The sequence below is a fragment of the Mesorhizobium onobrychidis genome (assembly GCF_024707545.1).
In the GTDB taxonomy this organism is placed as follows: Bacteria; Pseudomonadota; Alphaproteobacteria; order Rhizobiales; family Rhizobiaceae; genus Mesorhizobium; species Mesorhizobium onobrychidis.
The window spans coordinates 57672-509818 of the sequence record NZ_CP062229.1; the positions used below are offsets into that span (position 1 = coordinate 57672).

Annotated in this window: 422 protein-coding genes, 4 tRNA genes, 1 other RNA gene, 6 pseudogenes and 1 riboswitch (1 of these 434 only partly in view); of the genes and pseudogenes, 219 read left to right on the forward strand and 214 right to left on the reverse strand. The window is 63.0% G+C overall.

What is annotated here, in order from left to right; genetic code table 11:
• The 3 genes from IHQ72_RS00270 to ffs form a co-directional block, all read right to left on the reverse strand.
• Nucleotides 1-191 carry the 5' portion of a YbaB/EbfC family nucleoid-associated protein gene (locus IHQ72_RS00270; protein ID WP_023802083.1) on the reverse strand. The gene continues 133 nt to the left of window position 1, outside the view, so 191 of the gene's 324 nt are visible here — the first part of the coding sequence; it begins with the start codon at nucleotides 189-191; its stop codon lies beyond the left edge, outside the window.
• Nucleotides 192-214: 23 nt separating this feature from the next.
• Nucleotides 215-2059 (reverse strand): DNA polymerase III subunit gamma/tau, encoded by a 1845-nt coding sequence (locus IHQ72_RS00275; protein ID WP_258120630.1) that lies wholly within the window; start codon nucleotides 2057-2059, stop codon nucleotides 215-217.
• Between the two features lie 105 nt (nucleotides 2060-2164).
• An RNA gene (ffs, locus tag IHQ72_RS00280) (signal recognition particle sRNA small type) lies at nucleotides 2165-2261 on the reverse strand.
• 249 nt (nucleotides 2262-2510) lie between these two features.
• On the opposite strand from ffs, the gene IHQ72_RS00285 reads away from it, so the two are divergent.
• The 3 genes from IHQ72_RS00285 to IHQ72_RS00295 are packed head-to-tail and all read left to right on the forward strand — an operon-like array spanning nucleotide 2511 to nucleotide 4218.
• The gene (locus tag IHQ72_RS00285) at nucleotides 2511-2930 is read left to right on the forward strand and encodes an HIT family protein (protein WP_258120631.1); all 420 of its coding nucleotides are present in this window, start codon (nucleotides 2511-2513) and stop codon (nucleotides 2928-2930) included.
• Nucleotides 2931-2964: 34 nt separating this feature from the next.
• The gene (nudC, locus tag IHQ72_RS00290; RefSeq protein ID WP_258120632.1) at nucleotides 2965-3906 is read left to right on the forward strand and encodes an NAD(+) diphosphatase; all 942 of its coding nucleotides are present in this window, start codon (nucleotides 2965-2967) and stop codon (nucleotides 3904-3906) included.
• Nucleotides 3907-3924: 18 nt separating this feature from the next.
• Nucleotides 3925-4218 carry a Dabb family protein gene (locus IHQ72_RS00295; RefSeq protein WP_065005914.1) on the forward strand — a complete coding sequence of 98 codons (294 nt, stop codon included), beginning with the start codon at nucleotides 3925-3927 and terminating at the stop codon, nucleotides 4216-4218.
• 40 nt (nucleotides 4219-4258) lie between these two features.
• On the opposite strand, the gene IHQ72_RS00300 is transcribed toward IHQ72_RS00295, so the two are convergent.
• From IHQ72_RS00300 to IHQ72_RS00315, 4 genes are all read right to left on the reverse strand, one after another.
• On the reverse strand, nucleotides 4259-4912 hold the full coding sequence (locus tag IHQ72_RS00300; RefSeq protein WP_258123680.1) for a glutathione S-transferase family protein: 654 nt from the start codon (nucleotides 4910-4912) through the stop codon (nucleotides 4259-4261).
• Between the two features lie 146 nt (nucleotides 4913-5058).
• The gene (locus IHQ72_RS00305; RefSeq protein ID WP_258120633.1) at nucleotides 5059-5862 is read right to left on the reverse strand and encodes an alpha/beta hydrolase; all 804 of its coding nucleotides are present in this window, start codon (nucleotides 5860-5862) and stop codon (nucleotides 5059-5061) included.
• Between the two features lie 44 nt (nucleotides 5863-5906).
• The gene (locus IHQ72_RS00310) at nucleotides 5907-6770 is read right to left on the reverse strand and encodes a prephenate dehydratase (protein WP_258120634.1); all 864 of its coding nucleotides are present in this window, start codon (nucleotides 6768-6770) and stop codon (nucleotides 5907-5909) included.
• 27 nt (nucleotides 6771-6797) lie between these two features.
• Nucleotides 6798-7526, reverse strand: a complete 729-nt coding sequence (locus tag IHQ72_RS00315; RefSeq protein ID WP_258120635.1) for a 3-deoxy-manno-octulosonate cytidylyltransferase — start codon at nucleotides 7524-7526, stop codon at nucleotides 6798-6800.
• A gap of 193 nt (nucleotides 7527-7719) precedes the next feature.
• Here IHQ72_RS00315 and IHQ72_RS00320 point away from each other — a divergent pair, with 193 nt between their 5' ends.
• The 7 genes from IHQ72_RS00320 (at nucleotide 7720) to IHQ72_RS00350 (ending at nucleotide 17161) form a co-directional block, all read left to right on the forward strand.
• On the forward strand, nucleotides 7720-8373 hold the full coding sequence (locus IHQ72_RS00320) for a c-type cytochrome (RefSeq protein ID WP_258120636.1): 654 nt from the start codon (nucleotides 7720-7722) through the stop codon (nucleotides 8371-8373).
• 159 nt (nucleotides 8374-8532) lie between these two features.
• Nucleotides 8533-10413 carry an extracellular solute-binding protein gene (locus tag IHQ72_RS00325; protein WP_258120637.1) on the forward strand — a complete coding sequence of 627 codons (1881 nt, stop codon included), beginning with the start codon at nucleotides 8533-8535 and terminating at the stop codon, nucleotides 10411-10413.
• Nucleotides 10413-12299, forward strand: coding sequence for an extracellular solute-binding protein (locus IHQ72_RS00330; RefSeq protein WP_258120638.1), 1887 nt, complete (start codon nucleotides 10413-10415; stop codon nucleotides 12297-12299). The genes IHQ72_RS00325 and IHQ72_RS00330 overlap by 1 nt, the downstream gene beginning before the upstream one ends.
• 30 nt (nucleotides 12300-12329) lie before the next feature.
• The gene (locus tag IHQ72_RS00335; protein ID WP_258120639.1) at nucleotides 12330-13424 is read left to right on the forward strand and encodes a microcin C ABC transporter permease YejB; all 1095 of its coding nucleotides are present in this window, start codon (nucleotides 12330-12332) and stop codon (nucleotides 13422-13424) included.
• Nucleotides 13424-14563, forward strand: coding sequence for an ABC transporter permease (locus tag IHQ72_RS00340; protein ID WP_258120640.1), 1140 nt, complete (start codon nucleotides 13424-13426; stop codon nucleotides 14561-14563). Before IHQ72_RS00335 ends, IHQ72_RS00340 begins: the two co-directional genes overlap by 1 nt.
• A complete protein-coding gene (locus IHQ72_RS00345) occupies nucleotides 14560-16191 on the forward strand; it encodes an ABC transporter ATP-binding protein (protein ID WP_258120641.1) in 1632 nt (543 codons plus the stop codon). The genes IHQ72_RS00340 and IHQ72_RS00345 overlap by 4 nt, the downstream gene beginning before the upstream one ends.
• 28 nt (nucleotides 16192-16219) lie before the next feature.
• Nucleotides 16220-17161 carry a 2-hydroxyacid dehydrogenase gene (locus tag IHQ72_RS00350; RefSeq protein WP_258120642.1) on the forward strand — a complete coding sequence of 314 codons (942 nt, stop codon included), beginning with the start codon at nucleotides 16220-16222 and terminating at the stop codon, nucleotides 17159-17161.
• Between the two features lie 101 nt (nucleotides 17162-17262).
• Here IHQ72_RS00350 and IHQ72_RS00355 read toward each other — a convergent pair whose 3' ends face one another.
• Entirely contained in the window at nucleotides 17263-17622 is a 360-nt protein-coding gene (locus tag IHQ72_RS00355; protein ID WP_258120643.1) for a hypothetical protein, read from the reverse strand.
• A 216-nt stretch (nucleotides 17623-17838) separates the two neighbouring features.
• Between IHQ72_RS00355 and IHQ72_RS00360 the strand changes: the two genes are divergently transcribed.
• Together IHQ72_RS00360 and IHQ72_RS00365 are read left to right on the forward strand one after the other, a co-directional pair.
• Complete coding sequence (locus IHQ72_RS00360) at nucleotides 17839-18849, forward strand: ligase-associated DNA damage response exonuclease (RefSeq protein ID WP_258120644.1); 1011 nt, start codon at nucleotides 17839-17841, stop codon at nucleotides 18847-18849.
• A gap of 234 nt (nucleotides 18850-19083) precedes the next feature.
• Nucleotides 19084-20685, forward strand: a complete 1602-nt coding sequence (locus IHQ72_RS00365) for a cisplatin damage response ATP-dependent DNA ligase (protein ID WP_258123681.1) — start codon at nucleotides 19084-19086, stop codon at nucleotides 20683-20685.
• Between the two features lie 88 nt (nucleotides 20686-20773).
• On the opposite strand, the gene IHQ72_RS00370 is transcribed toward IHQ72_RS00365, so the two are convergent.
• Nucleotides 20774-21982, reverse strand: coding sequence for a hypothetical protein (locus tag IHQ72_RS00370; RefSeq protein WP_258120645.1), 1209 nt, complete (start codon nucleotides 21980-21982; stop codon nucleotides 20774-20776).
• A 339-nt stretch (nucleotides 21983-22321) separates the two neighbouring features.
• Here IHQ72_RS00370 and IHQ72_RS00375 point away from each other — a divergent pair.
• Together IHQ72_RS00375 and IHQ72_RS00380 are read left to right on the forward strand one after the other, a co-directional pair.
• Nucleotides 22322-22397, forward strand: a tRNA-Thr gene (locus IHQ72_RS00375).
• A gap of 218 nt (nucleotides 22398-22615) precedes the next feature.
• Nucleotides 22616-23137 (forward strand): hypothetical protein, encoded by a 522-nt coding sequence (locus tag IHQ72_RS00380; protein WP_258120646.1) that lies wholly within the window; start codon nucleotides 22616-22618, stop codon nucleotides 23135-23137.
• An 84-nt stretch (nucleotides 23138-23221) separates the two neighbouring features.
• Here IHQ72_RS00380 and IHQ72_RS00385 read toward each other — a convergent pair whose 3' ends face one another.
• Nucleotides 23222-24343 carry a PQQ-dependent sugar dehydrogenase gene (locus IHQ72_RS00385; protein WP_258120647.1) on the reverse strand — a complete coding sequence of 374 codons (1122 nt, stop codon included), beginning with the start codon at nucleotides 24341-24343 and terminating at the stop codon, nucleotides 23222-23224.
• Nucleotides 24344-24816: 473 nt separating this feature from the next.
• On the opposite strand from IHQ72_RS00385, the gene IHQ72_RS00390 reads away from it, so the two are divergent.
• The 3 genes from IHQ72_RS00390 to IHQ72_RS00400 all read left to right on the forward strand — a co-directional run bounded on the left by IHQ72_RS00390 (nucleotide 24817) and on the right by IHQ72_RS00400 (nucleotide 26291).
• On the forward strand, nucleotides 24817-25242 hold the full coding sequence (locus IHQ72_RS00390) for a globin family protein (RefSeq protein ID WP_258120648.1): 426 nt from the start codon (nucleotides 24817-24819) through the stop codon (nucleotides 25240-25242).
• Between the two features lie 62 nt (nucleotides 25243-25304).
• Nucleotides 25305-25631 carry a hypothetical protein gene (locus IHQ72_RS00395; RefSeq protein WP_258120649.1) on the forward strand — a complete coding sequence of 109 codons (327 nt, stop codon included), beginning with the start codon at nucleotides 25305-25307 and terminating at the stop codon, nucleotides 25629-25631.
• Between the two features lie 126 nt (nucleotides 25632-25757).
• Nucleotides 25758-26291, forward strand: a complete 534-nt coding sequence (locus IHQ72_RS00400; RefSeq protein ID WP_258120650.1) for a DUF2380 domain-containing protein — start codon at nucleotides 25758-25760, stop codon at nucleotides 26289-26291.
• A 127-nt stretch (nucleotides 26292-26418) separates the two neighbouring features.
• Here IHQ72_RS00400 and IHQ72_RS00405 read toward each other — a convergent pair.
• The 6 genes and pseudogenes from IHQ72_RS00405 to IHQ72_RS00430 form a co-directional block, all read right to left on the reverse strand.
• Nucleotides 26419-26640 (reverse strand): annotated as a pseudogene (locus IHQ72_RS00405) (indolepyruvate oxidoreductase subunit beta family protein); the annotation flags it as partial.
• 42 nt (nucleotides 26641-26682) lie between these two features.
• Nucleotides 26683-27513 (reverse strand): dipeptide ABC transporter ATP-binding protein, encoded by an 831-nt coding sequence (locus IHQ72_RS00410; RefSeq protein WP_258120651.1) that lies wholly within the window; start codon nucleotides 27511-27513, stop codon nucleotides 26683-26685.
• The gene (locus IHQ72_RS00415) at nucleotides 27510-28385 is read right to left on the reverse strand and encodes an ABC transporter ATP-binding protein (protein WP_258123682.1); all 876 of its coding nucleotides are present in this window, start codon (nucleotides 28383-28385) and stop codon (nucleotides 27510-27512) included. The genes IHQ72_RS00410 and IHQ72_RS00415 overlap by 4 nt, the downstream gene beginning before the upstream one ends.
• Nucleotides 28386-28387: 2 nt before the next feature.
• On the reverse strand, nucleotides 28388-29305 hold the full coding sequence (locus IHQ72_RS00420; protein WP_258120652.1) for an ABC transporter permease subunit: 918 nt from the start codon (nucleotides 29303-29305) through the stop codon (nucleotides 28388-28390).
• Nucleotide 29306: 1 nt separating this feature from the next.
• On the reverse strand, nucleotides 29307-30314 hold the full coding sequence (locus IHQ72_RS00425; RefSeq protein WP_258120653.1) for an ABC transporter permease subunit: 1008 nt from the start codon (nucleotides 30312-30314) through the stop codon (nucleotides 29307-29309).
• A gap of 58 nt (nucleotides 30315-30372) precedes the next feature.
• Complete coding sequence (locus IHQ72_RS00430) at nucleotides 30373-31965, reverse strand: ABC transporter substrate-binding protein (protein WP_258120654.1); 1593 nt, start codon at nucleotides 31963-31965, stop codon at nucleotides 30373-30375.
• Between the two features lie 149 nt (nucleotides 31966-32114).
• On the opposite strand from IHQ72_RS00430, the gene IHQ72_RS00435 reads away from it, so the two are divergent.
• From IHQ72_RS00435 to IHQ72_RS00445, 3 genes are all read left to right on the forward strand, one after another.
• Nucleotides 32115-32285, forward strand: coding sequence for a hypothetical protein (locus IHQ72_RS00435; RefSeq protein ID WP_167391431.1), 171 nt, complete (start codon nucleotides 32115-32117; stop codon nucleotides 32283-32285).
• Nucleotides 32286-32395: 110 nt separating this feature from the next.
• Nucleotides 32396-34258 carry a long-chain fatty acid--CoA ligase gene (locus IHQ72_RS00440; RefSeq protein ID WP_258120655.1) on the forward strand — a complete coding sequence of 621 codons (1863 nt, stop codon included), beginning with the start codon at nucleotides 32396-32398 and terminating at the stop codon, nucleotides 34256-34258.
• Between the two features lie 8 nt (nucleotides 34259-34266).
• Entirely contained in the window at nucleotides 34267-35010 is a 744-nt protein-coding gene (locus tag IHQ72_RS00445; protein ID WP_374120322.1) for a class I SAM-dependent methyltransferase, read from the forward strand.
• A gap of 4 nt (nucleotides 35011-35014) precedes the next feature.
• Here IHQ72_RS00445 and IHQ72_RS00450 read toward each other — a convergent pair whose 3' ends face one another.
• Both IHQ72_RS00450 and pgi read right to left on the reverse strand, forming a co-directional pair.
• Entirely contained in the window at nucleotides 35015-35737 is a 723-nt protein-coding gene (locus tag IHQ72_RS00450; protein ID WP_258120656.1) for an HAD family hydrolase, read from the reverse strand.
• A 5-nt stretch (nucleotides 35738-35742) separates the two neighbouring features.
• On the reverse strand, nucleotides 35743-37386 hold the full coding sequence (pgi, locus tag IHQ72_RS00455; protein ID WP_258120657.1) for a glucose-6-phosphate isomerase: 1644 nt from the start codon (nucleotides 37384-37386) through the stop codon (nucleotides 35743-35745).
• 275 nt (nucleotides 37387-37661) lie between these two features.
• On the opposite strand from pgi, the gene pdxR reads away from it, so the two are divergent.
• Entirely contained in the window at nucleotides 37662-39155 is a 1494-nt protein-coding gene (gene pdxR, locus IHQ72_RS00460) for a MocR-like pyridoxine biosynthesis transcription factor PdxR (RefSeq protein ID WP_258120658.1), read from the forward strand.
• A gap of 286 nt (nucleotides 39156-39441) precedes the next feature.
• Nucleotides 39442-41031, forward strand: coding sequence for a trimethylamine methyltransferase family protein (locus IHQ72_RS00465; RefSeq protein ID WP_258120659.1), 1590 nt, complete (start codon nucleotides 39442-39444; stop codon nucleotides 41029-41031).
• Between the two features lie 21 nt (nucleotides 41032-41052).
• Here IHQ72_RS00465 and IHQ72_RS00470 read toward each other — a convergent pair whose 3' ends face one another.
• The 3 genes from IHQ72_RS00470 to IHQ72_RS00480 are packed head-to-tail and all read right to left on the reverse strand — an operon-like array spanning nucleotide 41053 to nucleotide 43682.
• A complete protein-coding gene (locus IHQ72_RS00470) occupies nucleotides 41053-41451 on the reverse strand; it encodes a hypothetical protein (RefSeq protein ID WP_258123684.1) in 399 nt (132 codons plus the stop codon).
• A 51-nt stretch (nucleotides 41452-41502) separates the two neighbouring features.
• Entirely contained in the window at nucleotides 41503-42867 is a 1365-nt protein-coding gene (chrA, locus tag IHQ72_RS00475; protein ID WP_258120660.1) for a chromate efflux transporter, read from the reverse strand.
• A complete protein-coding gene (locus tag IHQ72_RS00480; protein ID WP_258120661.1) occupies nucleotides 42864-43682 on the reverse strand; it encodes a chromate resistance protein ChrB domain-containing protein in 819 nt (272 codons plus the stop codon). Before IHQ72_RS00480 ends, chrA begins: the two co-directional genes overlap by 4 nt.
• Before the next feature lie 190 nt (nucleotides 43683-43872).
• Between IHQ72_RS00480 and IHQ72_RS00485 the strand changes: the two genes are divergently transcribed.
• Complete coding sequence (locus IHQ72_RS00485) at nucleotides 43873-44292, forward strand: GFA family protein (RefSeq protein ID WP_258120662.1); 420 nt, start codon at nucleotides 43873-43875, stop codon at nucleotides 44290-44292.
• 219 nt (nucleotides 44293-44511) lie between these two features.
• Here the strand turns inward: IHQ72_RS00485 and IHQ72_RS00490 are convergent, their stop codons facing one another.
• Entirely contained in the window at nucleotides 44512-46317 is a 1806-nt protein-coding gene (locus IHQ72_RS00490; RefSeq protein WP_258120663.1) for an IlvD/Edd family dehydratase, read from the reverse strand.
• A gap of 157 nt (nucleotides 46318-46474) precedes the next feature.
• Between IHQ72_RS00490 and IHQ72_RS00495 the strand changes: the two genes are divergently transcribed.
• Complete coding sequence (locus tag IHQ72_RS00495; protein ID WP_258120664.1) at nucleotides 46475-46936, forward strand: SRPBCC family protein; 462 nt, start codon at nucleotides 46475-46477, stop codon at nucleotides 46934-46936.
• A 10-nt stretch (nucleotides 46937-46946) separates the two neighbouring features.
• Here IHQ72_RS00495 and IHQ72_RS00500 read toward each other — a convergent pair whose 3' ends face one another.
• A complete protein-coding gene (locus tag IHQ72_RS00500; protein WP_258120665.1) occupies nucleotides 46947-48140 on the reverse strand; it encodes an Mrp/NBP35 family ATP-binding protein in 1194 nt (397 codons plus the stop codon).
• A 249-nt stretch (nucleotides 48141-48389) separates the two neighbouring features.
• On the opposite strand from IHQ72_RS00500, the gene IHQ72_RS00505 reads away from it, so the two are divergent.
• From IHQ72_RS00505 to IHQ72_RS00555, 11 genes are all read left to right on the forward strand, one after another.
• Nucleotides 48390-48767: a VOC family protein gene (locus IHQ72_RS00505; protein WP_258120666.1), complete on the forward strand. Its 378-nt coding sequence runs from the start codon at nucleotides 48390-48392 to the stop codon at nucleotides 48765-48767.
• A 96-nt stretch (nucleotides 48768-48863) separates the two neighbouring features.
• Nucleotides 48864-49763: a LysR family transcriptional regulator gene (locus tag IHQ72_RS00510; RefSeq protein ID WP_258120667.1), complete on the forward strand. Its 900-nt coding sequence runs from the start codon at nucleotides 48864-48866 to the stop codon at nucleotides 49761-49763.
• A gap of 134 nt (nucleotides 49764-49897) precedes the next feature.
• A complete protein-coding gene (locus IHQ72_RS00515; RefSeq protein ID WP_258120668.1) occupies nucleotides 49898-50377 on the forward strand; it encodes a formate dehydrogenase subunit gamma in 480 nt (159 codons plus the stop codon).
• Entirely contained in the window at nucleotides 50374-51933 is a 1560-nt protein-coding gene (locus IHQ72_RS00520) for a formate dehydrogenase beta subunit (RefSeq protein WP_258120669.1), read from the forward strand. The genes IHQ72_RS00515 and IHQ72_RS00520 overlap by 4 nt, the downstream gene beginning before the upstream one ends.
• Nucleotides 51934-51943: 10 nt before the next feature.
• Complete coding sequence (gene fdhF / locus IHQ72_RS00525) at nucleotides 51944-54820, forward strand: formate dehydrogenase subunit alpha (RefSeq protein WP_258120670.1); 2877 nt, start codon at nucleotides 51944-51946, stop codon at nucleotides 54818-54820.
• Nucleotides 54821-54823: 3 nt separating this feature from the next.
• A complete protein-coding gene (gene fdhD / locus IHQ72_RS00530; protein WP_258120671.1) occupies nucleotides 54824-55654 on the forward strand; it encodes a formate dehydrogenase accessory sulfurtransferase FdhD in 831 nt (276 codons plus the stop codon).
• Entirely contained in the window at nucleotides 55644-55991 is a 348-nt protein-coding gene (locus IHQ72_RS00535; protein ID WP_095493685.1) for a formate dehydrogenase subunit delta, read from the forward strand. The genes fdhD and IHQ72_RS00535 overlap by 11 nt, the downstream gene beginning before the upstream one ends.
• 126 nt (nucleotides 55992-56117) lie before the next feature.
• On the forward strand, nucleotides 56118-57671 hold the full coding sequence (locus IHQ72_RS00540) for an alpha/beta fold hydrolase (protein ID WP_258120672.1): 1554 nt from the start codon (nucleotides 56118-56120) through the stop codon (nucleotides 57669-57671).
• Nucleotides 57672-57810: 139 nt separating this feature from the next.
• The gene (locus IHQ72_RS00545; RefSeq protein WP_374120323.1) at nucleotides 57811-58254 is read left to right on the forward strand and encodes a carboxymuconolactone decarboxylase family protein; all 444 of its coding nucleotides are present in this window, start codon (nucleotides 57811-57813) and stop codon (nucleotides 58252-58254) included.
• Nucleotides 58255-58437: 183 nt separating this feature from the next.
• Nucleotides 58438-58758, forward strand: coding sequence for a nuclear transport factor 2 family protein (locus IHQ72_RS00550; RefSeq protein WP_258120674.1), 321 nt, complete (start codon nucleotides 58438-58440; stop codon nucleotides 58756-58758).
• Between the two features lie 10 nt (nucleotides 58759-58768).
• Nucleotides 58769-59083 carry a hypothetical protein gene (locus tag IHQ72_RS00555; protein WP_258120675.1) on the forward strand — a complete coding sequence of 105 codons (315 nt, stop codon included), beginning with the start codon at nucleotides 58769-58771 and terminating at the stop codon, nucleotides 59081-59083.
• 180 nt (nucleotides 59084-59263) lie between these two features.
• Here the strand turns inward: IHQ72_RS00555 and IHQ72_RS00560 are convergent, their stop codons facing one another.
• The 7 genes from IHQ72_RS00560 to IHQ72_RS00590 all read right to left on the reverse strand — a co-directional run bounded on the left by IHQ72_RS00560 (nucleotide 59264) and on the right by IHQ72_RS00590 (nucleotide 66988).
• Complete coding sequence (locus tag IHQ72_RS00560) at nucleotides 59264-60691, reverse strand: gamma-aminobutyraldehyde dehydrogenase (RefSeq protein WP_258120676.1); 1428 nt, start codon at nucleotides 60689-60691, stop codon at nucleotides 59264-59266.
• A gap of 29 nt (nucleotides 60692-60720) precedes the next feature.
• Entirely contained in the window at nucleotides 60721-61536 is an 816-nt protein-coding gene (locus IHQ72_RS00565) for an ABC transporter permease (RefSeq protein WP_258120677.1), read from the reverse strand.
• Nucleotides 61526-62491 (reverse strand): ABC transporter permease, encoded by a 966-nt coding sequence (locus tag IHQ72_RS00570; RefSeq protein WP_258120678.1) that lies wholly within the window; start codon nucleotides 62489-62491, stop codon nucleotides 61526-61528. Before IHQ72_RS00570 ends, IHQ72_RS00565 begins: the two co-directional genes overlap by 11 nt.
• Before the next feature lie 235 nt (nucleotides 62492-62726).
• Nucleotides 62727-63725, reverse strand: a complete 999-nt coding sequence (locus IHQ72_RS00575) for an ABC transporter ATP-binding protein (RefSeq protein WP_258120679.1) — start codon at nucleotides 63723-63725, stop codon at nucleotides 62727-62729.
• 206 nt (nucleotides 63726-63931) lie between these two features.
• Nucleotides 63932-65083 carry an ABC transporter substrate-binding protein gene (locus IHQ72_RS00580; RefSeq protein ID WP_258120680.1) on the reverse strand — a complete coding sequence of 384 codons (1152 nt, stop codon included), beginning with the start codon at nucleotides 65081-65083 and terminating at the stop codon, nucleotides 63932-63934.
• A gap of 125 nt (nucleotides 65084-65208) precedes the next feature.
• The gene (locus IHQ72_RS00585) at nucleotides 65209-66135 is read right to left on the reverse strand and encodes a LysR family transcriptional regulator (RefSeq protein WP_258120681.1); all 927 of its coding nucleotides are present in this window, start codon (nucleotides 66133-66135) and stop codon (nucleotides 65209-65211) included.
• A gap of 76 nt (nucleotides 66136-66211) precedes the next feature.
• Nucleotides 66212-66988: a DeoR/GlpR family DNA-binding transcription regulator gene (locus IHQ72_RS00590; RefSeq protein ID WP_258120682.1), complete on the reverse strand. Its 777-nt coding sequence runs from the start codon at nucleotides 66986-66988 to the stop codon at nucleotides 66212-66214.
• A 429-nt stretch (nucleotides 66989-67417) separates the two neighbouring features.
• Here IHQ72_RS00590 and IHQ72_RS00595 point away from each other — a divergent pair, with 429 nt between their 5' ends.
• Both IHQ72_RS00595 and IHQ72_RS00600 read left to right on the forward strand, forming a co-directional pair.
• Nucleotides 67418-68302, forward strand: a complete 885-nt coding sequence (locus IHQ72_RS00595) for a phosphotransferase family protein (protein ID WP_258120683.1) — start codon at nucleotides 67418-67420, stop codon at nucleotides 68300-68302.
• Nucleotides 68299-70752 (forward strand): GcvT family protein, encoded by a 2454-nt coding sequence (locus tag IHQ72_RS00600; protein ID WP_258120684.1) that lies wholly within the window; start codon nucleotides 68299-68301, stop codon nucleotides 70750-70752. Before IHQ72_RS00595 ends, IHQ72_RS00600 begins: the two co-directional genes overlap by 4 nt.
• Before the next feature lie 34 nt (nucleotides 70753-70786).
• Here the strand turns inward: IHQ72_RS00600 and IHQ72_RS00605 are convergent, their stop codons facing one another.
• On the reverse strand, nucleotides 70787-71419 hold the full coding sequence (locus IHQ72_RS00605) for a class I SAM-dependent DNA methyltransferase (RefSeq protein ID WP_258120685.1): 633 nt from the start codon (nucleotides 71417-71419) through the stop codon (nucleotides 70787-70789).
• Between the two features lie 160 nt (nucleotides 71420-71579).
• Here IHQ72_RS00605 and IHQ72_RS00610 point away from each other — a divergent pair, with 160 nt between their 5' ends.
• On the forward strand, nucleotides 71580-72482 hold the full coding sequence (locus IHQ72_RS00610) for a phosphotransferase family protein (RefSeq protein ID WP_258120686.1): 903 nt from the start codon (nucleotides 71580-71582) through the stop codon (nucleotides 72480-72482).
• Nucleotides 72483-72499: 17 nt separating this feature from the next.
• On the opposite strand, the gene IHQ72_RS00615 is transcribed toward IHQ72_RS00610, so the two are convergent.
• The 4 genes from IHQ72_RS00615 to ilvD all read right to left on the reverse strand — a co-directional run bounded on the left by IHQ72_RS00615 (nucleotide 72500) and on the right by ilvD (nucleotide 77094).
• Nucleotides 72500-73420: a DMT family transporter gene (locus IHQ72_RS00615; protein WP_258120687.1), complete on the reverse strand. Its 921-nt coding sequence runs from the start codon at nucleotides 73418-73420 to the stop codon at nucleotides 72500-72502.
• Nucleotides 73421-73557: 137 nt separating this feature from the next.
• A complete protein-coding gene (locus tag IHQ72_RS00620) occupies nucleotides 73558-73812 on the reverse strand; it encodes a hypothetical protein (RefSeq protein ID WP_258120688.1) in 255 nt (84 codons plus the stop codon).
• 125 nt (nucleotides 73813-73937) lie between these two features.
• The gene (locus tag IHQ72_RS00625) at nucleotides 73938-75221 is read right to left on the reverse strand and encodes an amidohydrolase family protein (protein ID WP_258120689.1); all 1284 of its coding nucleotides are present in this window, start codon (nucleotides 75219-75221) and stop codon (nucleotides 73938-73940) included.
• A gap of 28 nt (nucleotides 75222-75249) precedes the next feature.
• On the reverse strand, nucleotides 75250-77094 hold the full coding sequence (gene ilvD, locus IHQ72_RS00630; protein WP_258120690.1) for a dihydroxy-acid dehydratase: 1845 nt from the start codon (nucleotides 77092-77094) through the stop codon (nucleotides 75250-75252).
• 278 nt (nucleotides 77095-77372) lie between these two features.
• On the opposite strand from ilvD, the gene IHQ72_RS00635 reads away from it, so the two are divergent.
• Nucleotides 77373-77846 carry a VOC family protein gene (locus tag IHQ72_RS00635; protein WP_258120691.1) on the forward strand — a complete coding sequence of 158 codons (474 nt, stop codon included), beginning with the start codon at nucleotides 77373-77375 and terminating at the stop codon, nucleotides 77844-77846.
• Nucleotides 77847-78018: 172 nt separating this feature from the next.
• Here IHQ72_RS00635 and IHQ72_RS00640 read toward each other — a convergent pair whose 3' ends face one another.
• Nucleotides 78019-79611 (reverse strand): peptide chain release factor 3, encoded by a 1593-nt coding sequence (locus tag IHQ72_RS00640; protein ID WP_258120692.1) that lies wholly within the window; start codon nucleotides 79609-79611, stop codon nucleotides 78019-78021.
• Between the two features lie 143 nt (nucleotides 79612-79754).
• Between IHQ72_RS00640 and IHQ72_RS00645 the strand changes: the two genes are divergently transcribed.
• On the forward strand, nucleotides 79755-80831 hold the full coding sequence (locus IHQ72_RS00645; protein ID WP_258120693.1) for an NAD(P)/FAD-dependent oxidoreductase: 1077 nt from the start codon (nucleotides 79755-79757) through the stop codon (nucleotides 80829-80831).
• On the opposite strand, the gene IHQ72_RS00650 is transcribed toward IHQ72_RS00645, so the two are convergent.
• From IHQ72_RS00650 to IHQ72_RS00660, 3 genes are all read right to left on the reverse strand, one after another.
• Entirely contained in the window at nucleotides 80825-82198 is a 1374-nt protein-coding gene (locus IHQ72_RS00650) for an amidase (protein ID WP_258120694.1), read from the reverse strand. The two genes, IHQ72_RS00645 and IHQ72_RS00650, sit on opposite strands and share 7 nt — an antisense overlap.
• A 168-nt stretch (nucleotides 82199-82366) precedes the next feature.
• Nucleotides 82367-83167, reverse strand: a complete 801-nt coding sequence (locus IHQ72_RS00655; RefSeq protein WP_258120695.1) for a class II glutamine amidotransferase — start codon at nucleotides 83165-83167, stop codon at nucleotides 82367-82369.
• 14 nt (nucleotides 83168-83181) lie between these two features.
• Nucleotides 83182-83436 (reverse strand): DUF6356 family protein, encoded by a 255-nt coding sequence (locus tag IHQ72_RS00660; protein WP_258120696.1) that lies wholly within the window; start codon nucleotides 83434-83436, stop codon nucleotides 83182-83184.
• Nucleotides 83437-83550: 114 nt separating this feature from the next.
• Between IHQ72_RS00660 and IHQ72_RS00665 the strand changes: the two genes are divergently transcribed.
• The 6 genes from IHQ72_RS00665 to IHQ72_RS00690 all read left to right on the forward strand — a co-directional run bounded on the left by IHQ72_RS00665 (nucleotide 83551) and on the right by IHQ72_RS00690 (nucleotide 88052).
• Complete coding sequence (locus IHQ72_RS00665) at nucleotides 83551-84021, forward strand: Lrp/AsnC family transcriptional regulator (RefSeq protein ID WP_258120697.1); 471 nt, start codon at nucleotides 83551-83553, stop codon at nucleotides 84019-84021.
• 83 nt (nucleotides 84022-84104) lie between these two features.
• Nucleotides 84105-84590 carry a dUTP diphosphatase gene (dut, locus tag IHQ72_RS00670; protein WP_258120698.1) on the forward strand — a complete coding sequence of 162 codons (486 nt, stop codon included), beginning with the start codon at nucleotides 84105-84107 and terminating at the stop codon, nucleotides 84588-84590.
• Complete coding sequence (locus IHQ72_RS00675; protein ID WP_258120699.1) at nucleotides 84590-85246, forward strand: HAD family hydrolase; 657 nt, start codon at nucleotides 84590-84592, stop codon at nucleotides 85244-85246. Before dut ends, IHQ72_RS00675 begins: the two co-directional genes overlap by 1 nt.
• Before the next feature lie 86 nt (nucleotides 85247-85332).
• Nucleotides 85333-86187 carry a hypothetical protein gene (locus IHQ72_RS00680; protein ID WP_258120700.1) on the forward strand — a complete coding sequence of 285 codons (855 nt, stop codon included), beginning with the start codon at nucleotides 85333-85335 and terminating at the stop codon, nucleotides 86185-86187.
• 69 nt (nucleotides 86188-86256) lie between these two features.
• Nucleotides 86257-87060, forward strand: coding sequence for an isocitrate lyase/PEP mutase family protein (locus IHQ72_RS00685; RefSeq protein ID WP_258120701.1), 804 nt, complete (start codon nucleotides 86257-86259; stop codon nucleotides 87058-87060).
• Nucleotides 87057-88052: a proline racemase family protein gene (locus tag IHQ72_RS00690; protein WP_258120702.1), complete on the forward strand. Its 996-nt coding sequence runs from the start codon at nucleotides 87057-87059 to the stop codon at nucleotides 88050-88052. The genes IHQ72_RS00685 and IHQ72_RS00690 overlap by 4 nt, the downstream gene beginning before the upstream one ends.
• 249 nt (nucleotides 88053-88301) lie before the next feature.
• Here the strand turns inward: IHQ72_RS00690 and IHQ72_RS00695 are convergent, their stop codons facing one another.
• On the reverse strand, nucleotides 88302-88997 hold the full coding sequence (locus tag IHQ72_RS00695) for a sulfate transporter family protein (protein ID WP_258120703.1): 696 nt from the start codon (nucleotides 88995-88997) through the stop codon (nucleotides 88302-88304).
• A 196-nt stretch (nucleotides 88998-89193) separates the two neighbouring features.
• Between IHQ72_RS00695 and IHQ72_RS00700 the strand changes: the two genes are divergently transcribed.
• Nucleotides 89194-90186 (forward strand): adenosine kinase, encoded by a 993-nt coding sequence (locus IHQ72_RS00700; protein WP_258120704.1) that lies wholly within the window; start codon nucleotides 89194-89196, stop codon nucleotides 90184-90186.
• Between the two features lie 181 nt (nucleotides 90187-90367).
• On the opposite strand, the gene IHQ72_RS00705 is transcribed toward IHQ72_RS00700, so the two are convergent.
• Nucleotides 90368-92647 carry an NADP-dependent malic enzyme gene (locus IHQ72_RS00705; RefSeq protein ID WP_258120705.1) on the reverse strand — a complete coding sequence of 760 codons (2280 nt, stop codon included), beginning with the start codon at nucleotides 92645-92647 and terminating at the stop codon, nucleotides 90368-90370.
• A 141-nt stretch (nucleotides 92648-92788) separates the two neighbouring features.
• Between IHQ72_RS00705 and mutS the strand changes: the two genes are divergently transcribed.
• Entirely contained in the window at nucleotides 92789-95539 is a 2751-nt protein-coding gene (gene mutS / locus IHQ72_RS00710) for a DNA mismatch repair protein MutS (protein WP_258120706.1), read from the forward strand.
• Between the two features lie 54 nt (nucleotides 95540-95593).
• On the opposite strand, the gene IHQ72_RS00715 is transcribed toward mutS, so the two are convergent.
• The 3 genes from IHQ72_RS00715 to IHQ72_RS00725 form a co-directional block, all read right to left on the reverse strand.
• The gene (locus IHQ72_RS00715) at nucleotides 95594-96439 is read right to left on the reverse strand and encodes an aldo/keto reductase (RefSeq protein WP_258120707.1); all 846 of its coding nucleotides are present in this window, start codon (nucleotides 96437-96439) and stop codon (nucleotides 95594-95596) included.
• Between the two features lie 79 nt (nucleotides 96440-96518).
• Nucleotides 96519-96905, reverse strand: coding sequence for a CopM family metallochaperone (gene copM, locus IHQ72_RS00720; RefSeq protein ID WP_258120708.1), 387 nt, complete (start codon nucleotides 96903-96905; stop codon nucleotides 96519-96521).
• A 42-nt stretch (nucleotides 96906-96947) separates the two neighbouring features.
• Nucleotides 96948-99452, reverse strand: a complete 2505-nt coding sequence (locus tag IHQ72_RS00725; protein WP_258120709.1) for a heavy metal translocating P-type ATPase — start codon at nucleotides 99450-99452, stop codon at nucleotides 96948-96950.
• A 438-nt stretch (nucleotides 99453-99890) separates the two neighbouring features.
• Here IHQ72_RS00725 and IHQ72_RS00735 point away from each other — a divergent pair, with 438 nt between their 5' ends.
• Together IHQ72_RS00735 and murJ are read left to right on the forward strand one after the other, a co-directional pair.
• The gene (locus IHQ72_RS00735) at nucleotides 99891-102692 is read left to right on the forward strand and encodes a [protein-PII] uridylyltransferase (protein ID WP_258120710.1); all 2802 of its coding nucleotides are present in this window, start codon (nucleotides 99891-99893) and stop codon (nucleotides 102690-102692) included.
• Nucleotides 102693-102738: 46 nt separating this feature from the next.
• Complete coding sequence (gene murJ / locus IHQ72_RS00740; RefSeq protein ID WP_258120711.1) at nucleotides 102739-104322, forward strand: murein biosynthesis integral membrane protein MurJ; 1584 nt, start codon at nucleotides 102739-102741, stop codon at nucleotides 104320-104322.
• On the opposite strand, the gene IHQ72_RS00745 is transcribed toward murJ, so the two are convergent.
• Together IHQ72_RS00745 and IHQ72_RS00750 are read right to left on the reverse strand one after the other, a co-directional pair.
• Nucleotides 104312-104716, reverse strand: a complete 405-nt coding sequence (locus tag IHQ72_RS00745; RefSeq protein WP_258120712.1) for a type II toxin-antitoxin system VapC family toxin — start codon at nucleotides 104714-104716, stop codon at nucleotides 104312-104314. The two genes, murJ and IHQ72_RS00745, sit on opposite strands and share 11 nt — an antisense overlap.
• Nucleotides 104716-104961 (reverse strand): type II toxin-antitoxin system VapB family antitoxin, encoded by a 246-nt coding sequence (locus tag IHQ72_RS00750; RefSeq protein WP_123146413.1) that lies wholly within the window; start codon nucleotides 104959-104961, stop codon nucleotides 104716-104718. The genes IHQ72_RS00745 and IHQ72_RS00750 overlap by 1 nt, the downstream gene beginning before the upstream one ends.
• A gap of 356 nt (nucleotides 104962-105317) precedes the next feature.
• On the opposite strand from IHQ72_RS00750, the gene trpS reads away from it, so the two are divergent.
• The 3 genes from trpS to IHQ72_RS00765 all read left to right on the forward strand — a co-directional run bounded on the left by trpS (nucleotide 105318) and on the right by IHQ72_RS00765 (nucleotide 107964).
• Nucleotides 105318-106430 carry a tryptophan--tRNA ligase gene (gene trpS / locus IHQ72_RS00755; protein WP_258120713.1) on the forward strand — a complete coding sequence of 371 codons (1113 nt, stop codon included), beginning with the start codon at nucleotides 105318-105320 and terminating at the stop codon, nucleotides 106428-106430.
• 133 nt (nucleotides 106431-106563) lie between these two features.
• The gene (locus IHQ72_RS00760; protein ID WP_095493836.1) at nucleotides 106564-107055 is read left to right on the forward strand and encodes a universal stress protein; all 492 of its coding nucleotides are present in this window, start codon (nucleotides 106564-106566) and stop codon (nucleotides 107053-107055) included.
• A gap of 339 nt (nucleotides 107056-107394) precedes the next feature.
• Entirely contained in the window at nucleotides 107395-107964 is a 570-nt protein-coding gene (locus IHQ72_RS00765; protein WP_095493837.1) for a NifU family protein, read from the forward strand.
• Between the two features lie 113 nt (nucleotides 107965-108077).
• Here the strand turns inward: IHQ72_RS00765 and IHQ72_RS00770 are convergent, their stop codons facing one another.
• Nucleotides 108078-108695: a L,D-transpeptidase gene (locus IHQ72_RS00770; protein WP_258123685.1), complete on the reverse strand. Its 618-nt coding sequence runs from the start codon at nucleotides 108693-108695 to the stop codon at nucleotides 108078-108080.
• A 225-nt stretch (nucleotides 108696-108920) separates the two neighbouring features.
• Here IHQ72_RS00770 and cueR point away from each other — a divergent pair, with 225 nt between their 5' ends.
• Nucleotides 108921-109343: a Cu(I)-responsive transcriptional regulator gene (cueR, locus tag IHQ72_RS00775; protein ID WP_258120715.1), complete on the forward strand. Its 423-nt coding sequence runs from the start codon at nucleotides 108921-108923 to the stop codon at nucleotides 109341-109343.
• Between the two features lie 146 nt (nucleotides 109344-109489).
• Here cueR and IHQ72_RS00780 read toward each other — a convergent pair whose 3' ends face one another.
• Nucleotides 109490-110278 (reverse strand): sulfite exporter TauE/SafE family protein, encoded by a 789-nt coding sequence (locus tag IHQ72_RS00780; protein ID WP_258123686.1) that lies wholly within the window; start codon nucleotides 110276-110278, stop codon nucleotides 109490-109492.
• A gap of 111 nt (nucleotides 110279-110389) precedes the next feature.
• The gene (locus tag IHQ72_RS00785) at nucleotides 110390-110623 is read right to left on the reverse strand and encodes a hypothetical protein (RefSeq protein ID WP_258123687.1); all 234 of its coding nucleotides are present in this window, start codon (nucleotides 110621-110623) and stop codon (nucleotides 110390-110392) included.
• Between the two features lie 181 nt (nucleotides 110624-110804).
• Here IHQ72_RS00785 and IHQ72_RS00790 point away from each other — a divergent pair, with 181 nt between their 5' ends.
• Nucleotides 110805-111305: an MmcB family DNA repair protein gene (locus IHQ72_RS00790; RefSeq protein ID WP_258123688.1), complete on the forward strand. Its 501-nt coding sequence runs from the start codon at nucleotides 110805-110807 to the stop codon at nucleotides 111303-111305.
• A 117-nt stretch (nucleotides 111306-111422) separates the two neighbouring features.
• Here the strand turns inward: IHQ72_RS00790 and IHQ72_RS00795 are convergent, their stop codons facing one another.
• From IHQ72_RS00795 to hrpB, 5 genes are all read right to left on the reverse strand, one after another.
• On the reverse strand, nucleotides 111423-112709 hold the full coding sequence (locus tag IHQ72_RS00795) for an IS4 family transposase (protein ID WP_258120716.1): 1287 nt from the start codon (nucleotides 112707-112709) through the stop codon (nucleotides 111423-111425).
• 442 nt (nucleotides 112710-113151) lie between these two features.
• Complete coding sequence (nhaA, locus tag IHQ72_RS00800) at nucleotides 113152-114348, reverse strand: Na+/H+ antiporter NhaA (RefSeq protein WP_258120717.1); 1197 nt, start codon at nucleotides 114346-114348, stop codon at nucleotides 113152-113154.
• Nucleotides 114349-114557: 209 nt separating this feature from the next.
• The gene (locus IHQ72_RS00805; protein ID WP_082982096.1) at nucleotides 114558-115121 is read right to left on the reverse strand and encodes an ActR/PrrA/RegA family redox response regulator transcription factor; all 564 of its coding nucleotides are present in this window, start codon (nucleotides 115119-115121) and stop codon (nucleotides 114558-114560) included.
• 64 nt (nucleotides 115122-115185) lie between these two features.
• The gene (locus IHQ72_RS00810; RefSeq protein ID WP_065006021.1) at nucleotides 115186-116511 is read right to left on the reverse strand and encodes an ActS/PrrB/RegB family redox-sensitive histidine kinase; all 1326 of its coding nucleotides are present in this window, start codon (nucleotides 116509-116511) and stop codon (nucleotides 115186-115188) included.
• 33 nt (nucleotides 116512-116544) lie between these two features.
• Nucleotides 116545-119160, reverse strand: coding sequence for an ATP-dependent helicase HrpB (gene hrpB, locus IHQ72_RS00815; RefSeq protein WP_258120718.1), 2616 nt, complete (start codon nucleotides 119158-119160; stop codon nucleotides 116545-116547).
• A gap of 416 nt (nucleotides 119161-119576) precedes the next feature.
• On the opposite strand from hrpB, the gene IHQ72_RS00820 reads away from it, so the two are divergent.
• From IHQ72_RS00820 to dhaK, 13 genes are all read left to right on the forward strand, one after another.
• On the forward strand, nucleotides 119577-120266 hold the full coding sequence (locus IHQ72_RS00820; protein ID WP_258120719.1) for a PIG-L deacetylase family protein: 690 nt from the start codon (nucleotides 119577-119579) through the stop codon (nucleotides 120264-120266).
• 233 nt (nucleotides 120267-120499) lie between these two features.
• On the forward strand, nucleotides 120500-121831 hold the full coding sequence (locus IHQ72_RS00825; protein WP_258120720.1) for an ABC transporter substrate-binding protein: 1332 nt from the start codon (nucleotides 120500-120502) through the stop codon (nucleotides 121829-121831).
• 128 nt (nucleotides 121832-121959) lie between these two features.
• Nucleotides 121960-122907: a carbohydrate ABC transporter permease gene (locus tag IHQ72_RS00830; protein WP_077377482.1), complete on the forward strand. Its 948-nt coding sequence runs from the start codon at nucleotides 121960-121962 to the stop codon at nucleotides 122905-122907.
• Nucleotides 122904-123854, forward strand: a complete 951-nt coding sequence (locus IHQ72_RS00835; protein ID WP_258120721.1) for a carbohydrate ABC transporter permease — start codon at nucleotides 122904-122906, stop codon at nucleotides 123852-123854. The genes IHQ72_RS00830 and IHQ72_RS00835 overlap by 4 nt, the downstream gene beginning before the upstream one ends.
• A complete protein-coding gene (locus IHQ72_RS00840) occupies nucleotides 123851-124057 on the forward strand; it encodes a hypothetical protein (protein ID WP_254017500.1) in 207 nt (68 codons plus the stop codon). Before IHQ72_RS00835 ends, IHQ72_RS00840 begins: the two co-directional genes overlap by 4 nt.
• 3 nt (nucleotides 124058-124060) lie before the next feature.
• Complete coding sequence (locus tag IHQ72_RS00845; RefSeq protein WP_258120722.1) at nucleotides 124061-125173, forward strand: ABC transporter ATP-binding protein; 1113 nt, start codon at nucleotides 124061-124063, stop codon at nucleotides 125171-125173.
• Nucleotides 125166-126185 (forward strand): ABC transporter ATP-binding protein, encoded by a 1020-nt coding sequence (locus IHQ72_RS00850; RefSeq protein WP_258120723.1) that lies wholly within the window; start codon nucleotides 125166-125168, stop codon nucleotides 126183-126185. The genes IHQ72_RS00845 and IHQ72_RS00850 overlap by 8 nt, the downstream gene beginning before the upstream one ends.
• Nucleotides 126186-126214: 29 nt before the next feature.
• Nucleotides 126215-126817, forward strand: coding sequence for a dihydroxyacetone kinase subunit DhaL (gene dhaL / locus IHQ72_RS00855; protein WP_258123689.1), 603 nt, complete (start codon nucleotides 126215-126217; stop codon nucleotides 126815-126817).
• The gene (dhaM, locus tag IHQ72_RS00860; RefSeq protein WP_258120724.1) at nucleotides 126814-127203 is read left to right on the forward strand and encodes a dihydroxyacetone kinase phosphoryl donor subunit DhaM; all 390 of its coding nucleotides are present in this window, start codon (nucleotides 126814-126816) and stop codon (nucleotides 127201-127203) included. The genes dhaL and dhaM overlap by 4 nt, the downstream gene beginning before the upstream one ends.
• A gap of 21 nt (nucleotides 127204-127224) precedes the next feature.
• Nucleotides 127225-127527: an HPr family phosphocarrier protein gene (locus tag IHQ72_RS00865; protein ID WP_095494124.1), complete on the forward strand. Its 303-nt coding sequence runs from the start codon at nucleotides 127225-127227 to the stop codon at nucleotides 127525-127527.
• Nucleotides 127511-129112 (forward strand): phosphoenolpyruvate--protein phosphotransferase, encoded by a 1602-nt coding sequence (ptsP, locus tag IHQ72_RS00870; RefSeq protein ID WP_258120725.1) that lies wholly within the window; start codon nucleotides 127511-127513, stop codon nucleotides 129110-129112. Before IHQ72_RS00865 ends, ptsP begins: the two co-directional genes overlap by 17 nt.
• A gap of 8 nt (nucleotides 129113-129120) precedes the next feature.
• Nucleotides 129121-129546: a hypothetical protein gene (locus tag IHQ72_RS00875; RefSeq protein WP_095493850.1), complete on the forward strand. Its 426-nt coding sequence runs from the start codon at nucleotides 129121-129123 to the stop codon at nucleotides 129544-129546.
• Nucleotides 129547-129582: 36 nt separating this feature from the next.
• The gene (gene dhaK, locus IHQ72_RS00880; RefSeq protein WP_258120726.1) at nucleotides 129583-130569 is read left to right on the forward strand and encodes a dihydroxyacetone kinase subunit DhaK; all 987 of its coding nucleotides are present in this window, start codon (nucleotides 129583-129585) and stop codon (nucleotides 130567-130569) included.
• Between the two features lie 395 nt (nucleotides 130570-130964).
• Here dhaK and IHQ72_RS00885 read toward each other — a convergent pair whose 3' ends face one another.
• Nucleotides 130965-131744: a DUF2259 domain-containing protein gene (locus IHQ72_RS00885; RefSeq protein ID WP_258120727.1), complete on the reverse strand. Its 780-nt coding sequence runs from the start codon at nucleotides 131742-131744 to the stop codon at nucleotides 130965-130967.
• 164 nt (nucleotides 131745-131908) lie between these two features.
• Between IHQ72_RS00885 and IHQ72_RS00890 the strand changes: the two genes are divergently transcribed.
• The gene (locus tag IHQ72_RS00890; protein WP_258120728.1) at nucleotides 131909-133816 is read left to right on the forward strand and encodes a propionyl-CoA synthetase; all 1908 of its coding nucleotides are present in this window, start codon (nucleotides 131909-131911) and stop codon (nucleotides 133814-133816) included.
• A gap of 133 nt (nucleotides 133817-133949) precedes the next feature.
• Nucleotides 133950-135032 carry an acyltransferase family protein gene (locus tag IHQ72_RS00895; protein WP_258120729.1) on the forward strand — a complete coding sequence of 361 codons (1083 nt, stop codon included), beginning with the start codon at nucleotides 133950-133952 and terminating at the stop codon, nucleotides 135030-135032.
• A 377-nt stretch (nucleotides 135033-135409) separates the two neighbouring features.
• On the opposite strand, the gene IHQ72_RS00900 is transcribed toward IHQ72_RS00895, so the two are convergent.
• The 6 genes from IHQ72_RS00900 to IHQ72_RS00925 form a co-directional block, all read right to left on the reverse strand.
• Entirely contained in the window at nucleotides 135410-137791 is a 2382-nt protein-coding gene (locus IHQ72_RS00900; RefSeq protein WP_258120730.1) for a polysaccharide biosynthesis tyrosine autokinase, read from the reverse strand.
• 267 nt (nucleotides 137792-138058) lie between these two features.
• Nucleotides 138059-138955, reverse strand: coding sequence for a UTP--glucose-1-phosphate uridylyltransferase (locus IHQ72_RS00905; protein ID WP_254024270.1), 897 nt, complete (start codon nucleotides 138953-138955; stop codon nucleotides 138059-138061).
• A gap of 56 nt (nucleotides 138956-139011) precedes the next feature.
• Complete coding sequence (locus tag IHQ72_RS00910; RefSeq protein WP_258120731.1) at nucleotides 139012-139980, reverse strand: glycosyltransferase family 2 protein; 969 nt, start codon at nucleotides 139978-139980, stop codon at nucleotides 139012-139014.
• Nucleotides 139970-140920, reverse strand: coding sequence for a glycosyltransferase family 2 protein (locus IHQ72_RS00915; protein WP_258120732.1), 951 nt, complete (start codon nucleotides 140918-140920; stop codon nucleotides 139970-139972). Before IHQ72_RS00915 ends, IHQ72_RS00910 begins: the two co-directional genes overlap by 11 nt.
• Nucleotides 140920-141915, reverse strand: coding sequence for a glycosyltransferase family 2 protein (locus IHQ72_RS00920; protein ID WP_258120733.1), 996 nt, complete (start codon nucleotides 141913-141915; stop codon nucleotides 140920-140922). The genes IHQ72_RS00915 and IHQ72_RS00920 overlap by 1 nt, the downstream gene beginning before the upstream one ends.
• A gap of 25 nt (nucleotides 141916-141940) precedes the next feature.
• On the reverse strand, nucleotides 141941-143113 hold the full coding sequence (locus tag IHQ72_RS00925) for a glycosyltransferase family protein (protein WP_258120734.1): 1173 nt from the start codon (nucleotides 143111-143113) through the stop codon (nucleotides 141941-141943).
• A gap of 189 nt (nucleotides 143114-143302) precedes the next feature.
• On the opposite strand from IHQ72_RS00925, the gene IHQ72_RS00930 reads away from it, so the two are divergent.
• Both IHQ72_RS00930 and IHQ72_RS00935 read left to right on the forward strand, forming a co-directional pair.
• Complete coding sequence (locus tag IHQ72_RS00930; RefSeq protein ID WP_258120735.1) at nucleotides 143303-144799, forward strand: lipopolysaccharide biosynthesis protein; 1497 nt, start codon at nucleotides 143303-143305, stop codon at nucleotides 144797-144799.
• A 38-nt stretch (nucleotides 144800-144837) separates the two neighbouring features.
• Nucleotides 144838-145860, forward strand: coding sequence for a phosphoribosyltransferase family protein (locus tag IHQ72_RS00935; RefSeq protein ID WP_309508735.1), 1023 nt, complete (start codon nucleotides 144838-144840; stop codon nucleotides 145858-145860).
• Nucleotides 145861-145959: 99 nt separating this feature from the next.
• Here the strand turns inward: IHQ72_RS00935 and IHQ72_RS00940 are convergent, their stop codons facing one another.
• From IHQ72_RS00940 to IHQ72_RS00975, 8 genes are all read right to left on the reverse strand, one after another.
• Nucleotides 145960-147039 carry a glycosyltransferase gene (locus IHQ72_RS00940; protein ID WP_258120737.1) on the reverse strand — a complete coding sequence of 360 codons (1080 nt, stop codon included), beginning with the start codon at nucleotides 147037-147039 and terminating at the stop codon, nucleotides 145960-145962.
• A gap of 79 nt (nucleotides 147040-147118) precedes the next feature.
• Nucleotides 147119-147568: a hypothetical protein gene (locus IHQ72_RS00945; protein ID WP_258120738.1), complete on the reverse strand. Its 450-nt coding sequence runs from the start codon at nucleotides 147566-147568 to the stop codon at nucleotides 147119-147121.
• Nucleotides 147565-149025, reverse strand: a complete 1461-nt coding sequence (locus IHQ72_RS00950) for a GMC oxidoreductase (RefSeq protein WP_258120739.1) — start codon at nucleotides 149023-149025, stop codon at nucleotides 147565-147567. Before IHQ72_RS00950 ends, IHQ72_RS00945 begins: the two co-directional genes overlap by 4 nt.
• 98 nt (nucleotides 149026-149123) lie before the next feature.
• The gene (locus tag IHQ72_RS00955; protein WP_258120740.1) at nucleotides 149124-150455 is read right to left on the reverse strand and encodes a UDP-glucose dehydrogenase family protein; all 1332 of its coding nucleotides are present in this window, start codon (nucleotides 150453-150455) and stop codon (nucleotides 149124-149126) included.
• Nucleotides 150456-150516: 61 nt separating this feature from the next.
• Nucleotides 150517-151386 (reverse strand): endo-1,3-1,4-beta-glycanase ExoK, encoded by an 870-nt coding sequence (gene exoK, locus IHQ72_RS00960; protein WP_258123690.1) that lies wholly within the window; start codon nucleotides 151384-151386, stop codon nucleotides 150517-150519.
• A 181-nt stretch (nucleotides 151387-151567) separates the two neighbouring features.
• Nucleotides 151568-151966, reverse strand: coding sequence for a single stranded DNA-binding domain-containing protein (locus tag IHQ72_RS00965; RefSeq protein ID WP_258120741.1), 399 nt, complete (start codon nucleotides 151964-151966; stop codon nucleotides 151568-151570).
• 285 nt (nucleotides 151967-152251) lie between these two features.
• Nucleotides 152252-153265 (reverse strand): glycosyltransferase family 2 protein, encoded by a 1014-nt coding sequence (locus IHQ72_RS00970; protein ID WP_258120742.1) that lies wholly within the window; start codon nucleotides 153263-153265, stop codon nucleotides 152252-152254.
• 439 nt (nucleotides 153266-153704) lie between these two features.
• Nucleotides 153705-154046 (reverse strand): exopolysaccharide production repressor protein, encoded by a 342-nt coding sequence (locus tag IHQ72_RS00975; protein ID WP_258120743.1) that lies wholly within the window; start codon nucleotides 154044-154046, stop codon nucleotides 153705-153707.
• 529 nt (nucleotides 154047-154575) lie between these two features.
• On the opposite strand from IHQ72_RS00975, the gene IHQ72_RS00980 reads away from it, so the two are divergent.
• The 4 genes and pseudogenes from IHQ72_RS00980 to IHQ72_RS37000 form a co-directional block, all read left to right on the forward strand.
• Nucleotides 154576-155250, forward strand: a complete 675-nt coding sequence (locus IHQ72_RS00980) for a sugar transferase (protein ID WP_095493866.1) — start codon at nucleotides 154576-154578, stop codon at nucleotides 155248-155250.
• A 153-nt stretch (nucleotides 155251-155403) separates the two neighbouring features.
• Complete coding sequence (locus IHQ72_RS00985) at nucleotides 155404-156630, forward strand: polysaccharide biosynthesis/export family protein (RefSeq protein WP_374120377.1); 1227 nt, start codon at nucleotides 155404-155406, stop codon at nucleotides 156628-156630.
• A 178-nt stretch (nucleotides 156631-156808) separates the two neighbouring features.
• Nucleotides 156809-157597, forward strand: a complete 789-nt coding sequence (locus IHQ72_RS00990) for a class I SAM-dependent methyltransferase (RefSeq protein WP_258120744.1) — start codon at nucleotides 156809-156811, stop codon at nucleotides 157595-157597.
• A gap of 135 nt (nucleotides 157598-157732) precedes the next feature.
• Nucleotides 157733-157822 (forward strand): annotated as a pseudogene (locus IHQ72_RS37000) (acyltransferase); the annotation flags it as partial.
• An 80-nt stretch (nucleotides 157823-157902) separates the two neighbouring features.
• On the opposite strand, the gene IHQ72_RS00995 reads toward IHQ72_RS37000, so the two are convergent.
• Nucleotides 157903-159165 (reverse strand): O-antigen ligase family protein, encoded by a 1263-nt coding sequence (locus IHQ72_RS00995; RefSeq protein WP_258120745.1) that lies wholly within the window; start codon nucleotides 159163-159165, stop codon nucleotides 157903-157905.
• 458 nt (nucleotides 159166-159623) lie between these two features.
• Between IHQ72_RS00995 and IHQ72_RS01000 the strand changes: the two genes are divergently transcribed.
• The 3 genes from IHQ72_RS01000 to IHQ72_RS01010 all read left to right on the forward strand — a co-directional run bounded on the left by IHQ72_RS01000 (nucleotide 159624) and on the right by IHQ72_RS01010 (nucleotide 162891).
• On the forward strand, nucleotides 159624-160553 hold the full coding sequence (locus IHQ72_RS01000; protein WP_258120746.1) for a TIR domain-containing protein: 930 nt from the start codon (nucleotides 159624-159626) through the stop codon (nucleotides 160551-160553).
• Between the two features lie 203 nt (nucleotides 160554-160756).
• Complete coding sequence (locus IHQ72_RS01005) at nucleotides 160757-161509, forward strand: SDR family NAD(P)-dependent oxidoreductase (protein ID WP_258120747.1); 753 nt, start codon at nucleotides 160757-160759, stop codon at nucleotides 161507-161509.
• Between the two features lie 38 nt (nucleotides 161510-161547).
• Nucleotides 161548-162891 carry a glucoamylase family protein gene (locus IHQ72_RS01010; protein WP_258120748.1) on the forward strand — a complete coding sequence of 448 codons (1344 nt, stop codon included), beginning with the start codon at nucleotides 161548-161550 and terminating at the stop codon, nucleotides 162889-162891.
• Nucleotides 162892-163022: 131 nt separating this feature from the next.
• On the opposite strand, the gene IHQ72_RS01015 is transcribed toward IHQ72_RS01010, so the two are convergent.
• Complete coding sequence (locus tag IHQ72_RS01015) at nucleotides 163023-164459, reverse strand: aldehyde dehydrogenase family protein (RefSeq protein ID WP_258123692.1); 1437 nt, start codon at nucleotides 164457-164459, stop codon at nucleotides 163023-163025.
• A 268-nt stretch (nucleotides 164460-164727) separates the two neighbouring features.
• Between IHQ72_RS01015 and IHQ72_RS01020 the strand changes: the two genes are divergently transcribed.
• Nucleotides 164728-165759, forward strand: a complete 1032-nt coding sequence (locus IHQ72_RS01020) for a hydroxyacid dehydrogenase (protein ID WP_258120749.1) — start codon at nucleotides 164728-164730, stop codon at nucleotides 165757-165759.
• A gap of 30 nt (nucleotides 165760-165789) precedes the next feature.
• Here the strand turns inward: IHQ72_RS01020 and IHQ72_RS01025 are convergent, their stop codons facing one another.
• The 11 genes from IHQ72_RS01025 to IHQ72_RS01075 form a co-directional block, all read right to left on the reverse strand.
• Nucleotides 165790-166275, reverse strand: coding sequence for a hypothetical protein (locus IHQ72_RS01025; protein ID WP_258120750.1), 486 nt, complete (start codon nucleotides 166273-166275; stop codon nucleotides 165790-165792).
• 172 nt (nucleotides 166276-166447) lie between these two features.
• The gene (locus IHQ72_RS01030) at nucleotides 166448-169306 is read right to left on the reverse strand and encodes a nitrate reductase (protein ID WP_258120751.1); all 2859 of its coding nucleotides are present in this window, start codon (nucleotides 169304-169306) and stop codon (nucleotides 166448-166450) included.
• A 2-nt stretch (nucleotides 169307-169308) separates the two neighbouring features.
• Nucleotides 169309-169638, reverse strand: coding sequence for a nitrite reductase small subunit NirD (nirD, locus tag IHQ72_RS01035; protein ID WP_258120752.1), 330 nt, complete (start codon nucleotides 169636-169638; stop codon nucleotides 169309-169311).
• A 5-nt stretch (nucleotides 169639-169643) separates the two neighbouring features.
• Entirely contained in the window at nucleotides 169644-172094 is a 2451-nt protein-coding gene (nirB, locus tag IHQ72_RS01040) for a nitrite reductase large subunit NirB (protein ID WP_258120753.1), read from the reverse strand.
• A gap of 4 nt (nucleotides 172095-172098) precedes the next feature.
• Nucleotides 172099-172896, reverse strand: a complete 798-nt coding sequence (locus tag IHQ72_RS01045; RefSeq protein WP_258120754.1) for an ABC transporter ATP-binding protein — start codon at nucleotides 172894-172896, stop codon at nucleotides 172099-172101.
• Between the two features lie 10 nt (nucleotides 172897-172906).
• Nucleotides 172907-173803, reverse strand: coding sequence for a nitrate ABC transporter permease (ntrB, locus tag IHQ72_RS01050; RefSeq protein ID WP_202364869.1), 897 nt, complete (start codon nucleotides 173801-173803; stop codon nucleotides 172907-172909).
• Between the two features lie 65 nt (nucleotides 173804-173868).
• Nucleotides 173869-175185, reverse strand: a complete 1317-nt coding sequence (locus IHQ72_RS01055) for a CmpA/NrtA family ABC transporter substrate-binding protein (protein WP_123147362.1) — start codon at nucleotides 175183-175185, stop codon at nucleotides 173869-173871.
• A gap of 353 nt (nucleotides 175186-175538) precedes the next feature.
• On the reverse strand, nucleotides 175539-176777 hold the full coding sequence (locus IHQ72_RS01060) for a CmpA/NrtA family ABC transporter substrate-binding protein (protein ID WP_258120755.1): 1239 nt from the start codon (nucleotides 176775-176777) through the stop codon (nucleotides 175539-175541).
• A 2-nt stretch (nucleotides 176778-176779) separates the two neighbouring features.
• Nucleotides 176780-177379 (reverse strand): ANTAR domain-containing response regulator, encoded by a 600-nt coding sequence (locus IHQ72_RS01065; RefSeq protein ID WP_023796771.1) that lies wholly within the window; start codon nucleotides 177377-177379, stop codon nucleotides 176780-176782.
• Between the two features lie 673 nt (nucleotides 177380-178052).
• A tRNA-Ala gene (locus tag IHQ72_RS01070) sits at nucleotides 178053-178128 on the reverse strand.
• A gap of 171 nt (nucleotides 178129-178299) precedes the next feature.
• Nucleotides 178300-178689: a TIGR02300 family protein gene (locus IHQ72_RS01075; RefSeq protein WP_258120756.1), complete on the reverse strand. Its 390-nt coding sequence runs from the start codon at nucleotides 178687-178689 to the stop codon at nucleotides 178300-178302.
• A 195-nt stretch (nucleotides 178690-178884) separates the two neighbouring features.
• On the opposite strand from IHQ72_RS01075, the gene aroA reads away from it, so the two are divergent.
• The 4 genes from aroA to rpsA all read left to right on the forward strand — a co-directional run bounded on the left by aroA (nucleotide 178885) and on the right by rpsA (nucleotide 183491).
• Entirely contained in the window at nucleotides 178885-180243 is a 1359-nt protein-coding gene (gene aroA / locus IHQ72_RS01080; protein ID WP_258120757.1) for a 3-phosphoshikimate 1-carboxyvinyltransferase, read from the forward strand.
• Between the two features lie 107 nt (nucleotides 180244-180350).
• Nucleotides 180351-180947: a hypothetical protein gene (locus IHQ72_RS01085; protein WP_258120758.1), complete on the forward strand. Its 597-nt coding sequence runs from the start codon at nucleotides 180351-180353 to the stop codon at nucleotides 180945-180947.
• Nucleotides 180944-181588: a (d)CMP kinase gene (gene cmk, locus IHQ72_RS01090; protein WP_123146360.1), complete on the forward strand. Its 645-nt coding sequence runs from the start codon at nucleotides 180944-180946 to the stop codon at nucleotides 181586-181588. Before IHQ72_RS01085 ends, cmk begins: the two co-directional genes overlap by 4 nt.
• 205 nt (nucleotides 181589-181793) lie before the next feature.
• Nucleotides 181794-183491: a 30S ribosomal protein S1 gene (gene rpsA, locus IHQ72_RS01095; RefSeq protein WP_258120759.1), complete on the forward strand. Its 1698-nt coding sequence runs from the start codon at nucleotides 181794-181796 to the stop codon at nucleotides 183489-183491.
• Between the two features lie 144 nt (nucleotides 183492-183635).
• Here rpsA and IHQ72_RS01100 read toward each other — a convergent pair whose 3' ends face one another.
• The 3 genes from IHQ72_RS01100 to IHQ72_RS01110 all read right to left on the reverse strand — a co-directional run bounded on the left by IHQ72_RS01100 (nucleotide 183636) and on the right by IHQ72_RS01110 (nucleotide 186932).
• A complete protein-coding gene (locus tag IHQ72_RS01100; protein WP_258120760.1) occupies nucleotides 183636-184343 on the reverse strand; it encodes an SDR family NAD(P)-dependent oxidoreductase in 708 nt (235 codons plus the stop codon).
• Between the two features lie 163 nt (nucleotides 184344-184506).
• On the reverse strand, nucleotides 184507-186087 hold the full coding sequence (locus tag IHQ72_RS01105; protein WP_258120761.1) for a 5-guanidino-2-oxopentanoate decarboxylase: 1581 nt from the start codon (nucleotides 186085-186087) through the stop codon (nucleotides 184507-184509).
• Nucleotides 186084-186932, reverse strand: a complete 849-nt coding sequence (locus IHQ72_RS01110; protein ID WP_258123693.1) for a dimethylarginine dimethylaminohydrolase family protein — start codon at nucleotides 186930-186932, stop codon at nucleotides 186084-186086. The genes IHQ72_RS01105 and IHQ72_RS01110 overlap by 4 nt, the downstream gene beginning before the upstream one ends.
• Before the next feature lie 215 nt (nucleotides 186933-187147).
• Here IHQ72_RS01110 and IHQ72_RS01115 point away from each other — a divergent pair, with 215 nt between their 5' ends.
• The 7 genes from IHQ72_RS01115 to IHQ72_RS01145 all read left to right on the forward strand — a co-directional run bounded on the left by IHQ72_RS01115 (nucleotide 187148) and on the right by IHQ72_RS01145 (nucleotide 193496).
• Nucleotides 187148-187963 carry an ABC transporter ATP-binding protein gene (locus tag IHQ72_RS01115; protein ID WP_309508737.1) on the forward strand — a complete coding sequence of 272 codons (816 nt, stop codon included), beginning with the start codon at nucleotides 187148-187150 and terminating at the stop codon, nucleotides 187961-187963.
• Nucleotides 187964-188013: 50 nt separating this feature from the next.
• Nucleotides 188014-188808 (forward strand): transporter substrate-binding domain-containing protein, encoded by a 795-nt coding sequence (locus tag IHQ72_RS01120; protein WP_258120762.1) that lies wholly within the window; start codon nucleotides 188014-188016, stop codon nucleotides 188806-188808.
• Nucleotides 188809-188966: 158 nt separating this feature from the next.
• On the forward strand, nucleotides 188967-189689 hold the full coding sequence (locus tag IHQ72_RS01125) for an ABC transporter permease (RefSeq protein WP_258120763.1): 723 nt from the start codon (nucleotides 188967-188969) through the stop codon (nucleotides 189687-189689).
• A complete protein-coding gene (locus tag IHQ72_RS01130; protein ID WP_258120764.1) occupies nucleotides 189689-190498 on the forward strand; it encodes an ABC transporter permease in 810 nt (269 codons plus the stop codon). The genes IHQ72_RS01125 and IHQ72_RS01130 overlap by 1 nt, the downstream gene beginning before the upstream one ends.
• A gap of 101 nt (nucleotides 190499-190599) precedes the next feature.
• Nucleotides 190600-191601, forward strand: coding sequence for an Ldh family oxidoreductase (locus tag IHQ72_RS01135; protein ID WP_258120765.1), 1002 nt, complete (start codon nucleotides 190600-190602; stop codon nucleotides 191599-191601).
• A 334-nt stretch (nucleotides 191602-191935) separates the two neighbouring features.
• Nucleotides 191936-192388, forward strand: a complete 453-nt coding sequence (locus IHQ72_RS01140) for a DoxX family protein (RefSeq protein ID WP_258120766.1) — start codon at nucleotides 191936-191938, stop codon at nucleotides 192386-192388.
• A 133-nt stretch (nucleotides 192389-192521) separates the two neighbouring features.
• Nucleotides 192522-193496, forward strand: a complete 975-nt coding sequence (locus tag IHQ72_RS01145) for a complex I NDUFA9 subunit family protein (RefSeq protein WP_258120767.1) — start codon at nucleotides 192522-192524, stop codon at nucleotides 193494-193496.
• 118 nt (nucleotides 193497-193614) lie between these two features.
• Here the strand turns inward: IHQ72_RS01145 and IHQ72_RS01150 are convergent, their stop codons facing one another.
• Entirely contained in the window at nucleotides 193615-194985 is a 1371-nt protein-coding gene (locus IHQ72_RS01150; protein ID WP_258120768.1) for a cytochrome P450, read from the reverse strand.
• Nucleotides 194986-195330: 345 nt separating this feature from the next.
• On the opposite strand from IHQ72_RS01150, the gene gyrB reads away from it, so the two are divergent.
• A complete protein-coding gene (gene gyrB, locus IHQ72_RS01155) occupies nucleotides 195331-197802 on the forward strand; it encodes a DNA topoisomerase (ATP-hydrolyzing) subunit B (protein WP_258120769.1) in 2472 nt (823 codons plus the stop codon).
• Between the two features lie 55 nt (nucleotides 197803-197857).
• On the opposite strand, the gene IHQ72_RS01160 is transcribed toward gyrB, so the two are convergent.
• From IHQ72_RS01160 to IHQ72_RS01210, 11 genes are all read right to left on the reverse strand, one after another.
• Nucleotides 197858-199357 carry a hypothetical protein gene (locus IHQ72_RS01160; RefSeq protein ID WP_258120770.1) on the reverse strand — a complete coding sequence of 500 codons (1500 nt, stop codon included), beginning with the start codon at nucleotides 199355-199357 and terminating at the stop codon, nucleotides 197858-197860.
• Between the two features lie 177 nt (nucleotides 199358-199534).
• Nucleotides 199535-200932: an NAD(P)(+) transhydrogenase (Re/Si-specific) subunit beta gene (locus IHQ72_RS01165; protein ID WP_258120771.1), complete on the reverse strand. Its 1398-nt coding sequence runs from the start codon at nucleotides 200930-200932 to the stop codon at nucleotides 199535-199537.
• A gap of 6 nt (nucleotides 200933-200938) precedes the next feature.
• Nucleotides 200939-201364, reverse strand: a complete 426-nt coding sequence (locus tag IHQ72_RS01170) for an NAD(P) transhydrogenase subunit alpha part 2 (protein WP_126037167.1) — start codon at nucleotides 201362-201364, stop codon at nucleotides 200939-200941.
• The gene (locus IHQ72_RS01175) at nucleotides 201364-202635 is read right to left on the reverse strand and encodes a Re/Si-specific NAD(P)(+) transhydrogenase subunit alpha (protein ID WP_258120772.1); all 1272 of its coding nucleotides are present in this window, start codon (nucleotides 202633-202635) and stop codon (nucleotides 201364-201366) included. Before IHQ72_RS01175 ends, IHQ72_RS01170 begins: the two co-directional genes overlap by 1 nt.
• Before the next feature lie 85 nt (nucleotides 202636-202720).
• The gene (locus IHQ72_RS01180) at nucleotides 202721-202945 is read right to left on the reverse strand and encodes an aa3-type cytochrome c oxidase subunit IV (protein ID WP_123146345.1); all 225 of its coding nucleotides are present in this window, start codon (nucleotides 202943-202945) and stop codon (nucleotides 202721-202723) included.
• A gap of 187 nt (nucleotides 202946-203132) precedes the next feature.
• Nucleotides 203133-203282: a DUF3096 domain-containing protein gene (locus IHQ72_RS01185; RefSeq protein WP_013528205.1), complete on the reverse strand. Its 150-nt coding sequence runs from the start codon at nucleotides 203280-203282 to the stop codon at nucleotides 203133-203135.
• Nucleotides 203283-203410: 128 nt separating this feature from the next.
• Nucleotides 203411-204202 (reverse strand): N-acyl amino acid synthase FeeM domain-containing protein, encoded by a 792-nt coding sequence (locus tag IHQ72_RS01190; RefSeq protein ID WP_258123695.1) that lies wholly within the window; start codon nucleotides 204200-204202, stop codon nucleotides 203411-203413.
• Between the two features lie 135 nt (nucleotides 204203-204337).
• The gene (locus IHQ72_RS01195) at nucleotides 204338-206647 is read right to left on the reverse strand and encodes a putative bifunctional diguanylate cyclase/phosphodiesterase (RefSeq protein WP_258120773.1); all 2310 of its coding nucleotides are present in this window, start codon (nucleotides 206645-206647) and stop codon (nucleotides 204338-204340) included.
• 117 nt (nucleotides 206648-206764) lie between these two features.
• Nucleotides 206765-210244 (reverse strand): indolepyruvate ferredoxin oxidoreductase family protein, encoded by a 3480-nt coding sequence (locus tag IHQ72_RS01200; RefSeq protein WP_258120774.1) that lies wholly within the window; start codon nucleotides 210242-210244, stop codon nucleotides 206765-206767.
• Nucleotides 210245-210465: 221 nt separating this feature from the next.
• Nucleotides 210466-210996, reverse strand: a complete 531-nt coding sequence (locus IHQ72_RS01205; protein ID WP_258120775.1) for a hypothetical protein — start codon at nucleotides 210994-210996, stop codon at nucleotides 210466-210468.
• Nucleotides 210989-211597, reverse strand: a complete 609-nt coding sequence (locus tag IHQ72_RS01210) for a CGNR zinc finger domain-containing protein (protein WP_258120776.1) — start codon at nucleotides 211595-211597, stop codon at nucleotides 210989-210991. Before IHQ72_RS01210 ends, IHQ72_RS01205 begins: the two co-directional genes overlap by 8 nt.
• 150 nt (nucleotides 211598-211747) lie before the next feature.
• Between IHQ72_RS01210 and IHQ72_RS01215 the strand changes: the two genes are divergently transcribed.
• From IHQ72_RS01215 to IHQ72_RS01230, 4 genes are all read left to right on the forward strand, one after another.
• Nucleotides 211748-212653: a branched-chain amino acid ABC transporter permease gene (locus tag IHQ72_RS01215; protein ID WP_258120777.1), complete on the forward strand. Its 906-nt coding sequence runs from the start codon at nucleotides 211748-211750 to the stop codon at nucleotides 212651-212653.
• 377 nt (nucleotides 212654-213030) lie between these two features.
• On the forward strand, nucleotides 213031-213615 hold the full coding sequence (locus IHQ72_RS01220) for a TRAP transporter small permease subunit (RefSeq protein WP_258120778.1): 585 nt from the start codon (nucleotides 213031-213033) through the stop codon (nucleotides 213613-213615).
• Complete coding sequence (locus IHQ72_RS01225) at nucleotides 213612-215384, forward strand: TRAP transporter large permease (protein WP_258120779.1); 1773 nt, start codon at nucleotides 213612-213614, stop codon at nucleotides 215382-215384. The genes IHQ72_RS01220 and IHQ72_RS01225 overlap by 4 nt, the downstream gene beginning before the upstream one ends.
• Nucleotides 215385-215403: 19 nt before the next feature.
• Nucleotides 215404-216426 (forward strand): zinc-dependent alcohol dehydrogenase family protein, encoded by a 1023-nt coding sequence (locus IHQ72_RS01230; protein WP_258120780.1) that lies wholly within the window; start codon nucleotides 215404-215406, stop codon nucleotides 216424-216426.
• Nucleotides 216427-216488: 62 nt separating this feature from the next.
• On the opposite strand, the gene IHQ72_RS01235 is transcribed toward IHQ72_RS01230, so the two are convergent.
• A complete protein-coding gene (locus IHQ72_RS01235) occupies nucleotides 216489-217598 on the reverse strand; it encodes a TRAP transporter substrate-binding protein (protein WP_127318478.1) in 1110 nt (369 codons plus the stop codon).
• Between the two features lie 288 nt (nucleotides 217599-217886).
• On the opposite strand from IHQ72_RS01235, the gene IHQ72_RS01240 reads away from it, so the two are divergent.
• Entirely contained in the window at nucleotides 217887-218660 is a 774-nt protein-coding gene (locus IHQ72_RS01240; RefSeq protein ID WP_258120781.1) for a gamma-glutamyl-gamma-aminobutyrate hydrolase family protein, read from the forward strand.
• Nucleotides 218661-218681: 21 nt separating this feature from the next.
• Here IHQ72_RS01240 and IHQ72_RS01245 read toward each other — a convergent pair whose 3' ends face one another.
• From IHQ72_RS01245 to IHQ72_RS01265, 5 genes and pseudogenes are all read right to left on the reverse strand, one after another.
• On the reverse strand, nucleotides 218682-219077 hold the full coding sequence (locus IHQ72_RS01245; RefSeq protein ID WP_258120782.1) for a hypothetical protein: 396 nt from the start codon (nucleotides 219075-219077) through the stop codon (nucleotides 218682-218684).
• An 84-nt stretch (nucleotides 219078-219161) separates the two neighbouring features.
• On the reverse strand, nucleotides 219162-220145 hold the full coding sequence (locus IHQ72_RS01250; RefSeq protein ID WP_258120783.1) for a 2-hydroxyacid dehydrogenase: 984 nt from the start codon (nucleotides 220143-220145) through the stop codon (nucleotides 219162-219164).
• Nucleotides 220142-221164 (reverse strand): LacI family DNA-binding transcriptional regulator, encoded by a 1023-nt coding sequence (locus IHQ72_RS01255; protein ID WP_258123697.1) that lies wholly within the window; start codon nucleotides 221162-221164, stop codon nucleotides 220142-220144. The genes IHQ72_RS01250 and IHQ72_RS01255 overlap by 4 nt, the downstream gene beginning before the upstream one ends.
• Nucleotides 221165-221288: 124 nt before the next feature.
• Nucleotides 221289-221553: pseudogene (locus IHQ72_RS01260) on the reverse strand (EamA/RhaT family transporter); the annotation flags it as partial.
• 12 nt (nucleotides 221554-221565) lie between these two features.
• A complete protein-coding gene (locus tag IHQ72_RS01265; RefSeq protein WP_258120784.1) occupies nucleotides 221566-221973 on the reverse strand; it encodes a DUF2000 family protein in 408 nt (135 codons plus the stop codon).
• 33 nt (nucleotides 221974-222006) lie between these two features.
• Here IHQ72_RS01265 and IHQ72_RS01270 point away from each other — a divergent pair, with 33 nt between their 5' ends.
• Nucleotides 222007-222885: an AraC family transcriptional regulator gene (locus tag IHQ72_RS01270; RefSeq protein WP_258120785.1), complete on the forward strand. Its 879-nt coding sequence runs from the start codon at nucleotides 222007-222009 to the stop codon at nucleotides 222883-222885.
• 16 nt (nucleotides 222886-222901) lie between these two features.
• On the opposite strand, the gene IHQ72_RS01275 is transcribed toward IHQ72_RS01270, so the two are convergent.
• The gene (locus tag IHQ72_RS01275) at nucleotides 222902-223372 is read right to left on the reverse strand and encodes a MarR family winged helix-turn-helix transcriptional regulator (RefSeq protein ID WP_258120786.1); all 471 of its coding nucleotides are present in this window, start codon (nucleotides 223370-223372) and stop codon (nucleotides 222902-222904) included.
• Between the two features lie 220 nt (nucleotides 223373-223592).
• The gene (locus IHQ72_RS01280; RefSeq protein ID WP_258120787.1) at nucleotides 223593-224324 is read right to left on the reverse strand and encodes an intradiol ring-cleavage dioxygenase; all 732 of its coding nucleotides are present in this window, start codon (nucleotides 224322-224324) and stop codon (nucleotides 223593-223595) included.
• A 196-nt stretch (nucleotides 224325-224520) separates the two neighbouring features.
• On the opposite strand from IHQ72_RS01280, the gene IHQ72_RS01285 reads away from it, so the two are divergent.
• On the forward strand, nucleotides 224521-225585 hold the full coding sequence (locus IHQ72_RS01285) for a CobW family GTP-binding protein (RefSeq protein ID WP_258120788.1): 1065 nt from the start codon (nucleotides 224521-224523) through the stop codon (nucleotides 225583-225585).
• A 269-nt stretch (nucleotides 225586-225854) separates the two neighbouring features.
• Nucleotides 225855-226829, forward strand: coding sequence for a WD40 repeat domain-containing protein (locus IHQ72_RS01290; RefSeq protein WP_258120789.1), 975 nt, complete (start codon nucleotides 225855-225857; stop codon nucleotides 226827-226829).
• An 11-nt stretch (nucleotides 226830-226840) separates the two neighbouring features.
• On the opposite strand, the gene IHQ72_RS01295 is transcribed toward IHQ72_RS01290, so the two are convergent.
• On the reverse strand, nucleotides 226841-227293 hold the full coding sequence (locus IHQ72_RS01295; RefSeq protein WP_258120790.1) for a hypothetical protein: 453 nt from the start codon (nucleotides 227291-227293) through the stop codon (nucleotides 226841-226843).
• A 164-nt stretch (nucleotides 227294-227457) separates the two neighbouring features.
• Between IHQ72_RS01295 and IHQ72_RS01300 the strand changes: the two genes are divergently transcribed.
• The 3 genes from IHQ72_RS01300 to IHQ72_RS37005 all read left to right on the forward strand — a co-directional run bounded on the left by IHQ72_RS01300 (nucleotide 227458) and on the right by IHQ72_RS37005 (nucleotide 230961).
• Nucleotides 227458-228840, forward strand: coding sequence for an aspartate aminotransferase family protein (locus IHQ72_RS01300; protein ID WP_258120791.1), 1383 nt, complete (start codon nucleotides 227458-227460; stop codon nucleotides 228838-228840).
• 13 nt (nucleotides 228841-228853) lie between these two features.
• Complete coding sequence (locus tag IHQ72_RS01305) at nucleotides 228854-230275, forward strand: glutamine synthetase family protein (RefSeq protein ID WP_258120792.1); 1422 nt, start codon at nucleotides 228854-228856, stop codon at nucleotides 230273-230275.
• A gap of 296 nt (nucleotides 230276-230571) precedes the next feature.
• Complete coding sequence (locus tag IHQ72_RS37005) at nucleotides 230572-230961, forward strand: UdgX family uracil-DNA binding protein (RefSeq protein WP_374120324.1); 390 nt, start codon at nucleotides 230572-230574, stop codon at nucleotides 230959-230961.
• A 94-nt stretch (nucleotides 230962-231055) separates the two neighbouring features.
• On the opposite strand, the gene IHQ72_RS01315 is transcribed toward IHQ72_RS37005, so the two are convergent.
• The 4 genes from IHQ72_RS01315 to IHQ72_RS01330 all read right to left on the reverse strand — a co-directional run bounded on the left by IHQ72_RS01315 (nucleotide 231056) and on the right by IHQ72_RS01330 (nucleotide 235429).
• Complete coding sequence (locus tag IHQ72_RS01315; protein ID WP_258120793.1) at nucleotides 231056-232321, reverse strand: glycerate kinase type-2 family protein; 1266 nt, start codon at nucleotides 232319-232321, stop codon at nucleotides 231056-231058.
• The gene (locus tag IHQ72_RS01320; RefSeq protein WP_258120794.1) at nucleotides 232318-232821 is read right to left on the reverse strand and encodes a heme-degrading domain-containing protein; all 504 of its coding nucleotides are present in this window, start codon (nucleotides 232819-232821) and stop codon (nucleotides 232318-232320) included. Before IHQ72_RS01320 ends, IHQ72_RS01315 begins: the two co-directional genes overlap by 4 nt.
• 74 nt (nucleotides 232822-232895) lie before the next feature.
• Nucleotides 232896-234209: a guanine deaminase gene (gene guaD, locus IHQ72_RS01325; protein WP_258120795.1), complete on the reverse strand. Its 1314-nt coding sequence runs from the start codon at nucleotides 234207-234209 to the stop codon at nucleotides 232896-232898.
• Nucleotides 234210-234211: 2 nt separating this feature from the next.
• Entirely contained in the window at nucleotides 234212-235429 is a 1218-nt protein-coding gene (locus IHQ72_RS01330) for a urate hydroxylase PuuD (protein WP_258120796.1), read from the reverse strand.
• 138 nt (nucleotides 235430-235567) lie between these two features.
• Between IHQ72_RS01330 and IHQ72_RS01335 the strand changes: the two genes are divergently transcribed.
• From IHQ72_RS01335 to IHQ72_RS01345, 3 genes are read left to right on the forward strand one after another with little or no spacing between them, the layout of a single operon-like run.
• Nucleotides 235568-236488 (forward strand): LysR family transcriptional regulator, encoded by a 921-nt coding sequence (locus IHQ72_RS01335; protein WP_258120797.1) that lies wholly within the window; start codon nucleotides 235568-235570, stop codon nucleotides 236486-236488.
• 35 nt (nucleotides 236489-236523) lie between these two features.
• Nucleotides 236524-237525: an LLM class flavin-dependent oxidoreductase gene (locus IHQ72_RS01340; protein WP_374120378.1), complete on the forward strand. Its 1002-nt coding sequence runs from the start codon at nucleotides 236524-236526 to the stop codon at nucleotides 237523-237525.
• Complete coding sequence (locus tag IHQ72_RS01345; RefSeq protein WP_258120799.1) at nucleotides 237522-238793, forward strand: LLM class flavin-dependent oxidoreductase; 1272 nt, start codon at nucleotides 237522-237524, stop codon at nucleotides 238791-238793. Before IHQ72_RS01340 ends, IHQ72_RS01345 begins: the two co-directional genes overlap by 4 nt.
• 6 nt (nucleotides 238794-238799) lie before the next feature.
• Here IHQ72_RS01345 and IHQ72_RS01350 read toward each other — a convergent pair whose 3' ends face one another.
• The 5 genes from IHQ72_RS01350 to uraH form a co-directional block, all read right to left on the reverse strand.
• On the reverse strand, nucleotides 238800-239636 hold the full coding sequence (locus IHQ72_RS01350) for a PhzF family phenazine biosynthesis protein (RefSeq protein WP_258120800.1): 837 nt from the start codon (nucleotides 239634-239636) through the stop codon (nucleotides 238800-238802).
• 115 nt (nucleotides 239637-239751) lie between these two features.
• Nucleotides 239752-240750 (reverse strand): xanthine dehydrogenase accessory protein XdhC, encoded by a 999-nt coding sequence (gene xdhC, locus IHQ72_RS01355; RefSeq protein ID WP_258123698.1) that lies wholly within the window; start codon nucleotides 240748-240750, stop codon nucleotides 239752-239754.
• A 65-nt stretch (nucleotides 240751-240815) separates the two neighbouring features.
• Nucleotides 240816-243164, reverse strand: coding sequence for a xanthine dehydrogenase molybdopterin binding subunit (gene xdhB, locus IHQ72_RS01360; protein ID WP_258120801.1), 2349 nt, complete (start codon nucleotides 243162-243164; stop codon nucleotides 240816-240818).
• Nucleotides 243164-244645, reverse strand: a complete 1482-nt coding sequence (xdhA, locus tag IHQ72_RS01365) for a xanthine dehydrogenase small subunit (RefSeq protein ID WP_258120802.1) — start codon at nucleotides 244643-244645, stop codon at nucleotides 243164-243166. Before xdhA ends, xdhB begins: the two co-directional genes overlap by 1 nt.
• 3 nt (nucleotides 244646-244648) lie before the next feature.
• Nucleotides 244649-245023, reverse strand: a complete 375-nt coding sequence (gene uraH, locus IHQ72_RS01370) for a hydroxyisourate hydrolase (protein ID WP_258120803.1) — start codon at nucleotides 245021-245023, stop codon at nucleotides 244649-244651.
• A 168-nt stretch (nucleotides 245024-245191) separates the two neighbouring features.
• Between uraH and puuE the strand changes: the two genes are divergently transcribed.
• The 16 genes and pseudogenes from puuE to IHQ72_RS01450 all read left to right on the forward strand — a co-directional run bounded on the left by puuE (nucleotide 245192) and on the right by IHQ72_RS01450 (nucleotide 261121).
• Nucleotides 245192-246625, forward strand: a complete 1434-nt coding sequence (gene puuE / locus IHQ72_RS01375; RefSeq protein ID WP_258120804.1) for an allantoinase PuuE — start codon at nucleotides 245192-245194, stop codon at nucleotides 246623-246625.
• A gap of 45 nt (nucleotides 246626-246670) precedes the next feature.
• Nucleotides 246671-247519, forward strand: a complete 849-nt coding sequence (locus tag IHQ72_RS01380; protein WP_374120325.1) for a bifunctional allantoicase/(S)-ureidoglycine aminohydrolase — start codon at nucleotides 246671-246673, stop codon at nucleotides 247517-247519.
• Entirely contained in the window at nucleotides 247516-248019 is a 504-nt protein-coding gene (locus tag IHQ72_RS01385; protein ID WP_258120806.1) for an ureidoglycolate lyase, read from the forward strand. Before IHQ72_RS01380 ends, IHQ72_RS01385 begins: the two co-directional genes overlap by 4 nt.
• Nucleotides 248019-248612 carry a nucleoside deaminase gene (locus IHQ72_RS01390; protein WP_258123699.1) on the forward strand — a complete coding sequence of 198 codons (594 nt, stop codon included), beginning with the start codon at nucleotides 248019-248021 and terminating at the stop codon, nucleotides 248610-248612. Before IHQ72_RS01385 ends, IHQ72_RS01390 begins: the two co-directional genes overlap by 1 nt.
• 212 nt (nucleotides 248613-248824) lie before the next feature.
• The gene (locus IHQ72_RS01395; protein ID WP_258120807.1) at nucleotides 248825-249073 is read left to right on the forward strand and encodes a type II toxin-antitoxin system MqsR family toxin; all 249 of its coding nucleotides are present in this window, start codon (nucleotides 248825-248827) and stop codon (nucleotides 249071-249073) included.
• Between the two features lie 2 nt (nucleotides 249074-249075).
• The gene (locus IHQ72_RS01400) at nucleotides 249076-249495 is read left to right on the forward strand and encodes a type II toxin-antitoxin system MqsA family antitoxin (protein WP_258120808.1); all 420 of its coding nucleotides are present in this window, start codon (nucleotides 249076-249078) and stop codon (nucleotides 249493-249495) included.
• Between the two features lie 87 nt (nucleotides 249496-249582).
• Nucleotides 249583-251568, forward strand: a complete 1986-nt coding sequence (locus tag IHQ72_RS01405; RefSeq protein WP_258120809.1) for a CocE/NonD family hydrolase — start codon at nucleotides 249583-249585, stop codon at nucleotides 251566-251568.
• Nucleotides 251569-251723: 155 nt separating this feature from the next.
• A complete protein-coding gene (locus tag IHQ72_RS01410; protein WP_258120810.1) occupies nucleotides 251724-253310 on the forward strand; it encodes an ABC transporter substrate-binding protein in 1587 nt (528 codons plus the stop codon).
• A 16-nt stretch (nucleotides 253311-253326) separates the two neighbouring features.
• Nucleotides 253327-254286, forward strand: a complete 960-nt coding sequence (locus IHQ72_RS01415; protein WP_258120811.1) for an ABC transporter permease — start codon at nucleotides 253327-253329, stop codon at nucleotides 254284-254286.
• An 11-nt stretch (nucleotides 254287-254297) separates the two neighbouring features.
• The gene (locus IHQ72_RS01420) at nucleotides 254298-255122 is read left to right on the forward strand and encodes an ABC transporter permease (protein ID WP_258120812.1); all 825 of its coding nucleotides are present in this window, start codon (nucleotides 254298-254300) and stop codon (nucleotides 255120-255122) included.
• On the forward strand, nucleotides 255122-256774 hold the full coding sequence (locus tag IHQ72_RS01425) for an ABC transporter ATP-binding protein (RefSeq protein WP_258120813.1): 1653 nt from the start codon (nucleotides 255122-255124) through the stop codon (nucleotides 256772-256774). Before IHQ72_RS01420 ends, IHQ72_RS01425 begins: the two co-directional genes overlap by 1 nt.
• Before the next feature lie 8 nt (nucleotides 256775-256782).
• Nucleotides 256783-257620 (forward strand): annotated as a pseudogene (locus IHQ72_RS01430) (alkaline phosphatase family protein).
• A gap of 263 nt (nucleotides 257621-257883) precedes the next feature.
• Complete coding sequence (locus tag IHQ72_RS01435; RefSeq protein WP_192355652.1) at nucleotides 257884-258450, forward strand: sigma-70 family RNA polymerase sigma factor; 567 nt, start codon at nucleotides 257884-257886, stop codon at nucleotides 258448-258450.
• Complete coding sequence (locus IHQ72_RS01440; RefSeq protein ID WP_258120814.1) at nucleotides 258447-259115, forward strand: anti-sigma factor; 669 nt, start codon at nucleotides 258447-258449, stop codon at nucleotides 259113-259115. Before IHQ72_RS01435 ends, IHQ72_RS01440 begins: the two co-directional genes overlap by 4 nt.
• Nucleotides 259105-260583: a S8 family serine peptidase gene (locus tag IHQ72_RS01445; protein WP_258120815.1), complete on the forward strand. Its 1479-nt coding sequence runs from the start codon at nucleotides 259105-259107 to the stop codon at nucleotides 260581-260583. The genes IHQ72_RS01440 and IHQ72_RS01445 overlap by 11 nt, the downstream gene beginning before the upstream one ends.
• Nucleotides 260584-260725: 142 nt before the next feature.
• A complete protein-coding gene (locus IHQ72_RS01450; RefSeq protein WP_123146300.1) occupies nucleotides 260726-261121 on the forward strand; it encodes a DUF2314 domain-containing protein in 396 nt (131 codons plus the stop codon).
• Between the two features lie 61 nt (nucleotides 261122-261182).
• On the opposite strand, the gene IHQ72_RS01455 is transcribed toward IHQ72_RS01450, so the two are convergent.
• Nucleotides 261183-262205: a substrate-binding domain-containing protein gene (locus tag IHQ72_RS01455; protein WP_258120816.1), complete on the reverse strand. Its 1023-nt coding sequence runs from the start codon at nucleotides 262203-262205 to the stop codon at nucleotides 261183-261185.
• 362 nt (nucleotides 262206-262567) lie between these two features.
• Here IHQ72_RS01455 and IHQ72_RS01460 point away from each other — a divergent pair, with 362 nt between their 5' ends.
• From IHQ72_RS01460 to IHQ72_RS01480, 5 genes are all read left to right on the forward strand, one after another.
• Complete coding sequence (locus IHQ72_RS01460; RefSeq protein WP_258120817.1) at nucleotides 262568-263923, forward strand: ABC transporter substrate-binding protein; 1356 nt, start codon at nucleotides 262568-262570, stop codon at nucleotides 263921-263923.
• A 238-nt stretch (nucleotides 263924-264161) separates the two neighbouring features.
• The gene (locus tag IHQ72_RS01465; RefSeq protein WP_258120818.1) at nucleotides 264162-265175 is read left to right on the forward strand and encodes a carbohydrate ABC transporter permease; all 1014 of its coding nucleotides are present in this window, start codon (nucleotides 264162-264164) and stop codon (nucleotides 265173-265175) included.
• Nucleotide 265176: 1 nt separating this feature from the next.
• Entirely contained in the window at nucleotides 265177-266331 is a 1155-nt protein-coding gene (locus IHQ72_RS01470; protein WP_258120819.1) for a carbohydrate ABC transporter permease, read from the forward strand.
• Nucleotides 266332-266335: 4 nt separating this feature from the next.
• On the forward strand, nucleotides 266336-268000 hold the full coding sequence (gene bglA / locus IHQ72_RS01475; RefSeq protein WP_258120820.1) for a beta-galactosidase BglA: 1665 nt from the start codon (nucleotides 266336-266338) through the stop codon (nucleotides 267998-268000).
• 24 nt (nucleotides 268001-268024) lie between these two features.
• On the forward strand, nucleotides 268025-269137 hold the full coding sequence (locus tag IHQ72_RS01480; RefSeq protein ID WP_258120821.1) for an ABC transporter ATP-binding protein: 1113 nt from the start codon (nucleotides 268025-268027) through the stop codon (nucleotides 269135-269137).
• A 95-nt stretch (nucleotides 269138-269232) separates the two neighbouring features.
• Here the strand turns inward: IHQ72_RS01480 and IHQ72_RS01485 are convergent, their stop codons facing one another.
• The 3 genes from IHQ72_RS01485 to IHQ72_RS01495 all read right to left on the reverse strand — a co-directional run bounded on the left by IHQ72_RS01485 (nucleotide 269233) and on the right by IHQ72_RS01495 (nucleotide 270060).
• Nucleotides 269233-269469 carry a DUF680 domain-containing protein gene (locus IHQ72_RS01485; RefSeq protein WP_258120822.1) on the reverse strand — a complete coding sequence of 79 codons (237 nt, stop codon included), beginning with the start codon at nucleotides 269467-269469 and terminating at the stop codon, nucleotides 269233-269235.
• Nucleotides 269470-269557: 88 nt separating this feature from the next.
• Complete coding sequence (locus IHQ72_RS01490) at nucleotides 269558-269782, reverse strand: DUF680 domain-containing protein (RefSeq protein ID WP_192361296.1); 225 nt, start codon at nucleotides 269780-269782, stop codon at nucleotides 269558-269560.
• Between the two features lie 71 nt (nucleotides 269783-269853).
• A complete protein-coding gene (locus IHQ72_RS01495; protein ID WP_258120823.1) occupies nucleotides 269854-270060 on the reverse strand; it encodes a DUF680 domain-containing protein in 207 nt (68 codons plus the stop codon).
• 521 nt (nucleotides 270061-270581) lie between these two features.
• A riboswitch (cobalamin riboswitch) is annotated at nucleotides 270582-270783 on the forward strand.
• A 115-nt stretch (nucleotides 270784-270898) separates the two neighbouring features.
• On the opposite strand from IHQ72_RS01495, the gene IHQ72_RS01500 reads away from it, so the two are divergent.
• Nucleotides 270899-272146: an aromatic ring-hydroxylating oxygenase subunit alpha gene (locus IHQ72_RS01500; protein ID WP_258120824.1), complete on the forward strand. Its 1248-nt coding sequence runs from the start codon at nucleotides 270899-270901 to the stop codon at nucleotides 272144-272146.
• Between the two features lie 23 nt (nucleotides 272147-272169).
• Nucleotides 272170-273285: an FAD-binding oxidoreductase gene (locus IHQ72_RS01505; protein WP_258120825.1), complete on the forward strand. Its 1116-nt coding sequence runs from the start codon at nucleotides 272170-272172 to the stop codon at nucleotides 273283-273285.
• Nucleotides 273286-273394: 109 nt separating this feature from the next.
• On the opposite strand, the gene IHQ72_RS01510 is transcribed toward IHQ72_RS01505, so the two are convergent.
• From IHQ72_RS01510 to IHQ72_RS01535, 6 genes are all read right to left on the reverse strand, one after another.
• Nucleotides 273395-274138 carry an FAD-binding oxidoreductase gene (locus IHQ72_RS01510; RefSeq protein WP_258120826.1) on the reverse strand — a complete coding sequence of 248 codons (744 nt, stop codon included), beginning with the start codon at nucleotides 274136-274138 and terminating at the stop codon, nucleotides 273395-273397.
• Nucleotides 274135-274746 (reverse strand): molybdopterin-dependent oxidoreductase, encoded by a 612-nt coding sequence (locus tag IHQ72_RS01515; protein ID WP_258120827.1) that lies wholly within the window; start codon nucleotides 274744-274746, stop codon nucleotides 274135-274137. The genes IHQ72_RS01510 and IHQ72_RS01515 overlap by 4 nt, the downstream gene beginning before the upstream one ends.
• 109 nt (nucleotides 274747-274855) lie before the next feature.
• Entirely contained in the window at nucleotides 274856-276394 is a 1539-nt protein-coding gene (locus IHQ72_RS01520; RefSeq protein WP_258120828.1) for a DegQ family serine endoprotease, read from the reverse strand.
• A 410-nt stretch (nucleotides 276395-276804) separates the two neighbouring features.
• A complete protein-coding gene (locus IHQ72_RS01525) occupies nucleotides 276805-277530 on the reverse strand; it encodes an MBL fold metallo-hydrolase (protein ID WP_258120829.1) in 726 nt (241 codons plus the stop codon).
• 32 nt (nucleotides 277531-277562) lie between these two features.
• Nucleotides 277563-278729: a diphosphate--fructose-6-phosphate 1-phosphotransferase gene (locus IHQ72_RS01530; protein ID WP_258120830.1), complete on the reverse strand. Its 1167-nt coding sequence runs from the start codon at nucleotides 278727-278729 to the stop codon at nucleotides 277563-277565.
• A gap of 118 nt (nucleotides 278730-278847) precedes the next feature.
• Nucleotides 278848-279615: a L,D-transpeptidase gene (locus IHQ72_RS01535; protein WP_258120831.1), complete on the reverse strand. Its 768-nt coding sequence runs from the start codon at nucleotides 279613-279615 to the stop codon at nucleotides 278848-278850.
• A gap of 188 nt (nucleotides 279616-279803) precedes the next feature.
• On the opposite strand from IHQ72_RS01535, the gene IHQ72_RS01540 reads away from it, so the two are divergent.
• Entirely contained in the window at nucleotides 279804-280427 is a 624-nt protein-coding gene (locus IHQ72_RS01540; RefSeq protein WP_258120832.1) for a LysE family translocator, read from the forward strand.
• A 373-nt stretch (nucleotides 280428-280800) separates the two neighbouring features.
• Here IHQ72_RS01540 and IHQ72_RS01545 read toward each other — a convergent pair whose 3' ends face one another.
• Nucleotides 280801-281280: a hypothetical protein gene (locus IHQ72_RS01545; RefSeq protein ID WP_258120833.1), complete on the reverse strand. Its 480-nt coding sequence runs from the start codon at nucleotides 281278-281280 to the stop codon at nucleotides 280801-280803.
• Nucleotides 281281-281470: 190 nt separating this feature from the next.
• Here IHQ72_RS01545 and IHQ72_RS01550 point away from each other — a divergent pair.
• Together IHQ72_RS01550 and xylB are read left to right on the forward strand one after the other, a co-directional pair.
• Nucleotides 281471-282786, forward strand: a pseudogene (locus IHQ72_RS01550) (tetratricopeptide repeat protein).
• A gap of 81 nt (nucleotides 282787-282867) precedes the next feature.
• Nucleotides 282868-284322 (forward strand): xylulokinase, encoded by a 1455-nt coding sequence (xylB, locus tag IHQ72_RS01555; RefSeq protein ID WP_258120835.1) that lies wholly within the window; start codon nucleotides 282868-282870, stop codon nucleotides 284320-284322.
• 35 nt (nucleotides 284323-284357) lie between these two features.
• Here xylB and IHQ72_RS01560 read toward each other — a convergent pair whose 3' ends face one another.
• A complete protein-coding gene (locus IHQ72_RS01560; RefSeq protein ID WP_258120836.1) occupies nucleotides 284358-284720 on the reverse strand; it encodes a nuclear transport factor 2 family protein in 363 nt (120 codons plus the stop codon).
• Between the two features lie 113 nt (nucleotides 284721-284833).
• Between IHQ72_RS01560 and xylA the strand changes: the two genes are divergently transcribed.
• Both xylA and IHQ72_RS01570 read left to right on the forward strand, forming a co-directional pair.
• Nucleotides 284834-286159 (forward strand): xylose isomerase, encoded by a 1326-nt coding sequence (xylA, locus tag IHQ72_RS01565; RefSeq protein ID WP_258120837.1) that lies wholly within the window; start codon nucleotides 284834-284836, stop codon nucleotides 286157-286159.
• Nucleotides 286160-286344: 185 nt separating this feature from the next.
• Nucleotides 286345-286554 (forward strand): hypothetical protein, encoded by a 210-nt coding sequence (locus IHQ72_RS01570; protein WP_192356109.1) that lies wholly within the window; start codon nucleotides 286345-286347, stop codon nucleotides 286552-286554.
• Between the two features lie 6 nt (nucleotides 286555-286560).
• Here IHQ72_RS01570 and IHQ72_RS01575 read toward each other — a convergent pair whose 3' ends face one another.
• Entirely contained in the window at nucleotides 286561-287541 is a 981-nt protein-coding gene (locus IHQ72_RS01575) for a GlxA family transcriptional regulator (protein WP_258120838.1), read from the reverse strand.
• Nucleotides 287542-287665: 124 nt separating this feature from the next.
• On the opposite strand from IHQ72_RS01575, the gene bcoG reads away from it, so the two are divergent.
• The 7 genes from bcoG (at nucleotide 287666) to IHQ72_RS01610 (ending at nucleotide 295692) form a co-directional block, all read left to right on the forward strand.
• Nucleotides 287666-288577: a 3-dehydrocarnitine:acetyl-CoA trimethylamine transferase BcoG gene (gene bcoG / locus IHQ72_RS01580; RefSeq protein WP_258120839.1), complete on the forward strand. Its 912-nt coding sequence runs from the start codon at nucleotides 287666-287668 to the stop codon at nucleotides 288575-288577.
• Nucleotides 288578-288605: 28 nt separating this feature from the next.
• The gene (locus IHQ72_RS01585; protein ID WP_258120840.1) at nucleotides 288606-289235 is read left to right on the forward strand and encodes an HD domain-containing protein; all 630 of its coding nucleotides are present in this window, start codon (nucleotides 288606-288608) and stop codon (nucleotides 289233-289235) included.
• A complete protein-coding gene (locus IHQ72_RS01590; RefSeq protein ID WP_258120841.1) occupies nucleotides 289232-290305 on the forward strand; it encodes a 3-hydroxyacyl-CoA dehydrogenase NAD-binding domain-containing protein in 1074 nt (357 codons plus the stop codon). Before IHQ72_RS01585 ends, IHQ72_RS01590 begins: the two co-directional genes overlap by 4 nt.
• A 4-nt stretch (nucleotides 290306-290309) precedes the next feature.
• Complete coding sequence (locus IHQ72_RS01595; protein WP_258120842.1) at nucleotides 290310-291473, forward strand: acyl-CoA dehydrogenase family protein; 1164 nt, start codon at nucleotides 290310-290312, stop codon at nucleotides 291471-291473.
• A gap of 201 nt (nucleotides 291474-291674) precedes the next feature.
• The gene (locus IHQ72_RS01600) at nucleotides 291675-293753 is read left to right on the forward strand and encodes an acetate--CoA ligase family protein (RefSeq protein ID WP_258120843.1); all 2079 of its coding nucleotides are present in this window, start codon (nucleotides 291675-291677) and stop codon (nucleotides 293751-293753) included.
• On the forward strand, nucleotides 293746-294528 hold the full coding sequence (locus IHQ72_RS01605) for a carnitinyl-CoA dehydratase (RefSeq protein WP_258120844.1): 783 nt from the start codon (nucleotides 293746-293748) through the stop codon (nucleotides 294526-294528). The genes IHQ72_RS01600 and IHQ72_RS01605 overlap by 8 nt, the downstream gene beginning before the upstream one ends.
• Nucleotides 294529-294750: 222 nt before the next feature.
• Entirely contained in the window at nucleotides 294751-295692 is a 942-nt protein-coding gene (locus tag IHQ72_RS01610) for an alpha/beta hydrolase (protein ID WP_258120845.1), read from the forward strand.
• A gap of 304 nt (nucleotides 295693-295996) precedes the next feature.
• Here IHQ72_RS01610 and IHQ72_RS01615 read toward each other — a convergent pair.
• From IHQ72_RS01615 to IHQ72_RS01635, 5 genes and pseudogenes are all read right to left on the reverse strand, one after another.
• A pseudogene (locus tag IHQ72_RS01615) lies at nucleotides 295997-297646 on the reverse strand (FAD-binding dehydrogenase).
• A 59-nt stretch (nucleotides 297647-297705) separates the two neighbouring features.
• Nucleotides 297706-298692 carry a Gfo/Idh/MocA family protein gene (locus IHQ72_RS01620; protein WP_258120846.1) on the reverse strand — a complete coding sequence of 329 codons (987 nt, stop codon included), beginning with the start codon at nucleotides 298690-298692 and terminating at the stop codon, nucleotides 297706-297708.
• A 125-nt stretch (nucleotides 298693-298817) separates the two neighbouring features.
• On the reverse strand, nucleotides 298818-299393 hold the full coding sequence (locus tag IHQ72_RS01625; RefSeq protein WP_258120847.1) for a YceI family protein: 576 nt from the start codon (nucleotides 299391-299393) through the stop codon (nucleotides 298818-298820).
• 67 nt (nucleotides 299394-299460) lie between these two features.
• Nucleotides 299461-300039, reverse strand: coding sequence for a cytochrome b (locus IHQ72_RS01630; protein ID WP_258120848.1), 579 nt, complete (start codon nucleotides 300037-300039; stop codon nucleotides 299461-299463).
• A gap of 188 nt (nucleotides 300040-300227) precedes the next feature.
• Entirely contained in the window at nucleotides 300228-301118 is an 891-nt protein-coding gene (locus tag IHQ72_RS01635; RefSeq protein ID WP_258120849.1) for a LysR family transcriptional regulator, read from the reverse strand.
• Nucleotides 301119-301214: 96 nt separating this feature from the next.
• Here IHQ72_RS01635 and IHQ72_RS01640 point away from each other — a divergent pair, with 96 nt between their 5' ends.
• Entirely contained in the window at nucleotides 301215-302210 is a 996-nt protein-coding gene (locus tag IHQ72_RS01640) for an aldo/keto reductase (protein ID WP_258120850.1), read from the forward strand.
• Between the two features lie 266 nt (nucleotides 302211-302476).
• Here the strand turns inward: IHQ72_RS01640 and pheT are convergent, their stop codons facing one another.
• The 8 genes from pheT to infC all read right to left on the reverse strand — a co-directional run bounded on the left by pheT (nucleotide 302477) and on the right by infC (nucleotide 309494).
• The gene (gene pheT, locus IHQ72_RS01645) at nucleotides 302477-304885 is read right to left on the reverse strand and encodes a phenylalanine--tRNA ligase subunit beta (RefSeq protein WP_258120851.1); all 2409 of its coding nucleotides are present in this window, start codon (nucleotides 304883-304885) and stop codon (nucleotides 302477-302479) included.
• Complete coding sequence (locus IHQ72_RS01650) at nucleotides 304882-305307, reverse strand: GFA family protein (RefSeq protein WP_258120852.1); 426 nt, start codon at nucleotides 305305-305307, stop codon at nucleotides 304882-304884. The genes pheT and IHQ72_RS01650 overlap by 4 nt, the downstream gene beginning before the upstream one ends.
• The gene (gene pheS, locus IHQ72_RS01655) at nucleotides 305304-306389 is read right to left on the reverse strand and encodes a phenylalanine--tRNA ligase subunit alpha (RefSeq protein WP_258120853.1); all 1086 of its coding nucleotides are present in this window, start codon (nucleotides 306387-306389) and stop codon (nucleotides 305304-305306) included. Before pheS ends, IHQ72_RS01650 begins: the two co-directional genes overlap by 4 nt.
• 96 nt (nucleotides 306390-306485) lie before the next feature.
• Entirely contained in the window at nucleotides 306486-306887 is a 402-nt protein-coding gene (gene rplT, locus IHQ72_RS01660) for a 50S ribosomal protein L20 (RefSeq protein WP_006201247.1), read from the reverse strand.
• A 38-nt stretch (nucleotides 306888-306925) separates the two neighbouring features.
• Nucleotides 306926-307129: a 50S ribosomal protein L35 gene (gene rpmI, locus IHQ72_RS01665; protein WP_006201248.1), complete on the reverse strand. Its 204-nt coding sequence runs from the start codon at nucleotides 307127-307129 to the stop codon at nucleotides 306926-306928.
• 160 nt (nucleotides 307130-307289) lie between these two features.
• The gene (locus tag IHQ72_RS01670) at nucleotides 307290-307946 is read right to left on the reverse strand and encodes a methyltransferase family protein (RefSeq protein ID WP_258120854.1); all 657 of its coding nucleotides are present in this window, start codon (nucleotides 307944-307946) and stop codon (nucleotides 307290-307292) included.
• Between the two features lie 239 nt (nucleotides 307947-308185).
• Complete coding sequence (locus tag IHQ72_RS01675) at nucleotides 308186-308830, reverse strand: methyltransferase family protein (RefSeq protein WP_123146263.1); 645 nt, start codon at nucleotides 308828-308830, stop codon at nucleotides 308186-308188.
• Between the two features lie 127 nt (nucleotides 308831-308957).
• Nucleotides 308958-309494, reverse strand: a complete 537-nt coding sequence (gene infC, locus IHQ72_RS01680; RefSeq protein WP_077374810.1) for a translation initiation factor IF-3 — start codon at nucleotides 309492-309494, stop codon at nucleotides 308958-308960.
• 210 nt (nucleotides 309495-309704) lie between these two features.
• Between infC and IHQ72_RS01685 the strand changes: the two genes are divergently transcribed.
• Nucleotides 309705-310469, forward strand: coding sequence for an alpha/beta hydrolase (locus tag IHQ72_RS01685; RefSeq protein WP_258120855.1), 765 nt, complete (start codon nucleotides 309705-309707; stop codon nucleotides 310467-310469).
• 2 nt (nucleotides 310470-310471) lie between these two features.
• On the opposite strand, the gene IHQ72_RS01690 is transcribed toward IHQ72_RS01685, so the two are convergent.
• Entirely contained in the window at nucleotides 310472-311485 is a 1014-nt protein-coding gene (locus IHQ72_RS01690; protein WP_258120856.1) for a 1-aminocyclopropane-1-carboxylate deaminase, read from the reverse strand.
• A gap of 173 nt (nucleotides 311486-311658) precedes the next feature.
• Between IHQ72_RS01690 and IHQ72_RS01695 the strand changes: the two genes are divergently transcribed.
• From IHQ72_RS01695 to IHQ72_RS01705, 3 genes are all read left to right on the forward strand, one after another.
• Nucleotides 311659-312123 carry an Lrp/AsnC family transcriptional regulator gene (locus IHQ72_RS01695; RefSeq protein ID WP_258120857.1) on the forward strand — a complete coding sequence of 155 codons (465 nt, stop codon included), beginning with the start codon at nucleotides 311659-311661 and terminating at the stop codon, nucleotides 312121-312123.
• Between the two features lie 206 nt (nucleotides 312124-312329).
• On the forward strand, nucleotides 312330-312818 hold the full coding sequence (locus IHQ72_RS01700) for a DUF2852 domain-containing protein (protein ID WP_258120858.1): 489 nt from the start codon (nucleotides 312330-312332) through the stop codon (nucleotides 312816-312818).
• A 98-nt stretch (nucleotides 312819-312916) separates the two neighbouring features.
• Nucleotides 312917-313675: a M48 family metallopeptidase gene (locus tag IHQ72_RS01705; protein ID WP_258120859.1), complete on the forward strand. Its 759-nt coding sequence runs from the start codon at nucleotides 312917-312919 to the stop codon at nucleotides 313673-313675.
• Between the two features lie 9 nt (nucleotides 313676-313684).
• Here the strand turns inward: IHQ72_RS01705 and IHQ72_RS01710 are convergent, their stop codons facing one another.
• Nucleotides 313685-313903 carry a hypothetical protein gene (locus tag IHQ72_RS01710; RefSeq protein ID WP_258120860.1) on the reverse strand — a complete coding sequence of 73 codons (219 nt, stop codon included), beginning with the start codon at nucleotides 313901-313903 and terminating at the stop codon, nucleotides 313685-313687.
• A 108-nt stretch (nucleotides 313904-314011) separates the two neighbouring features.
• Here IHQ72_RS01710 and IHQ72_RS01715 point away from each other — a divergent pair, with 108 nt between their 5' ends.
• The 6 genes from IHQ72_RS01715 to IHQ72_RS01740 all read left to right on the forward strand — a co-directional run bounded on the left by IHQ72_RS01715 (nucleotide 314012) and on the right by IHQ72_RS01740 (nucleotide 319802).
• A complete protein-coding gene (locus tag IHQ72_RS01715) occupies nucleotides 314012-314671 on the forward strand; it encodes a phosphoribosylanthranilate isomerase (RefSeq protein ID WP_258120861.1) in 660 nt (219 codons plus the stop codon).
• Nucleotides 314672-314757: 86 nt separating this feature from the next.
• Nucleotides 314758-316008, forward strand: coding sequence for a tryptophan synthase subunit beta (gene trpB, locus IHQ72_RS01720; protein WP_258120862.1), 1251 nt, complete (start codon nucleotides 314758-314760; stop codon nucleotides 316006-316008).
• 2 nt (nucleotides 316009-316010) lie between these two features.
• Nucleotides 316011-316850 carry a tryptophan synthase subunit alpha gene (trpA, locus tag IHQ72_RS01725; RefSeq protein WP_258120863.1) on the forward strand — a complete coding sequence of 280 codons (840 nt, stop codon included), beginning with the start codon at nucleotides 316011-316013 and terminating at the stop codon, nucleotides 316848-316850.
• Nucleotides 316851-316944: 94 nt separating this feature from the next.
• On the forward strand, nucleotides 316945-317871 hold the full coding sequence (gene accD / locus IHQ72_RS01730) for an acetyl-CoA carboxylase, carboxyltransferase subunit beta (RefSeq protein ID WP_258120864.1): 927 nt from the start codon (nucleotides 316945-316947) through the stop codon (nucleotides 317869-317871).
• Nucleotides 317872-317995: 124 nt separating this feature from the next.
• Nucleotides 317996-319321 carry a bifunctional folylpolyglutamate synthase/dihydrofolate synthase gene (locus tag IHQ72_RS01735; RefSeq protein ID WP_258120865.1) on the forward strand — a complete coding sequence of 442 codons (1326 nt, stop codon included), beginning with the start codon at nucleotides 317996-317998 and terminating at the stop codon, nucleotides 319319-319321.
• Nucleotides 319322-319382: 61 nt separating this feature from the next.
• Nucleotides 319383-319802: a VOC family protein gene (locus IHQ72_RS01740; protein ID WP_258120866.1), complete on the forward strand. Its 420-nt coding sequence runs from the start codon at nucleotides 319383-319385 to the stop codon at nucleotides 319800-319802.
• A gap of 42 nt (nucleotides 319803-319844) precedes the next feature.
• Here the strand turns inward: IHQ72_RS01740 and IHQ72_RS01745 are convergent, their stop codons facing one another.
• From IHQ72_RS01745 to IHQ72_RS01805, 13 genes are all read right to left on the reverse strand, one after another.
• Nucleotides 319845-320126: a cupin domain-containing protein gene (locus tag IHQ72_RS01745; protein WP_065011517.1), complete on the reverse strand. Its 282-nt coding sequence runs from the start codon at nucleotides 320124-320126 to the stop codon at nucleotides 319845-319847.
• Between the two features lie 220 nt (nucleotides 320127-320346).
• The gene (trxA, locus tag IHQ72_RS01750; protein WP_027152031.1) at nucleotides 320347-320670 is read right to left on the reverse strand and encodes a thioredoxin; all 324 of its coding nucleotides are present in this window, start codon (nucleotides 320668-320670) and stop codon (nucleotides 320347-320349) included.
• Between the two features lie 74 nt (nucleotides 320671-320744).
• A complete protein-coding gene (gene addA / locus IHQ72_RS01755; protein WP_258120867.1) occupies nucleotides 320745-324257 on the reverse strand; it encodes a double-strand break repair helicase AddA in 3513 nt (1170 codons plus the stop codon).
• On the reverse strand, nucleotides 324254-327376 hold the full coding sequence (gene addB, locus IHQ72_RS01760; RefSeq protein ID WP_258120868.1) for a double-strand break repair protein AddB: 3123 nt from the start codon (nucleotides 327374-327376) through the stop codon (nucleotides 324254-324256). Before addB ends, addA begins: the two co-directional genes overlap by 4 nt.
• Nucleotides 327373-328119 carry a nucleotidyltransferase family protein gene (locus IHQ72_RS01765; RefSeq protein WP_258123700.1) on the reverse strand — a complete coding sequence of 249 codons (747 nt, stop codon included), beginning with the start codon at nucleotides 328117-328119 and terminating at the stop codon, nucleotides 327373-327375. The genes addB and IHQ72_RS01765 overlap by 4 nt, the downstream gene beginning before the upstream one ends.
• Nucleotides 328120-328139: 20 nt before the next feature.
• Complete coding sequence (gene tsaE, locus IHQ72_RS01770; protein ID WP_258120869.1) at nucleotides 328140-329651, reverse strand: tRNA (adenosine(37)-N6)-threonylcarbamoyltransferase complex ATPase subunit type 1 TsaE; 1512 nt, start codon at nucleotides 329649-329651, stop codon at nucleotides 328140-328142.
• 8 nt (nucleotides 329652-329659) lie between these two features.
• Nucleotides 329660-332224 (reverse strand): sensor histidine kinase, encoded by a 2565-nt coding sequence (locus IHQ72_RS01775; protein ID WP_258120870.1) that lies wholly within the window; start codon nucleotides 332222-332224, stop codon nucleotides 329660-329662.
• A gap of 188 nt (nucleotides 332225-332412) precedes the next feature.
• The gene (ahcY, locus tag IHQ72_RS01780; protein ID WP_258120871.1) at nucleotides 332413-333813 is read right to left on the reverse strand and encodes an adenosylhomocysteinase; all 1401 of its coding nucleotides are present in this window, start codon (nucleotides 333811-333813) and stop codon (nucleotides 332413-332415) included.
• A 255-nt stretch (nucleotides 333814-334068) separates the two neighbouring features.
• On the reverse strand, nucleotides 334069-334365 hold the full coding sequence (locus IHQ72_RS01785; RefSeq protein WP_258120872.1) for an HPr family phosphocarrier protein: 297 nt from the start codon (nucleotides 334363-334365) through the stop codon (nucleotides 334069-334071).
• Nucleotides 334362-334763, reverse strand: a complete 402-nt coding sequence (locus IHQ72_RS01790) for a PTS sugar transporter subunit IIA (RefSeq protein WP_023796905.1) — start codon at nucleotides 334761-334763, stop codon at nucleotides 334362-334364. Before IHQ72_RS01790 ends, IHQ72_RS01785 begins: the two co-directional genes overlap by 4 nt.
• A gap of 164 nt (nucleotides 334764-334927) precedes the next feature.
• Nucleotides 334928-335374, reverse strand: a complete 447-nt coding sequence (locus tag IHQ72_RS01795; protein WP_123146243.1) for an HPr kinase/phosphorylase — start codon at nucleotides 335372-335374, stop codon at nucleotides 334928-334930.
• 3 nt (nucleotides 335375-335377) lie between these two features.
• Nucleotides 335378-337159 carry a sensor histidine kinase gene (locus IHQ72_RS01800; RefSeq protein WP_309508747.1) on the reverse strand — a complete coding sequence of 594 codons (1782 nt, stop codon included), beginning with the start codon at nucleotides 337157-337159 and terminating at the stop codon, nucleotides 335378-335380.
• A gap of 84 nt (nucleotides 337160-337243) precedes the next feature.
• A complete protein-coding gene (locus tag IHQ72_RS01805; protein WP_023796909.1) occupies nucleotides 337244-337945 on the reverse strand; it encodes a response regulator transcription factor in 702 nt (233 codons plus the stop codon).
• 342 nt (nucleotides 337946-338287) lie between these two features.
• Between IHQ72_RS01805 and IHQ72_RS01810 the strand changes: the two genes are divergently transcribed.
• The 4 genes from IHQ72_RS01810 (at nucleotide 338288) to IHQ72_RS01825 (ending at nucleotide 341828) form a co-directional block, all read left to right on the forward strand.
• A complete protein-coding gene (locus IHQ72_RS01810) occupies nucleotides 338288-339898 on the forward strand; it encodes a phosphoenolpyruvate carboxykinase (protein ID WP_258120873.1) in 1611 nt (536 codons plus the stop codon).
• Nucleotides 339899-340002: 104 nt separating this feature from the next.
• Nucleotides 340003-340440: an alternative ribosome rescue aminoacyl-tRNA hydrolase ArfB gene (gene arfB, locus IHQ72_RS01815; RefSeq protein ID WP_258120874.1), complete on the forward strand. Its 438-nt coding sequence runs from the start codon at nucleotides 340003-340005 to the stop codon at nucleotides 340438-340440.
• A 191-nt stretch (nucleotides 340441-340631) separates the two neighbouring features.
• Entirely contained in the window at nucleotides 340632-341111 is a 480-nt protein-coding gene (lysM, locus tag IHQ72_RS01820; protein ID WP_258120875.1) for a peptidoglycan-binding protein LysM, read from the forward strand.
• A gap of 99 nt (nucleotides 341112-341210) precedes the next feature.
• On the forward strand, nucleotides 341211-341828 hold the full coding sequence (locus IHQ72_RS01825) for an alpha-ketoglutarate-dependent dioxygenase AlkB (protein WP_258120876.1): 618 nt from the start codon (nucleotides 341211-341213) through the stop codon (nucleotides 341826-341828).
• An 88-nt stretch (nucleotides 341829-341916) separates the two neighbouring features.
• Here IHQ72_RS01825 and IHQ72_RS01830 read toward each other — a convergent pair whose 3' ends face one another.
• The 10 genes from IHQ72_RS01830 to hisB form a co-directional block, all read right to left on the reverse strand.
• Nucleotides 341917-342360, reverse strand: a complete 444-nt coding sequence (locus IHQ72_RS01830; protein ID WP_258123702.1) for a GtrA family protein — start codon at nucleotides 342358-342360, stop codon at nucleotides 341917-341919.
• 87 nt (nucleotides 342361-342447) lie between these two features.
• Nucleotides 342448-343407: a type I pantothenate kinase gene (gene coaA, locus IHQ72_RS01835; RefSeq protein ID WP_258120878.1), complete on the reverse strand. Its 960-nt coding sequence runs from the start codon at nucleotides 343405-343407 to the stop codon at nucleotides 342448-342450.
• Between the two features lie 24 nt (nucleotides 343408-343431).
• Entirely contained in the window at nucleotides 343432-343758 is a 327-nt protein-coding gene (locus IHQ72_RS01840) for a phosphoribosyl-ATP diphosphatase (RefSeq protein ID WP_258120879.1), read from the reverse strand.
• Between the two features lie 69 nt (nucleotides 343759-343827).
• On the reverse strand, nucleotides 343828-344619 hold the full coding sequence (gene hisF / locus IHQ72_RS01845) for an imidazole glycerol phosphate synthase subunit HisF (RefSeq protein ID WP_258120880.1): 792 nt from the start codon (nucleotides 344617-344619) through the stop codon (nucleotides 343828-343830).
• On the reverse strand, nucleotides 344619-345455 hold the full coding sequence (locus tag IHQ72_RS01850) for an arginase family protein (RefSeq protein WP_258120881.1): 837 nt from the start codon (nucleotides 345453-345455) through the stop codon (nucleotides 344619-344621). Before IHQ72_RS01850 ends, hisF begins: the two co-directional genes overlap by 1 nt.
• On the reverse strand, nucleotides 345452-346201 hold the full coding sequence (gene hisA / locus IHQ72_RS01855) for a 1-(5-phosphoribosyl)-5-[(5-phosphoribosylamino)methylideneamino]imidazole-4-carboxamide isomerase (RefSeq protein ID WP_258120882.1): 750 nt from the start codon (nucleotides 346199-346201) through the stop codon (nucleotides 345452-345454). The genes IHQ72_RS01850 and hisA overlap by 4 nt, the downstream gene beginning before the upstream one ends.
• 3 nt (nucleotides 346202-346204) lie before the next feature.
• Nucleotides 346205-346495, reverse strand: a complete 291-nt coding sequence (locus IHQ72_RS01860) for a DUF1330 domain-containing protein (protein WP_258120883.1) — start codon at nucleotides 346493-346495, stop codon at nucleotides 346205-346207.
• 4 nt (nucleotides 346496-346499) lie between these two features.
• The gene (gene hisH, locus IHQ72_RS01865) at nucleotides 346500-347150 is read right to left on the reverse strand and encodes an imidazole glycerol phosphate synthase subunit HisH (protein ID WP_258120884.1); all 651 of its coding nucleotides are present in this window, start codon (nucleotides 347148-347150) and stop codon (nucleotides 346500-346502) included.
• A gap of 1 nt (nucleotide 347151) precedes the next feature.
• Nucleotides 347152-347628 (reverse strand): DUF2628 domain-containing protein, encoded by a 477-nt coding sequence (locus IHQ72_RS01870; RefSeq protein ID WP_258120885.1) that lies wholly within the window; start codon nucleotides 347626-347628, stop codon nucleotides 347152-347154.
• Between the two features lie 3 nt (nucleotides 347629-347631).
• Nucleotides 347632-348231 carry an imidazoleglycerol-phosphate dehydratase HisB gene (hisB, locus tag IHQ72_RS01875; RefSeq protein WP_258120886.1) on the reverse strand — a complete coding sequence of 200 codons (600 nt, stop codon included), beginning with the start codon at nucleotides 348229-348231 and terminating at the stop codon, nucleotides 347632-347634.
• Between the two features lie 222 nt (nucleotides 348232-348453).
• On the opposite strand from hisB, the gene hslV reads away from it, so the two are divergent.
• The 5 genes from hslV (at nucleotide 348454) to IHQ72_RS01900 (ending at nucleotide 352736) form a co-directional block, all read left to right on the forward strand.
• Nucleotides 348454-349005 carry an ATP-dependent protease subunit HslV gene (gene hslV / locus IHQ72_RS01880; protein WP_192357920.1) on the forward strand — a complete coding sequence of 184 codons (552 nt, stop codon included), beginning with the start codon at nucleotides 348454-348456 and terminating at the stop codon, nucleotides 349003-349005.
• Between the two features lie 53 nt (nucleotides 349006-349058).
• Nucleotides 349059-349574: a GNAT family N-acetyltransferase gene (locus IHQ72_RS01885; RefSeq protein ID WP_258120887.1), complete on the forward strand. Its 516-nt coding sequence runs from the start codon at nucleotides 349059-349061 to the stop codon at nucleotides 349572-349574.
• Between the two features lie 28 nt (nucleotides 349575-349602).
• Entirely contained in the window at nucleotides 349603-350202 is a 600-nt protein-coding gene (locus IHQ72_RS01890; protein ID WP_258120888.1) for a DUF2585 domain-containing protein, read from the forward strand.
• A gap of 4 nt (nucleotides 350203-350206) precedes the next feature.
• The gene (hslU, locus tag IHQ72_RS01895; protein ID WP_258120889.1) at nucleotides 350207-351520 is read left to right on the forward strand and encodes an ATP-dependent protease ATPase subunit HslU; all 1314 of its coding nucleotides are present in this window, start codon (nucleotides 350207-350209) and stop codon (nucleotides 351518-351520) included.
• A 256-nt stretch (nucleotides 351521-351776) separates the two neighbouring features.
• Nucleotides 351777-352736, forward strand: coding sequence for a DUF1402 family protein (locus tag IHQ72_RS01900; RefSeq protein WP_258120890.1), 960 nt, complete (start codon nucleotides 351777-351779; stop codon nucleotides 352734-352736).
• Nucleotides 352737-352800: 64 nt separating this feature from the next.
• On the opposite strand, the gene IHQ72_RS01905 is transcribed toward IHQ72_RS01900, so the two are convergent.
• From IHQ72_RS01905 to IHQ72_RS01915, 3 genes are read right to left on the reverse strand one after another with little or no spacing between them, the layout of a single operon-like run.
• A complete protein-coding gene (locus IHQ72_RS01905; RefSeq protein ID WP_258120891.1) occupies nucleotides 352801-354030 on the reverse strand; it encodes an NAD(P)/FAD-dependent oxidoreductase in 1230 nt (409 codons plus the stop codon).
• Nucleotides 354031-354035: 5 nt separating this feature from the next.
• A complete protein-coding gene (locus tag IHQ72_RS01910; protein ID WP_258120892.1) occupies nucleotides 354036-354350 on the reverse strand; it encodes a Rieske (2Fe-2S) protein in 315 nt (104 codons plus the stop codon).
• 52 nt (nucleotides 354351-354402) lie between these two features.
• Entirely contained in the window at nucleotides 354403-355512 is a 1110-nt protein-coding gene (locus tag IHQ72_RS01915) for a fatty acid desaturase family protein (protein WP_258120893.1), read from the reverse strand.
• Between the two features lie 181 nt (nucleotides 355513-355693).
• On the opposite strand from IHQ72_RS01915, the gene IHQ72_RS01920 reads away from it, so the two are divergent.
• From IHQ72_RS01920 to IHQ72_RS01950, 7 genes are all read left to right on the forward strand, one after another.
• Nucleotides 355694-356725, forward strand: coding sequence for a LacI family DNA-binding transcriptional regulator (locus tag IHQ72_RS01920; protein ID WP_258120894.1), 1032 nt, complete (start codon nucleotides 355694-355696; stop codon nucleotides 356723-356725).
• Nucleotides 356726-357103: 378 nt separating this feature from the next.
• The gene (locus IHQ72_RS01925) at nucleotides 357104-358045 is read left to right on the forward strand and encodes a sugar ABC transporter substrate-binding protein (protein WP_258120895.1); all 942 of its coding nucleotides are present in this window, start codon (nucleotides 357104-357106) and stop codon (nucleotides 358043-358045) included.
• A 152-nt stretch (nucleotides 358046-358197) separates the two neighbouring features.
• The gene (locus tag IHQ72_RS01930) at nucleotides 358198-359274 is read left to right on the forward strand and encodes an ABC transporter permease (RefSeq protein ID WP_095484496.1); all 1077 of its coding nucleotides are present in this window, start codon (nucleotides 358198-358200) and stop codon (nucleotides 359272-359274) included.
• A 2-nt stretch (nucleotides 359275-359276) separates the two neighbouring features.
• Nucleotides 359277-360044, forward strand: a complete 768-nt coding sequence (locus tag IHQ72_RS01935) for an ATP-binding cassette domain-containing protein (RefSeq protein WP_123147345.1) — start codon at nucleotides 359277-359279, stop codon at nucleotides 360042-360044.
• A 129-nt stretch (nucleotides 360045-360173) separates the two neighbouring features.
• Entirely contained in the window at nucleotides 360174-361175 is a 1002-nt protein-coding gene (gene iolG, locus IHQ72_RS01940) for an inositol 2-dehydrogenase (RefSeq protein WP_258120896.1), read from the forward strand.
• Between the two features lie 23 nt (nucleotides 361176-361198).
• On the forward strand, nucleotides 361199-361993 hold the full coding sequence (locus tag IHQ72_RS01945) for an SDR family oxidoreductase (RefSeq protein ID WP_258120897.1): 795 nt from the start codon (nucleotides 361199-361201) through the stop codon (nucleotides 361991-361993).
• A gap of 427 nt (nucleotides 361994-362420) precedes the next feature.
• Nucleotides 362421-363512, forward strand: a complete 1092-nt coding sequence (locus IHQ72_RS01950; protein WP_309508750.1) for a 3-deoxy-7-phosphoheptulonate synthase — start codon at nucleotides 362421-362423, stop codon at nucleotides 363510-363512.
• Between the two features lie 210 nt (nucleotides 363513-363722).
• Here IHQ72_RS01950 and IHQ72_RS01955 read toward each other — a convergent pair whose 3' ends face one another.
• Nucleotides 363723-364832: a Gfo/Idh/MocA family protein gene (locus IHQ72_RS01955; RefSeq protein WP_258120898.1), complete on the reverse strand. Its 1110-nt coding sequence runs from the start codon at nucleotides 364830-364832 to the stop codon at nucleotides 363723-363725.
• Nucleotides 364833-364985: 153 nt separating this feature from the next.
• Between IHQ72_RS01955 and IHQ72_RS01960 the strand changes: the two genes are divergently transcribed.
• The 9 genes from IHQ72_RS01960 (at nucleotide 364986) to phnN (ending at nucleotide 374633) form a co-directional block, all read left to right on the forward strand.
• Nucleotides 364986-365831: a MurR/RpiR family transcriptional regulator gene (locus IHQ72_RS01960; RefSeq protein WP_258120899.1), complete on the forward strand. Its 846-nt coding sequence runs from the start codon at nucleotides 364986-364988 to the stop codon at nucleotides 365829-365831.
• Between the two features lie 231 nt (nucleotides 365832-366062).
• The gene (locus IHQ72_RS01965; RefSeq protein WP_258120900.1) at nucleotides 366063-367997 is read left to right on the forward strand and encodes a bifunctional 5-dehydro-2-deoxygluconokinase/5-dehydro-2-deoxyphosphogluconate aldolase; all 1935 of its coding nucleotides are present in this window, start codon (nucleotides 366063-366065) and stop codon (nucleotides 367995-367997) included.
• A gap of 35 nt (nucleotides 367998-368032) precedes the next feature.
• Nucleotides 368033-369877 (forward strand): 3D-(3,5/4)-trihydroxycyclohexane-1,2-dione acylhydrolase (decyclizing), encoded by a 1845-nt coding sequence (gene iolD / locus IHQ72_RS01970; RefSeq protein ID WP_258120901.1) that lies wholly within the window; start codon nucleotides 368033-368035, stop codon nucleotides 369875-369877.
• A 42-nt stretch (nucleotides 369878-369919) separates the two neighbouring features.
• Nucleotides 369920-370837, forward strand: a complete 918-nt coding sequence (iolE, locus tag IHQ72_RS01975) for a myo-inosose-2 dehydratase (RefSeq protein ID WP_258120902.1) — start codon at nucleotides 369920-369922, stop codon at nucleotides 370835-370837.
• 47 nt (nucleotides 370838-370884) lie between these two features.
• Nucleotides 370885-371103, forward strand: coding sequence for a DUF3329 domain-containing protein (locus tag IHQ72_RS01980; protein ID WP_095494037.1), 219 nt, complete (start codon nucleotides 370885-370887; stop codon nucleotides 371101-371103).
• Nucleotides 371104-371109: 6 nt separating this feature from the next.
• The gene (gene iolB / locus IHQ72_RS01985) at nucleotides 371110-371922 is read left to right on the forward strand and encodes a 5-deoxy-glucuronate isomerase (RefSeq protein ID WP_258120903.1); all 813 of its coding nucleotides are present in this window, start codon (nucleotides 371110-371112) and stop codon (nucleotides 371920-371922) included.
• A gap of 153 nt (nucleotides 371923-372075) precedes the next feature.
• A complete protein-coding gene (locus tag IHQ72_RS01990; protein ID WP_258120904.1) occupies nucleotides 372076-372783 on the forward strand; it encodes a DUF1045 domain-containing protein in 708 nt (235 codons plus the stop codon).
• Nucleotides 372784-372876: 93 nt separating this feature from the next.
• Nucleotides 372877-374016: an alpha-D-ribose 1-methylphosphonate 5-triphosphate diphosphatase gene (locus IHQ72_RS01995; RefSeq protein ID WP_258120905.1), complete on the forward strand. Its 1140-nt coding sequence runs from the start codon at nucleotides 372877-372879 to the stop codon at nucleotides 374014-374016.
• Nucleotides 374013-374633: a phosphonate metabolism protein/1,5-bisphosphokinase (PRPP-forming) PhnN gene (gene phnN, locus IHQ72_RS02000; RefSeq protein ID WP_258120906.1), complete on the forward strand. Its 621-nt coding sequence runs from the start codon at nucleotides 374013-374015 to the stop codon at nucleotides 374631-374633. Before IHQ72_RS01995 ends, phnN begins: the two co-directional genes overlap by 4 nt.
• 238 nt (nucleotides 374634-374871) lie before the next feature.
• Here the strand turns inward: phnN and IHQ72_RS02005 are convergent, their stop codons facing one another.
• From IHQ72_RS02005 to IHQ72_RS02015, 3 genes are all read right to left on the reverse strand, one after another.
• Entirely contained in the window at nucleotides 374872-375867 is a 996-nt protein-coding gene (locus IHQ72_RS02005; protein ID WP_077374661.1) for an ABC transporter permease, read from the reverse strand.
• 24 nt (nucleotides 375868-375891) lie between these two features.
• Nucleotides 375892-377436, reverse strand: coding sequence for a sugar ABC transporter ATP-binding protein (locus IHQ72_RS02010; protein WP_258120907.1), 1545 nt, complete (start codon nucleotides 377434-377436; stop codon nucleotides 375892-375894).
• Nucleotides 377437-377668: 232 nt separating this feature from the next.
• Nucleotides 377669-378631 carry a sugar-binding protein gene (locus IHQ72_RS02015; protein ID WP_123146202.1) on the reverse strand — a complete coding sequence of 321 codons (963 nt, stop codon included), beginning with the start codon at nucleotides 378629-378631 and terminating at the stop codon, nucleotides 377669-377671.
• 608 nt (nucleotides 378632-379239) lie between these two features.
• On the opposite strand from IHQ72_RS02015, the gene IHQ72_RS02020 reads away from it, so the two are divergent.
• Nucleotides 379240-380379, forward strand: a complete 1140-nt coding sequence (locus tag IHQ72_RS02020; protein WP_258120908.1) for a LacI family DNA-binding transcriptional regulator — start codon at nucleotides 379240-379242, stop codon at nucleotides 380377-380379.
• A gap of 281 nt (nucleotides 380380-380660) precedes the next feature.
• The gene (locus tag IHQ72_RS02025) at nucleotides 380661-381593 is read left to right on the forward strand and encodes a polysaccharide deacetylase family protein (RefSeq protein ID WP_258120909.1); all 933 of its coding nucleotides are present in this window, start codon (nucleotides 380661-380663) and stop codon (nucleotides 381591-381593) included.
• A gap of 33 nt (nucleotides 381594-381626) precedes the next feature.
• Here the strand turns inward: IHQ72_RS02025 and IHQ72_RS02030 are convergent, their stop codons facing one another.
• Nucleotides 381627-381950 carry a winged helix-turn-helix transcriptional regulator gene (locus IHQ72_RS02030; protein WP_258120910.1) on the reverse strand — a complete coding sequence of 108 codons (324 nt, stop codon included), beginning with the start codon at nucleotides 381948-381950 and terminating at the stop codon, nucleotides 381627-381629.
• Nucleotides 381951-382044: 94 nt separating this feature from the next.
• Here IHQ72_RS02030 and IHQ72_RS02035 point away from each other — a divergent pair, with 94 nt between their 5' ends.
• From IHQ72_RS02035 to IHQ72_RS02045, 3 genes are all read left to right on the forward strand, one after another.
• Entirely contained in the window at nucleotides 382045-382974 is a 930-nt protein-coding gene (locus IHQ72_RS02035) for an NAD(P)-dependent oxidoreductase (protein ID WP_258120911.1), read from the forward strand.
• A 183-nt stretch (nucleotides 382975-383157) separates the two neighbouring features.
• A complete protein-coding gene (locus IHQ72_RS02040; protein WP_258120912.1) occupies nucleotides 383158-383532 on the forward strand; it encodes a hypothetical protein in 375 nt (124 codons plus the stop codon).
• 276 nt (nucleotides 383533-383808) lie between these two features.
• Nucleotides 383809-384456 (forward strand): VOC family protein, encoded by a 648-nt coding sequence (locus tag IHQ72_RS02045; protein WP_258120913.1) that lies wholly within the window; start codon nucleotides 383809-383811, stop codon nucleotides 384454-384456.
• 99 nt (nucleotides 384457-384555) lie between these two features.
• Here IHQ72_RS02045 and IHQ72_RS02050 read toward each other — a convergent pair whose 3' ends face one another.
• On the reverse strand, nucleotides 384556-385632 hold the full coding sequence (locus IHQ72_RS02050; RefSeq protein ID WP_258120914.1) for a D-alanine--D-alanine ligase family protein: 1077 nt from the start codon (nucleotides 385630-385632) through the stop codon (nucleotides 384556-384558).
• Between the two features lie 260 nt (nucleotides 385633-385892).
• Between IHQ72_RS02050 and IHQ72_RS02055 the strand changes: the two genes are divergently transcribed.
• From IHQ72_RS02055 to secDF, 4 genes are all read left to right on the forward strand, one after another.
• Complete coding sequence (locus tag IHQ72_RS02055; protein WP_258120915.1) at nucleotides 385893-386210, forward strand: ArsR/SmtB family transcription factor; 318 nt, start codon at nucleotides 385893-385895, stop codon at nucleotides 386208-386210.
• Nucleotides 386207-386683 (forward strand): SRPBCC family protein, encoded by a 477-nt coding sequence (locus IHQ72_RS02060; protein ID WP_258120916.1) that lies wholly within the window; start codon nucleotides 386207-386209, stop codon nucleotides 386681-386683. The genes IHQ72_RS02055 and IHQ72_RS02060 overlap by 4 nt, the downstream gene beginning before the upstream one ends.
• Nucleotides 386684-386934: 251 nt before the next feature.
• Complete coding sequence (locus tag IHQ72_RS02065; protein ID WP_258120917.1) at nucleotides 386935-387267, forward strand: hypothetical protein; 333 nt, start codon at nucleotides 386935-386937, stop codon at nucleotides 387265-387267.
• A gap of 145 nt (nucleotides 387268-387412) precedes the next feature.
• Nucleotides 387413-389968, forward strand: a complete 2556-nt coding sequence (gene secDF / locus IHQ72_RS02070) for a protein translocase subunit SecDF (protein WP_258120918.1) — start codon at nucleotides 387413-387415, stop codon at nucleotides 389966-389968.
• Here the strand turns inward: secDF and IHQ72_RS02075 are convergent.
• The 4 genes from IHQ72_RS02075 to IHQ72_RS02090 all read right to left on the reverse strand — a co-directional run bounded on the left by IHQ72_RS02075 (nucleotide 389963) and on the right by IHQ72_RS02090 (nucleotide 393862).
• The gene (locus tag IHQ72_RS02075; protein WP_258120919.1) at nucleotides 389963-391105 is read right to left on the reverse strand and encodes a cysteine desulfurase family protein; all 1143 of its coding nucleotides are present in this window, start codon (nucleotides 391103-391105) and stop codon (nucleotides 389963-389965) included. The genes secDF and IHQ72_RS02075 overlap by 6 nt on opposite strands.
• Before the next feature lie 49 nt (nucleotides 391106-391154).
• Nucleotides 391155-391658, reverse strand: coding sequence for an EF-hand domain-containing protein (locus IHQ72_RS02080; protein WP_258123705.1), 504 nt, complete (start codon nucleotides 391656-391658; stop codon nucleotides 391155-391157).
• 185 nt (nucleotides 391659-391843) lie between these two features.
• A complete protein-coding gene (locus tag IHQ72_RS02085; RefSeq protein ID WP_258120920.1) occupies nucleotides 391844-393121 on the reverse strand; it encodes an MFS transporter in 1278 nt (425 codons plus the stop codon).
• Nucleotides 393122-393124: 3 nt separating this feature from the next.
• Entirely contained in the window at nucleotides 393125-393862 is a 738-nt protein-coding gene (locus IHQ72_RS02090; protein WP_258120921.1) for an MBL fold metallo-hydrolase, read from the reverse strand.
• A gap of 72 nt (nucleotides 393863-393934) precedes the next feature.
• Between IHQ72_RS02090 and IHQ72_RS02095 the strand changes: the two genes are divergently transcribed.
• On the forward strand, nucleotides 393935-394603 hold the full coding sequence (locus tag IHQ72_RS02095; RefSeq protein WP_258120922.1) for an ArsR/SmtB family transcription factor: 669 nt from the start codon (nucleotides 393935-393937) through the stop codon (nucleotides 394601-394603).
• 43 nt (nucleotides 394604-394646) lie between these two features.
• Here IHQ72_RS02095 and IHQ72_RS02100 read toward each other — a convergent pair whose 3' ends face one another.
• Both IHQ72_RS02100 and IHQ72_RS02105 read right to left on the reverse strand, forming a co-directional pair.
• Complete coding sequence (locus tag IHQ72_RS02100; RefSeq protein ID WP_258120923.1) at nucleotides 394647-395396, reverse strand: SRPBCC family protein; 750 nt, start codon at nucleotides 395394-395396, stop codon at nucleotides 394647-394649.
• Between the two features lie 38 nt (nucleotides 395397-395434).
• Nucleotides 395435-396043 carry an ArsR/SmtB family transcription factor gene (locus tag IHQ72_RS02105; protein ID WP_258120924.1) on the reverse strand — a complete coding sequence of 203 codons (609 nt, stop codon included), beginning with the start codon at nucleotides 396041-396043 and terminating at the stop codon, nucleotides 395435-395437.
• 215 nt (nucleotides 396044-396258) lie between these two features.
• On the opposite strand from IHQ72_RS02105, the gene IHQ72_RS02110 reads away from it, so the two are divergent.
• Nucleotides 396259-396651 carry a GFA family protein gene (locus IHQ72_RS02110; RefSeq protein ID WP_258120926.1) on the forward strand — a complete coding sequence of 131 codons (393 nt, stop codon included), beginning with the start codon at nucleotides 396259-396261 and terminating at the stop codon, nucleotides 396649-396651.
• Between the two features lie 101 nt (nucleotides 396652-396752).
• On the opposite strand, the gene IHQ72_RS02115 is transcribed toward IHQ72_RS02110, so the two are convergent.
• Nucleotides 396753-398261 carry a winged helix-turn-helix domain-containing tetratricopeptide repeat protein gene (locus tag IHQ72_RS02115; RefSeq protein ID WP_258120927.1) on the reverse strand — a complete coding sequence of 503 codons (1509 nt, stop codon included), beginning with the start codon at nucleotides 398259-398261 and terminating at the stop codon, nucleotides 396753-396755.
• Nucleotides 398262-398466: 205 nt separating this feature from the next.
• Between IHQ72_RS02115 and IHQ72_RS02120 the strand changes: the two genes are divergently transcribed.
• The 3 genes from IHQ72_RS02120 to IHQ72_RS02130 all read left to right on the forward strand — a co-directional run bounded on the left by IHQ72_RS02120 (nucleotide 398467) and on the right by IHQ72_RS02130 (nucleotide 399686).
• Nucleotides 398467-398649 (forward strand): DUF1127 domain-containing protein, encoded by a 183-nt coding sequence (locus IHQ72_RS02120; protein ID WP_258123706.1) that lies wholly within the window; start codon nucleotides 398467-398469, stop codon nucleotides 398647-398649.
• A 322-nt stretch (nucleotides 398650-398971) separates the two neighbouring features.
• Nucleotides 398972-399454, forward strand: coding sequence for an alpha/beta fold hydrolase (locus IHQ72_RS02125; protein ID WP_258120929.1), 483 nt, complete (start codon nucleotides 398972-398974; stop codon nucleotides 399452-399454).
• Between the two features lie 85 nt (nucleotides 399455-399539).
• Nucleotides 399540-399686 carry a hypothetical protein gene (locus IHQ72_RS02130; RefSeq protein WP_258120930.1) on the forward strand — a complete coding sequence of 49 codons (147 nt, stop codon included), beginning with the start codon at nucleotides 399540-399542 and terminating at the stop codon, nucleotides 399684-399686.
• Nucleotides 399687-399896: 210 nt separating this feature from the next.
• On the opposite strand, the gene IHQ72_RS02135 is transcribed toward IHQ72_RS02130, so the two are convergent.
• Together IHQ72_RS02135 and IHQ72_RS02140 are read right to left on the reverse strand one after the other, a co-directional pair.
• Complete coding sequence (locus tag IHQ72_RS02135) at nucleotides 399897-400427, reverse strand: dihydrofolate reductase family protein (protein ID WP_258120931.1); 531 nt, start codon at nucleotides 400425-400427, stop codon at nucleotides 399897-399899.
• Nucleotides 400428-400586: 159 nt separating this feature from the next.
• Entirely contained in the window at nucleotides 400587-401489 is a 903-nt protein-coding gene (locus tag IHQ72_RS02140; RefSeq protein WP_258120932.1) for a LysR family transcriptional regulator, read from the reverse strand.
• A gap of 98 nt (nucleotides 401490-401587) precedes the next feature.
• Here IHQ72_RS02140 and IHQ72_RS02145 point away from each other — a divergent pair, with 98 nt between their 5' ends.
• Nucleotides 401588-402436, forward strand: a complete 849-nt coding sequence (locus IHQ72_RS02145; RefSeq protein WP_258120933.1) for an SDR family oxidoreductase — start codon at nucleotides 401588-401590, stop codon at nucleotides 402434-402436.
• Nucleotides 402437-402566: 130 nt separating this feature from the next.
• On the forward strand, nucleotides 402567-402989 hold the full coding sequence (locus tag IHQ72_RS02150; protein WP_258120934.1) for a RidA family protein: 423 nt from the start codon (nucleotides 402567-402569) through the stop codon (nucleotides 402987-402989).
• Between the two features lie 349 nt (nucleotides 402990-403338).
• Here IHQ72_RS02150 and IHQ72_RS02155 read toward each other — a convergent pair whose 3' ends face one another.
• Nucleotides 403339-405210: an adenylate/guanylate cyclase domain-containing protein gene (locus tag IHQ72_RS02155; protein ID WP_258120935.1), complete on the reverse strand. Its 1872-nt coding sequence runs from the start codon at nucleotides 405208-405210 to the stop codon at nucleotides 403339-403341.
• Between the two features lie 351 nt (nucleotides 405211-405561).
• Between IHQ72_RS02155 and IHQ72_RS02160 the strand changes: the two genes are divergently transcribed.
• From IHQ72_RS02160 to IHQ72_RS02175, 4 genes are all read left to right on the forward strand, one after another.
• Nucleotides 405562-405933, forward strand: coding sequence for a nuclear transport factor 2 family protein (locus IHQ72_RS02160; RefSeq protein ID WP_258120936.1), 372 nt, complete (start codon nucleotides 405562-405564; stop codon nucleotides 405931-405933).
• Between the two features lie 98 nt (nucleotides 405934-406031).
• Complete coding sequence (locus tag IHQ72_RS02165; RefSeq protein ID WP_258120937.1) at nucleotides 406032-406211, forward strand: hypothetical protein; 180 nt, start codon at nucleotides 406032-406034, stop codon at nucleotides 406209-406211.
• A complete protein-coding gene (locus IHQ72_RS02170) occupies nucleotides 406208-407137 on the forward strand; it encodes an NAD(P)-dependent alcohol dehydrogenase (protein WP_258120938.1) in 930 nt (309 codons plus the stop codon). The genes IHQ72_RS02165 and IHQ72_RS02170 overlap by 4 nt, the downstream gene beginning before the upstream one ends.
• A gap of 44 nt (nucleotides 407138-407181) precedes the next feature.
• Nucleotides 407182-407883, forward strand: a complete 702-nt coding sequence (locus IHQ72_RS02175) for a helix-turn-helix transcriptional regulator (protein WP_258120939.1) — start codon at nucleotides 407182-407184, stop codon at nucleotides 407881-407883.
• 99 nt (nucleotides 407884-407982) lie between these two features.
• Here the strand turns inward: IHQ72_RS02175 and IHQ72_RS02180 are convergent.
• Nucleotides 407983-408059: transfer RNA gene (locus IHQ72_RS02180), tRNA-Arg, on the reverse strand.
• 95 nt (nucleotides 408060-408154) lie between these two features.
• On the opposite strand from IHQ72_RS02180, the gene IHQ72_RS02185 reads away from it, so the two are divergent.
• Nucleotides 408155-408400: a DUF1127 domain-containing protein gene (locus IHQ72_RS02185; RefSeq protein ID WP_258120940.1), complete on the forward strand. Its 246-nt coding sequence runs from the start codon at nucleotides 408155-408157 to the stop codon at nucleotides 408398-408400.
• 138 nt (nucleotides 408401-408538) lie between these two features.
• Here the strand turns inward: IHQ72_RS02185 and IHQ72_RS02190 are convergent, their stop codons facing one another.
• The 3 genes from IHQ72_RS02190 to IHQ72_RS02200 form a co-directional block, all read right to left on the reverse strand.
• The gene (locus IHQ72_RS02190; RefSeq protein WP_258120941.1) at nucleotides 408539-408811 is read right to left on the reverse strand and encodes a hypothetical protein; all 273 of its coding nucleotides are present in this window, start codon (nucleotides 408809-408811) and stop codon (nucleotides 408539-408541) included.
• Between the two features lie 227 nt (nucleotides 408812-409038).
• A complete protein-coding gene (locus IHQ72_RS02195) occupies nucleotides 409039-410169 on the reverse strand; it encodes an S-adenosylmethionine:tRNA ribosyltransferase-isomerase (RefSeq protein ID WP_258120942.1) in 1131 nt (376 codons plus the stop codon).
• The gene (locus IHQ72_RS02200; protein WP_258120944.1) at nucleotides 410166-410888 is read right to left on the reverse strand and encodes an SDR family NAD(P)-dependent oxidoreductase; all 723 of its coding nucleotides are present in this window, start codon (nucleotides 410886-410888) and stop codon (nucleotides 410166-410168) included. Before IHQ72_RS02200 ends, IHQ72_RS02195 begins: the two co-directional genes overlap by 4 nt.
• A gap of 85 nt (nucleotides 410889-410973) precedes the next feature.
• Here IHQ72_RS02200 and soxR point away from each other — a divergent pair, with 85 nt between their 5' ends.
• Complete coding sequence (gene soxR, locus IHQ72_RS02205; protein ID WP_258123707.1) at nucleotides 410974-411408, forward strand: redox-sensitive transcriptional activator SoxR; 435 nt, start codon at nucleotides 410974-410976, stop codon at nucleotides 411406-411408.
• A gap of 60 nt (nucleotides 411409-411468) precedes the next feature.
• Here the strand turns inward: soxR and IHQ72_RS02210 are convergent, their stop codons facing one another.
• A complete protein-coding gene (locus IHQ72_RS02210) occupies nucleotides 411469-411792 on the reverse strand; it encodes a winged helix-turn-helix transcriptional regulator (RefSeq protein ID WP_258120946.1) in 324 nt (107 codons plus the stop codon).
• A 149-nt stretch (nucleotides 411793-411941) separates the two neighbouring features.
• Nucleotides 411942-412892 carry an IS481 family transposase gene (locus tag IHQ72_RS02215; RefSeq protein ID WP_258120947.1) on the reverse strand — a complete coding sequence of 317 codons (951 nt, stop codon included), beginning with the start codon at nucleotides 412890-412892 and terminating at the stop codon, nucleotides 411942-411944.
• 72 nt (nucleotides 412893-412964) lie between these two features.
• Here IHQ72_RS02215 and IHQ72_RS37010 point away from each other — a divergent pair, with 72 nt between their 5' ends.
• Together IHQ72_RS37010 and IHQ72_RS02220 are read left to right on the forward strand one after the other, a co-directional pair.
• Entirely contained in the window at nucleotides 412965-413180 is a 216-nt protein-coding gene (locus IHQ72_RS37010; RefSeq protein ID WP_374120326.1) for a hypothetical protein, read from the forward strand.
• Between the two features lie 26 nt (nucleotides 413181-413206).
• Nucleotides 413207-414178, forward strand: a complete 972-nt coding sequence (locus IHQ72_RS02220; RefSeq protein ID WP_258120948.1) for a quinone oxidoreductase family protein — start codon at nucleotides 413207-413209, stop codon at nucleotides 414176-414178.
• Nucleotides 414179-414618: 440 nt separating this feature from the next.
• Here IHQ72_RS02220 and IHQ72_RS02225 read toward each other — a convergent pair whose 3' ends face one another.
• The 4 genes from IHQ72_RS02225 to IHQ72_RS02240 form a co-directional block, all read right to left on the reverse strand.
• Nucleotides 414619-414993 carry a c-type cytochrome gene (locus IHQ72_RS02225; RefSeq protein ID WP_258120949.1) on the reverse strand — a complete coding sequence of 125 codons (375 nt, stop codon included), beginning with the start codon at nucleotides 414991-414993 and terminating at the stop codon, nucleotides 414619-414621.
• On the reverse strand, nucleotides 414990-417227 hold the full coding sequence (locus IHQ72_RS02230) for a xanthine dehydrogenase family protein molybdopterin-binding subunit (protein ID WP_258120950.1): 2238 nt from the start codon (nucleotides 417225-417227) through the stop codon (nucleotides 414990-414992). The genes IHQ72_RS02225 and IHQ72_RS02230 overlap by 4 nt, the downstream gene beginning before the upstream one ends.
• A 10-nt stretch (nucleotides 417228-417237) precedes the next feature.
• Nucleotides 417238-417684, reverse strand: a complete 447-nt coding sequence (locus IHQ72_RS02235; RefSeq protein ID WP_145721569.1) for a (2Fe-2S)-binding protein — start codon at nucleotides 417682-417684, stop codon at nucleotides 417238-417240.
• A 350-nt stretch (nucleotides 417685-418034) separates the two neighbouring features.
• Entirely contained in the window at nucleotides 418035-419153 is a 1119-nt protein-coding gene (locus tag IHQ72_RS02240) for an alpha/beta hydrolase (protein WP_145721570.1), read from the reverse strand.
• A gap of 269 nt (nucleotides 419154-419422) precedes the next feature.
• Between IHQ72_RS02240 and IHQ72_RS02245 the strand changes: the two genes are divergently transcribed.
• A complete protein-coding gene (locus tag IHQ72_RS02245; protein WP_145721571.1) occupies nucleotides 419423-420319 on the forward strand; it encodes a LysR family transcriptional regulator in 897 nt (298 codons plus the stop codon).
• Nucleotides 420320-420358: 39 nt separating this feature from the next.
• Here the strand turns inward: IHQ72_RS02245 and IHQ72_RS02250 are convergent, their stop codons facing one another.
• The 5 genes from IHQ72_RS02250 to IHQ72_RS02270 all read right to left on the reverse strand — a co-directional run bounded on the left by IHQ72_RS02250 (nucleotide 420359) and on the right by IHQ72_RS02270 (nucleotide 425245).
• Complete coding sequence (locus IHQ72_RS02250; RefSeq protein WP_258120952.1) at nucleotides 420359-421375, reverse strand: zinc-dependent alcohol dehydrogenase family protein; 1017 nt, start codon at nucleotides 421373-421375, stop codon at nucleotides 420359-420361.
• Nucleotides 421376-421400: 25 nt separating this feature from the next.
• Nucleotides 421401-421877: a cyclophilin-like fold protein gene (locus IHQ72_RS02255; protein ID WP_145721572.1), complete on the reverse strand. Its 477-nt coding sequence runs from the start codon at nucleotides 421875-421877 to the stop codon at nucleotides 421401-421403.
• The gene (locus tag IHQ72_RS02260) at nucleotides 421874-423064 is read right to left on the reverse strand and encodes an MFS transporter (RefSeq protein WP_258120953.1); all 1191 of its coding nucleotides are present in this window, start codon (nucleotides 423062-423064) and stop codon (nucleotides 421874-421876) included. Before IHQ72_RS02260 ends, IHQ72_RS02255 begins: the two co-directional genes overlap by 4 nt.
• Nucleotides 423065-423530: 466 nt before the next feature.
• A tRNA-Arg gene (locus IHQ72_RS02265) sits at nucleotides 423531-423607 on the reverse strand.
• Nucleotides 423608-423757: 150 nt separating this feature from the next.
• Nucleotides 423758-425245 (reverse strand): sensor histidine kinase, encoded by a 1488-nt coding sequence (locus tag IHQ72_RS02270; RefSeq protein WP_258120954.1) that lies wholly within the window; start codon nucleotides 425243-425245, stop codon nucleotides 423758-423760.
• 316 nt (nucleotides 425246-425561) lie between these two features.
• On the opposite strand from IHQ72_RS02270, the gene rpmH reads away from it, so the two are divergent.
• The 5 genes from rpmH (at nucleotide 425562) to yihA (ending at nucleotide 429440) form a co-directional block, all read left to right on the forward strand.
• Entirely contained in the window at nucleotides 425562-425696 is a 135-nt protein-coding gene (gene rpmH / locus IHQ72_RS02275; RefSeq protein WP_008833937.1) for a 50S ribosomal protein L34, read from the forward strand.
• Between the two features lie 16 nt (nucleotides 425697-425712).
• Nucleotides 425713-426066 carry a ribonuclease P protein component gene (gene rnpA / locus IHQ72_RS02280; RefSeq protein WP_258120955.1) on the forward strand — a complete coding sequence of 118 codons (354 nt, stop codon included), beginning with the start codon at nucleotides 425713-425715 and terminating at the stop codon, nucleotides 426064-426066.
• Nucleotides 426067-426079: 13 nt separating this feature from the next.
• On the forward strand, nucleotides 426080-427903 hold the full coding sequence (gene yidC, locus IHQ72_RS02285) for a membrane protein insertase YidC (protein WP_258120956.1): 1824 nt from the start codon (nucleotides 426080-426082) through the stop codon (nucleotides 427901-427903).
• Nucleotides 427904-428145: 242 nt separating this feature from the next.
• Complete coding sequence (locus IHQ72_RS02290) at nucleotides 428146-428784, forward strand: CatB-related O-acetyltransferase (protein WP_258120957.1); 639 nt, start codon at nucleotides 428146-428148, stop codon at nucleotides 428782-428784.
• A complete protein-coding gene (gene yihA, locus IHQ72_RS02295) occupies nucleotides 428781-429440 on the forward strand; it encodes a ribosome biogenesis GTP-binding protein YihA/YsxC (protein WP_258120958.1) in 660 nt (219 codons plus the stop codon). The genes IHQ72_RS02290 and yihA overlap by 4 nt, the downstream gene beginning before the upstream one ends.
• A 112-nt stretch (nucleotides 429441-429552) precedes the next feature.
• On the opposite strand, the gene IHQ72_RS02300 is transcribed toward yihA, so the two are convergent.
• Nucleotides 429553-430272 carry a TetR/AcrR family transcriptional regulator gene (locus IHQ72_RS02300; RefSeq protein ID WP_258120959.1) on the reverse strand — a complete coding sequence of 240 codons (720 nt, stop codon included), beginning with the start codon at nucleotides 430270-430272 and terminating at the stop codon, nucleotides 429553-429555.
• Between the two features lie 162 nt (nucleotides 430273-430434).
• Between IHQ72_RS02300 and IHQ72_RS02305 the strand changes: the two genes are divergently transcribed.
• Nucleotides 430435-431616 (forward strand): HlyD family secretion protein, encoded by a 1182-nt coding sequence (locus IHQ72_RS02305; protein ID WP_258120960.1) that lies wholly within the window; start codon nucleotides 430435-430437, stop codon nucleotides 431614-431616.
• Between the two features lie 19 nt (nucleotides 431617-431635).
• On the forward strand, nucleotides 431636-433222 hold the full coding sequence (locus IHQ72_RS02310) for a DHA2 family efflux MFS transporter permease subunit (RefSeq protein WP_258120961.1): 1587 nt from the start codon (nucleotides 431636-431638) through the stop codon (nucleotides 433220-433222).
• Between the two features lie 145 nt (nucleotides 433223-433367).
• On the opposite strand, the gene msrB is transcribed toward IHQ72_RS02310, so the two are convergent.
• From msrB to IHQ72_RS02330, 4 genes are all read right to left on the reverse strand, one after another.
• The gene (gene msrB / locus IHQ72_RS02315) at nucleotides 433368-433868 is read right to left on the reverse strand and encodes a peptide-methionine (R)-S-oxide reductase MsrB (protein WP_258120962.1); all 501 of its coding nucleotides are present in this window, start codon (nucleotides 433866-433868) and stop codon (nucleotides 433368-433370) included.
• Nucleotides 433869-434084: 216 nt separating this feature from the next.
• Nucleotides 434085-434642: a fasciclin domain-containing protein gene (locus IHQ72_RS02320; RefSeq protein ID WP_258120963.1), complete on the reverse strand. Its 558-nt coding sequence runs from the start codon at nucleotides 434640-434642 to the stop codon at nucleotides 434085-434087.
• Between the two features lie 218 nt (nucleotides 434643-434860).
• Nucleotides 434861-435559 (reverse strand): anti-sigma factor, encoded by a 699-nt coding sequence (locus IHQ72_RS02325; RefSeq protein WP_258120964.1) that lies wholly within the window; start codon nucleotides 435557-435559, stop codon nucleotides 434861-434863.
• Entirely contained in the window at nucleotides 435556-436095 is a 540-nt protein-coding gene (locus IHQ72_RS02330) for a sigma-70 family RNA polymerase sigma factor (protein WP_258120965.1), read from the reverse strand. The genes IHQ72_RS02325 and IHQ72_RS02330 overlap by 4 nt, the downstream gene beginning before the upstream one ends.
• A 183-nt stretch (nucleotides 436096-436278) precedes the next feature.
• On the opposite strand from IHQ72_RS02330, the gene IHQ72_RS02335 reads away from it, so the two are divergent.
• Both IHQ72_RS02335 and argB read left to right on the forward strand, forming a co-directional pair.
• Entirely contained in the window at nucleotides 436279-437775 is a 1497-nt protein-coding gene (locus IHQ72_RS02335; RefSeq protein WP_258120966.1) for an amidase, read from the forward strand.
• Nucleotides 437776-437874: 99 nt separating this feature from the next.
• A complete protein-coding gene (gene argB / locus IHQ72_RS02340; protein WP_095494100.1) occupies nucleotides 437875-438768 on the forward strand; it encodes an acetylglutamate kinase in 894 nt (297 codons plus the stop codon).
• Between the two features lie 58 nt (nucleotides 438769-438826).
• On the opposite strand, the gene IHQ72_RS02345 is transcribed toward argB, so the two are convergent.
• Complete coding sequence (locus tag IHQ72_RS02345; RefSeq protein WP_029347288.1) at nucleotides 438827-439303, reverse strand: Lrp/AsnC family transcriptional regulator; 477 nt, start codon at nucleotides 439301-439303, stop codon at nucleotides 438827-438829.
• Between the two features lie 135 nt (nucleotides 439304-439438).
• Between IHQ72_RS02345 and phhA the strand changes: the two genes are divergently transcribed.
• On the forward strand, nucleotides 439439-440275 hold the full coding sequence (phhA, locus tag IHQ72_RS02350; protein ID WP_258120968.1) for a phenylalanine 4-monooxygenase: 837 nt from the start codon (nucleotides 439439-439441) through the stop codon (nucleotides 440273-440275).
• Nucleotides 440276-440517: 242 nt separating this feature from the next.
• Here the strand turns inward: phhA and IHQ72_RS02355 are convergent, their stop codons facing one another.
• Nucleotides 440518-441279 carry a GGDEF domain-containing protein gene (locus tag IHQ72_RS02355; protein WP_258120969.1) on the reverse strand — a complete coding sequence of 254 codons (762 nt, stop codon included), beginning with the start codon at nucleotides 441277-441279 and terminating at the stop codon, nucleotides 440518-440520.
• Nucleotides 441280-441440: 161 nt separating this feature from the next.
• Between IHQ72_RS02355 and IHQ72_RS02360 the strand changes: the two genes are divergently transcribed.
• Entirely contained in the window at nucleotides 441441-442148 is a 708-nt protein-coding gene (locus tag IHQ72_RS02360) for a pyrimidine 5'-nucleotidase (RefSeq protein ID WP_095494106.1), read from the forward strand.
• Between the two features lie 40 nt (nucleotides 442149-442188).
• Here the strand turns inward: IHQ72_RS02360 and IHQ72_RS02365 are convergent, their stop codons facing one another.
• Complete coding sequence (locus IHQ72_RS02365; RefSeq protein WP_082982714.1) at nucleotides 442189-443028, reverse strand: LOG family protein; 840 nt, start codon at nucleotides 443026-443028, stop codon at nucleotides 442189-442191.
• 143 nt (nucleotides 443029-443171) lie between these two features.
• On the opposite strand from IHQ72_RS02365, the gene dapD reads away from it, so the two are divergent.
• The 6 genes from dapD (at nucleotide 443172) to IHQ72_RS02395 (ending at nucleotide 448497) form a co-directional block, all read left to right on the forward strand.
• Nucleotides 443172-444026, forward strand: coding sequence for a 2,3,4,5-tetrahydropyridine-2,6-dicarboxylate N-succinyltransferase (gene dapD, locus IHQ72_RS02370; RefSeq protein ID WP_258120972.1), 855 nt, complete (start codon nucleotides 443172-443174; stop codon nucleotides 444024-444026).
• Nucleotides 444027-444104: 78 nt separating this feature from the next.
• A complete protein-coding gene (locus IHQ72_RS02375; RefSeq protein WP_258120973.1) occupies nucleotides 444105-444425 on the forward strand; it encodes a DUF805 domain-containing protein in 321 nt (106 codons plus the stop codon).
• A 21-nt stretch (nucleotides 444426-444446) separates the two neighbouring features.
• A complete protein-coding gene (locus tag IHQ72_RS02380; protein WP_258120974.1) occupies nucleotides 444447-445169 on the forward strand; it encodes a hypothetical protein in 723 nt (240 codons plus the stop codon).
• A 153-nt stretch (nucleotides 445170-445322) separates the two neighbouring features.
• Complete coding sequence (locus IHQ72_RS02385) at nucleotides 445323-446423, forward strand: GGDEF domain-containing protein (protein ID WP_258120975.1); 1101 nt, start codon at nucleotides 445323-445325, stop codon at nucleotides 446421-446423.
• Nucleotides 446424-446701: 278 nt separating this feature from the next.
• Nucleotides 446702-447901: a succinyl-diaminopimelate desuccinylase gene (gene dapE / locus IHQ72_RS02390; protein WP_258120976.1), complete on the forward strand. Its 1200-nt coding sequence runs from the start codon at nucleotides 446702-446704 to the stop codon at nucleotides 447899-447901.
• A gap of 2 nt (nucleotides 447902-447903) precedes the next feature.
• Nucleotides 447904-448497: a transporter gene (locus tag IHQ72_RS02395; RefSeq protein ID WP_258120977.1), complete on the forward strand. Its 594-nt coding sequence runs from the start codon at nucleotides 447904-447906 to the stop codon at nucleotides 448495-448497.
• Here IHQ72_RS02395 and truA read toward each other — a convergent pair.
• The 6 genes from truA to def all read right to left on the reverse strand — a co-directional run bounded on the left by truA (nucleotide 448494) and on the right by def (nucleotide 452086).
• Complete coding sequence (gene truA, locus IHQ72_RS02400; protein WP_258120979.1) at nucleotides 448494-449249, reverse strand: tRNA pseudouridine(38-40) synthase TruA; 756 nt, start codon at nucleotides 449247-449249, stop codon at nucleotides 448494-448496. The two genes, IHQ72_RS02395 and truA, sit on opposite strands and share 4 nt — an antisense overlap.
• Before the next feature lie 17 nt (nucleotides 449250-449266).
• Nucleotides 449267-449776 (reverse strand): GNAT family N-acetyltransferase, encoded by a 510-nt coding sequence (locus IHQ72_RS02405; RefSeq protein ID WP_258120980.1) that lies wholly within the window; start codon nucleotides 449774-449776, stop codon nucleotides 449267-449269.
• A complete protein-coding gene (gene fmt / locus IHQ72_RS02410) occupies nucleotides 449773-450708 on the reverse strand; it encodes a methionyl-tRNA formyltransferase (RefSeq protein WP_258120981.1) in 936 nt (311 codons plus the stop codon). Before fmt ends, IHQ72_RS02405 begins: the two co-directional genes overlap by 4 nt.
• A 30-nt stretch (nucleotides 450709-450738) precedes the next feature.
• Nucleotides 450739-451164, reverse strand: coding sequence for a type II toxin-antitoxin system VapC family toxin (locus tag IHQ72_RS02415; RefSeq protein WP_258120982.1), 426 nt, complete (start codon nucleotides 451162-451164; stop codon nucleotides 450739-450741).
• Nucleotides 451161-451448, reverse strand: coding sequence for a plasmid stabilization protein (locus tag IHQ72_RS02420; protein ID WP_126036711.1), 288 nt, complete (start codon nucleotides 451446-451448; stop codon nucleotides 451161-451163). The genes IHQ72_RS02415 and IHQ72_RS02420 overlap by 4 nt, the downstream gene beginning before the upstream one ends.
• A gap of 92 nt (nucleotides 451449-451540) precedes the next feature.
• Nucleotides 451541-452086, reverse strand: a complete 546-nt coding sequence (gene def, locus IHQ72_RS02425) for a peptide deformylase (protein ID WP_258120983.1) — start codon at nucleotides 452084-452086, stop codon at nucleotides 451541-451543.
• Between the last annotated feature and the right edge of the window lie 61 nt (nucleotides 452087-452147).

Here is a 452147-nt window from a genome sequence, read left to right on the forward strand (position 1 = left end):
ACCTCGTCCTCCTTGAACAGCGACGGGTCGATTTTCAGGGACTTCATCTCGAATTTGCCGGTCAGCGTCACGCTGACCAGGCCGCCGCCGGCCTGTCCGGTGGCTTCCAACGTGGCGATCTCGTCCTGCATGGCCTGGAACTTGGCCTGCATTTCTTTCGCCTTGCCCATCAGGCCGAGAAGATCTTTCATCGCGTGGTCCTCTACGATTGATATCAGGTTTCGTCTTCGTCTGTGGCCGGCTCGATCGGAACCTCGGCCTCCACCGCATCGGTTTCCGGTGCGTCGGGAATGCGCACGTCGATGATCTTGGCGCCGGGAAAACGCGCCAGGATGGCGGCGACGGTCGGGTCGCTCTTGGCATCGAGGAGCGCGTTTTCGCGTTTGGTTGATTCCATCTCGGCCAGCGTCTGGCCGCCTTCTTCCTTTGACAGCGAGACCAGCCAGCTGCGGCCGGTCCAGGCGCGCAATTTGGCGGTCAGATCGTTGAGCAGCATCTTCGGCGCGTCATCGGTCAGGCTGACGTCGATACGGCCCGGCTCGATGCGCACCAGGCGCACGCAGCGCTTCACCAGCACCTTGAAGGCCATGTCGCGCTGGGCATCGGCAAGGGCGACGATGTCGGCCAGCGACTTCACCGGCACCGGCGCCGGCACCGGCACCGGCGCATCCGCGACCGGCTCCGGCGCCGGACCGAAGGCTGCAGGCATCGGCTCGGGTTCGACAAGCCGCATGGTCTGCGCGCCGCCATTGGCCGTCGGCATCCGCGTCTGCGCCACAGCGCTGGCGCCGCCATTTCCGGGATTTGCTGGGCCGGGATTTGCGACGACAGAGCTTGCGGGCGCACCATTCGAACGTGGCGCGCCATTGGGCACCGATGCTCCGCTCTCCAGCGATTTCAATGCCTCGTCCAGCGTCGGCAGGTCGGCGGCGTGCGCCAGCCTGATCAGCACCATTTCGGCGGCACTGACCGGCCGGTTGGAAGACTGCACCTCGGGAATGCCTTTCAACAGCATCTGCCAGGTCCGCGACAACACCCTGACCGACAGCGTCTTGGCGAAATCGGCGCCGCGCCGGCGCTCGTCCTCCGACAGCGAGGCGTCATCGAGGGCCGTCGGTACGAAGCGCAGCCGGGTGACGAGGTGGTTGAACTCGGCAAGGTCGGTCAGCACCGCGGCCGGATCGGCGCCGGTATCGTACTGGTTACGGAACTCGGCCAAAGCGGCCGCCACATTGCCCTTCATCACATGTTCGAACAGGTCGACGATACGGGCGCGGTCGGCCAGCCCGAGCATGGCGCGCACCGCTTCGGCGCTGACCGCGCCGCTGCCATGGGCGATCGCCTGGTCGAGAATGGACAGCGAATCGCGCGCCGAGCCTTCGGCCGCCCGGGCGATCATCGCCAGCGCGTCGTCGTCGACGGCAATGCCTTCTTTGCCGGCGATCGAGGAGAGATGCGCGACCAGCGCGCCGGCATCGATCCGCCTGAGATCGAAGCGCTGGCAGCGCGACAAGACGGTGATCGGAACTTTTCGGATTTCGGTGGTGGCGAAGATGAATTTGACGTGCGGCGGTGGCTCTTCCAGCGTCTTCAGCAGGCCGTTGAAGGCCTGGGTCGAGAGCATGTGCACTTCGTCGATGATGTAGACCTTGTAGCGCGCCGAGACCGGCGCGTAACGCACGCGCTCGATGATGTCTCTGATGTCGTCGATGCCAGTGTGCGAGGCGGCGTCCATCTCAATGACATCGACATGGCGGCCTTCCATGATCGCCTGGCAATGCTCGCCCAGCACGGCAAGATCGACCGAAGGCTGGTCGACAGTCGCGGTCTTGTAATTGAGCGCCCGCGCCAGGATGCGCGCCGTCGTCGTCTTGCCGACACCGCGCACGCCAGTCAGCATCCAGGCTTGGGCTATCCGGCCGGTGGCGAAAGCATTGGTGAGGGTGCGGACCATCGGCTCCTGGCCGATCAGTTCGGAGAAATTCGCAGGACGGTATTTGCGCGCCAGAACGCGATAGGCGGCGGCCTTTTCCGTTCCCGAATTTCCGGCTTCGCTCATTCGCCCGTAAAGCTCCAAGGGCCGCGCCTGCAGGCGGCCGATTCCTGCGCATAGTTTCGCCCGCAGGGCTTGGCGCCGTCAATGTCGCGGGAGAAAGGCGAAGAGGTGGGAGGCTGGAACAATGACCCGTTCCGGGCTCGTTAGGGCTGCTTCCTTCCGGACCTGACCCGGTTGGCGAGTGGACCGTCCACCACCAACCTCCCGCTTTCCATATCGGCAATTCGGCGATGAAATGCAAGGGCGCAGGATCAATCAGCCGGGAGTGGCGCCGAAAGCTGAAACAAAAAACCCGCCTCGGGGCGGGTCATTGGCGCAAATCAGCACCATAGCCAAACCGTTAGCATAACTGCCGTCACAAAGCAATGATTCGCTTGCCGCCTCTTGCGGGCCACCGGCAGCCGCTCTAGCGTTCAAAAGTCTAAAAAACACTACAAAAGTGAAGGAAACGCCGATGCTGCCGGGCCTCGAGGCCGGATTCACGCTGGATGCTCGTCTGGAGGCGGACAGCGAGCAGTTGATGTGGCTCGGCCTGTGCGAGTTGCGGGTGATGAACGACCGCCGCTGGCCGTGGCTGCTTCTGGTGCCGCAGCGGCCGGGCGCGGAGGAAATCCACGATTTGACGCCGCTCGACCAGGCGATGCTGACGTTCGAGACCAACATGGTGGCGCAGGCGCTGAAGACGGTGACCGGTTGCACCAAGATCAACACCGGCGCACTCGGCAACATCGTGCGTCAGTTGCATGTCCATGTCATCGCGCGCTCGGAAGGCGATCCCGGCTGGCCGGGCCCGGTGTGGGGGCACGGCATGCGCGAGCCCTACCAGCGGTCGGACCTCCGCCGGTTTGCGCAGAAGATAAAGGCGGCGCTATAAGCCTGTCCCGTGTCCATCCTGAAGTTGAGTCCCCATGAGCTTCCGCCTGTTTGACGCGCCCTTGCGTGAGCCGAGCCAGTTCGTCGGCTTCGCCGGCAACATGATCGACCGGCAATCGGAAAACCGCGCCGACGATTCCGTCGAAAAGGCACTCGCCGATCCCTCAGCCAGGCTTTTGCTGATGCATGGCGGGCGGCTCTATCTCAAGCTCAAAGATGGCGGCTTCGACCCCTGGTTCGGCGCCGAGGAAAGCCAGCCGCTCGAGCTGTCGCTCGACCATGGCGTCCTGCTCGGTTTTTCCGACAGCGGCCCGGTGCTCGCGGTGCCGGCCGGCATCGACCCCGAACACCTGCCCGAAACCATCAAGGCCATCGACTATCGCTCGGTCTATATGCAGGGGCTGATCGACGAGGCGGCGGCCGGCGCGATGGCGCAAGGAGCAGCGCTGCTCGCCTGGCATGCCAGCCACCGCTTCTGCAGCAAATGCGGCGCTGAAGCCGAAATGCGGGCCGGCGGCTACAAGCGGCTTTGCCCGGCCTGCGCCACCGAGCATTTTCCGCGCACAGACCCGGTGGCGATCATGCTGACGGCGACGCGCGAAAAATGCCTGCTCGGCCGCGGCCGGCATTTCGCGCCCGGCATGTATTCGGCGCTTGCCGGCTTCATCGAACCCGGCGAGACGATCGAGGCGGCGGTGCGCCGTGAAACGCTGGAGGAAGCCGGCATCCGGCTTGGCCGCGTTGTCTACCATGCCAGCCAGCCCTGGCCGTTTCCCTATTCGTTGATGATCGGCTGCTTCGGCGAACCGCTCAACGACGACATCCAGGCCGACCTCAACGAACTGGAGGACTGCCGCTGGTTCTTTCGCAACGAGGTGCTCTTAATGCTGGCCCGCGAGCATCCGGGCGGCCTGATCACGCCGCCGAAGGGGGCGATCGCCTATAATCTCATCCGCGCCTGGGCAGACAGCGCGTAAAACTCATAGGGGGACAAAATGATCCGTCACACAGTGGTGTTCAGGCTGAAGCACAAAGACAGCTCGGCCGAGGAGGCAAAATTCCTCGTCGACGCGAAAATACTGGCGGCGATACCGGGCGTCGAAAAGTTCGAGCAGCTGCGTCAGGTCAGCCCGAAGAACGATTTTCGTTTCGGCTTCTCGATGGAGTTCGCCGACCAGGCCGCCTATTCCCGCTACAACGACCATCCCGACCACGTCGCCTTCGTCCGCGACCGCTGGATCCCAGAGATCGAGGCGTTTTTGGAGATCGACTACGCGCCGCTGAGCTAGCATCAATCATTCGAGCAAGTTCGACCGAGAGCAGCCCTCATCAGCCGGTCGGTGACTTGCCAGTGAAAACCGCCAGTTGAGCGGCGAAAGCACGCTTGTAGGCCGGCCGGGCTTGGCCGCGGGCGACATAGGCGGAGAGGTTCGGATATTCGTCCAGTATACCCGACCCGCTCAACCTTAGCAGCACGTGCACCATCATCAGGTCCCCCGCGCTGAACGCACCATCGAGCCAGTCGGCATCGCCCAGGCGACCGGAAAGTTCGCCCAGCCGGTCACGGATGCGATCCTCGACCATAGGCAGGCGCTGTTCGTGCCAGGTCTCGTCGCGCTCCAGGAGCACGGCGGTTTGGCGCTCAAGGATCGGCGGCTCCACCGTGTTGAGCGCGGCAAACATCCATGAGATCGCGCGCGCCCGCGCATTCCCATCGTCTGGCAGCAGGCCACCATGGCGCTCGGCGATATAGAACACGATTGCCCCCGACTCGAACAGGGCGAGATCGCCTTCCTCATAGGTCGGAATCTGCCCGAAAGGATGGAGTGCTCGATGCGCGGGTTCGTTCATCGCTTTGAACGAAACAAGACGAACCTTGTAGGGCTGGCCGACTTCTTCGAGCGCCCAGCGAACGCGCATGTCACGCGCCAGTCCCCTTCCGCGATCGGGCGACCGTTCAAAGGCGGTGATGGTGGGGGTCATTGGAAGGCTCCGGATGATTGCATGACGCCATCGTGCGTGACGTCGTCGGTTGAGATCAGTTTCCTCATCTCGTCGTCTCCCTTCTTCGATTGTGGCAACCAAAGGACGAATGTCGAGCCGGAATTCCGACATCTGGGAACTGCTCGTCAATCGCGCGTGACCGCTGCAACGGAGGCGCGTAGCGCTCCGGCGAAATCGGGATGACCATAGAGGTCGTTGTGGCCAGCCGCTATGGCGATGTGGCTGCGCAGATCACGGGCAGCCTCGCGCAGAGGTGCCGAACGTGCGGCAGGAACGATGGTGTCGTTTTCGGCGGTGATTACGGCCGTGGGCACATCGAGGTCACGCAGAGATCCGGCCGCCTCCATGCGGTGCCGCAGCAAGAGGCGAACCGGCAGCCAGGGATAGTGGTGAGCGGCGAGTTCTCTCAGCGAATCGAAGGGCGTAACCATGACGATGCCGCGCAACGGCCGGGCCGTCGCCAGATCGACCGCAACCGCAGCGCCGACGCTAAGGCCGATGGCGACGATGCCGGCTTTGGCATCGGTGGCCAGGTGGTCATGGGCGCGTTGGGCGTCCTCGAACAGGGCGGTGGCCGACGGGCTTCCGCTGCTCGGCGCATAGCCGCGATAATGCAGCGCAGCGACCTCATTTTCGGGGAATAGCTGGTGCAGCATGAGGGCAAGCGCGTCGGCGTTCCAGGCATTGCCGGCGAATCCCAGCAGGAGCGGGCGCGGCGCGGCCGGCGTCTGCCTTGCCGGCAGGCGCACCAGAACGACGCGCTCGCCGTCCTCCGTCGCCAGTTCGACATGGCGGGCCCCGGCCGGCAGATCGGGTCCGAAAGCCGCAAGACCGGCCGGAAAGATCAGCCAGGACTGAAGCACATACACGACGGCGACAATCACCGCATACAATCCAGCGACTGCGAGCATCAGTTTCAGGAGCCACATCGCAGCAATGTCGCCCGGCGCCCGTCACCTGGCAAGGCGCTGAGCTAATCCGCCACCTTCCATTGCTCGCGCGACTGGCTGGCCGGATAGACGCCAAGGATCCGCATTTCGCGCGAGAAGAAGGCAAGCTCGTCAAGCGCCAGTTTTACCAGCGGATCGTCGGGATGGCCCTCGATATCGGCGTAAAACAGGGTCGCCGTGAATGCGCCGAGCTGGTAGCTCTCGAGCTTGGTCATGTTGATGCCGTTGGTGGCAAAGCCGCCCATCGCCTTGTAGAGCGCGGCCGGCACGTTGCGGACGCGGAAGATGAACGTCGTCATCATCCTGGTGTCGGCCGAGGGACGTTCCGCCCACTGCCTGTTCCTGGTCAGCACGACGAAGCGGGTGACGTTGCTGTCGGTGTCCTCGACATTCTGCTCGATGATGTCGAGCCCGTAGAGCGTCGCGGCCAAGGCCGGCGCCAGCGCCGCCATGGTGCGGTCCTTCAGCTCGGAGACCAGCTTGGCGGCGCCCGCCGTGTCGCCGGCGACCACCGGCTTCCAGCCGTTCTTGCGGATATATTTGCGGCACTGGCCGAGCGCATGGATGTGGCTGTGCACGGTCCTGATCTCGTCGCGCCTGACTCCGGGCAGAACCATCAGCTGGAAATGGATCGACAGGAAATATTCGCCAACGATGTGCAGCTTCGATTCCGGCAGGAGGTGGTGGATGTCGGCGACGCGCCCGGCAATCGTGTTCTCGATCGGGATCATGGCGAGGTCGGCTTTGCCGGTCTCGACCGCATTGAAAGCATCCTCGAAGGTCGGGCACGGCAACGGCTCCATATCAGGGAACATGTTGCGGCAGGCAGTGTCGGAATTGGCGCCCGGCTCGCCCTGGAAGGCTATTCTGTTGGTTTTTTCAGGCATGCCAAATGTCTCAGGTGTCCAAATATCTCAGGTTGAAAGGACGGTTCTGGCGCGTTCGAGATCGTCCGGCGTGTCGACGCCGAACGGCGCCGACTTTACGATCTCGGCATCGATGCGCATACCGGCCTCCAGCGCCCGCAACTGCTCGAGCTTCTCGCGCCGTTCCAGCGGCGACGGCTTCAGCGCGACGAAGCGTTCGAGCGCTGAGCGGCGATAGGCATAAAGGCCGATGTGGTGATAGAGCGGCCCCTCGCCCCAGGGTGCCGTGGCGCGGGTGAAGTAGAGCGCCCGCAGCCGTGTCTCCGACAGCGGCGAGCCGACGATCTTGACGACATTCGGATTGGTCTTTTCCTCGTCGCGCACGATCTCGATGCCGAGCGTGGCGATGTCCACCGTCGCATCCTCGAAAGGCCTCAGCGCAGCATTGATGATGTCGGGATCGATGGTCGGCAGGTCGCCTTGCACGTTGACGATCGTTTCGACCTTGCGCCCGGGATCCAGCGTGGCCAGCGCCTCGAAGATGCGGTCGGAACCCGATTCGTGGCCGACGCGCGTCATCACCGCCTCGAAACCGTGCGTGCGCACCGCCTCCGCCACGCTTTCAGTATCGGTGGCGACCACCACCCGGCCGAGCCCGGCCGCGGCGGCGCGGCGGGCGACATGGACGATCATCGGGACGCCGGCGATGTCGGCCAGCGGCTTGCCCGGCAGGCGGGTCGATGCCATGCGGGCCGGGATGAGAATGAGCGTGGACATCGGGTGATGAAGCGTCCGAAAAAGAGGAAGGGAAAAGTGGCAAAAGGTCTCACTGGAAGCGCCCTTATAGGTGTTGCAACGCCAGAGCAAAAGACCTAGTTTCCGCCCGATTTGACCGCCTCGCGGGGTGGTTCACGATTACCGACGGACGGAGTGGACGGATCGGTCCGCCGGAAAAGGGAGCCTGGGGCGTATGGACTCTTTCGAAATCAACAAGCTGATCGGCGGCCTGCTCGGAACCGTGTTCGTCGTCTTCTCGGTCGGCATCATATCCGACGCGCTGTTCGCCTCCCCCGCACCGGAAAAACCCGGCTTCGCCATCGAGGCGACCGAGGAGCCTGCCGAGGGCGGCCCGGCAGCCCCCGCTGCCGAAGCCAAGCCGATCGCCGAGCTTCTGGCCAACGCCAATGTCGAGGCCGGCGCCGCCGTGTTCAAGAAGTGCCAGGCCTGCCACACCGGCGAGAAGGGCGGGCCGAACAAGGTCGGCCCTGATCTGTGGGACCTCATCGACCGTCCCGTCGCCGAGCATGCGGGCTTCGCCTATTCGGCCGGCATGAAGGAGTTTTCCAAGGGCGGCGCCGAGAAGTGGACCTACGACAACCTCAACCATTTCCTCCTCTCGCCGAAGAAGCTCGTGAAGGGCACGGCGATGGGCTTTGCCGGCCTGCCGAAGGACGAGGACCGCGCCAACGTCATCGCCTATCTGCGCACGCTGTCGGACAGTCCGAAGCCGCTGCCGACACCTGGCGCTTCGGCGGCTGCGCCCGCAGAGGGTGCAGCGCCCGCCAAGCCGGCAGAGGGTGAAGCACCGGCCGCCCCTGCGGCGCCTGCTGCTCCCGCGCAATAACGCAATTGTAATCGATTCATTCCTTGAAAAAGCCGGGTTCAGCCCGGCTTTTTTAATGGGAAAAGCCCATGTGCGGCGACATGGCCGGCCTGTCGCGGTTTTCATAGGCGTTAAATGATCTAGATTGTCCGCTGACAGCTATCGCAAAGAGGAGAAGGCATGACGGTTGGCCGAACGTTTCTCAGATCGATGCTGGTTGTGGCGGCTTTTGCCGGCGGCCTGCAGGCAGCCTTCGCGAACGAATGGCGCACCACATCGTCGCTGATCGGCGAATCCAAATATGGCAACAACTTCCAGCACTACGACTACGTCAATCCGGACGCGCCGAAGGGCGGCACGCTGAATTCGGTGGTGCTCGGCACGTTCGACAGCTTCAATCCGTATATCGTGCAGGGTTCCTTCGCCGCCGGCTTTGTCCCGTTCGGTGGCGGCTTGCTCTACGACACGCTGATGGAGCAGGCGACCGACGAAGGCAGCGTCAGCCATCCGCTGATCGCCGACGCCTACAAACATCCGGACGACTATTCCTCGGCGACCTACCGTCTCGATCCGCGGGCCAAATGGCATGACGGCAAGCCGATCACCACCGACGATGTAATCTGGTCGTTTCAGGTGCTGAAGACCAACAGCCCGATGTACAGCCGCTATTTCGAGAATGTCACCGATGCGGTCGCGGTTTCCGACCGCGAAGTCGAGTTCCATTTCGACCAGAAGGGCAACCGGGAGTTGCCGAAAATCCTCGGCGATGTCGTTGTGCTGCCGAAGCACTGGTGGGAAGGTACCGACGCCACCGGCAAGAAGCGCGACATCACCAGGCCGACACAGGAGCCGCCGCTCGGCTCGGCCGCCTACAAGATCGCCAGCTTCAAGCCGGGCTCCGAAATCGTCTGGCAGCGCGTGCCGGACTACTGGGGTGCCAAACTGCCGGTAAAGATCGGCCGCGAGAATTTCGACAGGCAGCGTTTCAGCTACTTTCTCGACGACAATGCCTCCTGGCAGGCCTTCACCAAGGGCGGCTTTGAGGATTTTCGCGTTGAGTCACGTGCCCAGCGATGGGCGGTCGAGTACACCTTTCCCGCCATCAAAGCGGGGGACGTCATAAAAGCGGAATATCCCACAACCTCGCCGGAACCCATGCAGGCCTACGTGATGAACACGCGCCGGCCACTCTTTCAGGACGTGCGCGTGCGCCAGGCCCTGACCTACGCCTATGATTTCGAGAGCATGAACCGCACCATCTTCTTCGGCGCCTATACGCGCACGGACAGTTATTTCGAAGGTGGTGATTTGGCCTCAAGCGGCCTGCCGCAGGGCAAGGAACTGGAAATCCTCGAGCCATATCGAGACAAGCTGCCGCCCGAACTGTTCACCCAGGAGTTCAAGCTGCCGGTCTACAGCACGCCGCAATCTGGGCGTGAAAATCTTCGGAAGGCCTATGACCTCTTCAAGCAAGCGGGTTGGGTCAATCGCGGCGGCAGGCTCGTCAACGAAAAGACCGGCGAACCGTTCAGGATCGAATTTCTCGGCAACGACCCCGTAGACGAACGCGTCGCCGGGCCCTTGATTGACAATCTGAGGCGCCTCGGTATCGACGCCACGCTGCGCATCGTTGACGACAGCCAGTACACGAATAGGACCCGTGCTTTCGATTTCGACATGCTGGCGGTTGCAGGCTTCCAGCAATCCAACTCGCCGGGTAACGAACAGCGCGATTTTTTCAGCTCCACTGCAGCCGATACACCCGGGGCACGCAATTTGGCAGGGATCAAGAACCCGGTGGTCGACGCGCTTATCGACCGGGTGATCTTCGCCACCGATCGGGACGATCTCGTAGCGGCCACCCACGCACTGGACCGGGTGCTGCTCTGGAATTACTACATGATCCCACAGTGGCACCTGGGAAAAATTCGTATCGCCTATTGGAACAAGTTCGGCATCCCGGAAAAGCAACCGACGTATAGCGGCGTCGATCAGAATTCCTGGTGGATCGATGCGGACAAGGAAAAGGCGCTGGCGGCAAAATACAAGAGTGGCAATTGATGGCGGCGCTCCCCCGCCGCGTCTCGCTGGCCCGCCGTGACTTTCTGGCCCTGGGCGCTGCTGCCACGGCGGCAGCGCTGCTGCCAGGCCGGGCCTTCGCCGCCATCCCGACAGGCGTAAAGCTGCACGGCCTGTCGGCCTTCGGCGACCTCAAATACTCCCCAGGTTTCAGGCATTTCGACTATGTCAATCCGGACGCGCCCAAGGGCGGCCAGATGAATTTCGCACCGCCGAACTCCACCTTCAACCAGAGCTTCCTGACGTTCAACACCCTGAATTCTCTGGTGTTGAGGGGGGAATCGCCGCCGCGCACCGAACTCTGTTTCGATTCGCTGATGGCAAGCGCACTTGATGAGCCGGATGCGGTCTATGGCCGGCTTGCCGCGTCCGTTACCCTGTCGCCGGACCGCAATGGCTTCCGCTTCAGCCTGCGACCGCAGGCGCGCTTCCACGACGGCTCGCCACTGACAGCGGAGGACGTCGCCTTCGCATTGAAGCTTTACAAGGACAAGGGCCATCCGAACCTTTCCCAAGCATTGCGTCATATGACGGAAGCGGTCGCGGTCGATCCAATTACAGTCGACCTCACCTTCAACGGCAAACAATCCGCGCAGAATATTCTTGCGGTCGTCGCAATGCCGATCGTGTCCAAAGCCTTTTATACGGTCAATGATTTCGATGCCTCGACGATGAAACCGCCGCTCGGCTCCGGACCTTACAAAATGGGGCGCGTGGCCGCGGGACAGACCGTCGAATATGAGCGCGTCGCCGACTATTGGGGCCGCGATTTGGCCGTGAACCGCGGCCTCTACAATTTCGACCGCATCCGCATCGACTTTTACATCAATCGTCAGGCAGCGTTTGAAGCCCTGAAAAAGGGGGACACGCATTTTCGAGAGGAATTTACCTCGCGGGTATGGGCGACCGGTTACAACTTTCCGGCGCTGCAGGACGGCAGGGTCGTCAAACGCGAATTTCCCGGCGAGAAAACGCCATCCATGCAGGCTGTCGCGCTGAACCAGCGTCGTCCACAATTCCGCGATGTGCGCGTCAGGCGGGCTATCGCCAGTTGCTTCGATTTCGAATGGACCAAGCGGGTTCTATTTTACGGCGCCTACGAGCGCTCGCAATCGAACTTCGAACGGTCGGATTACAAGGCCGAGGGCCTGCCCTCGCCCGAGGAATTGGCCCTGCTCGAGCCGTTCCGAGCCGAATTGCCGCCGGAAACCTTCGGCGAAGCGGTGATGCAACCTGTCTCCGACGGTTCGGGCCACGACCGTAAGCTGCTGCGCGCAGCTTCGAGACTGCTTGCCGAAGCCGGCTGGAAGCGAGCCGGCAATTTCGTCGTCAATGAAAAGGACGAGCGACTGCGGGTGGAAATGCTGGCCGAGGACGACGGCATAGTTCGGCTTTTCTCCCCGTGGGCCGAGAATATGAAGGCGATCGGGATCGACGCTTCGATCCGGCAGGTCGATTCGACGCAATATGAACAGCGGCAGAGCAATTTCGACTTCGATTTCAACCTGCTCGCGTGGTCGATCGGGGCGACGCCGACTGCCGACGGCCTGGAAATCCTCTATGATTCCCGGATGGCGAAAACGCCGGGGATGCGCAACTATCCCGGTACGGAAAGCAAAGCCATCGACGCGCTGATCGAGGCGGCCGGCAAGGCGCAGAGCCGGATAGAACTGGTCACGGCGCTCAAAGCGCTCGATCGGGTCTTGCGCGCGCGGCTAGACTGGATTCCAACGTATTATCTCGCGAATCACCGAGTCGCCTATTGGGACATGTTCGGCTTTCCCGAGCAGAAGCCCGATTTCGGCTTTCCGGTCGAGGCGCTGTGGTGGTTCGACAAGGACAAGGCGGCAAAGATTGGCAAAGCCTGAGATTTTCGCTCAAGCAAGGCAGAGAGCCTGATGGGCGCCTATATCCTGCGCCGCATCCTGCTGATGATCCCGACCCTGTTCGGCATCATGGCGGTGTCCTTCGCCGTCATCCAGTTCGCGCCGGGCGGGCCGGTCGAGCAGGTCATCGCCAGGCTGACCAACCAGGGCGGCAGCGATCGGCTTGGCGGCGGCGGTGGCGACGCCGGCGGCAGCAATGTCGACGTGGCCGGCGACGTCGGTTCGAAATATCGCGGTGCGCAAGGGCTCGACCCCGAATTCATCGCCAAGCTGGAAAAGCAGTTCGGCTTCGACAAGCCACCGCTCGAGCGCTTCGGCATGATGCTGTGGAATTATATCCGGTTCGATTTCGGCGACAGCTATTTCCGTGACATCTCGGTGATCGAGCTGATCCTGGAGAAGATGCCGGTGTCGATCTCGATCGGGCTGTGGATCACGCTGCTGTCCTACCTGATCTCGATCCCGCTCGGCATCCGTAAGGCAGTCAAGGACGGCTCGGCATTCGACGTATGGACCAGCGGCGTCGTCATTGTCGGCTACGCCATTCCTGGCTTCCTGTTCGGCATCTTGCTGATGGTGCTGTTTGCCGGCGGATCGTTCTACGACTGGTTCCCGCTGCGCGGCATCACCTCCGACAATTGGGACCAGCTGTCCTGGCCGGCGCGGATCGTCGACTATCTCTGGCACATGACCTTGCCGCTGACGGCGCTGGTGCTGTCGGCCTTCGCCACCACGACGCTGCTGACCAAGAATTCGTTCCTCGAGGAAATCCGCAAACAGTATGTGGTGACCGCGCGCGCCAAGGGCCTGTCGGAACGGCAGGTTCTCTACGGGCACGTCTTCCGCAACGCCATGCTGATCGTCGTCGCCGGCTTTCCGGGGGCCTTCATCTCGGCCTTCTTCACCGGCTCGCTGCTGATCGAGAACATCTTTTCGCTCGATGGCCTGGGCCTTCTGGGTTTCAGGTCGGTGGTCGAGCGCGACTACCCGGTGGTGTTCGCCAATCTCTACATCTTCTCGCTGCTTGGCCTGATTGTCGGGCTCCTGTCCGACCTGATTTATACCTGGGTCGACCCGCGCATCGACTTCGAGCGGAGAGACGTCTGATGGCCGGGGCCGCAGCCGACACGGCGCCGGGCCGGATTGCCCGACCCTGGCTGTCGCCGCTCAACCAGCGGCGCCTGCAGAACTTCAGGGCCAACCGGCGCGGCTATTGGTCGTTGTGGATCTTCCTCGTGCTTTTCGTGCTGTCGCTGTTTTCCGAATGGATCGCCAACGACAAACCGGTCCTCGTTTCCTACAAGGGCGAGATCCTGTTTCCGGTCCTGGTCGCTTATCCCGAGGAGAAGTTCGGCGGCTTTTATGCGGTCACCGACTATCGCGACCCGGTCATCCAGGACGAGATCAATGCCCATGGCTGGATGATCTGGCCGCCGGTCCGCTACTCCTACCGGACCGTCAACAACGCCATCCCCGAGGCGGCGCCCACCAAGCCGTCCTGGCTCTATGACGCCAAGACACGCTGCAACCAGTATCCGCAAGGCGCCGCCGACCCCAATTGCGTCGTCGGCAACTGGAACTGGCTGGGCACCGACGACCAGGCCCGCGACGTGCTGGCGCGCGTCATCTACGGCTTCAGGGTCTCGGTGCTGTTCGGCCTGATCCTCACCGCCGGCTCGGCGCTGATCGGCGTGACGGCCGGTGCATTGCAGGGCTATTTCGGCGGCTGGACCGACCTTCTGTTCCAGCGCTTCATAGAAATCTGGTCGGCGATCCCGGTGCTTTATCTGCTCCTCATCGTCGCCGCCATCCTGCCGCCCGGCTTCTTCATCCTGCTCGGACTGATGCTGCTGTTCTCCTGGGTGGCGCTGGTCGGCGTTGTGCGGGCCGAGTTCCTGCGCTCCCGCAACTTCGAATATGTCAACGCCGCCCGCGCGCTCGGTGTCCCCAACGGCACCATCATGTTCCGGCATTTGTTGCCCAACGCCATGGTGGCGACGCTGACCTTCCTGCCCTTCCTGCTCAGCGGCTCGATCTCGACGCTGACCTCGCTCGACTACCTTGGCTTCGGCCTGCCGCCCGGCTCGGCCTCGCTGGGAGAGTTGCTCAAGCAGGCGCAGCGCAACCTCAACGCGCCATGGCTGGGCATTTCCGGCTTCGTCGTCATCTCGCTGATGCTGTCGCTGCTGGTCTTCGTCGGCGAGGCGACCCGCGACGCCTTCGATCCGCGCAAGACGTTCAGATGAGCGAAGCCCCTCTCCTCTCCGTGCGCGATCTCAGTGTCGCCTTCGCGCAAGAAGGCCGCCAGTCGATGGCAGTCGACCACATCTCCTTCGACATCGCCAAGGGCGAGACGGTGGCGCTGGTCGGCGAATCCGGCTCCGGCAAGTCGGTCTCGGCGCTCTCGGTGCTGAAGCTGCTGCCCTATCCGGCCGCCAGCCATCCGTCGGGAAAGATCCTGTTCCAGGGCGCCGACCTGCTCGCCACCGACGAGAAGGCATTGCGCCGTGTGCGCGGCAACAAGATCACCATGATCTTCCAGGAGCCGATGACCTCACTCAATCCGCTGCACACCATCGAGCAGCAGATCGTCGAGGTGCTGACGCTGCACCAGGGGCTGGGCGACCGCCAAGCCAAGGCGCGCACCCTGGAACTGCTCAACGAGGTCGGCATCCGCGAGCCGGAGAAGCGGCTCGACGCCTATCCGCACCAGCTTTCCGGCGGCCAGCGCCAGCGCGTCATGATCGCCATGGCGCTGGCCAACGAGCCGGAACTGCTGATCGCCGACGAACCGACGACCGCGCTCGACGTCACCGTGCAGGCGCAGATCCTCGAACTGCTTGCGGAGCTGAAGAGCCGCAAAGGCATGTCGATGCTGTTCATCACCCACGATCTCGGCATCGTCAGAAAGATCGCCGACCGGGTCTGCGTGATGACCAAAGGCAAGATCGTCGAGACCGGGCCGACGAAAGATATCTTCGCCAACCCGCAGCACACCTATACGCGGCATCTGCTTGCCGCCGAACCGAAGGGCAAGCCGCCCGCCGCCAACGCTGCCGCCAAGCCGGTCATGACCGGCCAGGACATAAAAGTCTGGTTTCCGATCAAGAAAGGCTTTTTCCGGCGCACCGTCGACAATGTGAAGGCGGTCGACGGCATCGACGTCACCGTGCGCGCCGGCCAGACGCTCGGCGTCGTCGGCGAATCCGGCTCTGGCAAGACGACGCTCGGCCTGGCGCTGGCCAGGATGATCTCGTCGACCGGGACCATTCAGTTCAACGGGCGCGACATTAATGAACTGACGTTCAGTGCCATGCGGCCGCTGCGGCGCGAGCTGCAGATCGTCTTCCAGGACCCGTTCGGGTCCTTGAGCCCGCGCATGTCGGTCTCCGAGATCATCGAGGAAGGATTGAAGATCCACGAGCCGAAGCTGTCGCCCGATGAGCGCGACAAGCGCATCGTCGATGTGCTCGGGGAAGTCGGGCTCGATCCCGCCACGCGCAATCGCTATCCGCACGAGTTTTCCGGCGGCCAGCGCCAGCGTATCGCCATCGCCCGCGCCATGGTGCTCAACCCACGCTTCGTCATGCTGGACGAACCGACCTCGGCGCTCGACATGAGCGTGCAGGCGCAGGTGGTCGACCTTCTGCGCAGCCTGCAGGCGAAGCACGACCTCGCCTATCTGTTCATCAGCCACGATCTGAAGGTCATCCGCGCGCTTGCCAACGACGTCATCGTCATGCGCAATGGCAGGATCGTCGAGGCCGGCCCATCCGAACAGATTTTCGAACGGCCGCAGACCGACTATACCAAGGCGCTGATCTCGGCCGCGTTCAGGATCGAGACGGCGCCGGTCGGCATCGTCAGCGAGTAGCCTGTACAAAGGGAAGAAAACTCCGGAAATGGAAAAAGGCCGTATTCTGCTTGCCCTCACCGGTATCCATCCACGCCGTTGGCGCGAACTCTTGTCGGCGGAACGCGAGGTGGTGCTCGAGCCGGACGGCGCCAGCGATCCTTCGATCACCTATGCGGTGGTTTGGAAGCAACGGCCGAACCTTCTGTCGTCGCTGCCCAATCTGCGCGCCGTCTTTTCGATCGGCGCCGGCGTCGACCACATCTTCGCCGATCCCACTTTGCCCGACGTGCCGATCGTAAAGGTCGTGGCCGACAACCTCACCCAATACATGACCGAATATGTCGTCTGGCGGGTGCTCGATCACCATCGCCAGGGCATGCTCTACCGGTCGCAGCAGCAAAAGAAGATCTGGCACGAGCCGCCGCAGCGGCCGGCCGGCGACATCTCCGTCGGCATCATGGGGCTCGGCACGCTTGGCCGCGCGGCGGCGTCGGTGCTTTTGTCGCTCGGCTTTGCGGTCAATGGCTGGTCGCGCAGCGAGCGGCCGATGAAAGGTGTTTCGACCTATGCGGGCGAGGCCGGGTTGATCCCCTTCCTCAACGCCACCGACATTCTGGTGGTGCTTTTGCCACTCACGCCTCAGACGCAAGGCATCATCAATTACGGCGTGCTGAAGGAGCTGAGGAAACGCAACGGCCTCGGCGGTTCGGTGCTGATCAATGCCGGGCGCGGCCGCCTGCAGAAGGATGCCGACATTCTGCGCGCGCTGGAGGACGGCACGCTGAAGGAAGCGAGCCTCGACGTGTTCGAGGTTGAGCCGCTGCCGAAGACCAGCCGGCTGTGGAGCCACCCGAAAGTGTTCGTCACGCCGCATGCGGCGGCGACCTCCGATCCCGTGCATCTGGTGCCGATCATGCTGCGCCAGATGGACGCCTTCGAGCGCGGCGAAAAGCTTGAGAACCTAGTGGATCGCGACGCAGGGTATTAGAGCGCCGCCCGTCCAATTGGACGCGCAAAGAACGCCCTAACACTTTGTGAATCGGCGCATGATCCTTTCCGGAAATCGATTCCGATTTCCGGGGTCATGCGCTAACCCGGCAGGCCAAGCTTGTTCTGCTTGGCCGGCTTGCCACATTCGCGGCGGGCGATCGACCGGTTCATGGCGTCGATCCGGCCGCTTGCCTGTTCGACGTCACGCTGGGTCTTGGAACGGACGTCCGGCGTGAACGGGCCGAGGCCCACCCCCGGATCGGAGAAGGACGGCTTGGCATCCTGCGGAAGGCGATATTGCTGCGCCAGCCGGTTGCGTTGCGCCAGCAATTGATCGCAAGGCACGCTATCATATTGCAGCGAGGACTGGACATTCGCGTCCTGTCGTTCGGCCATCGAGCCGCCGGCGCAGCCGGCCATTGCCAGGCAAGATGCCAGGACCACCAAGTTCCAGCGCATGGAACGTCCTCCGTGTCGGTATCCCGCCCTTTCGGGCATGCGAATCGGGCCTTTTCGCAGCCGTCGCCATGCCTGGCGCAGCTGAACGAAAAAGGTCGCCGGACGAGGCCTGATGCGGTTTCGTGACGGAGGTCCCGCCGGCAATTGCCTGTATGCCGAGTCAGCAGTCACTTGCAACAGGCTTCCCGCGCCGGAATTAGCAACTATCTTGGAGCCATGCGCGCCAGCGACCTGCTTCATCCCCGGCCCGAGGGCCTCTATTGCCCACCCGGCGATTTCTTCATCGATCCGGTGCGGCCGGTCAACCGGGCGCTGATCACGCACGGCCATTCCGACCATGCCCGTTCCGGCCACCGCTCGGTGCTGGCCACCCAACAGACGCTGGACATCATGGGGCTGCGCTACGGCGAGGGCTTTGCCGGGACGACGCAAGCAGCCGCACTTGGCGAGACGGTTGCGCTGAACGGCGTCACCGTAACCTTCCATCCGGCCGGCCATGTGCTCGGCTCGGCGCAGATCGAGGTCGTGCATCAGGGCACGTGCATCGTCGCGTCGGGCGACTACAAGCGCCAGAGGGACGCGACTTGCGAGCCGTTTGAACCGGTCAAATGCGACGTGTTCATCACCGAGGCGACCTTCGGCCTGCCGGTATTCCGCCATCCGCCCGATACCGAAGAGATCGCCCGCCTGCTGAAATCGACGGCGCAGTTTCCCGAACGCGCGCATCTGGTCGGCGCCTATGCGCTCGGCAAGGCGCAGCGCGTCATGCGGTTGCTGCGCGATGCCGGCTACGACAAGCCGATCTACATCCATGGTGCGCTGGCCAAGCTCAGCGACTACTATCAGAGCCAGGGCATCGACCTCGGGACGCTGGAGCCGGCGACAGTCGAAAGCGGCGGCAAGGACGATTTCACTGGGGCCATCGTAGTCGGCCCGCCCTCGGCCTTCGCCGATCGCTGGGCACGACGCTTTCCCGATCCGATCTCGTGCTTCGCGTCCGGCTGGATGCGCATCCGCCAGCGCGCCAAGCAGGGCGGCGTCGAGCTGCCGCTGATCATTTCCGACCATGCCGACTGGGACGAGCTGACCGCCACGATCAGGGAGACCGGCGCCTGGGAAATCTGGGTGACGCATGGCCGCGAGGAGGCGCTGGTGCGCTGGTGCGAACTCGAAGGCATCGCCGCCAGGCCGCTGCATCTCGTCGGCTATGAGGACGAGGGCGATTGAGTTGATGGCAGGAACGATCGTCGACGCAGCGCTCTACGGCGCCCCCCTCTGGCCTGCCGGCCATCTCCCCCACTTGGGGGGAGATCGGATGTCGCGCCGGCTTTCGCCAATCACTGACGTTGCAGGACGGGCGGCAAGAACGAAACTGCCAATCTCCCCCCTCGTGGGGGAGATGTCCGGCAGGACAGAGGGGGGCGCGACAGAACGCGACGCTCGCCCATGGTTCTCACAGTCATGAACCGCTTCGCCGAACTCCTCGATCGCCTCGTCCTGACGCCGTCGCGCAACGGCAAGCTGACGCTGCTGACCGATTATTTCCGCAGCGTCGAGGATCCGGATCGCGGCCTGGCGCTGGCCGCCATCACCGGCGACCTGACCATCGCGGCGGTCAAGCCGGCGATGCTGCGCATGCTGGTCATGGAACGCATGGACCCGGTGCTGTTCGGCTATTCCTACGACTATGTCGGCGATCTGGCGGAGACCGTGTCGCTGGTCTGGCCGCAATCGCCTGCGGATATCGCCAACCATGAGCCGACGCTCGCCGATGTCGTCACAAAGCTGCAGGCGGCGAGCCGTTCCGACGGGCCGACGGTGCTGGCCAGACTGCTCGACAGCGCCAGCATCTCAGCGCGCTTCGCCATCATAAAGCTGGTCACCGGCGGCCTGCGCATCGGCGTCTCGGCGCGGCTGGCCAAGCAGGCGCTGGCCGATCTCGGCAAGGTCGACGTCGCCGAGATCGAAGAACTCTGGCATGGGCTGACGCCGCCCTATGCCGAGCTCTTCGCCTGGCTGGAAGGCAAGGCAGAAAAACCCAAAAAGACAGCGCTGGCGCTGTTCCGGCCGGTGATGCTATCGAACCCGATCGGTGACGGCGACCTCGAAAAGCTCGACCCGGCCGACTATGCCGCCGAGTGGAAATGGGACGGCATCCGCGTCCAGGCCGTATCGGAAGGCGGCATTCGCCGGCTCTATTCGCGCACCGGCGACGACGTCTCCGGGGCTTTTCCGGACCTCGCAGAGGCGATGAATTTTTCCGCCACCCTCGACGGCGAGCTTCTGGTCGGCGATCCCTTGCAGGCGACCGGCACGTTCTCGGACCTGCAGCAGCGGCTGAATCGCAAGAGCGTGACACCGAAGATCCAGCAGCAATACCCGGCCTTCATGCGCTGCTACGACGTGCTTCAGATCGGCGACGAGGACTTGCGCGCGCGCTCTTTCCGCGAGCGGCGCGGCCGCCTCGAAGCCTTCGTGCAGACGTTCGATCCGAGCCGCTTCGATCTGTCTCCCCTGGTCGAATTCACCGACTGGCAGGCGCTGGAGGAATTGCGCCGCAAGCCGCTGCATCCGGTCGTTGAAGGCGTAATGCTGAAGCGCTGGGATTCGCCGTATCTCACCGGCCGGCCCAAAGGGCCATGGTTCAAATGGAAGCGCGATCCGCACACTGTCGACGCTGTGCTGATGTATGCCCAGCGGGGCCACGGCAAGCGTTCGAGTTTCTATTCCGATTACACGTTCGGCGTCTGGTCCGGCCCGGAAGGATCGGAGGAACTGGTGCCGGTGGGGAAAGCCTATTTCGGCTTCACCGACGAGGAACTGAGGCAGATCGACAAATATGTCCGCGACAATACGATCGAGCGCTTTGGCCCGGTCCGCTCGGTACGGACCGACCGCAAGAACGGTCTCGTGCTGGAGGTGGCGTTCGAAGGGCTCAACCGCTCGACACGGCACAAATCCGGCGTCGCCATGCGCTTTCCGCGCATTTCACGGCTGCGCTGGGACAAGCCGGCGGCCGAAGCCGATCGCATCGAGACGCTGCAGGCGCTGCTCGACAGTTAGATTTTGTTTTGAGCATCGGATTTTCCCAAAACCGGTTTTCACCCTCGGGTTGGGTTAAGCCCGTGGGCATGCTTTTGAGTCCGATGCTCTACGGAACAATCGAGACGCGGATCTCGTAGATGTCGACCGACTTGCCCTGTTTGTCAAAGTCGGAATTGATGGCGATGGTGCCGGCAGCACCCGGACGCTTGTCGGGAAACGGCACGTCGAACAGATATTCGTTGCGCTCGTGGCCGACCGCGTAGCGCTTGCGGCCGCAGTCGCCGAGTTCGCCGAAGTTGCAGTCGACGGAGATCTGCGTCTCCTTGCCCTCCTCGGAGCGGGCGATGATGTCGAATGTGGCGTGCTTGCCGGCGAGTTTTTCCAGCACGCCTTGCCCGACGTCGAAGCTGATCGCCGAACCGGAGGCGCCCGACCGGATGCGCAGGAAGGAACCGCTGTCGTCCTGCATGACTTCGGCCTTGGCATCCGAAGGTGCACTGACAAGCGTCGGGTCGCTCGGTGAAAACACATTGATCCAGTCGCGCTCCGCATCGCCGGGGTCCAGCGGCGAGGCGGTGTCGCTTGGCGGTGTGAAATCATCGTCTTCCACCGTCGGTACCGTTTGCGGCGGGGCCGTGTCGAGTTCGGCCGCCGACTTGAAGACGCCGGTCTGCGCAGCGAAATAGAGGCCGATGCCGACAGCTGCGAGCAGCGTCACGCCGAGGAAGATCGCGGTGAGAGGCAGGCGGCGGCCCCTCACCCGCCTGTCGTCGCGGTCGGGCATCACCTCTGCGTCGTCGTCTCCGGTCGATGGGGGGGGCGACAAGTCGATCTCCGGCGCACCGGGAAAACCCGCTTCGGGCATGATATCGGGAACGACCGGCAAGACGCGCGAGCGCGGCGCGTCGGAAGCAGGGGGCGCGCCGGATGCAGGAGGCTTCACCGGACCGTCGACAACGACGTCAGGTGGGGAGGCGGGTTCGGCGTCGGCTCCGGCATCCGGTTCGACTTCGACATCGGCTTCGGCTTCGACGGCGCTGTCAGCCGGCTGCTCCACCGCCGGTGCTGCAGCGTCATCATCGGTCTGTGGGCCGACGCCGGGAACCGCCGGCAGGAATTCGGATTCGATTTCGGTTATCTTGGCCTGCACCGCCTTGCGGCGCTTGATGGCGACTTCCACCGTCACGCCCGGGTTGGCCTGCAGGGCACGGTCGAGTGCGGCGAAGGCCGATCGATAGACCCGCTCGCGAAACGCGCGGTCTTCGGCATTGCCTTTCTCGAAGGCATTCCGGATCGCTTTTTCGATCGCGTCCAAACGGGACCCCTCTGCACGTACGGTCACATTGTCATGATCGTTAGCCGTAGGCGATCAATCAATCAACGGGCCAGCGGCCGCATTCTTCCTTCGCGACGCATCCAAAGCTCATTTCGGCGGTTTTCGGTAAAGAAATCAACATTTTTCGCCGATTTCCCGATGCAGCGCCAACGCGATGTCGCGCAACCTGCCGGCGAGTCATCGCGCCACCGCATGGCGGACCGGCGGCTGCCGCTTATAGGCCCGGCACGGGCCCCACACGAAATGCCAAGTCCCATCTTGAATTTGTGGCGGGTTGCGTCTATCACCCAGCGCATCTTGGAAGCCCTGGCTTCCCGGGCCGCTTTAGCTCAGTTGGTAGAGCACATCATTCGTAATGATGGGGTCAGGTGTTCGAGTCACCTAAGCGGCACCAAAAAAATCCCTTCAGATAGATCAAGACATTACCTAACCATCGCCAAGCGAGACGGCTCCAGTCTTTTGGAAAAGGTAGCAAATAGGTACCAGTCCTAGGGTGCGGTAGCACGGCATGGGCCGCGCCGCTGTCATTCTGATAGGTCGCGACGCCGATTCCGTTGGCAGCGTTAATGGCAGCGTCGAGATATTCTGGTGCAGACGTAGGAGAATCCTTCGGTGATGTCTTTTTTGTCGGTTTTGCAGCGTAATATTGTGGCCTCCACCGGAGTGGGGCGCTGTGCGCCTAATTTTTCCTGGAAACTGGATTCCACGCATATGCGGCCAAAGAGAGTAGGTTTCTATGCATGGCTTCTTCTTTTTGGCGTATGTCTCTCGATCCAAGCCTGTGGCAGCGGACGTAGCGGGCAGTCTGTCTCCAGTCAGGATTCGGCTTGCACTGGCGAAGAAGTAGTTGGCGCGATACAGGGTAATGGCGGTAAATTCATATTTAGCATTTCCGAGCTAAAGGCATTCCTTTCAAAGTATAAAGTTTGCGAATTTCGTAAAAATTTGGATGTGCCTATTTTTACTAGAAAAAATATTGAATTTACATTGCCTTACGATGTAAAAATAAAAACTAAATCTGAGGGAGGCAATCTTTCTGGTTGTGTAGAACGTAGATTAGATGCATTTCCACCAGACAGGTATATCGTTTGTTTCGGGCAAGGTCATGATGGCTGGAGAAAAGTAGAAGGATAAGAGCTATTCGATCAGCGTTGGTACGTTCTCCCTACCAGGGAACTGGTCATTTGACATTGGGGTTGAGAGCAGAACAGCATGCTATCACTGCGACGCTGCCGGCGACAGTCGCAATATTCTTCCCGCTGGCTCGTCGGTCAACGCCATTACCGCGCCGTCGGGGGCCTGCACCACGTCTCGGATACGACTGCCGAGAGCGAGGACTTCCTCGCCGGCGACCTGCTTTCCGTCAATCCTGACACGAACGATGCCTTCCGCCGACAGTCCGCCAATCAGCAGGTCGCCTCGCCAATCGGCAAACATGTCGCCGTTGTAGAAGGTCATGCCGGAAGGCGAGATGACGGGCGTCCAGCTATGGATGGAGCCGGCAAACTCCGGCCTCGTCGACGGATCGGGGATGCGTTCGCCCGAATAGTGGCGGCCCCAGCTGACCACGGGCCAGCCGTAATTCTTGCCCGCTTCCGGAATGTTCAGCTCGTCGCCGCCGAGCGGCCCCATCTCCGCCGTCCAGAGCACTCCGGTTTCGGGATGGAGCGCAGCACTTTGCACATTACGATGGCCGTAGGACCAAATCTCGTCGGCGCCGTCCTTGCCGACGAAAGGATTGTCGTCAGGCACCGAACCATCGGGATTGATGCGGACGATTGTCCCGAGATGATTGTTCGGGTCCTGCGCCTGCCGCATCTTGAAGCGCTCGCCGAGCGTGACGAAGAGCTTGCCGTCCGGCGCGAATACCAGGCGGGAGCCGTAGTGGTTCCGGCCGGAGACGGCCGGTTCCTGCCGGAAGATCACATCGAAGTTCGAGAGCGCGCTGCCGTTCTCGTCTAGGCGTCCACGGCCGACGGACGTGGCCGCGCCGCCGCCGCGTTCCTCCGAGTAGGAGAGATAAACCGTCCGGTTGTTGGCAAAGTCCGGGTCGAGCGCCACATCCAGCAGGCCGCCTTGTCCGCCGGCGAGGACGTCCGGCACACCGTCGATCGGATCGGAAACGGCACCGTCGGTCGAGACGAGCCGCAGGCGCCCCGGACGCTCGGTGACCAGCAACGCGCCGTCGGGCAGGTAGGTCGCGCCCCAGGGATGTTCGAGCCCTTCGGCAAAGGTCTCGACCGCAATGCGGCCTGTTTCGCTCTCGACGCTGCTGTCCTGCGCGAGCGAGGGCGCACCGAAGGCAAGAAGAAAAGACGAAGCAATGAGTATCCGCAGCATGATTTCTCCATCCGAAGGGAGGTATAGGGAGGAGCCGCCGGCTCCCCGATATAATGACCGACTGCCGATGCGGTTCCAAGCCGGCGCGCGCGCCTGGATTTTCAGCTGTGACTTATCACGAGACGAGCCCGGCGCATGTGACCATCCCTCAGGGACGCCAGAGGCCATGGTAGAGTTGCCCTCCCATCGCCAACCGGACGGCGTCATCGGCCCCGGATGACGCAGCGGGCCGCGGTGCCGACGGCGCAATTCGCAGATGAAGCACAGGGTGGCGACGCCGGCGAAACCGTCGGTGCGGATACAGCGGCCATGGTTGATGCGGCTCCGCAAAAACTAATCTGAAAACAATTGAGCGCGAATGAAAACCAATTGAGACACAACTGAAACACATCCACGCGCAGGCGACATCTGCGCGAAACGCTTTGGGGGGATTGTCGAGCCTCACCCAAGACAGGAACGCAGGAGAGTCGCCGATGACACCCGACCAGATCAGACTTGTCCAGGACAGTTTTCACGAGGTCGTCGCGATCCGCGTGGCCGCCGCCGCGCTGTTTTACGAACGCCTGTTCGCGATCGATGCGGATCTTCGCGCGCTGTTTCCGGTGAGAGACATGACCAAGCAAGGCGCCAAGCTGATGGCGAGCCTGGGCTTCGTCGTGCACGGATTGGACCGAGCCGACACCATCCTTCCGACGGTGCGCGTGCTCGCCAGGCGTCACGTGACCTACGGCGTTGAGGAGCGTCATTACCCGATCGTCGGGCAAGCGCTCATCGAGACGCTGGCGGCCGGCCTCGGCACGGCATTTACGCCGGCCGTCCGCGAAGCTTGGGAGGCGGCCTACGGATTGCTCGCCAGTGTGATGATCGCGGCTGCCCGTGAGGATCAGCTCGCAGCGTGATTTTTGGGATGCAGCCAGGCGACCATCCACCCGAACGACAATTCCAAATGGAGAGAAACACCATGTTCAGATACACAGCTCTTGCAGCGCTTTGCCTCGTGGCAAGTTCCGCTTCCGCCGGCGAACTCACGGCCCGTCAGGGTGGGACCGTCGATCTCGGCAACTTTCACGGCGTCGTCTACTACACGGAGGCGGACGACGGCTACCGGGTGGTCACCACAATGGCGGCAGGCGAAGAAAGTTTGCCGGTACGCTTCGTTGCGACGCTCACCGAGGGCCAGGCGATGGTGATCTCGGTCCCGGGCGCGTTGGCAGGACCCGGCCAGGCACTCGAAATCTCGCGCGCCAAAGGCAAGCTCGTTGTTGCGACGGTGGAGTCCACCCAGTAAACGGGTTGAAAGTTGACGTTGCGACGCAACCGGATAGTCTGCGCCTGCTTCCGCGCCTTCCACAGCGCGAAGAGACAATCGGCACCGCCATTGGGATGGCTATCGTCCTAACCTCGGAGAAACGAGATGCTCAAGGTGCAAAGTGCGGACGTTCGATTTCGACTTTTTGAGTGTGGACAGTTTTTCTTGATCCTGATGGGCGCTGGTCTACTTGCGCCGGCCGCTTTTGCCGATGTCGTCGAGACGACGACCCTCGCCGTCGCGGATTTCGAGTTCAGGGATACGTCAGGCGAAGTCAGGGACCAGACCGCCGAGCACGAAGCGCGACTGAAGGCATTTGGGGTAGCGTTGCAGGATGGCCTTTCGGAGAAGATCAAGCTCGTCGCGTTACCCTGTCAGGCAGAACAGTGCACCATCAAGGACCCCGGCCTTGTCGATCTTTCGAAACAGGCAAGAACAGCCAGCGCGAAATATCTCCTGATCGGTCAGATGCACAAGATGAGCACGCTGGTCGGCTGGGTGAAGTTTGCAGTGCTGGATTTGAGCAACAACAAACCTGTCTGCGATCGATACCTGACTTACCGGGGAGATACCGACGAAGCATGGCGACGAGCAGCAGAGTTCACGGCGCGTGACGTCGAGAAGCACTGCATTCCGTAGGTATCGCGGAAAGTCCGGCGACCGAAATGGGTCGCCGACAGCAACGCAATGCAATAGCTTCGGTGATCAGACCGGCAGGAATGCGATGCCGTCGCGTGTTCGAGTCACGCAAGCGGCACCAATATTTTCAGCGATCGGCTGGAGTAGCCGGGCCATCGCCCAGCGACGCCACGGTCTTCAGCGCGCCTTCGAGCATGTCGCCCTTCTCGTCCTTCAACGCGGCTTCGCGCAGGCGCCGGATCCAGTCGGCGGCGTCATCGCGGTCCTTGAGCAAATCGAGCGCCGACAGCACGCGATCTAACTTCGGCTGGGCGCGGGCGTGGGTGTCGCTGTAGCCCTTGATCAGCCGGCCCCTGAACCTCAGCATGGCCTGGGAGCCGCGGTTGCGGCGTCAGGCGGCCTTCTTCTTCGCCAGCCTCGCCTTGATGCTGGCGACGTCGGCGCGCGGCGTCGCGGCGAACAGTGTCTTGGTGTAGCTGTGCTTGGGGTCGGCAAAGACCTCGTCGCGTGAGCCGTATTCGACGGCCTCGCCGTAATACATGACCATCACGTCGTCGGCGATGTAGCGCACCACCGAAAGGTCGTGGCTGATGAAGACATAGGTCAGCTCGAACTCGTCCTGCAGGTCGGCAAGCAGGTTGAGCACCTGCGCCTGCACCGACAGATCGAGCGCCGAGACCGGCTCGTCGAGCACCAAAAGGCTCGGATTGAGCATCAGCGCGCGGGCAATGGCGATGCGCTGGCGCTGGCCGCCCGAGAACATGTGCGGGTAACGGTTGTAATGCTCGGGTCCGAGGCCGACCTTTTTCAGCATCTTCATGGCGAGATCGCGCCGCTCGTCGGCCGGCCTGTCGGTGTTGATGAGCAGCGGCTCGCCCAGCACGTCGCCGATCTTCTGGCGCGGATTGAGCGAACCATATGGGTTCTGGAAGACGATCTGCACCTTGCGGCGCATCTCCTTCGACAGCCCATCCTTGGCGATGTCGACCTTGTTACCGTCGATGAAGAGCTCGCCTGCTGTCGCGGGATCAATCAGGGTGATGATGCGGGCGAGCGTTGACTTGCCGCAGCCGCTTTCGCCGACGATGGCGAGCGTCTTGCCCTTGTCGACACTGAAGGAAACGCCCTTGACCGCGTGCACCGTGCGCGAGGGACGAAACAGGCCGCCACCGACATGATAGTCGCGCACGATGTTCTTGCCTTCGAGAACCGTCACACTCATGACGCGGCTCCCGTTGCAGGCCCGCTTCCCGCAGCAGAGGGGGCCGGTTCGAACAGCATGTCGGAAATGGTCGGCAGCCGGTCGCCGACGGCGTTTTCCGGCAGCGCCGACAGCAGCGCGCGCGTGTAGTTGCTCTTCGGCTGCTCGAACAGCGACAGCACGTCGGCCTCCTCCATCTTGCGGCCCTTGTACTGGACGATGACGCGGTCGGCGGTCTCGGCCACGACGCCCATATTGTGGGTGATCATGATCAGCCCCATGCCGTATTTGGCCTGCAGGCCAACCAAAAGGTCAAGGATCTGCTTCTGGATGGTGACGTCGAGCGCGGTGGTCGGCTCGTCGGCGATCAGCAGCTTCGGATTGCAGGCAATGGCGATGGCGATCATGACGCGCTGGCACTGGCCGCCCGACATCTGGTGCGGGAACGAGTTCAGCCGCTCTTCCGGATCGGCGATGCCGACCAGCTTCATCAGCTCGATGGCGCGGGCCCGGCGCTGGGCGCGGTCCATGCCCATATGGAAGCGCAGCACCTCCTCGATCTGGAAGCCGGCGGTGAAGCATGGATTGAGACTGGCGATCGGCTCCTGGAAGATCATCGAGATTTCCTTGCCGACGATCTTGCGGCGCTCGGACGGACTGAGCTCAAGCAGGTCGACACCGTCGAAGGCCATGCGGTCGGCCTTCACTGTCGCCGTGTTCGGCAAAAGCCCCATCACCGCCAGCATCGCCACCGATTTGCCGGAGCCGGATTCGCCGACGATCGCCAGCACCTCGCGCGGCTCGATCGACAGGTCGATGCCTTGCACGGCCATGAACGGTCCGGCGGCGGTATCGAAGGACACGGTGAGGTTCTTGATCTCGAGAAGAGGCATGGTCACGACCTCTTCAGCTTGGGGTCGAAGGCATCGCGCAGGCCATCGCCGATCAGGTTGATGGCAAGCACCGTGATCAGGATGGCAAGGCCGGGGAAGGTCACCACCCATGGCGCGCGCAGGATGAACTCGCGTGCCGTGGCCAGCATCGTGCCCCATTCCGGCGTCGGCGGCTGCGCACCGACGCCAAGGAAGCCGAGAGCCGCGGCCTCGAGAATGGCGTTGGAGAAGGACAGCGTCGCCTGCACGATCAGCGGTGCCATGCAGTTTGGCAAGATCGTCTTCACCATCAGCCTAAGATGACTGGCACCGGCCACCTTGGCGGAGATCACATATTCGCGGTTCTTTTCGGCCATCACCGCGGCACGGGTGAGCCGCGCGAAATGCGGCTGCAGCACCAGTGCAATCGCTAGCATGGCGTTGAACAGGCCGGGTCCGAGGATCGCCACCAGAACCAAGGCAAGGAGCAGCGACGGGAAGGCCAGGATGACGTCCATGATGCGCATGATCAGCGTATCGACCCAGCCTCGGAAATAGCCGGCGAGCACGCCGAGGATGATGCCGCTGGTCAGCGAGAAAACGACGACGACCAGACCGATGAACAGCGAGAACCGCGCCCCGAAAATCAGCCGCGAAAGCATGTCGCGGCCAACGGCGTCGGTGCCGAGCAGGAACATCGACCTGCCGCCCTCCTGCCAGGCCGGGGGCGTCAGCAGCGCATCGCGAAACTGTTCGTCAGGCGAATGCGGCGCGACCAGCGGCGCGAAAATCGCCACCAGCACCAGGGCCGTGAACACGACCAGGCCGATGACGGCGCCTGTGTTCATCGAGTAGTAATGCCAGAACTCGGTGAAGGCGCGTTGCCGGCCGCCAGTCGGAATGGCGGCGGCGGTGGCTTCTGCCGTGGTTTGGTCGGTCATCTCACTGCACCCGGATACGTGGGTTGATGACGGCGTAGAGCACGTCGACGATCAGGTTCACCGCCATGACGATCAGCGCGATGATCAGCAAGCCGCTCTGGACGACAACATAGTCGCGCTTGGCGATCGCGTCGATCATCCACTTGCCGATACCGGGCCAGGAAAAGATCGTTTCGGTCAGGATGGCGCCCGCCATCAGCGTGCCGACCTGGAGGCCGATGGTGGTAACGACGGGGATCAGCGCATTGCGAAAAGCGTGAAGCCCGATGACACGGCGCGGCGCCAGGCCCTTGGCGCGGGCGGTGCGGACGTAGTCCTCGCCCAGCACCTCCAGCATCGCCGACCGCGTCTGGCGCGCTATGACGGCAAGCGGAATCGTCGCCAGCACGATCGCGGGCAGGACCAGATGACTGGCGGCGGACCTGAAAGCGCCGCTCTTGCCGGAGATCAGGCTGTCGATCAGCATGAACCCCGTCGTCGGCTTGAAGAAATACTGAAGGCCGATGCGGCCGGAAACCGGCGTCCAGCCGAGATAGCCGGAGAAGAAGATGATGAGCAGCAGCCCCCACCAGAAGATCGGCATCGAATAGCCGGTCAGCGCCACACCCATCGTCGCCTGGTCAAACCATGATCCACGCTTGACCGCGGCGAAGATGCCGGCGGGAATGCCGATGAGTACGGCGATGATCAGCGCGATCGTTGCCAGTTCCAGCGTGGCCGGAAACAGCGCCTGGAATTCACCGAGCACAGGCCGCTTGGTAGCGATCGATATGCCGAAGTCGCCGGTCAGGACCCTGCCGATATACTCGAGATACTGGACGACATAAGGCCGGTTGTAGCCAAACCGCTCGACAAGTTCGGCGTAGCGTTCGGGGCTGACGCCGCGCTCGCCGGCCAGGGCCATGATCGGGTCGCCCGGCAGAAGCCGGACGAAAGCGAACGCCGCCAGCGATATGCCGAACACGGTCGGGATGATCAAGGCGAGCTTGTGGAGGAGATAGCGGAGCATCTTACTTCATAGAACGGCGGCGCCGGAAGTCCAGCGCCGCCGTCCAATTTCTCAGGAGTTATTCGGTGACGTCGACGCCGTCAAACCGATGAATGCCGAGCGGATCCATGACGAAGCCCGAAACCTTCTTGTTCATCGGCATGAAGACCTTGGAATGGGCGATGGTCAGCCACGGGGCCTCACGCTTGAACACGACCTGAGCTTCCTCGTAGATCTTGGTGCGCTCGGCGACGTCGGTGGTCGCCTTGCCCTTCTGCAGCAGAGCTTCGAACTCCTGGTTGCACCAGATCGCATAGTTGGACTGGCCGATGGCATCGCAGCCAAGCAGGAACAGGAAGTTGTCCGGATCGCCATTGTCGCCGGTCCAGCCGAGCTGGAAGGCGCCGTCACGATCCTTCTGCTTGCCGCGTTCGCGGTACTCGGTCCATTCGTAGCTGACGATCTCGGCCTTCACGCCGATCTTGGCATAGTCGGCCTGGATCAGTTCCGCGACCCTTTTGGCGTTCGGATTGTACGGGCGGCTGACCGGCATTGCCCAGATCTTCATCGACAGGTCCGTGACGCCGGCGTCGGCCAGCATCTTTTTGGCCGCGTCCGGATCGTACGGATCGTCCTTGATGTCCTTGTTGTAGGACCACATCGTCGGTGGGATCGGGTTTATGGCCGCCTGGCCAGCGCCCTGATAGACCGCATCGAGAATGGCCTGCTTGTTGACGGCCATGTTGAGGGCCTTGCGGACCTCGACCTTATCGAAGGGCGCCTGCGTCGTGTTGTAGGCCATGTAGCCGATGTTCAGGCCTTCCTGCTCGTCGACCTTGAGGTTTGGGTCAGCCTGCAGGCCGGCGATGTCGGCCGGCGCCGGGTACGACATGATATCGCACTCGCCTGCCTTCAGCTTCTGCGCGCGCACGGCCGGATCGGTCGTGATGGCGAAGATCAGATCGTCGATCTTCTGGCGGCCGCCATAGTAGCCGTCCCATGCCGCATAGCGGATGACCGCATCGACCTGGTAGTCGACGAACTGGAACGGACCGGTGCCGATCGGCTTCTGGGTGAATTGCTGCCTGGTGCCGGCCTTGTCGAGCTGATCGGCATATTCCTTGGAGACGATCGAAGCGAAATCCATGCCGAGGTCCGGCAGGAAAGCGACTTCAGGCTTGTTCAGCACGAATTTCACCGTCAGGTCGTCGACCTTGACGATTTCCTTGAGAAGATCCGGGAAGCCCATGCCGGCAAAATATTCCCAGCCGGTGCCTGCCAGATAGTCGAACCACGGGTTTTCCTTCTTCCACTGGCGTTCGAAGGAGAAGATCACGTCGTCGGCGTTGAGATCGCGCGTCGGCGTGAAGTAGTCCGTGGTCTGGAACTTCACACCCGGCCGAAGCTTGAACGTGTATTCGAGACCGTCGTCGGAAACCGTCCAGCTCTCGGCGAGGCCAGGCGTGATGGTGGTCTTGCCGTGTTCGAACTCGACCAGGCGCGAATAGATGGTGCGCGACGACGCGTCGAAGTCGTTGCCACCGCTCCACGGCGATGGGTCGAAGCCGGCCGGCGACGCCTCCGAGCAGTAGACCAGCTGTTTCGCATTGGCCATGCCGCCGAGGACGCTTGCGGCCAGCAACGCGGCCGCAAAAGTCAGTTTCTTTTTCATGGAGTACTCCCTGATGTTCTTCCAAGCCCCTCTATCAGGCTCGCGAAGCGCGCATATAAGCACCGTTTTTCCGGCTTTGGAACACCCCGTTTGCCTACCCCATGGGAACCAGAATTTATTTCTGCGCACTCGCCAAAAAGGAGAAGGAAATGTCAATTACTGCCTATCACGGTATTGTTAACGACTGCATTTTTTTATTGATCTTCAACCCGGCGTTGGTGAGGAACTGCGACCTTCGGCTGGTCGTTGGCGCGGAAGATTTTCTTCCCGTCTTGCCGCAGGGGCAGACTTGCACGGCTGCCGATAGTCGCAATACATAGTTGGCATGCTGGTTTTCCTGGGTGCCCGGCAGCAGCGGAGGACGTCTCTGGCATTCGGAGGCAACGCGGCGGGCAAGCAGAGACAATAAGAACAACCGAGGGAGGGACAGGTGGCAAAAACACCAAGGACAACGGCCCCAGCGAAAGCGAAGGCCAAAACTGCCGCAAAACCGGCCAGCTCCGACAAGCCAAAGGCGCCGACGGCCAACGCCGTTGCCAAGCCGAAAGCGGCCCCGACAACGGCTTCATCGGCGTCGAAGCCGGGCCCGGCCAGGAGATTGCCGAAAGCGGTTGGCGCCGGATCGCTGGAAAAGCCTTGGCTCAAGAGCTACCCGAAGGTCGTTCCTGCCGAGATCGGCGCTCTGCCCTTCGGCTCCATCGGCGATCTGCTCGCCGACGCCTGCAAGCAGTATGCCAGCCGGCCTGCCTTCACCTGCATGGGCAAGACCATCACCTATGCGGAAGTCGAGCGGCAATCGGCCGCCTTCGGCGCCTATCTGCAATCGATGGGACTGCAGAAAGGCGCGCGCGTGGCGCTGATGATGCCGAACGTGCTTCAATATCCGGTGGCGATGATGGCAGTGCTGCGCGCCGGCTATGTCGTGGTCAACGTCAACCCGCTCTACACGCCGCGCGAGCTGGAACATCAGCTCAGGGATTCCGGTGCGCAAGCCATCGTCATTCTCGAGAATTTCGCCAACACCTTGCAGGCGGTGATCGCCAAAACGGCAGTCAAGCATGTCGTGGTCGCGACGATGGGCGACATGCTTGGCGGCCTAAAGGGGACGATCGTCAATCTCGTCGTGCGCCGCGTGAAGAAGATGGTGCCGGCCTGGTCGCTGCCGGGCCATGTCAAGTTCAACGCCGCGTTGAAAGCAGGCACCGGCATGAATTTCAAGCCGGTGAAGGTCGCTGCCGACGATGTCGCCTTCCTGCAATATACCGGCGGCACCACCGGCATCTCGAAGGGCGCGGTACTGCTGCACAGCAACGTGCTGGCCAACGTCGCGCAGAACGCGCTGTGGATCGAGGACGCCTTCACGGTCAAGCCGAAGCCGGCGCATCTCAACTTCATCTGCGCGCTGCCGCTCTATCATATCTTCGCCCTGACGGTGAACGCACTGATGGGCATGCAACTGGGTGGCCAGAACATACTCATTCCCAATCCGCGCGACATTCCCGGCTTCGTCAAGCAACTCGGCAAAAGCCCGATCCACATCTTTCCAGGCCTCAACACGCTGTTCAACGCGCTGCTCAACAATGAGGATTTCCGCAAGCTCGACTTCAAGCCGCTGATCCTGACGCTGGGTGGCGGCATGGCGGTGCAGAGGGGTGTCGCCGAACGCTGGAAGGCGTTGACCGGCTGCCCAGTCACCGAGGGCTACGGGCTTTCGGAAACCTCGCCGGTGGCCACCGCCAACACATTCAGCAATGGCAACTTCACCGGGACGATCGGCCTGCCGCTGCCCTCGACCGAGATCGCCATCCGCGACGACGACGGCAATGATTTGGCGCCCGGCGAAGTCGGCGAGATCTGCATCCGCGGACCGCAGGTGATGGCCGGTTACTGGAACCGGCCGGACGAGACTGCCAAGGTGATGACCAAGGATGGTTTCTTCAAGTCGGGCGACATGGGCTTCATGGACGAACGCGGCTACACCAAGATCGTCGACCGCAAGAAGGACATGATCCTTGTGTCCGGCTTCAACGTCTATCCGAACGAACTCGAGGAAGTGGTGGCCCTGCATCCGGGCGTGCTCGAAGTGGCGGCGATCGGCGTGCCGGACGAGCATTCAGGCGAAGTACCGAAGCTGTTCGTCGTCAAGAAGGACCCGTTGCTGACCGCTGAGGTGCTGACCGTCTATTGCCGCGAGAACCTGACCGGCTACAAGCGGCCAAAATACATCGAGTTTCGGACCGAACTGCCGAAGACGCCGGTGGGCAAGATCCTGCGGCGGGCGTTACGGGGATAGGGATAATTTTGCGCGATTGCCTTACTGCCGACGACGCGGCGGACGCGCTTTCCCGTCCCGATCCGCTGACATTCATCAAGGCGAACATGCGTATCGCCCCTGTTCCCGAGCTTCCCGAAATCCGGCTTTATGCAGCCCATCCAGCGAGCGGTTTGTGGCGGCTCACGCATCAAGAAGGACAAGCAGCCGAGCCGGAAGAAGAAGGAACCGAAGCCGACGAGTACGGACCCGAGCCGCAGCCACCTTACTGGGCCTATGCCTGGGCCGGCGGCGCGGTGCTTGCCCGCTACATTCTCGATCGGCCGGAGACCGTGGCCGGGCTTCGCGTGCTCGACCTCGGCGCCGGGTCGGGCCTCGTCGGCATCGCCGCGGCAAAGGCCGGAGCCAGCCAAGTGATCGCGTCCGAGATCGACCGTAACGGCGTCGCCGCGCTCGCTCTCAATGCGGCGGCAAACGGTGTTACGATCACGGTGGTCGGCGAGGACATCACCGCTGCTCCGCCGCCGCCGGTGGATGTCGTGGTGGCCGGCGACTTGTTTTACAGGCAAGATCTCGCCGACCGGGTCATCCCCTTCCTCGATCGCTGCCTGGCCGCCGGCATCAATGTGCTGATCGGCGATCCGGGCCGGGCCTACCTGCCCCGCTCGCGGCTTCGCCTGCTGGCCGAATACCAGGTGCCGGATGTCGGCGAGGCAAAAGATGCGGCAACGAAGCTGAGCGGCGTCTTCTCGTTCGAGCGGGAGCAGCCCTGAGAGTTCAGGTCATCTCCTTGACTCTTGCCGAAAGAAAGTCGGGCAGGTCGGCAACCGAATCCAGAATGACGTCGGCGATCTGCGACAGCGATTCCCGCGTGCCGGTGCCGGAGAGCACGCCGATCGCCAGACCGCAGCCGCCGGCCCGCGCCATCTCCAGATCGTGGCGATTGTCGCCGACCATGGCGATCGCGGCCGGCCTCAGCCCGGTCAGGTCCGAGAAGGCGAGGATCGTATCGGGCGCCGGTTTCGGATTGGCCACCGCGTCGTAACCATAGGCGGCGTCGAACAGCTGCGCGACACCCAGCGTCAGCAATGTCTTTTCCGCGCCAGTGGTCGAATCGTTGGTGGCGACGCCGAGCCGGTAGGATTTCCTGTGAAGAACGCCAAGCGTCTCGACGATGCCCGGCAGCGCCACCGCCATCGACGAGCCCTGCACCGACGTGATCTCGTTGAAGCGAGCGACGGCAAGCATCTGGTCTTCGTCGGACAGTCGCGGAAACCAAAGCTCGACGACATCCATGTTGGTGCCGGAGGCAAAGATGGAATCGGGCTTGAAGCGTTTGGTGGCGAAATCGTAGCCCGCCGCGGCAAGCAGCCTGTCGGCCTTCCAGCGGTCGCCCTCCGACGCATCCATCGCCATGAAATCGGCAACGCCGAGCCATGTCGCATTGAAGTCGACAAGCGTGCCGTCCTTGTCGAACAATATTCCCTTGATCTCGGCCAAGCCGCTTACTCCGATCCGCGCAATCGGTGGATGTGTCCCACCAGTCCGGCGGTCGAAGCGTCCCGCTTTGCGGCATTCTCCTTGCCCTCCACGACAGGCAGCAGGCCGGTCGCCAGTTCCTTGCCGAGCTCGACGCCCCACTGGTCGAAGGAATTGATGTTGAAGAGCGTGCCTTCGACGAAGACGCGGTGCTCATAGAGCGCGATCAGCCGTCCGAACGTATGCGGATCGAGTTGTCTGTAGAGGATCGTCACTGAGGGCCGGTTGCCGGAGAAGACGCGGTGCGGGGCGATCCTGTCGACTTCGGCGGGCGCCATGCCCTTTGCCAGCATCTGCGCGCGCGCTTCCTCCAGCGTGCGGCCCTTCATGAAGGCCTCCGACTGCGCCAGGCAGTTGGCGAGCAGCAGATCGTGGTGATGCTTGAGATCCGGCTCATGGCCGATGGCCGCGGCGAGGAATTCGACTGGAATGAAATCGGTGCCCTGGTGGAGCAGCTGGAAGAAGGCGTGCTGGCCATTGGTGCCGGGCTCGCCCCAGACCAGCGGGCCGGTCGGCGTGGTCACAGTGCCGCCGTCTAGGGTTACGCTCTTCCCGTTCGATTCCATGTCGAGCTGCTGCAGATAGGCCGGCAGCCTGGACAGGCGCTGATCATAGGGAATGACGGCGCGGGCGGGGTATTGGCAGATCACCCGATGCCACCAGCCGATCAGTCCCATCAGCGCCGGCAGGTTCCTGGCCAGCGGCGCCGTCTGGAAATGTTCGTCCATCGCGTGCGCACCATCGAGAAAGGCGCGAAAATTCTTCGGGCCGACGGCGATCATCACCGGCAGGCCGATCGCGCCCCACACCGAATAGCGTCCGCCAACCCAGTCCCAGAAGCCGAAGACGCGATCGGACGCGATGCCGAATTTGGCCACCAGGTCCAGCGCCGTCGAGACGGCGGCGAAATGCTTGCCGACCGCTTCCTTGCCCAGCGCCTTCTGCACCCATTCGCGCGCCGTCTCGGCATTGGTCATCGTCTCGATGGTGGTGAAGGTCTTCGAGGCGACGATGAACAGCGTGGTTTCGGCGGAAAGGCCCTTCAGCGTGTCGTGGATATGGGCGCCGTCGATGTTGGACACGTAATGCGTGCGCGGCCCGTCGTGATAGGGCGCCAGCGCCAGCGTCGCCATGGCCGGGCCAAGGTCGGACCCGCCGATGCCGATGTTGACGATGTCGGTGATCTTCTTGCCGGTGGCGCCGGCGGCCTTGCCGGAGCGCACCGCATCAGCGAAGGCGCCCATCGCATCGAGGACGGCGACAACCTCCGCCTTCACGTCCTGGCCGTCGAGCACGATGCCCTTGCCGTTCAGGTTGCGCAGGGCGGTGTGCAGCACGGCGCGGCCTTCGGTGACGTTGATCCTCCTGCCCGAGAACATCGCGGCGCGCCGGCCTTCGAGATCGGCGGCTCCCGCCAGTTGCTCCAGCAGATCCATCGTCTGCGCATCGACCGCGCATTTCGACCAGTCGAGCAGCAGGTCGCCGTCGGTGGCGGAGAATTTTTCGAAGCGCTGCGGATCAGCAGCGAAAGCCTCGCGCATGCTGCCCGATTTTGCCGCACGGTGATCGCGCAGGGCGTCGAGTTGTTTTTGAAAGGACGATTGATCCACTGCCTCACTCCGAGCCTTGAGATGCCAACATAACAGACCGGATGTTTCCGGCGCGTGTCGTCGCGTCCAAACTATCTAGCCGAAATCCACTGGTTTCAATGCGCAGCGATGACGCACTGCGTCAGGCAGGCGATGACGCGTTGCGTCACGCTGGGGAAGGATCACTGGCGTAAATCCCAGCGATCAGAAAAATTGATTGGCGCAACGCCTTGTGCCACCGGTACATTCGACTGGTCCAGCCAAGTGAAAAGGGCGGGCCATCGAGGAACATTCCCATGCCACAGCGAAACGACACGGCCATATGGTCCGGCCTGTTCCGGATTTCGGCGGAATCCGGCCAGACCCTGCAGGCGCAGATCCGTCAAGCGATCGTCGCCGCTATCCTCGACCGGCAAATCGCCGCCTCGATGCCGCTTCCGTCCTGCCGCATTCTGGCCGAGAAACTCGGTGTGGCGCGCGGCACCGTGGTGCTGGCCTTCCAGCAGCTGGTCGACCAGGGTTTCCTGGTGGCGCGCGAACGGCGCGGCCATTTCGTCAATCCGGACGTGCTGGCGACGCCGGCCAAACCGCATCAGAAGGCGCCCGACCAAGCCAATGAGATCGACTGGAAGGCGCGCCGGCAGATCGCGGCCAGCGACATGCCGCCGCCGGCCAAGCACGACAACTGGATCAAGTCGTCCTACCCCTTCGTCTATGGCCAGTTCGATCCGGCACTGTTCCCGACCGCCGAGTGGCGCGAGTGCAATCGCATGGCGCTCGCCGTGCTCGAGATCCGCAACTGGGCGTCCGACATGGTCGACCGCGACGATCCGCTCTTGATCGAGCAGATCCAGGCGCGACTGTTGCCGCGGCGCGGCATCTTCGCCAATCCCGATGAGATCATCGTCACGCTCGGCGCGCAGAACGCGCTCTACATGCTGGCGACGCTGCTGATGACCAAGGGCTCCAAGGTGGCCATGGAGGACCCCGGCTATCCCGACGCACGCTCGATCTTCCGGCTGGCGGGCGCCGACGTCACACCGGTCCCGGTCGACCATTCCGGCATCGTAACCGCTTCTATTCCCAATGATTCCGGCTTCGTCTTCGTGACGCCCAGCCACCATTGCCCGACCATGGTGCCGCTGTCGGCGGAGCGCCGGCAGGATTTGCTGGCGCGCGCGAATCGCCACAACCAGATCATCATCGAGGACGGCTATGACAGCCAGCTTCTGGACGAGGCGCCGCAGCAGGCGCTGAAGAGCCTCGACCGTTCCGGCCGCGTCATCTATGTCGGCTCGATGTCGAAGACGCTGGCTCCGGGTCTGCGGCTCGGCTACATCGTCGCCTCGGCCGGGCTGATCTCCGAGCTTCGGGCGCTGCGCCGCTTCATGCTGCGTCATCCGCCGGCCAACAACCAGCGCGCGGTCGCGCTGTTCCTGTCGCTTGGCCATCACGAGGCGCTGGTGCGGCGGCTGTCGAGCGCCTTCGACGAACGGCGCAAGCGTCTGATCCATGCGATTTCCGCCTTCCTGCCTGAGTGGCGCTCGACCGATTCCGCCGGCGGCGCGTCGCTCTGGCTCGAAGGGCCGCGCGGCATCGATTCGCGCGGGCTAGCCGAGGCCGCCGCCTCGCGCAGCGTCATCATCGAGCCCGGCGACCGCTTCTTCGACCGCACCGAAAAGCCGTCACGCTTCATGCGGCTGGGCATCTCCTCGATCGCGCTGCAGCACATCGAGCCCGGCATCCGAGAACTGGCGACGGCGGCCGGGCGCAGACCGGCGGCGGCTTGATGCCTCGTCCGGGCCGAGACCGGCCACCGTTCTTTAGCGCTCTGGCATATGCGACGGGACCGTCTGGCTCATAGGCTGTGCCAATGCCGACGGCATAGTTCGCAGCATAGCGCATGACCCCGGAAACCAGTCTTCGGTTTCCGGAAAGGATCATGCGCAAGCAAGAAAGTCTTAGAGCGTCCTTTGCGCGTCCAAGTGGACGCGCGGCGCTCTAACGGGGACGAAGCGGGCCGATGGTGGACCAACCACCGCCGCCCGCTTCGCAGCTAAAGGTGGAGTACCTCCCATGTCAGTGGCTGTTGAGAAGCCGGATACGCCCTCGGACCAACGTTCGCGGCGTTCCGGCGGGCGCGAAGCGCGTCGCGCCATGCGGGCGGCGCCACTTGCCGACGATATCAAGCCGGTGCGCGCCGGCCTCGAAGGCGGAAGCTACGGGCCGCTCAGCGAAAACGACCGCGAGCGCATTCACGAAGCGGTGCTGACGCTGCTTGAAACGGTCGGCTTCGCCAATGCCATCCCATCCTGCATCGAGGTGCTGACCGAGGCCGGCGCCACCCTCAGCGAGGACGGCCGCATCCGTTTTCCGCGCGCGCTCGTCCTCGGCACCATCAAGAAGGCCGCACGCCACTTCACCCTGCATGGCCAGGATCCCAAGCACGACATGCTGATCCAGGGTAAGCGCGTGCATTACGGCACGGCGGGCGCCGCGGTGCATCTGGTCGACGTCGAGAAGCGCGAGTATCGCGAGTCGCTGCTGCAGGACATCTATGACGCGGCCCGCATCGTCGAAGGGCTCGACAACATCCATTTCTTCCAGCGGCCGATGGTGCCGCGCGACATTCCCGATCCGCTCGATATGGATTTCAACACGCTTTACGCCTGCGTGATGGGCACGTCGAAGCATGTCGGCACTTCCTTCACGGTACGCGAGAACGTCAAGCCGGCGCTCGACATGCTCTATGCGATTGCCGGCGGCGAAGAGAATTTTCGCGCGCGGCCTTTCGTCTCCAATTCGAACTGTTTTGTCGTACCGCCGATGAAATTCGCCGAGGATGCCTGCGGCGTGCTCGAGGCCTGCGTCGAAGGCGGCATTCCGATCCTATTGCTGTCGGCCGGCCAGGCAGGCGCCACGGCGCCGGCGGCGATTGCCGGTGCGGTGGTGCAAGCAGTGGCCGAGGTGCTCGCCGGCCTCGTCTATGTCAACGCCATCAAACCCGGCCATCCGGCGATCTTCGGCACCTGGCCGTTCGTCTCGGACCTCAGGACCGGCGCCATGTCCGGCGGCTCGGCCGAGCAAGCGGTGCTGACCGCTGCCTGCGCCCAGATGGCGCAATTCTACGACTTGCCGGGCGGTTCGGCCGCCGGCATGACGGATTCGAAACTGCCTGATATTCAGTCCGGTTACGAAAAGGGTATCACTGACGTGATGGCGGGCCTTGCCGGCCTCAACCTCGTCTACGAATCGGCCGGCATGCACGCCTCGCTGCTCGGCTTCTGCCTGGAAAGCCTGATCATCGACAATGACATGCTCGGCCATTGCCTGCGCTGCGTGCGCGGCATCGAGGTTACCGATGAGTCGCTGTCGATAGACACCATCGCCGACGTCTGCCTGAAGGGGCCGGGTCACTATCTCGGCAACGAGCAGACGCTGCGGCTGATGCAGACGGAATATTTCTATCCGGCGGTCGGCGACCGCTTTTCGCCGAAGGAGTGGAACGAGAAAGGCAGGCCCGACATCTTGCAGCGGGCGATCATCGAGAAGAAACGCATCCTCGCCGAGCGCTTCCCGCGCCATGTCCCGAAGCTGGTCGACGACAAGTTGCGCGCCCGCTTCGGCAATCTTATCCATCTGCCGCGCAGCGGCATGGGCGGCTGAGAACGCTTCTCGTTAAAACGGTCAGTCGGCCCTCAACCCGTAGCGCTCGACGACCTCGCCACTGATCAGCTTGGCATGCAGCGTCATCAGTATGATTTGCGCATCGAAGCTGTCTTCGGCCTCAAGTGCCGCCTCGATCCGGCGCTCCGCATTCAGCCTATGTTGAAGGCCGTTGAATTGCTCGAATGCTTCCGGTCCGGCAATACAATAGCCAAGCAGCTGCGCCACCGGTGGATAGGCTTGTGGTGGCGGCTCGTCAGACCAGTGGTCCTTCATCAGATTGACGATGGTGAGCTTTGCTCCCTCCGGCACAAGGGCGGGATGAAGGTCGACGCCGCGTAACGCGGCGTCGAGTTGCCTGAGGTCGCCTGAGCGACCGAACATTCCGAGGAAGCCTAAGGAAGAGCGTCGCGCCATGATCTTCCTATCCGAATGCCCGACCTACAATGAATCGACGGCCGCACGCAGCCGCTATCCGGTCGCTGCCAGCAACACAACCCCAGCGAGGGCAGATCCCGCAAGCGTCGGCAGCATGCCGATCTTCAGCTTCAGAATGGCGATCATGGCAGCACAGGACAGCAGCGCCGCACCCCAATCGATCGATGAAAACACCGGCACGTCCATGCCAAGACCGATGTTGCGCACTTCGCCGAAGATGACGTGCAAGCCGAACCACAGAGCGAGATTCATGATGACGCCGACGACGGCGGCAGTGATCGCGGTCAGCGCCGCCGACAGCGCCTTGTTGCCGCGAAGGGATTCGATATAGGGCGCGCCGAGGAATATCCAGAAGAAGCAAGGGGTGAACGTGGCCCACAGCGTGAGCATCGCGCCAAGCGATCCGGCGAGCAGCGGGCTCAACGATCCGGATTGGCGGAACGCGGCAAGAAAGCCGACGAACTGCAGGACGAGAATGAGCGGACCCGGCGTGGTTTCAGCAAGCCCGAGGCCATCGACCATTTCACCGGGTGCGAGCCAGCCGAAGGACTCGACCGCTGCCTGCGCGACATAGGCAAGGACCGCGTAAGCGCCGCCGAAGGTGACGACCGCCATCACGCTGAAGAACCCACCAATCTCAGTCCACACACTGGCGGATCCGGTGAACGCCCAGATCAGAAGCACGGGGCCGAGCCAGATCGGCAGCCAGATCGCAATGATGCGCGGCGCATGCCATCGCGTCGGCCTGGTGTGGGCCAGTTCGCCGCGCTCGAACATCAGGTCGACCGCGCCCTTGATGTCGGGAACCGCGTCTTTGCCGTGTGCCGCACCGGAAAAAAGGGCCGGCGCAACACGGTTTCCAATCCAGCCCGTCACGCCGGCAAGCAGGATGATGAGCGGAAACGGCACGTTCAATGCGTAGATGGCGATGAAGGCGGCGAGCGCGATCGAAACCATGACCCGATTCTTCAAGGCACGTCGTCCGATCCGGATCATCGCCTCGATCACGATGGCGAGCACGGCCGCTTTCACCCCGAAAAACAGCGCCTCGACGAGGGGAGCGTCGCCATACAGCGCATAGAGGATGCTCAAGGTGAGCATCACAAGCGCGCCCGGCGCGACGAACAGGATACCGGCGACCAGGCCACCGATCGTCCGGTGCAGCAGCCAGCCGATATAGATGGCGAGTTGCTGGGCTTCGGGGCCCGGCAGCAGCATGCAGTAGTTCAACGCATGCAGGAAACGTTGCTCGCCGATCCAACGCCGTTCCTCGACCAATTCCTTGTGCATGAGCGCGATCTGCCCGGCCGGCCCGCCGAAGCTGAGCAGGCCGATTTTCGCCCAGAGCTTTACGCCTTCGCGGAAGGTTGGCGCAGCCGGCGCTTCCGGGGCGCTCATGATGGCTTGCTCGCGCTTGGCCAGTTGTGCGTCTCCTCGGTGGCGTCGCGGCACCATCGGAAAAACGCATCGTAGAGCAGCATGCCTGCCTCCAGCTGTTCCAGATCGTCGCGAAACATCCGCGACAGGCCAAGCGAGGCGGCCAGGAAGCCGGCTGCCTGGGGAACCAGATCGAGGCTTGCGGTGTCGGCTGCGCGCACGATCACGGCGAGGCGGTCGAGCGCCTCGGATTCGAGCCCGAACTCTTCGATCATCGTGTCGAAGGTGCAGCGTTCGCCCCGGTGAGTCCAGAACACATTGTCGATGTCGAAAGGCACGGCCTGAAAGCGATCCGCAGTGGCCGACACTTCGGCCGCCTCGACAAAGAGGAAGACCGCGCTCGGATCGATGAAGCGCCTGATCAGCCAGGGGCAGGCGATGCGATCGACCTTCGGGCGGGTCCGCGTCACCCACACGGTGCGGCCTTTTTCATCGCGGGGCGGTATCTTGCCGGCGTGAACCAGAAGCCCCTTGGCATCGCGCCAGGCTTCGAACCCGCCTTCGAGGGATTCGGCACTGATGCCCTCGTGCCGCAGCCATGCGGCCACACCTTGCGAGAGCTTTTGTCCTCTTTGGCAAACGACCGCCACTCGGCTGCCGGCGAATTCGGATGCCCAGGTCGAGACGGTTTTGAAATCACGCCGGCTTGAGGCCGGCAGCAGGCGCGGATCGGCGTTGTAGTCCTCTTCGATGCGAACATCGATGATCGCGGGCGCACCCGGCAGACCAATCAGACGGGAAAGTTGCGATACGGTGATAGCGGTTGTCGACGGCATGGCGTCCACCTCCTTGAGAGAGAAGCTTGGACGCGAACGTTGGGCTGACGCCTCACGGGGTCGTCGCGATGCACCCCTTGCCATGATCGTGGATTTGTCGCGCCCGCTTGTCAAGCGTCATGCCTGGAGCAAAGGATGCTCTGGCTCCGGCGGCCGGCTTGGCGGAGCCAGAACACGTCTGGGAGGAACCATGAAAAAGACCTATCACGGCAGCTGCCATTGCGGTGCGGTGCGTTTCGAAGCCGAAATCGACCTCGCCGAAGGCATCCGCAAATGCAATTGCAGCTTCTGCTGGAAACTCGGCTACCGGAAATCCTTCGCAGCCTATGAAGCCGTGCGGGTGACGGACGGCCGCGACCGGATGCGGGAATACCAGGCGACGCCGTCGAACTGGCCGGAAGGCGACATCAACCACTATATGTGCCCGAACTGCGGCGCGAATTTTCTCTCGCGCGGCTATCTCGACTTCATGGGCGGGAATTTCTGGGCGGTGAACGTCGCCTGCCTCGACGACGTCACCGAAGAGGAACTCGGCGCAGCACCGATCGTCTACGAGGACGGCAAGCGCGACAGGCAGGATCAGGCGCCTGATATCACCGGATATCTATAGGCGCTGCTTGGACGCGGCTCTTTCCTTCTCCCCTTCGTGGGAGAAGGTGGCCGAGCCCACGGGTCTTGCCTCCGGCAAGCCCGAGGACAGGCTCCGCTCGGTCGGATGAGGGGTGTTCCAGCTTGGCACCGACCGCACTCCGTCCAACACCCCTCTTCCGTCTCGGCGCTGCGCGCCAATCCACCTTCTCCCACAAGGGGAGAAGGAAAGAAGAGGCGTTCAGTGATTGTCCCGCGGCACGCCCCTGGTGTGCGCCACATCCTGGTATTTCACCGCCGGTTTCAGCACCATTCCTTCGGAAAACTGGTCAACCATGCCGCGCTGGATCTCCTGCCATGGCGTCTGGTGCTTGGGGTAGTGATAGCCGCCACTGTTCTGCAGCTCGGCGCGCCGGCGCGTGATCTCGTCGTCGGTGACGAGAATGTCGGCGGTGCCCTTGCGCAGGTCGATGCGGACGCGGTCACCGGTCTTCAACAGCGCCAGCCCGCCGCCTATGGCGGCTTCGGGCGAGGCGTTGAGGATCGACGGCGAGCCCGACGTGCCCGACTGGCGGCCGTCGCCGATGCAGGCCAGCGCATGAATGCCCTTCTTGATGAGATGGGCCGGCGGCTGCATGTTGACGACTTCGGCGCCGCCCGGATAACCGATCGGACCGGCGCCGCGCATGAACAGGATCGTGTGCTCGTCGATGCCTTGCGCCGGATCGTCGATGCGGGCATGGTAGTCTTCAGGCCCGTCGAAGACCATGGCGTTGCCTTCGAAGGCCTCGGGGTCGTTCGGGTTCGACAGATAGCGTTCGCGGAATTCGGGCGAGATGCCGCTGGTCTTCATGATCGCTGAATCGAACAGATTACCCCTAAGATTGATGAAGCCGGCATTGGCTTTCAGCGGCTCGGCGACGGTGCGGATGACGTCGAGATTCTCGTTGACGGCCCCACTGCAATTGTCGCCCATCGTCTTGCCGTTGACGGTCATGGCGTCGGGATGGGGCAACAGCCCGGCCCTCATCAGTTCGGCCACCACCGCCGGCACGCCACCGGCATGATGATAATCCTCGCCGAGATATTCGCCAGACGGCTGTAGGTTGACGATAAGCGGTATCTTGAGGCCGACCTTCTGCCAGTCGTCATTGTCGAGCGGCACGCCGAGATGGCGGGCGATGGCATTGAGATGGATCGGCGCGTTGGTCGAGCCGCCGATGGCCGAATTGACGACGATGGCGTTCTCGAAGGCCTGGCGGGTCATGATGTCGGAGGGCTTCAGATCCTCATGAACCATGTCGACGATGCGTTTTCCCGTCTCATAGGCGATCTGGCCACGCTCGCGATAGGGAGCGGGGATCGCGGCCGAGCCCGGCAGCTGCATGCCGAGCGCCTCGGCCAAGGAATTCATGGTGGTGGCGGTGCCCATGGTGTTGCAATAGCCGGTGGACGGCGCCGAGGAGGCGACGATGTCCATGAACTCGTCATAGCCGATTTCGCCCGCCGACAGGCGCTGGCGCGATTCCCAGACGATGGTGCCGGAGCCGGTGCGCTTGCCCTTGTGCCAGCCGTTGAGCATCGGGCCGACCGACAGCGCGATAGCCGGAATGTTGACGGTGGCGGCGGCCATCAGCAGGGCCGGCGTCGTCTTGTCGCAGCCGATGGTGAGCACGACGCCGTCGAGCGGGTAGCCATAGAGCACCTCGACCAGGCCGAGATAGGCAAGGTTGCGGTCGAGCGCCGCGGTAGGACGTTTGCCCGTCTCCTGGATCGGATGGCACGGGAACTCGAAAGGGATGCCGCCCATCGAGACGATGCCCTCGCGCACGCGCTTGGCCAGTTCGAGATGATGGCGGTTGCAGGGCGACAGATCCGAGCCGGTCTGGGCGATGCCGATCAGCGGCTTGCCCGACATCAGTTCGGCACGCGTCAGCCCGTAATTCAGGTAGCGCTCAAGGTAAAGCGCCGTCATTCCCGGATTGTCCGGATTGTCGAACCACTCCTGCGAGCGAAATTTCTTTTTTTGCGTGGGGGCGCCGGCCATCATGGTCTCCGTATTTGTATGACAAATCGATATGACAACGCGCGAGAGCAGGCAAGAGGCACGCGCCATCCGATTCCGGACTTTGGTGCGATAGACATGCGTCTACCCCCACGCTAGACCGGATCGGGGTGTGTCAGTTTGTATCCGGGAGATTTTGATGGCTTTGGTGATCGAAGGCGAGGAACGCATCGCCGCATCCCTGCAAAAGGTCTGGGAAGCGCTGAACGACCCGGACGTTCTAAGGCAGACCATTCCCGGCTGCCAGAGCCTCGAAAAGAAGTCGGACACCGAGATGGCAGCGACCGTGGTGGTCAAGATCGGCCCGATCAAGGCGACGTTCAACGGCGAGGTTATGCTCAAGAATCTCAACCCGCCGCATTCCTACACCATCCAGGGCGAGGGCAAGGGTGGCATCGCCGGCTTTGCGAAAGGCGGCGCCGATGTGACGCTAACCGCCGACGGGCCGGAGGCGACGATCCTCAGATATGCGGCCAAGGCCGATGTCGGCGGCAAGATCGCCCAGCTCGGCAGCCGGCTGATCGAATCGACGTCGAAGAAACTGGCCGGGCAGTTTTTTTCGAGTTTTGGCGAGAAGGTGGGCGGCTCCCCTCCCCCTTGAGGGGAGGGGATCACTCGAACACGATGCTCGGCACGGCGGCTGCGGCCGCGCCGCGTTCTTCATTGACCCTGCCCCAGACGTTCGAGGCGATGTCGCGGTAGATCTTCGCCTCGGCGCTATCGGGCTTCGAGACCACCACCGGCGTGCCGGCATCGGAGCTTTCGCGTATGCCCATTTCGAGCGGCACTTCGCCGAGGAAGGTGACGCCGAGACGCTCGGCCTCGCGGCGCGCGCCGCCATGGCCGAAGATGTCGTAGCGCTTGCCGGTGTCGGGGGCGAGGAAATAGCTCATATTCTCGACGATGCCCAACACCGGCACGTCGACCTTCCTGAACATGTTGAGGCCTTTTCGGGCATCGATCAGGGCCAGATCTTGCGGCGTCGAGACGATGACGGCGCCGGCCAGCGGCACCTGCTGGGCCATGGTCAGCTGCGCGTCGCCAGTGCCAGGCGGCATATCGACGACGAGCACATCGAGCGGCCCCCACTCGACCTCGCGCAGCATTTGCGTCAATGCCGACATCACCATCGGCCCGCGCCAGATCATCGGCGTCTCCTCATCGACGAGGAAGCCGATCGACATGACCTTCAGGCCGTAATTCTCCATCGGCTTCAGCACTTTGCCATCGACGGTCTGCGGCCGGCCATGGATGTTGAGCAGCCGCGGCATCGACGGGCCGTAGATGTCGGCGTCGAGCACACCTACCCTCAAGCCGTTGGCGGCGAGGCCTAGCGCGATGTTGACGGCGGTGGTCGACTTGCCGACGCCGCCCTTGCCCGAAGCGACAGCGATGATCGCCTCGATGCCGGGCACGCCGCGCTTGCCCTGGCTGTGCGAGGCTGGCGCATGCGGGGCCGGACGTGGCGCAGCAGCGGGTGCGGCCGGCGGCGCGGGCCTGGGGGCGGGCCTTTGCGGAACCGGGGCCTCCATGCCGCCGCCTTTCCTTTCCGCCGTCAGCGCAACCACGGCGCCGGCGACACCGGGGATCGCCTTGACGACCCGCTCGGCGGCGGCACGCAATGGCTCCATCTCTTGAGCCCGGGCGGCAGGGACGGTAATCGAGAAGAAGACCTTGCCATCGGCAATGAAAATCTCGGAAACCATGCCGAGGTCGACGATGTTGCCGGTGAAATCCGGTCCATTGACCGTCTTCAGGCGCTCAATGACGATTTCCTTGGTGACGTTTTCCTGGACGGCGGGCATCAGCTTTTTCCTCTTTTTCCTCTGCTTTTGCGCATGAGATAATGCAGTTCCCGGGCAGAACCAAGCGGCGGAACGACACGTGCTGCGGCATGCGCCCAGAAACCTGCGTTGGCTTGTAGGGTTTTGCGGGGGGCAAACGTTCTTCAAGGAGACACGCCGATCGGCAAGCTGCGGTCGCCAGAAGACGAAGCGGCCCTATCTTATTGCACAGCTCTCGGACGTGATCACCGGTAAGGAAAGGAGATCGTCATGCTCGCAAACAGCAATGCAACGGCCAATCTCGCGGTGAAAGATCTGGCCAAGGCCAGGTCCTTCTACGAGGGAACGCTCGGCCTGACTGAGGTCCACAACGAGGGTGGCGAATTGATCGTCTACAGAAGCGGCGACACCAGCATCAATGTGTACCACTCGAAGTTCGCCGGAACCAACAAGGCAACTGCGGTGACCTGGATGGTCGGCGACGAGATCGACACCGTCGTCAAGGCGCTGAAATCGAAGGGCGTCGTCTTCGAGCACTACGAAATGCCGGGCCTGACGCTGGAAGGCGACATCCATGTCGGCTACGGCATGAAGGTCGCATGGTTCAAGGATCCTGACGGCAACATTCTGAACCTTGTCGACAGGTAGGCATCGCCGATAGCGACGCCTGGCCGCGCGCGGATTTCGCCAGGCAACAACAGCGTGCATCTGGCGCAGCTTCAATTGGCCGGGTAGCTTCCGCCCATGATCGACAAGCTGGAATTCTTCATCACGCTGGCCAGGGAAGAGCATTTCGGCCGGGCGGCGGAGGTGTGCGGCGTCACCCAGCCGACGCTTTCGGCCGGGATCAAGCAGCTGGAGGGCCAGCTCGGCGTGATGCTGGTTCTGCGCGGCTCGCGCTTTCAGGGGCTGACGCCGGAGGGAGAACAGGTACTGGTGTGGGCGCGCCGCATCGTCGGCGATACCCGCACCATGCGCGAGGAGATGCGGGCGGCGCGCCACGGCCTTTCCGGGCGCATCCGCATCGCCGCCATCCCGACGGCGCTGGCCATGGTGGCGCGGCTGACGACACCCTTTCGGGCAAAACATCCCGGCGTCACCTTCTCGGTGCTGTCGCGCACCTCGATCGAGGTGCTGTCGCTGCTCGGCAATTTCGACATCGACGCCGGCATCACCTATCTCGACAACGAGCCGCTGGGGCGGGTGATCAGCGTGCCGCTCTATGACGAGCGCTATCAGCTGATCACCGCGGTCGGAAACCCGTATTCCGACCGCGACAAAGTGACATGGGCGGAGCTCAGCCAGCTGCCGCTCTGCCTGCTGACGCCGGACATGCAGAACCGTCGCATCATCGACCAGCATTTGGCCGAAGCCGGCACAGAGGTGCGGCCGACACTCGAATCCAATTCGATGATCGTGCTGTTCTCCCATATCCGTACCGGCAAATGGTCGTCGATCATGCCGCTCAACCTCTCGGAAACATTCGGCTTTTCCGAGCCGATCCGGGCCATTCCGATTGTCGATCCGGACGCCAGCCACACCGTCGGGCTGGTGGCGACGCCGCGCGAGCCGCACACCCCGCTGGTCTCGGCGCTGCTGGACGAGGCGATGGCGCTGGCAGACGATTTCCGCGCCCGCCACTGAGCTAGAGATTGCAGGCTGGACGGTGTCGATAGAAGATTTCTATCGAGCAACGGATCAGCTTTATTGATTTGGTGGGTTTCCTCTGATTTCCTAAGCACTTAGCGGAAGATTACTACGACCAGGGAGGGCGCTGCATGATCATGCAGCCTGCAAGTACCGAGATCGCGTCGCGCACAGCGGCGATCATCCAGGAGCTGAAGGGCCTCGAAGGCCCGCTGTTGCCGATCCTCCACGGCATCCAGGAAGAGTTCGGCCATGTGCCGCAGGACGCGCTGCCGGTGATCGCCGAGGCGTTGAACATCTCCAAGGCGGAGGTGCACGGCGTCGTCACCTTCTATCATGACTACCGCAGCCACCCGGCCGGGCGGCATGTGCTGAAGCTCTGCCAGGCGGAAGCTTGCCAGTCGATGGGCTCGGACGCCATTGCCGCCAAGCTCAAGCAATTGCTGGGTATCGGCTTCCACGAGACCGCCCGCGACGAATCGGTGACACTGGAGCCGGTCTATTGCCTCGGCCTTTGCGCCTGCGCGCCATCGGCAATGCTGGACGGCGAGGTGATCGGCCGGCTCGATGACGAAAAGCTCGACGAGATCGCTGCCCAGGTGCGCTCATGACCCCGCGCATCTATATTCCAGGCGATTCCGGCGCGCTGGCGCTCGGTGCGGAAAAGGTCGCCAAGGCGATTGAGAAGGAATTGGCCGATCGTGGCATCGACGCCAAGATCGTGCGCAACGGTTCGCGTGGCGCCTATTTCCTCGAGCCGATGGTCGAAGTGGCAACAACAGACAAGGGCCGTGTCGCCTATGGGCCGGTAAAGCCGTCCGACGTCAAAAGCCTGTTCGACAGTGGCTTTCTCACCGGCGGCCATCACAAGCGCTGGCTGGGCGTGCCCGACAAGATCCCGTTCCTGGCCAGGCAGACGCGGCTAACCTTTGCGCGCTGCGGCGTCATCAATCCGCTGTCGCTCGATCATTACAAGGCGCATGGCGGGCTGAAGGGCCTGCAGAACGCCGTGGCGATGGCACCGACCGAAATCGTCAAGCAGGTCACCGAGTCGGGCCTGCGTGGCCGCGGCGGCGCCGGCTTTCCGACCGGCATCAAATGGAAAACGGTGCTCGATACGACGGCCGACAAAAAGTACATCGTCTGCAATGCCGACGAGGGCGACAGCGCCACCTTTGCCGACCGCATGATCATGGAGGGCGACCCCTTCGTGCTGATCGAAGGCATGGCGATCGCCGGCATCGCGACCGGCGCGACCAAGGGCTTTGTCTATATCCGTTCGGAATATCCGCATGCGGTGGCGATGATGCAAAAGGCGGTCGAGGTCGCCCGCAAAGCCGGCCTGCTCGGCGTCAACGTGCTGGGCTCGCCCAACGCCTTCGACATGGAAATCCGCGTCGGCGCCGGCGCCTATGTCTGCGGCGAGGAAACCTCGCTGCTCAACAGCCTCGAAGGCAAGCGCGGCGTCGTTCGCGCCAAGCCGCCGCTGCCGGCCATCCAGGGCCTGTTCGGCAAGCCGACGGTGATCAACAATGTCATCTCACTGGCCTCGGTGCCTGTGATCATGGACAAGGGTGCTGCCTTCTACAAGGATTTCGGCATGGGCCGCTCGCGCGGCACCATCCCAATCCAGATCGCCGGCAATGTCAGATATGGCGGCTTGTTCGAGGCGGCGTTCGGCATGACGCTGGGCGAGATCGTCGACGACATCGGCGGCGGCACGGCGACCGGACGGCCGGTCAAGGCGGTGCAGGTCGGCGGGCCGCTCGGCGCCTATTTTCCGCGCAGTCTGTTCGACACGCCGTTCGACTACGAAGCTTTCGCCGCCAAGGACGGGCTGATCGGCCATGCCGGCATCACCGTGTTCGACGACACCGCCGACATGCTGAAGCAGGCGCGCTTCGCCATGGAGTTCTGCGCCATCGAAAGCTGCGGCAAGTGCACGCCGTGCCGCATCGGCTCGACGCGCGGCGTCGAGACGATCGACAAGATCGCCAGCGGGATCGAGCCGGAAAAGCAGATCGAGCTGGTGACAGACCTCTGCAACACGATGAAGTTCGGTTCGCTCTGTGCGCTGGGTGGCTTCACGCCCTATCCGGTGATGAGCGCAATCAACCACTTCCGCGATGATTTCAAGCCGGCGCCGGTCGCCGAAGCAGCAGAATAGGAGCCTCGCCATGGGTCTCGTTCAGGAAATCGACTACGGCACACCGGCCTCGACCTCCGAGAAGCAGGTGACGCTGACGGTCGACGGCTTTTCGGTCACCGTGCCGGAAGGCACCTCGATCATGCGCGCCTCGATGGAGGCCGGCATTGCCATCCCGAAGCTTTGCGCCACCGACATGGTCGATGCCTTCGGCTCCTGCCGGCTCTGCCTGGTCGAGATCGACGGCCGCAACGGCACGCCTTCTTCGTGCACGACGCCGGTGGCGCCGGGTATGGTCGTGCATACCCAGACCGGAAGGCTGAAGGACATTCGCCGCGGCGTGATGGAGCTCTACATCTCCGATCATCCGCTCGACTGCCTGACCTGTGCGGCCAATGGCGACTGCGAATTGCAGACGCAGGCCGGCGTCGTCGGCCTGCGCGACGTGCGCTACGGCTATGAGGGCGACAACCACGTCTTCAAGAAGAACGACGGCGCAGAAAACTTCAAATGGATGGCGAAGGACGAGTCCAACCCGTACTTCACCTATGATCCGTCGAAGTGCATCGTCTGCTCGCGCTGCGTGCGCGCCTGTGAAGAGGTGCAGGGCACCTTCGCGCTAACCATCGAGGGCCGCGGCTTTGACAGCCGCGTGTCGCCAGGCATGCATCAGCTCTTCATCGACAGCGAATGCGTGTCCTGCGGCGCCTGCGTGCAGGCCTGTCCGACAGCGACGCTCTCCGAGAAGTCGGTGATCAAGATCGGCCAGCCGGAGCATTCGGTCGTCACCACCTGCGCCTATTGCGGCGTCGGCTGCTCGTTCAAGGCCGAAATGCGCGGCGACGAGTTGGTGCGCATGGTGCCCTACAAGGACGGCAAGGCCAATCGCGGCCATAGCTGCGTCAAGGGCCGTTTTGCCTACGGCTATTCGACCCACAAGGAGCGCATTCTCAATCCGATGATCCGCGAAAAGGTCACCGATCCATGGCGCGAAGTGTCGTGGGAAGAAGCGCTGACCCACACGGCCAACGAGTTCCGCCGCATCCAGTACCAGTATGGCCGCACCTCGATCGGCGGCATCACCTCGTCGCGCTGCACGAACGAGGAAACCTATCTGGTGCAAAAGCTGATCCGCCAGGGTTTCCGCAACAACAATGTCGATACCTGCGCCCGGGTCTGCCATTCGCCGACCGGCTATGGCCTTGGCCAGACCTTCGGCACTTCGGCAGGCACGCAGGATTTCGATTCGATCGAGAAAACCGACGTGGTGATGATCATCGGTGCCAATCCGACCGACGCGCATCCGGTATTTGCGTCGCGCATGAAGAAGCGGTTGCGCAAGGGCGCCAAGCTGATCGTGCTCGACCCGCGCCGCACCGACATCGTGCGCTCGGCCCATATCGAGGCGCAGCATCATCTGCCGCTGAAGCCCGGCACCAATGTCGCCGTGGTCACCGCGCTTGCCCATGTGATTGTCACCGAAGGCCTGTTCGACGAAGCTTTCATCCGCGAGCGCTGCGACTGGGACGAGTTCCAGGACTGGGCGTCGTTCGTGGCGCTCCCGGAAAACAGCCCGGAAGTGGTCGGCCAGCTTGCTAATGTCGATCCCGAAGAGATCCGCGGCGCCGCACGGCTGTTTGCCACCGGCGGCAATGGCGCGATCTATTACGGCCTCGGCGTGACCGAGCACAGCCAGGGTTCGACCACCGTCATCGCCATCGCCAACCTTGCCATGGCGACCGGCAATATCGGCCGGCCGGGCGTCGGCGTGAACCCGCTGCGCGGCCAGAACAATGTCCAGGGCTCCTGCGACATGGGCTCGTTCCCGCACGAGCTGCCCGGCTATCGTCACGTCTCCGGCGATGCGGTGCGCGATATCTATGAGAGCCTTTGGGGCGTCAAGCTCGACGACGAACCCGGCCTGCGCATTCCCAACATGCTGGACGCCGCCGTCGACGGCTCATTCAAGGGCCTCTATGTGCAAGGCGAGGACATCCTGCAGTCCGACCCCGACACCAAGCATGTCGCCGCGGGCCTCGCCGCGATGGAATGTGTTGTCGTCCACGACCTCTTCCTCAACGAGACCGCCAACTACGCGCATGTCTTCCTGCCGGGCTCGACTTTCCTCGAGAAGGACGGCACTTTCACCAATGCCGAGCGCCGCATCAATCGCGTGCGCAAGGTGATGGCGCCGAAGAACGGGCTGGCCGACTGGGAAGTGACGCAGAAGCTCGCACAGACGATGGGGCTTGATTGGAACTACCAGCATCCGTCGGAAATCATGGATGAGATTGCCAAGACGACTCCGAGCTTCGCCAAGGTTTCCTTTGACTATCTGGACAAGATGGGCTCGGTGCAGTGGCCGTGCAACGAGCAGGCGCCGGAAGGCACGCCGATCATGCATATCAGCGGCTTCGTGCGCGGCAAGGGCAAGTTCATCCGCACCGAATATGTGGCGACCGACGAGAGGACGGGACCGCGCTTCCCGCTGCTGCTGACCACCGGCCGCATCCTGTCGCAGTACAATGTCGGCGCGCAGACCAGGCGTACCGACAATGTCATGTGGCACAGCGAGGACCGGCTCGAGATCCACCCGCATGACGCCGAAAACCGCGGCCTGCGCGACGGTGACTGGGTCCGCCTGACCAGCCGCTCCGGCGAGACGACGCTGCGCGCGCTGATCACCGACAAGGTGTCGCCGGGCGTGGTCTATACGACGTTCCACCACCCCGACACGCAGGCCAACGTCATCACCACCGACTTCTCCGACTGGGCGACCAACTGTCCGGAATACAAGGTGACGGCGGTGCAGGTCGGCGCGTCCAACGGGCCATCGGAATGGCAGCTCGACTATGACGAGCAGGCTCGCAACAGCCGTCGCATCGCGACCTTGGAAGCAGCGGAGTAATCCTTGAGCGCGCGCCGCAAAGCCACGACGCAGATCTCGCGGCTGGCACACCGCGCCGGCGGCACTGCGGCCGCCAACCGGATGGTGCCGGAAGAGACGCCGGTGGCGTTCTCCTTTGCCGGCACCACCCATGCGGTGATGATGGCAAGTCCAGCCGATTTCGAGGATTTCGCGCTCGGCTTCTCGCTGACCGAAGGCATAATCGCCGACCGGCAAGAAATCGAGGCGATCGAGGTCGAGGATCACGGCGCCGGCATCGACATCCAGATCAGGCTAAAGGACCAGGCTAACACGCGCTTCGAGGCGCGGCGCCGGCGGCTGGCCGGACCGGTCGGCTGCGGGCTGTGCGGCATCGAGTCGATCGAGGAGGCGATGCGCTCGGTCGAGACGGTCAGTTCGTCAAAACTTACGCTTGCGGCGGACGACATCGTCCGTTCGGTCAAGCTTTTGTCGAAAGTGCAGCCGCTGCATGCCGAGACCGGCGCGGTCCACGCCGCCGGTTTTTATATCTCCGGCAAGGGCATCGTCATGGCGCGCGAGGATGTCGGCCGTCATAACGCGCTCGACAAGCTGGCCGGCGCGCTAGCCAAAGCCGGCATCGATGGCACCTTGGGTGCCGTCGTGGTGACATCGCGCGTTTCGGTCGAGATGGTGCAGAAGACGGCGGCGATCGGCGCTGCGTTCATCATCGCCGTTTCGGCGCCGACGGCACTTGCCATCCGCACCGCCGAGGACGCCGGCATGACGCTGGTGGCTTTGGTGCGCGGCAATGATTTCGATATCTTCACCCACCCCGAACGGGTGGTTTCCGGAGTTGCCAAGCATGTCGCATGACGAAGGCCACATCATGAGCACCAGCGAGAAGCTGGTCCGCATGGCCAATCAGATCGCCGCCTTTTTTCACTCCAAGCCGCGCGAGGAAGGCATTGCCGGCGTCGCCGAGCATATCAACAAGTTCTGGGAACCGAGGATGCGGCGGCAGTTGTTCGAAATGCTGGACGGCGGTGGCGAAGGCTTCAACGAGCTTGTCGTGGCCGCCTCGGCAAGGATCAAGCGGCCGGCTGCACCGGAAGCAGTGGGCTTCCGCGCCGATGCCGGGGGCGTCGTTCCAGGCGGCAAAGGCCCGGGGGCCGGTGAGTCGAATGCCGGGATCGCCGCTTCGCAGAAGTAGTCAGCAAACGTGCCTCTCATGGCCCATACGCTTGCATTCCCATCTTCTAACGTTTGATCTGCCGTAAGCGTCGCGCCTCTGCTATGCTGAGCGACCAGAAATCGTCGGGCCGGGCGGACAAGTCTCGTGAGGCCGATCGAAACTCGATACGCCCGAAATGGCGACGTGCGGATCGCCTATCAGGTGGTCGGCCAGGGATCGTTCGATCTCGTTTTCGTGCCGGGCTTCATTTCCAATCTCGACCTGCACTGGGAAGACGAAGGCTACAGCCGGCTGCTGAAGCGGCTTTCAGCCTTCTCGCGGCTGATCCTGTTCGACAAGCGCGGCACGGGCCTGTCGGACCGTATCGATACCCATCACCTACCTAGCCTTGAAACCCGCATGGACGACGTGCGTGCGGTGATGGATGCCGCCGGCAGCGGCCGAGCGGCATTGCTGGGTGCTTCGGAAGGCGCGCCGATGGCGATGCTGTTCGCTGCCACCTATCCGGAGCGGACGCGGGCGCTGGTGCTCTATGGCGGCTATGCGCATTTCCACAAATGGGTGATGCCGCCGGAACGCCTCGACGCCTTCATCGAGATGACCGAGACGGCATGGGGCACCGGCGCCAGCTTGCTGCATTTCGCACCTGGCCGGGTCGACGATCCCCGTTTTGCCACATGGTGGGGGCGCTTCGAGCGGCCGTCGGCGAGCCCGACGGCGGCAGTGGCGCTGGCGCGCATGAATGCGGCAGTCGATGTGCGCGGCGTGCTGGCGGCGATCGGCGCACCAACGCTGCTGATCCATCGCCGCAACGATGCGCGGGTCGACCCCGACGCCAGCCGTTTCCTGGCCAGAAAGATCGCGAATGCGCGACTGGTCGAGGTGCCAGGGCGCGACCACCCGATCTGGACCGGCGACGTGGACCGCGTGGCGGACCTGATCGAGGAATTCCTGACCGGCAAGCACGTCGTGGCCGAGGTGGAGCGTGTGCTGGCTGCGCTTTTGGTGACGCGCATCTACGATACGGCACGGCTCGGTGACCGCATGTGGAGCGAGCGGAGCCAGCGTTTCCTGGAGATTTGGCGGCTACTGGTCGGGCGCCACGGCGGCCGCACTGCAGGGACGCATGGCGAGATGATGATCTCGCGCTTCGACGGACCGGCGCGCGCCATACGCTGCGCGGCGGCGCTGCGTGATGCGGCACAGGGGATCTGCGTAGCCAGCGCGCAGGGCGTGCATGTCGGCGAGATTGAATCCCGCGGGCCGCCAACGGGGCTGACGGCGCGCGTGACGATGCAGCTCGCCGCCCATGCCGCCCGCGGCGACATTCTGGCTTCCCGGCTGGTGGCCGACCTGGCAACCGGTTCGGGACTTCATTTCGCCGATGCCGGCCGCATCACGCTCGACGAGCTGGGCGAGCCGCTGGCAACGGTCCTGGCGACGTCCGAGCAGCATCTGGAGCCGGCCTGCCACTCCAGGATCAAGGCGACTGAGCCGGCTGCGCTGACGGCGCGCGAAAGCGAGGTGGTGAGCCTGATCGCCGACGGCAAGAGCAATGCCGCCATCGCCACCGAGCTCAGGCTGAGCGAGCATACGGTCAAGCGCCACGTCGCCAACATACTGCTCAAGCTGGACTTGCCGTCGCGGGCCGCGGCGGCGGCTTTCTCGGCCAGGCACACTGGCCCGGACGGGCCATGAGAGCCATGGCGCTTTCGGGCGAAGCGTCCATAGCAGCATAAGCGCTATCAATTCTTCTCATGCAAGCTAGGCGGACGTCGCCCGGAAAGGCGCTGCGAAGGGAGGATGAAATGCTGAATGGAAGATCCAATCATTGGTGATGGCGGCGGGCGTTGGCGCATTGCTGACCATTGCCCCGGCCAATGCCGAGGATGCTTCGGCGACGGCTGCCTACAAGGACATCCAGGCGACGCTCGGCACGGTGCCGGACATGTTCAAGACACTGCCGGACGTCGCGGTCGCCGGCGCCTGGGCCGAGATCAAGTCGGTGCAGCTCAACCCAAACACTGCGCTCGACAGCAAGACCAAGGAGTTGATGGGCCTCGCTGTCGCGGCGCAGATCCCCTGTCAGTACTGCGTTTATTTCCACACGCAGGCAGCCAAGCTCAACGGCGCCACCGACGAGGAGATCAAGGAGGCCTTGGCGATGGCGGAGATCGTACGCCACTGGTCGACGATGCTCAACGGCAGCCAGATCGACCTCGCAACCTTCAAGCAGCAGGCTGATGAGGTGTTCGCCGCCGTCAAGGCGAAGTCGAATTGAGGCAGTGCTCAAAGTCTTGGAGCGTCCTTTGTGCGTCCAAGCGGACGCACGGCGCTCCAACCGCTCCCCGTCGATGACCGCCGGGCAGCGCTTCTGATCATCAACCGCCCGATCGTGAAGACGGGCACATGGAGGACAAAATGCCGACCAAGACACAGCCAGTGAATGGCGCGGCGATCAAGAATGCGATCGAAGGCCGTGACCGGAAAAATGCTCGCGAGCTTCTATGCCGCTGACGCGCTGGTGCGGGTGATCGACCGCAACAATCCGCCGAGCAAGCCGCGCGAAATTCGCGGACGCGCGGCGATCAGCACATTCTGGGACGACATCTGCAGCCGGGCGATGACCCACAAGGTCGACACCACCATCGCCGACGGCAACAATCTCGCCTTCACGCAGGCCTGCAGCTACCCGGACGGCACGAAAGTGTTCTGCGCGGCGATGCTGGAACTGAAGGACGGCCAGATTGCGCGGCAGACCGTCGTGCAGGCATGGGACGAGTGAGGAGGCGGCCATGTTCAGCGCCAGATGGCAGATCGACGCCAAGTTCGGGCACAAGCAGACAGTGCTCGACTTGTTGAAAAAAATGGGAGCGCGAGATCGGCTCGCAGGTTGGCATCGCCGAGCTGGAGTTCCAGATCATGACCGGCTCGATCGGCGCACGGGAAGCGACGGTCGAGTCACATCACCAAGTCAAAGCCTAGCCCAACTGGAAGAGTTCTGCGCCAAGATCGGCAAGATCGACGCGCACGCCGAATGGGGCAAGGAGATGGAGCCCTATGTCGTGTCGGGCACGAGCCTGTGGAACATTTATCGCATCGTCGAGTAGTGGCCACATCCGATCTTCCTTCTCCCCTTGTGGGAGAAGGTGGATCGGCGCGCAGCGGCGAGACGGATGAGGGGTGTTCCAGCTTGGCGCTTGCTTACCCCTCACCCGGATTGCCAACCGATTTGTAAAGGACAAATCGGGGCAATCCGACCTCTCCCACAGGGGGAGAGGTTAGAGGCGCTACCCGTGCGCCACCATCACATGCCGCACGGCGGTATAATCCTCCAGTGCATAAAGCGACATGTCCTTGCCGTAGCCGGACTGTTTCAGCCCGCCATGCGGCATCTCATTGGTCAGCATGAAGTGGGTGTTGATCCAGGTGCAGCCATACTGAAGCCGGGCTGCCGTCGCCATGGCGCGCGAAACGTCTTTGGTCCATACCGACGACGCCAAGCCGTAGTCGCTGTCATTGGCCCAGTTCACCGCCTCGTCGATTTCGGAAAAGCGGGTAACGGAGACAACCGGCCCGAACACTTCGCGGCGCACGATCTCGTCTTCCTGCAGCGCCCCGGCGACGACGGTCGGCTGGTAGAAGAAGCCGGAGCCCGCGCCCGGCTTGCCTCCGGTGGTGATCTCGATGTGCTTCAGCTCCGAGGCGCGCTCGACGAAGCTCGAGACGCGGTCGCGCTGGCGGCGTGAGATCAACGGCCCGATCTCGTTCTCGGTGTCGTCGGGGCGATTGTATTTGATGGTCGAGACGGCGGAGGAAAGGTCGGCAACGAGCTTGTCGTAGATCTTCTTGCCGGCATAGATGCGGCAGGCGGCGGTGCAGTCCTGGCCGGCATTGTAGTAGCCGAACGCGCGCAGGCCATTGACCACCGCGTCGAGATCGGCGTCGTCGAAGACGATGACCGGCGCCTTGCCGCCGAGTTCCAGATGCGTGCGCTTGACCGATTTGGCGGCGGCCTGCAGCACCTTCTTGCCGGTAGCGACGTCGCCGGTGATCGAGATCATGTTGATTCTCGGGTGGTTGATCAGCGTGTTGCCGACACTGTCGCCTCTGCCGAGCACGACGTTGACGACGCCTTCCGGCAGGATGTCGGCGAGGATCTTGGCCAGCTTCAATGCGGTCAGCGGCGTCTGCTCGGACGGCTTGAAGACGACCGTGTTGCCGCCGGCAATCGCCGGCGCCAGCTTCCAGGCCATCATCATCAGCGGATAGTTCCATGGCGCGATCGAGGCGACGACACCGATGGCATCGCGGCGGACCATCGAGGTGTGACCGGGGATGTATTCGCCGGCGACCTGGCCGGGCATCGAGCGGACGGCGCCGGCAAAGAAGCGGTAGCAGTCGACGATCGCCGGGATTTCGTCGTTGAGCACGGCATTGATCGGCTTGCCGCAATTGAGCGCCTCGAGGGCGGCGAAATCTTGTGCCGCGGCCTCGATGCGATCGGCGATCTTTAGCAGATAGCCGGAGCGCTGCGCCGGTGTGGTGCGCGACCAGGTGACGAAGGCCTTTTCGGCCTCCAGCACCGCCGCCTCGATCTGCGCCTGGCTGGCTTCAGGCAGGTTGAGGATAGCCGCCCCGGTCTTCGGATTGAGGATTGGCTCCTCGGTTTCGGTGCCCTTCTCGAATTTCGGCCCGATCAGCATCTTTATGTCCATGGAAGTCTCTCCCTTATGGATTCTTGACGTCATTTGCCCGAACCGGCGATCTGGTCGCCGTCGCGGGTCAGGTAGTAGGCAAGGAGAATAGGCAGCAGCGTCACCAGCACGACCACCATGGCCACGACATTGGTGACTGGGCGCTGGCGCGGACGGATCAGTTCCTCCAGCATCCAGATCGGCAGCGTCTGCTGCTGGCCGGCGGTAAAGGTGGTGACGATGACCTCATCGAACGACAGCGCGAAAGCGAGCATGCCGCCGGCGAGCAGCGCGGTGGCGATGTTGGGCAGCACGACATGGCGAAAGGTCTGGAAGCCGTCGGCGCCGAGATCCATCGATGCCTCGATCATCGAGCCGGAAGTGCGGCGGAAGCGGGCGACGGCGTTGTTGTAGACAACGACGACGCAGAAGGTGGCGTGGCCAAGCACGATCGTCCAGAACGAGAACGGAATCTCGGCCAGCGAAAAGGCCGAACGCAGCGCGATGCCGGTGATGATGCCGGGCAGCGCGATCGGCAGGATGACCAGCAGCGAGATGGTTTCGCGGCCAAAGAACTGTGTTCGCGAAACGGCGGCCGCGCAGAGCGTGCCGAGGACCAGGGCGACGAGGGTCGAGATGGCGGCGACCCTGATCGACAGCGATAGCGCTTGCCACACGTCCGGGCGGTTCCAGGTGACGGCGAACCATTGCGTCGTCAGCCCCGGCGGCGGCCAGACAAAGCTCTTTTCCTCGGTCGTGAAGGCATAGATAAAGATCAGGAAGATCGGCAGATGCAGGAACAGCAAACCGCAGGCAGCGGCGATCTTCAGGCCGAGAGGAGCGGATGGTGAGCCATCAGAGCGCATCGAAAGCCCCCATGCGCTTGGCGCCCCAGAGGTAGAAACCCATGATGACGATGGGCACTACGGTGAAGGCGGCGGCGAGCGGGATGTTGCCGGCGGTGCCCTGCTGCGAGTAGACGGCCTGGCCGATGAACAGCCGCGAGGTGCCGATAATCTGGGGGATGATGTAGTCGCCCAGCGTCAGCGAGAAGGTGAAGATCGATCCGGCGACGATGCCAGGCAGAGCCAGCGGGAACAGCACGTTGCGGAAGGTCTGGCCGGGCGAGGCGCCGAGATCGGACGAGGCCTCGACCAGATTGCCGGGCACGCGCTCTAGCGCCGCCTGCACCGGCAGGATCATGAAGGGCAGCCAGACATAGACGAAGACGATGAAGGTGCCGGTTGATGACACCGACAGAGAATTGCCGCCGACGATCGGCAGCGACAGCCAGCCATCGAGCAGCCACAGAAGATGCAGCTTGGCGAGCAGCCAGGTCAGGATGCCTTCCTTGGCGAGGATGAGCTTCCAGGCGTAGATCTTGACCAGATAGCTCGACCACAGCGGCAGCATGACACCGAGATAGAACAGCGCCTTCCAGCGGCCGCGCGCATAGCGGGCCGCGTAATAGGCGATAGGGAAGGCGATGATCGCCGAGGCGAGCGTAACCAGAGCCGCCATCGTCACCGTGCGCAGGATGATGTCGAGATTGGCGGCCTGCAACAGGTCGCCGTAGGTCTTCAGCGTGAATTCGCGGTTGATGAGGCCGGAGAACTCGTCGATCGAGAAAAAACTCTGCAAGAGCAGCGCGAACAGCGAGCCGATATAGACGATGCCGAGCCACAGCACCGGCGGCAGCAGCATCAACAGCAGCAGCAGCTTCGGCCTGCGCCAGAACAGGTCCGATAGCGCGCCGCGCAGGCCGCCGGCGCGGGGAAGGAGGGCTGGGGCAGGTTTTGCCTGGGTCGCGGCCAGAGTCATGGTTTCTTCGACCGGCCGCGTTCCTTCGCGCCCCCCTCTGTCCTGCCGGACATCTCCCCCACGAGGGGGGAGATTGGCTGTCGCGACTGCTTTCGCCAATCACGAACGTTGCAGAAGAGGCGCCACTGGCGAAGCTGCCGATCTCCCCCCAAGTGGGGGAGATGTCCGGCAGGACAGAGGGGGGCGCCGTGAAGCGCCGCACTTGGCCTGTCAGCCAAGACTTTCCTCACCGCCATCATGCCGGCTCGTCCATCAAATGCAGGTGCTCGCGGTTGAAGGTGAGCACGACCACCTCGCCTTCCCTGGGCAATTTCGCACCGGCCGGCACGATCGCATGCAATCTCAACCCGTCGGCATCGAGCGCCAGTCTTGTCGTGGCGCCGAGATAATTGGTCGAGACGAGACGAGCGGCAACGCCGTCGCCCTTGGCCGCCCGGCCGATGCGAATGGATTCAGGCCGCAGGCTGCCCCAGCGATGCTGGCCGGAATAACGCTGAACGAAGTCCGGCGGCAACACATTGGACGAGCCTACGAAATCGGCGACGAAGCGCGTCTTCGGGCGCTGGTAGATGTCCTCCGGCGTGCCGATCTGCATGATCTTGCCGTCGTTGAAGACGGCGACGCGATCGGCCATCGAAAGGGCCTCGCCCTGGTCGTGGGTGACGAAGACGAAGGTGATGCCGAGCGCCTTCTGCAGCGACTTCAGCTCCTCCTGCATGTTCTCGCGCAGCTTGAGGTCGAGCGCGCCAAGCGGCTCGTCGAGCAAAAGCACCTTGGGCTGGTTGACCAGGGCGCGGGCGAGCGCGACGCGCTGGCGCTGGCCGCCGGAAAGCTGGCCGGGACGGCGGGCGCCGTAGCCCGGAAGCCGCACCAGCGACAATGCCTCCTCGGCCGCCTTCTGCCGCTCGAGCTTGCCGACGCCCTTGACCATCAGCCCGTAGGCGACATTGTCGAGCACGTTCAGATGCGGAAACAGCGCGTAGTCCTGAAAGACGGTGTTGACGTTACGGCGATAGGGCGGAACGCCTTCGGCGCGTTCGCCGAAAATGGAGATCGAGCCCGATGTCGGCTGCTCGAAGCCGGCGATCAGGCGCAGGCAGGTCGTCTTGCCGGAGCCTGAAGGCCCGAGCATGGCAAAGAACTCGCCCGGCACGATGTCGAGATCGACCATATCGACGGCGCGCACGCTGCCGAAATGGCGCGAGACTCTGGCGAACGAAACGGCTGATGTCATGGGCTGTCAGTCTGTTACCGGTTTGATGTGTTGACATCGCCGGCGCCGCCACGGATAGCGGGCGGGACCAGCGAACTGCGCGGCACCCTACCTCCCCCTTGTGGGGAGGTCGCGGCGAAGCCGCGGGTGGGGGCAGGAACTGCCGAGCGAACCCCCACCCCGACGCTGCGCGTCGACCCTCCCCACAAGGGGGAGGGTAAGGGAACTCACCGCCCGCCGATGACTCCGATATAGTCCGACACCCAGCGATAGTAAGGCACGCACTGGTCCTGGGTGGCGCACTTCGACACCGGCGTCTTCCAGAACTTTATCTTTTCGAAATTGTCGTAGCCGTTGGTCTTGCAGCCTTCGTCGCCGAGCAGTTCGTTGCCCTTGCAGGCAGCAGGCACCACCGGAAGCGAACCGAACCAGGCGGAGACATCGCCCTGCACTTTCGGCGATAGCGAGTGCTCCATCCACATATAGGCGCAGTTCGGGTGGGCTGCGTCGGCCGCCAGCATGGTCGTGTCGGCCCAGCCGGTGACGCCTTCCTGGGGAATGGTCGAAGCGACCGGCTTCTTGGCAGCAACCAGCGTGTTGACCTGGTAGGGCCATGAACCGGAGGCAACGACGCCTTCGTTCTGGAAGTCATCGACCTGGATGGCAGCGTCATGCCAGTAGCGTCCGACCAACGTGCGCTGGACGCGCAGCAGATCGAGGGCGGCCTTGTACTGGTCTTCGGTCAGTTCGTAGGGATCCTTGATGCCGAGCTCCGGCTTGTGAAGCATCAGATAGTTGGCGGCATCGGCGATGTGGATCGGCCCGTCATAAGCCTGGACGCGGCCTTTGTTCGACTTGCCGTCAGGCAAGGTCATCTCCTCGAAGACCACGTTCCAGCTCTTCGGCGCTTCCTTGAACACCTCGGTGTTGTACATCAGCACATTCGGCCCCCACTGGTAGGGAGCGCCGTAGTGGACGCCGCCAACCGTGAACCACGGCGCATCCTTCAGCCGGTCGTCGACCGTGTTCCAACTCGGGACGAGATCGGTGTTGATCGGCTGGACCCGCTTGCCGGCGACGAGGCGCAGCGAAGCGTCGCCCGAGGCGGTAACGAGGTCGAAGCCGCCCTCGTTCATCAGCGCGACCATCTCGTCGGAGGTGTTGGCGGTCTTGATGTTGACTTTGCAGCCTGTGTTCTTCTCGAAAGACGTGACCCAATCGTAGTTCTTGTCGGTTTCGCCGCGTTCGATGTAACCGGGCCAGGCGACAATGTTGACCTGGCCTTCGCCCTTGCCGAGTTCCTTAACCTGGGCGATCGCCTGGCCGGAGAAGGCCAGCGCGACCGTTAATGCAGTGCACGACTTCAGGAATGAGTTCATCGTCGATCTCCCATCTGAGGGGCCGCACTCTCGCGGCGGCTTGGTCCCTGATTGTCAAAGTGCTGTGAAATTTCCGGTTTCGCAAATTCATTTATCAGAAAGGCGATATCGGTTTTTCCGATAGACTAACGACCGATCTTCTCCGGCCGCTGGCGGACCATGCGCTGCGACTGGGCAAGCCCGATGAAGTCGCGCGCGGCCTGCGGCAGGCCGGAGCCGCGCCGCCAGACCGTGCCGACCTGGACAACCGGCAATGAGCCCGAAATATCGCGCGATTCGATGCGGTCGCCTTCCAGCGACCATGGCCGGTAGACGAGGTCGGGCAGCAGCGCCACGCCGGCGCCGGTAGCGACGAGGCTGCGCACCGCTTCGACCGAGCGGGTGCGGAAGGCGACATGCGGCTTGGCGGCGATCGCCGCCAGCAGTTTTCCGGTATTCTCTTCGATCTCGTCGACGGTCAGCATGATCAGCGGCTCCGAGGCGATATCGCCAATGCCGATGATGTCGGCGCCGGACAGCGGATGGCCAAGCGGTAGCCATAGCCGGTAGGGCGAGACTTCGAGAATTTCCGATTGCAGGGCGGTGCGGTCGCGCAGGTTCGAGGTGACCATGACGGCGATGTCGAGCTTGCCGCCGATCAGCAGATGTTCGAGGTAATCGCCATTGTCCTCGATGGCCGAGATCTCGACGCCCGGATAGGCGCGGCGATAGCGGGCGAGGAGGTCGGACAGCACATAGCCGGCGACCAGCGATGTGACGCCGAGTTGCAGCCGGCCGCCAGCCGCCGTTTGCTCGCCGGAGAAGGCGCGGCGCGCATCGGAAACGTCGGCAAGGATCTTTGTCGCGTGGCGCAGGAACTGGTGGCCCTTGTGGGTGATGTTGAGGCCGCGCGGATGGCGCTCGAACAGTTCGACGCCGAGATCGCCTTCGAGTTCCTTGATCGCTTCGGTGACCGACGATTGCGAGATGGACAGGTTTTGGGCGGCGCCAGACACCGTGCCTTGCTCGGCGACGGCGATGAAGAACTGCAATTGGCGAATGGTGAAGGCCATCGCCGGACTAAACACCGGGACGGCAAGGAAGAAAAGCCGCCGATCTCAGGCTCACCGCTTTACTGCTCTGGCCAGGTCAGGTCGCGCTTTCGCTGCCGGCAATGCTGAGCCGCGCGCCCGCTTCCCCAAGGGCTGCGGCGATGGCGCGCGGCGGCGGCCGATCGGTGACGAGTTCGGAAAAACCGTCGAGGCCGCAGACCTGGACCAGGCCCTGGCGACCGAACTTGGTGTGGTCGGTGACGACGAGCGAGCGCTGGCCGCGCGACAGCACCATGCGGGCGAATTCCGCCTCTTCCAGATCATAGTCCATCACGCCCGTGACGGCATCGACCGCGCCGGTGGAGATCACCGCATGGTTGACGGAAAAGCGGCTGACGAATTCGATCGCCGAGACGCCAAAGGCGGCGCCCGAGTCGCTGCGCAATTCGCCACCGGCCATGTAGACCTTGTTGCCGTTGACGGTGGCCAGCGTGCGGGCGATGTCGGAGGAGTTGGTAACCACCGTCAACCGCCGGTGGCCGAGCAGTTCGCGGGCCAGGAAAGAGGTGGTGGTGCCGGTGTCGAGCATGATCGATTCGCCGTCGCGGATGGTCGCGGCAACCATGCGGGCGATGGTGCGCTTGGCATCGGCATTCTCGCGCATGCGCCGCTCGAACGGCGCCTCGCCGGCCATTGACGGCAGGCCGACGGCGCCATGCATCTTCAGGATCGAACCGTCACTGGTCAGCGGCTTGACGTCGCGGCGCACGGTCTCCAGGGAGACGCCCAGCCGGTCGGCCAGACTGGCGATGGTGACAGTGCCCTCTTCCTGCAGGAGACGCAGGATTTCGCCATGCCGCTTCGAGTGGATCATCGGGATTCGGCCCCAATCGGATTGTTGCGCTGCTGACCGCTTCTAAGGCAAATCGGCCACAGCTTACAAGAAATCCTTGTGGTTTCGGGCAAAAAGCCACAAGTTTTCGTTGACAAGCCAGATCACATGGCGTGACACTGGCTTGGTGACAGGCTCGGAACTGCCACGGGAGAACGACGGCAGAGCCGCACCAAGATTCGCCTGCCCGAACGGCTGGAAAGTCGTCTGGCGCAAGGGAAAAGGATTTTTTCGAATCCGCGGGGGCGGATGCCGGAGTCGAAGAACCCGGCACAGGGGCTCGTCGGTGCGGTGCGGGATACCGATCCCGGGATCCCGCACCGACGAGAACTTCGCATTTGTCCCTCCTGCCGGCCGCCAGATTTTTGTCGCCCGTGGCGCCTTGAACCCCGCCCAACGAGGGATGGACCTGTGACCGCCGAGGACCGCATCCGCGCCCTGCCCTGCTGGACCGGCAACATCGAGATCGCGCCGCTGCCGGGCGGCTTGAGCAACGCCAACTATCTGGTCGAGGACGCCGCCGGGCGGCATGTCGTGCGCTTTGGCCAGGATTTTCCGTTCCATCACGTCTTTCGCGAGCGCGAGGTGATGACCGCGCGCGCGGCGCACGCCGCCGGCTTCGCGCCAGCGGTCCATTATTCCGAGCCCGGCATTTTGGTGACGGAATTTCTCGGCGCCAAGACCTATGTCGCGGAAGACGTACGCGCTAATATCGGCCGCGTCGCCGCCCTGATGCGCGGCTTCCATCGGGAGATGCCCAATCATGTCTCCGGCGCCGGCTTCATGTTCTGGGTGTTCCATGTCATCCGCGACTATGCGCGCACGCTGGAGGAAGCCGGCAGCCGCATGCGAAGCGAGTTGCCGCGGCTGCTGACGCTTGCGGACGAACTCGAACGGGCGCAAAAACTGCTGCCGATCGTCTTCGGTCACAATGACCTTTTGCCGGCTAATATCCTCGACGACGGCCATAGGCTGTGGCTGATCGATTTTGAGTATGCCGGCTTCAACACGGCGATGTTCGACCTTGCCGGCGTCGCCTCGAACGCCAGCATGAACGACGAGGAGTCATTCGCCTTCCTGACCGCCTATTTCATGAAGGAGCCGGATGAGGCGATCCGCCGCTCACATGCGGCCATGCAATGCGCATCGCTGCTGCGCGAGGCGATGTGGAGCATGGTTTCCGAACTTTATCTCGACGCGCCCGGCATCGACTACGTCGCCTATACCGACGAAAACCTGACGCGGCTCGATGCCGCGCTGGAAAACTACAGAACGAAATACGGACAAAGATCATGACATTGCCCGCCCACGCCGAGATCGTCGTCATCGGCGGCGGCATCATCGGCTGTTCGACGGCCTATCATCTGGCGCGTGACCACAAGGCCGATGTCGTACTTTTGGAACAGGGCAAGCTGACTTCGGGCTCCACCTGGCATGCGGCGGGGCTGGTCGGGCAGTTGCGCTCGTCGGCCTCTATCACCCGCGTGCTCAAATATTCGGTCGATCTCTACAAGGGGCTGGAAGCCGAAACCGGGCTGGCCACCGGCTGGAAGATGACCGGGTGCCTCAGGCTCGCCACCAATGCCGACCGCTGGATCGAGTACAAGAGGCTGGCGACGACGGCGAAAAGCTTCGGCATGGATATGCAGTTGCTGTCACCGGCCGAGGTCAAGGCAATGTGGCCGCTGCTGGAAACCGGCGATCTCGTCGGCGCCAGCTGGCTGCCGACCGACGGCCAGGCAAGCCCTTCCGACATCACGCAGTCGCTGGCCAAAGGCGCGCGCATGCATGGCGCCAGACTGTTCGAGGATGTCCGCGTCACCGGCTTCGACATGAAGGATGGCCGCATCACCGCGGTGAAGACCAACAGGGGCGATATCGCCTGCGACAAGGTGGTGAACTGTGCCGGGCAATGGGCGCGGCAGGTCGGCGCCCTTGCCGGCATCAACGTGCCGCTGCAGCCGGTGAAGCACCAGTACATCGTCACCGAAAGAATAGACGGGTTGGCGACCGATGCGCCGACGATCCGCGACCCCGACCGCCGCATCTATTTCAAGGAGGAGGTCGGCGGGCTGGTGATGGGCGGCTATGAGCCGAACCCGCAAGCCTGGACGACCGACCTTCCCGGCGGCGATGTCCCTGATGACTGGGAGTTCCGGCTGTTCGACGACGATTACGATCATTTCGAGCAGCATATGAACCAGGCGATCACGCGGGTTCCGGCGCTCGAAACCGTGGGCGTCAAGCAGATGATCAACGGGCCGGAGAGCTTCACGCCGGACGGCAATTTCATTCTTGGCGTTGCGCCCGAATGCGCCAACATGTTCGTCGGCGCCGGCTTCAACGCCTTCGGCATCGCGGCGGGCGGCGGCGCCGGCTGGGTGCTGGCGCAATGGGTGGTCGATGGCGAGGCGCCACTCGACTTGTGGGTGGTCGATGTCAGGCGCTTTTCCGACCTGCACCGCGACCGGCAATGGGTCCGCGACCGCACGCTGGAAGCCTATGGCAAGCACTACACGATCGGCTTCCCGCATGAGGAGTATGTCACGGGTCGGCCACGGATCGTGTCGCCGCTCTACGAACGGCTGCAAAAGCATCGCGCCGTGTTCGGCTCCAAACTCGGTTGGGAGCGGCCGAACTGGTTCGCGCCCGAAGGCGTCGAGCCGAAGGACATCTATTCGATGGGCCGGCAGAACTGGTTTTTGCCGGTCGGCGACGAGCACCGGCATGTGCGCGAGAACGTCGGCATCTTCGACCAGTCGTCCTTCGCCAAATACGAAATGACCGGTGCGGATGCGCTGAAGGCGCTCGACTGGATCTGCGCCAACGACATCGCCAAGCCGGTCGGCCGGCTGACCTACACCCAGCTTCTCAATACGCGCGGGGGTATCGAGGCCGACCTGACCGTGGCTCGGCTCGGCGAAGAACGATTCTACGTCGTTACCGGCACCGGCTTTAGGACGCATGATTTCTCGTGGATCGGCGACCATGTCGGCAACGAACTCGACGTGACGCTCACCGATGTCACCGAGGATTTCGGCACGCTTTCGCTGATGGGGCCGCGCGCCCGCGACGTGCTCGCCGCGGTAACCAATGCGGACGTGTCGAACACCGCGTTCCCGTTCGGACATGTGCGGGAAATCTCTATCGCCGGCCACACAGTTCGAGCGCTGCGCGTCACCTATGTCGGCGAACTCGGCTGGGAGCTGCATGTGCCGATCGCGGCAACGGGCGAAATCTTCGACGCGCTGATGACCGCGGGCGAGAAACACAACATCCGCCCGGTCGGCTACCGGGCGCTGGAATCGCTGCGGTTGGAAAAAGGCTACCGCGCCTGGGGCTCCGACATCACGCCCAACGACACGCCGCAGGAGGCCGGCCTCGGCTGGGCGGTGAAGCTCCGCAAGAATACCGATTTCCTCGGGCGGCGGGCGCTGGAAGAGATCAGTGGCGCGGCGCTGAAAAAACGCTTCGCCGGGTTCACCGTCGACGATCGCGACATCGTGCTGCTCGGGCGCGAGACGATCTTGCGCAACAGCGAGCCGGTCGGCTACCTGACCACCGGCGGCTATGGCTACACGGTCGGCAAGAACATCGGCTACGGCTATGTGCGCAACGCCGACGGCGTCAGCGACGATTTCCTCGCCTGCGGCGATTACGAGCTGGTGGTGGCGATGGAGCGGACGCCGGCAAAAATCCATCTCGAGCCGCTTTACGACCCGGCCGGAGAAAAGATCAGAGCCTAGCAGGCTGTAGAAGAAGTCTGCTAGAGCGGGATGATCAGTTCACGCGCAGAACGAGGCCGCGGCTCGGCACGGTGTCGGCCTCGCCCGGCATGGAGACATAGGGCGACGTTTCCTCGGCACGTGTGACGACGCCCTTCGCCTCGAGGTCCGCGATCCGCGCGGCAAAACCGGCGTCCCACAGTGTGTTCTTGACCGTCAGCACGATTATCCCGCCCGGCCGGCAGATGCGGATCAGTTCGTCCAGCCCCTCTGCGCCGACATGGCCCGAGGTGAAGACGCCGGCCGATATGATGCCGGCATAGGCGTCATCCGCGAAGGGCAGCGGTCCGCCGAGCGCCAGGCAGTGAAGCGCCGAATAGACGCCCTTGCGCGCCGCCTGGGCCAGCATGCCCGCCGAGATGTCGAGCGCCTCGACCTGCGGATAGCCCGCGATTTTCAGCCATTCGCCGATGAGCCCGGTGCCGGCCCCGGCATCGAGGAGCGGTGCCGCGCCGCGCGGCAGATGGCGGGCTAGCAAGGCGAGGCAGATAGTCGGATGGCGATAACCGGCCGCCGACATGTCGGCGTCGTAGGTGTCGGACCATCGGTCGTAAAGCGCCGCAACTTCCTCAGGCCGCTTCGCCGCATAGGCCGCGGCGAGCGCGCCCTCATTTTTCCTGTCCGCCATCGCAGTCCCGTCGGCAAAATCAAAGTGCTGCAACGTCCTTTGCGCGTCCAACAGGAACGCACGGCGCTGGAGTGAATCGCATGCCGGCAATGATAGCCAAACGGCGAAATTTGTGGAACCGTCGTCGCCACAAATAAAGACGCGAAAGAGGGCGGAAGCGATGGTGGACGAGGAAGCACGCGCGGCGCTTGCAGCCATTCCGGCGCTGGCCGGCTACGAGGGACCGCTGGAGCGGCTCGGCGGCCTCACCAACCGCGTCTTCAGGGCTGGAGATGTCTGCCTGCGGATTCCCGGCAAGGGGACAGAGGAATATATCAACCGCGCCAACGAGGCGGTGGCGGCACGGGAAGCCGCCAAGGCCGGCGTCAGCCCCGAGGTGCTGCATGTCGACGGCGAGACAGGCGTGATGGCGACTCGTTTCGTCGCCGGCGCCGAGACGATGTCGCCGGAAAAATTCAAAGCCCGGCCGGGCAGTCCGGCGCGGGCCGGCAAAGCCTTCCGCAGATTGCATACATCCGGCGCTGTGTTTCCCTTCCGCTTCGAGCTTTTTGCCATGATCGACGACTATCTGCAGCTGCTGTCGACCAAGGAAGTCGCCCTGCCCGCCGGTTACCACAACGTCGTACGCGAGGCGGAAACCGTTCGGTCGGCGCTTGCCGCGCATCCCCAGCCTCTTGTCGCCTGCCACTGCGATCCGTTGTGCGAAAACTTTCTCGATACCGGCGACAGGATGTGGATCGTCGACTGGGAATATTCCGGCATGAACGATCCGCTCTGGGATCTCGGCGACCTCAGTGTCGAAGGGCAGTTTGATACCGCGCAGGAGGAAGAGATGATGCGCACCTATTTCGGCGGCGAGCCAACGCCGGCGGAGCGCGGCCGCGTTGTCGTCTATAAGGCGATGTGCGATCTCCTGTGGACGCTGTGGGGGCTGATCCAGCTCGCTAACAGCAATCCGGTCGACGATTTCCGCGCTTATGCCGACGGCCGCTTCGCGCGCTGCAAGGCGCTGATGGAGACAGCCGACTTCTCAAGGCATCTGGCGGCAGTTCGCGCGGGTTAGTACCAAAAATCTGAACATTAGTTGACGCCTTTCGGTACGTTCTCCGGCGGCACCGTGTCGACCACTTTCTGGCGATGGAAGATGAACAGGCCGGCCAGCACGATGATGCCCGAGCCGATCAGGATGCGCGGGCCGGGCATGTCGCCGAAGAACGCCAGCCCGAAGATGACGGCCCACAGCAGCAGGCTGTAATGCAGCGGCGCCAGCGTCGACGCCGGCGCCAGCTTCAGCGCCCTGGTGATCATCAGATGCGCGCCGCAGGAGACGATGCCGAGAAGCAGCATGGCGCCGAAATCGAGCGAGGACGGCGTCTGCCAGTTGCCGATGGTGAGAAACCCGCCGACCAGCAGCGTGCCGATGGTTTGCCAGGTAACGAGCGAGGTGTCGCTGGTGCCGCGCAACCGCCGGTTGAGGATGATGGCGAAGGCGAATGAAATGCTTCCGGCCAGCGCGAAGGCCGACGACAGCGAAAACGCGGCCGAGGACGGTTTGAGCATGATCAGCACGCCGCAGAAGCCGACCAGGATCGCCATCCAGCGGCGCCAGCCGACCTTTTCACCGAGCAACAAATGGGACAGCGCCGCCACGTAGATCGGCCCCGCCATGTAGAAGCTCATGACGTCGGCAAGCGGCAGATAGACGACGGCGGCGTAGAACAGCGCCGTGTCGAGCGTCGTCATGACGACGCGCAAGACCTGCAGTTCCAGGCGTTCCATGCGGAACAGCCTGGCCGTACCTTGACGAGCGATCATCGGGCCGAGCACGAAAAAGGCGCCGATGGAACGGATCAGCACGACCTGGCCGACGGAAAAGCTGGCGACCAGCCATTTGCCCATCGCATCGTTCAACGCAAACAGGAAATCGCCGGCCAGCATCAGCAGAATGCCCGCCAAAAGCACGTTCCTGATCGTCGAATTCTGGGCTGTTGGCTGTGCCATGCCGATGTCGCTTCCTCCCGCATGAAAGCTCGGTGAGCAGCGTCGTAGACGCAAGCAGCCGCTTTGACGAGTGGAATTCGGGAACCCGGCCAGACCAGAGCCGGAAATCGGCTGGGCCTGGATAGCCGCTTGAACGCCTACTTTGGCCGTGGCCGAATGATGATCGGACGATAAATCACCGGCCGGTCCCAGGGATCGAAAGCCGACGCACTTCTCAGGTCCGCGCGGCGCGCGAGATCGATGCGCTGCAGACATTCGGCGAAGGCATCGTTCTTCCTGACGAAGCCGTAGGACCGGCATTTCGCCTCGTCTGCGGCACGACGGTCTTCGGCCGTCATGCAGCCTGCACAGGTCGCCGCCAACGCGACCACCATCGCCGTCTTGCGCCACATGGTGCCCCTCCTCGACATAAAACTGGAGATTGATTGTAAACTTAAGATCAGGACCTATCAATCGGATCGGCACGCGCGGCTTGCTGCAGATCCAACGTCCTATTGGGCCTGCCAATTATTGGTCATCAAGTGGACGGGCGATGCCTGCGGTTCACCGTTGCCGGTCGTCCCGCGATCGAAAGCCGCGTTTCCTGCCTGGCCCGCTCGGCCACCACTTTGCCCCTGGCAATGACACAGAGGCGCTCGGGACGCAGACGCAAGGCCTCGACCGGATCGCCGGCATCGAGGACGACGAGGCTGGCGCGCTTGCCGACCGCCAGGCCGAGATGGTCGAGGCCCATGATGGCGGCGTTGACGTTGGTGACCATGTCGAAACAGCGCGCCATGTCGGCCGGGCTCGACATCTGGGCGACGTGAAGGCCCATGAAGGCGACGTCGAGCATGTCGGCGGTGCCCAGCGAATACCAGGGGTCGAGCACGCAATCCTGGCCCCAGCCGACGCGGATGCCGTGGGCAAGCATTTCCTTGACCCGCGTCAGGCCGCGGCGTTTGGGGAATGTGTCGTGGCGGCCCTGCAGCATGATGTTGATCAGCGGATTGGGAATCGCCGAGACACCTGCCTCGGCGATCAGCGGCAACAGCTTCGAGACATAGTAATTGTCCATCGAGTGCATCGAAGTGAGATGCGAGCCGGCGACCCTGCCCTGCAGGCCGAGGCGCTGCGTCTCATAGACCAGTTGCTCGATATGGCGCGACAGCGGATCGTCGGTCTCGTCGCAATGCAGGTCGACCATGAGGCCGCGTTCTGCCGCGATTTCGCACAGTTCCGTCACCGAACGCGTGCCATCGGCCATGGTGCGCTCAAAGTGCGGAATGCCGCCGACGATATCGACCCCCAAGTCGAGCGCTCGAACGGTGTTATCGCGCGCCGTCGGCGAGCGATAAAACCCATCCTGCGGGAAGGCGACCAGTTGCAGGTCGATATAGGGCGCGACCGTCTTCTTCACATCGAGCAGGGCTTCGACCGCCAGCAGCCTCGTATCGCAGACATCGACATGGGTGCGGATGGCGAGCAGGCCCATGGACACCGCCCAGTCGCAATAGGCGAGCGCGCGCTCGCGCACCGCTTCGTGCGTCAACAGCGGCTTCAGCTCGCCCCACAGCGAAATGCCTTCCAGCAGCGTGCCCGACGCGTTGATGCGCGGTATGCCCAGGGAGAGCGTGGCGTCCATGTGAAAATGCGGATCGACGAAAGGCGGCGAGATCAGATTGCCATGGGCGTCGATCGCCGTGCTCGCGGTAACGCTCAGCTCGGGCTCGATGGCCGCGATCGTCTCGCCGATGATGCCGATATCGGCGATCGTGCCGTCGGGCAGCATGCCGCCGCGGACGATAAGGTCAAAATCCATCTACCGTCATCCCTTTGAAGAAGCAGACCTACTCCGGCACATACCTTACCGCACCCTTTGCAGCACTGGTCGCCATCGAGGCGTAGGCGCGCAAGGCCATCGTCACTTTGCGCTTGCGCTTTTCATCGGGCTTCCAGGCGGCGGTTCCCTTTGCCTCCATCGCCGCGCGGCGGGCGGCCAGTTCGGCATCGTCGACGGCAAGCCGGATGGTGCGGTTCGGGATATCGATCTCGATCGTGTCGCCCTCATGCACCAGCCCGATCAGCCCGCCTTCCGCCGCCTCGGGAGAAGCATGGCCGATCGACAGGCCGGAGGTACCGCCGGAAAAGCGGCCGTCGGTGACCAGCGCGCAGGCTTTGCCGAGGCCCTTCGATTTCAAATAGCTGGTCGGGTAGAGCATTTCCTGCATGCCGGGGCCGCCGCGCGGCCCTTCGTAGCGGATGACGACGACATCGCCAGCCTTGATCTCGTTGGACAGGATCGCCTTGACGCTGGCGTCCTGGCTTTCGAACACCCTGGCCGGGCCGGTGAATTTCAGGATCGATTCATCGACGCCCGCCGTCTTGACGATGCAGCCGTCGAGCGCCAGGTTGCCCCTAAGCACGGCTAGGCCACCGTCCCTGGAAAAGGGGTGCTCGGCCGAGCGGATAACGCCGGTTTCGCGATTTGTGTCGAGCTCGTCCCAGCGCCGATCCTGGCTGAAGGCGACCTGCGTCGGCACGCCGCCCGGGGCCGCTAGGAAGAAATCGCGAACGTTCTGGCTTGTGGTGCGCGAAATGTCCCAATGGTCGAGCGCTTCGCCGAGACTTGCGGTGTGCACCGTCGGCAGGTCGCGGTTGATCAGCCCGGCGCTATCGAGCTGGCCGAGGATCGCCATGATGCCGCCGGCGCGGTGGACGTCCTCCATATGGACGTCGGACTTGGCCGGCGCGACCTTGCACAGCACCGGAACCCGCCGCGACAGCCGGTCGATGTCCTCCATGGTGAAATCGACCTCGCCCTCATGCGCGGCAGCCAGGATGTGCAGCACGGTGTTGGTCGAGCCGCCCATGGCGATGTCGAGCGTCATGGCGTTCTCGAAGGCGCCCTTCGAGGCGATGCTGCGCGGCAGCGCGGTGTCGTCGTCCTGCTCGTAGTAGCGCTGGGCGAGATCGACGATCAGATGGCCGGCCTCGACGAACAGCCGCTTGCGGTCGGCATGGGTGGCCAGCGTCGAACCGTTGCCGGGCAGCGACAGGCCGAGTGCCTCGGTCAGGCAGTTCATCGAATTGGCGGTGAACATGCCGGAGCAGGAGCCGCAGGTCGGGCAGGCCGAGCGCTCGATGGTCTTGACGTCCTCGTCTGAGATCTTGTCGTCGGCGGCAGCGACCATGGCATCGACCAGATCGAGCGCCTGCGTCTTGCCGGCGAGCACCACCTTGCCGGCTTCCATCGGACCGCCGGAGACGAAGACGGTCGGGATGTTGAGGCGAAGCGAAGCCATCAGCATGCCCGGCGTGATCTTGTCGCAATTGGAGATGCAGACCATGGCGTCGGCGCAGTGGGCATTGACCATGTATTCGACCGAGTCGGCGATCAGCTCGCGCGACGGCAGCGAATAGAGCATGCCGTCATGGCCCATGGCGATGCCATCGTCGACAGCTATGGTGTTGAACTCCTTGGCGACGCCGCCGGCCTTTTCGATCTCGCGGGCGACCAGCTGGCCGAGATCCTTGAGGTGGACGTGACCCGGCACGAACTGGGTGAAGGAATTGACCACCGCGATGATCGGCTTGCCGAAATCGGAATCCTTCATGCCGGTGGCGCGCCACAGACCGCGGGCGCCGGCCATGTTGCGGCCATGGGTGGTGGTGCGGGAGCGATAGGCGGGCATTAAATTGTCCTTGCTGTCTGCGTCGCGCCCGGACAGGCGCGGAAAACCGGAATTGAGCGGCGTTATATACGCCACGGTCTGGTCTGGCCACGGTTTTGCGATGCGCCGGGATCTTGAGCCAAAGACGGCAAGCCGGTCCAGGCAGTAAAAAAGTCAGAGGTGCTGTCGGATCGTGTTTTGCCCGAGCGTCCTTGGGCAGACGGCGCGGACGGGCATCGATGCCAGCCGGCCGTTTTACGAGTGACAACAAAGCCAAAACCAGCCCGAGGAGCAAGCAAATGCAAAAGATCACCCCCTGCCTGTGGTTCGACGACCAGGCCGAGGAGGCCATGAACCACTACATCTCCATCTTCAAGAATTCGAAGGTGCTGAGCGTGATGCGCTGGCCCAAGGGCAGCGGCGATAGTGAGGGCAAGGTGCTGGTGACCTATTTCGAGCTCGACGGCGTTCAGTTCCAGGCGCTCAACGGCGGGCCGCAATTCAAGTTCACCGAGGCAGTCTCGCTGTCCATCGACTGCAAGACGCAGGAGGAGGTCGACTATTTCTGGGACAGGCTCATTGAGGGCGGTGGCGAGCCCAGCCAGTGCAGCTGGCTGAAGGACAAGTTCGGCGTCTCCTGGCAGGTCGTGCCGGAGCAATTGCCGAGGCTGCTGCAGGACCCCGACACGGAAAAGGCCGGCCGTGTCATGCAGGCGATGATGCAGATGACCAAGATCGACATCGCCAAGATCGAAGAGGCAGCCAGGGGCTGAGGGAGCCGATCTTCTCCTTCTCCCCCTTGTTGTGGGAGAAGGTGGATCGGCGCGGAGCGCCGAGACGGTTGAGGGGTGTTGGACGGAATGAGGCGTCGGTGTTTCCTGGAACACCCCTCATCCGTCGCCTTCGGCGACACCTTCTCCCACAAGGGGAGAAGGAGAAGAGTGCTCAAGCCGCCTTGTCGCGGACCTGGTAATCCTTGACCGCGGCGAAGCGGATCGCCTTCCAGCGCTCGGCCTCGTAATTGAGCGAAAAGGCATGCTGGGCCAGGAACACCGGGTCGTTGTCAAGGTCGCGGGCGATGTCGCCGCGATGCGCCTCGATGAAGCGATGCATCTCGGCCTTGGCGTCAGCCGATATCCAGCGGCAGACCGAAAAGCGCGACATCTCGAAATCGACGGGCAGCGTGTACTCGATGCTCAGCCGCTCCTTCAGCACGTCGAGCTGCAGCGCGCCGACGACACCGACGATTGCCGGTGAACCGTCCTCCGGCGAGAACAGTTGCACGACGCCCTCCTCGGCCATCTGGTGCAGCGCCTCCTTCAGCTTTTTGGCCTTCATCGCATCGCCGAGACGGACGCGGCGCAGGATTTCCGGCGCGAAATTCGGCACGCCGCGGAACAGGATCTCCTCGCCCTCGGTCAGCGTGTCGCCGATGCGCAGCGTGCCATGGTTGGGGATTCCGACGACGTCGCCGGCGAACGCCTCGTCGGCGGTGACGCGGGTGCGGGCGAAGAAGAACTGCGGCGCCGACAGGCTCATCGGTTTTCCGGTGCGCACCAGCTTGGCCTTCATGCCGCGCTCGAGCTTGCCCGAGCAGACGCGGACGAAGGCGATGCGGTCGCGGTGGTTGGGGTCCATGTTGGCCTGGATCTTGAAGACGAAGGAGGTCATCTTGTCCTCGGTCGCCTCGACCTTGCGGATGTCGGCCTCCTGCGCGCGCGGCGGCGGCCCGTAGGCGCCAAGCGCCTCGATCAGGTCGCGCACGCCATAATTGCGCAGCGCCGAGCCGAAATAGACCGGCGTCAGATGGCCCTCGCGAAACGAGTCGATGTCGAGCGGACGGCAGGCTTCGCGCGCCAGTTCCAGCTCCTCGATGAAGGCTTCGCGCTCGTTCTCCGGCAACAGGCCGGCGACGCGGTTGGAGTCGGGTCCATTGACCGGCGTCCGTTCCTTCTCCGCGTCGCCCTTGCGCACCGCGTTCAGCGCCAGATGGTAGGTACCGGAAAAGGTCTTGCCGCGGCCGATCGGCCAAGTGATCGGTGCGGTGTCGAGCGCCAGTTTCTGTTCGATCTCGTCGAGGATCTCGAACGGGTCGCGGCTTTCGCGGTCCATCTTGTTGACGAAGGTGATGATCGGGATGTCGCGCAGCCGGCAGACCTCGAACAGTTTTAGCGTGCGCGGCTCGATGCCCTTGGCGGCATCGATGACCATGACCGCCGCATCGACCGCCGAGAGCGTGCGGTAGGTATCGTCGGCGAAATCCTCGTGGCCGGGCGTGTCGAGCAGGTTGAAGACATTGTCCTCATACTCGAAGGTCATCACCGAGGTGACGACCGAAATGCCGCGCTCGCGCTCGATCTTCATCCAGTCCGACCGGGTCTGGATGCGATCCTTCTTGGCCTTGACCTCGCCGGCAAGCTGGATGGCGCCGCCGAACAAAAGCAGCTTTTCGGTCAGCGTCGTCTTGCCGGCGTCCGGATGCGCGATGATCGCGAAAGTGCGGCGGCGCGCCACCGCGTTCGTGATGTCTTCAGCCAATTTATGGAATCCCATGTGGTGCGCGGGCTTCTAGCAGCGCTTTTGCAGCCTGTCGAACAATTTTGGGCGGATGGCCCTCGCCCGGTCTTGAGATAGGGTTGCGGCAACGACATCAGAAGACCCGATTCGACAAGGGACCATCCATGAGCGCAGCCAAGCAAGTCATCGTCGTCGGCGCCGGCATAATCGGCGCGTCCATCGCCTGGCATCTGGCGAAGGCTGGCGCGAAGGTGACGGTCGTTGCCGACAGCGGCGCCGGCGGCGTCGCGACACCGAATTCCTTTGCCTGGATCAATGCCAGCTGGGGCAATCCAGAGCCTTATTTTCGGCTGCGCACCCGTTCGATGGCCGAATGGACGCGGCTTGCGCATGACGTGCCCGGCATTCCGTTGGAATGGTGCGGCGGCCTGTGCTGGGACCTGCCGCCGGCCGAGTTGGAAGCCTATGCCGCCGAGCATTCTGCCTGGGGTTACGGCATCGAGCGCGTCGATCGCACGCGAGCCGCCCGCATCGAGCCCAACTTGACCGAGCTTCCCGATTTCGCCCTGCATGTAGCCGAGGAGGGCATTGCCGAGCCGGTCGCCACCACGCAAACGCTGCTGGCCGACGCCGAGCGGCGCGGCGCGCGGGTGCTGACTGGAACAGCCGTCACCGCGCTCGTGCAGGCCAATGGCAGGATTACCGGCGTCGATACATCCGGCGGACGGATCGCTGCCGATGAGGTGGTGATCGTGGCCGGCGCCGGCTCTCCGGCAATCGCGGCGACGGCCGGATTAAAGCTGCCGATCGACACGCCGCCCGGCCTGATCGTCCACTCACGCCCCTACGAAAAGCTGCTCAACGGCCTGGTGATCGGAGACCGGCTGCACATGCGCCAGACTGCCGAGGGCCGCATCATCGCCGGTTCGGATTTCGGCGGCGCCGATCCGGGCATGGATGCCGACGCCACCGGCCGCGAGTTGTTTGCGTCGATGAAAGCCATGCTGCGCGGCGCCGCCGGGCTGGAACTGGATTTTCACACGGTCGGATACCGGCCGACGCCCGTCGACGGCTTTCCGATCATCGGACGGGCTCAAGGCGTGAGCGGCCTGTATGTCGCGGTCATGCATTCCGGCATCACGCTGGCGCCTGCCGTCGGCCTGTTCGCCGCCCGGGAAATCCTGGACGACGCGCGCGAACCGCTGCTTGAGCCTTATGGGCTGGCGCGGTTTGCTCAATAGCCGGGCGGACGACGAAAGCCGCTGGTTAGCCGCGCTATTGCCCTGGCGATGCCGAGCAGCCGCGATTCGGACCAGCGGCGGCCGACCAGCTGCAGGCCGATGGGCAGGCCGTCGCGGTCGTGCCCGCAGGGCATCGACAGTGCCGGGTGGCCGCTATAGTTGAACACCGCGCCATAGGCCGGCAGCATCCAGTAGCTCTGCTCCCTGTCATCGACCTTGATCGGTGTTCCCGGCTCGCAATGCGGGAAGGCCGTGGTCATGGCGACGGGACACAGCAAGACATCGCAGCCTTCGAAAAACCGGTCCCAGGCAAGGATCGACCGGTCGCGGCGGGCGAGAGCCTCGAACCAGCGCGAGACCGGTGTCGGTTCTTCCGGCGGCTCCCGCTGCGCAGCCTCCAGCATCATGCCAATCAGCGCGCCGCCTTGCGTCAGATCGTCATGCAGGTCGAGCGTCGGCAGCTTTGCTTCCTCGACGGTCGCGCCCGCAGATTTGAGTTGCTCAGCCAGACTTTCGACCGCGGCGCTGATTTCGTTGGCGACCGGAAAACCAGGAAAGGACGGAGCAAAGGCGATGCGCAATGTCTTGAGATCGAGCTTCGGCATGTCCTCGACCGGCACCGGCGCAAGGTCGGTGTCGCTGCCATCCGGTCCTGCAATGATCCCCAGGATCAGCGCCAGATCTTCGACATTGCGGGCCAGCGGACCGAGGCAGGACATCAGCCGCACGCTTCGCGGCGCGCCGGCGGGACCGGGAAAGGCGCCAGCCAGCGAGACGCGATGCTCGGTCGGCTTCAGGCCGTAGACGCCGCAGAAGGCCGCAGGCAGGCGGATAGAATCCTGCATGTCGGTGCCGATCTCGAATGGTGTCATGCCGGTGCTGAGCGCTGCCGCGGCGCCGCCGCTGGAACCGCCGGCGGTGCGCGATAGATCCCAGGGACTACTGGTGCGGCCAAACAGCGGATTGTTCGACTGCCAGTCGGCCAGCATCGTTGCGACATTTGTCTTGCCGACCAGCACGCCGCCGGCCGCCTTCAACCTGAGAACGACCGGACTGTCTTTTCTCGCCACATAGTCGGCAAAGGGCGGGAAACCGACCGTGGTCTTCATCCCCAATGTTTCGTGCGTGTCCTTCAGCGTGAACGGCACGCCGTGCAGCGGCCCGAGAGCGGCGCCGCGCGCCTGCGCTTCGTCGGCCTTCTTCGCTCGAGCGCGAGCCCCTTCCCTGTCGAGCGTGACGACCGCATTGACCGCCTCATTGTGCCTGTCGATCTGCGCCAGATGCGCGTCCAGCGCCTCCACGGCGGAAATCTTGCGGTCGCGGATCGCGGCGGCGAGTTCGATAGTCGAGGAAAAGACTAGGTCCATGACGAATGCTCCGGCTTGCCAGCGCCGCCAGCCTCACCAAATGGCGGGCTACGGCGCCTCTTCAAGCCGAATTCAGCATCTGAGTACAGGCGGTGCTTGATCGGAATTGCGCTGCGAGGGTCTGCTGAGGGAGCGCTGTCCCGCGACGTTGCCGCGATAGCGGGGGATCTACACGGCCAGCGCGAACTTCGCCGCAACCGGCGCGAACGGACGAATGCTCATGCCGTCTCTGGTCATGGTGACGAAGCTCGATGGCGGGATCGCTTGCCAGTCGCCGCCGTCGCGATCGAACGGCTCGGAAACGATGCACCGCCCGCCGCCATTGCGGAAGACGGCGGTGTAGAGCGTCGGCGCGTGGGCATCGGTCGCATACCGCACCGCATGGAGCGATCCACCGTCCGACAAGGCGGCAGTAAGTCTCAGCGCCGGTTCGAAGCCGGCGCGGCGCGAGGCGTCCATAACGCGGCTGGTGGCGCGGAGAACAGCGCCTTGCGGGTCACCCGACAGCCCTTCGTCGATCATCAGGAGAAAGAAAAGTTCGGAATCGGTGGTCCCTTCGCGCAGGGCGAAGACCGCGTCAGAGAGCGAATTTTCCAGCGCGCGGCGGATTTTTTCGAAGCCGCCGATCTGGCCGTTGTGCATGAACGACCAGCAGCCGGAAGTGAACGGGTGGCAGTTCATGCGGCTGGTGGCGCCGCCGGTCGAGGCGCGGACGTGGGCAAGGAACAGGCCGGATTTGATCTGCCGGCACAGGCTCTTCAGATTTGGATCGGACCAGGCCGGCAGGATGTCGCGATACAGACCCGGCTCGGGCCGGTCACCGTACCAGGCGAGCCCAAAACCGTCGCCATTGGTCGGCGACTTGGCTTCCTGGGCGCAATGGCTCTGGGCGATGAGCGAATGGCAGGGCGCCGTGACGATGTCTTCGAGAAAGACCGCTTCGCCGAGATAGGCCGCCCACCGGCACATCGCTTAATCTTCCCTCAGGCGCGATCCATGAGAGCCGCAGGCTCCTTGATCGCATGCGTGCCTCTGTTGTGCGTGCGCTCATAGAGCTCGCGCACGATTCGGCTGGCCGTAGTCTCGAACAGAAACGGCAAGAAAGCGTGAATGAGCGCGGCGAACGCCGCCATGAACAGGCGCGAGCAGAACCAAGCCGCGAAGGCCATATGGCTGAAATAGGTCTCGCCCACCTTGGCCGGGTGAGAGGTGAAGAGCCTTGAAAGCGGTATCGTCATGGTGATCCCTCCTGCCGGGATAGGCCCCGATGCTGAGTATTCTGGCACGAGCTTTTGGTTCATTGGTCCCAAATCATCCTTGTGTTCGGCTAATTATTGGGACAAACATCCCACATGCCGCTGGAAATCGATGAGATCGACCGAAGATTGCTGGCCGAACTGCAACGCGACGGTACATTGTCGGTCGACCAATTGTCGGAAAGGGTGTCGCTGTCGCGCAACGCCTGCTGGCGCCGGGTCAAGCGGCTGGAAGAAGACGGCGTCATTACCGGCCGGGTGGCGCTGGTCGATGCCGACAAGCTCGGCCTCGGCCTCTCGGTGTTCATCCTGATCCGGACCTCCAATCATGATCCGGACTGGCTGCAAAAATTCCGGGCGGCAGTGAGCGGCTTTCCCGAGATCACCGGCGTCTACCGCATGTCCGGCGACCTCGATTATGTGCTGCGGGCCCGCGTCGCCGACGTGAAGGCCTATGACCGGCTCTACCAGCGGCTGATCGCCAAGGTGGCGCTGTCGGACGTTTCGGCCTCCTTCGTCATGGAGGAGATCAAGGAGACGACGATCGTTCCCGTAGAACTGCGCTGAAGCGGAACTGGGCTGAAAGAAGCCGTTGATAGCGTAGCCGCCGAGTTGACAGAATCGGCGTTGGTAGCGATAGGATCAGCCTCATGCGCGCAGCACTCTACACTTCCTCCGTCATCGGTCCGGCCGTCGGCTTCGTCAGGTTGCCGCATGGTGAAGGTCTGCCGCTTCCTGCCTATGAAAGCCCGGGCGCCGCCGGCATGGATCTGCGCGCCGCGGTGCCGGACGACCGGCCGCTGCTGATCCTGCCGGGAAAACGCGCGCTGGTGCCGACCGGGCTGATCCTGGAGATCCCGGAGGGCGTGGAAGGTCAGGTCCGGCCGCGCTCGGGCCTCGCCTTCAAGCATGGCCTCACCTGCCTCAACACGCCGGGCACCATCGACAGCGACTATCGCGGCGAGGTCAAGGTGCTGCTGATCAATCTCGGCGACGAGGATTTCGCGGTGACGCGCGGCATGCGGATCGCCCAGATCGTCTTTGCGTCCGTGATGCAGGCGACGGTCGAGGAGCGCACATTGGCCGGTGGCACGGTGCGCGGCTCCGGCGGCTTCGGATCGACCGGCACGGCCTGATGAAAATACCCAAACTGGTCATCTTCGATTGCGACGGGGTTCTGGTCGACACCGAGAACCTGGCCAATCGACGCCTCGCCGAATGGCTCAGCGCCGCCGGCTACCCTGCAAGCTTCGAATATTGCCGCAAGAATTTCTCCGGCCGCGCCATGGTCTCGGTGCAGAAGGAAGTCGAGGCGACCGGCGTCAGCCTCGGCGCTGATTTCGTCGAGCGTTGGAATGCCGGGCTGCCGGACCTGTTCGCGCATGGCGTCGAAGCCATCCCCTACGTTCGGGAGTTCATCGAAGCCGTGCACGCTGCCGGCATCGCAAGTTGCGTCGCTTCATCGGCGCGGGTGTCGAAAATGCACATCACGCTCGGCCAGACCGGGCTGCTGCCGCTGTTCGAGCATGCACTGTTCAGCTCGACCATGGTTTCGCGCGGCAAGCCGTTTCCCGACCTGTTCCTGCATGCCGCAAGCACGATGGGCTTCGCGCCCGCCGACTGCATCGTCATCGAGGACAGCGTCGCCGGGACATTAGCCGGCATTGCCGCCGGCATGCGCGTTTATTCCTATCACGGCGACCCGCATTCCGACCGCGACGGCCTGACCGAGGCCGGCGGCATCCTGTTCGAGGACATGCGCGAACTTGCCGGGCTGGTGCCGATCCACTGATCTGATATTCGAGCTTGTTATTCCGGCTGTACGCCTCGGTCGTCCGTGCTAGCTTGCGAACGCTCGACAATGCGAGGCGACAGCGTATGAATTCCATCCTGCTTCGCTTTCGCCTCATTCTCGCCTGTTTGCTGCTGCCGTGCCTGTGGACTGCGGCCGGCGCCCAAGGCGTCAGCTTCCCGGACCTTGGCAGCGCCGTTCCCGGCCACAAGGACACGACCTATCTCAACCTCGCTGGGATGGTCATTCCCGATCTGGCGGCGGACAAGGACGGCTTCTATCGGGGCTCCATGCCGATCCAGATGCGCCATATCGAGGGTCCGGATAGCGGTGGCTCGCCGCCCGAAACGTCGGGCTTTTCCGATGCTGGCGTGCTCCAGATCAAGGCAGGCGGCAAGGATCGGCTGGCCATGCTGTTCGACCTCGGCGGCTCCTCCGACAGCGCCGAGGGTTTTGCGGTGCTGGCGCTCTACGATCTTGCCGGCAGGCCGAGACTGCTCGACGCTGTCAATGTCGCCGTCGACCGGAGCACCTATTTTCGCGATCCGGGCAAGCTGCCGATCGGGCCCAGCGATGACGCCATCATCACCCTGAGCACGCATTTCAATTCGAGCCAGGGCTATGTGAGCACGCCGCTGATCCTGGTCCGCGACGACAGGTTCGAACTGATCGACATGATCTATACGTTCGACGAGTCCCTGTGCGCCTACAGGCGCACGCAGGAGTTGGCGTTTCAGACCGTTGCGGACGGCCAGCCCTATGCGGCCATCAAGGCGACGGTGGCCGATGCCACCGTGCCGAATGGCGAAAGCTGCGACGATCCGGCGCCCGAGGCTTCCTCGCGCGACATCTCCGTCACCTATCATTGGGACGGGACCGCATACGTCAAGGGGTCCGACGCACTGGACAAATTGGCAGGAGAGAACGCCAGTCGCTTCTGAACCAATCGCATTCGTTTGCCCGACGGGCAGCGGCGGGATAAAATGCGCTTCGCACTCTGGGGAGCATCCATGGACAAGGGCAAAATCTTTCGCGACCTGCACAGCTCGATCTTCGTCATGCCCAACCCTTGGGACGTCGGCACGACGAAACTGCTGGCTTCCTTCGGTTTCAAGGCGCTGGCGACGACCAGCGCCGGCTTTGCCTTTTCGCGCGGCCTGCCCGACGGCGCGGTGACCTTCGAGGCGATGATCCACCACTGCCGCGAGGTGACGGCGGCGACCGGCCTGCCGGTCTCGGCCGATCTCGAAAAGGGCAAGGGCGACAGCGCGACAAGTGCATCCGAAACCATCTTCGCGGCCGAGGCCGCGGGCCTCGCCGGCTGCTCGATCGAGGACCACACCGGCGAGCCCGACAAGCCGATCTATGATTTTTCGCATGCCGTCGAGCGCGTCGCCGCCGCAGCGGAGGCGGCACGGGCGCTGAAGCACGATTTCGTCTTCACCGCGCGGGCTGAGAATTTTCTATGGGGCAAGCCCGACATCGACGACACGATCAAGCGGCTGCAGGCCTTCGAGAACGCCGGCGCCGACGTGCTCTACGCGCCGGGCATCAGTGACATCGAGACGGTGCGAACCGTCTGCTCGGCGCTGACCAAGCCGGTCAACGTCATGGTGAGGCCCGGCTTCACCATCGCCGATCTTGCCCTGGCAGGGGTCAAGCGCATTTCGCTCGGGCCCTGGCTGACCAATTTCGCCTTCGGCATGCTGGAGACGGCGGCGCGCGAGATCCAGCAGGACGGCACCTTCGGCTTCACCCGCACCGCCATGCCGTTCGGCAAGCTGCAGGCGTTGTTTGCCGAACCCAACGCATGACGCTCGCCGTCGTCGACATGCACACCGGTGGCGAGCCGCTGCGGATCGTCACCGGCGGTTATCCCAAGATCCCCGCAGGCACGATCCTGGAAAAACGTGCCTATGTGCGCGACCACCTCGACCATCTCAGGAAGATCCTAATGTTCGAGCCGCGCGGCCACTACGACATGTATGGCGCGCTGCTGGTGGAACCCGACCTGCCCGGCGCCGACCTCGCGGTGCTGTTCATGCACAATGAGGGCTATTCGACGATGTGCGGCCACGCCGTCGTCGCGCTCGGCCGCTACGCCGTCGACGAAGGGCTGGTGGCGCGGCAGGAGCCGGTGACGACAGTCAACATCGAAGCGCCGTGCGGGCTGGTCGTCGCCTCGGTCGAGGTGCAGGACGGCAAGGCAGGTGCTGTGTCGTTCGAAAGCGTGCCGGCCTTTTTGTTCGCCCGCGACCAGGAGATCGAATTACCGCGCTTCGGGGCGATCGGCTTCGACATCGCCTATGGCGGCGCCTTCTATGCGCTCGCCGATTGCCGCCAGTTCGGGCTGGAATTCGGTAGGAACCGCGTGCGCGATTTCGTCGATGCGGCGACGGCGCTAACCGGGAAACTGAAGGCCGAGTTCCCGCTGTCGCATCCCGACCATGCCGACCTTGCCTTTCTCTACGGCACCATCCTGACCGACGGACAGGACGTATTTTCCGATACGCCGACCAAAAACATCTGCGTCTTCGCCGAGGCCGAAGTCGACCGTTCGCCGACCGGCTCGGGCGTCACCGCGCGGCTGGCGGCAATGCATGCCAAGGGCGAAATCGCCGGCCAGACGCGGCTGTTCGAGAGTGTTGCAGGCTCGCGTTTTTCCGGCAGCGTGTCGAGGACCGCAAAAGCCGGGCCGCATGACGCCATCATCGCCCGCGTCGGCGGCCGCGCCTTCTACTGCGGCCGGGCCGAATTCATCGTCGAACCCGACGACGAGTTGGGACGCGGTTTTCTTTTACGCTAAAGCGCGTCGCGTTTGACCGGCCTCATGCGACGCGCTTTAGCGTTGTTGTTTTTATGCATGTCGTTATCGCAAAACCGCGGCACACTTTTGCGCGACATGCATTTAGCGCCGGGGTGTGCTGAGATTCAGGTCAGGCCGCGCTGAGAATGGTGGGGTCCGAGAACCGGAACGGAGCGTAACGTTTGGTTACGTACCGGAAGCACAGGAAACCGCCATTCGCAAGCCGGCATCACCTGAATATCAGCACACCTAAGCAGCTTCCCGCGCTGAGATCGCCTTGTGCAGGTGCACCATCATGGCGGCGGCGAACAGCGGCGTCAGAAGGTTGAGCAGCGGCACGGCGAGGAAGCCAGCGACAACCAGCCCGGCGAGGAACACCGTTACGGCATGTTTTTTGCGCAACGCCCGTGCCTCGCCCTCCGGGCGAAAGCGCATAGCGGCGAATTCGAAGAATTCGCGTCCCAGCAGATAGCCGTTGACGATGAAGAAGGCGGCGATGTTGATGCCCGGCACCAGCAGGAGCAGCAAGGCGACGATGTTACCGAGGACGACGACGCCGAAGAATTTTATCGCCAGCACCAGCGAGCGCAGCGCCGGCACGGCGCGGCCGGGTGGATCGCCGGGATAGTCGGTGCGCTCGACCACTTCGGCGACGTCGTCGAGAAACAGGCCGGCGATGATCGCCGTCACCGGCGCGATGAGCAGCGCCAGACCCAGCGCGAGACCGATCCCGGCGACGATGAAGCCCAGCCATCCGGCCCAGGACGGCAGGCTGGGCAGCCATGCGTCGATCCATGGCCAGGCCAGCCATTCGAACAGGCCCTCGATCGCGAACCACAGTGCGGCGAGCGCCAACAAGGTCAGGCCCAGCGTCTTCACGAACACCGAGCGGAATTCGGGCGAGAACAGCCGGCTGGCGGCGGCGCGGGCGGCGCTAGGGATCACAGCGTTTCCAATTCCATGGCTGGTATCTCCGAGGTAGGCGGAGACAGGCAAGGCACAGGCGCACTGCGCGATGCGGTGCATCTGTCGTTCGACCAGATTATTAGATCCCGACCCTAGGCAAAGCCGCATCAAATCGCTAGACCCGCCCGCGGCCGGCGTGGCAGAAAGCCGGTGGTTTTTCGCGGAGACATCATTGATGCCGAACTATGACGTGCTTTGTATCGGGAATGCCATCGTCGACATTATCGCACAATGCGACGAGGCGTTCCTGGAGACGAATGGCATCATCAAAGGCGCGATGAACCTGATCGACACGAGGCGCGCCGAGCTGCTCTACAGCCGCATGGGCCCGGCCATCGAAGCCTCCGGCGGCAGCGCCGGCAACACGGCGGCGGGCGTCGCCAGCTTCGGCGGGCGCGCCGCCTTCTTCGGCAAGGTCTCGAACGACACGCTCGGCGAAATCTACGCCCATGACATGCATGCCCAGGGCGTCGCCTTCGACACTAGGCCGCTCAATGGCGAACCGCCGACGGCGCGCTCGATGATCTTCGTCACGCCTGACGGCGAGCGCTCGATGAACACCTATCTCGGCGCCTGCGTCGAGCTCGGCCCGGAGGATGTCGAGGCCGACAAGGCGTCGGGCGCCGCCGTCACCTATTTCGAGGGCTATCTGTGGGACCCGCCGCGCGCCAAGGAAGCGTTCCGGCAGACGGCGAAGCTCGCCCATGCCGCCGGCCGCCAAGTGTCGATGACGCTGTCGGATTCGTTCTGCGTCGACCGCTACCGCGACGAGTTTTTGGACCTGATGCGCTCGGGCACCGTCGACATCGTCTTTGCCAACAGCCACGAGATCAAATCGCTCTACCAGACCGCCTCGTTCGACGAGGCGCTGGCGCAGATTCGCAGGGATTGCAAGATCGCCGCCGTGACCCGTTCGGAAAAGGGCTCGGTCATCGTGCGCGGCGACGAGACCGTCACCATCAATGCGACCAAAATCCGTGAGCTGGTCGACACCACCGGCGCCGGCGACCTCTACGCCGCCGGCTTCCTCTACGGCTACACGCAAGGCCGCAGCCTGAAGCATTGCGGCGACCTCGGCTCGCTGGCGGCCGGGCTGGTCATCCAGCAGATCGGGCCAAGGCCTCGGCAGAATTTGCGCCACGAGGCTGAGCAGGCGGGCCTGCTGTAGGGCACCCTTTTTTCCTTCTCCCCTTCTGGGAGAAGGTGGATCGGCGCGCAGCGCTGAGACGGATGAGGCGTGTTGGAAGAAATGAGGCGTCGGCGTTCGCTGGAGCACCCCTCATCCGACCGAGCTTCGTTCGGCCACCCACCAGGGGAGAAGGAAGAGGCGCTCGCTGCTGCCCCGCTCCTCACGCCCCCGCCGTGTACGCGGCGATGGCCGCCATGTTGACGATGTCACTATCCTTGGCGTTGAGCGAGACGATCTGCACCGGCTTGTTGAGGCCGACCAATAGCGGGCCAATGACGGTCGAGCCGCCGAGTTCCTGCAGCATCTTGGTCGAGATCGAGGCCGAGTGGAAGGCCGGCATGATAAGCACATTGGCCGGACCGGTCAGCCGGATGAACGGGTATTGCGCCATGGCGCGCGCGTTGAGCGCCACGTCGGCGGCCATTTCGCCGTCATACTCGAAATCGACGCGCCGCTTGTCGAGGATGCGCACCGCTTCCTGGACGCGTTCGGAGCGCTCACCCTGCGGATGGCCGAAGGTGGAATAGGCAAGCATGGCGAGCCTTGGTTCATAACCCATGCGGCGGGCAAAGCCGGCGGCTTCCTCGGCGATGTCGGCGATCTGTTCGGCATTGGGCATGTCGTGCACGGCGGTGTCGGCGACAATCACGGTTCGGCCCCGCGCCAGCACGATCGAGGCGCCGATGACGCGGTGGCCGGGCTTGGCGTCGATGGCACGGCGGATGTCGTCGAGCGCCGTGGAATAGTTGCGGGTGACGCCGGTGACGATGCCGTCGGCATCGCCCAGCGCCACCATGCAGGCGGCGAAATGGTTGCGGTCGTTGTTGATCAGTCGCTGGCAATCGCGGAACAGGAAGCCCTTGCGCTGCATGCGCTCGTACAAATAGTCGGTGTAGACGCCATTGCGGCGCGACAGCCGCGCATTGATGATCTCGATGCCTTGCTTGCCAAGCTCGATGCCGGCATTCCTGGCATTCTCCTTGATGATGTCGTCGCGGCCGAGCAAGATGGCGGTGCCGAGCCGCTGGTTCACATAGGAGACGGCGGCGCGCATCACCTGCTCCTCCTCGCCCTCGGCGAAGACGATGCGCTTGGGCTGGCGGCGCACGCGGTCGTAGATGCGCTGCAGCGTCGAGGCGATCGGATCGCGGCGGGCGGAAAGCTCCTGCGCGTAGCGGTCGAGGTCGAGGATCGGCTTGCGCGCGACGCCGGACTCCATCGCTGCCTTGGCGACCGCGATCGGAATGGCCGAGATCAGGCGCGGATCGAACGGCACCGGGATGATGTAGTTAGGGCCGAATTTCGGCCGCATGCCCTGGTAGGCGGCGGCGACGTCGTCGGGCACGTCCTGGCGCGCCAGTTCGGCGAGCGCCCGCGCCGCGGCGATCTTCATGTCGTCATTGATGGTGGTGGCCCGTACGTCCAGCGCGCCGCGGAAGATGTAGGGGAAGCCGAGCACGTTGTTGACTTGGTTCGGATAGTCCGAACGCCCTGTGGCCATGATGGCATCGGTGCGGATTTCGGCGACTTCCTCCGGCGTGATCTCGGGATCGGGGTTGGCCATGGCGAAAATGATCGGCTTCTCGGCCATCGACTGCACCATCTTGGTGGTCAGCGCGCCCTTGGCGGACAGGCCGAGGAACACGTCGGCACCGTCCAGCGCCTCGGCCAGCGAGCGCGCGTCGGTCTTGACGGCATGCGCCGACTTCCACTGGTTCATGCCTTCGGTGCGGCCCTGGAAGACGACGCCCTTGGTGTCGCACAGGATGATGTTCTCAGGCGCAAAGCCCATCGCCTTCATCAGCTCGATGCAGGCGATGCCGGCCGCACCCGCGCCATTGCAAACCATTTTCGTGGTCTTCATGTCGCGGCCCGTGATTTCGAGCGCGTTGATCAGGCCGGCGGCCGAAATGATGGCGGTGCCGTGCTGGTCGTCATGGAAGACCGGTATGTCCATCAGTTCGCGCAGCCGCTGCTCGATGATGAAACATTCCGGCGCCTTGATGTCTTCGAGGTTGATGCCGCCGAAGGAGGGGCCGAGAAAACGCACGCAATTGATGAACTCTTCGGCATCCTCGGTGTCGACCTCGAGATCGATGGAATCGACGTCGGCGAAGCGCTTGAACAGCACCGCCTTGCCTTCCATCACCGGCTTGGCGGCCAGTGCGCCGAGATTGCCGAGGCCGAGGATGGCGGTGCCGTTGGAAATAACAGCGACCATGTTGCCGCGCGCCGTGTAGTCGAAGGCGCGGCTGGGATCCTCGGCGATGGCGAGGACGGGAACCGCGACGCCCGGCGAATAGGCGAGGCTGAGATCGCGCTGGGTGGCCATCGGCTTGGTGGCGACGATCTCCAGCTTGCCGGGCCGGCCCATGGCGTGGAATTCCAGCGCCTCCTGCGCACTGACGGAGGGTCCGGGGTTTTCGGTTTTCCTGGCCATGATGCTTTCGATTTCCTCACCCGTGCGGCACCGCTTGAGACGGGTGCAATGCTTTCTTTTGTGGAACGTTCGGGATTAAGGCTACACTTCGCCGCTGTAAACCGCCAAGCAGATGGCTCGGGAAATTTTGGAAGCAGCGTCTTGAACGACGAAACGCCCATTCGCAGCGACAGCGCTACGCCGGCATTTGCGCCGGCGACGCCGATGATGGAGCAGTATATCGAGATCAAGGCGGCGAACCCGGATTCGCTGCTGTTCTACCGCATGGGCGATTTCTACGAACTCTTCTTCGACGACGCCGAGAAGGCGAGCCGGGCGCTCGGCATCGTCCTGACCAAACGCGGCAAGCACCAGGGCCTCGACATCCCGATGTGCGGCGTGCCGGTGCATGCCGCCGACGATTATCTGCAGAAGCTGATCGGACAAGGGTTCCGCGTCGCCGTCTGCGAGCAGATCGAGGATCCGGCCGAGGCGAAGAAGCGCGGCGGCAAGTCGGTGGTGCGCCGCGACGTGGTGCGGCTGGTGACGCCCGGCACCATCACCGAGGACAAATTGCTGGCGCCGTCGGAATCGAGTTTTTTGATGGCGCTTGGCCGGGTCAAATGCGGAGCGGAACCAAGAGGCGGGGAGCGCGGCAGCGCGACAGGGAACCAAGGAAGTTTTGCATTGGCCTGGATCGAGATCTCGACCGGCGCCTTCCGTGTTGCCGAGACCACCGCCGACCGGCTGCTCGCCGATGTCTTTCGCGTCGACCCGCGCGAGCTGATCGTCGCCGAGCCGGTGTTTTACGATGCGGAGCTGAAACCGGTATTCGACGTGCTCGGCCGGGTCGCCAATCCGCAGCCGCCGAGCCTATTCGATTCGGCGTCGGCCGCGGGCCGCATCGCCCGTTTCTTCGAGGTGGCGACGCCGGACAGTTTCGGCACGTTTTCCCGCGCCGAGCTGTCGGCTATCTCAGGCGCCATCGCCTATGTCGAAAAAACGCAGAAGGCCGAGCGGCCGCCGCTGTCGCGGCCGGAGCGCGAGGAGCAGGGTTCGACGCTGTTCATCGATCCGGCGACACGCGCCAATCTTGAACTGTTGCGCACCCTGTCCGGCAGCCGCGAGGGTTCGCTGTTCAGGGCGATCGACCGCACGGTTACCGGCGGCGGGGCGCGGCTGCTCGCCGACCGGCTGATGGCGCCGCTGACCGACCCGGCAGCAATTGGTGCAAGGCTGGATTCGGTATCGTTCTTCCGCTCCGAGACACGACTGTGCCAGGCGGTGCGGGCGAGCCTGAAGAGCGTCGCCGACATGCCCCGGGCGCTATCCCGGCTGGCGCTCAACCGCGGCGGCCCGCGCGACCTCGGCGCGCTGCGTGCGGGGTTCGAGGCGGCCGGCGCCATCGCCGAACTGTTTGGGGCGACCGCCCTTCCGCAAGAACTGGCGGCGGCGCTGGCAGCGATCGAAGCGCTGCCACGCCCGCTGGCCGAGCATCTGACGCAGGCGCTCAGTGACGAGCTGCCGCTGCTCAAACGCGATGGCGGCTTTGTCCGTTCCAGCTACAATGTTGAACTCGATGAGATGCGAGCGCTGCGCGACGAATCGCGCAAGGTCATAGCCGGGCTGGAGCGCTCGCTGATCGACGAAACCGGCATCCGCTCGCTGAAAATCCGGCACAACAATGTGCTTGGCTACTACATCGAAGTCACCGCCAACCACCATGCGATCATGACGAGCAGCGATGGGGCGAAGGCGCGCTTCATCCATCGCCAGACCATGGCCAATGCCATGCGCTTCACCACGACCGAGCTGGCCGAGCTGGAATCGAAGATCGCCAATGCCGCCGACCGGGCGCTGGCGATCGAGCTTGCCGCTTTCGACAGGCTGACGGCGGAAGCGGTCGGCCAGGTGGACAAGATCCGCGCCGGCGCCGATGCGCTTGGCGTGCTCGACGTGTCGTCGGCACTTGCCTTGCTTTCCGAAAGCGAGGCCTGGTGCCGGCCCATCGTGGACGCGAGCCTCGCCTTTGCAATTTCGGGCGGGCGGCATCCGGTGGTCGAACAGTCGCTGCGGCGTTCGGGCGAAGGACCGTTCGTCGCCAATGATTGCGATTTGTCGCCGGAAGGCGATGCCAAGAACGGCGCGATCTGGCTGCTGACCGGCCCCAATATGGGCGGCAAATCGACCTTCCTCAGGCAGAACGCGCTGATCGCCATCCTCGCCCAGACCGGCTCCTTCGTGCCGGCGGCAAGCGCTCATATCGGCGTCGTCGACCGGCTGTTTTCGCGTGTCGGTGCCTCCGACGATCTGGCGCGCGGCCGCTCGACCTTCATGGTCGAGATGGTCGAAACGGCGGCGATCCTCAACCAGGCCGGCGAACGCGCGCTGGTGATCCTGGATGAGATCGGCCGTGGCACCGCTACCTTCGACGGCCTGTCGATCGCCTGGGCGGCGGTCGAGTATCTGCACGAGAAGAACCGCTGCCGGGCGGTCTTCGCCACCCATTTCCACGAAATGACGGCGCTGTCCAGCAAACTCGCTCGGCTGCACAATGTCACTATGCGGGTCAAGGAATGGGAGGGCGACGTGGTCTTCCTGCACGAGGTCGGCAAGGGTGCCGCCGACCGCTCCTATGGCGTGCAGGTGGCGCGTCTGGCCGGCCTGCCGGAAGCGGTGGTAGGGCGGGCCAGGGAAGTGTTGCACCAGCTGGAAGCGGGCGAGGTGTCGGGCAAGGCAAACCGGCTGGTCGACGATCTGCCGCTGTTTTCGGTGGCGGTGAAACGAGAGGCGCAAAAGCCGGCAAAGAGCGATGGGCCGAGCGCGGCGCTAGCGGAGATCAATCCCGACGAGATGACGCCACGGGAGGCGCTGGAGGCGCTGTATCGGCTGAAGGGGATGGCGGGGAAGTAGTCAGGCTTCGTACGATAGCGCAGGGAACGCGACCTTAGGTCCTGCGCCAAACCCTCAAATCATCTGCAGCCCGCGCTTGCGGGTCGGTGGCGGGAAGGCACGGTCGATTTCTGCGGAATCTTCGGAGGTGAGCTCGATGTCCAACGCAGCGACATTCTGGCGGACATGCTCTTGCCTGCCGGCCTTTGGAATGGCGATGACGCCGTCCTGTGTCATCACCCAGGCCAGCGCCAGCTGAGCAGCCGTGGCATTGTGGCGGGCGGCGATGGCTTCGAGCCTGGTATTGCGCGCCAATACGCCCTGATCGACCGGCGAATAAGCCATCAGCGGAATGCCGCGTTGCCGGCTCCAGGGCGCAAGGTCGAATTCGGGGCCGCGCTGGGACAGATTGTAGAGGATCTGGTTGGTCTGGACGCTGTCGCCGGCCGGCAGGCTGACCAGTTCCTCCATCCCATGGGTGTCGAAATTGCTGACGCCCCAGTGGCGGATCTTGCCGGCCTTTTTCAACGCCTCGAAGGCCTCGACCGTTTCCGCCAGAGGCACGCTGCCGGGCCAGTGCAGCAGATAGAGATCGATCCGGTCGGTGCGCAGATGCCTGAGGCTTCTGTCGCAGGCCGCCGGCACGCCGGTGCGCGAGGCGTTGGACGGCAGCACCTTGGAGACCAGGAACACCTCGTCGCGGCGTCCGGCAATGGCATCCGCCACCACCTCCTCGGCCCCGCCGCTGGCATACATTTCGGCGGTGTCGATCAGCGTCATGCCGAGATCGAGCCCGAGCTTCAGCGCATTGACCTCATCGGCATGGCGGCGGGCGTTTTCGCCCATTTTCCACGTGCCTTGACCCAGCACGGGAACGGCTTCGCCCGAGGGCAATGTGGTGGTTCTTATCGTTGATGGCATGGCGCGCTCCAGTCGACGCGCGATGGCAGCACACCCTTCGGGAGAAATCCACCCCGGATTTCCCGCGAGCTGCCTGATGCTACTTCACCGGATGGGCGGCCAGCCAATCCTGCATCTGCTTGATCTCGGCTTCCTGCGCCGCGATCACCGCTCCGGCCAGCTTGCGCATTTCCGGATCCTTGCCATTGGCAAGCTCGACCTTGGCCATGTCGATCGCCGCCTGGTGATGCGGGATCATGCTTCGGGCGAAATCGACATCGGCATTGCCGGAATGTTCGATCGCCATCATGGCGGTGTGCATCTTGTCCATCGCAGCCTTGTAGCCGTCGGTCGAGGGGCTTTGCGCGCCCATCGCGCCCATGTGGTGTTTCGTCTCCTGGGCTTGCGACGGAATGCTTTCCAGGAAAACGGCAGGCAGCATCCCCGCCGCCATCAGCAGCAGCACGATCTTTTTGGCCAAGGTCATTCATTGTCTCCTTTTTGAACGAATTCTATCTGGGGGCTTGGCTCAGAGTTTCAACGTCCTGAGCCGCAACGCGTTGGAGATGACCGAAACCGAGGACAGGCTCATCGCCGCCGCCGCCAGCATCGGCGACAAAAGCGCGCCGGTGAGAGGATAGAGCACGCCGGCGGCGACCGGCACGCCAAGCACGTTGTAGAGGAAGGCGAAGAACAGGTTCTGGCGGACGTTGCGGATCGTCGCCTGGGCGAGCGTGCGGGCCCGGACGATGCCGTTGAGATCGCCCTTGACCAGCGTGATCCCAGCGCTTTCGACCGCGACATCGGCGCCGGTGCCCATGGCGATGCCGACATCGGCGGCGGCCAGCGCCGGCGCGTCGTTGACGCCGTCACCGGCCATGGCGACGCCGGCGCTCCTGGCGCGCAGCTCCTCGACCAGCGCGCTCTTCTGTTCCGGCAGCAGGCCGGCACGCACCTCGTCGATGCCGAGTTTGCTTGCGATGGCCTTCGCCGTGCGTTCGTTGTCGCCGGTCGCCATGATGATCTTCAGGCCGCGGTCGTGCAGCGCCTTGATCGCCTCTGATGTCGTCGCCTTGATCGGGTCGGCGACGGCGACGATGCCGGCCAGTTTGTTGCCGACGGCAACGAACATCGCAGTCTTGCCCTCGGCCTGCAGCGTCTCGGCGCTGGTCGAGACGGATGCGATATCGATGCCGAGATCGGCCATCATCGCGGCGTTGCCGAGCGCCACCTTCTTTCCCGATACCGTGCCGGAAACGCCCTTGCCGGTGACCGCCTGGAAACCGCCGGCGTCGGGGATCTCCACCCGGCGTTCACGGGCGCCTTCGACGATCGCCTCGGCCAGCGGATGCTCCGAGCCTTTTTCCAGGCCGGCGGCAAGTGCCAGCAGATCATCTTGCGTCATACCCTCGGCAGCAACGACGTCGGTCACTCTCGGCCGGCCTTCGGTCAACGTGCCGGTCTTGTCGACGATCAGCGTGTCGACCGAGGCAAAGCGTTCGAGCGCCTCGGCGTCCTTGATCAGCACGCCGGCATGCGCGCCGCGCCCGGTGGCAGTCATGATCGACATCGGCGTGGCAAGACCCAGCGCGCAAGGACAGGCGATGATCAGCACCGAGACCGCCGAGACGATGGCGAAGATCAGGCTGGGTTGCGGCCCGAAGATCGCCCAGGCGATGAACGCAACGATCGCAACCACCACGACGGCCGGGACGAAATAGAAGGACACGCGGTCGGCCAGGCCCTGGATCGGCGCGCGCGAACGCTGCGCCTTGGCGACGAGCTCGACGATCCGCGCCAGCGTGGTTTCGGCGCCGATCCTCTCGGCGCGCATGATCAGCGAACCGTTCTTGTTGAGCGTGCCGCCGGTGAGGGGGTCGCCTTCGGTCTTTTCGACCGGCAGAGGCTCGCCTGACAGCATCGATTCGTCGATGGAAGAGCGGCCTTCCAGCACGATGCCGTCGACCGGCACGGCGTCGCCAGGGCGGATGCGCAGGCGGTCTCCGGCCTTGACCGTGTCGAGCGGCACGTCGTTTTCGGAACCGTCCTCGCCGATCAGCCGCGCGGTCTTCGGCGCGAGGTCGAGCAGCGCGCGGATCGCCGAGCCGGTTTTCTCACGGGCGCGCAACTCCAGCACCTGGCCGAGGAAAACCAGCGCCACGATGACGGCGGCCGCCTCGAAATAGACCGGCACCGTGCCCTCATGACCGCGGAACTGGTGCGGAAATATATCCGGGAACAGCGCGGCGACGACGCTGTAGAGATAGGCCGCACCAACGCCGAGCGAAATCAGCGTCCACATGTTGGGGCTGCGGTTGAGAACCGAATCCCAGCCGCGATGGAAGAAAGGGAATGCCGCCCACAGCACAACCGGGCTGGCCAGCGCCAATTCCACCCAGATCTTCGCCGAATCCTCGATGAACGCGCTAAACGTCACGCCGAGCATTGGCGCCATGGCGAATATCAGCAATGGCACCGACAACACGGCGCTCACCCAGAACCGCCTCGTGAAGTCGACCAGTTCCGGGTTCGGCCCCTCATCGCCGGTCGGCACGCCCATCGGCTCCAGCGCCATGCCGCAGATCGGGCAGGCGCCTGGCTTGTCACGGACGATTTCGGGATGCATCGGGCAGGTGTATTGCGTGCCTTTCGGCATCGCCTGCGGTTCCGGCCTGTCGCCAAGATACTTTGCCGGCTCCGCCTCGAATTTCACCTTGCAGCCGGCCGAGCAGAAATAGAAGCCCTGGCCTTCATGCCGGGAAAAGTGCTTCGCGGTGGCACGGTTGACACGCATGCCGCAGACCGGGTCGGTCGCCGCAAGGTACTTTTCTGGCTCGTCCGCGAATTTCGAACGGCAGCGCTCGCTGCAGAAGTGATAGATATTGCCGCCATGCTCGGCTGTGGGCTTGCCGGCGGCCGGATCGACGGTCATGCCGCAGACCGGGTCGCGAATAACGGCGTCCGCGACGGACGGAGCAGCGTTCGCCGAGCAGCGGCCGCCATGCGCGTGATGGTCGTGGTCGGAATGGGTCATGCGGAAAGGCCTCTCTGTCTCGATCTTGAAACGGAGGTAGTGCTTCCAGTAACTGGAAGGTCAAGGGCCAATTTCGACTGGCGGCCTGGGCGGAAAAATCCGCATCCAAACCGCACCCCATGCTATGGGCGCTGCCACTTTTGGGCTTGGCAACATCGTCCAGCAAGACCATCTATCAGCCTGTTCCGGCGCTGTGCGTCCAGGATCAGTTCCTGGGCGGCAAGGCGACCGGATTGCCAAGCCTGCTCAACTCGGAGCGGAGCGACCGGTGGTTGCAATCGGCATGGTCAAAAGACACAAGAAGACGGCATCTGCCGGCGGCGGCAGGAGGCGATCATCACGTTGGGCTACCGTGGAGAGCGTGTCCGTCCGCCCCATACCCAGCGCCGCGAAAACGCGCTATAGACGCCGCCGAAACGGCGAGGCCGAACGGCACTTATGGCAAAAATCTCTCTAAAGCTCGATGAACTGATCGACGGCGAAGCCTTGCGCCGCGAGATGACCGGGCTGACCGCGGCCGCGGCAGGCGACGGCTCCGGCAAGGCTGCGCGCACCGGTGTTCTCCAGCTTCTCAAGGGCAGGCTGGCCGCCGGCCGCAGCATCGCCGAACGCATGCTGATGGACGACGGCAGCGGCACCGCCTGCGCCGCCCGGCTGTCGCATCTCATGGACGAGATCATCCGCGCGCTCTACGATTTCGCCGCCACCCATGTCTATCGCGTCAAAAACCCGTCTTCAGCCGAACGCATGGCGGTCGTCGCGGTCGGCGGCTATGGCCGCGGCACGCTGGCGCCGGGATCCGACATCGATCTCCTCTTCCTGCTGCCCTACAAGCAGACGCCATGGGGCGAGCAGACCGTCGAATACATGCTCTACATACTGTGGGATCTGGGGCTGAAGGTCGGCCACGCCACCCGCAACATTGACGAATGCCTGCGGCTGTCGCGCACCGACATCACCATCCGCACCTCGATCCTGGAAGCGCGTTTCCTGTGGGGCGAGCAGAAGCTCTATGACGAGCTCTTGCAGCGTTTCGACCGCGAGGTGGTGCGCACGACCGGACCCGAATATGTGCAGGCCAAGCTTGCCGAACGCGACGAGCGCCATGCCAAGGCCGGCGAAAGCCGCTATCTGGTCGAACCCAACGTCAAGGACGGCAAGGGCGGCTTGCGCGACCTGCAGACGCTGTTCTGGATCGGCAAGTATTTCTACCGGGTGCGCACCGGCGAGGAGCTGGTCGACAAGGGCGTCTTCACCGGCACCGAATACCGGGAGTTCCAGAAGGCCGAGGATTTCCTGTGGGCGGTGCGCTGCCACATGCATTTCCTCACCGGCAAGGCCGAGGAACGGCTGCATTTCGACATCCAGCGCGAGATCGCCGAGCGGCTGGGCTACACCACACATCCGGGCCTGTCGGCGGTCGAGCGCTTCATGAAGCATTACTTCCTCGTCGCCAAGGATGTCGGGGATCTCACCCGCATCTTCTGCGCTGCACTCGAGGAAGAGCAGGCCAAGCATGTGCCGGGCTTCAACCGCATCTTCCTCACCTTCTCGCGCCGCAAGCGCAAGCTTGCCGGCACGTCCGATTTCATTATCGACAACCATCGCATCAACATCGCCGACGACCTGGTGTTCGAGCGCGATCCGGTCAATCTCTTGAGGCTGTTCTGGTTCGCCGACAAGCACGGGCTGGAATTTCACCCCGATGCGCTGAAGCTGCTGACCCGTTCGCTCGGCCTCGTCGGCAAGGCGCTCAGGCGCGACGAGGAAGCCAACCGGCTGTTCCTCGACATATTGACGTCGGACCGCAATGCCGAACTCAATCTCAGGCGCATGAACGAGGCGGGACTGCTGGCAAAGCTGATCCCGGATTTCGGCAAGATCGTCGCCATGATGCAGTTCTCGATGTACCACCACTATACGGTGGACGAGCACCTGATCCGCTGTATCGGCGTGTTGGCCGAGATCGAGCGTGGCGACGGTGAAAAGATCCACCCGCTTGCCCACACGCTGATGCCGGGGCTGAAGAAAAGCCGCGAGGCGCTCTACGTCGCGGTGCTTTTGCACGACATCGCCAAGGGGCGGCCGGAGGACCATTCCGAAGCGGGCGCTCGGATCGCGCGGCGCACCTGCCCGCATATGGGGCTGTCGGCGGCCGACACCGAAACAGTCGCCTGGCTGGTCGAGAACCATCTGATCATGTCGATGACGGCGCAAACGCGCGATCTCAATGACCGCAAGACGATCGAGGATTTTGCCGCGACCGTGCAGTCGGTCGAACGGCTGAAGCTGCTGCTCGTCCTCACCGTCTGCGATATCAGAGGCGTCGGGCCGGGCGTCTGGAACGGCTGGAAGGGGCAGTTGCTGCGCACGCTCTACTACGAGACCGAATTGCTGTTGACCGGCGGGTTTTCGGAGGTGTCGCGTGCGATGCGCACTGCGGCTGCCCGCGAAAAGCTGGCCGAGGCGCTCGCCGATTGGCCGGAAAAGCCGCGCAAGCGCTATGTCGCCAAGCACTACGAGAATTATCTGCTGACGGTCGATCTCGCCGACCAGCTTCGCCACGCCGAATTCATCCGCGAGGCGGATGGGGCGGGCAAGAAGCTCGCCACGATGATCAAGACCCACCAGTTCGAGGCGGTGACCGAGATTACCGTGCTGGCGCAGGACCATCCGCGGCTGCTATCGGTCATTGCCGGCGCCTGTGTGGCGGCCGGCGGCAACATCGTCGACGCGCAGATCTTCACCACCTCCGACGGCCGCGCGCTGGACACCATCCTGATCTCGAGGGAATTCGACCGCGACGAGGACGAGCGCCGCCGCGCCGAGCGCGTCGGCCGGCTGATCGAGGACGTGCTGTCGGGCAAGAGCTGGTTGCCGGAGATGATCGAGAAGCGGACCAAGCCGCGGCGCGGCGCCAAGGTCTTCCGCATCCAGCCGCGCGCCGAAATCCGCAACACCCTGTCGAACCGGTTCTCGGTGATCGAGGTCGAGGGGCTGGACCGGCCGGGCCTGCTGTCCGAGATCACCGGGGCGTTATCCGACCTATCGCTCGACATCGCGTCGGCACACATCACCACCTTCGGCGAAAAGGTCATCGATACTTTCTATGTCACCGATCTCACCGGCCAGAAGATCGACAGCCCGACACGCATGGCCGCCATCCAAAACAGGCTGATCGCGGTCCTCGAAGGCACCGTGCCCGAGCGCGGCGGCAAGGCCAAGGCCGCGGCCGAGTGATAACCACCATTTATTTGTCCCAATCCTGCAGGCAGTCTCCAGACGCATGAGCCTTGTCAAAAAGTTCGCGACGGTCGCTTCCGGCACGCTGATGAGCCGTGCCCTCGGCTTCGGCCGTGAGATGCTGATGGCGGCCGCACTCGGCACTGGGCCGATCGCCGACGCCTTCAACGCCGCCTTCCAGTTCCCCAACACCTTTCGCCGGCTGTTTGCCGAAGGCGCCTTCAACGCCGCCTTCGTGCCGCTCTTCGCCAAGGAGATCGAGACCCACGGCACCGATGGCGCCAAGCGCTTTTCGGAAGAGGTGTTCGGCGTGCTGTTCACGGCGCTGCTGGCGCTGACCATCGCCATGGAACTGGCGATGCCGCTGATCGTGCGCTACCTGGTGGCGCCGGGCTTTGCCGACACGCCGGGAAAGTTCGAAATGACGGTCCGGCTTGCGACCATCATGTTTCCCTACCTGATCTGCATGTCGCTCGGCGCCATGATGGCCGGCATGCTGAATTCGCTGCGCCGCTATTTCGCCGCCGCGGTGGCACCGGTATTTCTCAACATCATCCTGATCGGCGTGCTCGCCTACGCCTGGCACAAGGGATCGGACGCGCGCACCGTCGGCTTCGCATTGGCTTGGGGCGTGCTGGCGGCGGGGCTGGTCCAGTTGGCGATCGTCTGGGTGGCGGTGCGCCATGCCGGCATCTCGATCGGCTTTCGCCGGCCAAAGATGACGCCCAATGTCAAGCGGCTGCTGATCCTGGCGCTGCCGGCGGCGATCACCGGCGGCATTACCCAGATCAACCAGCTGATCGGCACGGCGATCGCCTCGGCGCAGGACAGTGCGGTGTCGTCGCTCGCCTATGCCGACCGCATTTACCAGCTGCCGCTCGGCGTCGTCGGCGTCGCCGTCGCCATCGTGCTTCTGCCCGAACTGTCGCGGGCGCTGAAGTCAGGCAATCTGATCGAGGCGGCCAATCTGCAGAACCGGTCGGTGGAGTTCACCTTGTTCCTGACCTTGCCGGCGGCGGCGGCACTGCTGGTCATGTCGGAGCCGATCGTGGGACTGGTCTACGAACGCGGTGCATTTGCCGCCAACAACTCGACGCCGATCGTGGCGGCAATCCTGGCGATCTTCGGCTTGGGTTTGCCGGCCTTCGTGCTGATCAAGGCGTTCACGCCCGGCTATTTCGCCCGCGAAGACACGCGCACGCCGATGATCTTCGCCGCCATCTCAGTGGCGGTGAACATCACCATCGCGCTGACGCTGTTTCCGCAGATGGGCGCGCCGGGCATCGCCGTCGCCTCGGCCGTCGCCGGCTGGGTCAATGCGCTGATGCTGCTCGGCGTGCTGATCCGGCGCGGTCACTGGGGCCGCGACGTACCACTCATGAGACGCATCCCACGGCTGGTGATGTCGGCGGCGGTGATGGGCGCGGCGCTCTATTTTGCCGAGCACTGGTTTGCCGCCCAACTGGCCTCGGCCTCACCGCTGATCGTCAAGGCTACGACGCTTCTCGCGCTGGTTGCCGGCGGAGCGTTGCTTTATTTCCTCACCGCCTTCGCCACCGGCGGCGCCGATTTCGGCATGATCCGCCGCAATATCAGGCGGAAGGGCTCCCCTTCGACTAGGGAATAGTCTCCAGATCCGTAAGCCGGAACTCGTCCGCCGTCGAAAGCATCGGAACGGCGTAGTGGCGCGCGCAAGCGTAGTGAAAGCAATCCGCGAGGTTGAGGCGATTTGGCCCGGATCGAAATCGCATGGCTGCATCCAACGACAGCGAGACTGCGGCTGACGGATCGGGCAGATCACGAACCGCGATATCTCGTTGCTCCAGGAATGCGGTGACCAGACGCCTGCTGTCGTCGACGGAAATCGCGAACTTGTCCGGGCGCGCAAGAGCCACCGCCGCTTCCCATACGGCTATCGCGGACGTGAACCGTTCTGCAGCTTTAACCACGGCGTCGGAACAGCGCTCCGCTTCGTCCTCTTCGCTCAGGATGGCGATTATCGCGGCCGCATCGATGAACATCAGCTCTCCCCGGACATTTCATCGAAGACCGAGCGAGGGAGTGGCCTGCGCGCCTTGTCGTTCAGCTTGATGCCGATTTCCGCGCGAAGGCGGGCGGCGGTTTGGAGAGGCGTCTCGCGGTTGCGCCGACGCTCCAAAGCTTCACGCATGGCGATCACAATCGCCTCGGTGATGCCGACGCCCTCAAGCTTGGCGAAAGCACGCGTCAGATTGTCCGCCTCCTTGTTGTTGATATTGATCGTCATCGGTTTTGTCCCATTGGTGTAGATGATATTATGTAGCTATCTACATTGCCTCGTCAACGCCGGGCGAAACGGAAGCGATCGCCTCGGCGCTAAGCCATTTTTGTTCTCGCTTTGTGCCGGCAGTTATGCTATCAACTTTACCACGGTGCTGATTTGCGCCGACAACCCGCCGCAAGGCGGGTTTTTGTTTCTAGTCGGGGCTATCCTCCCTCTTGCGGCGCCTTACTCAGCCGAGGCCAGGCGCTGCGCCGCTCATCCAACAGCCTCTTGATCCGCTCCCCGCTCTCGTCCATAAGCGCGCCGTCGAAAGACTTTCGCCGCGCGCGAAACGGCCCTCCACAAGCCAGGGAAATCCCATGACTGACTCCAATCAGCCCGCCTTCAATCAGCCTGCCTTCAATCAGCCTGCCTTCAAGCCACTCGTCTTTTCCGGCGTCCAGCCGACCGGCAATTTGCATCTCGGCAATTATCTCGGCGCCATCAAGAAATTCGTCGCCCTGCAGGATACCTCCGATTGCATCTATTGCGTCGTCGACCTGCATTCGCTGACCGCGCAGCTTGTCCATGACGATCTCAAGGACCAGACGCGCTCGATCACCGCGGCGTTTCTCGCCTCCGGCATCGACCCGAAGAAGCACATCGTCTTCAACCAGTCGCGGGTCATGCAGCACGCCGAGCTTGCCTGGATCTTCAACTGCGTGGCCCGCATCGGCTGGATGAACCGGATGACCCAGTTCAAGGACAAGGCCGGCAAGGATCGCGAAAACGCCTCACTTGGGCTGCTTGCCTATCCGAGCCTGATGGCGGCCGACATCCTCGTCTACCGCGCCACCCATGTGCCGGTCGGCGATGACCAGAAGCAGCATCTGGAGCTGACACGCGACATCGCGCAAAAATTCAACAACGACTTCTCGGACCGCATCGCCGGCCTTGGCGTCGGCGTCGAGATGAAGGTCGGCGAGGAGACGGTGAACGGCTATTTCCCGCTGACAGAACCGATCATCGGCGGACCGGCGGCGCGCATCATGTCGCTGCGCGACGGCTCGAAGAAGATGTCGAAGTCGGATCCGTCGGACCTGTCGCGCATCAATCTGACCGACGATGCCGACACCATCTCCAAGAAGATCCGCAAGGCCAAGACCGACCCCGAGGCGTTGCCCGGGGAATTGGACGGCCTGGCCAGCCGGCCCGAAGCCGAAAACCTCGTCGGCATCTATGCAGGTCTCGCCGAGATATCGAAGGAGGCGGTGCTGAAAGAGTTCGGCGGCCAGCAATTTTCGGTGTTCAAGCCGGCACTGGCCGACCTTGCCGTGGAAAAGCTGGCGCCGGTCGCCGGCGAAATGCGCCGCATTTCCGATGATCGCGCCTATGTCGATGCGGTGCTCAGGGATGGCGGCGAGCGGGCCGGCGCCTTGGCCGAGGCGACGATGAAGACCGTGCGCGACATCATCGGCCTGCTGCAAAGCTGAACCTTAAGCGCCGCGCGTCCATTTGGACGCGCAAAAGACGCTCTAACGCACCAGCATCGCTACATCTGCCGGTCGCTTGCGGCCGGGCTGTCCCGGTGGCAGATTGCGACCGAAACCATCGAACAGGGTGAATATGGTCTCCAAACGTCTCAGCCGCGAAGCCGGCCATCGCCGCAAGTTCCTGGCGATCATCGACGACACGCCCGAATGCGAGCGGGCCGTCGTCTACGCCTCGAAACGCGCGCAGAGCACCAACGGCGTGCTGGTGCTGCTCTATGTGATCGAGCCCGACGATTTCCAGCATTGGCTGGGCGTCGAGAAGATCATGCGCGAGGAGGCCACCGCCACCGCGCGGGCGGCGCTTGATGCGTACGCGAACAAGGTGCGCCAGAAACTCGGCATCGAGCCGGAACTGGTGGTGCGCGAAGGCAAGCCGACCGAAGAGATCCACAAATTGATCGAGGAAGACCAGGATATTGCCATCCTCGTGCTGGCGGCCGGCGCCGGCAAGGAGGGGCCGGGTCCGCTGGTCGGCGCGGTCGCCGGCAAGGGCGCCGCCTTCCCGATCCCGGTGACGGTGGTGCCGCAGAACCTGTCGGACGAAGAAATCGACAGCCTGGCCTAAGGTAAGTTGATATTCAGGTGAGGCCGGCCTGCGAACCTCGGTTTCCTGCGCTTCCGGTGCTCACGTACCCAAAAGTACGCTCCGCTCCGGTTCTCGGAATCCACCATTCTCGGCGCGGCCTGACCTGAATCTCAACACACCTTAGCGCAAAATCCCTGGCCAGCGCAAAAATCGAAGTGCCACAGCCCTTGCACGTCCAATAAGGACGCGCGGCGCTGTAGAAGAAAATTCATTCTCTCGGGCGGCCGTTCCGGCGATGGCTTTCGCTTGAATGTCCTGCCGATAAGGCCTATTTAGAATTATTCCAAACTATCTGCCCGAATGGGCACGGAGACATCCATGTTCATCCAGACCGAATCGACGCCAAATCCGGCGACATTGAAGTTCCTGCCCGGCAAGGAAGTGCTTGTCGAAGGCACCGCCGATTTCCGCGATGCCGACAGCGCCGCTACGGCTTCGCCGCTGGCCGGCCGGCTGTTCGAAATCCCCGGCGTCACCGGCGTCTTCTTCGGCTATGATTTCGTCACCGTGACCAAGGACGGCCCCGACTGGCAGCATCTGAAGCCGGCGATCCTCGGCGCCATCATGGAACATTTCATGTCCGGCGCGCCGGTGATGGCCAAGGCCGGCCCCGCCGCCGAGACCAGCCAGACCGGCGAATTCTACGACAAGGCCGACGAGGAGTTGGTCATCACCATCAAGGAACTGCTCGACACACGGGTGCGCCCGGCCGTCGCCCAGGACGGCGGCGACATCACCTTCCGCGGTTTCGAGAACGGCACCGTGTTCCTGCACATGAAGGGCGCCTGCGCCGGCTGCCCGTCATCGACGGCGACACTGAAGCACGGCATCCAGAACCTGCTCCGGCATTTTGTGCCCGAGGTGCAGCAGGTCGAACAGGTCTCTTAAAGCGCAAAAAAACGTCATGCGCCTTTCGCGCGATAACAAAAAACCGGGCCAAAGTGCCCGGTTTTCTGTTTTGGGACGTCTGTTGTTGCCTAGACGGTCCGCTATGAAAGTTTTTACAAGACGATGACTTTAGCGCCGACCGAGGTGCGGTCGTAAAGGTCGATGATGTCCTGGTTCATCAGCCGGATGCAGCCCGACGACATTGCCTTGCCAATCGAGTTCCACTCCGGGCTGCCATGCAGGCGGTAGCCTGAATCGCCGCCCTTGTTGAACAGATACAGGGCGCGCGCGCCGAGTGGGTTCGTCAATCCGGGCTCCATGCCGCCGGCAAATTTTGCGAGTTCCGGCTGGCGCCTGATCATCGCCGAAGGCGGCGTCCATGTCGGCCATTCGCGCTTCACCGCGATGCGGGCGGTGCCGCGCCACTCAAAACCCTCGCGGCCGACGCCGATGCCGTAACGCATCGCCTCGCCGCCGCCCATGACGTAATAGAGAAACTTGTTCTGCGTATCGACGACGATGGTGCCCGGCTTCTCATCGGTGTCGTAGCTAACGACCTGCCGGCGGTACTTGAACGGCACCTTTTCGATCGGAATGCGCGGCAGTTGATAGCCCGCATCGGTCATCGGGCCATAGTTGTTGGTGAATATCTGCGAGCCGATGGTGCTGCAACCAGCAATAGCCGTCGACAGCGCAAGTGCGGCGACGATTGCGAATGACTTCATGCGCATGAAAAGGTCCGATGCCCCGCCCAAAAGGTAGCGGCACGAGACGGCCGCCTTATCGCCATCATTCATGCTGGCATTTGCTTTGCTTGCCAAGCGGGCGATGCCTATATGGAGGGGCTTACATGCCGGTAAGTCCGCAACTGTGGCTTTTCGGCAACGACCTCTATAAGATTATGTAGGAAATTCAATGGGGCTGTCCGCCAGACCGCCGAAGTCAAGGAGCCCATCATGAATGTCGGAGATGCCGCCCAGCGTTCCGGCCTGCCGGCCAAGACCATTCGCTACTATGAGGAGATCGGCCTGATCCGACCGCAGCGCGCCGGCAACGGCTACCGCGACTATTCGGGCGACGACATCCACCGGCTGATCTTTCTGCGCCGCGCGCGAAATCTCGGCTTTTCCATCGACGACTGCCGCCAGTTGATGGCGCTCTACCAAGACCGCAGCCGCGCCAGCCATGACGTACGCGAGATCGCCGCCGCGCATGTGAGTGCAATCGAGGAGAAGGTGCGCGAGCTGCAGTCGATGCGCTCGACCCTGCAGAAGCTGATCCATGCCTGCCACGGCGACGACAGACCGGGCTGCCCGATCCTGGACGATATTGCGGGGGCTGCACTGCCAAGTGATAAAGTCGTTTCCGCACAGGTGTGAAGGTTGCGCGGCGCTGCGCCAAGGCGTCCCGGTTGTGATCGAGGCGGACGCGGACGGAAGGGCCTGACCCTCAAAGGGTAATCGCGGCAGATAAACGAGCCGGTGCGCCGTCAGCGCGACGAGACCATGCGCTAGGTCCGGTGGTGCTATTCGTGCCGCCAGATCTTGTAGGCTGAGATCACCAGAATTGCCGCCAGCAACGGGAGCAGGATTTGCTCGGGGGCCACTCCAAGCAACCGCCCACCGATATATGTCCCGACAGTCGAACCGGCAGCCATGGCCAGCAAGAACGCCTTGTTCCTGCCGATGACTGAAAAGCTTTGGTCGCGGCTGTAGCGCATGAAGCCGACCAGCATCGTCGGCAGGCTTACCGCCAGCGATAGAGAGCCCGCCAGCTTGATGTCGGCACCGAACAGAAGGACAAGTGTCGGGATAAGCAGTTCACCGCCTGCCACGCCCAGCAGGGATGCCACGACGCCGATGGCAAACCCTGCAATGATCCCGGCAACGATCAATGCGGCTCCGGTGACCAATTGCAATCCTGTAGCACCAGGATCATGGCCGAAAACCAAGACGATCGCGACAAGGATCAGCAGCGCGGCAATCACCTTGTAAAGCGTTGCGGACTGGAGGCGCGTTGCCCATCCTGCCCCAAACCAAGCGCCTAGAAGGCTGCCAGCCAAGAGATTGAGTATGATCGGCCATTGTGCGGCTACCGACGCTAGCGGCACTGTTGTGGCCCGGAATGGCAGCGCTGTAGCGACGACAACCAAGCTGGCGGCCTTGTTCAAGATGACGGCTTCAAGGGCGGCAAATCGAAACAGACCAATCAGGAACGGCAAACGAAATTCTGCACCGCCAAGGCCGATCAAGCCGCCAAGCGAACCAACACCGGTTCCAACTGCAAATGCACCAAGGCCACGACGTTCTATCATTGAACCGATATGCCGTGGCGAGACTCGGAATGCTAGCCGTTTCCAGGTTGGGTTTGTCCATGCAATCGCTATCGGCGGCAGGGTCGATGGTTGATGCAACTACAGTGCAGATCAGGCGATACCGTCGACACGCTCGGCTATGGCGAATGCCTGTAGGTTCCTTGCCTTGCCGTGGTCTTCTTCGGCGTTGGCGATAATCGAGAAGAACGCCGCACGGGCGATGTCCTTCTTTGACGCGTTCGGGTGTTCCTTCCTAGCCGCTTTGATCAATTGCTTGGGTGCCATGTCAGGCGTCACGACCCGCATCAGTGTGTCGGCTATCGCCTGCATCTCGTCCGCGTTCATCATCCAAACTCCTTAGAGCCACCCGCATTCGCACAGTATCTCATATTCCTAATGTGTGGAAACGTGCGGCGTTCGTTTGGGAACCAACCGAGATTTCACGTAAAATCCACACACGCATGCGCGCCTTGGGTGCATCAAAAAGGCGGTTCAAACCGTGAACAAAGTCTGGCATGGTGCCGCCATGCCAATCATCTCGCCTTTACCCCTCAATCCCCTCATCGACGGTCGCCAGTCGGAACGCGCCATGCTGGTCAGGCGCGGCGTGCAGCGGCTGCTCAAGGAGATGGGCGCGCATGTGTTGCCCGAACTGTCGCTGGCGACCGGCCGCCGCGCCGACCTCGTCGCGCTGACCCGCCAGGGCGACATCTGGATCATCGAGATCAAATCCTCGATCGAGGATTTCAGGGTCGACCGCAAATGGCCGGATTACCGGCTGCACTCCGACCGCTTCTTCTTCGCCACGCATCCCGGCGTGCCCTCGGAGATCTTTCCGCAGGAATGCGGCTTTATCCTCTCCGACGGCTACGGCGCCGAAATCCTGCGCGATGCGCCCGAGCACCGCATGGCGGCGGCGACGCGCAAGGCGCTGATGCTGAGGATCGCGCGGGCCGGGGCATCGCGGCTGCTCGCGGCGGAACTCGCCGGTGTGGCGGTGCCTTCGCTGGAGGGCGAGAGCGAATAGAGAACGTCGGGCTATCCGGACACTTCAGGGTGTCCTGCGAGCTTGCGCTGTCTTCGGCAGGACAGGAGAGGGATCGCGGCTTCATTCCAGCTTGGGTTCCTCGCCCCCACGAAAGTGCTAGGGCATATACACATCTCGCAAGGCCCACCCGTCAGCACAAGCTCGGAAGTAGGCCAAGCCATTGTAGAAGGTGACTGGGCCTGGTGGCCTTGAGGAAGCATAGCCGTTCCAGCCGCCGAGCTTGGCGATGATCCAGGCCGCCCATGCGAGCGAGTTTTTGGGATAGGGATTGGCTTGCAGCCTGGTCTTGCCCTTGAAGCGCTTCTCGAGCGCTGCGAGCGTGTCGATCTCGTTGGGCGTGAAGGCGAGGCTTGCCTGTTGATCGTCCTGGCCGTTGCGGGCCTGCACGAGCTGCATGACGATGATGGCGGCCTTGGCGGCGATGGCGACGAGCTTTTCCAGGCGCGAGGCCGATTGCAGCTGGCTGTCCTCGATCTTCAAGCCTTGGCTCTTCATCACCCGGAAGAACTGCTCGATGACCCAGCGCTGCTTGTACCAGTCGACGATCTGCCAGGCCTGGGCGGGTGTGGCCACCGCATGGGTGGTCAGGAGCAGCCAGTGAAGCGGTTCCACGTCGGCGGGTGCAGCCGTCTCGATGACCCAGCGCAGTGTCACGCCTTTGGGCAGGTCGGCCTCGCGCAGGTTGCCCGGCCGCCGGATCGTGGCTTCGCCAAAGCGCAGGCAAAGCTCGGCCCGGCGCGCCGGGCGGTCGGCCCGTTCGCGCAGCTCGATCACCTGGGTGTCGCTGAACGCCTGGTCCTGCACGGCGCGGCGCAGCGTTGTGCCCGAAAGCAGCGCGCGGTCATGCATGACGCGTGTCAGCACGTGGAAAGCGCCGTCCGGCACGCGCGCCCACATCACATAAAAGTCACTCTCACGGTCGGCGATGAAGGTAACCATGCTGGCCCGGGCCAGCACCGGCTTGGCCGCTTCGGCCGTCTCGACCCAGCGCCGCGATTCCTTTTCGCTCAACAAGCGATCAGCATGCGGCGGCAGTTCGTCGTCCCCACGTGTCCACACCCGCCCGCCCACCAGACCAGGGCAAGAACCGCGCTCGGCATCGAGCGCAAGCATGGGATGCAACAGCATGCCCCGGCAATTGCCCTTCTTGATCCTGCCCAGATCGCGCCGATGGTCCTCGCTCGTCGCGAACTTGATCTCGCTGGTGTCCTGCAGCGCCAGGATGTGCCGGCCTTCCACCGCAAGCCGGGTCTGGTCGCTCCAACCCTCGATGATCCGATCCACCGTCACCGCGTCATTGCCCAGAAAGCGCCCGAACCGGATCTCCTGGGAATGGTTGCCTTCGGCAAGCCGGCGCAAGCACACCGTTTCGCGCAGCACCATGCCTTGGAGCAGCGCCGCCCCCCTTTATCGAGACGACGATCTCCAAACGAACCCACGGACCAGTCCTGGCATATCTGCATCGGCGACGCTCTCCCCAAATCAGAACGTCACCGACAGAATCATAACCGCTTCGTCTTCGGAATCCGACCGTCCCTAACCGAGTCAATCCGCCGCACCAAGATGTGTATATGCCCTAGCACGAAAGTGGGGGAGAGGTGGCTCGGCGAAGCCGAGACGGAGAGGGGGACCGCGCTCTACGAAGCCCCCTCTCCGGCCGCGTCGCGGCCACCTCTCCCCCGCTTCGCGGTGGGCGAGGAACCCAAGTCTTGAGAGGTCGGAGGGTCAGCACCCCCTCTGCCCTGCCGGGCATCTCCCCCACAAGGGGGGAGATCGGCAGCTTCACCGATGGCTAAATGATGATCAATCTTCGACTCGACCAGCTCTACTCTTCGTCCTCGTCCGCCCCATTCGCAACCGGCGCCATGAGCAGCACGGCGGCGCCGAGGATCGCGGCGATGAAGGAGCCGGCGAGGATGCCGACCTTGACCGCGTCCTGCAGCTCGACATTGCTGGCGAAGGCGAGCAGGCCGATGAACAGGCTCATGGTGAAGCCGATGCCGCAGAGCAGCGAAATGCCGACCATGTGCAGCCAGCCGGCATTGACCGGCAGGTCGGCGAAGCCGAGCCGGATGGCAAGCGCGGAAGAACCGAACACGCCGACCAGCTTGCCGGCGACGAGGCCGGCGGCGACGCCCAACGTTAGCGGCTCGACCAGGGCGGCAGCGCTCAGGCCGGCCAGCGAAACGCCGGCATTGGCAAAGCCGAAGATCGGGATAACGACGAACGGCACTATTCTGTGCAGGCCGTGCTCGAGCCGGTGCAGCGGCGAATGGTCGAGATCATGCCCGGTGCCCGGGGAGACTTTCAAAGGTATGGTCAGGGCAAGCGCCACGCCGGCGAGCGTGGCGTGGACGCCCGATTTCAGCACCAGCACCCACAGGACGACACCGAGCAGGATATAGGGCACCAGCATCATCACCTTCATGCGGTTGAGCACGATCAGCAACGCGATGACCGCAAAGGCGGCGCCGAGATAGGCGAGCCACAGGCCGCTCGTGTAGAACACCGCGATGATGATGACCGCGCCAAGGTCGTCGATGATGGCGAGGGCGGTGAGGAATACCTTCAGCGACCCCGGCACGCGGCTGCCGAGCAGCGACAGGACGCCAAGCGCAAACGCGATGTCGGTGGCGGTCGGGATCGCCCAGCCGGACAAAGCGGCTGGGTTGTCGCGGTTGATGGCGACATAGACAAGTGCCGGCACCAGCATGCCGCCGGCGGCGGCGACGCCGGGCAGGACGCGCCGTGGCCAGGTAGAGAGTTGGCCATCCAGCATCTCGCGCTTGATCTCCAGACCGACCAGCAGGAAGAACACAGCCATCAGGCCGTCATTGATCCAGTGCGACACGCTGAGCGGTCCCAGATAGGCGTGAAGGGCATCGAAATAGGCTTCGGCCAGCGGCGAATTGGCGACGATCAGAGCCAGTGCCGCGGCTGCCATCAGGATGATGCCGCCCGCCGCCTCGCTGTCGAGGAATTCGCGAAAAATGGAGATCGGCCGCTGCTTTTGGTCCTGCATGTCCTCTCCATCGCGTCGCCTACCCGCCGGCAGGGCCAACATCACCCTATGCGATGATGCGCAAACACCAATGGCAGGGGCAAGTCTCTACAGCGCCGCGCAACCTTTGGGGCGCGCAAAGGACGCTGTAGCACTTCGATTTTGCGCGTGATCCCCAGCGAAAACCGATTCCGCCATTCGCCGACACGAACCTTCGGTTCGGTCAGGCGTCAGCGCGGCGCGCGCTTGGCGAGTATCCGCTGCAGCGTACGGCGATGCATATTGAGCCGGCGCGCGGTCTCGGAGACGTTGCGGTCGCACATTTCGTAGACGCGCTGGATGTGCTCCCAGCGCACGCGGTCGGCAGACATCGGGTTTTCGGGCGGTGCGGCGCGTTCGCCCGCCGTGCGGGTAAGTGCGGCGAAAATGTCGTCGGCATCGGCCGGCTTCGACAGGTAGTCGATGGCCCCCAGCTTCACCGCCGTCACTGCGGTGGCGATGTTGCCATAGCCGGTGAGGATGATGGCGCGGGCGTCGTCGCGCTTCTCGCGGATGGCGGCAACGACGTCGAGGCCGTTGCCGTCGGCGAGCCGCATGTCGACCACGGCATAGGCGGGCGGGTTGGCGCGCGCCTTGGCCACCGCCTCCTCGACGCTCTCGGCCGTCTCGACCACGAAACCCCTGGTTTCCATGGCGCGGGCAAGGCGCGTGAGGAACGGCTTGTCGTCGTCGACGATCAACAGCGAGGTGTCCTCGCCTTCAACCATTGCGCCAATCGTTTCGTCGCCGTTCATCGTCTTCTAAATTCCTGCTGCCCGATTTTTACGCAGATATAGTTTTGGAGCGCTATTGTCCAATTCAAGCCGTGTCAAACATGGTGGCCGAAGCCGATTCAGGATTGAGGAAGACGCTGCGCGGCCACGATATCTGCACGACGGCGCCCTCGCCCGGTTCGTTTGAATTGCGGAAATCGAGCGTGGCCCCCGAGCGTTCGAGCAAGGTCTTGGCTATGAACAGACCCAGGCCCAGGCCGCCGCCGGCCTCGGTGCCCTGGCGCGTCGACATATAGGGCTCGCCGATGCGGTCGATGATTTCGGGAGGGAAACCCGGCCCGTCGTCGATGATCGAGAAGGTGACGGCGGCCTCGTTCCAGCTCCAGCGCACGGTGACGCTCTTACGGGCAAAATCGACGGCGTTCTCGACCAGATTGCCGAGGCCGTAGATGACGCCGGGATTGCGACGCCCGACCGGTTCGGGGCCAATGCGCTCGCCAGGGCGAAGCTTGATCGAGATGCCGAAATCGCGGTGCGGGGCAGTCATCTCCTCGACCAGCGAAGTTAGCGGCATGCGGGAGAGATGCGCCTCGCCCTCGGACGACAGGCTGGTCAGGCGCTTGAGGATTTCCCGGCAACGCTCGCTCTGCGAGCGCAGCAGCGTCACGTCCTCGCCGTATTTCGGATCGTTGCGGAGCGCCTTCTCCATCTCCTTGGCGACAAGCGTGATGGTGGCAAGCGGCGTGCCGAGCTCATGCGCGGCGGCGGCGGCAAGGCCGTCCAGCGCCGACAGATGCTGCTCGCGCTGCAGCACCAGCTCGGTGGCGGCAAGCGCGTTGGCGAGCAGCCGGGCTTCCTCGGCCACGCGGAAAGCGTAGATCGCGGTGAAGGCGATCGAGGAAAACACCGCCATCCACATGCCGGCGACATAGATGAACGGCATCTCCAACGGCGCGCCCTCGTACCAGGGCAGCGGCAGATGGAAGAAGACCAGCAGGCTCGCCGCCACCATCACCAGCGCGCCGAGGATGGCGGTCAGGCGCAGCGGCAGCGACGTCGCCGAGATGACCACGGGCACGGTGACGAGTACTGAAAACGGATTGGTGAGGCCGCCGGTCAGGTAAAGCAGGCCGGCAAGCTGCAGGCTGTCGATGGTCAGGATGGCGAAAGCCGGCAGCGGGGTCAGCCGATGCGCCGCCGGATAGCGGAAGGTCAGCAACAGGTTCATCCAGGCCGAACAGGCGATCAGCGCGAAGCAGGGGCTGACGGGCAGCGGGAACTTCAGCCCATAGGCAACGACGATAACCGCCAGGCTCTGGCCGACGATGGCAAGCCAGCGCAGCCTGATCAGCGTGTTGAGGCGCAGCCGCTGGCTTTGCTGGAAGTCGGGCGCCCGCAGGATGTTTATCATGGCCAAGGATTTATAGCCGGAAAAGGATAAAGGCTAGGTCCCCCGCGGTTTGGCGCGGCTGGTGGCGGTGGCGAGAAGCGGGTTCTCCGGCCAGACGTGCCGGGGATAGCGGCCACGCATGTCGGCCCGCACATCGGCCCAGGAGCCGCGCCAGAACCCCGGCAGGTCGCGGGTCGTCTGGATCGGCCGGTGCGCCGGCGATAAAAGCTCGAGCGTCAGCGGCACGGTGCCGTTGGCGATCGCAGGATGCCGGTCGAGACCGAACAGCTCCTGCACGCGGATCGCCAGCACCGGCCATTCACCGTCATAGCGGATCGGCACGCGACTGCCCGACGGCGCGTCGAAATGGGTCGGCGCCAGCGCCTCGATCCTGCGCTGGAGATCGTGCGGCACCAATGCCATGAGGCCGGCCGAGAGCACGCCCGGATCGATCGCGGCAAAGGACGCTGCGCCGGAGAGGAAGGGCAGCAGCCAATCGTCGAGGCGGTCGACGAGCGCGGCGTCGGAAACGTCGGGCCAAGGCGCGCCGAGGCCGCGATGCAGCCAGCCGAGCCGTTGGCGCAGCGTTTCGGCCTCCCTGCCCCACGGCAAAAGCGACAGTCCGTGTTGGCGCAATGCGTCGAGGATGGCGCGATCCGCCTCAGTGCCGGCCGGCGCCGGCAGCATGCGTTCGGACAGGGTGATGGCGCCGAGGCGAACGGTTTCGCGCACGCGCACCGCGCGCCTGTCGCGGTCGAAACCGGTTTCGCGGCTGGTCTCGATCTCGTCGGCAAGCGAAGCGCGAATGTCGGCCTCGTCTATCGCCGCTGCTGCCGTGATGCGGGCGTTCTGCGCCTTGCCCTGCAGATCGGCGACGACGAGCCAGGCCGCCCCCGCCAGCGGATCGGCGGCGTCGAGCATAGCGCCCGAACCGTTGGCCAGCACGAAACGGCCGCGCTCGCCGCGCGCCTTGGCGACGCGGTCCGGCCAAGCATGGATGAGGAGAGCGCCGGTCTTACCCTCCCCCTCGAGGGGAGGGTCGGCGAGTGAGCCTTGCCCAGCAAGGCGAGGGAGACGGGGTGGGGTCGGCGATGGCGTGCCCGACCCGACCCCACCCCGCTCCGCTTCGCGGATCGACGTACCGGGGCGAGCCACGGGTCTCGCCCGTCCTTCGGACCCCCTCGAGGGGGAGGGTGACGCCTGTTTCGCCAGCCGCTCGGCGAGCTGCCGCGCAGCGGTGGCGCGCGGCGATCTTTCGGATCGGAACCGCATCAGCCGCCGTTCGAGGTCGGCGCCGTCGCCGCCCAGGCCACGCTCGGTGAGCAGCACGGCGAGCATGGCCGCCTCGAACGCCTGGCCGGTTCTTGCCGCCTCGGCGACCATGTGGGCCAGCCGCACCGGCAGTGCCAGCCTGCGCATCGCAGCACCCGATTGCGTCAGGCGCCCTGCCTCGTCGATGGCGTCGAGCGCACGCAGCAGAGCCCTTGCCTCGTTGAGCGCCGGGGCCGGTGGCGGATCAAGGAACGAAAGGCTCACCGGGTCGGCGACACCGAAGGCGGCGCAGTCGAGCAGAAGGCCGGAAAGGTCCGCTTCGAGGATTTCCGGCGGGGTGAAGGCGGGAAGTGCCGCCGTCTGCTCGGCCCGCCACAGCCGGATGGCGACGCCCGGCTGCGTGCGCCCGGCGCGGCCGGCGCGCTGGTCGGCCGAGGCTTTGCTGACCCGCACCGTCTCCAGCCGCGTCAGGCCGCTGGCCGGTTCGTAGCGCGGCAGGCGCGACAGGCCGGAATCGATGACGACGCGCACGCCGTCGATGGTGATCGAGGTCTCAGCGATCGACGTCGCCAGCACCACCTTGCGGCGGCCGGACGGCGCCGGCTTGATCGCGGCGTCCTGCGCCTTGTTGTCGAGCATGCCGTAGAGCGGCACGATATCGGTGTCGGCACTGACGCGGCCTTGCAGCCGCTCGGCGGTGCGCTCGATCTCGCGCTGGCCGGGCAGGAAGGCGAGCACGCTGCCGCTCTCATCGGCAAGAGCCGCGCGGATCGCCTTGGCCATGGCGTCCTCGATGGCGATGCCGGCCGGCCGCTCGTCATAGCGGATATCGACGGGAAAGGCGCGGCCCTCGCTCTCAATCACCGGGGCGCCGGAAAGCAGCCGCGCGACGCGCCCGCCGTCAAGCGTCGCCGACATCACCAGCAATCGCAGCTCGGGCCTCAGCGCACCTTGCACGTCGAGCGCCAGCGCCAGCCCGAAATCGCCGTCGAGCGAACGCTCATGGAACTCGTCGAAGAAAACAGCCGAGACACCGGGCAGCTCCGGATCGTCGAGGATCATCCGCGACAGCACGCCCTCGGTGACGACGAGGATTTTCGTCCTCGCAGAAGCGCGGTTTTCCATGCGCATGGCATAGCCGACCGTTTCGCCGGGCTCCTCGCCGAGCAGTTCGGCCATGCGGCGGGCAGCGGCGCGGGCAGCGAGCCGGCGCGGCTCGAGCAGGATGATCTTCCCCGTGCCGAGCCATGCCGCGTCGAGCAGCGCCAACGGCACCAGCGTCGTCTTGCCAGCGCCGGGCGGCGCCACCAGCACGGCGCTGTTGCCATGGCCGAGCGCTTCACTGAGCGCCGGCAGCACGGCGGAGACCGGAAGCTCCGGCAAGGGTTTTCTGGTCATTGTTCCAAGGATGCATCCATCCATTGCGGCGGATCCGCAGCGCCCGCATATCAGCGGTGGCGGGCGCCGCGCAACCGGCAACGGGCCAACTCAGAACCGGGTCCGTGAGAACGGGTTCCAGCGCACCGTGCCGAGCCTCACCTCCTCGCGCACCATCGTCACAAGGCTCGAGCCGCCGACGACGGCGAAACCGGCAAGCGACAGAAGATCTGGCGACAGAAGATCTGGCGACAGAAGATCCGGATATTCCTGGAGAACGCGCCCAGGATCACCGCCCCGAGGATCTGCGAATAATCCGTCGGCGCGATCCGCTCAGGCTTTTGACAACGGCATCGTTGCATGAACAGCTTGCGTGGGCGAGCAAGGCGAGCAGAATTCCGTTCGTCCCGTTATTCCAGTTCCACGGAGAGAGCAGAGTGAAGATACTGGCACTCGGTGCGCATCCGGACGACATCGAGATCTTCATGTTCGGTACGATGGCGGCCTATGCCGCACAAGGCGCAGAATTGGTTTTTGCGATAGCCACGGATGGCGCCAAGGGCGGGAAGGACGATCCGGAATTACTCGCCCGCGCCCGTCGCGAGGAAGCGGCTGTGGCGGCGGATCTGCTTGGCGCAACACCGCACTTCCTCGACTTTCCGGATGGTGCGCTGGTTGCCGATGCCGCGCTGATCGCGGCGCTGAAGGCGCTGATCGGCGACGTGAAGCCAGATCTGGCGATCACCCATGCGCCGAACGACTATCATGGCGACCACCGTGCGCTGTCGGACGGCGTGCGTATCGCGGCATCCTTCACTGTCCCGGTGCTGCATGCCGATACGCTCGGCGGCACCGGCTTTTCGCCGACGCACTATGTCGATATCTCCGGACATTTCGAGCTCAAGGCGATGGCGATCCGGGCGCACCAGTCGCAGGACCCCGAACGTTTCGTCGATGCGGCGCGCACGCAGAACGCGTTTCGCGCCGGCCAATGCAATGGCGCGGCCGGTTCCTTCGCTGAGGCCTTCCGCTTCGAACCGATCTTCCCCTTCGCCGATATCCGCTCCCTGCTGCCGCCGGCCCCAGTGATCCGGCCGGTGACGGTGAGCACCAAGACGGTCAAATGAGCCGGCGCCCGCGCGCCGGACGATCTGACACGCGCCTTTCCTGAACAAGCGACCGATGCGCCATGCTGCAGCGCAGCGACGAATTCGCTTGCCTTGTTTAGTAAAAATTGCATCACTAAACAAATTACTAAACATCCGCCGCTCAACCGCGTCGTCATGTTTAGGCCCCTGAGGAGGGGGTTGAGGTTTCTTGAAACCGTCATCCGGACGCGTTTCGCAAATGGGAGGAAGGCATGAAATCGACCTTGAAACTGACGTTGGGACTGACCTCGGCGATGTTTGCATCGACTGCCGTTTCGAACGTCGCGCAGGCTGAAGATCTGACGCTTTGCTGGGCAGCCTGGGACCCGGCCAATGCGCTTGTCGAATTGTCCAAGGATTTTACCAAGGAAACCGGCATCGGCATGAAATTCGAATTCGTGCCGTGGACCAACTATGCCGATCGCTTCCTCAACGAGTTGAATTCCAAGGGCAAGCTGTGCGACCTGATCATCGGCGACAGCCAGTGGATCGGCGGCTCGGCCGAGAACGGCCACTACGTCAAGCTGAACGATTTCTTCGACCAGGAGAAGATCAGCATGGACGATTTCGTGCCGGCGACCGTCGTCGGCTATTCGGAATGGCCGAAGAACTCGCCGAACTACTGGGCGCTGCCGGCCATGGGCGATGTCGTCGGCTGGACCTATCGCAAGGACTGGTTCTCCAAGCCGGAACTGCAGAAGGAATTCAAGGAAAAGTACGGCTGGGATCTCGCCGCGCCGACGACCTTCGACCAGCTGAAGCAGATCGCCGAGTTCTTCCAGAAGCGCGAGATCGATGGCAAGACCGTCTATGGCGCGTCGATCTATACCGAGCGCGGCTCCGAAGGCATCACCATGGGCGCCATGGACGTGCTCTACAGCTTCGGCTTCAAATATGAGAACCCCGACAAGCCCTACGAGATGGACGGCTTCGTCAATTCCGAGAAATCGGTGAAGGGTCTGGAGTTCTACAAGGCGCTCTATGATTGCTGCACGCCCCCCGGGGCCTCGAACAGCTACATGGGCGAAGGCGTCGATGCTTTCAAATCCGGCCAGGTGGCGATGCACATGAACTTCGCCTTTACCTGGCCAGGCCTGCAGAAGGACGAGAATGTCGGCGGCGACAAGATTGGTTATTTCGCCAATCCCAAGGGCCCCGACGGCGATCAATTCGCCCAGCTCGGCGGCCAGGGCATCTCGGTGGTCTCTTACTCGGACAAGCAGGAGGCCGCGCTCAAATACATCAAGTGGTTCGCCAACAAGGACGTGCAGGCCAAATGGTGGTCGCTCGGCGGCTTTTCCTGCCTCAACGCAGTCGTCAAAGACCCGGGCTTTGCGGCCAGCCAGCCTTACGCGCAGACCTTCCTCGACTCCATGGCCATCGTGAAGGATTTCTGGGCTGAGCCCAGCTATGCGCCGCTGCTGCAGGCGTCGCAGAAGCGCTTCCATGACTATGTCGTCGCCGGCCAGGGTTCGGCCAAGGATGCGCTCGACGGCCTGGTCAAGGACTGGACCGAGGTCTTCCAGGACGATGGCAAGATGTAGTTGGGGCAGTATCTAACCGGCTCCTCCCGAGCCACGACCCGCGTGTCCCGTGCCGCCCTTGGCACGGGACACAGTTCAGATAAATTCCATTGTCGAGACGACTTAAAGTGACCGAAGCGGGACTGACCATGCTCAATCGGACTGCGGACAGCGTTGCCCGGGCTACGCCTGAGCCGTTGGCCCGCAAGGTCCGAGGCATCAGCGACAAGGGCCTCGCCTGGCTGTTCATCTCGCCGACGATCCTTTTGCTGCTCGCCATCAACATCTTCCCGCTGTTCTGGGCGATCTATCTTTCCTTCACCAACTACCGCGCCAATCGCCCCAATGAGGTCGTCAGGAACGTCGGCCTTGCCAATTACAAACGCATCCTCGGCGACCAGGACATCTGGATCGCCATGCAGACGACGGCGCATTTCGTGTTCTGGACCATCCTGCTGCAGACGCTGATCGGTTTCACGCTGGCCTGGCTGATCGACCGTAAGTTTCGCGGCCACGCCTTCTGGACGACTATCATTCTCGTGCCGATGATGCTGTCGCCGGCAGTTGTCGGCAATTTCTGGCGCTTCCTCTACGAGCCGCAGATCGGCCTGTTCGCCTATGCCATCTCGTTCGTCACCGGCATTCCGGCAACGCAGATCGGCATGCTCTCCAACGTGTCGCTGGCGCCGTGGTCGATCGTCATCGTCGACACCTGGATGTGGACGCCTTACGTGATGCTGATCTGTCTCGCCGGCCTGCGCTCGATCCCCGAATACATCTACGAGGCAGCCGAGGTCGACCGTGCGTCCAACTGGCGGCAGTTCTGGTCGATCACGCTGCCGATGGCGCTGCCCTTCATCATGCTGGCGGTGCTGTTTCGCGGTATCGAGAACTTCAAGATGTTCGACATGGTCAACCTGCTCACCGGCGGCGGACCCGGCTCGACCACAGAAGTGGCCTCGATCACGCTGAAGCGGCAGGCCTTCGAAAGCTGGCGGACGGGCTATTCCTCAGCCTTCGCCATCATCCTGTTCGTTGCGGTATTTGGGCTGGCCAACATCTACGTCAAGGCGCTCAACAAGGTGAAGCAGAGATGAGCCTGACGTCAGCCCATTCGGTTGTCGCACCCTCGCCCACGTCGAAGCGTGTCGCCGGCACGATCATCGTGCTTTACGCGCTGATCTCGATAGTGCCGCTGCTGTGGATCTTCGCCACCAGCTTCAAGACACCGCCGGATTCGATCGCCTATCCGCCAAAGATCCTGTTCCAGCCGAGCCTCGAGGGCTACTGCAATTTGTTCTCGACCCGCACACGGCAGACACCGGAATACATCAACTCGCTGGGACCGGCGACGGGCGTCTGCGACGAGACAGTGCGCAAGCGCAACATGGTGATCGCCGGCCCGTCCAACTTCATGCCGCGCTTCATCAATTCGCTGATCATCGCCTTCGGCTCGACCTTCTGCGCGGTGTTCCTGGGCACGTTGTCGGCCTATGGCTTCTCGCGCTTCAAGGTGCCGCTGGCCGACGATCTCCTGTTCTTCATCCTGTCGACACGGATGATGCCGCCGATCGCGGTCGCTATTCCCATCTACCTGATGTACCGCGAGCTTGGCCTGTCGGACACCGCGCTCGGCATGATCCTGCTCTACACGGCGGTCAATGTGTCGCTCGCGGTGTGGCTGCTGAAGGGCTTCATCGACGAGATCCCGCGCGAGTACGAGGAAGCGGCGATGATCGACGGCTATACGCGGCTGCAGGCCTTCTGGCGCACCGTTCTGCCCCAGGCGACCACCGGCATTGCCGCGACAGCCATCTTCTGCCTGATCTTCGCCTGGAACGAGTATGCGTTCGCAGCACTGCTGACCTCGGGCACGGCGCAGACCGCACCGCCCTTCATCCCCACCATCATCGGCGAAGGTGGCCAGGACTGGCCGGCGGTCGCCGCGGGCACGACGATCTTCCTGGTGCCGATCCTGGTGTTCACCATCCTGCTTCGCAAGCAGTTGCTGCGCGGCATCACCTTCGGCGCGGTGCGCAAATGAGCCTGACCCAACCCGCAAAACGCAAGTCGCGCTGGCCGGCATGGGCCAGGCGCGGACTGATGGAGAATATCGCTACCGCGATCATTGCCATTGGCTTCCTGATGCTGTTCCAGCCCTTCGCGCTGTCGCTCTACACCTATTCCTTCATCACCATGCTGGCCGGCACGGCGATGTTCATCATCGTCTCGAAGTTTCCGGAGTAGACGATGGCGGAGATCAGGGTCGAGCATCTGAGAAAGGCATTCGGCGATTTCGTCGCCGTGCAGGATTCCAGCTTCGTCGTCGGGGATGGCGAGTTCTTCGTCATGCTGGGGCCGTCGGGTTGCGGCAAGACGACGACGTTGCGCATGATTGCCGGGCTCGAACTGCCGACCGGCGGCAAGATCCTGCTCGGTGGCGAGGACGTCACCATGCGGCGTGCCCGCGAGCGCGACATCGCCTTCGTCTTCCAGTTGTTCGCGCTCTATCCGCACATGAATGTGCGTAAGAACATCGGTTTCCCTTTGCTGGCGCAAGGCATGCGAGGCATCGAAATCCGCCAGCGCGTCGAAGAGACGGCGAAGCTGTTGCGCATCGACCATCTGCTCAACAAATCGGTCTCCGGCCTTGCCGGCGGTGATCGCCAGCGCGTCGCGCTCGGCCGCGCCATCGTGCGGCGGCCAAAATGCTTCCTGATGGACGAGCCGCTCGGCACGCTCGACACCGAATTCCGCGATCTCATGGTCCATGAGTTGCGCGAACTGCACAACCGCATCCGCGCCACCACGGTCTACGTCACGCATGACCAGATGGAAGCGATGTCGATGGCCGACAAGATCGCGGTTATGAACCACGGCGTCATCGAACAGTTCGGCACGCCGCGCGAAATCTACGACCGGCCGGCGACCATGTTCGTCGCCGATTTCATCGGCTCGCCGCCGATGAACTTTCTCGGCTTTGGCGGCGGGCTTTCAAAGGGTGCCAGGGAGATAGTGGTGCAAGGTGCCAAGGTGGCAGTGCCGGAGGTGCGCGAGGACATCGCGCCGGTCGACATGGCACTCGGCATCCGGCCGGAACACATCCGCTTCGACGACGCTTCAAAACTGCGCGGCGCCATCTATGGCACCGAATATCTCGGCACCACGCAGATCGTCGCGGTGGAGACCTCCGGCGGCATCATCAAGGCTCGGGTCCCGGCCGAAATCCGGCTCAATGCGGGCGATCATGTCGGCCTGGTGCTGAGCAGCGCTCGGCTGTCGCTGTTCGAGAAGGGCTCCGGACGCGCGGTGCGAACCGCAATCCATGACGGCGCCACGCAGGGAAGAGCGCATCATGGCTGACGTGCAGATCAAAGGCGTGACAAAAGCCTTCGGCGAGCATGTCGCCGTGGACACTCTCGATCTGCACGTCGCCGACGGCGAATTCGTCGTGCTGCTCGGCCCGACCGGGGCCGGCAAGACGACGACGCTCAGACTTATCGCCGGACTGGAACGGCCTGATACGGGCTCAATCTATATCGGCGGCCGCGATGCGACAATGTTGTCGCCGGCCGAGCGCGACACCGCCTTCGTCTTCCAGCAATATTCGCTCTATCCGCATCTGTCGGTCTACGACAATTTGGCCTTTCCGCTGCGCTCGCCGGCGCGGCGGCTGAGCGAGGACGCGGTGCGCCGCCGCGTCGAGGATGTGGCCAAGATGGTGCGTATCCACCACAAGCTGAACAGCCGCTCCACCAAACTTTCCGGCGGCGAGATGCAGCGCGTCGCCATCGGGCGCGCCCTGGTGCGCAAGCCCTCGATCTATCTGATGGACGAGCCGCTGTCGTCGCTCGATGCCAAGCTGCGCGCCGACCTCCGGCTCGAGCTCAAGCGCATCCAGGCCGAGCTCGGCGCCACCATGCTTTATGTCACGCACGACCAGATCGAAGCGATGACGATGGCCGATCGCATCGGCATTCTCGCCGACGGCGTGCTGGTGCAGATCGGCACGCCACGCACCATCTACTCGGAGCCGGCAAACCTTCATGTCGCCGCAAGGCTCGGCCAGCCGGCGATCAATCTGTTGCCGACCGGCCTGCTGCCGGATGGCGATATGCCGGCGGGAACCAAAACGATCGGCGCGCGTACAGAACATCTGTCGATCGGCAAGGCATCGAATGGCCCCGCCGACGGCGTTGTTAACTGGGTCGAACATTTGGGCGACCAGAACCACCTGCATGTGACGGTGGGGAGCAGAAAGCTGGTGACGCTGACCGACCCCGACATCCAATTGGAAAAGGGCGACAGGGTGATTATCCGCTACCGGGCGCCGCTGTTCTTCGACCAGGCCGGCAATAGGATTGCAAACCGATGAGCGCTGGGACGATGGTCAAGACTGGGACGATGGACAAGGTTGATCTGAAGACACTGATATCCGTCACCGCCGACACGATTGCCGCCCACGCGGACGAACTGACCGCGCTCGACCAGGCGATCGGCGACGGCGACCATGGACTGAACATGAAGCGCGGCTTCGAGGCAGTGCGGGCGGAGGCCGAGGGGTTTGCTGCAAAGCCATTGCCGGAGGCGCTGAAGGCGATCGGCACCAAGCTGGTGATGACGGTGGGCGGGGCATCGGGACCGCTGTTCGGGACGCTGTTCATGGCGCTCGGCAAGGAGATTTCCGCAGAGCCGGACCGCGCCAATCTTGCTTTGGCTTTCGGCAAGGCAATCGAGGCGGTGGCAGCCAGGGGCAAGTCGCAGGTCGGGCAAAAGACCATGCTCGACGTGCTGCAGCCAGTGCATGAGGCGCTGTTGCAGGGAAAGACGGCAGCGGAAATCGCCGACGTCGTGGACCGTGCAGCCGATGCCACCGTGCCGATGAAGGCATTGCGTGGACGCGCTTCGTTCCTTGGCGACCGCTCGATCGGCCATATGGATGCCGGCGGGCGCTCGGTCGCGCTTCTGGTGCGGGCTGTCACTGAGACCATCGAGGGGCACGCATGAGCAATGTCGGCATCGTTATCGTATCGCATTCACCGCTGGTCGCCGAGGGCACGGCCGACATGGTGCGCCAGATGGTCGGCGACGAAGTGCCGCTTGCATGGTGCGGCGGAAACGGTCATGGCGGGCTGGGAACCAATGTCGAGGCGATCATGGGCGCGATTGACAAGGCCTGGTCGGAGGCGGGTGTCGCCATACTTGTCGATCTTGGCGGCGCCGAGACCAACAGCGAGATGGCGGTCGAGATGATCGGCGAGCCGCGCGCGCACAAGATCATCGTCTGCAATGCGCCGATCGTCGAGGGCGCGGTGATGGCGGCGACGGAGGCGTCCGGCGGCGCTTCGCTCAGGGAAGTGGCGGCGACAGCACACGAATTGTCGCCATCGTGAATGAACAGGAATTTTGACTCAATGTCCGCATCCGCCGAAGCCACCGTTCTGATCACCCATGAGGTCGGCCTGCATGCGCGCCCTTCGGTGAAGTTCACCAAGCTCGCCAAGAGATTTTCGGCTGAGGTCGAAGTGGCGCTCGCCGCGAACGGGCCGTGGCTCGACGCCAAGAGCATCGTCAAGGTGATGGCGGCCAAGGCGCCGAAAGGCACGGTGCTGCATATCCGAGCGAGGGGTGACGGCGCCGGCGAGGCGGTCGGCGCGCTGGTCGAGCTGGTGCGGCGCGATTTCGACGAGGGCGTAGACCATGCCCGAACCGCTTAGGCTGCAGGGGATTTCGGCTTCGGCCGGCTATGCCGAAGGGCCGCTGTTCAACCTCGATCCGGTTGTCGCGCGCTATGGCCGTAAGGCGACCGCCGCGGACGAGAGGCTCGCGCTCGAAACGGCAATCAAGGCAGCGACAGGCCGGCTTGCGACGCTGATCGAAGCGACCAGGGGCGACGCCGCCGACATTCTCGAATTCCAGCTCGCCATGCTGGATGACGATGCGCTGACCGGCCCGGCCTTTGCCGCGATTGCCGCCGGCCAGCCGGCCGATGCGGCCTGGCGGCAAGCGCTCGACGCCGAAATTGTAGGCTACGAAACGTCAGACCAGGATTATTTCCGGGCGCGCGCCGCCGACATGCGCGACATCAGAGACCAGGTGCTGCGCGCGCTGACCGAGGACAGCGACCCTGCGGCGCCGGCAGGCGCTATCTTCTACGGCGAGGACATCGCGCCGACGCGCTTTCTCGAAACCGACTGGAGTTCCGGCGGCGGCATCGCACTGAAAGCGGGCAGTGCCGCCAGCCATGTCGCCATGCTGGCGCGCTCGCGCGGCGTGCCGATGGTCGTGGGGCTTGGGGCAGTCGGGCTCGGTGCTTCGCCGGCTCATCTTGCCGGCGTCGCCCTGCTTGATGCCGAGCATGGCGGCATCATTTTGGCGCCATCAAGGGCAGAGGTCGAGGCGTTCCGGCGATCATCGTCGTCTTTCGCGGCGCGTCGCGACAGGGCGGAAACTTTTTTGGCCCGGCCGGCGGTGACGAAAGCCGGCACGGCGGTGCGGGTGCAGGTCAGCATCGCCGATCCGTCCGATGTCGACAACATCGATGTCTCGACCTGCGACGGCGTCGGGCTGATGCGAACCGAGTTCCTGTTCGGCAAAACGCTGCCGGACGAGGAAACGCAGTATCGCGCCTACCGCAAGGTGCTCGAATGGGCTGAAGGCAGACCGGTGACCATTCGCACCGTCGACGCCGGCGGCGACAAGCCGGTGCCAGGCTTCACCGTGGCGGAAACTAATCCGTTCCTTGGCCTGCGCGGCATCAGGCTGTCGCTGGCAAGACCGGAGGTTTTTCGGCTGCAGATCAGGGCGCTGCTGCGCGCCGCCGCGCATGGCAATCTGAAGGTGATGTTCCCGATGGTCGCCGTTAGGGACGAGTATGAACGTGCCGCCGCGCTCTTCGCGGAAGAGCAGGCCGCGCTTACCGCGCGCGGCGTCGCGCAAAAAATGCCGCCGCTTGGCATCATGGTCGAGGTGCCGTCGGTGGCGATCGCTCCTGAGGCTTTTACCGAGGTCGCCTTCTTCTCGATCGGCTCGAACGACCTTACGCAGTATGTGATGGCGGCCGCGCGCGACAACGCGTTGGTTGCGCATCTCAATTCGATCAGGCATCCGGCCGTGCTTCGGCTGATCGCCTCGGTTGCGGCGTTCGGCCGCGTGCAAAGGATTCCGGTCAGCCTATGCGGCGACGCCGGCGGCGATCCGGCGGCAATCCCGGCGCTGATTGAGGCCGGCCTGCGCGACCTTTCCGTGGTTCCCGCCCAGCTCGCAATGGCCAAGGCGGCCATTGCGGACGTTTCGATCTAGGCACCGGCATGGCCGACAAGACACCTGAAGCCGGCTCCGAAGAGGCGATCCGCGCCTATAAGACGATCTTGTCGCAGGTCCTCGACCAGCGCCCGTCCGGGATGCGCCAGCGCCTCGCCGACGCGTTGGGCAAGCATCGCAGTTTCGTCACCCAGATTTCCAGCCCGGCCTACTCGATCCCGATCCCGTCAAAACATTTGCCGGCTATTTTCTCCGTCTGCCATTTCAGCCCGGCCGAACGCGACCATTTTCTAGCCGCCTACCATCAGGCGCATCCCGGGAAAATGTCGGTGGCATCAGGCATGCGCAAGACGCGGCATGTCTCGCTGATCGTTCCCGATTTCGGCGACGACAAGCAGAATGCGGCGCTCGATCGGGCGGTCAACGATTTCATCCAGAAGATCACCAGCATCGCCGGCAAGGGCGGGACATAGTCGCGCCAAGTTCAGCTATTTCGGGAGGAGACGGCCATGAAGAAGTTTCTAAATTCTGTGGACACGGTGCTGACCGAAAGCCTCGATGGCTTCGTTGCCGCCCATGCCGACATACTGGCGCTTGGCGACGAGCATAAATTCGTGCGCCGCAGGACACTCAAGCCCGGCAAGGTGGCGCTGATCTCCGGCGGCGGCTCGGGCCACGAACCGCTGCATGGCGGGCTGGTCGGGCACGGCATGCTGGATGCCGCCTGCCCCGGCCAGGTGTTCACCTCGCCGACGCCGGACCAGATGCTGGCAGCCGCGGAAGCAGTCAACACCGGCGCCGGCTGCCTGTTCATCGTCAAGAACTACGAGGGCGATGTAATGAATTTCGAGATGGCCGCCGAAATGTCGGAGGGCGTGATGCAAGTGGTGACCAATGACGACGTCGCGGTCGAGAACTCCTCCTACACCACTGGCCGGCGCGGCGTTGCCGGCACGCTGGTGGTCGAGAAGATCGTCGGTGCCGCAGCCGAGCAAGGCATGGCACTGAAGCCGTTGAAGGCGCTCGGCGAGCGCGTCAATGGCGCAACGCGCTCTATGGGGGTTGCGCTGACCAGTTGCACCGTACCGGCCGCCGGCAAGCCGACCTTCGATATCGGCGACGGCGAGATGGAATTCGGCGTCGGCATCCATGGCGAACCCGGCCGCCGCCGCGACGCGTTGAAGAGCGCCGACGCCATCGCCGAGGAGATCTGCGCGGCGATATCAGGCGATCTCGGTGACAGGGCAAAAGGCCCGGCGCTGCTTTTCGTCAACGGCTTTGGCGGCACGCCGCTGATGGAGCTCTACCTGATGTACAACAGTGCCCGGAAAATCTTCGAGAAAAACGGCGTGACGGTCACTCGCTCACTGGTCGGGTCCTATGTGACATCGCTCGACATGGCCGGCTGTTCGATCACGCTGACCATGCTCGACGACGAGACGACCGCATTGTGGGACGCGCCGGTACATACGGCTGCGCTGCGCTGGGGGATGTAGCACACGGCCAATGCCGCGCTGCGGCTTACCACACAAAGCGGCGGTCAAGAAGCAAAGCCCGCTTCGGTCTGCGAAGCGGGCCTTTGCAAGGAATCCCAAAGACAGTCGGTGACAATACTGTCATGCGCTAGGCCGAGCATTGTCAGGCCAGTGTGGTGGAGTTAGGCACAATGTTGCTTTTCCTTTACCTTTGGTAAGGTAAGAAAATCCGGCAGGTTTTTGGAGGCAGAACATGCGTTACAATTGGGATCGGGCGCCGACCGGTTTCGAACGTCACAGAAAGGTGCTGGCCGCCGCTTTGCTGATCGCCGGCGGTGTCGGCATCATGCTCGCGGCGCTGCCGCTTTAGATCCGCATTTGAGCGCAAGCAGGCGCTTTTCAACGCACCTGGCCGGTCACGGCGATAAAGCGGCGTCCCGTCCTTCAAATCCCTGACTGAAGCGTTGCACGAGCACGGCAAGCACAGCCGGTTTGCCGTCCGGGGTGAATGCATAGGATTCCGACAGGCTGTAGGAAGTCGGACAATTCCTCGAGCCGGGCACAGCCTTGTCCTGATGCAGCAGTTTGAACGCCTTGCCATCCAGTCCCTGCAGCGTCAGGCGGAAACCGAGCCCCTTGCCTACTGTGGCGCCTTGCTGCGTCTCGTCGAAGCTTGACGAGCAATCCGTCGTGCTGTCGGCCAGGAACTGGTCGAGCTGGATGCTAGAGATGCCAAGCACGTCATAGCTCGGTGAAAGCCATTTCTGCGAAACCTGCTCGAGGCGAGCAATATCTTGGTAGCCGACCATGTCGTCGGGAAAGGTGAACCTGTCCACAGCCGTCCGCTCGCCGCGCGGCGCGATGGCATATCGGGCGAGGATCGGTGCCGCCTGCGCGGCAGCCTGTGCCCTCGCCTGATCGAGAGTGAGCGTCGCCTCCTCGGTTTCGTCGACGATGCGGATCGGCTTACCACCGACGAATCCATCGGTGCGCGTGTCGATGATGTCGATCTCCGACCAGCCCGAATCCGAAGCGCCGGCGTCGAGCGTACCGTATTGTTCGAAGGCGAAGTAGCTACCGTCCGGCGAAAAGCCGATAATGCGCCGTGCCGCCGCATCGCCGGCCTGAGCGGCGGAAGCGACCACCAACAGCATCGCCGCCAAAACGGCAGATCCAACCTTGCACCGCAACTTCATTGCGACTTGCCCCCAATTATGACCCAGATTGCAATTATGACCCGAGACCATCGTGCCGGCTATTTGCGACCAGGGCGAGAACGCCAAACGACGAAATTGCACATGCTTGCAAAAACAGCATACGCTATTTCAAAGGCAGCAAACATTCCTGGGGAGTAAGCTGGATGGCGTCACGCTACCACGAGGTCTATGACGGCTGGAAACGCGACCCGGAAAAATTCTGGGCGGATGCGGCCAAAGCCATCGACTGGTTCTCACCGTTCGACACGGTCTTCGATCCGAATGCCGGCGTCTATGGGCACTGGTTTGGCGGCGCCTCCTGCAACACCTGCTTCAACGCCGTCGACCGCCATGTAGCGGGTGGCCGCGCCGATCAGACCGCGCTGATCCATGACAGCGCGATTTCAGGCACGATCAGGAAATTCACCTATGCCGAACTGAAACGCGAGGTGATCGCGCTGACGTCGGTGCTGAAGAACCGCGGCGTCCAAAAAGGCGATCGAGTCATCATCTACATGCCGATGGTGCCGGAAGCGGCCTTCGCCATGCTTGCCTGCGCCCGGATCGGCGCCGTGCATTCGGTCGTTTTCGGCGGCTTTGCCTCGCACGAGCTCGCCACGCGCATCGACGACGCCAGGCCGAAGCTGATCATTTCCGCCTCTTGCGGCCTGGAGCCCGGGCGCGTCGTTGCCTACAAGCCGCTGCTCGACACGGCGATCGAGATGTCGCGGCACAAGCCCGAGGCCTGCCTCATCCTGCAGCGCGACCAGCTGCGCTGCGAGCTCAGGGAAAACCATGACATCGACTATGCCGACGCCGTCGCCCGCGAGCGGGCCGCGGGCGCCAATGTCGACTGCGTTCCGGTGCTCGCCACCGATCCGCTCTACATCATCTACACGTCCGGAACGACCGGCCAGCCCAAGGGCATCGTGCGCGACAATGGCGGCCACATGGTTGCACTGAAATGGTCGATGGAGAACGAGTTCGGCGTCAAGCCGGGCGAGGTGTTCTGGGCGGCTTCCGACGTCGGCTGGGTGGTCGGCCATTCCTACATCGTCTACGGCCCGCTGCTGCATGGCTGCACGACCGTCCTGTTCGAGGGCAAGCCGGTCGGCACGCCCGACGCCGGCACCTACTGGCGGGTGATCGCCGAGCATGGAGTCGTCGCGCTGTTCACCGCGCCCACCGCCTTCCGCGCCATCAAGGGACAGGACCCAAAGGGCGAATTCGTCCCGAAATACGACCTGTCGAAATTCCGCACGCTGTTCCTCGCCGGCGAGCGCGCCGATCCGGAAACCATCAAATGGGCGGAGCAGAAACTGAACGTGCCGGTGATCGACCATTGGTGGCAGACCGAGACCGGCTCGCCGATGACGATCAACCCAGCCGGATTGGGCCTGCTGCCGGTGAAATATGGCTCGCCCGGGGTGCCGATGCCCGGCTACGACATTCGCGTGCTCGACGATGCCGGGCACGAAATCCCGCGCGGCACGTTGGGCAATGTCGTAGTCAAGCTGCCGCTGCCGGCCGGCTGCCTGCCGACGCTGTGGAACGCCGATGACCGGTTTCGCCAAGCCTATCTCGATGAATTCCCCGGCTTCTACAAAACGGCGGATGCCGGCATGATGGACGAGGACGGTTATTTGTTCGTCATGGCCCGGACCGACGACATCATCAATGTCGCCGGCCACCGGCTGTCGACCGGCGCCATGGAGGAGGTGCTGGCCGCGCATCCCGACGTTGCCGAATGCGCCGTCATCGGCATCGCCGATGCGATGAAGGGCCAGGTTCCGCTCGGCTTCGTGGTGCTGAATGCGGGTGTCGCGCGTGACAGCGGCGCCATCGAGGCCGAGGTCGTCACCCTGGTGCGCGAGCGGATCGGCCCGGTCGCCGCCTTCAAGACGGTGGTGACGATCAAGCGCCTGCCAAAGACGCGCTCCGGCAAGATCCTGCGCGGCACCATGCAGAAGATTGCCGACAAGGAAGGATGGACGATGCCGGCGACCATCGACGACCCGGCCATTCTCGACGAGATCACTGCGGCGCTCAAAGGGCGCGGCATCGGGCTTTAGTTGCTTTCGGAGCGCGGCAGGCGGATCGCGGCGTCGGACGAATTCACGAATTCATCCTGCACTGCAATCGTCTGTTGTGCAATGCAGCAATAGCCCTTAAACTTTGCGTGGGGGGCCATTCCGAAGGCACGGCATGGCTCAGCAAAAAACCACATTCGGCGGCATCGACATCCTGCGTTTTCTCGCCGCCGTCCTCGTGATGTTCTACCACTACGGCTTCTGGGTGTGGGCGTTCCCCGAGGGCGTTTCGGCGCGCGCGACGGGCGGCATCCCGCCGCATCCGGAAATAGGCGGGCTGGTCCAATTCGGATGGGTCGGCGTCCAGATATTCTTCGTCATCAGCGGCTTCGTCATCGCCTTCAGCGCCGAGCATTCGACACCGCTGCGGTTTTTCGAGGCAAGGGTGAAACGATTGGCGCCGGCCGTCTGGATCTGCGCGCCAGTCACCGCGATGGTGCTGCTTTTCGTCGATCTCAGTTGGCCGACGGACGCTGTCACCAGGCTCTTGCGCACCGCCTTGTTCGTTCCGTTCAACCCCTGGCTCGACAGCGTCTACTGGACGCTCGGCATCGAGATCGCCTTTTATGCCGTCGTCTGGATCCTGCTGCGGCTCGGCCGCTTCGATCTGATGGAAGCGGTGGCAGTTGCGCTCGGCGCGATCAGCACGCTTTTCTGGTGCCTGTACTATCCATTCGACTGGTCGGACCTTGCCGAGGCGCGCTGGCTCGACCTGCTCCTGGTGCATCACGGATGTTTTTTCGCGACAGGTGTGCTGCTCTGGCTGATGCGTTTCAAGGCAGTGACGCCCGCCCGCCTTGCCTTCTGCGCCTTGTTCCTGGCCGGCGGCGCGCTGCAGATCATCAGTGCTGTCGACGTCCGCAGCATCAAGGTCGAAGCCGCGATGCCCTACGCGCCGCCGATCGTCCTGTTTCTCGCTGCCATGGCGCTGATGGCGTGGTCATTACGGCTCGACCTGTCCTGGCGCGGCTGGCGTCGGATCGGGCTGATGACCTACCCTCTCTATCTGATCCATAATGTCGTCGGCGCGGCTATTCTCGGGGCCTTGATGCGCGCGGGAGTGCCATACCTGCTTTCGGTGGTCATCGTCGGGGCGACCATGATCGCCGCGAGTTGGCTGATTGCGATCGAGGCCGAACCGCGAATCCGGCTTCTGCTCGACCACACCGTCTTCCGCTATCGTCTCAAGGCGGCGTAACCGCGCCGGCGTGTCACGCCGGTTCCTGGCTGCAAGTCCTGCTGTGAATGTGCGGCGCGAACAATGGTGCCCACGCTTTTTGGCGCGGCATGACGACGCGACTTCCCAAGCGAGAATTATTTTCTATCGTGGATCACCTTCTGCAGTGGTGAGCCCTCTTTCCAACCGTGTCGACCCGGCGCGGTTCGGCGACCTCTCGGGTCAAGCGAGGAGATCGACCAGCACCAGAAGCGACATTCCCGCCGACCATGTCAGCTTCATGCGCAAAGCTGCTGATCATGGTCTGTTCGAGGGCATTCGTGCGCCAGCATCAGGCTCGGCATCGGTCTCGCCGCGCAGGACGACGCTGTGCTCAACATTCGTTCTGGTATACCGCCTCAGGTGTTTGCCTTCGTCCGCGCTTCCGATTTTTCCAGATAGTAGCTCGAATATCTGTCGAAGAATTTTTCCGAGCCGCCGATCGATCCATACTTCGCCAGCTTCTTCAAATCGACTTTGTTCAAGACGACGCCGACGATCTTGTTGGCGATATAGGATTCCGAGCTCAGTATGGATTGCACCATCGCACGCGGCGTGCGCCCCCACTCGGTCACGAGCACGAAGCCGTCGGCAAGCGGGGCAAAGGCCTTGGCATCCACCACCGGTCCGAGCGGCGGCAGGTCGACGATGATGTATTCGAAGGTTTCCTTGGCGTTGTCGATGAAACGCCGCATTCCGGCCGACGACAGAAGCTCGCTAGTGTGCGAGAAATGACCGCGCGGGACGGCCGGGACGATCGCCAGCTTCGTCTGCCGGTCGATCTTGCCAACGGACTGCCAGGTCTGCCCACTCACCACCGCTTCCATAAGGCCTTGCTCGGCCTCCATGCCAAGGCTGCGGCTGAGGCCGGGGTTGCGCAGGTCGCCGTCCACCAGCAGGGTTTTCGACCCGTTGGCGGCAAGCAGTCCGGCCAGATTCGCCGCCACGGTCGACTTGCCCTCGCCGGGAAGGACCGAGACTACGCCAATGACCCGGCTGCCTTGCCCTTCCATCACGACGTCGAAGGCAATCTTGGCGCTGCGGAGCGTTTCGGAAAACATCGATGCTGGAGCGTCGATGCTCACCCGCATGCGCGCGCGCCTTTCAGCGGCCGACGGTGATTGAGCGGTTCTGACGTCCGCCTGACCGTCATCGCGCCTGTCGTCCTTGACGACCTTGCTGCCGATGATCGGCAGGTAGCCGAGGAATTTGAGGCCGACGCGATCGCGAACGTCTTCGCCGGTCCTGAAGAACCGTTCCCTGAATTCATTCAGGCCGCCAACCCCGGCTCCCATCATCACGCCAAGAACAAGCGAAAGTCCCAGCACTATGGACATGCGCGGGGTTGCCGCGGACTTCGGCAGCGTCGCGTCGGAGATGACGCGGATCTTGCCGACCGGGAAGGATTGCTGCTGGGACGCTTCCTCGTAGCGGCCAAGGAACGTCTGATAGAGCGTCGAGAGCGCGGTTGCCTTCTGCTCCAATTCGCGCAGCTTGACCTGCGACTGGTTGTCGATGGAACTCTTGCCAGCCGCTAACGCGACATTTGCGCGGAGCGCCGTCTCGCGTGCGAGAGCGACTTCGTATTCGTTGCGGTAGCTTTCGGTCAATTGCTTCAGCTCGCCGAAAATCTGCGCCGAAATGTCGGCCTTTTCCTTGGCAAGTGCGACGGCCTGGGGATGCTCAGCCCCGAAATTGGCTTCGATATCCTGCTGCCGCTTGGCGACAGTGAGATAGCGGGTCTTGAGCGTTGAAATGACCGAGTTGCTCGGCTGGTCGGCGGATATGGCGGCGTCCCTGAATGCGTTGTCCGAACCGCTTTCGACGATCGACTTGTATTGCTGGTAGCGGGCGCTGGCGCGGGCGGTATCGGCCTGCGCCTCAATGAGCTGGCCGTTGAGGTCCGACAGTTGCTTGTCACTGATCAACTGGCCGTCATCGACGGCCAGCCCATGTTCGGCCCTGAACTTCTCGACGGCGAGCGCCGCTGTCTGGGAACTTTCGCGAAGCTCCGTCAGCCGGCCCTGCAGCCAGACCGCCGCCCGCTCGGTCGCATCGAAGCTCGCATCGAGCTGATCCGCGAGATAGGCGTCGGCATAGGCTTTGGTGACCGCGGTCGCAAGTGCGGGGTCCGTCGCCTGGTAGGCGATGGAGATCACATAGCTTCGACCAATGCGCTCGGCTTGCACCTCGTTTTGCAGTTTGAGGATAGCGTAATCGCGGCGTGACGACGCAACCATCGCGTCACGCGTCGCCGGATCAAGCTGAGTAACGTCGGTAGTACCCACGGCGGGACTGGGACGGAAATACCGGACCACGCCGCGCACAAAATCGGCAGCCTTCGACACGGCCGACGTCGGAGGGTCCATGAAAGCGTCGTTCTGATCGAGCTTCTGCCTGTCGACGACCACCGCCGCCAGCCTCGCCGAGTGGAGAATTTCGATCTGGCTGAGAATGGCGGAGTCTGTCTGCATGCTCACCGACGCCGCCGAGACCTCGTCAACGACCTTGTTCAAGCCTTCATCGATCAGCACGCGGCTCATTGCCATATAGGTGGGAGGCGTGGTCTGCAAATAGAGCACGCCCAGAAAAAGTCCGATGGCGGCGCATGCCGCAACAACCTTTGCCTGCCTTGCTGCCATGCCGAGCAAGCGCTCGACATCGATAAAGTCTTCGGCGCTGACTGCGTCCGAACTCGGCAATGGCTTCCTCTTGTCGAGAGGAAAATTGGCATAATTCATCTTCGGTCCAATTCTAGTTTGTACCTAGAGCGGCGGTCTCTCAAGTCGAACTGTGCCGCCGCTCTATTTTTGTCCAACATCGGATTTTCCCAAAACCGGCCTCCACTTTGGGTCCGATGCTCAAGTTGCAGACGCTAGAGCAAAATCGAGAGCATCAGCATATATACGACGCAAGCTTCATGCCAGACACCGCGAGACCTGGGCAGCAAGACATATCGGCGTGTCTCGCGTCATCATCCATTTGCTAATGCTCCCAAATAATGGGCTTTATGCGGCTTCCACCCGGCGCTCATGCGTCCGGACGAACTCCTGAAGCATCTCGAAGATCGACGCCTTCATGTCGTCACGCGCCAGCGCGAATGCGACATTGGCCTGGATGAACCCCTCCTTCGAGCCGCAGTCGAACATTCGACCGTTGAAGGGCTGGGCGAAGAAAGCCTGGCTCTGCGCAAGGCGGACCATGGCGTCGGTCAGCTGAATCTCGTTGCCGGCGCCGCGCTGCTGATTGCCGAGCAGCGCGAAGATCTCGGGCTGCAGGATGTAGCGGCCGTTGATGTAGTAGTTCGACGGCGCATTGGCCGGAGCCGGCTTTTCGACCATGGCGGTGACCTCGAAACCCGAGCCGACATCCGCGCCGCAGCCGACAATGCCATATTTGCTGGTCTCGGTCGGATCACAGCGCTCGACAGCGATAACGTTTCCACCGGTCTGCGCATAGAGGTCGGCAATTTCGGCGAGACATCCGCGCCCGCCGAAGGACACCATGTCCGGCAACAGCAATGCAAAAGGCTCATCGCCGATGACCTCCCGGGCGCACCATACCGCATGGCCGAGACCTTGCGGCGACTGCTGCCGGATGAAGCTCGTCGCGCCAGCCACGGGAAGCAGGCTTTCGAGCGCCTGAAGCTGAGCCGTCTTGCCGGTCTGCTCCAAGGTCCCGATCAGTTCGGGATGCAGATCGAAATAATCCTCAATGACCGCCTTGTTGCGGCCCGTCACGAAGACAATGTGCTCGATGCCGGCTTCGAACGCCTCGTCCACCGCGTATTGCACGACAGGCCTGTCGACGACCGGCAGCATTTCCTTCGGCATCGATTTGGTCGCCGGCAGGAATCGCGTTCCAAGCCCCGCTACCGGTATGACTGCCTTCCTGACTTTCTTCATTGCATATTCCTTCTGAGGAGATCACTTCAACCTGTCGCAGGCCGCCAAACTGTTTTTCAGCTGCCTGCACCCTTCACCTCCCCCGCACCCGCGGCAAATTGCGCCGCCACCCTTCGCAGCCGAACGGCGATCGGCATGCCCATATGCCGAACCGCCGCCGGATCGCTGAGCACCGTCCACACCGCCTTGAGGGGGGATCGGGCCTTGATGTGCTGGACCAACGAAAGGAAAGACGCCGCCTTGCGCAGGCTGCGCGTGCGCCTCGCGAAAGCGGCCTCGGCGGCTGCGTCCATCGAATGGGTCCTGGCGAAAACGAGGTCGGCCTTGCGCATCGCCTCGACGTGATGAAGTTCAAGCACGCGGGAAATGGAGCCGGTCCGGATATGGTAGACATAGCCGGTCGTCGGCTCGACCACGCATTTGCCGCCCTTGGCCAGAGCACTGGCCAGCAGGATGTAATCTTCTCCGATGATCAGGCCTTCGTCATAGCGAAGCCCGTTTTCGCTCAGGAAGCGTCGCTGGAAGATCGGTTTGAGATAGCCGAGATTGAACCTGGATTCGAAGACCACGTTGCCGGCGATATAGTCCGCCAGCGAGATTTCACCGAGCCCCTCCAGGTAGTCGGCCGGGAACATCGTCTCCTCGGCAACGCCGTCCTCGCGAACGACCTGAAGATTGTCGATCGCGATCTCGGCGCCCGCTTTCTCCGCACGGTCAATCATGGTGCAGATTCGCCCGGGATAGACGGCGTCGTCGGAATCGAGTACCGCGACCCACCTGCCGCGGGCAAGCTCAAGGCCGGCATTCCTGGCGCCGCCGGGACCACGGTTTTGCTCAAGTGCGACAACGCGTACGATGTCTTCGGGGTAGGATCGCGCCAGATCGAGCGTCCGGTCGCGCGACTGGTCGTCGACGACGATGATTTCGACGCTGACATCACGCTGGGCTATGGCGCTGGCGATCGCCCGCTCGATGGTCAGCTCCGCATTGTACGCGGCAATGACAAAGGTGACGTCAGGCTGCACGCTTGCCCCCTTCCTGCGGCGAGGGCAGGCCGTACTGGCGGATTTCACGCACACCGACTAGACCGCTCACGACGCCGACATGCATGACGCCGCGAAGCACGCTGCGGTTCCTGCGCACGGGATTGATGGCGACCGGGATTGCCGATGCGAAACAAAAGACCGCCTTTGCCGAGGCAAGACCAACTTGCCTCACCAGTGCGAGCCCATTCGCGTCGCGCCCCAGAAGGTGCCCATGCGTTTGCCCGGCGCGGAACCGGCGGCGGCGGAGCCAGTCGAATGCGGCCCTGGCGCGCGGCACCACTTCGTCGACCCAGGCCTGCGGCGAAAAGGCGATGCGGCCGCCGGCCTTGACCATATGATCGAAGAATTCGGTGTCCTCGCCGCCGGTCTGGCCACGCGCCAAGCTGAACCGTCGGCCGCGGAGGCAGTCGGCGCCCATCCTGAGCAGGACGTTGCAGGTGTAGCCGGTACGGATCTCGCCGCGCACCCAGACGGGCAGGGTCGAGTGGAAATCGCCGCGGCGCATCCAGTCGGGCGCGTCCGGCCGATAGCGCGCCCGCACCGGCCCGAGCACGGCGGCGGTGCCACTCACCTCCGCCGTCGCCACCAATTCGGCGAGCCATCTGGACGATGCCGTTTCGTCGTCGTCGAGGAAGGCGACGAAATCCGACGTGCTGGCGTCGAGGCAGGCGTTGCGGGCGATCGAGATGTTGCGCGCCGGGCAATGATGGTAGCTGATCGGCAACTTCAACGTCTCCGCCAACGTCGCCACCAGCAGCTCTGCCGTCGGGCCGTCATCATTATCGGCCACGATGACGCGGATGTCGTATCCCGAAGGCACGTCAAGGGCGGCTATCGAGCGAAGCGTGTCAGCAAGCTCCGGCCGCCGAAACGTGCAGACGCAGATGTCGATGCTGCGGTTTTTTTCGGCCACACCCATCACGCCACCCTGCGCTGTGATCGCGGTCCAAGCAGTTGCAGCCAGAAGCCGACGGACCAGCCGAAATGCATGACCATCGCCGAAATCCCGGCAAGCGCATTGTCCGGATTGCGCTGGCTGATGGCGGTCCACACGCCATATCCGAGGCAGACCGACGCCCACACCAGCAGCGGCGTGATCGCCAGCCAATGCACGAAGGAAAAAGCCGCGAGAAGGACGACTGGGAACACCAGAAGCGGCACCATCTGCCGGACCTTCGGTATCATGCGGTGCTTGAGAATGTTCTTTGCCCGGCCGCGGCCATAGCCGAGATACTGGAAATAGAGGTCGGCGAGCGACGAGCGCGGGTAATAGATCATTTTCGTCTTGCCGCTCATCCAGATCCGGTAACCGGCCTTGCGCAGCCGGTAGTCGAGTTCCGCATCCTCATTGTGGCTGAACGTCTCGTCATAGCCGCCAACCGCCTTGAAGGCCGATATTCGCATCAGCGCGTGGTGGCCGTGATCGACCCACTCTCCCACTGAGAGATGCCGGTGCTTGGAGCCACCAGTGCCGAGCTTGGAGTTCTGTGCAGCCGCGACCGCTTTCTGCACCATACCGCTGCCGCTGGTCAGCATGGAGACGACGACCGAGTCCGCGCCGGTGATCCGCGCCTCCTCGACCAGCCGATCGCAATAATCCGGGGGATAGCCGCCATGCGCGTCGATGCGAATGACATATTCAGCCCCTTCGCCACAACTGGCGACGGCGAGATTGATCGCCGCACTCTGGAGGCGCTTTTCATTGTGAAGAAGGATGATCAGCGGATCCTTCCCGGCGATCTCCTCGACGATCGCCCTTGTGCCGTCCGTGCTGCCGCCATCGGCAACGACGATCCGGGCACCGAGCCTCTCGGCCGCCGGGCGAAGCTCATGAACAAGCGCGCCGATGTGAGCCGCTTCGTTCAGGCACGGAATCACGATCAGGCTGGACGGAAGAATTTTGGTCTGCATCATCGGCCCGTGTCCATCCATAGCATTCCTAAGCCAGTGCCTTGGCAGCATATGAATCGGGCACGGCCGTCAACCCGCGAAGCTTCTCGACGAGCGCCCGGCAATCGCTGCGGTCGTGGCTCCAGGTTCGCGGATTGCGGGCAAGAACACGCGCCCGCAATTTTCCGAAACGATGCTCCTCCAGTTCGCCCAGGGCGGCTTCGAGTGCCTCGGGAGTGGCTTGAGGCAAAAGAACGCCGATCCCCTGCCGGTCGAGGAACCGGCCAGTTTCGGTGTTGCCCATCGAGATCGGCACGGCGCCGAAGCGGCAGCCCTCGTAGAGACGGTTGGGCAGCAGCCATTCGGAATTCAGCCCCTGCTCGAAAAAATCGATGGCCCAGGAAAAATGGACCTCACGGTAGATCGTAGCCATATCCTCGGGATTCCGATAGGGCCCGCCAAACGAGAGCCAGGGCTCGGATTCAACGAAACCGTGAAAATCCGGAAATTCGGAAAGCGCCGGACGGCCTCTGAGGATGATTTCGAAGCGGCCCTCGAGCCGTCGGGAAAATTCGGCCAGAAGCTCCAGGGAGCGGCGGCATCGGAGTGCGCCGAACCAGCCGATCCGCCAAGGCGGAGGGATGGGGGCCTCCGCCGCTGTGCGATCATCCAGCGAAACCGCGGCAAGCTCGAAATATTTGTTTTCGAGCAGTTCGACCGGCGCAGCAATCTGCCCGAATGGCTTGAAATAATTGGCGATGAAGGCCGGCGAACTGGTGACCAGCAGCTTTACATCCCTGGCCAGATAGCGTTCCGCGCCGCGCATGGCCCTGCCCAGAAAGTCGTCGCGAAGCATCAGACGATGGATGTCGAGACACTCATAGACGATCGGCACCGTTGCCTGGAACGCCGATCTGGCACGCCGGGCAAGCGCCAGCATTTCCAGATTGCGTGCGACGATGAGGTCGGGTCTTGGCATCGAACCTAGTTTCGAACCGATCGAGACCGCCGCCTTTGTGACTGCTGCCAGACGCTGGGCGAATCGGCCGTCGCGCGTCGCGCCAAGATCGATCGGCCGCAAGCCCTCGACATCGGCGATCGGGCTTACAGTCCGACGGAAGCCCGCCAGTGTGACCTGGGCGCCGCCTGCCTTGAGCATTATGATCCGCCGGCGCACTGCCGGATCGGAGACGTCGTGTACCAAGTACAAGACATGCAGCATGAAAACTCGACCGCTGTTGGCCCGCCCGGAAAAACCCTAGTACAGCTTTTGCTGCATCGCAACATTTTTGGTGCAGCGAGGCAGGTATCCATGTTTTTTGTTGCGCTGCAAAATTAATGCCGTAGTTTGATGGTGGCATCGGGCATGGGTCGGATAGTGGGACCGGCACAAAAATCAGGGATCCTGAATTTGCAAGCCAATGCATTCGATCCGCCAGAGGGCTCTCTCCGCAGATCGGTCGGACGCGGCGCTATCGTCACGGCTTTGGCGCAATCGGTGCGGGTTGCGACGCAGGTCGCCTCCGTCATCGTGCTGTCGCGCCTGCTGTCGCCGCACGACTTCGGTGTGGTGGCAATGTGTGCGCCGGTGCTTGCCTTCATCGCGCTGTTCCAGGACTTCGGCCTAACCCAGGCGACGATCCAGAAAAGTGGAATCAAGCATGAAGAGATCAATTACCTCTTCTGGATCAATGTCGCGGTCAGCGTGCTACTCGCTTGCGTGCTCGCCGGCGCGGCGCCTCTGGTCGCCGCCTTCTACGGCGAGCCGCGGGTGGCAGATCTGGTGGCCGCGCTCGGGCTGCAGATCATAGCCTATGGGCTCGGCGCCCAGCATCTGGCGCTGCTGACACGCCGCATGCAGTTCGCCCGCCTGGCCATCATCGACGTCGCAAGTGCCATCGCCGGCCTCGTCGTGTCGATCGCCTGGACTTTCATCGACCGTTCCTACTGGGCGCTTTTTGCTGGCACGCTGACAGCAGCCGTGCTGCCCACGATTTGCTTCTGGGCAAGCTCGCGATGGCGCCCCAGCCTGCCGCGCAAGGTTACCGGCATCAGTGAGCTGATCAATTTCGGCGCCGGCATCACCGGATTCAACTTCGCCAACTTCTTTGCCCGAAATCTCGACAATGTGCTGATCGGAAAATACTGGGGCGAAGCGCAGCTTGGGCTCTATGACCGCGCCTACAAGCTGCTTCTGTTTCCGCTGAGCCAGATCACCAACCCGCTGTCGAAGGTCATGGTGCCGGCTCTTTCCAGGCTGAAGGACGAGCCGGACCGCTACCGCAGCGCCTATCTTCGCGTCATGCCGCTGATATTGCTGGTTGCACTTCCAGGTGTCGCCTTCGCCACCGCCATGGCCGACGTGCTGATACCGTTCGTGCTCGGCGAGCAGTGGCGGCAGAGTTCCAGCATCTTCCTGGCGCTCGGTTTTGCCGGGCTGCTGCAGCCGCTCAACAACCCGGCGGGATGGCTTTTCATCAGCCAGGGCCGCTCGGGCGATTTTATGCGCTGGGGCATCATAACAGCCTTGACCTCGGTGCTGGCCTTCATCGTCGGCCTGCCCTATGGCGCGCTGGGCGTGGCGATCGCCTATGCAGTCAGCGAGTATCTCAGAACGCCTTTCCTGTGGCTCTATATCGGCAAGACCGGACCGCTGCGGGCAAGCCATATTCTTCGCGCGGCAACGCCCTTTGTGCTTGGTGCACATCTGGCGCTTGCCGCCATCTGGTTCGCCAAGCCGCTGCTGCCGCAACAGCACATCCTCGCCATGGCGAGCGCGGTGGTGCTATCCTACATGATCACCATCGTGGTCGCCCTAGCGTTTGCTTCCGGCCGCGAGGCGTTGCGGGAGGCAGTGAAGCTCCTGCCGGCACGGGCGCCCGCGGCGGCACCAAGCGAGGCGAAGTAACTTGCACGGACATCCATACGAGGACCAGGCCTGATCCCATGCACTACCGATCGATCTCCGACATGAACGATGCCATTGTCAGGAACCTTCACCGGTTGCCGCGCGATATCGACCTGGTGGTCGGCGTCCCCCGAAGCGGCATTCTCGCCGCCACGCTGCTCAGCCTGACGGCGAACATCCCGATGACCGATCTGGACAGTTTCCTTGCCGGAAAGATCTATACTTCGGGGGTCACCAAACGCCGGGCCGCGCTCGACCGGCAGGCTTCCGACATGCGCAAGGTTCTGGTGATCGACGACAGCGTCAGCGGCGGCGCCGCCATGCGCGAGGCACGCAGCCGCGTAGAGGCCGCCGGCATCAAGGCGGACTTCACCTTCGCCGCTGTGTTCGGCCTGCTGCCACAGCACGAGGAAACCGACATCGTCTTGGAAGTCGTGCCGCATCCAAGGATGTTCCAGTGGAATTTCATGCACCACAAATTCCTCGCGCAATGCTGTGTCGACATCGACGGTGTGCTCTGCCTGGATCCGACCGAAGCAGAGAACGACGACGGCCCGGCCTATGAGAAATTTCTGAGCGAAGCACTGCCTCTCTTTGGCCCGACCCGCAAGATCGGCTGGCTCGTCACCAGCCGGCTCGAGAGATACCGCGCGCTTACCGAAGCATGGCTCGCAAAGCACGGCATCGAATACGACAAGCTGATCATGCTTGACCTGCCGAGCAAGGCGGAACGGCAACGGCTTGGCGTGCATGGCAGTTTCAAGGCCGATTTCTACCGCAAATCCGATGCCATCCTGTTCATCGAAAGCGAGCACCAGCAGGCGCTAAAAATCGCCAAGCTTTCCGGCAAACCGGTGCTGTGCGTGGAAACGCATGTGATAAATTATCCCGACACGTTGTCGCTTCCGGCACTTCGACAGACGGCACGCAACCTTCCGGACAGATTGCAGGAGATCAGTTCGCCCGACGGGCGCAAGACGGCGATCAAGACCGTCGCGCGCACGCTGCTTGGCGAACGCGGCTACGAGACGCTCAAGAGCCGGGTCAAACGACCGGCCTGAACCTGGTTTCGGGACTTAAAGCGCGTCGCGCGACGCGCTTTAAGGTTTGTTTTATGCAGTCGTTGTCCAAAACCGCTACGCACTTTTGGGCGACATGCATTAGGCGGCTTGCCGCGAAGGCTGTCGTGTCGCCCTCTCTAGCATCGAGAAGAAGGTCGCGAACTGACTCGCCGGATCGAGTTCCGGGCGCTCGGAGAATGCACGCGCCGCCGCGGAAAGCCGCCGATATTCCTGGCTGTCGGTCCACAGACGCCTGACCACTGCCACCCAGTCGGCGAGTGGGGCGTCGTAGTCCAGCACCACGCCACCGGAGCCGACCGCTTCGGGCAGGCCACCACGACGCGAGCCGACGACGGGAATGCCGCTGCAATGCGCTTCCGACGCCACCCGGCCCCAGGCCTCTTCCCATTTGCTGGGTGCGAGCAGGATTTTCGTGCGGCCATAGACCGTCTTCATATCGCTGGTCCGGCTCTCCAGCGTGACGTTGCCGAGCGGCGCGATCGTCTGCTCGATCCGGGCCCGATGATCGTCATCGAGCTTCCAGCTTTCGACGAACAGGAACGGGATTTCGGAGCAGGCGGCGGCGATGCGCACCGCAAGCTCGAAACCTTTTTCCTCATAGGGGTTGATCAGCGTGACAAACGCACCCGTCGTCGGCGTGCTGTAGAGTGCGGGATTGATGGTCGGCGGTATAACCGTCGAATCGATATCGAATTTTGCCTTGTAGGAGCGCGCCGTGAACTCGGAATTGGCGATGTAAAGCGCCGAATGCAGCTCGCGCAGATCGCCGCCCAATTCATGAAACTCGACATTCCTCAGATACACGACCAGCGGTACGCCTTCGGCCTGCAGCGCCTTGCCGATCGGAACCGACTTGTGGCACTGGACCACGGCGACGTCCGGCCTCAGCTTTTCGACGGCAAAACCCGCCGCCTCCCAGGGAAACCAAGCCCGCACGACCGGATAGCCCGGATAGCTGTCGATGACCGCTCGCTGCCTCAGAAGCTTCATCTTGGCGCGCGCCTTGTAGCCGAAGACGCCCTGGCCGAACAGCGCGGCGAGCACCGACGCCTCATGTCCGCGCTCGAGCAGCTGCTCGGCAAGATGATGAGTGCTGGACTGGACACCGCCGCTGAACTGGGGCGTGTAACCGTTGCCGCCTGCAAAAAGCACTTTCATGGTTTCGGCTCCTGTCGCATTCTCAAGTTTACGGACGATGACGGATCGCTTGTTAACGGATGGTGACTGCAACCCGCCGTCAGGCACCCTGCTGCATCTCTAAATTGGCGAACGGATTGGTGCATGGCTGCCATCCGGTGAATCGGATCGGGTCGGTTGGCGAACTGCGCCGGGCGTAGTCGGTCAGCATATGGAACTCGGCAATGACCCAGCGGTCGAAATGCCTCAGATCCTCTTTTTTCCGTTCGGGCAGCAACCGGCGGGCGGCGCCCAATTTCAGCGCCTCAAGCAGAGTGACCGCATCGCCCAGCTTTTCGTTTGGAAATATCCAGGGATTCCGCTTCTGGAACTCCAAAACGAACTGCTGCAAATGCTCGATGCGCATGTTCAGCCTGCCGAAATATCTTTCGAGCGTGACGCGCACCAGGTCCTCGTCCGAAAGCGAGGAAACGGCGGCGTAGGCGATGCCGGTCGAAGCAACTCCGCCAGCCATGATGGCCAGTGCCGCGCGTCGCGAAACCTTGATCATCCGGCCATTTCCTTTCCCGCTATCCGGCTCGCCGCCCGCAAGGAGAGGGCTGCCGCGGTCAGGCTCGGATTCGCACAGGAGCAGCTTGGATATGTGCTCGAGCCGACGACAACAAGGTTCCTGAGCCGATGGTGGATCATGTCACGGTCGACAACCGAATCCGCCGGGCTCACGCCCATCCTCAACGTGCCCTGGACGTGCGACTCGGTCCGCCGGATGCCGCGATCGAAAATCGCTTCGACCGGCAGCGGAGCCAGAAGCGCCGGCAATTTCTCCTTTGCCCGCGCCATGCCCTTGACCGCGTAGTCGGATGCCCCCTTGAAACTGATGAAGGCGTTTTCATCCTCGTCAAGGATCACGAGATTTTCCGGTTCAAGCAGGTTTTCTGTGACAATGATGAGGGGAAGCGTCTGACGGACACGTCCCTTTTCCGGGCGCATCCCATGCTGCCAGCGGTTTTCGAAATAAACCAATGCCGCCGCATGCTGTGACCGGTGGGAGCCGTCATAAAGGCCGAAATTCAGGCCGGTGGTGATGGTGCTTCCGTCGAAATTGTCGACACCGTCGAGATAGGCCTCGAAATTCCATCCGTAGGATTCGTGCAGGCCGCGGCCGACGAATTCGCCCGACAGGCCGGACCGCAGCATGATCGCCGGGCTCTGTATGGCATTGGCGCCCAGAATGAAAAGGTCGCCGCTGACCGAATATTCCTTGCCGTCATGAACGAAAGTGACCGACCGGACGGATCCGCCGACGTGGTCGAGCCGACGAACTTCAGCACCAAGGCAGACCGAAACGTCGGGATGCTCGAAGACGTGCATCAGGCCGTTGTTGGCGGTGAACTTCGCATCGACCGGGCATAACCCGCATCGCAAATTGGCACAGCACGAAGACCGCTGCGCGGTCGGCACCCGCGCCCTGGCTGTCGGCACGACAAAATGCTGGTCCGGCTGCGCCGCTTTCATCATTCGGTCCGGCGTCGACATGTGGTGCGGTGGTTGGGGAAACGGCCTTGAACGCGGCATCATCGCCGCCATGTCGGGGTCGCCTGAAATCGACATGACGTCCTCTGCATCGCAGTAGAACGGCTCGAGCTCGTCATAGCTGATCGGCCAGTCGTTGCCGACGCCGTAGAGGCTTTTCAGCCTGAAGTCGTTCGGATGAAAGCGCGGCGTCTGCGCGAACCAGCAATTCGTCCCGCCACCCAATCCGATGGTGTAGTTCCACGGCTTGTCGGAGTTGGTCTTGTAGGTGGTCTCGTCCTCAATGTCGGTGTTGACGTTCTGCTCGAGCTGCCATTCATGCGTGTTGTGCCGGCCCCATTCCAGAAGCAGAATGCGCGCCTTTCGCTGCTTGGCGAACGCATGCAGGAAGAAGGCGGAACCGAAACCGGAACCGACAGCGACAAGATCAAAATGTTCGTTGGCGATCTGTTCCGGCCTAATGCCCAACACCATCAGATAAGACCCCTTGCTGACACGAGCGCGTTCATCGGCGCCCTCGTGACCGTCCTGATGTCCGAGCCGGCCTTGTCACCGGCCTTTCCCGCATGGTCTCACGCCGCCAGCCTGCCGATGCTGTGATATTCGATGCCGTAGCGAGCGATGACCTTCGGGTCGTAGAGATTTCGGCCGTCGAAGATGATCGGCGTGATCAGCGCATCCTTCATCGCATCGAACGACGGCGCCTGGAAGTTCTTCCACTCGGTGGCGATCATGAGAGCATCGGCGCCGCGCAGCGCTGCCTCCTTGGTGCCGCACAAGAGCAGATCCTCGCGCAGTCCGTAGATGGCCTGGCATTCCTGCATCGCCTCGGGATCGTAGGCCTGCACTTTGGCACCGGCCTTCCACAGCGCTTCCATCAACACACGCGCCGGCGCCTCGCGCATGTCGTCGGTATTGGGCTTGAAAGCCAGGCCCCACAGCGCAAAGGTCTTGCCCTTCAGATTGCCCTCGAAATAGCGGTTCACCTTGTCGAACAGGACCGACTTCTGTTCATTGTTGCGTTCCTCGACCGCGCGCAGCAGCTTGGCATCGAACTTGACGCCTTCGGCGGTCTTGATCAGGGCGCGCACGTCCTTTGGGAAGCATGAACCGCCATAGCCGAGGCCCGGATAGATGAAGTGATAGCCGATGCGCGGATCGCTGCCGATGCCCTTGCGGACCTCCTCGATGTCGGCGCCCAGCTCCTCGGCCAGATTGGCCATTTCGTTCATGAAGCTGATCTTGGTCGCCAGCATGCAATTGGCCGCGTATTTGGTGAACTCGGCGCTGCGCACATCCATCACGATCATCTTCTCGTGGTTGCGGTTGAATGGAGCGTAAAGCTCACGCATCACCGTCTCGGTATCCTCACTGCCGGTGCCGACGATAATGCGGTCGGGCTTCATGCAGTCGGCCACCGCGGAGCCTTCCTTGAGGAATTCCGGATTGGAGGCGACGTCGAAAGTCAGATCCTCGCGGCCCCGCGCCTTCAGCGTCGCGGCGATCTTGGCCTTTATCTTTTCGCAGGTGCCGACCGGCACGGTCGACTTACCCACGACGATCTTGGGCGCGTCCATCTCCCGGCCGATGGCCTCGGCAACGGCCAGCACATATTTGAGGTCGGCCGAACCATCCTCGCCCGGGGGCGTGCCGACGGCGATCATCTGGATTTGGCCATGCTTGACGGCGGCCGCGGCATCGGTGGTGAACTTGATGCGGCCGGCCGCATGGTTCTCCTTGACGAGGTTTTCGAGCCCGGGCTCGAAAATCGGGATGAGGCCCTGATTGAGCCGCTCGACCTTTTTCACGTCGATGTCGACGCACACCACCTGGTGTCCAACTTCGGCAAGCACCGCCGCCTGCACGAGACCGACATAACCAATTCCAAAGACCGTCAAATTCATTTGGTATCATTCCTGTTCAAGACTTCGGAGCGCTTTCGGTCCGGCCGGTTCAGATTAGTCTTTACTTTATGCTGCATGCCAGCGATTCCGGAAACTGGCATGGCTGGCCCAGTGCCGTGAATGCGACGCGGTCAACTTGCATGGTGAGCTTGCGGCCCGGATCCGAAAACGGCCCCAGCCATTCCTTCATCGTGTCGCTGCCCCAGTGGCTGAAGAATATCTTTTGCGCATGGCTGGGCAGCTTTGCCGGATCGGTGATCGTGTTTACCAGTTGGCCATTGACGTACCAGCGCAGCCGGTCTTTCTCCCAGACGAAGGCATAGTCGTTGAAAGCCTTGTCGGTGCCGCCAGCTACATCCACTACTTTCTCATTGTTGCCCTTGCCGGCTATGTAGGCGTTGACCTGCACCTTGGACGTGTCCTTGGTCAGCACCTCGAAGTCGATTTCATCCCACGGCTGCTTATCGGTGGGGCCGATATATGTGAAGAAGGCGGCGTTGATGCCGGAGCCCGCATCGGTTTTCAGCCGCGCCTCATAGGTGCCATAGCCGAAGCGCTTCTTGGTCTGGATCTCGCCACAGGCAAAGTCGCGATCCTTCAGCTTCCGCTTTTCGAAACCGAGCGTCAGCTTGCCGTCGGAAAGCTTGACCTGGCTTTTGGACCAGGTGCAGTTCTGATACTTGCCGTTTGTCCAGCCGTCGGCAATGTACCAGCGCGCACGGTCGAAGCTGGTGAAATCATCGACGAACGATGGCGCAGTCGGGATGTCCTGCGAACGGGAAGGGGTCGGGCTTGCAATCAGGCTGCCGAGTGCGACCAGCAGAAACGCGCCGCCCGAACATAGCTGCCTCAGGTTCCCTTGCCTGATCGTGCGCGTGAACGGCCTGTCGCCGGTTGCTGGGGTGGACGTGCTTTTCGGATCCGCATTCATACCAAACTCACCTTTGTGCTGTGCGCCCCCAACCCAAAGTCGACGTTCAAACCATGACGAAACGAGATGATCTTGACCGTCTGCCAATACCTTCCTTGTGTTGCCTGTTTTTTTGTCCTGTGCAGCCTTTTGCTGTGGCACCAAACCCCTTGCCTGTGGCGCCACCCAGGATCCTTGAAGTTCACCCCGTGCCGGCAGCCGGCTTGGCGAAATCAGCCTTGGTGGTCGAGCTACGCTCGACGCTTTCGTCGAAGATTGCATCCAGCGAATGACGGAGATCCTTCATTAATTCGTTCTGGCGCGCGAGCGCCGCGATGCGCCGCTCGCAATTCAGGATCGACTTCGTCAGTTCGCTGACCTCGGCGGATCTGCTGGAGGAGGCCGCCCCATTCTCCATCGCCTCGACCAAGAAGGCCGCGTTGGTGGCCTTGGTCCGATAGCGATTCTCAAGGCCGTTTTTCTCCGCCTCGACCTCGGCTGCGATCTGGTCAAGCAGCTTTGCCAGGCGGTCAAGGCGCGAGATGTCGGTCTGCCTGTCTCGGGCCGGATCCCTTGATCTAAAGCCGAATATCGAGACCATCCGCTCAGTTTCCTGTCATGGTCGGCCTGGCACTCATGGTCGGCCTGAGGCCACCCCCGTGCCCGTCCGGGCCAACAAAACCTTGTCGCATCGTCCAGCTCCTCTGACAGGGGGACATTTTCGGGCCGATTCAAACAGCCAACCAAAATTGCTGCACCGCAACATACATGCCATCCCCAAGGCGAGTAGGCAACCACCTAGTGTGGCGAATCGGAAATTCGCATCACAATGGGGCGGGGTAAGGGCCTGTTGACAGGATCGGCATGGCACGGCCTGCGGACAAGCTCAAGTCTCGCCGGCCGGGCTGGTTGCGGCCATGAGAAAGCGCAACGGCGGCACAGGCTGCTTTGAGCCAAAGCCGGCGCGGCGAAACAGCGCATCCAGCTTGTCGGCGGCCACGCCGCGAACGATGGGGATAAGGTTGGATTGGCTGGCCAGGGCGTAGGCCGCAGCCGATGTCAGCCCCTGCTCATTCTTCACGTCGAGGAAGTTTCGCAACCGGTATTTGTCGCGTACCTGCCGTTCGTGCCTTCTGAGCACGGCTTTAGAACCTTCCGGCAAACTGTCGATCGCCAGCAGCGCCAGATCCGCGTCGGCCAGACGCTTGAGATCCTGCGTCTTGTGCCGGCCGCTCAGGGAATCCGCGCGGACGATCGCGCCGTAGCCGCAGGACCTGATGACCTTGAAGCGCGCACCGCAAGCCACCGCGCGCGCGTAGAGTTCATAGTCTTCGCCCAGTCGCAGGTTTTCGTCATAGTGCAGCCCATGCCGGTCGAGAAAAGCGCGGCTGATCACCGGCTTGAGGAAACCCAACTCACCTCTCTGCACACGGCGACTGGAGATGTTGCCTTCGATGAAACGCTCGAAATCGAGGAACTCCGGATCGGGGGAGAACCGCGGAGCGGCGATTTTCGAGACATCAGTTGCCGCGTCGTCCCTGATCATCATGATATTGTCGGCAGCGAAATCCCAATCGGCGCTGGCGAACAATTCGCGAAATCTGCCCGCAAGAAAAAAATCGTCGGCGTCCAGAATGCTGATGAACGGCGATTTGGAGCTGGCGATCGCGGCGTTGCGGGCGAAGGAGGGGCCGCCGTTGACGTCAAGCCGGATTACGGAAAGCCTGCCGCTGCCATCGTCGGCCGCCCGAGCGACTTTCGCGGTATCGTCGGTAGAGGCGTCGTCGACGACGACGACTTCCGCCACCTCCGGCTCGCGCAATGCCGATGCGATGGCAACCGGGATTGTCCGCGCCGCGTTGCGGGCAGCGATGATCACGCAGACCTGGGGTTCTGTCATCAATTCGCCTCTCGACTGCACGGTAGCTCCGATTCCTCGCCCTTCCCCGTTGAATGTCCAATGCAGCTCTCGTTCTCAACGACTGCCGGCTGTTTGAAAAAGCGTCAGCCGGCGCTTATGCTGCAGGTGCGAAGCAAAGCATCGTCAAAATCATTCGCCCCGTCCAGTCTTTCCTTTCGGTGTCGCCTCGGCGCAAATCTATGGGCGATGAAATGCCAGCGGATAGACGGGCCGCTTCGCACATCGTCCCTGCTCATTCTGGATGGAGCCGTCAGCGCACTCGAATCGCTGATCATCAGGTCGATCGACAGAGTTTAGGCAATATTAGGGGCTGAATCAGAGGATCCGAGGCTGAAGGAAAAATCCGGAAGCCGGTTGTCCAGGATGTTGTCGGGCGAGCAGTCCGCCAGGAATCCGACTGACGCTACCTGTCGTCAGGTTAGTGGAGGCGTCTCCTGGCACTGAACTTCTCGCCATCGGCCGTTTCGGCCGAACTCAGCTTTCGTTCGGCATCGCGAATCTTATCAGCCGACGTCGGGGGATTTCTGACAACCATGACGAAAACCAACAGAAAGTAGCCCAGCTGGATGACAATGGCGCAGGCTATAGTGCGAAACAGCGTTGTGCCCAGCGGAGCGCCGTCGAGATAAGACCAGGCGGCCACGATCGCCAGGGCGAAAATCATGCCGACAGTGAATTTTGGTAGCGACATACCCGACAGCCCGTCAACCTGCTCGGGCAAAAATCGATGATTGACCCACCCCGAGCCTCCCTTCGCCATGCGAGTTGTTGAGGCCGCTCGCTTGGCCGGTTGCTTCCGGCATTCCCACGCTGCCCATACTCTGACAGAAACAATTTGCAACTCTATTAAGGTGTGCAATAGCGGGCAAGGCCAACCGCAAATTATTTTGGATAAGTTCGCGGGATCGAGTCTGCCATGTTGCGATGCACACATCGGCATCACGGCCAATCACCCGGTATGGACTCACTTCAGTAAGAGCCGCAATATTAACCAGTATTTTACTTTAAAGACTCTCTATATTTTACAAAGCTGAAGCACGACAACACTCGACGATGCGACGCAAAGAGCGATTCGTCCAAAATCAGCCTCAAAAAGGCACTAGATTTTTCACGGTTGCCCATAATTTGTCACAAACTCGCCATAAAGTTTAAAATTTGTGCAGGATCGGTTTATTATTTAGTCAATTCATGACGTGATTATTTCAGGCGCTCAAGAAATTGTGTGTTGCGATGCAGCATTTTTTTGATATCGTGCGGCAAACCATCCGTTCAACGTATGGAGTTTACGCATGAGGGACGTAGCCAAGCCGGCCGACGCGGAATTTTCGCAGGCCGGTATCGATTTTCAACCAATCGGCGGCCTGCTCAAACGCAGCTTCGATATTGCCGGTTCACTGATTGGCCTGGTTGCTCTCAGTCCGCTGTTTGTGATGGTCGCGCTGCTTGTCAAGTTTTCTGACGGCGGGCCGATTTTCTACGGTCACAGCCGGATCGGTCGGGGAGGACGGATTTTCCCGTGCCTCAAATTTCGGACTATGGTACAGAATGGCGAACAGGTGCTGGCTGCATATCTTGCCGCCAACCCAGATGCCAATGCCGAATGGATAGCGACCCGCAAGCTCAAGAACGATCCGCGCGTCACGCGCGTCGGGGCCGTGCTGAGGAAGCTCAGCCTCGACGAATTGCCGCAGATCATCAACATCCTTCAGGGCGACATGAGCCTTGTCGGTCCTCGCCCCGTCGTGCGCGACGAGCTCGAAATCTACGGCAGTTCGGCTGTTTATTACCTGAAATCGCGCCCCGGCCTGACCGGGCTCTGGCAGGTCAGCGGCCGCAACGACGTTTCCTATGACAGCCGGGTCGCATTCGATCGCCACTATGTCGAGAACTGGTCGCTATTCGAGGACATTCGCATTATCATCAAGACCGTGCCTGCCGTCTGGATGTCGCGGGGCTGCTACTGACCGGCCGGGACCCGGTCTCTGTGTGGATGAGTGACTGTCCAGACGCCAGACATTCTGCAGCAAGTTTCATCGGGCGAGGCTAAGCGGATCGGAAACGTTCAGTTGAAAACAGACATCTTCGAAATCTCCAGCGCCGGCATTGTTAGCAATCGCATGCGGCGGATGCGGCTTTTGATCACTTGCCTCGCGCTGGCACTCACCATTCCCCAACTCGCCGCCGCCGATGAGTACCGCCTTGGATCGCAGGACAAGCTGACCGTCCGCGTGGCCGAATGGCAGACCGTTGAAGGCACGTTCCGCGACTGGACGGCCGTCAACGGAGAGTACACAGTCGGCCCGGCCGGAACATTGTCCGTGCCGTTCGTCGGCGAGATGCCGGCATCTGGCAAGACGACATCCGAGATCGCGGCAGCGATCGGCCAGGCGCTCCAGCGCAAGCTCGCCCTGGCGGACCGGCCGGAAGCCTCCGTCGAAATGGCGCAGTACAGGCCGTTCTACATTTCCGGGGAGGTCCAGACGCCGGGCCAGTATCCTTACGTGCCGGACCTGACCGTGCTGAGGGCGATGAGCATCGCCGGCGGTGTCCGGCGGAGCCCAGAAGGACAGCGGTACGACCGCGACATGATCAACGCCAAGGGCGATTTTGACGTTCTCCAAGACCAACGGGTCCGACTGATCGTCAGGCGCGCCCGCATCGAAGCGGAGATCGCGGACAAGCCGACATTCGACGTGCCGAAGGAATTGGCCGACGATCCGAAGCTGGCAAGCATCGTTGCCGACGAGATGGCGATCCTGACAGCCGACCAAAAGAAGCTCAAACTGCGCCTTCAGGCGCTCGACGACTTGAAGAAGCTGCTGCAGAGCGAGATCGACTCGTTGCAGAAAAAGATCGTCAACCAGCAGCGGCAGGTCGACCTGGCAAAAGAACAGCTCAGCGGCATCGGTTCGCTGGCGCAGAAAGGCCTTGTCGTCAACACGCGGGTTCTGGGTTCGCAACAGACGATCGCCGACCTGGAAGGCCAGATCCTGGATTACGACACGGCCATCCTCACCGCCAAGCAGGCGATCAGCAAAGCCACCCAAGATGCCATCGACCTGGAAAACACCCAGAATGCGGGCCTCGCCGCCGACCGGCAACAGGTAGAAGCCGATCTCAGTGCAACGATGCTCAAGATGAACATGCAAACAGGCCTGATGGCCGAAGCCATGTCGGGGAACCCGGCACTGCAACGCTATCGCGACGGCGAAGAGCCGGCAATGACGTTTAGCCTGGTTCGGATGGTCGACGGCAAGACCAGCGCAATCACCGCCAGCGAAGACACGCCCGTACTGCCCGGGGATGTGATCAAGGTGAAGCTGGTACCGATGGCTAGCCAATAGGCCTTCGAGCGATCGGCCGATCCGATCACGCCGAACAGATCGACTGGATCGGCGAAGAGTTCGACCCGGACGAGTTCGACCTTGAACTCGCCAACACTGTGCTCGCCGCCCCGACAAGCCGGCCTACCGCCAACTCGGGACGTGAGTAATTGCAGCGCAAGGAGATGTTGTGCTTTAGTTGCAACTTAAATCCGAGGAGGACTTTGTCGTGCACAGTGAAAGGGACGAAATCGTCAGTCGAGAAAGAGAATTTCACAATCTCAGATTCAGTCAGGAGGAGGATCCAAGAGGAAGCCTGGACAAGTGGTATCGAACAATTCGTCACGGCGCTGAACGTCAAGACGAGCAAATAAAACGCCTGTCGAAAAACGCAGACGTGCTCGAGTACGGTTGCTCCGATGGCGGGTGGTCCCTGCATTCCCTGCACCTGCCCGATCTTTGCCGATCTCTGACGGGGATCGATATTTCGGATGTAGCAGTGAACAAGGCGAACGAACGGGCGAGCACGCTTGGAAGCACGAACGCTACATTCCTGGCGATGAATGCGGAAGCCATGTCCTTCGAGGACAACAAGTTCGACCTGGTGTATGGACGCGGGATCATCCATCACCTGGACCTGGACCGGTGCTTTTCCGATGTGGTCCGTGTCTTGAAGCCGAACGGCGTGGCGTCCTTCTACGAGCCGATGGGACACAATCCTCTCCTGAATGCCTTCAGAAGGCGGACACCGCTCATCCGCACCGCCGATGAACATCCTTTGTTAATTTCGGACTTCGCGTTGGCCCGCCGCTATTTCAGCAATGTCCAGGTGGACTATTTCGGCCTGTGCTCCGTAGGAAGCGCGCTAATGCCACGAAGCATCTCGGAAACCGTCTACACAGTTGGCAAAGCTGTCGATTCGGTAGTTCTGACGCTTCCCTTCGTGAAGCGGTTCGCATGGTATGCGCTCCTAACCCTTAGGGCCTGATCAATAGGTGGCAAGCCCAACTCTGGCGAGGGTGGAAGGGGCAAGTGCCTCACGCCACCGCTTCAGAAGCTGCCCGGGTGACGATTGTTTGGCCTGAGCGCTGTTAGGCGGCGTCTTCGTACGAAGCTCAATAATCTGCCTGGCGTCGAAATCGGGGATCATCGCGTAAGTCCGTGGTCGCCCCCACGAAGCATGGCTGCGGGAAATCCTGCCCGAATAATTCGCGAATTTGTGGCGTCCCAGGATTACATTTATTTGATACTAATCTTAGCAGGCGAACATCAAGACGATATTTGGCGCTTTGCTTAGCCCCTTGCGGTTTCTGGTTCCGCGAGGTTGGCTGCGGCCCACCGGGGACGGGCGACAGGCACCCTCACCAGCTTGAAGTAGCTGTAGTACAGGAGGAAAGAGCCCATGATATAGGGGTTGAAGGTATCGATCTCGACGAAGGACCGGATGAACAGAAGCACCATCACGCCGGCAAGAATCACGGACTCGGCTTGCCATGTCCTGAATATCAACGCCGATATATGGCCCCACAGCGTGCGTACAATGATCAGCGACATCAGCGTCGCCCCGACATAGCCAAGCTCGACGAGGGCTTCGATATAGGTGTTGTGGAAGTGGAAGCCGCTTCGGGTCGTGATGTAGAATTCGTTCCAAAGCCGCTCGGCCTCGGCGAAACCCTGCACCCAATAGGCCGCGTAGCCGACGCCGAGGATCGGTGCTTGCTGCGCCGCATCCCAGCCCTGCTCCCAGAGATAGGTGCGTCCGGTGAGCGTGGAATCCTTTCCGAAGGCGCCAAGGATGAAATCCAGAAGTCCCGCAAAGGCAACCACGGTGACCACGACCAGCCCGAATGCGCCGACTAGGAAAATCACCCGTCGGTAGCGGAGCGAAAGCTTCTTGGCCATGGTAAGCAGAGCCACCAGAGCGAGAGCTGCCGGTATCGAAGCCGTCGAGGTGGCGGAATGCGCCATGACCAGCAGATAGGCCGACAGGACGAGGACCGGCGCCATCAGGAAAAGGCTTGTCCGGCCGCGTCTGAGGAAGACCAGGAAGACAATGCAAAAATAGATGCCGAGCGATGCGACAAAGCCGATCTGGTTTTTGGAGCTGAATGCGCCGACGAAATTGTACGTCCCGTCGAGCATATCATAGGAATAACCCCCGACCTTCAGCGAATAGAGCAGAACGACAAAAATCCCAATCAGTGAGCCAATCGTCAACGTTCGGACGCTGACGGTGCGCGCTGCAATGTAGGCGCAGGCGATATGGGAGCAATACTGGATTGCCGTCCTCAACGTGATGCCGGGGGCATCCGACCAGAACACCGAGAGGCAGACGTAGAATGCAAACGCCAGCGGGAGCCACGCGCTGGAGGCATGTCGCAACAGCCGCCGGTAGTCTACCACGATCAGGGGAAGCCAGACCGCATAGTAGGCCAGGATCAGTATCTGGCCGAAAACGGAGGAGTAGGAGAACGCCCAAACGGAGATGGCAACAGCAAATGTGCCGTAGACCGTGCTCTTCTCCGGGTCGACCAACAGAGATTTTGGAATCTTCATCTCGGTAGCGAATTCCCGTCCATGCAGTTCAATGCCGATTCGCCGCCGCGCCACCATGCGCGAATGCTTCCATTGTGCAGCGCAATATAACCCATCCCCCGCAACCTGTCACCCAAATGAGGCAAAAACAGCCATAAGGTGCCCCCGGGACGGCGGTAAAAGGCCACGACAGGCCGTGCGGCAAGAACCCGAGCATCTCGGCGCACGGCTGGGCATCGCTGTCGGCGCCGTCAAAAGCCATCGCCGCCGCATTTATGAGAGGCTCGGCATCACCACCGCGCGGAACTGTTTTTGCAGTTCTTTCAGCACCGGACCGAAAAATAGCAGCCGGCATTCGTTGCATCCGTTGCAATGAATGAGGCCCTCCGCGTACGCTATCTCGGGGACAACCAGACGATGGCCACACGAACAATTGGCAGGCGCTGGTCGTCCCCAATCTGCTGGGTTGGAGCAAACGGATGGACAAACCTCGAATCTTCCTGGGCTCGTCGGGGAAGCAGAAAAAACTGCTGCAGGCGCTGACACGCGGTCTTGAAGACATCGCGCATGTGGAGCCTTGGACGACGTCCTTCAATCCGGGAACAACCACCCTGGGGCGCCTCCTCGAGCTTACGCGTGAAGTCGACTTCGCCGCTTTCGTGTTCGCTCAGGACGATTGGACCAGTGTGAGCCAGCCGGCATCGTCTGCGGCGGCATCCGCTCAAGCTTCTCCCCGAGACAATGTGGTTTTCGAGGCCGGCCTTTTCGGCGGAGTCCTTGGAATGCGCCGGACGTTCATCCTCCATGCCAATGGCTCCAAGCTTCCAAGCGATCTCCTCGGCCTCACCTCCGTAAGGTATGGCGAGGCAACGACCGGCGCGGAGATGAGGGCGATCAACCAAAAGCTTCGGAATGCGATCGAGAACGAAAGTCGCGTCGCCCGCATAGAGGGCTTCTGGTGGCAGTTTTCCCTGACGGAGCGCTCCGCGAGGGAGCCGTCCGCCGTGAGCCTCTTGCGTATCTCGCGAGGCCGCGATGGTGCGCTGGAGTTGGCCGGCCGCTCATGGCAAGAGAATGGCAGTCTGTCGGCCAGATACTGGAGCGAGGCGGTAAAGGAGAGAAAGGAGCCTGCCGGCATCTTCTACTTTTGGAATGGAGAACGGCCCTTGGATGCGAACGCGTCGCAGTTGTACGGGACGGGAGAGATCCGGCTGGAGTCCGCCGATCGCGCATCCGGGTATTTCACGACGCGCGCGGATACGAACCCCGAGGTGAATGCGCGCACGTCCGGGGTTTACCTGCGCGCCGATCCGGAAGACTTAAGCATCCTGGACGGACGCGACAATCAGCGGCGCGTGGAGTTGATCGCAGAGCGGCTGAGCCATTGGAAGTCGATCAAGAACGTCTGAACTGCGCGCATGGGAGTCGCTCGGACGGCCCTGCCGCCTCGCCGCGACCGCAGCCCCAGTATCATATGGAGAGGTAACAGCCAGGAGGGGCTTCTCAACCGCCTGCTGCTGGCCCACCACGAAGTTGTTCGGAGGCTCCAGACTCCGGCTTGAACTTCTCTGTCGTTGACTTCACATTCGCCGCCGATTGGGAGGACGAGCACATGACGATGAGTTTTGCGGGACGGTTTGCCGGGCGGTCGGCCGTGATCACCGGTGGCGCGTCGGGAATCGGCCTGGCCGTCGCGCAAAGAATCGCTGAGGAGGGCGGGCGCGTTTGCGTCTGGGATCGTGACCCCGTCCAAATCGAGCAGGCGAAGGCTGTCATTGCCGACCTGCACAGCGTGACAGTCGACGTCGCCGATCCCTTAGCGGTCGAACAGGCCGCCCAGCAGACATTCGATACCCTTGGCGCCGTCGATATACTGGTCACCAGTGCGGCCATCACCGGACCGAACACGACGACCTGGGACTATTCGGTGGAGGATTGGCGCCGGGTCATCGACATCAACATCAATGGCGTCTTCTACTGCAACAAGGCACTGGTTCCGCACATGCTCAAGCGCAATTACGGCAGGATCGTTAACATCGCTTCGATCGCCGGCAAGGAGGGAAACCCGAATGCATCTGCCTACAGCACCTCCAAGGCGGCGGTGATCGGCCTGACCAAGTCGCTGGGCAAGGAATTGGCCAAGACCAAGGTGACGGTGAACTGTGTCACGCCGGCGGCCGTGCGCACCGCGATCTTCCAGCAGATGAGCCAGCAGCACATCGATTTCATGCTGTCGAAGATACCGATGGCGCGGTTCGGCGAGGTCGAGGAGGTGGCGGCGCTGATCTCGTGGATCGCTTCCGAGGAATGCTCTTTCACGACGGCTGCCGTTTTCGACGTTTCCGGCGGCCGGGCGACCTATTGAAGCAACTGGGGCGCGATCCAGACTGGAGTTAACGTCGCTTGCTTAGGGTCGAACCCCCACTATCCGACGAAGATCTGCTCGACCGCTTCCAGTGCGCGGCCTTCGGCTATTTTCTGGAAACCATGAATCCCGAGAACGGGCTGGTCGCCGACACCTCGCGGCCAAATTGGCCGGCAAGCATCGCGGTCGTCGGCTTCGCCCTGTCCTGCTATCCGGTCGGGGTCGAGCGCGGCTGGATGACGCGAGACACAGCCGCGAAGCTGACGCTTGCCGCACTGCGCTTCTTCTGGAACAGCCGGCAAGGCAATGGCGACAACGTCACCGGGCACAAAGGCTTCTATTACCATTTCCTCGACATGCAGACCGGCCTGCGCGCCTGGCGATGCGAATTGTCGATGGTGGACACTGCGCTTTTGATGGCCGGCGTGCTCGTGGCTGGCGCCTATTTCACGGGCGACAATGACGAAGAAACCGAAATCCGCGAGCTCGCGGAAGTGCTCTACCGGCGCGTCGACTGGCGATGGGCGCAAGGCAGCAATTCGACCTTGCGGCAGGGCTGGAGGCCGAAGAGCGGCTTTCTGCGTTATGGCTGGGAAGGCTACAACGAAGCGACGATGCTCTACGTTCTGGCGATGGCCGCCCCGGACAAGCCAGCCTCGGACGACAGCTATGCCGGCTGGACGGCGACATATCAGTGGGAAAACATCTACGGCTACGACGTGCTCTATGGCGGCCCGCTGTTCATGCATCAGTTCTCGCATGCCTGGATTGACTTCGACGGCATCCGGGATGCGTTCATGCGGGAGAAGAACTCGGACTATTTCGAAAACAGCCGCCGCGCGACCTACCTTCACCGGGACTATGCGCGGCACAACCCCTCTGGCTACGACGGCTACGGCGAAGGACTTTGGGGCCTTTCGGCGGGTGACGGACCCGGCAACTTCCGCGCGCAGATCGAGCGGCGACCGCGCAAATTTTCCGGCTACGCGGCGCGCGGCGCGCCGTTCGGCCCCGACGACGGAACGATAGCGCCGTGGTCGTATCTCGCATCGCTGCCCTTCGCGCCGGAAATCTGCCTGCCGGCGCTGCGCCATCTCAGAGAACGCCACCCTGAGGTGATCGACAGTTTCAGGATGCCGAGCGGCTTCAACCCGACGCTGGCGAACCGGCGGAAGTTCGGGCCGAGCGGCTGGATATCGGATGCGCATTACGGACTGGACCAGGGCATTGTCGTGCTGATGATCGAAAACCACCGCTCGCGCCTGATCTGGGACCTGATGCGGTCGAGCCCGCATATCCGTCGCGGCCTGTGCAAGGCTGGATTCAGCGGCGGCTGGCTGTCGCAGCCGGCGAGCCTCCTCCCAAGGACAAGTGCTGAATGACGGCTACTGCCCAGCTGTCGCTGTCGTGTCGGGCACGAAGATGTTCGCCCTTCCCAGCAACTCGCGCTTGCTAGGAGGGGCGTCATCGGCCGGCTCGCATGTTCATCTGGCTTGGCAAGTCACCGATTTGATTAGCCGGCGAACGTATAAGCGGTCTTCACCGTGGTGTAGAATTCCGCCGCGTAGCGGCCTTGCTCGCGCGGGCCGTAGCTCGATCCCTTGCGTCCGCCGAAAGGCACATGGAAGTCGACGCCCGCCGTCGGCAGATTGACCATCACCATGCCGGCCTCCGAGTTGCGCTTGAAATGCGTGGCGTGCTTGAGGCTCGACGTACAGATGCCCGACGTCAGCCCGAAAGGCGTGTCGTTGGCCACCGCCAGCGCCTCGTCATAGTCCTTGACGCGGATGACGTTGGCGACCGGGCCGAAGATCTCCTCGCGTGAGATGCGCATGGCGTTGGTGGCTTGCGTAAACAGCGCCGGCTGCAGGTAGAAGCCGAGGGTTTCGCGATCGAGCCGCTCGCCGCCGAAAGCGAGATCGGCGCCCTCCTGGCGGCCGATGGCGATATAGTCTTCGTCCTGCTTCAGCTGGCTCTGGTCGACGACGGGTCCGATCTGGGTTTTGGTATCGAGCGCGTCGCCGACGACCAGCTTGCCCAGGCGATCCTTCATCGCGTCGACGAAACGGTCATGGATGCCGTCCGTCACCACCAGGCGGGACGATGCCGTGCAGCGCTGGCCGGTCGAGAAATATGCGCCGTTGACCGCGCAGTCGACGGCGACGGCAAGATCCGCATCGTCGAGCACGACAAGCGGGTTCTTGCCGCCCATTTCGAGCTGGAACTTGCGCATGTGCTCGACGCTGGCGGCAGCGACGCGCTTGCCGGTGCCGACCGAGCCGGTGAAGGTGATGGCGTTGAGATCAGGGCTGTCGAGCATGGCCTGGCCGACCACAGAACCCTTGCCCATCACGAGATTGAGCACACCCTTAGGCAGACCGGCGCGGTGCAATATATCGACAATGGTCCAGGCGCTCTCCGGAACCAGCTCGGCCGGTTTGAAGACAATGGTGTTGCCATAGGCCAGGGCAGGAGCGATTTTCCACGCCGGGATGGCGATCGGGAAATTCCACGGCGTTATGATGCCGACGACGCCGACCGCCTCCCGCGTGATCTCGACACCGACGCCGGGCCGCACACTCGGAACCAGCTCGCCAGACAGGCGCAGCGTCTCACCAGCGAAGAAATCGAAGATCTGGGCGGCCCGCACGGTCTCGCCGATGCCCTCGACCAGCGTCTTGCCTTCCTCGCGCGCCAACGCCCGGCCGATTTCATCTTTCCGCGCTGTGATCTCGTCCGACGCCTTCCTCAGCACCGCATGGCGTGCCAGCAGGCCCGATCGGGACCATGACGGAAATGCCGCTTTCGCCGCCGCGATGGCCTGCCGGGCCTGCTCGGCGCCCCCCGACGCATATTCGCCGACCACGTCGTCGAGATTGGACGGGTTGATGTTGCGGGAGCCGGCATCGCCCACCCACTCGCCATCGATGAGGTTCTTTCGAAACGGGATCATGTCGCTGTCTTCCTTGTCGTCCTTCGATTGCCGTCTATCTGGACCACCGGCCGCCACACCGCAAGGCCGCGGGCGGCAAAGTTCTCCTCTTCGACAGGCATGTGATAAGCAGGTTTCGGAAAAGTGTCCCACGGTTTTCCGATAGAAACCTGCGACAAAACAAAAAACCTATGCAGGCGGAGCCCCGCAAGCCTGCTTAGGTGTCGAGGTGGTAAACCATGATTCTAGTATGGTGCGACGCGGATCGCACCAGGAGGAAACTGCCATGTCCGACAACGCGTTGCCTCTGGTGATCAGCGCGCCCGAGCCACGCACGCTCAACCTGATTTTCACGCCCGAGGCACTGGCGAGATTCCGCGCCAGATACCGTATCGTCGAGACGTCGCCCGAAGGCGTCGCGGCTCTGCCGGCCGACGTGCTCGCCGAGGCGCGCTACATTGTCGGCCAGCCGCCGATCGCGCCGGAGACGCTCGACAAGATGCAAACGCTGCGCTGCGTCTTCAACGTAGAGAGCAACCTCATCAACAACATGCCGTATGAGACGCTGTTTACGCGCGGCATCCATGTCGTCACCACCGGCCTGGTCTTCGCCGAGCCGGTGGCCGAACTCGGCCTTGCCATGGCGCTCAACCTCGCCCGCGACATCGTCGACGCCGATCTCGCGTTTCGTCAAGGCAAGGAGTTGTGGGGCGGCGACGGCAACCGGACGGCGCGGCTTCTGTCCGGCGCGGATGTCGGTATCATCGGCTTCGGCGATCTCGGCCGCGCGCTCAACCGGCTGCTGTCAGGCTTTCGCACGCGGACCAAGGTCTTCGATCCGTGGCTGCCGCCGTCAATCCTGATCGAGAACGGCGTCGAGCCGGCCTCGCTCGACACGGTTCTGTCGACCAGCGATTTCGTCTTCGTCGTCGCTTCGGTGACCAGCGAAAACCAGGGTTTTCTCGGCGCTGAGGCCTTTGCCAGAATGCGTAGGGGAGCCGCGTTCATCCTGCTCAGCCGTGCCGGTGTGGTCGATTTTCCGGCGCTGATGAACGCCGTTCGCAGCGGCAACATCGTCGCCGCCAGCGACGTGTTTCCGGAAGAGCCGCTGGCGCAGGATCATCCCGTACGCACGCTCCCCGGCTTCCTGCGCTCCGCCCATCGGGCCGGCGCGCTCGACATCGCCTTCAAGCGCATGGGCGACATGGTGCTGGAGGACATGGACCTGATCGACCGCGGCCTACCGCCGATGCGTTCGAAGCGGGCCGAACGCGAAACCGTTTCGCGCATGCGTTCGAAGCCGGTCGACAAGAATTAAGCCGTTAAACCGAGCGGCTGCGAAGGTTTCTCAGATAGTAAACGACCAGAACAGGCAGACGAGCGTCGCAGCGGCGAAGACGACAAAGAACAGGCTTCTCAGCAGGATATTGCGGCGCAGCTCGTTCATGAAGAGATGGCATCCGACGACGGCGGCGACAAACAGGAAGCGCCAATTCAGCAGTGCCGGCAAGATATTGCTTCGATCGAAAGCCCATCTGGCGGCGAGGCCGCCAATGATGGCCGTGAACAACACGATGACTGTCCAGAAGATCGCATCTGCGGCATGTGTCAGGACGACGCCGGCGACCCTTATCGGCAGGATCATCATCAGCAGCGCGCTGAAGAAGTACACGGCCGCGAGCGGGATAAACGTCCCGGCATCGGCGACGTCGTCCAGGCGTTTTGCGCCGATCGCACCATAGGGATAGCCATGCCTGGCCACCGCCAGGCTGAGCGCCATCAGCAAAGCCGTCAATACGGCGACCAATGCGAATGAAGTGAGGGCCTTGCTCATGCTGTTCCTTGTCCCACCGTTCAACGTGCTTGGCGAATCGAACAAGGACGTTGGTAGCCCACGGTTGTAAATGGCTGGTAAGCGGCAAAGCAGCGCGGTGACAGCTTTGGGGGACGGGCTTTACGGCATAACCGTTCCAGCCACAGGAAATTCAACAGCGGCAGTCGGGCATTCACTCTGCCGCTTGAAGATCTCGTGCATCGACGATGGTCCTGATCTCGGCGCGGCAGGAGCCGCAATTGGTGCCGGCATGCAAGGTGGCGCCGATCGCTTCGACGCTTACGCAGCCGCCGCGTACCGCTTCGGCGATCTGATTGGCGCCAACCCCGAAACAGGAGCATATGATGGGGCCACGGTCGACGCTATTGCCGCCCGGCCGCCCGGCTACGATCGCCAGCCGCCCGCGCCGATCGGCATGGTCAGCGCTCAACTGCTCCACCGCCCAGCTGCGCGACACCGCGACCGGTTTGGGCGCAAGATAGAGCGCGCCAGCCACCCGGCTGCCGGCGAAGCGGGCGAAGCGATAGTGCCCGCCGGCAACGTCATGATAGGCGAGCGTCTCGCCTGGCGTGTCCGCCCCGAAAAGCGAAGCCGCGAAATCCGGCCAGTCCCGGTCGGCTTCCAGCGCAAGCTCGAGGCGCCAGCCGGCGGCGCAGCGGGCGAGGCTCCAATAGTCGGCGTCGATCGAGGCCGGCCGTTCGGCAAGCACCGCGAAGCCGAAAGCGACGGCAGCGAGGCGTTCCACGCGGGCGGCAACATTCTTCGAGGCCGGCTGTCCTGAAATCGCATCGGTGATGGGCGCCACCAGTGCATCGACGCGAGCGCGCGCGGAGAACTGGTCCGTCCAGTGCATCGGCACGAAGACCGAGCCCGGGCGCTGCCGCGCTGTCACCAGCGCGCGAAGCAGGACCTCGCCATGCGCGGTCGAGACGCGGACGATGTCGGCGTCGCCGATGCCAAAGTGCTGCGCATCCGCCGGGTGGATTTCGGCGAACGGCTCGGCCAGGTGCTGCGACAGCCGCGGGCTCTTGCCGGTCCGCGTCATGGTGTGCCAGTGGTCGCGAACCCGCCCGGTATTGAGCACCAGCGGGAATTTTTCGTTCGTGCGGGTTTGCGGAACTGGACGGATCGGGATGAAGCGCGCTTTGCCATCGGGTGTGTAGAAGTTGCCGTTGGCGAAAAAGCGGGTGCTGGGTGAGGCACGTCTTGCCTGAACGCCCTCACTTTCAGCCTGAGCACCCCCCTCTGGCCTGCCGGCCATCTCCCCCGCAAGGGGGGAGATTAGCAGCTTGGGCGCCGGCTCTCCCCTTGCAGTATTGGAGATTGGCGAAGGCCGTGGTGATAGCCGATCTCCCCCCTTGCGGGGGAGATGGCCGGCAGGCCAGAGGGGGGTGCCTGGGCTCGGCGCTGGCCACTGGAAAGGCACCAGCGCATCGTATCCCTCTGCATCAATCCCGCCATACGCGCCTATATCGAAATCGCGCGCGCCGTCATTCTCGAATGCCGACAGCGCGGCGTGCTCGGCGAAGATATCGGCCGGCGACGCATGCGAAAACGCTTCGCCAAAACCCATCCGGTTGGCCACTTCGGCGATGATCCACCAGTCGGCTCTTGCCTCACCGGGCGTGGCCAAAAAGGCGCGCTGGCGCAAGATGCGGCGCTCCGAATTGGTGACGGTGCCGTCCTTTTCGCCCCATGCGGCGGCGGGCAGGCGGACATGGGCGTGGCGGACCGTGTCGGTCTTGGCCAGCACGTCCGACACCACGACAAACGGGCAGGCCTTGATCGCCGCCTCGACGGCATCGGCATCCGGCATCGAATCGACCGGGTTGGTCGCCATGATCCACAGCGCCTTGATGCGCCCGTCGGCCACCGCCTGGAACATTTCGACCGCCTTCAGGCCGGGTTTTTCGGCCACCGTCGGCGCGTTCCAGAAGCGCTGTACTCGGTCGCGGTGCTCGGGGTTTTCGATCTCCATATGGGCGGCCAGCATGTTGGCCAGGCCGCCGACCTCGCGGCCGCCCATGGCGTTGGGCTGGCCGGTCACCGAAAACGGCCCGGCGCCGGGCTTGCCGATGCGGCCAGTGGCGAGATGACAGTTGATGATGGCGTTGACCTTGTCGGTGCCCGAGGATGACTGGTTCACCCCCTGGCTGTAGACGGTCACCGTCTTCGCCGTCGCGGCAAACAGGCTGTAGAAGCGGGCAAGCTCGTCCTCGCCGAGGCCCGTGGCAGCGGCGATGCCGGCAAGGTCGAGCGACGAGGCGGCGAACAGCGCTTGCCCGAAGCCGGTCGTGTGCGCCGTGATATAGGTGCGGTCCAGCGCGTTATGCTGGCCGAGATAGGCGAGCAGCCCTGTGAACAGCGCAACGTCACCATCCGGCTCTATGGCCAGATGCATGTCGGCGATGTCTGATGTCATCGTGCGGCGCGGGTCGATCAGCACCACCTTCATGTCGGGCCGTTTTTCCCGGGCAGCGGCAATGCGCTGGTAAAGCACCGGATGGCACCAGGCGAGATTGGAGCCGACCAGCACGATGAGATCGCCAAGCTCCAGATCCTCGTAGCTGCCCGGCACGGTGTCGGAGCCGAAGGCGCGGCGATGGCCGGCAACCGACGAGGCCATGCACAGGCGCGAATTGGTGTCGATATTGGCCGAGCCGACAAACCCCTTCATCAGCTTGTTGGCAACGTAATAGTCCTCGGTCAACAACTGGCCGGAGACGTAGAAGGCGACCGCGTCGGGCCCGTGCTCGGCGATGGTCCGCGAAAAGGTCGAGGCGACGAGGTCGAGCGCTTCGTCCCAGTCGGTGCGGCGGCCGTGGATCTCCGGGTAGAGCAGCCGTCCGTCGAGGTCGATGGTCTCGGCCAGCGCCGAGCCCTTGGAACAGAGCCGGCCAAAATTCGCCGGATGGTCTGGGTCGCCGCGCACGGCTATTTCACCGTTCGCGGCGACCTTCGCCAGCACGCCGCAGCCCACCCCGCAATAGGGGCAGGTGGTCCTCACCTCGCGCGCTTCTTCGATCTTCATGCTCAGGCCGCGCGACTAGCCAGCGCTTCCAGCGCAATGAACAGACGCTCGCCCTCGATCCGCACCGGAATGGTGCGCACCGCACCTTCGTCGGCGCCGAGCGCCTTGCCGGTCTCCAGCGAAATCACCCAATTGTGCAGGGGACAGGTCACGGCCGCGCCATGGACGATGCCTTGCGAGAGCGGCCCGCCCTTGTGCGGGCAATGGTCTTCGATGGCGAAGACCTGATCGTCTGCCGTGCGGAAGACGGCGATCTTGCCTTGAGGCGTGGCGACGCAGCGCGCGCCGCGGCACGGAATGTCTGAGATCGAGCCGATTGATACCCAGTTCATCATGATCACTCCGCCGCCTGCGCGAAGCCGACCGAAGCCATCGGCCGGAACTCGTGCTTGTCTTTGCCGGAAACGCGTTCCGACCAAGGGTCGACTTGGGCGAATTTCTGCGAAAAGACGAAGCGGTCGAAATAGGCCCTGCGCTTCTCGCCATCGTCCATGATCTGGCGCTTGATCTCGGCGATTCCGATGCGCTTGGCCCATTTGTAGATGCGCTCGAGATACCGGCCCTGTTCGCGATACATCTGCGTCAGCGCCACGATATGTTCCAGCGCCTCGTCCTCGGTTTTGACCAGGCCGAGCACCTCGGTGCCCTTGATGTCGAGGCCGGCGGCCCCGGCGAAATGGATCTCGTAGCCTGAATCGACGCAGATCACGCCGACATCCTTGCAGGTCGCCTCGGCGCAGTTCCTCGGGCAGCCCGACACCGCCATCTTGACCTTGGCCGGCGTCCAAGAGCCCCACATGAATTTCTCGATACGGACACCGAATCCCGTCGAATCCTGCGTGCCGAAGCGGCACCAGTCCGAACCGACGCAGGTCTTTACCGTGCGCAGTCCCTTGGCATAGGCGTGGCCGGAGACGAAGCCGGCCTGGCCGAGATCGGCCCACACCGCCGGCAGGTCCTCCTTGCGGATGCCGAGCATGTCGATGCGCTGTCCGCCGGTGACCTTGACCATTGGAATTTCGAACTTGTCGACGACGTCAGCAATGGCGCGCAGTTCGGCGGCATTGGTGACGCCGCCCCACATGCGCGGCACCACCGAATAGGTACCGTCCTTCTGAATGTTGGCGTGGACGCGCTCGTTGATGAAGCGCGACTGGTAGTCGTCGGCATACTCGTCCGGCCAGTCGCAGACGAGATAGTAGTTGAGCGCCGGCCGGCATTTGGCGCAGCCGCAGGAGGTGGTCCATTCCAGTTCCTGCATGACGGCGGGAATGGTTTTCAGGCCCTTGGCCTTGATCAGCCGGCGAACCTCGTCATGGCCGAGCGTGGTGCAGCCGCACATCGGTTGCACTGCCGCCGGATTGTATTTGTCGCCGATGGTCAGCACCATCAGCTTTTCGACCAGCCCGGTGCAGGAGCCGCAGGAAGCGGACGCCTTGGTGTGCGCACGCACGTCGTCGAGCGAGGTCAGGCCCTTGGCCGTGATTGCGCCTGATATCTTTCCTTTGCAAACGCCGTTGCAGCCGCAGATTTCCGCATCATCCGGCAAGGCTGCAACGGCCGCCATAGGGTCCAGGGAGGCGCCTCCCTGGTATGACTGGCCGAAGATAAGCGTGTCGCGCATTTGCGATATGTCGGTCTGCTTCTTCTTGAGGTCGTTGAACCAGGCGCCGTCCGCCGTCTCGCCGTAGAGCACGGTGCCGATGATGCGGTCATCCCTAAGCACCAGCCGCTTGTAGACGCCGGCGGCGGCATCGCGCAGCACGATCTCCTGGCGGTCCTCGCCCTCGGCGAAGTCGCCGAGCGAGAACAGTTCGATACCGGTGACCTTGAGCTTGGTCGGCGTATCCATATGGACGAAAGCCGCCGCCTCGTTGCCGGCAAGCTGGCTGGCTGCGACGCGCGCCATCTCGTAGAGCGGCGCGACCAGCCCGTAGACCTGTCCGTTGACCTCCGCGCATTCGCCGAGCGCATAAATGTCAGGATCGTTGCTGCGCATGCCGGCGTCGACGACGATGCCGCGGTTGACGGCAATGCCGGCTTCCTTCGCCAGCGCCGCATTCGGCCTGATGCCCACCGCCATGACGACGAGCGTCGCCGGGATGATGGTTCCGTCGGCGAGTTCCACCTGCTCGACCTTGCCCTTGCCTGTGATCGCCTGGGTGTTGGCCTTGGTGATGACCTTGATGCCGCGCTGCTCGACGGCGCGCTGCAAGAGATAGCCGGCGGCCGGATCGAGCTGGCGCTCCATCAGCGTCGGCATGACATGCAGCACGGTGACGTCCATGCCTTGCGAGTTCAAGCCCGCTGCCGCCTCCAGCCCGAGCAGACCGCCGCCGATGACCACGGCCTTGGCCCGCGACTGGGCGGCAAGCAGCATGGCCTGAACGTCATCTAGATCGCGATAGGTGAGCACGCCCGGCAGATCGTGGCCGGGCACCGGAATGATGAACGGCACCGAGCCGGTGGCGATGACGAGCTTGTCGTAGGGCTCGGTGACGCCGTGGTCGGAAGTGACGGTCTTTGCCGTCCGGTCGATGGCGACGATCTTGTGGCCCTTGTAGAGCGTGATGCCGTTGGCGATGTACCAGCCGTCGCCATGGATGATGATTTCCTCAAAGGCCTTCTCGCCGGACAGAACCGGCGACAGCATGATGCGGTCGTAATTGACCCGCGGCTCGGCGTTGAAGATGGTGACCTGGTAGCGACCGGGCGCCTGTTCGAATAGGTGCTCCAGCATCCGCCCGGGCGCCATGCCGTTGCCGATGATGACGAGTTTTTCGGTCATTGAGCTACTCCGCGGCTTCGACGAAGCGGTGGCGTTCGTAGAGGAACTTCAGCACCGCCTCGCGGCAGCGCAGGAAGGTCCGGTCGGAGGACAGCTCGACGCGGTGGCGCGGCCGGGCCAGCGGCACGGGAAGCACCTCGCCGATGGTCGCCGCCGGACCGTTGGTCATCATGACGATGCGATCGGACAACAGCACCGCCTCGTCGACGTCGTGGGTGATCATGATCGTCGTCGAGCCAAGCCTCGAATGGATATCCATCACCGCGTCCTGCAGATGCGCGCGCGTCAGCGCGTCGAGCGCACCGAACGGTTCGTCGAGCAGCAGGATCTTCGGTTCCATGGCCAACGCGCGGGCGATGCCGACGCGCTGCTTCATGCCGCCCGATATCTCAGCGGGCCGCTTGTCCCTGGCATGTGCCATCTGCACGAGGTCGAGATTGCGCATGATCCAGTCGTGCCGTTCGGCCCGGCTCCTGGTGCGGCCGAAGACCTTAGACACCGCCAGGTTGATGTTTTCGTAGACGGTGAGCCATGGCAGCAGGCTGTGGTTCTGGAACACCACGGCGCGTTCAGGACCAGGGCTGTCGACCTCCTTGTCTTCGAGCAGGACCGCGCCGGCGGTCACTTTCGTCAGTCCGGCGATCAGGTTGAGCAAGGTCGACTTGCCGCAGCCGGAATGGCCGATGATCGAGACGAATTCGCCCTTGTCGATCGTCAGCCGGATGCCCTTCAGCACCTCGCTGACCTGGCCGCCGCGGGCGAAGGACTTGTCGATATGGTCGAGTTTCAGATAGGCCGTCATTGCCCTCTCCTCACTTTGCCGTTGTGCCGCGGGTGACGAAGGCGCCGACCGCCGCGACCAGGCGATCGAGGCAAAAGCCGGTGACGCCGATATAGGCGAGCGCAACGATGATGTCGGGCAGCCGCGACGAGTTCCAGGCGTCCCAGATGAAGAAGCCGATGCCGACGCCGCCTGTCAGCATTTCGGCGGCAACGATGGCGAGCCAGGACAGGCCGATGCCGATGCGCAGGCCGGTGAAGATGTAAGGTGCCGCGGCCGGCACCATGATCTTCACGAAGAATTCGAGCTGGTTGAGCCTGAGGATGCGGGAGACGTTGCGATAGTCCTCTGGAATGTTGCGGACGCCTACGGCGGTGTTGATGATCACCGGCCAGATCGAGGTGATGAAGATGACGAAGATCGCCGACGGGCTGGAATCGCGGAAAGCGGCCAGCGACAGCGGCAGCCAGGCGAGCGGCGGCACGGTGCGCAGGATCTGGAACACAGGGTCGAGGCCGCGCATCGCCCAGATCGACTGGCCGACCAGAGCGCCGAGCGCGACGCCGACGATTGCAGCCAAGCCGAAGCCGATGGCGACGCGCTGCAGCGAGATCAGCACCCGCCAGGCCAGTCCGATATCCTGCGGACCATAGTCGAAGAACGGATGGGCGATCAGATCGTAGGCCTCGTTCCATACCTGGCTAGGTGGCGGCAAGCTGGCGTTGGGCGACGAGCAGGCGATCTGCCAGATGACGAGCATGACGACGATGACGATTGCCGGCGGTACCAGCGTGCTCGCCAGCTTGCCGGCGATCGCGGCGGGATCGAAGCGGCGCCTCACCTTGGCGGTGAAAGCTATGACCTCTGCGGGCTTGGCAGGCGTGGGGAACGCCTTGACCTTGGTGTCCTCGATGGCTTGGATAGACATTTCGCAAAAAGCTCCTTGAGCATTGGCGTGAAAGGCGGCGCCACTGGCGCCGCTTGCCGGCGACGTCAGGCCGATGCCTTGATCTTCAGGCTGTCGAGATAGGCGGACGGATTGGCCGGATCGAAGATCTTGCCGTCGAAGAAGGTCTCGACGCCGCGCGATGAAGACGCAGGGATGTCGGCCGCAGCGACGCCGAGATCCTTCGCCGCCTCGCGCCACAGATCTTCGCGGTTGACTTGATCGACCAGCGCCTTGATGTCGGTGGTCGCCGCGAATTTGCCCCAGCGGATGTTTTCGGCGAGGAACCAGCTGTCGTGGCTCTTGAACGGATAGGACACACCGCCCTTCCAGAACTTCATGTAGAGGTCGGTGCCGGTGGCGACGCGGTCGTTGCCGTAATTGATGTCGCCCTTGAGGCGGCCGATGATGTCGGCGGTCGGCACGTTCATCCATTGCCGCTTGCCGATGATGGCCGCCATCTCGTCCTTGTTTTCCATGGCTTCGCACCATTGCTGGGCTTCCATGACGGCCATCAGGATCGCCTTGGTGGCGTTCGGGTTCTTGTCGATGAAGGCGGCGCGCAGGCCGAGCGCCTTTTCCGGATGGCCTTTCCACAACTCGCCCGTGGTGGCGGCGGTGAAGCCGACGCCCTGATGGACAAGTTGCTCGTTCCATGGCTCGCCGACGCAGAACACGTCCATGTTGCCGACCTTCATGTTGGCGACCATCTGCGGCGGCGGCACAACGATGGTCGAGACATCCTTGTCGGGATCGATGCCGCCGGCAGCCAGCCAGTAGCGCAACCAGAGATCATGGGTGCCGCCCGGGAAGGTCATGGCGGCTTTCACCTCCTTGCCTTCGGCCTTCTTGGCCGCAAAGGCGTCCTTCAGCTTGGAGGCATCGAGGCCGACGCCGGTGCCGGCATATTCCTGCGCGACGGAAATTGCCTGGCAGTCGTAGTTGAGCCGCGCCACAATCGCCATCGGCATCGGCTGGTTGTTCTGCGTCACCTTGCCGGTGTGCATCAGGTAGGGCATCGGCGTCAGGATATGGGCGCCGTCGATGCCGTTGGCTTCGCCGCCGAGCATCAGATTGTCGCGTGTCGCGCCCCAGGAGGCCTGCTTGAGCACTTCGACATCGGGCATGCCGAATTTTTCGAACAGGCCCTTCTCCTTGGCGATCATCAGCGGCGCTGCATCGGTCAGCGCGATGAAGCCGAGCTTGGCGCCTGTGACTTCCGGCGCTGCCGTTGCCGCATAGGCGCCGGACGGCAACAGCGCGCGCGCCGCCGCCAGTGTTGCCGCGGTGGCCGCGCTCATCATCAGGAAATCGCGGCGCGTTACGCCCGTGAGGGCGGATTGGGTTTTGATGCGTTTCGTCATCGTCATCTCCGTTGGGCGCGGCTTGGGATCTGCGCCGTCGATTGCGTGTTCGACCAAAACAAAAAAGCCGCCGGCCAGGCCGCCGCGTCCGTTGATCCGGATCGCGTGTTGACCTGAGCGGCAGCTTTGCCTGTGGCGCCCGCCATTGGACGCCGTATTCAATGGCCTGAAGGCCTATGGATTACTATGCAGGAACCGTGCCAGTTTGAAGAAACGGTAGATTCAGCAATGAAAACAATCGAGTGAGCGGGCGTAAAGGCTGGAGCGCCAGATTGTCGATGCTCATGCGACAGTCACGTTCATTGTGCAGCGGCACAAAAATTGTGCAGTGCACGATAATGCGCAAGGAATGCTCAACCCGTCGGCGTTGCCCAGTCGCGGATGGCGAGATAGTCGTCGATCCTGTCCGGATCGAAGATGCGGCCGTCGAAGAAACCATCCGGACCAAGGACGAGGCTGGCGCCCGCCGAGCCGACCGGCGTGGCAGCGGTCAGGGCCCCCTCGACCTTGGCATTGGCTCCCGGCAGAGCGACGCCGAGCGGCTTCAGCGCTGCGCGATAGAGGTCGGGCCGGTAGGTGTCGCGCGCGAGCGCCATGTGGGCAGCGCTGTGCTTGACCTGCCCCCAACGGACCATCTGCGTGTAGAACCACAGCGCATGGCTCTTCCACGGAAAATTCGCCGCCTTGCCGAAAGGAAGAAAGAAGTCCTCGACGCTCAATTCCGCGACCCCGCCCAGCGCAAGATGTCCGGTCAGGATCGGCATCAGCAGCGCCGGCGAAACGCCGAGGAAGGAAGGCTGCGCCATCAGGGCGGCCAGTTCACCGCGGTTTGCCGGATCCTGGCACCAGCGCGCAGCATGATGCAGCGCACGCAACAGGGCCGAAAGGGCCTCCGGGTGTTTTTCGGCCCAGGCCTTGCGCACGCCGACGACTTTCTCGGGGCTGGTCTTCCAGATAGCGGCCTTGACCGTGGCGATATGGCCGGTGCCGGCGACGACCGAGGCGCTGTTCCAGGGTTCGCCGACGCAGTAGCCGTCGATCCTGCCGGCGGCGAGTGCGTCGGCCATGAAGGGCGGCGGCACGATGACGATTTCTATTTCGCGCGACGGATCGATGCCGCAGGCCGCGAGCCAGTAGCGCAGTTCGTAATTATGCCCCGAGTGCGGATGCACGACCGCAAAGCGCATCGGCTCGCGACCGGCATTTGCCCGTTCACGGATCAGCGCTCCCAGGGCCTTGCCGGCTCGCGCCGGATCGAGGTCGGGCAAGGCGCCGTGCGTGGCCATGCCCGTCCAGAGCGTGTTCGAAACCGTTACGCAGTTGCCGCCCAGTCCCAGCGAGAACGGCACGATCGTGTCGGAGGCGAGTGGGGTGAGCCCCAGATTGCAGGCGATCGGCATCGGTCCCAGCATATGCGCCAGGTCGAAATGTCCGATCGCAATGCGATCGCGGATGTTGGCCCAGGACGTTTCGCGACTGAGCGTCAGGTCGACGCCTTCGCGCGCGGCAAAGCCGATCTCCCTCGCTGCGACAAGAACGGCACTGTCGAAGAGCGGTATGAAACCGGCATTGATCTGGTGTTCGGCCGCCATGCTCAACTCTCTCCGGGATCCAGAAGGCCTGCCGCCGTCACCAGGCTCTGCGCGATTTCGCTGATCTTGCGGTTCTGGTTCATGGCGGTCTTGCGCAAAAGCGTATAGGCGGCGTCCTCCGACAGGCCGCGCGACCTCATCAGGATGCCCTTGGCACGGTCGATGACCTTGCGGTCCTCCAATTCACTGCGGGCTTCTTCCAGTTCGCGCGCCATCCGCGAGAATGCGTTGAAGCGGCTGATCGCCATGTCGAGAATCGGCTTGACGCGCTCCTGGCGCAGCCCGTCGACGACATAGGCGGAGACCCCTGCTTCCACCGCAGCTTCGATCGAAGCCTGATCCGACCGATCGACGAACATGGCGATCGGCCGCTTCACGACGCGCGAAAGCTGAAACATGTTTTCAAGCATGTCGCGGTTGGGGTTTTCGAGGTCGATGACGATTACGTCCGGTTCGATCTCGGCGATCCGCCGCGCTATTCCGGCAACATCGTGAACGACCGTGACCTGCTCATGCCCGGCCTCCCGCAATCCCGCCTCAATGATGGAGGCGCGGATGTGGTTTTCGTCGATCACCAGGACGGTGAGGGATTTCCGGATCATGCCGCATTTTGCGCACGCCGCGCGATTGTGCAATGCGGCATGGTGAGAATTGACGCAGTTATCGCTTCGGGGACTGCCATATGTTCGCAGAGCTGACCCGTTAAGCTACCATTCATAGGGTCTACTTTGCTTTTGTATCCCCTGCGCTATTTTTCAGTTTGCGAACCTTGTCTCGCTGGCTAGAAGATTGGAGGTTTCCATGGATCGGCGATCATTTTTGACACGAATGTTTGGCATTGCTGGGGGCAGCAGCCCTTGCGAACGCAGTTCGGCCAAGCAGTGCGGTCGCCGGCGTACCGGGCGCCAGAAGCGGCATTCTCGATGAACTCGACGCGCCGGATACGGAAGCCTTCGAGGATGAAGATACTCAAGCGGAGCCGGTCCGCCATCGGCGCTGGCACCGCAGGCCGCGGCGCAGGCGGCGCGCTTGGAGAAGGATCTGCCGTCGTTACTGGCGAAAAGGCTATCGGCGCGTCCGGTGCCGTCGCAGGCGTGTTTGGGTCTGGGATTGGTATTATTAGCAGCTAGTGTGCTGAAAACCTTGGTGGTTGCCGGGGTTTTCAGTTTCAGACTAGCCGAAATACAGCGAAATTATTTCAGGGGACCCGCCCGATTTTGTTGGGCCTGCCAGTGATAGGCAGGTCTAAAGAGACTGATTTTCCCGAGAGAAAACTGGTGGAGCCAATCGGAATCGAACCGACGACCTCTTGAATGCCATTCAAGCGCTCTCCCAACTGAGCTATGGCCCCACTCCCGGCAGTCAACCGGCGCCGTCGCCGGCGAAGAGATCCGGCGCGGGTTGAGACCGCGCCGTTAGTGCAGCGGCTTCTAACCCCGCCTTCCGTCAATATCAAGCCTTCAAGAGCCGCTTTTTCTCAAGACGCCGCGAAAGTCGGCATGCGCTTGCGCCACAGGCCGGATCAGACTTCGTCGTCGTCGTCGCCGACGCCGATCATGTCGGCGACATCGTCGTCTTCTTCCTCTTCGTCGGCGAGGAAAGTATCGTCGTCGTCATCGCCGAGGTCCACATCGTCCTCGTCTTCGCCGAGATCGGGAAGATCGTCTGGTTTCGCATCCTCGTCCGCCTCTTCGAGCGAGACGACCTCGACGCCCTCTTCCTCCTCGGCGTCCACTTCCTTCTCGGCAACTTCCTCTTCCTCCTCAAGGGCGGCGATCTTGCCTTCCTCGAAATAGGAACGTGGATAGCTCTTGCCGGTATAGGGCGAGACGACCGGATCCTTGTTCAGGTCGTAGAATTTTTGACCCGTTTCGGGGTCGATGCGTTTGGTGCCAAGTTCGGGTTTTGCCACAGCAAGCCTCGTCGATGAAAGTTTGGTCCCCATAACCACAGTTTGCGGCGCTGTCAAAGCCTAAAGCCAGCCTCATAAATCGCCGTGTTGAGCGACCTCTCGCAAGGGGATGACCATTTCCGTCCGCCGTGATACGAGACCGCCCAAACCAGAAGAAAAAGGCCGGCCACCGGCGTTTTCAGCCAGGGAAAAGCCATGTCGCATACTGCCGCCCCGAAACCGGCCACCGCCCGCAAATCGCCAGCGCTTTCCGGCGCGGCACGGGTACCCGGCGACAAGTCGATCTCGCACCGCTCGTTCATGTTCGGCGGCCTCGCCTCTGGCGAGACCCGCATCACCGGCCTGCTGGAAGGCGAGGATGTGATGCGCACGGGCGCCGCGATGAAGGCAATGGGCGCGCATATAGAGAAGCGCGGCGCTGAGTGGGTGATCCGCGGCACCGGCAACGGCGCGCTGCTGCAGCCGGAAGCCCCGCTCGATTTCGGCAATGCCGGTACCGGCTCGCGCCTGACCATGGGCCTGGTCGGCACCTACGACATGGAGACGACCTTCATCGGCGACGCCTCGCTGTCCGGCCGGCCGATGGGCCGCGTGCTCGAACCGCTGCGCCAGATGGGCGTGCAGGTGCTGAAGGCGACGCCCGGCGACCGCATGCCGATCACGCTGCACGGGCCCAAGCACGCAGCACCCATCGCCTACCGCGTGCCGATGGCCTCGGCGCAGGTGAAGTCGGCGGTGCTGCTCGCCGGGCTGAACACGCCCGGCGTCACCACCGTCATCGAGCCGGTGATGACGCGCGACCACACCGAAAAGATGCTGAAGGGATTCGGCGCCAATCTGTCGGTCGAGACCGACGAGCGCGGCGTGCGTCACATCTTCATCGAGGGCCAGGGCAAACTCACCGGCCAGACGATCGCTGTGCCGGGCGACCCATCCTCGGCCGGCTTCCCGCTGGTGGCGGCGCTGATCGTGCCGGGCTCGGACATTACAATCGAAAACGTGCTGATGAACCCGACCCGCACCGGGCTTTTGTTGACGCTGCAGGAAATGGGCGCCCGGATCGACATAGTCGACCCGCGCAATGAAGGCGGCGAGGATGTCGCCGATCTGCGCGTGCGCCATTCCGAGTTGAAGGGCGTCACCGTGCCGCCCGAGCGGGCGCCGACGATGATCGACGAGTATCCGGTGCTTGCCGTCGCCGCCAGCTTCGCCGAGGGCGAGACGCTGATGCAGGGACTGGAAGAGTTGCGGGTGAAGGAATCCGACCGGCTGTCGGCAGTCGCGAACGGGCTGAAGGTCAACGGCGTCGACTGCACCGAAGGCGAGGCCTCGCTGGCGGTGCGTGGGAAACCGGGCGGCAAGGGGCTCGGTCAACACCCCAATGGACAGAGCACCATCGTCCAGACTCATCTCGACCACCGCATTGCCATGAGCTTTCTGGTCATGGGACTGGCAACGGAAAAGCCTGTCACCATCGACGACCAGGTGATGATCGCGACGAGTTTTCCTGAATTCATGGGCCTGATGAAGGGGCTGGGCGCGAAGATCGAGTAGCGGTACTGCGAGCAGGATTTCCACGTTCAGCGCCAAACTAGCCGCGCCAGCGGTCTCGTGAGCGACTTTCGATTTCTTTGTAAGCAACCGCGCAGGGGGGTGAGTGGATGGCAAGTCCTGATTTTCAGAGGCCGGGGGCCAGGGGCTCTCATTGGCAAAGGCAAGCAGACGGTACTTTTCTGTTCCGCTTGGACAGGTCCGCCAAAACCCGGATCGTCAATGCCAATGAACTTACCAGCCTCATCGAGATCCAGAATCGCGAATGGGCGTTTGTTTTGTTCACTCTCATTCCCATGCTCGTGTTCATCGTGCTTTGGCTTTCCGACCGGATGGATAGTATCTGGGTTCTCCTTGCTGCAGCGATATGGATTGCCTTGAACCATCACATGCATCGCAAGTTGAGAGCACAGACTGGAGCTATTCTTTCTACTACCCAACTGTCTTCCGATGAGTTCGTTTTTCCAAAAGCCTCGATCGATGGGATAGCTATTGAGATCGCAAAGAAGGTTTCTGCTCGCTCCGGTAATTTTTGTCTTGTGATGTCGATATTGTTTACCGGAGCTGGCGCGGTAGCCTTGGTAGACGGCATATTTCATCTGGGTCTTGGCGGGCAGGAGATAAGTCCGCTGGCCAGCGGCTATGCATTCGCCTTCTTTGGCCTCCTATCCTACCTATTTTATCGTGTCCGAAAGCTACGCCCTTGACCTTCACCATCGCCATCGACGGACCCGCCGGCGCCGGCAAAGGCACGCTGGCGCGGCGGCTGGCTGACCATTACCGCCTGAACCTGCTCGACACCGGCCTCACCTATCGCGCGGTCGCCCATGCGCTGCTTCGGCTCGGCCTGCCGCTCGACAATGTCTCGGCGGCGGAAACCGCGGCGCGGCAGGTCGATCTGGCCAAGCTCGACCGGTCGGTGCTGTCGGCGCATGCGGTCGGCGAGGCGGCTTCGAAAGTGGCTGTTATCCCGTCGGTGCGGCGCATACTGGTCGAAAAGCAGCGTGAATTCGCCAAGGCACCGCCCGGCGCGGTTCTCGACGGCCGCGATATCGGCACCGTCGTCTGTCCCGACGCCGACATAAAACTCTATGTGACGGCGAGCGCCGAGGTGCGGGCACAACGCAGGCTGGCCGAGATCGAGAGCATCGGCGGCACCGCCGATTTCGACGAAATCCTGGCCGATATCCTGCGCCGCGATGAGCGCGACATGGGCAGAGCCTCCTCGCCCTTGAAGCCGGCCGCCGATGCGCACTTGCTCGACACGTCGGAAATGGCTATAGAAGCCGCGTTTCTTGCGGCCAAGGCGATCATCGACGACGTTCTGGCCAAGAGAAACAAAGCCTGAGCCGGGTTTTCCTCCCGTTGCCGATTGCCGGCGGCGAAAACATACCCATATCGGGCACGAACCAGCCTGCCAGCATTTTTCATGCGCCGGAATTGCCGCTTAGGCGGCCAAGGGCTTTTTTGAAGCCCGGAACGCCGGCAGGCCAACGCAACGCTAACCCACGGCGCCCGCCCCGCTTGAGATGCGGGGCATTCCAGGAGAAACTATGTCAGTTGCAAATCCCACTCGCGATGATTTCGCGAGCCTGCTCGAAGAATCTTTTTCCGCCGGTCATTCCGGCGAAGGCCAAGTCGTCAAGGGCACGATCACCGCGATCGAAAAGGACATGGCTATCATCGACGTCGGCCTCAAGGTCGAAGGCCGCGTGCCGCTGAAGGAATTCGGCGTCAAGGGCAAGGAGTCGACGCTCAAGGTCGGCGACACTGTCGAAGTCTATGTCGAGCGCATCGAGAACGCGCTTGGCGAAGCGATGCTTTCCCGTGAAAAGGCCCGCCGCGAAGAGAGCTGGGTCCGTCTCGAAGAGAAGTTCACCAAGGGCGAGCGCGTCGAAGGCGTCATCTTCAACCAGGTCAAGGGCGGCTTCACCGTCGATCTCGACGGCGCCGTGGCCTTCCTGCCGCGCAGCCAGGTCGACATCCGCCCGATCCGCGACGTCTCGCCGCTGATGCACAATCCGCAGCCTTTCGAGATCCTCAAGATGGATCGCCGCCGCGGCAACATCGTGGTGTCGCGCCGCACCGTGCTTGAGGAAAGCCGCGCCGAACAGCGTTCGGAAATCGTGCAGAACCTCGAAGAAGGCCAGGTGGTCGAAGGCGTCGTCAAGAACATCACCGACTATGGTGCGTTCGTCGACCTCGGCGGCATCGACGGCCTGCTGCATGTCACCGACATGGCATGGCGCCGCGTCAACCATCCGACCGAAATCCTCAACATCGGCCAGACGGTCAAGGTGCAGATCATCCGCATCAACCAGGAAACCCACCGCATCTCGCTCGGCATGAAGCAGCTCGAGAGCGATCCGTGGTCCGAGATCGGAACGAAATTCCCGATCGGCAAGAAGATCAAGGGCACCGTCACCAACATCACCGACTACGGCGCGTTCGTCGAGTTGGAGCCAGGCATCGAGGGCCTCATCCACGTTTCGGAAATGTCGTGGACGAAGAAGAACGTGCATCCCGGCAAGATTCTGTCGACGACGCAGGAAGTCGACGTGGTGGTGCTCGAGGTCGATCCGGCCAAGCGCCGCATTTCGCTCGGCCTCAAGCAGACGCTCGAGAACCCGTGGCAGGCTTTCGCCAGCAGCCATCCGGTCGGCAGCCAGGTCGAGGGCGAGGTCAAGAACAAGACCGAGTTCGGCCTGTTCATCGGCCTCGAAGGCGACGTCGACGGCATGGTCCATCTTTCCGACCTCGACTGGACCCGTCCGGGCGAGCAGGTGATCGAGGAGTACAATCGCGGCGATATCGTCAAGGCGCAGGTGCTCGACGTCGACATCGACAAGGAGCGCATCTCGCTCGGCATCAAGCAGCTGGCCAAGGACACGGCCGGCGAGGCGGCGACTTCAGGTGAACTGCGCAAGAACGCGGTCGTCACCTGCGAGGTTACCGGCGTCAAGGATGGCGGCCTGGAAGTGCGGCTGGTCGACAGCGGCATCGAGACCTTCATCAAGCGCTCCGATCTCAGCCGTGACCGCGACGAGCAGCGCCCCGAGCGCTTCACGGTCGGCCAGAAGGTCGACGCCCGCGTCATCGCCTTCGACAAGAAGACCCGCAAGCTGCAGGTCTCGATCAAGGCGCTGGAGATCGCCGAGGAGAAGGAAGCTGTTGCCCAGTACGGCTCGACCGACTCCGGCGCTTCGCTGGGCGACATCCTGGGTGCCGCGCTGAAGAAGCAGGGCAGCTAGGTCCACTAACGCAGCGCCTCGCGCGGCCTGTTAAAAACCCCGCCGGAGCGATCCGGCGGGGTTTTTGTTTGACCATGGTCAGAGCATCGTAACCCAAACGTGGCAAACCGATTTTGGGAAATCCGCGCTCAACAAAGAGATAGATCAGGCCCTGCCGTAAAGCGGCACTAGTGTGCCGCTCATCGCCAGATTGGCCGGCGAAGCGAGGTAGGCAATGGCCGCCGCGGCCGCTTCGAGGCTAACCCATTTGCCGAAATCGGCTGCCGGCATGTCAGCCCGGTTGGCCGGCGTGTCGAGGGTCGAGGGCGCGACCGCGTTGACCAGAATGCCCTTGCCCTTGAGTTCTTCCGCCATCGCCACCGTCATTGCCGCGACCGCCGCCTTGCTGGCGGCATAGGCGACCATGCCGGAACCGCGCCGCAGGTCGAGCCCCGCGCGCGCCGTGACATTGACGATGCGGCCCGACACGGAAGATTCCAGCATCGAGCGGATCGCCGCGCGGCAGCACAGGAAGGTGGTGCGGGCGTTGGTGTCCATCATTTCGGCAAAGGACGCGGGCTCGATCTTCTCGACCGGCGCGGCGGTGAAGCCGCCGGCCAGATGGATGGATGCCCACAAATCCGTAACACTGGCGTAGAACGCATCGACTTTGGCGGGGTCGGCGAGATCGACATTGTGCGCCAGCCTGACGCGCTCATGTGCCGGGAAGGGAAAATGCGCGGGCGCGGCGGCATGGGCATTGGGCACATGGCAGATCGCGCCCTGCTCCAGCAGTTTGCCGACAACCGCGCCACCGAGCGCCCCGGTGCCGCCGGTCACCACAACATGCCTGCCGTCCAGTGTATCCGTCATCTTCGACCACTCCAGTCACTCATATGCCGCTGCTCGCCGCCGCCGAAGGTCGCGCCTTTCGCGCGATCACTCAACCGATATCTCGATGACGCGGCGTCGTTTGCGCGCGTCAAGCCGGCGGCCATCAGTCGAGGATCGCATCTCCAAGACGCTGCCACAGCACTCAATCGACAGTGATCTCGATGACATAAGGCAGTCCGGTCGCACGCGCGCGCTTGAGTGCGTCCGCCAGATCGTCGATACTAACAATCCGCTCCGCGGCAATGCCATAGGCCTCGGCCAGCTTGCAGAAATCAGGCGGCGCCGGCGAGACGCCGACCGGCTCGACGCCGACATCGAGCATCGAGGTTTCGATTTCGCGATAGCCGCGATTGTTCCAGACGACGAAGATCACCGGCGCCGCAGCATCGAGCGCGGCGCCCAGTTCGGGCAGCGTGAACTGGAAGCCACCGTCGCCGGTGAGACAAACGACCGGCGCATCAGGCACGGCAAGGGCCGCACCGATCGCCGCCGGCGGACCATAGCCCAGCGCGCCGAAGCCGGTAGCGGCGTTGAACCAGCCGCCCGGTCGGTCGTGATCGTAATAGAGGTTGGCGGCGTAGACCGGCTGGGTCGAATCGCCGACGATAATTGAACCCGGCAACGCATCGCGGATCGCCTCGACGGCGCGTGTTTGCGCCTGGAGGCTCGGGCTGATTTCGGCGAAGGCCGCTTGCCTTGTTGCAGCGGCGCGAGCCGGGCCGTCGTCCGATGGCGGCTGGCCCTTGCCGATTTCGGCAAGCAGCGCCTCGAGTGCTACGCCGCAATCGGCCTGGATCGAAATCCGGGCCGGCCGGCGGGCAAGCTGGTCGGCGCCGATGTCGATGCGGATCAGATTGGTCGGCAGGACAAAGCCGCCGTCGCCATACCCATCATAGTCGGTCGGGCCGAATTCGGTGCCGGCGGCAATGACCAGATCGGCGTCGGCCATCAGTGCACGCACCGCCTTCAGACTGGGGCTCGCCGGCACGGCAAGCGGATGGCGATGCAGCAGGCCGCGGGCATTGGCCGTCTGGACAACCGGCGCTCCCAGCCTTTCGGCAAGGCGCTGCAACGGTGCTTCGGCTCTCTTGGCGCCGCCGCCGGCAAGGATCAGCGGGCGGCAAGCAGCCGCGCAAAGTTTTGCCGCCTCTATTATCGCTGCAGCATCCGGTTCGGGCGGCGCGACATTGGTCAGCAAAGCCGCGATGCTGTCGGCCGGCTTGACCATGATGTCGGTCGGGATCTCGATATGGACCGGGCCGGGGCGCGATGACGAAAACAGGGCGAAGGCGCGGGCAAGAACGCCCGGCAGTTCGTCGGCGTCGGTGACACGGTGCGAGAACAGCGCGACCTTCTCCATCATGCCGCGCTGGTCGGGCAGTTCGTGCAGGTGGCCAAGGCCCTTGCCCAGCGTCGGCGTGGCGTTGACGCCCGAGATCACCAGCATCGGAACCGAATCGGCACGGGCCTGGCCCATGGCGGTGATGGTGTTGGTCAGTCCCGGTCCGGTGATGACGAAGGCGACGCCAGGCTTGCCGCTGGCGCGCGCATAACCGTCGGCCATGAAGCCGGCGCCCTGCTCGTGACGCGGGGTGACGTGGCGGATCTTCGAGCGCGCCAGCCCGCGATAGAGTTCTACCGTATGCACACCAGGAATGCCGAAGACCGTGTCGACATCATGGGCTTCGAGCAAAGTGATGAGCGCTTCGCCGACTGTCGTCATTGTCTGAGCACCGGACGTGTGAGGCAAGTCGGGCCGCCCTCGCAGGCGATGCACAGCGCGTCCGCCTCGAAGGTTGAAACCCTGCAGCCGGCGGCCGCCATGGCCGCCGCCGTCTTCGGGAAGCCGGCAACGGCGATCACGTCGCGCGGCGCGGTCGGCAGCACATTGAGGCTGAGGCCATTGGAGGCGAAGAACTCCCCGGCGTCGCCCTCGACCAGGCGAATGCCGCGCGCCCGCAGCATCTGGTAGAAGGCAGCAGGCAAAAGCGGTGCATAGACCAGCGCCAGATCGTCGGCGAGCGGACTGATCACCGACATCAGATGCAGGCAGGCCTCTTCGCCATGCCAGAGCGGCAGGTCGTAACCGTAGACCTGGATACCCTTGGGGGTGAGCAGGTTGGCGAGTTGCTGGATGCCGTCCTGGTTGGTTCGCACGCCGCGGCCGACGGCCAGCGTCCGTGAATCCACCCAGACGCAATCGCCGCCCTCGACCTGTCCGGGATGCTCGATGCTGCCGAGGATAGGCACGCCCATGCGCCTGTAGGCCGCCTCGTGCAGGCCGGGCTCGGCCCGGCGCAGCGCCTTGCCCATGGCAAGGATGATGGCGCCGTGGTCGGTCATCAACGAAGGATCGTGCGTGAAGACGGAATCGGCAAGCCCGTCATCGGCGTCGGTCAGCCATTCGATCTCGGCGCCGGATGCCAAAACCAGCGTCGTCAGCGCCTCATACTGGGCAGCAGCCTTTTGCGGATCGAAGCCGGGGCCATAGTGCCATTCCGATGCTCTGGCGCGGGGCATGGCGCTTGCGGCGGACCGCATCAGCACGCGCTGCAGGGGCCCTGCCATGGACTGCGACCCGTATGCTTTACCCACCAACTGCTCCTGAAATATCCCATCCAGCCAATAGCCACTCAGCATGCCGCGATCAATGGTCCAAAAAGCATGGTTGACGGAGGCAAGCGGAACGGTCCATCTTGAGAATGAGAAGTCTGTCCAGTGATGGTAATGGGTACTAAATTCCAGCAGCGACGGGTCCAGCCGCTTCGTGAGGCACCCCAAAGGTGACAGCCCAAGGCACGGCTCCCGCCCTGAAGTATACGGCGCAGAACGACGCCGCCGAAGCCATCCATGTCGAGAACCTGCATAAAAGATTCGGCGAACTGCATGTGCTGAAGGGTGTTTCGCTGTCGGCGCGCGACGGCGAGGTCATCGCCATCATCGGTGGCAGTGGCTCGGGCAAGTCGACCCTGCTGCGCTGCATCAATTGCCTGGAGAACCCGACCAGCGGGATCGTTCGCGTCAATGGCGAGGAGATCCGGATGAAGGCCGACAGTCACGGCCACACCGTTCCCGCCGACCGCAAGCAGATCGAGCGCATCCGTTCCAAGCTCGGCATGGTCTTCCAGAATTTCAATTTGTGGAGCCACATGACGCTGATCGAGAACGTCATCGAGGTTCCGGTGCATGTTCTGGGCGTCAAGCGCGACGTGGCCATCGCCGAGGCCGAAAAGCTGCTCGCCCGCGTCGGCCTGGCCGAAAAGCGCGATGTCTATCCGGCTTACCTGTCGGGCGGACAGCAGCAGCGCGCGGCCATCGCCCGGGCGCTGGCCATCAATCCGCGCGTCATGCTGTTCGACGAGCCGACCTCGGCGCTCGACCCGGAACTGATCGGCGAGGTGCTGAAGGTGATCGGCGATCTGGCGCGCGAGGGCCGCACCATGGTGCTGGTTACCCACGAGATGAAGTTCGCCCGCGAAGTCGCGACGCATGTCGTGTACCTCTACAACGGGCTGGTCGAGGAAGAAGGGCCGCCGGAGCAGATCTTCGGCGCGCCCAAATCCGAAAGGCTGAAGCAATTCATCCGCAACATCGGTTAAGCCGAGGCGGATGGAAAAACGGGAACAACAACAAACTGGGAGTTATTGAAATGAACACCGTCCTTAAGACATTGGCCGCAGCGCTTCTGCTCGGCGTTGCCGCGATGGGCGTGGCCAAGGCCGAGCCGGTCAAGATTGGCGTCGCCGCCGAACCCTATCCGCCGTTCACCTCGCCGGATGCCTCGGGCAAATGGGTCGGCTGGGAGATCGAATTCATCGACGCGGTCTGCGCCGAGCAAAAGCTCGATTGCGTCATTACCCCCGTCGCCTGGGACGGCATTATCCCGGCGCTGACGACCAAGAAGATCGATGTCATCGCCAGCTCCATGTCGATCACCGACGAGCGCAAGAAGACGATCGACTTCTCCGACAAATATTACAACACCCCGACCGCCATTATCGGGCCTAAGGACCAGAAATTCGGCGCTGCCCCGGAAGATCTCAAGGGCAAAATCATCGGCGTCCAGGTTTCGACCGTGCATGCCGACTACGTCAAGAAGCACTTCACGGAAGCGGCGGAAATCAAGGAATACCAGACCCAGGACGAAGCCAATCAGGATCTTGCCGCCGGCCGTGTCGATGCCGTGCAGGCCGATTCCATTGCGCTCGATGCGTTCCTGAAATCGGATCAGGGCAAGCAATGCTGCGATCTGAAGGGCACGGTCGCACCGGACCTGGCAATCCTCGGGCCCGGCGTCGGCGCCGGTGTCCGCAAGGAAGACACCGAGCTGAAGGAGAAGATCAACGCCGGCATCAAGGCGATCCGTGCCAACGGCAAATATGACGAGATTTCGAAGAAATACTTCGATTTCGACATCTATGGCGACGACACACAGTCGAATTGACGGCGTGCATCCCTGAGCGAATAACCACGCGGCGCAGACAGCGCGCCGTGTGGCTTCGTCGAACTCTACCTATGCAAGCTTTCCGCTGACGGCATTGCCGACGGTTTGGAGCCAGCAATTCGGGGGCGACGCTGATCGACGCATTTCTTCCGGCCTCTGTGGCCCGTATCATCGAACTGCTTTCGCCGACGCCGCCTGGCTGGGGCGGAACGCTGCTGGTCGGACTGCTCCACTCGGTCGAGATCGCTGTCGGTGCTTTCGGTCTCGGCCTCGTGATCGGCATTTGCGGTGCGTATGGCAAGCTCTATGGCGGGCCCGTCGTGCGCGATCTGCTGGCAGTCTATACGACGATCGTCCGCGCCGTGCCGGAGCTGGTGCTGATCCTGCTGCTCTATTATGCCGGCACCGATTTGATCAACCAGCTGCTGACGGCAATGGGATATCAGCGCATCGACATCAGCGGGCTGGTGGCCGGCATTGCCGTGCTCGGCTTCGTCCAGGGCGCCTATTCGACCGAGGTGATCCGCGGCGCGATCCTTGCCATTCCGCAAGGCCAGATCGAGGCCGCAAGAGCCTATGGCATGTCTCCCGGCCTCCTGCTGCGACGCATCACGCTGCCGGCGATGCTGCCTTTCGCCATACCCGGCCTTGCCAATCTCTGGCTGATCGCCACCAAGGACACCGCGCTGCTGGCGGTCGTCGGCTTCTACGAACTGACATTGGCCACGCGGCAAGCGGCGGGCGTAACCAAAGCCTATCTTACATTCTTCCTCGCCGCGGGCGTGATCTATCTTCTGTTGACGCTGGTCTCCAATCTGATCATCGGCCGCATCGAGGTCCGGGCGCGGCGCGGCATGCCCTCCCTCAAAGAGGCGCGTTGATGGCTGACGAAGCGACCATCGTCAATGTAGCCGCCCGCGCGTCGCTATGGCTGCAGCCGCACCGCATCGTGCTGGTCCTGATAGCGCTGGCGCTGATTTTCGCGGCCGCCTTCTTCATGCGCTGGGACTGGCTGCCGCAATATTACGAAATGGCGCTTGTCGGCCTCTGGCGCACGCTCTGGATTCTCGCCGTCACCTGCACGCTGGGCTTCCTGCTCGCCGTGCCGCTCGGGCTGGCGCAGGCTGCCGGCCCTTTCTGGCTCGCAGCGCCTGCAAAGGCCTTCTGCACCGTCATCAGGGGAACGCCGCTGCTGCTGCAGCTCTGGCTGCTCTATTATGGGCTCGGCTCGCTGTTTCCGCAGTATCCCTGGATTCGCGAGTCCTGGATGTGGCCCTATCTCAGGCAAGCCTGGCCCTACGGCGTCCTGGCGCTGACCTTGTCCTTCGCCGGTTATGAGGGTGAGGTGATGCGAGGCGCCTTTGCCGGGGTGCCGAAAGGGCAGTTGGAAGCGGCGCGTGCCTTCGGCATGAGCCGCTGGAAGATCCTGCGGCGGATCTGGCTGCCGCAAGCCTTCTATCGGGCGCTGCCGACGCTGACCGGCGAAACCGTGCTGCAGCTGAAATCGACGCCGCTGGTGGCGACCATCAGCGTGATCGACATATTCGCCGTCTCTTCCAAGGTGAGGCAGAGCACTTTCCTCACCTATGAACCCTTGCTGCTCCTGGCGTTGATCTATATGGCGATCACCGGCATCCTGGTCTTCGCCCTCGGCAAGATCGAGGCGCGGATCCCGAACAAGATTGGTTAGTAGGGGAATAGGGGAGTAGGGCCAGCCACTATTCACATACACATTTCCATCCCATTCGCATTCACTGCTTACTACTCCCCTACTCCCTTAGGACCGCTAAGATGCAACTCAGTCTCGACCAGGCGACAGGGCTGTGCCGGATGGCGGCGCTCGGCGCCGGCGCCAATGAAGAAGCGGCGCAGTCGCTCGCAGCCTCCATCGTAGCGGCCGAGGCGGAAGGTCTGTCGACGGTCGGACTGTCGCATTTCATCGACTATCTCGAAGCGCTGGAGGCCGGCCGCATCGACGGCAAGGCCGAGCCGGTCATCACCAGGCCGGCTTTGGCGGTCTATCTCTCCGACGCGCGCGGCGGCCTGGCGCATACCGGCTTCGACCGCACGATCGACGATCTCGCCAAGGCGGCGCGCCTGTTCGGCGTGGCCATCTTTTCGCAGAAGAACGCCTATACATGCGGCGCGCTCGGCTATTTCACCGGGCGGCTGGCTGCGCAGGGCCTGGTGTCCTTCGCCGCGACCAACGGACCGGCCGTGCTTGCCGGCTCGGGCTCGGTCAAGCCGGTCTACTGCACCAACCCGATGTCCTTCGCCGCGCCCGCCGCCGACGGGGCGCCGCTGGTGATCGACCAGTCATCGAGCGCCACCGCTTTCGTCAACATCCGCAAGGCGGCCGAGGGCGGCAAGAAAATTCCAGAAGGCTGGGCACTGGACGTCAGCGGCAACCCGACCACCGATCCCGCCGCTGCCATGAAAGGCGCGATGCTTGCCTTCGGCGGCCAGCGCGGTGCCAACATCGCACTGATGGTCGAAGTGCTGGCGGCGGGCCTGTCGGGCGCCAACTGGTCGCTCGATGCGCCGTGGTTCAGCGGCGGACCGGACAGTCCCGGAACCGGCCTCTTCGTTCTGGCCGTCGAGCCCAAGCTGCTCGATCCGGATTTCGAGAAACGCATGAAGGACCAGCTCGACCGGTTGCGCCGCCGCTACGGCGTGCATGTGCCCGGCCGTGCCCGAGCCGAAGCGGCGGAGAAAGCGGCGGCGCGGGGCATAACGGCTCCGAAAGCCGTGGTCCAGCGGATTTCGGAATTCGCCGAGCGCTACTCTTCCTAAAAAGTTTGTCTGCATTTTTTTCGCCGTCGTTGAACCTTTTTGCGCGGTGCCGCGACCAATGCCTGTCCGGGGTGGGGTTTGCCCGGGCGGTGACATCCGGTCGCCAGGGCTGGGGCGGGCGTCTCACGCCGTCCTGATACCGTCTCAGGTCAGGCCGCCTCGTCGGACCTTGACTGCGACCTTGGAAGTCACCCGGAAAACCCCGCTTCGGCGGGGTTTTCTGCGTCCTCTCGCATCTGGTTAGTTAACATGCGTCTTCTAGTCAACTTTTGTTCATTTGACTCTGACCGAGGTGGTCGGGTGTTTGCGCAGAGCAGCAAAAAGAGGAGCCCCAATGTCCGCAAGCACCGACAATTCCAGCCGAAGCCTTTTCGTCCCGGCCCTTGGCAGCCTTTATGCGGCGCTGAACACCGCCACCGAAACCATCCTGCGTGCCGTGGCCGGCATCTTTCTCACCATCCATGGCTCGCATAAGATCACCGAACCTTTCGGCGCCGCCGAGATGGTCGAAGGCCTCGGCTTCTATCCCGGCGCATTCTGGTCCCTGCTTTTGGCCTGCACCGAGTTTTTCGGCGGCATTTTCATCGCAATAGGCTTCTTGACCCGCCCGGCCGCCTTCGCCGGAATGTTCGTGCTTCTGGTCACGGTCTGGTTCCACTGGGTCACCATGGGCGAGGGCTTTTCGGGCGCCGAAAAATCGCTGCTGTGGGCGGCAATCCTGTTCTTCTTCGTCATCCGGGGCGGCAACCGCCAATCGGTCGACGCGCGGATCGGTAGAGCGTTCTGACGCGGTCAAACAAGGGCGTTGGCGACTCATCGTCGCCCTTTGCCTTTGACGCGAAACCGACTATGAAACGGCTTCAGCCAAGCCCAGTAGTTTTGGGGCCCCAGTAAATCTGGAAACTGCGCCGGAGCCAGCAATGACCGAAATCCTGCAGACCCCAAAGCTCGTCGTCGTGTTCGGCGGTTCCGGCTTTGTCGGCCGTCACGTCGTGCGGGCGCTGGCCAGGCGCGGCTACCGCATCAGGGTCGCCTGCCGCCGGCCCGATCTCGCCGGCCATCTGCAGCCGCTCGGCAATGTCGGCCAGATCCAGCCGGTGCAGGCCAATGTTCGCGTGCGCTGGTCGGTCGACCGCGCCGTGCAGGGCGCCGACCATGTCGTCAACCTGGTGGCCATCCTGCATGAGAGCGGCCGGCAGAAATTCACGTCCGTCCACGAATTCGGGGCGCGCGCGGTCGCCGAAGCGGCGCGCGCCGTCGGCGCCGGCCTCACCCATATCTCGGCGCTGGGCACCGATCTGAACGCGCAATCGGACTATGCGCGCACCAAGGCGCTCGGCGAAAAGGCGGTTCTGGAGACGATCGAGGATGCCGTCATCTTGCGGCCGTCGATCAATTTCGGGCCGGAGGACAGCTTCTTCAACCGCTTTGCCAATATGGCGCGCTATTCGCCGATCCTGCCGCTGATCGGCGGCGGGCAGACCAAATTCCAGCCGGTCTATGTCGGCGATGTCGCCGAGGCGGTGGCGCGCTCGGTCGACGGCAAAGTCCAGGGCGGCCGGATCTACGAACTTGGCGGACCGCAGGTGCTCACCTTCAAGGAATGCATGCAGGAAATGCTTGCCATGATCGACCGCAAGCGGCTTCTGGTGTCGGTGCCCTGGTGGGTGGCGAACATGCAGGCATCGATCCTCGGGCTTTTGCCCAATCCGCTGCTGACCAAGGATCAGGTCCTGCAGTTGCGCGAGCACAACATCGTGTCGGACGCGGCGGCCAGGGAAAACAGGACGCTCGCCGGTCTCGATATCCAGCCACAGTCGATCGGCAGCATCCTGCCGAGCTATCTCTGGCGCTACCGCGCCGCGGGCCAGTTCCAGCGCAAGACGGCGGCCTAGCCAATCAGGCGCTCACTAAAGCGCGTCGCGTTTGACCGGCCTCATGCGACGCGCTTTAGGTTGTTGTTTTATGCATGTCGTTATCGCAAAACCGCTGCACACTTTTGCGCGACATGCATTAAAGGCGTCGCGTGACCTGCATCGGCAGGCCGCCCTGCGGTTGCGTCGTCAGTTTCTGCACTGGCCACGGTTTGGTCTGGGCGGTGGTGTCGAAGCGGAAACGCGACAGCATGATGGCCAGAGCGATGATCGCCTCCTGCATGGCAAAGCTGGCGCCGATGCAGACGCGAGGACCGGCGCCGAACGGCAAATACTGGAAGCGGTCGATCTTCTCGCGATTTCCAGGATGAAAGCGTTCGGGCATGAAGGCGTCGGGCCGGTCCCACAGCTTGCGATGACGATGGACAACCCAGGGCATGACCAGCACCGCGGCGCGCCTCGGTATGTAGAGGCCGTTCCAGGTTTCGGGCTCGATCGGCTCACGATTGATCGACGGCGCCGGCGGGTAAAGCCTGAGCGCCTCTTCGAAGGCGGCGCGGGTGAACGGCATGGCGTCAAGCCACTTTGTCGGGTCGGGCTCACGCGCCAGTATGGCGTCGATCTCGCGCTCGATCTTTTCGCGCTCCCAAGGCGCTTCGGCGAGGCAGTAGAGCGTCCAGCCGAGCGCACGCGCCGTGGTTTCGTGGCCGGCGCCGATGAAGGTGATGATATTGTCCTCGACCTCGGCGCGCGTCAGCCCGTCCGGTCCCTCCGCCTTGAGCAAAAGCGTGAGAAAATCCTGCGGCACGGTGTCCGGATCGTGCTTGAGCCGCTCTTCGCGCATCTTGACGGTGTCGGTGACGATCTTACGGAAATAGGCCATGGTCTTGCGGCCGCGGATGCGGGTCAGGCGCGGCAGCCAGTCGGGCGCCCGCAACAGATCGAGCGGATCAACGCGGCCCATGGTCTCGAACAGCCGGTCGATCTCCTTGGCGAAGCTGCCCGGCTCACCTGATATCTCGCCGGAAAACAGCGTCTCGGCCAGGATGTCAAAGGTGAGCAGCGTCATGTCATGGGCGATGTCCGACGTGCCGCCGCCCTCGTAGCGCGTGACGAACTCCCGCGTGCGCCTCAGCATCGGCTCGGCAAAACCGTAGATGTGGCGCGGCGTGAACACCGGCGCCATCGCCTTGCGGGAACGCCTCCATACCTCACCTTCGGCGGTCAGCAGGCCGTCGCGCAGGATCGGCCGCAGAATCATCTGGCGCACCGTCGCCATCTTGTAGTTTTTCGCATTGTCGACCAGCACGTGGCGAATGAGGCCGGGGTCGTTGGCGATGACCAGCGGCCCGCCGATGCCGGTCACCGAAATCCAAGGCTGGTTGTAGGTCGGCTCGCCCCACAGTTCGAGCGGATTGCGATAGACGATGCGGATCATCTCCAGCGTCGAAGGCGGCGACGTACGCGGCTTCGGCGCCGGCGGGACGAACGGGGCGGGCTGACTGTCCATGGCGTGCTCCGCTGGTCACCTCAATGTAGTGGCTGGCAAGGCAAGCGTCCATGTCGCCGAACGGCAAAGGCTGAAGCACCCGCTCTCCGGAATGTGACCGGGGCACCGGAAAGTACTTGGTTGTCGGAACGAGCTGGCCTGCTCTTGTTGCCGCCGCTCAGTTCTCAAAATCGGTTCCCATTTTTGGTCCGATTCTCTGCCGGGCAGGCATCCTCTGCTTCCCTCCGGAAATGGCTGCAAACCTTGGAAAAACTGCCTTTTGCGCCTATATCTAGGACATCAAAGCGGCGCGATTCGCAGCCATATTCTCGCGCTGGACAAGCGGCATCAATCAGACAGGTTTTCATGAGCGATCAGATCGACAACGCCAACGGCGCTGAGGCCGAGTACGGCGCCGATTCCATCAAGGTTTTGAAGGGGTTGGATGCCGTCCGCAAGCGGCCTGGCATGTATATCGGCGATACCGACGACGGCTCGGGCCTGCATCACATGGTCTACGAGGTCGTCGACAACGCCATCGATGAAGCGCTGGCCGGCCATGCCGACCTCGTCACGGTAACGCTCAACCCCGACGGTTCGGTGACGGTCATCGACAATGGCCGCGGCATTCCGACCGATATCCACACCGGCGAAGGCATTTCGGCGGCCGAAGTGATCATGACGCAGCTGCATGCCGGCGGCAAGTTTGACCAGAACTCCTACAAGGTGTCCGGCGGCCTGCACGGCGTCGGCGTCTCGGTGGTCAACGCGCTGTCGGCCTGGCTGAAGCTGAAAATCCGCCGCAACGGCGAGATCTACGAGATGAGCTTCACGCACGGCAATGCCGACGCGCCATTGAGGGTTACCGGCACCTACGAACAGCGCAAGGTTGCCGGCACCTATGAGGGGCGCAGCGGCAGCGAGATCACTTTCTTTCCGTCGGCCGAGACGTTCACCATGGTCGAGTTCGACTTCGGCACGCTGGAGCACCGGCTGCGCGAACTCGCCTTCCTGAATTCCGGTGTGCGCATCGTTCTGACCGATGCCCGCCATGCCGACGTCGTGCGCCATGAACTGCACTATGATGGCGGGCTCGAGGAGTTCGTCAAATATCTCGACCGCGTCAAGAAACCGCTGATCGACAAGCCGATTGCGATCAAAGCCGAGCGCGACGGCATCACCGTCGAGGTCGCCATGTGGTGGAACGACAGCTATCACGAGAACGTGCTGGCCTTCACCAACAACATTCCGCAACGCGACGGCGGCACGCATCTTGCCGGCTTCCGCGGCGCGCTGACGCGCCAGATAACCGGCTATGGCGAATCCTCGGGCCTCACCAAGAAGGAGAAGGTGGCGCTGATCGGCGACGACTGCCGCGAAGGGCTGACGGCGGTGCTGTCGGTCAAGGTTCCCGATCCGAAATTCTCCTCGCAGACCAAGGACAAGCTGGTCTCATCCGAAGTTCGCCCGGTGGTGGAAGGGCTCGTCAACGAAGCGCTCGGCACCTGGCTCGAAGAGCACCCGACCGAGGGCAAGGTGGTCATCGACAAGGTCATCCAGGCGGCAGCGGCGCGCGAAGCCGCGCGCAAGGCGCGCGACATCACCCGCAAGAGCTCGCTCGGCGTCACCTCGCTGCCCGGCAAGCTGGCCGACTGCCAGGAACGCGATCCGGCGAAGTCCGAAATCTTCATCGTCGAGGGCGACAGCGCCGGCGGCTCGGCCAAGGGCGGCCGTTCGCGCCAGAACCAGGCCATTCTTCCCCTGCGCGGCAAGATCCTCAATGTCGAGCGGGCCCGCTTCGACCGCATGCTCGGCTCCGACATGATCGGCACGCTGATCACCGCGCTCGGCACCTCAATCGGCAAGGACGAGTTCAACGCCGACAAATTGCGCTACCACAAGATCATCCTGATGACCGACGCCGACGTCGACGGCGCTCATATCCGCACCTTGCTGCTGACCTTCTTCTTCCGGCAGATGCCGGAACTGATCGAGCGCGGCCATCTCTATATCGCCCAGCCGCCGCTCTACAAGGTGACGCGCGGCAAGAGCTCGCAATACCTCAAAGACGAAAGCGCCTTCGAGGAATTCCTGATCGGCTCCGGGCTGGAGGAGGCGTCGCTTGCCCTCAGCACCGGCGAGGTGCGGGCCGGGCAGGACCTGCGCAGCGCCATCGACGATGCGCTGGCGGTGCGCCAGCTCATCAACGGGCTGCACACGCGCTATAACAGAGGCGTGGTCGAGCAGGCGGCGATCGCCGGCGCACTCAACCCGGACGTTTTCGCCGATCTCGGCCGGGCCAACGCCATGGCCGAGCGTGTCGCCCGGCGCCTCGACATCATCGCCGAGGACACCGAACGCGGCTGGACCGGCCGCATGTCGACGTCGAACGAAGGCATCGGCGGCTATGTGTTCGAGCGCACGGTGCGCAGCGTCAAGGAGTTCGCGCATCTCGATCTCGCGCTGATCAATTCGGCCGACGCCCGCCAGCTCGACCGCTATGCGCCGCGCCTCGCGGAAGTCTATGGCGAGCCGCCGCTGCTGCGCCGCAAGGATGTGTCCGAAACCATCTCGGGACCGCTGGCGCTGCTCAATGCCGTGTTTGCCACCGGCCGCAAGGGCCTGACCATGCAGCGCTACAAGGGCCTCGGCGAGATGAACGCCGAGCAGCTCTGGGAAACCACACTCGACCCGAATGTGCGCTCGCTCTTACAGGTCAAGGTCAATGACGCAACGGACGCCGACTCGCTGTTTTCGCGGCTGATGGGCGACGAGGTCGAGCCCAGGCGCGAGTTCATCCAGGAAAACGCGCTGTCGGTGGCCAATCTGGATATTTGAGACCACCGATCCGGACATTTGAGGTGTTGGCGCGCTCCGGCGCGCCAATTCGTTTCTACGCTTGGAGGCCTGTCATCGCCACCGTCTGGCTTGGCTCCAATTTGCGGCCGAGGTCGACTGCGTCGCGCAGCACGCCGATATGCGAGCGCGGCGACGTGCCGGCGGCTGCGGCGACCTCGACGCCGATCGCATTCAGCGACCAGTAGAGCCTGTGCGTGAAGATGCGGCCAAGCGAACTGCGCAGCTCGACCTGGATGTTCTCCACGCCGGGGCCGAAATTTTCCGCCATCGGGCCGGAGATCGGGTCGCCCGTCAGCCAGCCATTGCCCCTGTCGAATATGTTGGTCCAACGCGTTGCGGCAAACACCGCACCATGGTGCACCGCTCGCTGTGGCTTGCCCGAACGGCTGCGCCCATCCTGATAGAGGACGGTTCCACCGGCCGCCGTCTCGGCGATCGGCGGACATGCCGAGAACAGTCGCTCAGCGATGCCGCGCCTGAATTCAGCGAGGTTGTAGGTCACCAGAAATTCGCTGTGGGTGAGCGGGCTGCCGAGCGTGACGAAATCGCTGATCTTCCAAGGCAACGGATGATCGGCGTCCCTGGCGCGGAGCTGCCGATAGAGCTCCCATTGGGCGCGGCGGAATCCGGAAAAATCTTCCAAGCTGTCGGGCCACGCAGAACCATTGGCGTTGAGCGTGGCCTTGTCGACGGCGCGTATCGCTTTCAGTCTCGCCTTGTCGCGGACAGCTTCCAGCTTTCGAGGCCTGAAATCGGCCCACAATATCTGCAGCAGATCGTAGGCGATGATCGATCCCAGGCTGTGTGAGACCAGCACGATCCGGTCATAGCCATCGTCCATCATGAGGCGCTTCAGCAGCGTCAGGCCGCGGTCGCGGACAAGCGCGCGCTTCTCGACTGTTGCCGCTTCAGCGCGCACATAGGCGGCCACGTCGCCGAAATAAGGCAGGCCAAACCGGTCCACCGACCAGATGACGAACGAGGCCAGGATCGTGACGAGCGTGCCCGTGGTCCAGGAAATATACCCTTGCATGGCCGAGGTCGCGAGCACGAGCGCCGCGCACAGGACTGTTATGACGGCCAGGAGCGTGACGACATAAAGCCCGCGGGCATCGCGCGGGATGTCGGCGGGCTTGCGCCAAAGCAGATTCGTTACCCAGGCCGCAAGCCGGCCCCGCGTTGTGCCCTGCGTAATGTCGGCCCAGTAAAGCTCGTAGAAATCGGTGCGGCGGCCATCGACATCGTAAGGGGTGGTGATCCGGCGAAGCTCGTGCGAGTTCGTCCGGCTGTCAGGCGTGATCCAGCTCTGGTTGATCTTCTCACCGTCGGGGTCGGCCGGATCAGTAACACGGGCATAAAACGGCGCGCGGGCGGGATCATGACTCCAGACGGCCTGAACAAATTCCCTCAGCGTGCCCATGGGCCGCTGTTCGCCCATGCCATGCACGATCACCACGGCCTGGCTGAGTTTGCGCAGCGCCTTTCTGGAGGCCGGTGGACTGGCCGGCGACGCAACAGGATGAGGGTCGGACACCAGTGCCTCCATTGGTGACAAATCCCGGAACAGAAACTTGCCCATCGTAGCCCTCAAACCGGCATGAGAGCAAAGGACGCTCTGGGCCGAATGCTCAGGGTCAAGAAAAAACCCGGCGCGGAGCCGGGCTTTTTTTCGAGCAACTAAATTAGCGCTGCACTGGGCCGCGATCCTTGATCAATGATCCATGGCCTTGACGATCTCTTCGGTCATCTTCTTGGCGTCGCCGAGCAGCATCATGGTGCCGTCCTTATAGAACAGCGTGTTGTCGATGCCGGCATAGCCGGAGCCGAGCGAGCGCTTGACGAACAGGCAGGTGCGAGCCTTGTCGACATCGAGGATCGGCATGCCGAAAATCGGGGAGCTCTTGTCGTCCCGCGCGGACGGGTTGGTGACGTCGTTGGCGCCGATGACATAGGCGACGTCGGCTTGCGCGAATTCGGAGTTGATATCCTCGAGCTCGAACACTTCGTCGTAAGGCACGTTGGCTTCGGCCAAGAGCACGTTCATGTGGCCGGGCATGCGGCCGGCGACCGGATGAATGGCGTACTTCACATCGACACCGTTGGCCTTGAGCTTGTCGGCCATCTCGCGTAGCGCATGCTGCGCCTGGGCGACCGCCATGCCATAGCCCGGCACGATGATGACCTTCTGCGCGTTCATCATTAGATAGGCGGCATCGTCGGCCGAGCCCTGCTTGACCGTGCGCTCGATGCCGTCGTCGGCAGTGGCGGAAGTCTCGCCGCCGAAGCCGCCGAGGATGACCGAGATGAACGACCGGTTCATCCCCTTGCACATAATGTAGGACAGGATCGCGCCGGACGAGCCGACCAGCGCGCCGGTGATGATCAGCGCCAGGTTGCCGAGCGTGAAGCCGAGTGCCGCAGCAGCCCAACCCGAATAAGAATTCAGCATCGAGACGACGACTGGCATGTCGGCCCCGCCGATCGGGATGATGAGCAGGACGCCAAGGACAAGCGATGCCGCCACGATCAGCCAGAATACCAGCTTGGACTCGGTCGTGACCAGCAGCACGATCAGCACGATCAGCGCGATGCCGAGGGCCGCGTTGATGAAGTGACGGCCGCCGATCATGATCGGCTTGCCCGACATGCGGCCATCGAGCTTGAGGAAGGCGATGACCGAGCCGGTGAAGGTGATGGCGCCGATGGCGACACCGAGGCTCATCTCGATCAGCGCCTGGGCGTGGATGTCGGCGACCGTGCCGATGCCGAAGCTTTCCGGTGCATAGACGGCGGCAGCCGCCACCATGACGGCGGCGAGGCCGACGAGCGAGTGGAAGGCGGCGACCAGCTGCGGCATCGAGGTCATGGCGATGCGCCGTGCGGTGATCGCGCCGACCGAGCCGCCGATCAAAAGACCCAACACGATGAGGCCGAAGCCTCCGGCCGAAGGGGTCGCCAGCGCCAGCGTAGTGACAATGGCGATGCCCATGCCGATCATGCCGTACATGTTGCCCTGACGGCTCGTGGTCGGGTGCGACAGGCCGCGCAATGCCAGGATGAACAGGATGCCGGAGACCAGATAGAGGAAGGAGGCGAAGTTGGCGTTCATGTCGCTCTACTTGTCCTTCTTCTTGTACATCGCCAGCATGCGCTGGGTGACGAGGAAGCCGCCGAAGATGTTGACCGAGACCAGCATCAGCGCGACGAAACCGAAGCCGGTGGCGATGCCGGACGCCGAGATGCCGACGGCAAGCAGCGCACCGACGACGATGACCGATGAAATGGCGTTGGTGACGGCCATCAGCGGCGTGTGCAGCGCCGGCGTCACCGACCAGACGACGTAATAGCCAACGAAGATCGCCAGGACAAAAATGGCGAAGCGGAAGACGAACGGATCGATCGCCCCGCCGGACAACGCGTGCGCAGCATCACCGGCCGCTTCGGTGCCGCCTGGAGCAGTGGCCAGATCCTGCACCGCGAGCCGGACGGCGGCGGTCGCCTGGTCGAGCTGGTCTAGGGCTTTCTGCAAGGTCTGGTCCATCACGCGATCCCTTTCGGCTTATTAGCGGGCGATTTGGGTGCGGCAAGTTTCTTTGGAGCGGCAGCTTTCTTTGACGCGGCTGGTTCTTTTGCAGGAGCGGGCTTCGCAGGCTCAGCCGAGGCGATCATCACCGCCGGCTTGCCGGCGAAGGCCGGATGCACGACCTGGCCGCCATCGGTCAGCATCGTCGCCTTGACCAATTCGTCGTCACGGTTGATGGCCAGCGTCTTCGTGGTCTTGTCGACCAGCGTCTCGAGGAACGCAAAGAGATTCCTGGCATAGAGCAGCGAGGCGGAGGCCGCGACGCGGCCCGGCACATTGAGATGGCCGACGATTTTTACCCCGTTGATCGTGGTCACCACCTGTCCCGGCACAGCGCCTTCGACATTGCCGCCGCGCTCGACCGCTAGGTCGACGATCACCGAGCCCGGCTTCATCGAGGCGACCATCGCGGCCGAAACCAGCTTCGGCGCCGGACGGCCGGGAATCAGCGCCGTTGTGATGACGATGTCCTGCTTGGCGATGTGCTCGGCGGTCAGTGCCGCTTGCTTGGCCTGGTATTCCCTAGACATTTCCTTGGCGTAGCCGCCAGCCGTCTCGGCCGCCTTGAACTCCTCATCCTCGACCGCCAGGAACTTTGCGCCGAGCGACGCGACCTGTTCCTTGGCGGCGGGGCGCACGTCGGTGGCGGTGACGACGGCGCCAAGCCGCCTTGCCGTCGCAATCGCCTGCAGGCCGGCGACGCCGACGCCCATGATGAAGGCTTTCGCCGCCGGCACCGTGCCGGCCGCCGTCATCATCATCGGCAGCGCCCGGTCATATTCGGCAGCCGCGTCGATCACCGCCTGATAGCCGGCGAGGTTCGCCTGGCTGGACAGGACGTCCATCGATTGGGCGCGCGTGATGCGCGGCATGAACTCCATCGAGAAGGCGGTGACGCCGGCCCTTGCCAGAGCATCGACGGCAGCATCGTTGCCGTAAGGATCGATAATGGCGACGACGGCAGTGCCCGGGCGGTAGGCCTTCAGCTCCGCCTCATCGGGCCGGCGCACCTTCAGCACCACATCGGCCCTGGCGACAGCGCCGGCTTTGCCGATCACAGCACCGGCCTTGGCGAACTCCTCGTCGGGAATGCGCGATCCCGTGCCGGCGCCGCTTTCGACGATGACGTCAAACCCCAGCCCCGCCAGCCGCTTCACCGTGTCGGGCGAGGCAGCAACGCGCGGCTCGTTCGCATCGAGCTCACGAGGGATGAAAACCGTCTGTCCCACCGCATGATCCTTTCGGCTGGAACCTGTCTGCGCAGGACGCCGGCCGGATTTCCGGCGATGTCACGGGCAAGGGGTTTTGAAGAATTTACCGGAGAATGAAAGCGCCGACGGCGAGGATCAGTGCGAACAGGACAAATCCCGAGAAGAAGCCGCCCGCAAAGAAGCCGAAAGCCATTGCCAGAAGCACGGCGAGGCAAAAGAGCGATCCGTATTTCGCGAGCCTGAGGAATCCGGCATAGGTGCGGTCGTGCTCGGCATAGTCCATCTTCGCGCCTAGTTCGACAGGACCGGTCGGCGAGTGATCAGCCATAAGAATACCCCTTCGAAGACATCTTTCAGGCACATAGCGAAAAGCCAGGCCGAGGGCAATGGCGCTATTGCCGCATCGCCGGAGACATCAGCCTCAAGGAAAGTTGAAGCTGCCAGATGCAGGGAGGATGTTCCTGAGGTGACCGTGGCTGCCGCCTTGCGCTTCCTTGCGGCTGAGGCTTGTCACATCAGCCGGCGAGATGCGGAAACAGCCCAAGCAGGCCGACGACGATCAGGTAGAGCGCGACGATGTAGTTGAGGAGTCGCGGCATCACCAGGATCAGCACGCCGGCAATCAGCGAGATCAGCGGAGTGAGTGCGAGCGTGGAAATGGTCATGTCGGGTTCCTTTCGATAGGACTGCCGTCAACGCTATACGGGTCGACGTCGTTCATACGCCACCGGCGCGCTTGCCAGAGCGCCGAAGCGGCCGGAAAGCTCCAGCTGCACTCTAAAATTGCCAAATGTCAGGCGGCTTCGCGATAGTATTTGGCCGTCGGCAGGATGGTCAGCGGTGCGAGTTCACCGGCACTAGGCGTCTCGAACAGCATGCGCTGCTCCATCGGCGTCGACCGGAAGAACGGGAAACGCTGGAGTACCCGCTCCAAATTGATCTCGTAGTTCGCGTCATAGAGTACCACGGGAACGGTGAATGGAGGATAGTCTCTCGGTTGCCCCACTTGCACGGCACCGAAAATCCGCTGGTAGAAAGCCGTGTGTTCCTTGCGGATCACGCCGAGACAGGCAGTCACGTGGAAGCGGATGCTGGCAATAAGTGCTAGCCGCAACGTAACGTAAGGCAGGGCACGATGCATCGATATGAAGTCCGGGTCGGCTGCCAGAAGCGTCGGATTGATGAAGGATTCGCCGCGAAGCAGGCGCGGATGAAGCAGATCGCCGAATCTGGTCATTGCGGGCGCGTAAGGTTCGCTCGGTGTCAGATGATGAATACGGAGCGTACACACAAGGGAATTGTCGACGAAGACACCAAAGCGATAACAGTTCGGCGTGTCGTCGAGCGCATCCATCATCATCTGGTCGCTGGATTCAGGCAGAAAGCCGTTCAGCCGGTAAGCCTTGTAGCGAAGCCGGTAAATCGCCTCCATGTCTTCACCGCTTTCGCAGCGCCTGTATTCCACGCGCTCAAGAAGGGTCGAAACATTGCGCGAGAAGGAAGACATCCCGCTGAGGTCGGTCGGTCCGTCATCCACATGAACAACCCCTTCGGATACCGCCACAATACAATTCCCTTCTGCCATCTTCACTGCAAACCTATCGTGTGCGGTCGTGGCATAAAAGGTGGAAATCCAATCGACGTCGTTTACCTAATATTAACCTTAACTTGCGGCCGCGCGGCACGTCTGGTCGAGTTGGTCGAAAATGAAGCGCGGAAATCAGCTAAGCGCACGTTTGCCCGCAGGCTTTTTATCGATGGCGAATGGCCAGACCGTGGTAGCCATCGTTCCGATGCCGGACGCTGTCAGCGCTGAACCAAACAAAAAGCCCTGGACCATATCCGGTTTGATAGAGTGCGTCAGAATCTTGAGCTGCTCGTAAGTCTCAACGCCCTCGATAGTTACGTTGAGACCGAGAACCCTGATCAGTTCGACCACGCCCTTCAACAGCGCGAGCGAACTCGGGTTCTGGGTGACGTCCATCAGGAACGAGCGGTCAATCTTGACCTTGTCGAGCGGCAGCCTGTGGAGATAGCTCAAGCTCGAATAGCCTGTGCCGAAGTCGTCTAGCGCAATGCGCACGCCAAGCCGTTTCAACTCCTCGATATACTGACGCGTCAGCGATTTGTCGTCGAGAAGCGCGGTCTCGGTGACTTCGATTTCCAGGCGGCCGGCGGCGAGGCCGGAACCGGCGAGCGCATCACGGACTTTCTGGACGATGCCACTGCTGCGGAAATCCTTGGCCGAAAGGTTGACCGAGACGCTGGTCGGGTCGGGCCATTTGACGCATTCGGCGCATGCCGCCTGCAGGACAAACGTGCTGATCTCGGAAATGATGCCCATTTCTTCGGCCAGCGGAATGAAGATGCTGGGCGAGATCGGTCCGAGATCGGGGTGATCCCAACGACACAGCGCCTCGCAACTGGCGATCCGCATCGTGCTCATCGCGACGATCGGCTGATAGACCACCCGCAACCCCTTGCTTTCCACCGCGGTGCGCAGATCCGCCTTCATCAGCTGACGGTCGCGAAATGCCGCATCCATCGATGCCTGGAACAACCGCCAAGTGTTCTTGCCGAATTCCTTGGCCTTGTAGAGCGCGAGGTCCGCCTTGACGATCATGGCGTCGACATCGGTGTCCCTGACCCGCGAAAGCATCGCGCCACCGCTGGCCTGGATGCGCAGCCCATGGCCGGCGACGTCGACCTCGCCCTGCAGGTCAAAGAAAATCTCGTCGATTTGGCTGGTCAGATGGCTCTCGTCTTCGACGCGGTCGAAGAAGATCATGAACTCGTCGCCGCCGAAACGGCTGACGGTGACGCCTGGTCCGGTGACCGCCGCCAGCCGTTCAGCGACGGCATAGATCAATCCGTCGCCGACCGGGTGCCCAAGCGTGTCGTTGACGCTCTTGAAGTCGTCGAGGTCGAGCACGGCGAGCCCGCAGAGACGCTCGAGATCGCCGGATGCCATCGCCTCTCCGATCAACTCTTGGAAATAGGCGCGGTTGGGCAGGCCGGTGAGGCTGTCATAACGCGCCATGAAGCGGATCTTGTCTTCCGCCTCGACGCGGGCCGTCACATCCTCAAAAGTGATAACGCCCAGTTCCTGGCTGCCTTCGCGCGCCGAGAATTCATAATGCTGACCGTTCGCAAGCGAGACGAGAACCTTGCGATCGCGGCCCTCGCGCAGGGCGCGCGTAAGCTGGGCTTCGATGTAGCGGCAGTCCTTCGGCGCCAGCATGCCGCCGGCAACGCCGCGCATCAGCAGACCGTGGATCGATCGCCCGAGCAGCGCGTCGGGCGACTTGAGCGACATCAGATGCGCGGCTTCGGCATTGGCCACCGCTACCCGGCCGTCGGGGCCGAGCATCACAAGGCCATGCGACATGGTGTTCAGGGCGCGATTGAAGCGCTGGGCGATGCGGTTCGCCTTCTTTTCTTCGCTGATTGCTGTAAACAGCACCTTTCGCACAAGATGCGCCATCTTGTTGATGGTGAACATGAACGGGATGACAAAGAGGCCCAGAATGACGTTGTAGACGTCGCCCTTCAGCATCAGGCCGACCGCAATCGGCGCGACCACGGACACGGACAGGATGGCGACCATCTTTCGGGAGCCGAAATTGCGGCCGGCGATGGTGATGGTGCTTGCCAACACCAGCGACACCGCTGCAATCTCGCCAAACAGGTCCGGAACCACGTAGAGGCATACGAACGCGAAAAGTCCGACCGCCGACCCATGAATCGTCCCGGCAACAATGTAGTAGCGTTCCCAGGCAAGCGCGGATTCGTAGGTGACGATGGTGTCGGGACTGACCCTCCGGATCGCAAGATAACGGCCGATGCTAGCGGCAACCATCAGGATGGCGAGCGCGAGATAGATTGCCGCAGACGTTTTCCAGTACACGAGCAGGCCCATAGCGCCTTGCGTGAAGGCGCCAACGAGCAAGATGCCTGCGTCGCGAAACAGCGAGCGAACGAAGCCAACGTATACGTCCTCGGATATGTCGTCGGGTCGATCTATGTTCATGACCTTGCGGTGTCGCGCGAACCGCAGTCATGTCATAACCGCCTTAAGAAAGGTTTAGAGGGGCCATCTCGGGGCCTGCGTCAAGCCTGTTGAGCTTCTTCAGATAAGGCGTATCGATCACTCGGCGGCCTGGAGTTTTGGCCGAACCGGCGTCTTTGCCAGGCGATCGAGCAGCCTCTGGCGCTCGCCAGCGGCCTTTTCGGCACTGGCCTGCCTGACGTGACCATAGCCGCGAATGAGCGCCGGCACCGAGGCAAGTGCTGCCGCGGCCTCGACCTTGCCCGGCGCCAGCGCGCCGGCGACAAGCTCCAGGTCGGCCTCGTATTGCGCAAGAAGCTGCCGTTCCGTACGCCTTTCGGTGCTGTAGCAGAACACGTCGAAGACCGTGCCGCGCAAGCCTTTCATCGCTGCCAGCAGGCGGAATCCTTTCATCATCCAGGGACCGAAACTCGACTTCCTCGGTTTGCCGTCCTTGCCGCGCCTGCCCATGATCGGCGGCGCGAGATGGAATTCGAGTTTGTCGTAGCTCTGGAACTGCTTCCCCAGTTCGGCGGCGAAGGAGCCGTCAGTGTAGAGCCTTGCCACCTCGTATTCGTCCTTGACCGCCATCAGCTTGAACAGGTTCCTCGCGGCGGCTTCGGTCACAGCAGTCGAACCGGGCACCGCACTGGCTTCGGCCCTGCGCAGCGCGGCCAGTCTGTCGGCGTAGCGCTTGGCATAGGCGGCGTTCTGATAGCCGGTGAGGAAGGCGACGCGGCGGGCGATGATGTCGTCCAGCGTCTCGGCGACAGCGGCGTTCTGTGCAGCAATTCCCGGCTGGGCAACGAGGCCGCGCACGAAATCCGGCTGGTGGGCGGCGCGGCGGCCCCAGCGGAAGGCTGAGACGTTCATCGCCACGGCCTGGCCGTTGAGCTCGATCGCCTTTTCGACTGCCTCGGCCGACAACGGCAAGCCGCCATGCTGAAAGGCGAAGCCGAGCATGAACATGTTGGCGCCGAGCGAGCTGCCGAACAGCGCGGTGGCGGTGCGTGTGGCATCGAAGAAATGCGCCTTCTCGTCGCCTGCGGCAGTGCGGATCGCCTTTTTCAGCCGCTCGACAGGCAGCGAGAAATCCGCCGACCGGGTAAACTCGCCGGGCATGATCTCGGCGGTGTTGGCGAGGAAGATCGTGTGGCCCTCGCGCACCGCGGCGAGCACCTTTTGGGCGCCCGACACGACAAGGTCGCAGCCAAGCACAAGGTCTGCCTTGCCGGCTGAAACGCGGATGGCATGGATATCGTCCGGGCTGCGCGCGATGCGGACATGGGTGAACACCGAGCCGCCCTTCTGGGCAAGGCCGGCCATGTCGATCATGCCGCAGCCCTTGTCTTCGAGATGGGCCGCCATGCCAAGCACCGCGCCGATGGTGACGACGCCGGTGCCGCCGACGCCGTCGATGATCGCCGCCCAGCCTTGGTCGCCGAGCGGGAATTCGGCGGGCGCTGGCACGCCGTCGAGCGGATCGGTCGTGCCGGCAATACCCTCTGCCTTCCTGATCTTGGCGCCATGCACGGTGACGAAGGACGGGCAGAAGCCGTTGATGCAGGAGAAATCCTTGTTGCAGCTCGACTGGTCGATCCTGCGCTTGCGGCCGAATTCGGTCTCGACCGGCTGGATCGACACGCAATTCGACTGCACCCCGCAATCGCCGCAGCCTTCGCAGACCAGTTCGTTGATGAAGACGCGCTTGTCGGGATCCGGGAAGGTGCCGCGCTTGCGGCGGCGGCGCTTTTCGGCGGCGCAGGTCTGGTCGTAGATCAGCACGGATGTGCCCCTGACCGCGCGCAATTCGCGCTGGACGAGGTCGAGATCGTCGCGGTGATGGATGGTGGCGCCGGCGGGGAATTCGACCTTGCCGGTATATTTGTCCGGCTCGTCGGTGACGATGGCGATTCGCTCGACGCCCTCGGCCCGCACCTGCCTGGCGATCATGTCCACGGTCAGGCCACCCTCGTGCGGCTGACCGCCGGTCATGGCGACGGCGTCGTTGTAGAGGATCTTGTAGGTGATGTTGGCGTCGGTCGACAGCGCGAAGCGGATCGCCAGCGCACCAGAGTGGTTGTAGGTACCGTCGCCGAGATTCTGGAAAATGTGATCGCGCTTGGAGAACGGTGCCTGGCCGACCCATTGCGCGCCCTCACCGCCCATCGCGGTGAAACCAACGGTGTTGCGATCCATCCACAGCGCCATGAAATGGCAGCCGATGCCGGCGGCGGCGAGCGAGCCGTCGGGCACCTTGGTCGAGGAATTGTGCGGGCAGCCGGAGCAGAAGAAGGGGGTGCGCGAGGCGATGTCTGACGTGTCGGCGAGCATCGCCTGGAACTGGCGAAGTGTCGCCACCCGCGCGGCGATTTCGTCCGACGGGCCGATTGTCCGCAAGATTCTCTCGCCGAGCGCGATTGCGATGTCATTGGGGTCGAGCGCGCCCTTGGCCGGGAACAGCCCGTCGCCGCGCTCGTCCTTCTTGCCGACGACGACCGGCTGCATGGCGGTGCCGTAAAGGTTCTCGCGCAGTTGCACCTCGATCAGCGAGCGTTTCTCCTCGACGACGACGATGGCGTCGAGGCCGCGAGCGAAATCGGCGATGTGCTGCAGGTCGAGCGGCCACGGGCAACCGACCTTGAATAGCCTGATACCAATGCGGTTGGCGGCAGTCTCGTCGACGCCGATGTCTTCCAGCGCCTGGCGAACGTCGAGATAGCTCTTGCCGATAGTGACGATGCCAAGCTTCGGGCTGCTGCCGCCGGAATAGACGATCCGGTTCAGCCCGTTGGCATGGATGAAGGCCGAAGCAGCGGCGCGCTTGTATTCATGCAGCCGCTCCTCCTGGCCGAGCATGTCGATCTCGTTGCGAATGTTGAGGCCGCCGGGCGGCATGTCGAAGTCCGGGACGACGATATCAAGCCGTTCGAGTGCGGCATCGACCGAAGCCGTCGATTCGATGTTGTCCTTGACGCATTTGATCGCCGCCCATGTGCCGGCGAAACGCGACATGGCAAAGCCGTAGAGCCCATAGTCGATGATCTCCTGGACCCCGGCCGGATTGAGGATCGGCACCATGGTGTCGACGAACAGGAACTCGGTCGCGTGCGCGTTGGTCGAGGATTCGGCCATGTGGTCGTCGCCCATCAGGGCAAGCACGCCGCCATATCTGGACGAGCCGGCGAGGTTGGCATGGCGGAACACGTCGCCGGAGCGATCGACGCCCGGTCCCTTGCCGTACCAGACAGAAAAGACGCCGTCATGCGTGCCCTCGCCCAGCAATTCGGCCTGCTGCGATCCCCAGCATGCCGTGGCCGCGAGTTCTTCGTTGAGGCCGGGCTGAAAGACGATGTCCGACTGGGCGAGCTGCTTCCTGGCCTTCCAAAGCTGCATGTCGAGGCCGCCGAGCGGCGAGCCGCGATAGCCGGAGACGAAACCGGCGGTGTTCAGGCCAGCCCGGCGGTCGCGCTCGCGCTGCATCAGCAGCATGCGGATGACCGCCTGCGCGCCGGAAAGGAAGATGCGCTCCTTTCCCAGGTCGAACTTGTCGTCGAGCGCGACATTGTGCAGTGTCATCAGGCATTTCCTCTGCGGAGGCCGCAGTTCGAGCGCAGCCAACGTCGGAGTCGAGTACCTACAGTCTTTCTTCCCTTGCCGGGGAGGTCAAACAAAATCGAAGGTGCCAGGCGGCGCGCAACAAATGATCCGTGCGCGGCCGTGTGACGCCACGAAACGCCTGTCGGGGAGGATGGCCGAGCACGAAAATTCCGGCGGCGGTCAGTGCCGCTGGTGACGCATCATGCAGCCTTTGGGCAATTGGGCTTCGGTTCGCCGGGCAGCTTGCCGTCGACATGGCCGGCCAGGTCCTTGTTGAGCTCGTAGACTGGCCCGACCACGAGAGGCCGGTCGGGCAGGACCGACTGGTCGAGCGAGGACGTCAGTGTCGTCTCGAAACTCTGCAGCAACTTGCCGCTGGAATCCTCGATGCGGATCGACACCGCATAGGGCTTGTCCTTGACGACGCAGGTGAGCGGCGGGCTGGTCAGCGTCACATGCGGCAGCTTCGGCCATATTTTCTGGGTGACGATGATCGGATCACCCCCGGCCGGGTTCTGGAAGGAGACCACGGCGACCTGTCCCTCACCCACCGGCCGCAGCGGATTGAGGGTGATGACATAGGTGGCGATGCCCAGCCGGTAGTTGAACTCGAACAGCTTCCCGGAAATGGCGAACAGCTGGTCCTTGCCGGAGTCACGGCAGGCGCCGAGCGCGGCCGCCGCGAACAACGCCGCGACGACAATCATCGCGCGCGAGAATCTTTTAGACATTGGTGATCTCCCTCGCCGCGGTCCGGCGGCGATAGTATCGGTTTGCCTTCTGTCGATTGCCGCACACCGCCATGTCGCACCAGAGGCGGCTGGAATTGCGGCTTTTGTCGACAAACAGCCAGCCGCAGTTCGGACATATCCTCAGCCTGGCAATTGTGTCGCCGCGCAGCAGCGACAGCGCCGAGACCGCAAGCGCCGCCTCGAAGGCAATCGGCGTCGCCGGATTGCCGAACGGTTTTCCGGGCCTCGCGATTTCGGTGCGGCTTCGGGCGAGTCCGTCGGCGCAGGCTTCAAGGAATTCAGGCATGTCTCCGGTGGCGATCGCACCTTTCGAAACCGCACGGCGAAACAACCGATCGGTCGTCTCCCTGATCGACAGCACCACCGGCGCGATCTTTTCAGGCGCCGGCGCTGCGAGCGGCCTGCCGCCGAGTTCGGCGGCGCGAAAGCCGCTCGCCGCTTCGGCAAAGCGGGCGATCTCGGCCGGATCGTCGAAACGGTCGAAGGTTTTTTCCGGATCGCTCCGCAAGACGACGGTGTTCGCCGTGTCGAGCGCAAGCATGCCACCGGTGAAGCGGTGCGGAGTCCAGGATACTGCCATACGGCGAATCTAACCGATAAATCGCGTTTGACAAGTTAGATTCCGGGTGCAACGCTCGTCACGGAGGCGATCGCCATTGCCTTGTCTTGAGAACGTCGTTCGTCCCAAACCGCTGCGCCCCGATTGCGGGGCATGCATCGAGGACATTGCATGCTCTATTTCTTCCAGCAGGTTCTGAACGGGCTGCATTCGGGCGCGCTCTACGCATTGCTTGCCTTCGGCTACGTGCTGACCAACGGCATCCTGCACCGCACCAATCTTGCCTATGGGGCGCTGTTCGCCTTTTGCGGGCATACGGTGATCCTCACCGCGGCGTTCGGCTATCAGGCGCTGTGGCTGACGCTGTTTGCATCGGTTGCGCTCGGCGTAGCTGCGGCGTTCCTTTATGCGGCGCTGATCAGCCATGTCTTGTCGCGAAGCATCTTCGAACCGTTGGCCGACCGCTCGCCCAACGCCATCGTGGTGACGACGCTCGGCATATTGCTGGCCTTGTCGGAAGCCAGCCGTATCGCCGCCGATACCCATGACTTATGGTTGCCGCCAATGCTGGCCCAGCCCATCGTCTTCGCGCAGAATGCCAGCTTCAAGGCCACGTTGACGCTGATCCAATTGCTCGATTGCGCCGCCGTGCTGGCGGGCATCGCACTGGCTGCATGGGGCTTCACATATTCGAGCTTCGGCCGGAGCTGGCGCGCCGTATCCGACGATCCCAAGGCGGCGGCGATGTGCGGCGTCGATGTTCGCGCGGTATTTCGGCGTGCGGTGCTTTTCGGCGGCCTTTGCGCGGCACTGGCCGGCGTGCTCGCCGCCTTCTACTACGGCAACATCAGCTTCGGCACAGGGTTGGTCTACGGGCTGAAAATCCTGTTTGTGACGGCGGTGGGCGGCTATCTCTCGCCGTTGCGGGCAGCACTTGGCGCTGCCGCCTTCGGCATGGCCGAATCGCTGTGGGCCGGCTACTTCCCGCTCGAGTGGCGCGATGCCTGGATGTATCTGTTCCTCGTCGCCATGCTGGTGCTGATCGGCACCGGCCGCGATCAGGGCAAGATCGCCTGACTGCACCAAACCTAGGTAGACTTTGGTTGCATGACATCTACAGCGCGCGCGTCCTCTCGGACCGCGCAAAGGACGCTGTAGCACTTTGATTTTGCGCATGATCCCCAGCGAAAATCGATTCCGATTCTCGGGGTCATGCGCCGCGTCAGGCTGTTTCGCCCCTTCCTCATCTCACAAGCCCCTTCCTCACTTCACAAGATTGTTTAACTCGGTCTGCCCTGTGTTGACCCGCCGTGCCACGCACGGCATACCGTTGGGCCACATCGAGGCGGCGGAAAACAAGCAGGATTTGGCACGCCGCTGATACTTTGAGTCACGCATCGTGCTTTCCGAAAATCGACACCGATTTTCGAGCCGATGCGTAAAGGGAGGAATGTATGGCAGGGCTTCTCACTCTATCCAGAACCATTGACCGGGTGAACGAATTCATCGGCAAATGGGTGTCGTGGCTGATCCTGCTGGCAATCCTGGTCAGCGCCGCCAATGCCGTCATCCGCAAGACCTTCGACATGTCGTCGAACGCCTGGCTGGAACTGCAATGGTATTTGTTCGGCGCCGCCTTCATGCTGGCCGCCGCCTACACGCTGAAGCAGAACGACCATATCCGCATCGACATCGTCTACGGCATGTTCTCGCGCCGCGTGCAGCACTGGATCGACCTTCTCGGTCACCTTTTTTTCCTGATGCCGTTCGTGACGCTGATGGTGATCTATTTCGTACCCTATGTGTCGCTCTCGTTTCGCAGCGGCGAAATGTCGAACAATTCCGGCGGGCTGATCATCTGGCCGGCAAAGGCGATCCTGCTGGCCGGCTTTTTCCTGCTCGCGCTCCAGGGCATCTCCGAGATCATCAAGAAGATCGCCATCATGCGCGGCGACATGGACGATCCCACGCCGTTCATATCGGTGCATGAGCAGGCCGAGCTCGAAGCGAAGGCGCTCGCCGAAGAGGTGCGCTCGTGATCGAGTTCATCGCCCAGAACATGGCGCCGATCATGTTCGCCTCGCTGGTCATCTTCCTGCTGATCGGCTACCCGGTCGCCTTCTCACTCGCCGCCAACGGCCTGCTGTTCTTCTTCATCGGCGTTGTGCTGTCACCCTATTCGGGCGGCTCGATCAATCTCGCCTGGCCGCTGTTGCACGCACTGCCGGACAATTTCTACGGCAGCCGGGTGATGTCGAACGACACCCTGCTGGCCATCCCGTTCTTTACCTTCATGGGCATCGTGCTCGAACGATCGGGCATGGCCGAAGACCTTCTCGACACGATCGGCCAATTGTTCGGACCGATCCGCGGCGGCCTCGCCTATGCCGTGATCTTCGTCGGCGCGCTGCTTGCCGCAACCACGGGTGTGGTGGCTGCCTCCGTCATCGCCATGGGCCTGATTTCGCTGCCGATCATGCTGCGCTACGGCTATGACCGTCGTGTAGCGTCCGGCGTCATTGCCGCATCGGGCACGCTCGCCCAGATCATTCCGCCCTCGCTGGTGCTGATCGTTTTGGCCGATCAGCTCGGCCGCTCGGTCGGCGACATGTATGCGGGCGCTCTGATTCCCGGCCTTGTGCTGACCGGCCTCTATACGCTCTACATCCTGACCATGTCGATTGTCCGGCCGAAGTCGATGCCGGCCCTGCCGCTGGAGGCCCGCACGCTCGGCCACGGCATCCTGTCGCTGCTGGTGGCGGTGCTGGCGGCAGTCGTGGTTTCCTACGCGGCCTATCGCTATCTTGCGCCCTCGCAGGGCCAAAACGCCGATATCCTCGGCGCCACCATCGGCGTGATCCTCATCTACGTCGTGGCAATCGCCGACCAGCGCCTGAAGATCAACATGATGTCGCGGCTGGCGCAGCAGGTGATCATCGTGCTGATCCCGCCGCTGGCGCTGATCTTCCTGGTGTTGGGCACCATCTTTCTCGGCATCGCCACACCGACCGAGGGCGGCGCCATGGGCGCTGTCGGCGCGCTGATCATGGCGGCGATGAAGGGACGGCTGTCGCTGGACGTGATCAAGCAGGCGCTGGCCTCAACGACGCGGCTGTCGTCCTTCGTGCTGTTCATCCTGATCGGCGCGCGCGTGTTCTCGCTCACCTTCTACGGCGTCAACGGCCATATCTGGGTCGAACACCTCCTGACATCGCTGCCGGGCGGCGAGATCGGCTTCTTGATCGGGGTGAACATCCTCGTCTTCTTGCTCGCCTTCTTCCTCGATTTCTTCGAACTCGCCTTCATCATCGTGCCGCTTTTGGCGCCGGCCGCCGACAAGCTCGGCATCGACCTCATCTGGTTCGGCGTGCTGCTCGGCGTCAACATGCAGACAAGCTTCATGCATCCACCCTTTGGCTTCGCGCTATTCTACCTGCGTTCGGTCGCCGCCCGGGTGCCCTATCTCGATCGCCTCACCGGCAAGAAGATCGCGCCGGTGACAACCGGCCAGATCTATTGGGGCGCGGTTCCCTTCGTTTGCATCCAAGTCATCATGATCGGGTTGACCATCGCCTTCCCGCAGATGGTGATGCATTACAAGGGCACACCAGTCGATCCGGGCACGATCGATTACCAGGTACCGGAAACGCCGGGCCTGTCGCCGCTTGGCACACCGCCGGCGGATGGCGGCACGGCGCCGACCGCGCCTGCACCGGACCTATCGCAGCCGCCGAGTTTCGGTGAAACGCCGCCTGCCAAGCCAGCAGCGCCAGCACCCGATCTGTCCCAACCACCGAGTTTCAATTGATGCCGGAGGCTCAACAGACATGAAAGCGGTGCGGCTGGAGGGCGTGGGCAGCATTGCTTTGCGCGAGGTCGGCAAACCGTCCGCCGGACCGGACGATCTCCTGGTACGGATCGAGGCATGCGGCGTCTGCGGCACCGACCGGCATCTTTTCCATGGCGAATTTCCCTGTACGCCGCCGGTGACGCTCGGACATGAATTCTCGGGGATCGTCGAGGCGATTGGAACCGCTGTGTCCGGCTTTTCCGTCGGCGATCGCGTTACCGGCGATCCCAACATCGCCTGCGGGCGCTGTCCGCACTGCCATGCCGGCCGCATCAATCTCTGCCATAATCTGGTTGCCATCGGCATCCGCCGCGACGGCGGCTTCGCCGAATACGTCGTGCTGCCTCAGAACCAGGCCTTCCTCCTTCCGAAAGACCTGAAGCCGACGCATGGCGCGTTCTGCGAGCCGCTTGGCTGCTGCCTGCATGGCGTGGACCTGGCGCAGATCAGACCCGGCTCCTCGGTCGCCGTGCTTGGCGGCGGCGTGATCGGCCTGCTCACCGTGCAACTGGCGAGGCTTGCCGGCGCGACGACAATCATCCTGTCGACGCGGCAGGCCTCGCGGCGTGCCCTCGCCGAAGAATTGGGCGCAACGGCGACGGTCGACCCAAGCGCTTGCGATATCATCGACACGGTCGTCGGTGCGTCGGGCCTGATGCCAGGCGGCGTCGATGTGGTGTTCGAATGTGCTGGCGTAAGAGAGACAGTCGAGCAATCGATGCGGCTGGCCAAAGCCGGCGGTACGGTTGTCATCGTCGGCGTGATGCCTCAAGGCATGAAGGCCGAGTTCGAACCTTTCGACCTGTTGTTCCGGGAATTGAGGGTCCTGGGCTCGTTTCTCAATCCGTTTACGCATCGCCGGGCCGCCGATCTCATCGCCTCGGGTGCGATCGAGATCGACAAGCTCATCTCACGGCAGGTGACGCTTGAGGAGGCGGCTGCGGTGATCGCCAATCCGCCTGCGCCAGGCGAAGTCAAGGTGCTGGTGGTGCCGCGCTGATCCGGCAAATCGAAGTGTGACGGCGCCACGCGTCCGAAGAGCGCATGGCGCCGTAACTGTTGTCAGAGCTTGCCGGTGCGCTGCTGGACCATCATGAAGGTGTCGTAATTGTACTCGGCCACCTGCGCCCAGAGATAGTGCTCCTTGCGGAAAGCCTTAATCGAGTCCCATATCTTCTTGAACGGCGCGTTCGAGGCTTCCATCTCGGCATAGACTTCGTTCGCCTTTTCGAAGCAAGCTGCCAAGATTTCCGGGCTGAACGGGCGCAATTTGGCGCCCCCGGACACCAGCCGCCTCACGGCCGCCGGATTCAGAAGGTCGTATTTCTGCAGCATGTTGGCGTCGGCGGCCTGCGCGGCGGTGTGCACCAGCGCCTTATAGGCCGGTGAAAGCTCTTCGTATTTCGCCTTGTTGAACATCAGATGGACGGTCGGCCCGCCTTCCCACCAGCCGGGATAATAATAATTGGGCGCGACCTTGTAGAATCCGAGCTTCTCATCGTCATAAGGGCCGACCCACTCGGCGGCGTCTATGGTGCCTTTTTCCAGCGCCGGATAGATGTCGCCGCCGGCGATCTGCTGCGGCACCACGCCGAGCCTTTCCACCACTTTGCCGGCAAAGCCACCGATGCGCATCTTGAGGCCCGAAAGGTCGGCGACGGTGTTGATCTCCTTGCGGAACCAGCCGCCCATCTGCACGCCGGTATTGCCGCCCGGCAAGCCAAAAAGGCCCTGCGTGGCGAGAAACTCGTTGAACAGGTCGATGCCGCCGCCGTGGTAATGCCAGGCATTGATGCCGCGCGCGTTGAGCGAGAACGGAACCGCAGCGCCCAGCGCCCATGTCGGGTCCTTGCCCCAATAATAATATGCCACCGTATGGCAGGCCTCGACGGTGCCGGCGGTGGTGGCGTCCGCGGCCTGCAGGCCGGGCACGAGTTCACCTGCGGCGAAGACCTGGACCTGGAAGTTGCCGTCGGTTGCCTCCGCAAGCATCTTGGAAAAGACCTCGGCGCCGCCGTAGATCGTGTCGAGAGATTTCGGGAAGGACGACGCCAGGCGCCATGTCACTTTCGGATTGGATTGGGCGATAGCCGGCGCGGCAAGCGCTGCTGTAGCCGCCGCGGCGCCCACACCGGTCGCGCCGGCCTTGCGGATAAATGATCGACGATCCATGAAGTCCTCCCTATTGGATCAATAGACCGACGTTCGGGAAATGCTCTGTACCCCGGATCGGCTTCGCGGCAGACAATACACGGGCAAGAAGTCGAGTCCAGCCATGGCAGCCGGTTTTGCCGGCGGCGTTTCCGCGAAATTCGCGGCGCGAACGCACCTCTTGCAACTTAAGTCTGACGCCGTTTCCGTGGACCATGCGACATGCCGAACTTGTCATGGCAAAGCGCCTTCGGATCGCCTATTTTAAAGGCAGAATATATCCCTGCACTGAATGGACCCGGATCAAAAATGCAGCAGCCGCTCGTCGCCATATCGACCGACGTCCGCCAGTTCGACAACTACACCTGGCACGCCGTTCCGCAGCAGTATCTGGAGGCGGCGCTTTCGGCCGCCGGCGTGTTCCCGGTGCTGGTGCCGTCCTTCGGCGACCGGCTCGATTTCGATGAACTCCTGTCATCGGTCGACGGCGTCATGGTCACCGGTTCGAAGTCCAATGTGCATCCCTCGCTCTATGGCGGCGATGCCAGCGAGGCCAATGGTCCCTACGATCCTGCCCGCGACGCGACGACGCTGCCGTTGATCCGCAAGGCAGTGGAGCGCGGCGTGCCGTTGCTCGCCATCTGCCGCGGCATCCAGGAAATGAATGTGGCGCTGGGCGGCACGCTGGCCACGGAAATCCAGGAGCGCGAGGGGTCGCTGGACCATCGCGCACCGGCGAGCGACAATCAGGACGAACGCTTCGCTATCCGCCAGACTATTTCGATCAAGCCCGGAAGCTGCCTCGCCGGCGTGTTCGGGGAGGGCGACATCATGGTCAATTCGGTACATCGCCAGGCCGTCGACCGGCTCGGACCGAAGCTGCAGATAGAGGCGGTCGCCACCGACGGCACGGTCGAGGCGGTTTCGGTGCGGGACGCCCGCGCCTTCGCCGTCGGCGTCCAGTGGCATCCCGAATACTGGGTCAAGTCGGACAGTGTCTCGGCACGGATATTCCGCGCCTTCGGCGACGCGGTGCGCCTGCACGCCGCAGCGAAATCCGGCGCGCGGGCCGCCGCGGAATAGTTCAGCCGTCGGACGTCAACGTCAATCGCTGCTGGCCGCCAGCGACAGCAGCGGCAGGGCTGGTGCGTAGGATTCGTAACCGTGGCCGTCGGCGACGCCGAAAGTGACGATCGGGTCGATGCCGTTCGCGCTGAAGGTGACCGTGCCGTCATCCTGCTCACGCCAGAATTTCGCGCGCTCGATGCCGGGCAAGACCCCGCGGCAATTCGCAGTGACCGTCAACAGCGACAGGCCATGCGAAACCTCAGTGCCGCGCTTGACCGCGCAGGACGCTTCGTCGCCATTGGCCACCAGCCTGTAGTCGCCGGGCGACTGCGCTGACTCATCGGCTGTGCGGCCTTCGCCTCCGCCGCCGTGAAACAGCTGAACGCTGCCGAACAGCGCGGCCACCGCTATCAATGCAGCAAGTGCTTTCATCCTGTGTGCTCCGCGTGTGTGGCGATAGATGAAAAATGATTTCAAAGCGTTAACCCGACGTTAATAGAATAGGACGATTTCCGCTCAGCTGCGCGCCTTCACTTTTTCCGTTTCCGGTACCGGCGTCAGCGCCCTCCCTTCCGAAAACCAGGAAACCAGATTGTCGACGCACAGATCGGCCATGGCGCGGCGGGTATGTTCCGAAGCCGAGCCAACATGCGGCAAAAGCGAGGTGCTGGGGGCGGCAAGCAGCGCCGCCGGCACGTTCGGCTCGTCGGCGAATACGTCGAGCCCGGCAGCGGCGATGGTGCCATTGGCCAGGGCTGCGGCAAGAGCTGCCTCGTCCACCGTGCTGCCGCGACCGATGTTGACGAAGACGCCATTCGGGCCGAGTGCCGACAGGATCTCGGCATTGACCGCCTTTTCGGTCGAGGCGCCGCCGGGTGCCACCGAGATCAGCGTATCCACCGCCTCGGCGAGGCCCTTCAGCGTGCCGTAGTATTCGTAGGACAGGCCTTCGATCTGGCGCCGGTTGTGATAGGCGATCGGCAGCCCGAAAGCCTCCAGCCGGCGCGCAATGGCAAGGCCGATCCGGCCCATGCCGAAAATACCGACTCGACGGCCGCGCAAGGTCAGCCGGCTCAAGCGATAGTTGCCGTTGCGCGCCCAACTGCCGTCGCGCAGCCAAGTCTCGGCGCGCGGCAACTCGCGGACGGTGTTGATCAAAAGCCCGATCGCCGTGTCGGCGACCTCCTCGGTCAGCACGTCCGGCGTGTTGGTTACCATGACGCCGCGCTGTGCTGCGTGACGGGCATCGACCGAATCATAGCCGACGCCGAAATTGGCGATGATCTCCAGATTCGGCAGCGCGTCGATGAGGGCTGCATTGATCCCGCCAAAGGCGGCAATGCCGCGCACCGTCCGGCGCATCTCGTCGGTGACCAGCGACGCATCAGGCCGTTCGATCCAGACGCGCCTGAACGTCCGGTCGATGCGGCCGACCGCGTGGTCGTTGAATTGGCCCGGCACCAGAATGGCGACTGCTTGCTGCTGTTCGGCTTTTGTCATGCACGTTCCACTGGTTTGCCGGTCGACTGGCGCACATGCAGTTCCGGCTTGATCAGTTCCTGCGACGGCCGCACCATCTGCCCATTGAGCTTGTCTAGCAGCGCGCTTGCGGCGCGGCGGCCGACTTCACGCTGGCCATTCCACACGGTGGTCAGCGCCGGCGTCGCGATCGCCGCTTCCTCGAGATCGTCATAGCCGGTCACGGATATGTCAATGCCCGGCACCAGCCCGGCGCGTGCAATACCGTTCATCAGGCCGATGGCGACGAGGTCGTTCCAACAGCAGGCCGCGGTCGGTTTGTCCTTCAGCGCCAGGAACTGCCCGGCGGCCTCGAAGCCGGCCTGTTTGGTGCGCGGACCGGGGATGCGCCAGGACGGCCTGACCTCCAGCCCTGCCGCTTCCATGGCGTTGACATAGCCCTGGTAGCGATCGCGGCCGGTCGAGGTCTGGTCAGTGCCGCCGATCATGGCGATGCGCTTATGGCCGAGCGAGATCAGATGGTTGGTGGCTAGCCCGGTGCCATAAGCATCGTCGCCGCGAAACACCGGCACGTCAGCGCCTTCGACGGTGCGTGCGATCAGCACCGCCGGCAGGCCGTTTTCCTCGGCCATGAAGATGTCTTCGGGGGGCGTGCCGATGGCCGGTGACATGATGACGCCGTCGGCGCCGAGCTGCAAAAGCGTGTCTATGAAGGTGCGCTGCTTTTCGAGCTGGTCGTAATGGTTCGACAGGATGAAGGTCTGCCGGCTGCGATCGAGCTCGCTTTCGATCGAGCGCAGTATCTCGGCGAAGAAGGGATTCATGATGTCGTGGACGACGACGCCGACGATGCCCGAACGCGAGGTGCGCAGGCTGGCGGCGCGGCGATTGTAGATATAGCCGATGGCGCGGGCATGTTCCTTGATGCGGTCGCGGGTGCCGCCGGCAACCAGCGGGCTGTCGCGCAGGGCCAGCGAGACCGTGGCCGTGGACACGCCGAGCGCATCCGCGATCGTCGAAAGCTTGATCTTCTGTGCCAGCGCCTTGCGCTCCCCCGACGATCTAGAGCTGATCCATGATCTCCAGCGAAAACCGGACTCCCACTTTTCGGGATCATGATCTAAACAGTTTAAACGCGGCCTTATGCCACCCTTCCGGAACAAATCAAAGTTTTTTTGCCAGCGCTTCCACCTCGACGTCGAGGGCGGCGCGGTTGCGCACACGAAGCCGGTGCTCGCGATGAACGATATAAAGGCCGCTGGCGACGATGATGGCAGCGCCGACGAGCGTCCAGCGGTCGGGAAACTGGTTGAAGACAATCCAGCCGGCAATGATCATCCCGATGATTTGCGAATACCGAGACGATAGCCTGCACCAGGAGCCAATGGCAGACGGCGCCGAACACGCTAAGCATCAGAAGGATGAACCAGCCACCACAGGCTCAGGGATGCATGCGGGCGTCCTTGGTGATCTTGTCGACAAGCTTCTTTTCGGCGCGCAGCGCGATGCCGACGACCTTGGCGTCGTCGGGTGCGAATTCGGCAAAGACGGCGCGGTTCGCCGCGTCGTGGCCGGTCGAAAACATCTCGTCGACGTAGAGCGAGGTCGTCACACCGCGCTCCAGCGCCCGCCGGTGGATCGCACTGAGCGTCGAGCGGTCGGCCGAAAGCACGATGACCGGCTGGATCGAGAGCGGATTGTAGATGTTGCCGGCGCGGTCGCGATAGGGTTCGCCGATGATGTCGGTATACTGCGCGACGATGCCGCTGGTCAGGAAGGCGGTGACATTGAGCTTTTGCCAGACGAGAAGGTCGTCCTGCAGCACGATTGCAAATTTCGTGTCGAACATGGACATTACCACTCGAGGTTTGTGAATGAAGCGATGTCACACGATCTAAATGGCGAGGCCTTCCAGGGTCTTGGACGTTTGTGCGTTGATGCGGCAGAAAACTGCGTCATCTCGGCCCCCGATTCCGTCGGCATGGAGCGTATCGAGGCCCGGTTCCACGGCAGCGCCTTCGATCTCCATCGTCACGATACCTACGCCATCGGCGTGACGCTGCATGGTGTCCAGACCTTCCGTTATCGCGGCGCGACGCATCACAGCCTGCCCGGCCAGATCATCGTGCTCCATCCCGACGAATTGCACGACGGCGGTGCTGGCACCGAAGACGGCCTGCGTTACAGGATGCTTTATCTGGAGCCGTCCATCGTGCTGGACTGCCTCGACACGATCGGCGCATCGCTGCCTTTCGTCAGGGATGCCGTTGTGACGGATCCTGTCTTTCGCACAAGGCTGCTTTCGGCGCTGGGGCCGTTGGACCAGAAGCTGGACGATCTCTTTGTCGCCGACTTCATTGCGCAGCTGATGCAAAGCCTGGCACGGCATGCAGGCCTGCCGGCGAAACCGATCCCAAGGACAGCATGGCGGGCAGCCAGCCTGGCGCGCGACTATCTGGAAGAAAATGTTTTCCGTATCGTCCGCTCCGACGAGCTGGAGGCGATCACCGGGCTGGATCGCTACGCCCTATCGCGGCATTTCCGTGCCGCCTTCTCCACCAGTCCGCATCGCTTTCTCCTGATGCGCCGGCTTCAACGAGCACGCCGCATGATCGAGGCGAGCGAGCCATTGGCGCAGATCGCAATAGCGGCCGGCTTCAGCGACCAAAGTCATTTCAACAGGCACTTCAAGAAGGCGTTCGGTGTCACGCCGGGCCGCTGGTCGGCACTGGTCCACGGGTCGTCAGCAGCAGCTGCCTGACGGCGTCAGCCGCGGATCATTCGTCGGCGTCGATCTCGTCATCGACGAGAACCATCTCGCCGTTCGAGAGGTTCGCCTCAACGCGGGCGAGCAGCTTGAACAGCGCCTTCTGGTCCTTTTTGTCGAGCCCCTTCAGCGCCTGCTTCTCGGTTTTCTTCACCGATTTCTCGATGGCGTAAATGATTTCGCGGCCAGTGTCGGTGAGGAAGATATGGGCCTGGCGGGCATCGGCGGCCGAGGCGCGCTTTTCCAGGAAGCCCTGCGCCTGCAGCCGGTTGATGGTCTTGGTGATGGTCGGCGGGCGAACACCGAGGCGGCCGGCAAGATTGCCGGGCGTCTGCCCGTCCTCACGGTCGAGCGCCAGCATGATCTGGTCCTGGCCGGCATAGAAGCCGTGCGCCAGAAGCCGCGCGGCGAGTGCCGTACGCGCCAGCCGCGCCGCCGAATGGAGCCGGCTCATTGTCGCAGTCTTGTCCGCCTTGGCCATGGTCATCCCTCTTCGGCCGAACCGGTGCGGACAGCATAGAGGCAGCCGCCCGGTTGGCAATCGACGATCAATAAGATCCGGCTTTGCAAAACAGCTTTGCCGGCAAGCAATGCGATGTCCGCCGTGGCTAATGCCAGATGTTTATTTCAGTTAGATGACAAACGACTTTTCAGTGCAGGTGCAAGCTTTCAGCAGGAGCGCCGCACACGCGAAACGAGACTCAATCAGCCTTTACCGCGACGATCATCAGGGCCTGATAGGCGTCCGCCACTTCGCGCATCGCCGCCTGCGACAGCGGCCCGGCGCGCCGCGCGATACCGTCCCTGGCATTCAGCGTATCCCGCCTGCCGGACCGGTCTTTGTACGGTGCGACAGTGGTGAATATCTGTTCGCTCAGGCTGTCGGGGAAAAACAGCTGGCCGGTCATCACCGAATTGTCATCGGGGAAGACTTTGAAGTGGATGTGGGTGGTGCGGCCGCGATACCAGCCGGGATAGATGGTGGCGAACGAGACAATGCCGGTGTCATCCGCCTTCTGCCAGCCGCGCAGAAAACTCTGGCCTGACGTATCGACATCCTGGCCGTCGCCCTGTCCCGGATAGCCCGAATAATGCCCTTGCGCGTCGCAATGCCAGATGTCGACGCGCGCGCCTGCAAGCGGCCGGCAGGCCGCGTCGACCACCTGCAGCCGCACATTGAGGGCAATGCCCGCTTTGCCTTCGGTGATATCGGCGCGTTCGAGCTTCGGGTCGAAATAGAACGGCCCCTCCGTCGCTTCCGGCGTGATCGCGCAGACGCCGGCACCGCTATCGAACAGGGCAAGCCCGGCATAGGGCGAGGCCGGCTGAGCCAGCGCGATGCCCGGCAGAAAGACGCCGCCGCCCGCGCTGACGGCAATGAGGCCAAGCGCCTGGCGCCGGCTCAACGGCAAGGAGGACGGTTTGTCGGACATCCGGCGCCTCTTTTGGTTCTTTCGAGCAAGCTGCCTCGTTCTTATCTAGGCAGTGAGACCAGCCAGCGCCAATGAAAGTTCGGCAATGTTGGGAAAGTCCGGCAATGTTGGCGACCTGTTTGGCCCATCGGTTTGCCGCGTGCAAAAGCACGGCGCACATCCTATATGGAACCAACAATCCTTTTCGAGGCCCAACATGAGCGATGCACAGACGACGCAGATTCCCGTAACCGTTCTCACCGGCTATCTCGGCGCCGGCAAGACGACGCTGCTCAATCGCATCCTTTCGGAAAACCACGGCAAGCGCTACGCCGTCATCGTCAATGAGTTCGGCGAGATCGGCATCGACAACGAGCTGATCGTGGAATCCGACGAGGAAATCTACGAAATGAACAATGGCTGCGTCTGCTGCACGGTGCGCGGCGACCTGATCCGCGTCGTCGAGGGCCTGATGCGCCGGCCGGGCCGCTTCGACGCCATCGTGGTCGAGACGACCGGCCTCGCCGATCCAGTGCCGGTGGCGCAGACCTTCTTCATGGACGACGACGTGCGCTCCAAGACCAGGCTCGACGCGGTGGTGGTGCTGGTCGACGCCAAGCACCTGCCGTTGCGGCTGAAGGATTCCCGCGAAGCCGAGGACCAGATCGCATTTGCCGATGTCGTCGTGCTCAACAAGACCGATCTCGTCACGCCGGAGGAACTGAGCAAGGTCGAGGCGACGATCCGCGCGATCAACCCGGCGGCCAGGATCCATCGCACCACCCGCGCCGGCCTGGCGCTGTCCGAGGTGCTCGACCGCGGCGCCTTCGATCTTTCCCGGGCGCTGGAGAACGATCCGCATTTCCTCGAGGCGCACGACGACCATGATCATCATGACCACGACCATGACGACCATGACGGCCATCACCATGATCATGACGGGCACGACCACCATCATCACGCCCACCCTTCCGATATCCATGACGTGACGGTGCAATCGGTTTCATTGCGCGGCGGCGAGATGGACCCGAAGAAATTCTTCCCGTGGATCGAGAAGATCACCCAGATGGAAGGCCCAAACATCCTGCGGCTGAAGGGCATCATCGCGCTCAAGGGCGATGACGAGCGCTATGTCATCCAGGGCGTGCACATGATCGTCGAGGGCGACCACCAGCGCGCCTGGAAGCACGGCGAGAAGCATGAGAGCCGGCTGGTCTTCATCGGCCGCGAGCTCGACGCCGAGCGGCTGAAGAAGAGTTTTGACGCCTGCCAGGCCGCTTGATTTTCAGGCCTTATAACGCTAGCGCTGCACCTTCTTTCCTTCTCCCCTTGTGGGAGAAGGTGGCCGAGCGAAGCTCGGTCGGATGAGGGGTGTTCCAGCTTGGCGCCAACCGCGCTTCGTCCAACACCCCTCAACCGTCTTGGCGCTACGCGCCAATCCACCTTCTCCCCCGGGGCCCTGGGGGAGAAGGTCGCGTCGCACCTAGCCGCGCTAACGATTCCTCTGCGCCGGCGAGGCGACCACATCAATCTCGAATGGAATAGTCTCTCATGCCGACAGTCGCCCCGCTTGATCTCGATGGCCATTGCGTCGCCGCCGTCTTCCTTGGCGACGTACCGCATTTCGCACTGGCCGACGGCACAATCCATCGGCTGGACCATGGCCACAAGACGGCGCAGGCTAATGACGGGCTGCTCGCCGCCTTTCACGATGCGGCCAACGACCGGCTGATCACCGGCGGCGAGGACGGCAAGATTTTTTCCATCACCGCCGGCGGCAATGCGGCAGAATTGGCAAGCGCCGGGAAAAAATGGATCACCTGCGTCGCGGCTGGACCACAAGGCGCCGTCGCCTATGCCTCCGGCAAGGTCGCCTTTGTGCGCTTTGCCGACGGCAAGACTAAGGAATTCATGCATCCGCGTTCGGTCGAGGGGCTGGCGTTCTCGCCCAAGGGCATGCGCTTTGGCGTCGCCCGCTACAATGGCGCGACGCTGCATTTCCCGGCGGCGGACGGCAAGCCGGTCGAGCTGGAATGGGCCGGCGCCCATACCGGCATCACCTTCTCGCCGGATGGCGCCTTCCTCGTCACCACCATGCAGGAGAACGCGCTGCATGGCTGGAAGCTGGCCGACGGCAAGCACATGCGCATGAGCGGCTATCCCGGCAAGGTCAAAAGCCTGTCGTGGAGCGCCAAGGGAAAATGGCTGGCTAGTTCCGGCGCGCCGGCGGCGATCGTCTGGCCTTTTTCGGGCAAGGACGGGCCGATGGGCAAGGCGCCGCTGGAGCTCGGTACGCGCGGCAACGCCATGGTGACCTCGGTCGCCTGCCATCCAAGCCAGGATGTCGTCGCCGTCGGCTATGACGACGGTATGGTGATGGCGGTGCGTTTCGCTGACGCCAAGGAGGTGCTTCTGCGCCGACCGGGCAAGGGCGCCATCACCTCGATGATGTGGGATAGGGAGGAACGCCGCGTCGCCTTCGGCAGCGCTGCCGGCGACTGCGGCGTCATCGACATTTCGGCATAACCGGGGGTTCTCTACTCGGCCCCGCAGGAGACTTTGCCGGTCAACGCGGCAGGCATGCCATCGCCACCCGTGTCAGCCGTGCCCTCATGGATGGCGAGCGAATAGCGCCCGTCATAGGTGCCTTCTTCACTGGACTTGGTCACGATCGTCAGTTCGACAGAGCTGTAGGTGTTTGCGACCTCGTGCTCGCGATAGACGAGCAGCCGCAATTCCTTGCCGTCGAGCCAGTATTGCGTGAGGTTGGAATCCTCGAACACTGTCTTGCGCAAATCGTCGCCGACGGGTCTGCCGAGAATTTCGAGATCGCCCCGGAAATTGAACGTTGGACCGCCCATACCTCTGGTGACGCCGGCTTCGACCTGGAATTTCACCGCTGCATCCTCGGCCGAGCACCAGATGCCGCTGGTGGCGAAGGCCGAGCCGGCCGATAACAGCAGCGTTGTTGCACAGAAGATCGTCCGCATCTTTCTTCCCCAGCCACAAACCCTATCCGCATTGATGCTGGAGGATGCCCTCAGGTCAAGCGCCCGTCCTCTTCACCGTGGCCGCTGAACCAATGCAGGGCAGCTGTGCGGCCAATTGCGGTTCCGGACGCCGATTGGCAAAGTGACGTATGAGAGGGACCTTCATGCATACAATCGACCATTTAAAGACTTCCATCGGCGGCATCAGCGCCGCCTGCATCGCCGATTTGCGCGAGACCGAGGCCGAAGCCTTCCGCAAGGCAAGGCCGAAATCGGCAGCCAAGGTCGGCAACGGCCTGCCGGGCTTCTTCGGCGGCGTGCCGATGCACTGGATGAACGACTGGCCGACGCCGTTTCCGATCCTGGTCGACAGCGCCAGAGGCGCCACCATCACCGATATCGACGGCAACCGGCTCGACGATTTCTGCCTCGGCGACACCGGCTCGATGTTCGGCCATTCGCCGCCGCCGGTCGCGCGCAACATCCGCCGGCAGGCCGGACGCGGCCTCACCTACATGCTGCCTTCCGAAGATGCGGTGGCGATCGGCCCGTTGCTGCAACAGCGCTTCGGCCTGCCGTTCTGGCAGATCGCGACGACAGCGACCGATGCCAACCGATTTGCGCTGCGCGTCGCCCGCACCATCACCGGCCGGGAAAAGATCCTGGTCTTCAACGGCTGCTATCACGGCTCGGTCGACGAGACGATGGTGCGGCTGGTCGACGGCAGACCGGCCAACCGGCCGGGACTGGCCGGCGAATTCCGCGACCTGACCCGGACGACCGATGTCATCGAGTTCAACGATGTGCCGGCACTTGAGGCAGCACTCCGGGACCGGCAAGTCGCCTGCGTCATCACCGAGCCGGTACTGACCAATTCCTGCATGGTGCTGCCCGACCCCGGCTTCCACGACGCGTTGCGGCGACTCACCCGCGCGACCGGCACCCTGCTTCTGATCGACGAGACGCACACGATCTCGACCGGTCCCGGCGGCTACACGAGGAAACACGGCTTGGAGCCGGACTTGTTCGTGCTCGGCAAGCCGATTGCCGGCGGTGTGCCGGCCAGTGTCTGGGGGATGAGCGAAGACGTCGTCACCCGCTATGCCGACTATATCAGGACCAAGGAACCAGGCTATTCCGGCATGGGTACGACGCTCTCGGCCAATCCGCTGCAATTCGCGGCAATGCGCGCCGCGCTCGAAGACGTGATGACCGACGAGAACTATGCCCACATGGACCATCTGGCGCGGCGGCTCGACGCCGGGCTGACCGCCGTCATCGACCGTTACCGCCTGCCCTGGCATGTTGCCCGAGTCGGCGCCCGCGTCGAGTTCATCTGCGCACCCGGCCCGCTGAGGAATGGCGGCGAGGCGGAAGCAGCGCACGCGCCGGAGCTCGAAGCCGCTATCCATGTCGCGCTGGTCAATCGCGGCGTGCTGATCGCGCCGTTCCATAATATGATGCTGATCTCGCCGGCGACCAGCGCCACCCAGGTCAACCGCCTGATCACCGCCTTCGGTGCGGTTGCGGCAGGGCTCGCGGCATGAGACAAGCTTGCACATGAGAGAAGCGCACAAGCAAACTTTGAACGCCATCATCGCCTCCCCTTCGGGCTCGACGCCCGCCGAGGCGCAAACCTTTCTCGACGCCCATCCCGAGATCGAAGCGTTCGACATCGTGCTGACCGACGCCAATGGCGTCGGGCGTGGCAAGATCGTGCGCCGGCACGAGTTGATGAGCATCTTCGAGGGTGGCCGGCACATGCCGATTTCGATCCTCGGCCTCGACATTACCGGCGAGGACGTGCACGAGACCGGGCTTATCTGGACGACCGGCGACGGCGACCTGCGGGCATGGCCGATCCCCGGCACGCTGGTGCCGCTGTTCGGCACACAGCCGCCGCGCGGCCAGGTGCTGATGGCAATGTACCATCTCGACGGTCAGCCCATGTCCTCCGATCCGCGGCTGGCGCTAGCCCGTCAGGTGGAGATAATGGCGGCCAAGGGCCTGCATCCGGCCGGCGCCTTCGAGCTCGAATTCTTCCTGCTCGCCAACGAGCGCGACGCCGACGGCAAGGTGCAACCGGCACACGCGGTGCTCGACGGCCGACGCTCGGCCAAGACCGAGGTCTATTCCGTCGACCATCTGCATGGCATGGAGCCGCTGTTTTCCGACATCTATGCCGCGGCCAAGGTGCAAGGCATCCCGGCCGAGACGGTCATTTCCGAATATGCGCCCGGCCAATACGAATTGACGCTGAACTATCGGCAGGATGTGATCCGGGCGGCCGACGACCTCGTCATGCTGAAGCGGCTGGTGCGGGCACAGGCGCGCCGCCACGGCGTCACCGCTTGCTTCATGGCCAAGCCGATTGAGAAATATGCCGGCTCCGGCATGCATTTCCATGTCTCCCTGCAGGACAAGACCGGCAACAACGTCTTTGCCGAGGCCAGCGGCGAGACTTGGTCCTTGCCGCTGCTGCGCGGCCTTGGCGGCCTCATCCAGACCATGGCCGAATCGATGCTGGTGTTTGCACCGCACGCCAATTCATGGCGGCGTTTCGTTTCGCAATCCTATGCGCCGGTGGCGCCGACCTGGGGCGTCAACAACCGCTCGGTGGCGCTGCGCGTGCCAGCGGGTGATGCGAAAAACAGGCGCATCGAGCACCGGCCGTCGGGCGTCGACGCCAACCCCTATCTGGTAGCGGCAACTGTGCTGGCCGGCATCACTAAGGGTCTCGACGAAGGCCTCGATCCCGGCCCTGAAACCACCGGCAATGGCTACGAATCGGCAATCACGCGCACCACCATGCCGGTGGACTGGCGCGCCGCGATCGAGGCGGCAAGGGCCTCCACATTCCTCAAAGGGGCGCTGGGGGAAGACCTGCACCGGACCTTCGTGGCGATCAAGCAATCCGAATATCTGCGGGTGGCGCGTACGGTCAGCGAACTGGACTATCACCTCTATCTGCATGAGGTGTGAGGCGATCGCATCGCCGGTCAATTCGCCCGGCGAAAGCCGACCGGGCCAATTTGAAGGAACCTTTCCGGGGTTTCGCTCATTCCGCATCTGATCGCAGCAGCGGACAAGGCCGCATCAGCCATGATCGCCAGGATGCAGGCAAGACTCTGGCCCAAGCCTGAATTGCCTGAGACGGCGGAAGACGATGGCGCAAGCACCATTCCCGAACTCAGCGAAGTGGCGAAGGCCTGTCGCCGCTGTCCGCTATGGCGCAACGCGACACAGACCGTGTTCGGCGAAGGGCCTGATAGGCCAAGGTGATCTTCGTCGGTGAGCAGCCTGGCGACCAGGAGGATCTGGCCGGCAAACCATTCGTCGGGCCGGCCGGTAAGGTCTTCGATGCCATCCTTGATGATGCCGGGGTCGACCGGCTGAAAGTCTATGTCACCAATGCGGTCAAGCATTTCAAATTCGAGCCGCGCGGCAAGCGGCGCATCCACTCCAAGCCGAATGCCGGCGAGGTGCAGGCCTGCCGCTGGTGGCTCGACAAGGAGCTCGATCTGATAAAGCCCAATCTGGCGGTGGCGCTCGGCGCAACGGCTGCGCAGTCTCTGCTCGGCAAAGTTGTGCCGATCATGAAGATGCGCTCGCGGTCGTGGAGCGCGAGGATGGCTTGCGTGTCTTCGTCACAATCCACCCGTCCTTGATCCTGCGCATCCGCGAGCCGGCGGACAAACAGGCCGAACGCGAGCGGTTCCTGAAGGATATGAAGGCGGTAAAGACGCTGATGGCTGCCTGAGCCTATCTGATCAATATGGCCCGGAGATCATTGACGTTCGTCCCGGTCGGGCCGGGCACGAAGAGATCGCCGACGGCGTTGAATGCCGTCCAGGCATTGTTGCCGACGAGCATCGCCTTGGCATCGACGCCCCCGGCCCGCATCCGCGACACCGTCGAACCGTCGGCGAAGGCGCCGGCATTGTTTTCCGAACCGTCGATGCCATCGGTGTCTGCGGCCAGTGCATTAATGCCATCCATACCGCTGATGCCGATGGCGAAGGCGAGCAGAAACTCGCTGTTGCGGCCGCCCTTGCCTTTCGCCCGCAAGGTGACCGTCGTCTCGCCGCCCGACAAGATCAACACCGGCTTCGGGAATGGCCGGCTGCGCGTCGCGACTTCACGGGCGATTGCCGCATGGACACCGCCGACTTCGCGCGCCTCGCCCTCGATGGAATCGGAGAGGATGACCGCCTCGATACCTTGGCGCCTGGCTTCGGCCGCAGCCGCCTCCAGCGACACGCCGGCCGAGGCGATCAGATGCACTTCGTTGCGAGAAAAACGCGGATCGTCGGCGCGCGGCGCATCTGCGGCCGCCGAATTGATATGCGCCATCACCGAAGCCGGCAGCTTCATGCCATAGGCGGCGATCGATGCCAGCGCCTCTTGGCGGCTGCCCGAATCGGGAACGGTCGGGCCGGAGGCAACCAGCGCCGGATTGTCGCCGGGAATGTCGGAGACCACGAGCGACACCACCTTTGCCGGATAGGCAGCGGCCGCCAGCCTGCCGCCCTTGATCGTGGAAACATGCTTGCGAATGGTGTTCATAGCGGCGATCGGTGCGCCGGAGGCGAGCAACGCCTCGTTGACGGCGATCTCGTCGGCCAGAGTCAGTCCTACGGCAGGCGACGGCAGCAGCGCCGAGCCGCCGCCTGAGATTAGCGCCACGACCAGATCGTCCGCGGTCAGGCCCTGCACCTTTTCGAGCAGCCGGCGCGAGGCTTCGAGACCGGCGGCATCCGGCACCGGATGCGCCGCCTCGATGATCTCGATGCGCTGGCAGGTCGCGCCATAGCCGTAACGGGTGACGACCAGCCCTTCTATCGGCCCGTCCCACACCCTTTCGAAGGCCGCAGCCATTTGCGCCGAACCCTTGCCAGCGCCGATGACGATGGCGCGCCCTTTCGGCGTTGCCGGCAGATGATCCCTGATGGTCCTCTGGGGATCGGCGGCGGCGACGGCGGCATTGAAGATGACGGTGAGGAAGGGCCTGGGATCGAGCGCGGTCATTTTGCTTCCGGCGGCAGTGCCAACTCACGCCCGTCGACGCCGAGATGGCTGCACAGCGCGTCGACGACGACGCCGTGATCCTCACGCTCCGGCAGGCCCGAGATCGCGATCACACCGATCACACCGGCGCCCTTGACCGTGACGGGAAAGCCGCCGCCGGCCAGCACATAGTCTGATATGTCGAGCCCCTCGCCTGGCTTGAAGCTGCGGTCGGGGCGCTGCTGCTCCAGCACCATACGATAGGTGCTTTTCAGGAAACGCCGCACCACGTTGATCTTGCGCCGCGCCCAATCGGGATTGGAAGCGTTCGAGCCCGGCATTGCCGCGTAGAACAGCGGCCGGTCGAAGGTTCTGATATCGACGATGATCGGCAGGTTCTCGGCTAGTGCCCGGTCGCGGATCGCCGAGCCGATCTTGAAAGCGACGCCCTCGTCGAAGGCGGAGAAGACAAGGATGGCTTCCTGTTTCTTGATCAGAGCGATGTCGTCCGCAACGGCCATGTCGTTCCCCTATCAACGTCGCCGCACGGTTTGACCGATGGCTGCCGCCCGGTCAAGTCGGGCGTATACGACAGCTAAACCGCCATATCCGTCTTTGCCGCTCGCCCGGCGACATAGACCCCGCGCACGGCGCGGTCGTCGCCGAGCGTCTGCAGCAGAAACAGCTCCTCCGCCAGCGTGTCCGCCGTCTCCATCCGCAGCCGCATGGCCGGCGTGGCGCGCGCGTCGAGGACGACGATGTCGGCATCGCTGCCTTGATCCAGCGTGCCGATTTTTTCCACGACCGACAGCGCCTCGGCATTGCCGCGGGTGAGCTGCCAGAACGACTGGAACGGGTTGAGTTTTTCGCCGTTCAGGGCGATCGCCTTGTAGCCCTCGTCCATGGTGCGCAGCATCGAATAGTTAGTGCCGCCGCCGACATCGGTGGCGGCCGCGATCCGAAGAGCTTTGCCACGCGTGCGGTAGCGCTGATAATCGAACAGGCCCGAACCGAGGAACAGGTTCGAGGTCGGGCAGAACACGGCCACCGAGCCCGTGTCCGAAAGCGCATCCGCCTCGCGTTCCGACAGATGGATGCAGTGGCCGAACAGGCTTTTGCGCCCGAGCAGGCCGTATTGCTCGTAGACATCGGTATAGTCGTGTGCCTGCGGGTAGAGTTGCAGCGTAAAGGCAATCTCGGCGTGGTTTTCCGACAGATGCGTCTGCATGTGCAGATCAGGATGTTCGCGGCAGAGCGCGCCCGCCATCTCCAATTGCTCGGGTGAGGAGGTGATGGCGAAGCGCGGTGTGATGGCATAGTGCTGGCGCCCCTTGCCGTGCCACTCGCCGATCAGCGCCTTGCTGTCGTCATAGGCCGATTGCGGCGTGTCGAGCACGCCCTCCGGCGCGTTGCGATCCATCATCACCTTGCCGGCGATGTTGAGCATGTTGCGGTCATGCGACTCGGCGAAGAACGCTTCGGCCGATTCCCTGTGGACCGAGCAATAGGCGGCGACTGTCGTCGTGCCGTGGCGCACCATCTCGTCGAGGAACAGCCTGGCGATGCGGCGGCCATGCTGGGCGTTCTGGAATTTGGCTTCCTCGGGAAAGGTGTAAATGTTCAGCCAGTCTAGCAGCTCGGCGCCGTAGGAAGCGATAACCTGCATCTGCGGAAAATGCGCATGCGCGTCAATGAAGCCCGGCAGCAGCAGGTGCGGGCGGTGGTCGATCTTTTTTACGCCTTCATCAGCCTTTTTCTCGACGTCGGCATAGGCGCCCGCGGCAACGATCCTGCCGTCGCGGAGCAGCAGGCCGCCGTCGTCCTCGTAGCGCCAGGCGGAATGGTCGTCGACGGTCTCAGGCCAGCGCAGGAAGGACAGCGTGCGGCCGCGCAGGAGTGTGCTGGTCATGCTTATTTCCCCGCCTCCTCGAACCATGCCACTAGCAGCGCCCTTTCCTTGTCGGTGATATGGGTGACGTTGGCGGGCGGCATCGCGTGGCTGCGGCCGGCCTGCAGGTAGATCTCGCGGGCTTGCTCGGCGATACCGGCGTCCGTTTCGAGCATCACACCTTTCGGCGCGTGATAGATGCCCTCGTAGGATGGCTCCCGCGCATGACACATCGAGCAGCGGCCAAGCACCGTGTCGCGCACTGCGGGAAAGTGCGCCGAGGCGACATAGACCTGTGCCGCCGAGGACGCCTTGACTTCGCCGGTCAGCACTTTCGGCACCGTTGACAGCCAGATAATGATGACGAACAGGACGGCGGCAGCCAGCCAGGTCCAGGTCGGGTTGCCCTTGCGCGCATGCATGGTGTTGAAATAGTGCCGGATCAGCACGCCGATGACGAACACCAGCGAGGCGATTACCCAGTTGAACTCGGTGCCGAAGGCCAGCGGATAGTGGTTCGACAGCATCAGGAACAGAACGGGCAGCGTCAGGTAATTGTTGTGCAGCGAGCGCTGCTTGGCGATCTTGCCGTATTTCGGATCGGGCTTCCTGCCGGCGATCAGGTCGGCGACGACGATCTTCTGGTTGGGGATAATGACCATGAAGACGTTGGCCGACATGATCGTCGCGGTGATGGCGCCAAGATGCAGGAAGGCGGCGCGGCCGGTGAACAGATGGGTGAGACCCCAGGCGATGAACACCAGCGCGCCATAGAGCACCAGCATCAGGCCGGTATCACTCTTGCCAAGCGGCGAACGGCATAGGAGATCGTAGACCACCCAGCCGACGCCGATCGTCGCCAGCGACAGCAGGATGCCGACCGGCACCGACATGGCGAGTACATTGGGATCGATCAGGAAGAGATCCGCCCCGGCATAGTAGACGACGCACAGCATGGCAAAGCCCGACAGCCAGGTGGCGTAGGACTCCCATTTGAACCAGGTCAGGTGCTCGGGCATTTCGGCCGGCGCCACCAGATATTTCTGGATGTGGTAGAAGCCGCCGCCATGCACCTGCCATTCCTCGCCGAAGGCGCCGGCGGGCATTCCCGGGCGCTGGCGCAAGCCGAGATCGAGTGCGACGAAATAGAAGGACGAACCGATCCAGGCGATGCTGGTGACGACATGCAGCCAGCGCACGGCGAAACTCAGCCAGTCCCAGAAAATCGCGAAATCCATCATTGAAAGTCGTCCCTGCCGATCAGGTGACTTTACGGACTGGAGCGCAAACGGAAAGGGCCGAGCTGCACGATGACTTTCAAAAAAAAATGGAAAATACTAGGCTGATCCCACGCAGCCGCATGAGAGCCACGAATCCGCATGGCCTATCTCGACAACATCGCCGTTTTCGTCCGTGTCGTCGAACTTGGCAATCTGTCGGCGGCGGGCCGCGACATGCGCATCTCGCCGGCGGTCGCCTCCAACCGCATCAAGGAGCTCGAGAAGCATCTCGGTGTCAGGCTGTTCAACCGCACGACGCGGCAGCTGATGCCGACCGAGCATGGCACGGTGTTCTACTCCGGCGCCAAGCAGGTGCTTGAGGCGGTCACCGAGGCGGAAGCCGCGGTCAGCGCTTTGTCCGGCCAGCCGCGCGGCACCATCAAGGTGACAGCGCCACTCGGCCTTGGCCGGCGGCTGGTGGCGTCGGGAATCCCCGATTTCCATGACAAATACCCTGACATCGAGGTGCGGCTGAGGCTTTCAGACCACAATGTCGACATCATGAAGGAAGGCATCGATGTCGCCTTCCGGCTGGGCATCATCGAGGATTCCAGCCTCAGAATGCGCGGCATCATGGAATGCGAGCGGGTGCTGGTGGCGGCGCCGAAATATCTGGAGGCGCGCGGCGAACCGACCGAACCGCAGGACCTGATCGGCAAGAAGCACGACTGCCTGATGCTGCGCTATTCCGGCGCGCGTGAATATGTGTGGACGCTGCAGACGGCCGACGGCCCGCGGAAATTCGAAGTGCACGGGCCCTATGACACCGACGATGGCGACGTGCTGACCGGCTGGGCGCTGTCGGGCCGCGGCATCATCAACAAGCCGCGCTTCGAGGTGGAGCCGTTCATCCGCGACCAGCGGCTGAAGGTGATCCTGCCCGACACGCCGCCGACACCGGTGCAGTTCGCCGCCGTCTATCCGCACAAGAAGCTGCAGGACCCCAAGGTGCGGCTGCTGCTCGACTTCATGGCCGAGCGTTGCCAACGGCTGATCAAGGATATTCTGGCAGGTATATGATGCGTGGCTCGAACGATGGTGGGAACAGCGCCACGATGCATCTCGCCGTTTCGTTGGCTCAGGGAGAGGCTCCTTCCGGCGTGCAGGCCGACGCCGGTCTGGATTTCAGCCTTCTGGCCCGATTCGTGCAAAAGGCCGAAGCAGCTGGGCTGGACATGGTGCTGCTTGCCGATTCCGCGCCGGTTGCAGGCGGCGACGCATGGAGCCGGCAGGTGCCCTTCGAAGCGACGACCCTGCTGGCGGCGCTGGCGACGGTGACCAGCAGGATCGGCCTCGTCGCCGCGGCGTCGACGGTCGCCCACCAGCCCTACAATCTGGCGCGCCGTTTCGCCTCGCTTGACATCATCAGCCATGGTCGTGCCGGCTGGAACGCGACCATGGTTCCGGATCCGCGCGAGGCGGCCAATTTCAGCCGGCCAGAGGGTTTTTCCCGCGACGATTTTCGCCGTCGCGCGGAGGAATTCATCGGCATCGTTCAAGGCTTGTGGCGCGGCTGGGATGCGGATGCCCTGCTGTTTGACAAAAGCGGCGGCCGCTTCTTCGACCCTGAAAAGATGCACCTGCTCGACCACAAGGGAGAGTTTTTCTCTGTGCGCGGGCCACTGAACGTTGCACGCTCGCCGCAGGATACGCCGGTGCTCGTCATGTCAGGCCTATCGGAGCACGACATGGAGATCGCCGCCCGCTTCGCCGATGTCATCCTGTTGGACGAGCCGTTGGACGCGAAGGCCGACGATCTGAAGCGTCGCGCGCTTGGGTTTGGGCGCAGTCCGGGCGAGATAAAGGTGCTGATGAACGTCGCGCCGGGTGCTGAAACGGCAGCCGGGCCAGACGTGATCGCGGACAGGCTCGAAGAGCCCTTCCGATCGAAAAGCTGCGACGGTTTCAATATACTCATGCCGCCGGTGCTGTCTGTGCTCGACGATTTCGTCGGTCTCGTGCTGCCGGAGCTTCGTCGCCGCGGCCTTCTCCGGTCGGATTATCCCGGCGCGACGCTGCGCTCCCATCTCGGACTGGCCGGGGAGGAGGAACAATGACCGCCCATCGACGGCAGATGAAGCTCGGCGCCTTTCTGTGGGCAACAGGCCACCACATCGCCGCATGGCGCCATCCGCAGGCGCATGTGAAGGCGGGGGTCGACATCGATCATTACATCCGGCTGGCGCGGACGGCGGAGGCGGCGAAATTCGATATGCTCTTCTGCGAGGACGCCGCCGGCGTGCGCGAGGCGGATGTCAACATCGCCAGCCAGACGTCACGTTCGATCGGTTTCGAACCGATCAGCCTGCTTGCGGCTCTCGCGGTCCAGACCAGTCACATCGGTCTCGTCTCCACGGCATCGACGAGCCACAACGAGCCTTACGGGCTGGCGCGGACCTTCTTGTCGCTCGACCATCTGAGCGGCGGGCGCGCCGGCTGGAATCTCGTCACCTCCGCCAGCCACATTGAAGCCGCCAATTTCGGCGCGACCGGCCTGCGCCCGCATGCGGACCGTTACGAGCGGGCGCGTGAGTTCGCCGAAATCGTTACCGGACTTTGGCACGGCAAGCTCGATGGGGCTTCCGGATCCGGTCACGACGGCCAGTGCTTTTCGGTTCGCGACCCGCTCGATCTGCCGCGCTCGCCGCAAGGCGCACCGGTCATGGTTCAGGCCGGCGCCTCGGATGTCGGCCGGGACCTTGCCGCCCGCACCGCCGATGTGGTGTTCACGGCGGCCCAGACCTTCGAGGAAGCAAAGGCCTTTTATGGTGATCTCAAGGGGCGACTGGCGGCTTATGGGCGCGGGCCGGACGACATCAAGATCATGCCGGGCGTTGCCCCCGTGGTGGCAGAAACGGAATCGGAAGCCCGCGAGAAATATGAGGAACTGCAGGAGCTCATCCCCGACGATGTCGGCGTCGCGCTGCTTTCCAGTTATCTCAGCATTTCCGATCTGTCACGCTATCCCATCGATGGACCGTTGCCGGAGCTGCCGGCCAGCGAAGGCATGCAGAGCCGGCAGGCGCTGGTCATCGAGCAGTCGCGCCGGGACAACCTCTCCATCCGGCAGCTTGCGCGTCACTTCGCCGGCGCGCGCGGCCACTGGCGCATCGTCGGCACGCCGGCCCAGATCGCCGACGAGCTCGAAGCACGGTTCGAGGGCGGCGCCGCAGACGGTTTCAACGTCATGCCATCTTATTTTCCCGGCGAACTCGACGCCTTTGCCGCGCTCGTTGTGCCGGAGCTGCAGCGGCGCGGCCTGTTCCGCACAGAGTACGAAGGCCGCACCTCGCGCGAGCATCTCGGCTTGAAACGACCGGCATGACGCGCCTCAGCCGACGTCCATCATTCGGGCGGTTCCGGACACTCTAATCGAGCTGCCCGCTACAAGCGCAATGTCGGCATGCAGACGCGAGCGCATGCCCATATCCTCGCCCTGCACGATATCGATGGCGCCGCCATGCGGCCAGCCGATGTCGCGCAGATAGCCGGCGAAGGCCGCGGTCGAGGCCCCCGTCGCTGGATCTTCATAGACGCCGCCGGATGCGAACGGATTGCGGGTGTGGAAGAGACGCGGCGTTTCGGCATGGGCGAGCTGGATCGTGACCAAGCCTTCGCGGCGCATCAGCGCCTGGCCGATTTTCAGGTCATAAGTCATGGCAGCCAGCGCGTTGCGCGAATTCAGCGCCAGCACAAGGTGGTCCGCACCGCCATGGATCAATGCCGGCGGTATGGCCGGATCGAGATCGCCGGCCGAATAACCGAACAGCGCCAGCGCCTCTGCGATGAGCTTCTGCGGAGCCGGTTTGCTGTGCGTCCACGGCGACTGCAACGCGGCGGCAATGTTCGTGCCGTTACGGAAACCCTCGACGGTTATCCTCGCCCGGTTAAAGATCAACGCAAAAACGCCATCGCCAAATTGCCGGACCAGCGCCGCGCCCAGGGCGATCGTGGCGTGCCCGCAGAAAGGAACTTCGGACTCCGGCGAAAAATAGCGGACCCGCCAGCCGTTACCCTCGGGCGCGGCAAAGGCAGTTTCCGAAAATCCGACCTCCGCCGCGATGCTCTGCATTTCGGCGGCATCGGGCAAGACGTCGCCTATGACGACCCCCGCAGGATTGCCGCCGGTGTCTCCATCCGAAAAAGCCGCGAATCTCAGTACGTGCATCTGGCCCGCCTTCTGTTTGCAAGGCATGCAGGTTGCAAGGCATGCAGGAAACACCTTCCTGGGCCTTTTGAGAAACGAAGAAAGCGAGGTGCAGCTGTGACCGTTGATCACATCGTCAAGAAGCGTTAGCCGGCCATCGCCTTGCTGTGAGAGGCTGGCGCGGCGCGGCTGATGCCGTGGCATGCGCGACCAGTGCCGTCATGATCTCGGCGGCGGCGAGCGCCGCGATCACCTGCGGGCGCTTATCCTTGACCGCATCGCCGCCGATCGGCGAGACGAGGCGGTCAAGTTCCGCCTCGCTGCCATCCGCCGACTTCAGGAACCAGCTCCTGAACGTCGCCTTTTTGGTCTTCGAACCGATCATGCCGACATAGGCGGCATCCCGGCGTTTCAGCGCCTCGGCGACGATCAGGAAATCCAGCGCGTGGTCGTGGGTGAGGACGACGAAGGCAGCCCCGGCAGGCGCATTCCGCACCATCGACTCCGGCATAGGCGTCAGGCTGGTTTCGACCGTGTCCGGCATGCCGTCCAGCGCCTCGGCACGCGTCTCGACAACGACGACATGTACCGGCAGCAAGGCCGCCGCAGATGCCAGCGCCTGGCCGACATGACCGCCGCCGAAGATGTAGACGTGCGGCAGCTGCGCTTCCTCGGCTTCCGCCGCCGCAACCAGCTCTCGCGCCAGCGCCGCGTCGACCAGCCGGATCAGCACCTCGACCCTGCCGCCGCAGCATTGGCCGATTTCCGGCCCGAGCGCGATGTCGAGGGTGGCGCGGATATCCCTCCCCCTCGAGGGGAGGGAGGCGGCGAAGCCGTCGGGTGGGGTCGCCGCGGCAGTGCTCGACGCTCTGGCGGTGCCTTCTGAGACGACCCCCTCCGGCCGCTTCGCGGCCATCTCCCCCGCAAGGGGGGAGAAAAGCAGCTGCCGCGCCTTGTCGATCGCCATGTATTCGAGCTGGCCGCCGCCGATCGTGCCAAAAATCGCCGCGCCCGAGACGAGCATGAAGGCGCCCTTCTCGCGTGGCGTCGAGCCCTTTGTCCCGGCCACCTCGACCAGGGCGACCCGGCCGGCGCGCGCAAGAAAGGCCTTCAGGCTTTGCACTTTCGCGTTCATCATTCGCATTCCCTATCGGGAAATATAGAGTTTTTCGGCCTGAATTGCACGCTCCGAGGCTGGGTTCACGTGCCGACCTTGGCTTCCCGCTTCAGCCGTTCGATCGCCATCAGCACCCGCTCCGGCGTCGCCGGTGGGTCGAGGCGCGGGCAGATCCGGTGGTCGGCAACGCTTGCCACCGCATCCGACAGCGCATGCAGCACCGACATGCCGAGCGGGAGCGGCGGCTCGCCGACCGCCTTGGAGCGGTGCACCGTCGGCTCGTGTGCCTCAGGCCAGTCGGCCAGCGTCACGTTGAATATCTTCGGCCGATCCGAGGCGAGCGGAATCTTGTAGGTCGACGGCGCATGGGTGCGCAGCCGGCCCTTGTCGTCCCACCACAATTCCTCCGTCGTCAGCCAGCCCATGCCTTGGATGAAGCCGCCCTCGACCTGGCCGAGGTCGATGGCGCGGTTCAGCGAGCGGCCGGTCTCGTGCAGGATGTCGGTGCGCTCGACCATGTATTCGCCGGTCAGCGTGTCGACTGAGACTTCCGAGCACGAGGCGCCATAGGCGAAATAATAGAAGGGGCGACCCTCGCCCTTGTCACGGTCCCAGTGAATTTTCGGCGTCTTGTAGAAGCCCGCCGCCGAAAGCTGGATGCGCGCCATGTAGGCCTGCCTGACAAGGTCGGCGAAGGCGATCTCCTGATTGCCGATGCGCACCCGGTTGGGCAGGAATAGCACCTGGTCGCGCGGCACCTGGTATTTTTCGGCGGCGAAATTGGTCAGCCGCTCCTTGATCTGCCGGGCGGCGTTCTGCGCCGCCATGCCGTTGAGGTCGGAGCCGGAAGAGGCGGCGGTCGCCGAGGTGTTCGGCACCTTGCCCGTTGTCGTCGCGGTGATCTTGACCTGGTCGAGGTCGATCTGGAATTCTTCCGCCACCACCTGCGCCACCTTGACGTAGAGGCCCTGCCCCATTTCGGTGCCGCCATGGTTCAGATGCACCGACCCGTCGGTGTAGACATGCACCAGTGCGCCGGCCTGATTGTAGTGCGTGGCGGTGAACGAGATGCCGAACTTGACCGGTGTCAGCGCCAGCCCGCGCTTGATGAAGCGGCTGTTGGCGTTGAAGGCTTCAATGGTGCGGCGGCGCCTCGCATAGTCGCAACTCGCCTCCAATTCGGCGACGATGCGGTGGATGATGTTATCCTCGACCGTCTGGTGGTATGGCGTGACGTTGCGGTCGCTTGTGCCATAAAAGTTCTTCTTACGAATCTCGAGCGCGTCCTTGCCGACGGCAAAGGCGACCTCTTCGATGACACGCTCGGCCCCGACCATGCCTTGCGGACCGCCGAAGCCTCGGAAGGCGGTGTTCGACACGGTGTTGGTGTAGAGCGGTGCCGATTGCGCATGCACAGCCGGCCAGAAATAGGTGTTGTCGCAGTGGAACAGCGCGCGGTCGGTGACCGGGCCGGAGAGATCCGCCGAGAAGCCGCAACGCGCCGCGAACATGAAATCGACACCGAGAATATTGCCCTCGTCGTCGAAGCCGACCTCGTAGTCGACAAGGAAATCGTGCCGCTTGCCGGTGGCGATCATGTCGTCGTCACGGTCGGGCCGGATTTTGACGGCACGATGGTGTTTTTTCGCAGCAATCGCCGCGAGCGCGGCAAACTGGTTGCCTTGCGTTTCCTTGCCGCCGAAGCCGCCGCCCATCCGGCGGATCTCCACCGTCACCGCATGGCTCGGCACCCCGAGCGCATGGCTGACCATGTGCTGGATTTCGCTCGGGTGCTGGGTCGAGGAATAAATCGTGACGTCCTGATCCTCGCCGGGAACGGCCATGGCGATCTGGCCTTCGAGATAAAAATGGTCCTGGCCGCCGATGCGCATTTTTCCCTTTAGCCGGCGCGGCGCCGCGTTGATCGCAGCGGCGGCATCGCCGCGCCTCAGCGTCAGCGGCGGCGTGACCAGCTTGTCTTTACGGGGATCGAGCGCGCCGATGTCGGCGATGAAGGGCAATTCCCGGTATTCGACCTTGGCCAGTCTCGTCGCGCGGCGCGCCTGCTCGCGGGTTTCGGCAATGACGCAGAAGATCGGCTGGCCGAAAAATTGCACCTTGCCGTCGGCCAGCACCGGTTCATCGTGACGGCCGGTCGGCGAAATGTCGTTTTCGCCCGGCACGTCACTGGCCGTCAGCACGTCGACGACACCGGGCGCTGCGCGCACCGCCGACAGGTCCATGCTGGTGATGCTGGCATGCGTGGCCGTCGAAAGCCCGAGGCAGCCATGCAGCGTGCCGGCCAATTCCGGCATGTCGTCGATATAGACGGCCGTGCCGCGGACATGCTTGCGCGCCGAATCATGGCGCTGGTCGGTGGCAATGCCACCGGAGATTTTTTGCGCCTTGAGGTTTGGAGCGTGCTTGGTCATCACGCCGCCTCGTGGCGCGATACCTGGATCGGCGCCTTGGTGCCGCTGGTCTCGGCAAAGAAGCGCAGCAGCAGGTTACGCGCCGCCAGCGCCCGGTATTCGGCCGAAGCGCGCATGTCGGTCAGCGGGGTGAAGTCTTTGGCGTACTCGGCCATCGCCGCCTCGACCGTCGCCTCCGTCCAAGGCCTGCCGAGCAGCGCCTTTTCCACGCCGAAAGCCCGCTTGGGCGTTGCCGCCATGCCGCCATAGGCGATGCACACATCCGCCACGGTGCCGTCCCTGGCCAGCGTCAGCAGGAACGCGCCAAGTGCTGCGGTGATGTCCTCGTCACGGCGCTTGGTGATCTTGTAGACGGCGAATTTGGTGTCCCTGGCTGGCACTGGGACATGCACGGCTTCGACGAATTCGCCCGGCTGCCGATCCTGCTTGCCATAGGCGATGAAAAAATCCTCGAGCGGGATCGTCCGCCGCTTGTTGCCCCGGCGCAGCGTCAGCCGCGCGCCGAGCGCGATCAGCGGCGGCGGCGTGTCGCCGATCGGCGAGCCGTTGGCGATGTTGCCGCCGATCGTGCCCATATTGCGCACCTGATCGCCGCCAATGCGATCGAACAGCGGGCCCAGCGCTGGGATGCGTTTCGCTAGCGTCGAGAAGGCTTCTGTATAGGTGACACCAGCACCGATCGAGATGATGCCCTTGTCCTCGGAAATCCCGCACAGCCCGTCGAGATTGCCGATGAAGATCGCCGGCGCAATATCGCGCATATGCTTGGTTACCCACAGGCCGACATCGGTCGAACCGGCAACGATGGTGGCGCCCGGCTCGTTGTCGAGCACGGCGGCGAGATCGTCGGCATTAGCCGGCACGACCAGCCGCTGGTTGCCGGCGCCGATCTCGATGCGAGCACCGTCTTTCATGGCCGCGAGTTTCTCTGCGATCGCCTTGCGCTCCGCCGCCAGCGGGTCCTTCGCCGCCTTGCCGTAGCTGGAGATGGCGCGAGCGGCGTGCACAATCGCCTCATAGCCGGTACAGCGGCAGAGATTGCCTTGCAACGCCTTTTCTATTGCGGCATCCGAAGGCTCAGGCGACCGCATCCACAGGGCATAAAGCGACATGACAAAGCCCGGGGTGCAGAAGCCGCATTGCGAGCCGTGGAAATCGACCATCGCCTGCTGCACCGGATGCAGTTTATCGCCGTCGCCGCGCAGATGCTCGACGGTCACGACATGTGTGCCGTCGAGCGAGCCGAGGAAGCGGATGCAGGCATTGACGCTTTCATAGACCAGCCGACCGGCCGGAAGCCTTCCAACCAGCACCGTGCAGGCGCCGCAATCACCCTCGGCGCAACCTTCCTTGGTGCCGCGCAGCGCGCGGCTGAGCCGCAGCCAGTCGAGCAAGGTCTCGGCGGGCGCCACCGTGGTCAGCGCAACATCCTCGCCATTGAGAATAAAACGTATCTCGCTGCGTGTCGTGATCTTGGCCATGCCTCAGCTCCCCCGATAGGTCGAATAGCCGTAGGGCGAGACGAGCAGCGGCACATGATAGTGCACCGGCTCGGCCATGCCGAAGCGGATCGGCACGTTGTCGAGGAAGGCCGGTTCCGGCAGCCTCAACCCCTGCCGGCGCAGATAGTCGCCGGCCGCGAAGACCAGCTCGTATTCGCCGGTGCGGAATTCCGCGTCGGCAAGCAGCGGCGCGTCACAGCGGCCGTCGGCATTGGTGACCGCCGTCTTCAGATGCGTCCGCATGTCGCCATCGATGCGGTAAAGCTCGATCGACAGGCCTGCCGCTGGCTTGCCGGTCGCGGTGTCGAGGACATGGGTCGTCAGACGTCCGCCTTCGGCTTTCGACGTTTCCGCCACTGGCTGCTCCCATACAGTCGAACATGTTTGACGAATTGTGCGCCAATTAAAGGCGATGCATAAGTCCCGGTCGAGCGGAGTGCTGCAAAAACACTTTCAAAAATTTTCGGGGGAATGCGCAAGCGGCGCTTTCGACTATCCTGATCACACTATCCGGCAGGAGCGACAATGCGTTACGAACGAGACATGCGCGGCTACGGCGCCAATCCGCCGGATCCGAAATGGCCCGGCGGGGCGCATGTGGCGGTGCAGTTCGTCGTCAATTACGAGGAAGGCGGCGAAAACTGCGTCCTGCATGGCGACAAGGCTTCGGAGGCATTCCTGTCCGAGATCGTCGGCGCCGCACCCTGGCCCGGCCAGCGTCACTGGAACATGGAATCGATCTACGAATATGGAGCGCGTGCCGGCTTCTGGCGATTGCTGCGCCTGTTCACCGAGGCTGAGGTGCCGGTCACCTGCTATGGCGTCGCCACCGCGCTGGCGCGTTCGCCCGACCAGGTAGCGGCGATGCAGGAGGCCGGCTGGGAAATCGCCTCGCACGGGCTGAAATGGATCGACTACCGCGACCATGCGCCGGAGGACGAGCGCCGCGACATGGAAGCGGCGATCCAGCTGCACCACGAGGTGACCGGGGCACGGCCGACCGGCTGGTACACCGGCCGCACGTCGATCAACACCGTGCGGCTGGCGGCGGATGAAGGTGGCTTCGACTATGTGTCGGACACCTATGACGACGAGTTGCCATACTGGTTCGAGCATGACGGGTCGGACGGGTCGATAATGCCGCAGCTCATCATCCCCTATACGCTCGACGCCAACGACATGCGCTTCGCCACGCCGCAAGGCTTCAACTCGGGCGACCAGTTCTTCGCCTATCTCAGGGATAGTTTCGACACGCTCTATGCCGAGGGCAAGGCAGGACGGCCGCGCATGATGAATATCGGCCTGCACTGCCGCCTCGTCGGGCGCCCCGGTCGGGTCGCGGCGCTCAAGCGCTTTGTCGACTACGTCAGATCGCACGACAAGGTCTGGCTGGCGCGGCGCATCGACATCGCAAGGCACTGGCAAGAGACCCATCCGTTCCGGCTGCCACCGCTGCGCCCATCGAAAATGGAATTCGAGGCCTTCGCCCAGGCTTTCGGCGGCATATTCGAGCATTCGCCGTGGATCGCCGAGCGCGCCCACGGGCTGGAGCTCGGCCCGGCGCATGACAGCGCTGGCGGCCTGCACAATGCACTGTGCCGCGTCTTTCGCGCGGCGAGCGAGGCCGAGCGGCTCTCCGTGCTCAACGCCCATCCCGACCTTGCCGGAAAACTGGCGCAGGCCAAGCGGCTGACGGCGGAATCGACGAGGGAACAGGCTTCCGCCGGGCTCGACGCGCTGACCGACAAGGAGCGCGAGCTGTTCTCCAAGCTCAATGGCGCCTACGTCACCAATTTCGGCTTCCCGTTCATCATCGCGGTGAAAGGCAAGACCAAGGCGGAAATCCTGGCGGAGTTCGAGGCGCGCATCGGCAACAGCCACGACGTTGAATTCGAAACCGCCTGCAAACAGGTCGAGCGCATCGCGCTGCTTCGCCTCAAGGACATTCTTCCGCAATAAGCTTTGGCTTCCGCAATAGGCTCTAAACTGATGGATATGATGAAAATGGCCGACCGAACCTATTACGCGCCGCAGGGCGGCCACCCTGGCCAGAGTGAGCTGCTGACCGGCCGCGCTGTCTTCACCGAGGCCTATGCCGTCATTCCCCGGGGCGTGATGCAGGACATCGTCACCAGCGCCTTGCCATTCTGGGATAAGACCCGCGTCTGGGTGCTGTCGCGGCCCCTGTCCGGCTTTGCCGAGACGTTTTCGCAGTACATCGTCGAGGTCGCGCCCGGCGGCGGCAGCGACCGGCCGGAACCGGATGGCGGCGCCGAGGGCGCCTTGTTCGTGGTCGAGGGCGAGCTGACCGTCTTGCTCGCCGGCAAAAAGCATGTGCTTAGGCCGGGCGGGTTTGCTTTCCTGCCGCCGGCAAGCGGATGGACCGTTCGCAACGAGAGCAGTGCCGCCGTCCGCTTCCACTGGATCCGAAAAGCCTACGAACCTGTCGAGGGAATGGATACGCTGCAAGCCTTCTTCACCAACGAACAAGATGTCGCACCGAGCCCGATGCCCGGCACCGATGGCCGGTGGGCGACGACCCGCTTCGTCGATCCTGAAGACATGCGCCACGACATGCATGTCACCATCGTCACGCTTGAGCCGGGCGCGGTCATCCCCTTCGCCGAAACCCACGTCATGGAGCACGGCCTCTATGTGCTGGAAGGCAAGGCGGTCTATCGCCTCAACCAGGACTGGGTCGAGGTCGAGGCCGGCGACTATATGTGGCTGCGGGCCTTCTGTCCGCAGGCCTGCTATGCCGGCGGTCCGGGCCAGTTCCGCTACCTGCTCTACAAGGACGTCAACCGACATGCCAAGCTTGGCGGCGCCGGCGTCGCGAGACGCGCGCCATGACCCGCATCATCGCGCGGCCGCTGACCCGCGAAAATTTTGCCGAGTTCGGCGACGTCATCGATATGGGCGGCGACAATCATTATCCGATCAATGGCGGCAGAGCGGAACGCTACCATGACCTCGCCACCGTCGAAGCGCAGGGGCCGAATGCACGCGTGCTGATCTCCATGGTGCGCGGCACGCCCTACGATTTTCCGCTGAAGCTGACCATGGTCGAGCGCCACCCGATCGGCAGCCAGGCTTTCATCCCGCTGTCGCCACGGCCGTTCCTGGTCATCGTTTGCCATGATGGCGACGAAGGTCCGGGCGAGCCGCACGCCTTCATCACCGCGCCCGGGCAAGGCGTCAACTATCCGCGCAATCGGTGGCACGGCGTGCTGACGCCGATCGGCGAGGCCCAGGATTTTCTCGTCGTCGACCGCGGCGGCGACGGCTCCAATCTCGAAGAGTGCCATTTCTCGCACGCTTACGAGATCGATCTCCCCAATGGGACCGCATGATGGCCGACGTCTCGCTGATAGACCGCCTGCTCGACGTCATCGAGCACGACATCGTGCCGAAGACGGCCGAAGGTGTCGCCCACGGCAACAAGCTGTTCGGCGCGGCGATCCTGCGCAAGGACGACCGCTCGCTGGTGCTCGCCGAAACCAACAACGAGACGGAGAACCCGCTCTGGCATGGCGAGGTGCACTGCCTGAAGCGCTTCTACGAAATGCCGAAGGCCGAGCGCGTCGACACCAAGGACGCGATGTTCCTCGCCACGCATGAACCCTGCTCTCTCTGCCTGTCGGCGATCACCTGGACCGGCTTCGACAATTTCTACTATCTGTTTTCGCATGAGGATTCGCGCGACAGCTTCGCCATCCCTCACGACCTGAAGATCCTGAAAGAAGTCTTCACCCTCGACCCCGGCGGTTACAATGCCGAGAACGCCTATTGGAAGAGCTTTTCGATCCGCCGACTGGTGCGGTCGCTGCCCGAGACCGAGCGCCTGCGGCTGGAAACGCGGATCGGCAAAATCGCCGCACACTATGACGAATTGTCCGGCGCCTATCAGGCGAGCAAGGACGAAAACGACATTCCGCTGAGTTGAATGCTGCAAAGTTCAACACTTGAAACGCCCCCTTTATGGTGGCATACGGTGTTATGGAGAAACGCAGACCCACTTACGATCTTGATGCAATCAAGGCCGAGTTGGGTTCTGTCGACACGCTGGCAATCACGACGTCCGCCCTGCGGGATGTCACTACAGCGCCGCGCGTCCTTTAGGACGCGCAAGGACGCTGTAGCACTTTGATTTTGCGCATGATCCTTTCCGAAAACCGATTTCGGTTTTCGGGGTCATGCGCTGCGCTCGGCTTCGATCGCGCCGGTATAGTCGAGGTGATCGGCGGCATCACGCGAAAAATGTTTGTAAAGTCGATGACGACATTCGCCGACCATCGTGCCTGGCAAGATGTCTATCACGTGCCAGCACGCGACCTGATTCTCTACGTGAAATTTCAGGCGGACGTGGTGACCGAATTCACAGTCATGTCGTTCAAGGAAAAGTAACTATGGCGACGAAAGAAAATAATGAAACGAATACCATGATCTCCCCCGAAACAGGAGAAACGCTGACGCGTGGAGTGCGTCCGTTCACTGTGACTTACAAGGGCGAGAGCATGATCGTCGATCTGCCGGGGTATTATCCCCCGTCGGGAGGTGAGGGCGTTCATGTCGGAGACGACATGACTGTCGTCGACGCAGCGCTCCGCATCCTCAAAGAAAAGATCGACGGCGTTCCAGCACCGGCCACCATCCGTCGCGTGCGCACAAAGCTCAAACTGTCGCAGCGCGAGGCGGGATCCCTGTTCAAGGTCGGCGAGAACGCTTTCGACAAATACGAACGAGGTCTGATCGAGCCGAGTGGCCCAACCATCCAACTGATGACGCTGTTGGAGAAACATCCCGAGCTGCTGGACGAGTTGCGATAGCTCCACTCCCTGACAGGTCGCATATTTTGCTGCTCCAGTCGCGAATGGCGATTGAAAGTCACATCGCTGCGGGGCGTTATACCCCGCATGAAAACCGTCACTGAATTTCCCCGCAAGGTCGTCGAATTTCCGGATATGGGCATCGTCATGCCGGATGGCTGCCGGCTGTCGGCGCGGCTGTGGATGCCGGCCGATGCTGCCGACGATCCGGTGCCGGCGATTCTCGAACACCTGCCCTACCGCAAGCGCGACGGCACCATCTTTCGCGATCAGCTGACGCATCCCTATTTCGCCGGCCACGGCTACGCATCGATCCGCGTCGACATGCGCGGCAATGGCGATTCCGAAGGGCTGATGGACGACGAATATTCCGAGCAGGAATTGCAAGATGCTTGCAATGTGATCGCCTGGGCGGCGGCCCAGCCCTGGTGCAACGGCAATGTCGGCATGATGGGCATCTCCTGGGGCGGCTTCAATTGCCTGCAGACGGCAGCCAAGCAGCCGCCGGCGCTGAAGGCTGTCATCAGCCTGTGCTCGACCGTCGACCGCTACGCCGACGACATCCACTACAAGGGCGGCTGCCTGCTGATCGAGAATTTCGGCTGGGCCTCGACCATGCTGTCCTACTCCTCGCGGCCACCGGATCCGCTGCTGGCCGGCGACAACAGATGGCGCGACCTGTGGCTGACCCGGCTGGAGAACCAGCCCTTCCTGGCGCCGCTGTGGCTGAAGCATCAGCACCGCGACGCCTATTGGAAGCGCGGCTCTATCTGCGAGGACTATTCCGCCATCCAAGCCGCCGTGCTGTCGATCGGCGGCTGGCATGACGGCTATCGCAACACCATTTCCCATCTCGCCGCCAATATCGAGGCGCCGGTCAAAGGCATCGTCGGCCCGTGGATCCATAAATACCCGCATTATGCGGCACCTGAACCGCGCATCGGTTTCCTGCAGGAGGCGTTGCGCTGGTGGGACCGCTGGCTGAAGGGCACCGACACCGGCGTCGAGGCCGACCCGGCCTACCGCGCCTATGTGATGGACAGCGTCCGTCCGGCGCGCTGGCATCCGGAGCGACCCGGCCGCTGGGTCGCGGATCCGGTGTGGCCGTCGCCTGATATCAAGACGCAGGAAATCGAGCTGATACCCGAAGGCAGCGAGCCGGTCATCGTCGCTTCGCCGCAAAGCTGCGGCCTTGCCGGCGGCGAATATTTTCCCTTCACCTTCGGCCCGGAACTGCCCGGTGACCAGCGCCCCGACGATGCGCTGTCGGTATGCTTCGACCAGCCGGTCCTCACCGAAGCGATCGACATTGTCGGCGCGCCGGAAGTGCTGGTCAGGGTTTCGTCGGACCGGCGCCAGGCTAACATCGCCATCCGGCTGTGCGACGTGCATCCCGACGGCGCGTCCGAGCTGATCTCCTATGGCGTGCTCAACCTGACGCACCGCAACTCGCACGAATTCCCGCAAGCGCTGGTGCCAGGCGAAACCGTCACCGCCCGGGTCGTGCTCGACCAATGCGCCTATCGCGTGCCGGCAGGTCACCGCCTGCGTATTGCCGTTTCGAACGCCTACTGGCCGATGATCTGGCCATCGCCGGAGCCGGTCCGGCTCGATCTGGCGACGGCAACGCTGATGCTGCCGCTGCGCCCGCTGGCGCAAGGCGATGAAGTCACGTTCCCCACGCCTGAGGCAGCCGCGCCCTGGGCGACCGAAACGATCCGCTCTGCCAATTCCGAACGTCGTGTCGATCGCGACGAAAAGACCGGGAAAATCACGCTTTCCATCGTCGACGATTTCGGCGAGGTGCGCGATCTGGAGCATGGCCTCGCCAATGGCAGCATCGCGAGAGAGACATGGGCGATCCATCCTGACGATCCGCTGTCAGCGTCGGGCAAGACGCACTGGACGCAAACGCTGTCGCGAAATGGATGGTCGGTGCGCACCGTAACATCAGCCGAGATGCGGTCCGACGCGCAAAACTTCATGGTTAACGCCAGAATCGAAGCCTATGAAGGCGAGAAACTGGTTTTCGAGCGCAATTTCGACGAGAAAATCCCGCGCGCACTGCTTTGAGCGCTTATGCGGATTGGTCCAATTGCGACGTACGATTTACGCCACGGCATGTCGCATTCGGTCTTGCTTACGGCGCACCCTTGCGGTCATTATTCCCCTCACAAGAAACGATAAAAACGACCATAAGGTCGAACCAACAGAGTGAGGAACTCAACATGTCAAACGAACTGGAATTCCTTAGCTGGCGCGTCGCATCCGGCAAACTGAGTCGTCGTGATTTTCTCGGCCGGGCGGCAGCGCTCGGTGTCACCGCGACCTTCGCCAACTCGCTGCTTTCAAGTGCAGCGCGCGCCGCGGGTCCGGTCAAGGGCGGCTCGCTGAAGGCGGGCCTCGTCGGCGGCGAATCCACCAACAGCCTCGACCCGGCGCTGATGATGACGCAAGTGCCGTTCGCGTTCGGCAAATGCTGGGGCGAAATGATCGTCGAGCTCTCGCCCGAGGGCAAGCTTGAGAACCGCATCGCCGAGGAGATCGGCTCATCGGACGACGCCAAGGTGTGGACGCTGAAGATCCGCGACGGCGTCGAATTCCACAACGGCAAGACGGTCACCGCGGAAGACGTGGCCGCCACGCTCGAACGCCATTCCGACGAGAAGTCGAAGTCCGGCGCGCTCGGCTACATGAAGGGCATCGAGACCATCAAGGCCAGCGGCAAGGAAGTGGTGCTGACGCTGAAGGAGGCGAATGCCGACCTTCCCTATCTGCTCAGCGACTATCACCTGATCGTCCAGCCCAACGGCGGCAAGGACAAGCCCGATGCCGGCATCGGCGCCGGGCCTTACAAGATCACCACCAACGAGCCTGGCGTGCGTCATGGCGGCGAGCGTTTCGCCAATTACTGGCAGGGCGACAAGATGGGCCATGCCGACCAGGTCGAGGTCATCGTTATCAACGACGCCACGGCGCGTACGTCGGCCCTGCAGGGCGGCCAGGTCAACATGATCAACCGCGTCGAGCCGAAGATCGTCGACCTGATCAAGCGTCTGCCCGGTGTCACCATCCGCAACCATGCCGGCCCCGGCCACTACGTGTTTATCATGCATTGCAACACAGCGCCGTTCGACAACAACGACCTCAGGATGGCGCTGAAGCTGGCGATCGACCGCGAGGAGATGCTGGACAAGATCCTGCGTGGCTATGGTTCGCTCGGCAACGACTTCCCGATCAACGCGTCCTATCCGCTGTTTACCGAGATCGAGCAGCGCAAATACGACCCCGACAAGGCCAAGTTCCACTACAAGAAGTCGGGGCACGACGGCACCGTGCTGCTCAGGACCTCGGATGTCGCCTTCCCCGGCGCCGTCGACGCCTCCCAGCTCTTCCAGCAGAGCGCGGCCAAGGCCGGCATCAAGATCGAGCTCAAGCGCGAGCCCGGCGACGGTTACTGGAACGAGGTCTGGAACAAGCAGCCCTTCTCCGCCTCCTATTGGGGCGGCCGCTCGACCCAGGACCAGATGTATTCGACCGCCTATCTGTCGACGGCCGATTGGAACGATACGCGTTTCAAGCGCCCGGACTTCGACAAGATGGTGCTGGCGGCGCGCGCCGAGCTCGATGAGACCAAGCGCAAGCAGATGTATCACGACATGGCTGTCATGGTGCGCGACGAGGGCGGCCTCATCCTGCCGATGTTCAACCAGTTCATCGACGCGACGGGTGCCAAGGTCGCCGGCTGGGTGGACGATCCGCATCAGGAACTGATGAACGGCTACGCTCTGGCGAAGTGCTGGCTCGAAGCTTGAGCCTGGCCTTGCGGATATGTCCTCACCCATTGTGAAACTGGTGGCCCAGCGCCTTGCGCTGGGCATCCTTCTCTTGTTGGCCGTCTCGGTCCTGATCTTCGCCGGCACCCAGATCCTGCCCGGCGACGTCGCGCAAGCCATTCTCGGACAGTCGGCGACACCGGAGTCGCTTGCCAATCTGCGCGAGCAGCTCGGCCTCAACGATCCGGCCTTTATCCGCTATTTCCGCTGGCTCGGCGGCGTCGTGACCGGCGATCTCGGCACCGCGATGTCGAGCGGGCAGGATATTGCGACGTCGATCAAGGGGCGGTTGTGGAACACGCTGTTCCTCGCCTTCTGGGCGGCGGTCGTGGCCGTGCCGCTGGCGATCATCCTCGGCCTGATTGCGGTGCGTTACCGCAATGGCTGGGTCGACAAACTGATCTCCGGACTGGCGCTTGCCTCGACATCCTTTCCCGAATTCTTCATCGGCTACGTGCTCGTCTATTTCTTTGCCGTGAAATACCAGATCTTCCCCGGCATCTCGACGGTCTATGACGGAATGCCTTTCGGCGAACGCATGCAGGCGATCATGCTGCCGGCGGCAGCACTGACGCTGGTGGTGCTCGCCCACATGATGCGCATGACGCGAGCCGCGATCCTGAACGTCATGCAATCGGCTTATGTGGAAACCGCCGAGCTCAAGGGGCTTTCTGCATTCGCCGTCATCCGCAGGCATGCCTTTCCCAATGCGATTGCGCCGATCATCAACGTCGTCATGCTCAACCTCGCCTACCTGATCGTCGGCGTCGTCGTGGTCGAGGTGATCTTCGTCTATCCGGGCATGGGCCAATATCTCGTCGACCACGTCACCAAGCGCGACGTGCCGGTGGTGCAGGCGGTCGGCCTGATCTTCGCCGCTGTCTACATCAGCCTGAACATCATTGCGGACATAGCGGCGATCGTCGCCAATCCGCGCCTCAGACATCCGAAATAAGGGGAGCGGGCATGCTCGACATAAAACGCATCCCCATCCCGGCGCTGATCGGCCTGGTGCTGACGGCATTGTTCGTGCTGGCGGCGATCTTCGCCCCCTGGATCGCGCCGTATGGCAATGGCGAGATCGTCGGCGACGTCTGGGGACCGATGTCGGCGACACATTGGCTGGGCACCGACAATCTCGGCCGCGACCTTCTTTCGCGCATGATCTACGGCGCCCGCGTCACGCTGTTCATCGCGGTGCTGGCCACCGCGCTGTCCTTCTCACTCGGCGCCATCCTTGGCTTCTCGGCGGCGGTTTTCGGCGGCTGGTTCGACACGCTGATGTCGCGCCTTGTCGATCTCCTGATGTCGATCCCGACGCTGATCATGGGCCTCGTCGTGCTCTCCGTGCTGCCAACCAATCTGGTGACCCTGATCCTGGTCATGGGTATCCTCGACTCGACCCGCGTCTACCGCCTGTCGCGGGCGGTCGCCGTGGACATCAACGTCATGGATTTCGTCGAGGCGGCCAAGCTGCGCGGCGAAGGCAGCGCGTGGATCATCTTCCGCGAGATCCTGCCCAACGCGTTGTCGCCGCTGGTTTCGGAACTCGGCCTGCGCTTCATCTATGCCGTGCTGTTCCTGTCGACGCTGTCCTTCCTCGGCCTCGGCGTGCAGCCGCCTAGCGCCGATTGGGGCGGCATGGTCAAGGAAAACAAGGACGGCATCGTCTTCGGCATAGCGGCGGCACTCATCCCTGCGGCGGCGATCGCGATGCTGGCGATTTCCGTCAACCTTGTCGCCGACTGGGTGCTCAACCGCACGACAAGCCTGAAGGGAGGGCGCGGATAATGGCTGACCAGCGAGCAAAGTCCATGCTGCTCGATATCCGTAATCTGCGCATCGAGGCCACGGTGTTCCCGCCGGGCGAGGCGCCGAAGAACATCGTGCTGGTCCACGACGTCTCGCTGACGCTGGAGAAGGGCAAAGTGCTCGGCCTGATCGGCGAGTCCGGCGCCGGCAAGTCGACCATTGGCCTGGCGTCGATGGGCTATGGCCGCGGCGGCGTGCGCATCACCGGCGGCGAGGTCATACTGAACGGCCGCGACATCCTCAAGGGCGGCAAGGAGGGTTTTCGCAAGCTGCGCGGCCGCGAGGTCTGCTATGTCGCCCAATCGGCTGCCGCCGCCTTCAACCCGGCGCACAGACTGATGGACCAAGTGGTCGAGGCGACGCTGCTGCATGGCACGGCGACGCGGGCCGCGGCCGAAAAACGCGCCATCGCGCTGTTCAAGAAGCTCAGCCTGCCGAACCCCGAAAGCATCGGCGAGCGCTTTCCGCACCAGGTGTCCGGCGGCCAGCTGCAGCGTGTGATGACGGCGATGGCGCTGTGCTCCGAGCCCGACCTGATCGTCTTCGACGAGCCGACCACGGCGCTCGACGTGACGACGCAGATCGACGTGCTGGCGGCGATCAAGGACGCCATCCGCGACACCCATGTCGCGGCGCTCTACATCACTCACGACCTTGCCGTCGTCGCGCAGGTCTCGGACGAGATCATGGTGCTGCGCCATGGCCGGCTGGTCGAATGGGGCGGCACCCGCCAGATCATCAAGGAACCGCGCCAGGAATACACCAATGCGCTCGTCTCGGTGCATGAGATCGAGCACCAGGAGCAGAAGCCCGGCACGACGCCGTTCCTGTCGGTCAAGAACATCACCGCCGCCTATGGCCGCAGCCATATCAAGGTGTTGAAGAACGTCTCGGTCGACATCTATCCGGGCCAGACGCTGGCGGTGGTCGGCGAGTCCGGTTCGGGCAAGTCGACGCTGGCGCGCGCCATCACCGGCCTTCTGCCACCCGAAGAAGGCACCGTCACCTTCGATGGACGTCCGCTCGCCAACCGGCTTGCCGATCGGCCGAAAGAGGATCTGCGCCAGTTGCAGATGATCTACCAGATGGCCGATGTCGCGATGAACCCACGTCAGACCGTCGGCACCATCATCGGCCGGCCGCTCGAGTTCTATTTCGGTCTCCGTGGAAGGCAACGTGACGCCCGCGTTGCCGAGCTGCTCGACAAGATCGAAATGGGCAAGGGCTTTGTCGACCGCTACCCGGCCGAGCTTTCCGGTGGCCAGAAGCAGCGCGTCTGCATCGCCCGCTCGCTCGCCGCCAAGCCGAAGCTGATCATCTGCGACGAGGTGACCTCGGCGCTCGACCCGCTGGTGGCCAACGGGATCCTGAAGCTGTTGCTCGAGCTGCAGAAGGAGGAAAACGTCGCCTATCTGTTCATCACCCACGACCTCGCCACGGTGAAGTCGATCGCCGATTCGATCGCGGTGATGTATCGCGGCGAGGTGGTGCGCTACGGCGCGAAGAGCCAGGTGCTGGCACCGCCCTTCGATGCCTATACCGATCTGTTGCTGTCCTCAGTCCCCGAAATGGAGATCGGCTGGCTGGAAAAGGCCATCAAGGGACGGCGCATGGCCAGCGCGGGGAATTAGACACACCGGTGGCGCTGAAGACAAAACTTCTGCTGATCATCCTCGACGGCGTGCCTTACCGCAACTGGCGCCGGCTGATGGGCAACCTCGAGGGGTGGGTGCAATCGGGCGAAGCGCGCGTCTGGAAGATGCGTTCCGTGCTGCCGTCGACCTCGGCCTGCTGCTATGCCTCGATCCACACCGGCGTGGCGCCGCAGGTGCATGGCATCCTGACCAACGAGAACCGGTTCCGCGTCGAGCAGCCGGATATCTTCTCCGAGGTCAGCAGGGCCGGCGGCAAGACAGGTGCGGTCACCCATTCCTACTGGTCAGAATTCTTTCGGGCCTATCCGTTCGATCTGGTCGAGGATATGGAATTCGACGAGCCGGGCGGGCCGATCACGCATGGCCGGTTCCACACCATGACCGGCTACAATGCCCGAAACCAGATGACGCCGAGCGACGTCGACCTGTTCGCGACGCTGACGATGCTGATCAGACGCCACGGCATCGACTACGGCATCCTGCACACCTGCACACTGGACTCGATGGGCCACCGCTTCGGCCACGACTGCCACGAGATGGACCACGCCGTTTATGCGATGGACGGCATGTTGGCCAGCTTCCTGCCGAGGTGGCGGGACGGGCTACGAGGTGACCGTCACCGCCGATCACGGCCAGACCGATCGCGGCCATCATGGCGGTCATGACGACGCGATGCAGGATTTTGCGCTGTATTATTTCGGACAGGGCAAAGGTCCGGAGGCCGACACGCTGTTAGACCAGCTGCAGCTTGCGCCTACGGTGCTTGCGCGACTCGGCGTGCCGGTGCCCGCGACAATGAAGGCCAGGCCGTTCCTCGACTGAGCGCGCGTCTTCCCTTCGCCCCCTTGTGGGAGAAGGTGGATTGTCGCGAAGCGGCAAGACGGATGAGGGGTGTTCCAGCTGGACGAACACCCCTCATCCGTCGCCTTCGGCGACACCTTCTCCCACAAGGGGAGAAGGAAAGACCGCCTCTGGCAACGCTGCCGCTCTTCGGCTAGCTTTCAGAGAATTCCGGGCGGATAGCGGTGAACCTTTTTGGTCCGATCAGCGACAGAGCAGACAGGAGCCAGGCGGCTCGACCGGCCATGACGGCAGCGACGGAAACCGATCGCGCGCTTGTCGGCCGGGTCGCGAAGGGCGATCGTGCCGCCGTGCGGCTCCTGTTCATGCGCCACCACGCGCGGGTCTACCGCTTCGTGGTGCGCCAGACGGGATCGGAAATGATGGCCGACGATATCGCCAACGAGGTGTTTCTCGAACTCTGGCGCCAGGCGCCTGGCTTCGAGGGGCGCTCCGAAGTCTCGACATGGCTGCTCGGCATCGCCCGCTTCAAGGCGCTGTCGTCGCTGCGCAAGAAAAAGGAAGACTGGATCGACGACGATGACGCGGCCCAGATCGCCGACGGCGCCGATACGCCGGAAGTCGTCACCATGAAGGAAGACAAGGGCGCCGCGTTGCGGCGCTTCGTCGATGCCTTGCCGGAAGAACACCGAACGGTGATCGACCTTGCCTATTACCACGGACAGTCGGTGAGCGAGATCGGCGAGGTGCTCGGCATTCCGGTCGCCACCGTCAAGACCCGGATGTTCTACGCCCGCAAGAAACTCGGCGAGGCCCTCAAGGCAGCCGGTTACGACAGGGGGTGGCCATGAGCGCCGCTGAAAAGATGTCGCGCCGCGATGAAATGGAAACGCTGCTGCCGTTTTATCTGAACGGCTCGCTGGAAGGTGCGGAGCTCGAAGCCGTCGAGGAATGGCTGGCGACCGACCCGGCGGCGCCTGCCGCACTCGGCGAGGCCGAAGCCGAATTCTCCAGCACCGCTGCATCCAATGAGGCGATCCGTCCGCCGGCCGATGCGCTCGGCCGCTTCGCCCGGGCGCTCGAAGCCGAGGCCGGCCCGGTGCGCGCGCCGGCGTCGTCGTCCTGGCTGGCACAGGTGTGGGGCCGCTTCACGGCGGTGCCCGCCGGCGTCGCCTGGGCTGCGGCCGCGGCTCTGCTGGCGCTTGTAGTCGTGCAGTCGTTTGAGCAGCCCGGCGGCATCGACAGCGATTTCGAAATTGCCGGCCAGCAAGGCGATCTGGCCAAAATGCCGTTCGTGCTGGTGAAGTTCAAGCCGGATGCGAAGGTGGCCGACATTGTCGCTTTTTTTGGCGAACACCAGCTGAAGATTGCCGGCGGCCCGACCGCCGAGGGCGTGTTCCGCCTTGGCATCCCGGCGACGACCGCACCCGACTATGAAAAAGTGCTCGGCCTTATTGCCGCCCAGCCTTTTGCGGAGGCCGTGGTCGAGGGAAGGAAACCGGTCGATGGCGGCTAGAGCGGTCATCCGATTTGCGGCGCTGCTCGTAGCGGCGATGATGATTACTGCTGCGCCTGCCTTGGCGCAGACCAATGATCCGAACCTTACGCAGACGGAAATAGACTGCCTCAACCGGGGGACGGCGGCGGCCGATTGCATCGAGGACGACACAAAGGATAACAACGGCGAAAGGCCCGGCGCAGGTTCCGCCGCGACAAATGCGGTGTTTCTTCCCGCGCTGATCGTCGACCTGTTCCCCAATCCTATCGGCGGCGGCCAAGCTCCGCTGCCGACGCCCGATCCACGCCGCGATCCGGCCAGCGGTGCGTTGCCGCCGCCGGTCCCGCCCGCCGGTGCGGCAGCGATACAGGCCGCCGCTCCGGGCGGTCCAATCGTTTCGCCCACCGATTTCGTCGCGGCCGAACCGCCGCGCGCCGTCGTCGGTGATTTCGTGCCCGACGAGGTGCTGGTGACGGTGGATGGCGATGCTGTCCAGCAGATCGCAGCTTCGTTTGGCCTCGAGGTGCGCTCGCAGCGCCATTCTCAGCTGCTCGGCACCACGCTGGTGCGCTTCGGCATTCCCGACGGCCGGCCGGTCGGAGTCGTGCTGGCGCAGCTTGCCGCCGACGGCCGCACCTTGCGGCGCGAGCCTAACCATATCTACTCGCTGCAGCAGGCAGCAACCATCGTCAATTATGCCTTCGAGCGCATCGCGCTCGATTCGAGAGAGGCGAGCGGCGAGAATGTACGCATCGCCGTCATCGACACCGCCATCGACGATACCAATCCAGCACTAAGCGGCGTCATCGCCGATCAGTTCGACGCCATGCCCGACGTGCCGATAGAGGCGCGCGATCACGGCACCTCGATCGACGGCCTGATCGCCGGCGTCGGCGCGCTCAAAGGCATGGCGCCGGGCGCCAGGATCTATCACGCCCGCGCCTTCGAGGGCGGCAAGTCGACCATGGACGTCATCCTGGCGGCGCTCGACTGGGCGGCGGAGCAGAATGTCCGCATCATCAATATGAGCTTCGTCGGCCCGAAGAACGACCTGCTCGGGGTCGCCTGCCGCAACGCTCGGGCGTTCGGCATCGTGCTGGTCGCCGCCGCCGGCAACAACGGACCGAAGGCGCCCTACGGCTACCCGGCCGCTTTCGACGGCGTCATCGCGGTCACCGCCACCAATGCGAGGGACGGGCTGATGCAGCAGGCCAATCGCGGCGCCTACGTCTTCCTTTCCGCTCCCGGCGTCGAGATGGTGGCGCCGAGCGGCGCCGGTTCGGATGTGGTCACCGGCACCTCGTTTGCCGCGGCGATCGTGACCGGCGCCATCGCCAACCTGTTGCATGCCGCTCCCGACCGTTCCGCCGACTGGGTCGAGAAAGCGCTGGCCGCCACCGCCAGGGATCTCGGCCCCAAGGGCAGGGACAATGACTTCGGCTATGGATTGCTGGACACCAAGGCGGCCGAGGCGTCGAAGGAATAGGTCTAACGCTTCAAGCTTCTGTTTTATGCATTATCGCAAACCGCAGCATTTTTGGGCGACATGGAATAGGCTCAAAACTCGTTGCCGCAGATGGCCGAGATGGGTGGTTTCCCGACATCCATGTGGCCCCTAAGATAGAGCAATGCGTGAACCGGATTTCCAATTGGACGGGTGGTGCCTGGATGATGGCGAGGAATATCATCGGGCGTCGCCGAACACATTCTGGATACCCGATTCGCACGAACGAGAAGGGTTGCAACCGGGAGATCTCGCGAAACTGATCTTTCGAATTTCGGTCGATGATGAGAATGAACCCGTCGCCGTAGAGCGCATGTGGGTGCTGGTGCGTGAGCGGATCGACGGAGGCTACTTGGGTGTCCTCGATAACGATCCGTATGCAGTTGCTCAGAATGATGAGCTTTGGAGTGGGGTTGAGTTACCGTTTTCCGCCCGTGATGTGATCGATATTCGCGAACGTGACGAAAAAACCATTGCCTTGGCCGCACAAACACCGAAGAAGCGTTGGCCTCAAACGTGATTGCGGTCTTATGTCTGCAACGGGTCGAACTCGGTCGCTCAGAGTGATTGGAATTTGATCCCTACGTCGGCGCGCCGGCGACCGATCCCCTGATCACCAGATCGACCGGCCAGACTTCGCCGCGGGCACCCTCCTCCAATCCGGAAATCCGCGCCGCCAGCCGCTCGGCGATGCGTGCGCCGGCCAAGCGGATCGACGAGCGCGTCGTCGACAACGGCACCGAGAAATTTTCCGGCTTCAGCCAGGGGAAGACGTCGTCATGGGCGATCAGCGACAGGTCGCCCGGAATGGTCAGGCCGAGATCGCGCACCGCACGCACGACGCCGAGCGCCATGATCAGGCTGGAGCAGGCGATCGCTGTCGGCGCATCGCTTTGCTCAAGCAAGCGCCTGGCGGCGCGGTAGCCGTTCTCCTCGGTCATGGCGAGGGAACAGACATGGCCTTCGCCAAGCGCCAGCCCGCTCGCCGCCAGCGCCCGGCGCACGCCATGCTCGCGGTGAATGGCGAAGGTCTCACGGTCGTCGCCGTTGATCAGCGCCAGCCGCCGGTGACCGAGCTGGACGAGCAGCCGAGCCGCTTCGTGGAAGGCGCCCTCATTGTCGATGTCGGTGAAGGGGTAGTCGAAATCGAGCCCTTCGCTGCGGCCATGGACGATGAAGGGGATGCCGAGCGTGCTGACCAGCGCCACCCGCCGGTCGGCAGGCCTCGGCGAGGAGATGTAGACGGCGTCGACCTGCCGGTTGGCGACGATGCGCCGGTAGGTCGTCTCCTGGTCGTCGGCATCGGCCGGGGACAGCACCAGGTCGAGTTCGTGCGAACGGGCGTAGTCGCCGAGGCCGGACAGGAACTCGACGAAATGCGGGTCGATGTCGACGGCCGTCCCGGTCGGCAAGACATAACCGATCATCCCGGTCTTGCCGGTGGCCAGCCGGCGCGCGCTTGGGTTGGGGCGGTAGCCGTGGCGCTTGGCGGCGTCGATCACCCGCCGGCGCGTTTCCTCGTTGACTTCCGGGTAGCCGTTCAGCGCGCGGCTTACCGTTGTCTGCGAAAGCGCCAGCATATGGGAGAGCTGTTTGAGGTTCACCGGAGGCCTCCAAGCCCCAAAGCGCTTTTAACGATAGATTGCCGGCCCGCCACGGGCAGCACTGCCTATGCAAAGACCATAAGCACCGTTTCTGACCGGTTTGAAGCAAAATTTGCTGTTGCAGCGCCAAAAAAGCATGCTGCAGCGCACTTTATTTGCTCTCGGTCGCCTGGAATTGATCGATTGTCTCACCAGCCTCTTGACTCCTGATCGATTCAGTGGCGTGATCGAAAAGCCCAAAGCGCTTTGGAAGGCTCTTCGAAAGGTTGCGGTTCCTTTCCGACTGAGTCACAGTCCTGCAGCGTCGGCGGACGGAATGGAGGTTTCGTCCGAGTGTTTTGTGACCACTGGGAGGAATACCGATGAAGAAAATGCTTCTGCTGGGCGCCGCGTTTGTCGCGCTCGCCCTGGGCGCGCCGGCGCAAGCCGAACTGAAGTTCAAGCCGGGCGAGGACCCCCGCTTCAACTGGGCGAACTACGAAGAGCTCAAGAAGGTCAACCTCAAGGGCGAGACGCTATCGATCTTCGGGCCATGGCGCGGCGAGGACGAGGGCCTTGTGCGCACCGTTCTCGACTATTTCTCGGAGGCCACCGGCGCCGAGATCAAATACTCCTCGTCGGAAAATTACGAACAGCAGATCGTCATCGACACGCAGGCCGGCAGCCCGCCCAACATCGCCGTGCTGCCGCAGCCGGGCCTGATCCAGGATCTGGCGTCCAAGGGCCTGCTGACGCCGCTCGGCGACGACACCGCCAACTGGATCAACGACAATTACGGCGCCGGCCAGTCATGGGTCGATCTCGGCACCTTCAACGACAAGGACGGCAAGCCGGGCTTCTTCGCCTTCCCCTACAAGGCCGACGTGAAATCGCTGGTCTGGTACTCGCCGGACAATTTCGAGGAAGCCGACTACGAGGTGCCGAAGACGCAGGAAGAGCTCGCCGAGCTCGAAAAGAAGATCATCGCCGACGGCGGCACGCCATGGTGCATTGGGCTCGGTTCAGGCGGCGCCACCGGCTGGCCGGCGACCGACTGGGTTGAGGACATCATGCTGCGCACCCAGACGCCCGAGACCTACGACAAGTGGGTGAAGAACGAGATTCCGTTCAACGACCCCGCGGTGGTCAACGCCATCGATATTTTCGGCAAGATCGCGACCGACGACAAGATGGTCGACGGCGGCGCCAAGGCGGTTGCGGCGACCGACTTCCGCGACAGCCCGAAAGGCCTGTTCTCAGTGCCGCCTAAATGCTACTTGCATCATCAGGCGTCGTTCATCCCGACCTTCTTCCCGGAAGGCACTGAGGTCGGCCAGGACGCCGACTTCTTCTACTTCCCACCTTACGCCTCCAAGCCTGACCTCGGCACCCCGGTGCTCGGCGCCGGCACGCTGGCTATGATCACCAAGGACTCGAAGGCCGCGCGCGCCTTCATCGAATTCCTGAAGATGCCGCTCGCCCATGAGATCTGGATGGCCCAGGGCGGCTTCGTGACGCCGTTCAAGTCGGTCAACAAGGAGGCCTATGCCAGCGACGCGCTGAAGAAGCAGGGCGAAATCCTTGCCGAAGCCTCGACCTTCCGCTTCGACGGGTCCGATCTGATGCCGGGCAAGATCGGCGCCGGCGCCTTCTGGACCGGCATGATCGATCTCGTCGGCGGCAAGCCCGCCCAGGATGTCGCCACCGACATCCAGAAGAGCTGGGACGCGATCAAGTAGGCGGCCCCGGCTGGATATGCGGACTACCGATCCTGCAAGGATCCGGGCTTCCGTGGCCCGGATCCGACCGGCGGCCCGCGCCGCAGCAATTTTTATGAGCACATTCCGGCATGACGCGCGACCAGCAAGAGCAGAACCCTGCCTTGCATCTGGTCGCGTTCCAAACAACTGAATCGGCCCATGATCCCGTCGCCAAAGCCATTCTCGACTGGCGGATCATGCGCAGAGGGAGGGACCCATGGCGGCTCAGATTTTCTCGGCCATATTCGTCATCATCGCCGGCGTTGGCGGCTGCGTCGCCTATTTCTGGGGCGCCAACAAACTGGTGGACATCATCTTCCCGTCGCGCGGCGTCGCAGGTGCTGCGGCCATCGACAATCTGCGCCGGCAGGGGCTGATCCGGCCGTGGCTGTTCGTCGGTCCGGCCATGATCATCCTCACCATCTATCTGATCTATCCGGTCGTGGAGACGCTCAGACTGTCGTTCCTCGATCGCGGCGGCGCCAATTTCGTCGGCTTCACCAACTATGAATGGGCGTTCGGCGATCGCGAGTTCCGCAACTCCATCCTCAACAACATCATCTGGCTGGCGGTCGTGCCTGCCGCCTGCACCTTCCTCGGGCTGATCATCGCCGTCCTCACCGACAAGATCTGGTGGGGCACCATCGCCAAGAGCCTCATCTTCCTGCCGCTGGCCATCTCCTTCGTCGGCGCTAGCGTCATCTGGAAATTCATCTATGAGTATCGCGGCGCAGGGCAGACGCAGATCGGCCTGCTCAACGCCATCATCCAGTATTTCGGCGGCCAGCCTCAAGTCTGGATATCGCTGCCGTTCTGGAACAATTTCTTCCTGATGATCATCCTGATCTGGATCCAGACCGGCTTTGCCATGGTCATCCTGTCCTCCGCCTTGCGGGGTATCCCCGAAGAGACGCTGGAAGCGGCCGTCATCGACGGCGCCAATCCGTTCCAGATCTTCTGGAAGATCATGGTGCCGCAGATCTGGGGCACGATTGCCGTCGTCTGGACCACCATCACCATCCTGGTGCTGAAGGTTTTCGACATCGTGCTGACCATGACCAACGGCCAATGGAACAGCCAGGTTCTGGCCAATCTGATGTTCGACTGGATGTTCCGCGGCGGCGGCGATTTCGGCCGCGGCGCCACCATCGCCATCATCATCATGATCGCGGTCATTCCGATCATGATCTGGAACATCCGCCAGGCCAACAAAGAGACGGGAGGACATTGAGATGGCCGCGTCGACCGGAAAATCCTTTGCCAGCCGTTTCGGCGTCCATATCGCGGTCTTCATCTTCGTCGCGATCTGGACCGTGCCGACGCTCGGCATTCTCGTCTCATCGCTGCGCGACAAGGATCAGATCATCGCCTCAGGCTGGTGGAACTCGTTCGCCAGTTCCACCCAGACGGAAGCTGGCCGGCTGCCACCCGCCTCGGCGCAAGTCGAGAAGGACGGCAAGTTCGTCCTCGAGGGCAACATCTTCGGCGACGATCCGGCCCGCGACATCAGCGCCTTCGGCGTCAAGTCGGCGGCGCCGACGCAATATCCCGCCGGCACGACAGCCGATCTCGGCGACGGCGAGACCTTGCAGCTCAATGCCGACGGCAGTTTTGTCATGACCTCAACGAAGCCCTTCGAGGGCGAGCGCGGCCAGCGCGTCTACTATGCCTCGTCGGCACCGCCGAAATTCACCACCGACAATTACAATACGGTGCTGTTTTCGGAAGGCATCGGCCGCTCCTTCATGAATTCGCTGACCGTCACCATTCCGGCGACGGTCATCCCGATCCTGATCGCGGCGTTCGCAGCCTATGCGCTGGCCTGGATGCGCTTTCCCGGCCGGGCGTTGCTCATCGCGGTCATCATCGGCCTGTTGGTGGTGCCGCTGCAGATGTCGCTGATCCCGCTGCTGAAGCTCTACAACGGCGTCGGCAGCTTCTTCGGCGTGCCGTCGAAAACCTATCTCGGCATCTGGCTGGCGCATACCGGCTTCGGCCTGCCCTTCGCCATCTATCTCCTCAGAAGCTACATTGCCGGCCTGCCGCGCGAAATCATGGAATCGGCGCGCATCGACGGCGCCAGCGATTTCGAGATCTTCGTCAAGATCGTGCTGCCGCTGTCGTTCCCGGTGCTGGCCTCCTTCGCCATCTTCCAGTTCCTCTGGGTCTGGAACGACTTGCTGGTCGCGATGGTTTTCCTCGGTACCGAGGGCGACCAGATCGTGCTGACCGCCAAGCTTAACGCGTTGCTCGGCTCGCGCGGCGGTGACTGGGAGATCCTGACGACATCGGCCTTCATCACCATTGTCGTGCCGTTGATCGTGTTCTTCTCGCTGCAGCGCTATTTCGTCCGCGGGCTGCTCGCCGGCTCGGTGAAGGGAGGTTGAGATCATGCAATCCGCTGTGAAAGCAACCCCGAAACCCGACCTCGCCGTCGACCGCGACTGGTGGCGAGGTGCCGTGATCTACCAGATCTATCCGCGCAGCTATCAGGACTCGAACGGCGACGGCATCGGCGACCTCAGGGGCATCATCGGCAGGCTGCCCTATATCGCGGCGCTCGGCGTCGATGCCATCTGGATCTCGCCGTTCTTCAAGTCGCCGATGAAGGATTTCGGCTATGACGTATCCGACTATTGTGACGTCGATCCGATGTTCGGCACACTGGCCGATTTCGATGCCCTGACCGCTGAGGCGCACAGGCTCGGGCTCAAGGTGATGATCGACGAGGTGCTGTCGCATACCGCCGACATCCATCCGTGGTTCAAGGAAAGCCGATCGAGCCGCACCAACCCGAGAGCGGACTGGTATGTCTGGGCCGACGCCAAGCCCGACGGCACACCACCCAACAACTGGCTGTCGATCTTCGGCGGCTCGGCCTGGCAGTGGGATACCAGCCGCCAGCAATATTACCTGCATAATTTCCTGGCCGAGCAGCCCGATCTCAACTTCCACAGCCGCGCGGTCCAGGACGCGCTGCTCGACGTCACCCGCTTCTGGCTGGAGCGCGGCGTCGACGGCTTCCGCCTCGACACCATCAACTTCTACTTCCACAGCCAGGGCCTGGAGGACAATCCGCCGCTGCCGCCCGAACAGCGCAACGACCAGACTGCTCCTTCCGTCAACCCGTACAACTACCAGGACCATCTCTACGACAAGAGCCGCCCCGAAAACCTCGGTTTCCTCGAACGCTTCCGCGCCCTGCTCGACGAATATCCGGCGACGGCCGCGGTCGGCGAAGTCGGCGATTCGCAGCGCGGGCTGGAAGTGGTGGCGGCCTATACCGCCGGCGGCAAGCGCGTGCACATGTGCTATTCGTTCGACTTCCTGGCGCCCGAAAAGATCAGTGCGGCAAAGGTGCGTTCTGTGCTGGAGGCCTTTGGCAAGGTCGCCAGCGACGGCTGGTCGTGCTGGGCCTTCTCCAACCATGACGTGATGCGCACTGCCTCGCGCTGGGCGGCCGGCGAGGCCGACCGGACCGCTTATCTCAAGGTGATCTCGGCGCTGCTGATGTCGCTGCGCGGCTCGGTCTGCATCTATCAGGGCGAGGAACTTGGTCTTGGCGAAGCGGAATTGCAATTCGAGGATCTGCGGGACCCCTACGGCATCCGCTTCTGGCCGGAATTCAAGGGCCGCGACGGCTGCCGCACGCCGATGGTCTGGAATGGCGCCGACAGCAATGGCGGCTTCTCCAAGGCAAAGCCATGGCTGCCCGTGCCCGCCAAGCACCTTTCACAAGCGGTCGATGTGCAGCAGGGCGACAACAGCTCGCTGCTCGAACATTACCGGCGCTTTCTTGCCTTCCGCCGTTTACATCCGGCGCTGGCCAAGGGCGAAATCGACTTCATCGAAAGCCAGGGCGATACGGTCGCCTTCACGCGCCGCGAGGGCAACGAGCAGATCGTCTGCGCCTTCAATCTCGGCAGCCGACCGGCCGAAATCGATCTCGGCGGACGCTCGCTGCAGCCCTTGCCGGGGCACGGGTTTCCGGGACAGACTGACGCCGGCTCTATCCACCTCGGCGGCTACGGCGCCTGGTTCGGGCGTATCGACTGAGTTTGCAATTCACTGGAGGGAATCATGGCCGATGTCACGCTAAGGCAAGTGAAGAAATCATACGGCAATCTCAACATTCTCCACGGCATCGACCTCGACATAAAGTCGGGCGAGTTCATCGTCTTCGTCGGCCCTTCGGGCTGTGGCAAGTCGACCTTGCTGCGGTCGATCGCCGGGCTTGAGGAAATCACCTCCGGCGAACTCAAGATCGACGGCGAGGTGGTGAACGACGTGCCACCGTCGAAGCGCGGCATCGCCATGGTCTTCCAGTCCTATGCGCTCTATCCGCACATGACCGTCTACGACAACATGGCGTTCTCGATGAAGATCGGCAAGGAGAGCAAGGCCGAGATCGACAAGCGGGTGCGCCAGGCGGCGGAAATCCTGCAGCTGACCAAATATCTCGACCGCCTGCCCAAGGCGATGTCGGGCGGCCAGCGCCAGCGCGTCGCCATCGGCCGCGCCATCGTGCGTAACCCGAAGGTCTTCCTGTTCGACGAGCCGCTGTCGAACCTCGACGCGGCACTGCGCGTCGCGACCCGCATCGAGATCGCCAAGCTCAAGGAGTCGATGCCTGCTACAACGATGATCTATGTCACCCACGACCAGGTCGAGGCGATGACGCTGGCCGACCGCATCGTCGTGCTCAAGGAGGGTCATATCGAGCAGGTCGGCACGCCGATGGAGCTCTACAAGAAACCCGGCAATCTGTTCGTCGCCCAGTTCATCGGCTCGCCGGCCATGAACATCCTGCCGGCGACGATCGACAAATCAGGCAGCCCGACGATCGTCAGCCATGTCGGCGGGCGCAAGGCGACGGTGCCGATCGCCACGCCGGCGTCGGCGAAGGGCGCTTCGGTGAGCTTCGGCGTGCGGCCGGAGGATCTGATGATCGCCACCGGCGCGGATTATCTTTTCGAGGGGACAGTGGACTATGTCGAGCAGCTCGGCGAGGTCCAGCTCGTCTATGTCGACATCGGCCGCGCCGACCTGCCGCTGGTGACCAAGCTGCCCGGCAATGTCGAGGTCAAGCGGGGTGCTGCGCTGCGGTTGAATGCCGATGCCGGCGACCTGCATATTTTCGATGCCGACGGACATTCCTTCACACTCCACAAGGCGGAAGCAAAGGCAGCCTGAGGGCGGCAGCCTAACTGCTGGAAACAGGCAGTTTGGCGAAGGCAAAAACAAGAGCGGCGGGCAAAGCCCGCTGCTCTTGTGCATTCAGGTCGCTGTTAGCGGCCGAACAGGTTCCGGTCACTGCCCTGCGGGGCGGACTTCTGTACGTCGCCCGACGAATTGAGCAGCTTGTAGACCGGCGAGCCGGTATTGCTTACCGAAGACGTCTGCGTGTTGTCGACGTTGACGGTCGCCTGCTTGTTGATGTCGGTTCCGCCAACGTTGTCGTTGCGGGCATAGGCGCTGCCGGCACCAATCAAAAGTGCCGCGGCGGTAAGAACGATCTTCTTCATTTCAGTAATCCTGGATTTTCGTATCCCATCAGCGCGGCGGCCGCGGTCTTTGTGAAAGACAATGCCACCGCTGCTGTTGGGATCGACATTAGTTGTTGCCGAAGAGGTTACGGTCGCTGCCGTTGACGGGCTTCTCGTCAGCCGGAACCGGATTCTGCGCCGAAGCCGAATTCTGAATCGAAGCCGTGTACGAGCTGTTGTCGACCGCAGCGGCCGGCTGGTTGGCGCCGTTCGATCCAAAGTTGTCGCTGCCGGCAAAAGCGCTGCCGGAGACGGCCAGGATGGCGGCGGTGGCAAGAATGATCTTCTTCATTTCTAGTACTCCTGAATTTTTCAGATCCCGAGCGGCGGACTGGCCGCCGCTTTTGATGTTTGGACCAGCTGTTAATTGTTGCCGAAAAGGTTGCGGTCGGCACCCTGGACAACGGGCTTTTCAGCGTGAGCCGGCTTCTGAATGGAAGCCGTGTACGAGCTGTCGACCGCGGCTGCGGGCTGGTTGGCGCCGTTGGACCCATAATGGTCGCTGCCAGCGGCAAAGGCGCTACCGGTGATGGCCAGAACGGCGACGGCAGTAAGAGCAATCTTTTTCATTTTTGGTACTCCAGTATCTTAATTTTCCGTCCGTCTAGCGGCGTGTCTTGGGAGGAATTCGCGTCGTTCGGACAGCCCCGATGTGGGAAGGCCATCCGGCGGATTCCAATCACGAAGTTGTTCCGTGTGGACCAAGAATCTACACCTTGAAATTGTACCAGAGGCTTCTATCTCATTCATTTTCTGTTTTGTTTTCAAAGGTTTATGTCAACGAGGCTAATCGACCATTAGACGGATTGGCGGACCTGCGTTCACAGCATCATGCACGCATTGTCAACAGAAACGAACCGTTCGGTTCGATTTTAGAAGCGGCTTAAAAAGCCTGTGCTGAGTTGTTGTCGAATCGTTAACCATTTCGGGGCGCTGCAATGGTCAAATCCGGCATGCTTTCAGGACCGGCAGCGCTCGCAGCAGGCGCAAATTTCATCTTCCTCAAATCCCAGCCCACAGGTTTCGCCAGCGGTGTCGCGCCGCATGGATACGATGTCGCTTTCATGCCGACAGTCAGCCGGCCATCATGATTAGATCACGCCATCTCAGGTGCCGCTTGGTGACGACGAAGCGGAGAATTGGGAAGCCGGTCAGAACCCGGCGCTGCCCCCGCAACGGTGGTGGAGTTCAAGTCGCAACGGGAGACCACTGGGCCACAAGCCTGGGAAGGTGTCGCGACCGTCCGCAAGGACACTCCAGAGCCCGGAAACCAGCCCGAGATTTCTAGACTCGACTGATCGCGGTGGGCGGTCAAGAGGTGGATAGTGCATGCCCGGCCCTGTCGCCGGCTTGCGGCCGATCCTCCCTCCATCACCACCAGTTCAGTCCTTGAAAGCGAGGACAGGACATGGATGCGCGCAACGACATGCTGAGGCTCTTGCACGGCCGCAGGCAAGGCTATTCGCTCGAGCAGCCCTTCTACACCGATCCCGATTTCTTCAAGCTCGACATGGAGCTGATCTGGTATCGCGACTGGCTGTTCATCGGCCACGATTGCGAATTGCCGAAGCCGGGCAGTTTCATCACCGCCCAGATCGGCGACTATCCGGTCGTGCTGGTTCGCGACCAGCAAGGCAAGATCAATGCCTTCCACAATTCCTGCCGGCATCGCGGCAGCCGCGTCTGCAACGCCGACAAGGGTACGGCGGCGAAGCTCGTCTGCCCCTATCATCAGTGGACCTACGAGTTGGACGGCCGGCTCTTGTTCGCAAGGCAGATGGCGGACGGCTTCGACAAGAGCCAGTTCAGCCTGAAGCCGGTGGCTTGCGAAAGCATCAGTGGCTACATCTTCATCTGCCTGGCCAAGGAGCCCGCCGATTTCGCGCCGATGCGCGCCATGATCGAGCCTTACCTCCTGCCGCACCGGCTGCGCGAGGCAAAGGTCGCCTTTGAATCGACCATCGTCGAGAAGGGCAACTGGAAGCTCGTCTGGGAGAACAACCGCGAGTGCTACCATTGCGCCGGCAACCATCCCGAACTGTGCAAGACATTCCCGGAAGCGCCGACCGTGACCGGGGTGCAGGGCGCCGACAGCGATCCGGAGATGCTGGCGCACTGGGGGAAATGCGAGGCGGCGGGTTTGCCGAGCAAGTTCCGCATCGATCCGGCCGGGCAGTATCGCGCCACTCGTGCGCCGCTGCTGCGCGACGCCGTCAGCTACACGATGACGGGGAGACGTGCGGTGAGGAAGAACCTTTCCGACAGCGTTTCCACCGAGCGTATCGGCTCGCTGCTGCTCTACCACTATCCGACGACCTGGAACCATATCCTCGGCGATCATGCGGTCACCTTCCGCGTGCTGCCGATCAGTGCCACGGAAACGGCCGTCACAACCAAATGGCTTGTCCACAAGGACGCAGTCGAAGGCGTCGATTACGATCTCGCCGATCTCACCCATGTCTGGACCGAGACCAACGACCAGGACCGCCGCATCGTCGAGGAAAACGCCTTCGGCATCCTGTCGCCGGCCTATGAGCCCGGTCCCTATTCGGAATTGCATGAAGGCGGCGTCATCCAGTTCGTCGAATGGTACGCCTCCTTCATCGGGCCGCGCCTTGCCGAGGACGGCCGGCCGGCGTTGCGCAGCGTCGCCTGAGCGAGGTCAAGGGGATGAATGCGATGACGTACCTCGGGCTCTACCGCCATCTCGACGAGATGGCGCCCTGGAACGACAGGCTCCAAGTGCTGGAAGTGATCGGCGTCAGCGACGAGGCGCCTGACGTGAAGACCTTCACCTTCCGCTCCGACAACCAGACCTGGTTCCGTTACAGACCGGGGCAGTTCGTGACGTTGGAACTGCCGACCACCGAGGGCCCGCTGATGCGGACCTATACGCTGTCGTCCTCGCCGTCGCGGCCGTTCTCGATCGCGGTGACGGTGAAAGCGCAGGCCGGCAGCATCGGCACGCGCTGGATGTTCGACAATCTGATACCCGGCGTTCACGTGAAGGCCTATGGGCCGGCGGGCGACTTTTCGCTGCACAGCCATCCCGCGGCCAAGTATCTGTTCATTTCGGCCGGCTCCGGCGTGACGCCGATGATGTCGATGCTGCGCTGGCTGAATGACTGCGCGCCATGGACAGATGTCGGCTTCGTCAACTGCGCGCGAAAGCCCGAGGAGATCATCTTCCGCAAGGAGCTCGAGCTGCTCGGCAGCCGCATGCCGGGCCTGACGCTCGGCTTCATGATCGAGGAGCGGTCAAGCCGCGAGGGCTGGTTCGGCCATATGGGCCGGATCGACGCGATACGACTGCCGCTGCTGGCGCCCGATTTTCGTGAGCGCGAAATTTTCTGCTGCGGCCCCGACCCGTTCATGCGCGCCGTGCGGCAGATGCTGGAGGCGGCCGGCTTCGACATGGCCAACTATCATCAGGAAAGCTTTGCGACCCCAGGGGTGGAGGAAATACCGGCCCCGTTCGGTTCGCCGGCAGAGGGTGGGCCGGCAAAGGGTGGGGTCGAGATACCTACTGAGGCCGCAACGCCGATCCGCTTTTCGCTTTCGGATGTCGATGCCGACTGCGTTGCCGGCCAGACCGTGCTGCAGACGGCACGCGCTTCGGGCGTGCGCATCCCGGCGGCCTGCGAGTTCGGCCTGTGCGGAACCTGCAAGGTGAAAAAGGTCTCGGGCACAGTCGAGATGAGCCACAATGGCGGCATCCTCGATCACGAGATCGACGACGGGTTTATCCTAGCCTGCTGTTCGAAGCCGCTGGCGGCGCTGGAAATCGAGGCCTGACCGGCGGGGCGGCTAAAGCGCATCGCGTTTGGCCGGCCTTATGCGACGCGCTGTTGTTTTTATGCATGTCGTTATCGCAAAACCGCTGCACACTTTTGCGCGACATGCATTAAACCCCGTAGCGCTCGGTGCGGATGAGGCCTGCCGGAACGCCGGCATCGATCAGCGCCTGGGCGGCGGCCGATACGAAAGCATTCGAGCCGCAGACAAAGGCGAACCTTGGCGGCGCGGGCAGTCGCACCATCGATTGCTCTATTACCGCGGCATCGACGCGCCGCGAATAGTCGGTCGGGCGCTGGGCCGGCTCGCGGGTCAGCGTCAGCACCAGATCGAACCCGTCCCGGCGATCGTGGAAGTCGATCAGCTCGTCGCGAAAGATCACCTCGTCCCAGATCCGTGCGGAAAACACCAGTGCCGCTGTCACCGCCGATTCGCGCGCGGCGCGATGGCGGATCATCGCCATCAGCGGCACCACGCCCGACCCGCCGCCGACCAGCAGAAGCGGTCCGCCATCGCTGTCGGACCAGATGAAGTGGCCACCGAGCGGTCCGCGCAATTCGACCTCGTCGCCAACCGCCGCGATATCGTGGAAGAACGGCGAGACCTCGCCATCATCGAGCCTTTCGATCGCCAGTTCGATCGTCTCGCCGGCTTCCGGTGCCGAGGCGATGGAGTAGGAGCGGCGCGCCTGATAGCCGTCCGGCGCCGTCAGCCTGACATCGACATGCTGCCCGGCACGATGGGCGAAGGGCCGCGACGGCTCGAGGAAAAAACTGGTGACGCGCGGCGTGCGCTTTTCGATGCGGCTGATGGTGACCGTCTGCCAAGGCGACTGCGCCGGCCCGTCGCTCATGGATCGCCCGTATAGCGCTGCTCGCGCCACGGGTCGCCATAGATGTGATAGCCGCGCAGCTCCCAGAACCCGGGCTCGTCACGCTCGGTGAACTGCAGCCCATTCAGCCATTTGGCCGATTTCCAGAAATAGAGATGCGGAACCAGCAGCCGCGCTGGTCCGCCATGGTCCGGCGTGATCGGCTTGCCTTCGTAAAGCAGTGCCACCATCGCCTTGCCGGCGGTGAGATCCTTCGTCGGCACGTTGGTGGTGTAGCCGTCGAAGGACAGCGCCAACGTGAAGGGGCTCAGTGGCTCGATGCCGGCATCCGCCAGAATATCGTCGACCAGCACGCCTTGCCACGCCGTGTCGAACTTGGTCCACGCGGTGACACAATGGATGTCGCGCGTCATCCTGGTCAAAGGCAGCGCGTTGAACTCTGTCCAATTCCACTTCTTGATCGGCCGCGGTCCGTGCTTGAGCGTGAACGACCATTCCTCGGCGCGCACATGCGGCGTCGGCCCGGCCGACAGCACCGGAAACCCTTGCTCGAGATACTGCCCCGGCGGGATACGCGCATCCGCATCCGTCGGGGGCTTTCGTCCTGAAGAGAAACCGCGGGTGACCATCGAAACGATCCGTTTGCTTGAGGCCGTCTGTCGGCCCTCACCAGTCTTCTCGAAGATGCTCTGCCGGGCAACCCGAATCTTGGCTGCAACGTCGCGGCCATGCGCCGCTTCAGCCGTTGGCGAAGGGCACGGCGACGAAGATCTGCGCGTCGCCGCGTTCGACGAGCAGGAGCACGGACTTTTTGCCAGCCTTTCCGGCCTGCGCGATCGCCTGGTCCGCCTGCCTGGCGTCCCGCACCGGCGCCTGATTGACGGCGACGATGATGTCACCCGGCTGGATACCGGAAGCCGAGGCCGCCTTGTCAGGATTGACGCTCTCGACCAGCGCGCCGCGCTGGTTGGACGCCAGGTTCATCGCCTGTCGGACATCCGGGGTGACGTCCATCAGACCGAGGCCGATCGCAGGCGCACGAAGGCCCGGCTGTGCGGACGGTGCCTCTGGTCCGCCGCCCACCGATGCCGTCTGCACATCGTCTCCATTGCGCCCGACATCGACGGAAATTTCGACAGTCTTTCCTTTGCGCCAGATATCGAGCGTTTCCGTGGCGCCGGGCGAGACGTCGGCAACGGCACGCGACAGGTCCTTGGGATCCTTTATCTGCTGACCGGCGAAGCTGGTGACGACGTCGCCGGTTTCGATCCCGGCTTTTGCCGCCGGCGAGCCGTCAGTAACCGCGGAAACCAGCGCACCGCTGGGTTGATCGAGGCCGACAGCGCTCGCCATATCGGGCGTCACCGGCTGAATCTGGACGCCGAGATAGCCGTATTGAATGGAGCCACCCTTCATCAGCTTGGCGACCACCTTTTGCGCCTGGTCCGACGGGATGGCGAAGCCGACGCCGACGCTGCCGCCATTCGGCGAAAAGATCGCCGTGTTGATGCCGACGACGTTGCCGCTCACATCCATCAGCGGACCGCCTGAGTTGCCGTGGTTGATCGGTGCGTCGATCTGAATGAAATCGTCAAACGGCCCGCTGTGCAGATCGCGGCCGCGCGCCGAGACGATGCCGGATGTAACCGTGGTGCCGAGGCCGAACGGGTTGCCGAAAGCGAGCACCTGGTCGCCCGGCATGAGCTTGTCGGAGTCGCCCCATTTGACGGTCGGCAAAGTCTTGTCGGATTTGATCTTGAGGACGGCGAGGTCGTTCTTGGCGTCGCGACCAACCAGGTCGGCGGGAAGTTCGGTGCCGTCGTCGAGAGTGACCTTGATCGACGTGGCGCCGTCGATGACGTGATTGTTGGTGACGATGGTGCCATCGGCGGCGACGATGAAACCGGAACCGAGCGCCTCTGCGCGGGGCGCCTGCTGCGGCGGCGGTGTCCTGGGGCCGGGCAGTCCCTGGTCGCCGAAGAACTGGCGGAAATAGTCGTCGAAGGGTGAGTTGTCGCCGAACGGAGCAGCGTCGCTCATGGTCTCCGACTGTGCCTTCATGACAGTGGTGATCGTCACCACTGCCGGTTTGTCGGCCGCCACGATCGGGGCAAACGATCCATTGGGCACCGTCATCCCGGTGACGGGAGGGGTCACTGTTTCTGCCAGAGCGCCATTCAGTCTGGGGGCGAGGGGCACGATGAAAGGGCTGACAATCACTGCGGCGCCCAGCAAGGCGGCGACGCGATGTCTGCGAAGAATGTGGATGGGTGACATGGCCGTTGTCCGGGCGAGAAATTGGTCGGGCACCGTGGCGTTCCGGTTGGGGAATCGCCCATTCGGCGTGTCGAGGGTCGTCTTGCCTGTCTCGCCTGGCAGGTAGCCGACCGGATCGACAGCCCCCGCATCTAGGGCGGGAATCGCGGTTTCCAGATGATGTTACGAAGATTTAATCTATCGGGTCGGTGTCGCCCGCTCGCCAGATGCATGGCTGGAGTCCAACCCTGGATGAAGGGGAGTAGCGCCGACCTGAAACAAAAAACCCGCCTTGCGGCGGGTTGTTGGCGCGATCAGCACCATACGCAAATCGATAGCATAGTTGCCGGCACAAAGCAAGAACAAAATTGCTGACAGAGATCACGAGCTCGCATGTTTCCCGGCTCTGCCCTGCCGGCCATCGAAGCCTCTTATGCGCCGATCCCGTCTGTCCGCCTGAGATAGCTGTTGGCGATTTCGCGCATCCGTTTGGCATTGAAGCTTGGTCCATGGCCGCCATGGCCGATGCGGATCGGCAGGTCGAGCAGCCGCCGCATGGTGCGGCGATAGGCTGATCGGTCGGAGTCCGGCAGATCGTCGATCAGCATGGCGTCGTAGATGGCGTCGCCGGCGAAGAACAGGCCGTCGGCCTCATCGAACAACGCGATCGAATCGGGCGAATGGCCGGGCAGATGCAGCACGCGGAATTGCCGATCGCCGAGGTCGACCAGATCGCCCTCGTCGAGCGTCCGCGTCAGTGGCGCCGGCGGAATCTTGTAGTCGGCTGCTTTCCAGCCCGGCGCCGGCAGCTTCGAGACGGCGCCGTCGAGATCGTGAAACATGTGGGCGTAGGTGACCGCTTCGTCCATGCTGTCGAAATGCGCGGCACTCATTCTGGGCCCGGCCCGCAGCGGGAATTCATGCAGCGAGCCGACATGGTCGAGATGGATATGGGTAGCGACGACGACCAGCGGCTTGCCATCAGGCGTGTCGATCTCCGGCGCCAGCGGGCAAATCCCCATGCCGGTGTCGACAAGCAGGTCGACGTCGCGGCCGCGCAGATGCCAGATGTTGGCGCGCACGAAATCATGCACGAACGGCTCGGTCAGCATGGTTGTAACTGCGTCGACCTTCGTCTTGCTGAACCAGTCAAGCATCACAAGATACCGGCATCAGAATAGAGCGGGGCTCAGACGAACGGTTTTCCAACCTTATATTTTTCGGGGACCAGCCGCTTCAGATAGGCCATTCCCGCATCGGAGAGTTGGTTGACCTCAGGCAGCATGAAATCGTCTGGCATGTGGCGCGTCTTGCCGGCGACGTTTTTCAGCGGCACCTTGTTCAGCACGGTTTTCTTGCCGTCATATTGCAGCGCCACCGAGCCGCCGCCCTGTTCGGCGACAGCGACCGCAAAGACACCGGCATCAAAGGCTTCCTGTGCATCGACGGGGTTGATGGCGCCGACATAGCCGCGCGGCATGTAGCCGAGCGCATCGACCCGCGCCCGTTTGCCCGGCAATCCTTCGGCCAGCGCGCGCTCGAGGGCGGCCGGCAGGTCGCTGCCCGACAGCTTGACGTTGCCATGCGCATCGCGCTCCAGTTTGTCCGGCGGCACAAGGCTTTCGACCAGCGCCTTGCCGTCGGCGGTGCTGACGCCTTCGGACACGGCGACGATGCAGCGCTTGTGGCGGTCGAGCGTGGCGCGAACATCGTCGATGAAGGCCGCGGCAGAGAACGGACGCTCCGGCACATAGACGAGATGCGGGCCGCTGTCGGGATCAAGCTGCCATGCGGCGGCGGCGGCCGTGAGGAAACCGGCATGCCGCCCCATGACGATGCCGACATAGATGCCGGGCAGAGCACGGAAGTCTAGGTCGACCGAGAGAAAGGCGCCGGCGACGAATTCGGCTGCCGAAATGAAGCCGGGCGTGTGGTCGTTCTCCTCGAGATCGTTGTCGATGGTTTTCGGCGCATGGACGAAAGCCATCTTGCCACCGGCGGCGTCGGTCAGGATCTGCTGCGTGCCCGACGTGTCGTTGCCGCCGATATAGATGAAGGCGTCGGCGCCGGCCTTCTTCAGGCCGTTGAGGATGATCTCGCAATAGGCGTCATCCGGCTTGTCGCGGGTCGAGCCAAGCGCGGAGCTCGGCGTTGCCGCAATCAGCCGCAGCCGATCCTCCGGAATGGCTGAGAGATCGACATAGTTGCCGTCACGAATGCCGCGCACGCCATGGATCGAGCCCAGGACTTTGGCGCCGGGATGCCGCTTGCGGATTTCGAGCGCGGCGCCCACCATCGTTTGGTTGATGACGGCGGTCGGACCGCCGCCTTGCGCGATCACAAAAGTTCCGGACATGCTTCACGTCTCCCGAGCAGTGGCTTTGCAGGCACCTTCGCCTGTCTTGCGAGATCACGCAACGGGAGAGTCGAGCAGCCGCGCCGGCCGCTTCGAGGTCAGACGATAACCGGGAGGGTCAGACGACGACGACCGGGTTCTTCCTGGAGACGCGGCTGTAGAGGTCGATAATGTCCTGGTTGATCAGGCGAACGCAGCCCGACGACATCGCCTGGCCGATGCTCCACCATTCGGGCGAGCCGTGGATGCGGTAGCCGGTGTCCTGGCCGTTCTGGTAGATGTACAGCGCGCGCGCGCCGAGCGGGTTATCGAGGCCGCCGGGCTGCCCGGCCTGCCATTTCACCAGTTCCGGCTTGCGGGCGATCATCTCGGCCGGCGGCCTCCAGGTCGGCCATTCCTTGCCGTACTGGATGTTGGCGCGGCCGGACCAGCGGAAGCCTTCCTTGCCGATGCCGACGCCGTAACGGATCGCGTCACCGCCGGGCTGCACCAGATAGAGCAGCCGCTCCTGAGAATGGACGACGATGGTGCCGGGCTGCTCGCCGGTCGGGTCGACGACGATCTGGCGGCGGAACTCCGGCTTGACCTTGAGGTAGGGCACTTCCGGCAGCGTGAAGCCGCCGTCGGTGACGGAGGCATACATCACACCAGGGCTGGTGATGTTCTTGTCGACGCTGATGCTCGGGCGGATGGGGGTGATCGCGCCGGTTGTGACGCCGTCGAGTTGCAGCGCCGAGAGGTCGAGCGTCTGGCTGCAGCCTGCGACGCCGAGTAGCGCCAGCGCACCGGCGCCGGACAACACCGTGCGGCGGGAAAGCTGGATTTCGGAAATTTCGATTTCGTCGCCATTGTACGGCGGCGTCAGACCTTGCGGCAACTCACGCATCTACCCAAACCCTACGCTGTCGGCGGGAAACACGGTCCGCCCGAATGGAGTGCATTTTCACCAATCATGGTTGAAAAAGCGTGAAGAACTGTTGCCCGACGTTAACCAGGCGCCTTTTCGATTTTTGCCTCTTTACATCTTCGTGAGGCCAAGGATTTATCCTCTTCTTTGAGCTCAAGGAGAAGAAAATGTCCTTCGAAAACTGGGCCGCCTTTGCCGCCGCCTCGACGATCCTTCTTGTCATTCCCGGCCCGACCATCCTTCTGGTGGTGTCCTATGCTCTGGGCCAGGGCTGGCGCACCGCGCTGCCGATGGCGGTCGGCGTGGCGTTTGGCGATTTTACGGCGATGACGCTGTCGATGCTGGGCATCGGCGCGCTGCTGGCGGCGTCGGCCACCGTGTTCACCGTGCTGAAGGTGATCGGCGCCGGCTATCTGATCTATCTCGGCATAAAGCTGTTTCGCGCCGGTGGCACGCTCAAGGCCGAGCCGCGCCTGGACGCGGTGTCGTCGGCCAAGATGATGGCGCATGCCTGGCTGGTCACCGCGCTCAACCCGAAAAGTATCACCTTCTTCGTCGCCTTCCTGCCGCAGTTCCTCGACCGGCACGCCGATTTCTGGACGCAGATGCTGATCTTCGAAACGACCTTCCTGGCGCTCGCCTTCGCCAATGCCTTCGGCTACGCGCTGATCGCGGCAAGGGCGCGCAACGTCGTGCGAAATCCCCGGGCGATCCGCATCTTCAACCGCACCGGCGGCACGCTGCTGGTCGGCGCCGGCATCGCCACGGTGGCGATGCGCTCGGGCAATTAGAGCAGACGAAATTCGCCTGCCGCAATTTTTGCTGCAGGCCCAGAATTACGAATTACGGTGACAGTACACCATTCGCTTTTCCCCGCCTGCCGCGGTTTCCTGATTTCACGACTTTCCGGTTTGCTCGGCAGTCCGGGCCAGAAGTGCTTCACTGTCCACCGGCCGCGCAGATGCCGACATCGGCGACGCGGCAATGCAAGTCGAGCCATGCGGTCAATCTACACACAGCGACAGCCGAGCAAACGTAGCAAAAAATGCACTGTCACCGTAATTCAGTAATTCGCCGTAATTCGTCACCGTAATTCGTCAACGACCTCAACAAACTCCTGCCGTGGGCTTGGAAGTACTGGAGGGTAGTGCGAGAGCCAGACGCTTACTCGAGGGCCGCCTCGATCGCCAGGATGATCTTCTCGGCTTTCAGCGTCGAGAAGCTGATGCCCTTTTCAGGAAAATAGGCGGCAGCAAGCCGCACAGCTTCGCGCAACGACATGCCCACAAAGCCAGCTATATCCTCACCATCGGCGACGGGCTGCGGAACGGCGATCATCACCACCAAGCCTTTCTGCTCTCGAGAGAAGTGGCCGAGCTTGTAGCCCTCAAACTCAGGCTTACTGACCGAGCCAGGCAGAATGAAAATCGGATTTATCCATGCCTCGGTACCATCGTTATAACTCGCATCACGGACATCGGCGGCGACGTTCATTGCCTTGTTGAGCATTGAGTGGACGAGGCTGCCGCGCTGTTCTGGGCCGCCAAATTGATTCCCTATCGCTATCATTACCCTTGCCTTTTCAACGCCACGGCCTGCGCTGTCACAGATTTGGTAGTGAACGCAATAAAGCGTCAGCTGCACCTAAAAAGTCGTTGCGAAGGGCTTTCAAAGCCTGCTTGATATCTCCAGGTGACCTTGCCAAAGAGTCAAACCCGTCGCCTACATATTTGCTGAAATCCGCAGCTGCTGCCGGCCCAGACCTGATTAGCGCGCCGACCGCTAATGTTGTAAGATCGGATCCACAAATTGTGTGGTCGTCGATGGGTGACCCATGGCAGTCAGGGACGCATTCGGCCTGACGTTTTCGGGCGCGACGGAGGCCGGGTTCTCGTCCTACAGCCAGGCCGTGCGCGAACTGCAGTGCTTCATCGGCGATCCGGTCGCCTCGGTCGACCGCGCCATCGCCGAGGATCCCGGTTTCGTTATGGCGCATGTGTTCAAGGGCTATCTTTTCGGCCTCGCCACCGAGCGCGAGGCGATAGCCGTGGCCAGGACATGCCACGAGGCGGCACTGCCGCTTGCCGCCACACCGCGCGAGCAGGCGCATGTCGCAGCGCTCGGCCATCTTGCCGCAGGACGCTGGCATGAAGCCGCCCGTCTGCTCGAGGATATCGCCATCGACTTCCCGCTCGACGCGCTGGCGCTGCAGACCGGGCACCAGATCGACTTCTTCACCGGCAATGCCCGTATGCTGCGCGACCGCATCGGCCGCGCGCTGCCGTCGTGGCAGAGCGGCATGCCGGGATACCACGCCATACTCGGCATGCAGGCGTTCGGGCTGGAGGAGATGGGCGACTATGCGCGCGCCGAAAAGCTTGGCCGCGCAGCAGTCGACATCGAGCCGCGCGACGGCTGGGCGCAGCACGCCGTCGCTCACGTCATGGAAATGCAGAGCCGGCAAAAGGACGGCATCGCTTGGATGCGCGCCAACCCGGAAGCGTGGACGCAGGAAAGCTTCCTGCAAGTGCACAATTGGTGGCATCTGGCGCTGTTCCACTACGATCTCGGCGAGACCGACGACGTGCTGGCGCTCTATGACGGGCCGATCTACGGCGAGCGCTCGACGCTGGCGCTCAACATGGTCGATGCTTCGGCGATCCTGTGGCGGCTGCATCTCGGCGGCGTCGATGTCGGCGCCCGCTGGGCAGCACTTGCCGCCAATTGGGCCAAGGCCAGCGCCGGCAACTATGCCTTCAAACGCGACGATGGCCTTTGTCGGCGCCGGCCAAGAAGCGCCGGTTCGCACCTTGCTCGAAGCGCAGCGCGAGGCCATGCGCGGCAACGACGACAACGCCGCTTTCACCCGGGATGTCGGCCATCCCCTGACGCTCGCCGTCAAGGCATTCGGCGACGGCAATTATGCCGAGACGGTACGTCTGATCCGGCCAATCCGGGCGGTCGCCCACCGCTTCGGCGGCAGCCACGCGCAGCGCGAACGTCATCGACCTGACGCTGATCGAGGCGGCGCTGCGGTCGGGCGACCATGCGTTGGCAAGGGCACTTGCCGCGGAACGCGCGCTGGCGCGGCCGGACAGTCCGCTGTCAGCACTGTTCTCGCGGCGGGCGGCCGATTTGTCGGAGAATTGACCGGAGGCGTATCTTGTCTTAAAAACTGCCAAGTCAGATTTTTTCGAGATCCGAAAAAATTAATGGCATTGGGAGGACATCATGTATCTCGGCCTCGATCTGGGCACGTCGGGCGTCAAGGCGCTTTTGATCGATGCCGGGCAGACGATCATCGGCTCCGGCCACGCGTCGGTGGACGTGTCGCGGCCGCATCCCGGCTGGTCCGAGCAGAACCCCGCCGAGTGGATCCGCGCCTGCGAGGAAGCGATCGCGGAACTCAAGGCTTCCCATCCAGGACAGCTCGCCGCCGTGATAGGCATCGGCCTCTCCGGCCAAATGCACGGCGCCACCTTGCTCGATGCCGGCGACCAGGTGCTGCGCCCCTGCATCCTGTGGAATGACACGCGCAGCCATGCCGAGGCGGCCAAGCTCGACGCCGATCCGCGTTTTCGCAAGCTGACCGGCAACATCGTCTTCCCCGGTTTCACCGCGCCAAAACTGGTCTGGGTGAAAAACAACGAGCCGGACGTTTTCGGCAGAGTGGCAAAAGTATTGCTGCCGAAGGATTTCCTGCGGCTCTGGCTTTCCGGCGAGCATATTTCTGAGATGTCGGACTCTGCAGGCACGTCCTGGCTCGATGTCGGCAAGCGAGACTGGTCAACCGACTTGCTTTCCGCGACGTCGCTCGATGAAGGGCAGATGCCGTCGCTGGTCGAAGGCACTGAGAAGGCCGGCGCCTTGCGCAGCGAATTGGCCTCGAAATGGGGGATGCAGGCGGGCATCCCGATCGCCGGCGGCGCCGGCGATAATGCGGCCTCGGCCTGCGGCATGGGCACGGTCGCAGCCGGCCAGGCCTTCGTCTCGCTTGGCACGTCAGGCGTGCTGTTCGCCGCCAATGCGTCTTATCTACCAAACCCGGAAAGCGCGGTGCACACATTCTGCCACGCGCTGCCCGATACCTGGCACCAGATGGGCGTCATCCTGTCGGCAACCGATTCGCTCAACTGGCTGTCGGAGATATCAGGGAAAGGCGCTGGCGAGCTGACCGCCGAGCTCGGCGATACGCTGAAGGCGCCGACCGGCGTGTCCTTCCTGCCTTATCTCTCCGGCGAGCGCACGCCCCACAATGATTCGGCCATTCGCGGCTCGTTTACCGGGGTTGCGCATGAATCGAGCCGCGCCGTGTTGACCCAGGCCGTGCTGGAGGGCGTGGCTTTCGCCTTTCGCGACAGTCTCGAAGCCCTGGCCAAGGCCGGCACGACGCTGACGCGGGTGACGGCGATCGGCGGCGGCTCGCGCTCGCGCTACTGGCTGAAGGCAATCGCCACCGCGCTCGGCCTGCCGGTCGACATTCCCTCCGACGGCGATTTCGGCGCTGCCTTCGGTGCGGCCCGGCTCGGCATGATCGCGGCGACGGGCGCCGATCCGCTCAGAGTGTGCACGGCGCCGGCCACCGATGCCACCATCGAACCGGTCGCCGCACTAAGCAACGCCTATGCGGATGCTTATCAGCGCTATCGCTTGCTTTACCCAGCCATCAAGGCCGCCACGGCGTGAGTGGTTTCCCACCCCCGCCGAGGCCTGAGATGATCTCACTGTGCCGGAACCTTGTCGAGAAAGCCGGTGACGCTTTTCAGGCGGCCATTCTCGATGACACCGATGTCGGTGCCTTCGATGACGGAATCCGTGCCTTCCGGCCCGAGATTCCACGAGAAGCGGATTGTGTCGCCAAAACCGTCCGGCTTGCCCTTCAGCGAGAACCGGAAGCCGGCAAAACGCTGCTGAACGCCGTCGATCAGTGCGGCGACGCCATCATGGCCGTCGCCCTGCATGATCGGGTCACGATAGCTGACGTCTTCGGTGAAGGTCGCCTTGAGCAAGGCAGTCCGGCGCGCGGACTCGCTCTCGTTCCAGGCGGCGATGTAGTTTTCGGCGATCGTGTTGAGGTCGGTCATGGTCTGTCTCCTTTGTTGAGTGGCTTTGACATGACCGTTTTCATCCAGCGCCAGCGCGAAACCAATTACGCCTAAGGTAATCAGGACAGAACCATGCGAGAGGACAGACAATCATGACCAGTGGGTTTTTCGGCGACATCCAAAAGATCAAATACGAGGGGCCGGATTCGACCAATCCGCTGGCCTACCGCTTCTACAATCCCGATGAAATTGTCGCCGGCAAGCGGCTGGAAGACCATCTGCGCTTTGCCGTCGCCTACTGGCATTCGTTCGCCTGGCCGGGCGGCGATCCGTTCGGCGGCCAGACTTTCGATCGGCCGTGGTTTGCCAAGGCCGGCGGGGTCGACACGATGGAACTGGCCAAGCTCAAGGCCGATGTCGCCTTCGACATGTTTGCGCTGCTCGGCGCACCCTACTTCTGCTTCCACGATGCTGATGTGCGGTCGGAAGGAAAAGATTTTTCCGAAAGTGCCGCGCGCCTCGACGAGATATCAGATTATTTTGCGACGAAGATGAAGCAGACCGGCGTCAAGCTGCTTTGGGGCACGGCCAACCTGTTCTCCAACCGCCGCTTCATGTCGGGTGCCGCCACCAATCCCGACCCGGATGTCTTTGCCTATGCGGCATCGACGGTCAAACACTGCATCGACGTCACCAAGCGGCTGAAGGGTGAGAATTATGTGCTGTGGGGCGGCCGCGAGGGCTATGAGACGCTGCTCAACACCGACCTTGCCCGCGAACAGGAACAGGCCGGCCGCTTCCTCAACCTGGTCGTCGACTACAAGCACCGGATCGGCTTCAAGGGCACCATCCTGATCGAGCCGAAGCCGCAGGAGCCGACAAAGCACCAGTACGACTATGACGTCGCCACGGTCTACGGCTTCCTGAAGCGCTTCGGGCTGGAGAAGGAGGTCAAACTCAACATCGAGCAGGGCCATGCGATCCTGGCCGGCCATTCCTTCGAGCATGAACTGGCGCTGGCCAATGCGCTCGGCATCTTCGGCTCGATCGACATGAACCGCAACGACTACCAGTCGGGCTGGGACACCGACCAGTTCCCCAACAATGTGCCGGAGATGGCACTGGCCTATTACCAGGTCTTGCAGGCAGGCGGCTTCAAGTCCGGCGGCACCAATTTCGACGCCAAGCTGCGCCGGCAGTCGCTCGACCCACAGGATCTGCTGATTGGCCATATCGGCGGCATGGATTGCTGTGCACGCGGCCTCAAGGCCGCCGCGCGCATGGTCGAGGACAAGGCGCTGTCCGCCCCGCTGGCCGAGCGCTATGCCGGCTGGAACTCCGCCGAGGCCAAGGCGATGCTTGCTGGCAAGCGGACGCTGGAGGAGATCACCGAGCGCGTCGTCAAGAAGAAGATCGAGCCGCAGCCGAGATCCGGCCGCCAGGAACTGCTCGAGAATATCGTCAACCGGTACGTCTGAGGTGTCGCACCGGCGGGTCTTTGACCGATCCGCCGGCCCGGAACAGCTTTGCGCGAGGGCGGAACCGACGACAAGGTTTTGCCTCGCACCGCCCCTCAATCGCCTCGCTCTTGCCTTCAAACAGCCGTCACGAATCCGGTATAGTGTAGTTCGTGGCGGGAACAGAAAGAAGGAGGCGAAACGATATGCAGCACGAACGCGAAATCGACGCCCTGCTCTCATCTGGCGAGGCTGGATCGATCATCGACCGGCTGATGGCGCTGCCGCATCCGAAACATGGTGCGCGGAGTGCAAACGAATGGGATCGTGCGGTCGCCAGCCGCTTTGAGACCCATCTTGCGAGACAGATGCGCTCGCAGATCGACGGCAAAAGCGACCGCAAGGACGCTGCCTAATTCCGACTATACCCTACGCAGCCTGACCGGCGCTTCGCCGAAAGCTCTGGAAAACGCCCTGGAAAATGCCGCGGCGGACGAGAACCCTGTTCGCCCGGCAATATCGGCCATGGCCACGCGCGTGTCGACCACCAGCCGGCGCGCCGCACCCAGCCGCAGCCTGAGATAATAAGCGCCCGGCGTCTCGCCGATCGACTTGCGAAAGATGCTTTCCAGCGTTCGCGCCGTCACCCCGGCGCGCTTCGCCACCGCGGCGATGGTCAGCGGCTGGTCGACATGCGCTTCCATCAGCCGGATGGCTTGCGCCAGCCGCGGATCGTAGCCGTCGAGGCGGCCGAGCGAGACCAGCGGCTGCGCGTCGGTCGCCGCCCGCGCCTGGTCGTAGATGAAGACACTTGCCACATCGAGCGCGACGGCCATGCCGAGCCGCGTGCGGATCAGATGCAGCATCAGGTCGAAGGTCGGCGAGGCGCCGCCCGAAGTGAAGACCGGCCCGTCGATGACGTAGCGGTCGGGGCGTACATCGACGCCGGGAAAGGCCGACGAAAAATCCTCCATGTCCTCCCAATGGGTGGTGGCGCTGCGCCCTTCCAGCAAGCCCGCGCGGGCAACCAGCCATGTGCCGGCTTCGACACCGCCGCAGGCGCGTGCGGCGCGCGCCGCACGGCGCAGGCCGGCAAGCAGGGCCGATGTGGCATAGTTCTGCGTGCCGAACCCGGCGACGACGACAAGCATATCGGTTGTATCCGCCGCATCGAAGCGGCCGCTGACCCCAACCGGCAGGCCGCATGTGGTGATTGGTGCTTCGCCGGTCACCGAAACCAGCCTGAAATCGAACAGCGTCTCGCCGGCAATACGGTTGGCGGCGCGCAGCGGATCGACGGTCGATGCCACGCACATGATCGACGAACCGGAAAACACCAGCAGCGTCACCTTGAGCGGCGAACGCTCGGCGCGAAAGATCGAAAGCTTTTCGGTTTTTATCATACGCTCTTCGTAAAATGCAAAACAGTTTCCTGCAAGTCAGGCATTGTTGCCATCTGTTCGATCGGGCCCATGTTTGATTGGGCCATGTTTGATCGGAGTCGTCTGTGCCGATTGGGAGAGTCCGATGCCGCTTGCAATGAACCGTGAGGTTTTCATTACCTGTGCCGTGACCGGGTCCGGCAGCTCGCAAGATCGAAGCCCGCATGTGCCGCGTTCGCCCAGGCAGATAGCCGATTCGGCCATCGATGCGGCAAAGGCGGGTGCGGCGATCGTCCACTGCCACGTGCGCGATCCCGAAACCGGAAAGCCGCGCCGCGACGTGCATCTCTACCGCGAAGTGACCGAGCGCATCCGTGCGGCAGACGTCGATGTGGTGCTGAACCTGACCGCCGGCATGGGCGGCGACATGGTGTTCGGCTCGCCGGAAAACCCGCTGCCGCTGAACGAGAAAGCCACCGATATGGGTGGCGCCAGCAACCGCGTGGAGCATGTGCGCCAGTGCCTGCCGGAGATCTGCACGCTCGACTGCGGCACGATGAATTTCGCCGAAGCCGACTATGTCATGACCAACACGCCCGGCATGCTGCGCGCCATGGGCGGCATGATGACGGCGCTCGGCGTCAAGCCGGAGATCGAGGCCTTCGACACCGGCCATCTGTGGTTTGCCAAGCAATTGGTCGAGGAAAAGGTACTGGATCCGGACGCGCTCGTGCAATTGTGCATGGGCGTACCATGGGGCGCGCCTGATGATCTCAACACCTTCATGGCCATGGTCAACAACGTGCCGTCGAACTGGAATTGGTCGGCGTTTTCTATCGGCCGCAACCAGATGGCCTACGCCGCCGCTGCGGTGCTGGCCGGCGGCAATGTCCGCGTCGGGCTCGAGGACAGTCTCTGGCTCGACAAGGGCGTGCTGGCGACCAATGCGCAGCTGGTCGAGCGGGCGGTCAGCATCGTGTCGAACATGGGCGCAAGGGTCATCGGCCCGGATGAGGTGCGCAAGAAGCTCAACCTGACGAAGCGCGCGCCGCTTTGAACAAGCAATCGGTAGGGAGGAGCCGCCGATGAAGACCGTGAAATTCATCGCCATGAAAGACGGTGACCGCGACGATTACGCCTTCCTCACCGAGCACGAGATGGACTATGCGGCGAAGACCGGCGAACGGCTGCTTGACGCGCTTGTCCAACTCGACGAAGGCCTGTCCGGCTACAAGATCACTCGGCTCGGCCATTCGCTGCAGGCGGCGACGCGCGCATGGCGCGACGGCGCCGACACCGACTGGATCGCCTGCGCGCTGTTGCACGACATCGGCGACATCTACGCACCCTACAATCACGACGAATATGCAGCTTCGATCCTAAAACCTTTCGTGCGCGAGCAGTGCACGTGGGTGGTAGAAAAGCACGGCGATTTTCAGCGCCTCTATTACGCCCACCATCTCGGCGGCAATCCGCACGCGCGCGACCGTTTCGCCGGTCATCTTTATTTCGACGATTGCGACCAGTTCTGCGAACGCTGGGACCAATCGAGCTTCGACCCGGACTATGAGACGCTGCCGATCGAGTTCTTCCGGCCTTTCGTGCTCGAAGTGTTCGCCCGCAAAGCCTACGACGCATCCGTGATCCGTGCCGGCGAGCGCGTGCCCCTCATCGATTCCAAAGTAGCCAGGACAAGAACCGGAGCCTCCGCATGAGCATCATCACCAAGGCAGCCGCCATCGGCGGCGGCGTCATCGGCGCCGGCTGGGTCGCGCGGCTGCTCTTGAACGGCATCGACGTGTCGATTTTCGATCCCGACCCGGAAGCCGCGCGCAAGGTCGGCGAGGTGACGAAAGGCGCACGCCGGGCTTACAAGCAGATGCTGCCCGGCGGCCTGCCCAAGGAAGGCAAACTGACCTTTGCCAAGACAATCGCCGATGCCGTCGCCGATGCCGATTTCATTCAGGAAAGCGTACCGGAGCGGCTCGACCTGAAGCACCGCGTGCTGGCCGAGATCGACCTCTATGCGCCGGCCAACGCCATCGTCGGCTCCTCGACCTCCGGCATCAAGCCGACCGACATGCAGGTGGCGATGAAGAAGCATCCGGAGCGGCTGGTCGTCGGCCATCCGTTCAACCCGGTCTATCTCCTGCCGCTGGTCGAGATCGTCGGCGGCGAACAGACCTTTCCCGAGGCGATCGAAGTCGCCAAGGAGATGTACGCCTCGATCGGCATGAAGCCGGTGGTGATCCGCAAGGAGATCGAGGCGTTTGTCGGCGACCGTCTGCTGGAGGCGGCATGGCGCGAGGCGCTGTGGCTGATCAAGGACGGCATCTGCACAGTCGAGGAACTCGACGATATCATGCGCTATGGCTTCGGCCTGCGCTGGGCACAGATGGGCATGTTCCAGGTCTACCGCGTCGCCGGCGGCGAGGCCGGCATGCGCCATTTCATGGCGCAGTTCGGGCCGTGCCTGAAATGGCCGTGGACCAAGCTGATGGATGTGCCGGAGTTCAACGACGACCTGGTCGACCTCATCGCCACGCAGTCGGACGACCAGGCGCATGGGCTGTCGATCCGCGAGCTCGAAAAGATCCGCGACGACAATCTGGTCGCGATCATGGAGGCGCTGTCGAAGCAGAACAAAGGCAAGGGCTGGGGCGCCGGCGCCTTGCACAAGGATTATACCAAGCAACTGGCCAAGCTTGCGGCGAAGAAGCCCACCGCCTCCAAGGCGGCCGAAAAGGCCAAGGCTGAAAAGCCGAAGAAAAAGAAGAAAGGCTGAGACCATGGATTTTGGCCTCTCCGAGGAACAGAAACTCATCGTCGAGACGACGCGCGCCTTCGTCGAGAACGAGCTCTATCCGCACGAGCGCGAGGTCGAGCGCACCGGCGTACTGCGCCGCGAACTGATCGAGGAGATCAAGGCCAAGGCAATCGAAGCCGGGCTCTATGCCGCCAACATGCCAACGGAAGTCGGCGGCGCCGGGCTCGATACGGTGACCTGGCTGCTTTACGAAAAAGAGCTCGGCCGCGCCAATTACGCGCTGCATTGGACCTGCGTGGCGCGGCCTTCCAACATCCTTCTGGCCGGCACGCCGGAGCAGCGCAAGAAATATCTCTATCCCTGCATTCGCGGCGAGAAATGGGATTGCCTGGCGATGACCGAGCCGGGCGCCGGCTCCGATCTGCGCGGCATGAAGGCGACCGCCGTGCAGGATGGCGACGACTGGGTGCTGAACGGCACCAAACACTTCATCAGCCATGCCGATCTTGCCGATTTCGCCATCGTCTTCATGGCCTCGGGAGAGGAAGAGTCTTCGCGTGGAAAACGCAAGAAGATCACCGCCTTCTTCGTCGACAAGGGCACCAAGGGTTTTACGGTGCGTGACGGCTACCGCAACGTCTCGCACCGCGGCTACACCAATGCCATCCTCGAATTCGACGATTGCCGGCTGCCCGGAGCCCAGGTTCTCGGCGAGGTTCACAAGGGTTTTGACGTCGCCAATTCATGGCTGGGTGCCACCCGCCTGCAGGTCGGCGCGACCTGTCTCGGCCGGGCCGAGCGGGCGCTTGGCCACGCGGTCGAATACGCCGCCCAGCGCCAGCAGTTCGGCCAGCAGATCGGCAAGTTCCAGGGCGTGTCGTTCAAGCTCGCCGACATGGCGACCGAACTTAAGGCCGCCGACCTGATGGTGTTCGAAGCCGGTTGGAAGTACGATCAGGGCACCGTCACCGATCAGGACATGGCCATGGCCAAGCTGAAGGCCACCGAAATGCTTGCCTTCGTCGCCGACGAGGCGATCCAGATCCATGGCGGCATGGGCCTGATGGATGATCTGCCGCTGGAGCGCATCTGGCGCGACGCCCGCGTCGAGCGCATCTGGGAAGGCACTTCGGAAATCCAGCGCCACATTATATCGCGGGCGCTGCTTCGCCCGTTCGGGGGCTGAACAGCGCAATGTTCGCATTCCTTCGCGCCCCCCTCTGTCCTGCCCTCTTTGCCAAAACTTGGCATCTCCCCCTCAAGGGGGGAGATCAGCCGGCACGTTCGATTTCGCCAGTTACCATCGTTGCAGATCTTGGGCCGACAGCAACGCTGCCAATCTCCCCCCTTGAGGGGGAGATGCCCGGCAGGGCAGAGGGGGGTGTTCATGCACAAACTTGAGCGCCTTTTGCACCCGCGAACGATCGCCGTGTTTGGCGGCGCGCAGGCGGCTGCCGTCGTCGCGCAATCGATCAAGATGGGTTTTGCCGGCGAGATCTGGCCGGTGCACCCGACCAAGGAGGGGGTTGCGGGCCGCAAGGCCTACCGCTCGGTGGCCGAGCTGCCGGGCGCACCCGATGCAGCCTTTGTCGGCGTCAACCGGCATTTGACCATCGAGGTGGTCAAGGCGCTGGCCGAACGCGACGCCGGGGGCGCAGTCTGCTTTGCCGCCGGCTTTCTCGAAACCGAGGCCTATGACGAGCATGGCGAGCGGCTGCAGGCCGAACTGGTCGCTGCGGCGGGCCAGATGCCGATTATCGGGCCGAACTGCTACGGCCTGATCAACTATGCCGACGGCGCGCTGCTGTGGCCCGATCAGCACGGCGGCATCAGGCTGGCCGAGGGTGGCCGCGGCGTCGCCATCATCACCCAGTCGTCGAACATCGCCATCAACATGACGATGCAAAAGCGCGGGCTGCCGATCGCCTTTCTGATGACGGCCGGCAACCAGGCGCAGACCGGCCTTTCCGAAATGGCGCTCGGCCTGATCGAGGACGACCGCGTCACTTCGCTCGGCCTGCATATCGAGGCCTTCGATTCGGTAGCCGGCTTCGAAAGGCTGGCTGCACGTGCACGGGAGCTGAAGAAACCGATCATCGCCATGAAGGTCGGCCGCTCCGAGCAGGCGCGGCAGGCGACGGTGTCGCACACTGCATCGCTGGCCGGGTCGGATGCCGCCTCGGGCGCCTTCCTGAAGCGGCTCGGCATCGCCCGCGTCGATTCCATCCCGGCCTTCATCGAGGCGCTCAAGCTCCTGCACGTCACCGGCCCCCTGCCCGGCTATCGGCTGTCGTCAATGAGCTGTTCGGGCGGCGAGGCGTCTGTGATGGCCGACAGCGCCGAAGGCCGCTGGGTGAACTTCCCGGCGCTGACTGATACGCACCACACCCACGTCAAATCGACGCTCGGGCCGTTGGTTGCGGTGGCCAACCCGCTCGACTACCACACCTTCATCTGGAACAACGAGCCGGCGATGACCGCCACCTTCACTGCGATGGTGTCGGGCGGCTTCGACCTCAACATGCTGGTGCTCGATTTCCCGCGCCCTGACCGCTGCTCCGACACGGACTGGTGGGCGACGTTGCGCGCCTTCGAATCGGCGTTGAAGACCAACAAGGCGCAGGGCGCGATCGTCTCATCGCTGCCGGAAAACCTGCCCGAGGAATACACCGCCGGCCTGATGGCGCGCGGCATGGTGCCGTTGTTCGGCATTTCCGAAGCCATGGACGCCGCCCAGGCGGCAGCCTTCATCGGCTGGGCATGGCGCCAGCCGCAGGCGCAGCCGATCGACACCTCCGCTTCCGGGGCACCGGCCGGCGACCATGTCACGCCTGATGAGGCCGAGGCGAAAGCGCGGCTGATCGAGGCCGGGCTTGCCGTGCCCAGGGGCGAACGCGCCGGCAATGCGGTCGAGGCTGTCATCTCCTCGATGGCGCTCGGCTTCCCGGTAGCGCTAAAGGCTTTGGGCGTCACCCACAAATCCGAGCTCGGCGCGGTCCGGCTCAATCTCAGGGATGCCGAATCCGTCAGCACCGCCGCTCATGATCTCGCCCCGCTCGGCACCGGCCTCTATGTCGAGCGCATGGTGCGCGACGGCGTTGCCGAGCTGCTCGTCGGCTTCACCCGCGATCCGATGTTCGGCGCGGTGATGACGCTGGGCACCGGTGGCGTGCTGGTTGAGCTGCTGCGCGACAGCGTCACGCTGATGCTGCCGGCAACCCGCGACGACATCGAGGCGGCGTTGCGCGGGCTCAAATTGTTCCCGCTGCTCGAAGGCTATCGCGGCCGGCCCAGGGCCGACGTCGCGGCGGCCATCGATGCCATCGCGGGGATCGCCGCCTTCGTGCAGGAAAATGCCGGCGAGATCGAGGAGCTCGACATCAACCCGCTGATCGTCTGCACCGAGGGCAATGGCGCCTGGATCGCCGACGCGCTGCTGGTGCTGGGAGAGAAAAAGAATGTCTGAAGTCATCACCACACGCCGCGAGGGCACGATCCTCGAGGTGACGCTCGACCGGCCCAAGGCCAATGCCATCGATCTGAAGACCTCGCGGCTGATGGGCGAGACCTTCAAGGCCTTCCGCGACGATCCGGATCTGCGGGTCGCCATCGTCAAGACCACCGGCGACAAGTTCTTCTGCGCCGGCTGGGACCTGAAGGCCGCGGCCGGCGGCGATGCGGTCGACGGCGACTATGGCGTCGGCGGGTTCGGCGGGCTGCAGGAATTGCGCGATCTCAACAAGCCGGTCATCGCCTGCGTCAACGGCATGGCGGTCGGCGGCGGCTTCGAGCTGGCGCTGTCCTGCGACCTCATCTACGCGTCGGATCATTCCTCCTTCGCGCTGCCGGAAATCCGTGCCGGTACGCTGGCCGACGCGGCAACGATCAAGCTGCCGAAGCGCATCCCCTATCATGTCGCCATGGACCTTTTGCTCACCGGCCGTTGGATGGATGTCGCGGAGGCGCACCGCTGGGGTCTGGTCAATGAGGTGCTGCCCAAGGAGAGGCTCGAAGACCGCGTCTGGGAGATCGCAACGCTGCTGGCCGGCGGTCCGCCGCTGGTCTTTGCCGCGATCAAGGAGACGGCCCGGGTCGCCGAATCGCTCACCTTCCAGGACGCCATGAACCGAGTGACGCGCCGCCAGCTGCCGACGGTTGACGCGCTGTACGGCTCGGAGGACAATCTCGAGGGCTTTCGCGCCTTTGCCGAAAAGCGCGACCCGGTGTGGAAGGGGAAGTAGTGGTATTGCGGGAATGATGGCGTTTCTTCCCACCCCCCTCTGGCCTGCCGGCCATCTCCCCCTCAAGGGGGGAGATCGGATGTCGCTTCGACTTTCGCCAATCTCCAACGTTGCAAGATGGGCTGCAAGGCCGAAACTGCCAATCTCCCCCCTTGAGGGGGAGATGGCCGGCAGGCCAGAGGGGGGTGCCCAGGCTCAGCTTTGGCAGCCCATCCAGCAGCCATGACCGACTACAAAAAGCTGATCGACGCCGAGACATGGGCCTTTATCGAGCGGACCAATTCCTACTATCCGCCGGACACGATCGACTACACGATCGATCGGCAGCGTGAAATCTACGACCGCATGTGCCGTGAGTTCTCTGCCGGCTATCCCCAAGGTATTACGGCGGAGACCACCGCCATTGCCACGCCCTCTCATCCCATCCCGATCCGCGTCTATCGCACACCGGCGCCGGAAGCGGCGGCGATGGTGCTTTATTTCCACGGCGGCGGTTTCATCCTCGGCGGGCCCGACAGCCATGACGATGTCTGCGCCGAGCTTTGCAGCCGCACCGGCTATGAAGTGGTTTCGGTCGACTACCGTCTGGCGCCGGAACATCTTCACCCGGCTGCCTTCGACGATGCCATCAGCGCCTTCGAATGGGCCGCGACCACCTATAAGCGCCCGATCCTGCTTTGCGGCGACAGCGCCGGCGGCAATCTCGCCGCTGCGGTCAGCCACGCGACGCGCGGCCATGCACGAAGGCCGATCGGCCAGGTGCTGATCTATCCCGGCCTTGGCGGCGACCGCTCGCAAGGCTCCTACGCGACCCATGCCGAGGCGCCGATGCTGACGGTGCGCGACCTCGATTTCTACACGAACATCAGGACAGGCGGCGAAGACCGCACCGGCGATCTCACGCTATCGCCGCTGGCCGATGCCGATTTTGCCAATCTGCCGCCGACCGTGCTGATCACCGCGCAATGCGACCCGTTGTCGTCAGACGGCGAGGCCTATCGCGACCGCGTCGTTGCGGCAGACGGCCACGCCTTCTGGCTGGAGGAGCCGGGGCTGGTGCATGGCTATCTCAGAGCCCGGCATACGGTCGGCCGTGCGCGCTCAAGCTTCACCCGGATCGTCGACGCGGTGGCGGTTTTGGGACGGGGTGAATGGATCTGGTGAGAGACCGCCGCCATTGTAGCCGGCACCACGGCTGGCGCGGCGTTCCTCTCAGGACGATCGCTCAGGGCTTATTGCCGACCCTGGCGCTGCCCCTCATCGCCCTGCCGGGCACTTCTCCCCGTATAGCGACGGGGAGAAGGGGCTGGCCGCAATCTTGGCGCACATTCTGCAACGTTGGATATTGGCGAAACCTCTGATGAGAGCGCCCCTCTCCCCGTCACTATACGGGGAGAGGATGCCGGCAGGCAGGTGAGGGGCAGCGCCGACATTCCAGAAATTGCTCCACAAGCGACTGCCCTGCCTCTCACCCCACTGCCCGCGCCGCAGCGCGGCCGGCGCTGCGGCCCGAAAAAATGCAGCCGCCAAGAAACGTGCCTTCCAGCGCCGCATAGCCATGCATGCCACCGCCACCGAGGCCGGCAGCTTCACCCACCGCATACAGCCCCTCGATCGGCTGGCCCTCGGCGTCCAGCACGCGGCTGTCGAGATCGGTCTGTAAGCCGCCCAGCGTCTTGCGCGTCAGTATGTTGAGCCTGACCGCGATCAGCGGGCCATTGGCAAGATCGAGCATCTTGTGCGGCCTTGCCGTGCGGATCAGCCGGTCGCCGAGATAGGCGCGGCCGCCGCGCAAGGCGGTGATCTGCATGTCCTTGGAAAAAGGGTTGTCGAGCTGCCGGTCGCGGGCGCAGATTTCGTGCTCGACCTGTCCCAGCTCGAGCAGCGGCTCACCGCCGACAAGGGCGTTCATGCGGGCGACCAGCGCCGGCAAATCAGGCTTGACGATGAAATCCTCGCCCTTCTCCATGAACGCCTTCACTGGACCGGGAACGCCTGATGTGGCGCGGCCGAGCACCTGGCGCCAGCTTTTTCCGGTGAGGTCGGGGTTCTGCTCGGAGCCCGACAGCGCGAACTCCTTCTGGATGATCTTTTTGGTCAGGATGAACCAGGAATAGTCGAAGCCGGTGCTCATGATGTGGCTGAGCGTGCCCAGCGTGTCGAAGCCGGGATAGAGCGGCACCGGCAGCCGCTTGCCGCGGGCGTCGAGCCACAGCGACGACGGGCCGGGCAGGATGCGAATGGCATGGTCGGTCCAGAGCGGCGCCCAGTTCCTGATGCCTTCGACATAGTGCCACATGCGGTCGCGGTTGATGGTGCTGCCGCCCGGCCGCCTCGGTGATCGCCAGCATGCGGCCGTCGACATGATCGGGGACGCCGGTGATCATGCGCCTGGGCGGCGTGCCGAGCCGCTGCGGCCAGTTTTTCCGGACAAGCTCGGGATTGGCGCCGATGTCTCCGGAGGCGACGATGACCGCTTGCGCCTTAAGCTCGAAATCGCCGGCGACATCGCGTGAGCTCTTGCGGCTGCGCTCGCCACCAGGATGTCGCCGCGCACGCCGTTTACGACGCCGCCCGTCCGGGTCAGTTCGTTGACCCGATGGCGGAATTTGAAGCGGATCAGCCCGCTCTTTTCGGCCTCGCGTACGCGCTGGACGAACGGGTCGAGTACGCCGGGCCCGGTGCCCCAGGTGACGTGGAAGCGCGGCACCGAATTGCCGTGGCCGACGGCGTTGCCGCCGCCGCGCTCGGCCCAGCCGACGACGGGAAAGAACTTTATGCCGCGCTGCATGAGCCAGGAGCGCTTCTCGCCGGCGGCGAAGCCGACATAGGCCTCGGCCCAGCGGCGCGGCCAGAGATCTTCCGGGCGGTCGAAGGCGGCGGTGCCCAGCCAGTCTTCGAGCGCCAGATCACGCGAATCGCGGATGCGCATGCGCCGCTGTTCGGGCGAATCGACGAGGAAGATGCCGCCAAGCGACCAGAATGCCTGGCCGCCGAGCGACTGCTCCGGCTCCTGGTCGACGATGATGGTTTTCTTGCCGGCTTCGGCCAGTTCCGCCGCGGCGACGAGGCCGGCAAGCCCGGCGCCGACAATGATCACATCGGCATCGTCAGCCATTTTGTTTGACCATGATCTTATCCGAAAACCGGTTCCCACTTTTCGGGATCATGGTCAGCCTAAACCGTCTCCCAACCTTCCTTCTCGCCGGCGCGGAAGATAGCGTCGATGACCTTCTGGTTGAGCACCGATTCTTCCAGCGTGAAGACGCGGTCGGTGCCGCCCTGTGCCGCCCGCGCGAAGGCCTCGACCTCCAGCCGGTACTGCTGCATGCCGGGGAAGCGGAACACCTGCGCCTCGCTGTGGTTCTGGTTGTGCAGCTCGATGCGATGATGGTCATAAATCCCGGCGTTGAACGGCGAAAGCACCTCGATGAAACCCTTCTCGCCGTGGAACACCATCACCTGCCGCGCCGCCATCTGCGTCGACAGATAGAACGACAGTTCGAAGTCGCCGAAATCGGCGCGGATCGAGGAGTAGATATCGGTGCCGAATGTCTTGTCGCGCTCGATCGTCGCCTGGACGCGCAGCGGCTCCTTGCCCGTCGAAAAGCGCGTCGACACCGTCGGGTAGACGCCGATGTCGGGCAGCGCGCCGCCGCCGAGATCGAGTTGGTTGCGCATGTTCTTGGGATCGACATTGTAGTAGGAGAACGCGCCCTGGACATGGCGCAGCCGGCCGATGGCGCCATTGGCGATCAGCTCGCGCACCTTGATCCATTGCAGGTGGTAGACGACCATGAAGGCTTCGCAGACCAGCACGTTTTTGGCGTCGCGCAGCTTGATCAGCGGCGGAATGTCCTTGGCATCGAGCGCCAGCGGTTTTTCGACCAGAACATGCTTGCCGGCTTGAATCGCCTTCGCGGTCCATTCGACATGCTGCGCCGTCGGCAGCGGAATGTAGACGCCGTCGACGTCCTTGGATGCGAGCAGCTCGCTATAGGAACCGAAGGCGTGGGGCGCGCCGAAACGATCGGCCAGGGCACGCGCTTTCGACATGTCGCGGCTGGCGATAGCCGACAGCACGCCGTTCTCCGCCTCGACCATTGCAGGCAAAAGATGCTCGCGGCCGATCTTGGCCGTCGACAAAACACCCCATCGGAACATCAGGCTTCTCCATCTCTAGATTTGCAGGCGTCGAGGTTTGCCTGAATTCAGGAGAAAAGCCAATGCGGGAGCATGGCGGTGAACAAGTACGGCTTCCCCCTCCGCAGCTTGGGTTCTGCGACCGCTCAGCCCCTTTTACCCGTCAGCGTCATGTCGAAGTCGACGACGTTCGAATAGATCGGCGTGCCGACATCCATGCCGTAGCGCGACCGCAGCACCTTGCCGGTGACATGGAATTTTATCCTGCCCGCTTTGAGACCGGCGAGCTCGGCTGTGAACTTTTCCGAAAAAGTCTTGCCGCGCGCCGTCAGCCGACCGGTGACGAGAGCTGACGTGTCGCCGGTGCGTTTCACGCTGGTCGAGCGGAACTGGATTTCCGGGTTGTTGGCGGCGTCGAACACCGCGTCGGAGCGAAGGAAGGCATCGACGCGGCTTTGGCCGGTGCCGACGCTTGCGGGAAAGATTGTGATATTGACCTGGGAGCGCCCGACATTGCTGTTGTCGATGCGGATGTTGCCCTTGAAGCGGGCGAAGGCACCGGCGAGCCCGCCGCCGCCGGCCTTGCCGACGGAGAAGCGGATGCTGGAACCGGCCGGGCTGATCGTGTAGCTGCCGGCAGCGTCGCTGAGAGCTACCGCCGCGAAACCAGGCATGGCAAGGCAAGCGGCAACCGCCGCAAATCCGAAGATGCGCGCATACATGGGCGTGATCCTTTTTTGAGCAACGCTTTTTTAGCGCCCTCGCCCACTAACGAATGAGCCGCCCACCCTATTCCGCGTTGTGATCCGACGAAGGCGTGATCATGCGCGTCAGCACCGTGTCCTTCAGCCAGAAATGATGGCGCAGCGCCGCGGCGAAATGCAGGGCGACAAGTCCGATGCCGGCATAGGCAAGATACCAATGCGCCGACGTCCAGAAGCTTTCCGCGGGGTCCGATTCCGCGAGTGGCAGGTCCGGCATGACGAACAGGTTAAACGGCACGCTCGGGATCTCCAGCATCGATACCGATACCAGCGCCCAGCCGGACAGGGGCAGCGCGAGCTGAAACGCGTAGAGCGCGAAATGGACGAGCGGCGCCGTCCGGCGCTCAAAACGCCCGACCGAGCGCGGCAGCGCCGGCACCGCATTGCCGAGCCGCCAGGCGATGCGCAGGATCACCAGCCCGAGCAGCAGAAAGCCCAGGGATTTGTGCAGCTGGATCAGCTCGAAGGCGGTGCGCTGGCTGGATACCCGCACCATGACGACGCCGAGCACGAACTGGCCGATGAAGATCGCCGCGATCAGCCAGTGAAGGACGATTGCCGCCCAGCCATAGCGGGTGGTGTCGTTTGTGATCAATGCGGGCATGGGAAGTGAACGAACGCCGGGGCCGCCTTCTTCCACCCTCCCCTTGTGGGGAGGGTCGCGCAGCAAAATGCCGCCAAGCGGCTTTTGCGAAGCGGGGTGGGGGTCTCGTAGGCGCTACCCCCACCCCGGCTCGCAGCCTCCGCTTCGCTCCGATTGCGAGCCGACCCTCCCCACAAGGGGAGGGTGGCCTACCCACTCATCTTGAAGAAATCGACGAAGGCTCGCAGCGCCGGCCGCATCTGGCGGCGGCTCGGATAGTAGACGAAGAAACCGTCGAAGGGCGGGCACCAGTCCTCCAGCACGCGAACGAGTTTGCCGGCGGCCAGCGCCTCGCGAACATAATCCTCGAACAGGAAGGCAAGACCGGCGCCGTCGACCGCCGCATTGGCGATCAGATGGTCCTCGTCGAGGATCAGCGGCCCTTGCACCGCCAGCTCGATCTCCTCGCCGTCCTTCTCGAATTCCCAGCGGTAAAGAATGCCGCTGGAGAAGCGGAAGCGGAGGCAACGGTGACCGACGAGATCGTGTGGATGGCGCGGCCTGGGCATGGTCGCGAAATAGGATGGCGCGCCGACGACGGCGCCGCGAAGGTTTGGCCCGATGCGCACAGCGATCATGTCGCGCTGCAGGCTCTCGCCGAGCCGCACGCCGGCGTCGAAGCCGCCTTCGACCACATCGGTGAAGCGGTCTTCGATGACGATCTCCAGCACGATGTCCGGATAGGCCGACGCAAAGGCGCCGAGCCGCGGCGTCAGCGCCAGGTGGGCGGCGGTGCGCGGCACGGTCAGCCGGAGATTGCCAGCCGGCCGGTCGCGCGCCTCGACCGCCGATTCCAGGGCGAGATCGATCTCCGACAGCGCCGGCCTCAACCGCTCGAGCAGCTGCGCGCCTTCCTCAGTCGGGGCAACGCTGCGCGTGCTGCGCGCCAGGAGCCGCACGCCAAGACGCGCCTCCAGGCTGGAAACCGCGTGGCTGACCGCCGATGGCGCGATGGCGAGCTCCTTGGCCGCGCCGCGAAAGCTGCCGCACTGGGCGACGGTAGCCAGCACTGCGAGTTGGGAAAGATGAGTTCGCTTCATTGATCTATTTCTTGGAACAGCCCGTGCAAATGAGAGCCGATTATCGAACGCGGTGCAAGGCGCTATCTCTGCCGCATCACAACAAGGAGACGCGTGATGCAAACCCGCAAGCTTGGAAATGAACTTGACGTCTATCCGGTCGGCCTCGGCTGCATGGGGATGAGCTTCGGCTATGGCGGCCAGCCGGAGGTGGACGCGATCGCCACACTGCGCCGCGCCGTCGATATCGGCGTCAATTTCTTCGACACGGCCGAGGTCTATGGCCCGTACGAGAATGAGATCCTGCTTGGCAAGGCGTTGAAGCCGGTGCGCGACCAGGTGACGATCGCGACGAAATTCGGCTTCAAGATTCTCGAAGAAGGCAACGGCGTCGAGCGGATGGCCGGTGTCGACAGCCGCCCCGAACACGCCAAGGCGGTGGCCGAAGCGTCATTGAAGCGGCTGGGCACCGAGGTGATCGACCTCTACTACCAGCATCGCGTCGATCCCAATGTGCCGATCGAGGATACGGTCGGCGCCATGGCCGAGCTGGTGCAGGAAGGCAAGGTGCGCGCGCTTGGCCTGTCGGAGGCGAGTGCGGCGACCATCCGCCGGGCGCATGCCGTGCATCCGATATCAGCCGTGCAGAGCGAATATTCGCTGTGGAGCCGCGATCCGGAAGAAGAGGTGTTTGCCGTCTGCCGCGAGCTCGGCATCGGCTTTGTCCCCTACAGCCCGCTCGGCCGCGGCCTGCTGACCGGCACGATCGCCAAGCCAGAGGTGCTCGGCGCCGACGACTGGCGGCGTGGACTACCGCGCTTCCAGGCCGACGCCATGGCGGCCAATGCGGCTGTTATCGCGACGCTGGAGACAATGGCTGCGGAGAAGGGCGTGACGCCAGCGCAGCTGGCGCTCGCCTGGGTGCTGCATCAGGGCGATTTCATCGTGCCGATCCCCGGCGCGCGAAAAATCCGCCATCTGGAACAGAATGCGGCAGCGGCACAGATCGCGCTGAGCGACGCGGAAGTGGCGGCGATCGGCGACGCCCTGTCGCCGGAGAAGGTGGTCGGCAAGCGCTACACTGAAGAGCTGCTGGCGCTGGTCAACGGATAACAGCGGCTATGAAATCGCTTCAGGCTTGAGTTGCCCATTCCGGGGGCGAGCCGTTTCTCTCGCCAGCGTTAGGTCTCGCGCGGCTCTGCCTTCTCCCCTTGTGGGAGAAGGTGTCGCCGTAGGCGACGGATGAGGGGTGTTCCAGCTTGGCAAAAGCCGCACTCCGTCCAACACCCCTCAACCGTCTTGGCGCTACGCGCCAATCCACCTTCTCCCACAAGGGGGAGAAGGCAAAAGCCAGCGCGGCGCCCCTTCGCTGCTTGCTATTATGCCCGCAGCACGCCGCCGGTCTGCTTGTTCACATTCTCGACGATGCGCTTTGCCAGCGCTTCGAAATCCTCGTCGGTCAGCGTCTTTTCGACCGGCTGGATCGACACTTCGATGGCGATCGATTTCTTGGCCGCGCCGAGTGACGCCCCTTCGAACACATCGAAGACCGCGACGTTGGTGATCAGTTTCCTGTCGGCGGCAAGTGCTGCGCGGGTCAGTGTGCCGGCTTCGACCGCCTTGTCGACGACGAAGGCGAAATCGCGCTTGACCGCCTGGAAGGCGGACAGTTCCAGTCTCGGCTTTGTCCGCGTCGGCTTGGCCTTCGGCTCGGGCACGGCATCGACGAAGACTTCGAAGCCGCAGAGCGGCCCGGAGACGTCCAGTTCCTCCAGCGTCTTAGGGTGGAATTCGCCGAACGTTCCCAAGATGACTTTAGGCCCGAGCTTGATGGTGCCGGATCGGCCGGGATGATACCAGGCCGGGCCGCCGGCCTCGATCTGCAGCCGCTCGACCGGCGCGCCGCAGGCTTCGAGTGCTGCGATCGCGTCGGCCTTGGCGTCGAACACGCCGACCGGACCGGCATTGCCGGCCCAATGACGGCCGGAACCGTCGAGCTTGGCCGTGCCGCGCCGCACGCCGGCGGCGACGCGCCGCTGCTGGTCGGCCGCATCGCCCTCATAGGTGCCGGACACTTCGAACAGCGCAACATCGCCGATGCCCTTGTCGGCATTGCGCTGCGCGGCGGCGATCAGGCCCGGCAGCAGCGACGGCCGCATGTCGGACATGTCGGCGGCGATCGGGTTGGCAAGCTTCAGCCCGGTCCGGCCGCCGCCGAACAGTTCGGCGTGCTTGGCCGGAATGAACGACCAGGTGACGGCCTCCATCATGCCGCGCACCGCCAGCGCCCGCTTGGCGGCGCGGGTGCGGACCTGCAAGACAGTCAGGATCTTGGCGTTGACGGCATCATGCGCGCCGAGCGGCTGCGGGGCGATGTTGTCGACGCCATGGATGCGCATGACCTCCTCGACCAGGTCGGCCTTGCCGTCGACATCCGGCCGCCAGGACGGCACCGCCACATTGACGACATCGCTCGTGCCTTGCGGCTTGAAACCGAGGCGCGAAAGGATGTCGAGGCTCTCGTCCCTGGGCACCTCTATGCCGGTCAGCCGCTTCACTTCCGACAGTGGGAAGGACACGATCTTGGGTTTGTGGCCGGCATAGCCGGCCACCTCGATTTCCGTCGGTGTGCCGCCGCAGAAATCGAGCACCAGCTTGGTCGCCAGCTCCACGCCGGGGACCATGAATTCAGGGTCGACGCCGCGCTCGAACCGGTAGCGCGCATCGCTGATGATGCCGAGCGTCCGGCCGGTGCGCGCGGTGGTGATCGGATCCCAAAGTGCCGATTCGATCAGCACGTCGGTCGTGTTCTCGTCGCAGCCGGAATGCTCGCCGCCCATGATGCCGGCGATCGATTCGACGCCGTCTTCGTCGGCTATAACGCACATGTCAGGCGTCAGCGTGTATTCGCGCCCGTCGAGCGCCAGCACCTTTTCACTGTTCCGCGCGCGCCGCACGGTGAGGTTGCCGGCGACCTTGTTCGCGTCGAACACATGCAGCGGCCGGCCGCGGTCGAAGGTCACGTAATTGGTGATGTCGACCAGCGCGCTGATTGGCCGGAGCCCAATGGCGATCAGCCTTTGCTGCAGCCATTTCGGCGACGGGCCGTTTTTCACGCCGCGCACCAGGCGCAGCGCAAAACCGGGGCAGAGCTCCGGCGCCTCGATCGTCACCGTCACCGGGCGCATGCCGCTGCCGGCATGCGGCATGATCGCCCCGCCAACGAGGCGGCCGAGCCCACTCGCCGCCAGATCGCGGGCGATGCCATAGACGCTGGTCGCATCCGGCCGGTTCGGCGTCAGGTTGATCTCGATCAACGGGTCGTCGAGATGTGCATAGGCGGCGAAGCTGGTGCCGACCGGCGCATCGGCGGGCAGGTCGATGATGCCGTCATGCTCTTCGGAAAGCTCCAGCTCGCGCTCGGAGCACATCATGCCGTGGCTTTCGACGCCCCTGATCTTGCCGACCGCTAGTGTCACGTCGATCCCGGGAATATAGGTGCCGGGTGCTGCAAAGGCGCCGACCAGGCCAGCGCGGGCATTGGGCGCACCGCAGACGACCTGCACTGGGGCCTTGCCGTCGCCGGTATCGACCGTCAGCACGCGCAGCCGGTCGGCGTCGGGATGCTGCACGGCCGTCAGCACCCTGGCGATGACGAAGGGTTTTAGGCTCGATCTGTCGTCGACATGCTCGACTTCGAGACCGATCGAGGTCAGCCGCTCGACGATCTCGGCCAGCGAGGCATCGGTCTCTAGGTGATCCTTGAGCCAGGAGAGGGTGAGTTTCATGACTGTGTTCCGTCTGATGGTCTGGGCACGCTGGTCTTCAAATGGCGTGGCAAGTCGTCCGGCATGTGCAGGAAGGGCAGTTGCTCGCGCACATGGGCATGGTGCGTCGGTTTGAAATAGGCCGGCATGTCCATGGCGCCGAGCACGAAATAGATATGGTCGGCCAGCCGCTCGTCGACATAGGCGATCGGCGAGCCGCAGATACCGCAAAAGGAGCGCGTCACCGGGCCATTCTCGAACATCTTCAGCGCCTTGCCCGTGAAGGCGACCTGCTCGGTCATGAAGCCGACGAAAGCCGACACCGGCGCGCCGCTGGCCCGCCGGCAATCGCCGCAATGGCAATAGCTGACATGGTGCGGTTCGGCCGAAGCCTCGAACCGCACGGCGCCGCAACGACAGCCGCCGGTGTGGGCCGCTCTCATGCGCTCAAGCCCCCGAATAGCGTCGGCATGTCGAGCGGCCGGAAGCCGTAATGCGACAGCCAGCGCACATCGGCGTCGAAGAAGGCGCGCAGGTCCGGCATGCCGTATTTCAGCATGGCGATGCGATCGATGCCCATGCCCCAGGCAAAGCCCTGATACTCGTCGGGATCGAGCCCGCCATATCTCAGCACATTGGGGTGCACCATGCCGCAGCCGAGGATCTCCATCCAGTCGGAGCCTTCGCCGAAGCGCACCTCGCCCGGCCGCGAACGGTCGCACTGGATGTCGACCTCCATGCTGGGTTCGGTGAACGGGAAGAAGCTCGGCCGGAAGCGCATCTTGACCTGCGGCACCTCGAAGAAGGCCTTGCAGAACTCCTCCAGCACCCATTTCATGTTGGCGACGTTGGCTGATCTGTCGATCACCAGCCCTTCGACCTGATGGAACATCGGCGAGTGCGTGGCATCGGAATCCTGCCGGTAAGTTTTTCCGGGAATGACGATGCGGATCGGCGGCTTCTGCACCTCCATGGTGCGGATCTGGACCGGCGAGGTGTGGGTGCGCAAAAGCTTTCGCTCGCCCTTCTCGTCCGGCTGGAAGAAGAAGGTGTCGTGCATCTCGCGCGCCGGATGGCCTTCCGGGAAATTCAGCGCGGTGAAATTGTAATAATCGGTCTCGATATCGGGGCCTTCGGCGATGGCAAAGCCGAGGTCGCCGAAGATCGCGGCAATCTCGTCGCTGACCTGGCTGATTGGATGGATGCGGCCGCGCTCGGCGGGCGATTGCCGCACCGGCAGCGTCACATCGACCTTTTCTGCCGCGAGCCGTGCCGCGATCGCTACGTCCTTCAGCTCGGCGCGGCGCGCGGTAAGCGCCTCGGTGACGCGGTTCTTGAGGCCGTTGATAGCCGGGCCTTTTATCTGGCGCTCTTCTGCGCTCATCGAGCCGAGCGTCTTCAGCATTTCTGAGACCGAGCCCTTCTTGCCGAGCGCTGCGACGCGAACGGCTTCGATCGCGGTCTCGTCGGCGGCCGACGCGATGTCGGTCATCAGGGAATTTTCGAGGGTTTCCATGTCACTCATGTTTCAGGCCCGATTGGAGGCAAAGAAAAACCCGCGCCAGCCCTGCCAGCGCGGGTTTCCCAAATCAAGTGTCGAAGTTGCTTGGGAAGGCGCTGGTTAGGCTACAGCGCTTTCAAAAGCGTTCGGCGTGGTGTTCTTGAGGTATTCGAGCGCGACCTTGGCCTTGGCCACAAGGGCGGCAAATGCCTGCGGCTCGTGGATGGCCATGTCCGACAGGATCTTGCGATCGATCTCGATGCCGGCCTTGTTGAGACCGTCGATGAAGCGGCCATAGGTCAGGCCATGCTCGTGGGTCGCGGCATTGATGCGCTGGATCCACAGAGCGCGGAACGAACGCTTGCGGTTCTTGCGGTCGCGGTAGGCATACTGCAGCGACTTTTCCACCGCCTGCTTGGCGATGCGAATGGTGTTCTTGCGGCGGCCATAAAAACCCTTGGCGGCTTTCAGGACCTTCTTGTGCTTGGCGTGCGAAGTGACGCCTCTTTTTACGCGTGCCATGTCATGATCTCCTTAAAACGTTGTCCAGACCGAATGCCTTAGAGGCCGTTCGGCAGAAAATTCTTGATGACCTTCTTGCCATCCGGTTCAGCCAGAACCATCGTGCCGCGGGCATTTCGAATGAACTTGTTGGAACGCTTGATCATGCCGTGACGCTTGCCGGCCGCAGCCGACAGGACTTTACCCGTACCTGTGATCTTGAACCGCTTCTTAGCGGCTGACTTGGTCTTCATCTTGGGCATTTTGCTACTCCGTTTATGTGCGCATCATCGCGCTTTTTGTTCGCTTCAGGCCGACCAAAGCCCGAAAAGCAATGAAACCGCCACGGCATGCCCTGCCGGGCGGTTTTTTGGGAACGGCGGTGCTATACGTCAAAGCGGGCCGGCGCGCAACACCCTGTGCCTATGGGAAACGGAACAGCACCGGCAGTATGCCCGATTGCTGGGCGCCGTCGATCGATTCGAAAAACGGCAAGGCAACGAGGAACACCAGTCCGTCCAGCAGCGTCGTCCGCAGCAGGCGCGGCTTGAAGCTGCCGGTGTCGCCTTCCTGATACAGCGAAAGCTTCGGGAAGAAGCGCGGCACCCGCGCCATATAGGCCTGGAATGGAGTTCCGAAGGCCTCCTTCAGGAACGTCTCTTCGCGCAGGATGACGACATGAAAGGCGGCGGCGCAAATCACCGCGAAGCCGATCGCCGCAGTGATCGAGCCCATCTGCGCGCCGACGCCGGCGGCAGCTATCGAGGAGAAGACATAGAGCGGATTGCGGGTGATCGAATAGGGTCCGCCGGTAACCACCTCGGAGGATTTGCGTCCGCCGATATAGAGCGTCGACCACAAGCGCCCGACAATGCCGAGAAAGATCAGCAGGACGCCGACCATTTCGATCGTTTCGTGCGGCACGCTTTCGGGAGGAAAAGCAGACTGGCCAAACAGCAGCGCTGCGAACATGACGACGACGAGGGCGGCAAGCACTATCCTGCGCGCGTGCTGATATCTGCCCAGCGCACGCCTGGCCTGCGCTTGTTCGGCCCGCGCCGATTTGACTTCATTGAGCATGTCGGGAATCCGATCGTCGAGGAACTTCGCCGGCGATCGCAGCTTCTGGCCAAGAAAACAGGCGTCCCGCCGATCGCCGGGACGCCTTGCAAGATGATTCAGGCGAATTTAATGCATGTCGCCCAAAAGCCTGCCCACGGGCTTCACCCGAGGTGCGCAGCGGTTTTGGGACAACGACGCGCGAGGAAAAGAAGCGAGAAGGCGGGTAGCATGTCGCCTCCTTTGCCTGCCCATCCCGCTCAATACAGCCAGAAGAGAACGGGAATTACCCCGCTTTCCTGTCCGGACTCGATGAGTTCGAAAAACGGTATGGAAGCCACGAACATCAAGCCGTCGCGCAGCGTATGATTGAAGATGCGCGGTGTGAAGGTGACTTCGGCCTGATCGCGATAAAGCCGGGGATTGGGAAAAAACCGCGGCACGCGTGCGATGTAGTCCTTGTACGGCGCCCCGAGCACGGTCGTCAAATGCCGTTCCTCGCGCAGCGTGACGATGTAGAACGCGGCCGCGCACAAAACCGCCGACGCCACCGAGACGATCACGCTGCCGGTCTGGGCGCCGATGCCGGCGGCCGCTACGGTGGAGAAAAAATACAGCGGGTTGCGCATCACCGAATATGGGCCGGTAGCAACCACTTCGGCCGACTTGCGGCCGCCGATATAGAGGATCGACCAGAGCCGGCCGCCGATCCCGATCAGTATCAGGGCGATCCCGTACTGCCCCTCTATGCGTTCGTGGCCTAGTTCATCGTGCGTGGAGCCGCCGAAGATCAGCAAAGCGCAAAAAGCACCGATCAGCAGCGCCAGCAGGACGCGCCGGCGCCGCTGATAGCGGCCCATTTCGTCGAACGATTTTTCAATCGGAGAACGTGCCGCAGCGGCCATGGGACAATCCTTTCGCCGCGAGGACCGGCAACCAGAATCCTTGTCGATGCAACTTGCGGAGAAATCATGGCGAAGACAAAAACAACAAAAGGCCGCCGAAGCGGCCTTTGCTTTTGACGGGATCGCTTTAGCGGGGCGCCAGCACCATCATCATCTGGCGGCCTTCGAGCTTTGGTTCGGCTTCGACCTTGGCGATCGGCGCCACTTCCTCGCGAACTTTGTTCAGAAGCTGCATGCCGAGTTCCATATGGGCCATCTCGCGGCCGCGAAAGCGCAATGTCAGCTTGACCTTGTCACCTTCCTCGAAAAACCGCCGGACCGCTTTCATCTTGGTCTCGTAATCATGGCTGTCGATGTTCGGGCGCATCTTGATCTCTTTGATCTCGATGACCTTCTGGTTCTTGCGCGCCTCGGCCGCCTTCTTCTGGTTGGCGTATTTCAGCTTGCCGAGATCGAGAATTTTTACGACGGGCGGCACTGCGTTGGGCGATATCTCGACCAGATCGAGCCCAGCCTCTTCGGCGAGCAGCAATGCGTCGTTGATGGAGACATCGCCATGGTTGTGGCCTTCGGCGTCGATAAGTTGGACCCGGGGAACCCGGATGTCACGGTTGGAGCGCGGGCCCTCCTTGGTGGGCGCCGTTGCTTTGAAAGGTCTGCGAATGGTCGTGGTCTCCTTGAGCCGTTTCGTTCAGGGTTTTCAATTCAGATTGCGAACGCGCCAATGTGGTGAGCGCGCGGCCGGAGTCAATAGCACAGCGTTCACAGGAAATCACCTGTTCCCTGACTTCAGCTTGTACCAAACGAAGAAAGTTGCCGAGCACTTTTCGTTGAACCGCCAGCTGTGTCAAAAGACCTGCGTGAGGAGTGAGCCATGACCGCACCGGTTTTTCTCGACGTCGACGGAACCAGCATTGCTGTCAGGCGCGCTACGGGTGCCGCGCCAGGCATTGTCTGGCTCGGCGGCTACAAGTCGGACATGCTGGGCACCAAAGCCGAGAAGCTGGCGGAATGGGCGAGCGGACAAGGCCGGGCATTCCTGCGCCACGACTATTCCGGTCATGGCGAATCCGGCGGCGCCTTTGCCGATGGCACCGTCTCGAAATGGCTTTTGCAAAGCCTCGCCGTCTTCCACCATTTCACCCTAGGCAGGCAGATCCTGGTCGGCTCCTCGATGGGCGCATGGATCGCGCTGCGCATGGTCCAAGAATTGAGCAAGGCAGGCGAGAACCGCATCGCCGGCCTGGTACTTCTGGCGCCGGCGCCGGATTTCACCGCCGAACTGGTCGAGCCGGCGCTGACCAAAGCGCAGAAGCGCGATCTTGCCAGAAAGGGTTTTTTCGAGGAGCCGTCGGACTATTCGGCCGAGCCTTACATCTACACCCGAGCGCTGATCGAGGACGGCCGCAACAACCTGACAATGAACGGGCCGATCGACACCCACTGCCCCGTCCATATATTGCAAGGGCTGGCCGATGCCGACGTGCCGTCGAGCCATGCGCTGAAACTGGTCGGCCTGCTGCCGGCCGACGACGTCACGCTGTCGCTGATCCCCGACGGCGACCACCGCCTGTCGCGGCCGCAAGATCTCGACATGCTGGTGCGGGCGGTCGACGCTATGGTCCGGCAGGCGGGGTAGATTCAGCCGTTGCGGAATGTGTAGGCATATCCGTTGAGGGCTGGAGCACCGCCGAGATGAGCGTAGAGCACCTTGGATCCCTTGGGAAAATAACCCTTCTTCACGAGATCGATCGTGCCCTGCATGGATTTTCCCTCGTAGACCGGATCCGTGATCATGCCTTCGAGGCGCGCGCAGAGACGGATTGCTTCCTTCGTCTCCTGAGAGGGGACGCCGTAGACCGGGTAGGCGTAATCCTCGATCAGGACGACATCGCCCTCATTGAGTTCCTTGCCGAGTTCGACCAGCGTCGCGGTGTTCTGCGCGATGTTGAGTACTTGCGCCTTGGTCTGCGCCGGGGTGCAGGATGCGTCGATGCCGATCACGTTGCGTTCGCGGCCGTCCTTGGCGAAGCCGACCAGCATGCCAGCATGAGTTGAACCGGTGACGGTACAAACGACGATGTAGTCGAAGGCAAAGCCGAGTTCCTTCTCCTGCGCGCGGACCTCCTCGGCGAAGCCGACATAACCCAGGCCGCCATATTTATGCACCGAAGCCCCAGCCGGAATCGGATAGGGCTTGCCACCCTTGGCCTTCACATCCGCGATCGCCTGTTCCCAGCTTTCCCTAATTCCGATATCGAAGCCCTCATCGACCATCTGGACATCCGCGCCCATGATCCGGCTCAAAAGGATGTTGCCGACGCGATCGTAGACGGCGTCCTCATGGGGTACCCAGCTTTCCTGCACGAGGCGGCATTTCATGCCGATCTTCGCCGCGACGGCCGCCACCATGCGCGTATGGTTGGATTGAACGCCGCCGATCGAGACCAGCGTGTCGGCGTTTGAGGCGATCGCGTCCGGGATGATGTATTCGAGCTTGCGCAGTTTGTTGCCGCCGAAGGCGAGGCCGGAATTGCAATCCTCTCGCTTGGCGTAGAGATCGACTTTTCCGCCGAGGTGAGCGCCGAGCCGCTCCAGTTTCTCGATATGGGTCGGCCCGAAGGTAAGCGGATAGCGTTCGAATTTCTCGAGCATGAGAGTGCCCTCCCTTGTTCCTGTTCATTCCGATGTGATGCGATGAACACTATCATCTTTGCCTTGAAAGGTGTTCTCAAAGACTGCGCCCAAAATGTCCGAAATATCGCGCAATGGCGTTACAAAAATGTCATATAGCTTCAATTTTCAACTCAATATCGGAAGAATCTTCCATGCGAGCACCGCTCGACCGGATCGACCTGAAAATGTTGCGCCTGCTCCAGGGCAATGGACGACTGACCAATGCAGAACTGGCGCAGTCGGTCGCTGTCAGCCCAGCAACGTGCCACCGCCGCACGCAGCGCTTGTTCGATGAAGGCTACATCAGCCATGTCAGGGCGGTGGTGACACCGCGGAAGGTCGACAGAGGCGCGCTGGTGATGGTTGGCGTCGTCCTCGACCGCTCGACCCCGGAGAGTTTCGCGGATTTCGAGAAGGCCGTCGCGAAATTGAAATTCATCCTCGACTGCCATCTGGTGGCGGGCGACTTCGACTATTTTCTGAAGATCAGGGTCGGGGACATGGCGGATTTCAACCGAATCCACGGAGACCAGTTGATCGCACTGCCCGGCGTTCGCCAGACGAGAACCTTCTTCGTGATGAAAGAGGTCGTCGACAACGCACCCCTGGATTTTTGAAACGGACATCCGGAGCATCAAGTCATGCACCGGCCACCTTGCTTGCCTGCCTGGTCGTTCTTTTCCTTGAAACGCTCAAAAAGCGATAAGCATTTCAAACGCTTGTCCGGTTTTGGCTGACATTGTCTTGAATCGCCGTTTTTCCCTTCCCATTTCGATTCCACGCAGCCGGAATTGGCTGTCTCCAACTGAAGGATTGGGAGAAAATGAACACATCTGCATTGATCCGTCCGGCCTGGACGCCGGCGACCATCGCACTGATGGTGATCGGCTTCATGGTGTTCTGGCCGCTCGGCCTCGCCATGCTCGCCTACATCATCTGGGGCGACCGGCTTGACGGCTTCAAGCGCGACGTCAACCGCGCGACCGACGGCATCTTCGCCGGCTGCCGCCGCGGTTCCGACAGAGCGGCGCGCTGGGGCCACGGCTCCGCCCGCACCGGCAACGTTGCTTTCGACGACTGGCGCGAAAAGGAACTCGAGCGGCTCAATGAAGAGCGCCGCAAGCTCGACGAGATGCTGAGCGAGTTCGACGAATATGCCAGGGAATTGCGTCGCGCCAAGGACCAGGAAGAGTTCGACCGCTTCATGGCGAACCGCAACAAGTCGACGTCTCCTACAACCGGCGGATCGACCGGCTCGACGGCGACCGGCAAACGCGGTGGCAAATCCACGCCAGGCCTGCTGGACGAGTAAGAGCCTTGCCCCGATAAATAATCAAAAACGGCGTCGCGTCAGCGGCGCCGTTTCTTTTATGTTCTATTCGTTTTCCTCGAATCACGTATCGTCCGGCCATGTCATTCGGCTTCTTCCGCAACCTGACCAAACCCAGGCCCGCTCCCGTCGTGGAGCGAGAGCATTGTGTCGCCGGCCGCACGCTGCCGCTCAAGATCGTCGAGAGCGACCGGGCACGGCGCCTGACGCTGCGCATCGATTCCGGCGGCCGTGGCCTGCGCATCACGGTGCCGCCGGGCCTGCGGCGGGGCGAGGTGGAAAAATTCCTCGACCGCCATCAGGACTGGCTGGAGCAGCGGCTGGCCAAGGTGCCCAACCGCCCGCAGGTGCGGCCCGGCATCAAGATACCGGTGCGCGGCTTGCCGCATCGCATCGTTCATGAACCTTCGAAGCGCGGGACCGTCACGCTGTCGCACGACGAACGCGGTCCGCTGATGATCGTGCATGGCGATCGGGTGCATCTGCCGCGCCGCATCGCCGATTTCCTCAAACGCGAAGCCAAGCGCGAGATCGAGGCGCTGGTGGTCAAGCATACCGGGGCGGTCGGCAAGCGCGCCAAGGCAATCCGCTTCAAGGACACGTCGAGCCGCTGGGGATCATGCACGTCGGACGGCAACCTATCGTTCTCCTGGCGCATCATGATGGCGCCGCGACCGGTCATAAACTACCTCGTCGCGCATGAGGTGGCGCATCTCAAGGAGATGAACCATGGCCCGAAATTCTGGAAATTGTGCGAGCAGCTCTGCCCCGACACCGAGCGCTGCAAGGACTGGCTCAAGCGCAATGGCGGCGCGCTGCAGGCGATCGTGTTCGAGTAGGTCGCCGGCTCAATCGTCGTTGGCCGCATTCAACTCCTCCGGCCTTAGCCCCTCGTCGGTATGGCGCGGCCATGGCAAGAAGTCCTTCTTGAATGCGTCGTTGCTGAAATAGTCGAGCGCGCGGTGTGCCTCGGCGCCGTTGAAGGCGGCCTTGTCCATCAGATGAGCGATGACCTCGCGGGCCTGCGTGATCTTTTGCCTGAGCTCTGCAACGGTCTTGTCCGTCATGGTTTGCTCCCGCCTTCATCCATACATTGAAACTAGGGCTATTCCCAACGCCGGCAAACAGGATGCTTTTTCTCGACTCTTTTGCCGTTTCGTGCCAATCCCCGCGGCATGGCGCTCGACATCAAGATATGCGGACTGAAGACCGACAAGGCATTGGCCGCGGCATTGGCCGGCGGCGCCAGCCATGTCGGCTTTATTTTCTTTGCCAAAAGCCCGCGCTATGTCGAGCCGGCGGAAGCCGGCCGCTTGCGCGAAGCGGCGACCGGCAAGGCCAAGGCGGTTGCCGTGACGGTCGACGCCGGCGATGCGTTTCTGGACGAAATCGTCGAAAAAATGCGCCCGGACATGCTGCAGCTGCATGGCTCGGAAACGCCCGAGCGGGTGGCGCAGCTCAAGGCCCGCTATGGCCTGCCGGTGATGAAGGCGCTGCCGGTCAGCGAGGCTGCCGACCTGGAGCGGATAAGACCCTTCGTCGGCATTGCCGACCGCTTCCTGTTCGACGCCAAGCCGCCGAAAGGTTCGGAACTGCCGGGCGGCAACGGCATTGCCTTCGACTGGCGCGTTCTGGCCGGCCTTGACGCAGGCGTCGATTACATGCTTTCCGGTGGGCTCAACGCCGCCAATATCGGCGATGCCCTTCGGCTTGCCAACCCGCCCGGATTAGACATTTCCTCAGGTGTGGAAAGCGCGCCGGGCGTCAAGGATCCGGCGCTGATCGAACAGTTTTTCCGGGCCGTCAGGGCAGCGCGTGACAACCGCGCCGCCTGAAGGATAGAACCCGGAGCATGTCCCGGAAAAGTGGAAACCGGTTTTCCGACAAGGACATGTCCAAAACAAGAAGTAGGAGATCGGCGATGAACAAGCCGGCGATACCCAATTCCTTCCGCACCGGACCCGACGAGCAGGGCATGTTCGGCATCTTCGGAGGTCGTTTCGTTGCCGAAACGTTGATGCCGTTGATCCTCGACCTGGAACGGCACTGGAACGAGGTCAAGGACGACCCGGATTTCAAGGCCGAGCTGACGGATCTCTCGACCCACTACGCCGGGCGGCCGTCGAAGCTTTATTTCGCCGAAGGACTGACCAGACATCTTCGTGAGGTTTCCTCGGCGAAGGGCCTCGGGGGCGGCGCGAAGGTCTATTTCAAGCGCGAGGATTTGAACCACACCGGCTCGCACAAGATCAACAACTGTCTCGGCCAGATCCTGCTGGCCAAGCGCATGGGCAAGAAGCGTATCATCGCCGAGACCGGGGCCGGCCAGCACGGCGTGGCGTCGGCAACGGTGGCGGCGCGTTTCGGCTTTCCGTGCGTTGTCTATATGGGCGCTACCGACGTCGCCCGGCAAAGCCCGAACGTCTTCCGGATGAAGCTGCTCGGCGCCGAGGTGCGGCCGGTGACCGCAGGCCACGGCACGCTGAAGGACGCCATGAACGAAGCTCTTCGGGACTGGGTGACCAATGTCGAGGACACCTATTACCTGATCGGCACCGCCGCCGGCCCGCACCCCTATCCGGAGCTGGTGCGCGACTTCCAGTCGGTGATCGGCATCGAGGCGCGCGCCCAGATCCTCGAGCAGGAAGGCCGGCTGCCGGACACGATCATCGCCTGCGTCGGCGGCGGCTCGAACGCCATCGGCCTATTCCATCCCTTCCTTGACGACAAAGACGTTCGTATCATCGGCATCGAGGCCGGCGGCCGTGGCCTCGACGGCATCGAGCATTGCGCCTCGATGAATGCCGGCGCGCCCGGCGTTCTGCACGGCAACCGCACCTATCTCCTGCAGAATGCCGACGGGCAGATCATGGACGGGCATTCGATCTCGGCCGGTCTCGACTATCCGGGCGTCGGGCCGGAGCATTCCTGGCTGCGCGACAGTGGCCGCGTCGACTATGTGCCAATCCTCGATGACGAGGCGCTCGAGGCGTTCCAGCTGACGACGCGCGTCGAAGGCATCATTCCGGCGCTCGAATCCGCCCATGCCATCGCCCATGCGGTGAAGATCGTGCCGACCATGGACAAGGACCAGATCGTCATCGTCAACCTGTCCGGCCGCGGCGACAAGGACGTGCATACGGTGGCCAATATGCTGGGCATGGAGATCTGATCATGACCACCCGCATCGACCGCCGCATGGCCAAGCTGAAGGCCGAAGGCCGCCCGGCACTGGTCACCTATTTCATGAGCGGCGACCCGGACTACGACACCGCTTTGTCGATCATGAAGGCGCTGCCCAAGGCAGGCGCCGACATCATCGAAATGGGCATGCCGTTTTCCGATCCGATGGCCGACGGCCCGGCGATCCAGGCGGCCGGCCTGCGCGCGCTGAAAGGCGGCCAGACGCTGGTCAAGACGCTGAAGATGGCGTCGGAATTCCGCGCCGCCGACCAGGAAACGCCGATCGTGCTGATGGGCTACTACAATCCGATCTACATCCACGGCGTCGACCGCTTCCTCAGGGATGCACTGGCCAGCGGCATAGACGGTCTGATCGTCGTCGACCTGCCGCCGGAAATGGATGAGGAGCTTTGCATTCCGGCGCTGAAGGCCGGCATCAATTTCATCCGGCTGGCGACGCCGACCACCGACGACAAGCGCCTGCCCAAGGTGCTGCAGAACACCTCCGGCTTCGTCTATTACGTGTCGATGACCGGCATCACCGGCTCGGCGCTTGCCGACACCGGCAAGGTGGCGGCGGCGGTCACGCGCATCAAGGGCCATACCGACCTGCCGGTCTGCGTCGGCTTCGGCGTCAAGACCGCCGAGCAGGCACGCATCATCGGGGCGTCGGCCGACGGCGTCGTCGTCGGCACCGCGATCGTCAATGCGGTCGCCAATGTTCTGGGGCCGAAGGGCGAAAAGACCGCCGACCCGGCCGAGGCGGTCGCCACGCTGGTCAGCGGGCTTTCGCAAGGCGTGCGCGCAGCCCGCCTTGCTGCCGCCGAATAGTCTTGATCTTCTGGTTGACCATGATCTCCAGCGAAACCGGTTTCCACTTTTCGGGATCATGGTCTAACTCTTCGTCAGGACAGGAGCCGAAGCGATGAACTGGATCACCAACTACGTTCGCCCGAAGATCAATTCGATGCTCGGCCGGCGCACCGACATGCCTGAGAACCTCTGGATCAAGGATCCGGAGACCGGCGAGATGGTCTTCCACAAGGACCTGGAGCAGAACCAGTTCGTCATCCCGTCCTCCGGCCATCACATGAAGATCTCGGCCAAGGAGCGGCTGAGATTCTTCTTCGACGACGGCAAGTACGAGATGCTCGAAAACCCCAAGGTGGTGCAGGATCCGCTGAAATTCCGCGACGAGAAGCGCTACACCGACCGGCTGAAGGAGGCCAAGGCCAAGACCGGGCTGGAGGACGCGATCATCAATGCGCTGGGGACCGTCGAAGGCCTGCCGGTGGTGGTGACTGTGCAGGACTTCGCCTTCATGGGCGGCTCGCTCGGCATGGCCGCCGGCGACGCCATCGTTCGTGGCTTCGAGGTCGCAGTGCAACGCAAGCGGCCTCTGATCCTGTTCGCGGCCTCCGGCGGCGCCCGCATGCAGGAAGGCATCCTGTCGCTCATGCAATTGCCGAGAACCACGATCGGCGTCGATCGGCTGAAGGAAGCCGGCCTTCCCTATATTGTCGTCTTGACCAACCCGACCACCGGCGGCGTCACCGCCTCCTACGCCATGCTGGGCGACGTGCACATCGCCGAGCCCGGCGCGTTGATCGGCTTTGCCGGGCCGCGCGTCATCGAGCAGACCATCAGGGAAAAACTGCCCGACGGCTTCCAGCGCGCCGAGTATCTGATGGAGCACGGCATGGTCGACATGGTGGTGTCTCGGCTGGAGATGCGCCAGACGATCGCGCGGCTCCTGAAGATGCTGCTCAAGCTGCCGGAAGAAGAAAAGGCGCTGGAACCGGAAATCCTGCCGCCGGTGGCGCTCCCGGCGGAAGCACGCCCGCAAGCCTGACGCGACATCCGTCGTCGCGAACCGCGATTGCGCGCCATCCGTGGCGCTGTAGCATGTTGATTTCGCGCATGATCCTTTCCGAAAATCGATTTCGATTTTCGGGGTCATGCGCTAGGATTCTCCCATGACCACGCTTGCCGCCGACCGCGAAATCGAAAGCCTGATGTCGCTTCATCCGAAGGGCTTCGATCTTTCGCTCGACCGCATTTCGCGGCTGCTGGAGCGGCTGGGCAATCCGCAGGACCATCTGCCGCCGGTCATCCACATCGCCGGCACCAACGGCAAGGGCTCCTGCGCCGCGTTTTCGCGGGCGCTGCTCGAAGCGTCCGGCCACCACGTCCATGTCCACACATCGCCGCATCTGGTGAACTGGCATGAGCGCTACCGGCTGGCCGCTGATGGTGGCGGCAGGCTGGTCGAGGACAAGGTCTTTGCCGACGCCATCGCCCGCGTCGCCAAAGCCAATGAAGGCCAGAAGATCACCGTCTTCGAAATCCTCACCGCCGTCACCTTCCTGCTGTTTTCCGAACATCCGGCAGATGCCGTCATCATCGAGGTCGGTCTCGGCGGCCGCTTTGATGCCACCAATGTCATCAGCGACCCGGCGGTGTCGGTGATCATGCCGGTCTCGCTCGACCACGAATCCTTTCTCGGCGACCGTGTCGAACTGATCGCAGCCGAAAAAGCCGGCATCATCAAGGGCGGTTGCCCGGTGGTTATCGGCGCGCAGGAAAGCGAAACGGCGCTGCAGGTGCTTATCGAAACCGCCGAGCGGCTCGACTGTCCCGCCTTCGTCTATGGCCAGGATTTCCTCGCCTTCGAGGAAAACGGCCGGATGGTCTATCAGGACGAAGACGGGCTGATGGACCTGTCGCCGCCGCGCCTGCCGGGGCGCCACCAGTTCGCCAATGCGGCGGCGGCGATTGCAGCGGTCAAGGCGGCGGGCTTCGAGATCAGCCATCGCGTCGCCGACAAGGCGATGGCCAATGTCACCTGGCCGGGGCGGATGCAGAAATTGCCGCAAGGCAGACTGACGGAACTGGCGCCGAAGGGTGCCGACATCTGGCTCGACGGCGGCCACAATCCGGGCGCCGGCGTTGTCGTCGCCGAAGCACTTGCCGAGCAGGAGGAAAAGAACCCGCGGCCGCTGTTCCTGATTTCCGGCATGATCAACACCAAAGACCAGAGCGGCTATTTCAGCGCCTTCAAGGGGTTGGTGCGGCATGTCTACACGGTGCCGGTGAGCCTCAGCGAGGCCAGCGTGCCGAATGACGAACTGGCGATCCGCGCCGTCGAGGCGGGCCTCTCGGCCGAACCGGTGAGCTCCGTCGCCAATGCGCTGATGCTGCTGCGCGACACATGGGACGGACCGCCACCGCGCATCCTGATCAGCGGCTCGCTCTATCTGGCCGGCGCGGTGCTGGCCGAAAACGGCACACCGCCGGTTTGAGGCGCGTGTTCACCAGGGCACGATGACGCGGACTTCGTCAGATCACCGCGAGGAGCCAGTCATGATCAAGGTAAAGCAGCTCGCTCACGTTTGCATCTTCGCGGATGACCTCGAAGCGACGCGAAGCTTCTATCGGGACGTCCTCGGCATGGACACCCAGTTCAACTTCCTGCGCGACGGCAAGATTTTGGGTTTCTACCTCAATTGCGGCAGCCGCAGCCACATCGAGGTGTTCCGGAAAGATGGGGCCAGCTATAGCGACTTGAACCAGATCAACCACTTCTGCCTCGAAGTGGAAAACATTGACGCCGCGATCGCCCACGTAAGGTCGAAAGGCGTTGACGTCACTTCAAAGAAACACGCGTGCGATGATACCTACCAGGCATGGATTCGCGATCCTAACGATGTGAAGATAGAACTGTTTGAATATACCGAGAAAAGTGCACAGTTCGTCGGAGGCGATCGTATCGCGGATTGGTGACCGCGGCTCCAGCCTATGGCGGGCTGAGACGGCCTTGGTGAATTACTTCAGCTCGATCTCGATGAAGGCGTACTCGCCTTCATTAGCATTGATGACGTCATGCTCCACGCCCTCCTTGCGGAAATAGGGCGCCCCCTTCTTCATTTCGGCGAAGGATTCGCCGTCCTTAGTCAGGAGCTTGAGCTTGCCGTCCATCAGCGGCACGATGACATAATCGTGGCCATGACGGTGCCAGCCGGTGTTGTCGCCTGGGGCGAAGCGGTATTCGGTGACGATGACGCGCTCATTGTCGATGAAGACGGTGGCCTTGGCGGATCCGGTCATGTCGTTCTCCTGCTTTAAGCCAGACAAGAGCATGAGGCGGCAAGTGGCGAGTGCCAGGGCGGACCAGCGCATGACCCAGAAAATCGGATTCGATTTTCTGGGTCATGCGCAAATCAAGTGCTACAGCGTCCTTTGTGCGTCCAAGAGGACGCGCGGCGCTGTAGATGACACAAAAAAGCCCGGCGCGAGGGCCGGGCTTGTCTGCGGATTATCTGCCAGATCAGGCGAGATTGCCGTTGATCCAGTGCGACAGCGCCGTCTTCGGCGCGGCGCCGACCTTCATGTCGGCCATTTCGCCGCCCTTGAAGATCATCAGCGTCGGGATCGAGCGCACACCGAACTGCGCGGCAAGCTCGGGATTCTCGTCGATGTTGAGCTTGGCGATCTTGACCTTGCTGCCGAGCTCGATGGCGATGTCTTCCAGCGCCGGCGCGATCATCTTGCACGGGCCGCACCATTCCGCCCAGAAATCGACCACGACCGGCTCCTTGGCATCAAGTACATCGGTCTGGAAATTGCTCTTGTCGACCTTGACGGTGGCCATGCGAAAATCCTTTCGAGAGTTATTGTCGCACCAAAGGTGGTGGTGGTCGCGCCCTTCTTCAAGCAGCTGTTGTGTCACGCTCCCGTGAGTCGGGCAAGGGCGTCGTCCATGACCACCGGCGGCAGCTCGATCAGCCGCGGCGCTTCCGTGAACAGCAGCGCCGCCGAGACCTCATGCCGGGGATAAAGCGGCTGGAGCAGCGCGCGATAGAGCGCCAGCTGCAGGACATAGGCCGGTGGAACGTCCGACAGAGTTGCAGGCGCCGGCCGGTTGGTCTTGTAGTCGACGATCGACACCTTGCCTGATGTGACCGCCAGCCGGTCGATCTTGCCGGAGATCGAGCGCAGCTTGCCCTTGACCTCCAAGCTGCCCATGACCGCGACTTCAGCGCGTGAATTCGGCGCAAACAGCTGATCGAAACGGCTGTCGGCAAGGATCGCTGTCACCGAGGCCAAGGCCTTGTCGCGCTCGCTTTCAGGCCATTGCGCCCCGGCGCGCCTGAGATAGCGTTCCGCGGCATCGCGGCGTTCGGCCTCAGCAATGCCGGGCAGCATCTGCAGCAATTTGTGCAGCGCCAGCCCCCGCATCACGGCAAAGCCAGGCTCCGCCTCGGTGTCAAGCACCGGCGAGCCGGTGTCGATCACCGCTTGCTTGGCCTCGTCGATCAGCGCCGAGGCGCCGGACGGCGACAGCGGTCGCGGCAGATCCTCGAACGGCGGCAAGGGCTGGAACAGGGTCTTCGGCAACGGCTCGAACTGTTGCGCCTGCCGCGCCTCTTCGGCGGCCGCCTGTGCGACCGGCGGCAATTTTGTCATGTGAAACCGATGCACGGTCTCGCCGGTGGCAGGGTGCTGCCGCTCCGTGCTTTCGGGGGCGCCGACCAGCGCGCGACTGACGATCGAATGCCAGGTGCCGGCGTTCGGCGCCCGCTTGCCGTGATAGCCGCAGACGATCAGCCGATCCTCGGCGCGGGTCATGCCGACATAGAGCAGCCGGCGGTATTCGTCGTCGGCCAGTTCGCGGGCGCGGACCGATGCGGCCCGTGAAAATCCATTGGCGACATCGCTGGCCGAACGCCAGAGATAGCCCTTGCCGCCCCAGTGTTTGCCCGAGCCATCGAACGGCATCAGTCTCGGCAGATGCTGGTCGCTGAACGGGGCGGAACCGCCATCGACCAGGAACACGACAGGCGCCTCCAGGCCCTTGGCGGCATGCACGGTCATGACGCGAACCTCGTCGCGGGTCTGGTCCATTTCGCGCTTGATCTCGGGGCCGGCATTCTCCAGCGTCGACAGGAAGGATTCCAGCCCCGGCAGGCCGGTCCGCTCCTCGGCCAGGCAGAAGCTCAGAAACTCGTCGAGGATGTCGCCGGCCTCCGGCCCGAGCCGCGCGATCATCTTATTGCGCAAGCCATCGCGGGCGAGAGCCGCGGCATAGAATTCGAACACCGGCTTGAATGCGGCTTCATCGGACCATGTGTCGAGTTGGGCAACGATTGCGGCCAAAGCGGCGCTTTCGCCGGCTTGCTGCCTGAGCGAAGCGATCAACGAGAGACCGGGCGGCCGCTCGCCCGCCAGCGCGAAAAGCGTCTCTTCCGAAACATCGAAAATCGGGCTGCGCAGCACGGCGGCAAGCGACAGATCGTCCTCAGGCTGGACAAGAAAGTGGCCGAGCGCGATCAGGTCCTTTACCGCGATATGGCCGGGCAGGCTGAGCCGGTCGGCGCCGGCGACAGGGATGTCGCGGCGCTTCAGTGCGCGCGTCAGCGCATGGACGAAGCGATCACGCTTGCGCACCAGCACCAGCACGTCGCCGGGCCGAAGCTTCTTGCCGCGGCCTTCGATGATCTCGCCGGCGCCGATCCAGCCGGCAATGGTCGCCGCCACGTTCTCGGCGACACGCACCGCCGGCGCATGGGCGTGGTCGACGGCTTGCGTCCAGTCGTCGGGCTCGTCGACGACGTCGGCGCCGATCGACGGCCAGACCTCGACATAGCCCGGCGCATCGGTGCGGATCGCCTTGTGGTTCAGCGGGTCGGGATCGTGGCTGATGCCGCGCCGCACGACCGGGTCGGCAAAGACACGGTCCACCGCCGCAAGCACGTCGTCGGTCGAGCGAAAGGACCAGGTCAACTTGAGATCGGCGAAGGCGGCGTTGGCGTCGCGCACCCTTCCGGAAAACAGGAGCCTTGAGTCGGCGAAGGAATCGGGCGCCGCTCCTTGAAAGGAATAGATCGACTGTTTTTCGTCGCCGACGGCAAAGACCGTGCGGTGGACCGTGTCGCGCGCGCCGAGCCCGGCAAAGAATTCCTCGGCCAGCCGCTTCACCACCTCCCACTGGTCGGGACTGGTGTCCTGGGCCTCGTCGAGCAGGATATGGTCGATGCCCTGGTCGAGCTTGTATTGCACCCAAGGGCCGGCGTCGGGCCGCGCCAGAAGATTGACCGTTCGGGTGATGAGGTCATTGAAGTCGAGAAAGCCGCGGGCGCGCTTCAAGTGCTCGTAGCGGGCGATCAGCCAGCCAGCGATGGTCAGCGCGGCACGTGTGCCCTCCAGCATCCTGAACAAGGCCAACCGGTCGGAGATTTCGAGGATGGCATCGGCCGCTGAGAGATAGCGCTCGGCAAAATTCGGCAACCGGTCAAGCAACGCCTTCTTGAACGTCTTTGCCGGCTCATAAGGCTCGCCATCCGCCCGCAGGAAGGCTTTTGCCAGCAATTGCAGTCGGCGAACCGGATCGTCCTCGGCAAAGGCAAGATGCGCGTAGGGCAGCAAATTGTTCAGCACGATGCGGGCATCGGCAGCTTCGGCAGCGCGGGCAAAGGTGATGAAATAGTCCGGCAGGAAGCCCGGCAGCGGCCAGACGGACGCCGCCAGGCCTTCGGCGGTCTGGCCGGCGCGAAACTTGAATTCGTCGAACAGCGCCCGGAAGCCATCGCCGCCGGCCGCGCTGATGAAGGCGCGCAAGCCGTCGCGCTTGCGCACGATCTCGGCCAGCAATGCGTCGAGCCCATGTTCGCCGCCGCGCTCCAGAATGGTGGCGAAAGCCTCGGCCAGCCCCGCATCGCCGGCCGCCGTGCCCGAGATCATGTCGCGGCGGGCGGCCGCGAAGAGCGACGCCTCCATCTGCGGATCGAGCATTTCGAAATGGGCCGGTATGTTGGCTTCCAGCGGAAACTGGTGCAGCACCGATTCGCAGAAGGCGTGAATGGTCTGGATCTTCAGCCCGCCCGGCGTCTCCAGCGCCTCGGCAAACAGCCGGCGGGCGCGGCGCATGGTTTCGCGATCGGGCTGGCGACCGTCCAGCGCCTCTATGCTTGCCGCCAGTTCGACGTCGCCAAGCGCCGTCCATTCCGACAGCGTCGAAAAAACCCGGTTCGACATGTTGGCGGCGGCAGCGCGGGTGTAGGTCAGGCACAGTATCTTCGATGGATCGGTGCCGCGCAGCAAGAGCCGGATGACGCGCTGGGCCAGCACATGGGTCTTGCCCGATCCGGCATTGGCCGACACCCAGGCGGAATTTTGCGGGTCGGAGGCGCTTGCCTGGCTGACGGCGGTGTCGGTCGGGATGGGATAGGCCTTCTTCATGCCTCCCCTCCCTCGTCGTCGGCGTCGCCGCCGGCGGACCATTCGAGCACGCGGGCGAGATGGTCGTAGTCGCCGTCGGTCTCGCCCTCGCGGAACGGCAGCGCCCGCGACAGATAGCCGGTCATCGGGTCGGCATAGTGGATCAGCAGCTTTTCGAGCCGCGCCCAGGCCTCCTCGGCAAGATCGGCGGCGGTTCGCGGCTTGCGGTTGTATTCGAGGATCGATTCCTCGAAGACCTCGCCATTCGGCTTCAGCCTGATGAAGGCCAGCTGCGACGGCTCGCGCGCGCCAAGCTCCTTGAAGGCGCCGCGCCTCAGCATCGCGCCTTCAAGCGCCAGTTGCGGCGAAAGCAACGTATGGGCCTGCGCCTTGGACGGCGAGGAGCCGGTCTTGTAGTCCAGGATGTCGGCCATGCCGCCGGCCAGGAGATCGACGCGATCGGCATAGCCGGACAGCGTCACGCCGGACTGGCCGACGCCGGTTTTCTCGGCGCGCTCCTCGGCATGCCGCATGGTCACGGCGAAGGCGCGGCCGCGCTCCCATTCGATGATGCCGGCGGCGAGCTTTTCGAAGCGCGGCCACCACACCGTCTCGACATCGGGAGGAAGGGCCGCCTCGGCAAAGCATTGGCGGCCGGCGGCGATGAGGCCGTCCAGCGCCTCCGGCACAAGCGGATCGGCCACTGTCCGCGAAAAAAGATGCAGGATGGCGTGAAACAGCGTGCCGCGTTCGGCAGCGCCCGGATCGCGGACGACCGGATCGAGCGGCTTCAGGCCGAGGATCCTCCTGGCATAGACCGCGTAAGGGTCGCGGCGCAGCGTCTCGATTTCGGTGACGGAGAAATGCTGAGGCCGCACAGCCAGCGGCGGCTTCGGCTGCGGTCGCGGCGCAAACTCTCTTCTTTCGCCGGCATCGAGCGCACGGGCCCAGGACAGGAATTCATCACCACGCCGACGAAGCACCGCCGCATGGTCCTTGCCGATGAAGGTCAGGAGGCGTTGCAGCCAGCGCGACGGCACCGCCGGTGCGTCGCCCGAGCGGGCGGAGCGCGCCAGCACCACTTTCTTCGCCCCCATCGCCATTTGGAAATCATGGGCGGCCAGGCCGATGCGCCGCTCGGGCGGCTCGAGATCGATGCCGGTCTTCATCAGCCGCGACATGAAGCGGTCGCTTTCCGGCTTGCGCGGCCACACGCCTTCGTTGAGCCCGCCGACGACCAGCGTGTCGACGTTCTGCAACCGGGCTTCCAGCGCACCCCAGATGGCGATGTTCCTATCGGTCCCTCGTGCCGGCTTGACTGTCTCGGGCGCGATCAGCGCCTCCATCACATCGGGCCATTCGTCCGCCGCGAAGGAGAACGACGCCGAGGCAGCGACAAGCCCGCGCAAGAGCTCGGCGAGCTTTTCGCCGGCATCGCCGGCATAGAGTTCGCTCAGGCTGCCATCCGCGGTGCGGCCCAGATTTTCGAGCGCGACGACGCTGGCCCGGGTCAATTCGGCAAGATCGGCCTCGGCTTGACTGCGAAAGGCGATCAGCGGCGCCAGCGCGGCGGCAAGGCGGATGAGCAATTCGCGGGCGCCCTCGATGTTTCGCACAGTCAGGCGGGAGAACCAGAAAGGCGGGCGGGTGCCGTTACCCACGCCGGTGAGACGGGCCTCGAAGAGCTCCGGCAGCGATGCGATGTCGGGGCGGCCGGTGCCGCCGCGCAGCGCCACCAGTTCGACGATCTCCGCCGCATGACGGACGCTTGTGCGTTCCAGGCCGAGGCCAAGCAGCGTGTGCTTGAGCAGCGACAGCAGGGCGACCGGGTCGCCAGGGCGGAACGCAGCCTGAAGCGCCAACCTGAGCAGGCTGGCGGCAGGCGTGTTGGCGAGCGGCGTGCCGCCCGAATCGTCGGCGACGACGCCAAAGCGCAAGAGCTCGACTGAGACGCGCCGCGCCAGGGCGCGGTCGCCGGTGACGAGTGCGGCGCGCTGGCCGGGCTGTTCGACGGCACGTTTGAGCGCGACGGCGATCGCCACCGCTTCGTCGCGTTCGCCGGCGGCTTCGAGAAGCGTCACGTCGGCGAGGGCGTTAATGATGTCACCGGCGGCGAATCCGGCGCGCGTCTCGGCCCACAGCTCAGTGGTTTCGGCAGGCCGCAGCGCCTCGCCGACAAGTGCGGCGCGCAACGTGAGCGGCGTTTCGGCAACGGCGATCTCCTCGACATCGCCGCGCAGCACGCCGATCTTGCCGATCAGTTTTGCCAGGCCGTATTGCGGATGGCCGAGCAAGGCCGGCCGCGCGCCGGGCGCCGCAATTGCCTGGAATGACGGCTCATCCAGCATCAGGTCGAGGCCGGGCAGCACGACCGCGCCGCTGGGCAGGCCGGCTATCACCGCAAGCAGTTCGGCGGTGGCAGGAATGGACCCGGTGGAGCCGGCGGCGATCACCGGTCCGGCCGGCGGATTGCGCTTTAGCCGTGCTGCTTCCAGCCTTATCAGCGCATTGCGATGCGCGGCAGGGTTGGAGCGGTTGCGTTCTTCGAGGAGGTTCGGCCAGTTTTCGGTGACGATGCTCAGGAAGTCGAGTGTCACTTGCCACCAGCCGGCGAGGTTGCCGGTGACCAGATCGGCGAGCCTGGTCCAGTCGGTGCCTTCCGTCTCGATCTCGTCCATCAGCCGGGCCAGGTCGCGCGCCAGCCAGATGGCGTCGGCGGCCGACGCCGGCACGACGATCTCCTCGTCGAAAAGTGCCGCGACATGCGCCGGCAGGCGGCGTTTCCAAGCGCGCACCAGCGGCGCCAGCAGCAGCAGGCGTTCGATCGCGGCGATAGGCGGAGCGAGGTCGATCGCCGCCGATGCGTCGGCCTCGAATGCAGCTTCGTCCTCGTCGAACTCGCCGAGCGGACGGATGACCGGCAGGATCGCCGAGCGGCCACCCAGCCGGTCGACGAAGAAGCCGCGCAGCGCCCGCGCGGCGCGGCGGGTCGGCACGTAAATGGTGGCGTCGGCCAGCGCCAGCGGGTCGCCGTCGAAGCGGAAACCGGGAACAAGCCGCCCTGACAGCAAGGCCTCGGCTAGCGTCGGCAGAAACGGCGCTCCGGGCGGGATCGAGAAAACGCGGCGGGAGCCGCTCATTTCAACTCGGTGAAGGCGCTGGTCAACTCGGTAAAAGCGCTGGGCGACTCAGCAAGAGCAGCGGCAACCGCCGCTTCCGCAAGCGGAATGGCGTCGGGCGTGCCGACGGTGATCCAATGGCCGTGCATTACCGTACCGAACAGGCGACCGACAGCGATGGCCGCATCGAAATAGGCGTTGAGCGAATGCGGCCCGGCCGGCGCATCCTTGAAAAGCCTGGGATGGACGATCGCCGCGCCGGCATAGATCAGGCCTGTCGGGTCGCCTTTCGAACGCCGCAATGCGCCGGCCGGCGACATCAGGAAATCCGTGCCGCCGCTATGTCCGGTTGCTGACTGGGGTTCCGCGAGCATCAGCAGAATATCCATTTTCGCCGCGTCCCATGCAAGGGCGAGGCGGGCAAGGTTGGGCACGCCGCTGTCGATCCAGAAGGTGTCGGCGTTGACGATGTAAAAGGGAGCCCCTCCCAGTTCCGGCAAAGCATGGACGATACCGCCGGCGGAATCGAGCAGTCTTTCGCTTTCGTCGGAAATGACGACCCGCGGGGCGCGGCGCGCGGCGACATGGGCGACGATCTGTTCGGGAAAATAATGGACGTTGACCAAGGCCTTGTTGACACCGGCCTGGGCCAGGCTGTCCAGGCTCCAGTCGAGCAGTGTCTTGCCTGATATCTTGACCAGCGGTTTTGGCATTGTGTCGGTGATTGGCCGCATGCGCTTTCCCAGCCCGGCGGCAAGCACCATTGCGATCTTGGGGCGCGTCGTCACAGCGATCGTTCCTCCAACAGGCCGTGGGCGGTATAGAAATCCCGCAGGCTGGCCAGCCCGGGATGCGCCAGCGCTCGCCGGAGATAATCGCGAATGCGCGGCAGGTGTTTTAGGTAATAGGGTTTGCCGTCGCGCTTTTCGAGCCGGACGAAAATGCCGAGAATCTTCGAATTGCGCTGCGCCGCCATCATCGCATAGGTCTCGACGAATTCGTCTTCGTTAAAAACGCCGGCCTTATGGCGTGCAGCGATGTAGGCATCGAGCGTCCGCCGCTCGATCTCAGGCGAGATTGTAACGCGGGCATCCATGGCGAGCGAGGCGAGATCGTAAGCGGACAGGCCGATCAGCGCGTCCTGGACATCGACGATGCCGAGGCGATCGTGACCGGTACGTTCGCCGCGCCAGATGATGTTGGGCGAATGAAAGTCGCGCAGCATGAGCGTGTATTCGCGCCCCTCCAACCGGTCGAGAACCGCATTCCATTCCCTGTTATAGCCGGCGCGCAAGGCATCGCTTGCCGGGCCGCCTGTTATCGCCGGCACATACCAGTCGAGCAGCAATTCGGCTTCGATCATCATGGCGTCGCGGTCGAAAGGCGGCACGTCGTGAAAGACACCGGGCGCGGCCTCGATGCGATCGGGCCATGCCTTGCCGTGCATCATGGCAAGCAGTTCGGCTGCGGCCGCGTAGCGCTCCGCCACCGGCTGACCGTGCTGGCCGAGAAATCCCTCCGAGCCAAGATGCTCGAGCAGAAGTAAGCCCTGGTCCAGGTCCTGCGCGTGGATCTCCGGGGCGCTGACGCCAACGGCCCGCAACGCCCGGTCGATGGCGACGAAGGCCGAGACCGATTGCGCAGTGTTGGCGATCACCGCATAGGGCTTGCCGTCACGGACCGGCGGCCCGAGCACCAGCCGCGGCGAGTTCATCAGCACGCGCGGCGGCAGGCCGGCCAGCGAGACGATCTCATAGGAGCGGGCCGAGGCGTCGCCGATAAAATAGCGTCTTTGCGCTTCACCCCAGCCAGCTCTTTCGAGAAACTCGCGCATGGCCAGCGATCGCGCCGCTCGCTCGACCGCAGCGCCTTGTCCCGACAATCTCGCCAGGCGTCCGTCGTTCTGATGGATCAGTTCGATCAGAACCGAAGTCTTTGGCAAATAGGCCTCTGCCCGTTCCGGCCATTCGACCAGGGCAGCGCCTTGCGCCAGCGCCTCGTCGAAACCCAGTTCGTCCAGTTCGGACGCCGAGGACAGGCGATAGAGGTCGAAATGATGGACGGGAACACGCGCCTCATAGCTCTGGACGAGCGTGAAGGTCGGGCTCGGCACGTCGAGACCGGCATCGTCGGTCATTGCCTTGATCAGCGCCCGCGCCAAACTCGACTTGCCGGCGCCGAGATCGCCTTTGAGCGCCAGCACGTCGCCGGGGCGCAGCGACATGGCCAGATCCTCGCCCAGCCTTGCGGTCGCAGCCTCGTCGGCGAGAAAACGCTCCAGCACCACGCCTGCCATCGAGCGCGCTACTCGGCCGCCGCGCGGATACCGGACGGCGTATCCGGAAAGGCACAAATGACGGTGGTGCCCTTGTCCTTGCCGGTCTCAATGCGGACGCTGCCGCCATGCAGCTCGACAAAGCTCTTGACGATCGACAGACCGAGGCCTGCGCCGCGCCGGCGGCCGCCATTGGTGCGCGGTTCGAAACGCCGGAACACCGAATCGAGCAGGTCCGGCGGCATGCCGGGACCATCGTCGTGAACGGAGAATTCCACGCCTTCGGCAAGCGAGCGACAGGCGAGCGTGATGGTGCTCGCCTCCGGAGCGTAGTTCGCGGCATTGCTCAGCAGATTGTAGAGGATCTGGCGGATGCGGATTTCATCGCCGTGGAACGTCTTTGGCGCGGTGGCCGCGTCGATCTTGAGCCTGATCGCATGCTCCTCCAGCCGGTCGGCAACAAGCTCGGCGGCGGCGGCGATGGTCCGGTCGACGTGAACTTCGGAGATGTCGAGTTCCATGATGCCGGCATCCACGGTTGCCAGGTCGAGGATGTCGTTGACGATGGTGAGCAGGACCGCGGAAGACGAGCCGACATGCTCGACATATTCGCGCTGCTTCTGGCTCAATGGCCCGGTCGACGGCAGCGAAAGAAGCTCGGTGAAGCCGATGATGTTGGTCAGCGGCGAGCGCAATTCGTAGGAGACGTGCTGCACAAACTCGTTCTTGAGCTGGTCGGATTTTTCCAGCGCCTCGTTCTTGTCCTTCAGCGCCCGCTCGACATTGACGCTGTCGGTGACGTCGACGAAGGTCATCATCACCTGCCCGTTGGGCAGCGGGATCATCGCGTAGCGCAGCACGGTGCCGTTGTTCAGCTCGGTCTGGCCGTGGCGGTCGCGGCGCTCGTCGTCGAAACCGGTGATGGCGGCAACGAACCCGCGCCAGGGACTGTCGGCGGCGCGCCGGTCGCACAGATCGCGGATCGTGGAGACGTGAACGTTGGGCCTGGCGGCGTCAGCGTCCAGCCCCCAAAGTGCTGCGAATGCCGGGTTCGACAATCTGAGCCTGCCGTCCGGGCCGAACACGGCCACGCCTTCGGCAAGATTGTCGAGCGTCTCGCCCTGGACCCGCACCGCGGTCTGATAGCGGCTTTCAAGGTCCATCTTCTCGGTCAGGTTCTCGAATACCCAGGTCACGCCGCCCTTGGGCTGCGGATTGGCGACGACGCGGATGGTCTTGCCGTCCGGCAGATGCCACCAATCTTCCTGCGACTCGACCGCGCGATAGGCGCCAAGCAGGCTTTCCTTCCAGCGCCGCCATTCGGGCTGCTCGGCGATCTTGCCCTCGCTGCGCAGCCGGTCGAGCAACAAGGCGTTGTCGGGAGCGCTGTGCAGGAAGCCGCTGTCGAGACCCCATAGTTTCTGGAACGCCTGGTTGAAAAACCGCAGCTTTTCGTCGGTATCGAAAATCGCCACGGCGGTGTTGAGCTGATCGAGCGTGTCGGCGTGGCTCCGCACGGTCCGCTCATATTCGTTACGGATGGTTTCGATGGCGCTGGTGTCGCAGGCAAGACCCGCCGAGCCGTCGGCGCCGGCGAAGTTGGTCACGGCGAACATGCGGCGGTCGCCTTCGATCACGGTGGAAAGCGCCTGCTCGAAAACGGGATGCGACCTGTGCTGCGCAGCGATCGCATCGCGCGCCTGGCCACCCAGGAATTCCTTCGCGTCGCGAACCGCAGCTTCGGCGTTTTCCGCCTCGACCGCCTTGGCATAGGCGCGGTTGACCCATTTCAGCCGCCCGTTCGCCGTGCGCAGCCATGCTGGCATGCTGAGTGCGTTGAGAAGGCCGAGCATGGTGTCATAGTCGGCGGCGAGACGCTGGTTCTCGATTTTCAGCCTGGCCTCGCTTCGCTGCGTTTCTGAAAGCGAGACGAAGCGGACGACCACGTGTGCTGCGCTCTTGCGCCCGTGCACTTCGAGCGGCGCACCGGCCTGCGATTCGATGACGAGATCGAACGGCTTCGCCTTTTCCCGCAGTCCCGCCACGGCATTTTCAAGCGCTGCCGCCGAGCGCGGCATCAGCCAACGGCCGAAGGCGAGGAAGGCGGCACGGTCTTCCGGAGCGCCGCTTTCAACCGGCAATGTCCCGACGAGCTCGGGCTTTTTGTTTTCCGAGGCCCATACGACGACACGCTGGCCGCGCAGGTTGAGCAGCGCCTCGGAGCGCTGCAGCGCAGCGTTGACGTCGGCCAGGCGGGCTCTGAGTTCGACATTCTGCGCCGAGGTGCGCGCCCGTTCGCGGATCAGGAAAATGGCCGAGACAAGTGCGGCGCCCATGACGCCGACAAACATCGCGAGTTGCATGACCTCGACTGTGCTGACCGACAGCCCGGCTTTGGACGCAGCAGCGGGTCCAGCATGTGCCGAACGGCCAAGCAGCGGACCGACGAGCGCCGAAGAAGCAAGCAATTTTCCGACGCGGCTGCCAGCGCGCCATAAGAGGCTTCCGCCTCTGGCAGCGGAACCCATGGTCACCGAATCGTTGTGGCCGCCGGAAACGGCCTGTCCCGCGCAAGGCGGGTAATCCCCCGGCATGTCCTGGTCCTCTTCGCCGCCTGAATGCAAGACCGCCCTGATGCGGGTGTCGGCCCTCGTCCCCGGACCCGCGAATCAGCACCATAGCGCTTGCGCGAATCGGCGTGAAGAATCAATCAGCGCAAAAATAAAGCCGGGCGAAAAGTCAATCGCCCGGCATCAATATCTAGTGGTAATTTCCGCTGTGGTTAATAGCGGTAGTGTTCCGGCTTGAACGGTCCCTGCGGGGTCACGCCGATATAGGCGGCCTGTTCGCCGGACAGTTCGGTAAGCCGGGCGCCGAGCTTGTCGAGATGCAGGCGCGCGACCTTTTCATCGAGATGCTTCGGCAGCACATAGACCTGGTTCTGATACTGGCCGGGCTTGGTGTACAGCTCGATCTGGGCCAGCACCTGATTGGTGAAGGACGCCGACATGACGAAGCTCGGGTGGCCGGTAGCGTTGCCGAGATTGAGCAGGCGACCTTCGGACAAAAGGATCATCCGCTTGCCGTCCGGGAAGGTGATCATGTCGACCTGCGGCTTGATGTTGGTCCACTTCAGGTTGCGCAGCGACGCCACCTGGATCTCGTTATCGAAGTGGCCGATATTGCCGACGATCACCATGTCCTTCATCGCCCGCATGTGGTCGATGGTGACGACATCCTTGTTGCCGGTGGTGGTGATGATGATGTCGGCGGTCGGGGCGGCATCTTCGAGCGTGACGACTTCGAAGCCGTCCATCGCCGCCTGCAATGCGCAAATCGGATCGACCTCGGTGACCTTGACGCGGGCGCCTGCGCCCTTGAGCGATGCCGAAGAGCCTTTGCCGACGTCGCCATAGCCACAGACGACCGCAATTTTGCCGGCCATCATCGTGTCGGTGCCGCGGCGAATGCCGTCGACCAGCGATTCCTTGCAGCCATATTTGTTGTCGAATTTCGACTTGGTCACGCTATCGTTGACGTTGATCGCCGGGAACGGCAGCAGGCCCTTCTTCTGCAACTGATAGAGCCGGTTGACGCCGGTGGTGGTCTCTTCGGTGACGCCGCGGATCGCTTCCTTCTGCTTGGTGAAGAAACCGGGCGATGCCGCCATCCGCTTCTTGATCTGGGCAAACAGGATTTCTTCCTCCTCGCTGCCCGGATTGGAGAGCACATCCTCGCCGGCTTCGGCACGCGCGCCGATCAGGATGTACATGGTGGCGTCGCCGCCATCGTCGAGGATCATGTTGGAGGTGCCGCCATCCGCCCACTGGAAGATCTTGTCGGTGTAGACCCAGTAGTCCTCGAGCGTCTCGCCCTTGACGGCGAAGACCGGAATGCCGGCCTCGGCGATGGCCGCGGCCGCATGGTCCTGGGTGGAGAAGATGTTGCAGGAGGCCCAGCGGATATCGGCGCCGAGCGCCTTCAGCGTTTCGATCAGAACCGCCGTTTGGATGGTCATGTGCAGCGAACCGGTGATGCGCGCGCCCTTGAGCGGCTGCGCCTTGCCGAATTCTTCGCGGCAGGCCATCAGGCCCGGCATTTCGGTCTCAGCGATCTCGATCTCCTTGCGGCCCCAGCCGGCAAGCGAGATGTCGGCGACCACATAGTCATTGCTACCCGTCATGGCAGTGCTCCGATCAAGAATTGTCTTCGGGATGCGCCCGCGCCGGAAGGCGTGTCGAAGGGCGCGAGTTGCCGGCCTGACTAGCAGATCGTCGGTCGGACGACAATGGGATATAAAGAAATCTTTATCCGTGCATGTCTTCGGAGGCGGACCGGCGCGAAACCGGAATCGATTTTCGGAAGCATGATGCGCAAATTCAAAGTGCTAGATGTGAGCGTCTTTTGCGCGTCCAACGGACGCGCGGCTCTCCAGGCGTCAGGACTCCTCGCCGAAGCGGGAGGCGACCAGTTGCTCCAGCGCGTCGATCACCCGCTCGGCCTCCGGGCCGCTGGCGGTGACTCGGATCGAATAGCCGGGGCTCGCCGCCAGCATCATCAGGCCCATAATCGAGGTGCCGCCAACCGTGACGCCGTCCTTCTCGACCTGAACGGAGGCGTCGAAGCCGCTGGCGACCTGAACGAACTTCGCCGAGGCGCGGGCATGCAGGCCACGCTGGTTGACGATTGGAAACTCCCGGACGATGTCACCCTTCTTGGCCGACAGCGCGTTCATTTGCTGCTCAGAAGCTGGCTGGCGACATTGATGTATTTGCGGCCGGCCGCCTGCGCCTCGTCCAGCGCTGCGCTCATGTTGTCGCCCTTGCGAATGCTGGACAGCTTGATCAGCATCGGCAGGTTCATGCCGGCAATGACTTCGGTGCGACCGGATTCCATCACCGAAATGGCGAGATTGGAAGGCGTGCCGCCGAACATATCGGTCAAAACGATGACGCCCGCCCCCGTGTCGACACGGGCAACGGCGTCGACGATGTCGCTGCGGCGCTGCTCCATATCGTCGTCGGCGCCGATCGCCACGGTCTCGAAATTGTCTTGTGGCCCGACGACATGTTCCACGGCATGGCGGAACTCGGCGGCCAGTTGACCGTGCGTTACAAGCACGAGTCCGATCATTCTTTGGTGGCTCCCGTCATCGCCGCTTCACAGCCGCATTTTATGCTCGCCGGCCATTCCAGGCGGCGGGAGCGCTATCTTGTCGACGCGAGACGCGTTGACAAGCCCAAAATTGCACAGGCCCAGGCCATTTTGACGCATTGCAGCAAAAAACCGGAACCGGATCATAAAAAGGGCGCGATCGACAGCCGCGCCATCACCGCCGGCAAGGCCGTGGCGGCGTTGCGCTCGGCAAGGTCGATACGCGGCACCGGACAGCCTGCCACCGGCTCGCTGATTTCCTCCTGGAAACGGGCCATTTCTGCCTTCGGCACCAGCCGGACATGCAGGTCGATCACTCCACCCGGCTCGAACGGCAGCGGGCGCGGCATGAACCCAGGCACTTCGGCGAGACCGGCGATGGTCGCCGGCACGCGACAGACCAGCCGCCCGGCGTGGGCCGCGGCGAGCAGCCTGTCGTCGCCGATAAGCCGCGAAAACAGCCCGCGCGCGCGGCAATGATCCAGGAGTGTCAGCGCCAGCGTCGTCTTGCCGGCGCCGGACGGTCCGGTGATGAGGACGCCGCGCTCGCCGATCAGCAGCGCCGTTCCATGAATGTTTTCAGCGCGCACAGATCAGCCTTCGGCCGGCAGCGTGACGACGAAGCGGGCGCCCTTGATCTCGCCGGGTTTGGTGCCCGGGATGTTCTCGGCGGTCAGCGTGCCGCCATGGGCTTCGACGATCTGCCTGCTGATCGACAGGCCGAGGCCTGAATTCTGGCCGAACGCCTCGCCGGCCGGCCGGTCGGTGTAGAAGCGTTCGAAGATGCGGTCGATGTTGTCGGCCCTTATACCGGGACCATTGTCGTCGACGGTGATGATGTTGACCTTGCCGGCGCGCGCCAGAGATATGGCAATGTGGCCGCGCTCTTCAGGAACGAAGGAACGGGCATTCTCGATCAGATTGGTGATGACCTGGCCGATCCTCAGATCATGACCGGCGACGAAGTAGCCTTTGACGCCCTGCGGCAGTTTGGCGACCTTGAACTCGATCTCGACCGTCTTCTTGTTGCGCGTCGCCGTGCGCGAAACGTCGACCAGATCCGTGATGAATTTCTTGAGATCCACGGTTCCTGCGTCTTCCCGCGCGAGCTCGGCGTCAAGACGGGAGGCGTCGGAAATGTCGGTGATGAGACGGTCCAGCCGCCTGACGTCGTGCTGGATGATCTCCATCAGCCGGCCGCGCGACGTGTCGTTCTTGGCCAGCGGCAGGGTTTCCACCGCGCTGCGCAGCGACGTCAGCGGGTTCTTCAATTCGTGCGAGACATCAGCCGCGAAACTTTCGATCGCCTCGATGCGGGCGTAGAGCGCATTGGTCATGTCGCGCACGGCGATCGACAGATTGCCGATCTCGTCCTGCCGGTCGGAGAAGTCCGGGATTTCCTCGCGATTCTTGACGCCGCGCCGCACCCTGACCGCCGCCGCCGACAGCCGGCGCAGCGGGTTGGCGATGGTCGAGGCGAGCAGCATCGACAGGATGGCGGTGACAAGGGCGGCGATGCCGAAGACGCGCAGGATCGCCTTGCGCTCGGCCGCAACGATCTTGTCGATGTCGCCGCCTTCCGTCGACAGCATCAGCACGCCGAGGACGGCGCGGAAGCGCTGGATCGGCACGGCGACCGAAACAATCTGCTCGCCCTGTTCGGAGATCCGCACGATGGTCGACGGGCTGCCGGTAAGCGCCTTGACCACCTCCGGAAATGCAGCGCCATTGCCGCCCGGCTGTTCATGGTAGACCGGCAGCGCGGTGTTGCGGAAGAAGTCGAAGACGAATTTCTGGATACGTTCCACAAGGTCGGGTTCTTCCGCGTCGACCGGCGGCAGGTCGTAGCGAAGGATCTGGCCGCGCGAATAGAGATGGCGCGAATCGAGCAGCAGATTGGCGTCGCGGTCATAGATGCGGGCGCGCGTCCGCGTCGGCGAAATCAACCGCCTGAGCACCGGCGCAACGCGCTCCGGATTGATCGGGAAATCCAGATTGTCGAGCTGATCGGAGCCGGGGCCCAGGCTTTCGCCGGCCTGCAGTTCAAGCAGCTTTTCCGGATCGATGCTGATCGAATCGGTCTCGACCGTCGCCGATGCCGCGATCGCGCCGGCGATGATCTCGCCCTGGGTCATCAGGCTCTCGACGCGGGCATCGATCAGCCCGTCGCGAAACGTGTTGAGGTAGAGGATGCCGGTGACCAGGACGGCCAGGCCGGCGAGGTTGAGGAAGAGAATGCGCCGCGTCAGGCTGGAAAAGATATGGTGGCCGAGGAAACGGCGCATCGGCACCGTGATTCTCGACAGGAATGCGGGCAGAATCCGCGACGGGCGCCGGGCGCCCGTCCGTCTCACTCGCTCTACGTCCACTGCCATCGAATAGCAGCCCCCGCTCAGTCTTTAGTTTTGAGCATGTCGTTGTCCCAAAACCGGGACCACTTTTGGGCGACATGCATCAATTCATGCTTCGCGGAACCGATATCCGACTCCGTAAAGGGTTTCGATCATCTCGAAGTCATCATCGACGGCCTTGAACTTCTTGCGAAGCCGCTTGATGTGACTGTCGATGGTGCGGTCATCGACATAGACCTGCTCATCATAGGCCGAATCCATCAGCGCATCACGGCTTTTTACCACACCGGGACGTTGGGCCAGAGAATGCAGGATCAGGAATTCGGTGACCGTAAGCGTCACCGGCTCGCCCTTCCAGGTGCAGGTGTGGCGCTCCTGGTCCATGACAAGCTGGCCGCGCTCAAGCGATCGGGCCTGCTGGTTGGGCGTCTTGGCCGACGCCTCGCGGGCGCTGGCACGGCGCAGCACGGCGCGAACCCGCTCGACCAGAAGACGCTGCGAGAAGGGTTTGCGGATAAAGTCGTCGGCGCCCATCTTGAGGCCGAAAAGCTCATCGATCTCGTCGTCCTTGGACGTCAGGAAGATCACCGGCAGGTCGGATTTCTGGCGCATCCGGCGCAGAAGCTCCATGCCGTCCATGCGCGGCATCTTGATGTCGAGGATGGCGAGATTCGGCGGGCGCGCCGCCAGACCTTCCAGCGCCGACGCCCCATCCGTATAGGTTTCGACGCGATACCCCTCCGATTCGAGGGCGATCGACACCGAAGTCAGAATGTTGCGGTCGTCGTCGACAAGCGCGATTGTTGCCATTTCAAGTGGCTCCCTCATGAGCTGTCCCTTCTTTGGTCGAGAAGGGGCTTTTGCAGGACAAATTAGGTACAAAATGTGGCACAGGCTTCGTCCGCTGTCACGAGCGGCATGCCGGCGGCCACAATCTCACCTCAACATGGATTGGACCGATAAAGACCGCCAATCCTTTGGGCAACCGCCTGATTTTTCGCACATATAAACGATTTAAACAACTTTCAAAATATTTAAATCGATTAATTATTTGATATCATTTGGCTTTTCTGGTTCTGACCGTTACAGTCTCCGTCGTGGGGGCTCCGGAAGTTCGCCGGCCAGGATGCTGCAATCGAAGAAGGAACCCTCATGTCGGAAGCCGGCAAACGCAATCCCGCATGGGCGATCGACCGGATCGGCCTGAAAACCACCGGCGCGGTGCGCTATAATTTCGGCGAGGCCGTCCTTTACGAGGAAGCGATCCGCCGCGGCGAGGCCCGGCTTACCGCGCATGGCGCGCTCGTCGCCGAGACCGGGCAGCACACCGGCCGCTCGCCCAAGGACAAATTCGTCGTGCGCGACGAGACCACCGGGCCGCATGTATGGTGGGACAACAACAAGGCGATTTCGCCGGCCCAGTTCGACACGCTGCTCGCCGATTTTCGCGCCCATGCGGCGGACAAGGATCTTTATGTGCAGGACCTGGTCGGCGGCGCCGATGAGGACTTGAAGCTGACGACCAGGGTCGTCACGGAGCTTGCCTGGCACTCGTTGTTCATCCGCAATCTGCTCATTCGTCCGGAAGCCGCCGAGCTCGAGCATTTCGTGCCCGACTTGACGATTATTGACCTGCCGTCGTTCCGCGCCGATCCGGTTCGCCACGGCACCCGCACCGAAACGGTGATCGCCGTCGATCTCTCGCGCATGATCGTGCTGATCGGCGGCACCTCCTATGCCGGCGAAATGAAGAAGTCGGTGTTCACCGTGCTCAACTATCTGTTGCCGGCGAAGGGCGTGATGCCGATGCATTGCTCGGCCAATGAAGGCGCCGGCGGAGATGCGGCCATCTTCTTCGGCCTCTCGGGAACCGGCAAGACGACGCTGTCGGCCGATCCATCGCGCACGCTGGTCGGCGACGACGAGCACGGCTGGGGTCCGCATGGTATCTTCAATTTCGAAGGCGGCTGCTATGCCAAGACGATAAAGCTTTCGGCCGACGCCGAGCCGGAGATCTTCGCCACCACCCAACGCTTCGGCACGGTGCTGGAGAATGTAGTGCTCGACGCGGGCCGCGTGCCGGATTTTGACGACGGCAATCTCACTGAAAACACGCGCTGCGCCTATCCGCTCCACTTCATCCCCAACGCCAGCAGAACAGGCCGCGCCGGTCACCCGAAAAACATCATCATGCTGACCGCCGACGCATTCGGCGTGATGCCGCCAATCGCCCGGCTGACCCCGGCGCAGGCGATGTATCATTTCCTCTCCGGCTACACCGCCAAGGTGGCAGGGACCGAAAAAGGCGTCACCGAACCCGAAGCGACGTTTTCGACCTGTTTCGGCGCACCGTTCATGCCGCGGCATCCGTCGGAATATGGCAATCTGCTGCGCGAGCTGATCGCCCATCACGGCGTCGATTGCTGGCTGGTCAATACCGGCTGGACCGGCGGCGCCTACGGCACCGGCAAGCGGATGCCGATCAAGGCGACGCGGGCGCTGCTTGCCGCGGCGCTCGACGGCTCGCTGAAAGGGGCCGATTACCGGACCGACGCCAATTTTGGTTTCGAGGTGCCGGTGGCGGTCGCGGGCGTCGACCGTGCCATTCTCGATCCAAGATCGACCTGGGCCGATACCTCAGCCTATGACTTGCAGGCGGCGAGGCTGGTCGGCATGTTCGCCGTCAATTTCGAAAAATTCGAACCTCATGTCGACGCCATCGTGCTCGGCGCCGCCCCGCGCATGCGCGAAGCCGCGGAATAGTCGCTGGCTGGGTACCCTGCGCCTCAAGGCCCGGACCGGGACCGGGAAGGCCCGACCCGGGATCGGGCCTTTTCTTTTTTCGTCCGCCGCGCCATGACTGCGGCATGAACGCCGACGACAAGATCATCATTGCCGACGATGCGGTGATCCATCCGGATGACCTGCACGAGGATTTCATCCGCTCGTCCGGCCCTGGCGGCCAGAATGTCAACAAGGTGGCGACGGCGGTGCAATTGCGCTTCGATGCGGCGAATGCGCCGGGCCTGTCGGAGCGCGTGCGCGAGCGAACCATAAAGCTGGCCGGCCAACGCGCCACCAAGGACGGCGTCATCGTCATCGAGGCCGGACGCTTCCGCACGCAAGAGCAGAACCGGGCGGACGCCCGGGCGCGGCTTGCCGAACTGGTCGCCAAGGCCGCCGAACCGCCGCCGCCGCCGCGCAAGAAGACGAGGCCGTCGAAAGGCGCGGTCGAAAGGCGACTGAAGACCAAGGCTGGACGCGGCACAATCAAGAAACTCCGCGGCCGGGTGGAGAACGATTAGGGCGACGTGCGTCCACTTGGACGCACAAGGTGTGCTCTAGCATTTGTATCTACGTATGGTGCTTTCAGAAAATCGGTCCCCGTTTTCGGGCCGATGCGATCGGCGCGACATCGATCGCGCGGTCGAGACGGCTTCCAATTCAAGGTTGCAGGTGGCAAGTTCGCTATTCGCCACAGCAAGGGAGACCACAGATGGGCATGTTTGATTTCGTCAAGGGCGTCGGCAAGAAGCTCGGCTTCGGCGACGACGAGCCGGAGCCGACCGCCGATACGCTCAAGAAGGAACTCGATTCGCACGCGCTCGGCACCGACAATGTGGAAGTCGTCGTCGAAGGCGATAAGGCTGTCCTGAAAGGCGTGGTCAAGGATCAGTCGATCTTCGAAAAGGCGGTTATCGCCGTCGGCAACACGCTCGGCGTGTCCAAGGTGCAGGCGGATGAGTTGCAGGTCGCCGCCCCCGAATCCGGCACACCCGCTGCCCCGGCCAAGGAACCGACCTTCTACACGGTCAAGAAAGGCGACAATCTCTGGAAGATCGCCGAAAAGAGCTACGGCAAGGGCAAGGGTGCGAAGAACACGATCATTTTCGAGGCCAACAAGCCGATGCTGACCCACCCGGACAAGATCTATCCGGGGCAGGTCCTGCGCATACCGGATCTCGATCAGGCCTGACCAGACCGGCGACAGCCAATCGACAACGGCGGCTTTCGGGTCGCCGTTTTCATTTGATGGTGGCATTCTGGTTCTTCCAGACCAACGGATCAAGCGACCATGCTCGTTCTGCCCAAAGGCGTCCGCCACATGCCCGGCTATCTGTCCCGCGCAGTGCAGGAAGCGCTGGTCGAGGATGTGAGACGGGTCGTGCAGGAGGCTCCGCTGTTCGTGCCGGCCATGCCCCGTACCGGCAAGGAGATGAGCGTGCGCATGACCAATTGCGGTTCGCTCGGCTGGGTCACCGACAAGGAGCGCGGCTATCGCTACCAGCCGACGCACCCGGTGACCGGAGCGCCCTGGCCGCCGATCCCCGACGTGCTGCTGCAGCTGTGGCGGGACGTGTCCGCCTATCCGCATCCGCCGGAGGCTTGCCTGGTCAATTTCTATTCGCCGGACGCGAAGATGGGCCTTCATCAGGACCGCGACGAGATCGATTTCTCCGCGCCGGTCGTCTCCGTTTCATTGGGCGACGATTGCCTGTTCAGGGTCGGCCAGAGCACGCGCGAAGGCGGCACCAAATCGTTCAGGCTGAAAAGCGGCGACGTCGTCGTGCTTGGCGGCGAAGGCCGCCTATGTTTTCACGGCGTCGACCGCATCTATCCTTCGACCTCGGCGTTGCTCAGGAATGGCGGGCGGATCAATCTGACGCTGCGGCGCGTAACCTATCCTGGCTAGAGCCGTATCGTCATCTATCTCTTTGTTTAAGCATCGGATTTTTTTGTTTAAGCACCGGATTTTTGCAAAAACCGGCACCCGCTCTGGGTCACGGCCCAGGCCTGACGCTGCCGGAAAAGATCCAGCGTTCGAGAACGACAAAGTTGACTACGGGAATGAGAATGCAAGTGAGCAGTATCGGAACTGCGACCGGCAGGCCGAACTGCCCGACGAGGAGCAGCGGAAGAAGATAGGCGATGGCAAGGCCGAATCCGGTCAGCACGGCGAAACGCGGCGCTTCGAATTGATGCGAGCCGGCCGACATGAATGTGAAGAACTTGTGGCCGAGATAGGAGAATATTGCCGCGACCGCATAGGCGGCGACGGAGGCTGTGGCCGGCGGCAGGTATGTTGACCCGGTACTGGTGAAGAGGGCGGCACAAAGCGCGTAGAGCACTGTGGCCGCAAGCCCCACCGAGGCGAATTTGAGAAGCCGGCGCGGAGCAAGTGTTCCGCGCCAGGCGGAAATGTCAGGCCGGCGCAATGCAGGCATATTGATCACCGGCTGCTCCCGACAAATGCTCTGGAATTGGCAATCGAACGATAGCGGGCACTGCCTAAAGCGCCGTTAACCGCTTCGTTACAGCTTCCTGAGCGCCACTTCCTCGACCAGATGATTGGCGCCCTTGCGCAGGATGAGATCGGCGCGGGCTCGCGTCGGCAGGATGTTCTCGCGCAAATTCTTCAGATTGATGTTGGTCCAAAGGCCCTCGGCGATGGCCCGGGCCGCTGCTTGCGAAAGTTGCGAATAGCGGTGGAAGAAGGAGTCCGGATTGCGGAAGGCGGTCTCGCGCAGCCGCATGAAGCGGGCGATGTACCATTGATGGATCAGCTCCTCTTCGGCATCGATATAGATGGCGAAGTCGAAGAAATCCGACAGGAAAGGCACGATCTTGCCGTCCTTCGGCAGCTTGCCCGGCTGCAGCACGTTGATGCCTTCGAAGATCAATATGTCCGGCCGGTCGATAGTCTGGAACTCGCCGGGAACGACGTCGTAGGTCAGGTGCGAATAAACAGGCGCGCGGACATTGCGCTGCGCCGATTTGATGCCCGACAGGAAACGCAGCAATGCGCCGACATCGTAGCTGTCGGGAAAGCCCTTGCGCTCCATCAGATTGTTGCGGCGCAGGATTTCGTTGGGAAGCAGGAAGCCGTCAGTGGTGATCAGATCGACCTTGGGGCTCGACGGCCAGCGCGCCAGCAATTCCTTGAGCACGCGAGCCGTGGTCGATTTGCCGACCGCGACAGAGCCGGCAATGCCGATGATGAAGGGCGTTTTGACGACATCCATCGCGTTGAAGAAGGCCTGGCGCTGCCTGAACAGAAGCTGGCTCGCCTCGACATGGGCCGACAAAAGCCGCGACAGCGAAAGATAGATGCGCTTGACCTCCTCGAGGTCGACCGGGTCGTTGAGCGAACGCAGGCGACGGACCTCGTCCTCGCCGAGCGTCATCGGCGTGTCGGCGCGGAACTGCGACCATTGCTCCGCCGAGAAAAAACGAAAGGGCGAATATTTCTCGGTGGGGGCGAGCTGGTCCATCGAGTTTCCTACCCTCCGCAGCGATCAGCCCCGGTCCTGCCGAGACGCCTTTTCGGCGATGCCCGAACGACCGGTGCGGCGTTCGAGTTCGGTCAGGACATCGGCAAGCGGAATGCCGGCGACGCCCAGAACGACAAGCCAATGATAGATGAGATCGGCGCTTTCCGAAACGAGGGCTTGTCTGTCACCGCCAACGGCCGCGATCACCGTTTCGACCGCCTCTTCGCCGAGCTTCTGTGCCGCCTTGCCCTGGCCGCCCGCAAACAGCTTTGCCGTCCATGAATCCGGATCGCCGGAATGCGCGCGTTCCCTGATGATTGTCTCCAGGTCGGAGAGCGAAAACTCAGCCATGGTGCCATCTATCTGCTTGTTTAAGCATGATCTTTCCCGAAAACCGGCTCCCGTTTTTGGGATGATGCTTTAGAGCCGATCCGCTGGGGAGTCCAGTCGCATCGGCAGGCCGGCGCGGGCCATATGCGCCTTGGCTTCGGCAATGCTGTAAGTGCCGAAATGGAAGATCGATGCCGCCAGCACCGCGCCGGCATGGCCATCGCGAATGCCCTCAACCATGTGATCGAGCGTGCCGACGCCGCCGGATGCGATGACTGGCGCACGCACGGCGTCGGCTACCGCGCGGGTGAGCGCGATGTCGTAACCGGCCTTGGTGCCGTCGCGGTCCATCGACGTCAGCAGGATCTCGCCGGCGCCGCGATCGACCACCTGCTGAGCGAATTCGACCGCGTCGATGCCGGTCTTCTCGCGGCCGCCATGGGTGAAAATCTCCCAGCGGGCGGCCTCGCCTTCGCCCGACACTTTCTTGGCGTCGATGGCGACGACGATGCACTGGTTGCCGAATTTGTCAGCCGCCTCGGCGACGAAATCGGGATTCTTCACCGCCGCCGTGTTGATCGACACCTTGTCGGCGCCGGCCAAGAGCAGCTTTCTTATGTCGGCGACCTGGCGCACGCCGCCGCCGACGGTCAGCGGCATAAAACATTGTTCGGCGGTGCGGGCGACGATGTCGAAGATGGTCTCGCGATTTTCGGACGAAGCGGTGATGTCGAGGAAACAGAGTTCGTCGGCGCCGGCGGCGTCATAGGCCTTGGCCGCCTCGACCGGATCGCCGGCATCGACCAGGTCGACGAAGTTGACGCCCTTGACGACGCGGCCGTTCTTGACGTCGAGACAGGGGATGACACGGGCTTTCAGCATCAGATCCTCCCAAGCGCGGCAAGAAAATCGCCAAGCAATTGCCCGACGACAGGCGGAACCTCGCCCTTGGCGTCAAAGGCAGGATCGTAGGCAGACAGGGTGACGCCGACTATCGGGATCGACTTGGCCAGCCCGCAAACCAGTTGCCGCAGTTCCTCCGGATTTGGACCTCCCGGCCGTGCATAGCGGTTCACCTGCAGCACATCCGGATCGTGAACGTCCAGATCCAGATGCAAATGTACTTGGGCCGCGCCGGCCGCCTTGAGCTTTCCGACATTGTCGAGTGCATCGGCCCATTGGGCGCGAATGATCGGCAACGTCTCTAGAAGCCGCCTTTCATCGGGATCGAGGTCGCGCGCATCGACCAGCATGCACCGCGACGGGTCGATCGCCTGGAAGCCGGCAATCGCTGACGTCATCGGGCGCCAGCAGAGCCCCAGCGTCGTCGCCAGCGCCATGCCGTCGAGAAAGCCGTAGGCGGACGTCTCTGGCGTATTGAGGTCACCGTGCTGATCGATCCAGATGATCGAATCTGCGGTATCGCCAGCCACCGCACCGGCGGCGGTCAGGCAATTTCCGGTGAGCACAATGGGAAAACGCTCATCGTCGCGCGCCATGTCGACCTTGGTGGCGACTGCCCGACAAACCGCGAAACCTGTCGCGATTTCGCGTCTCTGGGCATCGCCGACCTCGCCGATGTCCTCGACGATGACATCATGGCCGCGCAAGGCAAGTTCATCGACAAGCCCGCCGGCGAGGATAGCGTCGGGGCCCTGGCCAAAGCCGGCGTGGTAATGGCCGCTGTCATAGGGTGCGAGGATGATCGAGAGTTTCATCGCGCCCTCGCCTTCTCCGATCCTGCCGCCAGGATGGCCAGTGCCTCGGCCGGATCGATACGCCCGTCATATAGTGCGCGGCCGGAGATGGCGCCTTCGAGTTTTTGCGCATCGGGCATGGTCATGCGCACGATGTCGGCGATCGAGGCGAGCCCCCCGGAGGCTATGACCGGGATCGAAACCGCTTCGGCGAGATCGATGGTGGCATCCCAGTTTATGCCGGTCAGCACACCGTCGCGGTCGATGTCGGTGTAGATGATGGCGGCGACGCCGGCGCCCTCGAACTTCCTCGCCAGTTCGATGACGCCGAGGCTCGAGGCCTCGGCCCAGCCCTCGACCGCTACCTTGCCGCCCTTGGCGTCGATGCCGACGGCGATCCTGCCCGGGAACGCCTTGCAGGCCTGCCTGACCAGATCCGGATCGCGCACCGCCACCGTGCCGAGAATGATGCGGGCCAGCCCGCGATCGAGCCAGTCCTCGACCTGCGCCAGGGTGCGGATGCCGCCGCCGAGCTGCACCGGGTTTTTTGTCGCTTTGAGGATGGCGCCGACCGCCGCGCTGTTGACACTCTGGCCCTTGAAGGCGCCGTTGAGGTCGACGACATGCAGCCATTCAAAGCCCTGTTGCTCGAAGGCCCTGGCCTGCGCGCCCGGGTCGTCATTGTAGATCGTCGCGGTCGCCATGTCGCCGTGCTTCAGGCGCACGCACTTGCCGTCCTTGAGGTCGATGGCCGGGAACAGGATCACCGTTCAGGCGCCTTCAACAATGACGAAGTGACCGGTCGAGGCGGCAAGCCTGTACTTCAATGCCTCCCGGTATTCAGGCGATTCGTAGCATTCTATCGCCCTGTCGTAGGACTCGAACTCCACCAGGACGTGGCGGTTGCCTGTCGGCCCTTCCGGGTTCGCGTAACGCCCCGCACGCACGGGAAACTTCGCACCATATTTCGCAAACGCCGCCGCGTTCGCCTCGATATATTGCTTGTAGCCCTCGGGATCGCGGACATCGACCATCGCCATCCAGTAGCCTTTCTTGCTCATTATCCTAGGGCCTCCAGCGCAGGAAATTGGTGATCAGCGCCAGGCCAAGCGCCTGGCTCTTTTCGGGATGGAACTGCGTGCCGGCGAGATTGTCGCTGACAACAGTGGCCGTCACCGGACCGCCATAATCGGCAATCGCCAGCACGTCGTCGGCTTTCCTGGCGTCGAGATGATAGGAATGGACGAAATAGGCGTGCAATCCCTTGGTGCCGGTCGGAATGCCGGAAAACAGCGGATGCTTGCGCGTGAGCTCGATCGTGTTCCAGCCGATCTGCGGGATCTTCAGCGCAGGATCGGCCGGGGTGATCTCCTTGACGTCCCCGGCGATCCAGCCAAAACCTTTTGTAACGGTCTTTTCCAGGCCCCGCTCCGACATCAGCTGCATGCCGACGCAGATGCCGAGGAACGGCCGCCCCTTGACGATCGCCACCTCCTCGACCGCTTCCCACATGCCGGCCACAGCGCGCAGCCCGGCCGCGCAATCGGCATAGGCGCCGACGCCGGGCAGGACGATGCGGTCGGCGGTTCTGACACGCTCGGCATCGGCGGTCAGGTCGATCGCGGCGGCGATTCCGGCTTCATGCGCGGCGCGCTCGAAGGCCTTGGTGGCCGAGCGCAGGTTGCCCGAGCCGTAGTCGATGATCGCGACCCGCATGTCAGGGTCTTCCCGGAGTGTGGTTCAACCCTAGCGCGATGCCCATATGCGCTGGCCGGGCATGGGCAGCATCCGGGACGATGCGTTGCGCGGGCGCTTGCTCATCCGAATGCGCTTCGGCTTCCAGCACATAGCGCGTATCGGCATCGTCGATCCTGCCGGCCGCGACGACGCCCCATTCATGCCAGCCACGACGGCGCAACGCGGCAATCCGCAAGGCCTGACCTTCCAGACCGACATAGAGCGATACAAGCAGCGACAGCAGCGGGCCGGCGAGCCCAAGGCTCATTCCTTCGGCAAGCATCGAAAGGAGAGCCATGGCGACAAACGCCAGCGCTGCCTCGATCCACAACCGGTGCCAGAGCAGCCACAGCGGCGGCACGAGGAAGCCGAGCCAAGAAAACCCATCACGGACAAAGGCCGTTGTGTCAGGCTTTTCGCCGCGGCCCGGCGGTTCCATCACGACATAGATCGCCATCGCCTATCCCTTCAGAGATCCCTTGGTGGAAGGAACCGCGTCCGGCTGGCGCGGGTCGCTTTCAAGCGCGATGCGCAGCGCACGCGCCACCGCCTTGAAGCAGGTCTCGGCGATGTGGTGATTGTTGGCGCCGTAGTGGTTGGTGACATGCAGCGTGATGCCGGCATTCTGCGCCAGGGCCTGGAAGAATTCGCGTACCAGTTCGGTGTCGAACGTGCCGATCTTCGGCGACGAGAACGCAACGTTCCAGACAAGGAAAGGACGGCCGGAGACGTCGATCGCCGCGCGCGTCAGCGTCTCGTCCATGGCGAGATCGACCGAGGCATAGCGCATGATACCGCGCCGCTCGCCCAACGCCTTGGCAAGCGCCTGGCCGAGCGCGATGCCGGTGTCCTCGACCGTGTGGTGGTCGTCTATGTGCAGATCGCCCTTGGCCTTGACCGTCATGTCAATCAGCGAATGGCGCGACAGCTGGTCCAGCATGTGGTCGAAGAAGCCGACGCCTGTCGAAATATCGGATTTTCCCGAGCCGTCGACCTGGACCGATACGGAGATGTCGGTTTCCCCAGTCTTGCGGCTGGCGTTGGCGGAACGGGGCAGCATGACCTCATCCTTGTCCAGAGTTCAGGCGTTCCAAGCGTCCACATGCTTGAAAACGAGAGCCTTCTAGCAGCATGATCCGGCGATTGCCAGTTGCCATGCCAGGGGATATCGAGCCTGGCGGATGGCCGGTTGGCAATCATCGGACCTATGCATACATATGGTCGATCAAGTCACGTAACGCGCCAATCGCCTTGTCGGGACCGGTGCTGATCGGAGCAGAAGATGTCGAATGAACTGACCATGCACGCCACGACGATTCTGACCGTGCGCAGGGGCGGCAAGGTGGTGATCGCCGGTGACGGCCAGGTCAGCCTTGGCCAGACGATCATGAAAGGCAACGCCAAGAAGGTGCGCCGCATTGGCAAAAGCGGCAATGTCATTGCCGGTTTCGCCGGTGCCACCGCTGATGCCTTCACGCTTCTGGAGCGGCTCGAGGCCAAGCTCGAACAATATCCGGAGCAATTGACGCGGGCCTGCGTCGAACTCGCCAAGGACTGGCGCACCGACCGCTATCTGCGCCGGCTGGAAGCGATGATGCTGGTTGCCGACAAGTCGGTCTCACTGGCGCTGACCGGCACCGGCGACGTGCTCGAACCCGAACATGGCGTCATGGCCATCGGTTCGGGCGGCAACTACGCGCTGGCCGCGGCGCGCGCGCTGATGGACTCCGACAAGGATGCCGAAGAAATCGCCCGCAAGGCGATGCAGATCGCATCCGACATTTGCGTCTACACCAACAACAACTTTGTCATCGAAACCCTCGATGCCGGCTGAGCCGGCCGCTGGCTATGATCCCGAAAAGTGGAAACCGGTTTTCGGAGGAGATCATGGCCAAACAAGAAAATACCTATGATTTTCGGCCGGTGACCGAGGCGGACCTGCCGATGATCGCGGCATGGCTGGCCGAGCCGCATGTCGCGGAGTGGTGGGACGATCCCGAGACGGAGATCGCCCAGATCCGCGAACACATCGACAGCATTTCCGTTGAGCCGCTGATCATCGAGCTCGACGGCTCGCCGATCGGGTACATGCAGAGCTACGACCCGCATCTGGAGGACGGCCATCCCTACAGCGACCAGCCGTTCGGCACGCTCGGCATCGATCTGTCGATCGGCAGGCCTGAGCTTGTCGGACGCGGCCACGGCTCGGCAATTGTCCGGCAGTTCGTGGAACAGCTGTTCGAGGAAGGGGTGCCGCGTGTCATCATCGACCCGGATCCATCCAACGGACCAGCGATCCGCGCCTATGAAAAGGCCGGTTTCAGAGCTATCGATCGAAGGCAATCGGAATATGGCGACGCCGTGCTGATGGCAATCGACGCAGAAGAAGGTGACGCCGAATAGGGCGACGCCGAAGAGGGGCAGTAACAACATGAGCACAACCGGCGCCGACAAGACCGTCTCGGCCTATGAAGACAGTTGGCGGATAGGACTTCTGCTCGTCCTCGGCCTGATCATATTCCAGGCCGGAGCCCTTTACGGCATGGGCCGAACGCCGATCTGCACATGCGGCTATGTCAAGCTGTGGCACGGCATCGTGCAGAGCTCGGAGAATTCCCAGCATATTTCCGACTGGTACACATTCTCGCACCTCATCCACGGCTTCCTGTTCTATGCGCTGGCGTGGTTTCTGTTCCCGCGCTCGCCGATCGGGCTCAGGCTGGCATTTGCGGTGGTCATAGAGGGCGGCTGGGAACTTCTCGAGAACAGCCCTTTGATCATCGAGCGCTACCGGGCCGGCACGATCTCGCTCGACTATTACGGCGACAGCATCATCAATTCGGTGGCGGACACGCTGGCCATGGTGCTGGGATTTGTGATGGCGCGCAGGCTTCCTATATGGGTGATCGTGACCCTGGCCGTCATCTTCGAATTCGGTGTCGGCTACATCATCCGGGACAATCTGACACTCAACGTGATCATGCTGCTGCATCCGTTCGAGTCCATCCGGCAGTGGCAAAGTGGAATTTAGGAATATGAGCACATTTTCGCCCCGCGAGATCGTTTCGGAACTCGATCGCTTCATCATCGGCCAGAAGGACGCCAAGCGCGCCGTGGCCATCGCCTTGCGCAACCGCTGGCGCCGCCAACAGCTCGAAGGCCAGATGCGTGAAGAGGTGATGCCGAAGAACATCCTGATGATCGGCCCAACCGGCGTCGGCAAGACCGAGATCTCGCGCCGCCTGGCACGCCTTGCCGGTGCGCCGTTCGTCAAGGTCGAGGCGACCAAATTCACCGAGGTCGGCTATGTCGGCCGCGACGTCGAGCAGATCATCCGCGACCTGGTCGAGATCGCTATCGGGTTGGTGCGCGAGAAAATGCGCGAGGATGTCAAGGCGCGCGCCCATATCAATGCCGAGGAACGTGTGCTGGAAGCGCTCGTCGGCAAGACGGCGAGCCCGGCCACGCGCGACAGTTTCCGCAAGAAGCTGCGCGACGGCGAACTCGACGACAAGGAGATCGAGATCGAGGTGAGCGATACCGGCACTGGCGGCATGCCCGGCTTCGAGATCCCCGGCATGCCGGGCGCCAATATCGGCGTGTTGAACATCAACGACATGCTGTCGAAAGCCATGGGCGGCCAGAAGACCAAGACGCGCAAGACGACGGTGAAGGAATCCTACGCGGTGCTGGTCGGCGACGAGTCCGACAAGCTGCTCGACCAGGATGAGGTGGTGCGCAGGGCGCTCGAATCGACCGAAAACGACGGCATCGTCTTCCTCGACGAGATCGACAAGATCGCCTCGCGCGAGGGCGGCATGGGCGCCGGTGTTTCCCGCGAAGGCGTCCAGCGCGACCTGCTGCCGCTTGTCGAAGGCACCACGGTCGCGACCAAATACGGACCGGTGAAGACGGACCACATCCTGTTTATCGCATCGGGTGCGTTCCACGTTGCCAAGCCGTCCGACCTGTTGCCAGAATTGCAGGGTCGTCTGCCGATCCGCGTCGAGCTGCGTGCACTGGAGAAGGACGATTTCGTCCGCATCCTCACCGAGACCGAGGCCAGCCTGATCAAGCAGTACGTCGCATTGATGAAGACCGAGGGCGTCGATCTCGTCTTCACAGACGACGCCATCGATTCGCTGGCCGGCATCGCCGTCGATCTCAACGCCAGCGTCGAGAACATCGGCGCCAGACGGCTGCAGACGGTGATGGAACGGGTGCTGGACGAGATCTCCTATGATGCGCCGGACCGCCACGGCACGGCGGTGACCATCGACGCCGCTTATGTGCAAAAGCATGTCGGCGATCTGTCCAGAAACACGGATTTGTCGCGATTTATCCTGTAGCAGGCGATCCATTCTACAAGAGATGGGGCCGGGCGACCCGGCAAGTTCCGAGACGTGTGGCCAAATGGAAGCATCTGGCCAGCTTTTGTCTTGCCGGTTGCAGGGGCTCTCGACTCCCCTTCCAGCTTTACCTAGTTTGCCGGCAACACCAGCGCCGCGCAGCTTTTGGATGTGCAAAGGGCGCTGTACAGTTGGTTCTGCGCATGACCCCCGAAAATCGATTCCGAGGGTCATGCGCTGTTGCAGGCGGCGGCGCATGAAAAAAACGATCCTCGTCACTCTCGGGCTGACGCTGGCGACAGCCATGTTCGCCGCCGAAGCGGCGACGATGGTGCCGCCGGGCAACAGTCATGCCGAACAGCCCAACATACCGGGCGCCTCAAGCCGGCGCACCCAGGCCACCAACACCACCTTCCAGGCAAAATACAGCAAGGTCTATGCGCTGCTGCAGCACGACGCCGATCTTCGCGGCAAGATCAGCCAAGCGGCGGCGACCTATGGCATCGACCCGATGCATATCGTCGGCGCCATCGTCGGCGAGCACACCTACAATGTCGACGCCTATGACCGGCTGCAGACCTACTACGTCAAAGCGATCTCCTATCTGTCGAGCAAGCTGTCCTTCGCCTATGAAGGCGAGGACATCACCGATTTCGTGCAGCGGCCGCAATTCCAGGAATGCGCCGGCAAAACGGACAGTTACGCGCTCTGGGAATGCCGCGAGCAGGTGTGGAACCAGTCCTTTCGCGGCAAGACTGTCGGCGGCGAGAGCTTCCCCGACGACCGCTTCGGCGCCACCTTCTTCCAGCCCTATTATGCCGGCCAGACCTTCGGCCTTGGTCAGCTCAATCCGCTGACCGCGTTGCAGATGAGCGATCTCGTGCACCAGGTGTCCGGCCTGCCGAAGCTCGACGTCGGCGATCCGAACGCGGTCTACAAGACCATCATGGATCCGGACCTGACATTGGATTATGTCGCGGCGACGATCCGGAAATCGATCGATGCCTACCAGAGCATTGCCGGCTTCGACATATCGGGCAATCCCGGCATCACATCGACGCTCTACAATGTCGGCAATCCGGAACAGCGCGCCCATGCGCTGAAGGCCGAGAACGACAGGCGCCGCGACGCGGGCGAACCGGAGAAGCTGCCCGAGGAAAATTACTATGGCTGGCTGGTCAACGACAAATTGCCGGAGCTGAAGGCGCTGTTTTAGAACGTGTTGAGATTCGGACTTTGAGCCGGATCGAAGTCGCCCTTTCGGGCGTTTGCGCGCCGGTTCACGCCGCCAGCAGCGACTTCAGCTTGATCGTCTGCGAGCCGAGCGCTTCCGGCGCCGGTTTTGCCCGCCTGGCGATTAGCATCTCGGCCAGCCTTATGTCGCGGGCGACCGTGTTGCCCGGGCCGATGCCGCTCGCTGCGACGAGCCTGCCGTCTTCGGCCAGATGAAACAGGATGAAGGCGCCATCGTCGAGGTCGCGGCGCACGACCTTGCTGCCCTCGTCCGACAGCCCTGATATCTGCAAGGTCAGGCCGTACTGATCCGACCAGAACCATGGCACCGCCGCGTGGGCCTCACCGGTGCCAAGCATGTTCCTGGCCGCAAGCGCGCCCTGCTCCTGCGCGTTGCGCCAGGCTTCCAGCCGCACGCGCCGGCCGCCATAGACGGCAAGCGGAAACGAGCAGCAATCGCCGGCGGCGAAGATGTCCGGATCGCTGGTGCGAAGCTCGGCATCGACAGCTATGCCGTTGTCGATCGTCAGCCCCGCTTCCGCGGCAAGTCCGGTCACCGGCACGGCGCCGATGCCGATCACCGCCAGATCGGCGACGATGTCCTGCCCGCCGGCAAGCGCGATGCGCACCTGGGCGCCGTCGTCGACGATCGCGGCGATGCCGTCGCCGCACAGGATTTTGACCCCTTCGGCTTCATGCGCCTCGTGGATGGTTTTGGCGATCTCGGCCGGCACGCCGCGCATCAGGATTCGCGGCTGCGCCTCGATGACGGTAACCGTTGCCCCCAGCCTGCGCGCCGCGGCGGCAAGCTCGAGGCCGATGAAGCCGCCGCCAACGATGGCAATGCGGTTTCCGGCGCTGAGATGGGCGCGAATGGCCAACGCGTCGTTGAAGGTCCGGAGATAGACACAGCGCGCGCCGAGGCCGGGCATCGGCAGCTTGCGCGGTAAGGAACCAGTCGCCAGCAAGAGCTTGTCGTATGGCAGGACCGAGCCGTCCGACAGGCGCACGACGTGCACCGCGCGGTCGATCGCCACCGCCTGAACCGAATGGATATGCCGGATCGACCTCTCGGCCAGGATCTCATCGCTGGCGATCGCCTTGATCATGGGAGCATCGCCGACCATCGCGTCTTTCGACAGCGGCGGCCGCTCGTAGGGCAGATGCGGCTCGTCGCCGACCAGCGTCACCGGGCCGTCATAGAAGAGATCGCGCAGCGCCAAGGCAGCCCGCCCGCCGCATTCGCCGGCACCGATGATTACCATCCCTTTCGTCATCACAGTCACCCGATCTGAATGAGGACTTTGCCGGCATCGACCTTGACCGGATAAGTCCTGAGATTGACGCAGACCGGCGCGCCCCTTGCAGCACCGGTCTTGTAGTTGAAGCGGCCATTGTGCTTCGGGCATTCGATGATGTCGTCCATCACCAGCCCGTCGGCCAGATGCACCTTCTCATGCGTGCAAAGACCGTCCGTCGCGAAATATTCGTCGTCGGGGCTGCGATAGATGGCGAAGGTGCGGCCGCCATGGTCGAACCGCATCACGTCCTCTTCGTCGATGTCTTCGGAATCACAGGCCTCGACCCAGTCGCTCATTAGTCCTCCCGGCAGAATTTTGCTTGGTCAACTTGCCCGGCACGGGCGCATGTCATTCCGCTGCTGCCGCGACAGCATCGTTATCGTTGTGGAATTCCTCGCGATAGGGCTTCGCGGTCGGCGGCAGTTCGCGCTTGAGGAAATAGTCCTCATTGCGCAGCTGGCGCACGAAGGCAGGCACCATCTCGCGATAGCCGGCCAGGATCGACGGCGTCGGCGTCGGCAGGTCGTGCTTGATCAGTTCGTGCAGCCTCGGCAGCGCGTGATAAGGCACCATCGGGAACATGTGATGCTCAACATGATAGTTCATGTTCCAGTAGATGAAGCGGCTGATCGGGTTCATGTAGACGGTGCGGCTGTTGAGGCGATGGTCGATGACATTTTCGGCCAGGCCGCCATGCTGCAGGAGGCCGGTCATGACGTGATGCCAGGCGCCGTAAAGCCTGGGCAGACCGACCAGCATCAAGGGCAGGAACGAGCCGCTATAAAGCGCCAGCGCGATGGTCGCGGCATAGATCGCGGTCCAGATGCGGGCAATGCGGATCGCCTTTGGCTGCTCCTGCTCCGGAATGAAGGTCTTTTCCCCCGGGCTGATGTTACCGGCCGCATTGCGAACCATGTCGCTCATAGCATGCCAGGCATCGACAATGCCGAAGAAATTGAGCACGACGCGCACCAGGTCCGGTGGGCGCATCACCGCGATTTCCGGATCGCGGCCGACGATGATCGTATCGGTGTGATGCCGCGTATGGCTCCAGCGCCAGGTCACCGGATTGCGCATGATCATGAAGCAGGCGATCTGATAGATCGCATCATTCATCCACTGCGTCCTGAACGCGGTGCCGTGACCGCATTCGTGCCAGCGTGAATCGGTGGAAGAGCCGTAGAGGACGCCATAGACGAAGAAGAACGGCACGCACCACCATGTGCCCCAGAACCAGGCACCGCCCGCTCCGCTCAGGATCAGGGCGCCGAGCCAGATGGTGGTGTCGCGAATCGCCGGCCCATCGGAGCGCTGCATCAGCTCCCTCATCCGCTTGCGGGGCACGTCGGTATGATACCATTCAGCCGCTGCCAGCCCGGTCTCGACGGCGAGCTTCGCGTCGCGGCCGAGCAGGCTGTAGTCTCGCCGGGACGGCATTGCGGATAGTGTCGCTTCCATTGAGGCTGCCTCCGTCGGCATCCATCAGAACGGGTGCCTCTGCCACAGGTGGTTTTGTCGCAAAATAACGCCAAGCCATGATAGGCTCAATATCACGAAGATTGTTTCTATCATTTCCCATCAGAATGATATAAGCCTATGCCAGACAATGAGGCAGGAAGGGCAATCAGGCAGGAAGCTCATGGCAAAACGGCCGACCATCACCGATCTGGCGCGCGCCTCCGGCGTCAGCGTCGCCACCGTCGACCGGGTGCTAAACAATCGCCTGCCGGTGCGCAAGGAAACCGCGCGCCGCGTCTATGAGGCCGCCACCAGCATCGGCTACCACGCCGCCGGACTGATCAAGCAGCGGATGCGCCAGGAACTGCCCGAATACCGGCTCGGCTTTCTGCTGCTGAGGGGCAATGATGTTTTCTACAGCGATTTCGCGCGGGAGCTCGAACTGGCGGTGTCGCAATCGCAGCGCTTCCGCGGCGTCGCAACCATCGACTTCGCCAGTTCGCTGGCCCCCGACGAGATCGCCGCCCATATGCGCAAGCTGGCGGCGAAATCCAGGGCCGTCGCCCTTGTCGGTCCGGACCATCCGACGCTGACGGCAGCCGTCGAGACCCTGAAGGCAAGGGGGCAACCCGTCTTCTCCCTGCTATCCGACTTTGCCGCCGGCATCCGCGAGGGCTATGTCGGCCTCGACAACCGCAAGGTCGGCCGCACCGCGGCCTGGATGATCGCCAGGGCGGCGAGGAAACCCGGCAAGGTCGCCCTTTTTGTCGGCAGCCATCGCTTCCATGGCCATGAGCTACGCGAGATCGGCTTCAGATCATTCTTCCGCGAGCATGCGCCGGAATTCACGGTGCTGGAGACGCTGGTCAATCTGGAGGCCAACCAGGTGACCCATGATGCGATGATCGATCTTCTGGCGCGGTACCCGGATCTTGCCGGCTGCTACGTCGCCGGCGGCGGCATGGAAGGCGCGGTCTCGGCGCTCAGGGCAGCGAGGCCCATAAATATGCCGGTGGTCGTCTGCAACGAGATCAACGCCGAGTCGCGCGCGGCGCTCGCCGACAACATCCTGACCATGGTGATTTCGACGCCGCTGGCAGCACTATGTCGCGAGCTTGTCGGGCTGATGGCGCATGCCATCGAGGCAGGCGCTGCCAATGCGCCGGGCCAGACCTTCCTGCCCTTCGATATCTATCTACCGGAAAACATCTAGGTTCGGGTAAAACGTCTGGGCTCAGCCAGGGATCCAGGTTCAGATCGGGCACCACGATGCGTCGGCAATGATGTGAACCATCAAGTTGATGGATTCTTGCAGAAGATTTGCCGGCCCTCAGCCGCGTTATCCGAAAATCCGTCATCCGATTTCGGAATCTCCTTGACGCCCGCCCGCAGAATGGAATAAATATTTCACCAACTAGGTATTTTGGTTCTTTCGTTCCGGAACATCTGTTTCAACGGAGGGCTTGGTGTTCAAGACAACGCGGAAATCGCCATCGGGAACGGAGTGGCAATCGGGAGAGATTCCCTGGGAGATCGGGGATTCCGGGTAGATCGGTGCAGCCGGACACCAATTCTGTGGAGGAGAGATAAAATGAAGAAACTGATTTTGGGCGCCGCATTTTTGGCGCTGATGAGCTCGTCCGCCCTCGCTGCCAAGATCGGCGTGTCGATGGCGCTGTTCGACGACAATTTTCTCACCGTGCTGCGCAACGGCATGATCGAGCAGGCCAAGGGCATGGAGGGCGTGGAACTGCAGGTCGAGGACGCGCAGAACGACGTCGCCAAACAGCTCGACCAGATCAAGAACTTCGTCGCCTCGGGCGTCGACGCGATCATCGTCAATCCGGTCGACACCTCGGCCACCCAGGCGATGTCGGACGCAGCGGCTGCGGCCAAGGTTCCGTTGGTCTACGTCAACCGCGAGCCGGTCAATGTCGACACGCTGCCGGACAACCAGGCTTTCGTCGCCTCGAACGAGGTCGAATCCGGCACTCTCGAGACCCAGGAGGTCTGCCGCCTGTTCAAAGAGGCCGGTAAGACCGAGGCCAATGTCTACGTGATCATGGGCGAGCTGTCGAACCAGGCCGCGGTGCAGCGCACCAAGGACATTGACGATGTGATCGCCACTCCGGAATGCAGCTTCATCAAGATCATCGACAAGCAGACGTCGAACTGGAAACGCGAGGAAGCGCAGAACCTCATGACGAACTGGCTGTCGACCGGCACGCCGTTCGATGGCGTGATCGCCAACAATGACGAAAGCGCCATCGGTGCCATCCAGGCCATGAAGGCTGCCAACATCGACATGAAGTCGGTTGTCGTCGGCGGCGTGGACGCCACTCAGGACGCGCTTTCCGCGATGCAGGCGGGCGATCTCGACGTGACCGTGTTCCAGGATGCGGCCGGCCAGGGCGCCGGGGCGCTGGACGCGGCGCTCAAGCTTTCCAAGGGCGAGGCGGTTGAACAGAAGGTCTACATCCCCTTCCAGCTGGTCACGCCGGCAAACATCGACAAGTTCCTGCAGAAGAACTGAGGCAGAGGACCGTTTTTCGATGGGAGCGGCGGCAGAGCATCGGACCGTTTTGAGAATCCGATGTTGGAAAAACAAAAAAACGCCGCTCCTCTTCCCCTCGTCGCCGAAACAGGCGGCGGGAGGGCGACTACGGCTGACGGAGGAAGCAAGATTTGGCACAGACAACCCATGGCGTCGGCGGACTCAGCTATGATGCGAAGAAGCGCACATGGCCTGCCGAATTCAACGTTTTCCTGGCGCTCATCATCCTTGTCGGCGCCTTCGAGCTGATAGGCCGGGTCTTTCTTGGCGACAGCTTCCTGTTCAACACCCGCGCCAATGTCGATACGATCTTCAACGAGGCGCGCCTGCAGATCATCATCCTGCAGGTGTCGATCGTCGGCATCATCGCCATCGGCGTGACGCAGGTGATCATTTCCGGCGGCATCGACCTTTCCTCTGGTTCGATCGTCGGCGCCACGGCGATGATCGCCATGAGTTTCGCCCAGGTGGCGACGGTCAACGGCAACCCTAATCCCAAGGCGGTGTTCCTCGCGCAAGGCTGGACCGACCTGCCGGTGATCGTGCCGGTGCTGGTCGCGATCGGCTGCGGCCTGCTGGCGGGCCTGGTCAACGGCTCGTTGATCGCCTACACGCGCATTCCGCCGTTCATCGCCACGCTCGGCATGATGGTCACCGCGCGCGGCATCGCCAAATGGTGGTCCAAGGGGCAGCCGATCTCGTTTCCCACCGAAAGTTTCGCCGCCATCGGCAAGGGGCTGATGCCGGTCATCATCTTCATATCGCTGGCGATTCTGTTCCAGCTGATCCTGTCATACACCAGGTACGGCAAGCACTGTTATGCCATCGGCTCCAACGAGGACGCCGCCCGCATGTCCGGCATAAATGTCCAGAACCACAAGATCCTCGTCTTCGTCATTGCCGGTATCCTCGCCTCGCTTGCCGCCGTGGTGCTGAGCTCCAAGAATCTCACCGCTCAGGCCGGCATGGGCGTAATGTACGAACTGGACGCGATCGCCATGGCGGTCATCGGCGGCGTCTCGCTGTCGGGCGGCCGCGGCTCGATCATCGGAACGGTGATCGGTGCGCTGATCTTCGGCGTCATCATCTCCGGCTTCACCTTCCTGCGCCTCGACGCCTACTACCAGGAGATGGTCAAGGGCGTGATCATCATCGGCGCAGTCGTTCTCGACCAGTGGCGCCAGCGCCTGCGGGCAATGAGGGCTTGATCATGTCAGACATCGTCCTGAAGACCGAAAACCTGACCAAATACTATGGCGGCGTGCATGCGCTGGAAAGCGCGAACTTCGAACTGCGCAAAGGCGAGCATGTCGCCATCATGGGTGACAATGGCGCCGGCAAATCGACCTTCGTGCGCCAGATCACCGCCGTCGAGCAGCGCACCAGCGGCAAGGTCTGGTTCGACGGCAAGGAAGTGAACTTCGCCGGCCCGATCGCGGCGCGCGAGGCGGGCATCGAAACGGTGTTCCAGAACCTGGCGCTTGCCGACGATCTCGACGTGCCGTCGAACCTGTTTCTCGGCCGCGAAAAGGTGCTTTTCAATCTCGGGCCTTTCTCGATCCTCGATCGCAAGTTCATGCGCAAGGCGACCGAGGCAGCGCTGATCCGCACGGCGGTCAAGATTCCCAACCTTTCCAACACCATCCGCCACATGTCAGGTGGCCAGCGCCAGTGCGTGGCAATCGCCAGAACCGCGACTTTCGCGTCCAAGCTCATTATCATGGACGAGCCGACGGCAGCACTTGGTGTGCAGGAGACGATGCAGGTCGAAAACATCATCCGCACGCTGAAAGCCAATGGCGAGCCGCTGATCCTGATCAGTCACAACATGCGCCAGGTGTTCGATCTGGTCGACCGCATCGTCGTGTTCCGGCGCGGCCGCATCGTCGCCAATCTGCGCAAGCAGGACACCGACGGCAATGATGTCGTCTCATACATCACCGGCGCCAAGACCGGGGAGGCCGAACTTGCCGCCTAGGACGGATGCCGGCGCGGCGGGTCATCGGCCCGTCGCCGAGCAGCCGCAATAAGAAAATCTACTGCGCCTTGCCCTGAACGGTGCAGTAAAGACGCACTTCCATTTCGAACAATCTTCAAAGGAAATCCCATGTCTCTCCGCTTCGCTCTTCTCGGTGCCGGCCGCATCGGCAAGGTCCACGCCCGTGCCGTCGGTTCCAATCCGCAGGCCAGGCTGGTCGCAGTTGCCGATGCCTTCGAGAAGGCGGCGACGGAGCTGGCGTCGGCCTATGGCGCGGAAGTACGCACTATCGAGGCCATCGAAAAAGCCGGGGATATCGATGCGGTCATCATCTGCACGCCGACCGACACCCATGCCGATCTGATTGAGCGGTTCGCCAAGGCCGGTAAGGCGATCTTCTGCGAGAAGCCGATCGACCTGGACGCCGGCAGAGTGGAAGAATGCCTGGCCGTGGTCGACAAGGCCGGCGCCACTTTGATGGTCGGCTTCAACCGCCGCTTCGATCCGCATTTCGCCGCCGTGCGCAAGGCGATCGACGACGGCGCCATCGGCACCGTCGAGATGGTGACCATCACGTCGCGCGATCCCGGCCCGCCGCCGCTTGACTATATCGGCCGCTCGGGCGGTATCTTCCGCGACATGACCATCCATGATTTCGACATGGCGCGCTTCCTGCTCGGCGAGGAGCCGGTGGCGGTCAGCGCCCATGCCTCGGTGCTGGTCGACAGACAAATCGGCGAGGCCGGCGATTTCGACAGCGTCAGCGTCATCCTCGAAACCGCCTCCGGCAAGCAGTGCATCATCTCCAATTCGCGGCGCGCCACTTATGGCTACGACCAGCGGATTGAGGTGCATGGCTCGAAAGGCATGGTTGCGGCCGAGAACCAGCGGCCGGTGTCGATCGAACTGGCCAATGAGAAGGGCTATACGCGCCCGCCGCTGCACGACTTCTTCATGACCCGCTATCTCGACGCCTATGCCAACGAGATCGCTGCCTTCATCGCGGCGGCGACGTCAGGCAAGAAGGCGGCGCCGAGCGGCAAGGACGGACTCGTCGCGCTGAGGCTGGCGGACGCGGCGCTGAAATCGGCTAGCGAAGGCAAGACCGTTCGCCTCGACAAGACAGTCTGACTATCAAGCACAGGAGCAAGGCGATGAACGGTTCCGCCGGTCGCAATTCAGAAACACGCGCCATCGTCACCGGCGGCGCGCAAGGCATCGGCTACGCCGTGGCCGAGACGCTGGCCGACGAGGGCTGCCGCGCCCTGGCGCTGGTCGGCCGTTCCAGGGAGAAGGGCGACAGGGCGGTCGCCGCACTTGCGAAAAACGGCGTCGACGCCATCTTCATCAGCGCCGATGTCTCAGAGGTGGCCGATTGCAAGCGGGCCGTCGAAACGGCGATCAGCCATTTCGGCACTATCAATGCGCTGGTCAATGCTGCCGCCACCTCGGCGCGTGGTTCGCTGGTCGAGACCTCCGAGGAAACATTCGACCAGATCTTCCAGACCAACGTGCGCGGCCCCTTCTTCCTGATGCAAGGCGTGGTGGCACAGCTGCTCGCCCGCAAGGCGCCTGGCTCGATCGTCAATGTGCTGTCGATGTCGGCGCATTGCGGCCAGTCGTTCCTGGCGCCCTATTCGTCAAGCAAGGGCGCGCTGGCGACGCTGACCAAGAATGTCGCCAATGCCTACCGCAGCAATCGCATCCGCTGCAACGCGGTGCTGCCCGGCTGGATGGATACCGAGGGCGAGGCAATCGTGCAGAAGAAATGGCACGACGCGCCTGATAACTGGCTGGAAAAGGCCGAGGCCGCGCAGCCGATGGGCCAATTGGTGAAGCCGGATCAGCTTGCCCGGTTGATCAGCTATATGATCAGCCCGCAGTCGGGCGTCATGACCGGGTCACTGGTCGACTATGACCAGAACATCGCCGGATCGTCGCCGGAGTAGCGCCGGCGAGTCCAGCGGAACGCCCATCACTTCGTCATCCACGGGCGGAGCAAGGAGCGTAGCGACGTGGCGCAGACCCGAGGATCCATGCCGTGACTTCTAGGCGCCGCTACAATGCAGAACTCTGCTCCGCTGCACTCCTTGGCCAAGGTAACGGCATGGATCCCAGGGTCTCCGCGACGGAGCTTCGCCCTGGGATGACGAACTCGGCGCTTCGGCCTCACCGGACGCGTGACAAGCGCCTCGGCTTCGATTATATGAGCCTCATGATCAACCTGACCGCCACGTATTGGTACTTTAGCAGCTCGCTGGCGGCGGGAGGATTGCGCTCGATCTGAAGATTGCAGCATCAAAATCCGAACAGCCGCCAGACCTGGCGGCTTTTTTGTTTCAAGCCGGCAGGTCTCCCAACCAGGAGCAGAAAGCCGTGTTGACCACCACAGATGATCTTCGGGTCAAGGAAATAAGGGAACTGAGTACGCCGGACCAGGTGATGCGGGAGATACCGCGCACGCTGACGGCGACGCGGACCGTTGCCGCGTCACGCAACGCTATCCACGCCGTTCTGACCGGCGCCGATGACCGGCTGGTCGTCGTCGTCGGCCCCTGTTCGATCCACGACCCGGCCGCTGCCGTAGACTACGCCAGCCGACTGGCGGGGCTGCGTGAGAGCCTGTCGGACCGGCTGGAGATCGTGATGCGGGTGTATTTCGAGAAGCCGCGCACGACGGTCGGCTGGAAGGGCCTGATCAACGATCCCGACCTGGACGGCAGCTTCAACATCGACAAAGGACTGAGGCTGGCCCGCAACGTGCTCTCCGCCGTCAACAATCTCGGCCTTCCGGCGGCGACCGAATTCCTCGACATGGCCACCCCGCAATACATTGCCGACCTCGTCGCCTGGGGCGCGATCGGCGCGCGCACGACAGAGAGCCAGATCCATCGCGAACTCGCATCCGGCCTGTCCTGCCCGGTCGGCTTCAAGAATGGCACCGACGGCAGCCTGCGGATCGCCGCCGAGGCGGTGAAGTCCGCCGCCCAGCCGCATCATTTCATGGCGGTGACGAAAGGCGGACGCAGCGCCATCGCGACGACCACCGGCAACGAGAACTGCCACGTCATCCTGCGCGGCGGCATTGTGCCGAACTATGACGCAACGAGCATAGCTGCCGCCTGCGCGGAACTCGGCCGGGTCGGCATCTCGCCACGGCTGATGATCGATGTCAGCCACGCCAACAGCAACAAGAAGCCGGAGAACCAGCCGATGGTGGTGGCTGACGTGGCGGGCCAGGTCGCGGCAGGCGACGAGCGCATCATCGGCGTTATGATCGAGAGCAACCTCGTCGCCGGCCGGCAGGAGGTCATGCCCGGCAAGCCGCTCGTCTACGGCCAGAGCATCACCGATGGCTGCATCGACTGGGCAACCACCGAGACGGTGCTGCACGGCCTTGCCGACGCCGTCGAGCGGCGCCGGTCAGCGCGACGCGCCATGATCGCCAGCCGTCCGGGAGCCGCCTGAAGCCTTTCACCTTCTCCCCTTGTGGGAGAAGGTGGATCGGCGCGTAGCGCCGAGCCGGATGAGGGGTGCTGGAAGAAACGGTGCGCTAAAATTTCAAATGAATTGAAGCCCTTACGACTTCAAGTCGCGATCCGTCCAACACCCCTCATCCGACCGAGCTTCGCTCGGCCACCTTCTCCCACAAGGGGAGAAGGGGAGCCAACGCCGGCGTTACCTTACATCCACCCAACGTTTTTCCTCGAACGAGCGCGCCATGGCATGGACGGTGCGTTCGATTTCGAGTCCTTCGTCGAAATCGATGATCCGCGCCGGCTTGCCGGCCAGCCGCGCCAAAAGTTCCCGGCATTCGATGATCTTGAGGTCGTTGAAGCCGAGACCGTGGCCGGGTGCCGGCAGGAAGGCGTCGTAGGGCTTGTGATGCGGCGCCACCAGGATGGTGCGATAGCCTTGCTCGGTCGGCCGGTCGGCGGTGAGATAGAGCTGGAACTCGTTCATCCGCTCCTGATCGTACAGGATCGAGCCCTTCGAGCCGAAGATCTGGATGGCGATCCGGCCCTTGCGGCCCCAGGCCGAACGATTGACCAGCAGCGTGCCGGCAATGCCGTTTTCGAGATGCATCAGCACGCTGGCGATGTCGTAGGTCTCGACCGCCCGGCGCCCGCCGGACGCGACGCGGCGATCGGCATAGGGTTTTGCCATATCGCACATCACGCGGGCGACGCGGCCGAACAGCACGGCGACCAGCGACAGCGGATGCACGGCGAAATCGTCGAGCGCGCCGTAACCGGACGCCGCCTCGTGCTTCCAGAAGAACAGCGCCTCCGGGTCGGCCATGAAATCCTCATCCATCTCGACGCGCAGATGGTTGACCTCGCCGATGATTTTCTCGTCGAGCAGCGCACCGATATGGCGGATGGCCGGGTTCTGGATGTAGTTGTAGCCGAGCGCGGCCACCTTGCCGGACTTTTGCGCCGCCACCGCCATGGCTTGCGCCTCGGCAAAACTCGGCGCCATCGGTTTTTCGCACCATAGGTGCTTGCCGGCTTCGAGGATGGCGATAGCCATCTCCGGGTGGAACTGGTTCGGCGTGGTCAGCGAGACGATATCGACATCCGGATCATCGACGACGGCGCGCCAGTCGCCGGAGCCCTTGGCGAAGCCGAATTCGGTGGCACGACGCTTGGCAAGCTCCTCGTCGACCTCACCGAGATGGACCAGCCTTGGCTTGGCCACGTCGGGAAAGACGGTGCAGACTGCGTTCCAGGCGATGGCGTGACACTTGCCCATGAAGCCTGTGCCGATAAGACCGACTCCGACCATTTCCTTGTCTCCGTCGCCAGAAAGATTGTGTGGATGAATTAGTCCATTTTTTCCGGAAATGGAACGCATGCCTCATTTTTTATGGCCTTCTTGCACAGGCTCGCTATGATGGGGCACACACGGCATTGACTGATGGGCCTAGGCGGAGCGACGATGGACGAACGGGTGCCCCGCGATTTCGAGACGCTGCGTACGACGATCCTGGAACGGCGCCATAGCCTGCCCAAGCGCATCGCGCAGATCGCCGCCTATGCGCTCGACAATCCCGACGATATTGCCTTTGGCACCGCCGCCAGCATTGCCGCCTCCGCCGGCGTCCAGCCTTCGACCTTGATCCGCTTCGCCCAGCAGCTCGGCTTCGACGGCTTCACCAGCCTGCAGCTGGTGTTTCGCGAGCGGCTGCGTGAGCGCAATTCGTCCTATGACGAAAGGCTGGCGGCATTGCGCGCCAAGGCAGAGGAAGGCGCCGGTCACCGGGCGATTTTCGACGGCTTCGTCGCCGCGGCCAGCACCTCGCTCAACGATATTTCAGGCAGGTTGAACGAAGACCATTTCGAAGATGCGATCGCCCTGCTGGCGAAGGCGGAGACCATCTATGTGCTGGCCAAGCGCCGCTCCTATCCGGTCGCCTCCTACGTCGCCTATGCGCTGGGCAAGCTCAAGATCCGCAACCAGCTGATCGAATCGGCCGCCGGCCTCAACGCCGAGATGATCAGCTTTGCCTCGCCCAGGGATGCCGTCATCGCCATCAGTTTCTCACCCTATGCCCCGGCGGCCATCGAGGAGGCGCGCGTCATTTCCGAGCAAGGCGTGCCGATCGTGGCGATCACCGACAGTTCGTTTTCGCCGCTCGCCCAGTTCGCCAAAGTCTGGTTCGAGGTCGCCGAGGCCGACTTCGCCGGCTTCCGCTCGCTGTCGGCAACGATGGCGCTGGCCATGGCGCTGACCGTCGCGGTTGGCGAAAAGCGGCGCGATGCGGGCAGGAAGCGCAAGGCCTAGACAACTTTTCTCTTGTTTGACCATGATCTTTTCCGAAAACCGGGCGCCACTTTTTGCTTCGCTGACCTTCGGTTCGGGATCATGGTCTAGCACTTTTCAGAAAAGGAACGCTCGTTCCATATTGACTACGGATTGGAATTAATATTTCATATTGCTGGCGCCACGCTGCCGCTCGCGCGTGTTACCCAAAACAACGTGTTGCCAAGACAACAAGGCCGACGGGAGGTACGAATGGGCGAAGCCGTGGACGCGAAACATGCGCCGCTCGACATTATCACCATCGGCCGCGCCTCGGTCGACCTCTATGGCCAGCAGATCGGCTCGCGCCTGGAGGACATCACCTCCTTTGCCAAGTCGGTCGGCGGCTGTCCGGCCAACATTTCGGTCGGAACGGCGCGGCTCGGCCTGCGCTCGGCGCTGCTCACCCGAGTCGGCGACGAGCAGATGGGCCGCTTCATCCGCGAGCAGCTGAAGCGCGAAGGCGTTTGTGTCGACGGCCTGAAGACCGATCCCGACCGGCTGACCGCGCTGGTGCTGTTGTCGGTCGAGGAGGAAGGCGTCTCGCCGATGATCTTCTACCGCTCCGACTGCGCCGACATGGCGCTTTCGGAAGACGATATCGACGAAGCGTTCATCGCTTCGGCACGCGCCATCGTCGTCACCGGTACGCATTTTTCGCGGCCCAACAGCGACGCAGCGCAGCGCAAGGCGATCCGCGCCATCAAGGCCAAAGGCGGTAAGGTGGTATTCGACATCGACTACCGCCCTAATCTCTGGGGTCTCGCCGGCCATGCCGAAGGCTTCGAGCGCTACGTGAAATCCGACCGGGTCTCCGCCCAGCTGAAGACAGTGCTGCCCGACTGCGACCTGATCGTCGGCACCGAAGAAGAGATCATGATCGCCTCCGGTGCGGATGATTGCCTGAGCGCGTTGAAGACCATCCGCTCGCTGTCCAAGGCCACGATCGTCTTGAAGCGCGGCGCCATGGGCTGCATCGTCTATGACGGGCCGATCAGCGATGATCTCGAAGACGGCATCGTCGGCAAGGGCTTTCCGATCGAGGTCTACAATGTGCTCGGTGCCGGCGATGCCTTCATGTCGGGCTTCCTGCGCGGCTGGCTTGGCGAGGAAAGCCTGGAGACGGCGGCGACCTGGGCCAATGCCTGCGGCGCCTTCGCCGTGTCGCGGCTGCTCTGCGCGCCGGAATACCCGACCTTCGAGGAATTGCAGTTCTTCCTCAAAAACGGCAGCAGGCATCTGGCGTTGCGCAAGGACGAGGCGATCAACCATATCCATTGGGCGACGACGCGCCGGCGCGATATTCCCTCGCTGATGGCGCTGGCGTGCGACCATCGTATACAGCTTGACGATGTCGCTGCGAAAGCCGGTGCCGACCCGTCGCGCATCCATGAATTCAAGGTGCTGACGGTCAAGGCGGCCGCAAAGGTTGCCGGCGGCCGTGCCGGCTACGGCATGCTGCTCGACGAGAAATATGGCCGCGAGGCGATGTTCGAATTTGCCCGCCATTCCTTCGCCTGGCTTGGCCGGCCGGTCGAGCTGCCGGGATCTCGCCCGCTTCGTTTCGAATTCTCGCAGGACATCGGTTCGCAGTTGATCGAGTGGCCGGTCGACCATTGCATCAAGTGCCTGTGCTTCTATCACCCCGACGACCCGGAGGCGCTGAAGACCGAGCAGCAGCAGAAGCTCAAAAGCCTGTTCGAGGCCGCGCGGAAAATGGGGAGAGAACTCCTCATCGAAATCATCGCCGGCAAGCACGGCAAGCTCGACGATACAACGATCCCGCTGGCACTGGAGGAACTCTATGCGCTTGATATCAAGCCCGATTGGTGGAAACTCGAACCGCAGGCTTCAGCCGGGGCTTGGGCAAAAATCGAAGCGGTGATCCTGAAGAACGATCCGTGGTGCCGCGGGATTGTGCTGCTCGGCCTGGAAGCGCCGCAGGACGAGTTGGAAGCGGCCTTCGCCGCCACCGCCAAGGCGCCCATCGTCAAGGGCTTCGCCGTCGGTCGCACCATCTTCATCAACGCGGCCGAACAATGGCTTGCCGGCAAGATGTCGGACGACGAGGCAGTTTCCGACATGGCTTCGCGCTTCGAGAGACTGACCGAGGCATGGCTTGCCGCGCGCGGCCGCAAAGCAGCATAAGAAGGCGCGGCATAAGGTCTGCGGAGGAAAACAACATGACCAAGACAATCCGCCTGACGATGGCGCAGGCGCTGACCCGCTTTCTTGCCCGCCAGATGGCCGAGATCGACGGCAAAAAAATGCCGATCTTCGGCGGCGTCTGGGCGATCTTCGGCCATGGCAATGTCGCCGGCGTCGGCGAGGCGCTCTATCAGGTGCGCGACGAATTGCCGACCTTCCGCGCTCACAACGAACAGGCGATGGCGCATGCGGCGATCGCCTACGCCAAGGCCAATTTCCGTCGCCGGTTCATGGCGGCGACGAGTTCGATCGGCCCCGGCGCGCTCAACATGGTGACGGCGGCAGCACTTGCGCATGTAAACAGGTTGCCTGTCCTGTTTCTGCCTGGCGACGTCTTCGCCAATCGCATCCCCGACCCTGTCCTGCAGCAGGCCGAGGATTTCTCCGACGGCACGGCGACGGTCAATGACTGCTTCCGCCCGGTGTCGCGCTATTTCGACCGCATCACCCGGCCCGAGCAGATCATCCCAGCGCTGAACCGTGCGATGCAGGTGCTGACCGATCCGGCCGAATGCGGACCGGTGACGCTGGCGCTCTGCCAGGACGTGCAGGCCGAGGCCTATGATTACCCCGAGAGCTTCTTTGCCGAACGGGTCTGGACCCAGCGCCGACCGCGTCCGGACCGCCAGGAGCTGGCGGCCGCGGTGGCAGCACTCAAGGGCGCGAAGAAGCCATTGGTGATTGCCGGCGGCGGCGTGCTTTATTCGCAGGCTTCCGGTGAATTGGCGAAGCTGGTGCAAGGCGCCGGCATTCCGGTCTGCGAGACGCAAGGCGGCAAATCCTCGCTTCCGGACGATCATCCGCTCAACATGGCGGCGGTCGGCGTCACCGGCACTTCGGCTGCCAACCGGCTGGCTGAAGAAGCCGATGTCGTGCTTGCCGTCGGCACCAGATTGCAGGATTTCACGACCGGCTCGTGGGCGCTGTTCAAGAATTCCGGCCGCACCATCATCGGTCTCAACAGCCAGGTCTTCGACGCTGGCAAGCACTGGGCGCTGCCGCTGGTCGCCGACGCGGCCGAAGGGCTCTCCGAGCTCGGCGCGGCGCTGAAGGGCTGGAAGGCGCCTGTCGCCTGGACCGACAATGCGGTGAAGGGCAAGACGGCATGGCAGGCCGAGGCCGGCAAGGTGACGGCCTCGACCAATGCCGCCTATCCTTCGGACGCGCAGGTGATCGGCGCCGTGCAGCGCGCCATGGGTTCAGGCGTAACCTTGCTGCATGCCGCCGGTGGCCTGCCCGGAGAATTGCACAAGCTGTGGCAGGCGGGCACGCCCGGCTCCTACCATGCCGAGTACGGCTTCTCGACCATGGGCTACGAAATAGCCGGCGGGCTCGGCGTCAAGATGGCCAAGCCCGACGAGGAGGTCGTCGTCATGATCGGCGACGGCTCCTATTTGATGCTCAATTCCGAGATCGCGACGTCGGTGATGCTTGGTCTCAAGCTGACCATCGTGCTGCTCGACAACAGGGGCTATGGCTGCATCAACCGGCTGCAGATGGCGACCGGCGGCGCCAACTTCAACAATCTGCTGAAGGACGCCCGCCACGAGGTTATGCCCGACATCGACTTCGCCGCGCATGCGGCAAGCCTCGGCGCGATTGCCGAAAAAGTATCGTCGATCGCCGGGCTGGAAACGGCGCTGGCAAAGGCAAAAGACAACAGCAAGACGACGATGCTGGTCATTGACACCGACCCATTGGTATCGACCGATGCCGGCGGCCATTGGTGGGATGTCGCCGTGCCGGAAGTCTCGGTGCGGCCGCAAGTAAACGCCGCGCGCAAGAAATATGAGGAGGCCGTGGGCAGCCGGCAGGGCTGAATCCGGCATCGCCTCGCAACGATCTGATAGTGGAGTGACGACTTGAAAGCCAAACTGGGCATGTCCCCCATCGCGTGGTGGAACGACGATCTCGTGGAACTGAGCGATGACGTGTCGCTGGAGCAGTGTCTGCGCCAATCGCGCTCGGCGGGCTTCACCGGCATGGAAATGGGCCGCCGCTTCCCCAATGATCCCAAGGTGATGCTGCCGATCCTGAAGGAGGCCGACGTGACGCTCTGCGGCGGCTGGTTCTCCGGTACGCTGGTCGACGAAGACACGGCGAAGAACAAGGATCGCATCCAGCCGATGATCGATCTGTTCAAGGCGGTGAACGCGCCTTGCATCGTTTACGGCGAGGTCAGCCGCTCCATCCAGGGCGACCGCTCGAGGCCGCTCGCCACCAAGCCAAGGCTTTCGGATGACGAGATGAAAGCCTATGCGAGGCGCCTCACGCAGTTCGGCGAATGGTGCGCCGAGCAGGGCATGCCGCTCTCGTATCACCATCATATGGCGGCGGTCGTCGAGACCGAGCCGGAGCTCGATGCCTTCATGCGCTACTCGGGTGAAGGCATTCCCTTGCTGCTCGATGTCGGTCACCTGGCCTTTGCCGGCGGTGACGTGCTGCGCGCCATCGACAACCATCACCAGCGCATCAACCACGTGCATGTGAAGGATGTGCGCATGGGGGTGATTGAAAAACTGGATCGCCAGAAGCAATCCTTTCTCGATGCCGTGGCGCTTGGCGCCTTCACGGTGCCGGGAGATGGTTCGCTGGATTTCGGTGCCATTGTGGAAAGGCTGGCGAACTACGGCTATGAAGGCTGGTTCGTGGTCGAAGCCGAGCAGGACCCGAAGAAGAATCCGCCGCTCAAGATGGCGCAAGTCGGCTACAAGGAGTTGATGCGGGTGATGACGGCCGCCGGCTACACGGTTGCAACACAGGGCTTCCCCAATGCTTGAATGCAGTATTCCCGGCGAAGGGCTGATCCGATGCGGGCGTTGATCCGATGAAGGACTCTGAGCATCCGTTCTTCCGGCCTTTGTGGCGGCGCGTTGCCATCGTCGCGGTCTGCCTGGGCTGGGCCGTGGTCGAGTTTGCCACCGGCGCGCCGTTCTGGGGCACGATCGCGCTCGGCTTCGCCGGCTATGCCGTCTGGCAGTTCTTCTATCTCTACAAGCCGGCCGACGGCGGCAAGGATCCGGCCGATACCGAACCAAAGGAATGAAGCGCGATGTCGAAACTGCTGGTCAAAGCCGATAAGGGCCATGGCCGCGTCGCCCATGTGACGCCGCAAAACGCCGGCTGGACCTATGTCGGTTTCGATCTGCATCGGCTGCGGCCAGGCGAAACAGCCTCCGGACAAACCGCGAACCGTGAAGTCTGCCTGGTGTTCGTCACCGGCAAGGGCAAGGCCAAGGCTGGCGGCAAGGATCTCGGCCTGCTCGGCGAACGCATGTCGCCCTTCGAAGGCAAGCCGTGGTCGGTCTACGTACCGCAGGGCTCTGACTGGTCGGTGACCGCCGACACCGACCTCGAAGTCGCGGTCTGCTCGGCGCCGGGGCTTGGCGGCGGCCTGCCGGTCCGCGTCATTGCGCCGAAGGATCTCGGCCAGGAGGTTCGCGGCAAGGGCACCAACACGCGCTATGTCACCAACATCCTGCCGGAAGGCAAGCGGGCCGATTCATTGCTGGTGGTCGAGGTCATTACGCCTGGCGGCCATACATCGAGCTATCCGCCGCATAAGCATGACCAGGACAATCTGCCGGCCGAATCCTATCTTGAGGAGACGTATTACCACCGCCTCAATCCGCCGCAGGGCTTTGCCTTTCAGCGCGTCTACACCGATGCCGACAAGGATGGCGCCCGCGCGCTCGACGAGGCGATGGCAATCGAGGACGGCGACGTCGTGCTGGTGCCAAAGGGCTATCACCCTTGTGCCGCCTGCCATGGCTACGACCTCTACTACCTCAACGTCATGGCCGGGCCGAAGCGGACGTGGAAATTCCACAACGCGCCCGAGCACGAATGGCTGATGAAGGCCTGAGGCGCTGCCCGTCCGGGTCGGCAAACTGGCCCAAGGCGAAAAAATCGTCGGCTAATGACCCGCCTGAACAACTTTGTTATCAGGAGCGATCATCAGCTTCGTCATTTCGTCATGCAAATCGCCTATGGCAGCGGGAGTTGACGAGGACTTTCGATGCGCTACGCTATCTATTTCACACCCCGGCAGGACGAACCGCTGGCGCGGATCGCCGCCAATTGGCTCGGCCGCGACCCGTTCGGCGCTGCCACGAGGCCGGTCGAGGCCGTGGGCGAACTGTCGGCGGCTGAAGTCGCCTTCCACACCGCTTCGGCACGCCGCTACGGCTTTCATGCGACACTGAAGGCGCCCTTCCGGCTCGCTTCGAACGAAACGGAAGGCGCGCTTCGCGCGGCACTGGACGATTTCGCCGAGACGACGCCGGTGGTGACGATCCCACGGCTGGTCGTCAGCCAGATCGACGGCTTCTTCGCGCTGGTGCCGGAAGGACCGCTGCCGGCGCTCAACCGCTTCGCCGACGACGTTGTGCGCGACTTCGACCGTTTTCGCGCGCCGCTGAGCGAGGCTGAGATCGAACGGCGCAGCCCTGACTCGCTGAAGCCGGCTGAATTCCGCAATCTCTGCCAGTGGGGCTACCCCTATGTCTTCGGCACCTTCCGGTTCCATATGACGCTGTCCGGCCGTGTCTCGTCACAGGAAAGCCCTCGTCTTCGCGCAGCAATCGACAGCCTGTTTGCGCAGGTCCTGCAACGGCCGGTGCCGGTGGACGCACTGACCCTGTTTGTCGAAACCGAACCTGGCGCCCCGTTCATGGTGCTTTCCCATCACGCGCTTGGGCGCCGCCCGGCCAGAAAAACTGCCTGAAATGGCTATTTGTTTTAACCGCATTTATGCGACGCCAATTCACCCAATCGGTGATTTCCAATTGGCTGCAAAATGCTCCAAGGACTGCCTGAAATGACCGCCGAGACCGTTCTCAACAATGCCCGCGTCGTGCTTGCCGACGAGATCGTCGAAGGGTCGATCGTGCTGCGCGACGGCTTGATCGCCGGGATCGATGCCGGTGCCGGCCGGAGCGGCGAGGACATGGGCGGCGATTTCATCATTCCCGGGCTGGTCGAGCTTCACACCGACCACCTCGAAGGCCATTACGCGCCGCGGCCGAAAGTGCGCTGGAACCCGATCGCCGCGGTGCTCGCTCACGACGCGCAGGTGGCGACCGCCGGCATCACCACCGTGCTCGACGCCTTGCGCGTCGGCATGGACGACGATGCCGACATGAATTCGGCCGACATGCGCAAGCTGGCCGATGCGATCGAGGACAGCGTCCAGCAGGACCGGCTGCGGGCCGACCATTTCATCCATCTGCGCTGTGAGGTTTCGGCGCCGGATTGTCTCTCCGCCTTCGCGCATTTCGACGGCGATGACAGGATCAAGCTGGCGTCGCTGATGGACCATGCGCCGGGACAGCGCCAGTTCGTCGATTTGGAAACCTATGCCTATTACTACCAGCGCAAGCTGAAGCTGACGGATCGCGAATTCCAGCAATTCTGTGAGAAGCGGATGGCGGAGTCGGCGACGAATTCTGGGCCGAACCGCGCCTTCATCGCTGCTGCCTGCCATCAGCGCGGCATCGTGCTGGCCAGCCATGACGACGCCACGACCGGCCATGTCGACGAGGCGATCGAACAAGGCGTCCGCGTCGCCGAATTCCCGACCACCAAAGAGGCCGCAAAAGCTTCGAAGGCGGCAGGGCTCGGGGTGCTGATGGGCGCCCCGAACGTCATGCGCGGCGCCTCGCATTCGGGCAATGTTTCGGCCCGCACGCTCGCCGGCGAAGGCCTGCTCGACATATTGTCGTCCGATTACATTCCCTTCAGCCTGATCCAGTCGGCGTTTTTCCTCGGCGACGTGGTCGACGGCATTTCCCTGCCTCAGGCGGTCGCCATGGTCTCGAAGAACCCGGCCGAGGCAGTCGGCCTCTCCGACCGCGGCGTCATCGAACAGGGCCGGCGCGCCGATGTGGTTCGCGTCCGTCTCGACGACCATGTCCCGGTTGTCCGCACCGTCTGGCGGCAGGGACGCCGGGTCGCATGATGGCGTCGGCGTCGATCGAGCGTGAATTGTCGGCCGCGGCGTTTCCGATCCGCGACGGCGTCTTCGTCGCCGTCGTCGGCCCGAGCGGCGCCGGCAAGGACACGGTGATCGGCTATGCCCGGTCGCTATTTGCCGACAAGACGCGGCTGGAGTTCGTCCGCCGGGTCATCACCCGGCCGAGCGACACGGCAAGCGAGGATCACGACACGCTTGCCGATGCGGCCTTTGTCGAGGCGGAAGCGGATGGCGCCTTCGCCATCTCCTGGGAGGCGCATGGCTTGCGCTACGGCATCCCGGCTGAAGTCGACCGGTCGGTCGCCAACGGCCGCGTCGCCGTCGCCAATGTCTCCCGCGCCATCATCCCGGCGCTGCGCGAGCGCTACGCCAATCTGGCTGTCGTCGAGATCACCGCTTCGCCGCAAATCCTGGCCGAGCGACTGGCGATGCGCGGCCGCGAGTCGCGCGGCGAAGTGCTGGCGCGACTGGCGCGCAGCGCCAATGTGGCGTTGTCCGGGCCAGGCGTCACCTCGATCGACAATAGCGGCCCGCGCGAAGCGGCCGGCGAGCGTTTTGTCGATGTGCTGCGCAAGGCGATGGCGTTTTCGGACCGACCCTGACATCGATCGAAGAATGCAGCGGGGCAGAAACTAATCTGTAGCGATCCTTCGCGCCCCCCTCTGTCCTGCCGGACATCTCCCCCACTTGGGGGGAGATTGGATGTCGCATCGGCTTTCGCCAATCTCCAACGCTGAAGAAAAGGCGCCGTCGGGCAGAACTGCCAATCTCCCCCCTTGTGGGGGGATGTCCGGCAGGACAGAGGGGGCTGTCCCGCCGACTCAAAGGTTCGTGAAGCGGCTACTCCGCGGCCGCACCAGCCGCGCCCTTGCGGGTTGCCTCCAGCATCAGCCGCCGCTCCCGGTACACGCCCCATTGCTGGTCGACCAGCACGCCAATGAGGATCACGCCGCCCATCACTGCGAAATTGAGCGAGGAGGGGATGCCGAGCAGGTTGACGAGGTTCTGCAGCTCCTGCAGCAGGACCGTGCCTAAGATCACGCCGATCAGCGAGCCTTCGCCGCCGCGCAGAGAAAAGCCGCCGAGCACCGCCGCCGCAATGGCATAGAGTTCATAGAACTGGCCGTGGCTCGCCGGCGAGATCGAGCGCGTGTACATGGCGAAGTAGATCGCCGACAGCGCCGTCAGCACACCGCAGATGACATAGGCCGCCATGACGACGCGGCCGGTGCGGATGCCGGAATATTTCGCCGCCTCCTCGTTCTTGCCGATGGCGTAGAGGTAGCGGCCGAACACCGAACGGTGCAGCACCACCCACATCACGATGGCGATGACGATCAGCGCGATGAAGCTGTTTGGCACGCCATAGGATCGCCCGGCGGTCAGGAACTCGAGTTCCGGAAAGTTCTGTCCGAAGGCAAAGCCCGCCGTGCCGTCGGCAGTGTAGAACCGCGCGACGCCGCGGTAGATCAAGAGGCCGCACAGCGTCACCACGAAAGGCTGCAATTTGAGCCGCGTGATCAGCCAGCCATGTGCCAGCCCGATGATGCCGCCGAGCACGAGGATCAGCGGCAGCGCGACCGGCCATGCCATGCCGCGCGTGGCGATGAAATCGACGAACAGGACGCCGAGCAGCGCGACCACCGAGCCGACCGACAATTCGATGCCGCCGGTGATGATGACGAAAGCTTGGCCGATCGCCAGTATGCCGAACAGCCCAATCAGGTTCGAGGTGTTGGCGAGGTTGATCGGCAGCAGGAAGCGCGGATTGATGATCGCCACCACCGCTCCCACCACGAGGATCAGGATCAGCAGGCCGAGATCTTTCTTGCTCATCGTCTTCTCCCCAATGCCCGCGAATTATTTCGGCTGCTTGCCGACGGCCAGCAGCAGCACGTTTTCCTGGCTGAACTGTTCCTTGTCGAGAATGCCTGAGATCTGGCCCTCATGCATAACGGCGATGCGGTCGGAGACGCCGATCACCTCCTCCATGTCGCTGGAGATCATCAGCACCGCGACGCCGGCATCGGCCAGCGCCCGCATCAGCCCGTAGATCTCGGCCTTGGCGCCGATGTCGATGCCGCGTGTCGGCTCGTCGAGGATCATCACCCTGGGGTTCATGGCCAGCCATTTGGCCAGCACGACTTTTTGCTGGTTGCCGCCGGACAGCGTGCCGGTGCGCGTCGCCACCGAGGGCGCCTTGACGCCGAGATTGCTTTTCTGCTTCTCGGCGGTGACGGCTTCGGCGCTGGCAGAAACCAGGAACCGCCGGGCATGCGCCGGAAGATTGGGGAGCGAAATATTCTGGGCAATCGACAGATCGAGCAGGATTCCGGTCAGCTTGCGATCCTCGGGGACGAGGAAAATCCCGTTGGCGACAGCGTCGGCGGCCGAACCAAGAACCAGATCCTTTCCATCAAGCTGGAGCGCACCGCCAAGGCTCTTCTCGATGCCGAAAAGCACGCGCGCCAGTTCGGTCCGGCCGGAGCCGACAAGACCCGCCAAGCCAAGAATTTCGCCATGCCTGACGCCGAGATCGACCGGTCGGTCGGGATAGGCGCTGGTGCGAATGGCTTTGGCCGACAGGGCGACCGTGCCGGGCGGGCGCGCCGATTCTGCCGCCTTCTCCCTCTCCTTCAGCATGCGGCCGATCATCAGCTTGACCATCTGGTCGTGGTTGATGGCGTTCTTCGGCAGCGTGCCGGCAAGCATACCGTCCCTCAGCACAACGACGCGATCGGCGACCCGCTCGACCTCGTGAAGACGGTGCGAGATGAAGATGACGCTGATGCCCTCCGCCTTCAGCGCCTTGATGACATCGAGCAGCTTGTCGGTTTCGGCAAGTGGCAGGCTCGACGTCGGCTCGTCGAGGATCACCAGCCTTGCCTCGATCGACAGCGCCTTGGCGATTTCGACCATCTGCTGCTGGGCAAGCGATAGCGTCGATACCGGCGTGTCGGCCGAAAAATTGGCGCCCACGCGTTTGAGCAGCGGCGCCGACAGCGCGCGCAGCCTGGCGCGGTCGACAAGCCTAAGCGGACCGGCGCGCAAAGGCTCGCGGCCGAAATAGATGTTGGCGGCAACGTCGAGGTTCTCGAACAGGTTGAGTTCCTGATGAACGAAGGCGATGCCGGAACCGATGCTGGCTTCGACGGTCAGCCCGTCATGGGCGATGCCGTCGACGGTGATCGTGCCGGTGTCGGGGGTGGTCACGCCGCCGAGGATCTTCATCAGCGTCGACTTGCCGGCGCCGTTTTCGCCGACGAGGCCGATGACCTCGCCGGGCCTGACCTCCATCGAAAACCCGTCCAGCGCGACCACGCCGGGATAGGTCTTGCGCACGCCCTCGAGACTGAGGAACGGGGCGGTCGTGGATGCGCCGATGGATGCGTCGGAATAATTCATTCACGCCTGACAGCAGTTGGCGGGGTCGGCCTCCCCGCAGATTGACGAGCCTGATCAAGCCCGTCAATAACAAGCGGAGCCAGTCACGCCAGCGTCGCGCTGCCCCTCACCCTTACGCTCTCCCCGTCAAGAACGCGGAGAAGGATCGCCAGCGTTGCAACCACTGCCCTTCTCCCCGCTCTTCACGGGGAGAAGGTGCCGGCAGGCGGATGAGGGGCAGCGCCGACGACGCTCAGTTTCCAGACATCGCCTTCAGATTGGCGGCATAGGCGTCGACATCGTCCTTGCCGATGATCTTGGTCGGCACGATGATCAATCCGTCGGCGGGAACACCCGACTTGTCGCCCTTGAGATAGGCGGCCATCAGCTTCATGCCTTGATAGGCCCACTCGAAGGGCTGCTGGACCACCGTGGCGGCAACGGTGCCTTCCTTGACGCCGCCCAGCGTGATCGGATCGTCGTCGAAGCCGACGACCGTGATCTGACCGAGCTTGCCGGCGTCGCGCAGCGCTTCATAGATACGCGGCGTGTTGTAGGAATAGAAGCCGACCATGCAGGTGACGTCGGGGCTGGCGACCAGCGCGTCCTCGACGTTCTTCTTGGCGCGGGCCTGGTCGATGTCGTCGCCACGCACGTCGATCAGCTCGATCTTGGTGCCGGCGAGCCCTTCCTTCATGCCCTCGATGCGCTCCTTGGCATTATCGGCGCCGAGCAGGCCGACGAAGCCGAGGCATTTGCCGCCGTCGGGCATCGCCTTCTTGGCGATCTCGGCCGCCTGCTTGCCGGCATCGATGTTGGACGAGCCGATATAGGCGACCCGCTTGGTCTGCGGCGCGTCGCTGTCGGTGGTGAACAGCGCCGTCTCCGAGGCGATCTTGTTGAGCCCGTCGGTAGACGTCTTGGGATCAACGGCCGAAACCATGATCGCCTTGACGCCGGCCGTCACCAGATCGTCCATCAGCCGCTGCTGGATGGCGACCGATGACTGCTCCGGATATTTGAGCTCGAGATTGTAGTCGGGCAGTTCGGCCTGGGCCTTCTTGACGCCGGCTTCGGCCGCCTTCCAGAAATCGGAAGCGCCGTTGACGACGAAGGCCAGCGTCGGTTTATCCTGGGCACGGGCAATCGCCGTGATGGACAGGCCGAGAGCCAAGGCCGCGGCAGCGACGGACGCATTTCGTATCGCAGATTTCATGTTCAACCTCCCATTTGATTCAGTCATTTTTCGCTGATCTGAACTTGTCGGATGCGGCTGGACGCCTCCTCCTCAAGGGGTGCTGGCAGCGAAAGAACGGCGCCATTCCAGCCGCGATTTTGGACTTTAGAGACTCATTGGCTGTTCGTATAGTCGGATTTGTCTGACATTTCCGTAATTGCGTGGCGTTGCTTTGCCGGCCCAAGAGCCGCGGATGCCGCGCCACGCGCCTGCTTCCCGTCATGGCCCGTTCGGTCCCGAGCCGGGCATGACGAATTGACAATAGAACGCTTACGCCTATTAGTAAATAGTATTAGTCTCTGGTTGGAAACCTGGTGCCGCTGGCGAATGGCTGCCTGCCGTGTGGTGAGAAAGGGAGGCTTCCTAGTCCGTTTAGCGGCCTTGAAATTGGGTCACATTCCCAATCTTCCAGAAACCGCGTATCGCTCTCTCCCCGCTACTAGCCATTCGGCTGCCAGGATGATAATAATGATTAATCGAGTGCCTGTTTTATAAACGCGAAGCGTCGTCGGGCGCGCCCCACCGTCTTTAATGACGTCCAGGACGACCTCTGGTTAGCCAAGCCCTGAATTTGGAAACACAATGCCATGAGCGAACCGACGGATCTGCGCGATCCTGCCCTTGAACCTTCCCGGCGTCGAAAGCCATCGGCCAAGAATCCCAAGGGTCGCGTCACCATGACCGATATCGCCAGGGCCGCCGGCTGCTCGCAGGCGACGGTTTCGTTCGTCCTCAACAACACACCGGGCATAAGGCTCTCGCAGCAGACCCGCGAACGGGTGATCGAGGCCGCGCGGGGTCTCGGCTATGCGCCACCAGCCTTCTCTGCTCTTCGCAGCCCTATCGCCTCGTTCGAGGGGCTGGACGGGGTGATCGGCTTCGCGGTCGATCAACTGGCGACCAGCCCCGAGGCGGTCGTCGCCATCGAAGGCGCGAGACAGGCCTCGTGGAATGCCGGCAATGTCGTGCTGGTCGCGCAGACTTTAGGGGATTCCGTCATGGAGCCGCGCGCGATTGCGGCACTGACCAAGCGAGGCATTTCGGCGCTGATCTACATGACCATCTTCACGCGCGAGATCGCCGCGCCCGACTATCTCTACGACCTCGATATCCCGGTCATCCTGCTCAATTGCTATACCGCCGACTACGCCTTCCCCGCCGTGGTGCCGAGCGAAATCGCCGGCGGGCAGAGCTCCACCCGCCACCTGATCAGCCATGGCCACCGCCGCATCGCCACCATCACCGGCGAGCCGTGGATGCAGGCGGCGCAGGATCGGTTGAAGGGCTACCGCCGGGCGCTGGCGACGGCCGACATCCCGTTCGATGCGGAGCTGGTGGTCGAGGGCGACTGGTCGGCGAGCGCCGGCTACGCCGCGACCGTCAAGCTTCTGGCGCTCAAGGACCGCCCAACCGCAATCTTCTGCCAGAACGACCGCACCGCGATCGGCTGCTACGAAGCGCTGAAGGAAGCCGGCCTGCACATCCCTGGGGATATTTCCGTGATCGGCTATGACGACGAGGAAATCGCCCGGCATCTGTTCCCGCCTTTGACGACGTCGATCCTGCCGCATTTGGCGATGGGGCAATGGGCGATCGAGCAATTGGAAGTCCCTGCACCGCCCGGCCGCGGCCGCTACCCCATTACCAAGCTTGAATGCCCGCTGGTCGAGCGGGAATCGGTCAGTGCTGTGGCGCCTGGGCGCACACACGGACTGACAGCCAGCTGAGCACCTCCAGACTTCCGTCAATGCAAGCGCCGTACTGATGCCGCTCCAAGCCAGACAGGCGCCCCCGCAAAGGGCGATGGCCCCGAAATTGTCTCCTGGCATGGTGGATCGGGATTCTTGTATCCCGAGTTCTGCGGATTGACATACGGTTTGCTGCAGTCTGGTTGTGGCGAAATCCTGGATCCAAGGGTAAATCTGATCTGGTTCGCCGTTCCGCGCCGGCCTTCGAGCCCGATTTCCTCGCTGACCCGGATCGGCAACCCGCCAGGAGTTATACTGCCATGAAGCTCCAGCATCGCCATGACCCGCCGCGCGATTTCGTCGGTTACGGCCGGCGGCCGCCGCAGATCATCTGGCCGGACGGACGTCTGGTCGCAGTCAATCTCGTGGTCTGCTACGAGGAAGGGTCGGAATATTCGCTGTTCGAGGGCGACGACCATAGCGATGGCTGGGGCGAATATCCGTTGTCGGCGCCGGCCGGCATCCGCGATCTCGGCACCGAAACGCATTTCGAGTATGGCAGCCGCGTCGGCATCTGGCGCATCGCCAGACTGCTCGAGCGACACGGTGTCCACGCCACGATCTCGAGCTGTGCCGAGGCGCTGCGGCGCAACCCGGAGGTGACGGCATGGCTGCGCCAATCGGGTCACGATCTGCTCGGCCATGGCCTGCGCTGGACCGAACAATGGACCCTGAGCCGCGACGAGGAGCGCGGCCATCTGCAGCGCGCCGTCGCGCTGTTCATCGAGCTGCTCGGCGAGCGCCCGATCGGCTGGAACAGCCGTTCCTTTCCCAGCGTCAACACGCGCGACCTCCTGATCGAGGAAGGCGGCTTCCTGTATGATTCGGATCCGTGCAACGACGACCTGCCCTATTTCGTGCCGGCACAGAACGGGCGCCTTCTGGTCGTGCCCTATTCCAAGACCTTGAACGACAGCCGCTATCTCGTCAGCCCCGGCTATGTGACGCCCAAAGACTTTGTGGACAACGTCGAAGCCTATCTGGACTTCCTGATCAGGGAAGCCAGGAAAGAAGGCGGGCGAATGATGACGATAGCAATCCATGCGCGGTGGACCGGCCAACCCAACCGGGCCGCAGCATTGGAAGGCATAATCGAGACGGTTCTGTCCAGGCCGGAGGCCGTCTTCATGCGCCGCAACGATATCGCCCGTTATTGGCTGTCGCTGTTTCCGGCCGAGGGCGAAGCGCCATGAGCCAACGTCCAACTCGCATGGCGAACGGCATCCTTAAGCATCGGTGCGGGAAGGGAATTGCTCACCCCAACGGCATAACGCCTCTGCTCCAGCATTGAGCGCCGCTCCGCTTTCTGTCAACGAATAGACGACCTTAGTCGGCGATCCCGGATAGACTTCTCGGTTCACAAGCCCGTCAGCCTCCAGTTCGCGTAATTGCTGCGTCAGCATCTTTTCACTGATCGCCGGAATCGACTGCCTCAACCGGCCGAACCTGCGAGATGCCTTTCCAAACTCGCAAAGAATATCCACTTTCCACTTCCCTTCGATCGCCTTGATCGCGGTTGCGAAGCCGCAATCGCCCGTCGGCTTATTCATGATGCTCTCCTTACCGCTGGGTAACCACTTACCTCCAGGTGCGTATTGTGCGCGCCATTCACTCCGACATACCTCTGCCCTTAACGGCAAAACCATGGCACCGCGCGCCTATTGGCATCTATTGGTATGGAGTGTTGCAATGAAGCTTTCAATCAGCGTTGTGGGGACGGGTCGTATGGGATCGGCGCTCGCCCGCGCCCTGCTCCGGTCGGGATATCGGACGACGGTCTGGAACAGGACGAAACAGAAGGCCGAACCGCTGGCCGCGCTCGGCGCCACTGTCGCGGGGTCCGTCCTGGAAGCTGTCAATGCGGCTGAAATTATCATTGTGAACGTAAGCGACTACCAGGCAACCGCTGCAGTTCTGCACGACGAGGCCGTTGCTTCAGCCATTCGCGGCAAGCTGGTCGTGGAACTCACTTCGGGAACGCCGCATGGCGCACGCGAAGCCGCTGAATGGTTTGCCGAGCACGGAGCCAGCTATCTCGATGGCGCGATCATGGCCACGCCGGATTTCATCGGCACAGATGCCGGGACGATACTGATCTCGGGGCCAAGGCAGGCTTTCGACGCGAACGAGGAGATGTTTCGTGCCTTGGGCGGCAATGTCCAGCATATCGGGGAAGAGCCGGGACGTGCCAACGCACTTGATAGCGCGCTGCTTGCTCTCATGTGGGGCGCGCTGTTCGGCACGCTCCATGCGATCGCCGTGTGTCAGGCCGAAGAGATCGACCTCGGCGAGTTGGCTCGGCAGTGGACCGCAATAGCGCCTGTTGTTGACGGGCTTGTCGCCGACCTCATCAACCGGACGAATGCTGGCCGTTTTGCCAGCGACGACGAGACGCTCTCGTCGATCTCCCCGCACTACGGCGCATTCCAGCATCTCCTGGAGCTGATGGAGGCGCGCAAGATCGACCGCTCTGTGGTCGACGGTTACGACGCGATCTTCCAACGGGCGATTGCAGCTGGCCACCTACATGATGATTTTGCGGCGTTATCGCAATTTCTGGGAAAATCCAGATGAGATCTCTCCGACCTGGATTGCGAGAGGGTGACTGGCTGAGCGGATTTTCATTATGCAGTTTTCAGCCTTAGGCGGACCAAGCCTTGTCGTCAGCCAGCGGGCCTTTAACGATGAGCTGGTTGCGGCAAAGAAGAAGGCGAGCATGAGCCGAGTCAGACCAGTGATCTGCATTAGGGGAATAGGATGCCTTTGACGCTTCTCATCGATTCGTATTGTGCTGCCTGGTCCGATGAAAACGCCCAGCAGCGGCGGGCGTTGCTGTTACCGATCTGGAGCGAGGGCGCGACATACACAGATCCTACAGTCCATGCGACCGGCGCGGAAGAACTGCTCGCGCACATCGCAAGAGTTCTGACCAAGCATCCCGGTGCCCGCATCTTACGGACAAGTGACGTGGACGTTCATCATGGGATCGCACGCTTCGCGTGGAAGTTTGTGATGCCTGACGGATCGTCCTTCCCCGAGGGTTTGGATATAGCTTTCCTCGACTCCAGCCAGAAGCGAATAACACGTATCATCGGCTTTTTTGGACCGTTGGTAAGGTCTTCAGTGTCATAGGCCACACACCAAATTGTTCAGCCAGATCGGTTATCTCCGGCAATCACATCCCCTGTACCTCTTAAGACCGAGCGGCTACCGCATCTCGGTCCGGTCGCAAAATCGTCGCGTTAGTCCCTAAGTTCTGTTTCGCACTATTAGTCGCAGGAGAGCACTAAACGCGTGGTTCTTGACGATCTCACGCGAATTTTGCATTTTGAAAATAGCGCTACGTAGGGTGCACCGGCTTTGGGCCGACTGGGCAATGCCCGCCTGCGAACTTCAAAGGTAGCGCCTATGCCGAACCTCGAAAACCTTAAGAAGCAAGCCAAGCAGTATTTGCGGTGGCATCGCGAGCGGTATTATCCGGTCGCGGCCCAGATCCGGGCTGCTTTGCCACGATTTCAGCACCTCGACGATACTCAGATACTGGAATCCAGCTTCAAGCTAAATGACGCGCAAGAACTTGTCGCGCGTCAATTGGGATTCGAGGGGTGGCAGGCGCTCAAGTCAGGAGCCCATGTCATGACCACTCAAAGCAGACAGAACGCACCCCGCCCCATTCTGAGTTCCGCCTCCGCGCAACTGTTCGTCTCCGACATCAAAGCGTCGTGTGGCTTTTTCGCGGACAAACTCGGCTTTGCAATCGACTTCGTTTATGGGGACCCACCATTCTACGGGCAGGTTATACGTGACAAAGCGCAGCTCGCACTGCGGCTGGTCTGCGAGCCTGTGTTTGTTGACGACATACGACAACGCGAACATCTGCTCTCCGCCTCAATTACGGTCGATACCGCAAGCGAGATCAAGCGACTCTTTCTGGATTTCCAAGCCGCCGGAGTGGATTTTCACCAGACGCTCAAGAAAGAGCCGTGGGGTGCTCGAAATTTCATTATTCTGGACCCGGACGGAAATCTCATACTATTTGCTGGTCCGGCCGACTGAACATATCCTCGAATCTCCGGGCACCGCCCTGGATTGTCGCAAAACTCCTACAGACCGTGTGTCGCAGGTTTTAGGAGCTTTGCGACAAAGCCTTCGCCATCAAGCTGATCGACCGGCACGTGCCAGCCCGTGCGCCACCAGCCGATCGATAATCTCCGGGTAGCTGACGCCGCTTGCCGCCATTGCCTTGGAATACATGCTGATATCGGTGAAACCGGGAATGGTGTTGAGCTCGTTGATGAGGACGCGCATGTCGGGGGTCACGAAGAAATCAACGCGGGCCATGCCGTCGCAGCCGACCGCACGGAAGGCCTTTGCTGCCATCGCGCGGATATTGCCTTCGATCTCCTGCGGCAGTTCGGCCCGGACTTTCAGCGCGGCGCCGTGCTCATCGATATATTTGGCGTCGTAGCTGTAGAAACCGTGGCTCTGTGCCGGCACGATCTCGCCGGGACGGGAAACGAAGAGGCCGCCTTCCGTATCCTCCAGCACGCTGCATTCGATCTCGCGACCTTGAATGAACTCTTCGGCCAGCAGCTTGCGGTCGTGCCTAAAGCCTTCTGTCAGCGCTGCCTCGTAGTCTTTTTCAGCCGAAACCTTGCTGACGCCGACAGAGGAGCCCTGTCGGGCCGGTTTGATGAAAAGCGGAAGCCCAAGCGCGCTCTGCAGTTCCGCAAAGGCCAGCGCGCCGCCGTGGTGGATTGTGACGGACCGCGCGGCGGGCAAGCCCGCCTCGTACAGCAGCCGCTTGGCAATGTCCTTGTCGAGGGCTGCGGCCGAACCGAGAATACCGCAGCCGGCGAGCGGCACGCGCGCCACTTCCGCCAGCCCCTGCACTGAGCCGTCCTCGCCGTGGAGGCCGTGCAAGGCGGGAAACAGGATGTCGATGTCAGGCAGTTCGTGGGCCGCGCCATGGGTCGGGATCGCCATCATCCGTCCCTGTCCGCCCGGCACGAGGCAGACTTCGGTACCGCTCGACGGTTTCGCCAGCGTGCCGCCCTCGAGGCTGCTCAGCAGCCATTGTCCTTCGCGGGTGACGAAGATGGGAACGGCATCGTATTTCGCGGGTTCCAGCGCACGCAGGATATTGGTTGCCGACAGCACCGAAACGTCATGCTCGGCGGAGCGTCCGCCAAAGAGCACGGCAATGCGCAGTCTTTTCGAGGTGTCGGCCATGAGCGTCTCCAAAATGGTCTGGCAGAAATGCCGGCGGCAGGGTCCGAATCTCGGTGCGCAGCCCGATCGTTTGCCGACGAAAGCACAGCCTTCAAGCCCTGTCTGAGAAGGGGTGCTTTGGTTCGGTCTCCTCCCCAGTGCTCCTCTTATTGAAGCGAGCGCAGCATGAGACCTGAATAGGGAGAGAATACGCTGCCCTCTGCTCTGCTTCGCAAATAGCTGAGGTTGCCTTAATCATAAATCTGTGTTTATCATAAGTCATGGTTTATAATTACGCAGGTGTGGTGGCACTGGCTGACCCCACGCGCAGAAAGGTATTCGAGCTTGTGGCCGAAGGGCCGCGTTCGGTGGCGAACCTCGCTCGAATCCTGCCGGTGTCTCAGCCCGCGATCTCTCATCACCTGAAGGTGCTGAGGGAGGCGCGGCTGGTCCGCGCCGAGCCTCGCGGCGCCAGCAACATATATCATGTCGACCCTCACGGTCTCGGCGAGATGCGTGCCTGGCTCGACCAGATGTGGGGGAACGCGCTCGACGCCTTCCGAAACGAGATCAACAAAGCCAAGGAGCGAAAAGAATGACGGCGATCATTAAACCAGCGCCTGTGCGCAAGTCGGTCACTGTGGACGTGCCGGTTGCCACGGCGTTTGAAGTGTTCACGAGCGGGTTTGGACGTTGGTGGCCGGCGTCCCACTCGATAGGCAAGTCCGCGCTCAGGAGCGCGACTATCGAGCCAAAGGCAGGCGGCCGCTGGTTTGAGACCGGCGAGGATGGGGCGGAATGCGACTGGGGCGAAGTGCTGACGTGGGAACCGCCAAACCGCATCGTCCTGGCGTGGCGGATTCGCGCCGACTGGCAATATGATCCGTCGCTGCTGACCGAAGTCGAGGTCAAGTTCTCCGAGGCCGGCGAGAACGCGACTCGCGTCGAGCTGGAGCATCGTCAGCTTGAGAACATGGGCGCGGCCGGCGAAGCGGCGCGTGAGATTTTCGAATCCGATCGTGGCTGGAGCGGCATCCTGCAAGGTTATGTCCAGCTGATCGAGAAGCGGTAGGCTGCCAATCGATCGGCCAACACACTTACCCTTTGAGTACGTGAAAGGTGCGCTTCAATTCGCAATGCATATGCTATAGCTGAAGATCAGGAGTGCGGTCTGCCGCTTACTGAGGCAACGAAGGCGAAAGCGTATTAGTCGCAGTGTATGAGAGCCGTACCGGTGAGATGAGACGAAGCGGTCGAAGACAGGCTAACACAAGGCCCGGCGTTCTGCTCAGCGTGAGTGCTGGTCTGCGGCTGCTCGCTTCGTTGCTCTTTCTGATCTGGACCATTCCTGCGGCAACAGCCGACCAGGTCGGACATGATGTAGCTAAAGAGCAAATGAGGCTCGCTGCGTCCAAACCGGTCGCGACCATCCTTGTCCGCGACATTGCGCGCCGTGTTGGTGCTGAGACTTCCCGTTTCAAAACGGGAACGCCTGCCATTGCGGGAAACGGCAAGCCCTTTTGCATAATCCCGGATTTGCGCCTGCCGCTCGAAACCGCGTCAGCCGCATCGTTTGGAATAGGGTCTGAAGACCGGCCGAAACTGTCGCCGATCCGCGCCTTTGATGCGCGCGCGCCTCCGCTTCTCCCGGCATGATCCTGGCCGCGCGACCGCGGCCCCCGACTCCCAAAACTTTCACATCGCGTTCCGTTCGGGCTCTCGTCGAGTTGCTCGCCGATCGGAACGCCAAAGCTCTTGTCGGAGGCGGTTTCCGCCCGATATGGGCTGAACGGACAAGAACATGCTGCATTTTTCGCGCTGGAAGACCATTCTCATCTGGCTGACGGTCCTAGCCGGTATCCTGTACGCAGCTCCCAATCTGGTTCCCGCCTCCACTCTGGCATCGCTGCCGAATTGGCTGCCAAAGCAGCAACTGACGCTGGGTCTAGACCTGCAGGGCGGCTCGCACATCCTGCTCCAGATCGATCGGCAGGACCTCGCCAACGAACGCCTCGAATCGGCACGCGACGAGGTCCGCACATCGCTGCGCGATGCCCAGATCGGCTATACCGGGCTTTCCGGCACCGCCAATTCCATCCAGGTCCGCATTCGCGACCAAGGCCAGATCGAAGCTGCGAAGACCGCACTCGAAAGATTGACGCAGCCGATCTCGACCGGCCTTTTCATGAGCGGCTCGGTGACCGAGATGGAGATGGCCGAGCCGGAACCGGGCCTGCTGCGTTTTACGCTGACCGAAGCCGGGGTCGACTACCGGATCGCCGCGGCGCTGACTCAATCGATCGAGGTGGTGGGCCGGCGCGTCAACGAACTCGGCACGACCGAGCCGATCATCCAGCGACAGGGATCAGAGCGCATCATGGTCCAGGTGCCGGGCCTGCAGGATCCGCAGCGGCTGAAGGATATTCTCGGACAGACGGCGAAGCTGACCTTCCAGATGGTCGACCAGTCGATTCCGGTCGAGGAGGCGATCTCCGGCCGCCCGCCGGCGGGCTCGACGGTGATGTATTCGACTGACGAGCCCCGGGTTCCCCATCTGATCGAGAACCGGATCATCGTCTCCGGCGAAAACCTCGTCGATGCGCAGGCAACCTTCGACCAGCGCACCAACGAGCCGGTGGTCTCGTTTCGCTTCGACAGCCGCGGCGCCACCCGCTTCGGTCAGGCTACTCAGGCCAATGTCGGGCGCCTGTTCGCGATCATCCTCGACAACGAGGTGATCTCCGCGCCTCAGATCCGCGAACCAATCCTGGGCGGCACCGGGCAGATATCCGGCAGTTTCACGGTCGAGAGCGCGAACGATCTTGCGGTCCTGCTGCGCGCCGGCGCGCTGCCTGCCGACCTCACCATCGTCGAGGAACGCACCGTCGGTCCGAGCCTCGGCAGCGATTCGATCGAGGCGGGCCAGTTCGCGTCGATCGTCGCCGGGTTCCTCGTCGTCGGCTTCATGCTGTTCGCCTATGGGCGACTGGGACTGATCGCGAATGTCGCGCTCCTGGCCAACGTCGCACTGATCATCGCCGTCCTGTCGGTTCTTGGGGCAACGCTGACGCTGCCTGGCATCGCCGGCATCGTGCTGACGATGGGCATGGCGGTCGATTCCAACGTCATCATTTTCGAGCGCGTCCGCGAAGAGAATCGCCAAGGGCGCTCGATCGTGCAGTCGATGGATTCCGGATTCAAACAGGCGCTGGCGACAGTTGTCGACGCCAATGTGACGACGCTGATTGCCGCCGTCATCCTGTTCTTCCTCGGCTCAGGGCCTATCAAGGGGTTTGCCGTCACCCTCGCCATCGGCATCGTCACCACCGTGTTCACGGCCTTCACGCTGACGCGCTGGCTGGTCGCATTCTGGCTTCGCCGGCAGCGCCCGAAAGCCATGCCCAGCGGTGTCATGCGCCTGGTGCCCGACGACACGCGGGTGCCGTTCATGGCATTCCGAAAGTACGCCTTCACGCTGTCCCTGCTATTGTCGATCGCTTCGGCAGCGCTGTTCTTCACTGTCGGCATGAACTACGGCATCGACTTCCGCGGCGGTTCGAGCATCGAGGTGCAAGCGAAGGGCCAGCAGGCCGACATCGGCGACATTCGTGAGCGCCTGACGGGCCTCGAACTGGGTGAGGTGCAGGTGCAGGAGTTCGGGTCGGCCCGGGATGTGCTGATCCGCATCGGCACCCAGGGGGGCGGCGACATTGCCGAACAGTCCGCCGTTGAGAAGGTAAGAAGCGCGCTCGAAACCGACTACGAGTTCCGCCGCATCGAGGTTGTCGGTCCGACGGTGTCCTCCGAACTCGCGTTCAACGGCACAATGGGCGTGCTCGCCTCGCTGCTGGCGATGCTCGTCTACATCTGGATCAGGTTCGAGTGGCAGTTCGGGCTGGGTGCCATCATTTCGACGTTCCACGACGTGATCCTGATGGTTGGCTTCTACGTCGTCGCGGGCATAGAGTTCAATTTGACCTCGATAGCCGCGATCCTGACCATTGTCGGCTATTCCATCAACGATACAGTTGTTGTCTATGATCGGGTCCGCGAGAATCTGCGCCGCTATAAAAGGATGCCGATTGCCGAACTGCTCGACCTGTCGATGAACCAGACACTGGCGCGAACGGTCCTGACCGGCGTGACCACGCTGTTTGCGCTGGCGGCGCTTTCGATCTGGGGCGGCGAGGTCATCCAGTCCTTCACGGTCGCGATGATCTTCGGCATTCTCGCCGGCACCTATTCCTCCATCTTCGTCGCCGGGCCGCTGCTGATCCTGTTCAAGCTCCGGCCGGGCGCCCTCAGTCCAGAGGAAGCCGCAGCGGCGAAAGAGCCGCCGGCGCGACAGGCCTTATGACACAACGATGGGGGCGGATCGGACCGTGACGGCTCGAAGCTGATCCACGACAGCGTCGGTTTCGGCGCTGGTCGTGGCTCGACCAAGACTGAAGCGAACGGCGCCCATGCCGATCTTCTCGGGCACGCCCATGGCCGTGAGCACTGGGGAGAGCTTGATCCGGCCGGCGTGACACGCCGAACCGGTCGACGCCGCGACGCCCTCGAGACGCGAAAGCACGTCGGCGCCGATCATGCCGACGAATGAAACGTTGAGCGTGTTGGGAAGGCGGTGCTGAGGGTGCCCATTGAGCGCGACATGGTCGCCGAAAGTTTCCTGCAGCGCGTCCCAAAAGCGATCACGCAGTACGCGGACGCGCGCCATCGGCTCCAGGTCGCTCGCGAGCGCACAGGCGGCGCCGAGGCCGACCGCCAGCAAGGCGCTCTCGGTGCCAGCGCGACGGCCATGTTCGTGCCCGGCGCCATGGATCAGCGGCTCGAGCCTGAGCCCGCCTCGGACATAGAGCGCACCGACACCCTTCGGCGCGTAAAGCTTGTGGCCTGCGATGGTCAGCAGATCGACGCCAAGCGTGTCGACCTTGGTTGCAATCTTGCCGACCGACTGCGCAGCGTCGGTGTGAAACCGGACGCCATGCTCCCGCGCAATAGTACCGATCTCCTCGATCGGCTGGATCGTGCCAACCTCATTGTTGGCGTGCATGACGGTGATCAGGATGGTGCGCGGCGTGATGGCACGACGCACATCCTCGGGATCGACCCGGCCCGTGCTGTCGACCGGCACATAGGTCACTGCCGCGCCGAGCTGCTCGAGGAACCGGCAAGGGGCGAGAATGGCCGGATGCTCGACCGTGGTGGTAACGATGTGCTCGCCCTTGTGCCTCAGCGCGAAGAACGTGCCCTTGATCGCCAGGTTGTTGGCCTCGCTGCCGCCGCTTGTGAACACGATCTCGTCGGGTGCGCAGTCGAGCAGCGCCGCAACCTGGCTGCGGGCCTTCTCCAGCGCAGCCTTCGCCGGCATGCTCGCCCAATGCCCGCTCGATGGATTGCCGAAAGCCTCATCCAGATATGGCCGCATGGCAGCCGTAACCGAAGGATCGATCGGCGTGCTGGCGTTGTAGTCGAGATAGATCGATGTCATGCCCGGGAGCCTCCTTCGCGGTTTGTCGCCCGGCGATCAGCTTGCGCGGCTATTCCCGCATGAATGCCTGAACCTCTTCGGATGTCACTTTGCCGTCCTTGTTTGCGTCCACCTTGTCGAAGATTCGCTTATGGATGGCGGTGATCTCTTCGAAGGAAAGTGCGCTGTCACCGTCCGTGTCGGCAATGGCGAACATGATCTTCATCATGTGCCCGCGCATGCGCATCATCGGCATTGCGCCCATCATGCCGGGCTGCATCATCTCGCCCATCATGCCCTGACCCATGCCTTGGCACATCATGCCCCGGCCCATGCCTTGGCCCATCATGCCCTGGCCCATCATGCCGGGAGGCATCATGCCGGGTTGAGCGGGCTGTGCACCTTGGTCTTGTCCCGCCATACCTCCAGGCTCGGGAGACGGCGCCGCCTGCGCGACCGTCGTATCGGGATGGTGCGGATCGGCGGCGGTTGTTTGCGCGGCGGCTGTAGCCGTCGCGCCGGCGGCGACAATGGCGGCGAGCGCGGTCACGCGCGTCAGTGAAATCAACGTCATAATATCCTCCTTCCTCTCATGAGCTCGGCAGTTCTGATTCGCTGGCGGCTCTGCGGCCGGAAATGCTTTCGGCTCTTTCCGTACTGCCGGCAAACCGCTGGTCGCGGTCAAATTCCAATATAAAGCCAAAAGGCAGCGCGGCGACTTTGCGCCGGATCAATTGCTCGGGCAGCGATCTGCCGCTGTCATGTTGTCCTCCTCGAGGACGGATGGGGCTCGGTTTCGCTCATCACGACAGCTACGACCAGCCCTGAGAGAAACGTCAGCGCGGCGATCGATGTGATCGCCCATGACAGCCCGAAGCTGTCGGCGATGAGGCCGGCGGAGAGCGCCCCGATCGCGTAGCCGAGATCCCGCCAGAACCGGTAGACGCTGAGTGAGCGGGCGCGCCAGGTCGGATGCGAGGCATCGGAGACGGCTGCGATCAAGCTCGGGTAGACCATCGCCGTGCCGAGGCCGAGCAGAAGGCTGCCGACGATCCACCACTCGAACTGGCGCGTCGCCGCGGTGAGAAACAGACCGGCGGCCTGAACCCACATGCCGGCGACGATCAGGCCTTTGCGCCCCCAGCGATCGCTCAAGGGACCCGTGACGATCTGCAAGATACCCCATGTCGCGGGATAGATCGCCTTGAGGATGCCGATGCGCTCGACACCGAGGCCGAAGGAAGCGAAGAACAATGGGAAAATGCCCCAGCTCATTCCGTCGTTGAGATTGTTGACGAGGCCGGCCTGCGAGGCGGCGAACAGGTTGCGATCCCCGAACGAGGTGAGCGCGAAGACCTGCCGAAAGCTGATCGGCGCGGCCTGCTGGGCGTGGGATGAAGCCTCCAGCCGAACATGGTCGCGCGTGTCGCACACGAGCAGGATCGACAGTGCGGCACCGAGGACGGCATAGCCGATGCCGAGATAGATCGGCACTGGCCGCAGTCCGTATTGCGAGGCGAGATAGCCGGTCAGGAACGCCGTCACCCCGACGGCGAGATAGCCGGCGAACTCGTTGAGGCCGACGGCAAGGCCGCGCGACTTCGGCCCGACGAGATCGACTTTCATGATCACCGTCATCGACCAGGCGAGCCCCTGGTTGACGCCGAGCAATGCGTTGGCCGCAATCACCCATTCCCAGGTCGGCGCCCAGATGATCATGAACGGCACCGGCAGGCCGACCAGCCATCCCAAAACGAGCACGCGCTTGCGGCCCCACGCGTCGGCAAGCTGGCCCGAGACCAGATTGGCCAGCGCCTTGACGACGCCGAAGCTGACGATGAAGGAGACGATGAGCGTCGTCGACGTGACGTGGAACTCCTCCGATCCGATCAGCGGCACTACCGTTCGTTCTATTCCGACCATGCCGCCGACAAAGGCGTTGATCACGACGAGCAGCGCGAATTGCGGCCAGTTCTCCCTGAGGCCGAGCCTGACGGGTGAACCCGCCTTGCCTGGAACCGATGCCGCTTCGTCCATGGCTCAGGCCGCCGCAGCCAGGGCGGAATTGGCGGCCCGGAGCGCCGCGGCCTCCGGCGGAGCCGGCGGAATCTCGGCGAGCATGAAGCGAATGAACGCGGCTTCGTCCTCGATCCGGAGGGCCTCGTTGTGGCGTTTCTCGAAACCGATGGTCGACCACGGCTTGCCGCTCAGGCGCCGGCCGCAGACCGAGCCAGCATAGGCGCCGGGGAGCACCTCGACATGATCGGGAAGCGCCTTGAGCCGACCGGCGCTGCGAAAGAGATCCTTTGCGCCTTGCTCGGCGCTGACGGCGAGTTCGGTGCGACCGAGATCGCCGGCCATCAGCGTGTGGCCGGTCAGCACGAACCACGGCTCGTCGGCACGCGTGCGGTCGCTGACGAGAAGGCAGATATGCTCAGGAGTGTGACCGGGCGTATGCAGAACGGTTGCGGTGACGTTGCCGAGCGAGAGGACCTCTCCGTCGCGCATGCCTTTGAACGGGAACGCAACATCCGCCTCCGCCGAGAGCACGTAGGCGGCGCCCGCCGCTTCGGCGAGCGCGCGGCCGGAGGAGAGATGGTCGGCATGAACATGCGTGTCGACGACGAAATGGATGCGCATGCCGGCGTCTTCGGCGGCGCGCAGGTAGAACTCGATGTCGCCGGCCGGATCGACGACGGCCGCAGCTGCTTTGCCGCCGCAACCGAACAGGTAGGAGACGCCGACCGGATCGGTGTGAAGGAACTGGCGAAGGATCATGGTCTTGCGCTCCTCGTTGCAAAGGGCTAGAACATTCAATCATTCCGCTGAATGTTTCACTGAGGAGAAGCCGTGTCAAGCACCGGACCGAAACAGGCGATCTATGCGAGCCTTGCCGAAGTGGCCCAGGCACTCGGCCATCCGCACCGGCTCGAGCTTCTGGAGCACCTGGCGCAAGGTGTGCGCAGTGTCGAGGACCTCTCCGCGCGAGCCCATCTGAGCTTCGCCAACACGTCGCGCCACCTGCAGATCCTGCGGCGGACGCGCCTCGTCGAGACGGAGCGCCGCGGCAAGCACGTGCTCTATAGCCTCGCCGGCGACGCCGAGGTGGTGGCGCTGATCAAGGCGCTCGGCCGGGTCGGCGAGCGAAACGTGGCCGAAATCGGCCGCGTCATGGCCGACTACTTCCGCGCTCGCGATGCAATGGAACCGGTGTCGCGAGACGATCTCGTCTCGAGGCTGCATGACGGCATGGTCACGGTTCTCGACGTGCGGCCAGAGGACGAGTTTGCGGTCGGACATCTTCCAGGCGCCCTCAACATCCCGCTGGCCGAGCTGGAGCGTCGCTTGGGCGAACTACCGGCGGATCGGGAAGTGATCGCCTATTGCCGCGGCCCCTATTGCGTTCTGTCGTTCGAAGCGGTCGCCGCCTTGCGGGAGCGGGGCTATCTCGTCCGTCGGCTCGAGGACGGCTATCCCGAATGGAAGGCCGCCGGCCTGCCTGTCGAAACGGCCGCCTGAAACAGGACACGCGGGGACGAGTCCCAGGGATCAGAAAGCCGTCCTACTCCGCGGGAGTTGGAAAGTGCTTTTCAAGCCAGGTTCGCCAACTTGGCTCCTCCCGTTTTACAACGCTCGCTGCATCGTCGCCAAAGAGGAAAAACCGCACGGACAGGAATGTCATCCCGCCCATCGGCAAGGCGAAGAGGTGCGCGAAGCCCGGCGCGGGCTGGTCCAGCCGGACCACCAGTTCGGGATGGTCTTGCGGCCCTGTTCGTTCGACGACGCCCTCGAATGCCTGCGCGTCCGAGGCCACGCGCCGTTGTTCAGTCGCATTCGCCAGGCCCAGGGGTTCAACCAGCTTTCGCCATCCATCGGCTAAAGGTTCAGAGGACGGGACCAAGAGCTGAAAAGCCGAGCCGTGCTGTCCGGGAAAATGCGTGAGGTAGAGGCGGAGCAAGCGGAAGAAGGAGATCCATCCGTAGCTGTGGGCCTCGAACTGATCATCCCAATCATCGGAAGTCGCGAACCAGCGATGGACTACGCGAACGGTGCAAAGCCCGCCGGACTTTGCCTCGACAATCCATTCCGTCGCTACCGTTCCCGGCTCACCCGGTGCTTCTGCGACAAACCGCTTGGGCGGCTCCCAAGCTGTGATGGTGGCGACCGCATCCATGCTTCCATCGGCAGCGAAATGCGAAACGGCGGTTCCTCCGATGCGGCCTTCGAGTTCGCTCGGCACGAACCATTGAGATATTCCAGGTCCCGTTGCGATCGCGTTCCAGACGTCCTGCGGTGTACCGGGGACATCCACTTGCGCCTCGACCGAGCGATTGCCGGCCGTGTCTTTTTTTACTGGCATTGAAAGTCCTTTCCTTGCGGATTGGCTGGTGAAGGATGCGCCGTCACGACAAGGCGATGGGACCGTCCATGCGGCGCGGTTTCGTCGTGATAGCGTGCCGCCAGCGTGGTGATGGCCTCAGTCAGTTCACGCGTGAACGAGGCCCGGTCGGCGGCGGAGCGGAAGCGGATTTCGGTGTCGATCGCCAAGGTCGCCAGGCGCTTGCCGGCATCGGTGGCGGCGCGCTGGAGGGCTCCGACCTCCCGCACCAGCCGAGCGCCGAGCGCGATGAGGTAGCTCGCCGACAGGCGGTCCGGGGTGCGGTCCGGATCGGCGCCGACCGGACCCAGCGCGCTCGTCGAGATGACATAGGTTATGGCGCTCGCCACCATGAGCCGCTCCGTCAAGCCCCCCCATTTCCGCCTGTCTGCAACTTGGACAAGCCCGTGCTCTTCCAGAGCATGCAGGTGGTAATTGATCTTCTGCCGCTTGAGACCGAGCCGTGTGGCGAGGGTAGCGGCCGAGGCGGGCTCCCGCAGTTCCGAGAGGAGCTGACTCCGAACGGGCTCCAACGCGGCGGCGGCCGCGCTCGGCCGATCTATGACTTCGATATCGAACATGCAGCCCTCACATTGACAAGCTTTCCTGTCAATGCCAGTTGACGAGTATATTTGTCAAGAGTGAAAGGGCCGCTTCGTTTCAATAAGGGGGCGCAAGGGTGGGCGCGAGGCCCGCTACGGAAGACGACGCGTCGCCGCCCGCAGCGGGACAATTGCAATGACAGTGCCGTTCGTTGTAGCCATTTCCGACCGCTCGATTTTGGAGGAGATGCAGCATGGACCGATTCACTGGCGGTTGCCTGTGTGGCAACGTCCGAATTGTGGCGTCGGGACTCCCATACCGGGTCGGACTTTGTCACTGTCTCGACTGCCGCAAGCATCATGGGGCCCTTTTTCACGCTTCCGCGGTGTTCCCCCAGGATGCGGTGACGATCGAAGGCGAGACGCGCGACTACGCCGGGCGGTTTTTCTGTCCCCGCTGCGGCTCGACAATTTTCGGACGCACCGCAGACGAAATCGAGTTGAACCTGGGATCCCTGGATGCCCCCGACCAACTGATGCCAACCTACGAAAGCTGGATCATCCGTCGCGAGTCCTGGTTGCCGCCGTTTCCGCTCACGAGACGATACGAGCGCGATCGTGACGCCACGAGTCGCTTTGAGGAATAGCTCGCACGAACCGTGCGAAGGTGCCGTTGACCGAGATGTACGCCTTGATCGACATCTCGAACCAGATGCTAGAGGACAGCGCCTTCGATCACGCCGGCGCCTTACTCCGGAAGACCGGCCTTGCGGAAGCCGTCAACGAAATGCTCGAGCGTCGCAGCGTCGCGGAATGGCTCCGTCGTGGCCCAGTGGCGGGTAGTGAAATGCGGGTTGCCGACGAGGAACAGTTCGGCCTCTGCGCGCGCCTCGTCGAGCCGGCCCAGTTGGGCAAGGCTTGCCGCCAGGAAACGGCGTGAGCTTGTACGATAAGTCTCGTCCCTGCGCAGTGTCTCGACAGCGGCCTCGTATGCGCCGGCCGCATATTGCGCCTGGCCGAGCGCCAGATAGTACCAACTTGCCGGAAACGGGTTCAGCCGGAATGCCTTGCGAATGTGCTCAAGGCCCTCCTCGACCCGTCCGGCCAGGACCGCGATGTCGGATAATGCCGCCCAGGCATCGGCCTCGTTCGGGTCGAGCTCGATCGCCTTGGCGAATTCCGCATCCGCCTCGGCGAAGCTGCGCTCATAGGCAAGCAGGTAAGCCAAAACCCAGCGGCAGCCGGCATCGTTCGGGTCGATCCATACGGCTTTGCGCGCCAGTTCCAAAGCAACGCTACGGGACGTTTCGGTTGGTCCGCCGGAATGCACCCATCCCATCCAGTGGTTCATGGCAAGCCAGCGATAGGCCTCGGCATATTCCGGATCGAGCGAAACCGCGCGGGTGAGCATCAGATGCGCTTCGCGCGCCGTCTGCGGCGAATCATCCATCAGCTTGCGCGCCCGCACGCAGAGATCGTAAGCCTCGAGATTTTTAGGCCGACTGCGCGGCGGCGGTGCGCGCAGCCTGCCGAGCAACGCCTCCACGATCTTGCCGGTGACCTCGTCCTGAACGGCAAAAATATCTTCCAGGCTGCGATCGAAGCGTTCCGCCCAGAGATGATCGCCACTCACCGCGTCGACCAGCTGGGCGTTGATGCGCACGCGCCCTGCAGCGCGTCGTGCGCTCCCCTCCAGCAGATAGCGCACGCCAAGGTCCTCAGCGATCTCGCGCACGTCCATCGCCTTTCCTTTGTAGGCAAAGGCCGAATTGCGTGCGATGACGAACAGGCCGGAGATCCTGGACAGGTCGGTAATCAGGTCCTCGGTCAACCCATCCGCGAAGGATTCCTGCTCGGGATCGTTGCTGAGATTAACGAAGGGCAGCACGGCTATCGATGGCTTGTCGGGCAGCGGCAAAGGTTTTCGTTTCGCGCCACCGAGCTGTTCGACGGCCCCCGTGAAGCGATAGCCGACGCGCGGAACCGTGGCGATCCATTCGCCGCCGTCGGCGGCCGGACCAAGCAGCTTCCGCAACTGCGCGATCTGGACGGTGAGGTTGCCTTCCTCGACGGCCGTGCCCGGCCACGCCGCGTCCATCAACTCGGCCTTGCTCAGGATTTCGCCGGGCCGTCCAACGAGCGCCGCAAGCAGCTTTAGCCCGCGGTAGCCAACGGCAACGGGGACATCGTTGCGAAGCAGCGTTCCCGCACCGGAATCAAGCACGAACGGACCAAAGGCAAAGCGCGATCCTTGCATGCGGCGTATCTATAGCCCGTTTGGAAGTTTTGAGAACTATTTGGAAGAGCTTAATTACGACGCTGTTCGTTTCCTGCAGAATTCAGCCTCTTTCAGGTCGAGGGTCCCCGGACCTTCAAACCAGATGGAGGTTGCTATGAACGATACTCTTGCATCGGTCCGGCATCAGGCAGCGCGGCCGGGAACGCCCTTGCGGCCAGCGGAAATGTCGCGTCGGTACTACAGCCTGGCGACCCTGCGAAGCATTGTCGCGGCCTGGGACGAGCGGAAACGCTTTCGCTGGGAACTTGAGCAAATGTCGAAGGACAATCCCCATTTGATCGACGATATCGGTCTGACGAGACGGCAGGTCGAGGCAGAGATCGCCAAGCCGTTCTGGCGGCGATAATCCTCGTCGGCTCAAGGCCGCGAAGCCGATACCGTCATCCTCGTCCTTGAGGTTGCGGCAGATTGCGAAATCGCACTAAGCAAATGAGTCAGGTCCAGGTCAAAGCCTAAACTAGGCGCCAATGCGCTGGCCGACTCGACGGGGCGCTTAAGAGCTTGGCCGGTCCGGGCTGATCTCGGCCAGCTCGCTCGCGCCGGTCGTGGACACTGACAAATAGCCCGACCATGAGGAAGACCGGCCACAGGCTCTTCGGCAACATCCGGAACTCGTGCCGCTCGTTTGAGTTGAACTCCAGTTCTAGACAGCAAAACGGAACCTTGCCATGAGCCTGCCTGCTCAACGCCGAATGGGTCTCTCCGGTGGAACCGAGCTTGCTTACGTCACTGCGGGCGATCCATCCAACCCCGCTTTGCTCCTCCTGCACGGCTTCCCGAGCTCATCGCGAACATTTCGCGATATAATCCCTGGCTTGGCGCGCGTCGCCTATGTGATCGCGCCCGACCTCCCGGGCCATGGCCAGTCAGACGTTCCGCCGACACCCTCCTTCGCCGCGATCAGCGAGGCAATTTCCGAATTGCTGGCCCACCTCGTGATCGGGCGTCGCTTCATCTACGTGCATGACTGGGGCACCGCTGTGGGCCTGCAGATCGCCATCCAAGCGCCCGAGCTGGTTTCGGGCCTCATCATCCAGAACGCAAACGCACATCGTACCGGCTTCGGGCCCCTTGTGGGACGCCGCATTGAAGTTCTGGTCAGAACCGACAAAAGAGAACGAAACGGCCGCAACCCCCGACCTGACCTTTGAATTCACGCGCGAGCAATATACGGGCGGTCTGCCGGAGGAGGTCGCCGCCACGATCAAAGGCGAACCCTGGGTCGAGGACTGGAGGGTGATAAATCTTCCCGGCCGCATGGAGACCCACCGCGCGCTTATCGGCGACTACAAAAGCCATGCTGCGCGTTTCGATACGATCGCCGCCTATTTGAAGAAATGGCAACCGCCTGCGCTCATGCTGTGGGGCCGTCACGACCCCTAGTTCGATATCGCCGAAACGCTGTCCTGGATGCAGGATCTGCCGCGCATGGAAGCGCATGTTTTCGACGGCGGGCATTTCCTACTTGAGACGCACGCCGAACCAGCACTCTCCCTCATGATCGAGTTCATCAAGCGAACACAGGAGAGAGCGACGCAATTCCCGTAACCAAAACCAGACTTCAGCGGCGATTCCATCCGGCGAGTCGCGAGATCAAGCAGGGACGTAGGTCAACCTGATCACGTCCTCGCCAATCCGATCATTAGTCATAAGGCGGAGTGGCGGCCGGGGGCCGGCGAAATATGGCTTGCCGTGGCCAAGCACGACGGGGTGCAGGTAGATGCGATACTCATCAATCAGGCCAAGTTCGGTGAGGCTTCGCGCCAAGTCCGGGCCAGCAACTTCGATCTCCCCGTCGCGCTCGGCCTTCAGCTCTCGGATCGCGCCCTCAAGATCATCCTCAACAAGCCGAGCGTTGGGACCAACCGACTTCAACGAGCGCGAGACGACCCATTTCGGCTGGTTCCGCCACGCCGCCGCGAAGGCGTGTCGCTCTGCATCCCATTCAGGATGATCGTCGTCCCAGTAACGCATGACCTCATACATTTTGCGACCGTACACACTGCCCGCCTGCCCCTGAGCCTCCTCGATGAAATGGCGGAAGAGCGTGGGGCTTGGCGCAAACGCCATATGGTCAACGTAGCCGTCCAGGGACTGGTTCATTCCGAACACGAGCTTAGCCATACCCACCTCCTTCCTCACGCGGCACATCCGCGCGGTTCTGATTGCGTTACGCAATCGGTTGTAAGCTAGATCGACTGATGGCCGATCGACAGAAGCGAGAAATCATACCGGACCTCCTTCTGCACTACGAGTGCCCGGATTGCTGCTTCTTTGATCCAGTTAAGGTTCTTTCTTTCGCAAGTCCTTCACGACATCGAGGAAAGCCCGCAGTGCCGGCGGCACGGCTCGATGTCCGGGATAGTAGACCGCGACCCCTTCCGGAGCGGGCATCCATGCGGTCAAGACCTTACGCAGCCGGCCATCGGATATGGCCGCTTCGGCGGCCCAATCCGCCACATAGGCGATGCCCAGACCCTCTATTGCGGCTTCGACCATCAGTTCCTCGTCATCGAGGACGATGGAGCCGTTTGCGTCGATCCCGAGTTCCTGGCCGGCGCGTTCGAACTCCCATCGATAGAATTTGCCGCTGGGCATACGATGGCCGATGCAATGGTGGCGTTGCAATGCCTCGGGCGTTCCCGGGTCGCCGAAGCGATCGAGATAGGCGGGCGAGGCGACACAGATGAACGTCAACGGGCGTGCAAACGGCACGGCGATCATGTCCTTGGGGACCGATCCGAGGAGGCGCACGCCGGCATCGAACCCGCTGGATACGATATCGATGAGCCGCCCCTCGACGACGATGTCCACGGTCACGTCCGGATGGCGCTCCGCCATCTGCGGAAGAACCCAGCGAACGAGAAGCCCGGCCACCAATCGCGGTGCGTTGATGCGGACCGTGCCCGCGACATTGCCCCGGAACCCCGCGACGCTGTCGAGCGCCTCGTCCAGCGAGGCGAGCGCCGGCTGAAGGCGGTCAAGCAACCGGAATCCGGCTTCTGTCGGTGAGACGCTGCGTGTGGTGCGGTTCAGAAGGCGCACGCCCATGCGTTCCTCGAGCGCACGCATCGCATGGCTCAATGTGGAAGGTGCCGTGCCGATCTCGTCCGCTGCGCGGCGGAAGCTGCGGTGTGTGGCAACGGCCACGAAGGCGGTGAGATCGTTGAGCGACGGGCGGAGCATTGATGGTGATTTTGCATCATCTCATGCCGATTTCAACGGCTAATGCACGCAATGGGATTGCCTTATCTCCAGCCTGGATCAATTGGAGATGATGAGAAATGGAAAAGACCTGGGTCATAACGGGTGTGTCGTCCGGTTTAGGCCGGCTGCTGGCGGAGAAGGCCCTGATCAGGGGAGACCGCGTCGTCGGTGCCAGCCGCAGCAAGGACGCACTTCCCGACCTGCGTGCACGCTACCCCGAACGGCTCCGCATCGTCGCAATGGACCTCAAGGACCAGAGCTCAGTCCGCGCCGCGGTCGACCGCGCCTTCGCCGCATCCGCTCGGATCGACATCGTCGTCAGCAATGCTGGCTATGGCCTGCTCGGCGCGGCGGAAGAGGCTGGCGATGTGCAGGTTCGGGACATCATCGACACCAATCTCATCGGCTCGATCGCACTCATCCGGGCGGCGTTGCCGCATCTGCGCAGCCAGGGTGGCGGCCGGATTCTACAGGTATCGAGCGAGGGAGGCCAGATCGCCTATCCGGCTTTCAGCCTCTATCACGCGACCAAGTGGGGTATCGAGGGGTTCGTCGAGTCCGTGGCGCAGGAGGCTGCTCCCTTCGGCATCGAGTTCACCCTTGTGGAACCTGGGCCGGCGCGGACCGGGTTCGGCGGCAATCTCGCGCGGACCAAGCCGCTCGCGGCCTATGAGGGAACACCCGCCGGTCAGATCCGCGAGGCGCTTCGTGTCTCATGGGTGATCAAGGGCGACCCCGACCGCATGACGGACGCAATGATCAGGCTTGCCGATCAGGATGGTCCGCTTCCGAAACGGCTGGTGCTCGGTTCCGAGGCCTATGCCGGCATCCGCAGGACACTCGGCGGACGCATCGAGGAGCTCGACCGGCAGAAGGACATCGCGGTCGCGGCGGATTTCACAGACGAGGAGTTGGCGCGGCTGTGACCCACCCTGTCCCGCCGATCCAGAGCTGCATGGCACCGTCGTGCAACTCCGCCCGTTGATCCCGATAGATTCCCCCAGCTCCGGCCCGCTGCCGGTCCGCTCCCGTTATCAAGACAGAAAGGAACACGAAATGCCTGCACGTGACGCAATCTATCCGGCCAAACGCCACGCGTTATACGATATCCACCGCTATTCCGCGGCCATTCGCTCCGGCGATCTTCTCTTTGTGTCGGGCCAGGTCGGGAGCCGTGAGGACGGCTCGCCCGAGCCCGTATTCGAGGATCAGGTTCGACGGGCCTTCGCCAATCTGCGCGCGGTCTTGGCCGCCGCCGGCTGCCGCTTCGACGACGTCGTCGACGTCACAACGTTCCACACCAACCCGGACGAACAGATCGAGACAGTTCTGGCCGTCCGAGCGGAAGAGATCGGTGCACCTCCCTACCCGAACTGGACGGCAGTGGGCGTCAATTGGCTTGCTGGCTTCGATTTCGAGATCAAGGTCGTCGCCCGCATCCCTGCGACGACCAGCGGCCGGGCGGCGGACAAGCGCTGATCGCTCGCCCTGCAGTTTCTGTATTGGCGATTGTACCCCGACGACGGAAACGGCAGCGCGGCGCGCCCCAGCACGGGGCTCGCGATGTCCGTCCAACGATCAATATGCGAGCTTTGCCTTGGGCCAAAATACGTCATTCGGCCGCAAACGATTCGAACTTTTTCACCACCGATCACCGCCGTTACTACGCTCTCTCGCCTTGGCTATTTCCCGCTCCTCGCGCGGACGTAGCTCCAGCGGCAATGGGCGGCAATTTTCGGTGTTGGCGTCGTGGAAATGGCAAAATTGGCGTGCCGGACGAGATGAAACGGGGCACCGCTATGTGATTGAAGTCGCCCTGTAAAAACTTTCAGGCGGATTCAGGAGCCTTGGCCTTTGCGAGGTCCTGCAGGAACTCTTCCATCAGCGGCCTGTCACCGAACCGGCGGTAAGCGCGCTCTGCTTCCAGCGAGAATGCCGGATGCGCCTCGACCAGCTTTGCCATCGTCTGCTGGGCTGCCTCGACCTCGCCGCCCGCGCCCTGCAAAGCGGCCTGAATCAGAAGGCAGTTTGCATCGCGCGGCGCCCGGATCAGGCATTCTTCTATGACGGCGGAAGCCTCATCTCGGCGGTCAGCCGCGTAGAGCGCCTGCCCGTGCACATAGGCATAGTACTCGGGCGCCATGGGATGAAGGCGGCGGGCCCGCTCTGCGTTGGCGACGGCATCATCATATTCCCCGAAGCGAACCTGCGCCTTTGCAAGCGCCATCATGCTGTCGGGATCGTTAGGGTTGAGCTCCACAGCGCGCCGTGCGGCCTGCAAGCCGCCTGAATAGTCGCCCTGGAGGGCAAGCCCGAAGCTGATGACCTGATAGCCAAGGCCAAGATTGGGATCGAGACGGACCGCCTGCCGGGCTTCGCTAAGCCCAAGATGAAGTTCCGGCGCGTTTGCCCGGCCGCCACCGCTGTGCGCCACGCTGGCGATAAAGGTCAGCGCGAGGCCTGCGCGGGCGGCCGCATAGGACGGGTCCATTTCAAGGGCGCGCTGGTAGAGGCCCCGCGCTTCCAGAATGTCCTGCGGGTCATTGGCGCCGTGCCGGTAGCGGTTGCGGGCCTGCAGCACGAGGTCATAGGCCTGCAGATTGTCGGTCGGGCGTTCCGCTGCCGCCGCCGCCTCGCTCCTGCCGATATAGGGCGCGATCTGCGCGACGATTTCAGTGGTCAGCTCGCTCTGGACGGTGAACACGTCGGCGACCTGCCGGTCAAAACTGCGCGACCACAGATGCGCGCCTGTCTTTACATCGATCAGCTGCGCCGACACGCGAAGCTGGTCGCCTTCACGGCGGGCGCTGCCTTCAACCACATAATCAACGCCGAGCTTCGCCCCGAGCTTGCGCACGTCCGTATCCTGCCCGTGCACGGCGTAGGTGGAATCGCGCGCGATTACCTGCAGCTCTGAATTGCGGGCAAGGGCTGTCGTCACATCCTCGGTCAGTCCGTCCGCGAAATATGATTGCTCGCCGCTGCCGCTCATCGCGGCAAAAGGCATGACCGCCACTGACGGCCGGGGGTCGGCGCGGCTCTGGTCCATCGACAAGACCGCCGGGATGCGGCTGACCATGGCTGCCAGGGGGAGCGGCTGGATTTGGGTGCCAATGAGGATGAGGGCTATGGCGGCCGCGACATAAGACCAGCGGGCGGCGGTGCTGCGCAGCACCTGCGGCACCTGCCGCCATGGCGACCACGGAGAGCCCGCGCGCCTTACGCGGTAGACATTGAGAAGTTCGGGAATGTTCTTGGCCCGCCTGCGGCCGATGCGAACGAACCTGTCCGCGCTGTTGCGGTCGGCCGCCATCACCACGGCGCCGCTGACGAATATCTGCCCCGGATCGCACATGGCCTCAAGACGGGCAGCCACATTGACGCCGTCGCCGTAAACGTCGCCGTCATCTTCGATGACATCGCCAAGATTGATGCCGATGCGCAGCTCGAAGGGCCCCTTGTCGAAGCCTTCCTGTATGGCCAGCGCCGCATCAACCGCTTCGTTGACGCTGGGAAACATGGCGAGAAAGCCGTCTCCCGTCGTCTTGACGATGCGCCCGCCATGGCTGGCAATGGTCGGGTCAATGAGCTCATCAAAAACAGCGCGCAGCTTCGCGTAGGTGGAAGCCTCGTTTTCAGCCATCAGCAGGCTGTAGCCGACGATATCGGCGGCCATGATTGCCGCGAGCTTGCGTTCCATCAGCATTATTCCTGAACGGCGGCCATGCAGGGACTACTACTCCTGACACTTAAGGCGACGCACGCCCCAAGACTAGACCCCTAATCCCGGATAGGCTTATCAACACAGCTCATAAATGCGTGATGATTGTGGCCTCGACATAAAACTGGGCACCGCTATGTCATTGCTGCGCCTATTGATTTCTGAGTTGCTGCTCGGAGGGAGCGGTCCGTCCTGCACCGAAAGCGGGCCGCCAAGTTTGCGTTCCTAAGATTGACGCATCGGCGCCAAGACGACGGTTTTGCATCATGCTGACAAATTCTGTCATCGGGTTGTCGTAAGTTCGGTCATCGACAAGAAAAGGAACATACAATGACCGACACCAAGGCTCTCAACATCGCCCGCACCTATTTCGATGGCATGGCGAACAAGGACATCGGCAAGATCATGTCCGTCGCTTCCGCCGACATTGTCTGCACGTCACCGATCGGGCAGACCGTCGGCACGGAGGCCTTCAGGGGCTTCCAGGAGGGTTTTGCCCGCATGATCAAAAAGCTGACGCTCGTGGCCGCGTTCGGCGACGGTCGGCACGCCGTCGTCGTCTATGAGACGGAGAGCCACCCGGTCCCGCACTCTACCGTGGCCGAATACCTCACGATCCACGACGACAAGATCGCCACAACGACCGTGATCTACGACGCCATGCCGTTTGCTGCCTACATGGCGACGGTGCAGCCGCACTGACCTCGCGCCGGCGTGCAAGCAGCCGCCGGGTAACCAAACCTCATCTCGAACGCAACGGGCGACGGCCGCTCTGCCGGCCGGTCGCCGAGGAGTTCCTCATGATCATCATTACAGCGGCAACCGGCCGCTACGGGCGGCTCGTCGTCGACGCCCTGCTACGTCGCGGCGTTTCGGCCAACGAGATCGTGGCCGCCGTGCGCAACCCGGGAAGGCGGCTGCCAAGCACGCCGCTTGCCGATGTCGTCGCCGCGACACCCAAAAGGAACGGCCTGCTATGAAGCGGATTCAATATCATCAATATGGTGGGCCGGAGGCCATGAAGCTCGAGGATTTCGAGCTCCGTACGCCCGGCAAGGGCGAGGTGGCCGTGAAGGTCCACTTCGCCGCCATCAACCCGATCGACTGGAAGGTCCGTAACGGCTATCTGAAGATGGTGACGGGGAAGAGGTTTCCTCGTGCGCTGGGCAGCGACTTTTCGGGCGCGGTGATTTCGGTCGGCTTGGGCGTCACCCGCTTTAAGCCAGGTGACGCGGTGTTTGGGTCTGTCCAAATCAAGGATGGCGGCGCACTCGGCGAAGCCGTAATCGCGCCGGAGACCTTTCTGGCCAAGAAGCCGGAAATCGTTTCCTTTGAGGACGCCGCGTGTCTTGGAACTCCTGGGATAACTGCGTGGAACGGCCTCGTTGATAAAGCGAATCTGCAGCCGGGCGCTCGGGTCTTCATCAACGGCTGCACCGGCGCCGTGGGCGAATCCGCCGTTCAAATCGCGCTGATGCTCGGCGCAGAGGTCTCGGGAAGCTGCAGCGCGCAGCAGAAGCATCGCGTCGAGCAGATGGGAGTGAGCCGCGTCTACGATTATCGGACCACAGATCTGTCAAAGATCGAGGAGCGGTTTGACGTCGTATATGACACGGCCGGGACGATGACCGTTGCGACGGGCCTCGGCTTGCTCCGGAAGGGCGGTGTGTTCCTCGACGATCCGACGCCGGGCAAATTCATTCGCGCGATCTTCAACCGGAGGCTCAAGCCGATTGTTTGCACGGCGCGGGCGGACATCCTCGATGGTCTTGCTAAGGCAGCTGATGAGAGACGGCTCCGCCTACCGATCGCTGAGGTGGTTCACCTCAAGGAAGCGATTCCGCTGGTCACCGCCCTCGAAGCGGGCCGCAGGCTGGGCGGTAAGAGCCTCGTTTCGATGAGTTGAGCAGGCCACTGCCAAAATTTGACATTGGCTGGTAGAATAGGCTGATGACCAAGAGCAATCGGCTTTTCGATCTCATGCAGGTACTGCGCCGCCACCGCACGCCGGTGGCCGGCACGGTACTTGCACAAGAGGCCGGGGTCTCGTTGCGGACGATTTATCGCTACATTGCGGCCCTGCAGGCCATGGGCGCCGAAATCGACGGCGAGCCGGGCGTGGGTTACGTGCTGCGGCCAACGTTCCTGCTGCCACCTCTGATGTTCTCGGAACAGGAGTTGCAAGCAATTACCCTGGGAGCGCAGTGGGTGACCAGGCAGACCGACCCGGCCATGGCGCTGGCAGCCGATGACGTTCTGGCCAAGATCGGTGCTGTGCTTCCCGTCGAGCTTCGTCACATACTCCACGACAACGCCTTCCACGTCGGGCGGCGGAGGGAAGAGCCGCAGTCGGTGGACCTCCAGATGATCCGCCAGGCGACACGCGAGCAACGGAAACTGTTCATCGCCTATCGCGATCCCAAGGGGACCGCGACGGAACGCACCATCTGGCCGATTTCACTCGGATTCGTCGAGACCCGCCGGTTCGTCGCAGGCTGGTGCGAACTGCGGCACGATTTTCGTCTGTTCCGCATCGACCGGATCGAGCACGCGGAACTCATGACGGATCGCTATCCGGGTCGGCGACGGGATCTCGTCAAGCAATGGCGGTCGCAGGTTGATGAGGAGGCAAAGTTGAACGCGACACCATAACGCCACTTGGATGCCGCGCCCGCGCGACAAGAGCAAGCTCAACGTCCGCTAATAGGGTCGCATGCGGGTGCCCACTTTTATTCCGGAGTGGTGGAAATTTGGCGCGCCGGACGAGATTCGAACTCCTGACCCCCAGATTCGTAGTCTGGTGCTCTATCCAGCTGAGCTACGGGCGCGCAACAGAACTTATTTACGACGCTGTTCGTATCCTGCACAATTCATCCTCTTTCAGGTCGAGGGTCCCCGGACCTTCAAACCGATGGAGGTTGCTATGAACGATACTCTTGCATCGGCCCCGCATCAGGCAGCGCGGCCGGGGACGCCCGTGGAGCCGGCGGAAATGTCGCGTCGGCACCTGACGACCCTGCGAAGCATTATCGCGGCCTGGGACGAGCGGAAACGCTTTCGCTGGGAACTTGAGCAGATGTCGAAGGACAATCCCCATTTGATCGACGATATCGGTCTGACGAGACGGCAGGTCGAGGCAGAGATCGCCAAGCCCTTCTTGCGGCGATAATCCTCGTCGGCTCACGGCCGCGAAGCCGATACCGTCATCCTCGTCCTGGGTGCGCCAAAAGCATTTAGATACGAGAAGCTGGGCCGCCGACCCGATCCCAAAACGGGACTTCGCGTGCGTCAGCGGGGCGGCTTTTCCTTAGTCGTCGTCATCATCATCCATGTAGCGGTCGCGATAGCGGCGACGATCATAGTCCTGGTAACGACGGGTGGATCGGTCCTCCTGGTAAACCCTGCGTTTGACGTAGGTCTCACAATAGTCATCTTCACAGTAGGTCTCGACAATCCGCTCACGCACAACGCCATTGTTCGACGAGCTATTCGAGCTTGTGTTCGAGGACTGACTGTCCGCGTGGGCAACGACTGTCGCCATCATCGTCGCTGATGTCAGCAGTAGGAACTTCATACGCATGGCTGCCTCCATATTGACTAGATAGCGCAACTCAAAGCCAAGTCGAGGTGAACTCACAATCAACGGCTCGGCACGCGGAGCATGCACTGCAGTCTGGCCCAAAGAAGTGGCTTTCGGCCGAGTTCGCCGTCAGAGGTCCGTAGAACAGTGTAGATTTGGAGAGATTCGAACTCCTGACCCCCAGATTGGCAGTTAATGTGTCAAAATAGATGTTCCAAATCAATAATTTAGTCAAAAACTTCGTTTTTCGAAGGCCATGGGAAACCAACATCATGGGACGCATCGAGCAGAGGTTTCGTCTCGAGCACCCGGTTCTGTTCGCGCGATTGATCCAGCGGTTGGCGATTGAGCAGCAGGGAATCGCCGAATTCATGCGTGCGATATCGGTGCTCGGCGAAGGATGCGGAAGCCTTGGCGAGCAGAGAATCGTCGGCAAAGGCGCGCAGGAGCTCGAAATGGCTTTCGCCGGGCTGGTGGACGCCAGTGAGAATTGCATCAACCACGCGAAGTGGCGTGCCCCGCGCGATGCGCCCTGTCGCAATGCCATTTCCGGCACGCACCTTGCCGTCGGGATTGGCAGCTGCCTCAAGCGCGCGCACCACGCTCGTGCCGATCGCGATGATGCGGCTGCCGCGGAGCTTCGCCCGCGCGACCTGCGCCGCGGCGCGCTCAGAGATGCGGTACGGCTCGTCGAATGGGGGTCGCAAATCGAGCGCGGGATCGCCGGTGGAAGAAACGCCCGCGGCATGCGTGAGTGTTGCGAAGCTGACGTCGCGCCGACGCCAGGCTTGGAGCGTGCGCCAGTCGAGCGCAAAGCCTGCCGACGGCGCCTCGAACGCGACCGGCCCCGCGGCAATCTTCGTCCAGACATCCCACAGTGCCAACGGCTCGGGAACATGCGCGTATTGAATCGGCCGGCCGTGCCGTGCCAGTCCAGCAAGTACCGCTGCGCGGTTGCCTTGGAAGCGCAGCTCGAGAAGGCGAGGATGGTCGAGAAGGCGCTCTACGAAGGCTTCAAGCGGGCCGAGCCGAAGGCGGTCGCCTGGTGACAGCGGCGGCGGAGGCAGCCGGTCTTCCGTGCGCGTGCGGTGATCGCCCGCGCCGAAGGCAATAGCCACGAAGCGCGTTGGATCGGGAAGTGACCGCCAGCCTGCCAGGCGAATCTCGATCGCCTCGTCGCTGGGGACATGCGTGCCGTGCAAGCTGGCAGGCAAGGTCGCGGCGTCATTGGCGACGACCAGATCGCCGGGATCGAATAGCGTCGCGAGTCCAGCGCGCGACAGGTCGCGCATCGTGCCGTCTGCCTCGACGACGAACAGCCTGGCGGAGCGCCGATCGGGACGGTCGGCGGCAATCATCCGTGTGTCCCGGCGAGAATCGTTGCGCGGACCGGCAACGCGTCGAGCACCTTTTCGATGATCTCGGCAGCAGCCAACTCGGGACGCTTCAATGTCGACGGATCGGCGCCAGGAACCGCCAGCGCGTGCAGCGGGGTATCCATGTCGCCGGGATCGAGTGCGAGGAGCCGGATGCCGTCGGCCTTCGCCTCCTCGTCCCAAATCGCCGTCAGATGGGCAAGAGCGGCCTTGCTCGCGCCATACGCGCCCCAGCCGGGATAGGCGTTCACCGCTGCGTCGCTGGAGATGTTGATCACAAGAGCGCCACGGCCCTCGCGTGCGGACGCGGCAAGCGCACCGAACAGGGCTTTCGTTAGCCGGAACGCGCCGGCGAGATTGACCGCGAGCGCTTTTTCCAGCTCCTCGCACTCGGTATCGGCAAGAAGCGCCAGAGGAACAGGGCCGAGGCTCGACGCATTGTTGATCAGGACATCGAGTCCGCCGAGGCTCGCGGTGACTTGCAACGCGATCGGGTAGATGTCTTCCTTCTTGCCGACGTCGCCGACAATGCCGTGCGCGCCGGTCTCGTCGCCGATGCGTTCGACGTCTGCGGTGGTGCGTGCGACGAAGGCGACGGACGCGCCCTGCTCGGCAAGCTGCCGCACAAGCGCCAGTCCGAGGCCGGACGTGCCGCCCGTGACCGCCACGCGAAGTCCCTGAAGATCAATATTCGTCTGCATTGCCGGTGCTCCTTCAATCTGCACGGCCTGTTGCTACAAGTTCAAGTTAACTTGAAGTCAAGTGGGAATCGTGCTTTCGTTACGCATGGATTCCATGCTGACCATCACCGACGTGGCGCGGCGCAGCGGCGTCGCGTCATCGGCCCTGCGTTTCTACGAGGAGCGCGGGCTGATCGCGTCCGAGCGGGCTGGCTCGGGACACAGGCGCTATCCGCGCTCGGTGCTGCGCCGGATCGCCTTCATCGTCTTCGCGCAGCGAATTGGGCTGACGCTTGAGGAGATCGGCGCCGAGCTCGCCAAGTTGCCAGCCGATCGCGTGCCGTCACGTCGGGATTGGTCGCGTTTGTCGGGCCGGTGGACCAAGCGCATCGACCAGCGCATCGCCGAGTTGCAGCGACTGAGGTCCGGGCTTACCGAGTGCATCGGTTGCGGCTGCCTGTCGATCGACCGGTGTAGCCTTGCGAACCCTGCCGATATGGCAGGTCGTAAGGGGCCGGGGCCGAGGTATTGGCTGGGATGAGTTGGCAGCAGGCCTGTCAGGCTCGGCACCGCAAGACTTCGCCTTCAGCATCGCGCGCGATCATTCCGGCTGACCCGAGCAACGGAACTGTTCACCCCAGCGGCATAAGCCCTCTGCCCCAGCGCAGAGCGTCGATCCGCTTTCCGTCAACGAATAGACGACCTTCGCCGGAGAACCCGGATGGACTTTTCGGTTCACAAGCCCGTCTGCCTCAAGTTCTCGCAGCTGCTGCGTCAGCATCTTTTCGCTGATCGCCGGAATTGACTGCCGCAGCCGGCCGAACCTGCGTGGTGTCGCGCCGAGTTCGCAGATGATGTCTAGCTTCCACTTGCCGGAGACCATCTTTATCGCGGTTGCAAAACCATTCTCGGTGGGTTTGTTCACCTTGCCCTCCTTACGGCAGGTAACCACTTACGCCTCCGTGCGTATTGGTGTCGCGCTTCCCAAATCATAGCTCTCCCTCGAACGACCAGCGAGCCGAGCGTTGCGCCAATCAGATATGGGGTGTCGGAATGATGCCTACAATCAGTGCCCTAGATGTTTAGTCCCGGCATTTGATGGGTGGGATCGAGTCGGAACCGTTCGGGCTCTTTTGCCCAGATTTTGCAGATGAATTCGTGGGGCGTGAGGCCCTTGAGGGTCTTAAGCCGGCGCGCGAAATTGTAAGCTAAGATGAAGTCGGCGAGATGCCGACGCAGTTGCTCGTGATCGTCATAGTGGAAGCGCTTGACGGTGGCGTCCTTGATGGTCCGATTCATCCGCTCGACCTGGCCGTTCGTCCAGGGATGGTTGATCTTTGTGAGCCGGTGCTCGATGCCATGTTCGTCGCAGATGCCGTCGAAGATGTGCTGAAGGGCATGCCGGTCGCAGGTCCGGTTGGCGAACTGAATGCCGTTGTCGGTCAGAATGGTATGGATGGCATAGGGCACGGTCGCGATCAGGTTGCGAAGGAATTGGGCCACCGCCATCTTGCCCGCCGTCGGGTGCAATTCCGCATAGGCGAATTTCGACGTCCGATCGATGGCCAAGAAAAGGCGCAGCTTGCCCTCGGCGGTCTGCACCTCGGCGAGGTCGATATGGAAATAGCCGAGCGGATAGGCGTTGAACTTCTTCCTGGCCGGCTTGTCGGCGTCCACCTGCGGCAGCCGCGAAATGCCATGGCGCTGAAGGCAGCGATGCAACGACGAGCGCGTCAGATGCGGGATCGAGGGCTGTAGGGCATAGAGACAATCATCCAGCGCCAGCAACGTGTGCTTGCGAAAGGCGACGATCACCGCTTCCTCTTCGAGCGACAGCACTGTCGATCTTGGTTTCTTCGGGCCGGTGGGAAGATCGGCGGTCGAGATCCGGTTCCTCCACTTTCTAACTGTCTTCTGATCGATGCCGTAGCGCTTGGCCAGCGCTCTCAGGCTCTCTTGACTATGCTGTATCGCTCGACGGACTGCCTCTGTCGTCGTGGCGCGGCGGTGTAGAACCTGTCCCATAGCGCATCCTTTGATTCGGACGGCAATGATGCGCCATTAAAGTCCGGGATCAAACACCTAGACACTGGACGTATGGGATCGGCGCTCGCCCGCGCGCTGCTTCAAGCGGGATATCGCACGACCGTCTGGGACAGGACAGCAAAAGAGACAGGAGGCGATCCAAGCCTTCATCATCAACCAATCATGGAACGCCTACGAAAAGCGAACTCCCGCTTCGCCGGCGCGAAACAAGAAATCACGTCGGCGAGGCTCGATTCACGACCGCTAGAAGCGGTGGCCGTTTCATGACCAACAGTATTCTTAGGAGAAAACGCATGACGAATACAAAACCGGAGACAATGCAGGCCGCCGCCATCGACCGGTTCGGTGGAGCCGAGCTGGTTACTGTGCGAGCCGTGTCAGTGCCCGAGGTCGGGCCGAGCGATGTCCTAATCCGGGTCGAAGTGGCGGGCGTGGCCTCGTGGGACGCGGTCGAGCGTGAGGGTCACTACGACGGGGCTTTCGGAATGCCGTCGACATTCCCCTATGTGCTCGGCTGGGACTGCGCGGGCGCAGTCGTCGCCGTTGGCGGCCAAGTTAGCCGCTTCAAGGAAGGCGACCGGGTGTACGCTGCATCCATGCCACTTCCCAAGGGTGGAACCTACGCCACGTACGCAGTAACGGATGCGGACAACGTGTCGCTCATCCCCGCCAAGCTCACGATCGAGCAAGCGGGCGTCATGGGCTGGGATGCGTTGACCGCGCTCAGCGGCCTGGAAGAGGTCGGCCTAAAGCAGGGCGATACAATAATGATCTTCGGCGCCAGCGGCGGTATCGGGCACATGGCCATCCAACTCGCAAAACGATTGGGCGCCCGCCTATTGGCGGTGGCTTCGGGCGATGACGGCGTGGCGCTATCGCAGCGGCTGGGCGCCGACGCCATCGTCAACGGGCGCAAGGACGACGTGGTGGCGGCCGCTCGTGAATTCGCCGCCGGCGGCCTCGACGCTGCCCTTGTCACCGTAAGCGGTGAGGCGGCCGACCGCGCGCTGACGTCAGTGCGCGACGGCGGTCGGGTCGCCTGCCCCCACGGCGCGATGCCCGATCCAAATGTCCGGCCCGGCGTGGAGCTCATTCGCTACAACGCCGCCCGCAGCCAGGACGCGACCGACAAGCTTGACCGCCTGATCGACTCTGGCCCGTTCGACGTCCATGTCGCCCGTACATTCCCGTTCGACCAGGTTGTTGATGCGCACCGAGCGCTTACCACCCACTACGTCGGCAAGCTCGCTTTGCGGGTAAGTTGAGCAAATGGTGGATTCCATCAGACATCACCAGGCGTTGCGACGGCGGAACAGGATCATGGCAGACATGGAAATGTGCTGGCGCTTTCCCATGAGTTCCGCCGATCGCCGCTGATCTGCCAGAAACAAAAAATGCGCTGCCGTTTGCGGTCACCGACTATCTTGGCGAAGAATGGCGCGCCCGAAGAGATTCGAACTCCTGACCCCCAGATTCGTAGTTAACAAGGTGAAAATAATTCTTTAAAATCAACATGTTATCGGAAATCTCGTTTCGATGGCTGCGGAAATCTCGATAAATCCAGAATGCCGTCATGGTCGGAGTTCGGAATCGGAGTTTGCCTATCCTGCACCACCTAGCTGCGCCCGGCGCTGAAGCTCTATGGTACCGCCGCGCCGGACGTCTATAGCACGCGCTGGACGACGCTAGGCAAGCTTCGGACACGCTACCGGCTGCTCAGGAACTCGATGATGATGCGCCGTTCGTCTGCTTTGTTGAAGCGTTGGACCATCCGTGTGCCCCGCACCATCGCGGTCGGATTTGCAAGGTAGGTCTCCAGCGTCTCGGGCGTCCAGGTGATGGCGGATGCGTTCAGCGCGGGCGAATAGTTGAATCCCTCGACGCTGCCTGCAGCGCGGCCGATCACGGCATGCAAATGCGGGCCGACGCCGTTGCGGGTGGTCGCGATCTGGTGGCAGGCGCCGCAGCGCTGCCGGAACAGGCGCTCTCCTGAAGCGATATCCGTCTCCTGGGCAACGGACGGAACCGTTGCCCAGGCTGTCGCGACCACCGTCAAGGCGGATAGTGCGATGTTCCTCATCCCTCTATCCCCTTCAGGTCGAGCTTCGAGAGGGGCAGGCTGCGGATACGCTGGCCTGTCAGCACGGAAGCGGCGTTGACGACCGCCGGCGGCACGCCCGGCAGCCCGGGCTCGCCGATCCCGCCCATCGGCGCTCCGCTCTCGACGATGCGAACATGCACGCGCGGCATGCGGTCGGGCGGCAGGATCGGATAGCCGTCGAAATTGCGCGCCTGAGGCATGCCGTCGACATAGACGACTTCCTCAAGCAGCGCCGAGGACAGGCCGAGGGCCACGGCCGAGTTTACCTGCGCCTCGATGATGGCGGGATTGACGATGCTACCGGGATCGATCGCTACCCAGACGTCGTGAACCACGACCCCGCCATCCCGCAGCGACACTTCGGCGATCGTGGCGACCTCGCTGCCGAAAGGCGAGGCCATGGCGACACCACGGGCGCGCCGCGTGCCGTCTTCGGCCGTGAACGGTCCGCGTTTCCATCCGCCGGACAGATCGGCGACTGCCTGCAAGAGATTGCTGTGCCTTGGGCTATCAGCCAGAAGCCGCCGCCGCAGCTCGTAGGGGTCCTGGCCGCCGGCATCGGCCATCTCGTCGAAGAACGTCTCGTAGAAGAAGTCGTTCATCGAATGGCCGACGGACCGCCAGAAGCCGATGATAGCCGGATCGTCGACATGGATCTGGCCGACGCGCCGGTTCGGAATCGCATAGACTTTCCCTGCGATGCCCTCGACGGCGGAGCTGTCGACCTTGTCCAGCTGACGGCCGAACCAGCGACCGGTCGGGCCTTCACCCACCGCAACCGCATCCAGCGCGACCGGAAGACCGGCAGCGTCCAGCCCTGCGCGGAAGCGGACCGCGCCCATCGGCCTCAGCGTGTCGCGCAGGAATTCCTCCTCGCGGCTCCAGATCAGCTTGACTGGCCGCCCAGCGGCCTTTGCGAGCAGAATCGCCTGCGGAAACGGATTGGCCGTCTGATAGAGGAAATGCCGGCCGAAGAAACCACCGAGCATCGGCGAATGGATGATGACATTGTCCGGCTCGATGCCGGCGACCTTCGCGGCATCGGCCTGGAACATCTCCGGCGCCTGGTTGGGGATCCAGAGCTCCAGCGTGCCGTCCTCATTCCAGCGCGCGATCGCCGACGGCGGCTCGAGCTGTCCATGCACAAGATATGGCGCGTCATAGGTTCCCTCGATTACCCGCGCGGCGTCGGCGAACTCACCTACCGGGTTTCCGTGCTCCTCGAAAACGACGCCGTCGCCTGGCGTCGATTTCAACATCTCCTTGTGGGCCTCGGAGGAGAAATCGGCCGGCATGGCATGAGGCGTTTCGGCCGCAGGCTCCGTCCAGGTCACCTGAAGGGCTTCCACGGCGCGGCGCGCGCGCCACCAGCTGTCGGCCAGGACTGCTACCGCGCCGGGCAGCCGGTGGATGGAAAGTACGCCCGGCATGGCCTGGACTTCCGCCTCGTTGGCGAGCGTACCGGGCTCCCCTCCGAGACGCGGGCTGTGCTGGACGGCGGCATGCAGCACGCCGTCGATCTTGAGATCGATCGCGTACTGCGCACGCCCGGTGGACTTTTCGCGCACGTCGAGCCTTGCGACCGGCTTGCCGATCCAGCGGAAGCTGTTGGAAGGCCGCAGCACAACGTCGTTCGGGACGGGCAGATCGGTGGCAGCGTCGGCGATTTCTCCGTAAGGGATCGCTTGACCGCTCGCGGCATGCACTACGCGGCCCGGTTCCGTGGACAGCTCCGACATCGGCACGCCGAGCCGTTCGGCCGCAGCCTGCAGCAGCATATGGCGTGCCGAGGCGCCGAGCTTGCGCATGGTCTCGTAGCTCATGCGCACCGACATGCTGCCGCCGGTGAAGCGGCCGCCTCCGGTCAAAAGATAGTCAGGACCGGGAGGTGCTCCTTCCACCACGAACTGTGAGGGATCGACATCCAACTCTTCGCCGACGATCTGCGCCATAGCGGTGAACACGCCCTGGCCTCCTTCGATGAAGGCGCTGCGGAACAGCACCGTGCTATCTGGGCGGATTTCCAAAAACGCGTTGACGCGCGTTCCGGGCGCGACGGTGGTAGCGGCCTGCGCTCTGGCACGTCCGACCGGCACCGTGACGGAAAGAACAAGCGTTGCGGCGGCGCCGAGGAAGCCGCGCCGTGAGATGTTGAGCGGTCCGTCTTCGCCGCGCGTGGACCGGCCGTCCCGAATGGGGGTCATGTCGTTCATCAATCCCTCCTCACGCCTGCGCGGCCTGCCGGACGGCAGCCGAGATCGCATTGTAGGTGCCGCAGCGGCAGAGGTTCACCATCGCGCCCGCGATGTCGTCGTCGGTTGGCTGCGGGGTTTGCTTGAGGAGCGCCGTGGCAGCCATCACCTGGCCGGACTGGCAGTAGCCGCATTGCGGCACTTGATTGGCGACCCAGGCCTCGACCACCTTCCTGCCCTCGGCATCCTGCTCGATCGCCTCGATGGTCGTGATCGCCATCCCGCCGACGCTGTCCACTGTTGTCACGCAGGAGCGCGTCGCCTGTCCGTCGATCAGCACCGTGCATGCGCCGCACTGGGCCACGCCGCACCCATATTTTGTGCCGGTCATGCCGAGTGTGTCGCGCAAAACCCAGAGCAGCGGGGTGTCCGGTTCGACATCGACTTGGTGCGTTGAGCCGTTGATGGTCAGTTCCATGGCCTTCTCCTCGTGGTTCGCAGAAAGCCAACGCGACTGGCTGTTGGCTCGTCGAACCTGAAGAGTAGGTGTCCCGGATCACCCTGATTAGGCTGCCCAATTCGCTTGCGTTAATCGATGAGAGACATAAATCTTTTGAACGGTGTGACCAGCGCGATGATTTCAATAACCTTTTGGGTTCCTGGCGTAGCCGAGGAAAAGAGCTTCACGCGTGCTGCGGCGAAGCTCGGCTCGGCGGGCACAGGCCCGCCGAACCCCAATCAATCGCTGATGAAAGCCAATCAGGGGGTAGGCTCTCCCGATTTGCGTTTCCAAGACCAGGTAGCGTCGCGACGATGATGCGGTCTGGTCTACGCCGATAGATGCTGATTGAAGAAACTGGACAGCTTATCGAAGGGAATGAGATCCACGCGGTCGTAGAGATCGACGTGGCCGGCGCCCGGAACCCAGACGAACTCCTTCGGCTCGGCCGCGCGCTTGTAGGCGTCCTCGCTGAACTCACGGGAGTGCGCCTGGTCGCCTGTGATGAACAGCATCGGCCGCGGCGAGATCGTCTCGATGTCATTGAACGGGTAGAAGTTCATGAACTTGACGTTGCTGGTTACCGTTGGCTTTGTCGTCCTTTGGTCGGATGCGCCCGCCGGGGTGAACTCACCGCGCGGCGTTCGATAGAAATCGTAGAACTCGCGCTGTATCGGATGGGTGTCTGCAGTCAGTTCGAGATCCGTTCCACCCGCGACCGCAATCTCGCCGCCTTCGAATTCAACGTAACGCTGCTCGGCCGCCGCCGCGATGATTTGTTTGCGCTGCTCGACTGACAGCGAGTGGTTGAGCGCGTTGCGGTTGGCGGCGCCCATGTCGTACATGCTGACGGTCGCGATGGCCTTCAGGCGCGGATCGATCTTGGCCGCGCTGATGATAAAACTGCCGCTGCCGCAGACACCGATCCCGCCGATCCGTTCCCGGTCCACGAACGGCCGGGTGCCGAGGAAATCGACCGCGGCGCTGAATGCCTCCGCGTAGAAGTCAGGCGAAACGGCATTGCGAGGCTGCCCTTCGCTCTCGCCCCAGAAGGGCAGGTCGATCGACATGGCAACAAAGCCCTGCTCGGCCATCTTCGTCGCGTAGAGGTTCGCGCTCTGCTCCTTGACCGCACCCATCGGATGTCCGACGACAATCGCCGGAATGGCTGCATTCTGGGCCAGGTTCCTGGGGGTGAACAGATTGCCGGTGACGTTCAGTTGATACTGGCTCCTGAAGCTCACCTTTTCCAGGTTCACCTGATCGCTGGTGTAGAAGTTGCTGGCGCCGTTCGACATATCTTGAGCCTTTGCAAAGGGGGTATTGAGGATTGACATCGCACCGAGCGCCGCAACGCTCGCGCCGGTCAGCTTCAGGAGGTTCCGCCGACCGACATCAAGGCCGGCCTGCTGCTCTACTGAGTTCTCTGTTCCAATTGGCTTGTTCATGCTTCAATCTCCTGTGACAGCGAGAAATGTCGGTGAGCCAAGCGGTCGAATTAGATCATCCGCTTCGATTGTCGTTGTGAAACCAGCACATCAAGCGGGACTGCATTCCCACGCGCCTCGTGGTTCCCTCCTGATGGCCGCAACTCATTTGGCCGCAACTCATTGAACCCAAAAAGTAGCGACCTCAGATCACTACGATTAGATCGCTTAATTCGCTTGCGTTAATCGATGAGAGACATAAATCTTCCTCAATCAGTTCGGACAGTTTCATGGCGAAGGAAGACTTCAACGACCTGTTATGGTTCCTGGCCGTGGCCGAGGAAAAAAGCTTTACGCGCGCGGCAGCAAAGCTTGGCGTCACGCAGTCCACGCTCAGCCACACGATAAAGCGCCTGGAAACGGCGATGGGCATCAGGCTGCTCATGCGCACGACGCGAAGCGTGGCGACCACCGAGGCAGGCGAGCGCCTGCGGCAGTCTCTCGCGCCGCGTGTCGCGGAGATCGAGGCGGAGATCGCCGCACTGATGGAATTCCGCGACAAGCCTGCCGGCACAATCAGGCTGACCCTTTCGGATCATGCATTCGAAAGCGTCGTCTGGCCGAAGCTCAGGCCGATGCTCGCCAACTATCCCGACATCAAGCTGGAATTCAGCATCGACAATGGGCTTCGCAACATCGTCGACGACGGCTTCGACGCCGGCGTCCGGTTGGGGGAAAGCGTCGAGAAGGATATGATCGCGGTTCGGATCGGTCCTGACTGGCGGATGGTCGCAGTCGCCTCGCCCGACTATTTCGCCACGCATCCTGCGCCCCGGCATCCGCAAGAGCTGATCGGGCACAACTGCATGAACATGCGCCAGACACGGGGCGGCGGACTCTATGCCTGGGAGTTCGAGAAGGACGGTCAGGAGCTTCGCGTCCGGGTAGACGGGCAGCTCACCTTCAACACGAACTACGCCATGGTGGATGCGGCCTTGAAGGGCTATGGCATGGCCTTCGTCCCCGAGAACCTTGTGGAACGGCAGGTCGCGTCCGGCGAGCTCGTCCAGGCGCTGGACGACTGGTGCCTGAAGTTTCCAGGCTACTACATTTATTACCCAAGCCGCAGGCAGGGCCTGCCGGCGTTCAAGGTGATCGTCGATGCGCTGCGGCAAGGGGAGGCATAAACAGCAGTTGCATCACCCTCCCCGCCCTAGGCTCCGTTCTCAGACCTGAAGCAGCACCTTGATCGCACGCCGTTCGTCCATGGCGCGGTAGCCATCGGCAACTTGCGCTAGCGGTAGCTGCAAGTCGAAGACCTTGCCGGGCTTGATCTTGCCTTTGAGCACACGGTCCATGAGGTCGGGCAGGAAGCGTCGGACAGGCGCCGGCCCTCCCAGCATGCGCTTCTGGCCGAAGAAGAGCCGCTGGCCGTCGAAATTGACGCCATGCGGAACGCCGACATAGCCGATCGTGCCGCCGGGGCGCGAGCAGGCCAACGCCTGATCGAACGATTCCGCCGTGCCGACGCATTCCAGCACCGAGTCCGCGCCTACGCCATTGGTAAGATTCTTGACGCGCGCTATACCCTCCTCGCCGCGCTCGGCCACGATGTCGGTGGCACCGAACTCGCGGGCGAGTTGCTGTCGGCTCTCGTGACGGCTCATCGCGATGATGCGCTCCGCGCCCATCTCCTTGGCTGCGAGCACACCCATCAGGCCGACAGCGCCATCGCCGACCACGACGACGGTCGAGCCTTCCCTGACTTCTGCTGCATCCGCCGCATACCAGCCGGTGCCCAGCACGTCGGACACCGCGAGCAGATCCGGCACTTGGTCGGCGGAAGGAACTTCCGCCGTGGCCACCAGCGTGCCGTCCGCCAAAGGCACACGGGCATAAGGCGCCTGCGCCCCGCTCATGAACTCGCGCTGCACACAGGACGACTGGAAGCCGAACCGGCAATGCGGGCAGGTGTTGTCGGAGATGCAGAAAGAGCCGACGACGAACTGGCCGGGACGGACCGTGCGAACCTCGCTGCCGACCTCGACCACGACGCCACAATATTCGTGGCCCATATGCATCGGGCGGTCCACCGGCTGCAGCCCGCGATAGGGCCACAGATCGGATCCGCAGATGCAACTGGCTGACAGCTTGATGATGGCGTCGGTCGGCTGCAGGATCTTGGGATCGGCGATTTCCTCGCAGCGGATGTCGCCTGGCTTGTGAAGAATGGTTGCGAGCATGAGAGTGCGCCTTTCTTGCGTTGCGTCAGGAGATGGCTTCGATGCGCAGGGGAAACTCGCCACGAACGTGCAGCGCCTCGTAGCCGTCGTCGAAGCGGCCGAGCCTGATCAACCTGGGGTGACGGTAGTCGGCGTAGAACATGGCGAGGTTGCCCCAGGGCATGAAGTAGCACAGATCGTAGGGCTGCTCATTGTCGAATGGGCCGCTTCCCTCTTCGGTGAGCTTGCGCGGCAGGTGTGCGATCTTTTCGTTGTTGCTGAAATCCTCGATCGTCAGATCGAGCGGCAGCATGGAGAAAAAATCTCGGGCCGACGGGTTGTCGTAAAGCGTGGCGGTCATGATCCGACCGTCGAACGTCATTCTAATCCGCATGTTGGTAGGCTCCTGGCTGGTCGGGTCGCTGCCCTGCTGGCTGTAGGCGAGGCGCGGCAGGGCCGCCGTCGCGAGCGCGCCGCCAAGCAATGCTCGGCGGCTAAGAGTAGGCGGCAGCTTGATCGTCATGGCAGAGAACTCCGAGCTGCGCGCCATGCGGCGACTGCGAAGAGCGACGATCCGCAGAGAAGCGCTGCGCCGAACGCGAAAGCGCTCCACCAGCCGATCGCATCGAAGAGCATACCACCGATCGCCGCCCCGCCTGTAATCGCCAACTGGATGACGGCGACCTGCAGCCCGCCTCCTGCCTCCGCATCGTCCGGCAGGACGCGGCTCAGCCACGTGCCCCAGCCGACCGGGGCAGCAGTTCCGAGGAAGCCCCAGGCGACGAGCAACAGGAACACCGGAACGGGCATCGCCCCGAGCGCGATAAGCCCGAAAGCGTGAACAGCCATTACGAGCGGGATCACGACCAGGATGCCGAACAGGCGCTTGGTCAGGAGCCGTCCGACGCACCATGTGCCGACAACACCTGCCAAGCCCATGACGAGCAGCACGGCCGAGAGCGAGGGGATGGCGAGACCCGTCACGCCCTCGAGGAACGGGCGCAGATAGGTGAACAGCGCGAACTGCCCCATGAAGAGCATCAGGATGGAAGCCATGCCGAACGCGACCGGGCGGCGGCCAAGCAGTGCCAGCAGATTGGCGGACGTCCTCCTGTTGCGCGGGGGGAGCGACGGCAGACTGATCCACTGCCAGACCAAGGCCAACAGGCCGAGCGGGACGACGAGAAAGAAGGCGCCGCGCCAGCCGACATATGCTCCGAGAAAACTGCCTAGAGGCGCCGCGATTGTCGCCGCGATCGCGTTGCCCGCGTTCAGCATGGCGAGCGCCCTGGGGACGAGGTCTTCCGAAACGAGGCGCATGACGATCGAGGTCGACATCGACCAGAAGCCACCGATCGCGACCCCGAGCATCGCCCGGCCGACCATGAGGAAGGCGTAGCTCGGGGCGAAGGTCACCGCGAGGCCTGACGCAATCAGGAGCACCGTGAAGCCGCTCACAACGAGCTTTCGGTCGATCCGGCGCGTGAGACTGGAGACCAGCAGACTGGTCACGACGGCAAAGGCGCCCGATATCGAGATGGCCTGTCCGGTCCGGCCTTCGGTAATCCCGAGATCGGCCGCGATCGGAGAGAGCAGACTGACCGGCATGAACTCCGACGCAATCAGCACGGCGACACACAGCGCCATCGAAAGCACCGCGCCCCATGCGGCGCGGTCATCGGCAAGCTGGGTGTCGTAGGTGGTTTCCATGGCCGGCATCCTGACGAGGCGGCAGGCGGCTCGTTCACGCCGCCGATCCACCGCTATGCCCTGCTAAATAGCGTCCCTACGCCAATCGCATTAGACGGACCAATCCACTTGGACTTATCGATCCCGCGCATAAATCAAGCTGGGGGCCGCGGCTGCCTGGCGGGCCATGAAGCTGTCGAGGCTCTGGCCATGGACGAGAAAACTTGAAGCGTGAACCTAAAGTCAGCCGTTGCGGGAGCTTGGGGTGCGGCGGGCGCCGGTCGCATTCGGATACTCGTGCAGTTCACACATGGCGCAGGGTCCAGCCGCATCGACACCTGACGTCAGTGGAAGCCATTCCCGCTTGCGTGCGACATCGTTCGGCGGTTTATCCGTTGTGCAAAACAGTTTCAGAATTTCCGCAGACTAAATCGCAGACTAATAGGGACTTTTAGTCTGCCGCGAATCCGCTAAGTGCTTGAAATTATGGCGCGCCCGAAGAGATTCGAACTCCTGACCCCCAGATTCGTAGTCTGGTGCTCTATCCAGCTGAGCTACGGGCGCGCAACAGGCCATGCTTTGCATGGCCCGCGATCCGATCCTTAACGACCGGCCGCGATGTGACGTGTTCCCTAGCGACTGAATTTCCGAAAAGCAAGCCGATCCGGCAAAAGTTTTGCTGTTGTGCCTTGACGGGGATTCGGCGGGGCAGGATCAGGCCGGGCGGCGCAGGCCGTTGCGGGCCTGGTCGAGCCGGACCGGCTGGTCGGGAATGGTAACCGCGAATGTGGTGCGGCCGCCTCTGCTTTCGACAAGCTCCACCGTGCCGCTATGGGCGCGGATCAATTCATAGGCGATCGCCAGGCCAAGACCGGTGCCGCCGCTGCGGGCCGAGCCGCGGAACGCCGCGAACAGGTTCTCGCGCGCCTTCGGCGGCAGGCCGGGGCCGGTGTCAGTGACCGTGATGCGGCTGACGCTGCCGACGCGCTCGGCCGACACCTCCAGCCGGCGCACCACCGCACTTTCCGCGTCCGCCGCCATCGCCTGCACGGCGTTGCGGCAAAGATTGGTGAGCACGCGAAAAAGCTGATCGGAATCGGCATCCACCTCGAAAGCCAGATCGACGGCGTTGACGAATTCGATGCCGCCTTCGGTGTCGAGCAGGCCGTGGACGTCGTCGACCAGCTGGCGCAGCCTGAGCCTGCGGCGCGAGGGCGGCGGCTCCTGGGTACGGCCATAGGCGAGCACACCTTCCGAATAAGATACGGCGCGATCGAGCGCCCGCAGCAACTTCGGCGCGAAGGCCTGCACGGTCGGGTCCTTGACCTGGCGCAAGCGGTCCGACATCAGCTGCGCCGACGCCAGGATGTTGCGCATGTCGTGGTTGATCTTCGACACGGCGAGGCCAAGGTCGGCGAGATGCTTCTGCTCGGAGAGCATCTTTTGCAGGCGCTCCTGCATCTGCGAGAGCTCGCGCTCTGCAACGCCGATCTCGTCGGCGCGGGCGGCGGGATGGATGATCCGCCCAGGGTCGTCCGGCGCCTCGGAGAAGGCCAGCATCGAGCGCGTCATCGTCCGGATTGGACCGATCATGATCAGGTCTATGGCGGCATAGACCAGCATGGCGGTGAACAGCGAGATCAGCAGCGAGACGAAGGCGACGTTGCGCGAATAGATGAGCATGGCATTGCGCAGGCTGTAGTCGGGCATGATCAGCTCGAATTCCTTGTCGCTGTCGCCAACCGGTCCGAAAACGCGCAGCATCCGCTCGCCGCCGAAAAACAGCGTGTCCAAAGCGCCGGTCATGCCCTCGAACAGGCCGACATTGGCGATGTCGATATGCTCGTCGACCTGCGGCGGCATCTCAGCCACGACCAGAAGCCGCGAGACACCCCCGTCGCGCACGGCGATCGCCTTGGCGCCGATCGCCATCAGCACATCGTTCTGGGCGGCGCGGGACAGCGAGGCGGGCTCGCCCTGCACCAGCACGATCGAGACGGCCGCGGCGGTGCTCAGCCTCTCCTTCAGCCAACTCAGCCGGTAGCTGGCGATCCAGGGCAGAAAGATAAGGACCTCGGCCATGAGCACGAAGACGATGGTGAGCAGCAGGAGCTTTGTCGACAATCCACGCGACAACGGCACCCTCCGGGCGGCCGCGGTCGCCCGATCGGTCCTTTCCTCCGCGGATGGGATTTCACTCATGCTGCTTCTTCACGATCACTTGATCGAGCGAGATTAAGCCATTGCGGCTTTTTTGCCAATTTCATCCTTCGTCCCAATACGGGATAAGACCGCCAAGACTTCGGCCATCGCTTCAGCCCATCGGCCTGACGGTGCCGTATGTCGGCGCCGGATGTCGGTAGCCGGATTGACTTCCAAAACCCTTCTTTCTATAAGCCCGCTCACGCTCGGGCCATTCGTCCCGGCGCGGTTTCGATCGCGCCAAAACCGGCCGGGCAAAGCTCCTGTTACAGCGTGACAGAATCAAGAAGGGCCGCACCCCGCGGTATTAAAACAAATGAAGCGTACCTACCAGCCGTCCAAACTCGTCCGCAAACGCCGGCACGGTTTCCGTGCCCGCATGGCCACCAAGGGTGGTCGTGGCGTCGTCGCAGCCCGCCGCAACCGCGGTCGCAAGCGGCTCAGCGCCTGAACGGAAGACGAGATCGTTGCCCGCAACCGGCAAGCCAGTGGGAGCACATCCCAAGCGGCTTCTGAAGCGCGCGGAATTCCTGGCCGTCCGGCGTGGCGAAAAGCGCCGCGGGCGGCTTTTTCTCGTCGAGGTTCTGGACCGCAGCGACGCAGAGGCGCCTCGCGTCGGCTACACGGTCACCAAGAAGGTCGGCAACGCAGTCGTCCGCAACCGCATCCGGCGGCGGCTGAGAGAAGCCGTGCGCACGCACGCCGCGGGTGACATGGCGCATGGCAATGACTATGTCATCGTCGGGCGCGAAGATGTGCTTACCATTCCGTTCGGCCAGTTGAAGGCCGAACTCTCCCGCCGACTGCGCGGAACACGATAGGCCAAGGCTTTCGATGGAAAACAACCGGAACTTCTTCATCACCATCGCGCTGTCGGTGCTGATCCTGTCGCTTTGGCAGTATTTTTACGTGCTGCCGCACAGCGAGGCGCAACGCGAGGCGGCCCGTATCGAAGAACAGCGGCTAGCGGAGCAGAAGAAGGCGGCCCAGGGCACCAGTCCGGACAGCAGTGGAACGCCGGTGCCGCAGCAAGGCGCCATCCCTAATGCACCCAGTGCACCGGGAACCGACGGCACGACGCCGGCCGGCCGCGAGCAGGCGCTGGCGTCGACCAAGCGCGTTAGGATCGACACGCCGAGCCTGGAGGGTTCGATCAACCTCACCGGCGCTCGTCTCGACGACCTCAAGCTCAAGCACTACACGCTGACGGTCGACAAGAACTCGCCCGAGATCGAACTGCTCAATCCGGCAGCGCTGCCTACGGGCTACTATGCCGAGATCGGCTTTGTCGGCAGCGACAAGACCGGCACGGTGCCGGGCCCGGAGACCGTGTGGACCGTCGACGGCAATGCAACGCTGACGCCGGCGACCCCGGTCACGCTGAGCTTCACCAACGACAAGGGCCTGACCTTCAAGCGCACCTTCTCCGTCGACAGCGACTACATGTTCACGGTCTCGGACACGGTGCAGAATTCGGGGTCGGCCGCCGTTACCCTGTCGAATTACGGTCGTGTCACCCGCTTCGACAAGCCTGCCGTTGCCAGCATCTATGTGCTGCATGAGGGGCTGATCGGCGTCACCGGCACGGAAGGCCTGCAGGAACACAAATACGCGGCCGTCGAGGAGGACAAGCAGTTTACGCCGGGCAAGTCGACCGATGGCTGGCTGGGCATCACCGACAAATACTGGGCGGTGACGCTGGTGCCGACCGAGAAGCAGCCGTTCCAGCCGCGTTACGCCTATTTCGAGGACGGTCGCCCGCGCTACCAGGCCGACTTCCTCACCGACCCGATCACCGTTGATGCCGGCCAGTCGGCGACGGTCGAGACCGAAATCTTCGCCGGCGCCAAGGAAGTCGCCAAGGTCAACGCCTATGCAGAAGACCGCAACATCAGGCTGTTCGACCGTTTGATCGACTGGGGATGGTTCATCTGGATCACCAAGCCGATGTTCTATCTGATCGACACGATGTACAAATTCTTTGGCAATTTCGGCCTGGCCATCCTGGCCACCACCGTCGTCGTCAAGGCCGTCTTCTATCCGCTCGCCAACAAGTCCTACGCGTCGATGGCGAACATGAAGAAGGTGCAGCCCAAGATGCTCGAGATCCGCGAGAAATACGCGGACGACAAAATGAAGCAGCAACAGGCGATGATGGAGCTCTACAAGACCGAGAAGATCAATCCGCTCGCCGGCTGCTGGCCTGTGGCGCTGCAGATCCCGGTCTTCTTTGCGCTTTACAAGGTGCTCTACATCACCATCGAGATGCGGCACGCACCGTTCTTCGGCTGGATTCAGGATCTGGCGGCGCCCGACCCGACCTCGATCTTCAACCTGTTCGGCCTCATTCCGATCGCTCTGCCAGACATGTTGATGATCGGCGTCTGGCCGCTGATGATGGGCCTGACCATGTTCCTGCAGATGCGCATGAACCCGACGCCGCCCGACCCGACGCAGGCCATGATCTTCACCTGGATGCCGGTGGTCTTCACTTTCATGATGGCGGGTTTTCCGGCCGGCCTCGTCATCTACTGGGCCTGGAACAATTTGCTTTCGATCATCCAGCAAGGCGTGATCATGAAGCGACAGGGCGCCAAGATCGAGTTGTGGGACAACCTGGTCGCGCTGTTCCGGAAGAAACCGTCGCCGGCGGAATAGAAGGCGCTCCCCTTTTGCGGATCCAGGAAGCCCCGGTCCGTCCGGGGCTTTTTTGTTGGGACAGGCCGAGCCGCCGGCGAACGGCGAAACCAGCCCCGGCGGTAGACGCATCCCTAGCTCGCTGTCGTTTCAGGAGCGCTCGTGGATGAACAGGTAAGGATGATCCGCTGCGCACGCGGTTGGTGCTGTCGGCCGATCGCGTTATTTTGACCTTCCTGTTTTTTCGTCGATGGAACCAGACCATGATCGGACCCAATCCCAACATCAAGCACCCGATCCCGATGCATACCCGCGTCGGTTTCCTGAAGGGATTGGTCACGGCGCCGAACATCGAGATCGGCGACTTCACCTATTATGACGATCCGGACGGGCCGGACAAATTCGCCGAGCGGTGCGTGCTGCATCATTATCCATTCATCGGCGACCGGCTGATCATCGGCAAGTTCTGCGCCATCGCTGAGGGCGCGCGCTTCATCATGAATGGCGCCAACCATGCCATGTCCGGCTTTTCGACCTATCCGTTCAACATCTTCGGTCATGGCTGGGAAGAGGGTTTCGACCCCGCAACCTGGTCGAGAGAATTGCGCGGCGACACAGTGGTCGGCAATGATGTATGGATCGGCATGGAAGCGGCGATCCTGCCCGGCGTGACGATCGGCCATGGCGCCATCGTTGCGGCAAAGTCGGTGGTGACGCATGACGTGCCGCCCTATGCGATCGTCGCCGGCAATGCGGCCAAGGTGGTGAAGATGCGCTTCGACGACAGGACCATCCGGCGGCTTTTGGCGGCGGCGTGGTGGGATTGGCCGGTGGAAAAGATCAGCCGCAACCTCAATGCCATTCGTGGCGCCGATATTTCACTTCTGGAGGCAGCGGCTTGAACGCGTTGAACAAGACCGTGATCGGCATCGAGCTGTTCACGCGGCCGTGGATCTTCATCCGCGGCGTGCCGGCAATGAAATTCCTGCCGCCGGAAGGGCCGCCGGAGATCGCCTTTGCCGGCCGCTCGAATGTCGGCAAATCGTCGCTGATCAACGCGCTGGTCAACCAGAAGGGGCTGGCGCGTACGTCCAACACGCCGGGGCGGACGCAGGAACTCAACTATTTCGTTCCGGGTGGATTTTCCGGCGAAGGCGCCGATCTGCCGCCGATGGCGCTGGTCGACATGCCGGGCTACGGCTACGCCACCGCGCCCAAGGAAAAGGTCGACGACTGGACGAAACTCGTCTTCGACTATCTCAAGGGCCGCGTCACGCTGAAGCGGGTCTACGTGCTGATCGACGCCCGCCATGGCATCAAGGCCAAGGACGATGAAGTGCTGTCGCTGCTCGACAAGGCGGCGGTGTCCTATCAGATCGCGCTGACCAAGACCGACAAGATCAAGGCGGCCGGCGTGCCGCGATTGATCGAAGAAACACTGCAGAAGATCAAGAAGCGGCCGGCCGCGTTTCCGTTCGTTCTCGCCACGTCGTCGGAAAAGAACGAGGGCCTCGAGGAATTGCGCGCGGCGATCGTGCTGGCGGCCAATGGCGGCTAATGCATGTCGCGCAAAAGCATGCCCTCGGGCTTGACCCGTGGGTGTGCAGCGGTTTTGCGATAACGACATGCATAAAACAGCGTCGCGTGAGGCCGGTCAAACGCGACGCGCTTTAGGACTTTGCCTCTAGGGCAATCGTCTGGGTGCTTTCTTCCGCGGCAAGCCTTTCGGTGCCGTAAGCCTTCAGGAACATGCCGACGCCCGACCTGACGATGTGGTCGATTTCATCCTGGCTCGGGGCTTTGGTGCGGTAGGCGAATATGCATTGGCGGAAGAGACCAGCAAGGCACAGTTCGGTGAACTGATAGGCGGCAAGATCGACATCGTCGATCCGCAGCAGGCCGCGCTCGATGGCGGCATTGAGAAAAGCAACGACCTTGTCATGGCCGCGTTTCGGGCCGCGTTCGTAAAAACGCGCGCCAAGTTCGGGAATCCTGTCGGACGCGCCGATTACCGTGCGCTGCGCCTGGATGACCTTGGCCGAGGTGATCTTGAGGGACAGCACCTTGCCGAACTTCACCAGCGTCTCGCGAAGGTCGTCGGCGCGGTCGAGCATATCGTACATGTTCTTGAAGATCGTGCCGCGCTCTTCCTCGATCAGCGCTTCGAACAGCTCTTCCTTGTTGGCGAAGTAGACATAGATCGTGCCCTTGGAAACGCCGGCCTCGCGGGTGATGTCGTTCATCGACGCCGCTTCAAAGCCCTTGTCGATGAAGACACGTCGCGCGCCCTCGATGATCTGGCTGCGCTTGACCGGATCCTGTCCCGCCGCCGGGCGGCCGCGACGCAGGCCATCCAGCAGATCGCACTGGTCCTTGTCGGGTTCGGTCATAATGTCACACCTCGAAAAATATTCGAACCGATCGGTTCGATCACCCTTGATATGGGCCCCTGTCCGCGCTAAGTCAATGTTCGCATCGAACCGAACGGTTCAGTCTGACTGATTTTTCCAGAGAGATGCCCAGTTTCCAGAGAGAATGCCAAGAGAGATCCCATGTCCTCGAACGCGACCCCCACCGCCGAAGTCCGTCCATTCCCGAACGCCAAGGTTGCGCCGGCAACCGAAGCGCCGAACGCACCGACTGAGCCCGCAATAAGTCCTCCGGCCGAGGCGCCGGCGAAAAAGAAGCGTTCGGCACGCTCCTTTCTGTTGCCGATCATCGCGCTTGGATTGCTGGGCGCAGGCGCCTGGTATGGCTACGATTACTGGACCGACGGGCGTTTCATGATCTCAACCGACGATGCCTATGTCCAGGCCGACATGGCATTCATATCGCCGAAAATTTCCGGCTATGTCGATCAGGTCAAGGTGACCGAGAACCAGCAGGTCAAGGCCGGCGACCCGTTGCTGGTCGTCGACAATGGCGACTACAGAATAGCGGTCGCCCAGGCCGAGGCGCAGATCGCCACCTTGAGCAAGACTCTCGACCGGATCGACGCCCAGACCGAGGCGGCGCGCGCATCGCTCGAGCAGGCGCAGGCGCAGAAGACCGCCGACCAGGCCGCCGCCGCCAATGCGGCGCGTGTTCAAGCGCGCGCCGCCCAATTGCTCAAGACGCATGTCGGCACCCAGGCTCAACTGGATGATGCCCAGACCGCGGTCGAGCAGGCCAATGCCGCCCTTGTCGGCGCCGACGCCCAGATCGCGGCGGCTGAGGCCAATATCGGTGTGCTCCAGGCGCAGCGCGCGGAGACGGCAAGCACGCTGGCGTCGCTGCAGCTTGCCCGGGACAAGGCGGCGCGGGACCTGTCCTTCACCGTGCTGCGCGCGCCCTATGACGGTGTCGTCGGCAACCGCTCGGTCGAGCAAGGCGACCTGATCAGCCCCGGACAGAAGCTCGCCGTCATCGTGCCGATGGACAAGCTCTACATCGTCGCCAATTTCAAGGAGACCCAGCTTGCCCGCCTGGTGCCTGGCGAAAAGGTCAGGATTTCGGTCGACGCGATCGACGGCCAGGATTTCGAAGGCACCGTCTCGTCGCTGGCGCCGGCATCCGGCGCGGTGTTCTCGCTGCTGCCGCCGGAAAACGCCACCGGCAATTTCACCAAGGTTGTGCAGCGCGTCCCGGTTCGCATCGACGTGCCGGCGGATGTGCTGAAGACAGGCAAGCTGCGCGCCGGCCTCAGCGTCGTCGTCGCCGTCGACAGCCGCACCGCACCTTCTGCGTCGAAGTAAGCAGGCCCGGAGCAACGCCATGGCGACCGCAACCCTGACCGCGGGATCGGCGCCGGCCAAGCCGGTCGATCACATCGAGCCGCGCCGCATCATCGCCTTCCTGGCGATGGTGTTCGGCATGTTCATGGCGATCCTCGATATCCAGATCGTCTCGGCCTCGCTGGCCGAAATCCAGGCGGGCTTGAGCGCCAGTTCCGACGAAATTCCGTGGGTGCAGACTGCCTATCTGATCGCCGAAGTCATCATGATCCCGCTGTCCGGTTTTCTCAGCCGGATGCTGTCGACGCGCGTGCTGTTCACCGTCTCCGCGGCTGGCTTCACCGCGGCCAGCGCGCTGGCGGCGACCGCCACCAACATCGACCAGATGATTGTCTACCGCGCCATCCAGGGCTTCATCGGCGGCGGCATGATTCCAAGCGTCTTCGCTGCCGCCTTCACCATCTTCCCGCCGTCGCGCCGCGCCATGGTGTCGCCGATGATCGGCCTGGTGGCGACGCTGGCGCCGACCATCGGCCCGACCGTCGGCGGCTACATCAGCCATGCCACGTCCTGGCACTGGCTGTTCCTGATCAATGTGGTGCCCGGCATCCTGGTGACCGCCGCGGCATGGTCGCTGATCGACTTCGACAAGCCCAATCTCAGCCTGTTCCGCAAGTTCGACTGGTGGGGCCTTGCCGGCATGGCGGCCTTCCTCGGCTCGCTGGAATATGTGCTCGAGGAAGGTCCCAACAACGACTGGCTTCAGGACCAGGCGGTGTTCGTCTGCGCCATCCTGATGACGGCCGGCGCGGTGCTGTTCTTCTGGCGCGCCTTCACCGCAGAGGAGCCGATCGTCGACCTGAAAGCCTTCAGCAATGTCAACTTCGCTTTCGGCTCGCTGTTCTCGTTCGTCATCGGCATCGGCCTCTACGGCCTGACCTATCTCTATCCGGTGTACCTCGGGCGTATCCGCGGCTACGATTCCCTGATGATCGGCGAGGCATTGTTCGTCAGCGGGCTGGCGATGTTCGCCACCGCGCCGATTTCCGGCATCCTGTCGCGCAAAATGGATCCGCGGCTGATGATGATGATCGGCTTCTTCGGCTTCGCTGCCGGCACCTGGCGCATGACCTATCTGACCGCCGACTGGGATTTCTGGGAACTTTTGGTGCCGCAGATCCTGCGTGGCGCCTCAATGATGCTGTGCATGGTGCCGATCAACAACATCGCCCTGGGAACGCTGCCGCCTGACCGGCTCAAGAACGCATCCGGCCTGTTCAACCTCACCCGCAATCTCGGCGGCGCTGTCGGCCTTGCCGTCATCAACACCGTGCTGATCGATCGCAACGCCTTCCATTACGCAAGGCTGGCCGAGCATGTGCAATGGGGCAGTGCCGAGGCGCAGACCAAGCTGCAGAACATGACGCTCGACTTCCAGCAGAATGCCGGCCTGGACGCATCCAAGGCGGCGATCTCCAAACTGTCTGCTATGGTCCAGCAGCAGGCCTCGCTGCTGTCCTTCATGGACGTGTTCTATCTCTTGACGGCGCTGTTCGCCACGCTGGCGATCTTCACCATGGTCATCCGCAAGCCGGCCGAGCAGGCGGGCGGAGGTGGCGGACACTGATCGCGCAATTTTGCGCGTCCAAAAAGACGCGCGGCGCTCTAATGCATGTCGCGCAAAAGTGCGCAGCGGTTTTGCGATAACGACATGCATAAGACAACAACCTAAAGCGCGTCGCGTGATGCCGGTCAAACGCGAGCGCTGTAGGTCAGGCGGTGGCCGGCTTGAAGGTCAAGGCGACGCCGTTGATGCAATGACGCAAGCCGGTCGGCGGCGGGCCGTCGTCGAAGACATGCCCGAGATGACCGCCGCAGCGGCGGCAGTGGACTTCGGTTCGGGTCATTCCGAGCGACCTGTCCACGGTCATGCCGACTGAATTGGGAATCTCCTGCCAGAAGCTCGGCCAGCCGGTGCCGGAATCGAACTTCGTCTCGGACGAATAGAGCGGCAGGTCGCAGCCGGCGCAGGCGAAGATGCCCTTGCGGTGTTCGTTGAGCAGCGGGCTGGTGCCGGGATATTCGGTGCCTTCCTTGCGCAGCACATTGAAAGCCGCATCGGACAGGATGGCGCGCCACTCGGCCTCGGTCTTGGTGACCTCGAAGGTTTCGGTCGCGTGTGCATCCTGCGGCCGACCCATGCGCAGCGCTGCCGCCGTGCCTGCCAACAATGCCACAGCGGCACCGCTCCAAAGAAAGTCGCGCCGGATCATCACCATTCCTCCTCTGTCCCTTTGCCAAATTCGACCGTCACATGGAAATCAAAAGCTGGTGACGGCCAGCTCCCGACAACGGGCACTCCGCACCTGCCCCACGCCTACAGCGGACGGCGCGGAGTGTACGTCTGCCGATTGCGCGGGTCACGCAAGCGGAACCCGCGCACTCGGCATCGTGCCTCAGCCATATCTTCGCTGGCGACGACCCCTTCGTTACATCTTCGGCAGGAGAACCTTGTCGATGACGTGGATAACGCCGTTCGATTGCTCGACATCGGCGACCGTCACATTGGCGACATTGCCGTTCTCGTCGGTCACGGTGACCTTGCCGCCGTCGGCCTTGAGCGTCAGCTCGCAGCCGCCAGCCGTCTTGACCTTGTGCGCGCCACCATCGTCCATGGCCATCTTGGCGACGTCGGCGGCCATCGCCTTGGCACCGATGACGTGGCAGGTCAGGATCTTGACCAGCTTGTCCTTGTTTTCGGGCTTGAGCAGCGTGTCGACGGTGCCGGCCGGAAGTGCTGCAAAGGCCTCGTTGGTCGGCGCGAACACGGTGAAGGGACCGGCACTCTGCAGCGTGTCGACGAGACCACCGGCCTTGACGGCCGCGACCAGCGTGGTGTGATCCTTCGAATTGACGGCGTTCTCGACGATGTTCTTGGTGGCATACATGGCGGCGCCGCCGACCATCGGATTCTGGGCATAGGCGGCGGTGGCGAGCGCGGAGACGGCGACCGTTCCGGCAAGCAAAAGGGTGGCGAACTTACGCATTATTTCTATCTCCTCAGTTTATTTCTTCCCCTCTTTGGGGCGCAAGGAGATACGGGGGGATAAATGCCCGAGTTTCGCCGTTCAGGAGAAAATTTTATTTTTTATAACGGCGAGAATGATTTTCAGGGTTGGAATCTTACAGCCTGCATGCTTCACAGCTAACGTCACCACAGGCGATAGATTTAAAATCTTCTCGAAAAGTCGGCAGACGGAGGCGATCAGATGCTCTTCAGATCGCCCGCAGCGACCACAGGGCCGGTCGGCTGGCCGGTCGGCGAACCGCCGGCCGGTTCAAGGCTGACCGCAAGAACGGCGCCCTGCGCAAGTTTTTCCTGCACGGCCGCGGAGATGGTCATACGCGCGGTCTGACCGGCCGGGATGATGCCCATCGAGACCGGCGCGTTCTTGCCCTCGATCATCCACAGCTCGAAATCCTTGCCGGCGGCGCGCTCGCCGGAGACATGCGACAAGCCGACCTCGCGATGGGCGGCGTCGTAGACGGCAAGATATCTGACGTCGCTGCCATCGGCAGCCAGCGAGGCAACGAGCCGCGGCTGTTCGACCGGCGGGTTGAGGTAAGGCACGGCGATGTAGATCGCCAGCGCCGCGATAGAAGCTGCGGCAAGACCGCGCCAGAAGGCAAGGCTGGACCAGAGGCCGGCGCGAGGCTCTGCCACGAACAGCCGGCGATCCAATGCCTCCTTGACCCTGATCGGCGGCTCTGTCTCCGGATAGGCGGCGGCCATCGGCGAAAGATGCGCCTCCCAGGTATCGACAAGGCGCGCGAAAGCGGCGTCCGCGTCGATGCGACGAGACGCGATCTCGCGTTCGTCCGCGTCAAGCACGCCAAGAACGTATTCGGCGGCGAACAGGTCGTCGCCCCCAGGTTCCGGTCCGTTATCTTCTGCCGGCGTCATCTTTCCAGACACTCTCTGAGCTTCAACAGGCTGCGCCGCAGCCAGGTCCGCATCGTGTTCAGCGGCACGCCATGGCGTACGGCCAGTTCGGCATAGCTTTCGCCGTCCAGATAGGCGCCCCGGACGGCCGCCGCCCGGGGCTTTTCCAATTCATCGAGACAACGATAGATGCGCTCGGATTCACCGCCCGCAACAACCGCAGCCTCCGGTCCCGGCGCCGGATCGGCCACCTCGAGCGCGGCATCGATGTAGGCGGCAGGCTCTCGCCGCGCCCTTATCCGGTCGATCGCATGATTGCGCGCAATGGCCACCAGCCAGGAAATCGGGCTTAGATCCGAGACGGCGAAACGATCCGCCTTCGTCCATATCTTGACGAAGACCTCTTGCAGCGCCTCTTCTGCCTCTCCCCGGTCCTTCAATACACGAAGGCAAACGCCAAAAAGTTTCGCGCTGGTCTGCCGGTAGAGCAGATCGAACGCAGCCCGGTCCTTCATCGAAGTCTGGACAATCAGATTGCTGATATCCTGCGGCGTCATCGGCTGTCAAATTAGGCGATTGCAATCTATTTGCAACGGCGGAAGCGTTCTGGGCAGCGAGAGCGTCGTGAACTTCGATTGCCAAGAAAAGAGCCGATTTTGTTTGAGCATCGGATTTTCTCAAAACCGGTTTCCACTTTTGGGTCCGATGCTCTAGCTTGCCAATATTTGGGGGAAGCAAGAATGTCCGTCGAACGGGCCTTGTGGGAACATGACGCAATCGGCCTGGCCGGCCTGGTGCGCAAGGGAGAAATCTCGCCGCAGGAGCTCGTCGATGCGGCGATCGCTCGGGCCGAGGCCACTCGCCCGGACATCAATGCCATCGCCGAGCCGCTTTACGAGGCGGCGCGGACGCGGGCGAAAACCATCGACCGCAAGCTGCCGCTGGCCGGTGTGCCCTTTGCCCTGAAGGATCTCGGCATCGCCATGAAAGGCGTGCCGACGCACGGCGGCAGCCGCATTCCGGCTTTCGTTGCCGATTTCGACTCGGTGATGACCGAACGCCATCTGGCCGCCGGCCTTGTCCCGATCGCCACCAGCACCTCGCCCGAACATGGGCTGAGGCTGATGACCGAATCCACCGCTTTCGGCATCACCCGCAATCCGTGGAATACGGCCCATACCAGCGGCGGCTCGTCCGGGGGTGCGGCGGCGCTGGTCGCGGCCGGCGTCGTGCCGGTGGCACATGCTTCGGATGGCGGTGGCTCGATCCGCGTTCCCGCCGCCTGCACCGGGCTGGTCGGGCTGAAAACCTCGCGCGGCCGTGTGCCGCTGTCGCCGCTCGTCACCGAAAGCTGGTACGGTCTGGTCGTCGACCACGCCGTTGCCCGCTCGGTCCGGGATTCGGCCTTGCTGCTCGACCTGACGCATGGACCCGATCCGCTGTCACCGTATGCGGCGCCGCCGCCGAGGGGAACTTTTGCCGCCGCGGCGGCGCGCGACCCCGGCAAGCTGAAACTGGCCGTCTACCGGAAATCGCCGCTCGGCCTGCCGATATCGGCCGAGACGCCGACGGCACTGGACACGGCTATGGCATTGGCGCGCGAAGGCGGCCATACGATCGAGGAGATCGACCTGCCCTATATCGGTCGCGACTTCATCGCCGATTTCGCCAGGACGGTGGCTGCGGCAGTCGCCGGCGCGATGCGCATTGAAGTCTTGCGCGTCGGCCGCTCCGTTTCGGGCGACGTCGAGCGCGCCACGCGTCTGATGAGCCGCTTCGGCGAGATCGTCTCGGCCGGCGAGATCTACGCCGGCCTGCAGCGGCTGCATGCCACGTCACGCCGCCTGATCACCGAGACCGCGCCGTACGATGCCGTGCTGATGCCGGTTATCGCCCATCCGCCGCTCGCCTGCGGCGCCATGGACCCGAAGGGCGCCGATGCGTTCATAGAGGACGTGCTCGACAGGCTGCGGCTTGCCCGTCTGCTGAAATTCAAGCCGCTGTTCGGCCAGTTGATGGACAAGAGCCTGTGGTTCACCCCCTGGCCGGCGATCCAGAACGTCAGCGGCCAGCCGTCGATCGCGCTGCCTGTCCATGTCACCGATGCCGGCCTGCCGCTCGGCATCCAGGCCGCCGGCCGCCCCGGCGACGAGGAGACCTTGTTGTCCTTCGCCGCGCAAATGGAAAAGATTTCGGGATGGCAGGCGCGGCGGGCGCCGCTGCAGATGCCGGCATAAAGCGGGCCGATTTCACCTGATGTGACAGCAAAGCCGTTTGCCCCCTGCGCCAATTCCCGCTAAGACGCCGCCGTTCATGCCAAGCTGGGAACCATGCCGATGACGGACCTCGCCGCCACCGCCGAAATGCAGGCCGCGCTGCTTTCGAGGGCGCTGCCCTATATGCAGCGCTACGAAAACAAGACGGTCGTGGTCAAATATGGCGGCCATGCCATGGGCGACATTGCGCTCGGCAAGGCCTTCGCCCGCGACATCGCGCTGCTGAAACAATCCGGCGTCAACCCGATCGTCGTTCATGGCGGCGGCCCGCAGATCGGCGCCATGCTGAGCAAGATGGGCATCGAATCGAAGTTCGAAGGCGGCCTGCGCGTCACCGACCAGAAGACGGTCGAGATCGTCGAGATGGTGCTGGCCGGCTCGATCAACAAGGAGATCGTCGCGCTGATCAATGCCGAGGGCGAGTGGGCGATCGGCTTGTGCGGCAAGGACGGCAACATGGTTTTCGCCGAAAAGGCGCGCAAGACCATGATCGACCCGGACTCCAATATCGAGCGCGTGCTCGATCTCGGCTTCGTCGGCGAGCCGATCGAGGTCGACCGCACGCTGCTCGACCTTCTGGCGCGGTCCGAAATGATCCCGGTGCTGGCGCCGGTGGCGCCGGGCCGCGACGGCCACACCTACAACATCAATGCCGACACCTTCGCCGGCGCGATTGCCGGTGCCTGCCAGGCGACACGCCTTTTGTTCCTCACCGACGTGCCCGGCGTGCTCGACAAGAACAAGAAGCTCATCGATGAACTGACCGTGGCCGAGGCCAAGGCCTTGATCAAGGACGGCACGGTGTCGGGCGGCATGATCCCCAAGGTCGAGACCTGCATCGAGGCGATCGAGCGCGGCGTCGAGGGCGTCGTCATCCTCAACGGCAAGACGCCGCATTCGGTGCTGCTCGAACTGTTTACCGAACACGGCGCCGGCACCCTGATCGTGCCTTGAGCGCAGGCCGACACCTGGTCGGGCAGAAGTCCAGGGCGGCGCAAGCGCCAGGGCGAACTCATCGCCTGAGGTGCCCAAGCGGCACGTGGCCCGGCCCCTTGATGTTCTGCAGCACGAGCTGCGTGTGGACATCGCGCACGCCGTCGAGCCGCATCAGCCGGTGCATGACAAAGGCGTTGAGCTCGTCGACCGACGGCACCATCACATGCAGCAGGAAATCGTAGTCGCCGGTCATCGTCCAGCACGACGACACCTCGTCCATGCGCTGCACGGCGGCGATGAAGGTTTCGGGCGAACCGTCGCTGTGGGTTACCAGGCGCACCTGAATGAACACTTCGACCATCAGGCCGATGGCGCGGCGGCTGAGCACAGCGGCAAAGCCCTTGATGATGCCGGCGCTCTGAAGAGCCTCGAAGCGGCGCGCGCATGGCGTCGTCGAAAGGCCGATCTCCTGGGCCAGTTCGGACACCGGCTTGCGCCCATCGCGCTGCAAGATATCGAGCATCTTGATCTCAAAATCGTCAAACTGAGGCACTTTCACTCTCCTGCAGCTTTGCTGTGGTGGCTTTTACCTCAAATCGCCTGTTCGGGCCATCATCAAAGCGGATTTGCCTCACCGGACCCGGCTAAACTTTTATGATGTTAGTCGTGATTTCCAGGGAGAACAGCCATGACGATGAGCGTTGCCGATTACGCCCGCGAATGCGCGGCGCAAGGCCTTCGCGGCGACTATTCGGTCTGCCGTGCCGATTTCACCGTGGAGCAGAGCTACAACTACACTGCCGACGAGCAGGCGGTGTGGCGTACACTGTGCGACCGCCAGACGAAGCTGACTAAAAAGTTGGCACACCGGTCCTATCTCGACGGCGTCGCCACGCTGGGCCTGCTCGACAAGATTCCGGATTTCGGTGTCGTCAGCGAAAAGCTGCGCAAGCTTACCGGTTGGGAAATCGTCGCCGTGCCGGGCCTCATTCCCGCACCAGCCTTCTTCGTCCACCTCGCCAACCGCCGCTTTCCGGTGACCAACTGGCTGCGGACGAAACAAGAGCTCGACTACATCGTCGAGCCGGATATGTTCCACGACTTCTTCGGCCATGTGCCGGCGCTGACGCAGCCGGTCTTTGCCGATTTCATGCAGATGTATGGCGAGAAGGCCGAGCATCTGATCGCGCTCGGCGGCGACGAGATGATCAGCCGCCTCTACTGGTACACTGTCGAATACGGGCTGATCCAGGAAGCAGGCCAACCGCTGAAGGCTTTCGGCGCCGGGCTGATGTCGTCCTTTGCGGAACTTCAATTCGCGATTGAAAGCAAGGACGCGCACCATGTCCCCTTCGATCTGGAAACGGTGATGCGCACCAGCTACGAGATCGACAAGTTCCAGCGCGCCTATTTCGTGCTGCCGTCCTTCGACGTTTTGCGCGATGCCTTCCAGAACGTCGCCGAAATGGCAGCGATCATCGGACGCCACAAGGGCAAGCCGCCGCTCGACCCGGCGAAACATTAGACGCTGGGCGGCTCGGACGCTCCAGCCGATCGGCGCCGGCGATATTGGTGGCGCACTGTGGCGACGATCCCTCGGCAGGCTGAGCCGGCCTTCTACACGCAGATGACCTTGCCGAGGTGGTCGCCCAGCCGGCAGGCCAATGCCAATTCCGTGCCAAAACCTAGCTGCACACTTTGCTTAAGCCGTGTAAGCGGCCCGGCTGCGCCCAAACAGCGTTAGGATTTCTTAATGAGCGAGACCGCTCAGGCCGCTTCGGAAATGTCCCTGTCCAGGATGGTGAGATTGCGGCCGCGATGCTTGGCCTGGTAAAGGCGGTGGTCGGCGGCACGCATCAGATCCGATACGCCGGCATCCTCGCCGCAGGTGACACCGCCGATGCTGACGGTGAGGGGTATGACCCGCTCATCGACGGGACGGAAGCGGATCAGCTCGACTTCACCGCGAATGCGTTCGGCGACGCGTTTGGCTTCCTGTTCGGTGGCGCCGACCAGAAACGCACCGAATTCCTCGCCGCCGATGCGGCCGATCACGTCGCCGCTGCGCACGCCGCGCTCGATCGCGCTTGCAATGAGGAGCAACGCCTCGTCGCCGGTCAGATGGCCGTAGCTGTCGTTGATGATCTTGAAGTGGTCGGCATCGATGATCAGCAACGCACCGCGATCGGATTTACGCCGGGAGGCCTCGAGCGCCGCAAAGAAGCTCTCGCGGTTGAGCATGCCGGTCATGTCGTCGCGGCTCGCCTTTTCCGACAGGCGCCGATGCGCTGCGGCGAGCTGTGCATGAGCGCGGGCGAGGTCGCGATGGGCGCTTTTCAACCTCTCACCCTGCCAGAAGGTGTAGGCGCTAGCGATCCAGGCAAGCGCGAGCGGGCAGACCGTGGATGTCAGCCAGATCGTGCGGTTGAACGGGAAGCCGATTGCCGGAACGATGATCAGCGTCAACAAAAGCGAGATTGCGACGGAGGCGAAAGCGACGGCGGCAGACTTCAGAAATATGCGGCTCATCGCTGGTTCCCCCTGAACCGTCTCTGTGCCAGCAAGCCCTGAATGCCACCTTTCGGCGATGCTTAAAATTTGAATCATGGCGCCATTTTCGCCACTCGCAACGCGCATAAGTTGTGGATAAAGCCTCTGCCAAAAGCATTGTTTCGTGCCATAAGGATTGCATGACCACGCTCCCGGATCCCGCCCGTTTTGCCCATGTCACCGACTGGGTGTTCGACCTCGACAACACGCTCTATCCGCATCATTCGAACCTGTTCTCGCAGATCGACGTGAAGATGACCGCCTATGTCGGAGAATTGCTGACGCTGCCACGCGACGATGCCCGCAAGCTGCAGAAGGAACTCTACCGGGAATACGGCACGACGCTGAACGGTCTGATGGCGCGCCACGGCATTGATCCCGACGATTTTCTCGAGAAGGTCCATGATATCGACTATTCCTGGCTGGTTCCCGATCCCGTTCTCGGCACCGCCATCCGCCAGCTTCCCGGCCGCAAGTTCATCTTCACCAATGGCGACCGCAGGCATGCCGAACGCACCGCGCGCCAGCTCGGCATCCTTGACCATTTCGACGACATCTTCGATATCGTCGCTGCCGGGCTGAACCCCAAGCCGGCGCGCCGCACCTACGAGAAGTTTGCGGAACTCCACGCCGTCACCGGCCACAATGCGGTGATGTTCGAGGATCTGGCCCGCAACCTGTCCGTGCCGAAATCGCTGGGCATGACCACGGTGCTGGTCGTGCCGCGCAACTTCGAGCCGACCTTCTCGGAGATCTGGGAACGTGATCCGGCCAACGAGGACGATGTGGATTTCGTCACCGACGACCTTGCCGAATTCCTCACCGCGATCGTCGACGTCACCGCTTGAGGCAGTTGCTTCGTGCAGCCGGATCGATACAGCCAGCGGGCTAAAGCTTGTAGAAGCGGCTGATGATCCCCCAGGCCTCGTCGGCGGTGTCGACGAAATCGATGATGTCCTGGTCGCCGGGGGTGATCGTGCCTTGCTCGGCGAGGAAATCGAGGTCGATCGCCCTTTTCCAGAACGCCTTGCCGAACAGGATCACCGGCACGCGCTCCATGCGGCCGGTCTGGATCAGGGTCAGCGTCTCGAAGAATTCGTCCATCGTGCCGAAGCCGCCCGGAAACACCGCGACAGCCTTGGCGCGCATGACAAAGTGCATCTTGCGGACAGCGAAATAGTGGAAGTTGAAACAGAGCTCCGGCGTCACATAGGCATTCGGCGCCTGCTCGTGCGGCAACACGATGTTGAGGCCGATCGACGGTGCGCCGACATCGTCGGCGCCGCGATTGCCGGCTTCCATGACGCCGGGTCCGCCGCCTGTCACCACGACGAATTCGCGATAATAAGAGGTGGCCGACTGCTGCGAGCAGAGGCGGGCGAATTTTCGCGCTTCCTCGTAATATTTACTGTTTTTCTCGAGGTTCTTCTTCTGCGTCTCGTTTTTGGCTGCCCAGGCTTCACCGTCCGGCTCGGGGATGCGCGCGCCGCCGAACAGGATGACGGTCGAGCGGATGCCGCGCTCGGCCAGGATCATCTCGGGCTTCAACAGTTCGAGCTGCAGTCTGACCGCGCGCAATTCGCGCCGCGTCATGAAGTCGGGATCGTTCCAGGCCAGCCGGTAGGTCTCGGCACGCGTCTGCGGCGTGTCCGGCACGCTTTTCGACCGCTCCAGATCCTCGTCCGAATGCGGCAGCGGCGTCCACCCCGCCTTTTCCATAGGAGTCATATTACCTACCCGTCCAATTATTCACTTGCGCCGTCCCGTGACGCAGCCGCGATTGACCCTCACCAAGCCTTCACATAGGGTCCGGCGACTTTCAAGACAGGTTAAGGTGCGGCCCCTTAACAGCTTGGTAATGGAGCGAATTCATGTCGAAGCCCGATCTGGCGAGTCTCGAAAACACCATCGAAACCGCCTTCGAGGAACGCGAGACGATTTCGACGGCAACCCGCGGCGCGACGCGCGACGCCATCCAGTCGGCGCTCGACCTGCTCGATCGGGGTATCGCCCGCGTTGCCGAGCGGCAGGCCGACGGCAAATGGCAGGTCAACCAGTGGCTGAAGAAAGCGGTGCTGCTGTCGTTCCGGCTCAACCCGATGGAGATCATCAAGGGTGGTCCCGGCCAGGCCGTGTGGTGGGACAAGGTGCCGTCGAAATTCGACGGCTGGAGCGCCATCGATTTCGAGAAGGCAGGTTTCCGCGCCGTGCCGTCGTCGATCGTGCGGCGCTCCGCCTATGTCGCGCCAGGTGCCGTGCTGATGCCGTCCTTCGTCAATGTCGGCGCCTACGTCGACAGCGGCACCATGGTCGACACATGGGCCTCGGTCGGCTCCTGCGCCCAGATCGGCAAGAATGTGCATCTGTCGGGCGGCGTCGGCATCGGCGGCGTGCTGGAGCCGATGCAGGCCGGCCCCACCATCATCGAGGATAATTGCTTCATCGGCGCACGCTCCGAGGTGGTAGAAGGCTGCATCGTGCGCGAGGGCTCGGTGCTCGGCATGGGTGTCTTCATCGGTCAGTCGACCAAGATCGTCGACCGCGCCACCGGTGAGGTCTTCTACGGCGAAGTGCCGGCCAATTCCGTCGTCGTCGCCGGCTCGATGCCCGGCAAGCCGTTGCCCAATGGCGAGCCCGGTCCGAGCCTCTACTGCGCCGTCATCGTCAAGCGCGTCGATGCCAGGACCCGCTCCAAAACCTCGATCAACGAACTGCTTCGCGATTGATCCTTCGCAAAAAACGGACGCACCCGCTTGCTCGACAGACCTCGATTTCTATGGCTTTTCTTCAGCCTTTCCGGGCGAGTGAACCCCAGTGCCTACGTTTTGGCCGGTCTTTTGCCGCTCCTGGTTCAGCTTTTCCTGCTCTACCAGTTCTCGCGAACGCCGCTAGGCACTCCCGCAAGTCAGTACTGGGCGCTCGCCTGGTGGATCGCCGTGGTTGTCTCGACATGGTCGACCTTTGCGCTAACGGCGAAGCGGTTCCATGATTTCGGCAAGCCTACCTACTACGCATTGATCTCTCTCATCGTCGGCGCCATTCTCCTTATTATTTTGGCCTTCTTCAAAAGCGACCCCGGACCCAATCGCTACGGCAAACGCACCAATGCGCCGGCCGAATCCTGAGCGCCGGTCGGGTATCTAGCCATGCGCTACCGCACGCTTGATTCGAAACTGATCATCGAAACGGCCGAGCGACTGGAAAAACGCGTCTCCGAGCGTTTTCCCGATGCAGGCTTGCGTGGCGTCGCCATCGAACTCGTATCGCTGTCGCGTGATCTGGCCAAGGCGGCGAAGGCGCTGGAAGCGCCGATCTGGTGGCTGCGCGGCGTCGTCGTCACCGCCATTGCCGCCGGCGCGCTGACGTTCCTGTTCGTCGGCACCATCCTGCCGCTCGGCCGTATCTCGGGCACCCACGATGCCATCCAGTCGGTGCAAGGCATCGAATCCTTGATCAACATGATCATCCTCGCGATGCTCGGCTTCCTGGCCCTGATCCGAACCGAGGAGCGCATCAAGCGCAAGCAGGTGTTTCGCAAGCTTCACGGCTTGCGATCGCTGATCCATGTCATCGACATGCATCAGCTGACCAAAGATCCGGCAGCGCTTTCAACCGATTTCAAGCCGACATCGCATTCACCGGCACGCATAACCGACCGTGCCGATCTCGCCCGCTACCTCGACTATTGCTCCGAAATGCTGTCGATCACCGGCAAGATCGCCGCGCTGTTCGCCCAGTCGGTCAACGACAATGTGGTCGTCGACGGTGTCAACGACATCGAAACCCTGAGCTCCAACCTGTCGCGGAAGATCTGGCAAAAGATCACCCTGATCGACGGTTCGTTGCGGTCGGCTCGTCCAGGTACCTAAGCTAATCTTAATCACCTTGGTCCAGCATGCACGTGGAGACTGTGCCGCCCGACACGGAGCACTCGACTGGCACACGACGAACCCTTGGCCAACCCGAAAACGCGCGGAAAGCGAAGCGCCGGCGCGCGGCTGTTCGCCTGGTTTTCTTCACCGATGAGAGCGGAACCGGAAGCTGTCCGCGCGCGGCTTCTCGAGACCACCTTCGACCGCAAATTCGCCGTCCTGTTCGGCACAATCAGCGTCCTGGTGCTGGCAGTCAGCGCCGCGGTCGTCACCGGCGACCGGTGGCCGTACGCGTGGATCGCGGCCGACCTCATCCTGTTTGCCGCCCGCTTCCTGCTGATGCGGGAATGTGAGCGGGCCCGCAAGCGCGGGGGAACGGGGCCGCTGGCAGGCCTCATGGCCGCCGGGGGCCCATGGTCGGTCATTTTCGGCCTCGGCTGCTATGGCTGCGTCGTCAGCGGGCATATGGCGCTCGCCGTGCTGGCTGCCCTGAATGTCGCAGGCGTGGTCGGCGTGGTGTCGTCCCGCAACGCAGCGACCCCGCGCTACGCCATATTCGTCATGCTGGCCGTAAGCCTGCCTTTTCTGGTTGGCGCGCTGTTTTCTCCGGCGCCCGGAATGTCGATCGTCGTAATTCAAGTGCCGTTCTATGTGGCCGGCGTCATCATCGTGCTCCTTCAAAATCATGCGATCAACGCCCGCATGATCCGCGCCGAACTGGACAATCGCGATCTGGCGATCAAGGACGCACTGACCGGCCTGCCAAACCGCATCTTCCTTCAGGAGAAACTGCGCGGCATGTGCAGCGAGCTTGCGGCACCGGCCGCAAATGGCGGCAGGCCGTTTGCCGTTCTCAGCATGGATCTCGACGGCTTCAAACACGTCAATGACCGCTTCGGCCACGCGGTCGGCGACGTGCTGCTGCGCAAGGTGGCCGAACGATTGAAACGCGCTTTCCGGCCGGGGGATGTGGTCTTTCGCATCGGCGGTGACGAATTCGTCATCCTGCTGCCCGGCACATCCGAGATCGAAGCCACCTACCTGGCAAAGCGGGCCATTGAGAAGATTTCGGTACCTTTCGACCTTGGCGTCGGCACCGCAATACCCATCGGGTTGAGCATTGGAAGCGCCTTCGCGCCTGCCGACGGCGGCGAGCCGGAAATTCTTCTCACCTGTTCCGATCACGCGCTCTATGAAGCCAAGCGCACCGGCAAGGGCCGTTACTGGGCGCATGTGCGGGCCGCGAACTGACCCGATCACGGGGGCCTTTTATCGCCTCCGTCCATCCAATATCCCGCCCTAGGCGCGTCGCGTCTGAAGCGATTCGTGCGACGCGCTTAAACCTTTGTTCTTATCCATGTTGTTGTCCCAAAACTGCTGCGCACCCACGGGACAAGCCCGAGCGCATGCTTTGGGCGACATGCATTAGGCCTGCGACTATACGGCATGAAAACCATAATGTTGGCGGGATGGCTGGCCCTTATGTCTGCCCGTGACAGGCCTTGCGCTTTCGACTATCGCTTTTGCCCATGACGTTGCCGACCGATCCCGCTGGAAATCTCGCCGCCCTCATCCGCTGTGCCTCGGTGACGCCCATTGAGGGCGGGGCACTGAGCACACTGGAAAAAATGCTGAAACCACTCGGCTTTTCCGTCGAGCGCCCGGTGTTTTCGGAAGGAGGCACACCCGATATCGAAAATCTCTATGCGCGGCGCTCCGGCAACGGTCCGCACCTGATGTTCGCCGGGCATACCGACGTGGTGCCGGTCGGCGACGAGACTTCATGGACGCATCCGCCTTTCGCTGCCGAGATCGCCAAAGGCGAGATGTTCGGTCGCGGTGCCGTCGACATGAAGGGCGGCATCGCCTGTTTCGTCGCCGCGGTGGCGCGCCATCTCGAGTCGAAAGGCGGCCTGAAAGGCTCGGTCTCGCTGCTGATCACCGGCGACGAAGAAGGGCCGGCCATCAACGGCACGACAAAGCTGCTCGAATGGGCGGCCGCCAAGGGCGAGAAATGGGACGCGTCCATCGTCGGCGAGCCGACCAATCCCGATGCGCTGGGCGACATGATCAAGATCGGCCGGCGCGGCTCTTTGTCCGGCAGCATCATCGTCAACGGCCGCCAGGGCCACGCCGCCTACCCGCAGCTTGCCGACAATCCGGTGCGCGGGCTGATGACGTTGGTCGACGCCTTGCTGCACCCCGTCTTCGACAAGGGCACCAAGGACTTCCAGCCGACCAATCTGGAGGTGACCTCGATCGACGTCGGCAATCCGGCCACCAATGTCATTCCGGCGAAGGCGACCGCCGCCTTCAACATTCGCTTCAACGACACATGGACCGCCGAGACCATCCAGGCGGAAATCCACAACCGTCTCGACAAGGCGGCGAAGCGCAAGAAATACCGGACCGGCAAGACGACGCCGGTCGATTACGAGCTCGTCTGGCGCGACCGGCCGAGCCACGTCTTCCTCACCCGAGACGACCGGCTGATCGAAGCGCTCAGCGGTTCGGTCAAGGCGGTGATCGGCAGGAAGCCGGCGCTTTCCACCTCCGGCGGTACCTCCGACGCACGCTTCATCAAGGATTATTGCCCGGTGGTCGAGTTCGGGCTGGTCGGCAAGACCATGCACATGGTCGATGAACGCGTCGCGCTTGCCGACCTCGAGACGCTGACGCAGATCTATCAGCGCTTCATCGGAGACTGGTTCGAGCGAGACGTATCGTAATCATGCTTTCGTCGGATGAAACCTATGCTTCGCTGAACGGCGCCTGGCGACTGATGCTCGGCAAGGCCGACGGGCTGCGCCAGCTCGACCTTTCGGCCGACGGTTTCTGGAATTCCTTCTTCGCCATTGTCGTTGCGGCACCGGCGCTGATCGTCGGTTGGGTCGGCCTTGCCAACGAGATCGGCGATCCGAGTGCATTCGCGGGGCGCTTCAGCATGCTGATCCGTCTGGCGACGGTCGACGTCGGCGCCTGGGTATTGCCGCTTGTCGGCCTTGCCCTGGTCGCGCCGCGCGCCGGCATTGGCGGGCGTTTCGTCCACTATGTCGTCGCCAGCAACTGGGCGTCGGCGATCATCGCCTGGATGATGCTGCCAGCGGCGTTGATCAGGCTTTTCCTGCCGTCCACCAACGAGTTCGCCGTACTGGCGTCGCTGCTTTTGTTTGCGTTGTCGATGATCCTGACCTGGCGGATGACAAACGTCGCCATCGGCAGGGGCGCGGCTGTCGGCACCGCTGTCTTCGCCGGCATGTTCGTGGCGTCGCTGGTCGTTCTGTTCGGCCTTGAGGCGCTGCTCGGCATTGGTGCGCCGGCTTAGTCGACCTTCGGATAATCCACACCGATAAGAAAAAGCCCGTCGGGCGGCGCCACCTGGCCGCAAGCGGCACGGTCGCGCGCGCCGAGCGCCGCCTTCAGGTCGGCAACTGTCCAGCCGCCTTCGCCGACGCGCTTCAGCGAGCCGACCATCGAGCGCACCTGATTGTGCAGGAACGAGCGCGCTGAGGCTCGCACTTCGATCACGTTACCCAGCCGACTGACATCCAGCCGGTCGAGCGTCCGGACCGGGCTGTCGGCCTGGCACTGGGTCGAGCGGAACGTGGTGAAATCATGCCGCCCCAGCAGCACCTTTGCCGCCTCGTGCATGGCCTCGGCGTCGAGCCGCTTCGGCACCCACCAGATCTTGCCCTTGTCGAGTGCCGCCGGCGCGCGCCGGTTGACGATGCGGTAGAGATAGTGGCGGCCGATCGCCGAGAAACGCGCATCGAAGCTATCAGGCACGACAGCCGCGTTGAGGATGGCGATGCGCGCCTTGACCGTTTGCAGGTGGGCATTGACGGCATCGCGCACCTTGTCATCAGGCCATGCCTTGACGAGATCGACATGCGCCACCTGACCGGTCGCATGGACGCCGGCATCGGTGCGGCCGGCGCCGCGCAGCGAGACCCGTTCGCCGCAGAATTTCTCGATCGCCTGTTCGATCGCCTGCTGCACCGAAGGCTGGTCTGCCTGGCGCTGCCAGCCGGCATAGAGGCTGCCGTCATATTCGATGTCGAGGCGAAAACGCGGCATTCCTAAGCAGGATGAGGTTAGGCAGCGAGCGCGGAGCTAAAAGCCGAAGCATAGACCAGCTTGCCGGTCTCAGGCGCTTCGCCCCAGGCCTGCGCCTGCAGGGCTTCGCCCTGGTACTCGCTTTCGAACTTTTCGGCGCGCGCATGACTGTAGCCGAAGCGGCCATAGTAGGCGGGATCGCCAAGCACCACAGCCAGCACCTCGCCGGCTTCCTTCAGGCGGATATGCGCCTCGCGGACCAGCGCACCGCCGATGCCGGTGCCATGGAATGACGGCTCGACCGCCAGAGGCGCCAGCGCCACCGCCAGAAAGCTCTTGCCGCCGTTCTGCACGAAAAGCCTCGAAAACAGGATATGGCCGACCACCTGTCCATCTTCTTCCGCCACCAGTTCGACGACGGCATCGCCGCCGCTGACTAGCGCGTCGACCAGTCCGGCCTCCGCCTGCTGGCCGAATGCGTGTTCCTCGACGAGGCGGATCGCCTCGCGGTCCCGCGGCGTTGCCGCGCGTATCGACATCATGCTCATGAGAATTTCATTCCTTTTTCGAGCTTGGCCCCGCGCAGAAATTCCTGCGCGGCAATGGGCCTTCCGCCCGCACGTTGAACTTCGACCAGCCTGATCGCGCCTGACTCGCAGGCGACCGTCAGCCGGTCGTCGAGAATTCCTCCCGGCTCGCCGGCGCCATCCGAAAGCGTCGAGCGAAGCAGTTTCAGCCGCTCCAAGCGGCCGCCAATTTCGGTCTCGCACCATGCGCCGGGAAAAGGCGACAGGCCGCGAATATGATCGTGGACTTCGCCAGCAGGCCGCGTCCAGTCCACGCGCGTCTCCGCTTTATCGATCTTTTTGGCGTAGGTCACCCCCTCCGTCGCCTGTGCGGTAAATGTCAGGGCATCCCGTTCCATTCGTGCCAGCGCTTCCGCCATCAGCGCGGCACTAATGTGCATCAACCGATCGTGCAGTTCGCCGGCCGTCATATCGGGGCCGATGGCGCATTTTTCGACCATCGCCACCGGGCCGGTGTCCAGGCCCTCTTCCATCCGCATCACCATCATGCCTGTCTCGGTATCGCCGGCCATGATGGCGCGCTGGATAGGGGCGGCGCCGCGCCAGCGTGGCAACAGCGACGCGTGACCATTGAGGCAGCCGAGCCGCGGCGCCTCGAGAATTGGTTTGGGCAACAGCAATCCATAGGCGACGACCACGGCGACATCGGCCCGCAGGGCGCGGAACGCCTGCTGCTCGGCCTCGCTCTTCAGCGACACCGGCGTTCGCACCTCGATGCTCAGCCGCTCCGCCTCGCGCTGAACCGGCGACGGCGTCAGTTCCAGCCCGCGGCGGCCGGCGGCGCGCGGCGGCTGGGTGTAGACGGCCTCTATCTCATGCCCGGCTTCCGCGATCGCCCGCAGCGTCGGCACGGAGAATTCGGGCGTACCCATGAAGATGACGCGCAGGGGCATTTTTGTTCCGGTCTTGGTCTGGAAGTCGGCTCAGGCACCCGCTTCAAACGGATTTACGAGTTTCAGGTCAAGCCCGTCGAAGTCGCGAACGTTGCGGGTCGCAAGCGTAGCGTCATGCGCCAGGCAGATTGCAGCGATCATCGCGTCAGGGAGGCTGATCGGGCGGCCATATTGCTCCCGTGCAGCGCGAAGCTTCCCAGCCAACCGGGGGACCGAGCCGGCAAAATCCACAATGCGGCCGGCAAACTGCTGCAAAATCAGGTGGTCGAGCACCCGAACATAACGGTCCGACCCTGTCCTGTTCAAAAATCTTTCGGCGCCAAAAGACTGCTCCATGATGACGGGCCCACACATGTAGAGCTCAAGAAAATTCTGTTTGCGAAACCATGCGGAGACATGCGAATCTGGTGCGGGCTTGCTGGCTTCCGAAACAATGTTGGTATCGAGGACAATCACTCGAAATCCTCGACCGGGCGACCGAAGTCGCGTTTCCGTTCCGCCTCGATTTCGTCCATTATCTTCGCGAACTCGTCGTCAATCGCGTTTTCAGCGGCGAATGCTGAGCGAATCGCGTCCCACGCTGAAAGACCCGGTTCCGGCTTGGCTTCTCTTTCCGCGACCATGCCTTTGCGCAACAGATCGATCGCTTTGCCCGACAGGCTCTGGCCGCCCTTGTGCGCCGCCTGTTCGATCTCGCGCTTCAAGGGTTCGGGAATATTTCTGATCAGCATATCGCCCATCGGCACCTCCAGATCTGATATCAATGATATCCGAATGAAGGTCTTTGCTCAACATGGATTTGGGATTCTACGCGGGCTGCTCGAACAACGCCCTACCCCACCAGCTTGCCGGGCGCCTTGCTGCCCGGCGTCTTGTCCCTGGCGAGCTTCTTGAACTTCTTCACCACCATGTCGCGCTTCAGCTTCGAGATGTGATCGATGAACAGAACGCCGTTGAGATGGTCGATCTCATGCTGCAGGCAAGTCGCCATCAGCCCTTCGGCCTCGATCTCCTGCAGCTTGCCGTCGCGATCGAGATATTTCACCCGCACGGCGGCAGGGCGTTCGACCTCGGCATAGTAGTCCGGGATCGACAGGCAACCTTCCTCGTAAACCGAGCGCTGATCGGCGCTCTCCAGGATCTCGGGATTGATGAAGACTTGCGGCGCCGGCGTCTCGTCTTCCTTGGCGAGGTCGATCACCAGCAAGCGCAGTGGCTCGCCGACCTGGATCGCCGCCAGACCGATGCCCGGCGCATCATACATGGTGTCCAGCATGTCGTCGGCCAGTTTGCGCAAGGCGGCGTCGACGCGCTCGACCGGTTTCGAAACCTGGCGCAGGACGGGATCGGGAAGGATGATGAGCGGCTTGATCGACATGGCGTCTCACCTAAGACCTCGCACGAAAGGCGTCAACCGGGGCATTTGAAGCGCCGTTCAC

Bases quoted from the DNA above. Each gene is read 5' to 3' on its own strand.
- IHQ72_RS00675 (WP_258120699.1), top strand. From the start codon at position 84,590: ATGAAAATACCCAAACTGGTCATCTTCGATTGCGACGGGGTTCTGGTC.
- IHQ72_RS00400 (WP_258120650.1), top strand. From the start codon at position 25,758: ATGCTCAAGGTGCAAAGTGCGGACGTTCGATTTCGACTTTTTGAGTGT.
- IHQ72_RS00590 (WP_258120682.1), bottom strand. From the start codon at position 66,988: ATGATCCACTCGAAGCGGCATGGCGAAATCCTGCGTCTCCTGCAGGAA.
- IHQ72_RS01295 (WP_258120790.1), bottom strand. From the start codon at position 227,293: ATGCGGACGATCTTCTGTGCAACAACGCTGCTGTTATCGGCCGGCTCG.
- IHQ72_RS02045 (WP_258120913.1), top strand. From the start codon at position 383,809: ATGCCGAACCTCGAAAACCTTAAGAAGCAAGCCAAGCAGTATTTGCGG.
- IHQ72_RS00975 (WP_258120743.1), bottom strand. From the start codon at position 154,046: ATGGCGAAGGGAGGCTCGGGGTGGGTCAATCATCGATTTTTGCCCGAG.
- xylB (WP_258120835.1), top strand. From the start codon at position 282,868: ATGTATCTCGGCCTCGATCTGGGCACGTCGGGCGTCAAGGCGCTTTTG.
- msrB (WP_258120962.1), bottom strand. From the start codon at position 433,868: ATGATCCGGCGCGACTTTCTTTGGAGCGGTGCCGCTGTGGCATTGTTG.
- IHQ72_RS02015 (WP_123146202.1), bottom strand. From the start codon at position 378,631: ATGAAATCTGCGATACGAAATGCGTCCGTCGCTGCCGCGGCCTTGGCT.
- IHQ72_RS00555 (WP_258120675.1), top strand. From the start codon at position 58,769: ATGTTCAGCGCCAGATGGCAGATCGACGCCAAGTTCGGGCACAAGCAG.
- IHQ72_RS00365 (WP_258123681.1), top strand. From the start codon at position 19,084: ATGAACCGCTTCGCCGAACTCCTCGATCGCCTCGTCCTGACGCCGTCG.
- IHQ72_RS01995 (WP_258120905.1), top strand. From the start codon at position 372,877: ATGACCGCCGAGACCGTTCTCAACAATGCCCGCGTCGTGCTTGCCGAC.
- IHQ72_RS01765 (WP_258123700.1), bottom strand. From the start codon at position 328,119: ATGGTGCTTGCCGCCGGGCTGGGAAAGCGCATGCGGCCAATCACCGAC.
- IHQ72_RS01965 (WP_258120900.1), top strand. From the start codon at position 366,063: ATGGGCGAAGCCGTGGACGCGAAACATGCGCCGCTCGACATTATCACC.
- IHQ72_RS00795 (WP_258120716.1), bottom strand. From the start codon at position 112,709: ATGGTGCTGCGCGAAACGGTGTGCTTGCGCCGGCTTGCCGAAGGCAAC.
- IHQ72_RS00320 (WP_258120636.1), top strand. From the start codon at position 7,720: ATGGACTCTTTCGAAATCAACAAGCTGATCGGCGGCCTGCTCGGAACC.
- IHQ72_RS01085 (WP_258120758.1), top strand. From the start codon at position 180,351: ATGGCAAGTCCTGATTTTCAGAGGCCGGGGGCCAGGGGCTCTCATTGG.
- IHQ72_RS01275 (WP_258120786.1), bottom strand. From the start codon at position 223,372: ATGGCCAAGGCGGACAAGACTGCGACAATGAGCCGGCTCCATTCGGCG.
- IHQ72_RS00650 (WP_258120694.1), bottom strand. From the start codon at position 82,198: ATGGACCTAGTCTTTTCCTCGACTATCGAACTCGCCGCCGCGATCCGC.
- soxR (WP_258123707.1), top strand. From the start codon at position 410,974: ATGGATTCCATGCTGACCATCACCGACGTGGCGCGGCGCAGCGGCGTC.
- hslU (WP_258120889.1), top strand. From the start codon at position 350,207: ATGAGCACATTTTCGCCCCGCGAGATCGTTTCGGAACTCGATCGCTTC.
- trpS (WP_258120713.1), top strand. From the start codon at position 105,318: ATGACTGACTCCAATCAGCCCGCCTTCAATCAGCCTGCCTTCAATCAG.
- IHQ72_RS01280 (WP_258120787.1), bottom strand. From the start codon at position 224,324: ATGTCCGACAAACCGTCCTCCTTGCCGTTGAGCCGGCGCCAGGCGCTT.
- IHQ72_RS00425 (WP_258120653.1), bottom strand. From the start codon at position 30,314: ATGCTCCGCTATCTCCTCCACAAGCTCGCCTTGATCATCCCGACCGTG.
- IHQ72_RS00735 (WP_258120710.1), top strand. From the start codon at position 99,891: ATGGCAAAAATCTCTCTAAAGCTCGATGAACTGATCGACGGCGAAGCC.
- IHQ72_RS01465 (WP_258120818.1), top strand. From the start codon at position 264,162: ATGGCGGCTCAGATTTTCTCGGCCATATTCGTCATCATCGCCGGCGTT.
- IHQ72_RS00825 (WP_258120720.1), top strand. From the start codon at position 120,500: ATGAAATCGACCTTGAAACTGACGTTGGGACTGACCTCGGCGATGTTT.
- IHQ72_RS00875 (WP_095493850.1), top strand. From the start codon at position 129,121: ATGGCCGACAAGACACCTGAAGCCGGCTCCGAAGAGGCGATCCGCGCC.
- IHQ72_RS01380 (WP_374120325.1), top strand. From the start codon at position 246,671: ATGGCCGACCGAACCTATTACGCGCCGCAGGGCGGCCACCCTGGCCAG.
- IHQ72_RS02185 (WP_258120940.1), top strand. From the start codon at position 408,155: ATGAACGATACTCTTGCATCGGCCCCGCATCAGGCAGCGCGGCCGGGG.
- IHQ72_RS01460 (WP_258120817.1), top strand. From the start codon at position 262,568: ATGAAGAAAATGCTTCTGCTGGGCGCCGCGTTTGTCGCGCTCGCCCTG.
- IHQ72_RS01245 (WP_258120782.1), bottom strand. From the start codon at position 219,077: ATGAAAGCACTTGCTGCATTGATAGCGGTGGCCGCGCTGTTCGGCAGC.
- IHQ72_RS02225 (WP_258120949.1), bottom strand. From the start codon at position 414,993: ATGAGGAACATCGCACTATCCGCCTTGACGGTGGTCGCGACAGCCTGG.
- IHQ72_RS00810 (WP_065006021.1), bottom strand. From the start codon at position 116,511: ATGATAAACATCCTGCGGGCGCCCGACTTCCAGCAAAGCCAGCGGCTG.
- nirD (WP_258120752.1), bottom strand. From the start codon at position 169,638: ATGAACTGGGTATCAATCGGCTCGATCTCAGACATTCCGTGCCGCGGC.
- IHQ72_RS02395 (WP_258120977.1), top strand. From the start codon at position 447,904: ATGCTTTCGTCGGATGAAACCTATGCTTCGCTGAACGGCGCCTGGCGA.
- IHQ72_RS01330 (WP_258120796.1), bottom strand. From the start codon at position 235,429: ATGATGGATTTCGCGATTTTCTGGGACTGGCTGAGTTTCGCCGTGCGC.
- IHQ72_RS01990 (WP_258120904.1), top strand. From the start codon at position 372,076: ATGCGCTACGCTATCTATTTCACACCCCGGCAGGACGAACCGCTGGCG.
- iolD (WP_258120901.1), top strand. From the start codon at position 368,033: ATGACCAAGACAATCCGCCTGACGATGGCGCAGGCGCTGACCCGCTTT.
- IHQ72_RS00745 (WP_258120712.1), bottom strand. From the start codon at position 104,716: ATGTTCATCGATGCGGCCGCGATAATCGCCATCCTGAGCGAAGAGGAC.
- IHQ72_RS02190 (WP_258120941.1), bottom strand. From the start codon at position 408,811: ATGCGTATGAAGTTCCTACTGCTGACATCAGCGACGATGATGGCGACA.
- IHQ72_RS01450 (WP_123146300.1), top strand. From the start codon at position 260,726: ATGCGTGAACCGGATTTCCAATTGGACGGGTGGTGCCTGGATGATGGC.
- IHQ72_RS00830 (WP_077377482.1), top strand. From the start codon at position 121,960: ATGCTCAATCGGACTGCGGACAGCGTTGCCCGGGCTACGCCTGAGCCG.
- IHQ72_RS02290 (WP_258120957.1), top strand. From the start codon at position 428,146: ATGATCGGACCCAATCCCAACATCAAGCACCCGATCCCGATGCATACC.
- IHQ72_RS02235 (WP_145721569.1), bottom strand. From the start codon at position 417,684: ATGGAACTGACCATCAACGGCTCAACGCACCAAGTCGATGTCGAACCG.
- IHQ72_RS01000 (WP_258120746.1), top strand. From the start codon at position 159,624: ATGGACAAACCTCGAATCTTCCTGGGCTCGTCGGGGAAGCAGAAAAAA.
- nudC (WP_258120632.1), top strand. From the start codon at position 2,965: ATGAGCTTCCGCCTGTTTGACGCGCCCTTGCGTGAGCCGAGCCAGTTC.
- IHQ72_RS01445 (WP_258120815.1), top strand. From the start codon at position 259,105: ATGGCGGCTAGAGCGGTCATCCGATTTGCGGCGCTGCTCGTAGCGGCG.
- IHQ72_RS00945 (WP_258120738.1), bottom strand. From the start codon at position 147,568: ATGATCAAGGTTTCGCGACGCGCGGCACTGGCCATCATGGCTGGCGGA.
- bcoG (WP_258120839.1), top strand. From the start codon at position 287,666: ATGCCGCTTGCAATGAACCGTGAGGTTTTCATTACCTGTGCCGTGACC.
- IHQ72_RS01470 (WP_258120819.1), top strand. From the start codon at position 265,177: ATGGCCGCGTCGACCGGAAAATCCTTTGCCAGCCGTTTCGGCGTCCAT.
- IHQ72_RS01320 (WP_258120794.1), bottom strand. From the start codon at position 232,821: ATGGCCGTTGCGGACGACATCGCTCTGATCAAGAAACAGGAAGCCATC.
- IHQ72_RS01600 (WP_258120843.1), top strand. From the start codon at position 291,675: ATGCACAAACTTGAGCGCCTTTTGCACCCGCGAACGATCGCCGTGTTT.
- IHQ72_RS00550 (WP_258120674.1), top strand. From the start codon at position 58,438: ATGCGATCGAAGGCCGTGACCGGAAAAATGCTCGCGAGCTTCTATGCC.
- IHQ72_RS02355 (WP_258120969.1), bottom strand. From the start codon at position 441,279: ATGAGCCGCATATTTCTGAAGTCTGCCGCCGTCGCTTTCGCCTCCGTC.
- IHQ72_RS00330 (WP_258120638.1), top strand. From the start codon at position 10,413: ATGGCGGCGCTCCCCCGCCGCGTCTCGCTGGCCCGCCGTGACTTTCTG.
- IHQ72_RS01130 (WP_258120764.1), top strand. From the start codon at position 189,689: ATGGCTGACGAAGCGACCATCGTCAATGTAGCCGCCCGCGCGTCGCTA.
- trpA (WP_258120863.1), top strand. From the start codon at position 316,011: ATGACCACCCGCATCGACCGCCGCATGGCCAAGCTGAAGGCCGAAGGC.
- IHQ72_RS01135 (WP_258120765.1), top strand. From the start codon at position 190,600: ATGCAACTCAGTCTCGACCAGGCGACAGGGCTGTGCCGGATGGCGGCG.
- IHQ72_RS01435 (WP_192355652.1), top strand. From the start codon at position 257,884: ATGACGGCAGCGACGGAAACCGATCGCGCGCTTGTCGGCCGGGTCGCG.
- IHQ72_RS00560 (WP_258120676.1), bottom strand. From the start codon at position 60,691: ATGGACATAAAGATGCTGATCGGGCCGAAATTCGAGAAGGGCACCGAA.
- IHQ72_RS01685 (WP_258120855.1), top strand. From the start codon at position 309,705: ATGACCGCACCGGTTTTTCTCGACGTCGACGGAACCAGCATTGCTGTC.
- IHQ72_RS01610 (WP_258120845.1), top strand. From the start codon at position 294,751: ATGACCGACTACAAAAAGCTGATCGACGCCGAGACATGGGCCTTTATC.
- IHQ72_RS02005 (WP_077374661.1), bottom strand. From the start codon at position 375,867: ATGAGCAAGAAAGATCTCGGCCTGCTGATCCTGATCCTCGTGGTGGGA.
- IHQ72_RS00715 (WP_258120707.1), bottom strand. From the start codon at position 96,439: ATGCCATCAACGATAAGAACCACCACATTGCCCTCGGGCGAAGCCGTT.
- IHQ72_RS01915 (WP_258120893.1), bottom strand. From the start codon at position 355,512: ATGGAAGCGACACTATCCGCAATGCCGTCCCGGCGAGACTACAGCCTG.
- hisH (WP_258120884.1), bottom strand. From the start codon at position 347,150: ATGCGGGTCGCGATCATCGACTACGGCTCGGGCAACCTGCGCTCGGCC.
- IHQ72_RS01705 (WP_258120859.1), top strand. From the start codon at position 312,917: ATGTCATTCGGCTTCTTCCGCAACCTGACCAAACCCAGGCCCGCTCCC.
- IHQ72_RS00705 (WP_258120705.1), bottom strand. From the start codon at position 92,647: ATGGCCAGGAAAACCGAAAACCCCGGACCCTCCGTCAGTGCGCAGGAG.
- nirB (WP_258120753.1), bottom strand. From the start codon at position 172,094: ATGACCGAAAAACTCGTCATCATCGGCAACGGCATGGCGCCCGGGCGG.
- IHQ72_RS00760 (WP_095493836.1), top strand. From the start codon at position 106,564: ATGGTCTCCAAACGTCTCAGCCGCGAAGCCGGCCATCGCCGCAAGTTC.
- IHQ72_RS00600 (WP_258120684.1), top strand. From the start codon at position 68,299: ATGACATTGCCCGCCCACGCCGAGATCGTCGTCATCGGCGGCGGCATC.
- IHQ72_RS02060 (WP_258120916.1), top strand. From the start codon at position 386,207: ATGACGGCGATCATTAAACCAGCGCCTGTGCGCAAGTCGGTCACTGTG.
- IHQ72_RS01535 (WP_258120831.1), bottom strand. From the start codon at position 279,615: ATGCGTGAGTTGCCGCAAGGTCTGACGCCGCCGTACAATGGCGACGAA.
- IHQ72_RS02075 (WP_258120919.1), bottom strand. From the start codon at position 391,105: ATGACATCGATCTATCTCGACTACAACGCCAGCACGCCGATCGATCCT.
- iolB (WP_258120903.1), top strand. From the start codon at position 371,110: ATGTCGAAACTGCTGGTCAAAGCCGATAAGGGCCATGGCCGCGTCGCC.
- IHQ72_RS00465 (WP_258120659.1), top strand. From the start codon at position 39,442: ATGTCAGTGGCTGTTGAGAAGCCGGATACGCCCTCGGACCAACGTTCG.
- IHQ72_RS01910 (WP_258120892.1), bottom strand. From the start codon at position 354,350: ATGAGCGACTGGGTCGAGGCCTGTGATTCCGAAGACATCGACGAAGAG.
- IHQ72_RS02405 (WP_258120980.1), bottom strand. From the start codon at position 449,776: ATGAGCATGATGTCGATACGCGCGGCAACGCCGCGGGACCGCGAGGCG.
- IHQ72_RS01860 (WP_258120883.1), bottom strand. From the start codon at position 346,495: ATGAGCAAGAAAGGCTACTGGATGGCGATGGTCGATGTCCGCGATCCC.
- chrA (WP_258120660.1), bottom strand. From the start codon at position 42,867: ATGAGCGCCCCGGAAGCGCCGGCTGCGCCAACCTTCCGCGAAGGCGTA.
- IHQ72_RS00545 (WP_374120323.1), top strand. From the start codon at position 57,811: ATGGCGGCGGGCGTTGGCGCATTGCTGACCATTGCCCCGGCCAATGCC.
- IHQ72_RS01675 (WP_123146263.1), bottom strand. From the start codon at position 308,830: ATGGCCGCTGCGGCACGTTCTCCGATTGAAAAATCGTTCGACGAAATG.
- IHQ72_RS02260 (WP_258120953.1), bottom strand. From the start codon at position 423,064: ATGGAAACCACCTACGACACCCAGCTTGCCGATGACCGCGCCGCATGG.
- IHQ72_RS00580 (WP_258120680.1), bottom strand. From the start codon at position 65,083: ATGAACTCATTCCTGAAGTCGTGCACTGCATTAACGGTCGCGCTGGCC.
- IHQ72_RS00510 (WP_258120667.1), top strand. From the start codon at position 48,864: ATGATCGACAAGCTGGAATTCTTCATCACGCTGGCCAGGGAAGAGCAT.
- IHQ72_RS02305 (WP_258120960.1), top strand. From the start codon at position 430,435: ATGTCCTCGAACGCGACCCCCACCGCCGAAGTCCGTCCATTCCCGAAC.
- IHQ72_RS01825 (WP_258120876.1), top strand. From the start codon at position 341,211: ATGCTCGTTCTGCCCAAAGGCGTCCGCCACATGCCCGGCTATCTGTCC.
- IHQ72_RS01350 (WP_258120800.1), bottom strand. From the start codon at position 239,636: ATGCACGTACTGAGATTCGCGGCTTTTTCGGATGGAGACACCGGCGGC.
- IHQ72_RS01570 (WP_192356109.1), top strand. From the start codon at position 286,345: ATGCAGCACGAACGCGAAATCGACGCCCTGCTCTCATCTGGCGAGGCT.
- IHQ72_RS01480 (WP_258120821.1), top strand. From the start codon at position 268,025: ATGGCCGATGTCACGCTAAGGCAAGTGAAGAAATCATACGGCAATCTC.
- IHQ72_RS00390 (WP_258120648.1), top strand. From the start codon at position 24,817: ATGACACCCGACCAGATCAGACTTGTCCAGGACAGTTTTCACGAGGTC.
- addA (WP_258120867.1), bottom strand. From the start codon at position 324,257: ATGAAGAAGGCCTATCCCATCCCGACCGACACCGCCGTCAGCCAGGCA.
- murJ (WP_258120711.1), top strand. From the start codon at position 102,739: ATGAGCCTTGTCAAAAAGTTCGCGACGGTCGCTTCCGGCACGCTGATG.
- IHQ72_RS01395 (WP_258120807.1), top strand. From the start codon at position 248,825: ATGATCCTTTCCGAAAACCGATTTCGGTTTTCGGGGTCATGCGCTGCG.
- IHQ72_RS02300 (WP_258120959.1), bottom strand. From the start codon at position 430,272: ATGACCGAACCCGACAAGGACCAGTGCGATCTGCTGGATGGCCTGCGT.
- IHQ72_RS00690 (WP_258120702.1), top strand. From the start codon at position 87,057: ATGACGCTCGCCGTCGTCGACATGCACACCGGTGGCGAGCCGCTGCGG.
- IHQ72_RS00895 (WP_258120729.1), top strand. From the start codon at position 133,950: ATGGCTCAGCAAAAAACCACATTCGGCGGCATCGACATCCTGCGTTTT.
- IHQ72_RS01530 (WP_258120830.1), bottom strand. From the start codon at position 278,729: ATGTCCGGAACTTTTGTGATCGCGCAAGGCGGCGGTCCGACCGCCGTC.
- IHQ72_RS01635 (WP_258120849.1), bottom strand. From the start codon at position 301,118: ATGAAGCGAACTCATCTTTCCCAACTCGCAGTGCTGGCTACCGTCGCC.
- IHQ72_RS02195 (WP_258120942.1), bottom strand. From the start codon at position 410,169: ATGATTGCCGCCGACCGTCCCGATCGGCGCTCCGCCAGGCTGTTCGTC.
- IHQ72_RS02055 (WP_258120915.1), top strand. From the start codon at position 385,893: ATGGTTTATAATTACGCAGGTGTGGTGGCACTGGCTGACCCCACGCGC.
- IHQ72_RS01495 (WP_258120823.1), bottom strand. From the start codon at position 270,060: ATGAAAAAGATTGCTCTTACTGCCGTCGCCGTTCTGGCCATCACCGGT.
- IHQ72_RS00285 (WP_258120631.1), top strand. From the start codon at position 2,511: ATGCTGCCGGGCCTCGAGGCCGGATTCACGCTGGATGCTCGTCTGGAG.
- IHQ72_RS01740 (WP_258120866.1), top strand. From the start codon at position 319,383: ATGATCAAGGTAAAGCAGCTCGCTCACGTTTGCATCTTCGCGGATGAC.
- IHQ72_RS01335 (WP_258120797.1), top strand. From the start codon at position 235,568: ATGGCCTATCTCGACAACATCGCCGTTTTCGTCCGTGTCGTCGAACTT.
- IHQ72_RS00680 (WP_258120700.1), top strand. From the start codon at position 85,333: ATGAATTCCATCCTGCTTCGCTTTCGCCTCATTCTCGCCTGTTTGCTG.
- IHQ72_RS01945 (WP_258120897.1), top strand. From the start codon at position 361,199: ATGAACGGTTCCGCCGGTCGCAATTCAGAAACACGCGCCATCGTCACC.
- IHQ72_RS02335 (WP_258120966.1), top strand. From the start codon at position 436,279: ATGTCCGTCGAACGGGCCTTGTGGGAACATGACGCAATCGGCCTGGCC.
- IHQ72_RS02330 (WP_258120965.1), bottom strand. From the start codon at position 436,095: ATGACGCCGCAGGATATCAGCAATCTGATTGTCCAGACTTCGATGAAG.
- IHQ72_RS02155 (WP_258120935.1), bottom strand. From the start codon at position 405,210: ATGGAACGCAAGCTCGCGGCAATCATGGCCGCCGATATCGTCGGCTAC.
- rplT (WP_006201247.1), bottom strand. From the start codon at position 306,887: ATGGCACGCGTAAAAAGAGGCGTCACTTCGCACGCCAAGCACAAGAAG.
- IHQ72_RS00665 (WP_258120697.1), top strand. From the start codon at position 83,551: ATGCCGCTGGAAATCGATGAGATCGACCGAAGATTGCTGGCCGAACTG.
- IHQ72_RS02115 (WP_258120927.1), bottom strand. From the start codon at position 398,261: ATGCAAGGATCGCGCTTTGCCTTTGGTCCGTTCGTGCTTGATTCCGGT.
- IHQ72_RS02135 (WP_258120931.1), bottom strand. From the start codon at position 400,427: ATGGCTAAGCTCGTGTTCGGAATGAACCAGTCCCTGGACGGCTACGTT.
- IHQ72_RS01390 (WP_258123699.1), top strand. From the start codon at position 248,019: ATGGCCGACGTCTCGCTGATAGACCGCCTGCTCGACGTCATCGAGCAC.
- IHQ72_RS00490 (WP_258120663.1), bottom strand. From the start codon at position 46,317: ATGGCCGGCGCCCCCACGCAAAAAAAGAAATTTCGCTCGCAGGAGTGG.
- rpsA (WP_258120759.1), top strand. From the start codon at position 181,794: ATGTCAGTTGCAAATCCCACTCGCGATGATTTCGCGAGCCTGCTCGAA.
- pheS (WP_258120853.1), bottom strand. From the start codon at position 306,389: ATGAGTGACATGGAAACCCTCGAAAATTCCCTGATGACCGACATCGCG.
- IHQ72_RS00950 (WP_258120739.1), bottom strand. From the start codon at position 149,025: ATGGTGTTGGGCATTAGGCCGGAACAGATCGCCAACGAACATTTTGAT.
- IHQ72_RS02255 (WP_145721572.1), bottom strand. From the start codon at position 421,877: ATGACGATCAAGCTGCCGCCTACTCTTAGCCGCCGAGCATTGCTTGGC.
- IHQ72_RS01300 (WP_258120791.1), top strand. From the start codon at position 227,458: ATGCATACAATCGACCATTTAAAGACTTCCATCGGCGGCATCAGCGCC.
- IHQ72_RS00750 (WP_123146413.1), bottom strand. From the start codon at position 104,961: ATGACGATCAATATCAACAACAAGGAGGCGGACAATCTGACGCGTGCT.
- IHQ72_RS02050 (WP_258120914.1), bottom strand. From the start codon at position 385,632: ATGGCCGACACCTCGAAAAGACTGCGCATTGCCGTGCTCTTTGGCGGA.
- IHQ72_RS01810 (WP_258120873.1), top strand. From the start codon at position 338,288: ATGTCGGAAGCCGGCAAACGCAATCCCGCATGGGCGATCGACCGGATC.
- IHQ72_RS01715 (WP_258120861.1), top strand. From the start codon at position 314,012: ATGGCGCTCGACATCAAGATATGCGGACTGAAGACCGACAAGGCATTG.
- IHQ72_RS00420 (WP_258120652.1), bottom strand. From the start codon at position 29,305: ATGACCGACCAAACCACGGCAGAAGCCACCGCCGCCGCCATTCCGACT.
- IHQ72_RS01200 (WP_258120774.1), bottom strand. From the start codon at position 210,244: ATGACACTGCACAATGTCGCGCTCGACGACAAGTTCGACCTGGGAAAG.
- IHQ72_RS01595 (WP_258120842.1), top strand. From the start codon at position 290,310: ATGGATTTTGGCCTCTCCGAGGAACAGAAACTCATCGTCGAGACGACG.
- IHQ72_RS01425 (WP_258120813.1), top strand. From the start codon at position 255,122: ATGGCTGACCAGCGAGCAAAGTCCATGCTGCTCGATATCCGTAATCTG.
- IHQ72_RS37010 (WP_374120326.1), top strand. From the start codon at position 412,965: ATGGGATCGGCGCTCGCCCGCGCGCTGCTTCAAGCGGGATATCGCACG.
- IHQ72_RS00725 (WP_258120709.1), bottom strand. From the start codon at position 99,452: ATGACCCATTCCGACCACGACCATCACGCGCATGGCGGCCGCTGCTCG.
- IHQ72_RS00605 (WP_258120685.1), bottom strand. From the start codon at position 71,419: ATGGCGGACAGGAAAAATGAGGGCGCGCTCGCCGCGGCCTATGCGGCG.
- IHQ72_RS01960 (WP_258120899.1), top strand. From the start codon at position 364,986: ATGGACGAACGGGTGCCCCGCGATTTCGAGACGCTGCGTACGACGATC.
- IHQ72_RS01180 (WP_123146345.1), bottom strand. From the start codon at position 202,945: ATGGCTGATCACTCGCCGACCGGTCCTGTCGAACTAGGCGCGAAGATG.
- IHQ72_RS00645 (WP_258120693.1), top strand. From the start codon at position 79,755: ATGAGCGCAGCCAAGCAAGTCATCGTCGTCGGCGCCGGCATAATCGGC.
- IHQ72_RS01905 (WP_258120891.1), bottom strand. From the start codon at position 354,030: ATGACGAAAGGGATGGTAATCATCGGTGCCGGCGAATGCGGCGGGCGG.
- IHQ72_RS02145 (WP_258120933.1), top strand. From the start codon at position 401,588: ATGGAAAAGACCTGGGTCATAACGGGTGTGTCGTCCGGTTTAGGCCGG.
- IHQ72_RS01150 (WP_258120768.1), bottom strand. From the start codon at position 194,985: ATGGACAGTCAGCCCGCCCCGTTCGTCCCGCCGGCGCCGAAGCCGCGT.
- rpmI (WP_006201248.1), bottom strand. From the start codon at position 307,129: ATGCCCAAGATGAAGACCAAGTCAGCCGCTAAGAAGCGGTTCAAGATC.
- IHQ72_RS01110 (WP_258123693.1), bottom strand. From the start codon at position 186,932: ATGGCAGGGCCCCTGCAGCGCGTGCTGATGCGGTCCGCCGCAAGCGCC.
- rpmH (WP_008833937.1), top strand. From the start codon at position 425,562: ATGAAGCGTACCTACCAGCCGTCCAAACTCGTCCGCAAACGCCGGCAC.
- IHQ72_RS00900 (WP_258120730.1), bottom strand. From the start codon at position 137,791: ATGAATTATGCCAATTTTCCTCTCGACAAGAGGAAGCCATTGCCGAGT.
- IHQ72_RS01100 (WP_258120760.1), bottom strand. From the start codon at position 184,343: ATGACGGATACACTGGACGGCAGGCATGTTGTGGTGACCGGCGGCACC.
- argB (WP_095494100.1), top strand. From the start codon at position 437,875: ATGACGGACCTCGCCGCCACCGCCGAAATGCAGGCCGCGCTGCTTTCG.
- IHQ72_RS00905 (WP_254024270.1), bottom strand. From the start codon at position 138,955: ATGAAGAAAGTCAGGAAGGCAGTCATACCGGTAGCGGGGCTTGGAACG.
- trxA (WP_027152031.1), bottom strand. From the start codon at position 320,670: ATGGCCACCGTCAAGGTCGACAAGAGCAATTTCCAGACCGATGTACTT.
- IHQ72_RS00985 (WP_374120377.1), top strand. From the start codon at position 155,404: ATGCGGCGGATGCGGCTTTTGATCACTTGCCTCGCGCTGGCACTCACC.
- IHQ72_RS00435 (WP_167391431.1), top strand. From the start codon at position 32,115: ATGTCAATTACTGCCTATCACGGTATTGTTAACGACTGCATTTTTTTA.
- dapD (WP_258120972.1), top strand. From the start codon at position 443,172: ATGTCGAAGCCCGATCTGGCGAGTCTCGAAAACACCATCGAAACCGCC.
- IHQ72_RS01925 (WP_258120895.1), top strand. From the start codon at position 357,104: ATGAAGAAACTGATTTTGGGCGCCGCATTTTTGGCGCTGATGAGCTCG.
- IHQ72_RS02125 (WP_258120929.1), top strand. From the start codon at position 398,972: ATGAGCCTGCCTGCTCAACGCCGAATGGGTCTCTCCGGTGGAACCGAG.
- fmt (WP_258120981.1), bottom strand. From the start codon at position 450,708: ATGCCCCTGCGCGTCATCTTCATGGGTACGCCCGAATTCTCCGTGCCG.
- IHQ72_RS02365 (WP_082982714.1), bottom strand. From the start codon at position 443,028: ATGACTCCTATGGAAAAGGCGGGGTGGACGCCGCTGCCGCATTCGGAC.
- IHQ72_RS01340 (WP_374120378.1), top strand. From the start codon at position 236,524: ATGCATCTCGCCGTTTCGTTGGCTCAGGGAGAGGCTCCTTCCGGCGTG.
- IHQ72_RS00345 (WP_258120641.1), top strand. From the start codon at position 14,560: ATGAGCGAAGCCCCTCTCCTCTCCGTGCGCGATCTCAGTGTCGCCTTC.
- IHQ72_RS02245 (WP_145721571.1), top strand. From the start codon at position 419,423: ATGGCGAAGGAAGACTTCAACGACCTGTTATGGTTCCTGGCCGTGGCC.
- yidC (WP_258120956.1), top strand. From the start codon at position 426,080: ATGGAAAACAACCGGAACTTCTTCATCACCATCGCGCTGTCGGTGCTG.
- IHQ72_RS00585 (WP_258120681.1), bottom strand. From the start codon at position 66,135: ATGGCCTTCACCATTCGCCAATTGCAGTTCTTCATCGCCGTCGCCGAG.
- IHQ72_RS00685 (WP_258120701.1), top strand. From the start codon at position 86,257: ATGGACAAGGGCAAAATCTTTCGCGACCTGCACAGCTCGATCTTCGTC.
- IHQ72_RS01405 (WP_258120809.1), top strand. From the start codon at position 249,583: ATGAAAACCGTCACTGAATTTCCCCGCAAGGTCGTCGAATTTCCGGAT.
- IHQ72_RS01955 (WP_258120898.1), bottom strand. From the start codon at position 364,832: ATGGTCGGAGTCGGTCTTATCGGCACAGGCTTCATGGGCAAGTGTCAC.
- IHQ72_RS00770 (WP_258123685.1), bottom strand. From the start codon at position 108,695: ATGCGCATGAAGTCATTCGCAATCGTCGCCGCACTTGCGCTGTCGACG.
- accD (WP_258120864.1), top strand. From the start codon at position 316,945: ATGAACTGGATCACCAACTACGTTCGCCCGAAGATCAATTCGATGCTC.
- IHQ72_RS01490 (WP_192361296.1), bottom strand. From the start codon at position 269,782: ATGAAGAAGATCATTCTTGCCACCGCCGCCATCCTGGCCGTCTCCGGC.
- IHQ72_RS00385 (WP_258120647.1), bottom strand. From the start codon at position 24,343: ATGCTGCGGATACTCATTGCTTCGTCTTTTCTTCTTGCCTTCGGTGCG.
- IHQ72_RS01840 (WP_258120879.1), bottom strand. From the start codon at position 343,758: ATGGCTGAGTTTTCGCTCTCCGACCTGGAGACAATCATCAGGGAACGC.
- IHQ72_RS01270 (WP_258120785.1), top strand. From the start codon at position 222,007: ATGTCACACGATCTAAATGGCGAGGCCTTCCAGGGTCTTGGACGTTTG.
- IHQ72_RS01560 (WP_258120836.1), bottom strand. From the start codon at position 284,720: ATGACCGACCTCAACACGATCGCCGAAAACTACATCGCCGCCTGGAAC.
- IHQ72_RS00965 (WP_258120741.1), bottom strand. From the start codon at position 151,966: ATGGTCTCGATATTCGGCTTTAGATCAAGGGATCCGGCCCGAGACAGG.
- IHQ72_RS00955 (WP_258120740.1), bottom strand. From the start codon at position 150,455: ATGAATTTGACGGTCTTTGGAATTGGTTATGTCGGTCTCGTGCAGGCG.
- IHQ72_RS01240 (WP_258120781.1), top strand. From the start codon at position 217,887: ATGCAGCAGCCGCTCGTCGCCATATCGACCGACGTCCGCCAGTTCGAC.
- IHQ72_RS01030 (WP_258120751.1), bottom strand. From the start codon at position 169,306: ATGAAGATCGAAGAAGCGCGCGAGGTGAGGACCACCTGCCCCTATTGC.
- IHQ72_RS02030 (WP_258120910.1), bottom strand. From the start codon at position 381,950: ATGAATAAGCCGACGGGCGATTGCGGCTTCGCAACCGCGATCAAGGCG.
- IHQ72_RS01400 (WP_258120808.1), top strand. From the start codon at position 249,076: ATGGCGACGAAAGAAAATAATGAAACGAATACCATGATCTCCCCCGAA.
- IHQ72_RS01515 (WP_258120827.1), bottom strand. From the start codon at position 274,746: ATGGTCACCCGCGGTTTCTCTTCAGGACGAAAGCCCCCGACGGATGCG.
- IHQ72_RS01735 (WP_258120865.1), top strand. From the start codon at position 317,996: ATGACCACGCTTGCCGCCGACCGCGAAATCGAAAGCCTGATGTCGCTT.
- IHQ72_RS02310 (WP_258120961.1), top strand. From the start codon at position 431,636: ATGGCGACCGCAACCCTGACCGCGGGATCGGCGCCGGCCAAGCCGGTC.
- IHQ72_RS00700 (WP_258120704.1), top strand. From the start codon at position 89,194: ATGCCGAACTATGACGTGCTTTGTATCGGGAATGCCATCGTCGACATT.
- IHQ72_RS01920 (WP_258120894.1), top strand. From the start codon at position 355,694: ATGGCAAAACGGCCGACCATCACCGATCTGGCGCGCGCCTCCGGCGTC.
- IHQ72_RS02120 (WP_258123706.1), top strand. From the start codon at position 398,467: ATGTCGCGTCGGTACTACAGCCTGGCGACCCTGCGAAGCATTGTCGCG.
- IHQ72_RS02085 (WP_258120920.1), bottom strand. From the start codon at position 393,121: ATGGACGAAGCGGCATCGGTTCCAGGCAAGGCGGGTTCACCCGTCAGG.
- IHQ72_RS00295 (WP_065005914.1), top strand. From the start codon at position 3,925: ATGATCCGTCACACAGTGGTGTTCAGGCTGAAGCACAAAGACAGCTCG.
- dhaK (WP_258120726.1), top strand. From the start codon at position 129,583: ATGAAGAAGTTTCTAAATTCTGTGGACACGGTGCTGACCGAAAGCCTC.
- secDF (WP_258120918.1), top strand. From the start codon at position 387,413: ATGCTGCATTTTTCGCGCTGGAAGACCATTCTCATCTGGCTGACGGTC.
- IHQ72_RS00765 (WP_095493837.1), top strand. From the start codon at position 107,395: ATGTTCATCCAGACCGAATCGACGCCAAATCCGGCGACATTGAAGTTC.
- IHQ72_RS01410 (WP_258120810.1), top strand. From the start codon at position 251,724: ATGTCAAACGAACTGGAATTCCTTAGCTGGCGCGTCGCATCCGGCAAA.
- IHQ72_RS02420 (WP_126036711.1), bottom strand. From the start codon at position 451,448: ATGGGCGATATGCTGATCAGAAATATTCCCGAACCCTTGAAGCGCGAG.
- dut (WP_258120698.1), top strand. From the start codon at position 84,105: ATGCGCGCAGCACTCTACACTTCCTCCGTCATCGGTCCGGCCGTCGGC.
- IHQ72_RS01185 (WP_013528205.1), bottom strand. From the start codon at position 203,282: ATGACCATTTCCACGCTCGCACTCACTCCGCTGATCTCGCTGATTGCC.
- IHQ72_RS02160 (WP_258120936.1), top strand. From the start codon at position 405,562: ATGACCGACACCAAGGCTCTCAACATCGCCCGCACCTATTTCGATGGC.
- puuE (WP_258120804.1), top strand. From the start codon at position 245,192: ATGCGTTACGAACGAGACATGCGCGGCTACGGCGCCAATCCGCCGGAT.
- gyrB (WP_258120769.1), top strand. From the start codon at position 195,331: ATGAGCGATCAGATCGACAACGCCAACGGCGCTGAGGCCGAGTACGGC.
- IHQ72_RS02250 (WP_258120952.1), bottom strand. From the start codon at position 421,375: ATGCTCGCAACCATTCTTCACAAGCCAGGCGACATCCGCTGCGAGGAA.
- IHQ72_RS00935 (WP_309508735.1), top strand. From the start codon at position 144,838: ATGCACTACCGATCGATCTCCGACATGAACGATGCCATTGTCAGGAAC.
- IHQ72_RS01640 (WP_258120850.1), top strand. From the start codon at position 301,215: ATGCAAACCCGCAAGCTTGGAAATGAACTTGACGTCTATCCGGTCGGC.
- IHQ72_RS00535 (WP_095493685.1), top strand. From the start codon at position 55,644: ATGTCGCATGACGAAGGCCACATCATGAGCACCAGCGAGAAGCTGGTC.
- IHQ72_RS00315 (WP_258120635.1), bottom strand. From the start codon at position 7,526: ATGTCCACGCTCATTCTCATCCCGGCCCGCATGGCATCGACCCGCCTG.
- IHQ72_RS01140 (WP_258120766.1), top strand. From the start codon at position 191,936: ATGTCCGCAAGCACCGACAATTCCAGCCGAAGCCTTTTCGTCCCGGCC.
- IHQ72_RS00980 (WP_095493866.1), top strand. From the start codon at position 154,576: ATGAGGGACGTAGCCAAGCCGGCCGACGCGGAATTTTCGCAGGCCGGT.
- IHQ72_RS01305 (WP_258120792.1), top strand. From the start codon at position 228,854: ATGAGAGAAGCGCACAAGCAAACTTTGAACGCCATCATCGCCTCCCCT.
- IHQ72_RS02080 (WP_258123705.1), bottom strand. From the start codon at position 391,658: ATGACGTTGATTTCACTGACGCGCGTGACCGCGCTCGCCGCCATTGTC.
- IHQ72_RS00570 (WP_258120678.1), bottom strand. From the start codon at position 62,491: ATGACTCTGGCCGCGACCCAGGCAAAACCTGCCCCAGCCCTCCTTCCC.
- IHQ72_RS00485 (WP_258120662.1), top strand. From the start codon at position 43,873: ATGAAAAAGACCTATCACGGCAGCTGCCATTGCGGTGCGGTGCGTTTC.
- IHQ72_RS01520 (WP_258120828.1), bottom strand. From the start codon at position 276,394: ATGTCACCCATCCACATTCTTCGCAGACATCGCGTCGCCGCCTTGCTG.
- def (WP_258120983.1), bottom strand. From the start codon at position 452,086: ATGTCGATCAAGCCGCTCATCATCCTTCCCGATCCCGTCCTGCGCCAG.
- IHQ72_RS00415 (WP_258123682.1), bottom strand. From the start codon at position 28,385: ATGCCTCTTCTCGAGATCAAGAACCTCACCGTGTCCTTCGATACCGCC.
- nhaA (WP_258120717.1), bottom strand. From the start codon at position 114,348: ATGCAGGACCAAAAGCAGCGGCCGATCTCCATTTTTCGCGAATTCCTC.
- IHQ72_RS02220 (WP_258120948.1), top strand. From the start codon at position 413,207: ATGACGAATACAAAACCGGAGACAATGCAGGCCGCCGCCATCGACCGG.
- IHQ72_RS00915 (WP_258120732.1), bottom strand. From the start codon at position 140,920: ATGGGTGTGGCCGAAAAAAACCGCAGCATCGACATCTGCGTCTGCACG.
- IHQ72_RS00620 (WP_258120688.1), bottom strand. From the start codon at position 73,812: ATGTGGCGCAAGACGGCGATGGTGGTCGCGTTGGCGGCGACCTGTGCA.
- IHQ72_RS01250 (WP_258120783.1), bottom strand. From the start codon at position 220,145: ATGACAAAAGCCGAACAGCAGCAAGCAGTCGCCATTCTGGTGCCGGGC.
- IHQ72_RS02040 (WP_258120912.1), top strand. From the start codon at position 383,158: ATGCCTTTGACGCTTCTCATCGATTCGTATTGTGCTGCCTGGTCCGAT.
- IHQ72_RS00565 (WP_258120677.1), bottom strand. From the start codon at position 61,536: ATGCGCTCTGATGGCTCACCATCCGCTCCTCTCGGCCTGAAGATCGCC.
- IHQ72_RS01235 (WP_127318478.1), bottom strand. From the start codon at position 217,598: ATGGATCGTCGATCATTTATCCGCAAGGCCGGCGCGACCGGTGTGGGC.
- IHQ72_RS01790 (WP_023796905.1), bottom strand. From the start codon at position 334,763: ATGATCGGACTCGTGCTTGTAACGCACGGTCAACTGGCCGCCGAGTTC.
- IHQ72_RS01060 (WP_258120755.1), bottom strand. From the start codon at position 176,777: ATGGCGGCCGAACACCAGATCAATGCCGGTTTCATACCGCTCTTCGAC.
- IHQ72_RS01620 (WP_258120846.1), bottom strand. From the start codon at position 298,692: ATGTTCCGATGGGGTGTTTTGTCGACGGCCAAGATCGGCCGCGAGCAT.
- IHQ72_RS00410 (WP_258120651.1), bottom strand. From the start codon at position 27,513: ATGAGTGTGACGGTTCTCGAAGGCAAGAACATCGTGCGCGACTATCAT.
- IHQ72_RS00615 (WP_258120687.1), bottom strand. From the start codon at position 73,420: ATGGCACAGCCAACAGCCCAGAATTCGACGATCAGGAACGTGCTTTTG.
- IHQ72_RS01165 (WP_258120771.1), bottom strand. From the start codon at position 200,932: ATGAACGCCAACTTCGCCTCCTTCCTCTATCTGGTCTCCGGCATCCTG.
- IHQ72_RS00790 (WP_258123688.1), top strand. From the start codon at position 110,805: ATGCCAATCATCTCGCCTTTACCCCTCAATCCCCTCATCGACGGTCGC.
- IHQ72_RS01540 (WP_258120832.1), top strand. From the start codon at position 279,804: ATGTCCTTCGAAAACTGGGCCGCCTTTGCCGCCGCCTCGACGATCCTT.
- IHQ72_RS00845 (WP_258120722.1), top strand. From the start codon at position 124,061: ATGGCGGAGATCAGGGTCGAGCATCTGAGAAAGGCATTCGGCGATTTC.
- IHQ72_RS01290 (WP_258120789.1), top strand. From the start codon at position 225,855: ATGCCGACAGTCGCCCCGCTTGATCTCGATGGCCATTGCGTCGCCGCC.
- IHQ72_RS00480 (WP_258120661.1), bottom strand. From the start codon at position 43,682: ATGCCGTCGACAACCGCTATCACCGTATCGCAACTTTCCCGTCTGATT.
- IHQ72_RS02385 (WP_258120975.1), top strand. From the start codon at position 445,323: ATGAGAGCGGAACCGGAAGCTGTCCGCGCGCGGCTTCTCGAGACCACC.
- truA (WP_258120979.1), bottom strand. From the start codon at position 449,249: ATGCCGCGTTTTCGCCTCGACATCGAATATGACGGCAGCCTCTATGCC.
- IHQ72_RS00655 (WP_258120695.1), bottom strand. From the start codon at position 83,167: ATGTGCCGGTGGGCGGCCTATCTCGGCGAAGCGGTCTTTCTCGAAGAC.
- IHQ72_RS00835 (WP_258120721.1), top strand. From the start codon at position 122,904: ATGAGCCTGACGTCAGCCCATTCGGTTGTCGCACCCTCGCCCACGTCG.
- IHQ72_RS01625 (WP_258120847.1), bottom strand. From the start codon at position 299,393: ATGTATGCGCGCATCTTCGGATTTGCGGCGGTTGCCGCTTGCCTTGCC.
- ilvD (WP_258120690.1), bottom strand. From the start codon at position 77,094: ATGCCCGCCTATCGCTCCCGCACCACCACCCATGGCCGCAACATGGCC.
- pdxR (WP_258120658.1), top strand. From the start codon at position 37,662: ATGCCACAGCGAAACGACACGGCCATATGGTCCGGCCTGTTCCGGATT.
- IHQ72_RS02110 (WP_258120926.1), top strand. From the start codon at position 396,259: ATGGACCGATTCACTGGCGGTTGCCTGTGTGGCAACGTCCGAATTGTG.
- IHQ72_RS02175 (WP_258120939.1), top strand. From the start codon at position 407,182: ATGACCAAGAGCAATCGGCTTTTCGATCTCATGCAGGTACTGCGCCGC.
- IHQ72_RS01120 (WP_258120762.1), top strand. From the start codon at position 188,014: ATGAACACCGTCCTTAAGACATTGGCCGCAGCGCTTCTGCTCGGCGTT.
- IHQ72_RS01785 (WP_258120872.1), bottom strand. From the start codon at position 334,365: ATGAACGCGCTGTCGGCCAAGAAGGGTGACATCGTCCGGGAGTTTCCA.
- IHQ72_RS00430 (WP_258120654.1), bottom strand. From the start codon at position 31,965: ATGAAAAAGAAACTGACTTTTGCGGCCGCGTTGCTGGCCGCAAGCGTC.
- IHQ72_RS01850 (WP_258120881.1), bottom strand. From the start codon at position 345,455: ATGAAACTCTCGATCATCCTCGCACCCTATGACAGCGGCCATTACCAC.
- IHQ72_RS00805 (WP_082982096.1), bottom strand. From the start codon at position 115,121: ATGAACGGCGACGAAACGATTGGCGCAATGGTTGAAGGCGAGGACACC.
- IHQ72_RS01205 (WP_258120775.1), bottom strand. From the start codon at position 210,996: ATGTCTAAAAGATTCTCGCGCGCGATGATTGTCGTCGCGGCGTTGTTC.
- IHQ72_RS02090 (WP_258120921.1), bottom strand. From the start codon at position 393,862: ATGATCCTTCGCCAGTTCCTTCACACCGATCCGGTCGGCGTCTCCTAC.
- xylA (WP_258120837.1), top strand. From the start codon at position 284,834: ATGACCAGTGGGTTTTTCGGCGACATCCAAAAGATCAAATACGAGGGG.
- hisF (WP_258120880.1), bottom strand. From the start codon at position 344,619: ATGCTGAAAGCCCGTGTCATCCCCTGTCTCGACGTCAAGAACGGCCGC.
- IHQ72_RS02105 (WP_258120924.1), bottom strand. From the start codon at position 396,043: ATGTTCGATATCGAAGTCATAGATCGGCCGAGCGCGGCCGCCGCCGCG.
- IHQ72_RS00920 (WP_258120733.1), bottom strand. From the start codon at position 141,915: ATGATGCAGACCAAAATTCTTCCGTCCAGCCTGATCGTGATTCCGTGC.
- aroA (WP_258120757.1), top strand. From the start codon at position 178,885: ATGTCGCATACTGCCGCCCCGAAACCGGCCACCGCCCGCAAATCGCCA.
- IHQ72_RS01500 (WP_258120824.1), top strand. From the start codon at position 270,899: ATGGATGCGCGCAACGACATGCTGAGGCTCTTGCACGGCCGCAGGCAA.
- IHQ72_RS01650 (WP_258120852.1), bottom strand. From the start codon at position 305,307: ATGAGAGCGGCCCACACCGGCGGCTGTCGTTGCGGCGCCGTGCGGTTC.
- ahcY (WP_258120871.1), bottom strand. From the start codon at position 333,813: ATGACGGGTAGCAATGACTATGTGGTCGCCGACATCTCGCTTGCCGGC.
- IHQ72_RS00940 (WP_258120737.1), bottom strand. From the start codon at position 147,039: ATGAAAGTGCTTTTTGCAGGCGGCAACGGTTACACGCCCCAGTTCAGC.
- IHQ72_RS01315 (WP_258120793.1), bottom strand. From the start codon at position 232,321: ATGACCGCGCTCGATCCCAGGCCCTTCCTCACCGTCATCTTCAATGCC.
- IHQ72_RS00840 (WP_254017500.1), top strand. From the start codon at position 123,851: ATGAGCCTGACCCAACCCGCAAAACGCAAGTCGCGCTGGCCGGCATGG.
- IHQ72_RS00780 (WP_258123686.1), bottom strand. From the start codon at position 110,278: ATGATAGAACGTCGTGGCCTTGGTGCATTTGCAGTTGGAACCGGTGTT.
- IHQ72_RS02165 (WP_258120937.1), top strand. From the start codon at position 406,032: ATGATCATCATTACAGCGGCAACCGGCCGCTACGGGCGGCTCGTCGTC.
- IHQ72_RS00890 (WP_258120728.1), top strand. From the start codon at position 131,909: ATGGCGTCACGCTACCACGAGGTCTATGACGGCTGGAAACGCGACCCG.
- phnN (WP_258120906.1), top strand. From the start codon at position 374,013: ATGATGGCGTCGGCGTCGATCGAGCGTGAATTGTCGGCCGCGGCGTTT.
- IHQ72_RS00850 (WP_258120723.1), top strand. From the start codon at position 125,166: ATGGCTGACGTGCAGATCAAAGGCGTGACAAAAGCCTTCGGCGAGCAT.
- IHQ72_RS01020 (WP_258120749.1), top strand. From the start codon at position 164,728: ATGTCCGACAACGCGTTGCCTCTGGTGATCAGCGCGCCCGAGCCACGC.
- IHQ72_RS00300 (WP_258123680.1), bottom strand. From the start codon at position 4,912: ATGACCCCCACCATCACCGCCTTTGAACGGTCGCCCGATCGCGGAAGG.
- ptsP (WP_258120725.1), top strand. From the start codon at position 127,511: ATGCCCGAACCGCTTAGGCTGCAGGGGATTTCGGCTTCGGCCGGCTAT.
- ntrB (WP_202364869.1), bottom strand. From the start codon at position 173,803: ATGTCTATCCAAGCCATCGAGGACACCAAGGTCAAGGCGTTCCCCACG.
- IHQ72_RS01710 (WP_258120860.1), bottom strand. From the start codon at position 313,903: ATGACGGACAAGACCGTTGCAGAGCTCAGGCAAAAGATCACGCAGGCC.
- IHQ72_RS01065 (WP_023796771.1), bottom strand. From the start codon at position 177,379: ATGATCCGGAAATCCCTCACCGTCCTGGTGATCGACGAAAACCACATC.
- IHQ72_RS00335 (WP_258120639.1), top strand. From the start codon at position 12,330: ATGGGCGCCTATATCCTGCGCCGCATCCTGCTGATGATCCCGACCCTG.
- hisB (WP_258120886.1), bottom strand. From the start codon at position 348,231: ATGCTGCCCCGTTCCGCCAACGCCAGCCGCAAGACTGGGGAAACCGAC.
- IHQ72_RS01145 (WP_258120767.1), top strand. From the start codon at position 192,522: ATGACCGAAATCCTGCAGACCCCAAAGCTCGTCGTCGTGTTCGGCGGT.
- IHQ72_RS01440 (WP_258120814.1), top strand. From the start codon at position 258,447: ATGAGCGCCGCTGAAAAGATGTCGCGCCGCGATGAAATGGAAACGCTG.
- IHQ72_RS01505 (WP_258120825.1), top strand. From the start codon at position 272,170: ATGACGTACCTCGGGCTCTACCGCCATCTCGACGAGATGGCGCCCTGG.
- IHQ72_RS01900 (WP_258120890.1), top strand. From the start codon at position 351,777: ATGAAAAAAACGATCCTCGTCACTCTCGGGCTGACGCTGGCGACAGCC.
- IHQ72_RS00355 (WP_258120643.1), bottom strand. From the start codon at position 17,622: ATGCGCTGGAACTTGGTGGTCCTGGCATCTTGCCTGGCAATGGCCGGC.
- IHQ72_RS02230 (WP_258120950.1), bottom strand. From the start codon at position 417,227: ATGAACGACATGACCCCCATTCGGGACGGCCGGTCCACGCGCGGCGAA.
- IHQ72_RS01385 (WP_258120806.1), top strand. From the start codon at position 247,516: ATGACCCGCATCATCGCGCGGCCGCTGACCCGCGAAAATTTTGCCGAG.
- IHQ72_RS01575 (WP_258120838.1), bottom strand. From the start codon at position 287,541: ATGATAAAAACCGAAAAGCTTTCGATCTTTCGCGCCGAGCGTTCGCCG.
- IHQ72_RS02140 (WP_258120932.1), bottom strand. From the start codon at position 401,489: ATGCTCCGCCCGTCGCTCAACGATCTCACCGCCTTCGTGGCCGTTGCC.
- IHQ72_RS02150 (WP_258120934.1), top strand. From the start codon at position 402,567: ATGCCTGCACGTGACGCAATCTATCCGGCCAAACGCCACGCGTTATAC.
- IHQ72_RS01105 (WP_258120761.1), bottom strand. From the start codon at position 186,087: ATGACGACAGTCGGCGAAGCGCTCATCACTTTGCTCGAAGCCCATGAT.
- IHQ72_RS01005 (WP_258120747.1), top strand. From the start codon at position 160,757: ATGACGATGAGTTTTGCGGGACGGTTTGCCGGGCGGTCGGCCGTGATC.
- IHQ72_RS01630 (WP_258120848.1), bottom strand. From the start codon at position 300,039: ATGCCCGCATTGATCACAAACGACACCACCCGCTATGGCTGGGCGGCA.
- IHQ72_RS01870 (WP_258120885.1), bottom strand. From the start codon at position 347,628: ATGGCGATCTATGTCGTGATGGAACCGCCGGGCCGCGGCGAAAAGCCT.
- copM (WP_258120708.1), bottom strand. From the start codon at position 96,905: ATGACCTTGGCCAAAAAGATCGTGCTGCTGCTGATGGCGGCGGGGATG.
- IHQ72_RS01830 (WP_258123702.1), bottom strand. From the start codon at position 342,360: ATGCCTGCATTGCGCCGGCCTGACATTTCCGCCTGGCGCGGAACACTT.
- IHQ72_RS02010 (WP_258120907.1), bottom strand. From the start codon at position 377,436: ATGAATTATTCCGACGCATCCATCGGCGCATCCACGACCGCCCCGTTC.
- IHQ72_RS01230 (WP_258120780.1), top strand. From the start codon at position 215,404: ATGAAAGCGGTGCGGCTGGAGGGCGTGGGCAGCATTGCTTTGCGCGAG.
- IHQ72_RS01045 (WP_258120754.1), bottom strand. From the start codon at position 172,896: ATGACGGCCTATCTGAAACTCGACCATATCGACAAGTCCTTCGCCCGC.
- IHQ72_RS00625 (WP_258120689.1), bottom strand. From the start codon at position 75,221: ATGGATTTTGACCTTATCGTCCGCGGCGGCATGCTGCCCGACGGCACG.
- IHQ72_RS02025 (WP_258120909.1), top strand. From the start codon at position 380,661: ATGAAGCTCCAGCATCGCCATGACCCGCCGCGCGATTTCGTCGGTTAC.
- IHQ72_RS01345 (WP_258120799.1), top strand. From the start codon at position 237,522: ATGACCGCCCATCGACGGCAGATGAAGCTCGGCGCCTTTCTGTGGGCA.
- IHQ72_RS01745 (WP_065011517.1), bottom strand. From the start codon at position 320,126: ATGACCGGATCCGCCAAGGCCACCGTCTTCATCGACAATGAGCGCGTC.
- IHQ72_RS00635 (WP_258120691.1), top strand. From the start codon at position 77,373: ATGCAAAAGATCACCCCCTGCCTGTGGTTCGACGACCAGGCCGAGGAG.
- dhaM (WP_258120724.1), top strand. From the start codon at position 126,814: ATGAGCAATGTCGGCATCGTTATCGTATCGCATTCACCGCTGGTCGCC.
- IHQ72_RS00520 (WP_258120669.1), top strand. From the start codon at position 50,374: ATGACCCCGCGCATCTATATTCCAGGCGATTCCGGCGCGCTGGCGCTC.
- xdhA (WP_258120802.1), bottom strand. From the start codon at position 244,645: ATGGCCAAGATCACGACACGCAGCGAGATACGTTTTATTCTCAATGGC.
- IHQ72_RS01510 (WP_258120826.1), bottom strand. From the start codon at position 274,138: ATGAGCGACGGGCCGGCGCAGTCGCCTTGGCAGACGGTCACCATCAGC.
- IHQ72_RS02240 (WP_145721570.1), bottom strand. From the start codon at position 419,153: ATGAACAAGCCAATTGGAACAGAGAACTCAGTAGAGCAGCAGGCCGGC.
- IHQ72_RS01190 (WP_258123695.1), bottom strand. From the start codon at position 204,202: ATGGCAGAAGGGAATTGTATTGTGGCGGTATCCGAAGGGGTTGTTCAT.
- IHQ72_RS00515 (WP_258120668.1), top strand. From the start codon at position 49,898: ATGATCATGCAGCCTGCAAGTACCGAGATCGCGTCGCGCACAGCGGCG.
- IHQ72_RS01885 (WP_258120887.1), top strand. From the start codon at position 349,059: ATGGCCAAACAAGAAAATACCTATGATTTTCGGCCGGTGACCGAGGCG.
- IHQ72_RS01690 (WP_258120856.1), bottom strand. From the start codon at position 311,485: ATGCTCGAGAAATTCGAACGCTATCCGCTTACCTTCGGGCCGACCCAT.
- IHQ72_RS01980 (WP_095494037.1), top strand. From the start codon at position 370,885: ATGAAGGACTCTGAGCATCCGTTCTTCCGGCCTTTGTGGCGGCGCGTT.
- IHQ72_RS01210 (WP_258120776.1), bottom strand. From the start codon at position 211,597: ATGGCAGTATCCTGGACTCCGCACCGCTTCACCGGTGGCATGCTTGCG.
- IHQ72_RS01605 (WP_258120844.1), top strand. From the start codon at position 293,746: ATGTCTGAAGTCATCACCACACGCCGCGAGGGCACGATCCTCGAGGTG.
- IHQ72_RS00395 (WP_258120649.1), top strand. From the start codon at position 25,305: ATGTTCAGATACACAGCTCTTGCAGCGCTTTGCCTCGTGGCAAGTTCC.
- IHQ72_RS01025 (WP_258120750.1), bottom strand. From the start codon at position 166,275: ATGAGCAAGGCCCTCACTTCATTCGCATTGGTCGCCGTATTGACGGCT.
- coaA (WP_258120878.1), bottom strand. From the start codon at position 343,407: ATGGACCAGCTCGCCCCCACCGAGAAATATTCGCCCTTTCGTTTTTTC.
- IHQ72_RS01775 (WP_258120870.1), bottom strand. From the start codon at position 332,224: ATGCCGGGGGATTACCCGCCTTGCGCGGGACAGGCCGTTTCCGGCGGC.
- xdhB (WP_258120801.1), bottom strand. From the start codon at position 243,164: ATGACCAAGCACGCTCCAAACCTCAAGGCGCAAAAAATCTCCGGTGGC.
- IHQ72_RS01420 (WP_258120812.1), top strand. From the start codon at position 254,298: ATGCTCGACATAAAACGCATCCCCATCCCGGCGCTGATCGGCCTGGTG.
- IHQ72_RS00305 (WP_258120633.1), bottom strand. From the start codon at position 5,862: ATGTGGCTCCTGAAACTGATGCTCGCAGTCGCTGGATTGTATGCGGTG.
- IHQ72_RS01890 (WP_258120888.1), top strand. From the start codon at position 349,603: ATGAGCACAACCGGCGCCGACAAGACCGTCTCGGCCTATGAAGACAGT.
- IHQ72_RS00995 (WP_258120745.1), bottom strand. From the start codon at position 159,165: ATGAAGATTCCAAAATCTCTGTTGGTCGACCCGGAGAAGAGCACGGTC.
- IHQ72_RS02270 (WP_258120954.1), bottom strand. From the start codon at position 425,245: ATGAGTGAAATCCCATCCGCGGAGGAAAGGACCGATCGGGCGACCGCG.
- IHQ72_RS00885 (WP_258120727.1), bottom strand. From the start codon at position 131,744: ATGAAGTTGCGGTGCAAGGTTGGATCTGCCGTTTTGGCGGCGATGCTG.
- IHQ72_RS00785 (WP_258123687.1), bottom strand. From the start codon at position 110,623: ATGAACGCGGACGAGATGCAGGCGATAGCCGACACACTGATGCGGGTC.
- IHQ72_RS00360 (WP_258120644.1), top strand. From the start codon at position 17,839: ATGCGCGCCAGCGACCTGCTTCATCCCCGGCCCGAGGGCCTCTATTGC.
- IHQ72_RS02200 (WP_258120944.1), bottom strand. From the start codon at position 410,888: ATGCAGACGAATATTGATCTTCAGGGACTTCGCGTGGCGGTCACGGGC.
- IHQ72_RS02380 (WP_258120974.1), top strand. From the start codon at position 444,447: ATGCGCTACCGCACGCTTGATTCGAAACTGATCATCGAAACGGCCGAG.
- IHQ72_RS01415 (WP_258120811.1), top strand. From the start codon at position 253,327: ATGTCCTCACCCATTGTGAAACTGGTGGCCCAGCGCCTTGCGCTGGGC.
- IHQ72_RS02170 (WP_258120938.1), top strand. From the start codon at position 406,208: ATGAAGCGGATTCAATATCATCAATATGGTGGGCCGGAGGCCATGAAG.
- IHQ72_RS01265 (WP_258120784.1), bottom strand. From the start codon at position 221,973: ATGTTCGACACGAAATTTGCAATCGTGCTGCAGGACGACCTTCTCGTC.
- IHQ72_RS01285 (WP_258120788.1), top strand. From the start codon at position 224,521: ATGAGCGATGCACAGACGACGCAGATTCCCGTAACCGTTCTCACCGGC.
- IHQ72_RS00350 (WP_258120642.1), top strand. From the start codon at position 16,220: ATGGAAAAAGGCCGTATTCTGCTTGCCCTCACCGGTATCCATCCACGC.
- pheT (WP_258120851.1), bottom strand. From the start codon at position 304,885: ATGAAACTCACCCTCTCCTGGCTCAAGGATCACCTAGAGACCGATGCC.
- IHQ72_RS01170 (WP_126037167.1), bottom strand. From the start codon at position 201,364: ATGGACCAGACCTTGCAGAAAGCCCTAGACCAGCTCGACCAGGCGACC.
- IHQ72_RS01590 (WP_258120841.1), top strand. From the start codon at position 289,232: ATGAGCATCATCACCAAGGCAGCCGCCATCGGCGGCGGCGTCATCGGC.
- IHQ72_RS01485 (WP_258120822.1), bottom strand. From the start codon at position 269,469: ATGAAGAAGATCGTTCTTACCGCCGCGGCACTTTTGATTGGTGCCGGC.
- IHQ72_RS00575 (WP_258120679.1), bottom strand. From the start codon at position 63,725: ATGACATCAGCCGTTTCGTTCGCCAGAGTCTCGCGCCATTTCGGCAGC.
- IHQ72_RS00970 (WP_258120742.1), bottom strand. From the start codon at position 153,265: ATGACAGAACCCCAGGTCTGCGTGATCATCGCTGCCCGCAACGCGGCG.
- IHQ72_RS00325 (WP_258120637.1), top strand. From the start codon at position 8,533: ATGACGGTTGGCCGAACGTTTCTCAGATCGATGCTGGTTGTGGCGGCT.
- IHQ72_RS00275 (WP_258120630.1), bottom strand. From the start codon at position 2,059: ATGAGCGAAGCCGGAAATTCGGGAACGGAAAAGGCCGCCGCCTATCGC.
- phhA (WP_258120968.1), top strand. From the start codon at position 439,439: ATGACGATGAGCGTTGCCGATTACGCCCGCGAATGCGCGGCGCAAGGC.
- IHQ72_RS00495 (WP_258120664.1), top strand. From the start codon at position 46,475: ATGGCTTTGGTGATCGAAGGCGAGGAACGCATCGCCGCATCCCTGCAA.
- tsaE (WP_258120869.1), bottom strand. From the start codon at position 329,651: ATGGCAGGCGTGGTGCTGGAGCGTTTTCTCGCCGACGAGGCTGCGACC.
- exoK (WP_258123690.1), bottom strand. From the start codon at position 151,386: ATGAATGCGGATCCGAAAAGCACGTCCACCCCAGCAACCGGCGACAGG.
- IHQ72_RS01055 (WP_123147362.1), bottom strand. From the start codon at position 175,185: ATGACGAAACGCATCAAAACCCAATCCGCCCTCACGGGCGTAACGCGC.
- iolG (WP_258120896.1), top strand. From the start codon at position 360,174: ATGTCTCTCCGCTTCGCTCTTCTCGGTGCCGGCCGCATCGGCAAGGTC.
- addB (WP_258120868.1), bottom strand. From the start codon at position 327,376: ATGAGCGGCTCCCGCCGCGTTTTCTCGATCCCGCCCGGAGCGCCGTTT.
- IHQ72_RS00500 (WP_258120665.1), bottom strand. From the start codon at position 48,140: ATGCCCGCCGTCCAGGAAAACGTCACCAAGGAAATCGTCATTGAGCGC.
- trpB (WP_258120862.1), top strand. From the start codon at position 314,758: ATGAACAAGCCGGCGATACCCAATTCCTTCCGCACCGGACCCGACGAG.
- arfB (WP_258120874.1), top strand. From the start codon at position 340,003: ATGAACGCCGACGACAAGATCATCATTGCCGACGATGCGGTGATCCAT.
- IHQ72_RS02035 (WP_258120911.1), top strand. From the start codon at position 382,045: ATGGCACCGCGCGCCTATTGGCATCTATTGGTATGGAGTGTTGCAATG.
- IHQ72_RS02020 (WP_258120908.1), top strand. From the start codon at position 379,240: ATGAGCGAACCGACGGATCTGCGCGATCCTGCCCTTGAACCTTCCCGG.
- IHQ72_RS01220 (WP_258120778.1), top strand. From the start codon at position 213,031: ATGGCAGGGCTTCTCACTCTATCCAGAACCATTGACCGGGTGAACGAA.
- IHQ72_RS00660 (WP_258120696.1), bottom strand. From the start codon at position 83,436: ATGACGATACCGCTTTCAAGGCTCTTCACCTCTCACCCGGCCAAGGTG.
- bglA (WP_258120820.1), top strand. From the start codon at position 266,336: ATGCAATCCGCTGTGAAAGCAACCCCGAAACCCGACCTCGCCGTCGAC.
- IHQ72_RS00925 (WP_258120734.1), bottom strand. From the start codon at position 143,113: ATGCTGCATGTCTTGTACTTGGTACACGACGTCTCCGATCCGGCAGTG.
- IHQ72_RS01800 (WP_309508747.1), bottom strand. From the start codon at position 337,159: ATGGCAGTGGACGTAGAGCGAGTGAGACGGACGGGCGCCCGGCGCCCG.
- IHQ72_RS01195 (WP_258120773.1), bottom strand. From the start codon at position 206,647: ATGAACATAGATCGACCCGACGACATATCCGAGGACGTATACGTTGGC.
- dapE (WP_258120976.1), top strand. From the start codon at position 446,702: ATGACGTTGCCGACCGATCCCGCTGGAAATCTCGCCGCCCTCATCCGC.
- IHQ72_RS01935 (WP_123147345.1), top strand. From the start codon at position 359,277: ATGTCAGACATCGTCCTGAAGACCGAAAACCTGACCAAATACTATGGC.
- IHQ72_RS01525 (WP_258120829.1), bottom strand. From the start codon at position 277,530: ATGCTTGACTGGTTCAGCAAGACGAAGGTCGACGCAGTTACAACCATG.
- lysM (WP_258120875.1), top strand. From the start codon at position 340,632: ATGGGCATGTTTGATTTCGTCAAGGGCGTCGGCAAGAAGCTCGGCTTC.
- fdhF (WP_258120670.1), top strand. From the start codon at position 51,944: ATGGGTCTCGTTCAGGAAATCGACTACGGCACACCGGCCTCGACCTCC.
- hslV (WP_192357920.1), top strand. From the start codon at position 348,454: ATGTCGAATGAACTGACCATGCACGCCACGACGATTCTGACCGTGCGC.
- IHQ72_RS00505 (WP_258120666.1), top strand. From the start codon at position 48,390: ATGCTCGCAAACAGCAATGCAACGGCCAATCTCGCGGTGAAAGATCTG.
- xdhC (WP_258123698.1), bottom strand. From the start codon at position 240,750: ATGAACGCGAAAGTGCAAAGCCTGAAGGCCTTTCTTGCGCGCGCCGGC.
- IHQ72_RS01805 (WP_023796909.1), bottom strand. From the start codon at position 337,945: ATGGCAACAATCGCGCTTGTCGACGACGACCGCAACATTCTGACTTCG.
- IHQ72_RS02325 (WP_258120964.1), bottom strand. From the start codon at position 435,559: ATGACGCCGGCAGAAGATAACGGACCGGAACCTGGGGGCGACGACCTG.
- guaD (WP_258120795.1), bottom strand. From the start codon at position 234,209: ATGACCAGCACACTCCTGCGCGGCCGCACGCTGTCCTTCCTGCGCTGG.
- IHQ72_RS00610 (WP_258120686.1), top strand. From the start codon at position 71,580: ATGGTGGACGAGGAAGCACGCGCGGCGCTTGCAGCCATTCCGGCGCTG.
- IHQ72_RS01670 (WP_258120854.1), bottom strand. From the start codon at position 307,946: ATGCTCAATGAAGTCAAATCGGCGCGGGCCGAACAAGCGCAGGCCAGG.
- IHQ72_RS00310 (WP_258120634.1), bottom strand. From the start codon at position 6,770: ATGCCTGAAAAAACCAACAGAATAGCCTTCCAGGGCGAGCCGGGCGCC.
- IHQ72_RS02360 (WP_095494106.1), top strand. From the start codon at position 441,441: ATGACCACGCTCCCGGATCCCGCCCGTTTTGCCCATGTCACCGACTGG.
- cueR (WP_258120715.1), top strand. From the start codon at position 108,921: ATGAATGTCGGAGATGCCGCCCAGCGTTCCGGCCTGCCGGCCAAGACC.
- hrpB (WP_258120718.1), bottom strand. From the start codon at position 119,160: ATGACCAGAAAACCCTTGCCGGAGCTTCCGGTCTCCGCCGTGCTGCCG.
- IHQ72_RS01700 (WP_258120858.1), top strand. From the start codon at position 312,330: ATGAACACATCTGCATTGATCCGTCCGGCCTGGACGCCGGCGACCATC.
- IHQ72_RS02215 (WP_258120947.1), bottom strand. From the start codon at position 412,892: ATGGGACAGGTTCTACACCGCCGCGCCACGACGACAGAGGCAGTCCGT.
- dhaL (WP_258123689.1), top strand. From the start codon at position 126,215: ATGGACAAGGTTGATCTGAAGACACTGATATCCGTCACCGCCGACACG.
- IHQ72_RS00865 (WP_095494124.1), top strand. From the start codon at position 127,225: ATGTCCGCATCCGCCGAAGCCACCGTTCTGATCACCCATGAGGTCGGC.
- IHQ72_RS01215 (WP_258120777.1), top strand. From the start codon at position 211,748: ATGCTCTATTTCTTCCAGCAGGTTCTGAACGGGCTGCATTCGGGCGCG.
- IHQ72_RS01585 (WP_258120840.1), top strand. From the start codon at position 288,606: ATGAAGACCGTGAAATTCATCGCCATGAAAGACGGTGACCGCGACGAT.
- IHQ72_RS02320 (WP_258120963.1), bottom strand. From the start codon at position 434,642: ATGCGTAAGTTCGCCACCCTTTTGCTTGCCGGAACGGTCGCCGTCTCC.
- IHQ72_RS00340 (WP_258120640.1), top strand. From the start codon at position 13,424: ATGGCCGGGGCCGCAGCCGACACGGCGCCGGGCCGGATTGCCCGACCC.
- IHQ72_RS01695 (WP_258120857.1), top strand. From the start codon at position 311,659: ATGCGAGCACCGCTCGACCGGATCGACCTGAAAATGTTGCGCCTGCTC.